The sequence below is a fragment of the Actinoplanes sp. CA-142083 genome, from assembly GCF_050942195.1.
GTDB lineage: Bacteria > Actinomycetota > Actinomycetes > Mycobacteriales > Micromonosporaceae > Actinoplanes.
This window is the reverse complement of sequence record NZ_CP192076.1, coordinates 6424218-6872745: the sequence shown is the minus strand read 5'-3', so window position 1 is coordinate 6872745 and position 448528 is coordinate 6424218. Positions and strand designations below refer to the sequence as shown.

General features: G+C 71.4%; 412 protein-coding genes and 5 pseudogenes (2 of these 417 only partly in view). 207 read left to right on the top strand and 210 right to left on the bottom strand.

Features of this window, described 5'->3' with window-relative positions:
* The 3 genes in view from ACQPZX_RS31650 to ACQPZX_RS31640 are tightly spaced (at most 9 nt apart) and all read left to right on the top strand, a layout consistent with a single transcriptional unit that may run on beyond the window.
* On the top strand, positions 1–473 hold the 3' portion of the coding sequence (locus ACQPZX_RS31650; protein WP_433363181.1) for a DUF4352 domain-containing protein. The gene continues 145 nt to the left of window position 1, outside the view; only the last 473 of its 618 coding nucleotides appear in the window; its start codon lies beyond the left edge, outside the window; its stop codon occupies positions 471–473.
* A gap of 9 nt (positions 474–482) precedes the next feature.
* Positions 483–707, top strand: coding sequence for a hypothetical protein (locus ACQPZX_RS31645; protein WP_433363178.1), 225 nt, complete (start codon positions 483–485; stop codon positions 705–707).
* Positions 704–1093: a hypothetical protein gene (locus ACQPZX_RS31640; protein WP_433363175.1), complete on the top strand. Its 390-nt coding sequence runs from the start codon at positions 704–706 to the stop codon at positions 1091–1093. Before ACQPZX_RS31645 ends, ACQPZX_RS31640 begins: the two co-directional genes overlap by 4 nt.
* A 58-nt stretch (positions 1094–1151) precedes the next feature.
* Here the strand turns inward: ACQPZX_RS31640 and ACQPZX_RS31635 are convergent, their stop codons facing one another.
* The 3 genes from ACQPZX_RS31635 to ACQPZX_RS31625 are packed head-to-tail and all read right to left on the bottom strand — an operon-like array spanning position 1152 to position 4057.
* Positions 1152–1571, bottom strand: coding sequence for a MerR family transcriptional regulator (locus tag ACQPZX_RS31635; RefSeq protein WP_433363173.1), 420 nt, complete (start codon positions 1569–1571; stop codon positions 1152–1154).
* Positions 1568–1882: a hypothetical protein gene (locus ACQPZX_RS31630; protein WP_433363170.1), complete on the bottom strand. Its 315-nt coding sequence runs from the start codon at positions 1880–1882 to the stop codon at positions 1568–1570. The genes ACQPZX_RS31635 and ACQPZX_RS31630 overlap by 4 nt, the downstream gene beginning before the upstream one ends.
* A gap of 21 nt (positions 1883–1903) precedes the next feature.
* Positions 1904–4057 carry an ATP-binding protein gene (locus tag ACQPZX_RS31625; RefSeq protein WP_433363168.1) on the bottom strand — a complete coding sequence of 718 codons (2154 nt, stop codon included), beginning with the start codon at positions 4055–4057 and terminating at the stop codon, positions 1904–1906.
* Between the two features lie 124 nt (positions 4058–4181).
* On the opposite strand from ACQPZX_RS31625, the gene ACQPZX_RS31620 reads away from it, so the two are divergent.
* The 3 genes from ACQPZX_RS31620 to ACQPZX_RS31610 all read left to right on the top strand — a co-directional run bounded on the left by ACQPZX_RS31620 (position 4182) and on the right by ACQPZX_RS31610 (position 6036).
* Positions 4182–4508: a hypothetical protein gene (locus ACQPZX_RS31620; protein WP_433363165.1), complete on the top strand. Its 327-nt coding sequence runs from the start codon at positions 4182–4184 to the stop codon at positions 4506–4508.
* A complete protein-coding gene (locus ACQPZX_RS31615) occupies positions 4505–4909 on the top strand; it encodes an iron chaperone (RefSeq protein ID WP_433363162.1) in 405 nt (134 codons plus the stop codon). Before ACQPZX_RS31620 ends, ACQPZX_RS31615 begins: the two co-directional genes overlap by 4 nt.
* Before the next feature lie 146 nt (positions 4910–5055).
* Positions 5056–6036, top strand: a complete 981-nt coding sequence (locus ACQPZX_RS31610) for a hypothetical protein (protein WP_433363159.1) — start codon at positions 5056–5058, stop codon at positions 6034–6036.
* Here ACQPZX_RS31610 and ACQPZX_RS31605 read toward each other — a convergent pair.
* The 5 genes from ACQPZX_RS31605 to ACQPZX_RS31585 are packed head-to-tail and all read right to left on the bottom strand — an operon-like array spanning position 6024 to position 12292.
* A complete protein-coding gene (locus ACQPZX_RS31605) occupies positions 6024–8027 on the bottom strand; it encodes an alpha-galactosidase (RefSeq protein WP_433363156.1) in 2004 nt (667 codons plus the stop codon). The two genes, ACQPZX_RS31610 and ACQPZX_RS31605, sit on opposite strands and share 13 nt — an antisense overlap.
* 2 nt (positions 8028–8029) lie before the next feature.
* Positions 8030–9247, bottom strand: coding sequence for a cellulase-like family protein (locus ACQPZX_RS31600; protein ID WP_433363153.1), 1218 nt, complete (start codon positions 9245–9247; stop codon positions 8030–8032).
* 5 nt (positions 9248–9252) lie between these two features.
* Complete coding sequence (locus tag ACQPZX_RS31595) at positions 9253–10128, bottom strand: carbohydrate ABC transporter permease (protein WP_433363150.1); 876 nt, start codon at positions 10126–10128, stop codon at positions 9253–9255.
* Positions 10125–11018 (bottom strand): carbohydrate ABC transporter permease, encoded by an 894-nt coding sequence (locus ACQPZX_RS31590; protein ID WP_433363147.1) that lies wholly within the window; start codon positions 11016–11018, stop codon positions 10125–10127. The genes ACQPZX_RS31595 and ACQPZX_RS31590 overlap by 4 nt, the downstream gene beginning before the upstream one ends.
* Positions 11015–12292 (bottom strand): ABC transporter substrate-binding protein, encoded by a 1278-nt coding sequence (locus ACQPZX_RS31585; RefSeq protein ID WP_433363144.1) that lies wholly within the window; start codon positions 12290–12292, stop codon positions 11015–11017. The genes ACQPZX_RS31590 and ACQPZX_RS31585 overlap by 4 nt, the downstream gene beginning before the upstream one ends.
* 131 nt (positions 12293–12423) lie before the next feature.
* Between ACQPZX_RS31585 and ACQPZX_RS31580 the strand changes: the two genes are divergently transcribed.
* From ACQPZX_RS31580 to ACQPZX_RS31555, 6 genes are read left to right on the top strand one after another with little or no spacing between them, the layout of a single operon-like run.
* The gene (locus ACQPZX_RS31580; RefSeq protein ID WP_433363142.1) at positions 12424–13140 is read left to right on the top strand and encodes an SDR family NAD(P)-dependent oxidoreductase; all 717 of its coding nucleotides are present in this window, start codon (positions 12424–12426) and stop codon (positions 13138–13140) included.
* A 26-nt stretch (positions 13141–13166) separates the two neighbouring features.
* Positions 13167–13886, top strand: a complete 720-nt coding sequence (locus ACQPZX_RS31575; protein WP_433363140.1) for a FadR/GntR family transcriptional regulator — start codon at positions 13167–13169, stop codon at positions 13884–13886.
* Entirely contained in the window at positions 13867–15009 is a 1143-nt protein-coding gene (gene dgoD, locus ACQPZX_RS31570) for a galactonate dehydratase (protein WP_433363137.1), read from the top strand. The genes ACQPZX_RS31575 and dgoD overlap by 20 nt, the downstream gene beginning before the upstream one ends.
* The gene (locus ACQPZX_RS31565; protein WP_433363134.1) at positions 15003–15719 is read left to right on the top strand and encodes a hypothetical protein; all 717 of its coding nucleotides are present in this window, start codon (positions 15003–15005) and stop codon (positions 15717–15719) included. The genes dgoD and ACQPZX_RS31565 overlap by 7 nt, the downstream gene beginning before the upstream one ends.
* The gene (locus ACQPZX_RS31560; protein ID WP_433363131.1) at positions 15716–16312 is read left to right on the top strand and encodes a bifunctional 4-hydroxy-2-oxoglutarate aldolase/2-dehydro-3-deoxy-phosphogluconate aldolase; all 597 of its coding nucleotides are present in this window, start codon (positions 15716–15718) and stop codon (positions 16310–16312) included. The genes ACQPZX_RS31565 and ACQPZX_RS31560 overlap by 4 nt, the downstream gene beginning before the upstream one ends.
* Before the next feature lie 2 nt (positions 16313–16314).
* Positions 16315–18327, top strand: coding sequence for a glycoside hydrolase family 27 protein (locus tag ACQPZX_RS31555; RefSeq protein WP_433363128.1), 2013 nt, complete (start codon positions 16315–16317; stop codon positions 18325–18327).
* 8 nt (positions 18328–18335) lie between these two features.
* On the opposite strand, the gene ACQPZX_RS31550 is transcribed toward ACQPZX_RS31555, so the two are convergent.
* Positions 18336–19898 carry a BTAD domain-containing putative transcriptional regulator gene (locus ACQPZX_RS31550; protein WP_433363126.1) on the bottom strand — a complete coding sequence of 521 codons (1563 nt, stop codon included), beginning with the start codon at positions 19896–19898 and terminating at the stop codon, positions 18336–18338.
* 68 nt (positions 19899–19966) lie between these two features.
* Between ACQPZX_RS31550 and ACQPZX_RS31545 the strand changes: the two genes are divergently transcribed.
* Positions 19967–21304, top strand: coding sequence for an FAD-binding oxidoreductase (locus ACQPZX_RS31545; RefSeq protein WP_433363123.1), 1338 nt, complete (start codon positions 19967–19969; stop codon positions 21302–21304).
* Positions 21301–22179, top strand: a complete 879-nt coding sequence (locus ACQPZX_RS31540; RefSeq protein WP_433363120.1) for an SDR family oxidoreductase — start codon at positions 21301–21303, stop codon at positions 22177–22179. Before ACQPZX_RS31545 ends, ACQPZX_RS31540 begins: the two co-directional genes overlap by 4 nt.
* A 21-nt stretch (positions 22180–22200) precedes the next feature.
* Here the strand turns inward: ACQPZX_RS31540 and ACQPZX_RS31535 are convergent, their stop codons facing one another.
* Entirely contained in the window at positions 22201–23043 is an 843-nt protein-coding gene (locus tag ACQPZX_RS31535) for an NmrA family NAD(P)-binding protein (protein WP_433363117.1), read from the bottom strand.
* An 85-nt stretch (positions 23044–23128) separates the two neighbouring features.
* Between ACQPZX_RS31535 and ACQPZX_RS31530 the strand changes: the two genes are divergently transcribed.
* A complete protein-coding gene (locus ACQPZX_RS31530) occupies positions 23129–23848 on the top strand; it encodes a TetR/AcrR family transcriptional regulator (protein ID WP_433363114.1) in 720 nt (239 codons plus the stop codon).
* A 10-nt stretch (positions 23849–23858) separates the two neighbouring features.
* Here ACQPZX_RS31530 and ACQPZX_RS31525 read toward each other — a convergent pair whose 3' ends face one another.
* Positions 23859–24605, bottom strand: a complete 747-nt coding sequence (locus ACQPZX_RS31525; RefSeq protein ID WP_433363111.1) for an AfsR/SARP family transcriptional regulator — start codon at positions 24603–24605, stop codon at positions 23859–23861.
* Positions 24606–24810: 205 nt separating this feature from the next.
* On the opposite strand from ACQPZX_RS31525, the pseudogene ACQPZX_RS31520 reads away from it, so the two are divergent.
* Both ACQPZX_RS31520 and ACQPZX_RS31515 read left to right on the top strand, forming a co-directional pair.
* Positions 24811–25200, top strand: a pseudogene (locus ACQPZX_RS31520) (thiamine pyrophosphate-dependent enzyme); the annotation flags it as partial.
* A 194-nt stretch (positions 25201–25394) separates the two neighbouring features.
* Complete coding sequence (locus ACQPZX_RS31515; protein ID WP_433363108.1) at positions 25395–25988, top strand: DUF4304 domain-containing protein; 594 nt, start codon at positions 25395–25397, stop codon at positions 25986–25988.
* Positions 25989–25992: 4 nt separating this feature from the next.
* Here the strand turns inward: ACQPZX_RS31515 and ACQPZX_RS31510 are convergent, their stop codons facing one another.
* Entirely contained in the window at positions 25993–28548 is a 2556-nt protein-coding gene (locus tag ACQPZX_RS31510) for a 2Fe-2S iron-sulfur cluster-binding protein (RefSeq protein ID WP_433363105.1), read from the bottom strand.
* Positions 28549–28642: 94 nt separating this feature from the next.
* On the opposite strand from ACQPZX_RS31510, the gene ACQPZX_RS31505 reads away from it, so the two are divergent.
* Both ACQPZX_RS31505 and ACQPZX_RS31500 read left to right on the top strand, forming a co-directional pair.
* Positions 28643–29353, top strand: a complete 711-nt coding sequence (locus ACQPZX_RS31505; protein ID WP_433363102.1) for an alpha/beta fold hydrolase — start codon at positions 28643–28645, stop codon at positions 29351–29353.
* 13 nt (positions 29354–29366) lie between these two features.
* Complete coding sequence (locus tag ACQPZX_RS31500; protein WP_433363099.1) at positions 29367–29552, top strand: 2TM domain-containing protein; 186 nt, start codon at positions 29367–29369, stop codon at positions 29550–29552.
* Here the strand turns inward: ACQPZX_RS31500 and ACQPZX_RS31495 are convergent, their stop codons facing one another.
* Together ACQPZX_RS31495 and ACQPZX_RS31490 are read right to left on the bottom strand one after the other, a co-directional pair.
* Positions 29553–32651: an ATP-binding protein gene (locus ACQPZX_RS31495; RefSeq protein WP_433363096.1), complete on the bottom strand. Its 3099-nt coding sequence runs from the start codon at positions 32649–32651 to the stop codon at positions 29553–29555.
* Between the two features lie 48 nt (positions 32652–32699).
* Positions 32700–34292: an FAD-dependent oxidoreductase gene (locus ACQPZX_RS31490; RefSeq protein ID WP_433363093.1), complete on the bottom strand. Its 1593-nt coding sequence runs from the start codon at positions 34290–34292 to the stop codon at positions 32700–32702.
* A gap of 86 nt (positions 34293–34378) precedes the next feature.
* On the opposite strand from ACQPZX_RS31490, the gene ACQPZX_RS31485 reads away from it, so the two are divergent.
* Together ACQPZX_RS31485 and ACQPZX_RS31480 are read left to right on the top strand one after the other, a co-directional pair.
* Positions 34379–35848, top strand: coding sequence for an aldehyde dehydrogenase (locus ACQPZX_RS31485; protein WP_433363091.1), 1470 nt, complete (start codon positions 34379–34381; stop codon positions 35846–35848).
* 43 nt (positions 35849–35891) lie between these two features.
* Positions 35892–37067 carry a Fic family protein gene (locus ACQPZX_RS31480; protein WP_433363088.1) on the top strand — a complete coding sequence of 392 codons (1176 nt, stop codon included), beginning with the start codon at positions 35892–35894 and terminating at the stop codon, positions 37065–37067.
* Between the two features lie 59 nt (positions 37068–37126).
* Here ACQPZX_RS31480 and ACQPZX_RS31475 read toward each other — a convergent pair whose 3' ends face one another.
* The 4 genes from ACQPZX_RS31475 to ACQPZX_RS31460 form a co-directional block, all read right to left on the bottom strand.
* The gene (locus ACQPZX_RS31475) at positions 37127–37891 is read right to left on the bottom strand and encodes a DUF899 family protein (protein ID WP_433363085.1); all 765 of its coding nucleotides are present in this window, start codon (positions 37889–37891) and stop codon (positions 37127–37129) included.
* A gap of 95 nt (positions 37892–37986) precedes the next feature.
* Positions 37987–38811, bottom strand: coding sequence for an alpha/beta hydrolase (locus tag ACQPZX_RS31470; protein ID WP_433363082.1), 825 nt, complete (start codon positions 38809–38811; stop codon positions 37987–37989).
* Positions 38812–38821: 10 nt separating this feature from the next.
* Positions 38822–40000: an MFS transporter gene (locus ACQPZX_RS31465; RefSeq protein WP_433363079.1), complete on the bottom strand. Its 1179-nt coding sequence runs from the start codon at positions 39998–40000 to the stop codon at positions 38822–38824.
* Positions 39997–40683 (bottom strand): FadR/GntR family transcriptional regulator, encoded by a 687-nt coding sequence (locus ACQPZX_RS31460; protein ID WP_433363076.1) that lies wholly within the window; start codon positions 40681–40683, stop codon positions 39997–39999. The genes ACQPZX_RS31465 and ACQPZX_RS31460 overlap by 4 nt, the downstream gene beginning before the upstream one ends.
* A gap of 117 nt (positions 40684–40800) precedes the next feature.
* On the opposite strand from ACQPZX_RS31460, the gene ACQPZX_RS31455 reads away from it, so the two are divergent.
* Complete coding sequence (locus ACQPZX_RS31455) at positions 40801–41262, top strand: peptidoglycan-binding domain-containing protein (protein ID WP_433363073.1); 462 nt, start codon at positions 40801–40803, stop codon at positions 41260–41262.
* Here the strand turns inward: ACQPZX_RS31455 and ACQPZX_RS31450 are convergent.
* Genes ACQPZX_RS31450 through ACQPZX_RS31435 form a run of 4 tightly spaced genes read right to left on the bottom strand, consistent with a single transcriptional unit; the run spans position 41191 to position 45222 of the window.
* Positions 41191–41898, bottom strand: coding sequence for an SGNH/GDSL hydrolase family protein (locus ACQPZX_RS31450; RefSeq protein WP_433363070.1), 708 nt, complete (start codon positions 41896–41898; stop codon positions 41191–41193). The two genes, ACQPZX_RS31455 and ACQPZX_RS31450, sit on opposite strands and share 72 nt — an antisense overlap.
* A 5-nt stretch (positions 41899–41903) precedes the next feature.
* The gene (locus ACQPZX_RS31445) at positions 41904–42863 is read right to left on the bottom strand and encodes an alpha/beta hydrolase (protein ID WP_433363067.1); all 960 of its coding nucleotides are present in this window, start codon (positions 42861–42863) and stop codon (positions 41904–41906) included.
* A complete protein-coding gene (locus tag ACQPZX_RS31440; RefSeq protein WP_433363064.1) occupies positions 42860–43510 on the bottom strand; it encodes a hypothetical protein in 651 nt (216 codons plus the stop codon). The genes ACQPZX_RS31445 and ACQPZX_RS31440 overlap by 4 nt, the downstream gene beginning before the upstream one ends.
* Entirely contained in the window at positions 43507–45222 is a 1716-nt protein-coding gene (locus tag ACQPZX_RS31435; protein WP_433363061.1) for a phosphatidylglycerol lysyltransferase domain-containing protein, read from the bottom strand. The genes ACQPZX_RS31440 and ACQPZX_RS31435 overlap by 4 nt, the downstream gene beginning before the upstream one ends.
* 237 nt (positions 45223–45459) lie before the next feature.
* Here ACQPZX_RS31435 and ACQPZX_RS31430 point away from each other — a divergent pair, with 237 nt between their 5' ends.
* Both ACQPZX_RS31430 and ACQPZX_RS31425 read left to right on the top strand, forming a co-directional pair.
* Positions 45460–46458: a glycosyltransferase family 2 protein gene (locus tag ACQPZX_RS31430; protein ID WP_433363058.1), complete on the top strand. Its 999-nt coding sequence runs from the start codon at positions 45460–45462 to the stop codon at positions 46456–46458.
* Positions 46455–48794: a hypothetical protein gene (locus ACQPZX_RS31425; RefSeq protein WP_433363055.1), complete on the top strand. Its 2340-nt coding sequence runs from the start codon at positions 46455–46457 to the stop codon at positions 48792–48794. Before ACQPZX_RS31430 ends, ACQPZX_RS31425 begins: the two co-directional genes overlap by 4 nt.
* Here ACQPZX_RS31425 and ACQPZX_RS31420 read toward each other — a convergent pair.
* The 3 genes from ACQPZX_RS31420 to ACQPZX_RS31410 form a co-directional block, all read right to left on the bottom strand.
* Positions 48791–49696 carry an NADP-dependent oxidoreductase gene (locus tag ACQPZX_RS31420; RefSeq protein WP_433363052.1) on the bottom strand — a complete coding sequence of 302 codons (906 nt, stop codon included), beginning with the start codon at positions 49694–49696 and terminating at the stop codon, positions 48791–48793. The two genes, ACQPZX_RS31425 and ACQPZX_RS31420, sit on opposite strands and share 4 nt — an antisense overlap.
* Positions 49697–49750: 54 nt before the next feature.
* Positions 49751–50884, bottom strand: coding sequence for a pentapeptide repeat-containing protein (locus ACQPZX_RS31415; protein ID WP_433363050.1), 1134 nt, complete (start codon positions 50882–50884; stop codon positions 49751–49753).
* 441 nt (positions 50885–51325) lie between these two features.
* The gene (locus ACQPZX_RS31410; RefSeq protein ID WP_433363047.1) at positions 51326–51787 is read right to left on the bottom strand and encodes a MarR family winged helix-turn-helix transcriptional regulator; all 462 of its coding nucleotides are present in this window, start codon (positions 51785–51787) and stop codon (positions 51326–51328) included.
* Between the two features lie 96 nt (positions 51788–51883).
* On the opposite strand from ACQPZX_RS31410, the gene wrbA reads away from it, so the two are divergent.
* Together wrbA and ACQPZX_RS31400 are read left to right on the top strand one after the other, a co-directional pair.
* A complete protein-coding gene (gene wrbA / locus ACQPZX_RS31405) occupies positions 51884–52471 on the top strand; it encodes an NAD(P)H:quinone oxidoreductase (RefSeq protein WP_433363044.1) in 588 nt (195 codons plus the stop codon).
* Positions 52468–53865: an MFS transporter gene (locus ACQPZX_RS31400; RefSeq protein WP_433363042.1), complete on the top strand. Its 1398-nt coding sequence runs from the start codon at positions 52468–52470 to the stop codon at positions 53863–53865. Before wrbA ends, ACQPZX_RS31400 begins: the two co-directional genes overlap by 4 nt.
* A gap of 136 nt (positions 53866–54001) precedes the next feature.
* Here ACQPZX_RS31400 and ACQPZX_RS31395 read toward each other — a convergent pair whose 3' ends face one another.
* The 3 genes from ACQPZX_RS31395 to ACQPZX_RS31385 all read right to left on the bottom strand — a co-directional run bounded on the left by ACQPZX_RS31395 (position 54002) and on the right by ACQPZX_RS31385 (position 57742).
* Positions 54002–55357 (bottom strand): FAD-binding oxidoreductase, encoded by a 1356-nt coding sequence (locus ACQPZX_RS31395; RefSeq protein WP_433363039.1) that lies wholly within the window; start codon positions 55355–55357, stop codon positions 54002–54004.
* Positions 55358–55449: 92 nt separating this feature from the next.
* The gene (locus ACQPZX_RS31390) at positions 55450–57108 is read right to left on the bottom strand and encodes a LuxR C-terminal-related transcriptional regulator (RefSeq protein ID WP_433363036.1); all 1659 of its coding nucleotides are present in this window, start codon (positions 57106–57108) and stop codon (positions 55450–55452) included.
* 19 nt (positions 57109–57127) lie between these two features.
* On the bottom strand, positions 57128–57742 hold the full coding sequence (locus tag ACQPZX_RS31385; RefSeq protein WP_433363033.1) for an FMN-dependent NADH-azoreductase: 615 nt from the start codon (positions 57740–57742) through the stop codon (positions 57128–57130).
* Positions 57743–57825: 83 nt separating this feature from the next.
* On the opposite strand from ACQPZX_RS31385, the gene ACQPZX_RS31380 reads away from it, so the two are divergent.
* Positions 57826–58251: a MarR family winged helix-turn-helix transcriptional regulator gene (locus ACQPZX_RS31380; RefSeq protein WP_433363030.1), complete on the top strand. Its 426-nt coding sequence runs from the start codon at positions 57826–57828 to the stop codon at positions 58249–58251.
* Positions 58252–58308: 57 nt separating this feature from the next.
* Positions 58309–58995, top strand: a complete 687-nt coding sequence (locus ACQPZX_RS31375; RefSeq protein WP_433363027.1) for a fibronectin type III domain-containing protein — start codon at positions 58309–58311, stop codon at positions 58993–58995.
* Here the strand turns inward: ACQPZX_RS31375 and ACQPZX_RS31370 are convergent.
* The 7 genes from ACQPZX_RS31370 to ACQPZX_RS31340 all read right to left on the bottom strand — a co-directional run bounded on the left by ACQPZX_RS31370 (position 58988) and on the right by ACQPZX_RS31340 (position 66873).
* Positions 58988–59350, bottom strand: a complete 363-nt coding sequence (locus tag ACQPZX_RS31370; RefSeq protein ID WP_433363024.1) for a hypothetical protein — start codon at positions 59348–59350, stop codon at positions 58988–58990. The two genes, ACQPZX_RS31375 and ACQPZX_RS31370, sit on opposite strands and share 8 nt — an antisense overlap.
* A 10-nt stretch (positions 59351–59360) precedes the next feature.
* Complete coding sequence (locus ACQPZX_RS31365; RefSeq protein WP_433363021.1) at positions 59361–60452, bottom strand: hypothetical protein; 1092 nt, start codon at positions 60450–60452, stop codon at positions 59361–59363.
* Positions 60453–60462: 10 nt separating this feature from the next.
* The gene (locus tag ACQPZX_RS31360) at positions 60463–61176 is read right to left on the bottom strand and encodes an ABC transporter ATP-binding protein (protein WP_433363018.1); all 714 of its coding nucleotides are present in this window, start codon (positions 61174–61176) and stop codon (positions 60463–60465) included.
* On the bottom strand, positions 61169–63025 hold the full coding sequence (locus ACQPZX_RS31355; RefSeq protein WP_433363015.1) for an ABC transporter permease subunit: 1857 nt from the start codon (positions 63023–63025) through the stop codon (positions 61169–61171). Before ACQPZX_RS31355 ends, ACQPZX_RS31360 begins: the two co-directional genes overlap by 8 nt.
* Positions 63022–63891, bottom strand: coding sequence for a branched-chain amino acid ABC transporter permease (locus ACQPZX_RS31350; RefSeq protein ID WP_433363012.1), 870 nt, complete (start codon positions 63889–63891; stop codon positions 63022–63024). The genes ACQPZX_RS31355 and ACQPZX_RS31350 overlap by 4 nt, the downstream gene beginning before the upstream one ends.
* Positions 63892–63952: 61 nt before the next feature.
* Positions 63953–65188, bottom strand: coding sequence for an amino acid ABC transporter substrate-binding protein (locus tag ACQPZX_RS31345; RefSeq protein ID WP_433363009.1), 1236 nt, complete (start codon positions 65186–65188; stop codon positions 63953–63955).
* Between the two features lie 11 nt (positions 65189–65199).
* Positions 65200–66873 carry an amidohydrolase gene (locus ACQPZX_RS31340; protein WP_433363006.1) on the bottom strand — a complete coding sequence of 558 codons (1674 nt, stop codon included), beginning with the start codon at positions 66871–66873 and terminating at the stop codon, positions 65200–65202.
* 299 nt (positions 66874–67172) lie between these two features.
* On the opposite strand from ACQPZX_RS31340, the gene ACQPZX_RS31335 reads away from it, so the two are divergent.
* The 3 genes from ACQPZX_RS31335 (at position 67173) to ACQPZX_RS31325 (ending at position 71412) form a co-directional block, all read left to right on the top strand.
* On the top strand, positions 67173–67982 hold the full coding sequence (locus ACQPZX_RS31335; protein WP_433363003.1) for an IclR family transcriptional regulator domain-containing protein: 810 nt from the start codon (positions 67173–67175) through the stop codon (positions 67980–67982).
* 51 nt (positions 67983–68033) lie between these two features.
* A complete protein-coding gene (locus ACQPZX_RS31330; protein ID WP_433363000.1) occupies positions 68034–70730 on the top strand; it encodes a helix-turn-helix transcriptional regulator in 2697 nt (898 codons plus the stop codon).
* Between the two features lie 64 nt (positions 70731–70794).
* Positions 70795–71412 (top strand): dihydrofolate reductase family protein, encoded by a 618-nt coding sequence (locus ACQPZX_RS31325; RefSeq protein ID WP_433362997.1) that lies wholly within the window; start codon positions 70795–70797, stop codon positions 71410–71412.
* Between the two features lie 528 nt (positions 71413–71940).
* Here ACQPZX_RS31325 and ACQPZX_RS31320 read toward each other — a convergent pair.
* Complete coding sequence (locus tag ACQPZX_RS31320; RefSeq protein ID WP_433362994.1) at positions 71941–73446, bottom strand: PepSY-associated TM helix domain-containing protein; 1506 nt, start codon at positions 73444–73446, stop codon at positions 71941–71943.
* A 115-nt stretch (positions 73447–73561) separates the two neighbouring features.
* On the opposite strand from ACQPZX_RS31320, the gene ACQPZX_RS31315 reads away from it, so the two are divergent.
* Positions 73562–73921 carry a copper resistance CopC family protein gene (locus ACQPZX_RS31315; RefSeq protein WP_433362991.1) on the top strand — a complete coding sequence of 120 codons (360 nt, stop codon included), beginning with the start codon at positions 73562–73564 and terminating at the stop codon, positions 73919–73921.
* 69 nt (positions 73922–73990) lie between these two features.
* Here ACQPZX_RS31315 and ACQPZX_RS31310 read toward each other — a convergent pair whose 3' ends face one another.
* Genes ACQPZX_RS31310 through ACQPZX_RS31290 form a run of 5 tightly spaced genes read right to left on the bottom strand, consistent with a single transcriptional unit; the run spans position 73991 to position 79035 of the window.
* The gene (locus ACQPZX_RS31310) at positions 73991–74338 is read right to left on the bottom strand and encodes a DeoR family transcriptional regulator (RefSeq protein WP_433362988.1); all 348 of its coding nucleotides are present in this window, start codon (positions 74336–74338) and stop codon (positions 73991–73993) included.
* A complete protein-coding gene (locus ACQPZX_RS31305) occupies positions 74338–75810 on the bottom strand; it encodes a glycoside hydrolase family 36 protein (RefSeq protein ID WP_433362985.1) in 1473 nt (490 codons plus the stop codon). The genes ACQPZX_RS31310 and ACQPZX_RS31305 overlap by 1 nt, the downstream gene beginning before the upstream one ends.
* Before the next feature lie 29 nt (positions 75811–75839).
* Entirely contained in the window at positions 75840–77174 is a 1335-nt protein-coding gene (locus tag ACQPZX_RS31300; RefSeq protein WP_433362982.1) for an ABC transporter substrate-binding protein, read from the bottom strand.
* A 23-nt stretch (positions 77175–77197) separates the two neighbouring features.
* Positions 77198–78079 (bottom strand): carbohydrate ABC transporter permease, encoded by an 882-nt coding sequence (locus ACQPZX_RS31295; RefSeq protein WP_433362979.1) that lies wholly within the window; start codon positions 78077–78079, stop codon positions 77198–77200.
* 8 nt (positions 78080–78087) lie between these two features.
* The gene (locus ACQPZX_RS31290; RefSeq protein WP_433362976.1) at positions 78088–79035 is read right to left on the bottom strand and encodes a carbohydrate ABC transporter permease; all 948 of its coding nucleotides are present in this window, start codon (positions 79033–79035) and stop codon (positions 78088–78090) included.
* A gap of 142 nt (positions 79036–79177) precedes the next feature.
* On the opposite strand from ACQPZX_RS31290, the gene ACQPZX_RS31285 reads away from it, so the two are divergent.
* The 3 genes from ACQPZX_RS31285 to ACQPZX_RS31275 all read left to right on the top strand — a co-directional run bounded on the left by ACQPZX_RS31285 (position 79178) and on the right by ACQPZX_RS31275 (position 85046).
* Positions 79178–81481 (top strand): DUF4832 domain-containing protein, encoded by a 2304-nt coding sequence (locus ACQPZX_RS31285; RefSeq protein WP_433362973.1) that lies wholly within the window; start codon positions 79178–79180, stop codon positions 81479–81481.
* A gap of 59 nt (positions 81482–81540) precedes the next feature.
* Entirely contained in the window at positions 81541–83796 is a 2256-nt protein-coding gene (locus ACQPZX_RS31280) for a DUF4832 domain-containing protein (RefSeq protein ID WP_433362970.1), read from the top strand.
* Between the two features lie 80 nt (positions 83797–83876).
* Entirely contained in the window at positions 83877–85046 is a 1170-nt protein-coding gene (locus ACQPZX_RS31275; RefSeq protein ID WP_433362968.1) for an ROK family protein, read from the top strand.
* On the opposite strand, the gene ACQPZX_RS31270 is transcribed toward ACQPZX_RS31275, so the two are convergent.
* Both ACQPZX_RS31270 and ACQPZX_RS31265 read right to left on the bottom strand, forming a co-directional pair.
* Positions 85043–85960: a Ku protein gene (locus ACQPZX_RS31270; RefSeq protein ID WP_433362965.1), complete on the bottom strand. Its 918-nt coding sequence runs from the start codon at positions 85958–85960 to the stop codon at positions 85043–85045. The genes ACQPZX_RS31275 and ACQPZX_RS31270 overlap by 4 nt on opposite strands.
* A gap of 17 nt (positions 85961–85977) precedes the next feature.
* The gene (locus tag ACQPZX_RS31265) at positions 85978–86451 is read right to left on the bottom strand and encodes a DNA polymerase ligase N-terminal domain-containing protein (RefSeq protein WP_433362963.1); all 474 of its coding nucleotides are present in this window, start codon (positions 86449–86451) and stop codon (positions 85978–85980) included.
* Positions 86452–86507: 56 nt separating this feature from the next.
* Between ACQPZX_RS31265 and ACQPZX_RS31260 the strand changes: the two genes are divergently transcribed.
* Positions 86508–87701: a glycoside hydrolase family 1 protein gene (locus ACQPZX_RS31260; RefSeq protein WP_433362960.1), complete on the top strand. Its 1194-nt coding sequence runs from the start codon at positions 86508–86510 to the stop codon at positions 87699–87701.
* A 1-nt stretch (position 87702) separates the two neighbouring features.
* Here the strand turns inward: ACQPZX_RS31260 and ACQPZX_RS31255 are convergent, their stop codons facing one another.
* Both ACQPZX_RS31255 and ACQPZX_RS31250 read right to left on the bottom strand, forming a co-directional pair.
* Positions 87703–88962, bottom strand: coding sequence for an RNA polymerase sigma factor (locus ACQPZX_RS31255; RefSeq protein ID WP_433362957.1), 1260 nt, complete (start codon positions 88960–88962; stop codon positions 87703–87705).
* A 50-nt stretch (positions 88963–89012) separates the two neighbouring features.
* A complete protein-coding gene (locus ACQPZX_RS31250) occupies positions 89013–89441 on the bottom strand; it encodes a YciI family protein (RefSeq protein ID WP_433362954.1) in 429 nt (142 codons plus the stop codon).
* A gap of 258 nt (positions 89442–89699) precedes the next feature.
* Here ACQPZX_RS31250 and ACQPZX_RS31245 point away from each other — a divergent pair, with 258 nt between their 5' ends.
* Positions 89700–89933 (top strand): hypothetical protein, encoded by a 234-nt coding sequence (locus ACQPZX_RS31245; RefSeq protein ID WP_433362952.1) that lies wholly within the window; start codon positions 89700–89702, stop codon positions 89931–89933.
* Here the strand turns inward: ACQPZX_RS31245 and ACQPZX_RS31240 are convergent.
* On the bottom strand, positions 89917–90339 hold the full coding sequence (locus ACQPZX_RS31240) for a nitroreductase/quinone reductase family protein (protein ID WP_433362949.1): 423 nt from the start codon (positions 90337–90339) through the stop codon (positions 89917–89919). The two genes, ACQPZX_RS31245 and ACQPZX_RS31240, sit on opposite strands and share 17 nt — an antisense overlap.
* A gap of 76 nt (positions 90340–90415) precedes the next feature.
* Between ACQPZX_RS31240 and ACQPZX_RS31235 the strand changes: the two genes are divergently transcribed.
* Positions 90416–90871, top strand: a complete 456-nt coding sequence (locus ACQPZX_RS31235; protein ID WP_433362947.1) for a MarR family winged helix-turn-helix transcriptional regulator — start codon at positions 90416–90418, stop codon at positions 90869–90871.
* A 4-nt stretch (positions 90872–90875) separates the two neighbouring features.
* Here ACQPZX_RS31235 and ACQPZX_RS31230 read toward each other — a convergent pair whose 3' ends face one another.
* Complete coding sequence (locus tag ACQPZX_RS31230) at positions 90876–92066, bottom strand: zinc-dependent alcohol dehydrogenase (RefSeq protein WP_433362944.1); 1191 nt, start codon at positions 92064–92066, stop codon at positions 90876–90878.
* Between the two features lie 106 nt (positions 92067–92172).
* Here ACQPZX_RS31230 and ACQPZX_RS31225 point away from each other — a divergent pair, with 106 nt between their 5' ends.
* Positions 92173–93465, top strand: coding sequence for a sodium:proton exchanger (locus tag ACQPZX_RS31225; protein WP_433362941.1), 1293 nt, complete (start codon positions 92173–92175; stop codon positions 93463–93465).
* On the opposite strand, the gene ACQPZX_RS31220 is transcribed toward ACQPZX_RS31225, so the two are convergent.
* Positions 93439–94506 carry an NAD-dependent epimerase/dehydratase family protein gene (locus tag ACQPZX_RS31220; protein WP_433362938.1) on the bottom strand — a complete coding sequence of 356 codons (1068 nt, stop codon included), beginning with the start codon at positions 94504–94506 and terminating at the stop codon, positions 93439–93441. The two genes, ACQPZX_RS31225 and ACQPZX_RS31220, sit on opposite strands and share 27 nt — an antisense overlap.
* 99 nt (positions 94507–94605) lie before the next feature.
* On the opposite strand from ACQPZX_RS31220, the gene ACQPZX_RS31215 reads away from it, so the two are divergent.
* Positions 94606–95019, top strand: a complete 414-nt coding sequence (locus ACQPZX_RS31215) for a CBS domain-containing protein (RefSeq protein WP_433362935.1) — start codon at positions 94606–94608, stop codon at positions 95017–95019.
* Between the two features lie 49 nt (positions 95020–95068).
* Here ACQPZX_RS31215 and ACQPZX_RS31210 read toward each other — a convergent pair whose 3' ends face one another.
* Entirely contained in the window at positions 95069–96007 is a 939-nt protein-coding gene (locus ACQPZX_RS31210) for a TIGR03557 family F420-dependent LLM class oxidoreductase (protein WP_433362932.1), read from the bottom strand.
* 60 nt (positions 96008–96067) lie between these two features.
* Here ACQPZX_RS31210 and ACQPZX_RS31205 point away from each other — a divergent pair, with 60 nt between their 5' ends.
* Positions 96068–96376, top strand: a complete 309-nt coding sequence (locus ACQPZX_RS31205) for a DUF1508 domain-containing protein (RefSeq protein ID WP_433362929.1) — start codon at positions 96068–96070, stop codon at positions 96374–96376.
* A 23-nt stretch (positions 96377–96399) separates the two neighbouring features.
* On the top strand, positions 96400–96963 hold the full coding sequence (locus ACQPZX_RS31200) for a hemerythrin domain-containing protein (protein WP_433362926.1): 564 nt from the start codon (positions 96400–96402) through the stop codon (positions 96961–96963).
* Positions 96964–97022: 59 nt separating this feature from the next.
* Here ACQPZX_RS31200 and ACQPZX_RS31195 read toward each other — a convergent pair whose 3' ends face one another.
* From ACQPZX_RS31195 to ACQPZX_RS31170, 6 genes are all read right to left on the bottom strand, one after another.
* Positions 97023–99251 (bottom strand): catalase, encoded by a 2229-nt coding sequence (locus tag ACQPZX_RS31195; protein ID WP_433362923.1) that lies wholly within the window; start codon positions 99249–99251, stop codon positions 97023–97025.
* Positions 99252–99321: 70 nt separating this feature from the next.
* On the bottom strand, positions 99322–99780 hold the full coding sequence (locus tag ACQPZX_RS31190) for a hypothetical protein (protein ID WP_433362920.1): 459 nt from the start codon (positions 99778–99780) through the stop codon (positions 99322–99324).
* 1 nt (position 99781) lies between these two features.
* Positions 99782–102010: a molybdopterin oxidoreductase family protein gene (locus ACQPZX_RS31185; RefSeq protein WP_433362917.1), complete on the bottom strand. Its 2229-nt coding sequence runs from the start codon at positions 102008–102010 to the stop codon at positions 99782–99784.
* Positions 102007–102330, bottom strand: coding sequence for a plasmid stabilization protein (locus ACQPZX_RS31180; protein ID WP_433362914.1), 324 nt, complete (start codon positions 102328–102330; stop codon positions 102007–102009). The genes ACQPZX_RS31185 and ACQPZX_RS31180 overlap by 4 nt, the downstream gene beginning before the upstream one ends.
* Before the next feature lie 28 nt (positions 102331–102358).
* Positions 102359–102649, bottom strand: coding sequence for an STAS domain-containing protein (locus ACQPZX_RS31175; RefSeq protein WP_433362911.1), 291 nt, complete (start codon positions 102647–102649; stop codon positions 102359–102361).
* Positions 102646–106680 (bottom strand): SpoIIE family protein phosphatase, encoded by a 4035-nt coding sequence (locus ACQPZX_RS31170; protein WP_433362908.1) that lies wholly within the window; start codon positions 106678–106680, stop codon positions 102646–102648. Before ACQPZX_RS31170 ends, ACQPZX_RS31175 begins: the two co-directional genes overlap by 4 nt.
* A gap of 130 nt (positions 106681–106810) precedes the next feature.
* On the opposite strand from ACQPZX_RS31170, the gene ACQPZX_RS31165 reads away from it, so the two are divergent.
* Positions 106811–106999: a hypothetical protein gene (locus ACQPZX_RS31165; protein WP_433362905.1), complete on the top strand. Its 189-nt coding sequence runs from the start codon at positions 106811–106813 to the stop codon at positions 106997–106999.
* On the opposite strand, the gene ACQPZX_RS31160 is transcribed toward ACQPZX_RS31165, so the two are convergent.
* The 3 genes from ACQPZX_RS31160 to ACQPZX_RS31150 are packed head-to-tail and all read right to left on the bottom strand — an operon-like array spanning position 106942 to position 109942.
* Complete coding sequence (locus tag ACQPZX_RS31160) at positions 106942–108051, bottom strand: carboxylate-amine ligase (RefSeq protein ID WP_433362902.1); 1110 nt, start codon at positions 108049–108051, stop codon at positions 106942–106944. The two genes, ACQPZX_RS31165 and ACQPZX_RS31160, sit on opposite strands and share 58 nt — an antisense overlap.
* A complete protein-coding gene (locus tag ACQPZX_RS31155; RefSeq protein WP_433362899.1) occupies positions 108048–108971 on the bottom strand; it encodes a methyltransferase in 924 nt (307 codons plus the stop codon). Before ACQPZX_RS31155 ends, ACQPZX_RS31160 begins: the two co-directional genes overlap by 4 nt.
* The gene (locus ACQPZX_RS31150) at positions 108971–109942 is read right to left on the bottom strand and encodes an iron-containing redox enzyme family protein (RefSeq protein ID WP_433362896.1); all 972 of its coding nucleotides are present in this window, start codon (positions 109940–109942) and stop codon (positions 108971–108973) included. The genes ACQPZX_RS31155 and ACQPZX_RS31150 overlap by 1 nt, the downstream gene beginning before the upstream one ends.
* Positions 109943–110020: 78 nt before the next feature.
* On the opposite strand from ACQPZX_RS31150, the gene ACQPZX_RS31145 reads away from it, so the two are divergent.
* From ACQPZX_RS31145 to ACQPZX_RS31130, 4 genes are all read left to right on the top strand, one after another.
* A complete protein-coding gene (locus tag ACQPZX_RS31145; RefSeq protein ID WP_433362893.1) occupies positions 110021–110272 on the top strand; it encodes a CDGSH iron-sulfur domain-containing protein in 252 nt (83 codons plus the stop codon).
* Positions 110269–110658: a hypothetical protein gene (locus tag ACQPZX_RS31140; RefSeq protein ID WP_433362891.1), complete on the top strand. Its 390-nt coding sequence runs from the start codon at positions 110269–110271 to the stop codon at positions 110656–110658. Before ACQPZX_RS31145 ends, ACQPZX_RS31140 begins: the two co-directional genes overlap by 4 nt.
* Before the next feature lie 83 nt (positions 110659–110741).
* Complete coding sequence (locus ACQPZX_RS31135) at positions 110742–111416, top strand: DUF6766 family protein (protein WP_433362888.1); 675 nt, start codon at positions 110742–110744, stop codon at positions 111414–111416.
* A 1-nt stretch (position 111417) separates the two neighbouring features.
* Positions 111418–112005, top strand: coding sequence for a nucleotidyltransferase family protein (locus tag ACQPZX_RS31130; RefSeq protein ID WP_433362885.1), 588 nt, complete (start codon positions 111418–111420; stop codon positions 112003–112005).
* Positions 112006–112011: 6 nt separating this feature from the next.
* Here ACQPZX_RS31130 and ACQPZX_RS31125 read toward each other — a convergent pair whose 3' ends face one another.
* From ACQPZX_RS31125 to ACQPZX_RS31115, 3 genes are read right to left on the bottom strand one after another with little or no spacing between them, the layout of a single operon-like run.
* Positions 112012–113958: a hypothetical protein gene (locus ACQPZX_RS31125; protein ID WP_433362883.1), complete on the bottom strand. Its 1947-nt coding sequence runs from the start codon at positions 113956–113958 to the stop codon at positions 112012–112014.
* Positions 113955–114512, bottom strand: a complete 558-nt coding sequence (locus tag ACQPZX_RS31120; RefSeq protein WP_433362880.1) for a sigma-70 family RNA polymerase sigma factor — start codon at positions 114510–114512, stop codon at positions 113955–113957. The genes ACQPZX_RS31125 and ACQPZX_RS31120 overlap by 4 nt, the downstream gene beginning before the upstream one ends.
* A gap of 57 nt (positions 114513–114569) precedes the next feature.
* Entirely contained in the window at positions 114570–114728 is a 159-nt protein-coding gene (locus tag ACQPZX_RS31115; RefSeq protein ID WP_433362878.1) for a hypothetical protein, read from the bottom strand.
* A 180-nt stretch (positions 114729–114908) separates the two neighbouring features.
* Between ACQPZX_RS31115 and ACQPZX_RS31110 the strand changes: the two genes are divergently transcribed.
* Entirely contained in the window at positions 114909–115310 is a 402-nt protein-coding gene (locus tag ACQPZX_RS31110; protein WP_433362875.1) for a YidB family protein, read from the top strand.
* A gap of 24 nt (positions 115311–115334) precedes the next feature.
* Here ACQPZX_RS31110 and ACQPZX_RS31105 read toward each other — a convergent pair whose 3' ends face one another.
* The gene (locus ACQPZX_RS31105) at positions 115335–116282 is read right to left on the bottom strand and encodes an acetylxylan esterase (protein WP_433385506.1); all 948 of its coding nucleotides are present in this window, start codon (positions 116280–116282) and stop codon (positions 115335–115337) included.
* A 133-nt stretch (positions 116283–116415) separates the two neighbouring features.
* Between ACQPZX_RS31105 and ACQPZX_RS31100 the strand changes: the two are divergent.
* The 3 genes and pseudogenes from ACQPZX_RS31100 to ACQPZX_RS31090 all read left to right on the top strand — a co-directional run.
* A pseudogene (locus ACQPZX_RS31100) lies at positions 116416–116496 on the top strand (hypothetical protein); the annotation flags it as partial.
* A 146-nt stretch (positions 116497–116642) separates the two neighbouring features.
* Positions 116643–118010 (top strand): hypothetical protein, encoded by a 1368-nt coding sequence (locus tag ACQPZX_RS31095; RefSeq protein ID WP_433386068.1) that lies wholly within the window; start codon positions 116643–116645, stop codon positions 118008–118010.
* 532 nt (positions 118011–118542) lie between these two features.
* Positions 118543–122043 (top strand): AfsR/SARP family transcriptional regulator, encoded by a 3501-nt coding sequence (locus tag ACQPZX_RS31090; protein ID WP_433362873.1) that lies wholly within the window; start codon positions 118543–118545, stop codon positions 122041–122043.
* On the opposite strand, the gene ACQPZX_RS31085 is transcribed toward ACQPZX_RS31090, so the two are convergent.
* From ACQPZX_RS31085 to ACQPZX_RS31075, 3 genes are all read right to left on the bottom strand, one after another.
* Positions 122040–122867 carry an ABC transporter permease gene (locus tag ACQPZX_RS31085; protein ID WP_433362870.1) on the bottom strand — a complete coding sequence of 276 codons (828 nt, stop codon included), beginning with the start codon at positions 122865–122867 and terminating at the stop codon, positions 122040–122042. The genes ACQPZX_RS31090 and ACQPZX_RS31085 overlap by 4 nt on opposite strands.
* On the bottom strand, positions 122864–123850 hold the full coding sequence (locus ACQPZX_RS31080) for an ATP-binding cassette domain-containing protein (protein WP_433362867.1): 987 nt from the start codon (positions 123848–123850) through the stop codon (positions 122864–122866). Before ACQPZX_RS31080 ends, ACQPZX_RS31085 begins: the two co-directional genes overlap by 4 nt.
* Positions 123851–123952: 102 nt before the next feature.
* A complete protein-coding gene (locus ACQPZX_RS31075; protein ID WP_433362864.1) occupies positions 123953–124369 on the bottom strand; it encodes a hypothetical protein in 417 nt (138 codons plus the stop codon).
* 128 nt (positions 124370–124497) lie between these two features.
* On the opposite strand from ACQPZX_RS31075, the gene ACQPZX_RS31070 reads away from it, so the two are divergent.
* Positions 124498–125250: a hypothetical protein gene (locus ACQPZX_RS31070; protein WP_433362861.1), complete on the top strand. Its 753-nt coding sequence runs from the start codon at positions 124498–124500 to the stop codon at positions 125248–125250.
* A gap of 48 nt (positions 125251–125298) precedes the next feature.
* Here the strand turns inward: ACQPZX_RS31070 and ACQPZX_RS31065 are convergent, their stop codons facing one another.
* Positions 125299–126495: an alpha/beta hydrolase family protein gene (locus ACQPZX_RS31065; RefSeq protein WP_433362858.1), complete on the bottom strand. Its 1197-nt coding sequence runs from the start codon at positions 126493–126495 to the stop codon at positions 125299–125301.
* Between the two features lie 78 nt (positions 126496–126573).
* On the opposite strand from ACQPZX_RS31065, the gene ACQPZX_RS31060 reads away from it, so the two are divergent.
* Entirely contained in the window at positions 126574–127155 is a 582-nt protein-coding gene (locus tag ACQPZX_RS31060) for a hypothetical protein (protein WP_433362855.1), read from the top strand.
* Here ACQPZX_RS31060 and ACQPZX_RS31055 read toward each other — a convergent pair.
* Positions 127109–127981 (bottom strand): SDR family NAD(P)-dependent oxidoreductase, encoded by an 873-nt coding sequence (locus tag ACQPZX_RS31055; RefSeq protein ID WP_433362852.1) that lies wholly within the window; start codon positions 127979–127981, stop codon positions 127109–127111. The two genes, ACQPZX_RS31060 and ACQPZX_RS31055, sit on opposite strands and share 47 nt — an antisense overlap.
* Before the next feature lie 96 nt (positions 127982–128077).
* Between ACQPZX_RS31055 and ACQPZX_RS31050 the strand changes: the two genes are divergently transcribed.
* The 3 genes from ACQPZX_RS31050 to poxB all read left to right on the top strand — a co-directional run bounded on the left by ACQPZX_RS31050 (position 128078) and on the right by poxB (position 130972).
* A complete protein-coding gene (locus tag ACQPZX_RS31050) occupies positions 128078–128608 on the top strand; it encodes a TetR/AcrR family transcriptional regulator (RefSeq protein ID WP_433362850.1) in 531 nt (176 codons plus the stop codon).
* A gap of 112 nt (positions 128609–128720) precedes the next feature.
* Positions 128721–129239, top strand: coding sequence for a hypothetical protein (locus tag ACQPZX_RS31045; RefSeq protein ID WP_433362847.1), 519 nt, complete (start codon positions 128721–128723; stop codon positions 129237–129239).
* Complete coding sequence (gene poxB / locus ACQPZX_RS31040) at positions 129236–130972, top strand: ubiquinone-dependent pyruvate dehydrogenase (protein ID WP_433362844.1); 1737 nt, start codon at positions 129236–129238, stop codon at positions 130970–130972. The genes ACQPZX_RS31045 and poxB overlap by 4 nt, the downstream gene beginning before the upstream one ends.
* Here the strand turns inward: poxB and ACQPZX_RS31035 are convergent.
* The 3 genes from ACQPZX_RS31035 to ACQPZX_RS31025 form a co-directional block, all read right to left on the bottom strand.
* Positions 130949–131521, bottom strand: coding sequence for a GNAT family N-acetyltransferase (locus ACQPZX_RS31035; RefSeq protein WP_433362841.1), 573 nt, complete (start codon positions 131519–131521; stop codon positions 130949–130951). The genes poxB and ACQPZX_RS31035 overlap by 24 nt on opposite strands.
* Positions 131522–131693: 172 nt before the next feature.
* Positions 131694–132437, bottom strand: a complete 744-nt coding sequence (locus ACQPZX_RS31030) for a type 1 glutamine amidotransferase (RefSeq protein ID WP_433362839.1) — start codon at positions 132435–132437, stop codon at positions 131694–131696.
* Positions 132415–133767, bottom strand: coding sequence for a glutamine synthetase family protein (locus tag ACQPZX_RS31025; RefSeq protein WP_433362836.1), 1353 nt, complete (start codon positions 133765–133767; stop codon positions 132415–132417). Before ACQPZX_RS31025 ends, ACQPZX_RS31030 begins: the two co-directional genes overlap by 23 nt.
* 109 nt (positions 133768–133876) lie before the next feature.
* Between ACQPZX_RS31025 and ACQPZX_RS31020 the strand changes: the two genes are divergently transcribed.
* On the top strand, positions 133877–134389 hold the full coding sequence (locus ACQPZX_RS31020; RefSeq protein WP_433362833.1) for a MarR family winged helix-turn-helix transcriptional regulator: 513 nt from the start codon (positions 133877–133879) through the stop codon (positions 134387–134389).
* Here the strand turns inward: ACQPZX_RS31020 and ACQPZX_RS31015 are convergent.
* From ACQPZX_RS31015 to ACQPZX_RS30975, 9 genes are read right to left on the bottom strand one after another with little or no spacing between them, the layout of a single operon-like run.
* Positions 134355–135020 carry a gamma-glutamyl-gamma-aminobutyrate hydrolase family protein gene (locus ACQPZX_RS31015; RefSeq protein WP_433362830.1) on the bottom strand — a complete coding sequence of 222 codons (666 nt, stop codon included), beginning with the start codon at positions 135018–135020 and terminating at the stop codon, positions 134355–134357. The genes ACQPZX_RS31020 and ACQPZX_RS31015 overlap by 35 nt on opposite strands.
* Positions 135013–136440 (bottom strand): aldehyde dehydrogenase family protein, encoded by a 1428-nt coding sequence (locus tag ACQPZX_RS31010; protein ID WP_433362827.1) that lies wholly within the window; start codon positions 136438–136440, stop codon positions 135013–135015. Before ACQPZX_RS31010 ends, ACQPZX_RS31015 begins: the two co-directional genes overlap by 8 nt.
* Complete coding sequence (locus tag ACQPZX_RS31005; protein WP_433362824.1) at positions 136437–137282, bottom strand: fumarylacetoacetate hydrolase family protein; 846 nt, start codon at positions 137280–137282, stop codon at positions 136437–136439. The genes ACQPZX_RS31010 and ACQPZX_RS31005 overlap by 4 nt, the downstream gene beginning before the upstream one ends.
* A gap of 14 nt (positions 137283–137296) precedes the next feature.
* Entirely contained in the window at positions 137297–138226 is a 930-nt protein-coding gene (locus ACQPZX_RS31000; RefSeq protein ID WP_433362821.1) for a catechol 1,2-dioxygenase, read from the bottom strand.
* Positions 138219–139679: an aldehyde dehydrogenase gene (locus tag ACQPZX_RS30995; protein WP_433362818.1), complete on the bottom strand. Its 1461-nt coding sequence runs from the start codon at positions 139677–139679 to the stop codon at positions 138219–138221. The genes ACQPZX_RS31000 and ACQPZX_RS30995 overlap by 8 nt, the downstream gene beginning before the upstream one ends.
* Positions 139676–140476: an acetoacetate decarboxylase family protein gene (locus ACQPZX_RS30990; RefSeq protein WP_433362815.1), complete on the bottom strand. Its 801-nt coding sequence runs from the start codon at positions 140474–140476 to the stop codon at positions 139676–139678. Before ACQPZX_RS30990 ends, ACQPZX_RS30995 begins: the two co-directional genes overlap by 4 nt.
* Positions 140473–141465, bottom strand: a complete 993-nt coding sequence (locus ACQPZX_RS30985; RefSeq protein ID WP_433362812.1) for an aromatic ring-hydroxylating dioxygenase subunit alpha — start codon at positions 141463–141465, stop codon at positions 140473–140475. Before ACQPZX_RS30985 ends, ACQPZX_RS30990 begins: the two co-directional genes overlap by 4 nt.
* Positions 141466–141475: 10 nt before the next feature.
* Entirely contained in the window at positions 141476–142432 is a 957-nt protein-coding gene (locus ACQPZX_RS30980) for a PDR/VanB family oxidoreductase (RefSeq protein WP_433362810.1), read from the bottom strand.
* A complete protein-coding gene (locus tag ACQPZX_RS30975) occupies positions 142429–143682 on the bottom strand; it encodes a cytochrome P450 (protein ID WP_433362808.1) in 1254 nt (417 codons plus the stop codon). The genes ACQPZX_RS30980 and ACQPZX_RS30975 overlap by 4 nt, the downstream gene beginning before the upstream one ends.
* 152 nt (positions 143683–143834) lie before the next feature.
* Here ACQPZX_RS30975 and ACQPZX_RS30970 point away from each other — a divergent pair, with 152 nt between their 5' ends.
* The gene (locus tag ACQPZX_RS30970) at positions 143835–145316 is read left to right on the top strand and encodes an APC family permease (RefSeq protein WP_433362805.1); all 1482 of its coding nucleotides are present in this window, start codon (positions 143835–143837) and stop codon (positions 145314–145316) included.
* Here the strand turns inward: ACQPZX_RS30970 and ACQPZX_RS30965 are convergent.
* Positions 145313–145879, bottom strand: coding sequence for a TetR/AcrR family transcriptional regulator (locus ACQPZX_RS30965; RefSeq protein WP_433362802.1), 567 nt, complete (start codon positions 145877–145879; stop codon positions 145313–145315). The two genes, ACQPZX_RS30970 and ACQPZX_RS30965, sit on opposite strands and share 4 nt — an antisense overlap.
* A gap of 81 nt (positions 145880–145960) precedes the next feature.
* Here ACQPZX_RS30965 and ACQPZX_RS30960 point away from each other — a divergent pair, with 81 nt between their 5' ends.
* Positions 145961–146485: a hypothetical protein gene (locus ACQPZX_RS30960; protein ID WP_433362799.1), complete on the top strand. Its 525-nt coding sequence runs from the start codon at positions 145961–145963 to the stop codon at positions 146483–146485.
* Here ACQPZX_RS30960 and ACQPZX_RS30955 read toward each other — a convergent pair.
* Positions 146475–147791, bottom strand: a complete 1317-nt coding sequence (locus ACQPZX_RS30955) for an aminomethyl transferase family protein (RefSeq protein WP_433362797.1) — start codon at positions 147789–147791, stop codon at positions 146475–146477. The two genes, ACQPZX_RS30960 and ACQPZX_RS30955, sit on opposite strands and share 11 nt — an antisense overlap.
* 54 nt (positions 147792–147845) lie before the next feature.
* Positions 147846–149030, bottom strand: a complete 1185-nt coding sequence (locus ACQPZX_RS30950; protein WP_433362794.1) for an FAD-dependent monooxygenase — start codon at positions 149028–149030, stop codon at positions 147846–147848.
* Between the two features lie 74 nt (positions 149031–149104).
* Here ACQPZX_RS30950 and ACQPZX_RS30945 point away from each other — a divergent pair, with 74 nt between their 5' ends.
* Positions 149105–149764, top strand: a complete 660-nt coding sequence (locus ACQPZX_RS30945) for a sensor histidine kinase (protein WP_433362791.1) — start codon at positions 149105–149107, stop codon at positions 149762–149764.
* Here ACQPZX_RS30945 and ACQPZX_RS30940 read toward each other — a convergent pair.
* Positions 149712–150080 (bottom strand): response regulator transcription factor, encoded by a 369-nt coding sequence (locus ACQPZX_RS30940; RefSeq protein WP_433362788.1) that lies wholly within the window; start codon positions 150078–150080, stop codon positions 149712–149714. The genes ACQPZX_RS30945 and ACQPZX_RS30940 overlap by 53 nt on opposite strands.
* A gap of 35 nt (positions 150081–150115) precedes the next feature.
* Between ACQPZX_RS30940 and ACQPZX_RS30935 the strand changes: the two genes are divergently transcribed.
* Positions 150116–152368 (top strand): ATP-binding protein, encoded by a 2253-nt coding sequence (locus tag ACQPZX_RS30935; RefSeq protein ID WP_433362785.1) that lies wholly within the window; start codon positions 150116–150118, stop codon positions 152366–152368.
* Here ACQPZX_RS30935 and ACQPZX_RS30930 read toward each other — a convergent pair.
* Genes ACQPZX_RS30930 through ACQPZX_RS30915 form a run of 4 tightly spaced genes read right to left on the bottom strand, consistent with a single transcriptional unit; the run spans position 152363 to position 155602 of the window.
* Positions 152363–153283 carry an ABC transporter substrate-binding protein gene (locus tag ACQPZX_RS30930; RefSeq protein WP_433362782.1) on the bottom strand — a complete coding sequence of 307 codons (921 nt, stop codon included), beginning with the start codon at positions 153281–153283 and terminating at the stop codon, positions 152363–152365. The genes ACQPZX_RS30935 and ACQPZX_RS30930 overlap by 6 nt on opposite strands.
* Before the next feature lie 2 nt (positions 153284–153285).
* Positions 153286–153945: an ABC transporter permease gene (locus tag ACQPZX_RS30925; protein WP_433362779.1), complete on the bottom strand. Its 660-nt coding sequence runs from the start codon at positions 153943–153945 to the stop codon at positions 153286–153288.
* Positions 153942–154592: an ABC transporter permease gene (locus ACQPZX_RS30920; protein WP_433362776.1), complete on the bottom strand. Its 651-nt coding sequence runs from the start codon at positions 154590–154592 to the stop codon at positions 153942–153944. The genes ACQPZX_RS30925 and ACQPZX_RS30920 overlap by 4 nt, the downstream gene beginning before the upstream one ends.
* On the bottom strand, positions 154589–155602 hold the full coding sequence (locus ACQPZX_RS30915) for an ABC transporter ATP-binding protein (RefSeq protein ID WP_433362773.1): 1014 nt from the start codon (positions 155600–155602) through the stop codon (positions 154589–154591). Before ACQPZX_RS30915 ends, ACQPZX_RS30920 begins: the two co-directional genes overlap by 4 nt.
* 107 nt (positions 155603–155709) lie before the next feature.
* On the opposite strand from ACQPZX_RS30915, the gene ACQPZX_RS30910 reads away from it, so the two are divergent.
* A complete protein-coding gene (locus ACQPZX_RS30910) occupies positions 155710–157134 on the top strand; it encodes an aromatic amino acid lyase (protein WP_433362770.1) in 1425 nt (474 codons plus the stop codon).
* Between the two features lie 11 nt (positions 157135–157145).
* Here ACQPZX_RS30910 and ACQPZX_RS30905 read toward each other — a convergent pair whose 3' ends face one another.
* Entirely contained in the window at positions 157146–157799 is a 654-nt protein-coding gene (locus ACQPZX_RS30905) for a hypothetical protein (protein WP_433362767.1), read from the bottom strand.
* Positions 157789–158289 carry a sigma-70 family RNA polymerase sigma factor gene (locus tag ACQPZX_RS30900; protein ID WP_433362764.1) on the bottom strand — a complete coding sequence of 167 codons (501 nt, stop codon included), beginning with the start codon at positions 158287–158289 and terminating at the stop codon, positions 157789–157791. The genes ACQPZX_RS30905 and ACQPZX_RS30900 overlap by 11 nt, the downstream gene beginning before the upstream one ends.
* Positions 158290–158372: 83 nt before the next feature.
* On the opposite strand from ACQPZX_RS30900, the gene ACQPZX_RS30895 reads away from it, so the two are divergent.
* On the top strand, positions 158373–159134 hold the full coding sequence (locus ACQPZX_RS30895; protein ID WP_433362761.1) for a hypothetical protein: 762 nt from the start codon (positions 158373–158375) through the stop codon (positions 159132–159134).
* A 122-nt stretch (positions 159135–159256) separates the two neighbouring features.
* A complete protein-coding gene (locus ACQPZX_RS30890; RefSeq protein WP_433362758.1) occupies positions 159257–160165 on the top strand; it encodes a haloalkane dehalogenase in 909 nt (302 codons plus the stop codon).
* Here ACQPZX_RS30890 and ACQPZX_RS30885 read toward each other — a convergent pair.
* Positions 160162–160662, bottom strand: a complete 501-nt coding sequence (locus ACQPZX_RS30885) for a cysteine dioxygenase (protein ID WP_433362755.1) — start codon at positions 160660–160662, stop codon at positions 160162–160164. The two genes, ACQPZX_RS30890 and ACQPZX_RS30885, sit on opposite strands and share 4 nt — an antisense overlap.
* Complete coding sequence (locus tag ACQPZX_RS30880) at positions 160659–161543, bottom strand: amidohydrolase family protein (RefSeq protein WP_433362752.1); 885 nt, start codon at positions 161541–161543, stop codon at positions 160659–160661. Before ACQPZX_RS30880 ends, ACQPZX_RS30885 begins: the two co-directional genes overlap by 4 nt.
* Positions 161544–161662: 119 nt before the next feature.
* Here ACQPZX_RS30880 and ACQPZX_RS30875 point away from each other — a divergent pair, with 119 nt between their 5' ends.
* Positions 161663–162646, top strand: coding sequence for a LacI family DNA-binding transcriptional regulator (locus tag ACQPZX_RS30875; RefSeq protein WP_433362749.1), 984 nt, complete (start codon positions 161663–161665; stop codon positions 162644–162646).
* A gap of 58 nt (positions 162647–162704) precedes the next feature.
* On the opposite strand, the gene ACQPZX_RS30870 is transcribed toward ACQPZX_RS30875, so the two are convergent.
* The 3 genes from ACQPZX_RS30870 to ACQPZX_RS30860 all read right to left on the bottom strand — a co-directional run bounded on the left by ACQPZX_RS30870 (position 162705) and on the right by ACQPZX_RS30860 (position 165882).
* Complete coding sequence (locus ACQPZX_RS30870; protein ID WP_433362746.1) at positions 162705–163283, bottom strand: HdeD family acid-resistance protein; 579 nt, start codon at positions 163281–163283, stop codon at positions 162705–162707.
* A gap of 86 nt (positions 163284–163369) precedes the next feature.
* Positions 163370–164863, bottom strand: a complete 1494-nt coding sequence (locus ACQPZX_RS30865) for an aromatic amino acid lyase (RefSeq protein WP_433362743.1) — start codon at positions 164861–164863, stop codon at positions 163370–163372.
* Positions 164860–165882 (bottom strand): ornithine cyclodeaminase family protein, encoded by a 1023-nt coding sequence (locus ACQPZX_RS30860; RefSeq protein WP_433362740.1) that lies wholly within the window; start codon positions 165880–165882, stop codon positions 164860–164862. Before ACQPZX_RS30860 ends, ACQPZX_RS30865 begins: the two co-directional genes overlap by 4 nt.
* Before the next feature lie 55 nt (positions 165883–165937).
* On the opposite strand from ACQPZX_RS30860, the gene ACQPZX_RS30855 reads away from it, so the two are divergent.
* The 3 genes from ACQPZX_RS30855 to ACQPZX_RS30845 all read left to right on the top strand — a co-directional run bounded on the left by ACQPZX_RS30855 (position 165938) and on the right by ACQPZX_RS30845 (position 168687).
* Positions 165938–166756: a MurR/RpiR family transcriptional regulator gene (locus ACQPZX_RS30855; RefSeq protein WP_433385503.1), complete on the top strand. Its 819-nt coding sequence runs from the start codon at positions 165938–165940 to the stop codon at positions 166754–166756.
* Positions 166757–166918: 162 nt separating this feature from the next.
* Positions 166919–168259: a DUF1996 domain-containing protein gene (locus ACQPZX_RS30850; RefSeq protein ID WP_433362737.1), complete on the top strand. Its 1341-nt coding sequence runs from the start codon at positions 166919–166921 to the stop codon at positions 168257–168259.
* 80 nt (positions 168260–168339) lie between these two features.
* Complete coding sequence (locus ACQPZX_RS30845; RefSeq protein ID WP_433362734.1) at positions 168340–168687, top strand: VOC family protein; 348 nt, start codon at positions 168340–168342, stop codon at positions 168685–168687.
* A 3-nt stretch (positions 168688–168690) separates the two neighbouring features.
* On the opposite strand, the gene ACQPZX_RS30840 is transcribed toward ACQPZX_RS30845, so the two are convergent.
* Both ACQPZX_RS30840 and ACQPZX_RS30835 read right to left on the bottom strand, forming a co-directional pair.
* The gene (locus ACQPZX_RS30840; protein WP_433362731.1) at positions 168691–169410 is read right to left on the bottom strand and encodes a hypothetical protein; all 720 of its coding nucleotides are present in this window, start codon (positions 169408–169410) and stop codon (positions 168691–168693) included.
* Positions 169403–169984 carry an RNA polymerase sigma factor gene (locus ACQPZX_RS30835; RefSeq protein WP_433362728.1) on the bottom strand — a complete coding sequence of 194 codons (582 nt, stop codon included), beginning with the start codon at positions 169982–169984 and terminating at the stop codon, positions 169403–169405. The genes ACQPZX_RS30840 and ACQPZX_RS30835 overlap by 8 nt, the downstream gene beginning before the upstream one ends.
* 75 nt (positions 169985–170059) lie before the next feature.
* Between ACQPZX_RS30835 and ACQPZX_RS30830 the strand changes: the two genes are divergently transcribed.
* From ACQPZX_RS30830 to ACQPZX_RS30820, 3 genes are all read left to right on the top strand, one after another.
* Positions 170060–171244, top strand: coding sequence for a YncE family protein (locus tag ACQPZX_RS30830; protein WP_433362725.1), 1185 nt, complete (start codon positions 170060–170062; stop codon positions 171242–171244).
* 29 nt (positions 171245–171273) lie between these two features.
* Complete coding sequence (locus ACQPZX_RS30825; protein WP_433362722.1) at positions 171274–171705, top strand: hypothetical protein; 432 nt, start codon at positions 171274–171276, stop codon at positions 171703–171705.
* A 61-nt stretch (positions 171706–171766) separates the two neighbouring features.
* A complete protein-coding gene (locus ACQPZX_RS30820; RefSeq protein WP_433362719.1) occupies positions 171767–177229 on the top strand; it encodes a carboxyl transferase domain-containing protein in 5463 nt (1820 codons plus the stop codon).
* Positions 177230–177292: 63 nt separating this feature from the next.
* On the opposite strand, the gene ACQPZX_RS30815 is transcribed toward ACQPZX_RS30820, so the two are convergent.
* Genes ACQPZX_RS30815 through ACQPZX_RS30805 form a run of 3 tightly spaced genes read right to left on the bottom strand, consistent with a single transcriptional unit; the run spans position 177293 to position 179101 of the window.
* Entirely contained in the window at positions 177293–177682 is a 390-nt protein-coding gene (locus tag ACQPZX_RS30815) for a (R)-mandelonitrile lyase (RefSeq protein WP_433362716.1), read from the bottom strand.
* Between the two features lie 10 nt (positions 177683–177692).
* Entirely contained in the window at positions 177693–178712 is a 1020-nt protein-coding gene (locus ACQPZX_RS30810; protein WP_433362713.1) for an aldo/keto reductase, read from the bottom strand.
* 11 nt (positions 178713–178723) lie between these two features.
* Positions 178724–179101: a DUF2255 family protein gene (locus tag ACQPZX_RS30805; protein ID WP_433362710.1), complete on the bottom strand. Its 378-nt coding sequence runs from the start codon at positions 179099–179101 to the stop codon at positions 178724–178726.
* Positions 179102–179213: 112 nt separating this feature from the next.
* Here ACQPZX_RS30805 and ACQPZX_RS30800 point away from each other — a divergent pair, with 112 nt between their 5' ends.
* Genes ACQPZX_RS30800 through ACQPZX_RS30790 form a run of 3 tightly spaced genes read left to right on the top strand, consistent with a single transcriptional unit; the run spans position 179214 to position 181389 of the window.
* Positions 179214–179918 carry a FadR/GntR family transcriptional regulator gene (locus ACQPZX_RS30800; RefSeq protein WP_433362707.1) on the top strand — a complete coding sequence of 235 codons (705 nt, stop codon included), beginning with the start codon at positions 179214–179216 and terminating at the stop codon, positions 179916–179918.
* Positions 179915–180742, top strand: a complete 828-nt coding sequence (locus tag ACQPZX_RS30795; protein ID WP_433362704.1) for a sterol desaturase family protein — start codon at positions 179915–179917, stop codon at positions 180740–180742. Before ACQPZX_RS30800 ends, ACQPZX_RS30795 begins: the two co-directional genes overlap by 4 nt.
* Entirely contained in the window at positions 180739–181389 is a 651-nt protein-coding gene (locus ACQPZX_RS30790; protein WP_433362701.1) for a lysoplasmalogenase, read from the top strand. The genes ACQPZX_RS30795 and ACQPZX_RS30790 overlap by 4 nt, the downstream gene beginning before the upstream one ends.
* On the opposite strand, the gene ACQPZX_RS30785 is transcribed toward ACQPZX_RS30790, so the two are convergent.
* Together ACQPZX_RS30785 and ACQPZX_RS30780 are read right to left on the bottom strand one after the other, a co-directional pair.
* Positions 181390–183168, bottom strand: a complete 1779-nt coding sequence (locus ACQPZX_RS30785) for a discoidin domain-containing protein (RefSeq protein ID WP_433362698.1) — start codon at positions 183166–183168, stop codon at positions 181390–181392. It abuts the gene before it with no gap.
* 140 nt (positions 183169–183308) lie between these two features.
* A complete protein-coding gene (locus ACQPZX_RS30780; RefSeq protein ID WP_433362696.1) occupies positions 183309–184532 on the bottom strand; it encodes an amidohydrolase in 1224 nt (407 codons plus the stop codon).
* 171 nt (positions 184533–184703) lie between these two features.
* Here ACQPZX_RS30780 and ACQPZX_RS30775 point away from each other — a divergent pair, with 171 nt between their 5' ends.
* Positions 184704–185807, top strand: coding sequence for an ATP-binding protein (locus tag ACQPZX_RS30775; protein ID WP_433362693.1), 1104 nt, complete (start codon positions 184704–184706; stop codon positions 185805–185807).
* A gap of 51 nt (positions 185808–185858) precedes the next feature.
* Here the strand turns inward: ACQPZX_RS30775 and ACQPZX_RS30770 are convergent.
* Positions 185859–186911: pseudogene (locus ACQPZX_RS30770) on the bottom strand (MFS transporter); the annotation flags it as partial.
* A 136-nt stretch (positions 186912–187047) separates the two neighbouring features.
* Positions 187048–190569: a S8 family serine peptidase gene (locus ACQPZX_RS30765; protein ID WP_433362690.1), complete on the bottom strand. Its 3522-nt coding sequence runs from the start codon at positions 190567–190569 to the stop codon at positions 187048–187050.
* Between the two features lie 233 nt (positions 190570–190802).
* Here ACQPZX_RS30765 and ACQPZX_RS30760 point away from each other — a divergent pair, with 233 nt between their 5' ends.
* Positions 190803–192329, top strand: coding sequence for a M4 family metallopeptidase (locus tag ACQPZX_RS30760; protein WP_433362687.1), 1527 nt, complete (start codon positions 190803–190805; stop codon positions 192327–192329).
* A gap of 87 nt (positions 192330–192416) precedes the next feature.
* Here the strand turns inward: ACQPZX_RS30760 and ACQPZX_RS30755 are convergent, their stop codons facing one another.
* The 4 genes from ACQPZX_RS30755 to ACQPZX_RS30740 form a co-directional block, all read right to left on the bottom strand.
* Positions 192417–193751 (bottom strand): radical SAM protein, encoded by a 1335-nt coding sequence (locus ACQPZX_RS30755; RefSeq protein ID WP_433362684.1) that lies wholly within the window; start codon positions 193749–193751, stop codon positions 192417–192419.
* 61 nt (positions 193752–193812) lie between these two features.
* Positions 193813–195471 (bottom strand): MDR family MFS transporter, encoded by a 1659-nt coding sequence (locus ACQPZX_RS30750; protein WP_433362681.1) that lies wholly within the window; start codon positions 195469–195471, stop codon positions 193813–193815.
* Positions 195468–195938 (bottom strand): MarR family winged helix-turn-helix transcriptional regulator, encoded by a 471-nt coding sequence (locus ACQPZX_RS30745; protein WP_433362678.1) that lies wholly within the window; start codon positions 195936–195938, stop codon positions 195468–195470. Before ACQPZX_RS30745 ends, ACQPZX_RS30750 begins: the two co-directional genes overlap by 4 nt.
* Before the next feature lie 76 nt (positions 195939–196014).
* Positions 196015–197022: a lysylphosphatidylglycerol synthase transmembrane domain-containing protein gene (locus tag ACQPZX_RS30740; protein WP_433362675.1), complete on the bottom strand. Its 1008-nt coding sequence runs from the start codon at positions 197020–197022 to the stop codon at positions 196015–196017.
* 143 nt (positions 197023–197165) lie between these two features.
* On the opposite strand from ACQPZX_RS30740, the gene ACQPZX_RS30735 reads away from it, so the two are divergent.
* From ACQPZX_RS30735 to ACQPZX_RS30725, 3 genes are all read left to right on the top strand, one after another.
* On the top strand, positions 197166–198455 hold the full coding sequence (locus ACQPZX_RS30735; protein WP_433362672.1) for an MFS transporter: 1290 nt from the start codon (positions 197166–197168) through the stop codon (positions 198453–198455).
* A 9-nt stretch (positions 198456–198464) separates the two neighbouring features.
* Positions 198465–199379: an NAD(+)/NADH kinase gene (locus ACQPZX_RS30730; protein ID WP_433362669.1), complete on the top strand. Its 915-nt coding sequence runs from the start codon at positions 198465–198467 to the stop codon at positions 199377–199379.
* Positions 199380–199451: 72 nt separating this feature from the next.
* The gene (locus ACQPZX_RS30725; RefSeq protein ID WP_433362666.1) at positions 199452–199925 is read left to right on the top strand and encodes a universal stress protein; all 474 of its coding nucleotides are present in this window, start codon (positions 199452–199454) and stop codon (positions 199923–199925) included.
* 287 nt (positions 199926–200212) lie between these two features.
* On the opposite strand, the gene ACQPZX_RS30720 is transcribed toward ACQPZX_RS30725, so the two are convergent.
* Together ACQPZX_RS30720 and ACQPZX_RS30715 are read right to left on the bottom strand one after the other, a co-directional pair.
* Complete coding sequence (locus ACQPZX_RS30720; protein WP_433362663.1) at positions 200213–200428, bottom strand: hypothetical protein; 216 nt, start codon at positions 200426–200428, stop codon at positions 200213–200215.
* Complete coding sequence (locus ACQPZX_RS30715) at positions 200415–201059, bottom strand: DsbA family oxidoreductase (protein ID WP_433362661.1); 645 nt, start codon at positions 201057–201059, stop codon at positions 200415–200417. The genes ACQPZX_RS30720 and ACQPZX_RS30715 overlap by 14 nt, the downstream gene beginning before the upstream one ends.
* A gap of 85 nt (positions 201060–201144) precedes the next feature.
* Here ACQPZX_RS30715 and ACQPZX_RS30710 point away from each other — a divergent pair, with 85 nt between their 5' ends.
* Positions 201145–201711, top strand: coding sequence for a TetR/AcrR family transcriptional regulator (locus ACQPZX_RS30710; protein WP_433362658.1), 567 nt, complete (start codon positions 201145–201147; stop codon positions 201709–201711).
* Positions 201712–201775: 64 nt separating this feature from the next.
* Here the strand turns inward: ACQPZX_RS30710 and ACQPZX_RS30705 are convergent, their stop codons facing one another.
* Entirely contained in the window at positions 201776–204154 is a 2379-nt protein-coding gene (locus ACQPZX_RS30705; protein WP_433362655.1) for a CaiB/BaiF CoA transferase family protein, read from the bottom strand.
* A gap of 157 nt (positions 204155–204311) precedes the next feature.
* Here ACQPZX_RS30705 and ACQPZX_RS30700 point away from each other — a divergent pair, with 157 nt between their 5' ends.
* Complete coding sequence (locus ACQPZX_RS30700) at positions 204312–205226, top strand: LysR family transcriptional regulator (protein WP_433362652.1); 915 nt, start codon at positions 204312–204314, stop codon at positions 205224–205226.
* A gap of 93 nt (positions 205227–205319) precedes the next feature.
* Here ACQPZX_RS30700 and ACQPZX_RS30695 read toward each other — a convergent pair whose 3' ends face one another.
* Complete coding sequence (locus tag ACQPZX_RS30695; RefSeq protein ID WP_433362649.1) at positions 205320–206354, bottom strand: MBL fold metallo-hydrolase; 1035 nt, start codon at positions 206352–206354, stop codon at positions 205320–205322.
* Positions 206351–207088 (bottom strand): TetR/AcrR family transcriptional regulator C-terminal ligand-binding domain-containing protein, encoded by a 738-nt coding sequence (locus ACQPZX_RS30690; RefSeq protein ID WP_433362646.1) that lies wholly within the window; start codon positions 207086–207088, stop codon positions 206351–206353. Before ACQPZX_RS30690 ends, ACQPZX_RS30695 begins: the two co-directional genes overlap by 4 nt.
* Before the next feature lie 94 nt (positions 207089–207182).
* On the opposite strand from ACQPZX_RS30690, the gene ACQPZX_RS30685 reads away from it, so the two are divergent.
* Positions 207183–209150 (top strand): acyl-CoA dehydrogenase family protein, encoded by a 1968-nt coding sequence (locus ACQPZX_RS30685; protein ID WP_433362643.1) that lies wholly within the window; start codon positions 207183–207185, stop codon positions 209148–209150.
* Positions 209151–209204: 54 nt separating this feature from the next.
* A complete protein-coding gene (locus tag ACQPZX_RS30680) occupies positions 209205–211715 on the top strand; it encodes an acetyl-CoA acetyltransferase (RefSeq protein WP_433362640.1) in 2511 nt (836 codons plus the stop codon).
* A 4-nt stretch (positions 211716–211719) separates the two neighbouring features.
* On the opposite strand, the gene ACQPZX_RS30675 is transcribed toward ACQPZX_RS30680, so the two are convergent.
* Entirely contained in the window at positions 211720–213186 is a 1467-nt protein-coding gene (locus tag ACQPZX_RS30675) for an MFS transporter (protein WP_433362637.1), read from the bottom strand.
* Positions 213187–213286: 100 nt separating this feature from the next.
* Here ACQPZX_RS30675 and ACQPZX_RS30670 point away from each other — a divergent pair, with 100 nt between their 5' ends.
* Positions 213287–213898: a TetR/AcrR family transcriptional regulator gene (locus ACQPZX_RS30670; RefSeq protein WP_433362634.1), complete on the top strand. Its 612-nt coding sequence runs from the start codon at positions 213287–213289 to the stop codon at positions 213896–213898.
* Here the strand turns inward: ACQPZX_RS30670 and ACQPZX_RS30665 are convergent.
* Positions 213888–214241: a DoxX family protein gene (locus tag ACQPZX_RS30665; protein ID WP_433362631.1), complete on the bottom strand. Its 354-nt coding sequence runs from the start codon at positions 214239–214241 to the stop codon at positions 213888–213890. The genes ACQPZX_RS30670 and ACQPZX_RS30665 overlap by 11 nt on opposite strands.
* 107 nt (positions 214242–214348) lie before the next feature.
* On the opposite strand from ACQPZX_RS30665, the gene ACQPZX_RS30660 reads away from it, so the two are divergent.
* Positions 214349–214714, top strand: a complete 366-nt coding sequence (locus tag ACQPZX_RS30660; protein WP_433362628.1) for a winged helix-turn-helix transcriptional regulator — start codon at positions 214349–214351, stop codon at positions 214712–214714.
* Between the two features lie 5 nt (positions 214715–214719).
* Here ACQPZX_RS30660 and ACQPZX_RS30655 read toward each other — a convergent pair whose 3' ends face one another.
* The 4 genes from ACQPZX_RS30655 to ACQPZX_RS30640 are packed head-to-tail and all read right to left on the bottom strand — an operon-like array spanning position 214720 to position 217625.
* Positions 214720–215358, bottom strand: a complete 639-nt coding sequence (locus ACQPZX_RS30655) for a hypothetical protein (protein WP_433362625.1) — start codon at positions 215356–215358, stop codon at positions 214720–214722.
* A complete protein-coding gene (locus ACQPZX_RS30650; protein WP_433362622.1) occupies positions 215342–216595 on the bottom strand; it encodes a hypothetical protein in 1254 nt (417 codons plus the stop codon). Before ACQPZX_RS30650 ends, ACQPZX_RS30655 begins: the two co-directional genes overlap by 17 nt.
* Positions 216595–217293 carry a hypothetical protein gene (locus ACQPZX_RS30645; protein WP_433362619.1) on the bottom strand — a complete coding sequence of 233 codons (699 nt, stop codon included), beginning with the start codon at positions 217291–217293 and terminating at the stop codon, positions 216595–216597. Before ACQPZX_RS30645 ends, ACQPZX_RS30650 begins: the two co-directional genes overlap by 1 nt.
* Positions 217294–217304: 11 nt before the next feature.
* Positions 217305–217625: a hypothetical protein gene (locus tag ACQPZX_RS30640; RefSeq protein ID WP_433362616.1), complete on the bottom strand. Its 321-nt coding sequence runs from the start codon at positions 217623–217625 to the stop codon at positions 217305–217307.
* Positions 217626–217732: 107 nt separating this feature from the next.
* On the opposite strand from ACQPZX_RS30640, the gene ACQPZX_RS30635 reads away from it, so the two are divergent.
* The 10 genes from ACQPZX_RS30635 (at position 217733) to ACQPZX_RS30590 (ending at position 227130) form a co-directional block, all read left to right on the top strand.
* A complete protein-coding gene (locus tag ACQPZX_RS30635; protein ID WP_433362613.1) occupies positions 217733–219379 on the top strand; it encodes a methyl-accepting chemotaxis protein in 1647 nt (548 codons plus the stop codon).
* Positions 219380–219505: 126 nt separating this feature from the next.
* Positions 219506–220507: an SDR family oxidoreductase gene (locus ACQPZX_RS30630; RefSeq protein WP_433362610.1), complete on the top strand. Its 1002-nt coding sequence runs from the start codon at positions 219506–219508 to the stop codon at positions 220505–220507.
* 22 nt (positions 220508–220529) lie between these two features.
* Positions 220530–220982 (top strand): hypothetical protein, encoded by a 453-nt coding sequence (locus tag ACQPZX_RS30625; RefSeq protein WP_433362607.1) that lies wholly within the window; start codon positions 220530–220532, stop codon positions 220980–220982.
* Positions 220979–222199, top strand: a complete 1221-nt coding sequence (locus ACQPZX_RS30620) for an NRAMP family divalent metal transporter (RefSeq protein WP_433362604.1) — start codon at positions 220979–220981, stop codon at positions 222197–222199. The genes ACQPZX_RS30625 and ACQPZX_RS30620 overlap by 4 nt, the downstream gene beginning before the upstream one ends.
* Before the next feature lies 1 nt (position 222200).
* Positions 222201–222569 (top strand): PRC-barrel domain-containing protein, encoded by a 369-nt coding sequence (locus tag ACQPZX_RS30615; protein ID WP_433362601.1) that lies wholly within the window; start codon positions 222201–222203, stop codon positions 222567–222569.
* Positions 222562–222807 carry a hypothetical protein gene (locus ACQPZX_RS30610; RefSeq protein WP_433362598.1) on the top strand — a complete coding sequence of 82 codons (246 nt, stop codon included), beginning with the start codon at positions 222562–222564 and terminating at the stop codon, positions 222805–222807. Before ACQPZX_RS30615 ends, ACQPZX_RS30610 begins: the two co-directional genes overlap by 8 nt.
* A 28-nt stretch (positions 222808–222835) precedes the next feature.
* On the top strand, positions 222836–223441 hold the full coding sequence (locus ACQPZX_RS30605) for a flavodoxin family protein (protein ID WP_433362595.1): 606 nt from the start codon (positions 222836–222838) through the stop codon (positions 223439–223441).
* Positions 223442–223481: 40 nt separating this feature from the next.
* Positions 223482–224471 (top strand): chemotaxis protein CheB, encoded by a 990-nt coding sequence (locus ACQPZX_RS30600; protein WP_433362592.1) that lies wholly within the window; start codon positions 223482–223484, stop codon positions 224469–224471.
* A 41-nt stretch (positions 224472–224512) separates the two neighbouring features.
* A complete protein-coding gene (locus ACQPZX_RS30595; RefSeq protein WP_433362589.1) occupies positions 224513–226393 on the top strand; it encodes a CheR family methyltransferase in 1881 nt (626 codons plus the stop codon).
* 5 nt (positions 226394–226398) lie between these two features.
* The gene (locus tag ACQPZX_RS30590) at positions 226399–227130 is read left to right on the top strand and encodes an ATP-binding protein (protein WP_433362587.1); all 732 of its coding nucleotides are present in this window, start codon (positions 226399–226401) and stop codon (positions 227128–227130) included.
* A gap of 6 nt (positions 227131–227136) precedes the next feature.
* Here ACQPZX_RS30590 and ACQPZX_RS30585 read toward each other — a convergent pair whose 3' ends face one another.
* Positions 227137–228255 carry a SigB/SigF/SigG family RNA polymerase sigma factor gene (locus ACQPZX_RS30585; protein WP_433362584.1) on the bottom strand — a complete coding sequence of 373 codons (1119 nt, stop codon included), beginning with the start codon at positions 228253–228255 and terminating at the stop codon, positions 227137–227139.
* A 198-nt stretch (positions 228256–228453) separates the two neighbouring features.
* Between ACQPZX_RS30585 and ACQPZX_RS30580 the strand changes: the two genes are divergently transcribed.
* Positions 228454–229671, top strand: a complete 1218-nt coding sequence (locus tag ACQPZX_RS30580; protein WP_433362581.1) for an MFS transporter — start codon at positions 228454–228456, stop codon at positions 229669–229671.
* Positions 229672–230348: 677 nt separating this feature from the next.
* On the opposite strand, the gene ACQPZX_RS30575 is transcribed toward ACQPZX_RS30580, so the two are convergent.
* Positions 230349–231734, bottom strand: a complete 1386-nt coding sequence (locus ACQPZX_RS30575; RefSeq protein ID WP_433362578.1) for an aldehyde dehydrogenase family protein — start codon at positions 231732–231734, stop codon at positions 230349–230351.
* Positions 231735–231869: 135 nt separating this feature from the next.
* On the opposite strand from ACQPZX_RS30575, the gene ACQPZX_RS30570 reads away from it, so the two are divergent.
* From ACQPZX_RS30570 to ACQPZX_RS30525, 10 genes and pseudogenes are all read left to right on the top strand, one after another.
* A complete protein-coding gene (locus tag ACQPZX_RS30570) occupies positions 231870–233498 on the top strand; it encodes a carbamoyltransferase family protein (RefSeq protein ID WP_433362575.1) in 1629 nt (542 codons plus the stop codon).
* Positions 233495–234679 carry a glycosyltransferase gene (locus ACQPZX_RS30565; RefSeq protein ID WP_433362572.1) on the top strand — a complete coding sequence of 395 codons (1185 nt, stop codon included), beginning with the start codon at positions 233495–233497 and terminating at the stop codon, positions 234677–234679. The genes ACQPZX_RS30570 and ACQPZX_RS30565 overlap by 4 nt, the downstream gene beginning before the upstream one ends.
* The gene (locus tag ACQPZX_RS30560; RefSeq protein WP_433362569.1) at positions 234676–236448 is read left to right on the top strand and encodes an HAD-IIIA family hydrolase; all 1773 of its coding nucleotides are present in this window, start codon (positions 234676–234678) and stop codon (positions 236446–236448) included. The genes ACQPZX_RS30565 and ACQPZX_RS30560 overlap by 4 nt, the downstream gene beginning before the upstream one ends.
* Entirely contained in the window at positions 236445–237371 is a 927-nt protein-coding gene (locus ACQPZX_RS30555; RefSeq protein WP_433362566.1) for a glycosyltransferase, read from the top strand. The genes ACQPZX_RS30560 and ACQPZX_RS30555 overlap by 4 nt, the downstream gene beginning before the upstream one ends.
* Entirely contained in the window at positions 237356–238561 is a 1206-nt protein-coding gene (locus ACQPZX_RS30550) for a glycosyltransferase (RefSeq protein WP_433362563.1), read from the top strand. Before ACQPZX_RS30555 ends, ACQPZX_RS30550 begins: the two co-directional genes overlap by 16 nt.
* Positions 238561–239115 (top strand): annotated as a pseudogene (locus ACQPZX_RS30545) (D-sedoheptulose-7-phosphate isomerase); the annotation flags it as partial. The gene ACQPZX_RS30550 and the pseudogene ACQPZX_RS30545, both read left to right, overlap by 1 nt.
* A gap of 15 nt (positions 239116–239130) precedes the next feature.
* Complete coding sequence (locus ACQPZX_RS30540) at positions 239131–240501, top strand: PfkB family carbohydrate kinase (protein ID WP_433385500.1); 1371 nt, start codon at positions 239131–239133, stop codon at positions 240499–240501.
* A gap of 14 nt (positions 240502–240515) precedes the next feature.
* The gene (locus ACQPZX_RS30535; protein ID WP_433362560.1) at positions 240516–241196 is read left to right on the top strand and encodes an SDR family oxidoreductase; all 681 of its coding nucleotides are present in this window, start codon (positions 240516–240518) and stop codon (positions 241194–241196) included.
* Positions 241193–242131, top strand: coding sequence for a glycosyltransferase family 9 protein (locus tag ACQPZX_RS30530; RefSeq protein ID WP_433362557.1), 939 nt, complete (start codon positions 241193–241195; stop codon positions 242129–242131). The genes ACQPZX_RS30535 and ACQPZX_RS30530 overlap by 4 nt, the downstream gene beginning before the upstream one ends.
* A complete protein-coding gene (locus ACQPZX_RS30525) occupies positions 242128–243276 on the top strand; it encodes a MalY/PatB family protein (RefSeq protein ID WP_433362554.1) in 1149 nt (382 codons plus the stop codon). Before ACQPZX_RS30530 ends, ACQPZX_RS30525 begins: the two co-directional genes overlap by 4 nt.
* Here the strand turns inward: ACQPZX_RS30525 and ACQPZX_RS30520 are convergent.
* Genes ACQPZX_RS30520 through ACQPZX_RS30510 form a run of 3 tightly spaced genes read right to left on the bottom strand, consistent with a single transcriptional unit; the run spans position 243236 to position 246052 of the window.
* Entirely contained in the window at positions 243236–243778 is a 543-nt protein-coding gene (locus tag ACQPZX_RS30520) for a DUF6328 family protein (protein ID WP_433362551.1), read from the bottom strand. The genes ACQPZX_RS30525 and ACQPZX_RS30520 overlap by 41 nt on opposite strands.
* Before the next feature lie 20 nt (positions 243779–243798).
* Entirely contained in the window at positions 243799–245013 is a 1215-nt protein-coding gene (locus ACQPZX_RS30515) for a PP2C family protein-serine/threonine phosphatase (RefSeq protein ID WP_433362548.1), read from the bottom strand.
* 13 nt (positions 245014–245026) lie between these two features.
* Positions 245027–246052 (bottom strand): DNA topoisomerase IB, encoded by a 1026-nt coding sequence (locus ACQPZX_RS30510; protein WP_433362545.1) that lies wholly within the window; start codon positions 246050–246052, stop codon positions 245027–245029.
* Positions 246053–246103: 51 nt separating this feature from the next.
* Here ACQPZX_RS30510 and ACQPZX_RS30505 point away from each other — a divergent pair, with 51 nt between their 5' ends.
* Positions 246104–247867 carry a thiamine pyrophosphate-dependent enzyme gene (locus tag ACQPZX_RS30505; RefSeq protein WP_433362542.1) on the top strand — a complete coding sequence of 588 codons (1764 nt, stop codon included), beginning with the start codon at positions 246104–246106 and terminating at the stop codon, positions 247865–247867.
* Positions 247868–247897: 30 nt separating this feature from the next.
* Here ACQPZX_RS30505 and ACQPZX_RS30500 read toward each other — a convergent pair whose 3' ends face one another.
* On the bottom strand, positions 247898–248350 hold the full coding sequence (locus tag ACQPZX_RS30500) for an SRPBCC family protein (RefSeq protein ID WP_433362539.1): 453 nt from the start codon (positions 248348–248350) through the stop codon (positions 247898–247900).
* Between the two features lie 93 nt (positions 248351–248443).
* Between ACQPZX_RS30500 and ACQPZX_RS30495 the strand changes: the two are divergent.
* Positions 248444–248530, top strand: a pseudogene (locus ACQPZX_RS30495) (hemerythrin domain-containing protein); the annotation flags it as partial.
* Here the strand turns inward: ACQPZX_RS30495 and ACQPZX_RS30490 are convergent.
* Entirely contained in the window at positions 248527–249546 is a 1020-nt protein-coding gene (locus ACQPZX_RS30490; protein WP_433362536.1) for an NADPH:quinone reductase, read from the bottom strand. The pseudogene ACQPZX_RS30495 and the gene ACQPZX_RS30490 sit on opposite strands and share 4 nt — an antisense overlap.
* Positions 249547–249612: 66 nt before the next feature.
* Here ACQPZX_RS30490 and ACQPZX_RS30485 point away from each other — a divergent pair, with 66 nt between their 5' ends.
* Together ACQPZX_RS30485 and ACQPZX_RS30480 are read left to right on the top strand one after the other, a co-directional pair.
* On the top strand, positions 249613–249975 hold the full coding sequence (locus tag ACQPZX_RS30485; RefSeq protein WP_433362533.1) for a metalloregulator ArsR/SmtB family transcription factor: 363 nt from the start codon (positions 249613–249615) through the stop codon (positions 249973–249975).
* Positions 249972–250451, top strand: coding sequence for an SRPBCC family protein (locus tag ACQPZX_RS30480; RefSeq protein ID WP_433362530.1), 480 nt, complete (start codon positions 249972–249974; stop codon positions 250449–250451). Before ACQPZX_RS30485 ends, ACQPZX_RS30480 begins: the two co-directional genes overlap by 4 nt.
* On the opposite strand, the gene ACQPZX_RS30475 is transcribed toward ACQPZX_RS30480, so the two are convergent.
* The 6 genes from ACQPZX_RS30475 to ACQPZX_RS30450 form a co-directional block, all read right to left on the bottom strand.
* Entirely contained in the window at positions 250448–253159 is a 2712-nt protein-coding gene (locus tag ACQPZX_RS30475) for an FtsX-like permease family protein (protein ID WP_433362527.1), read from the bottom strand. The two genes, ACQPZX_RS30480 and ACQPZX_RS30475, sit on opposite strands and share 4 nt — an antisense overlap.
* Positions 253156–256302 (bottom strand): FtsX-like permease family protein, encoded by a 3147-nt coding sequence (locus ACQPZX_RS30470; protein WP_433362525.1) that lies wholly within the window; start codon positions 256300–256302, stop codon positions 253156–253158. The genes ACQPZX_RS30475 and ACQPZX_RS30470 overlap by 4 nt, the downstream gene beginning before the upstream one ends.
* Entirely contained in the window at positions 256299–256976 is a 678-nt protein-coding gene (locus ACQPZX_RS30465) for an ABC transporter ATP-binding protein (protein WP_433362522.1), read from the bottom strand. Before ACQPZX_RS30465 ends, ACQPZX_RS30470 begins: the two co-directional genes overlap by 4 nt.
* 85 nt (positions 256977–257061) lie before the next feature.
* On the bottom strand, positions 257062–257979 hold the full coding sequence (locus ACQPZX_RS30460; protein WP_433362519.1) for an ABC transporter ATP-binding protein: 918 nt from the start codon (positions 257977–257979) through the stop codon (positions 257062–257064).
* Between the two features lie 45 nt (positions 257980–258024).
* Positions 258025–258903, bottom strand: coding sequence for a hypothetical protein (locus ACQPZX_RS30455; RefSeq protein WP_433362516.1), 879 nt, complete (start codon positions 258901–258903; stop codon positions 258025–258027).
* Positions 258900–259922 (bottom strand): SPFH domain-containing protein, encoded by a 1023-nt coding sequence (locus ACQPZX_RS30450; RefSeq protein ID WP_433362513.1) that lies wholly within the window; start codon positions 259920–259922, stop codon positions 258900–258902. The genes ACQPZX_RS30455 and ACQPZX_RS30450 overlap by 4 nt, the downstream gene beginning before the upstream one ends.
* 59 nt (positions 259923–259981) lie before the next feature.
* Between ACQPZX_RS30450 and ACQPZX_RS30445 the strand changes: the two genes are divergently transcribed.
* Positions 259982–260647 (top strand): NUDIX hydrolase, encoded by a 666-nt coding sequence (locus ACQPZX_RS30445; protein ID WP_433362510.1) that lies wholly within the window; start codon positions 259982–259984, stop codon positions 260645–260647.
* A 37-nt stretch (positions 260648–260684) separates the two neighbouring features.
* Here the strand turns inward: ACQPZX_RS30445 and ACQPZX_RS30440 are convergent, their stop codons facing one another.
* Positions 260685–261176 (bottom strand): hypothetical protein, encoded by a 492-nt coding sequence (locus tag ACQPZX_RS30440; protein ID WP_433362507.1) that lies wholly within the window; start codon positions 261174–261176, stop codon positions 260685–260687.
* A gap of 161 nt (positions 261177–261337) precedes the next feature.
* On the opposite strand from ACQPZX_RS30440, the gene ACQPZX_RS30435 reads away from it, so the two are divergent.
* Positions 261338–261712, top strand: coding sequence for a VOC family protein (locus tag ACQPZX_RS30435; protein WP_433362504.1), 375 nt, complete (start codon positions 261338–261340; stop codon positions 261710–261712).
* Here ACQPZX_RS30435 and ACQPZX_RS30430 read toward each other — a convergent pair.
* The 5 genes from ACQPZX_RS30430 to ACQPZX_RS30410 are packed head-to-tail and all read right to left on the bottom strand — an operon-like array spanning position 261691 to position 264582.
* A complete protein-coding gene (locus ACQPZX_RS30430) occupies positions 261691–262221 on the bottom strand; it encodes a hypothetical protein (protein ID WP_433362501.1) in 531 nt (176 codons plus the stop codon). The genes ACQPZX_RS30435 and ACQPZX_RS30430 overlap by 22 nt on opposite strands.
* Positions 262222–262242: 21 nt before the next feature.
* On the bottom strand, positions 262243–262605 hold the full coding sequence (locus ACQPZX_RS30425; RefSeq protein WP_433362498.1) for a hypothetical protein: 363 nt from the start codon (positions 262603–262605) through the stop codon (positions 262243–262245).
* A 20-nt stretch (positions 262606–262625) separates the two neighbouring features.
* Positions 262626–262877 carry a hypothetical protein gene (locus ACQPZX_RS30420; protein ID WP_433362495.1) on the bottom strand — a complete coding sequence of 84 codons (252 nt, stop codon included), beginning with the start codon at positions 262875–262877 and terminating at the stop codon, positions 262626–262628.
* Between the two features lie 50 nt (positions 262878–262927).
* On the bottom strand, positions 262928–263752 hold the full coding sequence (gene nadE, locus ACQPZX_RS30415; protein WP_433362492.1) for an ammonia-dependent NAD(+) synthetase: 825 nt from the start codon (positions 263750–263752) through the stop codon (positions 262928–262930).
* Positions 263749–264582 (bottom strand): helix-turn-helix domain-containing protein, encoded by an 834-nt coding sequence (locus ACQPZX_RS30410; RefSeq protein ID WP_433362489.1) that lies wholly within the window; start codon positions 264580–264582, stop codon positions 263749–263751. Before ACQPZX_RS30410 ends, nadE begins: the two co-directional genes overlap by 4 nt.
* A gap of 85 nt (positions 264583–264667) precedes the next feature.
* On the opposite strand from ACQPZX_RS30410, the gene ACQPZX_RS30405 reads away from it, so the two are divergent.
* Positions 264668–265501 carry an SDR family oxidoreductase gene (locus tag ACQPZX_RS30405; RefSeq protein WP_433362486.1) on the top strand — a complete coding sequence of 278 codons (834 nt, stop codon included), beginning with the start codon at positions 264668–264670 and terminating at the stop codon, positions 265499–265501.
* 2 nt (positions 265502–265503) lie between these two features.
* Positions 265504–266445, top strand: coding sequence for a serine hydrolase domain-containing protein (locus tag ACQPZX_RS30400; protein WP_433362483.1), 942 nt, complete (start codon positions 265504–265506; stop codon positions 266443–266445).
* On the opposite strand, the gene ACQPZX_RS30395 is transcribed toward ACQPZX_RS30400, so the two are convergent.
* Positions 266414–267061 (bottom strand): maleylpyruvate isomerase family mycothiol-dependent enzyme, encoded by a 648-nt coding sequence (locus ACQPZX_RS30395; protein WP_433362480.1) that lies wholly within the window; start codon positions 267059–267061, stop codon positions 266414–266416. The two genes, ACQPZX_RS30400 and ACQPZX_RS30395, sit on opposite strands and share 32 nt — an antisense overlap.
* Before the next feature lie 77 nt (positions 267062–267138).
* On the opposite strand from ACQPZX_RS30395, the gene ACQPZX_RS30390 reads away from it, so the two are divergent.
* Positions 267139–267570, top strand: a complete 432-nt coding sequence (locus ACQPZX_RS30390; RefSeq protein WP_433362477.1) for a MarR family winged helix-turn-helix transcriptional regulator — start codon at positions 267139–267141, stop codon at positions 267568–267570.
* Here ACQPZX_RS30390 and ACQPZX_RS30385 read toward each other — a convergent pair.
* From ACQPZX_RS30385 to ACQPZX_RS30370, 4 genes are read right to left on the bottom strand one after another with little or no spacing between them, the layout of a single operon-like run.
* A complete protein-coding gene (locus ACQPZX_RS30385; RefSeq protein ID WP_433362474.1) occupies positions 267564–269324 on the bottom strand; it encodes an FtsX-like permease family protein in 1761 nt (586 codons plus the stop codon). The two genes, ACQPZX_RS30390 and ACQPZX_RS30385, sit on opposite strands and share 7 nt — an antisense overlap.
* A gap of 2 nt (positions 269325–269326) precedes the next feature.
* Positions 269327–270058, bottom strand: coding sequence for an ABC transporter ATP-binding protein (locus ACQPZX_RS30380; protein ID WP_433362471.1), 732 nt, complete (start codon positions 270056–270058; stop codon positions 269327–269329).
* Positions 270055–270576, bottom strand: a complete 522-nt coding sequence (locus ACQPZX_RS30375; protein ID WP_433362468.1) for a PadR family transcriptional regulator — start codon at positions 270574–270576, stop codon at positions 270055–270057. Before ACQPZX_RS30375 ends, ACQPZX_RS30380 begins: the two co-directional genes overlap by 4 nt.
* Positions 270577–270632: 56 nt before the next feature.
* Positions 270633–272483 carry an MFS transporter gene (locus tag ACQPZX_RS30370; RefSeq protein WP_433362465.1) on the bottom strand — a complete coding sequence of 617 codons (1851 nt, stop codon included), beginning with the start codon at positions 272481–272483 and terminating at the stop codon, positions 270633–270635.
* Between the two features lie 138 nt (positions 272484–272621).
* Here ACQPZX_RS30370 and ACQPZX_RS30365 point away from each other — a divergent pair, with 138 nt between their 5' ends.
* Entirely contained in the window at positions 272622–273053 is a 432-nt protein-coding gene (locus tag ACQPZX_RS30365; protein WP_433362462.1) for a universal stress protein, read from the top strand.
* Between the two features lie 7 nt (positions 273054–273060).
* Here ACQPZX_RS30365 and ACQPZX_RS30360 read toward each other — a convergent pair whose 3' ends face one another.
* Positions 273061–274620, bottom strand: coding sequence for an MFS transporter (locus tag ACQPZX_RS30360; protein WP_433362459.1), 1560 nt, complete (start codon positions 274618–274620; stop codon positions 273061–273063).
* Between the two features lie 61 nt (positions 274621–274681).
* On the opposite strand from ACQPZX_RS30360, the gene ACQPZX_RS30355 reads away from it, so the two are divergent.
* A complete protein-coding gene (locus ACQPZX_RS30355) occupies positions 274682–275128 on the top strand; it encodes a MarR family winged helix-turn-helix transcriptional regulator (protein ID WP_433362456.1) in 447 nt (148 codons plus the stop codon).
* Here the strand turns inward: ACQPZX_RS30355 and ACQPZX_RS30350 are convergent.
* Positions 275125–275586 carry a nitroreductase/quinone reductase family protein gene (locus tag ACQPZX_RS30350; protein ID WP_433362453.1) on the bottom strand — a complete coding sequence of 154 codons (462 nt, stop codon included), beginning with the start codon at positions 275584–275586 and terminating at the stop codon, positions 275125–275127. The two genes, ACQPZX_RS30355 and ACQPZX_RS30350, sit on opposite strands and share 4 nt — an antisense overlap.
* Positions 275587–275756: 170 nt before the next feature.
* Between ACQPZX_RS30350 and ACQPZX_RS30345 the strand changes: the two genes are divergently transcribed.
* Positions 275757–275915, top strand: a complete 159-nt coding sequence (locus tag ACQPZX_RS30345) for a hypothetical protein (RefSeq protein ID WP_433362450.1) — start codon at positions 275757–275759, stop codon at positions 275913–275915.
* A 152-nt stretch (positions 275916–276067) separates the two neighbouring features.
* Here ACQPZX_RS30345 and ACQPZX_RS30340 read toward each other — a convergent pair whose 3' ends face one another.
* Together ACQPZX_RS30340 and ACQPZX_RS30335 are read right to left on the bottom strand one after the other, a co-directional pair.
* On the bottom strand, positions 276068–279007 hold the full coding sequence (locus ACQPZX_RS30340; RefSeq protein ID WP_433362448.1) for an Ig-like domain-containing protein: 2940 nt from the start codon (positions 279005–279007) through the stop codon (positions 276068–276070).
* Positions 279008–279212: 205 nt separating this feature from the next.
* Entirely contained in the window at positions 279213–280235 is a 1023-nt protein-coding gene (locus ACQPZX_RS30335; protein WP_433362445.1) for an alpha/beta fold hydrolase, read from the bottom strand.
* 169 nt (positions 280236–280404) lie between these two features.
* Between ACQPZX_RS30335 and ACQPZX_RS30330 the strand changes: the two genes are divergently transcribed.
* Positions 280405–281190, top strand: a complete 786-nt coding sequence (locus ACQPZX_RS30330) for an aminoglycoside N(3)-acetyltransferase (RefSeq protein ID WP_433362442.1) — start codon at positions 280405–280407, stop codon at positions 281188–281190.
* Here the strand turns inward: ACQPZX_RS30330 and ACQPZX_RS30325 are convergent.
* A complete protein-coding gene (locus tag ACQPZX_RS30325) occupies positions 281183–282571 on the bottom strand; it encodes an SMI1/KNR4 family protein (RefSeq protein WP_433362439.1) in 1389 nt (462 codons plus the stop codon). The two genes, ACQPZX_RS30330 and ACQPZX_RS30325, sit on opposite strands and share 8 nt — an antisense overlap.
* Positions 282572–282578: 7 nt before the next feature.
* The gene (locus tag ACQPZX_RS30320; RefSeq protein ID WP_433362436.1) at positions 282579–283343 is read right to left on the bottom strand and encodes a methyltransferase domain-containing protein; all 765 of its coding nucleotides are present in this window, start codon (positions 283341–283343) and stop codon (positions 282579–282581) included.
* Positions 283344–283395: 52 nt separating this feature from the next.
* Between ACQPZX_RS30320 and ACQPZX_RS30315 the strand changes: the two genes are divergently transcribed.
* The gene (locus ACQPZX_RS30315; RefSeq protein WP_433362433.1) at positions 283396–283803 is read left to right on the top strand and encodes a MerR family transcriptional regulator; all 408 of its coding nucleotides are present in this window, start codon (positions 283396–283398) and stop codon (positions 283801–283803) included.
* Here ACQPZX_RS30315 and ACQPZX_RS30310 read toward each other — a convergent pair.
* Positions 283800–284888: a glycoside hydrolase family 19 protein gene (locus ACQPZX_RS30310; protein WP_433362430.1), complete on the bottom strand. Its 1089-nt coding sequence runs from the start codon at positions 284886–284888 to the stop codon at positions 283800–283802. The genes ACQPZX_RS30315 and ACQPZX_RS30310 overlap by 4 nt on opposite strands.
* A 135-nt stretch (positions 284889–285023) precedes the next feature.
* On the opposite strand from ACQPZX_RS30310, the gene ACQPZX_RS30305 reads away from it, so the two are divergent.
* A complete protein-coding gene (locus ACQPZX_RS30305) occupies positions 285024–287258 on the top strand; it encodes a putative bifunctional diguanylate cyclase/phosphodiesterase (protein WP_433362427.1) in 2235 nt (744 codons plus the stop codon).
* A gap of 40 nt (positions 287259–287298) precedes the next feature.
* On the top strand, positions 287299–287643 hold the full coding sequence (locus ACQPZX_RS30300; protein ID WP_433362424.1) for a response regulator: 345 nt from the start codon (positions 287299–287301) through the stop codon (positions 287641–287643).
* Here ACQPZX_RS30300 and ACQPZX_RS30295 read toward each other — a convergent pair.
* Positions 287640–288293 carry a response regulator gene (locus tag ACQPZX_RS30295; RefSeq protein WP_433362421.1) on the bottom strand — a complete coding sequence of 218 codons (654 nt, stop codon included), beginning with the start codon at positions 288291–288293 and terminating at the stop codon, positions 287640–287642. The genes ACQPZX_RS30300 and ACQPZX_RS30295 overlap by 4 nt on opposite strands.
* A gap of 85 nt (positions 288294–288378) precedes the next feature.
* Here ACQPZX_RS30295 and ACQPZX_RS30290 point away from each other — a divergent pair, with 85 nt between their 5' ends.
* A complete protein-coding gene (locus ACQPZX_RS30290) occupies positions 288379–288624 on the top strand; it encodes a DUF5999 family protein (RefSeq protein ID WP_433362418.1) in 246 nt (81 codons plus the stop codon).
* Between the two features lie 125 nt (positions 288625–288749).
* Here ACQPZX_RS30290 and ACQPZX_RS30285 read toward each other — a convergent pair whose 3' ends face one another.
* Genes ACQPZX_RS30285 through ACQPZX_RS30275 form a run of 3 tightly spaced genes read right to left on the bottom strand, consistent with a single transcriptional unit; the run spans position 288750 to position 292175 of the window.
* Positions 288750–290096 carry an ATP-binding protein gene (locus tag ACQPZX_RS30285; RefSeq protein WP_433362415.1) on the bottom strand — a complete coding sequence of 449 codons (1347 nt, stop codon included), beginning with the start codon at positions 290094–290096 and terminating at the stop codon, positions 288750–288752.
* A 3-nt stretch (positions 290097–290099) separates the two neighbouring features.
* Positions 290100–290549, bottom strand: coding sequence for a nitroreductase family deazaflavin-dependent oxidoreductase (locus ACQPZX_RS30280; protein WP_433362412.1), 450 nt, complete (start codon positions 290547–290549; stop codon positions 290100–290102).
* Positions 290550–290564: 15 nt separating this feature from the next.
* Positions 290565–292175, bottom strand: coding sequence for an ankyrin repeat domain-containing protein (locus ACQPZX_RS30275; RefSeq protein ID WP_433362409.1), 1611 nt, complete (start codon positions 292173–292175; stop codon positions 290565–290567).
* Between the two features lie 161 nt (positions 292176–292336).
* Here ACQPZX_RS30275 and ACQPZX_RS30270 point away from each other — a divergent pair, with 161 nt between their 5' ends.
* The 7 genes from ACQPZX_RS30270 (at position 292337) to ACQPZX_RS30240 (ending at position 298929) form a co-directional block, all read left to right on the top strand.
* Entirely contained in the window at positions 292337–293800 is a 1464-nt protein-coding gene (locus tag ACQPZX_RS30270) for a family 43 glycosylhydrolase (RefSeq protein WP_433362406.1), read from the top strand.
* A 69-nt stretch (positions 293801–293869) separates the two neighbouring features.
* Entirely contained in the window at positions 293870–294760 is an 891-nt protein-coding gene (locus ACQPZX_RS30265) for an LLM class flavin-dependent oxidoreductase (protein WP_433362403.1), read from the top strand.
* A gap of 38 nt (positions 294761–294798) precedes the next feature.
* A complete protein-coding gene (locus tag ACQPZX_RS30260; protein WP_433362400.1) occupies positions 294799–295506 on the top strand; it encodes a class I SAM-dependent methyltransferase in 708 nt (235 codons plus the stop codon).
* Between the two features lie 260 nt (positions 295507–295766).
* Positions 295767–296144 (top strand): RDD family protein, encoded by a 378-nt coding sequence (locus ACQPZX_RS30255; protein WP_433362398.1) that lies wholly within the window; start codon positions 295767–295769, stop codon positions 296142–296144.
* Positions 296145–296150: 6 nt separating this feature from the next.
* The gene (locus tag ACQPZX_RS30250; protein WP_433362395.1) at positions 296151–296831 is read left to right on the top strand and encodes a hypothetical protein; all 681 of its coding nucleotides are present in this window, start codon (positions 296151–296153) and stop codon (positions 296829–296831) included.
* Between the two features lie 530 nt (positions 296832–297361).
* Positions 297362–298036 (top strand): hypothetical protein, encoded by a 675-nt coding sequence (locus ACQPZX_RS30245; RefSeq protein WP_433362392.1) that lies wholly within the window; start codon positions 297362–297364, stop codon positions 298034–298036.
* Positions 298037–298062: 26 nt separating this feature from the next.
* Entirely contained in the window at positions 298063–298929 is an 867-nt protein-coding gene (locus ACQPZX_RS30240; protein WP_433362389.1) for a DUF6929 family protein, read from the top strand.
* A gap of 21 nt (positions 298930–298950) precedes the next feature.
* On the opposite strand, the gene ACQPZX_RS30235 is transcribed toward ACQPZX_RS30240, so the two are convergent.
* Positions 298951–299526, bottom strand: a complete 576-nt coding sequence (locus tag ACQPZX_RS30235; protein WP_433362387.1) for an NADPH-dependent F420 reductase — start codon at positions 299524–299526, stop codon at positions 298951–298953.
* Between the two features lie 92 nt (positions 299527–299618).
* Here ACQPZX_RS30235 and ACQPZX_RS30230 point away from each other — a divergent pair, with 92 nt between their 5' ends.
* Entirely contained in the window at positions 299619–300110 is a 492-nt protein-coding gene (locus ACQPZX_RS30230) for a MarR family winged helix-turn-helix transcriptional regulator (protein WP_433362384.1), read from the top strand.
* Here ACQPZX_RS30230 and ACQPZX_RS30225 read toward each other — a convergent pair.
* Positions 300107–301360 (bottom strand): endo-1,4-beta-xylanase, encoded by a 1254-nt coding sequence (locus tag ACQPZX_RS30225; RefSeq protein WP_433362381.1) that lies wholly within the window; start codon positions 301358–301360, stop codon positions 300107–300109. The genes ACQPZX_RS30230 and ACQPZX_RS30225 overlap by 4 nt on opposite strands.
* A gap of 109 nt (positions 301361–301469) precedes the next feature.
* Here ACQPZX_RS30225 and ACQPZX_RS30220 point away from each other — a divergent pair, with 109 nt between their 5' ends.
* From ACQPZX_RS30220 to ACQPZX_RS30170, 11 genes are all read left to right on the top strand, one after another.
* The gene (locus ACQPZX_RS30220) at positions 301470–302492 is read left to right on the top strand and encodes a LacI family DNA-binding transcriptional regulator (protein WP_433362378.1); all 1023 of its coding nucleotides are present in this window, start codon (positions 301470–301472) and stop codon (positions 302490–302492) included.
* Positions 302493–302625: 133 nt separating this feature from the next.
* The gene (locus tag ACQPZX_RS30215) at positions 302626–303978 is read left to right on the top strand and encodes an ABC transporter substrate-binding protein (protein WP_433362375.1); all 1353 of its coding nucleotides are present in this window, start codon (positions 302626–302628) and stop codon (positions 303976–303978) included.
* On the top strand, positions 303975–304919 hold the full coding sequence (locus tag ACQPZX_RS30210) for a carbohydrate ABC transporter permease (protein ID WP_433362372.1): 945 nt from the start codon (positions 303975–303977) through the stop codon (positions 304917–304919). Before ACQPZX_RS30215 ends, ACQPZX_RS30210 begins: the two co-directional genes overlap by 4 nt.
* The gene (locus ACQPZX_RS30205) at positions 304919–305707 is read left to right on the top strand and encodes a carbohydrate ABC transporter permease (protein WP_433362369.1); all 789 of its coding nucleotides are present in this window, start codon (positions 304919–304921) and stop codon (positions 305705–305707) included. The genes ACQPZX_RS30210 and ACQPZX_RS30205 overlap by 1 nt, the downstream gene beginning before the upstream one ends.
* 16 nt (positions 305708–305723) lie before the next feature.
* The gene (locus ACQPZX_RS30200; RefSeq protein ID WP_433362366.1) at positions 305724–306080 is read left to right on the top strand and encodes a tautomerase family protein; all 357 of its coding nucleotides are present in this window, start codon (positions 305724–305726) and stop codon (positions 306078–306080) included.
* Positions 306077–307126, top strand: a complete 1050-nt coding sequence (locus tag ACQPZX_RS30195; RefSeq protein WP_433362363.1) for an NAD-dependent epimerase/dehydratase family protein — start codon at positions 306077–306079, stop codon at positions 307124–307126. The genes ACQPZX_RS30200 and ACQPZX_RS30195 overlap by 4 nt, the downstream gene beginning before the upstream one ends.
* The gene (locus ACQPZX_RS30190; RefSeq protein WP_433362360.1) at positions 307123–308070 is read left to right on the top strand and encodes an aldo/keto reductase; all 948 of its coding nucleotides are present in this window, start codon (positions 307123–307125) and stop codon (positions 308068–308070) included. The genes ACQPZX_RS30195 and ACQPZX_RS30190 overlap by 4 nt, the downstream gene beginning before the upstream one ends.
* Before the next feature lie 239 nt (positions 308071–308309).
* Positions 308310–309845, top strand: coding sequence for a glycoside hydrolase family 13 protein (locus ACQPZX_RS30185; RefSeq protein ID WP_433362357.1), 1536 nt, complete (start codon positions 308310–308312; stop codon positions 309843–309845).
* A 52-nt stretch (positions 309846–309897) separates the two neighbouring features.
* Complete coding sequence (locus ACQPZX_RS30180) at positions 309898–311457, top strand: serine/threonine-protein kinase (RefSeq protein ID WP_433362354.1); 1560 nt, start codon at positions 309898–309900, stop codon at positions 311455–311457.
* A gap of 78 nt (positions 311458–311535) precedes the next feature.
* The gene (locus ACQPZX_RS30175; RefSeq protein WP_433362351.1) at positions 311536–312726 is read left to right on the top strand and encodes an MFS transporter; all 1191 of its coding nucleotides are present in this window, start codon (positions 311536–311538) and stop codon (positions 312724–312726) included.
* Between the two features lie 374 nt (positions 312727–313100).
* Positions 313101–313841, top strand: a complete 741-nt coding sequence (locus ACQPZX_RS30170; protein ID WP_433362348.1) for an SDR family oxidoreductase — start codon at positions 313101–313103, stop codon at positions 313839–313841.
* A 50-nt stretch (positions 313842–313891) separates the two neighbouring features.
* Here ACQPZX_RS30170 and ACQPZX_RS30165 read toward each other — a convergent pair whose 3' ends face one another.
* The 3 genes from ACQPZX_RS30165 to ACQPZX_RS30155 all read right to left on the bottom strand — a co-directional run bounded on the left by ACQPZX_RS30165 (position 313892) and on the right by ACQPZX_RS30155 (position 316530).
* The gene (locus ACQPZX_RS30165) at positions 313892–314260 is read right to left on the bottom strand and encodes a siderophore-interacting protein (RefSeq protein ID WP_433362345.1); all 369 of its coding nucleotides are present in this window, start codon (positions 314258–314260) and stop codon (positions 313892–313894) included.
* A complete protein-coding gene (locus ACQPZX_RS30160) occupies positions 314244–315587 on the bottom strand; it encodes an NAD(P)/FAD-dependent oxidoreductase (RefSeq protein ID WP_433362342.1) in 1344 nt (447 codons plus the stop codon). The genes ACQPZX_RS30165 and ACQPZX_RS30160 overlap by 17 nt, the downstream gene beginning before the upstream one ends.
* A 61-nt stretch (positions 315588–315648) precedes the next feature.
* Positions 315649–316530 (bottom strand): RNA polymerase sigma-70 factor, encoded by an 882-nt coding sequence (locus ACQPZX_RS30155; protein ID WP_433362339.1) that lies wholly within the window; start codon positions 316528–316530, stop codon positions 315649–315651.
* A 128-nt stretch (positions 316531–316658) separates the two neighbouring features.
* Here ACQPZX_RS30155 and ACQPZX_RS30150 point away from each other — a divergent pair, with 128 nt between their 5' ends.
* The 3 genes from ACQPZX_RS30150 to ACQPZX_RS30140 all read left to right on the top strand — a co-directional run bounded on the left by ACQPZX_RS30150 (position 316659) and on the right by ACQPZX_RS30140 (position 318936).
* Positions 316659–317609: an alpha/beta hydrolase gene (locus tag ACQPZX_RS30150; protein WP_433362336.1), complete on the top strand. Its 951-nt coding sequence runs from the start codon at positions 316659–316661 to the stop codon at positions 317607–317609.
* Positions 317609–318319 (top strand): alpha/beta fold hydrolase, encoded by a 711-nt coding sequence (locus ACQPZX_RS30145; protein ID WP_433362333.1) that lies wholly within the window; start codon positions 317609–317611, stop codon positions 318317–318319. Before ACQPZX_RS30150 ends, ACQPZX_RS30145 begins: the two co-directional genes overlap by 1 nt.
* 140 nt (positions 318320–318459) lie before the next feature.
* Positions 318460–318936 carry a hypothetical protein gene (locus ACQPZX_RS30140; RefSeq protein WP_433362331.1) on the top strand — a complete coding sequence of 159 codons (477 nt, stop codon included), beginning with the start codon at positions 318460–318462 and terminating at the stop codon, positions 318934–318936.
* Here ACQPZX_RS30140 and ACQPZX_RS30135 read toward each other — a convergent pair.
* Complete coding sequence (locus ACQPZX_RS30135; protein ID WP_433362328.1) at positions 318911–320923, bottom strand: DHA2 family efflux MFS transporter permease subunit; 2013 nt, start codon at positions 320921–320923, stop codon at positions 318911–318913. The two genes, ACQPZX_RS30140 and ACQPZX_RS30135, sit on opposite strands and share 26 nt — an antisense overlap.
* Positions 320924–320963: 40 nt before the next feature.
* A complete protein-coding gene (locus ACQPZX_RS30130) occupies positions 320964–321521 on the bottom strand; it encodes a GntR family transcriptional regulator (protein WP_433362326.1) in 558 nt (185 codons plus the stop codon).
* Positions 321522–321587: 66 nt separating this feature from the next.
* Here ACQPZX_RS30130 and ACQPZX_RS30125 point away from each other — a divergent pair, with 66 nt between their 5' ends.
* Together ACQPZX_RS30125 and ACQPZX_RS30120 are read left to right on the top strand one after the other, a co-directional pair.
* Positions 321588–322910, top strand: a complete 1323-nt coding sequence (locus ACQPZX_RS30125) for an FAD-dependent monooxygenase (protein WP_433362323.1) — start codon at positions 321588–321590, stop codon at positions 322908–322910.
* Complete coding sequence (locus ACQPZX_RS30120; protein WP_433362320.1) at positions 322907–323911, top strand: hypothetical protein; 1005 nt, start codon at positions 322907–322909, stop codon at positions 323909–323911. Before ACQPZX_RS30125 ends, ACQPZX_RS30120 begins: the two co-directional genes overlap by 4 nt.
* Here the strand turns inward: ACQPZX_RS30120 and ACQPZX_RS30115 are convergent.
* From ACQPZX_RS30115 to ACQPZX_RS30100, 4 genes are read right to left on the bottom strand one after another with little or no spacing between them, the layout of a single operon-like run.
* A complete protein-coding gene (locus ACQPZX_RS30115) occupies positions 323908–325662 on the bottom strand; it encodes a Xaa-Pro dipeptidyl-peptidase (protein ID WP_433362317.1) in 1755 nt (584 codons plus the stop codon). The two genes, ACQPZX_RS30120 and ACQPZX_RS30115, sit on opposite strands and share 4 nt — an antisense overlap.
* Before the next feature lie 30 nt (positions 325663–325692).
* The gene (locus ACQPZX_RS30110; RefSeq protein WP_433362314.1) at positions 325693–327426 is read right to left on the bottom strand and encodes a putative bifunctional diguanylate cyclase/phosphodiesterase; all 1734 of its coding nucleotides are present in this window, start codon (positions 327424–327426) and stop codon (positions 325693–325695) included.
* A gap of 10 nt (positions 327427–327436) precedes the next feature.
* Positions 327437–328606, bottom strand: coding sequence for an FIST signal transduction protein (locus tag ACQPZX_RS30105; RefSeq protein ID WP_433362311.1), 1170 nt, complete (start codon positions 328604–328606; stop codon positions 327437–327439).
* 31 nt (positions 328607–328637) lie between these two features.
* Positions 328638–329417 carry an SDR family NAD(P)-dependent oxidoreductase gene (locus tag ACQPZX_RS30100; protein WP_433362308.1) on the bottom strand — a complete coding sequence of 260 codons (780 nt, stop codon included), beginning with the start codon at positions 329415–329417 and terminating at the stop codon, positions 328638–328640.
* A gap of 47 nt (positions 329418–329464) precedes the next feature.
* Between ACQPZX_RS30100 and ACQPZX_RS30095 the strand changes: the two genes are divergently transcribed.
* The 4 genes from ACQPZX_RS30095 (at position 329465) to ACQPZX_RS30080 (ending at position 333706) form a co-directional block, all read left to right on the top strand.
* Positions 329465–329842 (top strand): DUF1304 domain-containing protein, encoded by a 378-nt coding sequence (locus tag ACQPZX_RS30095; protein ID WP_433362305.1) that lies wholly within the window; start codon positions 329465–329467, stop codon positions 329840–329842.
* A gap of 99 nt (positions 329843–329941) precedes the next feature.
* Positions 329942–332725, top strand: a complete 2784-nt coding sequence (locus tag ACQPZX_RS30090; protein ID WP_433362302.1) for a DUF4407 domain-containing protein — start codon at positions 329942–329944, stop codon at positions 332723–332725.
* Between the two features lie 21 nt (positions 332726–332746).
* Positions 332747–333247, top strand: a complete 501-nt coding sequence (locus tag ACQPZX_RS30085; protein WP_433362299.1) for a trypco2 family protein — start codon at positions 332747–332749, stop codon at positions 333245–333247.
* 18 nt (positions 333248–333265) lie between these two features.
* Complete coding sequence (locus tag ACQPZX_RS30080) at positions 333266–333706, top strand: VOC family protein (protein WP_433362296.1); 441 nt, start codon at positions 333266–333268, stop codon at positions 333704–333706.
* 2 nt (positions 333707–333708) lie between these two features.
* On the opposite strand, the gene ACQPZX_RS30075 is transcribed toward ACQPZX_RS30080, so the two are convergent.
* The 4 genes from ACQPZX_RS30075 to ACQPZX_RS30060 are packed head-to-tail and all read right to left on the bottom strand — an operon-like array spanning position 333709 to position 337993.
* Positions 333709–334365 carry a response regulator transcription factor gene (locus ACQPZX_RS30075; RefSeq protein WP_433362294.1) on the bottom strand — a complete coding sequence of 219 codons (657 nt, stop codon included), beginning with the start codon at positions 334363–334365 and terminating at the stop codon, positions 333709–333711.
* Positions 334366–334413: 48 nt separating this feature from the next.
* Positions 334414–336522 carry a xanthine dehydrogenase family protein molybdopterin-binding subunit gene (locus tag ACQPZX_RS30070; protein ID WP_433362291.1) on the bottom strand — a complete coding sequence of 703 codons (2109 nt, stop codon included), beginning with the start codon at positions 336520–336522 and terminating at the stop codon, positions 334414–334416.
* Positions 336519–337514 (bottom strand): FAD binding domain-containing protein, encoded by a 996-nt coding sequence (locus ACQPZX_RS30065; protein WP_433385497.1) that lies wholly within the window; start codon positions 337512–337514, stop codon positions 336519–336521. The genes ACQPZX_RS30070 and ACQPZX_RS30065 overlap by 4 nt, the downstream gene beginning before the upstream one ends.
* A complete protein-coding gene (locus tag ACQPZX_RS30060; RefSeq protein WP_433362288.1) occupies positions 337514–337993 on the bottom strand; it encodes a (2Fe-2S)-binding protein in 480 nt (159 codons plus the stop codon). Before ACQPZX_RS30060 ends, ACQPZX_RS30065 begins: the two co-directional genes overlap by 1 nt.
* 108 nt (positions 337994–338101) lie before the next feature.
* Here ACQPZX_RS30060 and ACQPZX_RS30055 point away from each other — a divergent pair, with 108 nt between their 5' ends.
* From ACQPZX_RS30055 to ACQPZX_RS30045, 3 genes are read left to right on the top strand one after another with little or no spacing between them, the layout of a single operon-like run.
* The gene (locus tag ACQPZX_RS30055; RefSeq protein ID WP_433362285.1) at positions 338102–339145 is read left to right on the top strand and encodes a hypothetical protein; all 1044 of its coding nucleotides are present in this window, start codon (positions 338102–338104) and stop codon (positions 339143–339145) included.
* Positions 339108–339428 (top strand): nuclear transport factor 2 family protein, encoded by a 321-nt coding sequence (locus ACQPZX_RS30050; protein WP_433362282.1) that lies wholly within the window; start codon positions 339108–339110, stop codon positions 339426–339428. Before ACQPZX_RS30055 ends, ACQPZX_RS30050 begins: the two co-directional genes overlap by 38 nt.
* A gap of 2 nt (positions 339429–339430) precedes the next feature.
* A complete protein-coding gene (locus ACQPZX_RS30045; RefSeq protein WP_433385494.1) occupies positions 339431–340651 on the top strand; it encodes an XdhC family protein in 1221 nt (406 codons plus the stop codon).
* Here the strand turns inward: ACQPZX_RS30045 and ACQPZX_RS30040 are convergent.
* The 5 genes from ACQPZX_RS30040 to ACQPZX_RS30020 form a co-directional block, all read right to left on the bottom strand.
* Positions 340547–341938, bottom strand: coding sequence for a sensor histidine kinase (locus ACQPZX_RS30040; RefSeq protein WP_433362279.1), 1392 nt, complete (start codon positions 341936–341938; stop codon positions 340547–340549). The two genes, ACQPZX_RS30045 and ACQPZX_RS30040, sit on opposite strands and share 105 nt — an antisense overlap.
* 15 nt (positions 341939–341953) lie before the next feature.
* Positions 341954–342607 (bottom strand): response regulator transcription factor, encoded by a 654-nt coding sequence (locus ACQPZX_RS30035; protein WP_433362270.1) that lies wholly within the window; start codon positions 342605–342607, stop codon positions 341954–341956.
* 46 nt (positions 342608–342653) lie between these two features.
* Positions 342654–345464: an FAD-binding and (Fe-S)-binding domain-containing protein gene (locus tag ACQPZX_RS30030; protein ID WP_433362268.1), complete on the bottom strand. Its 2811-nt coding sequence runs from the start codon at positions 345462–345464 to the stop codon at positions 342654–342656.
* Positions 345465–345575: 111 nt separating this feature from the next.
* Entirely contained in the window at positions 345576–346136 is a 561-nt protein-coding gene (locus ACQPZX_RS30025; RefSeq protein WP_433362266.1) for a DUF664 domain-containing protein, read from the bottom strand.
* 41 nt (positions 346137–346177) lie between these two features.
* Positions 346178–347089 (bottom strand): TAXI family TRAP transporter solute-binding subunit, encoded by a 912-nt coding sequence (locus ACQPZX_RS30020; RefSeq protein ID WP_433385491.1) that lies wholly within the window; start codon positions 347087–347089, stop codon positions 346178–346180.
* Positions 347090–347163: 74 nt separating this feature from the next.
* On the opposite strand from ACQPZX_RS30020, the gene ACQPZX_RS30015 reads away from it, so the two are divergent.
* The 5 genes from ACQPZX_RS30015 to ACQPZX_RS29995 all read left to right on the top strand — a co-directional run bounded on the left by ACQPZX_RS30015 (position 347164) and on the right by ACQPZX_RS29995 (position 351901).
* Positions 347164–347733 (top strand): hypothetical protein, encoded by a 570-nt coding sequence (locus ACQPZX_RS30015; RefSeq protein ID WP_433362264.1) that lies wholly within the window; start codon positions 347164–347166, stop codon positions 347731–347733.
* 34 nt (positions 347734–347767) lie between these two features.
* Positions 347768–348877: a hypothetical protein gene (locus tag ACQPZX_RS30010; RefSeq protein WP_433362261.1), complete on the top strand. Its 1110-nt coding sequence runs from the start codon at positions 347768–347770 to the stop codon at positions 348875–348877.
* 78 nt (positions 348878–348955) lie between these two features.
* Entirely contained in the window at positions 348956–350578 is a 1623-nt protein-coding gene (locus ACQPZX_RS30005; RefSeq protein ID WP_433362258.1) for a methyl-accepting chemotaxis protein, read from the top strand.
* A 58-nt stretch (positions 350579–350636) separates the two neighbouring features.
* Entirely contained in the window at positions 350637–351356 is a 720-nt protein-coding gene (locus ACQPZX_RS30000; protein ID WP_433362255.1) for a helix-turn-helix domain-containing protein, read from the top strand.
* The gene (locus ACQPZX_RS29995; protein WP_433362252.1) at positions 351353–351901 is read left to right on the top strand and encodes a cysteine hydrolase family protein; all 549 of its coding nucleotides are present in this window, start codon (positions 351353–351355) and stop codon (positions 351899–351901) included. Before ACQPZX_RS30000 ends, ACQPZX_RS29995 begins: the two co-directional genes overlap by 4 nt.
* On the opposite strand, the gene ACQPZX_RS29990 is transcribed toward ACQPZX_RS29995, so the two are convergent.
* Positions 351872–352249: a DUF6582 domain-containing protein gene (locus ACQPZX_RS29990; RefSeq protein ID WP_433362249.1), complete on the bottom strand. Its 378-nt coding sequence runs from the start codon at positions 352247–352249 to the stop codon at positions 351872–351874. The two genes, ACQPZX_RS29995 and ACQPZX_RS29990, sit on opposite strands and share 30 nt — an antisense overlap.
* 108 nt (positions 352250–352357) lie before the next feature.
* On the opposite strand from ACQPZX_RS29990, the gene ACQPZX_RS29985 reads away from it, so the two are divergent.
* Both ACQPZX_RS29985 and ACQPZX_RS29980 read left to right on the top strand, forming a co-directional pair.
* Positions 352358–353059 (top strand): DUF4142 domain-containing protein, encoded by a 702-nt coding sequence (locus tag ACQPZX_RS29985; RefSeq protein WP_433362246.1) that lies wholly within the window; start codon positions 352358–352360, stop codon positions 353057–353059.
* 11 nt (positions 353060–353070) lie between these two features.
* Entirely contained in the window at positions 353071–353664 is a 594-nt protein-coding gene (locus ACQPZX_RS29980) for a MarR family winged helix-turn-helix transcriptional regulator (RefSeq protein WP_433362243.1), read from the top strand.
* On the opposite strand, the gene ACQPZX_RS29975 is transcribed toward ACQPZX_RS29980, so the two are convergent.
* From ACQPZX_RS29975 to ACQPZX_RS29935, 9 genes are all read right to left on the bottom strand, one after another.
* On the bottom strand, positions 353653–353835 hold the full coding sequence (locus tag ACQPZX_RS29975; RefSeq protein ID WP_433362240.1) for a hypothetical protein: 183 nt from the start codon (positions 353833–353835) through the stop codon (positions 353653–353655). The two genes, ACQPZX_RS29980 and ACQPZX_RS29975, sit on opposite strands and share 12 nt — an antisense overlap.
* 95 nt (positions 353836–353930) lie before the next feature.
* On the bottom strand, positions 353931–354611 hold the full coding sequence (locus ACQPZX_RS29970; protein ID WP_433362237.1) for a FadR/GntR family transcriptional regulator: 681 nt from the start codon (positions 354609–354611) through the stop codon (positions 353931–353933).
* 9 nt (positions 354612–354620) lie between these two features.
* On the bottom strand, positions 354621–355460 hold the full coding sequence (locus ACQPZX_RS29965; RefSeq protein WP_433362234.1) for an amidohydrolase family protein: 840 nt from the start codon (positions 355458–355460) through the stop codon (positions 354621–354623).
* A complete protein-coding gene (locus tag ACQPZX_RS29960; protein ID WP_433362231.1) occupies positions 355457–356428 on the bottom strand; it encodes an aldo/keto reductase in 972 nt (323 codons plus the stop codon). Before ACQPZX_RS29960 ends, ACQPZX_RS29965 begins: the two co-directional genes overlap by 4 nt.
* Positions 356425–356736 (bottom strand): L-rhamnose mutarotase, encoded by a 312-nt coding sequence (locus ACQPZX_RS29955; protein WP_433362228.1) that lies wholly within the window; start codon positions 356734–356736, stop codon positions 356425–356427. Before ACQPZX_RS29955 ends, ACQPZX_RS29960 begins: the two co-directional genes overlap by 4 nt.
* Entirely contained in the window at positions 356736–357749 is a 1014-nt protein-coding gene (locus ACQPZX_RS29950) for an ABC transporter permease (RefSeq protein WP_433362225.1), read from the bottom strand. The genes ACQPZX_RS29955 and ACQPZX_RS29950 overlap by 1 nt, the downstream gene beginning before the upstream one ends.
* Positions 357750–357756: 7 nt before the next feature.
* Complete coding sequence (locus tag ACQPZX_RS29945; RefSeq protein ID WP_433362222.1) at positions 357757–359244, bottom strand: sugar ABC transporter ATP-binding protein; 1488 nt, start codon at positions 359242–359244, stop codon at positions 357757–357759.
* A complete protein-coding gene (locus tag ACQPZX_RS29940; protein WP_433362219.1) occupies positions 359241–360272 on the bottom strand; it encodes a sugar ABC transporter substrate-binding protein in 1032 nt (343 codons plus the stop codon). Before ACQPZX_RS29940 ends, ACQPZX_RS29945 begins: the two co-directional genes overlap by 4 nt.
* 115 nt (positions 360273–360387) lie before the next feature.
* The gene (locus ACQPZX_RS29935) at positions 360388–361719 is read right to left on the bottom strand and encodes an L-fuconate dehydratase (protein WP_433362216.1); all 1332 of its coding nucleotides are present in this window, start codon (positions 361717–361719) and stop codon (positions 360388–360390) included.
* Between the two features lie 110 nt (positions 361720–361829).
* Between ACQPZX_RS29935 and ACQPZX_RS29930 the strand changes: the two genes are divergently transcribed.
* The 4 genes from ACQPZX_RS29930 to ACQPZX_RS29915 all read left to right on the top strand — a co-directional run bounded on the left by ACQPZX_RS29930 (position 361830) and on the right by ACQPZX_RS29915 (position 367602).
* Complete coding sequence (locus ACQPZX_RS29930; RefSeq protein ID WP_433362213.1) at positions 361830–362066, top strand: hypothetical protein; 237 nt, start codon at positions 361830–361832, stop codon at positions 362064–362066.
* A gap of 308 nt (positions 362067–362374) precedes the next feature.
* On the top strand, positions 362375–363328 hold the full coding sequence (locus tag ACQPZX_RS29925; RefSeq protein ID WP_433362210.1) for an Acg family FMN-binding oxidoreductase: 954 nt from the start codon (positions 362375–362377) through the stop codon (positions 363326–363328).
* A gap of 257 nt (positions 363329–363585) precedes the next feature.
* Entirely contained in the window at positions 363586–366099 is a 2514-nt protein-coding gene (locus ACQPZX_RS29920) for an Eco57I restriction-modification methylase domain-containing protein (RefSeq protein ID WP_433362207.1), read from the top strand.
* A 75-nt stretch (positions 366100–366174) separates the two neighbouring features.
* Positions 366175–367602 carry a glycoside hydrolase family 6 protein gene (locus tag ACQPZX_RS29915; RefSeq protein ID WP_433362205.1) on the top strand — a complete coding sequence of 476 codons (1428 nt, stop codon included), beginning with the start codon at positions 366175–366177 and terminating at the stop codon, positions 367600–367602.
* Positions 367603–367720: 118 nt separating this feature from the next.
* Here the strand turns inward: ACQPZX_RS29915 and ACQPZX_RS29910 are convergent, their stop codons facing one another.
* The gene (locus tag ACQPZX_RS29910; protein WP_433362202.1) at positions 367721–368209 is read right to left on the bottom strand and encodes a flavodoxin family protein; all 489 of its coding nucleotides are present in this window, start codon (positions 368207–368209) and stop codon (positions 367721–367723) included.
* Between the two features lie 88 nt (positions 368210–368297).
* The gene (locus tag ACQPZX_RS29905; protein WP_433362200.1) at positions 368298–369527 is read right to left on the bottom strand and encodes a lactate racemase domain-containing protein; all 1230 of its coding nucleotides are present in this window, start codon (positions 369525–369527) and stop codon (positions 368298–368300) included.
* 66 nt (positions 369528–369593) lie between these two features.
* On the opposite strand from ACQPZX_RS29905, the gene ACQPZX_RS29900 reads away from it, so the two are divergent.
* The 10 genes from ACQPZX_RS29900 (at position 369594) to ptsP (ending at position 384523) form a co-directional block, all read left to right on the top strand.
* Entirely contained in the window at positions 369594–370967 is a 1374-nt protein-coding gene (locus ACQPZX_RS29900; protein WP_433362197.1) for an N-6 DNA methylase, read from the top strand.
* The gene (locus ACQPZX_RS29895; RefSeq protein ID WP_433362194.1) at positions 370960–372111 is read left to right on the top strand and encodes a restriction endonuclease subunit S; all 1152 of its coding nucleotides are present in this window, start codon (positions 370960–370962) and stop codon (positions 372109–372111) included. The genes ACQPZX_RS29900 and ACQPZX_RS29895 overlap by 8 nt, the downstream gene beginning before the upstream one ends.
* Positions 372112–372313: 202 nt before the next feature.
* Positions 372314–374110, top strand: coding sequence for a stealth family protein (locus ACQPZX_RS29890; RefSeq protein WP_433362191.1), 1797 nt, complete (start codon positions 372314–372316; stop codon positions 374108–374110).
* A 6-nt stretch (positions 374111–374116) separates the two neighbouring features.
* On the top strand, positions 374117–375688 hold the full coding sequence (locus ACQPZX_RS29885; RefSeq protein WP_433362188.1) for a stealth family protein: 1572 nt from the start codon (positions 374117–374119) through the stop codon (positions 375686–375688).
* A 1-nt stretch (position 375689) separates the two neighbouring features.
* On the top strand, positions 375690–377735 hold the full coding sequence (locus ACQPZX_RS29880) for a glycosyltransferase family 4 protein (protein WP_433362185.1): 2046 nt from the start codon (positions 375690–375692) through the stop codon (positions 377733–377735).
* Positions 377735–379744 (top strand): PIG-L family deacetylase, encoded by a 2010-nt coding sequence (locus ACQPZX_RS29875; protein WP_433362182.1) that lies wholly within the window; start codon positions 377735–377737, stop codon positions 379742–379744. The genes ACQPZX_RS29880 and ACQPZX_RS29875 overlap by 1 nt, the downstream gene beginning before the upstream one ends.
* A gap of 63 nt (positions 379745–379807) precedes the next feature.
* Positions 379808–380458, top strand: a complete 651-nt coding sequence (locus tag ACQPZX_RS29870; protein ID WP_433362179.1) for a DUF2238 domain-containing protein — start codon at positions 379808–379810, stop codon at positions 380456–380458.
* Complete coding sequence (gene dhaK / locus ACQPZX_RS29865; RefSeq protein WP_433362176.1) at positions 380455–381444, top strand: dihydroxyacetone kinase subunit DhaK; 990 nt, start codon at positions 380455–380457, stop codon at positions 381442–381444. The genes ACQPZX_RS29870 and dhaK overlap by 4 nt, the downstream gene beginning before the upstream one ends.
* A gap of 5 nt (positions 381445–381449) precedes the next feature.
* Complete coding sequence (gene dhaL, locus ACQPZX_RS29860) at positions 381450–382085, top strand: dihydroxyacetone kinase subunit DhaL (protein ID WP_433362173.1); 636 nt, start codon at positions 381450–381452, stop codon at positions 382083–382085.
* A gap of 14 nt (positions 382086–382099) precedes the next feature.
* Positions 382100–384523: a phosphoenolpyruvate--protein phosphotransferase gene (gene ptsP, locus ACQPZX_RS29855; RefSeq protein ID WP_433362170.1), complete on the top strand. Its 2424-nt coding sequence runs from the start codon at positions 382100–382102 to the stop codon at positions 384521–384523.
* On the opposite strand, the gene ACQPZX_RS29850 is transcribed toward ptsP, so the two are convergent.
* The 3 genes from ACQPZX_RS29850 to ACQPZX_RS29840 all read right to left on the bottom strand — a co-directional run bounded on the left by ACQPZX_RS29850 (position 384513) and on the right by ACQPZX_RS29840 (position 388360).
* Complete coding sequence (locus ACQPZX_RS29850; RefSeq protein WP_433362167.1) at positions 384513–385358, bottom strand: SDR family NAD(P)-dependent oxidoreductase; 846 nt, start codon at positions 385356–385358, stop codon at positions 384513–384515. The genes ptsP and ACQPZX_RS29850 overlap by 11 nt on opposite strands.
* A 94-nt stretch (positions 385359–385452) precedes the next feature.
* Positions 385453–387705, bottom strand: coding sequence for a HelD family protein (locus tag ACQPZX_RS29845; RefSeq protein ID WP_433362164.1), 2253 nt, complete (start codon positions 387703–387705; stop codon positions 385453–385455).
* Positions 387706–387739: 34 nt separating this feature from the next.
* Complete coding sequence (locus ACQPZX_RS29840) at positions 387740–388360, bottom strand: TetR/AcrR family transcriptional regulator (RefSeq protein ID WP_433362161.1); 621 nt, start codon at positions 388358–388360, stop codon at positions 387740–387742.
* A 58-nt stretch (positions 388361–388418) separates the two neighbouring features.
* Here ACQPZX_RS29840 and ACQPZX_RS29835 point away from each other — a divergent pair, with 58 nt between their 5' ends.
* Positions 388419–389648: an FAD-dependent oxidoreductase gene (locus ACQPZX_RS29835; protein WP_433362158.1), complete on the top strand. Its 1230-nt coding sequence runs from the start codon at positions 388419–388421 to the stop codon at positions 389646–389648.
* A gap of 442 nt (positions 389649–390090) precedes the next feature.
* Here ACQPZX_RS29835 and araA read toward each other — a convergent pair whose 3' ends face one another.
* The 4 genes from araA to ACQPZX_RS29815 form a co-directional block, all read right to left on the bottom strand.
* Entirely contained in the window at positions 390091–391581 is a 1491-nt protein-coding gene (araA, locus tag ACQPZX_RS29830; protein WP_433362155.1) for an L-arabinose isomerase, read from the bottom strand.
* Positions 391578–392249, bottom strand: a complete 672-nt coding sequence (locus ACQPZX_RS29825; RefSeq protein WP_433362152.1) for an L-ribulose-5-phosphate 4-epimerase — start codon at positions 392247–392249, stop codon at positions 391578–391580. Before ACQPZX_RS29825 ends, araA begins: the two co-directional genes overlap by 4 nt.
* Positions 392246–393877, bottom strand: coding sequence for a ribulokinase (araB, locus tag ACQPZX_RS29820; RefSeq protein ID WP_433362149.1), 1632 nt, complete (start codon positions 393875–393877; stop codon positions 392246–392248). Before araB ends, ACQPZX_RS29825 begins: the two co-directional genes overlap by 4 nt.
* Positions 393878–394658: 781 nt before the next feature.
* Positions 394659–395237, bottom strand: coding sequence for a TetR/AcrR family transcriptional regulator (locus ACQPZX_RS29815; protein WP_433362146.1), 579 nt, complete (start codon positions 395235–395237; stop codon positions 394659–394661).
* Positions 395238–395392: 155 nt separating this feature from the next.
* Between ACQPZX_RS29815 and ACQPZX_RS29810 the strand changes: the two genes are divergently transcribed.
* On the top strand, positions 395393–397537 hold the full coding sequence (locus ACQPZX_RS29810; RefSeq protein WP_433362143.1) for an MMPL family transporter: 2145 nt from the start codon (positions 395393–395395) through the stop codon (positions 397535–397537).
* Positions 397538–397590: 53 nt separating this feature from the next.
* Here the strand turns inward: ACQPZX_RS29810 and ACQPZX_RS29805 are convergent, their stop codons facing one another.
* On the bottom strand, positions 397591–398163 hold the full coding sequence (locus ACQPZX_RS29805) for a hypothetical protein (protein ID WP_433362140.1): 573 nt from the start codon (positions 398161–398163) through the stop codon (positions 397591–397593).
* Positions 398164–398353: 190 nt separating this feature from the next.
* Between ACQPZX_RS29805 and ACQPZX_RS29800 the strand changes: the two genes are divergently transcribed.
* Entirely contained in the window at positions 398354–401332 is a 2979-nt protein-coding gene (locus tag ACQPZX_RS29800) for an AfsR/SARP family transcriptional regulator (RefSeq protein WP_433362136.1), read from the top strand.
* A 245-nt stretch (positions 401333–401577) separates the two neighbouring features.
* Positions 401578–401727: a hypothetical protein gene (locus ACQPZX_RS29795; protein ID WP_433362133.1), complete on the top strand. Its 150-nt coding sequence runs from the start codon at positions 401578–401580 to the stop codon at positions 401725–401727.
* Between the two features lie 224 nt (positions 401728–401951).
* On the opposite strand, the gene ACQPZX_RS29790 is transcribed toward ACQPZX_RS29795, so the two are convergent.
* Positions 401952–402221 carry a hypothetical protein gene (locus ACQPZX_RS29790; RefSeq protein WP_433362130.1) on the bottom strand — a complete coding sequence of 90 codons (270 nt, stop codon included), beginning with the start codon at positions 402219–402221 and terminating at the stop codon, positions 401952–401954.
* Positions 402222–402441: 220 nt separating this feature from the next.
* Here ACQPZX_RS29790 and ACQPZX_RS29785 point away from each other — a divergent pair, with 220 nt between their 5' ends.
* From ACQPZX_RS29785 to ACQPZX_RS29775, 3 genes are all read left to right on the top strand, one after another.
* Positions 402442–403173, top strand: coding sequence for a hypothetical protein (locus ACQPZX_RS29785; protein WP_433362128.1), 732 nt, complete (start codon positions 402442–402444; stop codon positions 403171–403173).
* 226 nt (positions 403174–403399) lie between these two features.
* Complete coding sequence (locus ACQPZX_RS29780; protein WP_433362125.1) at positions 403400–405121, top strand: hypothetical protein; 1722 nt, start codon at positions 403400–403402, stop codon at positions 405119–405121.
* On the top strand, positions 405118–406014 hold the full coding sequence (locus ACQPZX_RS29775) for a hypothetical protein (protein WP_433362122.1): 897 nt from the start codon (positions 405118–405120) through the stop codon (positions 406012–406014). Before ACQPZX_RS29780 ends, ACQPZX_RS29775 begins: the two co-directional genes overlap by 4 nt.
* Here ACQPZX_RS29775 and ACQPZX_RS29770 read toward each other — a convergent pair.
* The 3 genes from ACQPZX_RS29770 to ACQPZX_RS29760 all read right to left on the bottom strand — a co-directional run bounded on the left by ACQPZX_RS29770 (position 406004) and on the right by ACQPZX_RS29760 (position 409947).
* Complete coding sequence (locus tag ACQPZX_RS29770) at positions 406004–406798, bottom strand: hypothetical protein (protein ID WP_433362119.1); 795 nt, start codon at positions 406796–406798, stop codon at positions 406004–406006. The two genes, ACQPZX_RS29775 and ACQPZX_RS29770, sit on opposite strands and share 11 nt — an antisense overlap.
* Positions 406795–408402 (bottom strand): CotH kinase family protein, encoded by a 1608-nt coding sequence (locus tag ACQPZX_RS29765; RefSeq protein WP_433362116.1) that lies wholly within the window; start codon positions 408400–408402, stop codon positions 406795–406797. Before ACQPZX_RS29765 ends, ACQPZX_RS29770 begins: the two co-directional genes overlap by 4 nt.
* A 96-nt stretch (positions 408403–408498) precedes the next feature.
* Positions 408499–409947, bottom strand: coding sequence for an MFS transporter (locus tag ACQPZX_RS29760; protein WP_433362113.1), 1449 nt, complete (start codon positions 409945–409947; stop codon positions 408499–408501).
* A gap of 116 nt (positions 409948–410063) precedes the next feature.
* On the opposite strand from ACQPZX_RS29760, the gene ACQPZX_RS29755 reads away from it, so the two are divergent.
* From ACQPZX_RS29755 to ACQPZX_RS29745, 3 genes are all read left to right on the top strand, one after another.
* Complete coding sequence (locus ACQPZX_RS29755; protein ID WP_433362110.1) at positions 410064–410645, top strand: TetR/AcrR family transcriptional regulator; 582 nt, start codon at positions 410064–410066, stop codon at positions 410643–410645.
* 27 nt (positions 410646–410672) lie between these two features.
* Complete coding sequence (locus ACQPZX_RS29750; RefSeq protein ID WP_433362107.1) at positions 410673–411434, top strand: S1 family peptidase; 762 nt, start codon at positions 410673–410675, stop codon at positions 411432–411434.
* Between the two features lie 136 nt (positions 411435–411570).
* A complete protein-coding gene (locus ACQPZX_RS29745; protein ID WP_433362104.1) occupies positions 411571–412575 on the top strand; it encodes an HIRAN domain-containing protein in 1005 nt (334 codons plus the stop codon).
* 1 nt (position 412576) lies between these two features.
* Here the strand turns inward: ACQPZX_RS29745 and ACQPZX_RS29740 are convergent, their stop codons facing one another.
* Complete coding sequence (locus ACQPZX_RS29740; protein WP_433362101.1) at positions 412577–413380, bottom strand: hypothetical protein; 804 nt, start codon at positions 413378–413380, stop codon at positions 412577–412579.
* 174 nt (positions 413381–413554) lie between these two features.
* Between ACQPZX_RS29740 and ACQPZX_RS29735 the strand changes: the two genes are divergently transcribed.
* Together ACQPZX_RS29735 and ACQPZX_RS29730 are read left to right on the top strand one after the other, a co-directional pair.
* Positions 413555–414562 (top strand): DUF2278 family protein, encoded by a 1008-nt coding sequence (locus tag ACQPZX_RS29735; RefSeq protein ID WP_433362098.1) that lies wholly within the window; start codon positions 413555–413557, stop codon positions 414560–414562.
* A gap of 223 nt (positions 414563–414785) precedes the next feature.
* A complete protein-coding gene (locus ACQPZX_RS29730) occupies positions 414786–415049 on the top strand; it encodes a hypothetical protein (protein WP_433362095.1) in 264 nt (87 codons plus the stop codon).
* An 89-nt stretch (positions 415050–415138) separates the two neighbouring features.
* On the opposite strand, the gene ACQPZX_RS29725 is transcribed toward ACQPZX_RS29730, so the two are convergent.
* The 4 genes from ACQPZX_RS29725 to ACQPZX_RS29710 are packed head-to-tail and all read right to left on the bottom strand — an operon-like array spanning position 415139 to position 419870.
* A complete protein-coding gene (locus tag ACQPZX_RS29725; RefSeq protein ID WP_433362093.1) occupies positions 415139–416650 on the bottom strand; it encodes an alpha-N-arabinofuranosidase in 1512 nt (503 codons plus the stop codon).
* A 10-nt stretch (positions 416651–416660) separates the two neighbouring features.
* Complete coding sequence (locus ACQPZX_RS29720; protein WP_433362090.1) at positions 416661–417509, bottom strand: carbohydrate ABC transporter permease; 849 nt, start codon at positions 417507–417509, stop codon at positions 416661–416663.
* Complete coding sequence (locus ACQPZX_RS29715; protein WP_433362087.1) at positions 417506–418447, bottom strand: carbohydrate ABC transporter permease; 942 nt, start codon at positions 418445–418447, stop codon at positions 417506–417508. The genes ACQPZX_RS29720 and ACQPZX_RS29715 overlap by 4 nt, the downstream gene beginning before the upstream one ends.
* 58 nt (positions 418448–418505) lie before the next feature.
* Entirely contained in the window at positions 418506–419870 is a 1365-nt protein-coding gene (locus ACQPZX_RS29710) for an extracellular solute-binding protein (RefSeq protein WP_433362084.1), read from the bottom strand.
* Between the two features lie 271 nt (positions 419871–420141).
* Here ACQPZX_RS29710 and ACQPZX_RS29705 point away from each other — a divergent pair, with 271 nt between their 5' ends.
* The 8 genes from ACQPZX_RS29705 (at position 420142) to ACQPZX_RS29670 (ending at position 428891) form a co-directional block, all read left to right on the top strand.
* Complete coding sequence (locus ACQPZX_RS29705; RefSeq protein WP_433362081.1) at positions 420142–421158, top strand: LacI family DNA-binding transcriptional regulator; 1017 nt, start codon at positions 420142–420144, stop codon at positions 421156–421158.
* Positions 421159–421250: 92 nt separating this feature from the next.
* Complete coding sequence (locus tag ACQPZX_RS29700; protein ID WP_433362078.1) at positions 421251–421826, top strand: LemA family protein; 576 nt, start codon at positions 421251–421253, stop codon at positions 421824–421826.
* Between the two features lie 4 nt (positions 421827–421830).
* Positions 421831–423552, top strand: coding sequence for a DUF2207 family protein (locus tag ACQPZX_RS29695; RefSeq protein ID WP_433362075.1), 1722 nt, complete (start codon positions 421831–421833; stop codon positions 423550–423552).
* Positions 423553–423614: 62 nt separating this feature from the next.
* Positions 423615–424880, top strand: a complete 1266-nt coding sequence (locus ACQPZX_RS29690) for a hypothetical protein (RefSeq protein WP_433362072.1) — start codon at positions 423615–423617, stop codon at positions 424878–424880.
* On the top strand, positions 424877–425776 hold the full coding sequence (locus tag ACQPZX_RS29685) for a hypothetical protein (protein WP_433362070.1): 900 nt from the start codon (positions 424877–424879) through the stop codon (positions 425774–425776). The genes ACQPZX_RS29690 and ACQPZX_RS29685 overlap by 4 nt, the downstream gene beginning before the upstream one ends.
* Complete coding sequence (locus ACQPZX_RS29680) at positions 425773–426240, top strand: hypothetical protein (protein WP_433362067.1); 468 nt, start codon at positions 425773–425775, stop codon at positions 426238–426240. The genes ACQPZX_RS29685 and ACQPZX_RS29680 overlap by 4 nt, the downstream gene beginning before the upstream one ends.
* On the top strand, positions 426237–427781 hold the full coding sequence (locus ACQPZX_RS29675; RefSeq protein ID WP_433362064.1) for a hypothetical protein: 1545 nt from the start codon (positions 426237–426239) through the stop codon (positions 427779–427781). The genes ACQPZX_RS29680 and ACQPZX_RS29675 overlap by 4 nt, the downstream gene beginning before the upstream one ends.
* Positions 427782–428234: 453 nt before the next feature.
* On the top strand, positions 428235–428891 hold the full coding sequence (locus ACQPZX_RS29670) for a discoidin domain-containing protein (protein WP_433362061.1): 657 nt from the start codon (positions 428235–428237) through the stop codon (positions 428889–428891).
* Here the strand turns inward: ACQPZX_RS29670 and ACQPZX_RS29665 are convergent.
* Positions 428888–429208 (bottom strand): hypothetical protein, encoded by a 321-nt coding sequence (locus ACQPZX_RS29665; RefSeq protein WP_433362058.1) that lies wholly within the window; start codon positions 429206–429208, stop codon positions 428888–428890. The genes ACQPZX_RS29670 and ACQPZX_RS29665 overlap by 4 nt on opposite strands.
* Positions 429205–429756: a TetR/AcrR family transcriptional regulator gene (locus ACQPZX_RS29660; RefSeq protein ID WP_433362055.1), complete on the bottom strand. Its 552-nt coding sequence runs from the start codon at positions 429754–429756 to the stop codon at positions 429205–429207. The genes ACQPZX_RS29665 and ACQPZX_RS29660 overlap by 4 nt, the downstream gene beginning before the upstream one ends.
* An 83-nt stretch (positions 429757–429839) precedes the next feature.
* Between ACQPZX_RS29660 and ACQPZX_RS29655 the strand changes: the two genes are divergently transcribed.
* The 3 genes from ACQPZX_RS29655 to ACQPZX_RS29645 all read left to right on the top strand — a co-directional run bounded on the left by ACQPZX_RS29655 (position 429840) and on the right by ACQPZX_RS29645 (position 431852).
* The gene (locus ACQPZX_RS29655) at positions 429840–430211 is read left to right on the top strand and encodes a nuclear transport factor 2 family protein (RefSeq protein WP_433362052.1); all 372 of its coding nucleotides are present in this window, start codon (positions 429840–429842) and stop codon (positions 430209–430211) included.
* 76 nt (positions 430212–430287) lie between these two features.
* On the top strand, positions 430288–430620 hold the full coding sequence (locus ACQPZX_RS29650; protein WP_433362049.1) for a YciI family protein: 333 nt from the start codon (positions 430288–430290) through the stop codon (positions 430618–430620).
* On the top strand, positions 430617–431852 hold the full coding sequence (locus ACQPZX_RS29645) for an RNA polymerase sigma factor (RefSeq protein WP_433362046.1): 1236 nt from the start codon (positions 430617–430619) through the stop codon (positions 431850–431852). Before ACQPZX_RS29650 ends, ACQPZX_RS29645 begins: the two co-directional genes overlap by 4 nt.
* 388 nt (positions 431853–432240) lie before the next feature.
* Here ACQPZX_RS29645 and ACQPZX_RS29640 read toward each other — a convergent pair whose 3' ends face one another.
* On the bottom strand, positions 432241–432732 hold the full coding sequence (locus ACQPZX_RS29640) for a GNAT family N-acetyltransferase (protein WP_433362043.1): 492 nt from the start codon (positions 432730–432732) through the stop codon (positions 432241–432243).
* Positions 432733–432815: 83 nt separating this feature from the next.
* Here ACQPZX_RS29640 and ACQPZX_RS29635 point away from each other — a divergent pair, with 83 nt between their 5' ends.
* From ACQPZX_RS29635 to htpG, 3 genes are all read left to right on the top strand, one after another.
* On the top strand, positions 432816–433775 hold the full coding sequence (locus ACQPZX_RS29635) for an RNA polymerase subunit sigma-70 (protein ID WP_433362040.1): 960 nt from the start codon (positions 432816–432818) through the stop codon (positions 433773–433775).
* A gap of 397 nt (positions 433776–434172) precedes the next feature.
* Positions 434173–435162 (top strand): hypothetical protein, encoded by a 990-nt coding sequence (locus ACQPZX_RS29630; RefSeq protein WP_433362037.1) that lies wholly within the window; start codon positions 434173–434175, stop codon positions 435160–435162.
* A 169-nt stretch (positions 435163–435331) separates the two neighbouring features.
* Positions 435332–437167 carry a molecular chaperone HtpG gene (gene htpG / locus ACQPZX_RS29625; RefSeq protein ID WP_433362034.1) on the top strand — a complete coding sequence of 612 codons (1836 nt, stop codon included), beginning with the start codon at positions 435332–435334 and terminating at the stop codon, positions 437165–437167.
* Here the strand turns inward: htpG and ACQPZX_RS29620 are convergent, their stop codons facing one another.
* From ACQPZX_RS29620 to ACQPZX_RS29610, 3 genes are all read right to left on the bottom strand, one after another.
* Complete coding sequence (locus tag ACQPZX_RS29620) at positions 437168–438076, bottom strand: PfkB family carbohydrate kinase (protein ID WP_433362031.1); 909 nt, start codon at positions 438074–438076, stop codon at positions 437168–437170.
* Positions 438073–438228: a hypothetical protein gene (locus ACQPZX_RS29615; protein WP_396029318.1), complete on the bottom strand. Its 156-nt coding sequence runs from the start codon at positions 438226–438228 to the stop codon at positions 438073–438075. The genes ACQPZX_RS29620 and ACQPZX_RS29615 overlap by 4 nt, the downstream gene beginning before the upstream one ends.
* Positions 438229–438301: 73 nt before the next feature.
* Entirely contained in the window at positions 438302–439189 is an 888-nt protein-coding gene (locus ACQPZX_RS29610) for an amidohydrolase family protein (RefSeq protein ID WP_433362027.1), read from the bottom strand.
* 56 nt (positions 439190–439245) lie between these two features.
* On the opposite strand from ACQPZX_RS29610, the gene ACQPZX_RS29605 reads away from it, so the two are divergent.
* The gene (locus tag ACQPZX_RS29605; protein WP_433362024.1) at positions 439246–440754 is read left to right on the top strand and encodes an MFS transporter; all 1509 of its coding nucleotides are present in this window, start codon (positions 439246–439248) and stop codon (positions 440752–440754) included.
* Positions 440751–441353 carry a TetR family transcriptional regulator gene (locus ACQPZX_RS29600; RefSeq protein WP_433362022.1) on the top strand — a complete coding sequence of 201 codons (603 nt, stop codon included), beginning with the start codon at positions 440751–440753 and terminating at the stop codon, positions 441351–441353. The genes ACQPZX_RS29605 and ACQPZX_RS29600 overlap by 4 nt, the downstream gene beginning before the upstream one ends.
* Here ACQPZX_RS29600 and ACQPZX_RS29595 read toward each other — a convergent pair.
* On the bottom strand, positions 441340–441855 hold the full coding sequence (locus ACQPZX_RS29595) for a TetR/AcrR family transcriptional regulator (protein ID WP_433362019.1): 516 nt from the start codon (positions 441853–441855) through the stop codon (positions 441340–441342). The genes ACQPZX_RS29600 and ACQPZX_RS29595 overlap by 14 nt on opposite strands.
* A 72-nt stretch (positions 441856–441927) precedes the next feature.
* Between ACQPZX_RS29595 and ACQPZX_RS29590 the strand changes: the two genes are divergently transcribed.
* The 3 genes from ACQPZX_RS29590 to ACQPZX_RS29580 all read left to right on the top strand — a co-directional run bounded on the left by ACQPZX_RS29590 (position 441928) and on the right by ACQPZX_RS29580 (position 446259).
* On the top strand, positions 441928–442599 hold the full coding sequence (locus tag ACQPZX_RS29590) for an SDR family oxidoreductase (protein ID WP_433362016.1): 672 nt from the start codon (positions 441928–441930) through the stop codon (positions 442597–442599).
* 77 nt (positions 442600–442676) lie between these two features.
* On the top strand, positions 442677–442967 hold the full coding sequence (locus tag ACQPZX_RS29585; protein ID WP_433362013.1) for an effector-associated constant component EACC1: 291 nt from the start codon (positions 442677–442679) through the stop codon (positions 442965–442967).
* Positions 442954–446259, top strand: coding sequence for a caspase, EACC1-associated type (locus ACQPZX_RS29580; RefSeq protein ID WP_433362010.1), 3306 nt, complete (start codon positions 442954–442956; stop codon positions 446257–446259). The genes ACQPZX_RS29585 and ACQPZX_RS29580 overlap by 14 nt, the downstream gene beginning before the upstream one ends.
* Here the strand turns inward: ACQPZX_RS29580 and ACQPZX_RS29575 are convergent.
* Positions 446213–447826, bottom strand: coding sequence for an FUSC family protein (locus ACQPZX_RS29575; RefSeq protein WP_433362007.1), 1614 nt, complete (start codon positions 447824–447826; stop codon positions 446213–446215). The genes ACQPZX_RS29580 and ACQPZX_RS29575 overlap by 47 nt on opposite strands.
* A 68-nt stretch (positions 447827–447894) precedes the next feature.
* On the opposite strand from ACQPZX_RS29575, the gene ACQPZX_RS29570 reads away from it, so the two are divergent.
* Positions 447895–448528, top strand: partial view of a GntP family permease gene (locus ACQPZX_RS29570; protein ID WP_433362004.1) — the start only. 890 nt of this gene lie beyond the right edge of the window; 634 of the gene's 1524 nt are visible here — the first part of the coding sequence; its start codon is at positions 447895–447897; the stop codon falls past the right edge of the window.

Sequence of the window (448528 nt, the reverse complement as noted above, 5' to 3'; positions counted from 1 at the left end):
GCACCGAGGCGGCCGCGACCACCGTGACCAGCACGCCGAGCAGGACGACCCCGGCGAGGCCGAGCAGCAAGCCGCCGGCGGGGGTGGGGCAGGCGGTGCGGGACGGCAAGTTCGAGTTCGTGGTCTCGCGGGTGGACTGCACGCAAAGCAGCGTCGGCCTCGAACATTTCCGCCGGACCGCCAAGGGCAAGTACTGCGTGGTCAGCCTGTCGGTGCGCAACGTCGCCGACGGGTCGCAGTTCTTCGTGGGCGGCGCGCAGAGGGCCTTCGATACGGCCGGCGTCGAGTACGGCAACGACGAGATCGCCGGCGTCTACGCCAACCGCGACACCGAGACGTTCCTGCGCAAGGTCGACCCCGGCCACGAGGTGTCCGGCAAGCTCGTCTTCGACGTGCCGAAGGCGGCGACGCTGACCAGTTTGGAACTGCACGATTCCTTACTGTCCGGCGGCGTACGGGTCACTCTCGGCTAGCGTGTCGGGATGAAGTTCCGCACGGTCGCGAACGCGTACGCGGAACACCGCCCCGACTACGCCCCGGACGCGGCGCGATGGGCGCTGGAACCAGCGCCGGTGCCGCGCGTGCTCGACCTCGGCGCCGGAACCGGCAAGCTGACCGGCACGCTGCTCGCCTTGGACGCCGACGTCATCTCGGCCGAGCCGGACCCGGCGATGCCGGCCGAGCTACACCGCGCGTTGCCGACATGACCCGGCGAGCGCTGATCGTTCCCATCGCGATCGTGGCGGCCACCGTCGTCGCCGCGGTGGTCGTGCTCGTGGCGGGCGGCGAGCATCGAGGGGCTGTGGCGATGGCGCTGCTGATCGGGGTGCCGCTGCTCGTCGCCATGGGCGGTGGCTTCGACGAGGCGCGGCGGGCCACTTCGTCCACATCGGACACCAGTCTCGGGTTGAGGCTGACGTTCTTCCTGCCCGGCTTGCTGGGCCAGCTGGCGGCCCTGGTGGTGATGGTCTGGCTGGTGATCACGTCGGCAGCGGACGGCGACGTGGTGCTCGCGGTCGGGGTGGTCCCGTTCGCCATGTTCGCCGCCTGGCGCGGCTGGCAGGTAAGCCGCCGCATACGCGACAGCCGATGACCGAACACGCCGGGCATCGTTGCGGCGCGCGCGGTGTCGGTCGCGGTGAGAGCGGGTGTCAGCGGGAAGCGATGGTGGCGAACGGGATCGGGCAGCATGGCTCGCCGGCGCAGGTGACCAGGTCGTCGCAGCCGGCGGCCACCGTGGCGCGCAACGTTTCGGCGATGGCCTGCAAGTCGGCGATCTTGGTCTCGACCTCGGCCAGCTTGGCGCGCGCCCGCTCCTGCAGGCGGGCGTCGGCGGCGCCGTGCCGGTGGGCGCCCGCCGTCAGCAGGTCGGCCACCTCGTCGAGGGTGAAGCCGAGCCGCTGCGCGGCCTTGATGACGCGCAGCACGGTGACCGTCTCGGCGGGATAGAGGCGATGCCCGCCGAGGCTCCGCTCGGGCGACTCCAGCAGCCCGCGGCGCTCGTAGTAGCGCAGCGTCTGCAGGTTCACCCCGGCCGCCGCGGCCACCTGGCTGCTGCGCATGGCAGTCATGCCCGGATCCCGGCGGCGGCACGCTCCGAGAGCCCGTCCAGAACCTCGACCTGGGTGGCGGGAACCTCGACGTCGAGCCGGAGCGTCCCCAGCTCGGGCGCGAAACTGAAGGTGAAGAACGAGCAGCACTCGCTCTCACGCCGGGTCAGGTCGCGGGCCGTGGCCTCGGCGGCCGGGTCGAGGTCCCAGCGCAGGACCGTGGGCGAGATCCGCTGCTGGTTTCGCAGCGAAGAGGCGAACAGCTCGTCGAACTCGGCGAGTCGCAGCGGCCGCTCGGCGGTGGGCAGGGTGCAGGCGTCGGGTGGGTTCATGCCTCGACGGTAAACCCGTACCTAGGTACCGGATGCAACCCTGGTCAGCGAGCGAAGGCGATCCAGCGCGGCGAGAGCTTCGTCGGGCCGTCCGGCCGCCGTGCAGGTTTCCGCGTACGCCCGCAGGCAGTCGATCTCGAGCTGCACCTCGGCCAGCGGTTTCAGCAGCTCGAGGGCGCGACGGTGGTGGTCGAGCGCCCGCAGGGCGAAGCCGTTCTCCCGCAGGACGATGCCGAGGCAGTTGTGGCACCACGCCTCTTGGTGCGGCAGCCGATGCTGTGCGGCGAGCGCCAGCGCCTCCTCCAACGGCTCGGTCGCGGCCCGGGCGACGCCCAGGGTGAGGAGGCCGGGGACGCGAGCGGGCCCGGAAGCCAGTTCGAGTGACGCCAGCGCCAGGGAAACCGCGTCCGAAGAAGCGCCCAGATGCAGCGTGACCCATCCGTCGAAAGCGAGCGCCTGCGATTGCCCGGCCCGGTTTCCCTGCTGCTCGAAAAGTTTCCGCGCCCGCCGGAAATCGGTCTGCGCCTCCGCGAGGTCGCCCAGGTCCCGGTGGACGAAACCGGTGCGCAGCGCGAGCGTGGCGGCGAGATCGCCGTCCGGCGACGCCGCCGCGTAGGCCGCCAGCGCCTCCGAGAGGCGGCCGGCCGCGGCGAGAGCGAAACCGAGGTCGGCCAGCAACGGGGAACGGTCGCGACCCAGCCGCCCGGCGGCGTCGGCGGCCGCGGCGAGCATGCGCGTCTGATCGTCGGTGCCGCGGTGGCGGAAGAACCAGACCCGCATCGCGGGAGGGAGCCCGGCCACGAACGAGTCGGCGCCGAGGCGCACGGCGGCGTCGAAGCAGGCCACGAGATTGACGTACTCGAGGTCGAACCACGCCATCGCCAAAGCCGGATCACCCGCGTCGGGCCGGGGCCGCTGGGGCGACGGCAGGATCCGATCTTGAGCAACAGCCCGGGCCAGATAGTGATCGAAGACGTGGCCTAGATTGACGGAAATGTCGGATTCCTCCGCGACGGCCAGCTCGGCCGCATACCGGCGGATCAGGTCGTGCATCCGATACCGGCCCGGCGAGATCTCCTCGATCAGATGAGCGTCGACCAGTTCCTCGAGGTGATCTACGACGTCACCGGAGAACAGCGCGGCAGCCACCCCGTCGTCGAAGTCAGCCCCGGGAAGCGCCCCGAGCAGCCGGAACAGCCGCCGCTGATCGGCGTCGAGCTGCTGCAGCGACATCCCGAACACGGCGTCGAAGCGCCCGGCGTTGTCCCGCATCCGCTCGGCGAGCACGGCGACCGACCACCCCGGCCGGTGCCGCAGCCGCGCCCCCGCCATCCGCAGCGCCAGCGGCAGCCCGCCGCATTGCCTGAGCACCTGCTCCACCGCGTCGTCCGCGTCCAAGCGGAGACCAGCCGCCCGACCGAAGAGCCGGGCCGCGTCGGCGTCGTCGAAGGGCGCCAGCGACACCGGCGGCACCCCGTCCAGGCTGACCAGGCGGTTCCGGCTGGTGATCAGGACCGCCGACGCGCCCGCGCCCGGCAGCAACGGCCGTACATGCTCGGCGTCGAAGGCGTTGTCGAGAACCACGAGGGCGCGGCGCCGGGACAGCTCCGAGCGCCACAATGCCGCCCGCTCGGCGGCGCCCGCCGGGGGATGGGTGACGTCCAGCCCGTCAAGCAGGCGGCCCAGCGCCACCTGCGGGTCGAGCGGCTCCTGCCCAGGCGTGAAGCCTTGCAGGTCCAGGTAGAGGCCGCCGTCCGGGTACGCCGGGGCGAGCCGGTGGGCGGCGTGCAGCGCCAGGCTGGTCTTGCCGACGCCGCCCATCCCGTCGATCACGACCGCCCCGACCGTCCGCAGCAGCTCCTCGACCTGGGCGGACTCGGCCTCCCGCCCGGTGAAGTCGAACAGGTCGCCCGGCAGGTCGTTGCGCCGCGGCGCGGGGGCCGGCCCGGCTTCGGAGGCCGCCGCCCAGATGGCGCGCAGGGGGCGGGGGTCCTTCTTCACCGCTCGGCAGAGCGCCACGACCGCCTCCCACGGCGGGATCAGCCGGCCGGTCAGGTAGCGCGAGAGCGAGGAGCTGCTCAGCCCCGACTCGCGGGCCAGGGAACGCAGGCTGAGGCCGCTCAGCTTCTTGATCTGGGCGAGCTGAGCCACCAGTCGCTCCTGCGGGCCGGGCACGTGCAACAACCTACCGTCCCGGCCCACGGCACCGGATCAAGGCGGCATTCGTGCAGGTCAGATCCGTTGCGAGTGTCCCACGGTGTCCCACGGCCGGCGCGGGGACACCGCGGCGGGTGGTCGGATGGAGATCGTCGGAAACAGGAGGGAGAAAGCGATGCGGACCGTACGGATGCCCCACCCGGTGGATCTCGTCCCCGGGGCACGGGAAGCACTGGACGCCCTGCTGAAGCCGGTAAACACCGAGGGCGGGGAAGCCGCGGCCCGGGCGCTGGCCGAAGCGGTCACGCACCCGGTCGACGAGGCCGACCCTGTCCCGGACCGGATCTGGGACCAGGCCGCCAAGCATTTCGACCAGAAGGAACTGGCCGCCCTCCTGCTCTCCGCCGTTCTTGCCACCGCGATCGACCGGCTCAGCTCGGCGACGCGCCAATCGAAGGGAATGTCATGACCAAGTTCAGCGAGGCCGAGCGCGACGCCATGAAGAACCGCGCCAAGGAGCTCAAGGCCGGCAAGAGCGCCGACACCGAAGGCGAGCTGCTCGCGAAGATCGAAACCATGCCGGAGGCCGACCGGGTGATCGCCGCGCGCGTGCATGAGGTGGTCAAGGCCGCCTCCGGCGACCTCATGCCCAAGCTTTGGTACGGGATGCCGGCGTACTACCTCAACGGCAAGATGATCTGCTTCTTCCAGCCCGCCTCGAAGTTCAAGGCCCGCTACGGCATGTTCGGCTTCAGCGACGCCGCGAACCTCGACGACGGCGCCATGTGGGCGGCGTACTACGCGATCGCCGAGCTGAACCCCGACGTCGAGGCCCGGATCACCGCCCTGGTGAAGCAGGCGACGAGCTGACCACCGGCCCGGATCGCGCCCCACTGCGCGATCCGGGCGTCATTCACTGGTACGGGATGTCCGAGGAAGAGACACCGCCCATCGGTCTGACCATTGCGGCGGAACGTGCGATTCGGGTCGACCGGAGGGGCTGGCATGGTCCCGGCATGACGCCTTCGCGCACCTCGGCCGCCGCCATGCTCGCGTTCACCGCCTTGGCGCTGACCGCCTGCGGCGACGACGTTTCGAGCAGTGCCGCGGGGAGCGCGCCGGCCGACGTCTGCCCCGCCATCGAGAAGCTCGACCCGGCTGCGGTGCTGGGCGGCCCGGCGGCGAACCACCGCGCCTGCGCCCCGGACGAGTCGCTCGCCACCCTCGGCGCCGCCGTGTGGACAGCCTCCGGCGGACAGCGGGTCTCGGTCAGCGTCATCGACAACGGCAAACCCGGCGCCGCCACCTTCCAGCAGCTTTACGACCAGGCATCGTCGGCCCAGCGCTGCGAGCTGGCCGAGTCGGGCGGCGGCGATCGGCGCTGCGTCGACAAGCTGAGCACCGGACAGACCGAGACCGGCACGTTCATCATCGACCTCGGCTCGACCTACCTCGTCGTCTGGCTGTCCGACGAGGGCGACCACTCGGCGGGCCTCGACGTGCCCGCCGACATGCGGCCCGCGTTCATGACCTTCGCCGGCCAGGCGGTCTCCACCATCTACGGCAAGAAGGTGGAGATGCCCGCCGCGCCCCCGGAAAGAGCCGCGCCCACGACCGCCGGTGACCTGGCGGCGCAACTGACCCAGGCCGGCTACGAGCGCACCATGACCGGCAGCTATCAATCACCCGACCTGGGCCGCAAGGTCTCGATCGAGGACTGGAAGGACGACGGCAAGCCGACCGTGGCCCTCTCCGACTCCCGTACCAAGCCCGGCGACCTGGCCATCGCCGAGCTCCAGTACGACCCCGTCGGTAAGTACCAGAAGTTCTCCTGCATCCCCACCACCAAGTTCGCCTCCGACCTGCAGTGGGTGCTCGACCAGTCGAACACCATCCAGCAGCAGGTGGCCGACGGCACCGTCGAGCCGAAGCTGGCCCCCAACAACCGCCACATGGTGGACAACGCCGACCGTTCCCTCACCTGCTACATGGAGTAGAGCTCGATGAGCTCGGCGTCGTGCGCCGGCGTCCACCGCACCGGGAGGCCCACCGCCATGAGATGGCTGCCCGAGTAGACGACCGAGCCGTGGCGGTAACGGCCCGCGGGATCCAGCCCGCGCAGCGGCAGCCGGATGTCCCGCGCCGGCACCCGACCGAGCCCATCGAGCCTGCCGGAGTTCCAGGCCAGCACGACGATCCGCGAGTCCATTGTGTACTGCACGGCGCAGCGCCTCTGGGAGGGATCGCCAATGCGATGCACGACCCCGTGGTGGATGACGTCGCGGACGGCCTTGTAGCGCTCCACCCATGCCGTCGCCGAGGCCCGTTCCGCAGGGGACCAGCGGGTGATGTCGGCGCCGATGCCCAGCACGCCGGCGCTCGCGAGCACGAACCGGAAGTCGAGCGACCGCTGCCGCTCGTCGAACATGCCCTCGGAATCGGTCACCCACGAGCTCATCAGGTGCGGCGCGTGCGCCGACAGGAAGCCGTCCTGGATGCGCAACCGGTCGAGCGGCGCGGTGTTGTCGCTGGGCCAGACCACGTCGGCGCGGGCCGCGATGGCCAGGTCGACGCGGGCGCCACCGGCCGCGCAGGCTTCGACGGTCACCTGGGGGTGAGCGTCTCGCAGGTGGTCGAGGATCCGGTAGAGGTTGCGCACGTGGGCGCCGTCGAGGTCGTCGACGGCCCGGTCCGCCTCGGTGCGCGGGCGGTTGAAATCCCACTTCAAATACGTGATCTCGTACGTCGTGAGCAAGCCGTCCAACGTGTCGCGGACGAACTCGTACACATCCTCACACCCGAGGTTGAGCAGGTACTGGTTGCGGATCGTGGTGCGCGGCCGGCCCGCCGTCTCGTAGACCCAGTCGGGGTGCGCGGCGTAGAGGGCCGACTTCGGATTCACCATCTCCGGCTCGACCCATAGTCCGAAGTCCAAACCCTTGGCCCGCACCGCGTCGACGAAGGCGCCGAAGCCGGCCGGGAACTTCGCCGGATCGGGTGTCCAGTCGCCGAGCCCGCTGTGGTCGTCGGGCCGCCCCACGAACCAGCCGTCGTCCACCACGAACGTCTCCACGCCGAGCGAGGCGGCGACGTCGGCGAGCGCGAGCTGTCCCTCCGCGGTGACGTCGAAGGCGGTGGCCTCCCAGGAGTTGTAGAGGACCTTCCGAGTGCGCCCGAGCCGGTCGCCGGCGAGGTGCCGCTCGTAGGCGTGCCATTGCCGGGCCAGTCCGTCGAGCCCATCGGCGCTGTAGACCCCGGCGGCGATGGGGGTGGTCACCGACTCGCCGGGAGAGAGAGTTACCGGCGAGTCGGTGAGCTGTCGGCCCGCTCGGATCCGGGTCAGGCCGGCCACGTCGGCGTCGGCCACGATCTGCCAGGATCCGGTCCAGGCCAGCTGGATCCCGTACGCGGCATCGCCGTTCTCCACCGCCAAGTAGGGCGAGAACTGGTGGCCGGTGACCCCTTGGGCGCTGCCGATCTCGAAGCGCCCGCGCGTCAGCCGTACGGATGCGGGGGTGAATTCCTGCGCCCACTGGCCCCAGAGATAGTGCAGCGTCGCGCCCGACGGCGTCGGCACCGAGAAACCGGCCGATCCGAGCCGGGTGAGCGCGATCGGCGCCTTGCCGCCGTTGCGCACGACGGCCCAGCGCTCCACGACGTCGGTCCCGGGCGCGAACCGCCAGCGCAGCGTCAGCGAGAGGCCGGTGCGCTCGTCGTGCAGGTCCGCGCGCAATCCGTCGTCGACGGCCACCTCACCGAGGGAGAGCGTCAGCACCTCGCCGGCGACGGCCAGATCGGCGCCGAGAAAGGGGCGTTCGCCGTCGGGCGCGTACTCCACCGCCGCGACGTCGCCGGGAAGCATGTACTGCACCTTGCCGGAGAAGGCGTAGGGCGAGGGGCCGTCCGAGACGCCGTGCGGACCCCAGGAATGCAGCGTGAGGTCGTCGCCGATGGTGTACTCGGTGCTCGCGCCGGTGATGGTCCACATGCTCAGCGGTTCCCCCGGAACTCGTCGTTCAGCCGGCGTTGCAGCGCCACGTCACTCCACATCGGATGGTGCGGGGCGGCGTTGGAGCAGACGAGCGTGCCCCAGGCGCCGAGCTCCCGCGACCGGCGGACGGCGTGCTCGCAGATCTCGGCGCCGACCGGGCCTTCCTCGAAACTCGCGTGCAGCGGGGTGTAGCCGACCCAGCCCTCCCCGAACACCAGCGGGATCCCGCGCCCGGCCGCGAAATCGGCGGCCACGTCGAGCCAGGTGTCGAGGGTCTGCCGCATGGCCCGGCGGTGCTCGCCGTAGCGGTCGTAGAGCCATCGATCCCACTTGGCCGGGTCGCACCAGTCGTGGGTGTAGATCTCGCGGTGCGGCACCACGGTGGCGTCGGTCTTCCAGCTCGCCGGCGGGAACCACTCGCCGAGCGGGGGAGCGTCGTCGCGCAGCAGCTCGGCGTACGCCCGCTCCTGGGGGTACGGGCGGGCCGGGTCGCGCAGCGCGAACTCGGTCACCAGCTGGTCGAGCACGCCGTACACGTACGGATGGAAAACCGCGACGTCCGCGTTGCGCGGCATGCCGCGCAACTCACCGACCGGCACGCGTGCGTAGTTGACGGTCACCGGCGTGGACGGATGGCGCTCCTTGAAACGGGCGATGCCACGCTCCATCGAGGGCTGCAGGCCGACGATGCCCTCGCCGTGGTGCAGCCCGCTGTACTGCACTTCGTTGTGCAGCTCGACGAACGCGACGGTGTGCTGGAGGCCTTCGGCCTTGAGGAGGTCGATCAGGTCGGCGTGCGCGTCGGCTAGGGCGACCGTGCGGTCGGCCGGCGGAACAGCCTGCAGCGCGCGGTGCCAGGCGTCGTCGACCGAGAAGGACGGGCTCTGCTGGTACTCCCAGCTCGACACGATGACCCGGCAGCCGTGCCGGTCGGCGGCGCGGAACAGATCGAGCAGCCAGGCGCGGCCGTCCAGCGGCGGCTGATCGGCGGGGACGTCGTACCAGCGGGTGCGCTGCCCGTATGCGCCGCCGAGCCCGGAGAAGCGCAGCGCCGAGGTGTCCAGGCCGGATCGGAACAGCAGGAAGGGCATCGCGCAGACGCGTACGGTGTCATAGCCGCGACCCACCGCCTGCCGGAAGGCGTCATCCAGGTCCTGGAAAGGCTGTCCCGAACCGGTGCGCGTGAACCAGGTGAAGTCCCAGAGGGTGATGGTCATCGGCTTCATTTGGTGGATCCCATCAGGAGGCCGGAGACGAAGTGGCGCTGGAACGCGAAGAACACGATGGCGGTGGGTATCGCGGCGACGACCGACGCGGCGGCCACCACGTTCCAGTTGCTGACGTAGCCGCCCTGCAGGTTGAGCAGCGCGGCGGTGACCGGCAGCTTCGCCTCGGTGCGCAGCACGGTGATCGCCCAGATCAGGTCGTTGAAGATCCAGGTGGTGGCGAGCGCGCCGAGCGCGGCCAGCGACGGGCGGCACAGCGGCATGATGATGCGCGCGTAGATCTGCACCGGGCCGGCGCCGTCGATGCGGGCCGCCTCGGTCAGCTCGGCCGGGATCGAGCGCATGAAACCGTGCAGCACAAAGGTGTAGAAGCCGAGCCCGAAACCGACGTGGATGGCGACGAGCGCGACCAGGGTGTCGTAGATGCCCAGCGACTCCATCACCCGCGACACCGGGATCAGCAGGATCTGCGGCGGCAACAAGTTGCCGGCCAGCATGGTGAGAAGGATCGCGCGCCGTCCGGGGATCGCATAGCGGCTCAACGCGTACGCCGCCCAGGAGGCCAGCAGGAGGCTGAGCAGCACGGCCGGGACCGTCACCTGGATGCTGATCCACAACGCCCGGCCCATCGACCCGGCGCCCATCGCGGTCTTGAAGCCGTCGAAGGTGAACGAGCTCGGCCAGGCCGCGGTGCCGTTCTGCGCGATGTCGTCGAAGGAGCGGAACGCCAGCACGATCACGAAGACCATCGGCGCCACCCAGAGCAGGGTCAGCGGCGCCATCACCGCGTGGAAGACCCAGCGGCGCTTTCTTTTCACCACGGGCTCCGGGGTGGTTTCGCCGGGCGCGCGGGTCAGGGTCGCCGCGGTCACGACACCTCCTCCTTGGTGGTCCGGACCAGGTAGGTGATGATGAAGATCAGGGCCAGCGCGAAGATGACCACGGCGATCGCGGAGGCGTAACCGAGGTTCAGGAACGTGAAGCCCTGCTGGAACATGTACGTGCTGAGCAGCTCCGACGAGTGGTACGGGCCGCCCTGGGTCATCGCCCAGACGATGTCGAAGGTGCGCAGCGAGTCGATGACCGTGACCGCGAAGACCACGGTGTTGACGCCGCGCAGCTGCGGCCACGTGACGTACCGGAAGCGCTGCCACGCGCCCGCGCCGTCCACCGCCGAGGCGTCGTCCAGCGTCGGGTCGGTGCCCTTGAGGCCGGCCAGGTACAGCACCATCACGTAGCCGACCTGCCGCCACACCGCCGCGATCAGCACGGCGTAGAGCGCGGTGTCCGGGTCGGCCAGCCACTGCTTCTCCAGGCTGTCCAGCCCGATCGCGCCGAGCAGCGTGTTGATGGTGCCGTCGGGTTGGTACTGCACCCGCCAGAAGAGCCCGGTGACCGCGAGCGAGAACACCATCGGCAGGTAGATCGCGCTGCGGTAGAGCCCGACGCCGCGCCGGGGCTTGTTCAGGGCCAGCGCGAGCGCCAGGCCGCCGAGCACCGACAGCCCGCCGAAGCCGATCGCCCAGATGACGTTGTTCTTCAGCGCGCCGAGGAAGACGTCGTCGGTGGTCAGCTCGCGGAAGTTGTCGAGGCCGACGGGCTGGGCCGCGCCCAGCCCGTTCCACTTCGTGAACGACAGGTAGAAGCTGTTGATCGCGGGCCAGAACACCATGCCGATCTCGACCAGGGCCGGGATCAGGAGGAACAGCCAGACAACGGCGGGTACTCTTCTCCGGCGCGCCGGCGCCGCGATCGTGGTCACTGCCCGAATACCTTCTTCGCGCTCGCCTGCCACTCGGCCAGGATCTTGTTGACGTCCCCGGGCTTGTCGAGGAACTTGGTCAGCGCCGTGTCGGCGGTCGTCTGCAGCTCGTCGCTGGAGTCCCGGTTGAAGAACTGGGTGATCGCCTTGCTGTCGTTGAGCAGCTTGATGCCCTTCTGCACCAGCGGCGAGAACGTGCTGGTGTCCACCTGCTGCGAGGTCGGCAGGTTGGACGACTTCGACAGCTGGATGAACTGCTGCTGAGCCGGCGCCGAGGCCAGGTAGGCCAGCAGGTCCTTGGCGCCGGACGCGTTGCGCGACTTGGCGCTGGCGAAGTAGCCGTCGGTCGGCGCCTCCTCGGCCAGCGGCACGCTCTGGTCGATGATCGGCACCCGGAAGAAGTCGAGGTCGTCCACGGCGTCCGCGGGCATCGCGGTGGTGAGGAACGCGCCGACCAGGTACATGCCGGCCTTCTTGGAGGCGAGCGGGGTGACCGCGTCCTGCCAGGAGTAGGACCGGCCCTTGGGGTCGATGTACTCGACCAGCTGCCGGTAGTGGTCCATGACGGCCTTGACCTCGGGGCCGTCGAAGGAGTGCTTGCCGGCGAGCAGCTCGCGGTGGAAGTCGGCGCCGTTGATGCGCAGGTCGAGGTAGTCGAACCAGCCGGACGCCATCCACGGGGTCGAGCCGGTGCCCATGGTCAGCGGCGCGACGCCCTTGCCCTTGATGGTCTTGCAGAGGGCGATGAACTCGTCCCAGGTCGTCGGGGGCTGCACGCCCCACTCCTGGAAGGCGGACTTCCGGTAGAAGACGGCCCACCAGTAGTAGTTGGTCGGCACGAAGATCTGCTTGCCCTCCGCGGTGGACAGCTCCTTGAGCGCGGGGGAGAAGCCGGCGCACGGGCCGCTGCCGCTCCACAGGTCGGAGACGTCGAGCAGGAAGCCCTTGCTCGCGTAGTCGCGGGCGACCGAGCCCGCGTACCAGGTCAGCACGTCCGGCGGGTTGCCCGAGTTCAGGTACGTCGGCAGCTGCGCGCGGAAGGTCTCGATCGCGATCGTGTTGAGGGTGACTTTGTTCTTGGTATAGCCCTCGACCACCTTGGTGAGGGCGGCCTTGGGGTCGGCGTCGGAGAGCGACGACTGCAGGGTCAGGGTGGAGGAGGCGGTGCCGGAGGTGTCGTCACTCCCCGTAGCACACGCGCCGAGGAGCCCGGCCACACCGAGACCGCCGAGCCCGGCGAGGAACCCGCGGCGACTGAGTGGAGCGGTAGTCATGCTGAGCCTCCTGTTTCGTGTTTCCAAGAGGTTGCATCACCGTTGATGGCCTGTCAACATATCTTCGTAATTAATGAAGAGTTGCGACGAAGGGCGGGGGAGTGACGGGTCGCTTCGCAGGTCGGACCGCTGTGGTGACCGGGGCCGCGTCGGGGATCGGGGCGGCCACCGCCGTGCGGCTGGCCTCCGAGGGCGCCGCGGTGGTGCTCGCCGACGTGCGCCCGGCATCCGATGTGGCCGCCCGGATCGCCGCGTCCGGCCGCGCCGAGGTGGTGGTCGCGGACGTCTCGCGCGAGGAGGACTGGGCCACGATCGCGGCTACGGCGCGTGAGAAATTCGGCCCGGTCGGCGTGCTGGTGAGCAACGCGTACACGGTGGATGTCACCCCGGCCGGCGAGATGACGCCGGCCTCGTGGGAACGGCAGATCGCCGTCAACCTGACCGGCACCTTCCTCGGCGTACGAGAGCTGTTGCCCGATCTTGTGAAGAACGACGGCAGCGTGGTCGTGGTGTCGTCGGTGCACGCGCTGGTCGGGCTGCCCGGGCATCCGGCCTATGCGGCGGCGAAGGGTGGCCTGGTGGCCCTGGCCCGGCAGCTCGCCGTCGAGTACGGTCCGGCGCTGCGGGTGAACACCGTCCTGCCCGGCCCGATCCTGACGGCCGCGTGGGATCGCGTGTCCGAAGAGGACCGCGCCCGCAGCATCGCCGAGACCGTGGCCGGCCGCTTCGGCACCCCCGGCGAGGTGGCCGCCGCGGTGGCGTTCCTGGCCTCGCCCGAGGCCGCCTTCGTGACCGGCGCGAGCCTGGTGGTCGACGGCGGCTGGACGGCCGTGAAGTCGTCCGCATGAGCCACCGACAGAGAAGAGAGAGCGGGATGCAGCAGTTCGCGGCGCGTGGCGTGCACGGTCAGACGGTGGAGGTGCTCGCCCAGCGGATCCTCACCGGCCAGCTCCTGGAGGGGGACACCCTCGACCTGGTCGCGCTGCAGACCGAGTTCGACGTCAGCCTCACCGTCCTGCGCGAGGCGCTGCGGGTGCTCGCCGCCAAGGGCATGGTCGACGCCCGGCCCAAGCGCGGCACCTTCGTGCGCCCCCGCTCGGCCTGGAGCCTGCTCGACCCGGACGTGCTGCGCTGGCAGTTCGCCCGCTCGCACCGGCCCGGCCTCTTCGACGACCTGCACGAGCTGCGCGCGATCGTCGAGCCCGGCGCGGCCAGCCTCGCCGCCGCCCGCGCGACCGACGAGGACCTCGAGACGCTCGACGCGGCGCTGGCCGACATGGCCGCGGCCGGCGACGACGCGGCCGCCGCGGTCGCCGCCGACCTCGCGTTCCATCGCGCGTTGCTCGCCGCCACCCACAACGAGCTGGTCCAGCGCATGGAGGTGGTGATCGAGACCGGCCTGGCCGAACGCGACCGCATGGTGCACGGCGCGGCCGGCCCCACCGATCCGGTGCCCAGCCACAAGGCCGTGGTCGAGGCGATCCGCCGGCGCAACCCGACCCAGGCCGCCCGGGCCATGGGCAAGCTGCTCGACCAGGCCATCGAGGACGTGGCCCGGCTGGAAGGGACGCGGCATGAAGATCGCCAGAATTGAGACCTTCCTCGTCCCGCCGCGCTGGCTCTTCTGCCGCGTGGAGACGGACGAGGGACTGGTCGGCTGGGGCGAGCCGGTGGTCGAGGGCCGCGCCGAGGTGGTGCGGGCCGCGGTCGGCGTGCTCGCCGAGTACCTGATCGGCGAGGACCCGCTGCGCATCGAGCACCACTGGCAGGTGCTGACCAAGGGCGGCTTCTACCGTGGCGGCCCGATCCTCTCCAGCGCCGTCGCCGGCATCGACCAGGCGTTGTGGGACATCGCCGGGAAGGCGTACGGGGCGCCGGTGCACGCGCTGCTCGGCGGCCCGCTGCGCGACCGGGCCCGGGTCTACGCCTGGGTCGGCGGCGACGACCCGTCCGAGATCGCCGATGGGGTCACCGCCCACGTCGAGGCGGGCATGACCGCGGTGAAGATGAACGCCAGCGGCCGGCTCTCGCCGGTGCCCACCCCGGCCGAGGTCGACGCGATCGTCGAGCGGGTGGGCGCCGCCCGGGCCGCGCTCGGCGACCATCGCGACGTGGCGATCGACCTGCACGGCCGGGCCAGCCTCCCGGCCGCCCGGATGATCCTGCCGGCCGTCGCGCCGCTGCGCCCCCTGCTCGTCGAGGAGCCGCTGGTGCCCGAGCAGACCCACCTGCTCGGCGAGGTGGTGCGCAGCGCGCCCGTCCCGGTCGCGACCGGGGAGCGCCTCTACGACCGGGCCGGCTTCCTGCCCGCCCTGAAGGCCGGGGTGGCGGTGGTGCAGCCCGACCTCTCGCACGCGGGCGGCATCTCCGAGGTGCGCCGGATCGCCGCGCTCGCCGAGACCTACGGCGCCCTGTTCGCGCCGCACTGCCCGCTCGGGCCGATCGCGCTGGCGGCCAGCCTGCAGGTCGCGTTCGCCACGCCCAACTTCCTGATTCAGGAGCAGAGCATGGGCATCCACTACCACCGGGGCGGGGCCGACCTGCTCGACTACCTGGCCGATCCGGCGCCGCTGCGGATCGTGGACGGGCACATCGCCCGCACCGACGCGCCGGGGCTGGGCATCACGATCGACGAGAAGGCCGTGCGGCAGGCCGCCGGGCACGCCTGGCGCAACCCGGTCTGGCGGCACGACGACGGGTCGTTCGCGGAATGGTGACCGTCGCCTTCGACCTCGCCCACGGCGGCCGGTGGACCTCGCTGCGCGGCGCCGGGCGGGAGTGGCTCTGGCACCGGCCCGTTTCCGAGCGCCTTGGTGTACGCCCGGACGACCCGTTCGTGGACGCGGGCGGGCTGGAGGAGTGCATCCCCACGGTTCGCGGAGTTCCCGACCACGGCGCCGCCTGGTCCCGCCCGTGGACCGAGGCCGGTGTGGACTGCGGCGACTTCCGGCTGTCGCGCACGTGGGCCGGCGACACCGCGACCTACCGCCTCGAGGCCGAGCCGGGTTACCGGTTCGTCTGGGCCGCACACGCGTTGCTCGATCTCACGCCGTCGGCCGTGCTGGAGGCGCCGGCCGGCTGTTCGGCGCGGGTCGACGGCGGGGCTGTCGTCGAATGGCCGTCGCCGCTTGCCAGGCTCGGGCCGGACGACGGCACGGCGGTCGGCGCCATCCTCGTCGACTGCCCGGCGGTCACCGTGGCCGACGGCGAGCGGCTGACCTTCGTCCTCGACGCGCCCGGCCAGCCGGTCTCGGTCGCCCTGTGGCGCAACCTGCGCGGCTGGCCCGCCGGGAATCCCTACCGCAGCATCGGGGTCGAGCCGATGCTGGGCCGCGTCTTCGACCTCGCGGAGGCCGGTCCGGGCGACGCGGCGGTGGTGCCGGCGTCCGGTGTCTGTGAATGGCGATTGAGGGTGAGCGCGGCATGACTTTCGACGACATCTTCGGCGGCACGGCGGTGATGGCGATCCTGCGCGGGTTGCCGCCGTCCGAGACCGTTTCCGTGGCCGGGCGGCTGTGGGACGCCGGCGTCACCGTGCTGGAGATCCCGATCGGCAAGCCCGACCAGATCCCCTCGCTGCGAGCCGCCGTGGACGCCGGTCGCGACCGCGGCCTGCGGGTCGGCGCCGGCACGGTCATCACCCCGGAACAGGTGCGGGCGGCGGCCGACGCGGGCGCGCAGTACACCGTGGCGCCCGGCTTGGACCTCGGCGTGCTGGCCGGCAGCCTGGCCGCGGGCCTGCCGCACCTGCCGGGCGTGGGCACCGCGACCGAGGTGCAGCGGGCGTGGCTGGCCGGTTGCCGGTGGCTCAAGGCGTTCCCGGCCGCGGCGCTCGGTCCGAAGTGGATTTCCGGGCTGCTCGGCCCGTTCCCCGACGCGCGGTTCGTCGCCACCGGCGGGCTCACCGTGGCCGACGCGCCCGCCTTTCTCTCCGCCGGCGCGCGTGTGGTCGCGCTAGGCGCGGCGCTGGCCGACCCGGCCCAGCGCGAACAGATCAGCAGGCTCCTTCAAGAGAGGTGACTGTGCGCTTCCTCCGTACCGCTGCTCTGCTCCTCCTTCCCCTCTCCCTGCTCGCCGTGCCCGCCCAGGCATCCGCCGCGAGCTCGAAGAACACCCCCTACATGGGCTGGAACACCTACTACGGGCTCGGCGGCGACCCGACCGAGGCCGAGGTCAAGGCGATCGCCGACACCATGGCCCGCAACGGGTTGCGCGACGCCGGCTACCGGATCATCTGGATCGACGGGAACTGGGCCGCGCCCAAGCCCCGCAACGCGCGCGGCGAACTGGTCGCCGACCCGGCCCGGTTCCCCTCCGGCATGGCGTCGCTCACCGGGTACCTGCACGCGCGCGGGTTCCAGGCCGGCATCTACACCGACGCGGGGCCCTACCTCGAGGGCAACTGCGGGCTCGGCAGCTATGGGCATTTCCGGGACGACGTGCGGCAGTTCGCCCGGTGGGGCTTCGACGCGCTGAAGGCCGACTGGCTGTGCGGCCGGGTCTCCGGGCTCGACCCGGAGACCATCTACCGGCAGCTCGCGGCCGAGGTCGACCGGTCGCCGCGGCCGATGCTGCTGAACATCTGCAACCCCGTCTCCAGCGACTGGGGCGGCGGTCCCTACCCGCCGGAGGCGCTGTCCACCTGGAGCTACACGTACGCGCCCGAGGTCGCCACGTCGTGGCGCAGCTACACCGACGTGGGCGTGCTCGACACCCAGCCGCAGTGGCAGTGGCTGTGGGTGCTGCGCAACATGGACGTCAACGCGTACCACCCGGCCGCCACCCAACCGGGGCACTTCAGCGACCCCGACTACCTGCTGCCGATGCGCCCGCTGCCCGGCGGCGGCACCGAGCTGACCTTCGAGGAATCGAGGACCCAGTTGGGCATGTGGGCGATGATGGCGGCGCCGCTCGTGCTCGGATCGGACCCGCGCACGCTGGCGGCGTCGATGATCGCAGCGCTGCGCAACCCGGAAATCGTTGCGGTGGACCAGGATCCGCTGGTCCGGCCGGGCGTGAAGGTCGCCGACCCGTCGGCGACGACCCAGGTGTGGAGCAAGACCCTCGACGGGTACGGGCGGCGCGCCGTGGCCCTGCTGAACCGCGGCGACACGGCCCAGCAGATCACGGTCGCGTTCGACAGCGTGGCCCTCGGCGGGCCGGTGCGCGTCCGGGATCTGTGGGCCCGCGCCGACGCGGGCGCCTTCACCGGCTCCTACACCACCACGGTTCCGGCGCACGGCGTGGCGATGCTCGGCCTCACCGGCGCCGACGACGTGACCGGCACGGATCTCGGCCCGGCCTCGGACGCCCCGGCGGCCGCCGGCGGGCGGGTCTTCGCCCGCGGCAACGACGGGATGCTGCGGGAGTACGTGGACGGCGCGTGGCGCAGCCTGGGACGGCGCATTGTCGGCCAGCCGGCGGCTTACTCACCGGAGAACGGCCGGATCGACGTCTACGCCCGCGGCACCGACAACCGGGTTTGGCAGCGCGTCTTCGCCGGTGGGCGCTGGGGCGCCTGGTCGGATCTCGGCGGCAAGGTCGCCTCCGAGCCGGCCGCGGCCGGCGGGTGGGTCTTCGCCCGCGGCGCCGACGGCCTGATCCAGGCGCGCGGAGCCGACGGCCGCTGGACCGGCATCGGCGGCCCCGACGGGCGCGGCGTGCTGGGGCGGCCCAGCGCGGCGGTCGACGGGTCCGGCGCGGTCCACGTGACCGTGCGGTACCGCACCGACGAGATCTGGGAACGGGTCTACTCGGGCGGCTCGTGGTCGGCGTGGCAGAACCTCGGCGGCACGCTGAGCGGAAGCCCGACGCTGCTGGGCACTTCCGGGCGGGTTTATATGTTCGCGGTCGCCGCCGACAACCGGCTGTGGCAGCGCAACTTCGTCGACGGCGCCTGGGGTGGATGGTTCCAGCGCGGCGAGTTCGCCACCGGCGAGATCGAGGGGCCGGTCGGCGCTGAGCCCGGCCCCAACGGGTCGGCGGTGGTCGTGCTGCGCGGCGTCGACGGGCGGATCCACCGGACGTCACTCTGACCTTCGAGCTATTGCAGGAAGCCGACGGCGTGCTGTAGCAGCTCGGCCGAGTCCGTGAACCACAGCGCGTCGGTGCCGGGCGTCGTCCGCAGGATGGCGTCCGGCAGGTGGCCGGCCAGGTAGGAGGCGTGCCCCACGTCCACGTTGAGGCAGTTCCGGCGGTGCAGCACCAGGGTCGGCGCGGTGACGGCGGGCAGGCGATCGCGCAGGTCGGTGCCGGTGGCGACGGTACGGATCGCGAGCGCGACCGCCGGGCCCGCGGCGCGCCGCCCGAGGCGGTTCCACCACTGCCGGAACTCCTCGTCGCCGGCGACGCTGGGAGCTGCCTGGGCGACGGAGTCCACGCCGTGTTCCGGGTCGGCCGGCGAGACGGTGTCGCGGATCAGGGTCTCGGTCGTGCCCGGATCCAGCCCGTACGGGTAGTCGCGGCCGCGCGTGTACCGCGGGTAGCACTGGGCCAGCACCAGCGAGCGCACCCGCTCGGGGTGGCGCGCGGCGAACTCGAGCGCGACCAGCCCGGTGTCGAAGTTGGCGAACAGGTCGGCCTGGTCGAGGGCCAGGCCGTCGAGGACCCGGCCCACATCCGTGACCCACTGGTCGAGCGGCGCCCGGCCCGGGTCGAGGGGGTCGGACAGGCCGATGCCGCGCCGGTCGAGGCACACCACCGAGGTGTGCGCGGCGAGGGCGGTCAGCGCCGAGCGGGCGTGCCGGCCGTCGAGCAGGCCGTCGATGGTGATCATCGCGGGATTGAGCACGACCAGCGGGCGTCCCCGCTCGGACAGCCGGGTGTAGGCGGTCGAGCCGTCGCGGTCGACGGCGTAGCGGACGGTCACCGACGGGACCGCCGCCGGCGGCGGGCGGCGCAGCACCTCGGCCTGCGCCTCGTGCAGCGCGGCGGACGGGTCGAGCCCGACCTCGACCAGCGCGGCCCGGGCGGCGGCCGCGGCCCGCAGCGCCTCGGTCTGCCGTCCGGCCCGGTGCAGGGCGCGCACGTAGAGCACCCACAGCGGCTCGTCGAGCGGATCCGCGGCGGTCAGTTGCGCCAGCTCCGCCAGGGCCGAACCGGGATCGCTGCCGGCCACGAGGCGCCCGAGATGCTCCTGCACGAGCAGCCGCCGCTCGCGGTGCCAGCCCTGCCGCAGCGCCTCGGCCGCCACGGTCTCCGGCAGCTCAGGGTCGGCACGCCACAGCTCGCGCGCCTCGGCCAGCACGGCCGCGGCCTCGTCGGGAGGCAGGCGGCGGGCCCGGGCGCGAGCGGCGGCGACGAGGCCGATGTCGGTTCGCTCCGGCGCGAGCGCGAGGCGGTACCCGTCGCGGCCGGCCCGCTCGAGGGCCGCGCCGGGCTCGGCGGCCCGCAGCGCCGCGCGCACCCGGGAGAGGTGGGCGCGCACGGTCTTGACCGCCGAGGGCGGCGGATCGTCCCAGAGCAGCCGGCCCAGCTCGTCCAGGGTGACGGCGGCCGGCGCCCGGACGGTCAGGATGCTCAGCAGCTCGCGGGCCTTGCGCTCGAGCCGCGGCGCGGGGCCGGCCGGGGGATGGACCCCCGCCGTCCCGAGCACCCGTACGACCACACCGCTCAATCTAGGACCACAGCGGAACCACATCCACAGCGCAGCGTGCGGCTCTTAGCTTCGGGGGCATGCCCACCCTGTTGCGGCCCGGCGAGCCGGGCTACGCCGAGCACCTGCTCGGCTGGAACCGTACCTTCGAGTCCCACCCGGCGTTCGTGGTCGCGGCGGCCACGACCGCCGACATCCCGGTCGCGGTGCGCGCGGCCCGGGAGCACGATCTGCCCCTCGCGGTGCAGGCGACCGGCCACGGCGCCGTGACGCCCGCCGACGGTGCCCTGCTGCTCAAGACGACCGCGCTGACCGGCGTCGAGATCGACCCGTCGCGCCGGATCGCCCGGGTCGGCCCGGGCGCGGTGTGGGCGGACGTGAACCGCGCCGCCGCCCGGCACGGCCTGGCCGGTCTCGCCGGCCGCTGCGGCACGGTCGGCGTCACCGGCTACATGCTCGGCGGCGGCCAGTCCTGGCTGTCGCGGACCTACGGCTTCGCCGCCGACAGCGTTGTCCGCGCCGAGCTCGTCACGGCCGATGGGCGCGAGGTGACCGCGACCGCGCGACAGCATCCGGACCTGTTCTGGGCGCTGCGCGGCGGCGGCGGGACCTTCGGCGTCGTCACGTCGCTGGAGTTCCGGCTCTACCCGGTGGCCCGGGTGTACGGCGGCATGTCGCTGTTCCCGCTCGAGCGCGCGTTCGATGTGCTCTCCGCCTATCGGGACTGGGCCGCCCGCGAGCCCGAGGCGATGAACACGGCGGTCCTGCTCATCCGCGTTCCGCCGTCACCGCTCTACCCGGAGAAGCTGCGCGGCAAGCGGGTCCTCGCCATCCGGGCGTTCCACGGCGGCGACGACGGTCCCCACGTCCTGGCTCCATTGCTGGCCGCGGCCGGGCCGCCGCTGCTCGACGCGTACGGGATGCGCTCCTTTCCGGATGCCTCCGAGGCCACCAACGGCCCGGACGCGCCGCCGATGCCCAACCGCCAGGAGGTCGAGCTGTTCCGCGACCTGCCGGACGACGTGCTGGACGCGATCGTCGAGGCGGGCGCCGCCGACTCCCCGCTCGCCTTCGTCGAGCTGCGGCACTGGGGCGGCGCGATGGCCCGGCCCGGCCCGGACGCCGGCCCCGCCGGGCACCGCGACGTGTCGTTCTCCGTCATGGCCGTCGGCGCCTACCTCACGCCCGACCACACCTTCGTCGACACGACCCTCGACAAGCTCGTCGCGCGGCTGCGCCCGCACGCGACCGGCGGCTCGTTCCTCAACCTGCTCACCGACCCCACCCGGACGCGCACCGCGTTCACGGCGGCGAACTACGCCCGCCTGACCGAGGTCAAACGCGCCTGGGATCCGGCCAACTTCTTCTGCTCGGGCCACGACATCCCATCGGCCCCCGATCGAGAGGCAACCTCATGACCCGCATCCTCGTCACCGGCGCCACGGGCGCCGTCGGCGTCCACGTCGTCCGCGAGCTGCAGGCCCGCGGCGCCACCGTCCGTGCCTTCGTCCGAAACCCCGAGGCCGCCGCGGCCCGGCTCGGCGACGCCGAGCTCGCCGCCGGCGACTTCGACGACCCCGGGTCGCTGCGGCGCGCCCTCGACGGCGTGGACCGGGTGTATCTCTGCGCCGCCGACGGCCCCCGCAAGGTCGCCCACGAGACCGCGGTGATCGGCGCCGCCGCCGAACGGGGCGTCGAGCGGCTCGTGAAGCTCTCCGCCATGCACGCCGATCCGGCTTCGGCGCTGCCCGCCTATCGCTGGCACGGCGAGATCGAGGCCGGCCTGCGCCGGTCGGGGTTGCCGGCGGTGATCCTGCGGCCCGCGTTCTTCATGACCAACCTCCTGATGGTCGCCGAGGGCGTTGCGCACACCGGCACGCTGTACGCCCCCACCGCGGGCCGCCCCGTCGCGATGATCGACATCCGCGACGTCGCCGCGGCCGCCGCCGTCACCCTGCTCGAGGACGGCCACGCCGGCCGCACGTACGATCTCACCGGCCCCGCGCCGATCACGTTCGCCCAGGTGGCGGCGGCGCTGGAGGTCGCAACGGGAGCGCCGGTGCGCTACGCCGACCTCACCGAGGAACAGGCCCGGCCGCGGTTCGAAGGCGCCGGCCTGCCCGACTGGCTCGCCGCGCACCTGGCCGGCGTCTTCGGCGTCATCCGCGCCGGTGGCTTCGACCGCGCCACCGACGACGTCCGGGAGATCACCGGCCGCCCGGCGCGCGACATCACCAGTTTCGCCCGGGACTTCGCGGCCGCCTTCACGCCGGCGACCGCGCTGACTACCTGAGGGCGCCCGCGACCGCGCTGATCACCTGAGGGCGTCGCGGGCGCCGCGTGGCTGACGGCCGAGGAGCTGGCCCAGCAGCGGGTCGACGCCGGCGAAGAAGCCACGCTCCGCGGCCTGGTAGAAGCCCAGCAGGAAGCGCGTCATGTGCTCCGGCTGTCCGGCGGCCGCTTGGGCGGCGACCCAGTCCCGCTCCTCCATCCGCTGGTAACGGATGGTTCGCCCGGACAGCTCGGAAGCGATCTCGGCCAGCTCGGCGAAGGTGGGTGCCGCGGGCGCGGTGATCGTCACCGGGCCGTCGTACCCGCCGGGGGAGCCGAGAATCACTGCGGCCGCCTCGGCGGCGTCCTCGCGAGCCGTCCACGACACCGGCCCGTCACCGGGTACGGCGATCACGCCGGTCTCGCGCCAGGGGCCGGCGAGCCACTGGATGCTGTGGGCGTAGAACCCGTTGCGCAACGAGGTCCAGGCGATCCCCGAGGCGGCGAGGAGTTGCTCGGTGGCGAAGTGGTTCCGCCCGGGGCGGAACGGGTTGTCGGCCGCGGCGGCCTGGTGGCTCGTGTACAGGATCCGCTTCACGCCGGCGGTGACCGCGGCGTCGATGGCCGTGCGGTGCAGGCCGATCGCGTCGGCGGCCGGGTCGTTGGAGGAGACGAGCAGCAGCTGGTCGGCGCCGGCGAACGCCGCCGGCAGGGAGTCGGGGTCGGCGTAGTCGCCGTGCCGGACCTCGACGCCGCGCTGCGCGAACCGCTCGGCCTTCGCGATGTCGCGCACGGCGACCGCGATGTCGCCCGCGGGCAGCCGTTCGAGGAGGTGGTCGACGCTGGCGCCGTTGAGGGCGCCGGTCGCTCCGGTCACGATTATCATCGGTAAGCCCTTCGTGTTATCGACGGAAACATCTCGACCGTAGCGGCGGTAATCACCGATAGCAACTGGGTGTTATCGTTGTTACATGAGCGACGCGGTCAAGAATCGCGCGGACACGCGGGCCGCGATCGTCGAGTCCGCCGCCGGGCTGTTGCGCGAAGGCGGGCCTCAGGCGGTCACGACCCGCGGCGTCGCCGACCGGGCCGGGGTGCAGGCCCCCACCATCTATCGCCTGTTCGGCGACAAGGACGGCCTGCTCGAAGCGGTGGCCGAGCATGTCATGGCCGGCTTCGTCTCGGACAAGGCCGCGGTCGTCGCGGCGGCCACGGCGGCCGACGCCGACCCGCTCGACGATCTGCGCACGAGCTGGCGCAAGCAGATCGAGTTCGGTCTCGCCAACCCGGCCGTGTTCCGTCTGCTGAGCGATCCGGAACGGGTGCTCGGCTCGCCGGCCGCCCGCCTGGGCAGGCAGATTCTCGAGAAGCGCGTGCATCGGCTGGCGGCGGCCGGGCTGCTCCGGGTCACCGAGCCGCACGCGGTCGACCTCATCCAGGCGGCCGGCGTCGGAACGGTCCAGACGCTGCTGGCCACGCCGGCGGCGCTGCGGGATCCCGCCCTCGGCGAGGCCATGATGGACGCCGTCCTGAGCCGCATCCTGACCGATGCCCCGGCCGAGGGCCCGAGCGGCCCCCGGGCGCCGGCCGTCGCCCTCCGGGCGCTCGCGCCGCAGTTGGAGATGCTTAGCCCCTCTGAGCGTCAGCTGCTGGTCGAGTGGCTCGACCGCATCGCGGAGTCACCCGCCTGAGCCGGCGCCGTCACGCGTCCAGGCGCGGCGACCGTTCCAGCATGGCCTGGTGCAGGGCGATCAGCTCGGCGCCCGGGTCCACGCCGAGCTGCCGGCGCAAGAGCTCGTGCGCCTCGCGGTAGGCGGCGAGCGCGGCGCCCAGATCACCGGCCCGGTACAGCGCCAGCATCAGCTGCGCCCAGGCCCGCTCGCGCAGCGGGTGCCCGGCGAGATGCTCGCGCAGCAGCGGGACGAGATCGCCGGCGTGACCGAGCACCAGCCGTACCTCGGCCAGGTCCTCCACCACCTGCAGCCGATGCTGGTCGAGCCCCTGCAGGCGCTGCTCGAGCTCGGTGCCCCGGGTGACGCCGTCCCCGGCCGGCCCGCGCCACAGCCGCAGCGACGCGGCCAGGTCGGGCTCGGCGCGCGCCGGATCGCCGGCCCGGACCGACCGCCGCCCGCTCTCGGCCAGCGTCTCGAACTCCGTCAGGTCGAGCTCGTCGGCGTTGAGGACGAGCTGGTAGGCGCTGTTACGGGAAACGATCCGCGACCGTAGCACCCGGCGCAGCATGACGACGTGGTTGCGGATGTTCGCCACCGCCGAGGCCGGTGCGGCGTCCGACCAGAGCAGCGTGGTGAGGCGGCCCAGCGGCACCGGCCGGTTGCGCTCGATGGCCAGGGCCGCCAGCAGCGCCCGGCGCTTGGCCGGCCCCAGGCTGACCTCGGCGCCGTCGGCCCAGAGCTCCACCGGCCCCAGAATGCGCACGCTGATCGACATCGATCGCCCTCCCCCGTTGATCGGCACAAAGGGTAGGAGTCCGATTCCGAGGGATCAACGCAATGCTGGACATTTCGATTGTGAGGAATATTAACCGCTCAAGGGGGCCGCGGCAGTAACAAATCGAGTCCCCGGAGCGCTCTTGCATTCTCCCGGGCACCGTCCGCACCATTTCGCGCTCGCCCACGGCGTCGGCCCGCGCCGGATGGCCGCCGAGATCTTCGGCCGGGAGACCGGCCTGGGCCGCGGCCGCGGCGGCCACATGCACCTGTTCGACCCCGCGACGCATTTCCCCTGCTCCGGCATCATCGCCGAGGGCTACCCGCCGGCGCTCGGGCGGGCCTTCGCCTTCCAGCGCCGCGGCACCGACCGCGTCGCCGTCGCGGTCACCGGGGAGGGCGCGGCCAACCAGGGCGCCTTCCACGAGTCGCTGAACCTGGCGGCACTGTGGAAGCTGCCGGTGGTGTTCGTGGTCGAGGACAACGACCGGGGCATCTCGGTGCCGCGGGCACAGTCGACCTCGGTGTCGTCCAACGCGTCCCGCGCCGCCGCCTACGACATGCCCGGCGAGCGCATCGAGGACAACGCCGTCGAGGCGGTCTACGAGGCCGCCGGCCGGGCCGTCGCGCGGGCCCGTGCCGGGGACGGGCCCAGCGGGTCTCGACGGACGTCCCGGCCCCGGCGGCCGGCGTGGTGCACCTGCTGGTCGAGGAGGAGGCCGAGGCCCGCCAGGGCACCCCGATCGCCCGCATCGACCAGGCCGGCGCCGGCCCGGGGTAGCGTTCGCCCGTGCCCAGCGCGCGCGCCGTCATCGACCAGATCGTCCGCGGACACCTCGCCCCCGTGCTGGAGGCCGAGGGCTTCGTCCGCAAGGGCCGCTGTTTCCGCAAGGCGGCCGGCAACGGCGACGCCCTGCTCCTCGAGGTGCAGACCACCTCGGGCTCCCGCTTCTTCCTCAACATCGCGGTGCTTTCCCAGCCGTGGCTGGCCTGGCTGCGCGGCGCCGACGGCCCCGTCGACGCCGGCAAGGCGATCGCCACCGAGGGCGCGGTGCACGACCGGCTCCGCAGCCCCGAGAATCCCCGGTGGTACGAGGACGCCTTCGCCGCCGGCCCGGAGGACGCCGACCGCGTCGGCGCGGCCGCGCTGGCCGCCGTCCGCTCGGCGCTGCCCGACTACCTGCCGCTGCTCGACCGCGCCGAGCTGCTCTCCCTGCTGCGCGACGAGGCCCCGATCCCCGGCTCCTGCAACCGCCTGGCCGTGCGGGCGGTCCTGGCCGCCGACGCCGGCGACGCCGAGCCGGCACGCCGGGACGCCGCCGAGGTCGACCGCTACGCCGACGACACCGAGTTCATCGACTGGATCGACAGCCGCCTCCGCTGAGGCCCTACCGGGCGATCACCAGATCCTCGGTCGGCAGGGTCTGGCAGGCCAGGCGCCAGCCCGCCGCCAGCTCGTCGGCGGAGAACATGCCGCGGGGATCGGTCTCGTAGGCGCCGGAGAGCACCCGCACCCGGCAGGTGCCGCACGCGCCCTCGCCGCACGACTGCGGCAGGTCGACGTCGGCCGCGTTCGCCGCGACGAGGACCGAATCCCCGGGCGGGCACGGGAAAGCCGAGTCCTCCAGCCCGATCGAATACGAAGTGATCCCGGCCGCCGCGGCGGCGAGGGCGATCGCGTGCGCCTTCTCCCGGCGGGTCTCCTTGCTGCGCCCGGAGACGAAAGCCTCGGTGTGGATCGCCTCCCGCGGCACCCCCAGCGCGGTCAGGTGCCCGATCAGGTCCTGCATCATCGGCGCCGGGCCGCAGAGGTGGACGCGGGTCGTGGGGCCGGCGTAGGGCCGCAGCGTGTCTTCGCCGATCCGTCCTTGATGGCCGGTCAGCACGATCGACACCTCCAACTGCGGCAGGCGCAGCGCCGCGATCTCCGGCCGGAACAACGCCTCGTCCCAGGTCCGGTAGCTGGCCAGCAGCACGATCCGGCCCTGGTGACCGGCGTCGGCCGCCGCGGTCAGCACGCTCATCAACGGCGTGATCCCGACACCGCCGGCGATCAGCAGCAGTGTCTCGGCGACGTCGTCCGGCGCCCAGGTGAACTCGCCGTGCGGCCCGCTGACCCGCAGCGCCTCGCCGACCTCGACGCCCTCGTGCAGGAAGCCCGAACCGAGCCCGTCCGGCTCGTGCTTGACCGCGATCTCGACGAAGCCGGTCTCGCCGGGGCCGCTGCAGATCGAGTACGAGCGCTCGATCGGCTCGACCGCCACCGGCAAATCGACCTTCACATATTGTCCGGCCGCGAACGAGAACGGCATGGGGCCGGGCGAAAGCGGCTCGAGCCGGATCCGCCGGACGCTGGGGCTCAGCGCCTCGATCGCGGCCACCCGCAGATAGCCCTGCCATGGCTTGGCCGGGTCCCGCAGAGGCCCGCCGGCGCGAACCGTCCGCCACATCGTCCCGAGCTGCCGGGGCTTCAGCACCGCGTTCGCCGCCATCAGCCCGCCCGCCAGCGCGCCGACCACCCCCGAGCCCCACGCGTCCTGCCCGGCCACGAAAAGACCCTTGACCGGTGTGCGGCACCCCGCCCGCGCCGATCGCAGCCGCTCCGGAGTCGCCGCGAGGCCGTAGAACGAGCCCAGCACGCTGTGCTGGAAAGTTTCGAACGACAGCGGCGTCGCCAGCTCGGCGAACGCGATCGTGTCCCGGAAGCCCGGCCAGCGTTCCTCCAGGCGGCCGATCAGCCGCGCGGTCAGTTCCTCCTTGAGCTTGCGGTAACTTTCCGGCCGTTCCTCCTCGGGCGTGCCGCGCCACTGGTCGACGACGTCCGGATCGACGAGCTCCAGCGCCTCCACCGTGTGGTAGCGGGCGGCCGGATTGTTGAGCGACGCGAACGAGACGTACAGCGTCCCCTCGCCGGGTGGGCGGTGGAAGCCCTCGTGGTCGTCGAGGTCCGGCATGAACCAGTGGTTCTCGCCGCGGATCCCGAATGCGGCCGGCGACCGGTCCATCCCGAGAAAAAGCATCACCGCCGACGGTTCCCCGGGCAGCCCGGCCAACTCCTCGCTTTTTCCGATCATCGCGTACGTGTTCCGCACACCGGCCGCCGATACGACAGTTTTCGTCCGTACGCGATAGCGCCGGCCGGTGGCCGTGTCCTCGACGTCCACACCGGACACTCTGCCGCGCTCGACGAGGATCTCGCCGACCCGCTGCCGGGGACGCATCTGAACGCCGTACGTATCAAGGATTTCCAGAATTATCCGGCCGAGCTCCTTGGGTCCGCCTACCGGATGGGCCGTGCCCTCCATGAAGAACGTGAGCGGGACGGCGGCGTGATAGCCGAAACCGCTCGACGCCGGGGGAGTGCCGTAGAGACCCCATCGGGCCGACAGAACCGCTTGGAGACGCGGGTCGCGGAAGCTGCGGGTGACCTGATCCCGCAACGACCGATAGGCCGACGGGTAGAGGCTTCGCACGATCGGAAAGCCCATTTTCCGTACGCCCGCGGGAAACGACGCGAAAACATTGCGCGCCGCGAGGCCGGTCATGGCCCGCCTTGTCGTCTTGAAGAAGTCGTCGATCGCGCCGGTCTCGGCCGGGAACTGCTCGGCGAGCCGCGCCCGGAAACGTTCCTTGGTGGCCGGGATGGCGAAGTCGTACCCCGGGAAATGCAGCACGTCGTAGTCGTCCGGCAGCGGCGAGAGCTGCACCCGCCCGTCCGTCATGAACTCGAGGAACGGGCCGGCGTTCGCGCTGATGTAGTGCAGCCCGGTGCCGAACTGGAAACGCCCGGCCCGGGAGAACTCGTGCGTCATCCCGCCCAGCGTGTAGTGCTGTTCGAGGACGAGAACCTTCTGCCCGCCGAACTGCGCGATCGCGCGGGCGGCGGCGAGGCCGCCCATGCCCGAGCCGATCACCACGACATCGAATTCCTCGTCCGCAACCATGGCCGGAATCTCGCAGGGCCGACTTGATGGCCAATGAACGAGCCGCGGGGAAAGCGTCCACTGTCCGTCCAGTGCGCGGCCATAGCTTGCGGGCATGACAGACAAACCGACAATCGTGCTCGTTCACGGCGCCTTCGCCGACGGCAGCGGCTTCACCGCGGTGGCTCAGCGGCTGCTCGCGGACGGCTATCCGGTAGCCGTGGCGCCGAACCCGCTGCGGGGGCTCAGCTCCGACGCGGCCCAGGTCCGGGCGCTGCTCGACAGCATCGCGGGGCCGATCGTGCTGGTCGGCCACTCGTACGGCGGCGCCGTCATCTCCACGGCCGCCACCGGACATCCCGGCGTACGGGCGCTGGTCTACCTCGCGGCGTTCGTGCCGGACGCGGGGGAGAGCGCCCAGGCGCTGGTCGAGAAGTTCCCGGGCAGCACCGTGGGGGAGTCGCTCAAGCCGGTGCCGCTGCCGGGCGGGCAGGTCGACCTCTACATCGACCCGCGGGTGTTCCACCAGAACTTCGCCGGCGACGTGCCGGCCGAGGAGGCCGCGCTCCTCGCGATCACCCAGCGCCCGGCCACCGGCGTCGCGCTCGGCGAGCCCGCAGCCGGCCCGCAGGCCTGGCAGGCGATCCCGAGCTACAACCTGATCAGCGCCGCCGACCGGATCATCCCACCGGCGGCGCAGGAGTTCATGGCGCAGCGCTCGGGCGCGACCGTCCAGGTCGTCGAGGGCGCCTCCCACCTGGTGTTCGTCTCACGCCCCGGCGCCGCCGTGGCGTTCATCGAGAAGGCGGCGAACGAGAATGCATAAGAGCGAATCCGCGATGAAGTGGGGCCTGTGGGCCCACGTCTTCTGGTACGTCGTGGCCAACGTGGCCCAGGTCATCGTCTGGTGGCTGGTCACGCCGGACATCTTCTTCTGGCCACTGTGGTCGATCCTCGGCTGGGGCATCGGGCTGATCGCCCACATCTGGGCGGTCCGAGTGGCGCTCCGGCCCCGGACCGCCTAGCTATAGCAACTCCCCGGCACGGCGGGCGAACAGATGGGCGCCGCGCTCGGTGGACAGCGTGCGAGCCCGTTCGGCCATGGCCCGGACGCCGGCCTCGGGCTCGCCGCGCGCCCGCATCAGCCGCGCCCGCAACAGAAGCAGCGCACCCTCGGCATAGCGCTGGCCGTACGCGGCGACGAACGAGTCGGCCCGGTCCAGCGCCGCGGCGGCCTCGTCGATCCGCCCGGACGCCAGCCACATCTCGGCGAGCAGCCCGGACCAGGTGGCCAGGCCCGAGCGCGGGGGATCGAGCAGGGCCGCGGCGATGATCTGCTCCGCCTCGGCCGCGGCGTCCGGATCGCCGCCGGTCACCGCGCGCGCCCAGCACCGCGCGAGCCGCTGGTAGCTGCCGAGGAAGACGAAGGAGAAGTCGTCGTCCTGCGCGATGCCCCGGCCGGCCGCGTGCAGGGCCCAGGCCGGGTCGCCGGCCAGCGCCGCGACGGTGACCGAGAACGACGACCAGACCGTGATCGCGTACGGGTCGTCGCCGGCGGCCGCCTCGACCGTGTCGAGCAGCTCCCGGGCGCCCTCGAGGTCGCCGTGCAGCGCGGTCATCAGGCCCAGCATCACCGGCGAGAGCATCTGCAGGTCGTGCCGCAGCGGCGCCTGCTCGCGCCGGGCCGGGTCGTGCGGGATCGCCGGGTTGGACAGGCTCAGATACTTGTACGCCTCGGCGATGTTCCCGATGTCCCACTGGTGGATGCCCCACGCGTGCCGGCCGTAGGCGCGGACGATCGGGTCGGCCGAGGCCTCGCCCTGGTCGAGCAGGCGGCGCGCCAGCACGCCGGATCGGTCGAGCTGGATCCCCTGCGAGTACGCGGCCCAGCGGGAGAAGAGGAAATCAGTGGCCTCCTGCTCCCGGCCGAGCGCACGGGCCAGGTGCTCGGCCCGCTCCAGCAGGTCGGGCGCCGAGCCGACATAGCCCGCCCGCATCCCGTCCACGGCGATGAACAGCGACAGCGCCGACAGCTCCAACTCGGTGAGACCCGCCGCGCGAGCCACCTGAGCGGCCAGTCTGAGGTGACCGGCGGCGGCCTCCAGGGCGGACTTGGCGCCGGCGCAGCGCCCCGCGCGGACCAGCGCCTGCGCGGTGCGGGCCTGGTCGGCGAGCGGGCCGGCCGCCCACAGGTGGTGGGCGAGGCGCTCGACCACCGGGTCGTCGTCGGCGACCGTGCGCTCGAGCGCCTCGGCGACGCGCAGGTGCAGGCCGGGCACGCGGGGCGTCGACGTCGTGACGGCAACCGACTCGCGGACGAGGTCGTGCGCGAACCGGAACGAGAACGGGTCGCCCCGCAACGGCTCCACCAGGCCCAGGGCCTCCAGCGGCTCGAGCCGGTCGAGGCAGCTCTGCACCTCGAGGCCGGCCGCGTCGGCCAGCAGCGCCAGGTCGACGTCCCGGCCGATCAGCGCGGCCATCTGCAGCAGGCTCCGGGCGTCGTCGTCGAGGCCGGCCACCCGGTCCCGGACGACGTCGCGCACCGTGGACGGGACTCCGTCCCGCTCACCGCTGTCGGCCAGGAACCGTGACAGTTCCCGGACGAAGAACGCATTGCCACCGGTCCGAGCGTGGATTTCGCGGGCGGCGGCGACGCTGGGCGCCTTGCCGGTCTCGCGGCGGACGAGCTCGGCCACCTCCTCCGGGCCGAGCGGGCCGAGCCGGATGCGGCGGTGCCGCGGTTGCCGGCTCGCCGCGGCGAGCGTGCGGGCCACCTCCGGGCGGGGCGCGGGCGCGCGGTCGCGTAGTGCGCCGACCACCACGGTGCCGGCCGGCAGCCGGGCCGCGAGGTGGCTGAACAGCTCCAGCGAGGCGATGTCGGCCCACTGGATGTCGTCGACGACCAGCAGCAGCGGCTGCCGGGCCGACACCTGCCCGACGAGGGCGACCGCCTGTTCGAACAGGCGGAACCGGGCGCCGCTGTCCGGCAGCACCGGGGTGCCCGGGACGCCGCCGGGGGTCCCGAGAAGGCTGCCGAGCTCGCCCGCCTGCCACCGCGGGCGGCCGGCGGCGGGCAGCCGGTCGAGGAGCGCGCCGATCACCTGCAGCCACGGCCACATCGAAGGGGTGCCCTCCCCCTCGACGCAGCGGCCCCAGACCACGAGCGCGCCCCGTCGATCCGCTTCGACGCCGGTCTCCTCGATCAGGCGGGTCTTGCCGACGCCCGGCTCGCCCTCGACGACGACCAGGCCCGTTCCGCCCCCGAACGCCGGCTCCACCGCCTGCCGCAGCACCGCCAGCTCCTCGGCCCGGCCCACCAGCAGGCCGTCCGTCCGTTCCGCGCCGGCCGGCTCGTCCGCCTCGGCGGGCGGCTCCAGCACCCGCCGCTGCGCGGCCCGCAGCGCCGGGCCCGGATCGATGCCCAGATCCCCGGCCAGACGGGCGCGGACCGTCTGGTACACCGACAGCGCCTTGGCCTGCTGCCCGGCGGCGCTCAGCGCGGTGACCAGCGCCGCCTGCACGTTCTCGTCCAGCGGCGCCATCCCGGCCGCCCGCTGCAGGGCCGGCAGCACGAGACCCGGCCGGCCGAGCGGGACAGCCAGCTCGGCCGCGGCCACGCAGGCCTCGAGGAACTCGCCGTCGAGCCCGGTGAAGATCGCCGTCGCGGTGGTGCCGCGCGCCAGGCCGTCACCGGCGGGCCCGTGCCAGAGCTCCAACGCCCGCAGGTAGCTCTCCAGCGCGGCGCCGGGATCCTCGTGTCCGGCCGCGGCGACGAGCTCCCGGAAGGTGACGAGGTCCAGCACGCCCCGGCCGGCCGCGAACAGGTACCCGTTGCCGTGGCGCTGCAGGTACGAGCCGGACTCGCGGGCCGGCACGGCGGGCTCGAGCAGCCGCCGCAGCGCACCGGCGTACTTCTGCAGGATGTTGACCGCCGAGGCCGGGACGTCCTCGCCCCAGATCAGGTCGACCAGCTCGCTGATGCTGATCGGCCGGCCGGCCCGGGCGAGCAGCAGCGCGAGCAGGTACGCCTGCTGCGGGGGACCGGCGTCCAGCTCGAGGCCGTCACGCCACACGCGCAACGGACCGAGGATCTGGAGACGCAGTCCCGGCGATGACGTTGCCATCGTGCCGCTCCTACCTCGTGTCGGATCCGGGATCCGCGTGGCCGCATGTCAGACGCTACCGAGCACTATATGGACCGAGGAGACCGCGCTAGCCCCCTCGCCGACCGCGGTCGCCACCCGTTTCGTCGACCCCGAGCGGAGGTCGCCGACCGCGAAGACCCGGGGCACGCTCGTCTGATAGGGCAGCCACAACGTGCGTACGAAACCGCCGGTGTCCTTGTCGACGCCGGTGAGCCACTCGGAGGCCGGGTCCGCGCCGATGAAGCAGAACAGCGCGTGGCACTCCCGCCGCTCCGGCCCGGTGGCGGCGTGCTCGACCACCACGGACTCGAGCCCGCCGTCGCCGTCCAGCTCGCGGACCGTGGTCGCGGTGTGCACCCGGATCCGGGGATGCGCGCGGATCCGATCGGTCAGATAAGAGGACATACCCGCCCCGAGTTCGCCGCCCCGGATGATCAAATCGACGGCGGCGTCGTGCGCGGCGAGCGAGAGGGCCGCCTGCCCCGCCGAATTGGCGCCCCCGACGACGGCGACAGGCCGTTTCTCGTACGCCCGGACGTCCAGCTCGGTGGCCGCGTACCGGATGCAGCCGGCCTGCTCGAACGCCTCCCAACGCGGTACGGTGAGGCGCCGGTAGCGTGCCCCGGTCGCCGCGATCACCGCCCGGGACTCGATTCGCGTCCCGTCCTCCAGCAGCACGGCCGGGCGTTCCGGATCGGACGGGTCGAGCCCCTCGACCGGGCACGGCGAGAAGATCCGTACGCCGAACTTGAGCGCCTGCGCCATCGCCAGCCGCATCAGGTCCTCGCCGCTGACGCCCTGCGGAAAGCCCAGGTAGTTCTCGATCCGGGCGCTCTTGGCCGCCTGCCCGCCGAGCCCGCTGCGATCCAGCAGCACCGTGGCGAGCCCCTCGGACGCCCCGTACACGGCGGCGGCCAGCCCCGCCGGCCCGGCCCCCACGACGACCAGGTCGGGGCTGCCCCCACCGGCGCGATAGGTCAGCCCCAGAGCGTCCGCGACCGTGCCGGGCGTCGCGCGCCGCAGCACGGCGCCGTTGACCACGGCCGCCGGCAGGTCGCCGTCCCCGACGCCGGCCGACCTCATCAGCGCGTCCCCCGAGGGAGACGTCGCGTCGAGCCAGGCATGCGGCAGGTACAGCTGCGTGAGGTAGGTGCGCAGTCCCACCGCCTCCGCGGCGTCCGGCCGCCCCACGATCTCCAGGGCGTTGCCGGCCGCCGCCCGGATCACGTCGCGTCGCACCCGGAACGCGTCGAGCAGCACATCCGCGATGTCGGCGTGCTCGGCGATGGCCCGGCGCAGTGTCGCCGGCCCGATCCGGACGACGGTCCCGGCCGTCACCACCCGGGCGGTCAGGTAGACGTGCTGGCCGGTGAGCAGGTTGAGCTCCCCGAGGAAGTCGCCGGGCAGGCCGCGGTAGATCAGCCGCTCCGGCTCGATCACGGTGGCGTCCCGCACGATGTCCACCGTCGCCGTGCCGAGCAGGAAGAAGTCGTACGCGTCATCGCCGGACGCGTACAAGCGACGCCCGGCCTCGGCGTGCTCCACTTCGCCGTATCCGGCGAGCCGCCGGAACTGCTCGTCGCCCAGCTCCGGCCCGCTGGGCACGCCGTCGTCGCTCACGGCTTGATCCTCGCGGTACCCACTGAACACCGACTGAACAGGCCGGGACTTCCGCGGCCGTCGCCACGGTGGCAGCGTGGACGCCCATGGAGGAGTTTCGTCTTTTCATCGGCGGCGAGCCCGTCGACTCGGTGACCGGGCGAGTCTTCGAGTCGACCAACCCGTACACGGGCGAGCCGTGGGCCCGCGTCGCCGACGGAACCGCCGAGGATGTCGATGCCGCGGTCGCCGCCGCCCGGGCGGCCTTCCACGGGCCGTGGGGCGCGATGACCGGCTTCCAGCGGGCCGCGATCATGCGCAAGTGCGCCGAGGCCCTCGACGCCAACGCCGAGCGCCTGGCCCGGCTCGAGGTCAGCGACTCCGGCAAGCTCATGCGCGAGATGAGTGGCCAGATGGCCGGGCTGTCGTCCTGGTTCCTGTACTTCTCCGGCCTCGCCGACAAGCTGGAGGGCGCCACCGTCCCGCTCGCCAACCCGAACTACTTCGCGTACACCCGCAAGGAGCCGGTCGGCGTGGTCGGCTGCATCACCCCGTGGAACAGCCCGCTGTTGCTGTTCACCTGGAAGCTCGCCCCGCTGCTGGCGGCCGGCAACACCTGCGTCGTCAAGCCGTCGGAGCACTCGCCCTGCTCCACGGTGGCGTTCGCCGAGATCCTCACCCGGGCCGGCCTGCCCGCCGGGGTCGTCAACGTCGTCACCGGCTGGGACCGCGCCACCGGCGAGGCCCTCGCCGGCCACCCGGGGATCGACAAGGTCGCCTTCACCGGTTCGACGGCGACCGGCATCGCCGTCGGCCGGGCGGCGATGTCCAACGTCAACCGGGCCAGCCTGGAGCTGGGCGGCAAGTCGTGCCAGCTGGTGTTCCCGGATGCCGACCTCGACGCCGCCGCGAACGGTGTGGTGGCCGGCGTCTTCGCCGCGACCGGGCAGACGTGCATGGCCGGTTCCCGGCTCGTCGTCCACTCGGCGGTCGCCGACGACCTGATCGGCAAGATCGTGACCCGCGCGAACGCCATCAAGCTGGGCGACCCGATGGACCCCGGCACCGAGATGGGCCCGGTGGCCAACCTGCCCCAGTACGAGAAGGTCCTCGGCTACCTGCAGACCGCGCGCGATGAGGGCAACACCTTCGCCGCCGGCGGCGCGGCGGCCACGGACATCGGCGGCTTCTTCGTGCGGCCGACCGTCATCACCGGCGTGACCCGCGACTCGACCGTGATGCGCCAGGAGATCTTCGGCCCCGTCCTGAGCGTCTGCGTCTTCGGGGGAGACGAGGACGAGGGAGTCCGGCTGGCCAACGACACCGAGTATGGCCTGGCCGGCGCCGTCTGGACGAAAGACGTACACCGTGCCCACCGCGTAGCGGCGAAGATCAGGGCCGGCACCGTCTGGGTGAACGCCTACCGCGTCGTGGCGCCGAACATGCCTTTCGGCGGTTTCGGCAGCTCCGGCATAGGCCGCGAGAACGGCATCGCCGCAGTCGAGGAGTATCTGGAGACAAAGTCGGTGTATGTAGAGCTGACCGGCGAGCAGCGGGATCCTTTCAAGCTCGGCTGATCAGACGAGTGCGACCATGCTACTGGCGCTGTAGCATGGAAGCATGCTCTACGCGATGCCGGTGCTGGACTCCGCCGACCTTCGTGTCCTGGACGAGCTAGGTGAGATGCGTTCCGAGCTTCGCGCGCACCTGCGGTCCAAGCCGCGGTGGGAAGGACAGTTGCGCCGCAGCCTCTTCGCGGCGGCGATCCAAGGTTCCAACACCATCGAGAACATCACGATCAGCGGCTCGGATGCCCGCGCGTTGGTGGAGCACGCCCCCATGTCCGCCGAAGCCAGCGAGGAAACGCAGCAGGCGGTGATCGGCTACCGGGACGCGATGACGTACGTCCAGCAGACCCCGATGATGAGCTTCTTCGACTACTCCGAGACGCTGCTTTCCGCGCTGCACTTCATGATCACGAAGTATCAGCCCGCGAAGTGGCCCGGCCGTTATCGAGCCGGCGGAATCTACGTGACAAGTAGCGACCCGCTGGAGCCGTCGTACACGGGTCCCGACGCCGATTCGGTCCCCGGCCTCATGGGCGAACTGGTCGAGTGGCTACATGCCGGCGACCTCGATGCCCCCGCATACGCCCGAGCGGCCATGGCTCACCTGAACCTGGTGGGCATCCACCCGTGGCGCGACGGCAACGGCCGCACCGCGCGAGCGCTGCACACCGCAGTGCTGGCCCGGATGGGGGAGTTGGCACCCGAGTTCTCCTCGATCGAGGAATGGCTGGGCGAGCACACCAACACCGTCCAGTACTACGAGGCGTTGCGCTCGGTGCAGCAGGGAAGCTTCCAGCCGGATCGGGACGCCCACCCGTGGCTCAAGTTCGTGTTCACCGCACATCACCGGCAGGCGCAGCGCGTAAAACGCCGCTACGACTGGACGGTTCGCCTGTGGAACGACCTCGCTCGCCTGGCCGAGGAACGTGGGCTGCCCGAGCGCGTGGTGTCGGCTCTGTACGCCGCCGCCATCGGAGAGGTCAGGCGCACCACCTATCAGCAGGACGAGGGCCTCAGCCGCGACCAGGCCATCCGCGACATCCAGGCAATGACACGCGCGGGCCTGCTGACCCCACGCGGCAACGCGACCACGCGCGTCTACGCCTTGGACGGCGCCGCCACCGAAATCGCGGAGGCCGCGGCCGCAGCCGTACGCAGCCCCGGCCGCGACCCATACGCGCTTGCGTCGGATGAGACGCGGCCGTCGGCGCTGCCGCGCCACAGGTGAGCCCCGCCTCCCGGTCGGAAACCTGAGAGCACGGGGCCTCGCCAATGGATCCGTCCGGGTCAGTGGTGTGCGCCGGTCCGGCCGAGGGTGGTCTCCGGCGTTGCTCCTGGACGCGTCCACTGGGGCGCCGGGCGGCTTGTCGGGCCCCGCATGGCCGTGCCGTCGGCGTCCGCGCGCCAGTACCAGCATGGGTCCTCGCCCTTGGGCCATCCCTCCGGGCTGTCCTGCCAAGCCTCTCCTCGCCCGTAGGGCGTCATGTCGAGCAGGGCGAACGATCCGCTGGCCGGCTCGGTGCCGCGGTCGGTGGTGCGGTAGGTGAGGAACACGCGTTCGCCGTCGCGCAGGAAGCAGCTGAAGTAGCCCATGTCGCCGCCGATCGGCTCGGGCGCGTCGCGTACCGAGTACCAGGGCTGGGTGTAGCCCATGAACTCGACGAACGGGGCCACCTCGTCCCACCGGCCCGGGGTGAGCACGGCGAATGAGACCCCGCGCGCGCGGAGGTAGCTGGTGTCGCGCAGGTGCCAGGCCGACACCGTGCAGCCCTCGCACTGGCCCTGGTGCGGCGCGCCGTCGTGCCACATGTGCTGGTAGACGATGAGCTCATCGCGGCCCTGGAACAGGTCGCGGAACGGCACCGGGCCGTCCGGGCCGACGACCTCGATGCCGCCGTCGATCTCGACCATGGGCAGCCGGCGGCGCGCGGCGGCGATCGCGTCGCCCTCGCGGGTGTGTGCCTTCTCCCGGATCAGCAACTCGTCGCGGGCCTGCTGCCAGGTGTCCATGTCGGCGATGGGCGGCCGCCCGGAAAGTTCGTTCGTGGTCACAACTGACTCCCTTCTGTGCTCGATACGTCGAAGCCGCCGTCGGGGCTTCGACATCATGACGAAGGGAAATCATCATTCCGGACACGCAGCCCGTGTCAGATTGCTTCGGCGGCCAGCTTTGCGACCGCGTTGATGAGCTGCGTGCCGTTGACCAGGGATGCGTCGTTGTGGTCGGCGCCATGGACTGCCACCACCCGTACGGGGCCGGCGGCCTTGGCCGCCACGTCCAGGCTTTGCCGCGGCGGCACGGTGGAGTCGGCTGTGCCGTACACGATCAGCGTGGGCGCCGTGACCCGCGCGATCAGCTGGGCCACCGGGAAGCGGTCGCGGGCCAGCAGGCGCACCGGCAGGAACGGATAGTGCTCGCTACCCGCCGCCGGGAGATCGGTGAACGGCGAGCGCAGGATCAGGCCGGCGGGCGGGTGTTTCGCCGCCAATGCGGTCACCACCGCCGCGCCGAGGCTCTCGCCGTAGTACAGCAGCCGTTCGGCCGGTATGTCGGCCTGCTCGACGAGGAAGGTCCGGGCCGCTTCGATGTCGCGGGCGAGGCCGTCCTCGCTGGGGCTGCCGGGGTTGCCGCCGTAGCCGCGGTAGTCGACCAGCAGCACGGTGAGGCCCCGGCCGGCCAGGGCGGCGGCGAGCGGGGCCCGGGACAGCCTGTTTCCGGCGTTGCCCGGCGCGAGCAGCACCGCCACGCGCGGGCCGGGCGTCTCCGGCGGCGGCTCGACCAGCCAGGCCGTCAGTAATAGCCCGTCGGTGGTGCGCAGGGTGACGTCGCTAGCGCCGGCGGCCGCCGGCGGCGCGGACCGGTCCGGGAAGTAGATCAGCCGCCGCTGTAGCAGCCAGGCCGCCGCGACGACCAGCGCCCACAGCAGAACCACGGCGATCGCGACGCGCAGGACAGCCGACACCCTCGACATCGTCCCATTGTCAGACGACCCGGTTGCGGCCGGCCAGGTAGCCGAACCCGACGAGCACCACGTCCATGACGATCACGGTGACCAGGGCCGGCGTCCACGAGCCCGTCACGTCGTGCAGAGCGCCCACCGCGATCGGGCCCGCCGCCGCGACCAGATAGCCCACCGACTGGGCCATCCCCGACAACGCGGCCGCCTGCGAGTGGTTGGCCGTGCGCAAACCGAAGAAAGACAGCGCCAGCACGATGCTCGCGCCGCCGGCGATGCCGGCCATGCTGCTCCACACCGCGCTCAAGCCCGGGGCCACCAGGATGCCGATGGCCGAGGACATGAAAAGCAGCGGGGCCACGACGCCGAGCAACCGCTGGTCGCGGAAGCGGCCGATCAACGTCGAGCACGTGATGCTGCCGGCGATGCCGAAGGCGTTCAGCAGCAGCTGGTGTACGCCCGCCGTGGTGGTGCTGATGCCGGCGTTGTTCTCGATGGAGGGCAGCCAAGTGATGAAGATGTAGTAGCCGGTCGACTGCAAAGCCATGAAGGCGGTGACCTGCCAAGCCAGCGCGGACCGCCACGGCCGCGCAACCTCGACGCGCACCTCGGGCGCGACGGTGTGGCGGCGCAGCTGAGGTGCGAGAACCGCCAAGCCGATCACCGCCAGGCCGGCCCACATGCCGAGGGGGAGCCGCCAGCCGGCCGAGGTCCACGAGGCGACCGGCACCGCCAAGCCGGCGGCCAGGGCGGCGAAACTGGACTGCACCGCGGAATAGGCGCCGGTCACCTGGCCGATCCGCTGCGGGAAGTCGCGCTTGACCAGGGCGGGCAGAACGACGTTGAGCACGGCGATGGCGACGCCGAGCAGGGCCGTCCCCGCCCACAGCAGCGTCTGTCCGGGCAGCGAGCGCACCACCAGGCCGACGGCGAGGACCGCGAGGCCGCTGCCCAGGGCGCGCTCGAGCCCGAGCCGGCGGGCGAGGGCGGGCGCGACTGGCGAGACCACGGCGAACGCGACCAGCGGCAGGCTGATCAGGACCGAGGCGGTGAGCGACGACAGGCCCAGGTCCGCCTGAATTTCTTCCAGGACCGGGCCGACGGTGGTGATGCCGGCGCGCAGGTTGGCGGCTACCAGCAGGAGGCCGGCCAGGATCAGCGCGGGGCGCAGCGCGGTGGCGGCGGGGCGGGCGGTGGTGGTCATAGGCCGGCCTGTTCGTGAGCGAGGCGGACGGTGTGCTCGGCGGCGGCCGCGGCCGCGGAGGGGTCGCCGGCGATGACGGCGTCGACAATGGCGGCATGGGCGGCGTCGATCTCGGCCAGGCCGGGCACGGTGGCGGGCCAGTCGACGTCCGCCGAATTCAGGTGGAGCAGGGCTTGCTCGTTGCCGCCGGTGCCGCGGTACAGCTCGGCCAGCAGGACGTTGCCGGAGGCCTCCAGAAGCAGCTGGTGGAAGGCGATGTCCGCCGCCGCGTAGGAGGGGCCGCTGGTGGCGGCGCGGCGGGCGGCGATCGCCTCGGTCAACCGGCGGTGCTGCGAAGGAGTTGCGCGGATCGCGGCCAGTCGGGCGCCCTCGCGTTCCAGCAGCAGGCGGACCTCGGCCACGTCGGCGGCGCGGTCGTGCTCGAGGCGCCGGGCGAGGGTGGGCGCCAGGTCGCTGGTGGCGACGACGAAAGTGCCGTAACCGGCGCGGGCGCCCAGCAGGCCGGCGTGGACCAGGGAGCGGATGCCCTCGCGGACGCTGTTGCGGCTGACGCCGAGCTCCTGGGCCAGCTCGTGCTCGGTGGGCAGGAGCGCGCCGACCGGGAACTCGCCACCGGTGATCCGGTGGCGTAACTGGTCGGCGACCTGCGAGGCGAGCGGCACGTTCTGCTTCAGGCGCGGCATGGCGCCAGTCAACCACTTGAGCCAAATGTAGGACAATGTCGAGCGCCACAGATCAAGGACAGTAACGGTCACCGGAGCCCGGCCGGGCGGTATGACGAGGGGAAGGAGGCGATATAGATGGCAGGCACACTCAGCCCATGGCCGGAGATCCGCAAAGGCGTCAAGGAACACCCGGTCCCCACGTTGCAGTACCTCTTGCGAGCCCGCAATCGCCCTGTGGCGGTGGACGGGGAGTTCGGGCCCAAGACCGACGCGGCGGTGCGCGCGTTCCAGCAGGAGAAGCACCTCACGGTCGACGGCATCGTCGGTCCGAACACCTGGGGAGCGCTCATCATCGAGGTGAAGCGTGGCTCCCAGGGCGACGCCGTGCGCGGCGTCCAGGAGGAGTTCCAGTTCCGCAATCTCTCCGGCGACCCGTCGAAGGGTCTCGCGGTCGACGGCGACTTCGGGCCGAAGACCGAAACGGCGGTCCGCGAGTTCCAGACCGCGATCCACGCCGACGTCCCCTCAATGGCGATCGACGGGATCGCCGGCCCGATGACCTGGCAGGCTCTGGTCAGCGGGATGCTGTCCTTCTAGAAGGGCTGCGATCTCCGCGTGGCCGGCGGCATTCGGGTGGTCGCCATCCGGCGCCAGAAGGCCGGTGGGATCGCCGCGGTGGAAGGCCTCCAGCGTGGAGACGTAGGTAGCCCCGGAAGCGGTGGCGGCGGCCTGCAAGGCCTGATTGACCGAGGCAGTGGCCGCCGCCGCGTCGCGGACCCCGGAAGGGCCGTACAGGGCGGCGCCCACTCGCCCGTCCAGCACGACGTTCCAATAGCCGACGACCATCACCGGCACGTGGTGGATCTGCTCGATCGCGTTCAGCGCGGCGGAGACGTTGGCTTGGATCGCCGAGGAGATCGGGCCGTATTCCGACGGTTTCTCGAAAGATGGTGCCATGTCGTTGGCGCCGACCATGATGATCACCGAAGCGGCCGACGACAACAGGTCCCGCTGCCCGGGCACGGCCGCTCGCACGTCGGCCGTTGTCGCCCCGGAAGACGCCAGATCCAGCGAAACGAAATGCTCCGCACGCGCGTACAGGATGGGGAATGGCTCGCAACCGCAAGCCGTGCCGGCCGGGACCGAATCGCCCAGGGTGACCACCGCCAGAGTCGAAGAAAAGCCGGCCTGCGGGGTGCACGCGGAAAGGAGCAACGCGAGCAAGAGAAACATTCGCCTCACGGCAGCGGCCCCGCGAGGTGGGCGGAAAGCCAGTCGAAAGCGGGCGGCTCCATCTGGATCCACACCGCGTCGCTGTGCCCGCCGTGCGCGACAACCGCGGTGGTCACCGAAAGTGGCGCACGTGAGGTCGCGACCAGAAGACGGGAATCGTGCCTCGATTGCTTGTCGTCGGCGGCCCAGCCGAGCCACAGCGAAACCGCGGGCTGCGGCAGATGCTTCAGGCGCCACCAGGGATTGTTGGTGGTCTTCTCCGACCTGTCGCCGATCCTGATGCCGGACGAGGCGTAGCCCGACATCGAGGCGGCCGCGGCGTACTCGGTGGGGTGCCGCAGCAACAGGTTGGTCGAGCAGAAACCGCCCGCCGAATACCCGGTCAGGCCCCAGGACGCCGCGCCGGTGCGCACCCGGTAGTGCGTGCGGGCGTACGCGGGAACGTCGACGGTGAGGAAAGTTTCCGCCTGCGGGCCGTGGCGCAGGTTGGTGCATTCGGTGTCGAGCAGCCGCTTCGGCGTCTGGTAGGGAAACAGCACGACCGTCGGCGCCATCCGGCCGGCGGCGATTTCCTGGTCGAGGTGGGACTGCACGTTCAGCCGCCGCAGCCAGGTCTGTGGCGAGCCGGGGTAGCCGTGCAGTGCCTCGATCACCGGGTAACGGCCGGCGCCGGTGCGATAGGCGGCCGGCAGGTAGACGTACATCCGAAGGGTCAGACCACTTGCCCGGCCCGGCACCGAGACGGTGAGCAACTGGCTGCCGGCGGTGGCGAAAGCCGGCGCCGGCGGGTCGCTGGTGGGGTACGCCTGGACGAGATCGTTCACCTGCAGCGCCGCGGCGGTGACGACGCTGAGCACGGAGGCGAGCACCAGCCCGGTGCGCCCCGCCACGCGCAGGCGGCGCCAGCAGGAGGCGAGCAGAGCGGCGGTCAGCAGCACGGCCGTCAGCGCCAGATAAACGGTCATGACGACGGCAGCCTCAGCGGGGCCGCCAACGCGGGCGGCAGGTCGTCGGGAGAGGGTAGGCGCGCCGCGACGCGGGCGGTCACGAAAGTTTCGCCGAGCGCGCCGCCGCCGATCACGTCCCAGCCGGTGGCGGTCACCCGCAGGTCGTGCCGGAGCGCATCCGGCAGCGTGCGCACGGCGGTAGCGGTGGTGTGAGACGTGGGTGCGAGGGTCACTGTCACAGCAGATTTCGTACGCGCGGGCGCCGCCCCGAAAACCAGCACGACCGGAAACGTGACATCGGGCCGGTCCTGGTAGCCGGCCGGCAGGCGGACGGTCGGCGGCGCGGCCAGGCGCCAGGCGGCCAGCTCCGGCGGACGCCAGGCGAACGGCCCGGGCGGCAGGTGGTCGTCGAGCCGCCCGGCGTGCACCCGCGACGTGATCAGGGCCGTCCCGGTGTCGCCGCGCAGCGCCGGCCACGACGGATAGAACTGCTCCTGCCGGTTGACCACCAGCCCGGCGGTGAGCACGATCAGCGCCTCGAACAGCAGCACCCCGGCAAACCGCCCGCCGGCCCCGATGCGCGCCCACAGCCACACCGTCAGCGTGCCGATCGCCACCGTGGCCAGCGCCGACAGCACGAGCAGCGGCAGCCCCGTCAGGCTCACACCGCCACCTCGGACCGATCGGCGGAGCGGCGCATCCGGGGCAGGCGCGGCTCGGGCAGGAACGCCTCGGCCGTCAGCGCCGCGACGGCTATCCGGGGCAGGTCCCGCGCGGCCGGGAAGCAGAGATACCGCGGCTGCCACAAAGGCTGATATTTCGCGTTCGAGCGGTACAGCGACTCGATCTGCCACATCCGCGACGCCACTCGGAGCAAACGGTGCCAAAGCCGCAGAACGGGCCCAGCCCCCAGTTCTTCGGCGCGCGCGAAGACGGATCTCAGAACCGCGAAATTCAACGAAACTTTCCGTACGCCGAGCGCCGGCGCTTCTTCCAGCACGGAGACGATCATCAGCTCGGTCAGCCCGTTGTCCGCCGTCCGGTCGCCGCGCATCAGGTCGAGCGAGAGGCCGTCCGCTCCCCACGGCACGAACTGCAGCAGTCCGCGCAACTTTCCGTGCTCGTCGTGACAGAACACCAGCAGGCAATCCTCGTCACGCGGGTCCCCGAGCCGCGACAGCGCCATCGAGAAGCCGCGCTCGACCGGCCCGTCCCGGAAAGTTTCCGCCGCCCGGATCGCATCTTCCAGCTCGGCCGGCGCAAGATCGCGCTGCCTGGCGGCCCGGCAGTGATAGCCCGCGCGCCGCATCCGGTTCACCGCCTGCCGCACGCCCCGCATCGGCCGGCCGCTCAACGCGAAAGACGAGGTCTCCACGACCGCTTCGTCGCCAAGTTCAACAACATCCAGACCGCATTTCTTGTACGCCTTCCCGGCCGCCTTCCCGCAGCCCAGCACCGCCGGCGTCCAGCCGTGCCGGTGGGCATCGGCCAGCCAGGCGCCGATCGCCTCGGGCCACGCCGACTCCGGCCCGATCGGATCGCCGGCGGCCAGGCTGACGCCGTTGACGACCCGATAGGCCACCACGGCGGCCCGGTTCGGCGCCCAGATCAGCGACTTGTCGGCGCGGAGCGCGAAATAGCCGAGCGAGTCGGCGCCGCCGTACCGGACAAGCAGCTCACGCAGGCGCTCCTCGCCCTCGCCACCACGCTGCGGCCGGCGCGAGCCCGGCCGCAGCAGGGTCACCAGCGCCACCCCGGCCGCCAGCAGCCCGCACGCCCCGGTCGTGTAGGTGACGACGTCCTCGCCGAGGTCGTAGCGGAACGTGACCGGCCCGTTGAGGCCGATCAGACCGAGCGCCGCCTCCTTCGCCCAGTCGGCCACGCCCGGCGAGCCGACCAGCCGGTTCGCCCGGATCGCGATCTCGAGGAAACCGAGCACGAACCCCGCCGCGGCGAAGCCGGCCAGGGCGGTCAGCGCCCGCCACCGGCTCCGCGGATCCGCGATCGTGGTGAACCGGTCGCGGGTGGCGAGCAGCAGGAGCAGCAGTGCCGCCGTGACCCCCGCTGCCGCGAAGTCGAAGCCTTTCGCCACGTGCAGCCCGATCGACGCCGCCGCCAGCCCCACCGCCACCTGCCAGGCCTGCCGCTTGCCGCGGCGCAGGCCGGCCCCGAGGTAGACCAGCAGCATCCCGGCCACGACGGTGCCGGCGCGGGCGGTGAGGACCCCGGCCGCCGGCATGAACTCGGCGACCACGGCCATGCGGCCGTGCCGATGCGGCGCGATCGCGGTGACGATGTCGAACAGGCCGGCCAACTGGACCAGCCGGGCGATGGTCCGCCGGGAGAGTGGTGGCCGGGCCGCCGGGCTCTGCATCATGAGAGCATCCTCTGTGCGCAGCCTGTGGACAGGTCGACAACTTCCTGCCTATTCGCTGTGTGCATTATTCACCCGGAATGAGCCTGTTCGTCACCCGAACATCTCTCTCCAAGCTGCGCCGGATACCGCCGTTCGGCTACTCTTCCGGCCCGAGGCACAGGTGAACGGCGCTCAGCTACGGAGTGAACGCCGCTCCGGGTGCCGAGCTGCTCCCTCGTGCGCCGTGCAGAAGGAATGATGACAGTGCCGCAGCCCCTGGTGTCGCCGTTGGCCCTCTCCGTGGTGACCCCGATGTACAACGAACGCGAGGCGGTCGACCACTTCGTCGCGCGCCTGCGGCCGGTCCTCGACCGTCTCGGCGTCACGTACGAGGTCGTCGCGGTCGACGACGGCAGCCGCGACGCGACCGTCGCCCGGCTGCTGCAGCTGCGCGCCGACTGGCCGCAACTGCGCGTGGTGTCGCTGCGCCGCAACGCCGGCCACCAGGCGGCGCTCGCCGCCGGCCTGCGCTCGGCCCGCGGCGACTACGTCGTCAGCATCGACGCCGACCTGCAGGACCCGCCGGAGACGATCGGCGACATGATGGCCGCCGCCCGCGAGCAGGGCGTCGACGTCGTCTACGGCGTGCGCAACGACCGCAGCACCGACACCGTCTTCAAGCGGCGCACGGCCGGCATCTACTACTGGATGATGCGGCGCCTGGTCGGCCCCTGGGTGAGCGACCAGGCCGGCGACTTCCGGCTGATGAGCCGGGCGGTGGTGGACGTGCTCAACGGCCTGCCCGAGCAGCGGCCGGTGTACCGCCTGGTGGTGCCGTCGCTCGGCTTCTCCTCGACCGAGGTGACCTACGTCCGGGCCGAGCGGGTGGCGGGCGAGACCAAGTACCCGCTCAGCAAGATGATCAAGCTGACCCTGGACAGCGTCACCAGCTTCTCGGCGACGCCCCTGCGGATCGCCACCTGGCTCGGCCTGCTGAGCTTCTTCTTCTGCCTCGCGCTGGTGATCAGCGGCCTGGTGGCGTGGGGCTTCGGCGCGGTCGTGCCCGGCTGGACGTCGCTGTACGTCGCGGTGCTGCTGCTCGGCGGCATCCAGCTGATCTGCCTCGGGCTGCTCGGTGAGTACATCGGCCGCATCTACGCGGCCGTGCAGAACCGCCCGCAGTACCTGATCGGGATGGACACCGCCGACGAGACCAGCCCGTCCGTGGAAGAGATCGAGCTGGCCAACCACCGATGACGGCCGGCACCACCGAACTGCCCGTGGAGGCTTCCGAACAACCGGTTGCCCCACGCCCGCGGCACTGGCTTTCCCCGGGCTGGGCGGCGTTCCTGGTCGCGGTGGCCGGCACGGCGGCCAGCCTGCTGTACTACGACGTCCCGGCCGGCGATCTGCTCAAGTTCGCCGGCTACACGCTGCTGGCCGGCACCCTGCCCGGGACGCTGATCTGGCGCGCGGTGCGCGGCGGCGCCGGGGTGCTGGCGCTGGACGCGGCGTTCGGCACGGTCGCCGGCTTCGTCGTCGAGCTGCCGGTCTACCTGCTGGCCCGCGCGTGCGGCGCGCCGCTCGCCGTGCTCGCCTGGCCGATCCTCACGCTGGTCCTCTTCGCGGCGCTGCCCTCGCTGCGCCGGCACTGGCGGGGCAGCGGCGAGCGGATGCCGCTCGGCGTCTCCTGGACGGTCGCGGCCGCGATGCTCTACTGCATGGGCCGGGCCATGGCGCTGACCTTCCGCCAGACCGCGCCGACCGACCCGCACCGGCTCAGCATGATCCTGGACTTCCCGTTCCAGTTCGCCCTGGTCGGCCTGTTCAAGAACGGCGTGAAGCTGGACGTGCCGTGGGTCGACGGCGTCGGGCTCAGCTACCACTGGTACGTCTACCCGCACGGCGCCGCCGCCAGCTGGATCACCGGGATCGAGCCCGAGATCCTGATCCTGCGCCTGCTCGTGGTGCCGATGATCGCGGCGTTCCTGCTGGTCCTGGTGGCGCTCGCACACCGCCTCTCGGGCCGCTGGTGGGCGGGCGCGCTCGCGGTGGTGCTCGCGCTGGCCGGCACGGCGATTTCCCCGTACGCGTGGGGCGACCGGCCGATGTACAACGGCGTCATCACCGAGCACTTCTGGCAGAGCCCCACCCAGACGTACGCGGCGCTGCTCTGCGCCGCCGCGCTGTACGTGCTGGCCGACCTGCTCGGCGCCGGCTCGCGCCGCCGGGTCTCCTGGATCGCGTACGCGGTGCTGACCGGCGCGATGGCCGGCGCCAAGGCGACGTTCCTCCCGATCCTGCTCTGCGGCCTGGTGCTGGCCGTCGGCGTCCGGCTGCTGCGCACCCGCAAGCTCGGCGCCGAGGCGATCGCGCTGGCCATCACGCTGGCCTGGTTCGTCTTCGCCCAGCTGGTCCTCTACAGCGGCGGCGCGCAGGGCATGATCGTCGACCCGCTGCAGACGCCCAAGTGGACGATCCTGGGCTGGGCGGTCTTCGGCGGTCCGCGCCCGGCCAACCACTTCGCGGCGCTCTTCGCGCTGGCCGCCACCGCCGTGCTCGCCATGGCGATCAGCTGGGCCGGCCTGGCCGCCCTCGCCCGGCGCTCGTTCCGCTGGAACCCAATGGTGCACGTGCTGCTCGGCATCGGCCTGTCCGGCACGGGCGCGACCTGGGTCTTCGCGCACCCCGGCCTGAGCCAGGGCTACTTCGCCCGCTCGTCGAGCCCGTTGTTGGCCGTGCTCTCCGCCGTCGGGCTCGGCGCGCTGGTCCCGGCCGGTGGGCGGGCGCCACGCTGGTTCGGCCGGCTGCTCGCCGTCGCGGCCCTGCTCGGCGTCGGCGCCCTGATCGCCGTGCAGTTCACCGCCGGCCGGCTGCGGCCGCCCGGCCCCGCGACGTGGTCGGCGCTGCACGCGATCGGCCCCTACCTGCTGCTGACGGCGGTCCTGATCGGCCTGGCGGCGCTGCTGGCCGTCGCCGGCCGGCAGACCCACCTGGGCCGGCGGCGCACCGCCGCGGTGATGGCGGTCCCGTTCCTGGCCGCCTCGATCGCCACCGGCGTGCTCGGGGCCCGCGAGCTCTGGCCCGACGCGACCGCCGGGCACGCCAACCGGTATCCCGCGACCGCCGCCGTCATGCCGGCGGGCGTGGCCGAGGCCGGGCGCTGGCTGCGGGACCACTCCGCCCCCGGCGATCGCGTGGCCACCAACAGCCATTGCCGCCTCGGCGGGAACGGCTGCGACAGCCGCGACTTCTGGCTGTCCGCGTACTCCGAGCGGCACGTGGTGCTGGAGGGCTGGAGCTACACCGAGCCCGCCTTCGCCTCCGGCGGCCTGTGGGACTACACCCTGGCCGGCAGCCCCTTCTGGGACCCGGCCCTGCTGGCCGCGAACGACGAGATCTTCTACCACCCCACCGCGGCGAACGTGGCCGCCTTCACCCAGGCCCACCAGGTGCGCTGGCTGGTCGCGGTCGGCACGATTCCCGACCCGGCCCGCGGCGTGAAGCGGAACCTGCACGCCAGCCCCGCCCTGGCCCAGTTCGCCGAGGAGCGCTTCCGGGCCGGGGAGATCACGGTCTACCAGGTCCGCTAGGGAATCAGCACGATCTTGCCGCGGAGGTGGCCGGCCTCGAAGCGCCGATGAGCCTCGGCCGCCTCCGCCAGCGGGAACGTCGCCGCCACCCGGGTGCGCAGCCGGCCCTGCGCCACCGCATCAATGAGCCGGCGCAGCGCCGGCTGGTCCAGGCTCACCAGAGTCAGCTCCTGACGCACCCCGCGGGCGGGGTCGACCGGCGCGATGGGGCGGGTGCTCACCAGCACCCCGCCGTCGGCGACCGCCGCGATGGCCGGCTCGCCCATGGGCACGGCGTCGAAAACGGCCGGCGCCGGGCTCAGGCCGGCCGATCGCGGGAGCACGGTCGCCACGCCCAGGTCGCGCACCCACTCCTCGTCGTCGTACGTGGCCGAGGCCAGCACGGTGTGCCCGGCCTGCGTCGCCAACTGGGCCATGAAGCCGCCCACGCCGCCGCTGGCGCCCGTGACGAGCAGGGTGGTGGCCTCGGGCAGGGCGAGGATGTCGAGCGCCCGGTGTGCGGTCAGCGCGTTGAGCGGCACGGTCGCCGCCACGACCGGGTCGAGATCGGCGGGCAGCGGCACCAGCCACTCGGCGTCCGCCGCCACCAGCTCGGCGTAACCGCCGACCTTGCCACGCGTCAGATACCACGGGATCATCCCGGCGACGAGATCGCCCACGGCCAGGTCGGCGACGCCGTCACCGGCCGCCACGACTTCACCAGCGATGTCCCACCCGACGAGGAACGGCGGCTGCACCGGCCCGCCCGGGATCTGCCCCACCCGGGCGGCGATGTCGGCGGGATGTACACAGACCGCGCGGACCCTCACCAACACTTGGCCGGGACCGGGCACGGGATCGGGCAACTCGTCGATTTCCAGGACTTCCGGCCCACCCAGGGCGGTGACCACGGCGGCACGCATGAACGCATCCTACGGCCACTGTGGACGAATGCCCGTGCGGCAGTTGTTCCGAATCTAACCGGGCCGCCTGCCGATGTGGGGCGTGTATTGAGGACCAGCCCACTTGCGAATGCAGTCGGGGGAATCCGGGGCATCCTCGGCGGGACGCAGCACTCCGGGCGGCAGAGTTGTCGATGCGTCCACGTGCGAACAGGCCACCTGGACGGTGACCACGCCGGTGGCCTTCAGATCCGCGCCTATCAGGACCGTGCCGTCCAGATCCGCGTAGGTCAGGTCCGCGGCGTGCAGGTGCGCGCCGGTCAGGTCGGCCAGGTTCAGATTCGCGTGGCTCAAGTTGGCGTTCTTCAACTCTGCGCCGTTCATCTCCGCTTCGGTCAGGTGCGCTTCTTTCATATCGGCGCCGGTCAGATTCGCGCGGAGCAATTTCGCGGAGGACAGATCCGTGGCGAATCCCTGCGTGCCGGACAGGTTTGCGCCGCTCAGGTTCGCATTTGTCAGATCCGCGCCGTTCAGAATCGCGCTGGACAGGTCTGCGCCCGACAAGTCCGCGCCGGAAAGGTCCGCATATGTCAGGTCCGCGCCGGACAGGTCTGCCGCGGACAAGTTCGCTCTGCGCAGTCCGAGCAGTGCTCTGGTGAGGTCGAGTCGGGCGTGCTTCTCGGGGTCATGGCGGCGGCCCAGGACAGTTATCGCCGCTCGGATATCCGCTGGCGAGTCGGGTGTCTCCGGAGGGAAGCGTGCCACAAATGGCGTGTGCGTGCGCACGAATGCACAGAGGACTTCTATGACGGTGTCCTCGTCCTCGGGCGAGTCTTTCATCAAGGTTTCCAGGGCGTAGATGCCGCCGAGCCGGACACCGAGCTTGTCGGCGCCCTCCTGACCGAGCTGGTCGACGGCCGCGACGAATCGGTCCGCGCGCTGTCCTTTGAGTGCAAGGTCCTGCTGCTCTTGAGTGGTCTTGCGTTGCAGGCTCAGCTGGTCGCGGTTGAAGCTGTTGGTCAGATACAGGCCGACGGCAACCAGCAGTACCGATACAAGACCGCCGATCGCCGCACCACGTTGCCACCAGTCGGGGCGCGGCGCCGGCGTTGCGGGTGGCCGCCTTGGGCGTAGCCCCTGCTTGAGGCGTCCGCTCGGGCGTGAGGTCTGTCCCCGCGGTGGCTGGGTGTCGGCGCCGTGCTGGGTCATCCGGCGACGATCCTGAGGGCTCACGCCCGCCATTGTTGAGCATCGCCCCAAGCCGGTGAAGGTGCGCACGTCCGCGCGCCGGCCCGGACCGCCTCTCTGGGACGAGCCGATGGCGCCGGCGCCCGCAGCACGTAGTCGACGAGGGTTTCGAGCTCGATGGTGCTGTGCAGGGCGCGTCGGATCTGATCTGCCCGGCGTCGCGGGCCGCGACCAGCCGTCCGCGATGCGCGGTCCGAACAGCACCTCCTTGAGCCGTGCGCGAGTTCGGTGTTGTGGTGGGTGTCGGCGATCAGCCCGACCAGGGCGCGGCCGAACCGCTGGTCGTTCAGCAGCCCGCGGCGACGGTCTCCACCGTGACCGGGCCGTAGCCCTGGCGACTGGTGCTCCTGGCCGCCCTCGCGCTCGTGCTCCTCGCTCGGGGCTCGCGCGCGCGGCCCCTGATCACGGCCGGCGCGCGGACCGGTGGGTAGCACGGCGGGCGTCGACGTTGTTGGCGAGCATGGTCAGGACGCCGGGCAGGTCGGCCACGGTCCTGGCGGGCAGGCCGGCCACGGTCTCCTCGGCCAGTTCGCACCACAGCTGCCTGACCCGGTCGGCGAGCGCCCGGCCGCTGTCGGTCAGCTCCACGACGCTGGCGCGCTTGTCGACCGGGGCCGGCGTGCGCCGCAGGTGGCCGGAGGCTTCGAGCTTGCGGGCCATGAGCGTGACACTCGGCGGCTCGATGCTGAGCGCCTGGCTGAGCTGCGCCTGGATCATCGGGCCGGTGCGGGCCAGCTCGAGCAGGAGGGCCTCCTGGCCCGGGTGCAGGCCGAGCGGCGCCAGCAGCTCCGCGGCCCGGGCCCGGTGACGCAGGCTCAGCAGGCGGATCGCCTGGTTGACGCCATCGGCTTGATCGAAGTCCACGAGAAACCCCCCTTGACAGAACTAGTTACGCGCATAACATTATTCGCATAACGTTATGCGCGTAACTAACTCTACGACATGCCGCAGGAGGAAACCATGACCGCGAACGTCGCCGTCATCTACTACAGCGCCACCGGATCCGTGCACGCGCTCGCCCGGGCCGTCGCCGAGGGCGCCACCGAGGCCGGCGCCCAGGTGCGGCTGCGCCGGGTCGCCGAGACCCCGTTCGCCGACATCCCCCCGGCCGCGGTCGAGGACCTGGCCTGGGCCGACGCGTACGCCTTCGGCACCCCCTCGCGGTTCGGCACGCCGGCCGCCCCACTCAAGCACTTCATCGACGAGGCGGTCGGGCTGTGGCAGGAGGGTGCCCTCGCCGACAAGGCGGCCACCGCCTTCACCTCGGCACACAACCGGCACGGCGGAAGCGAGGCCACCCTTCTGTCGCTGGCCAACGTCTTCTACCACTGGGGCGCGGTCATTGTTCCACCCGGCTACACCGACCCGGCCGTGTACGCCGCCGGCGGCAACCCGTACGGCACCACCGCCGTCTCGGGCCCGGCCGGAGAGGATCTGCAGACCGCGGCCCTTGATGCGGCCCGCTACCAGGGGCAACGGCTGGCCCGGACCGCGATGCTCTTGCGTGCCGGCAGTGAGATGCTCGCCGGGACGGCGGTCCACGCATGACCACCAGCGAGGCGTTGCCCGCCACACCGGTCCGCTCGTCCTGGATCCTCCTGGCGCTGGCCTGCGCCTGCCAGTTCATGGTCATCCTGGACGCGTCCATCGTGAACGTCGCCCTGCCCGCTGTCGACCGCGACCTCGGCTTCGCCGGCGCCGGCCTGGCCTGGGTCGTCGACGGCTACCTGCTCGCCTTCGCCGGGTTCATGCTGGCCGGTGGCCGCGCCGCCGACCTGTTCGGCCCCCGCCGGATGCTGACCGCCGGCCTGCTCCTGTTCTCCGGAGCGAGCCTGGCCGCCGGGCTGGCCGCCGCTCCCGCGGTCCTGGTGGCGGCCCGTATCGCTCAGGGCGTCGGAGCCGCCCTGCTGGCCCCGGCGACCCTGGTCGTGATCAACATCTACTTCACCGGCGTACGCGAGCGCGCCCGGGCGTTCGGCGCCTGGTCGGCCGCGGGAGGGGTGGGCGGCATGGCCGGCGCCCTGGCCGGCGGCGCCCTCACCACCGGCCTGTCCTGGCGGTGGGTGTTCCTGATCAACGTCCCGATCGGGGCGGTGCTGATCGCCCTGGCCCTGACCCGGCTGGCCCACGCGCCCGCCCGGCGCGGGCCGCTCGACCTGCCCGGCGCGATCTGCGGGACCGCTGGCCTGGCCGTCCTGATCTACGGGGTGATGTCCAGCACCGACCGCCCGGCCGTGGTGCCGATCGTGGCCGGTCTGCTCCTGCTGGGCGCGTTCGTGCTCATCGAGGCGCGCGCCGCCCGGCCGGTCCTGCCCCTGCGCCTGCTGCGCATCCGGGGCGTGGCGGTCGGCGGTCTCCTGCTGGTCCTCTTCGGAGCCATCGCCATCGCCATGTGGTACTTCACCGCGCTGTTCCTCCAGGAGATGCTCGGCTACAGCGCGTTGCAGGCCGGACTCGGCCAGACCCCCGCCGCGCTGGCCTTTGTGGCGGTCGCACGCCAGGCCGCCCCGCTGTTGCCGCGCCTCGGCGTCCGTCCCCTGATCCTGGCCGGATGCGCCCTCTTCGTGGCCGGGTTCGCCTGGCTGGCCCAGGCCGGCGCCGGCACCGGCTACGCCACTGGCGTGCTCGTCCCCTCGCTGTTGGTCGCGGCCGGAATCGGGCTGGTCTTCCCGACCCTGATGGCGGCCGCCACCGCCGACGCCCCCGCGGGCGAGGCCGGCATCGTCGGCGGGATCGCGGCCACCGCCCAGCAGGCGGGCGGCGCGATCGGCCTGGCCGCGCTGGCGACGCTCGCCTCCGGCTACGACCGGGTCTTCCTGACCGCCGCCGGGATCGCCGTGGTCATCGCCGCGCTCGGCCTCCTGCTGCCGCGTCAGCGCAGCGCAGCACACGGCGACGCCGACCACGGAACGCGATGTTCGCCCGCTACGTCGGGGACGTGACCGAGATCGCCGATGGCGACATCCTGGTCGTCGGCGACGCCCTGACCACCCGGCACGTCCTCACCGGGCGGGTCGGACCCCAGATGGGAGAGGCCATCAAGCTGCCGTCGTGAGAACGCCCGGCGAGACGTAGGGGTCAGGGGCGGATGTTGCGGTTGGAACGGAAGATGTTGGCCGGGTCGTAGCGCCGCTTGATCTCGACCAGACGCGGGTAGTTCGCGCCGTACGTGGCGCGCACGCGGGCGTCCGACTCGTCGGGTCCCTGGAAATTGATGTAGGTGCGCCCCAGCCCGTACGGCCGGATGCGGTCGCCCCCCTCGGCCACCCACTCGCGGAAGCGAGTCTCCTGCGTCTCCCCGGGCGGCCACATGCCCTTGACCCCGACGACGTAGCGCGCGTCACGGTTGCCGACGGCGCCGTCGTCGGCGGGGCGTTCGTTGAGCGCGCCGCCCAGGTGCAGCAGGCCGATGTCGGCCATCGGGGCGGGGCAGTCGGCGAAGAGCTCCCGCATCGTGCCGAGCAGGTCCCCGGACAGCTCGGCCAGGAACTCGGACCGCCAGTCGTAGTGCATGCCCTCCGGCTCGGTGTCGTCCAGATAGGACTGGATGCCGGTGTACTGGGTGCGGGAAAGCTGGTCGAGGACCGGCTTGCCCAGGGCCCGCAGCGGCGCGACCGCATCGTCGGCGGTGCGTGGATCGCCCGTGTAGCAAACGGCCATGGCGCACAGCTTGCGGCCCTGCCACTCGGGCGGGACGAACGGCGCCGGCGGCGCGGTCAGCAGGCTGAGCCAGACCGCGAGCTCCCGGGGCGCCGCGGCCGTGATGGCGCGGTAGCCGTCCATGATTTCCGCGGCCCGCTCGAACGGCCAGGCGATCAGCCCGCCGTAGACTTCCGGGCCCACGGGGTGCAGGCGATAGGTGAAGCTGGTGACCACCCCGAGGTTGGCGCCGGCACCCCGGAGTGCCCAGAACAGGTCGGGCTCGGCGTCGCGGCCGATCCGGCGTACGGCGCCGTCGGCCGTCACCACCTCGGCGGCCAGCAGGTTGTCGACCGTCCAGCCGAAGCGCCGGGTCAGCACGCCCAGCCCGCCGCCCAGGGTGAGCCCGGCGACCCCGACCCGGGAGACGAACCCGAGCGGCGTGGCCAAGCCGTGTTCCTGGGTCGCGCGGTCCACGTCGGCCAGCCGGCAGCCGGCGCCGACCGTGGCCGTCCGCGCGCCGGGATCCACTGTGACGTCCCGGAATGCCGACATGTCGATGGCCAGCCCGCCGTCGGCCAGCGCCGTGCCCCCGATGTTGTGCCCGCCGCCGCGTACGGAGACGGCCAGGCCCTGCTCACGGGCGAACGCGACGGCGGCCGCCACGCCCGCGGCGTCGACCGGCGTCACCACCATGGCCGGCCTCCGGCGGATCCGGCCGTTCCACAGCCGGGTCGCCGCCTCGTATCCGGCGTCCTCAGGGGTCAGTACCGTGCTCATCAAGGTGTCTCGCATGCCCCAAGACGCTAGGTAGCGAGACCGGGACGCCGCGTCGGGCGAAATGCGCGTCGCGGCCTCACCCCGGATGGGCATTTATACGTACGGCGTCAGACGAGCCCCCGCTCGTACGCGTACGCGGTGGCGGCCGAACGGGACGGCAGGCCGAGCTTGGCGAGGATGTTGCTGACGTGCCGGGCGACTGTCCGCTCGCTGAGGAACAGGTCGGCCGCGATGCTCCGGTTGCTCTTGCCCGCCGCCACTAGCCGGAGCACTTCCAGCTCGCGCGGGGTGAGGCCGCCGGCGCCGGTCGCGCGCCGTCCCGACAGCTCCGCGAGGGCCGCCAGGTCGGGCGCGGCGCCCAGCCGCGCGAAGACCGCGGCGGCCGCGTCGAGCTCGAGCCGCGCGGTGTCCTCGTCGCCGGCCTCCCGGCAGGCCAGCCCCAGCAGGACCCGGACGCTAGCCGCCTCGTACGGCGCGTCCAGCTCGTGCCACAGTTGCCAGGCCCGGCGCAGGGCGGTGAGCGTGTGGCTGGTCGCGCCCTCACCGCCGGCCGCCATCGCCCGCAGCAGCGGCATGTCCAGCCGGAAAGCCACCTCGGACAGCTCGGCGGCGGCCCGCGCCGCGCCGGCCGCCTCTCCGGTCGCGAGCAGGATGTCGACGGCGGCGGCGAGCAGCGCGGGGCGGATCGCCGGGTCGGCCAGCTCACCCAGGGCCCGCTGGATCGCGGCCCGCGCCGCCTCCGGACGCCCTTGCGACAGCCGCAGGCGAGCGAGCCCCGGCTGCGGTTGCCGGCCCCACTCGTTGGCCTCGCGATAGGCCGCCTCGGCCGCCGCGAACTCGCCCCGCAGCCGGTGCAGCTCGGCGACCACGTACAGGGCGGCGCCGGCCGCGGGATGCGGCGGCCGGGTCAGGTGCTCGGCCGCCGACCGCGCAGCCTCGGCCGCCTCGTCCCACGCGCCGCGCAGCAGCATGATCTCGGCGCGGTGCACGAGGCACTGCCCGCGGTACGGCACCAGGTCGGGCTGGGACTCGCACCACTGGGTCAGCGCCACCGTCCACTCCCGGGCCCGGAGCAGGTCGAACACCTCCTGGCACCCGTCGATGACCGTGCAGTAGAGGTTTCCGGCCAGCGCGGGGGAGACCTCGTCGGCCAGGACGGTCACCATCACCTCGTCGAGCAGCGCCATGCCCGAGGCGGTGTCGCCCTGGCGCAGGTGGGCCCGGCCCTGCACGCATCGGGCGAGGGCGACCAGGTCGGGGTCGCCGCAGCGTTCGCCCAGCTCGACCGCCGCCTGGGTCTCGGCGATCGCGCGGGGACAGTCACCCGCCTCGACGTGCTGGATCGCGTCGGGCAGGGCCAGGTAACCCCGTTCCGCGCAGTCGCCGCGGCCCTCGCCCTCGCGCTTGCCTTCGCCCTTGCTTTCGCCCTTGCTTTCGCCTTCGCCGAGCTGGCGGCGGCCCTTGGCGAGCCATCCGGCGGTCTGCGCGTACTGTCCCCGGTTGAGCAGGCCGAACGCCAGCCAGAACGCGCAGCGGGCGGCTCGTTCGTGCTCTCCTCGGGCGGCGGTCTCGTGGTGCGCCCGCTCCCAGACGCCCGTGCTGACGTCGTCGCGGCCCAGCAGGTACGCCGCGGTGGCCAGCAGCTCCAGGTCGTCGACGGCCAGCGGCGACTGCCGGTCGGCCGCCGCGAGATCGCGGTACGCCTCCGCCCAGGCCCGCCGGCGGAAGGCGAGCCTGCCGCTGTCGAGTGCCTCGTTCGCCGTCATCCGAGGCAACGCTACCGGTTCAGAAACCTTTCGCGAGGTCCCGCGCCTCGGCGTGGGCCTGCCGCCGGCCCTCCTCCGCCTCCGCCGTCGCCAGGTTGGGCCGGAAGTGCACGGTGCGAATGTCGTCCACACCGGCCCAGCGCAGCCAATCCTCGAGATAGGGCGCCTGGAAGTCGGCGCCGAAAGCGGGGGAGCGGCCCGGCCCGTACACGGCGCTGGTGTAGATGACCGCCGCCCGCTTGCCCTTCAGCAAGCCGCTGTAGCCCGCGACCGGGTCGAAGCCGAACACCAGTCCGGGCTGGCTCACCACGTCGATGAACTGCTTGAGGATGTACGGGATCCCGGCGTTCCACATCGGGACGCTGAACAGGTAGGTGTCGGCGGCGTCGAAGCGGTGGAAAGTTTCCACGGCGGCCTGCCACTCCGGGCCCTCGGGTTCCTCGCCGGCGAAGACGGCCATCTTGGCGGCGGCCGCGGGCGGTCCGAAGGCGGGCAGCGTGCCGTCCCAGAGGTCGAACTCCTCGACCGGCACGTCCGGCGACACCGAGCGGAAAGTTTCCAGGAAAGTGGCGGCGATCGCGCGGGACTCGGACCGGTCGCCGCGCGGGGAGGCGGCGATGTGCAGCAGTGTCATGGCGACTCCTTCAAAGAATGCGTGCGCACGCACATTCTTACCCTGGTGCGTGCGCACGCACAAGAATTCGGTAGCCTGCGGTGATGAGCGACACCGACGTGGCGTCCTGGGCGGCCTTGCTGCGGGTGCACGCGGCCCTGGTCCCGCGGATCGACCGGGAGCTGCAGGCCGCCTGCGGGCTGCCGCTGACCTGGTACGACGTGCTGCTGGAGCTGAACTCGGCGGCCGGACGCCGGCTGAGCATGAGCGAGCTGGGCGACGTGGCGGTGGTGAGCCGCACCCGGGCGAGCCGCGTGGTGGATCAGCTCGCCGAGGCCGGCCTGGTCGCCCGCGAGACCAACCCGGAGGACCGCCGCTCCGCGTACGCGACGATCACCGAGGCGGGGCGGGCGAGGCTGCGGGCCGCCGCGCCGGTCTACCTCGCGTCGATCCGGCGGCACTTCACGTCGCGGATGACGGCGGCGGAGTCGGCGACGGTCGCGGCCGCCCTGGAGAAGGTCCTGCCTTGAACGGGTGATTCAGCGCTGTTCCAGGGGCGCTCCAGCGCGGGGTGCGACGGTCCCGGCATGAAACGTTTTTGGAAGTCCCTTGGCGTGGTCGTGGTGGCGGCCGCGGCTTCCGTGGCCCTGGTCGCTCCGGGCTCGGCGCAGGCGGCGGCCGACACGACGCCGCCGACCGCGCCCTCCGGCCTGACCGTGACGGGCCTGTCGTTCACCTGGGCGACGCTGGCGTGGAGTCCCTCGACCGACAACTCGGGCTCGCTGTACTACGAGGTCACCATCGACCTGCCGAGCGGGCCGTACTCGCCCAACCCGTCCGAGGACACGACGGTGCAGTTCGGCGGCTTGGAGGCCGGCCACACGTACACCGTGTCGGTGCGGGCGCTCGACTACGCCGGCAACGCCTCCGCGCCGGTGTCGACGCACTTCACGACCTTGGCCCGCACCGTGCCACCGCCGACCGCGCCGGCCAACCTGCGCGGCGTCCTCACCGGCGGCGTGCTGACCGGCATCGCCTGGGACCCCTCGGTCTTCAGCGGCCACGTCTCGTACGTGCTGTGGTCCGGCTCGACCCAGTTCTGGTCGACCTCGAAGACCAGCGTGACCGTGCGTGAGCTCGTCTTCGACGCCGAAGCGGTGCACCCGGGCGGCGCGTACACGCTCAAGGTCCAGGCCATCGGAACCGACAACTACCTGTCCGACTTCAGCGCCCCGCTGACCGTCACGATCCCCAAGACCGTGCCCGTCAGGTAACCGGCGGCGATCGCCGGACGGCACCGGAGGCCGCCACCTCCGGTGTCTTCGCCGTGACCGGCGGGGCAACGCGGACCGGGCGCCGCCGGCACGCCACCAGCACGAGCCCGGCGACAATGCCGATCCACGGGTGCGGCAGCCCCTCGATCCCGGCCGGAACCGCCTCGGCCACCAGCAGAACGCCGGCGAGGAGCAGCCGGTCGAAGCGGTCGAGCAGCGCCCAGTAGGCCAGCGCGATCGCCGCGAAGACGCCGATGCTGCGAGGCGGAAGGCCGCACACCCACAGCACGACGGTGGCGACGAGAACGACGGCCGAGAGCGCCACTCGCTTGCGACGAAGGTCCAGGCCGTGCACCTGCAAGATCCTAAAGGGGGCCCGCCGACGATCGGCGGAGGGCCTCGCGCAGCACGGGTGGCATGGCCGCCAGCGCCGCCGCGGTGTATTCGACCCGCTGCCCGCCCGACCACGTCGTCAGGTCCGCCGGGCGGCTCCGGGCGCAGCGGTCGCAGCGGCCGGTGGCGCCGGTGGGGATGAAGCGGGCGCACGCCGGGCAGCGGTCGCGGGTGCGGAGCGGGCGGCGCCGGACGTTCCGCTGCCAGACGGTGAGGCGGTCGGGGATGCCGGGCCACGACGGCAGCGCCAGCTCCTCGGTGACCGTCCAATTCAGATCGAGCTCGCGGTGCAGGCGCGGGGTGCCGGCCGGGCCGTCCTCGTCGCCGCCGATGAGCAGCAGGACGTCGGCGCGGTAGGCGCGGACCGCCGCATAGCCGGCCGCGTCGTCGAACGGCGGTGGCCAGCACAGCAGCAGGGTCCGGCCGGGATGGGCGCGCACCGCGTCGACCGCCGACGAGGACGCGACCGGAAACCAGGTGCTGCCCGCTCGGTGGTAGGGGTTGTCGCCGCGGCCGGGCGGGGTGATGTCGGTGGCTACTACGTCGGCGCCTTCGGCAGAGAGAAGCGACGCCCAGTAGCCGGTGCCGGCGCCGACCTCCAGCAGCGGGCCGTAGGAGGCGATCAGTCCGAGGGCGGCGGGGGAGGGGATCGCCCAGGAGTACAGCGAGGCGAGCTCGCGCCGCCGGGCGTCGAGGTCGAGGACCCGGGCGACGGCGGCGGGGATCCGCATCGGGCCCGGGCCGGGCGGGGCGCCGGTCAACAGGGCGACCAGGTCCGCCAGCGGGAGGTGACCGAGGCTCTCGGCGTACGAGAAGAAACGACCACGGGCCGTGCGCCACTCGACCTCGGTGACCACGACGTCGGCGCATCTTGCGGCGTAGGCCGCGAAAGTGGTCAGCGCGGCGAACTCCTCCCAGCCGGGCGGCCGCAACCACGGTGAGTCGAAAGGGTAGGGCTCGCCGGGCACGAGGTGCCGCCACCGCGCCGGTCCACAAGGGACGGCGGCGGAACCGCAGCCGGCGCAGATCGGATGGCCGTCGACCACGACGCGACGGCCATCCATCAGCAGCGGCTCACAAGCCGAGCACACTGCGGCGCACCTCTTCGCTGTCGCGCATCGACGCGGCGGGACCGGAGGCGACCACCCTTCCCTCGCCGAGCAGATAGGCCCGATCGGCGATGGCGAGAGCGCGCTCGACGTCCTGCTCGACCACGACGACGCTGACGCCGGAGGCGACGATCCGGCGGATCGCGTCGTATACCTCGTCGACCCGCACCGGCGCGAGGCCCAGCGACGGCTCGTCGAGCAGCAGCAGGGTCGGCTTGGCCATGAGGGCGCGGCCGATCGCCAGCATCTGCTGCTCGCCGCCGCTGAGGTTGCCGGCGAGCTGGCCGGACCGCTCGGCCAGCCGGGGAAACAGTTCGCGAACGGTGCCCAGGGTTTCGCGAAACGAAGCGCGGGCGCCGCGCCGATACGCGCCGAGCATGAGGTTGTCGGTGACGGTCATGCGCGGGAAGATGCGCCGGCCCTCGGGGACGACCGCGACGCCGTGCCCGCAGACCCGATGGCCGGGCAGCGCGGTGGTTTCCGTGCCGTTGACGGCGATGCGGCCCGCGGTGGCGGGGTGGATGCCGGCGATGGCGTTGACCAATGTGGACTTGCCGGCGCCGTTCGGGCCGACCACACAGACCGTTTCGCCGGCGCCGACCCGCAGGGCGACGTCCCACAAAGCACGCGCGTCGCCGTAGCGGACGTCGAGACTTTCCACTTCCAAGACGTCAGACATGGGCCTGCCTTCCCAGATACGCCTTCACGACCTCGGGATCGCTCATCACGGCTCGCGGTTCGCCGTCGGCCAGCACGGTGCCGCGGTCGAGCACGACGATCCGGGTGGCGAGCTGGTTGAGCACCCGCAGCAGGTGCTCGACGATGACGACGGTGATGCCGCCGGCGTGGATGCGCCGGACGACCTGGACCGCGTTGTCGACCTCGGCCGGGTTGAGCCCGGCGAGGGCCTCGTCGAGCAGCAGCACCTTGGGTTCCGCGGCGATCGCCCGGGCCATCTCCAGCAGTTGGCGTTGATGCAAGGTCAGATTCATCGGGTACGCGTCCGCGAGGTGCCCGAGCGACACGGTGGCGAGGTGTTGCTCGGCCAGGGGACGCGCTTCCCGCAGCGAGTGCGCGCGCCGGCCGAACATGATGGCGGTGGCGACGTTGTCCCGCACGGTCATCGAGGCGAACGGCTTCGGGATCTGGTAGGTGCGGGCGAGCCCGACGTGCGCGATCTGATGCGGCGCGAGTTTCGCCGTGCCGGCGCCGCCGATCCGGATCGTGCCCGCGCTGGGCCGGTAGGTGCCCGACAGCAGGTTGATGAGCGTCGTCTTGCCGGAACCGTTGGGCCCGACCAGGCCGATCAGCTCACCCTCGCGGATGTCGAGACTGACGTCGTCGAGCGCGTGCACGCCGCCGAATCGCTTGGCGACCCCCTGGCATTCAATGAGAACGTCGCCGAGCTCGGGTGCGCCGCCGGGCTGGGCTGTGGCCGGGACGGATGCGGCGGCGGGGGCGGTGGGTGCGTGCCGGGGAGCGGGCGGGCGGCGGCCGAAGAGGACTGCGGTCAGGGCTGCCGCGAGCATGCCGGCTAGGACCCAGTCGAGCTCCTCCCCCCAGACGTTGATGATGCCGAGGAAGCCGCCTACCACTAGGAAAGCGGCGAGCGACAGCCAGGGGCAGGCCCGCAAGCGGCTGTACAAGCCGTTCGGGGCGATCGCGACCAGCACCGCGAGGACCGCGCCGAGGATGATGGCGTTCCACTCCTCGAGGCCGTAGGAGGAGAGCCGGTCCTGCAGCACCACGATCAGCGTCGCGCCGATGACCGGGCCGAGCCAGTGGGTGCGCCCGCCCAGCACCGCCATCACGATGACGAACAGGGGGATCGTGAGGCCGAAGACGCTCTCGACCGTGACGAAGCCGATCTGCAGCGCGAACACGCTGCCGCCGAGGCCGCCGATGACCCCGCCGGCGACGATGGCGAGCATCTTGTACCGGTAGGTGGGCACGCCGAGCACCTCGGCGACATCCTCGTCGTCGTGGATGGCGGTGAGGGCCGATCCCGCGCGGCTGTGCTGCACCCCGGACGCGAAAAACACCGCGACCGCCGCGACCAGGACCGCCAAGATGTACTGGAACTGCTGGAAATCGCCGAAGGCGGACGGCGGCGGCACCGTGGTGCCCTGCCCGCCGTCGATGTCCCGGTTGATGCGGGCGAAAGCCGAGAGGATGAACGGGACGGCGAGCGTCAGCAGCGCGAAAATTTCCCCGCGCAGCGAGCCGAGCCGGAAAGCCACCGCCCCGATCCCGAGCGCCAGCAGTCCACACAGGACGGCCGCGAGCGGCAGCGTCCAGAAGAAGTTGACGCCGTGCCGGCCGGTGAGGACCGCGGTCGTGTAGGCGCCGACGCCGACGTAGGCGGCCTGGCCGAAGCTGAAGTAGCCGGCGTAGCCGGAGAGCAGGTTCCAGCTGGTGGTCTGCGCGATCCAGAAGCAGATCGTGCCGATCAGCACGAGGTAGAACGACGGTATCTCGGTGAATCCGAGTGCCAGCAGGGCGACGACCGCCACGGAAAGGGATTTCATCGGACCGCCCCCAGCGCGAAGAGCCCGCGCGGCCGCAGCAGCAGCGCCAGGATGATGGCCGAGAACAGCACGAACGGCGCCGTCGCCGGGGACCACACCACCGACACCACCCCGGAAAGCACACCGACCAGGATTCCGGCGGCGAAAGTTCCGGCAACTTCGCCGATGCCCCCGAGGATCACGACGGCGAAGACGATGCCGAACCATTCGTACGCGGTTTCCGGCGTCATCGCGTTGCCGAGCGCGAAAATCGTGCCCGCCAGCGCCGCCGTCGCCCCGGAGAGGCCGCCGAGCGCGAGGCTGAGCCGCCGGTGGTTCATCCCGAAGGCGCCGGCCACCGCGCTGTCCTGGGCCACGGCCCGCAGCGCGCGGCCGGCGAAGGTGCGCCGCAGCGCGAGGTGCGCGCCGAGCACGACCAGCCCGGCGATCACGAAACCGAGCAGCGTGCTGATCGGGAAGACCAGGCGCCCCAGGCTCACCGACTCCGTGGCGTACGGATTGATGTCCGCGGTCATCCGCCGGAAGTCCGCCGACCAGATGTTGGCGGCCACCTGGATCGTGATGATCAGCAGGCCGAAGCTGATCAGCAGCGAGTTGAACTCGCTCACCGCGAGCCGGTCGAACAGCCACTGGAGCCCGGCGCCGGCCACGAACAGGGCGGGCACCGTGACCACGAGCGTGAGCAGCGGGTCGATGCCCCACGACGTGGCGAGCTGATAGGTGAGGTAGGCGCCGATGAGGATCAGCCCGAAGTGGGCCAGGTTGATGATCCGCAGCACGCCCCAGGTCGCGGAGAGGCCGAGGGCCATCAGGGCATAGAGGCCACCGATCAGCGCGCCGCTGAGGATGGCCTGGACGACATTCATGCGGGTCCACCTCTGGGTTCGGATCGGGGCGGCCGTTTCGCAGCGGCCGCCCCGGGAGTGGTCACTTGATGGGCGCGGCGGCCTTGTCCGCCGGCCAGACGGTCACCCAATCGCCGTTCTGGATCTGCTTGAGCGTCTGGGTGGTCGGCCAGAAGTTGTGGTCCTTCGGGTCGAAGGTCAGGTGGCCGCTGAAGGTCGTGTCGGCGCCCTTCTCGTGGAGGGCGTCGCAGATCTTCTTCTGGTCGGTGCCGCCGGCCGCCTTGACCCCGTCGGTGAGGATCTGCCAGGCGTTCCAGGACGCGGTGGCCTGGGTCTCGAAGACCTTGTACGGCAGCTTGGCCTCGGTCGCCCGCTTGGTGAAGTCGTTGACGATCTCGGTCGCCTCCGGCGGCAGCTTCGCGAGCGTCGCCTGGTTCGGCTCGAACATCGACACCGACAGCATGCCCTCGGCCTGCGCGCCCGCGGCCAGCAGCGGCCCCGGCGCCGGGAAGAGCGCGAACATCTTCTTCGGCGTGTAGTTGAGCTGCTTCATCGCCGTGAGGATGTTGACCGCGTCCACGCCGAGCCCGTTGTCGATGACCAGATCCGGGTTGGCGTCGCGCACCTGGGTGGCGATCGGCGCCCAGTCGGTGGTGGTCGGCGGGTAGTGCACGTTGACCGCCACCTCGAGGCCGCGCTCCTTGGCGATGCTGAGCACGCCGGCCTTGTCGTCGCCGAAGCCGTCCGAGACGAACGCCGCCGAGCCGCTCTGGCTGGTCAGCACCGCGATCTTCTTGGGCGCGGGGTTCAGCGTGGCGACCGCGTCGAACAGCTGGGTCGGGATGAACGAGTTCGGCGTCGGGCCGATCGACCAGGCCGGGAACTGGCACTCGTAGGTGAGCTGCGGCGCGAGCACGGCGGTGTGCTGGGGGAGCACGTAGCCGTGCCGCTGGGCCACCGCCATCGCCGACAGGATGTTCGGGGTGGCGTACGGGCCCATCAGCAGGTCCACCTTGTCCTGGCTGATCAGCCGCTCGTAGAGCTGGCTCACCTTGGACTGGTCGGACTGGTCGTCGACGACTTTCCACTCGACCTTGCGGCCGAGCAGTCCGCCGGCCGCGTTGAGCCGGTCCACGAACTCCTCACCGGCGATCTTGTGGATCGCGCCGGTGGCGGCGAACGCGCCGGTCAGCGAGAGGGTCGAGCCGACCACGATGGGGTCGCTGTCGCCGGCCTCGTCACCGCCCCGGTTGCAGCCGGCGACAGCGACGGACAGGGCGACAGCGGTCGCTAACGCGGTGAAGGAACGTCTGCGCATGAAGGAAACCCCTAACGGCAATCGCCGGAGTCGTGGACCACCGCGCCGCCGACCACGGTCAGCACGGAGCGGATCTTCTTGAGGCCCTCGGCCGGGACGGTGAAGTAGTCGTCGTTGAGCACCGCGAGGTCGCCGAGCCGGCCGACCTCGAGCGAGCCCAGCAGGTCCTCGTCCTCCCCGCCCAGGAACCACTGGTTCTGCCGGGTGTAGAGGCTGAGCAGCTCCTGCCGGGTGATCTGCTGGTTCGGGTTGATCTGCACGCCGCGGGCGTTCTTGCCGGTGGTCGCGTAGTAGGCGTGGATCCACGGGTTCATCGGCGCGATCTGCATGCCGTCCGAGCTCATGCCGGCCGGGATGCCGTTGTCGACGATCATCCGGAACGGCGGGCCGGACTGCGGGCCGTTGCCGGCCAGGTACTGCCAGCCGGTCAGGTTGACGCCGCCGCCGATCGCCTTGAGCCGGTTGACGTACTCGGGGGTGATCTGCGGGACGTGCGCGACCACCCACCGCAGGTCCTCGACGCCGACCTCGGCGTGCACCGTCTCGAACGCCTGGATCTGGGTCTGGAAGTCGGAGCCGGACAGCGAGTGCACCTCGATGCGCCAGCCGGCCTTCGCGGACCGGCGGGCGGCCTCGAGGAAGACCGGGCCGCCGAAGTAGCTGGCCGCGATGAACTCGCCGATGGCACCCGTACGGACCATGTCGTTGCCGAAGAACTTGAAGGCGTTCTGGATCCGGTTGGTCAGCGTGGTGACGTTGGTGTCGGTGTCCTGGTGCAGGAAGTTGATGCGCAGCCGGACGATGCCGCGGCCCTCGTCGTACACCCGCAGGAACGGCAGGTGCATCGCGTAATTGTCCTCGTGCGCGGCGCCGTCCGAGGGCGTGTTCGTGGCCTGGAACGCGCCCTGGTCGAGGTGGGTGGTGATGCCCACCTCGGCGGCGTACGCCATCGCGTCGAGCGTGCTACGCACCCGGTCGTCGAAGGTCAGGGTGCGGCGCAGCGCGAGGGTGGCCTTGCCGGTCTCGGCGCCGCCGGCGATCGAGCCGTCCGCGCCGACGGTCACCGGGATCTCGGCCGCCTCGAAGAACTTCTTGCCGAGACTATTGGTCACGCTCGGGCCGGTGAAACCGATGCTGACGTACGCGGGGTGGTGCGGCAACGCCTTGTCGAGCTCGGCCAAGGTGGGCAGCCGCACCTCCTTGAACTGGTTGAAATGGAACCCGCCGATGGTCGTGACGAACTTGCCGGCCGGCACCTTCTTCGCCCGGTCCCGGAAGGTGTTCTGCACGTCCGCGACGGAGTACGCGTTCTCCAGCGGCGTGTGGTACCCGGGCCGGTTTCCCATCAGGACGATGTGGTTGTGGCAATCGATCAGGCCCGGCACCACGGTGCGGCCCCGCAGGTTGATCGTGCGCGGGTTGCCGTCGAAGGCCCGCTTGGCGGTCCGCTCGTCGGTGCCGACGTAGACGATCCGGCCGTCCTTGATCGCGACGACCGAGGCGATCCGGTTGCGGCGGTCCATGGTGTGGATGCGGCCGTTGTACAGGACCAGGTCGGCGCTGAGGCTGCCGTCCTTGAAGTCCTGGTGGGCGAGGGCGGGCGTGTTTCCGGTGACCGCGGCGGCGGCTGCGGCCGCCCCGGCCACGGCGCCGCTGCGGAGGACGGTACGGCGGGAGATGGTCATGCTTTCGACACCTCTTCTGCTTTTCGGACGCAGAGAAACGGGTGAGTGGGACAGCCTGGAGGCGGGGGCGGGCGCATCCGGGCGTGCGCCATCGACCGGCGCCCGGCGGGGGTTGCCGCGGCGTCGGATCGGTGGTGGTGTTGTCGGGAGTCGGACATCCGTCCGCTAGGCGGACCGGAGTGAACTCACAATGCGCCGCCCTCGTTGAACCGTCAAGACTTCGGCTGGAAACATTTGCTTCACTGAGCGGACTAATGTTCGCTGGACGGACCCGGCACGACCGACCACATGGGGGAGCCATGCCCGATCGCGGCGAAGGCCCCGACTTCATCGAGGCCCTGGCGCGGGGCCTCGACGTGCTGCGCGTGTTCAGCGCGGACTGCCCGCGCCCGACGCTGAGCCAGGTCGCGGCGGCCAGCGGGCTGACCCGGCCGACCGCGCGGCGGTTCCTGCTGACGCTGCGCGAGCTCGGCTACGTGCGCCCGGCCGGCACCGGCTTCGAGCTGACCCCGCGCGTGCTCGACCTGGGCATGGCGTACATCGGCTCGCAAAGCCTGTGGGATCTCGCCCGGCCGCACCTGGAGGCCCTGGTGGCCCGCACCGGCGAGTCGTCGTCGATGACCGAGCTCGACGGCTCGGACATCCTCTACACCGCGCGGGTCGCGGTTCCGAAGATCATCGCGTTGCGCGTCGAGATCGGCACCCGGTTCCCGGCCGCCGTGACCGCGCAGGGCAAGGTGCTGCTGGCCGCCATGCCGCTGGACCGGGCGGCCGAGGTGCTCGCGATCCCCAGCCGCTCCGGGGTGCGGCCGTGGACCGGGCCGCCGGCCGCCGGGCAGCTGCACGACCTGCTCTGCGAGGTGCACGCGCAGGGCTGGGCGATCGCCGACAACGAGCTGGCGCCGGGGGTGCGGTCGATCGCCGTGCCAGTGCGCGACGGCAGCGGCGAGGTGCGGGCGGCCATGAACGTGACGGTGAACGCCGGCGAGACCGAGATCAGCACGCTGACCGAGGAGTACCTGCCGTACCTGCGCGAGGCGGCCGCCGCGATCGAGGAGGACTGGGCCCGCTGGCAGTCGCGTCCACAAAGTGAGATCCCGGCGCCGTGAGGTCCGTTGACCGGACTTTTGTCCGGCGTGATCATGGGTAACCTCCTTCCCGTGCCGGGGTTCGAGCTGCGCGGGCGGCAGCGGGAGCGGGAGACGCTCGAGCGGCTGCTGCGCGACGTCCGGGGCGGGCGCAGCCGTGTCCTCGTGCTGCGCGGCGAGATCGGCGCCGGCAAGTCCGTGCTGCTCGACCATCTCGCCGAGACCGCCACCGGCTGCCAGGTCGTCCGGGCCGCCGGGGTCGAGCCCGAGGCCGACATCGCGTACGCGTCATTGCAATTGCTCTGCTCGCCCCTGCTCGGCCATCTGGGCCGCCTGCCCGGACCCCAGCGCGACGCGCTCACCACCGCCTTCGGCCTCAGCGGCGGCAAAGCGCCCCAGCCGCTGCTGCTCGGGCTGGCCGTGCTCGGGCTGTTCGCCGAGGCCGCCATCGAGCGCCCGCTGGTCTGCCTGGTCGACGACGTGCAGTGGCTCGACCAGATGTCCGAGCTGATCCTCACGTTCGTCGCCCGGCGGCTGGACGCCGAGTCGGTCGCGCTGGTCTTCGCCGCCCGCGACACCACCGACGAGCGGGTGCTGCGCGGGCTGCCCGAGCTGCCGGTCGGCGGCCTGCCCGACGCCGAGGCGCGCGACCTGCTCGCCTCGGTCGTGCCCGGGCCGATCGACGGCCGGGTCCGCGATCGCATCATCGCCGAGACCGCCGGCAACCCCCTCGCGCTGCTGGAGCTGCCCCGCGGCCTGACCAGCACCGAGCTGGCCTTCGGCTTCGGCAGCCCCGGTCTCGCCGGCCGTGTGGAGGACGGCTTCCAGCGGCGGATCGCGGCCCTGCCGGACGACGCCCGGCGCCTGCTGCTGGCTGCCGCCGTCGAGCCGGTCGGCAACGTCTCGCTGCTCTGGCGGGCGCTCGAGGTGCTCGGCATCGACCCGTCCGCCGCCGCCGAGGCCGAGGCCGCCGGGCTCATCACCGTCGGCACCCGGGTCCGCTTCCGGCACTCGCTGGTGCGCTCGGCCGCGTGGCACTCCGCCGACGCCGCCGACCTGCGCGCGGTGCACGCCGCGCTGGCCGAGGTCACCGACCCGGCGCAGGACCCCGACCGCCGCGCGTGGCACCGCGCCCACGCCGCCCTCGGCCCCGACGAACAGGTCGCCACCGAGCTCGAGCAGTCCGCCGGTCGCGCGCTGGCCCGCGGTGGACGGTCGGCGGCCGCCACCTTCCTCGAGCGCGCCGCCGAGCTGACCCTCGACCTCAACCGGCGTGCCTCGTTGCTGCTCGCCGCGGCCCAGGCCCGTCTGCAGGCCGGCACGCCCGCCCTGGTCCCCGACATGCTCGCCGCCGTCGAGATGACACCGCTCGAACCGTTGCAGCGCGCCCAGGTCGAGCGGCTGCGCGCGCAGCTGGCGTTCCTGCTCAACCCCGGCCGCGCCGCCGGGCCGCCGCTGCTCGCCGCGGCCGAGCGCCTCGAGTCGCTCGACCCGGTGGCGGCCCGCAACGCGTACCTCACCGCCGTCGGCGCCGCCCTGCACGCCGGCCGGCTCGGCGGCGACGACCTGCGCCGGGCCGCCACTTCCGCCCGCCGGGTCGAAGCGGGCGACGACTTCCCCGGCATGCTGCTGACCGGCCTCACCGCGTGGGCGCTCGACGGGTACGCCGAGGCCCAGCCCGCGCTGAGCCGGGCCCTCGCGGCGCTCACCGCCGACGAGCACCTCTCGCTGCTGTGGATGGCCGCGCCGGCCGCGCACGAGCTGTTCGAGCTGGGCACGGCGTACCGGATAACTGACCGGGCCGTCCGCTACGCCCGCGAGACCGGCACCCAGTCGCTGCTGCCGATCGCGCTGTCCTACCGGGCCGGCACGCTGCTGTTCATGGGCCGCTTCGCCGACGCGGCCGGCCTGCTCGACGAGGGACAGAGCCTCGCGCAGGCGACCGGGATCGCCTTCCCGCAGTTCGCCTCGCTCGCGTTGGTCGCCTTCCAGGGCCGCGCCGAGCCGGCACTGAAGATCATCGACTCGATGACCGCCGACGCGCGGCGGCGCGACGAGGGCCGGCTGCTGGGCCTGAGCGAGTACGCCCGTGCGGTGCTCTACAACGGACTCGGCGACTTCCCGGCCGCGCTGGCGGCGGCGCGCGCGTCCATCTCGTACCAGGACATGGCCCTGTACGGGTGGACATTGCCCGAGCTTGTCGAGGCGGCGGTGCGGGTCGGCGACGAGACGGTCGCGCAGGACGCCCGGGAACGCTTGGCCGCGCGCGCCGACGCCGCCAGGAACGCGTGGTCGGAGGGGATCTGGGCGCTGGGGGAGGCGCTCGCCGGGCCGCCGGCGCGCGCGGAGGAGCGGTACCGCCAGAGCATGGAGCGGCTCAGCGCCGACGGCGTCTCCCTGCTCGTGGCGAGGACCCGTCTCCTGTACGGCGAGTGGCTGCGCCGCGAGAACCGGCGCGCCGACGCCCGGGCCGAGCTGCGGACCGCGTACGAGGCGTTCGCGGCGTTCGGCGCCGAGGCGTTCGCCGAGCGGGCCGGCCGCGAGCTGACCGCCACCGGCGACGCCGTGCCCAAGCGGGTCGCCGGGCCGCGGCAGGAGCTGACCGCGCAGGAGGCGCACATCGCCCGGCTGGCCGTCGCGGGCCGCACCAACCCCGAGATCGCCACGGCGATGTTCCTGAGCCCGCGTACGGTCGAATGGCATTTGCGGAAAATTTTCACCAAGCTCGGCATCACCTCCCGGCGCGAGCTGGCCACGGCCCTGCCCTGACCGATGAGTTCCGCCGGCCGCGCCGGTCTACATCCTCGACAACCGGACCGAAGGGACCAGCATCATGGCGAAGGTCATCTCCACGCTGTTCATCTCCGCCGACGGGGTGGCCGAGATCGACCCCGAATGGCACTTCCCCTACTTCGACGACAACATGGGCCGAGCGGTGGGTGAGGACTACGAAACCTCGGACGTGCTGCTCATCGGCCGCGTGACCTACGACAGCTTCGCGGGGGCGTGGCCCGGCCGCGAGGAGGCCGGCGGCGACGACGCGACTTTCGCGAAACAACTCGGCGACGTACGGAAAGTTGTCGTTTCCCGGCAGCCGCTGTCGTTCACGTGGCGCAACTCGGAGCTGCTTTCCGGCGACCTGGTCTCGGCCGTGGCCGCGCTGAGGGCGGATCCGGGCGTCAAGGGGATCCTGATCCCCGGCTCGCTGTCGGTGGTGCAGCAGCTGCTCGCGGCGGGGCTGGTCGACGAGCTGCGGCTGCTGGTGCATCCGGTGGCGGCTCGCAAGGGGCGGCGGCTGTTCGACGAGGGCGACACGCCCTACCACCTGACGGTGACGGCGAGCGAGGTCTTCCCGACCGGGGTGATCCGGGTCATCTACGCGCCGGCCGAGACGCCGGCGAAGGTCGTCTACGACGACGTCAAGGGCAAGGTGCCCACCGAGGACGCGTAGCCCGCGCCACCCGGCCCGCCACCACCATCCGTGTGCGGCGCCTGCCCGGGTGCGGCGCCCGCATATGGGCTCCGCCTACCGTGCGCGGCGCTCGCCCGCGTGCGGGCCCGCATATGGGCTCCGCCTACCGTGCGCGGCGTTCATCCGCGCGGCGCTCATCGGCGCGGCGCTCGTCCGCGCGGCGCGGCCGCTCGCGGTTGTCGGTGGTTCGGCTGCGTGCCATGGCCGCCGCCCGTGGGTGGTCGCTGTGGGGTGCGGCCGGTAGCGGTTGCCGGTGGTCGCCCGCGTCGGCCGCCGCCCCATCCGTCCCTGCGCGGGCTGCGCATCCGCCGGCGGGATCTTGATGATTTGCCGTTTGCGGCGAACGGCAAATCACCGTCCTTCCGTGCGCTCGATCAACTCCTGGCCGACTTGACGGGATTTGTCGGGCGTGCGCCCGGAGTCTCTCTCGCAATGTGGACCCGTGGACTCGGAGCTGCTGGGCCGGGACCGCTTGGAATTGCCGTTCGGCTTCCACCCGGCCGCGCGTCAGCTGCCGGCGGGCGCGGGCGAGACAGGAATCGCCCGCCGCCGGCGGATCGTCCCGATGACGATGTCGGCGACGAGGAACGCCGCCAGCGGAATGCCGAACAAGGGCAAAAGCCAGGCAAGACCAAAGATGACGGGTACGCCGGCGGCGATGGCCCACGCGGGCAGCAGCTGCCAGGCGCCCCGCCCGACGGGCGGCGCTCCGGCGAGGGCGCGGCGGCCGGTGCGGGTCGGCCGGCGCTGCCACCACATCCGGTAGCCCCACACGATGACGCAGATCAGCCCCAGCGCCAGCGCGGCGAGCAGAATCTGGTTGCCCAGCCCGAAAAGGTCGCCCATGTGCGCATAGATGCCCCACTGCGTGAACTTGGCCATCACCGGCCAGTCGGCAAAGTCGATCCGGTCCGTGATCGTGCCGGTAGCACCGTCGACGGCGATGCTGTCCCGCTGAACCGGCCAGAGCCCGTCCTCCTGCGTGACCGTCCAGGCCGTCGCGGCATCGCCAGGAACGGCGATCGAGACCTTGCCGTCGATGCCGTTGGCGAGCGCGGTCTGCTGCACCCGGTCGATATCCGAGGGGTTGACGGGCGCACCGCCATCGGCTGGGCCCGTGGCTTCGCCGCTGTCGCTGTGGTGGCCGCCGGGTGTCGCTGCCTCGCCGTCGGCGGTGGCGGCCCCGCTGCCGTCGCTGTGGTAGCCGCCGCCGGCGGGGGTCGCGGCCTCACCGGTGAGCGTTGTCGAGACCGCGGGGCGGCTGCCCTTGAGGGCGTCGACGGCGTCGTTGAAGTTGGCGCCGGCGAGGTTGGACCACGTCAGGCCGGTGGCCGACAAGAAGAGCAGGCCGATGGAGAGCCACAGGCCGGTCGAAGCGTGCCAGCCGCGGGTGCGCCGCACGCCCTTGCGCGCGGCCAGGTCGGGGCGCAGCATCCGCTTGCCGCGTTGCCGGCGCCACCACAGGGCGACGCCGCCGAGCGCGAGGACCCACAGCCAGCTGGCGGCGAACTCCGAGTAGTAGAAGCCGACTGTGCCCAGGTTGAGGTTGGTGTGCATGTCGTCGAACCAGGTTCGCACCGGCGTGGCGGCCCACCACGTGGTGAGCTGGCCGGTCACCTCGGCGGTGGAGGGGTTCACGTAGACGGTGTGGGCGTGCTCGGCGTCCAGCGAGGCCGAGGTGAAGTCGATCTGTGTGGTGGCTTCGCCGTTGCCGGGCCGGACGGCGGTGATGTCGCCGTCGGGGTGGGTGGCCCGGGCGGCGGCGATCTGCTCGGAGAGCGGCCGCGGCGCGCCGCCCGGGGTGACGGTGAGCTCGTCGGCGTAGACGGCCCTCTCCAACTGTGGGGTGAAGACGTACGCGATGCCGGTCAGCGCCGCCAGCAGGATGAACGGCGCGACGAAGATGCCGGCGTAGAAGTGCAGGCGTAGGAGCAGCGGCCCGAAGGTGCTGCGCGGGGCGGGCCGTCGAGCGGGGGTGGACGGCGGGGACGTCACCTCGGGGATCGCGGTCATGGCCGTTGGTCGCCCGCGCGCTCCGGTTAGTTCCGCCGATGTCGAATCAGGGGGAACCAGCTCCCTCCACCGAACGACTACCCCTTGTCCCAATAAATCCGGATAAGGAGAGAGTATGTTTCGCAGGATTCTCGTCGCCGCTGCCGCCCTCGCCGTGGTGGCGCCGGCCGCTCCGGCGTGGGCCCACAACTCGCTCGTCGAGTCGTCCCCGGCCGCGAACGCGAGGCTGAGCACCGCCCCGAAACAAGTGAAGCTGCGTTTCCTCCAGCGGCTGAGCCCCGCCGGCACCGTCATCGTGCTCGTCGACGCGGCCAAGCGCCGCGTGCCCACCAGCGCGCCGGCCCTGGCGGGCGCGACCGGCGCCGTAACCATCGGCCGGAAGCTGGCGAACGGCACCTACAACGTCGCCTACCGGGTGGCCTCCCGCGACGGCCACGTAGTGCGCGGCTCCCACGGCTTCACCGTCGCGGGCTGACGGCGACGCACAGGTCAGGCGGCGGCCTACCGGCGCGGGCTGACGGCGACGCACAGGTCAGGCGGCGGCCTACCGGCGCGGGCTGACGGGGGCTGACGCCGGGTGGTCGCGCAGGCGGCGGCAGGCGTCGAGTGCCTGACGCAGCTCGGTCTCCACCGTGGCCAAGTCCTGGATGCCGGCTGCGCGACCTGCCCGGGTAAGGCACGCGACGAGGTTGCTCTCCTCGTCGCGTGCCGTTGCGGGCCTGGTCGCGCCGCCGCGGATGCGGGTCAGCGCTCCGGCTGTGGCCAGGTGGGCCAAGTCGCGCTGGGTGGTGGCCATCGAGGCGCCGGTGGCGGTGCAGGCCTCGCCGACGGTGACGTACTCGTGCCGCGCCAGCAGGTCGAGGATGCGCCGGCGCCGGATGGCCGCCAGCATCACGAGATGGGGTACAGCTGGCCGTCGGTGGCGACCGCGGGGGCGAAGTCGGTCTCGCGTCCGTCGATCGTGTAGCGGTAGCGGCCTAGGCGGCGGATCACCGGGCGGGATTCGAGGTATTCGCGCAGCTGCTCCAGCTCGGCGGGGGAGAGCCAGCTGGGCGGGTCGGAGATGGCGCGGAAGCCGCACACGTCGGCCAGGTCGCGCAGCCACTGGAGTTGCTGCGGGGTCAGCAGGTTGAGCTTGCTGCGGAAGTAGATGACATCCGGGTCGACCTCGACCAGCGAGGACTGCCAGAGGCGGTGGACGCTGTTGACGACGGCGTTGCGGGCGGTGGCGTCGGACGGGTCGACCGAGGCGTAGTTGTCCCACATCGGGGCGACGTCGGGGCCGCTGCGCAGGCCGTCGAGCAGGCCCAGCGACGGCAGCAAGATCGCGCCCGAGCCGAGCAGGTAGACGTCGTCGCCCGCCACCTCCCGCACCAGCTCGAGCGCCGACCGGTAGACCTCCTCGCTCACCAGCGCGGCGGCGTTGATGAAGTCGAGCTTGAGGTAGCGGAAGCCCCACTCGTGAACGACCGTCCGGATCAGCCCCGACACGTAGGAACGAGCGTCGTCCCGCATGAGGTCGAGCGCGTAGTACGGACCGCCCCAGTTGTAGCCGGCCACGACCGGCTGGCCGGCGTCATCACGCAGCAGGAGCGAAGGATGGTCAAGAACCAGGCGGGAGTGGGGGAGCGCGATGAACGGCGCAAGCCACAGGCCCGGTGTGAAGCCGGCGTCGGAAATGCGGTCGGCGAGGCTGCGCATGCCGCTCGGGAACTTCGCGTTCGGCGTCCAGTCGCCGACCATCTCCTCCCAGCCGTCGTCGATCTGCACGACGTCGAAGGGCAGGCCGGACAGGTCGGCGACGTCCTTGGCCAGCTGGGTCTCGGTGATGGTCTCGTAATAGGCGTACCAGCTGCACCAGACGTTGCCGGCCCGGCGCCGGGCGGCGCCGAAACGCGAGGCCAGCAACGACGTGTACGCGCCGAAGACGTCCTCCTCCGACCCGTACGCGAGAAACCAGTCGTCGCCGCCGCCGGCGTACCACCCGGCCAGGGTGTCGTGGTCGGCCACCAGCCGCGGGGCGTCCAGGCCCAGCGCGCCCAGCAGCAGCGTCCGCCCGTCGTCGCCCTGCAGCGCGGCCACCGCCGAGCCGTGGTGCCGGGCCGGGTCGTCGAAGGCGGGGACGTCCGCGGTGACCATCCGGGTGGGGTTGGGGATGCGCAGCGGCGGCTCGCTCAGCCGCCGCCACCCGCACGGGCTCCACGAGTTCTGTCCGTGGCGGTAGAACGAGGCATCGCCGAGCCCGTGCAGGATCGCGACGCGGCCCGGAGGTAGCAGGACGCCGCCGGGTACGGGCCGCGCTATCCCCTCGCCGGAGTGCTGTACGGCGAAGGAACTTCCGTCGAGCTGCACGAGCTCAGCCATGATTCTCCTTTGTAGCTAACCGGCTGTGGTTACTTGAAGAGCGCGTTGACCTGTTCGTTGGCCTTCTTGAGGGCGTCCGCGGTGGGCGCCTGGCCGAGCACGACCGACTGGATGGCGTCCTGCACGGTCTGGCTGACCTCGTTGCCGTGGTCGGTGATCGGCAGGAAGAAGGTGCCGCCCGGCGCCGACGCCTCGTCGGTGAAGACGTGCACGTCGCGGCCGGCCGCCTTGTGGGCGGCGAGGGCCTTCTCGGTGCCGGACTTGATGGCGGGGAAGACGACCGCCTTGTCGCCGACGATGTTCTGGCAGTCGGCCGAGCCGAGGAACTTCACCCAGGCCCACGCCTCGTCGGGGTGCTTGGTGCCGGCGTAGATGGCGTCGGAGAGGCCGTTGATGGCGGTCTTGCGGCCGGTCGGGCCGGTGGGCAGCGGCACGAAGGCGTACTTCTGCTTGGCGCCGTCACCGAGGTAGGTGCCGATCGTCCAGGAACCGACGATGGTGAACGCGCCGGTGCCGGACTCCATCACCGCGTCCCGGCTGAGCGTGGACTGCTTGTTGAACTTGGGGGCGTAGCCGGCGTCGATGAGGTGCTTGAACCAGTCGATGGTCTGGGCCAGCTTGGGGTCGTCGTAGTTGTAGTGCGTGCCCCACGGGTTCTTGTCGAGGTAGGTGAAGCCGGTGGACACGGCCAGGTCGCCCCAGCCGTTCTGGCCCTGCGAACCGTCGCCCCACTCGGGCAGGAAGCCGTACACCTTGACCTTGGTCTTGTCGAAGGCCGGGTCGAGGCCGTTCTTGCCGTTGGCGTCGACGGTCGCGGCGGCGATGGCCTTCTCGAAGGTGCCGCCGTCGGACGGGTTCCAGGTGAGCGCGTCGAGGCCGGAGGTGTCCTTGACGAGCTTGGTGTTGTAGACGACGGCCATGGTGTCCCAGTCCTTCGGGAGGCCGTAGCGCTTGCCGTCCTTGACGAACAGGTCGGCGAGACCCGCCTGGTACTGCGAAAGGTCGACCTTGTCCTTGTCCATATAGGGCTGGATGTCGAGGATCTGGTTGCTGCTGACGAACTGCGGGTAGTACGACGCGTGGTCGGTCCACACGTCGGGCGCGCTGCCGCTGGTGATCTGAGTGGTCAGGTTCTGCCAGTACTGGTCCCAGGCGGACTGCGAGATCTTCACGGTGATGTTCGGGTTGGCCTTGGTGAACGCGTCGGCGCAGGCCTGGTAGGCGGGCAGTTGCTTGTCGTCCCAGAGCCAGTAGTTGAGGGCGACGGGCCCGCCGCTCTCGGAGGAATCGGAGTTGGAGCAGGCGGCCAGGGGCGTTACGAGCGCAGCGGCGGTCAGCGCCGCCGCCAAGGATCGACGGAGCACGATGATTCCCTTCGGGGAGAGAGTTATTTGATTCCGGTGAAATTGAGCGACTGGACGAGGCGCTTGCCGAGGAAGACGAGCAGCGCCAGGACGGGCAGCACGGACAGCACGGAGGCGGCCATCAGGCCGGTCCAGTCCGGCTGGGTGTTGGGGGACTGCTGGAGGAACACCCCGAGCGCGACGGTGAGCACCCGGGTCTGCTCCCCGCGGCCGACGAGCAGCGGCCACAGGAAGTCCTTCCACGCCCACACCGAGGTGGTGAGCGCGATGGTGATGAGCGGGCCGCGGCTCATCGGCATGACGACCCGCCAGAAGATGCCCCAGCGGCCGGCGCCGTCGATGACCGCGGCCTCCTCGACCTCCCGGGGCACGGAGAGGAAGAACTGGCGGAGGAAGAACACCGCGAACGGCGTCATCAGCAACGACGGCGCGACCATGCCGGCGAAGCTGTCGATCAGGCCGAGGTTCTTCACGAGGGTGAAGTTGGGCAGCAGCGTGAAGATCGGCGGAACCATCAGCGCCGCGATCATCACCGCGAAGACGAAGTCGCGGCCGGGGAAGCGCAGGCGGGCGAAGGCGTACCCGGCCATCGCGCAGCAGAACGTCTGCACGGCCGCGATGACGAGAGAGTAGATGCCGGAGTTGAGCGTGTAGCGGAGGAAGTTGATTTTCGCGCCGGAGCCGCCGGCCTCGCGGGCGGTCTCGGCGTCGACCAGGCCGAGGATCCGCCAGAAATTGATCATCGTGGGGTGGGAGGGGAGCAGGCTGGTGCTGTCGGTGAAGATGTCGCCGGCGGGGGTGATCGCCGTGCGGACCATCCAGTAGAACGGGAAGATCGTGGCCAGGAGGAAGACGGCGAGAACGGTCCACCCAAGCAGACGGCCGGGATTCAGTCGCATTTTCATGGCTGTGCCTATCCGGCCAGATCGGAACGGGAGGCGCGCAGCAACCGCATCTGCACGAGGGTGAGCACGCCGAGGATGAGGACCAGCACCATGGCCGCCGCGGACGCGTATCCCATGTGGAAGTACGTGAACGCCTGCTGGTAGATGTAGAAGTAGATGACCCGGGTGGCCCCGGCCGGGTCGCCGGCGGTGGTGACGGCGACGGTGTCGAAGATCTGGAACGATCCGATCAGCGAGACCACGAGCACCAGCGCGAGGACGGGCCGCAGCAGCGGCAGCGTGATCTTGCGGAACATCCGGAGCTCGCCCGCGCCGTCCAGCGCCGCGCTCTCGTACAGATGCTGGGGTATTTGCAGCATTCCGGCGTACAGCAGCAGGGCGGTGTACCCGGTGTACGCCCAGGTGTTGATGAGCGCGATCGACGGCAGCGCCCCGGTCGGCGAGGCCAGGAAGCCCTGGTTGCTCAGGCCGAGGGCGGTCAGCAGATGGTTGACGAAGCCGAGGTTCGCGTCGAGCAGCCACAGCCAGAGCAGGCCGACGGTCACGTTCGGCACGAGCCAGGGCAGCAGCAGCGCGGCCCGCAGCACGACCGAGCGGGTGAGCCGGTGCATCAATGCGGCCAGGCCGAGCGCGAGCAGCGTCTGTGAACCGATGTTCAGTACGACGTAGTACGCCGTCACCTTCAATGAGTCCCAGAACTTGGGGTCGGTCGCGAGGTCGGCGTAGTTGTCCGCGCCGACGAACTTCGGGGTGTTGAGCAGGCTGTAGTCGGTCACCGAGTACCAGGCGCCGCGGATCGTCGGGTACAGGTAGAACAGCGCGAACCCGGCCAGCACCGGCAGCAGGAAAAGCCAGGCCACACGCCGGTCGTCGCGACGCCGGCGCGGTCCTGCGGGGGGCTCCGCCACCGGGGGCAGCGGCGGGGCGGGCGCCGCGAGGGAGTGGGACGTCGTCACGATCGACCTCGTTTCTTCGATCGAAGATCTTCGAGATTTGCCTCTTGTGGCGGAGGCCGGGCGGCCGCTAATAATGATGAAGCTCATGGAAACTTTGTCAACACCTCCTCGAAATCTCGTCCTCTCGTCGGAAGGTTGATCCATGCGCTTCGCCCGTGTCGTCACGTTGTGCGTGGCAGCTGCCGCGGTGCTCTTCGCCCCGCAGGCCGCTCTCGCCGCGCCCGCCGGCCCGCCACCGCGGCCGGCCCCGCCGTCATCGCCCAGCCCGTCGCTGACCGACCACCCGCTCACCGCCGCGCCCAGCGCGCTCGACAACCCGCTCAAGGGCTTCGCCCGGTTCTACTTCCCCGGCGAGGACCAGAGCCTCGGCTACCCGCGCTCGCTGGCGTGGAGCTATTTCGGGCTCTCCGAGGTCATGACCAGCGCCACGGATTGCGGCAGCTACAACTGGTCCATAGTGGACAACGCGCTGAACGAGATCGCCTCGTACGGCAACCAGGCCGCGATCCGCTTCTACATGGAGTACCCGGGTGGCACCGGCAGCCACCCCGGCAACGCCGTCCCGCACTGCTTCGACGGGCACGTCGCCTACCGCAACAACACGTTCTGGGGCACCGTCTCGCCCGACTACGACAGCCCGTACCTGCTGAGCGCGGTCTCCAACTTCATCGCCGCTTTCGGCGCCCGTTACGACGGCGACCCGCGGATCGGCTTCATCAACCTCGGCCTCGTCGGGCTCTGGGGCGAGTGGCACACGTGGCCGTTCGACACCGACACCGCCGACGGCTACCCCAACCTGATGCCCACCGACGCGCACGCCGCGCAGATCGTCCAGGCCTTCGACACCGCGTTCAGCAAGACGAAGCTGGAGATCCGCTACCCGGACTCGGCCGGTGGCGCCGCCAACTCCCGCGACATCGGCTACCACGACGACTCGTTCTGCTACAAGGAGGGCTCGCCGCTCGCCGGGGTCACCCTGCCGCAGTCGCTCGGCGGCGCCGATTACGCCCAGCTCCAGCGCGCGCTGAACATGGGCGTCGAGAACAAGTGGATCACCGACTCGATGGGCGGCGAGGTCCGGCCCGAGATTCAGAGCTCGGCGTTCAGCGCCTGGCCCGGCGGGGCCGGCCAGGTCGACAACATGAAGGCGTGCATCGAGCTCGAGCACACGACGTGGAAGATCAATCAAACCAGCCAGAGCTACTCGAGCTCCGATGCCAACGTCGCGGCGGCGGTCCGCCTCATGGGGTACGACCTGACGGCCACCCACGCGTACTTCCCGAACACGGTCACGGGCGGCAGCGCCACCGTCGGCGTGACCATCGCCAACAACGGCGTCGCGCCGTTCTACTACCCCTGGACGGTCTCGCTCGGCCTCAAGAACTCGGCCGGCGCCGTCGTGAAGACCTGGGACACGCCCTGGGACCTGCGCACCGTTATGCCGTTGAAGATCCGCGCGTTCCCGGACTGGAACGTCGGCGCCGACCCGGCCTACCGCGATTTCGGCTACCCGCAGTACTTCCAGGCCGGCGTGAACACGGCCGGAGTGGCGAACGGCTCCTACCAACTCGTCCTGAAGGTGAAGAACCCCCTGGAGGCAGTCAGCCCGGCGGCCAAGAAGCTGCGCTTCGGCAACACCACCCAGAACGCCGATGGATGGCTCGGGCTGGGCGGCATCAGCGTGGGTGGCAGCGGCGGCGGTGACACCACGGCGCCGTCCACCCCGAGCGGGCTGGCCTCGACCGCGCAGACGGCGGACAGCGTCTCGCTCGGCTGGAACGCGTCCACCGACAACGTCGGGGTCGTCGGCTACAAGGTGCTGCGCGGCGGCGCCCAGGTCGGCACCACGACCGCCACGTCGTACACGGACACCGGCCTCACCGCGTCGACGGCCTACAGCTACTCGGTGCAGGCCTATGACGCCGCCGGCAACACCTCGCCCGCCTCGAGCGCGCTGACCGTATCCACCACCAGCGGCGGCGGCAGCACGCCCACCGGCCTGGTGCTCGACAACTTCGACGGGACGCCTGCGTATCCGTCGGCGGCCCAGAACGACCTCGGCAAGTGGACCGGCGGCAACTGCTTCCTCAACGGCGGCGGCAACGGCGTCGTCGCGGGCGGGGCGCTCACGCTGCAGTACAACAACTGCGGCTGGTTCGGCAGCGACGTCAACCAGGACGTCTCGGCGTACAAGTATCTGGTCGTTCGCATCAAGGGCGGCAACGCCGCCCACTTCAACCTCGGCCTCGGCGGCGTCACCAAGGTGTTCGGCGACTACGTCCTCGACGGCGGCGGGCATCCGGCGCTGACGAGCGCCTACCAGGACATCAAGATCCCGATGGCGGCCAACGGCATCAGCCGCACCAGCCCGGCGCAACTGGCCATGGGCTTCTGGTACGGCGGCAACAGCTCGATCAGCATCGACAGCTTCTCCTTCTCGAACTGACGTATCGGCCCGGCGCCGTCCACCGTCCTCGGGCGGCGCCGGGCTTCCAAGGAGAGACGATGAAACGCTTCCTCATCGCGGCGGCGACGCTCGCCCTCGTCCTGGGCGGAACGCTGGCCGGCGCGCCTGGCGCGGCGCACGCCGCGACCACCACCGTCACCTACACCGGGGATCTCGCGACCGTCTTCACGAACCCCGAGCGCGGCTTCCACAACCGCTACGAGATCGTCAACGACCCGGCCGTCAACGACTACGCCAGCAACACGATCCCCGGCTTCAACCCGGACATGCTCGACCGCACCTTCGCCCGCGCGCGAATGGCGGGTAACACGCTTGTCCACAGCTACGTCCATCTCGACAAGTACCAGACCACCGATCTTCCGCAGGCGCTGCTCGACAACCTCGGGACGGGCCTGGCCGCGGCGCGGGCGCAGGGCATGAAGGTGGTGCTGCGTTTCGCGTACGTGTGGGACGGCTACTCCGCCGTCAAGGAGCCCCAGATGGAGCGGCACATCGACCAGCTGGCGCCGGTGCTGGCCGCGAACGCCGACGTGCTCATGCACCTCGAGGCGGGCTTCTTCGGCGCGTGGGGCGAGTGGCACGAGAGCCCCTACACCGCCGCATCCGAGCAAAACCAGGCTCCCGTACGGTATCGGCTGGTCAAGAAGCTGCTGGCGAGCACGTCGCCGGCGATCCCGGTGGCCATCCGCTACCCGATCTTCAACTACGAGCTCGCCCAGCGCACGACGCCGCCCGCGGGCTGCCCGTTGCCCGACAACTGCCTGCTCACCACCCAGGACTTCGACCGGCTCGGCTTCCACGACGACTGCTTCCTCGCCGACGCGGCCGACATGGGCACCTACGACCAGAACTCGTGGCTCGGCTGGTTCGACGTGGCGGCCAAGAAGCAGTGGGTCTACGACATGGCCACCTCGACCGGCGGCAACAAGATCGTCGGCGGCGAGACCTGCAACGCCACCGGCGGCAACGACGCGGCCGGGGTGAACGCCCAGTACGAGCTGGCACACCAGCACTGGACCGAGATCAACGAGGACTACGCCCCGGTCAACATCGACCTGTGGAAGAACGCCTCGGTGGCGGCGTCCGGGGCGGACCCGGCGGAGACGTTGTTCACCCGGATCGAGCGCAAACTTGGCTACCGGCTACGCCTGGTGGACGCCACGTTCCCCTCGTCGGCCACGTCAGAGAGTCCGTTCACTTTCTCGGCCCACCTGGTGAACGACGGCTACGCCGGGGTGATCAAGCCCCGGCCCGCGTTCCTGGTGTTCGACGACGGGACGCACCGGTACGACGTGCCGCTGGCCGGGGTCGACCCGCGCACCTGGAAGCCGGGCGCGGTCACCGTCCCCACCCGGAGTGTCGCGCTGCCGGCGATGGCGTCCGGGCAGTACCGGCTCGCGCTGTGGCTGCCCGACCAGGCGACCGGGCTGCGCGGCAACCCCGCGTACTCGATCCGGCTCGCCAACACCGGGACGTGGGACGCGGTGAAGGGCTACAACGTCCTCGCCTCGTCGGTCACGGTCGGCGCCTGCACCGGCCAGTGCCCGCCGCCGTGCGCGGACTGCGTGGCGCCCTCGACGCCGATCGGGCTCGCGGTCACCGCCGCTACGCCGACGTCGATCGCGCTCTCCTGGAACGCGGCCACCGACAACGTCGGCGTCACCGGATACCAGGTGTTTCGCGGCGGGGTGCAGGTCGCGACCGTGACCGGGACGGCGTTCACCGACACCGGGCTGGCCGGCGGCTCTTACACGTACACGGTGAAGGCTTTTGATCCGGCCGGGAATCTCTCGGCCGCATCGGCGCCGCTGAGCGCGACCACCGCCGTGACGCCGCCGCCGGCCGGGCTGGTGCTCGACGACTTCGACGGCTCGCCGGCCTACCCGTCGGCGGCCAAGAACGACCTCGGCAAATGGACCGGCGGCAACTGCTTCCTGAACGGCGGCGGCAGCGGTGTCGCGGCCGGCGGGGAGCTGACCCTGCAGTACAACAACTGCGGCTGGTTCGGCAGTGACGTGGGCACCGATCTGTCGGCGTACACGTATATCGTCGTTCGCATCAAGGGCGGCAACGCGGCCCACTTCAACCTCGGCGTCGGCGGCGTCACCAAGGTGTTCGGCGACTTCGTCCTCGACGGGGGCGGGCATCCCGTGCTGACGGGCGCCTACCAGGACATCAGGATCCCGATGGCCGCCAACGGCATCAGTCGCGTGAGCCCCGGGCAGTTGGCCATGGGCTTCTGGTACGGCGGGAGCGGCACCGTCACGATCGACAGCATCTCGTTCGCCAAGTGACGACAAGTGGCCCGGGCTTGCGAAGCCCGGGCCACTTTGTAAACTTCATAGCAATATTCGTGAGGCGAACGGGGCGGACTGTGACGGAGCAGGTCATCGCGGGGACCGATCTGTCGCGGCTGCGGGAGCTCAACTCGCTCACCGTCGTGCGGGCGCTGCGCGACCAGCCGCCGACCACCGTGACCGAGCTGGCCAACCTCACCGGGCTGTCCCGGCCGGCCGTCGACGTCATCGCGCAGGGGCTGGTCAGCAGCGGCTGGGCGGTCGTGGTCGAGCCCGGCGGCAGCAGCACGGTGGGGCGGCCGGCCCGGCGCTACCGGTTCCGCGCCACCGCCGGCTACGTGCTCGGGGTCGACGTGGGCGGGCACAAGATATTGACCCTGCTCGCCGACCTCGACGGCAACGTGGTGCACACCGCCCGGCGCTCGGTCGACGCCGAGGCCGACCCGCAGGAGCGGCTCGCGGCGCTCGACCAGATCCTCGCCACCTGCCTCGCGGAGTCGGGCAAGACGGCGGAGGACATCTGGGCGGTCACCGTCGGCGTGACCGGCCCGGTCGACTCGAGCGGTCGCACCACGCTGTTCACGCCACTGCCCGGCTGGCAGACGGTCGACCTGCCGGCCCACCTGAGCGACCGGTTCACCTGCCCGATCATCGTGGAGAACGACTGCAAGCTGGCCGCGCTGGCCGAGCGCTGGCGGGGGACGGCGCGCGACGCCAACGACATCGTCTTCGTGCAGGGCGGCATGCGGACCGGCGCGGGCCTGATCATCGACGGCGTGCTGCGGCGCGGCTTCGGCGGGGCGGCCGGCGAGCTCGGCGCGCTCAAGGCCGTGAAGTGGCTGGTCGCGCCCTCCCATCTGCAGAAATGCCGCGGCGTGCCGGAGACCGTCAGCCCCGACGACGCCGCGGCCTGGGTCTTCAACGCCGCCCGCGACGGCAACCGCGACGCCCGCACCGCGGTCAACCGCTACGTGAAGGACCTGGCCGTCGGCACCGCCGCGCTGGTGCTGGCGCTCGACCCGCAGGTCGTGGTCTTCGGCGGCGGCTTCTCCCGCTCGGCCGACCTGGTGCTCGAGCCGCTCGCCCGCGAGCTGGAGAAGCTCTGCCTGCGCGTCCCCGAGTTGCGGGCGTCCACGCTCGGCGCCGACAGCGTGGCGCTGGGCGCGCTGCGGCTCGCGCTCAACGAGGTCGACCAGCGCCTGTTCAGCGTCGGCCTCAGCGCCCCGGTCGCCCCCCGACGCGACTAGGACGCCTTCCGGGCCGGCGCCTTCTTGGCGGCTCCGGTCTTCTTGGTCCGCGCCGCCTTCTTGGCCGAGGCGGCCTTCTTGGCGGGCGCCCTCTTCTTGGTGGCGCCAGAGGAAGCGGCGGCGCTCCCGCGGCGCTTCTGGGCGTTCTCCACGCTGCGCTTGAGCACCTCGAACAGGTCGGTGACGTTGGTCGGCTCCGGCGCCGGCTCGGCCACCGTGACCTCCTTCCCCGCCCCCTTCTGCTTGATCAGCTCCTGGACCCGGTCGGTGTAGGTGTCCCGGAAGTCCCCGGGCTTCCACGCCCCCGCCATCGAGTCGATGAGCTGCTGCGCCATGCTCAGCTCGTTCTTCTTGGCGGCGCCCTTGCGCGGCAGCCCCTCGATCTCGTCCTGCGGGTCGCGCACCTCGTCGGCGAAGAACATCGTCTGCAGCACCAGGAGATTCCCGTCGGCCCGGATCGCCGCCAGGTACTCCTTGCCCCGCATCACCAGCGTCCCGATCGCCGCCCGGTTGGCGTCGGTCATCGCGTCCCGCAGCAGCCCGTACACCTTGGCCGTCTCGTCGCCGCCCGGCCCGAGGTAGTACGTCTTCTGGTAGTAGATCGGGTCGATGTCGTCGAGGTCCACGAACCGGTCGATCTCCAGGCTGCGCGAGCGCCCGGGCGCCACCGAGTCGAGCTCGTCCGCGTCCAGCATCACGTATTTCCCGCTGCCGACGTCGGCGCCCTTCACGATGTCGTCGTACTCGACCTCCTTGCCGGTGCGCTCGTTGACGCGCTTGTACCGGATCCGGTCGGTGGTGTCCTTCTCGAACTGGTGGAACGACACCTCGTGCTCGTGGGTGGCGGAATAGAGCCGGACCGGCACCGAGACCAGCCCGAACGTGATGGCGCCGGTCCAGATCGGTCGTGCCATGACACCCTCCTGTGAATTCAGTGCGGAAGTTCCTCGTTGGTGCGGCCGCTGAGGACCGACCGGGGATGCTCCTCGGGGTCCCAGCCGTCGACCGCGTACTCGTCGCGCTTGTGCAGCAGCAGCCACTCGTCGGTGGCGGGGCGCGTGCGGATCAGCACGAAACGGCCGCGCAGCTTCTCGCCGTACACGTCGAAATGAAGCTCGCCGGCGGCGAGCGACGCGGCCGGATCATCGCGGTCGCGCGGCTCCCAGGTGCCGTTGTCCCAGACGATGACGTCGCCGGCGCCGTACTGCCCGGCCGGCAGCACGCCCTCGAAATCGGCGTGGCCGAGCTGGTGGTCCTCCACGTGGAAGGCCGCCCGGCGCACCTTCGGGTCGAGCGTCGGGCCCTTCGGCACGGCCCAGCTCGCCAGGGCGCCGGCGACCTCGAGGCGGAAGTCGTAGTGCAGCCGCCGCGCCCGGTGGCGCTGCACGACGAACCGGCGAGTCATGACGCAGGTATACCCCACTCTTGACCTGCCATCCCCCTTCCTGGTGCGATGCGCCGATGACGAGCTTCCTGTGGGGTGTCGCGACGGCCGGTCACCAGTTCGAGGGCGACAACACGACCAGTGACACCTGGTTCGCCGAGAATGTGCGACCAACGGCGTTCCGGGAGCCTTCGGGCAAGGCCTGCAACGGGTACGCCCTCTGGCGCGAGGACATCGACATGGTCGCCGGGATGGGGCTCAACGCCTTCCGGTTCTCGGTCGAGTGGGCGCGGGTCGAGCCGCGCGAGGGGGAGCTCGACGCGGAGGCGCTCGCGCACTACGAGGCGGTCACCGACCGGTGCCTCGAGCGGGGGCTGGCGCCGATCGTGACCTTCAATCACATGACGTCGCCGCACTGGTTCGCGGCTCGCGGGGCGTGGCTCGACCCGGAGGCGCCCGGGCTGTTCGCCCGCTATTGCGACCGGGTCATGGCCGCCTTCGGCGACCGGATCGCCGTCGGGCTCACCCTGAACGAGCCCAACCTGCCGCGGCTGCTCTCCTGGATGGCAATTCCCGATTTCGTACGGGATCTGGAGCGTGCCACCCTCGAAGCCGCAAGCGCCGCGGCCGGAGTGCCCCGCTACCGCCTCGCGAATGTCATGGTGCCCGAGGAGTTCGACGCCATGGCCGACGGGATGACGGCCGGGCATCGCGCCGCCCGCGAGGCCATCAAGGCGCGCCGCCCCGAGCTGCCGGTCGGCTTCTCCCTCGCGATGGTCGACGACCAGGTGCGCGGCCGCGACGACCCGTCGGTGCGCGACCGCAAGCGGGCCGAGGTGTACGGCCGCTGGCTGGAGCTGGCCCGCGAGGACGACTTCATCGGCGTGCAGAACTACGAGCGCCAGTACTACGACGGCCGTAAGCGGATCGTGGCGTCCGAAGTGGATCCGCGCTCGCTCGGCGAGTGCGTGCGCTACGCCCACGCTTCCGCCGGCGTGCCGGTCCTGGTGAGCGAGCACGGCATCAACACCGAGGACGACACCAAGCGGGCCGACTTCATCGAGCGCTCGCTGCCCGGCCTGCGAGCCGCGATCGACGACGGCGTCCCGGTGCTCGGCTATATCCACTGGACGCTCATGGACAACTTCGAGTGGATCTTCGGGTACGAGCCGAAGCTGGGCCTGCACACGGTTGACCGCGAGACCTTCGCCCGCACCCCGAAGCCGAGCGCCGCCGTCTACGCCGCGCTGGTCAAGGCGGCACTCGGATAGGTCAGTCGGGCGGGTCGCAGGCGGCGGCGCGGTCCAGCAGCAGGGTCCGCTCGCGCTCGTTGCGGGTCAGCGCCGCCGCCCGCTCGAACTCGGTCCGCGCCTCGGCGTGCCGGCCCAGCTTGGCCAGGAAGTCGCCGCGCGCGCTGGGCAGCAGGTGGTAGCTCCGCAGGGCCGGGAAGGCGGCCAGCTGGTCCAGCAGCGCCAGGCCGGCCTCCGGCCCGTACGCCATGGACAGCGCCACCGCCCGGTTCAGCTCGACCACCGGGGACGGCGTCGCCTGGGCCAGCTGCTCGTAGAGCGCGGCGATGCGCTCCCAGTCGGTGTCCTCGAAGCGGCGGGCGCGGGCGTGGCACGCGGCGATGGCCGCCTGCAGCACGTACGGGCCGGGCCGGCCGCCGGCCAGCGCCTCGGCCCGGTCCAGCGCGGCCAGGCCGCGGCGGATCAGCAGGTGGTCCCAGCGGGCCCGGCTCTGGTCGGCCAGCAGGATCGGCTCGCCGCCCGGGCCGGTGCGCGCGGCCGCCCGGGACGCCTGGATCTCCATCAGGGCCACCAGGCCGTGCACCTCGGGCTCGCGCGGGGCGAGCCGGGCGAGGACCCGGCCCAGCCGCAGGGCGTCCTCGCACAGCGCGGGCCGCATCCAGTCGTCGCCGGCGGTGGCCGAGTAGCCCTCGTTGAAGATCAGGTAGACGACCTCGAGGACCGAGGAGAGCCGGGCCGCCAGCTCGTCGCCCTGCGGCACCTCGAACGGCACCCGGGCGTGGGACAGGGTCTTCTTGGCCCGCGAGATCCGTTGCGCCACGGTCGGCTCCGGCACCAGGAAGGCCCGGGCGATCTCGTCGGTGGTCAGGCCGCCGAGCAGCCGCAGGGTCAGCGCGGTGCGGGCCTCGGTCGACAGCACCGGGTGGCAGGCCACGAAGACCAGCCGCAGCAGGTCGTCGCCGATGCCGTCGTCCTCGGCGACCAGAGTGGCGATGTCCGGGACGGCCTCCTCGGCGCCTCGTAATGAGGAGACCTTGCGCTTGAGATTCTCGTTGCGCCTCAGCTGATCGATGGCCCGGCGCTTGGCGGTGGTCATCAGCCACGCGCCCGGGTTGCGCGGCACGCCCTCGGCCGGCCACTGCTCCAGCGCCGCGACCAGCGCGTCCTGCGCCAGCTCCTCGGCCGTGCCGACGTCGCGGACGAGCCTGGTCAGCCCGGCGATGAGCCGGGGCGCCTCGATCCGCCAGACCGCCTCGATCGCGCGGTGGGTGTCAGTTGCCACGGCCTCCGTCTACCCCACCGCGCGATCGGGCGCAACCGCGCCCGCCGGTGCTACCAGGCGCCCTGGGCGTCCCGCTTCGCCACGGCCTCGCGCTGCTCGGGGGTGAGCGCGTCGCCGAGGTCGTCGGCCGAGATGACCTGCCGGATCTCGATGTTGGTCGGCTCGCTGCCGGCCGGGCGCTGGACCGGGCAGCGCTTGAACCACTCGACGCACTCCTCCAGCGACTTCGTCTCGACCAGGAAGAAGCCGCCGACGAGCTCCTTGGTCTCGGCGAACGGGCCGTCGACCACTGTCTTCTTCTCGCCGTCGAAGTAGATCCGGGCGCCCTTGGCGCTGGGGTGGATGCCCTCGGCGGCCAGCAGCACCCCGGCGTTCATCATCTCCTCGATGAAGCCGCCCATCGTCTCGATCTCCTCGGTGGTGGCCTGGGTGCCGGCTTCGCTCTCGGCGGTGGCCTTGGTGATCACCATGAACCGCATGACTGTCTGTCTCCTCGTGTCAGGGGTGTTCTCACCAACGCGTCGAACGGCGGCCGGCCCGCTCGACACCCTGCCAGAAGTTTTTTCGACGGGTGTACGGCCATCGTGCGTACGGAGGATGGTCGGCGCACTTCCGGACAGATCCCTCGGCCCGGTGTGCAGATGCACGTGCATTCGCGTGTGCCGAAGCACGGTTCGGAGCATGCTGTAGGCCGTCAGGGGACTTTCGTCCCGGGATAGGGCAATGACGGGGCTCTCATGGACGCACAGAATGACCTAGGACGGCGGACCTGGACGTTCGGCGAGGGCGACTATCTGTTCGGGGCCGGCACGCTCCGCATGGTCGTCGAGAGCGTCGACTGGTCCCGGCCGCGCCTGCACGACGGCGAGACCTGGTACGACGTCCACGGCGTCGAGATCACCACGGACGGCCGCGTCGTCGGTCCCCGGTCGACCACCGTGAAAGCCAGCCGCCTCAAATCGCGCGGGTGAGCTCGAGCACCGGGATGGTCCGGATCCCGGCCGTCTTCTTGGCGTACTCGGCGAAGCCGGGGTAGCGGCCGGCCTGCACCTCGAACAGCTTGTCCCGCTCGTCGCCGGCCACGTCGCGCACCGTGACCGGGTACGTCTCGGTGCCGCGCTCGACGCTGCCGCTCCCGGCCGAGGTCAGGTTGTAGTACCAGTCGGGGTTGGTGGGCGCGCCGCCCTTGGAGGCGAAGACGTAGATGACGCGGTCGTCCGACTCGTTCGCCAGGTACATCATCGGGGCGACCAGCTCGCGCCCGCTCTTGCGCCCCCGATGGTGGAGCAGCACCATCGGGGCCCCGGTGAACGGCCCGCCGACCCGTCCCTCGTTGGCCCGGAACTCGGCGATGACCTTGTCGTTCCAGTCGCTCATGACCGCACCCCTCGCAGTTGGTTCGCAACCTGGATAGTACATGTCATGAACTGTCTCCGGGCGGTAGTCTGACGGCATGTCCCGCCCGCCCGCCGACGACGATGTCGCGGCGCTGATCCAGCTCTCCGGGCTGGTGCAGGAGACGTTCGCCCGCGTCGCCGACCGGCACGGCCTGACGCCGGTCCAGGCGCGGCTGCTGTGCGTGCTGGGCGACCAGCCGCGCGGCATGGCCGAGCTGGCCCGCATCTTCGGCGTGGGCAAGGCCAACCTCACCGGCCTGGTCGACCGCGCCGGGCAGCGCGGGCTGGTAGAGCGCTCGCCGGTGCCGGGCGACCGCCGCGCGTTCCAGGTGGTGCTCACCGACGCGGGCCGCCGCTCGGCGGCCGCCTTCCACGAGGACGTCACGGGCGAGCTGGCCGGCTTCCTCGCCGCGCTCGCGCCGGCGACCCGGTGCGACTTCCGCGAGGCCGCCGTCACGATCACCCACACCGCCGGGCATTCGGCGGCGTGGGGGCCCTGCCGAGCCTGCTGAAGCTTTACGCACCCGGTGACAGCACCACCTTGATGCAGCCGTCCTCCTTCTTCTTGAAGATCTCGTACGCGTGCGGCGCCTGCTCCAGCGGCATCCGGTGGGTCACCAGGTCGTCCACGCCGAGCGGGTCGCCGTCGCCGGTCAGCAACGGCAGGATGTCGTCCACCCAGCGCTTGACGTGGGCCTGGCCCATCCGCAGCGTCACGCCTTTGTCGAAGAGGTCCATCATCGGGAACGGGTCGGCCTGCCCGCCGTACACCCCGATGATCGACACCGTGCCGGCCCGCCGCACCGCGCCGAAAGCGTCGGTCAGCGCGGCCGTCCGATCGATGCCGAAGGTGTCGATCGCCTTGCGCGCCAGCGGATCGGGCAGCATCCCGGCCGCCTTCACCACCGCCGACTGCAGCGGCGCGCCATGCGCCTCCATGCCCACCGCCTCGATGACCCCGTCGGCCCCGCGCCCGGAGGTCATGTCCAGCACCGCGGCCGGCACGTCGTCGGCCTTCGACGTGTCGATGACCTCGATGCCGTGCCGCTGCGCCATGGCCAGCCGCTCCGGCACGTTGTCGCTGGCGATGACCCGGCCGGCGCCGAGGTGGCGGGCGATGCGGGCGCTCATCTGCCCGATCGGCCCGAGCCCGGTGACGAAGACGGTGTCGCCCGGCCTGATGTCGGCGTACTTGGCCGCCTGCCACGACGTGGTGAGCACGTCGGAGAGGAACAGGTAGCGCTCGTCGGGATGCCCGTCCGGCACCTTGATCGGCCCGAACTGGGCCTGCGGCACCCGCAGGTACTCCGCCTGCCCGCCCGGCACCTGCCCGTACAGCTTGGTGTAGCCGAACAGGGACGCGCCCTTGTGCTGGTCGCTGTTCTGGGTGGTCTCGCACTGCGCGAAGTACCCGCGCGAGCACATCCAGCAGTGCCCGCAGGAGATGTTGAACGGGATCACCACCCGGTCGCCGGGCTTGATGTGGGTGACCTCGGCGCCGACCTCCTCGACGATCCCCATCGGCTCGTGCCCGAGGATGTCACCCTTGTCGATGAACATGCCGAGCACGTCGTACAGGTGCAGGTCCGACCCGCAGATCGCGGTCGAGGTGATCCGCACGATCGCGTCGGTCGGCTCCTGGATCTTGGGGTCCGCCACGGTCTCCACCGACACCTTGCCGGTGCCCTGCCAAGTCAAAGCTCTCATGCCCCCCGCATGCCCACGCTGGGCCGAGTTATCCCGGATTGGGTCGCGGTGATCGCGGGAATCCGGTGGGCATGAAGCTGCCATTCGACGCGTTCCACGCCGGCCCGTGAAGGCGCTTCTGGTCGCCGCCGCGGCGGTGGCGCCCGGCGCCTACGCGGGGATCGCCGACTACACCGGGCTGCCGGTTCCGGAGCTTGCGCCGTTCCTGGCCGCCGCCGTCTTCGGCGCTGCCATCATCGGGGCCGCGTTCCTGCTCTCCTGGGCCGCGGAGGCCGCCGAGGTCGACGTCAGCGCCGGCGTCGCGCTCGCTTTCCTGGCTTTCCTGGCGGTTCTGCCGGAGTACGGGGTCGACTTCGTCTTCACCATGCGGGCCGGCCAGACCAACTGCGCCCCGTCCGGCGGCGAGAACCCGTGTGAGCTGGCCCTGGCCAACATGACCGGCGCCAACCGGGTGCTGGTCGGCATCGGCTGGCCGCTGGTCGTGCTGGTGGCCGCGTTCGTCGCCCGCCGGAAGCCCGCGAAGGCCCGCGACGAGCCGAGCGTCCCCGCTCCTGGCCACGTGAAGCTCGACCGGCCCATGTCGATCGAGGTGGTGTTCCTTGCCGCCGCCACCCTCTACTCGCTGACCCTGCCGCTGCGCACCTCCCTCACCCTGGTCGACTCCGCCGTCCTGCTCGCCATCTTCGGCCTCTACGCCTGGCGGCTCACCAAGGCGCCGGTCGAGGAGCCCGACCTGGACGGCACCGCCGCCTGGATCGCTGCCCACGGCCGGCGCGCCCGGCGCTGGTGGCTGGCCGGGCTCTTCTTGAGCGCCGCCGGAGTCATCGTGCTGACCGCCGAGCACTTCGCCGACGCGGTCGTGCACAGCGGCGAGCAGCTGGACATCGACCGGTTCCTGCTGGTGCAGTGGGCCGCCCCGGTGGCCAGCGAGGCGCCCGAGCTGATCGTCGCCTGCCTCTACGCGTGGCGGCTGCGCGCCTCGCACGCTCTCGGCGCCCTGCTGTCCAGCAAGGTGAACCAGTGGACGCTGCTGGTCGGCACCATCCCGATCGTGTTCGCGGCCTCGTCGGCGAGCCTGCACGGGCTGCCGCTGAGCGAGCACCAGCGCTACGAGTTGCTGCTCACCGCCGCGCAGTCGCTGTTCGCGGTGAGCCTGCTGGTCAATCTGCGGTTGAGCCTGTGGGGCTCGGCGACGCTGCTGACCCTGTTCGCGGTACAGTTCGCGACCAGCATCCTGCTCGACGACGCCGCCAACCGGGTCGTGATGCTCGGCCTCTCCGGCGTCTACCTGCTGTCGGCGGTCGTGCTCTTCGTGCTGCAGCGCCGGCAGGGCCGAGCGCTCGTGCGCGACGGCGTCGTCACGGACCTGCGCTCAGTAGGGGTCGCCGGTTCCGGGTAGGCGGCCGTGCATCAGCCCACCCGGCCGGCCCGGCAGGTCCGGGTCGTTCGACAGCGGCGGGCTCGACCGGCGGCCCGCGTGCTCGGCGATGCCGTCCACCAGCTCGCGCAGCGCGGCCACGGCGTCGTGCTCCGGGCGCCAGCCGAGCTCGCGCTCCGCACGTCCCCACGTCATCAGCGGCGCCTGCAGCGCCAGGTGGATCCAGCCCGGGTCGATCGGCTGCAGGCGTAGGCCCCAGCTCAGCGCGGCGGCGCCGGCGAGTGCCGTCGAGGGCACGATCACGGGTACGCCGTGGAAGACCTCCCCGGCGAGCCACGGGTCGAGCACCGGATCCGCGGCGAGATTGAACGCGCCTCGCACGTCGGAGAGCAGGATTCGCGCGTACGCGTCGGCGACGTCATCGGCGTGCACCGCCTGCATCCGTAGCCGCCGGTTCGCCGGGATCACCGGAATCCGCCGGCGCCGCAGCAACCTCGTGGGAAGCAGCGGACCCGCGAAATAGCGGACGATCTCGGTGCCCGCCTCCCGCTGGAAGATCAGGCCCGGCCGTACTCGCACCACCCGCAGCGTCGGATGGTCGTCCTCGACCTCGTCGAGCATCCGTTCCACGAGCGCCTTGTGCCGGCTGTAGGAGGACGGCAGCACGCCGCGCCGCGGGTGCTCCTCGGTGACGAACGCGTCCTTCGGCCCGGGGGAGTAGACGCCCACCGAAGAGGCCTGCACCAGGGCGCCGACGCCGGCTTTGACGGCCGCGCGGGCCACCTCGCGGGCGCCGAGCACGTTGGTGCGGAAGAGGCGTCTCGGGTCGTGGCTGGGCTGGATCTGCCAGGCGAGGTTCACCACGGCGTCCGCGCCCCGGAACAGTTCCTCGAGCCTTCCCGCCGCCACGTCCGTCGCGTGCCATTCGATGTCCCGATAGACGCCGGTCGGCTGGGGCAGTCGCCGCGCCAACCCGACGATCTCCACGTTCTCCTCCGCCCGCAGGCGGCGCAGCAGGGCGGTTCCGGCGTTACCCGTCGCTCCGACGATCACTACGCGCATACCGACTGCCATACCCGCGCCGTCCCGGCCGAACCTTGTTTGGTCACCCGTCCGGTGGGCACCCGAATGACATCCCCGAACGAAAGGATGTGAGCTCCCATGACCACCGCACGCGAGATCATGTCACCGAACGTCACCTGTGTGGGCGAGAACGAGACCCTCGCGGACGCCGCTCGCAAGATGGCCGAGCTGGACGTTGGCTCGCTGCCGATCTGCGGCGAGGACAACCGGCTCAAGGGCATGATCACCGACCGTGACATCGTCGTGAAGGCGATCGCCAAGGGCCGCAACCCCGCCGACGTCCGCGCCGGCGAGCTGGCCCAGGGCAAACCGGTGACCATCGGCGCCGACGACGACACGAACGAGTTGCTGAACACGATGGCCCAGCACCGCGTCCGCCGGCTGCCGGTGATCGACGGCCACGACCTCATCGGGATCGTCGCGGTCGCCGACGTGGCCCGCGCGCTGCCCGACCGCCCCGTCGGCGACCTGGTCGACGCGATCAGCTCCTGACCCAGCCCGGCGGGCCACGACGACATCGTCGCGGCCCGCCGCCGCGTCTCTAGAGGAACTCCCGCCGGTACATGTCGATGAACTCGCGGTAGTTCGGGCCCATGTTCGCCACGTAGACCTCATCGAACCCGGCGTCCTCGTATTTCTTCAGCTGCTCGGTATGGCCGGCCGGGTCGGGACCGCAGGCCACCGACTTCCGGGTCATCTCCGGCGTGACCAGCTGCGACGCCTGCTCGAAATGCTTCGGGGAGGGCAGGACCTGCGACAGCTCGCCGGGCAGGCCCGAGTTGGCCCACAGCCGGTGCGCGATCTCGACGCCCTCGTCCTCGGTCGGCGCCCAGCAGCCCTTGAAACCTCCCTGGACCGCCTTGCCCGTGCCGGCCTGCCGCCGGAAGCCGGCCACCAGGTCGGCGTCGGGGGAGGTGGAGATGTAGCCGTCGCCGATGCGGGCGGCCGCCTCGATGGCCTTCGGGCCGAACGCCGACACGTACACCTTGGGCGGCTCGGCCGGCAGCGTGTAGATCCGCGCCTGGTCGACCGTGTAGTGCTTGCCGTGGTGGGTCACGTACTCGCCCTGCCAGAGCTGCCGCAGCACGCCGACCGCCTCCTCCAGCATCTCCAGGCGCTCGTCGGCGAAGGGCCAGCGGTCGCCGAGGACGTGCTCGTTGAGGGCCTCCCCGGTGCCGACGCCGAGCACGAAACGGCCCTCGTGCAGCACCGCGCTGGTGGCCGCCGCCTGCGCGACGACCGCCGGGTGGATCCGCATGATCGGGCAGGTCACGGCCGTGGTCACCGGGATGCGTACGACCTGGCTGAGCGCGCCGATGATGGACCAGACGAAGGGGCTCTCGCCCTGCTCGTCGTTCCACGGATGATAGTGGTCGGAAATCCACAGGGACTGGAAGCCCGCGTCCTGGGCGAGGCGCGCCTGCTCGATCAGCTGGGCGGGGGTGTACTCCTCGCAGGAGAGAAAGTATCCGATGCGCATGGGGGCCGGGTACCCGTTCACCGAGGATTAACGCGTCCCGCGGTGGGCACCCTAGCTCTCATGATTGCCGTGTTGAACGGGACCGGCGAGCACCCGGAGGGGCGTCTGATCGGCCGGACCACCGCGAGTGCCGACTTGCTGGCGCGCATCGCCTCCGACGAGGACACCCACGACTGGCAGCCGGCGCTGCGCCACCTTCGCGACGGCGACGGGGAGCTGGTCGTGACGACCACCGACGACCGCCATTACCGGTGGCGTCTGGTCGCTCCGGACGGCGCCGTGCTCGCCGAGTCCCCGCCGATCTACCGCGACGAGCAGGCCTGCCGCGACGCCTTCGCCACCGCGCGGCGCGCGGCCGACCTCGTGTGATCCCGAGCCCCCAAGGAGGAGATATGAGCGACACCACCGCCCCGGACGTGGTCGACGTCCTCACCGCCGACCATCGCGACGTCGTCGCCCTGATCGGCGAGATCTGGACGATCCGCGACCCGATGATGCGCCGCGACCTCGCCGACACCGCGATCAGCGAGCTCGTCCGGCACGCCGTGGCGGAGGAGATGTACGTCTACCCCGCGATGCGCAAGCACCTGCCGGACGGCGACAAGGCCGTCGAGCACGACACCGAGGAGCACAAGGAGCTCGAGCAGGCGATGAAGGACCTCGAGGGCCTCGACGTGAACGGACCGGAGTTCGACGAGACCCTGCGCCGCCTCGAGACCATGCTCGCGGACCACATCCAGGACGAGGAGTCCGAGCAGTTCCCGGAGCTGCGGCAGCGGATCCCGCGCGACGAGCTGGTGGCGATGGCCGGCAAGGTCGAGACCGCCAAGAAGCTCGCGCCGACCCGCCCGCACCCGAGCGCGCCCAACTCCGAGCTGTTCCACAAGGTGGCCGGCCCGGGCGTCGGCCTCGTGGACCGGCTCAAGGACATGATCACTCACCGAGCCACCCGCTAGCGAGCCACCCACAGGGGGGACCGGAGCGGTGGCTCGCGCCACCGCTCCGGGGGAAATCATCAGAGGAAGCGCTGCCACACCCGGTGGGCGGGAAGCAGCTCCTGAACGGCCGTCAGCGCCTCGGTGGCACTGCCGGCCGTTACCACGCCCGGGGTGCCGGCGACGCCGGCGTGGGTGAGCACGGACGTCCCGGCATCCCACGCCCCGATCGCCTTGGCGTGCCGCCACGCCTCCTCGACCAGCAACATCACCCGCGGGTCGACCGTGCCGTTGCCGTTCGCGCCGGCTTTCTCGTCGCGGGCGGGGATCGCGTCCGGCGCCGGCGGCGGGGCGGTGGCCAGCAGGAGCGCGTCGAACTCGACCGAGCGTGCCGTCGCGAAGGTGCGCTGCACGTCCAGCGTGCCCAGCTTGCCGCCGTGCGGCGCGATGACCAGCGGCGTCATGCCGGCCGCGAACACCGCCTCCCGCACCGAGCCGACGACGGCGAGGTCCGCGTCGGGGCCGGCGACGATGCCGATCTGCCGCCCGTCGGCGGGCCACTCGTGACCGACCTGCGACAGGGCGGGGCTCGCGGTCACCTCGGCGATCGGGGCGTCCGGCGACGGGACGGGCAGGCCGAGCGCCGTCGCGACCTCCGAGCAGAGCAACGGGTCGATCCGGGCCAGGCAGCGCAGCTGCCGTTCCTTGATCGCCTGCTCGTAGCACTTGCCCAGCTCGAACGAGTACGCCCGGATGATGTGCTCCTGCTCGACCGGGGACATGCTCAGCCAGAACAGGCGCGCCTGGCTGAAGTGGTCGTCGAAGGAGACGGGGTTCTGCCGGATCTTGGGCGCCTCGGCGACCCGCGCCGGCACGTCGACGAAGCCGTCCTTCTTGTCGACCGAGGGGTTGCCCTCGTCGAGCGAGTTCGGCCGGTACGGCGCCACCCCGCCGTGCACGGCCTGCTGGTGGAAGCCGTCGCGCAACATGTCGTTGACCTGGGTGTGCGGGCGGTTGATCGGGATCTGGTTGAAGTTGGGGCCGGCCAGACGCGTGAGCTGCGTGTCCACGTACGAGAAGAGCCGTCCCTGCAGCAGCGGGTCGTTGGTGACGTCGATGCCGGGCGGCAGCTGCCCGAGGTGGAAGGCGACCTGCTCGGACTCGGCGAAGAAGTTGGTCGGCGTCCGGTTGAGCACCATGCGGCCGATCGGCTGCACCTCGGCCAGCTCCTCCGGCACGATCTTGGTGGGATCGAGCAGGTCGATCCCGGCGAACGTCTCCTCCTCGGTGTCCGGGAAGACCTGCACGCCCAGCTCCCACTCGGGGAACGCGCCGGCCTCGATCGCGTCGTAGAGGTCGCGGCGGTGGAAGTCGGGGTCGACGCCGCTCGCGAGCTGCGCCTCTTCCCAGGTCAGCGAGTGCACGCCGAGCTTGGGCTTCCAGTGGAACTTCACCAGCACGGTCTCGCCGGCCGCGTTGACCAGGCGGAACGTGTGGACGCCGAAGCCCTCCATCATCCGGTACGAGCGCGGGATGCCCCGATCGGACATGTTCCAGATGGTGTGGTGCTGGGCCTCGGTGTGCAGCGAGACGAAGTCCCAGAACGTGTCGTGCGCGCTCTGCGCCTGCGGGATCTCCCGGTCGGGGTGCCACTTGGCCGCGTGGATGATGTCCGGGAACTTGATCGCGTCCTGGATGAAGAAGACCGGCATGTTGTTGCCGACCAGGTCGAAGTTGCCTTCCTCGGTGTAGAACTTCGTCGCGAACCCGCGGGTGTCGCGCACGGTGTCGGCGGAGCCACGCGAACCGAGGACGGTGGAGAACCGTACGAAGACGGGGGTCTCGACGTCCTTGGCCAGGAACCCGGCCCGGGTCAGCGCGGACGCGGTGCCGTAGGAGGTGAACACCCCGTGCGCCCCGGCGCCGCGGGCGTGCACCACGCGCTCGGGGATGCGCTCGTGGTCGAAGTGGGTGATCTTCTCGCGGAAGTGGTGGTCCTGCAGCAGGATCGGCCCGCGCGGGCCGGCCTTCAGCGAGTGGTCGGTGTCGCGCAGGCGGGTGCCCGCGGAGGTGGTGAGGTACGCGCCCTGCTGGGCGTTCGCCTCCGGCGGCGCGCCGGTCGGGGCGCCGGTCGGCGTGCGGGTGTCGGGTGTCCCCTGCTCCGGCGAGGGCGGCAGGGGTTCGCGCGGGGTGGTCGGCTCGTCCACGGCCGGCGTGCCGCTGCCGGGCTTGCCGGGGACCGTCGACGGCGTCGCCGCGTCCGCGATCTTCGCCGCCGCCGACTTCACGGCGTCCTTGATCGGATCCATGCGAGAGCTCCCTAAAAGTCTGCGGAAGCCCTTCGCGTACCCGGCCGAACGCGGATCTAACAGGAGAAAATTACTCGGCTACGACCAGCGCCTGCGGCGCGGCGGCCTTCATCCGCGTCCGCAGCCAGGCCAGTTGCACCGAGGTGCCGGCCGCGCACGAGTCGACCACCGAGACCAGGTCCTCGTCGCGCAACCCCTGTGCGGCCTGCCGCACCAGCGTCCAGCAGACGTCGCACTCGGCGGCCATCAGATACAGGTCCTGCAGATCCCGCAGCAGCCCCAGCCCGCCGCTCCGGGTGCCCTGGAACAGCGTCGAGTGCAGCCGCTCCGGCTCGTCGGGCGCGTCCTCGGCATAGCGGGCGGCGAACGGCTTCAGCGCCGCGGCCCGCTCGTCGCAATGCGAAGCCTGCCGCGTGCAGATGCTGACGACGTCGGCTTCCTCGGCGTGCGCGCCGGCCACCTCGCGGAAGGCGTGCGCGAGGGTGTTCTGCGCCCGGTGCAGCAGGCCGAGATAGTGCGCGAGATGCATGTCAGTGCCCGATTCTGCTGAGCCGCACGGCCGCCAGCTTGAACATCGGCTGCTTCGAGACGGGGTCCCAGGTGGTCCTGATGAGCTCGTTGGCCGCCTGGTCCGCGTAGTGGAACGGCACGAACACCGTCCCCGGCCGGATGTCGGCGAGCCGGACCGGCGCCTCGATCGCGCCTTGTGAAGACTCGACCCGCACGGTCTCGCCGTCGCCGATCCCCAGCCCCTTGGCGTCGGCCGGGTTCACTTCGACCCAGACGACAGGTGCGGCGGCGTCGAGCTCCCGCACGCGGCCGGTCTTCGTACGGGTGTGGAACTGGTAGATGCCGCGCCCGGTGACGAGCCGGAGCGGGTATTCCTCCGGCGGCGGCTCGAAGGAAGCCGCCAGCAGGAACGCCCGACCGTCCGGGCGCTTGGCGCGGTGGCTCTCCGCGGTGTTCTCGGCGCCGGTGGACAGTTCCTGCCCGTACGTCTCGCAGTAGTCCGAATCCGTGTTGAAGACCCCGCCGGCGTACAGCCGCTCGCCGCCCCACTGGATGCCACCCTCGGCGCGCAGCCGCTCGTAGGTGATGGCGGTGTAGTCGCACGGACGCCCCGCCGAGCAGCGCTGCCACGCCTCGTACGCGGACTCGGGGTCCGTCCAGGTGATCAGCGGCTCGCCGTCGCGGTCGCGGAAGTCCATCCGGCGCGCGAAGTCGAGGAAGATGTCCAGATCGGAGCGCGCCTCGCCGGGCGGTTCGACGGCCTTCTCGGAGAGGTGGACGGTCCGGTCGGCGTTGGTGAACGTGCCGGTCTTCTCGCCCCAGGTCGCGGCGGGCAGCACCACGTCGGCGAACTCGGTGGTCTCGGTGCGGAAGATGTCCTGCGCCACCACGAACAGGTCGGGCCGGGCCAGGATGCGCCGGATGCGGGCCAGCTCGGGCAGCGAGACCGCCGGGTTGGTGCCGCTGATCCAGAGCATCTTGATCGAGCCCTGCTCGGCGTAGCGCCAGATCTGCATGGCGTGCGTCGGCGGCGCCCAGTGCGGGATCGTCGCGCTGTCGACGTTCCAGATGCCGGCGAGCTCGTCGATGTGCGCGGGGTTGTTCCAGTTGCGGAAGCCGGGCAGGTCGCCGTCCGCCCCGGTCTCCCGGGTGTTCTGGGCGGTGGGCTGGCCGTTCATCTGCAGCACCCCGGCGCCCGGCCGGCCGAGCATGCCGCGCAGCAGGTGCAGGTTGTTGACCGCGACGGCCGCCGCGGTGGCCTGATGCGACTGGTAGAAGCCCTGCAACACGGTCGACAACAGCCGGTCCGAGGTCCCCAGCAGCTCGGCCGCCCGCTCGAGGTCGGCCGGCTCGAGTCCGCAAATTTCCGAGACAACGTCCATCGGGTACGCGTCGACGACGCGTTCCAGCTCTTCAAGTCCGAGGGTGTGCGCGGCGATGTAGTCGTCGTCGGCCCAGCCGTTGCGCAGGATGAGCCGGATCAGCCCGTTCATCAGCGCGAGGTTGGTGCCGGGCCGGACCGGCAGGTGGACGTCGGCCTCCCGGGCGACCGGCGTGGGCCGCGGGTCGACGGCGAGCATGGCCGGCGGGTTCGCGCCGCGCCGCCGGTCCAGCATCCGCATCCACAGGACCGCCTGCGTCTCGGCCACGTTGTGGCCCCAGAGCGCGATCGCGTCGCAGTGGTCCACGTCGGTGTAGGAGCCGGGCTGGCCGTCGGTGCCGAAGCTCTCCTTCAGCGCCGCCGCCGAGGTGGCTGTGCACAGCCGGGTGTTGCCGTCCATGTGCGGGGTTCCGAGGCCGGCCTTGCCGATCACGCCGAGCGTGTAGTACTCCTCGGCGAACAGCTGCCCGGTCGTGTAGAAGCCGAACCGGCCCCAGCCGCCGGGCGTGGCGGCCAGCTCCTTGGCGCGGGCCACGACGGCGCCCATCGCCTCGTCCCAGCCGACCTCACGGTTGTGCAGCAGCGGCCGGGTGAGCCGGTCCGCGCTCGCGTTCGCCTGCCACCCGTACACGTCCTTGGGGTCCAGACGGCCGTGATTGACGCGGTCGGTGACCCGGCCGCGGACCCCCACCATCCGCCCGCCACGCACGCCGATGTCGATGGCGTCGCCGTTGGAGTGCAACAGCGACGCCGACGGCACCCAGCGCTCGGGAGCCTCGACCGCGTACTCGTCGGCTCGCACCGGCCACGACTCGCCGGCGCCGTAGGGCGTGCGGTCGCCCCACGGATCCTCGATCCGGTCCCTCAACGGGCGAGGGCCTTCTCCAGCTCGGCCTTGCTCATCGAGGAGCGGCCGGCGATGTTGCGCTTCTTGGCCTCGTTGTAGAGCTGCTCCTTGGTGCGGCCCTGTGCGCCGGAATGCGAGCGCTTGCCGCCGCGGTGGCCGGACGACACGTCCTTGATCGAGGAGCGGCTGGCGGTCTTGGACTCGCCGGCGCGGGCGCGCTCCTTGTTCACCGTGCGGGCGGCGATCTCCTTGGCCCGCTTCTCCGAGCCGCCGCGGTCCTTCACGCTGTCCTTGATGTGTTCGTACTGTCGTTCCCGCTTGGGGCTTGATCCTGCTGGCATGTACTCCGAATCCCCAGGGCGGGAACCACTAAACCTCGATGGTTGTCAGGTCGTCCATGCCGGCGATGGTCAGCACCGGGCCGAGCAGGGGAGACGCGATCAGCCGCAGGTGCTCGACGTGCGGGAAGATCGCCGCCAGGCCGGCGCTGTCGATGTACTCCACCCGGGTGAGGTCGACGACGAAGGAGCCGGACCCGGCGGCCTCCTGCAGAGCAAGGGCGAACGAGCCGGCGTTGCTCATGTCGATCTCGCCGGTCACCATCAGGACCGGCGTGCCGTCCGGGCGACGGCCGGTGCCGAAGCTCAGCGCTGTGCTCATCGGGGAATCCTTGCCTGCAGGTCGACGATGGTGCCGGCGGCGCCGGTGGTGACGGTTACCTCGGTCATCAGCGCCCTCATCAGCATGAGGCCGCGGCCCCGGTGCGGGTTGTCACCCGGCCGGGGTGTCTTCCAGCGGCCGCTGTCGGCGATGGTCAGCTGCACGTCGTCGGCGGTCGCGGCGGCACGCAGCCGGATCCGGCCGAGCGGCAGCTGCCGGTGGCCGTGCTCGATCGCGTTCGCGCACGCCTCGCCCGCCGCGACCAGCACGTTCTGCGCGGTGGCGGTGTCGATGCCGCAGCGGGCCAGCCAGCCGCGCAGCGCCGTGCGGACCGCGGCCAGCCCGGTCGCCTCGGCGGCGAAGTCCAGCTCGAGCGGGCCGGGATGGCGGTAGAGCAGCAGCGCCACGTCGTCGTCGAAGCCGCCGTCGGGGGCCATGCTCTCCATCACCTCGGTGGCCAGGTCCTCCAGGGTGGCGCCGCGGCCCTGCCGGACGGCGACGGCGACCTTGTCGATCCCCGCGGTCAGCGGCTGGCGGCGGCGCTCGACCAGCCCGTCGGTGTAGAGCAGCAGCGTGGCGCGGGCCGGCACGGTGTAGCGCGCCTCGGGCCGGACGGCGGCCGAGCGGACCCCGAGCGGGCGGGACCGGCCCCGGTCGAGCAGGACCGTCTCACCGTCCGGGCTGGTGACCACGGCCGGCGGGTGGCCGGCGCTCGCGTACGCGAGGTCGCCGGTCGCCGGATCGAGCACTCCGCAGAAGACGGTCGCGCACATCGCGCCCGGCAGCTGGGCCGCGAACCGGTCGAGCGCGGTCAGCGTCTGCGCCGGATCGGTGTTCTGCAGCAGCAACGCGCGGCAGGCGCTGCGCAACTGGCCCATCACGGTGGCCGCCTGCAGGCCGTGGCCGACGCAGTCGCCGACGACGATGCCGATCCGGCCGTCTGCCAGCGTCACCGTGTCGTACCAGTCGCCGCCGACCTTCAGCGGGCGGGTCGCCGGCTCGTAGCGGACGGCGAAGCCGGCCGGCAACTGCGCGGGCCCGAGGATCGCGCGTTGCAGCGCGAGCGCGGTCTCGCGCTGCTCGTCCATCTGGTGAATGCGCCGCAGGCCCTGGCCGAGGTACCCGGCCAGCAGCGCCAGCAGCGTCCGGTCCTGCTCGGTGAACGGCCGGTTCTCGGCGAGCTGGATCCAGATCGCCAGCGTGCCGTCCGGGTGCTCGAGACAGACGCCCGCGCCGGCCGGGGCGAGCGGCGGCGAGTCCCGCAGCCCGGCCAGGGTCGCCCGCACCGGCTCGGGCAGGGTGTCCCACCGCGGCTCGGCGCCGGTCGCGGTCACGGTCGGGGTCTCGGCGGCGCCGAACACCGCCGCGTACACCCGCCGGGCCTGCCACAGCTCGGCCAGGGCCGCGCACGCGCCCTCGAGCGCGGCCGGCAGGGTCTCCGCCTGGTTGAGGCGCATGCTCAGCGTGGCCAGGGCGTTGTCGCGCTGCACGACGTAGTGCTCGGCGGTGACGTCGCGGAAGGTTCCGACGGTGACCTTGCGCCCGGTCTCCGGGTCCTCGACCCGGTTGAACGAGGCGGCCACCCACAGCGTGTGCCCGTCGCGATGCGTCACCGGGATCGTGTACGAGCCGTGCGGCTGGTCCATGAGCAGGGCGAACGCGTCGGCCACCAGCGCGTAGGCGTCGGGGTCGGCGGCCTGGTCGGGCCACCACGGATGGGTCGGCGCGTACGGCAGGCCCTCCGGCCCGTACCCGAGGATCGACGTGAAGGTCGAGTTGATCTCGATGACCGCGCCGTCCTCGTCGCAGACGAAGAAGGCCTCCTGCAGCGAGTCGACCAGCGCGGCCCGCCAGCGCGCGTGGTGGTTGCGCAGGCGGGCCAGCTCCACGTTGGCCCGCACCCGGGCCAGCAGCTCCGCCGACGAGAACGGCTTGACCAGATAGTCGTCGGCGCCGGCCTCCAGCCCTTCGATGGACGCTTCCTGCCCGGCGCGCGCGGACAGCAGCAGCACCGGGGTGCTCGCCGTCCGCGGATCGCCGCGCAGCGCCGCCACCAGCTGCAACCCGTCCAGCTCCGGCATCATCACGTCGCTGACGATCAGGTCGGGCCGGCGCGCGCGGGCCGCTTCCAGGGCCGCCTTGCCGTCGGCGACCGTGCGCACCTCGTGCCCGGCCGAGCGCAGCAGCCGGGTGAGGTAGTCGCGCATGTCCGCGTTGTCGTCGGCGACCAGGACTCTCGCCGGCTTCTCGACGGCCGGCGAGGTCGGCGCCTCCTCCAGATCGTCGCCGGTCCATCGCATCGCCTCCTGCACGAACGGGTCGGCGGTCGCGGAGATCGAGGTGCCCCCGCCGGCCGAGACGATCGCGTCGGCGCTCAGGTGGGCCGTCCCGAACGGCAGCCGGATCTCGAAGCGCGTGCCCTCGCCGGCCACGCTCCGCGCGGTGATGCCGCCGCCGTGCAGCTCGACCAGCTCCTTGACCAGCGCGAGCCCGATGCCGCTGCCCTCGTTCGAGCGCGACCGCGCGTTCTCGATCCGGTGGAACCGCTCGAAGAGCCGCGGCATCTCGTCGGCCGCGATGCCGATCCCGGTGTCGGTCACCTCCACCACGACAACATCGATTTCCTCGCGTACGGCGACCCGCACGCCCCCGGTGAACGTGAACTTCAGGGCGTTGCTCAGCAGGTTGAGCACCACCTTTTCCCACATGCCGCGGTCGGCGTGGACGGGCCGGCTCAGCGGCGGGCAGTCCACGTCGAGGCTCAGCCCGGCCCGCTCGAGCGCCGAGCGGAACACGCTGGCCAGCTCGGCGGTCGCGGCCGGCAGGTCGATCGGCTCGTAGCGGGCCCGCATCCGCCCGGCCTCCAGGCGGGAGAAGTCGAGCAGCGCGTTGACCAGCTTGCCGAGCCGCAGACCGTTGCGGTGGATGACGTCGAGCTCGGTCCGGATCCGCTCGTCGGGCAGCTCCCATCGGGTGCGCAGCTCCTCGAGCGGACCCATGATCAACGTGAGCGGAGTGCGGAACTCGTGGCTGACGTTGGAGAAGAACGCGGTCTTCGCCCGGTCGAGCTCGGCCAGCTCCTCGGCCCGCCGCTGCTGGGCCTCGTAGGCGCGGGCGCTGCCGATGCCGGCCGCGACGTGCCCGGCGGCCAGTTCGACGAAGCCGCGGTAGCCGTCGTCGAGGGCGCGGTAGCGATTCAGGGCGGCGACCATGAAGCCGTACGGCTTGCCGCCCTGCTGGAGCAGCGGCACGATCAGGGCCTGCGTGGGTGGCTCGGCCCAGTCCCCGGTCGGCAGGTCCGCGCCGTCCAGCGCGACCAGCAGGGACTCGCCCCGGGCCGCGGCCTCGACCGGCCAGGCCAGGTCCCGCTCGTCGATTCCGGTGCGCGACGCCAGGCGTACGGGATGATCCTGATCTTGAAAGAGGTAGGTCAGCGTGAAGGGCATGTCGCGCAGGTTCTTGCCGAGCTGAGCCCCGGCGAACGTGAGCATCTGCTGCTCGGTGCGGACCGCGCTGGGGTCGGAGCCGAGGTCGCGCAGCGTCGCCATCCGGCGCGCGCCGATCACCCGCTCGGTGTCCTCGCTGACCACGCAGAGGAAGCCCACCACCGAGCCGTCGTCGTCGCGCAGCGGGCTGTAGGAGAAGGTGTGGTACGTCTCCTCGCTGTAGCCGGACCGCTCGAGCAAGAGCAGCAACGCCTCGTCCCAGGTCGCGTCGCCGGTGGCGAGCACGCCCTCGATGCGCGGCCCGATGTCGCCCCAGATCTCCGCCCACACCTGGCTCGCCGGCCGGCCCAGCGCCCACGGATACTTGCGGCCGAGCGTGTCCCGCCGGTACGCCGCGTTGCAGAAGAACGTCAGCTCCGGTCCCCACGCCATCCACATCGCGAACCGGGACGAGAGCAGGATGCTGACGGCCGTCCGCAGGCTCTGCGGCCAGCCGTCCGGCGACCCGAGCGGCGTGTCCTCCCACGCCACGCCGGCGAGATCCCGCCCGACGTCCCCGCCCCCGGCGAACACATCCGCACTCATGGTTTAGCGCTCACTCCCGCCCGTCGATCGCCTCGCCAGCTTAGGGCCACCCCTCTGTACCCCCTCGGCGTCACAACTCGCACGCCTGCGTGGTCCTTTTATGAGAGAGATTCACCCGCCGGAGGGACCCATGGCCGTCATCACGAAGACCCACGCGCTCAACGTCGTTCGCCGCGCCTACGGACCCACCCACGCCGAGGCGGTGGCGCCACAACTGCCGGAGCGCATCGACCTCGACAACCCCGCGCACACCAACCTGCTCTACAAGCTGGGACTGACCCCGGATCGGCTGTTCAGCGCGCTGGGCGGGGAACTGTGAACCGCTAGCTCCGCGAGGACGGCGTCGATGCCGCCGGTGAGGAGTCGGCGCTGGCGGGCCGCGCCGGTGCCGTCGCGGCGGATCCGGGCCAGCTCGGTCTCGACGGTCCCGCGGTCGCCCAGCCGGCGCAGCGCCGGCCCGATGTGGGTCAGCAAGTCGTCGACGGCCTGCCAGGCCGGGCGGGCCTGCCCGGTTCGCGGGTCCAGCAGGGTGCCGTCCATGCCGGTGCGCGCGGCGTTCCAATGCGCCGCGCGCAGCAGCTCGTCGGGGACAACCGGCGCTTCGTGTCCTTCGCGTGCCGTCTCCACGAGAGCGCGGACCAGGGCCGCGACGAGCACGGTGTCGCCGATCGCCGGGCAGACGTCGGCCACGCGGACCTCGACCGTCGGGAAGGTGGCCGAGGGCCGGGCGTACCAGAGGACCATGCTCTCGTCGAGCATCGCACCCGAGGCGACGAGCGCCGCGACCGTGCGGTCGTATCCGGCGGGGGAGTCGTGGTGCGGCGCCGGGCCCAGGCTCGGCCAGCGCAGCAGCTGCACCGATCGCCAGCTGGCGAAACCGGTGTCCACGCCCTCGCACAGCGGCGAGTTCACGGCGAGCGCCTGCACGACCGGCAGCCACGGGCGCAGGTGGTTGCCGGCCTCGATCGCCTCCGCGCGGCTCGGCACGCCGACGTGGACGTGGCAGCCGCACAGGGCCGGGTCGTGGGCGATCGGGCCGTAGTGCCGGGCGATCGCGTGGAACCGCGGATCGTCCGTGGGCGTGCGGTCGGGCTCGGCGACCGGGGTCGCGCCGACGGGCACGAGACGGGCGCCGGCCCGGGCGGCGGCGGTCGCGGCCGCGCGGCGCATGACGGACAGGTGACCGCGCAGCTCGGCCAGGCTCGTGCAGACCGGCGTGACCATCTCGAGCATGCTGCGCCGGAACTCCGGGCGGCTCTGCTCGCGCAGCTCGCCGGGCAGGGCGGCCAGCACGTCGCCGGCCACCGGGGCGTTCTCGCCGGTGTCCGGGTCGAGCAGCAGGTACTCCTCCTCGACGCCGAGCGTGCTCATCGGGCGCGGGTGGCGGTCAGCACCACCACGGCGATGCGCTCGGCGTGCCGGTAGGCCTCGTCGTCCAGCTCCTCGCCGTACACGTCGGGGTCGACCTCGCGGTAGGTCCAGCGCAGGCCACCGCCGGCCAGCCGCTGCTCGGCCGCCTCCCGCAGCGGGTCCCGGCCGCCGGCGATCCCGGTGCCGCTGAACAGCACCAGCGACCCGCCCGGCGCCAGGCGCTTCTCGGCGGTGTCGAGCACCGCGAGGGAGAGGTCGTTGCCGTCGGGGCCGCCGCCGTCGCGGTACGTCCGCGCCGCCGGGTCGATCATGAAGGGCGGGTTCGAGATGATCAGGTCGAAGTCGCCGTCCACGTCGTTCAGCAGGTCGCTGCGGGTGGGGTGGACCCGGTCCTGGCCGGCCAGGGCGGTGTTGATCCGGGCGTACGCGAGGGCGGTGTCGTTGATGTCGACGGCGATGACCTCGGCCTCCGGAGCCCGCTTGGCGACGGCGATCGCCCCGGCGCCGGTGCCGCAACCGATGTCGGCGGCGCGGCGGATCGGGGTGTTCCGGGCCTCGACGTGCGCGGCGGCCGCGTCGGCCATGCGGTAGGTGTCCGGGCCGAAGAAGACCGCGTCGGCGCCGGCGGTGGGGAAGGCGGAATGCACGAACAGCTCGTCGTCGTAGGTCGAGAACCGCACCCGGCTGCGCCAGCCGTCGCCGTCCCGCTCGAGCGCGCCGGCGGCCTCCAGCAGGCTCATCAGGCGGCTGGGCAGCAGGCCGGGCCCGAAGCGGCGGCTCCAGCCGAAGACGTCGTGCAGGTTCCGCGCCCAGGCGTTCTCCGGACGCCGGTTGACCCGCGCGTGCGTGGCCGGGGTGACGGTGGTGAACCGGTAGTGCTGGTGTTTGAGCGCTTCGCCCAGCTCCCGCAGCGGGTCCATCACGACTTCCGCAACGATGAGGAGCCGGACTCCCAGGCGGCGAGCACTCCCGCGGCCCAGCGGGCGTCCAGGGCGAGAGCGCAGCGGGCGCCGAACAGCACGTCGCCGGCCAGCTCCGGCTCGGCCGTCGCGAACGAGCCGCACATGTCGTGCGCGGCGATCTGCTCGTGCACGGCGTCGGCCTCCACATGCTCGTCGTAGAACGCGGTGGCGTCCCGGTCGCCGCCGAGCCGGCGCAGGCCGTTCGCGTACGCCCGGTTGGGTAGCGAGGAGGTCATCTCGTACGCGGCGAGGTGGCCCAGCATGGCGCCGCGATAGCGGCGGTGCAGGGCGAACAGGCCCATCAGGTTGTTGGTGGCCAGGGTCGCGGCGCCGACGTCGCCGACATACGACCCGTACGTGAGATTCAGGCCGAACCACGACATCGTCCGCTTGAACATCTCCTGGTGCATCCTCGGGGCGCGGCCCCCGCCGTACTCGTCGATCTGAATCTCCACCAGCGCGGCCTTGGCCGCCCCGCCCAGCCGGGGGATCACGAAGGTGTGCGGATCGGCCTCGCGCAGCTGGTAGATCGACCGGTGGATGACGAACTCGCGGAACTGCCCGCGGGTGGCCCGGCCGCGCAGGTAGCCGGAGAGCGACGGCCCGTCGTCCGAGGCGGACACGATCTCGGTGAGCCGCGCCGGCACCGTGGCCGGCTCGACCAGCTCGGGCGGACCGGCCAGCGTGCGCAGATCGGCCTCGAAACGGTCCTCCAGCGCCGTGCGCAACCGGATCAGCTCCGGATCCCACTCCCAGCGCTCGTCGACGCCGTCCCAGCCGCGGTAGGCCAGCTCGTAGCAGACGAACAGGGCCAGGTGGAGATCCTCGTCGTCGTCCGGCGCCGGGTGGGCGGGCAGGGCGGTGGCGCGGCCGCTGAGCGCCTCGATCACGGCGGCCGAGACCTCGCCCCGGGGTGCGGGAAGCTTCATGGTCGCGAGGGATTCCCCCGGGTCAGCGGGCCAAACGGGCCGTTTCGACCCGGCCCGCCGCGGGCAATCCCGCCCCTCATGACGGCAATGATCATTCCGTACGAGGACGGGCCGCTCGTCGTACGCGGCGACTTCGAGCTGCGCACCCCCGAGGGCGCGGCGATCGATCCGGGCCGCGGCACTGTCGCGTTGTGCCGCTGCGGCAAGTCGGCGATCAAACCGTTCTGCGACGGAACGCACCGGTTGGTGGGTTTCCGGGCCGGCACCGGGCGGGACACGCCGGCGCCCAGGATTGAAGGCTCTCCGGATCGGGAACACCGGGCGGCATGAGACGGGCGATCTTCGTCTTTTCGCTGGTTGTCCTCGGTCTGGCCGGGTGCGGCTCGGTCGGCGACCGGGAGGACGCCGCCTCCGCGACGGCGCTGCGGCTGCTCGGCGACGTGGCCGCCGGAGACGGGGCCGGGGCATGCGCGCTGCTGGCGCCCGACACGGCCTCGTCGGTCTCCGACTCGGACTGCCCCTCGGCGATCCTCTCCTCGGACCTACCGGAGCCGGGCTCCGTCCTCGGCGCCGACGTGTACGGGCAGTGGGCGCAGGTCCGGCTCACCGGCGACACGGTCTTCCTGGCCGTGTTCCCCGGCGGCTGGCGGGTCGTGGCGGCCGGCTGCACCGTGCGGGGGAACAAGCCTTACGACTGCGCCGTCGAGGGGGACTGAGCCGTGCGATTCCAGTTCACGATGTTGCTGCTGGTGCTCGCCGCCGGCCTGGTGTACTTCACCGCCCTGGGGGTGCTGCACCGGTGAGACGGTTTCTCAAGGAGAACTCGCTCGGCCTCGGGTTCGGGCTGATGTTCCTGGTCGTGCTGGTCGCGCAGGCGTTCGCCGGGCACGCCGACTTCAACCAGCAGCAACTCACCAGCGGCCTCGAGCCGATCTCCTTCTGGCGGTACACCTCGTCGGCGAGCTTCGGCGTCGACGTGCTGGAGAACTGGCAGTCCGAGTACCTCCAGTTCTTCCTCTACATCTCGCTGACCGTGTGGCTGCTGCAGAAGGGCTCGCCCGAGTCCAAGGAGCTCGACAAGGCCGGCCGCGAATCCGAGCGCGAGCAGAAGATCGGCGCCTTCGCCGACGCGACCTCGCCGGCGTGGGCGCGCGTCCGCGGCGTACGGCTATTCTTGTTGTCCAATTCCCTCGGCCTGGTGATGGGCTTGATCTTCTTGCTCTCCTGGCTGGGCCAGTCGATCACCGGCATGGTCGCGTACAACGAGCGTCAGCTCGCCGACCTCGAGGACCCCGTGTCCTGGGGCGGCTACGTGACGAACCCCGACTTCTGGAACCGCACCCTGCAGAACTGGCAGTCCGAGCTGCTCGCGGTCGCGTCGATGGCCATCCTCGCCATCTACCTGCGGCAGCGCGGCTCCTCCCAGTCGAAGCCGGTCGGCAGCGCCCACACCGCCACCGGCGTCGAGGGCTGATGTGATCGGCCGCCTCGAACTGGACGACCTTCGGTCCTCGCTGTCCCGCAACGAGACGCTGCTCTCCGTTCTGGAACGCACCGCGTCGCTGCGCCTGCCCGGCTGGTACCTCACCGCCGGCTGCCTCTTCCAGACCGTGTGGAACGTGGTCACCGACCGGCCGCCCACCGCCGGCATCAAGGACTACGACGTCTTCTACTTCGACGACAGCGACCTGTCGTGGGAGGCCGAGGACCGCGTGATCAAGGCCGCGGAGCAGGCGTTCGCCGGCCTCGCCGCCGACGTCGAGATCCGCAACGAGGCCCGCGTCCACCTCTGGTACGAGCAGAAGTTCGGCGTCGCGTGCCCGCCCTACGACTCGACCGAGGCAGCGATCGACTCGTTCGCCGCCACGACGTGCTGCCTCGGCGTCCGCCTGGAACCTTCCGGCGAGTGGCGCGTGTACGCCCCGCACGGCCTCACCGACGTCTTCAACCTCGTGCTGCGCCCGAACCCGGTGCTGGCGCCGAGATCGGTCTACGAGACGAAGGCGGCGCGGTGGCGCGAGCAGTGGCCCGAGCTGACCGTCCTACCCTGGCCGATCGATTGAGGCCGTTCACCGCCCGGCGCGCACGGGTGCGCCGAACCGCACCACCCACTCACCCGGCGCCCAGGGCACGGCCTCGGAATGCTCGACGATCTGGCTCTCGACCGCCGTCGGCCATCGGGTCGGCTCCCCGGCGGTCCGATCGCACCAGCGGGCGCCGTCGACGTCTTCGAGATCCGCCTCTCGGACCTCGGCGTCCCGCAGGTCGTCACCGTGAAAGCTGCCGAGCGCCTCCGCGATCCGCAACAGCGTGGCGTCGAGGTCGGCCGCGCTCTCGCGGCACCGCTCCCGGTCGTCCGGGCCGAGCCGGTAGAACAACTCCGGCTCGTCGAGCAGCATCAGACCGTCGGCGACCTGGTGAAGCAGAGCGTCGGCCCGGGCCAGCGCACCCGCGTCGAGGCCCTCGTCGACCTCGGCCGGGTCGCTCTCCAGGGGGGTCGGCTCGTCCGTCGTGACACTTTCGGATGCGACGTCGTCGACATTGAGTCGCGTCGAGATGGCGAAATCCCACTCGAATCCGAGCCGGATCTGTTCGCCGTCCTGCACGTCAGCCTCGTCCAAGGTCTGATCCAGGTCGGCCCGGCGAGGCTCGCCGTCCAGCCCGATCCGGTCCACGACCGGGTTTCCGATGGCGCCGCCGGACGCGGTGCCGGAGTAGTGCTCGCTGATCATGCCTTCGGCGACTTCGCGGAGGGTCCGCAGCGCAGGCGTGTCCCGGGCGATGAATCGGCGCCCGTCCGGGCCCTGCAGCGAAAGCTCCGAGACGACGTAGTCAGGCTGGTCCGGACCCGCAACGGTCCACTCCAGCTCGGATCCCTCGAGCACAAACGTGACATGGGCGACGTCCGGGCTGTTGACTTCGAACGTGGTCGTCCGAGTCGAGGCCGTGCGGAACGTGGGTTCGAGGCCCAGGTCGCGCAGCTGGCGCTCGGCTTCCTCCAGTTCGGCGACCGACCGCACGCTCACCAAGACCCGGCAGTTGACCGAAATGGGGATTCGCAGATCGCTCAGGCTGCCCCCCGCCCGAGCCTCGAAGCCGAACCGCAGCTGCTCGACGTTCTGCACGCCGGCCTCGTCCAGCGTCTGATCGAGTCCGACCCGGTGCCGCTCGCCGTCCGGCCCGATCCGGTCGGCGACCATTCTGTCCAGAGCCTCGCCCGACACATCCGGGTAGAGCTCGGCGATCAGGTCGCGGACCGTCAGCTCCGGCGGCGCGTCCCGGATGATGTACCGGGATCCATCGGGCCCCTGCAGAGACAATGGCGGGCCCGGATCCTCCTCGGCCGGGGGGTCGTCGTCGGAACCAGCTTCGACAACCGGGAGAGTGCTCGCGAGCATGGCGACGACCTGGGCGAGGGACTCCCGATGGCCGGCCAGAGCCGCCGGCACCTCTTCGTAGGGGCCGGCGATGGTCGCGGCGGGCGTGGCGTGGGTCAGGTACCTGCGGATATCGCCGATGGTGTCGAGCGCGGCCTGCAGCGTGCGGTGCCGCCCATTGAGGCGGAGCAGAAGCCGATGGGTGCCGGACGCCGCGGCGATGCGGTCCAGGTCGGACCGCACGCTCGGCTCGATGGCGCCCAGCGGGGGCATCGCCACGCCGGAGCCGGTCGTCTCCAGGTTGATGGCGATCGGGTTGATCGGAGGTTGGGGCCGGGGAGCGCCGGGCGCCGGCGGGTCGAGGATGTCGGCCAGGCCGGCGGCGAGGTTGACGCCGGTGCTCACGTCGCCGAGCAGACCGGCGTAACCGCCCTCGGCGCCAAGGATGTCACCGGCGCCGGCCGGGAGATCGACGGTGCCGGCCACATCGGCCAGCAACCGGGTGTAGCCGGTCGCACCGGGCTCGGCCGGCGGCTGAGCGGGAGGCGTTCCGACGATGGCGGCCAACCCCTCGGCCAGCGGAACGGACCGAGCGACGTCGGCGAGAAGCGCGGCGTAAGCCTCGGAAGGGTCCGTCATGGCTTCTCCCCGCCCGAGTCGTACCTCGCCCGCAACGCCGCTCGGGCGTCGCGCAGCCGCGACCGGACCCGGGTCGCGGGTATCCGGAGGATCGCGGCGATCTCGGTGGGCTGATAGCCGTCGTAGGTCCAGGCCATCACCTCGCGCTGATCCGGTGGAAGGGACTTGAGGATCTCGAGGAACGTATGCCGGTTGTCGATTTCGTCGGCCTCGGTGGTCCGTGACGCGAACACTCTTTCGGCGACCGCGCCGCCCGGATCCTCGGCACTGTCCTGCCCGGTCCGGCGCCACCATGCACGCTTCGCGACCGTCCTGATCCACGCGCGGGGGTGGTCGAGCTCCTCCCAATGCCGGTAGGCCTCGGTCATCGCGTCCTGGGCCGCGTCCATCGCGACGGCGGTGCGGGCGCCGTGGACGATCAGGAACGTGACCAGGGAGTGCATCTCCTTGGTGTAGAAGAGCGTGAACTCCAGGTCGCGGGCCGCCTTTTCGTCCGCCTGCCGCGCCGCGGCTGACGGAGCCTCGATGCCTCCGTCAGTGGGCTCGTCGTCCATGACGGCTCCTCATGCTCGGCGCTGAGTTCCCGCGATCGGGCCTACGCCCGCATTCTGTCATCGGCCGACGACCTGGTGGAGAGCCGTGACCGTCACTCCCGCGGCGGTCAGGGCAGCCAGCAGCGCGCCCGGCCAGCTCGCGGTCTGCGCGAAGGTGAGTGCTCCGACCAGCGTGGCGACGAGCAGACCGGCCATCAGGATGACCAGCCAACGCATCGGTAACGCCTCGGACCGCGGCAAACCGGACATCGAAGACCTCCTGCGTATCGGGTTGGTGAGGACGAGCGCTCGCCTAGGTAGTGCGCGCCCACGGCCGGATCGTGCGGAATATCTGATGACTGGTGTCACGGATCGCGGGCGTGTCCGGTCTATCTGGCAACGGAAGGGAGACGCGCGATGACTGACATCCGCAAGCTGGCCACGCTGCTCGACAACCCGGAGGCCCGGGAGCTGATCTTCGGCCTGGGCGGCTCGGAGGGGATCAGGGCCGTCGTGCTCGACCTGGCCGTCACGACGACGTCCGAGCAGTACCGCAGCTGGCTCGACGACGAGGAGCGCAACCAGCCGATGACCGTCGAGCAGGTGCGCCTGACGGTCGGCGACGACACACTCGACAGCATCGCCGTTTTCGCCGGTGGCAGTACGGACGCGGTGGCGTGGCAGCTGTCCGAGGTGCTGCCCGATCTGGTCGACGCCATGACCCCGGGCGGCACGGTCATCGACGTGGAACTGCTCAAGCGGGAGATCGACGAGGCCACCGCCGAGGACGATCGGGAGGCCGGCCTCTTCGCCAACTGAGGCCCGGCACCGATCTCCGGCGGCTCAGGAAAGCAGATTCCGCAGCCAGCGGAGGCTTTCGGGCGGCTGGAAGGTGGCGCCGCCCTCGTGACCGTTGTAGGGCCAGACGAGCATCTCCTTGGGCCCCGGGCGCCGGTTGTAGGCGGCAAAGACCGTCGACGGCGGGCAGACCGCGTCCATCAGGCCGACCGTGTAGAGCGCGGGCACGTGGCCGCGCGCGGCGAAATGCACGCCGTCGAAATAGGCCAGGGTGGTGAAGACCTGGTCGATTTTGTCGCGGTTGGTCGCGCAGAGATCGGCGATTTCCCGGTACGGGTAAGAGTCGCTGATCTCGGTCGCCCGGCGGAAGTACGTCAGGAACGGCACGTCTACGATCGCGCCCGCCAGGTCGTCGCGCAATCCCGCCACGGCCTGCGCGAGGCCGCCACCCTGGCTCGCCCCGGCCACCACGATCCGGGCCGGGTCGACCTCGGGGCGGGTCTTGGCGGCGTCGACGGCCCGGACGGCGTCGGTGAACAGGCGGCGGTAGTAGTACTGCTCGGGGTCGAGGACGCCGCGGGTCATCAGGCCGACATGCTGGGGGCCGACGCCGGGCAGGTCGGCGGTGTCGCCGTCGCCCTGGCCGCGCGAGTCCATGACGAGCACGGCGTATCCGGCGGCCGGCCAGAGCAGCCATTCGTGCGGGCGGCCGCGGCCCCCGCCGTACCCGATGAACTGAATGATCGTGGGCAACGGGCCGGTGACGTGGCGGGGGACGAGGAACCACGCGGCGACGCGCCCGCCGCCGAAGCCGGTGAAGCGCACGTCGAAGATCTCGACGCCGGGCAGGAGGGCGTCGTGCGGCTCGAAAACGGCGTCGAGGTCGCCCTGCTCTTCGAGGGTGCGCCGCCAGAAGGCGTCGAAGTCGTCCGGCTCCGCGACGACCGGCTGGAATGCGGGAAGCTCGGACAAGGAAAGATCGAACTGCGCCATCAGGCCTGCCTCGCGTCGGGATTGTTCGGGGTCGCGGTCATCCCTTGCCGGCTCCCAGGTCAGGCCGGCCGCGAAATGCCGCTGCAACGCAAGATAGATGATCAGCGCCGGATGACAGTGATGGTGGCCGGACATGCCCACCACGGACACGACCGTCGGCGGGTTCGTGCTGGGCGACCTCGACACGCACGACGCGCTGGTGCGAAGGCTCGCGGCGGCCACGTCGGCGACCGTCGTGGCGGTCGACTATCGACCGGTTCCTGCGCGATGCGGCGGCCTTGCTGCGTCAGCGCGGTCGGATAAAGTAGCGACGTCAATACGCTTCGCGATCGGCCGGAGGTCCGGGTGGGGCAGCAGCGGGTGTCGGCTGTCACCGTTGCCGCCGTGGGCGTCGGCGCCGCCCTCATGGGCAACCTGGTCGTGGGATTCGTCAAGATCCAGCCGGGCTACCCCCAGATCATCGCCTGGGGTTGCTTCGTCGCGATCGTCACGCTCTCCATCTATCTCGAGGTGACCGCCGACGACGACGCCGAGCCGCTCGCCTCGCACGTGCTCGAGATGAGACGGCGCGTGGACGATCTGCTGGAGCTGACGGACGCCGACGCCGCCGATGGCGCCTTCGCGCGCGGGGTCCGGGGCGAGACTCGGGAGCTACGGGTCGACTACCTCGAGACCGAGATCGCGCTGATGCAGTCGCGGCTCGGAAAGGTTCGCGAGTTCCTGGTCAGCGAGGGAGCGCGGGCCGACCGATCGGCCGCCTTGCAGAACGAGATCGCCGCGCTCCGGCTGGAACTGGCCTCCGCACAGCGCGAGCTTGCGGCCGCCAAGGAGTTCGCGACCACGGCGTACGCGGATCAGCGCTCGGCGGAGGAGCAGGCCGAGTCGGTCCGCCGTCAGCTGGCCGAGGCGCGCGGCGAGCTCGCCGATCTGCGCGGACGGCTGCGCGTTCTGCAGCGCGAGCTGGCGGAGGCCCGTCGCCGGCCGGCCGGCGCCGACCTCGCGGCGGAGCCGGCCTACGTCCCCCGGCATCACCAGGCCCCCGACGCCGGCGAGTCCGTTGTGGATCACGGTGGCGGGGATCCGGACGGCATGTTCTCCCCGCCGGCCCAGCGCCGCGGCCCCGAGGCGTCGTCGGCCGCCCAGCTGCCGAGTGCCGCCCGGCTGCCGAGTGCGGCCCGGCTGCCGAGTGCGGCCCGGCTGCCGAGTGCGGCCCGGCTGCCGAGTGCCGCCCGGCCGCTGAGCGCCGCCCGGTGGCCGAGTGCCGCCCGGCGCCCGGGTGTCCGGGCGGCGGCGGTCGGCTCCCGGCGTGACCGGCCGGGGTTGTCCTCGCTTGCGTCCTTCGCCCTCCTCGGCATGCTGCCCGGTGCCCTTTTCGTGCTGGTCGGCTACTGCGCCACCTGGGGCCGGAGCCTGGGCAACCAGAACGGTGGCGCCCTCGGGTGGGGCGCGCTGGGATGGACCGCCCTCATCTCGGTGCCGATCTTCTTCCTGGCCGCGATCGGTGGCGGCGGCATCCCAGCCGGGGCCGGCGACCTGCTCGGCGCGCTAGCCGGCCTCGTCTTCGGCTCGGTAGGTGTGGCCGTGGACTACGCGCTGGCCAGCCTGATCTGGGAGGTCGACCCCGCCGTCGTCGCCCTGCAGACCGCCGGGGTCGCCGGCGCTCTCGCGCTGGGCTGGATGGTCGCGGCCACCATCACCCGATCGGGCCGCCGCGTCCGCATCAACTGACCCAGGTTCCTAGGATGCCCACCCAGGGTGACCACAGACGCTCTGGGCTGCGCCGCCCGCCTCCGATCGCGGACGCTGACGCCATGAACAGCGCGGCCGGCCTCGGGCCGGGGTTGACGCCCTGCGCTGCGCCGTCCGCCCCGGGCTCCGGGCCTGAGGCCCTGCGTGGCGCCGGCTGCCTCGGGCCGCGGGGCTGAGGGCCTGCGCTGTGCCGCCGCCTCGGTCCGCGTGCGCTGATGCTCGGGGCTGCTTCATCCTCCAGGCCCCCAGGCGGGCTGTGACGACGCTGACCCCCGGCTTCGGGCGGGCTGTGACGACGCTGACCCCCCGGCTTCGGGCGGGCTGTGACGACGCTGACCCCGGGCTCGGGCGGGCTGTGACGAGGCTGGGCCGCAAGCGGGTTGTGGCGACGCTGCCCCGGGCCCGCGGGGGCTGTGACGACGCTGGGCCGCGGGCGGGCTGTGACGACGCTGAGAGGGGATGGGGCCGGGGCGGGTTGGGCGCGCGAGCATGTGCGCGAGAGGATCGGCATGTGGGCGGTGACGGGGACGTGGGTGTGCGGCTGCGGGTGACGCTGCTCGGCGCCTTCGCGGTCTGCCGGGGGGACACCGCCGTGCCGGTTCCGGGGGCGCGGGTGCGCGGGCTGCTGGTGCGGCTGGCGCTGGCGGGTGGGAGCGCAGTCGAGCCGGGGACGCTGGTGGACGCGTTGTGGCCCGAGGAGAGGCCGGGGGAGCCGGCCAACGCGCTGCAGTCGCTGGTGTCGCGGCTGCGCAAGATGCTGGGCGCGGCGGGGGCGGTGGTGCAGACCGACGGCGGCTACCGGCTGGATGTGGCGCGGGAAGACGTGGACGCGCTGCGCTTCGAGCGGCTGGCCGCCGATGGGCGGGAGCGGCTGCGCGGCGGCGACCCGGCGGGCGCGGCGGAGCTGCTGAGCGAAGCGGTGGCGTGCTGGGCAGGGCAGCCCGGCGGCGAGCCGGCGGTGATCGCGGCGGTGGCGCCGGGGGTGGCGACCCGGCTCGGGCAGGCCGATACCGAGGCGCGGGCGGATCTGGCCGAGGCCGAGTTGGCGCTCGGCCGGCCGGCGGCCGCGGCCAGCCGGTTGACCGAGCTGCTGGCCGAACATCCGGTCGACGAGCGGGCGGCGGCGCTGCTCATGGACGCGCTCGCGGCGCAGGGCCGCCAAGCCGAGGCCCTCGCGCTGTATGAGCGGGTTCGCGAGGATCTCGCCGACCGGCTCGGGGTGGACCCGGGCGGGGCGCTGCGCGAGCGACACCTGCGGCTGCTCCGCGGGCCGGAGGAGGAGCTCGCGCGCGAGCGAACCGCGGGCGAGGAGCCCGGGCGGGGAACGCCGCAGCGGGGAGCGGCGCAGCGGGGAGCGGCGCAGCGGGGAACGCCGCAGCGGGGAGCGGCGCAGCGGGGAACGCCGCAGCGGGGAACGTCGCAGGAGGGAGAACCGCAGCAGGGAAGGCCCGGGCGGGAGGCGTCGGAGCGCGATTCGTCGGAGCCGGGGGCGTCGGAGTCGCAGACGCTGGTGAAGCCGGGCGCGGGCAAGCTGCCGCGGAGCAATTTGCCGGCGTCGCTGACGAGCTTCATCGGGCGGGACGACGACCTCGCGCGGATCGACACCTCGCTCGCGGCGGGGCGGCTGGTCACGGTCGTCGGGCCGGGTGGGGCGGGCAAGACGCGGCTTGCGCTGGAGGCCGCGCGGCGGCGGCGTCATGAGTTCCGGGACGGGGTCTGGCTGATCGACCTCTCCTCGGTGACCGAGCCGGCAAAAGTGGGCGCGGCGCTGATGGCGGCGATCGGGCTGCGCGGGGCGGCTCTGTTCGAGACGTCGGGGCGGCTCAAGCTCGAGGGTGACGAGATCGACGTGCTGGTCGACGAGCTCAACGGGCGGGAGAGCCTGCTGCTCGTCGACAACTGTGAGCACCTGATCGACGCGGTCGCGCATCTGATCGCGGCGCTGCTGCCGCGGTGTTCCGAGTTGCGGGTGCTGACGACCAGCCGGGAGCCGCTCGCGGTGGACGGGGAAGCGCTGGTGCCGCTCGGCCCGCTGACGCTGCCCGAGCCCGACGACACCGTCGAGGAGGCGCGGCGGACGGCGTCGGTGCGCCTGTTCACCGAGCGGGCCGCGGCCGTGCGGCCGGGCTTCGACATCGAGGCGGGCACTCTCGGTGACATCATTCGGATCGTACGGGGACTGGACGGCATGCCTCTCGCGCTGGAGCTTGCCGCGGCCCGGCTCCGCACGCTGTCGCTGGCCGAGCTCGCCGACGGGCTGTCCGACCGTTTCCGGCTGCTCACGACGGGCAGTCGCACGGCCTACCCGCGGCACCGCACGCTACGCGCGGTGATCGCGTGGAGCTGGGACCTGCTGAGCGACGACGAGCGGACCGTCGCCGAGCGCATTTCGGTGCTGCCGGGCGGCGTCACCGAGGCGTCAGCGGTCGCATTGTGCGGCGACTTGCCCGCGGCCGAGATTCCCGATCTGCTGGCCGCCCTGGTCGACAAGTCGCTGCTGCAGCTGGCGCCCGATCCGGGCCGCTACCGGATGCTGGAGACGTTGCGGGAGTACGGCATCACGCGGCTGGCCGGAAGCGAGAACGAGGTCCGGGACGCGGCGGCCCGCTACTTCGCCGCGCTGGTGGCCCGGTACGACCCGCAGCTGCGCGGCCGGGGGCAGATCGGCGCGTTGCATGTTCTGCGCGCGGAGTACGACAACGCGCTCGCCGCCCTGCGCCACCTCTGCGACGCCGGCGACGGGGACGGCGCGGTCGCGCTGTCGCTGAGCCTGGCCTGGTTCTGGCAGATGTTCGGCCGGCACGCCGACGCCGCTTACTGGCTGGGCGAGGCCCTCGCCGTGCCGGGGGGAGCGACGTCGTCGCTGGACCGGGACTGTGCGATGGCCGTGCTGCTCCTCAACCAGATCGGCAGCCGTGGAGCCGCGATGGGCGAGGATGGCCGCAAGCGCGAGGACGAGCTGCGGGCGCTCGCGGCGCGGCTGACCTCCCACCCCGAGCTGCCCGGTCTGGCCGGCGCGCTGACGGCGGTGACGCTCGCGTTCCTGGAGCAGGCCGAGGCGTCGCTGGCGATCATCCAGCGCATCGTCGAGGGGCCGGATCCGTGGCTGGCCGGGCTCGCGCAGATGTTCCGGGCCCAGTTCGCCGAGAACAACGGCGACGTCGATCAGGTACGGCACGACGTGGCCGGCGCGCTGGAGGCGTTCGAACAGGTCGGCGACCGCTGGGGGATGGCCACCGCGCTGCCGATGCGCGCCCAGCTGCGGCAGTACGACGGCGACCTGGACGGCGCGCTGACCGACCTGCGCCGGGCACGATCGCTGGCCCGCGAGTTCGGCTCGCTCAGCCTCAGCGACGAGATCTTCATCGACCTGCGCTGGATCGACCTGCAGCTGCGCCGGGGCGAGGTGCCCGAGGCCGTCGAGATGATCACCGTGGCCCGGGAGCGGGCGCTGCGCTCCGCCTCGCCCGAGATGATCATCCTGGTCGACGCGCTCGAGGCCGGCCTGTGGGTGCGCATCGGTGACCTGGACCGGGCGACGGAGCTGATCGAGCTCGCCGAGGAGGGCATGAACAGCGGGATGCCGTTCGCCGGCGACCACGGCCGGGCCCTGGTGGGCAGCGTCCGGGCCGGGCTCGCCCTCAAGCTGGGCGATGCGGACGGCGCCGAGAAGGCCCTCGGCCCGGCCTACGCGGCGGCCGTCGAGAGCAAGGACATGCCGATCCTGTCGCTGGTGGCGGTGTCCGCGGCGGGACTGGCCGCCCTGCGGGGACGGCATCGGGACGCCGCCCGGCTGCTGGGTGCGGCGTCCCGGTTGCGCGGCACCCACGACATGACCGAGCCGATGGTGCACGAACTGGTCGAGAGCGGTCGTCGCGCGCTCGGCGAGGACGGCTTCGCCGACGCGTACGAGATGGGTTGGAAGCTGGACGGAAAGACGGCCTTGACCCAGGTCGATCCGGCGCGGCTGCGTCAGGAGGCGCTGCCGGCGCCGGATCTCGACCTTCATTAGGCGCGCCTGGAGTAGGCCCGGAGCGCGAGGGGGACGAAGACCACCAGCAGGCCGGCCATCCAGACCAGGGTCCAGAACAGGTGCCCGGCCACCGGCCCGCCGACGAGCAGGCCGCGGATCGTGCCGACCAGCGGTGTGATCGGGTTGACGTGCACGAAGCCCTGCAGCCAGCCGGGTAGCGTGTCGGTCGCGACGAACACGTTGCTGCCGAACGACAGCGGGAAGACCAGCAGGAACATCACGCCCTGCACGGCGCCCGAGGTGCGCACGAGCATGCCGACCCAGACCGAGATCCAGCAGAAGCACAGGCCGAACCCGATCGCCAGGGCGACCGCGGCGACGGCCGGCAGGAAGCCGGTCTCGACCCGGAAGCCCATCACGTAGCCGAAGCCCAGCATGACCAGGCAGACGGTCAGGTAGCGGACGACGTCGGCGGCGACCGCGCCGACCAGCGGCGCGGAGCGGGCCACCGGCAGCGAGCGGAACCGGTCGAAGACGCCCTTCTCGATGTCGGCGTTGAGGTTCTGGCCGAGCGCGATGCCGCCCATGGCGAGCGACTGGGCGAGCATGCCGGGCAGCAGGAACTGCAGGTAGCCGGCCCGGTCGCCGCCGGAGATGGCGCCGCCGAGCAGGTAGGTGAACAGCAGCAGGAAGATCACCGGCTGCAGCGTCACGTCGATCAGCGCCTCGGGCGTACGCAATGTCTTGATCAAACTTCGGCGCGCGAGCGCCACGCTGTGCCTGACCAGCGCGGCGAGCGCGCCGCCCCGGGGCTTGTCGATGTCGGCGGAGATGGGGCGCACGGGTACGTCGAGGGTGGTCATACGAGCTCAGCCTCCTTGGCCTCGGTGGTGTCGGTGTCGCCGGTCAGGGCGTGGAAGACCTCGTCGAGGCTGGGCAGGTCGAGACCCAGCTCGATGACCTCGATGCCGGCGCGGCGCAGGGCCGGCACGGCGTGGTCGAGGGCGGTGTCGTCGGCCACCGGCACCGAGACCGCGCCCGGACGGGCCCCGGCGGCGGTGTCCGCGCTGGCCTGGGTGCCGGGGGAAGCCACCGCGTTGAGCACGGCCATGGCGTCGCCGAGCCGGGCCGGGTCCGCCGGGCGTACGCGAAGGGTCAGGCCGCCGACGCGGCGCTTGAGCCCGTCGGGGGTGTCGTGCGCGATCACGCGCCCCTTGTTGATCACCACGATCTCGTCGGCGAGGGCGTCCGCCTCCTCCAGGTACTGCGTGGTCAGCAGCACGCTGGAACCCTGGGTGACCTGGGTGCGCACGACGCCCCACATGTCCTCGCGCTTGGCCGGGTCGAGGCCGGTGGTCGGCTCGTCCAGGAAGATCACCTCGGGGTGGCCGACCAGGCTCGCGGCCAGGTCGAGCCGGCGGCGCATGCCACCCGAGTACGTCTTGGCGGGCCGGCCCGCGGCCTCGGTGAGGTCGAACCAGGCGAGCAGCTCGGCCGCGCGCTTCTTCGCGTCCTTGGTCGTCAGGTCGAGCAGCAGGCCGATCAGCACCAGGTTCTGGGTGCCGGTCAGGTCCTCGTCGACGCTGGCGTACTGCCCGGTCAGCCCGATCCGGCGGCGCACCCGCTGCGGCTCGCGCAGCACGTCGATGCCGGCCACCTCGGCGTGTCCCGCGTCGGGCCGCAGCAGCGTGGCCAGCACCCGTACCGCGGTGGTCTTGCCGGCGCCGTTGGGCCCGAGCACGCCCAGCACGGTGCCGCGGCGCATGGCGAGGTCCACCCCGTCGAGCGCCTGCGTCGTCCCGAATCGCTTGCGGAGCCCCTCCGCACGTACCACGAGATCGCTCATGATGTCGCTCCCTTCCTTGTCTTCGGAAGGAAGCGTGCGGCGGGGCGCTGACATCGGGCGCACAGGGCGCTGATACGGCCCTGACAGCGCCCTGGCGCCGTGTCAGCTGACCGTCTTGAGCACGTCCGCGGTCGCCGGCATCCTCTCCACGAGCTGCTTCAGCGCACCCTCGACCACGGCCGACGCTTCCGACTCATCCGTCGCCGCGATCACGTTCTTCAGCAGCTCCGGAGACTGGGCGATCGCCGCCGCCTCCGAATTGGTGGACTCCTTGACCGTCTTCACCGCATCGGCCGCCGCCTGCAGTTTGATCTTTCCCTTGTCGCCGATTCCGATCTCCTCGGGCAGCAGGCCGAATATGCCCGCGTAGACGAGCCCGATTCCGGCGATGAAGATCGACGCCAGTCCCACCGAATTGATGTCCTTTCCCATGAACATCCCCCCGATGGTCGCCGCCACCCCCGCGGTCACCAGCAGCGCACCCAGGAACCCTATGAATTTCTTAGCCGACGCGGACATCCGACGCCTCCGGTCCGAGCAGAATGAGGCCTCCACGGTAGACATTCCCGCAAATCCGGATGGTCGGGTCGGCGACAGCTCACCACGATATTGGCGACTGGGTTGATGCGGTGTGTGACGATCGGGCGATGTCGCTGTTCAAGAAACGCGCAATTGCCGCGCTGAGCGCGATCGCCGCGGTCCTCGGGGTCGCCCTCTTCGTGGCGCCCCCGCCGCTGGCCGGGGTCGGCGGTGCCGGCTACGCGGGTCAACGCGAGCTCAGCGCCGCCCTCGACCAGGCCTTCGTCGACTACTGGCGGGCCGGCGGCCGGAGCCTGTCCCCGGAGCTGCAGCAGGTGGTCGACTACTGGTTCCGCTTCCACGTCATCAGGGCGGTGATCGCCGCGCTGCTGCTGGCCGTGCTCGTCGCGCTCGGCGTACGGCTCTGGACGGCCTTCGTGCGGGCCGACCGGCGCCGCGGTGGGCTCGCGGCGGGCGGTGTCCTGGTTACGATGCTCGGGATGTTCGCGGTCGTCGTGGTCATGGCGAACGTCCAGGGTGCGTTCGCGCCGTTCTCGTCGCTGCTGCCGATGTTGCACGGCGGCCTGGCGACCGGCGGGCAGAACCGGCCCGCGTTCGCGACGATGGTCAGCGACTTCGGCCGGTACCACTGGGCGCTGGCCGCGGTCGGCGTGCTGGTGCTGATCGCCTCGCTGGCGGCCGGCGTGGTGGCGTTCATGCGGGCGCGTCGCGCCGATCGGTCCGGGCGGAGGGTGCTGAGGTCCTTCGGCGTGCTGGCCGCGGCCTGGTCGCTGCTCCTGGCCCTCGTCGTGGCGGCGAACATCTCGACCGCGGCGAACCCGGAGCCGGCCCTGGTGGCGTTCTTCCAGGGCAGTTGGTGACGGGTGCCCGCGCCGCCGACCGGCGACGCGGGCCCGGCCCTAGGAAGGTCAGCTGCTCAGCTGGGTGAACCAGCGGGTCACCTGGGGGACGGAGAGGACCTCCGAACCCTCGTGGACGAAGCCGTTGTAGTCGGTGTTGACGCCTGCGTCGACCATGCGGCTGGGCAGGGTGGCGTGGCAGTGCTCGGTGTTGGCGTTGACCGCCTCCTCGTCGCCGGGGCTGTAGTAGAGCCGCACGGGCATGCGCGGCGTCCAGTTGGTGCAGACGCTGTCCAGCTCGGCGAGCGCGTCGGCGAACCGGCCGGTCGGGTGCAGCAGCATGGCCTTGCCGGCCGGGGTCAGCAGGTCGTCGATGGTGGCGGGCAGGGCGCCGAGGACTTCCTCGCCGGTGTGGGTGCCATCAAAGAGCGAGGGCAGGCCGGCGTACGGCTGCCGGAAGACGTAACCCGGGTAGGGGTAGATGTCGTGCAGCCGGTCGAAGGCGGTCAGCAGGTAGGTGGTGTAAGCGCTGGCCAGCAGCGGGTGCACCGCGGGGGTGAACAGCGACGGGATCGCGGCGTGGCGGAAGTCGTAGGCGCCGCTGATCGGGGCGACCGCGGCGGCGCGGAACCACGGGTCGGTCCCCGACTGCAACGCCCGGGCCAGTCCGAGGGCGGCCGAAGCGCCCTGCGAGAAGCCGGAGACGTAGACGTCGCGGGTCAGCTGCCGTCCCTGCCGGTCGGCGAACGTCCGCGCCGCGCGCAGCAGATCGAGTGAGGCCGTGGTCTCGGACGGCACGTCCATCCAAGGGTGCGGACCCGGCCCTTCGCCGAGTCCGAGGTAGTCGGGCGCGACCGCGGCGAAGCCGGCCGAGGCGAAGGTCAGCGCGGGCCCGATCAGGAAGACGTCGTCCGACGTGGACGGTGCGTCGCCCTTGAAGATCTCGGTGCCGTGCCCGAACGAGATGGTCCGGAGCTGCCTCCGGTTGTTGATGGGTAGCGCGACGAGGCCGCTCGCCGTGGTCGGATGCCCGGTCGCGTCGGTGGTCCGGTAGACGAGCCGGTAGGTGCGCACCCCGTAGCGGTCGGTCCCCGGATCGAACTTGTCGGCGGTCAGCGCCGCGTCGACGTCGGCCCGGGTGGCGTACGTGTGCAGAGCGGTGACCGAGACCAGCCGGCCGGTCGCCGCTGTGGCCGGTGTCGCGGCCACCGCGAGCGACGTTGCGATGAGCGCCCCCGCGATGCTCGAACTCAGCATTCTTCTCATGGATCGACGCTAAGAAATACCGGGCGCCGAGTCAGTCCGGCCTTCCCCCCGATCCGGAGTGGTGCTGTCCTTACCCTCATGGACCTTCTCGCTCGGCAGGCGGATCTGCAGGCGTCCGGCGCGGAACTGCTCGGCCGGCTCGGCGTGCTGGGGGAGGAGCTGATGCCGACCGGCAGTTTCGTGTCGGGGCTGATGGTGTGGCGGGATCTCGACGTGATGACGCTGGGCGGGCCCGGGTTCGCGGTGCGGGACGTGCTGGGACTTCTCGAGCGGGCGGCCGGCCTGGCGGGGCTGACCGGCTTCGCGTGTGCGGACGAGCGCGGCGAGCGCTCGCCCACGGGGGAGCGGCGGGACGAGCGCTTCCACGTCACGTTGAGCGTGGAGGAGTGGCGGGTCGACCTGTCGGTGTGGCTGCACGACGACCACGCCAACGTGACGGAGTACCACCGGCGGCTGCGGGACGAGCTGACCGCATCGCAGCGGATGACGATCCTGCGGATCAAGGAGGTGTGGCATCGCCGCCCGGAGTATCCGGACGAGGTGGGCGGCTTCGACATCTATACGGCGGTGCTGGAGCACGGCGTCCGCACGCCGGACGAGTTCGGCAAGTGGCTCAATGCATCAGGTCGAGCGACAGCTCCCAGAGCCGCGCGGCCTTAGCCGGGTCCAGAGCGTAATCGGCGACGCCACGCCGCACCCCCGGCGTGTAGGGCACCGCCACCTGGCAGTCCTCGTAGTAGCGGCCGGTCACGCCCGCCACCAGCGGTGACGCGGCCAGCAGCACGGAGGTCGCGGCCCCCTGCTCGACGGTCTTCACCGAGACGCCGGTGGCGCCGGAGGGGTCGAACGAGTCGGGCGGGGTCTCCATGTGGCGGCCGAGGCTGGTGCCCCAGATGCGGCCCGGGTTGAGCGCGTTGACCGCGATCCGGTCGGGCGCCCAGCGCTTCGCGGCCTCGACGGCGAAGAGGATGTTGGCGGTCTTCGACTGGCTGTAGGCGGCCCACGCGTCGTACGGGTGCCGCTCGAAGTTGGGGTCGTCGAAGAGCACCTCGCCGTTGACGTGGCCGACCGAGCTGACCGACACCACTCGCGCGCCGGGGACCATGGCGTCGTGCAGGCCCAGCGCCAGTGCGAAATGCCCCAGGTGGTTGGTGGCGAACTGCATTTCCCACCCCTCACGCGTACGCGTCAAAGGTGTTGCCATGACGCCGGCGTTGTTGACCAGGATTTGCAGTGGGCCCTCCCACCCCGCGACGAAGCGGCGCACCGATCCCTGGTCCGCCAGGTCGAGCGGCGCGACCCGCACCGGGAAGTCGAAGCCGGCCGAGGTGTCCCGCACGGCCGCCGTGACCTCGGCGCCCGCCTCGGCGAGCGCCCGCGCGGTGGCGAGCCCGATCCCCGACGACGCCCCGGTGACGATCGCGCGCACGCCGGTCAGATCAACGCCGGCGAGGACCTCGGCGGCGGTGGAGCTCGCGTCGAACATGACTACCTTCCCTTGCTATCGTGGTAACCGGACCCCGGTCCGCTTGAGTCCTACAGTAAGCGGACCTCGGTCCGGTTAGCAAGTGATGGAGGCGACATGCGCGCGGACGCCCAGGAGAACTACGACCGGGTCCTCGAGGTGGCGGCCCGCGCCTTCGAGCGTGACGGCACCGGCGCCTCCCTCAAGGCGATCGCCCGCGAGGCCGGCGTCGGCATCGGCACCGTCTATCGCCGCTTCCCGACCCGCGAGGCGCTGGTCGAGGCCGTCTACCGGCAGGAGGTCGACCACCTCTGCGCCACCGGCGCCGACCTCGCCCGCCGCAGCCCCGGCGTCCCGGCGCTGCGCGACTGGATGGAGAGCTTCGTCGACTTCATGGCAACCAAGCGTGGCCTTGGCGACAGTTTGCGCGCGGTGCTGACCTCCGAGGACGACCGCCAGGAGACCCGCGACCGCCTGCGCGACACGATCGCCGCCCTGCTGAAGGGCCCCGGCATCAGTGCCGGTCTGGAGCCGAACGACCTGCTCATGGCCCTGGGCGGCATCACGCTGATCGCCGCCGAGGAGCGTCAGCGGGAGCTGGCCTCGCGCCTCGTCGAGCTGCTCATCGTCGGGGTACGGGCCCGCTAGACACGTGCCCCGGGCCACCCTGGTCCCGGGTTTTCCACTGGCGCGGCCCGGGCATCGGCCGGGCAGGCTGGTCCCAGCGATCAGCTGTCCGGACCGACCGAAAGGGCCAACCATGTCAAGGACCACGCCGTTGGGCGCCATCGCCCGCGGGCTGCTGGCCGGCGCCGTCGGCACGCTGGCGATGGACACCTTGCTGTACCTGCGCTACCGGCGCGGCGGCGGCACCGACAGCTTCAAGGACTGGGAGTTCTCGGCGAGCGTCAAGAGCTGGGCCGACGCGCCCGCCCCCGCCCAGGTCGGCCGGCGCCTGGTCGAGGGCCTGTTCCAGCGCAAGCTGCCCGACTCCAGCGCGGCCCTGGTCAACAACATCACCCACTGGGCGTTCGGGATCGCCAACGGCGCCGCGTACGGCGTGGCCGCCGGATCGCTGCGCAAACCGCGCGTCGCGTACGGGCCGCTGTTCGGCGCGTCGGTCTGGTCGGGCGGCTACGTGGTCCTGCCCGCCGCGGGTCTCTACAAGAACATCTGGGAGTACGACCGTAAGACGCTCGCCAAGGACCTGAGCGCCCACCTCGTCTATGGCACCACCACCGCCGCCGCGTTCGCGCTCACCTCGAAGGGCAAGGCATGACCACCGTCGCCGACCACATGATCGCCACCCTCAAGGCCTCCGGTGTGCGCCGCATCTACGGCCTGCCCGGCGACTCGCTCAACGGCCTCACCGACGCGCTGCGCCGCGACGGCGACATCGCCTGGCAGCACGTGCGCCACGAGGAGGCCGCCGCGTTCGCCGCCGCCGGCGAGGCCGCCACCACCGGGCAGCTCGGCGTGTGCGCGGCCAGCTGCGGTCCCGGCAACCTGCATCTGATCAACGGTCTGTTCGACGCGCAGCGCAGCGGCGTGCCCGTGCTCGCGATCGCGGCGCACATCCCGCGCGCCGAGATCGGCTCGTCGTACTTCCAGGAGACCCACCCGCAGGACCTGTTCCGCGAGTGCAGTGTCTACGCCGAGCTGGTCAGCGACGTCGAGCAGCTGCCGCGGCTGCTCGAGGTCGCCATGCGGGCGGCGATCGAGCGGCGGGGCGTCGCGGTGATCGTGGTGCCCGGCGAGGTGTTCGCGGCGGCGGCGACCGACGCGAAGGTGACCGCGATCCGGCCCACCCGGTCGATCACGGTCCCCGCCGACAGCGACCTGGCGAACGCGGCCGACGTGCTCAACCGGGGCCAGCGGGTCACCATCCTGGCCGGGGCGGGGTGCCAGGGCGCGCACGACGAGCTGCTGCAGATCGCCGGGCGGCTCCAGGCCCCGGTCGTGCACGCGCTGCGCGGCAAGGAGTTCGTCGAGTACGACAACCCGTACGACGTCGGCATGACCGGCCTGCTCGGCTTCCCGTCCGGATACCGCGCGATGGAGCACTGCGACACGCTGCTCATGCTCGGCACCGACTTCCCCTACCGCCCCTTCTATCCCGCGCACGCGAGGGTGGTGCAGGTCGACATCCGGGGCGAGAACATCGGCCGCCGGCATCCGGTCGACGTGCCACTTGTGGGCGGCGTCCGGAAGACCATCGCCGCGCTGTTGCCGCTGCTGCGCGACGGCCGCGACGACGAGCACCTCAACACCATGAAAAAGCACTATCGCCGTACGCGTGCCCGCTTCGACGCCGTCGCGAAAGAAGGCCGGGCCCGCGGTCCGGTGCACCCGCAGTCGCTCGTCGCCGCGGTCGACCGGCTCGCCGCAGACGACGCCGTCTTCCTGCCCGACGTCGGCACCCCGACCCTGTGGGCGGCCCGCTACCTGACGATGAACGGCCGCCGCCGGCTGATCGGCTCGTTCAACCACGGCACCATGGCCGACGCGCTCCCGCTCGCCATGGGCGTGCAGGCGTCGCACCCCGGCCGCCAGGTGGTCGCGCTCTCCGGCGACGGCGGCCTGTCGATGCTGCTCGGCGAGCTCATCACGCTGCGCCAGCAGAAGCTGCCGGTCAAGGTCGTGGTCTTCAACAACAGCTCGCTCGCGTTCGTCGAGCTCGAGATGAAGGCCGACGGCTACGTCAACTACGGCACCGACCTTGACAACCCGAACTTCGCCGAGGTGGCCCGCTCGATCGGCCTGCACGGCATCCACGTCGAGCACCCTGACAAGATCGACGCGGCCCTCGAAGAGGCGTTCGCCCACGACGGCCCGGTCGTCGTCGACGTCACCACCGTCCGCCACGAGCTGTCGATCCCGCCCGGCCTGACCTTCGACCAGATCAAGGGCTTCACCCTGTGGGGCACCCGCTCGGTTCTCAGCGGCTCGGGCGACCAGGTCCTCGACGTCGCCAAGTCGAACCTGCGGCTACTGGCGGCGGAGCTGGAGTAGCGCCCACTGCTCGCGGGTGATCGCGTACTCGACCTCGCCCTGCTCGGAGCCCGGCAGCGGATCGTCGAAGTCCGGGTGGAAGGTGCGCACGTAGCTCAGCCCGGCCGACGCCATCGTGGCCCGCGACGGCGCGTTGACCGCCATCGTCTCGGCGAAGATCCGCCGCAGGCTGAGGTCGTCGAAGCCGTGCCGGACGAGCTCGCGCGCGCCTTCACCGCCCAGACCCTGACGCCAGTACCGGCGCAACAGCCGGTAGCCCAGCTCGGCCTGCCCGTCGACCGGCCCCTGATCGGCCCGCTCCGGCGGCTCGAGAATCCACCAGCCGACGAACGCCCCGTCGACCAGCCCGGCCCAGAACCCGAGCCCCGGCACCCGCCCGGCGGCGGCCAGCCGGCGCCGATGCAACTGCTCCACCTCGCCCCGCTGCCGCGGCGGGCCCAGGTAGCGCATCACCTCGGGGTCGGCGTCGAGCTCGACCTCACCCTCGAGATGCTCGTCGGACAGCGGCACGAGCTGAATGCGGGCAGTCCGCAAGGTCGCCTGGCTCACGCTTGCATACTGCCCGCCCAGCGAGGCGTCGCCTACTGCTATTCGCGGATTCGGCGTCGCGGCAAGCGGACCCTGCCGGCTGCGCCCGAGCCGCGGGCTTGACCATGAAGACCCAGACCAGCAGGACGGGAAGCCAGGCTCGCCGCTACCTCCGGTTGCACGGCGGTAGAAATCAGGAGCAGATCGGTTGCGGTCCCGCGACGAACTGGAGGAAACCGTCGACGAGGGCGTGCGCACGCCGTACGGAATCGGGGCCTTCTTGATCTGTCCGCTCGATGAGCGACGGTACGTCGATGCCCTGGGAGGCGGCCAGGGCGGCGCCGCCGTTGCCGAGCCAGCCCGCGAGCGATGGCGCCGTCAGCTCGGGATGGAATTGCAACGCAAGATTCCGGCGCAACACGAAAGCTTGCGACGCCGCCGCGTTGCGCGCCAGCTCCTGAGCCTCCGGTGGCAGCGTCCAGCGGTCGTAGTGCCACTGGAACCACGGCCCGGGCGGCACCAGCGACGCGTCGTCGGTCTCGATGTCACTCCAGCCGACCTCCGGCGACGGCGAGGCGGCCACGCTGCCGCCATGTGCCGCCGCCAGGAGCTGGCCGCCGAAGCAGATGCCCAGGACCGGCACGCCGGCGGCGTCGGCGGCGCGCAGCTGGGCTATCTCGGGCGCCACCCAGATGCCGATCAGGTCATGGTCGTAGGCCGACCACGGCGAGCCGAGCACCACGACCGCGTCGAAATTCGCGAAATCGGGGAACGACGCCGCCACGCCGGGCGCGTGGAACGACGCGGCCGGCACCACGAGATGGTCGGTCACCGACCAGCCGTGGGCGGTGAGGCGGTCGGCGACCGGGCCGGCGGGGGAGACGTGGTCGTGGTGGACGATCAGGACGCGGCGCTCAGAGGTGGTAGCTGTACTCACGGAACTCCCAGTCGGTCACCCAGGCCGCGAAACGTTCGAGCTCGTTGCGCTTGTAGGCCAGGAAGGTCGCGATGAACTGCGGACCCAGCATGTCGGCCAGCTCGGTGTCGGCCTCGAGGGCGGCGATCGCCGTCGGCAGGTCGCCCGGCAGCTTCGCCGCCTTCGTGACGTCATAGCCGTAACCCTCCAGCTTGGCGGGCGGCTCGAGCTTGTCGCGGATGCCCAGGTACGCGGCGGCCATGGTCGAGGCGATGGCCAGGTACGGGTTGGCCGAGGCGTCCCCGAGGCGCAGCTCCAGGCGGGCGGCCCGGCCGCGCTCCGGCGGGATGCGGACCATGGCGCTGCGGTTGTCCAGACCCCAGTCGATCAGCCACGGCGCGAGCGTGTCGGGGCCGAACCGCTTGTACGAGTTGATCGTCGGGTTGTTCAGCGCCGCGATCGCCGGCGCGTGGGCCAGGATGCCGGCGATGGCCGACCGTCCGACCTGGGACAGCCCGTCCTCGCCCTGCGGGTCGTCGAACAGGTGCCCACCGTCGCTGGATTTGACGGAGAAGTGCAGGTGGAAGCCGGAGCCGCCCTCGTCGTTGAAGGGCTTGGCCATGAAAGTCGCCATCTTGCCCTGCATGCGGGCGAGCTCCTGGATGGCGTTCTTGAAGCGGAACGCCCGGTCGGCGGCGTCGAGGGCCTCGGAGTGCCAGAGGTTGATCTCGAACTGGCCGGAGGCGAACTCGTGGTTGGCGGCGACGACGTCCAATCCGTACGCCTCGAGCTTGCGCAGCGACGCGAGCAGCGTGTTCTCGGGGTCGCCCTTGAGGCCGGCGGTGTAGACGTTGCCGGTGCCCTCGCCGTAGCGCTTCCAGCCGTTCGGCGCGCCGGCGCTCTCCTCCAACACGTAGAACTCGAGCTCGGGACCGATGATCGGCGTCATGTCGAGGGTCGCGAACCGATCGATGACGCGGCGCAGCACGTTGCGCGGGCTCTCCTCGGAGCGGGAGCCGTCGGGGTTGAAGACGTCGGCGATGACGTGCGCGACGCCCGGCTCCCACGGCACGTGCTGGATGGTCGACAGGTCGGGCACGGCGAGCACGTCGGGCAGCCCGGCGGACAGGCCGCCGTCGATGTCGACCACGTCGCCCATCGGGGAAGTGCCGTAGATCGAGCGGCAGAACGCCACGCCGTCGCCGACTGTGCGCGCGAAGTGGCGCACCAGCAGGTCCCGCCCGCGCTCGGCGCCGATCAGGTCGCTGTAGGCGAGGCGGACGACGTCGATGTTCTGCGCGTTCAGCTCCGCCTGCGCGGCCTCCATGGCGTGCGCGTCGACCGAGAGCATGGGCTCAACTCCTTGGGGAGGGTGATTGTGCCGGGCGTCACAGCAGATCGTACGGACCCAAACGATTGTGTCAATAGTTTCGCGCGCGCCGGAACGTACGATCGTTTCCATGACCGACCACCACCCCCGCCTCGTCGAAACCGAGCGCGCGATGCGCGAGCACGTCGAATCGCTCGGCCTGGACTTCGCGGCCGCGCACGCCGTGTCCAGCATCTACCGGGCGGCGAACGCGGTGCGGTCGTACATCTGGAACGAGCTGCTCCGGCCGTACGACCTGACCTGGACCGGCTGGGTGGTGCTCTGGGTGGTCTGGATCTTCGACGGGATGGAGACGCGGCACGCCGCCGAGGCCGCCGCGATCTCCAAGGCGACGCTGACCGGGGTGGCCAAGACCCTCGAGGCGCGCGGCTGGATCTCGCGGGTCGGGCGCACCGACGACCGGCGCCTGGTCGAGCTGCACCTGACCGACGAGGGCCGGGCGCTGATGGAGGAGCTCTACCCCAAGTTCAACGCGATCGAGACCAAGGTGGTCGGGCGGCTGTCCGGCGGGGACACCAGGGCGATGACGCACAGCTTGCGCGAGATCGTCACCACGATCGAGGAGACCGGGCTGCCCGGATGAGTCCCTCGAACAAGGCGGCTTGAGCCGGGTCCGTATCGGCGGTGTCCTCCGGATGCCACTGAACACCCCGGAACCAGCCCTCATGTTCGTCGAGCGCTAGCTCTTCGATGGTGCCGTCTTTCGCGTACGCGATGGCGCGCAACCCTTTGCCGGGACGGCCGACGCCCTGGTGGTGGTAGCAGGAGACGGTCAGATCGCCGACCACGTGCACGCTGCGGTGCGCGTCCGGGAGGTCCTGGATCAGGTCGCCGCCGCGCGCCACGTTGACCACCTGCAGCCCCCGGCAGATCGCCAGCAGCGGCATCCGGTCCTCCAGCGCGACCCGCGCGACCGCCAGGTCGAAGGCGTCCTGCACCTCGTCGACGTCGTACTGGCTGTCGTGGGCCTCCTGCCCGGCCCAATGCGCGGCCAGGTCGCCGCCGCCGGGCAGCAGCACGCCGTCCGCGAAGTTGATGCGCTTTCGCACCTCGTCGTCGTCGGCCGGCAAGGTGGGGTGCAAGGTGATCGGTTCGCCGCCGGCTTCGAAGACAGATTCCATCAACTTGTACGCGTTGACGTCCGCCCGGAAACGCAATGCCGACGCGCTCGCCGAGAACCGCGCCGGGATCACGATGAGCGGGCGCCTAGCCATACGCGATCCACGTGGTCTTGAGGTCGGTGTACTGGTCGAGGGCGTGCACGGACTTGTCCCGCCCGCTGCCGGAAAGTTTCACGCCGCCGAACGGGACGGTCATGTCGCCCTCCTCGTAGCAGTTGACCCACACCGTGCCGGCCCGCAGCCGCCGCGACATCCGGTGCGCCCGGCCGAGATCGGCGGTCCACACGGCGGCCGCCAGCCCGAATTCGGTGTCGTGCGCGATCCGCAGGGCTTCTTCCTCGTCCTCGAAGGTCTGCACCGCAAGAACAGGACCAAAGAGCTCTTCCCGTACGAGGATGTTGTCCCGCGCCGCGCCGGTGACGACCGTGGGCTCCAGGTAGGGGCCGCTCCGGTCGGTGCGGTCGCCGCCGAGCCGCAGCGACGCGCCCTGCTCGAGTCCGCGGGCCAGCTGGGCCTGGATGCGGTCGAGGCTGCGCTCGTCGACGAGCGGACCCATCCGGGTGGCGGGCAGCAGCGGGTCGTCCGGCTGCCATCCGGCCGCGGCCTCGGCGATCCGGTCGACCACCTCGTCCGCGATGTCACGGTGCACGACCAGGCGCGAGCCGGCCGTGCACATCTCGCCGGAGTTGAAGAACACCGCCCACGCGGCCGTGTCGGCGGCCGCCTTCAGGTCGGGCGCGTCGGGGAAGATGATGTTAGGCGACTTTCCGCCCAGTTCGAGGTGCACCCGCTTGACGTTGCTGTCGGCGGCGTAGCGCAGGAAATGCCGTCCGACCGCGGTCGAGCCGGTGAAGGTGAGCACGTCGACGTCGGGGTGCTCGCCCAGGCGGCGGCCTACGGTCGCGCCGTCGCCGGAAAGCACGTTGAGCACCCCTGGTGGCAGGCCGGCCTCCAGGCCGAGCGCGGCGACCCGCTGCATCGACAGCGGGGACTGCTCGGCGGTCTTGAGCACGACGGTGCAGCCGGCGGCGAGCGCGGGCGCGAATTTCCAGCCCCCGATCGTGAGGGGGAAGTTCCACGGCACGACGGCCGCCACCACGCCGGCCGGTTCCCGGGTCACCAGGGCGAGTTCGCCTTCGGCGGTCGGTGGCGCCTCCCCGGCCGTCTTGTCGGCGAGCCCGCCGTAGAAGCGAAGGCACCGGATCAGCGCGCGAAGCTCGATCTCGTTGGCGTAGGTGATCGGCTTGCCCATTTCGAGGGTGACCAGCCGGGCGATCTCGTCCCGGTGCCGCTCGACGAGCTCCGCGAAGTGAAGCAGGATTTCCCCCCGCTCGCGGGCCGCCATCCGGGGCCAGGGCCCGTGATCGAACGCCCGCCGGGCCGCCGCGACGGCGGCATCGGCGTCGGCGACGTCGGCCCACGGGATCTCGGCCAGGACGCTGCCGTCGCGCGGGGTGACGATCTTCCGGAGGGCGCCGGTGGTCGACTCCCTCTCCGCACCATCGATGATCATCGGCGGGGCGCCCGGATGCCGCGGAACTCCCAGTCGCCGCCCTGGGCGGTGGAGAGGACCTCTTCGCTTTCCGTGGGCTGGGCGCCCACGTCCGTACGGATGGGAGTCGGTCCCTCGACGATGTGGTTGCGCAGCGTGCCGAGGCCCTCGACCTCGACCTCGACCACGTCGCCCGGGTAGACCGTGCGGGAGATGGCCGGCGTCCCGGACAGCAGCACGTCGCCCGGCTGCAGCGTGATCGTGCGGGCGATGTCGGCGACCAGGTAGTGCATGTCCCAGTTCATCTCGTCGGTGTTGCCGTCCTGCCGCACCTCGCCGTTGACGATGGTGCGGATCTGCTTGCCGCGGAAGTCCCAGCCCTCGACGATGCCGGGGCCGAGCGGGCAGAGCGTGTCGGAGCCCTTGACCCGCAGCATCGAGCCGGCGTCGGTGTCGCGGAAGTCGTGCAGGCCGTAGTCGTTGGCGACGGTGTAGCCGCGGATGTAGTAGCGGGCGTCGGCGGGGGAGATGTTGCGGGCGGTGCGGCCGATGACGATGCCGATCTCACCCTCGTAGTTGAGCCACTTGCACCCGGCCGGCCGCACCACCGCCGAGTCGTGCGCGTTGAGCGCGGAGACCGGCTTGTGGAAGTACGTCGGCGCGGCCGGAAGTTTGGTCATCATCTCGTCGACGCGCGACCGATAGTTCAGGTGGACGCAGACGATCTTCGAGGGTACGACCGGCGGCAGGTGGACGGCGTCGGCGATCTTGACGGCGCGGCCGTCGTACGCGATCAGCTCGTCGCCTTGTCGCTCGACGTCCACGACATTGCCGTCCAGCAGGATGCGGCGGGTTTCGCGCATTTTCGGGGAACCTTTCACGCCGTCTGGCGTACGTAGTCGGGATCGGGAGCGGTGCGATGCGGCCGGGGGAAGCCCTCGGATGGGCGGTCGAACCAGAGGTGGACCTGACCGGTGCCGACCGAGTTCTCGTACTCGCCGTACTGGCGGCTGGTGGCGGTGCAGTCGCCCTCGCCGAGCGCGCCCATCATCATCAGGTAGTGCCCGAAGCGGGCCTCGGGCTTGTACTTGAAGAACTCGGGCATGGTGTCGAGGACCCGCTTGTGGTCGCCTGCCGCGAACCATTCCAGGCGTTCCATGTCCGCCTTGTAGGCCTCGGGCGTGAAAATGTGCTCGGAACCGGCCGCTTCGTGGTCGCGCAACTTTCGCAGGGGCCAGAACGTGTGCGACATGGCGCCCGACGCGATCAGCAGAACCTTCCGGTCGGATTCCGCGATCGCGTCGCCGAGGGCGCGACCGAGCCGCAGGTTGTCCTCGGTGTCGGCGGTCTGGCACACCCCGATCGAGATCCACCGCTTCTCCGGCAGGCCCTGGCCGAGGAACTCCCACAGGTTCGTGGTGGCGTAGAAGATCGGCAGGTGGTCGTCCTCGATGGCGGTGATCCAGGTGGAGTGCTCGGCCCCCTTGCTCTCGATGAGGCGGGCCAGCGAAGGGTCGCCGGGGAAGTCGTACGGCCGGCGGCACATCCCGCGCGGCAGCTCCTCCGAGGTGAACAGCCCGGCCCGGCGCTGCTGGGCGGTCACCACGAACTCGACAGTGGTGGCCCAGTGCGAGTCGAGGACCACGACGGTGTCGTAGTCGACGACGTCGAAGACCTCCCGGCGCAGCTGGTGCAGGCCGGAGACCAGCGTCGAGTCCTCGCCGTGGTTGAGCTCGCGCCGGGTCTCCTCCGGCAGCACGATGGTGGGCACGTGGGCGATCAGCCCGGCCCCGGCCACCTCACCCATGGGAGCTCTCCTTCCATCCGTTGGGGCTGAACACCGTGTTCTTGACGTCGCAGTAGAAGTCGAACGAGTACGTACCGCCCTCGCGCCCGATCCCGGACTTGCCGTTGCCACCGAAGGGCGCGCCGAGATCGCGGACGAAGAAGCAGTTCACCCAGACCGTGCCGGCGTTGAGCCGCGCGCTGACCCGCTCGGCCTTTTCCGGCGAACCGGTGACCAGGGTGGCGGCCAGGCCGAAGCGGGTGTCGTTGGCCATCCGCACGCCCTCGTCCTCGTCGGCGAAGGTCTGGAAGGTCAGCACCGGCCCGAAGACCTCCTCGGTCAGGATCTCGCTGCCCGGCTTGGCGTCGGCCAGGATCGTGGGCGGGTAGTAGAGGCCCTTTTCGGGTGCGGCGCCGCCCAGGATCGCCCGGGCGCCGTCGGCCAGGGCGCGGTCGACGAACCCGCTGACCCGATCGAGATGTGCACGGCTGACCAGGGCGCTGACGTCGGTCTTCTCGTCGCGCGGGTCGCCCTGCACGAGACCACGGGCCTTCTCCACGACCCGCGCCTGGAACTCCGCGGCGATGCTCTCCTGCACCAGGATCCGGAACGCGCCGAGGCAGACCTGACCGGCGTTGTCGAACTGCTCGACGGCCAGGTCGACGGCGAGGTCGAGGTCGCAGTCGTCGAAGACCAGCAGCGGCGACTTGCCGCCCAGCTCGAAGGAGAGCGGCACGATGGTGGGCGCGGCGGCGGCGGCGATCACCCCGGCGGTCGGGACCGAGCCGGTGAACGACAGCCGGTTGATGCCCGGGTGTTTGCTCAAGGCCGCGCCTGCCTCGGCGCCGATCCCCTGCACGACGTTGAAGACGCCGGCGGGCAGCCCGGCCTCGTGCGCGATGTCGGCGAGCAGCGACGCGGTCAGCGGCGCCCACTCCGGCGGCTTGAGCACGACCGTGTTCCCGGCGGCGAGGGCCGGGCCGATCCGCCACGTGGCCAGCATGAGCGGCGCGTTCCACGGCGTGATGATCGCGGTGACGCCGGCCGGGTCGTAGGTGACCCGCTCCCGGTGGCCACGAATCTCCATGTCGGGGTGGGCGAGCTTCTCGGCGTAGTCGGCGAAGAAGCGGAAGTTCATCGCCACTCGCGGCATCACGCCCCGGCGGTGCGAGCGCAGCAGCGAGCCGTTGTCCCGGGTCTCCACGCGGGCGAGGTCTTCCCGGCGCTCGTCGATGCCGTCCGCGACCCGGCGGAGGATCGCGCCACGTTCCGGCGCGGACAACGCGGCCCAGGCGGGAAATGCTTCGCGAGCGGCGGCGACAGCGGCGTCGACTTCGGCCGCCGTGCCGGCTGCGATATCGCCGAGGAAACTTTCGTCGATCGGGGAGATATCGGCGAATGTCCGATCGGACGCGACTCGCCGGCCGCCGATCCAGTGCCGGGTGTCGATCGCGACGCCCTCTACGGAAATCACGCGTCCTCCTTGGAAAGTTTCGCGAGCGTCTTTCCGCCGTCCCAGACGACGCCGACCTGCCGGTAGTAGCCGCCGATGACCTCGTCGACGGTGAGCCGGGACAGCTCCTCGGTGGGCGAGTCGAACAACCGGAGGTCGACGTCACCGGCCCACGCCTGGCCGCCGTCGAACGACGCGGCGCCCGACTGGATCAGCTCGGCGTAGGCGTCCGGTGCGCCCTTCTCGATGCCCGGGTAGAAGCGGTGATGCGCCATCGGATGCCCGTTCACGAAGCCGTTCGTCTCGGCGGGCGAGCGCAGTGTCAGCACCGCCTCCGCGATCCGCCGGTCGCCGGCCGCGAGCGTCGCCCCGAACATCCCGCCCGGCGCCAGCTGCGGCGCCGCCTGCCCGAACGGGTGCGGCCGTGTCTGCCACATCGAGCCGAGCTTCTTCGGATACCCCTGGTGCAGCCCGCGCGCGATGGCGAAGTCCTTGTCCACCCAGATGTAGACGCAGCGCGAGAAGACCTGCCCCTCGAAGCTGCACCGCACCACCACGAACGCCTCTTTGTACTGCGACCGCACCGGGTCGAGCAGCTCGGCCCGCGACGACGAGCACGACTGCCAGTCCGCCCAGATGAGGGCGACCGCGCCGGGGTCGTCCGGGGCGAGTTGCAAGGGCGCCGGTAGCAGCTCCGCGACCCGGGCCGGATCGGTCCGGTACTCCACGGTCAGCAGGTCACCCGAGTAGAACCAGGGCGGGCTCGGGATCAGCGACGAGTCGCCGCTCGCCGTGCGCGGGTAGAAGAAGCCCTTCATATGCCCTCTCTCTCGTCCGCGATCATGCGGCCGACAATCTTGCGGACCTGGATGGCGGCGGCGTCGGCCGCGACCCGCACGAGCGGGCGCGGCCCGTCCTCGTCGAGCACGCGCTGCATGGTTACGAGGATGTCCTTGACGCGGCGGTAGTACTCGGCGAACAGCGGCGTCAGCTCGGCCGACGGTGCGAAGTTCCGGCTGACCCGCCATACGTGCCGGGTCGTGGTCGCGTCGATCGGGGTCACGCCGTGGGTGAAGCGAAAACTGAATGTCCGTTCGCCCGCGTACACGTGCCAGCTGTCCACCCACAGCCCCGGCGAGACGAAGCGCCCTTCCTCGCGTTGCGCGAAAACCGAGTCGTCCGTGGCGCCCACCAAAGGCGCGTGCCACTTGGCGAGCGGGGCCGGGGGATAGTCGCGGGAGAACCCCACCGACGTCTCCGACACCTCGACGTCCAGCCGCGGCATCGGCCCGGCCGACAGCGCGGGCGGCGCGATGATCGGGTCCACCACGGCGACGTGCGTGATGTCGGCGAAGTTCTCGTGCAGGAGCAGCGCCCCGGCACGAGTGGTCCACTCGTCGCCGAAGGTGGTCCACTCCGCCGCGGCCAGCCAGGGCGCCCGGGGCGGCTGCCGCAGCCCGGCCAGCCCCGCGTCGGCGAACCACACCCAGACCAGGCCGTCCTGCTCGACGAGCGGGTAGGCCCGGACCCGGGCGTCGTAGGGCACCGCCGCCTGGGTGGGCACCCTGACGCAGCGGCCGTCCGGGGCGTAGGCGAATCCCGAGTACGAGGAGACGATCAGGTCGCCTTCGAGCTGTCCGAGCGAGAGCGGGTACGGCGCGTGCGCGTCCCGATCCTCCAGGGCGACGGCCTGCCCGGACGGCGTCCGGTAGAGCACCAGCCCGCGGTCGAGCGCCCGCCGCCCGAGCGGCGTTCCGGTGACCTCGGCGCTGGTGGCGGCGACATACCAGCAGTGCGTGGGATACATAGGCCCGTCCTCAGAGCGCGAGCGTGAGGCGCGACCCCTTGCAGCGGGACACGCAGATCATCATGACTTCGCCGGCGGCGCGTTCCTCGTCGTCGAGCACCGAGTCCCGGTGGTCGACCTCGCCGTCGATCACCTCGGTCTCGCAGGTCCCGCAGATGCCTTCCAGGCAGGAGCCGAGCACGCTCACCCCGGCCTGCCGGACGGTCTCGAAGACGGACTGCCCGGCCGGCACCGCGAGCGTCTTGCCGGAGTGCTGCAGCACCACCTCGAACTCGCTGTCCGGCGAATCCGGCGAAACTTCCCGCGCGGTGAACCGTTCCAGATGCAGGCTGCCCGGCGGCCAAGCGGCGCACTGCGACTCGACCGCGGCCAGCATGCCCTCGGGCCCGCAGGCGTAGACCAGGGTGTCCGGCCGCGGCGTGCCGAGGATCGCGCTCAAATCGAGCCGCCCGTGCGAATCCTCGGGCACAAGATGAACGCGATCCCCGGAAAGCTCGTCGGTGAACGCCATCGAGTCGAGCGTCCGGCCGCCGTAGTGCAGCTCCCACTCCGCCCCGGCCGCCGAGACCTCATGGATCATCGCGAGCAGCGGTGTGATGCCGATGCCGCCGGCCAGGAACAGGTAGCGCCGCGAGGACACGACCGGGAAGTGGTTGCGCGGCCCCCGGACCCGTACGTTCTCGCCGGCCGTGAGCTTGTGGACCCGGGCCGATCCGCCGCGGCTGTCCGGCGTGTGCAGCACGGCGACCCGCCAGCACCCCGGCTCGCTCGTCCGGCCGCACAACGAGTACTGCCGGACCAGCCCGTCCTCGAGGATCAGGTCGATGTGCGCGCCCGGGGTCCAGTCCGGCAGGTCCTGACCGTCGGCGCGCGCCAGCGTCAGCGCGACCACGCCGTCGGCGGCCGGCGTGACGGACCGGACCACCAGGTCGGCCTCGAACTCGCGGACGACCAGATCGACGGTCATCGCGGCTTGACCGACACCGGGAACTTCTTGATCCCGTTGACGAAGTTGGAGCGGACCCGGGTGACCTCGCCGTTGAGCTGGATGTCCTGGACGCGAGGGAGCAACTCCTCGAACATCAGCCGCACCTCCATCCGCGCGAGCGCGTTGCCCATGCACAGGTGGGGGCTGCCCTTGCCGAACGTGAGGTGGTCCACGTTCGGACGCCGTACGTCGAGCTTGTAGGGATTTTCGAAAATTTCCTCGTCGCGGTTGCCGGATGCGAACCACATGACGACCTTGTCGCCGGCCTTGATGTCCTTGCCGCCGAGCGTGACGTCGCGGGTCGCGGTGCGCCGGAAGTGGTAGACCGGCGAGGCCCAGCGCAGCAGCTCCTCGAGCCCGGAGGCGATCAGCGCCGGGTCCTCCTGGAGCAGCCGCAGCTGGTCGGGCTGCTCGATGAGCGCGAGCATCGACTGGCTGATCGCGTGCCGGGTGGTCTCGTTGCCGGCGATCACCAGCAGCAGGAAGTAGTTGTCGAAGTCCTTGTCGGTCATCGGCACGCCGTCGCTGGGCAGCTTGTTGGCGAGCTGGCTGATCAGGTCGGTGCCGTCGCCGCCCTTGCGACGGTCGCGCAGCGCCCGGCCGTAGTCGAAGACGTCCTGCGTGGTCGGCGAGCGGAACGGCAGGTGCTTGTACTTCTCGCTCTCCGGCGAGTCGTACTGGTGCTCGGTGTAATCGGGGTCGGTGTTGCCGACCATCTCGTTGCCCCAGCGGATCAGCTGGCCGGTGTCCTCGAGCGGCACGTCGAGCAGGCGGGCGAGGACCTGGATGGGGAAGTCCGCGCTGATCTTCTGGACGAAGTCGAAGTCGTTCGAGGAGAGCGCCTCGTCGACTGTCTTTTTCGTCAGCTCCCGCAGGAAAGTTTCGTAGTTCTTCATGAGGTTGCGCGGGCTGAACTCGCGGGCGATGAGCTGCCGGAGCACGAGGTGGCGCTGCCCGTCGGTCTCGAGAAGGGACCGGCGGATGTCCATCAGGTCGTCGTCGACCTCTTCCAGGTTGACGAACTGTTCCGAGGTGAAGGTCGCCGTGTCGCGATCCACCGCCCAGATGTCCTGATATTTCGTGACAGCCCAGAAGCCCCGGTTCGGCGCGTCCTCGGGGTTCCAGTGCACCGGGTCCTCGCGCCGCAGCGTGTCGAACTGGTCCCAGGCCTCGTTTCGCTGGAAGCGGTCGTAGTCGGCCAGATTGACCTCGTCGATTTTCACAGCCACCGCCCTGCCTCCGTGACAAAAGTCGTTCGGACCCAAACGATATGTGCGGGCAGGCCGAGATGCAAGAGGGTCTTGTGTCCCGTGACACACCGGCCCTAATGTTCGCGTTCAAACGTTCGGACACGAACGACCATGACATAGGGACGGGCGTCATGAGCCAAGCCGAGCAGTCGAGCACCGTCGAAACCGAGAAACATCAGCTGCGCCGCGGCAGCCTGGGCGTGCTCGCCATCTCCTTCTTCGTCATCTCCGCGGCCGCGCCGCTCACCGCGATGGCCGGCGGTGCGCCCGTGGCCATGCTGCTGGGCAACGGCGCGGGCATCCCCGCCGCGTACGTCGTCGTCAGTCTTCTGCTCTTGATCTTCTCAGTGGGTTACACGGCGATGGCAAGGCACCACACCAGCACCGGGGCGTTCTACAGCTACGTCACGCGAGGGCTGCGGCAACCGGCCGGCGGTGCGGCGGCGTGGATCGCGCTGCTCGGCTACAACGCCATGCAGATCGGGCTCTACGGCCTGTTCGGGTCGGCGGCGTCGGGCTTTCTCGCCGACCAGTTCGGCTGGGACGTGCCCTGGTGGGTCTGCGTCCTGATCGCCATGGCCGTCATCGCCGTGCTCGGCTACCGGCAGGTCGACCTGTCGGTCAAGGTGCTGTCGGTGCTGGTCCTCGCCGAGTTCATCGTCGTGCTGATCCTCGACGTCGCGATCGCGGTCAAGGGCGGTGAGGGCGGTGGCGCGCCGCTGACCCTCGAGCCGTTCAGCTGGAGCGCGTTCGCCTCCGGCTCGGTCGCGATCGCGCTGCTGTTCAACACCGCGTCGTTCGTCGGCTTCGAGGCCACCACCATCTACAGCGAGGAGGCGAAGGACCCGCGCCGTACGGTGCCGCGCGCCACCTACGTCGCCGTGCTGACGATCGGCCTGTTCTACACCGTCACCACCTGGCTGATGGTCAACGCGCAGGGCGCCGACGGCCTCGTGGACTTCCTCGGCGGCCTCAAGCCCGACCCCACCGCGTTCCTTTTCGTGCTCAGCGACACCTATCTCGGCAGCACGCTGACCACGATCATGACGCTGCTCTTCGCCACCAGCGTTTTCGCGGCGTTGCTCGCCTTCCACAACGCGGTCGCGCGCTATCTTTTCGCGCTCGGTCGCGAAGGTCTCGTGCCCGAGCGCCTCGGCCGCACCCACAAGGTGCACCTCAGCCCGCACGCCGGCTCGCTCAGCCAGACCGTGCTGGCGGTCGTCATCGTCGCCGTCTTCGTGATCACCGACCAGGACCCGGTGCTGGCCCTGTTCACCTGGCTCACCCAGCTCGGCACGCTGGCGATCATCACCTTGATGGCGCTGGCATCTTTCGCGGTGGTCGCGTTCTTCCTGCGCCATCCCGACCTGGACAGCAACCGCCTGCGAACTTTCGTCGCGCCGGTCGTAGGCGGCGTCGCCACAGCCGCGGTCGCGGTCTACGCGGCTTCCCAGTTCGGGTTGCTGATCAGCAAGCCCGGCAGCGCCCTGAGCTGGATCCTGCCGGCCCTCATCGTCGTGGCCGCGGTGGTCGGCCTGGTTTCGGCCATCGTGCTCAAGAACAAGAACCCGCAGCTGTACGAGGTGATGGGTCGCCACCGAGGCGACGCTTAGCCGTCGAGCAGTCGAGCCACCAGGCGCCGGGCGTCGTCGGCGGAGGCCGGCCGATCGAAGAGCGCACGAAAGTAGAGCGGAGCGACAACGACCTCGAGCAGGTCCGCGACCGTGGGCGGCGACTCGCCCCGGGCGCGGGCCTTTTCGAGCATCTCGGAAAGTTGCGTCGACCGCTCGGCCAGCACCGCCGACGCCCCGCGATCCGGATCGGCCGGGATCGCGTCGACCGCGGCGCGCAACATGAGCGCGCCGAGCGGGCCGGAGAGGCTGCCGGCCACGGCCGTCGCGTATGCCTCCAGATCACCTCGCAGGCTGCCCGTGTCGGGCAGCGGCGAAGTGCGCGCCGGCCCGGCCTGAACCATGTCGCTCAACAGCACCGAAACCTTGCCCCAGCGCCGGTAGATCGTCGCCTGGTGCACCCCCGACCGCTCGGCGATCAGCGGAATCGTGAGCTCGTCGGCCCCGCGCTCGGCCAGCAGCTCGACCACCGCCCCGTGAACCCGCTCGCGCAGCCGCTCCGACCGTCCGTGCGGCCGCTGCATCGGCCGGGGCGAGTTCACCACCCGTGCATCTTAACGCGAAATTCCTTGCGATAAGGCTGTCCTATCGCGAATAATCTCGCGTTAACCGGGGGAGGTTTTGACATGACACTGCTGAACCGCTGGCCCGCCGCACTCGGCCTGGCCGCGGCGGCCGGCCAACTGGCGCTCGGCCCTGACACCGACACCATCGCGACGGTCCTCGCCGTGGCCGTGCTCTGCTATCTGGGCGCGGCCGCGTTCGACAGGCGCTGGGTTTCCTGGGCCGGCTGCCTGGTCTTCCCGGCGATCATCGTGGCCGCCCGTTTCGCCGACCTGACCTGGTGGCTCGTCGGCGCGCTGGTAGCGCTGGCCCTGGTCGTGGTCGGCCTGATCCTGCGCGCGCCCAGACGCGCCCTGACCGTGGAGACCGCAGGCCTGCTGGGTTACGGCGCCGTAGCCGTGCTCGCCCTGTCCCTGTCTCCGCGCGCCGGCTTGGCGGTGGCCGGCGTGGCCCTCTGCGCCCACGCCGTCTGGGACGTCATCCACTACCGCCGCGACGTGGTGGTGAAGCGCTCGCTCGCCGAGTTCTGCGTCCTGCTCGACGTGCCCTTGGGCATTGCGGCCATCATCCTGGCCATCACCGGCTGACGTCGGTGCGGCGGCGGTCGGGCTTGAATGGCAACTCTGTGACGACGGCTGGGATTTCTCGCTGCGTAGTGCCCGGCCGTCCCCACAGGACGGTTACCTCGGTGCCCGGCGTCGTGTGCGCTGTTTCCAGGACGCCGAGCGAAATTGTCGCGCCGACCGTAAGGCTCAGCGCCCGGCCGGTCGAGACGCCTCGAAGGACGCCGTCGATCAGGATCTGGTCGAAGCTCGGGCCGTTGAGGCGCGGCAGTTCCATCTGCTCGACGCCGTCAAAAAGGCCGGCCGCGATCGCCGCGACACTTTCGTTGTCCCAGCGCAACCCGACCAGTTTTCTTTCGCCGGCGTCGGCGACCAGCGCGTCCCGCCCGAGGAAGTCGTGCGAGGAGATCCGGCCGCGCAGCCAGCCGAGCTCGCCCGGCTTGCGGAAATAGTCGGTGACGTTGCCCGGAACGAAACTCCCGCCCGGCCCCTTGCCGCGGCGGAACTGCGTGGGCGCGCCCGGCGTGAGGATCGCGGCCGGCAGGTAGTCGAGGCCGTTCGTCGCGATGCCCGCCTCGATGTGCTGCACCGACTGCGAGCGCAGCCCGAGCAGCGTCACGTTCCCGGCGCCGGCTATCGCTTTCCAAACCTCGTTCGCGTACGCCGCGGGGCCGTGCACCTCATAGCCGAGCTCGCCCGAGATGCCGGTGCGCAACACCCGCACCCCGACGCCGTTCGCGAAAGCCGGGCGGCTCCGGTTGAAGCCGAGGTCGCGCAAGTTTCCGCCGAGAACGCTCTGCAGGATCGCGAAAGATTCCGGCCCCTGGACGCCGAAGATGAACAGATCCGGGCTGACGTCCGTGACCGACGCGTCCCAGTTGCCCATGGAGAACTGCCAGCGCAGCCAGTCGCCGCTGCCGGCCGTGTAGAGAAACTTTTCCTCGCCGAGCCGGCAGAGCACGCCCTCGGAGGCGACCCAGCCGTGCTCGTCGAGCTGCACGTGATGCTTGATCTGCCCGTCGTGGAAGACGGACAGGTCGTTCATGCCCAGCCACGACAGGAAGTCGAGCGCCTGCGGCCCGCTCACTTCGATCTTGTTGAGCGAGGTCCAGTCGCCCAGGTAGCAGCCGCGCACGTGGGCGGTGCTCTCCTCGGCCCATCCCGTGTACTCCTGTGGCAGCAGGATCTGGGCGAACGGGGCGTAGGCGCCCTTGGCGTTCGCCGGGTCCTGCGCCGCCGCGGCCGGGCTGAACAGCGCCGGCCGCTCGGAGACGAAGGCGCCCTCGCGGTGCCGGACGACCGCCTCGTAGGTCTCGCGCTGAAGGGTCATCCCGGCCTCCACTAAATCGAGCTAGTGGCGGGGAGATTACCCAGATGTTTCGCGCTACGGCAAGGGGTTCGCAGCGTCGTGGTCGTAGATCCAGGCGACGACGTCGTACGACCAGTCGGTCGCGCCCTTGGCCATCGCCTCGTCGCGGGCCTCCTGATCAGGCCCGTCGTGGAGGTGGAAGCGGGTCTTGTTCTCGGACGAGAGCGCCTGCATCCTGCTCGCGCGGGGGAGGCGCAAGCGTTCGTAGTCGATCAGAGCGCCGGCCGGATCGTCCGATTTCGCGGCCAGGCACGCGGCCAGCGTGGCGCCGTCCTCGATCGCCTGGGCCGCGCCCTGGGCCATGAACGGCAGCATCGCGTGGCAGGCGTCGCCCAGCAGCGTCACCCGGCCCTGCGACCAGTGCGGGAGCGGCGGCCGGTCGAAGAGGGCCCACACGAAAGTTTCGTCGACGGCCTCCAACATTCCGCGCACCTGTGGGTGCCACCCGTCGAAAGCTTTCAGCGCGTCGGCCACCTCGCCGCGGTCGGTCCACGACTCGCGGGTCCAGGTGCCCTGCTCGACGATCGCCACGAAGTTCATCAGCCGCCGGCCGCTGACGTAGTAGTTCACGAAGTGCTGGCCGGGACCCATGAACACCTGGGCGGTCACCTCGATGTCGAGGCCCTCCAGCCGCTCGGCCGGGATCAGCCCGCGATAGGCGATGCACCCGGTGAACCGCGGCCGCTCGGGGCCGAACAGCAGCCCCCGCACGTCGGAGTGGATGCCGTCCGCGCCGACCAGCACGTCCACCTCCGCGTCGTCCTGGGCCGCGAAACGAAGGCGTACGCGATCGTGGGTTTGATCGAAAGCGGTCAGCCGATGGCCCAGATGGATCCGCTCCGGCGGGATCGCCGCCGCCAGGGCGGCGAGCAGATCGGCGCGGTGGGCCTGGTAGTGCGGGAACCCGAACCGGTCCTCGAGAGGCTCGCCGAGCGGCGTTCGCAACAACGTGCGCCCGTCGTCCCACCGGCGCTGATGCAGCGCGAGCGGCTTCACGCCGACGCGCGCCAACTCGCCGGCCAGGCCGAGGTTGTGCAGGATCCGCGAGGCGTTCGGACTGACCTGGACGCCCGCCCCGACCTCGCCCAGAGCGCGCGAACGTTCGTACACCTGAACGTCAAAACCGGCCGCGAGCAGCGACAATGCCGCGCTCAGCCCGCCGATCCCGCCACCGATGACACCTACCGTCAGCCCCCGCATGACCCCAGCATCGACCCGCGCCGATGTTGCGGACAAGGACGTTCTGGCCACCTTTCGTGCCTATCTTGGAACGAGTGCGGGAGCTGACGGGCGAGGCGAGGGCGCGGGAGAGCTTGCGCCGGCAGAACCGTGCGCTCGCCGAGCTGGTGGCGACCAGGACCGAGCTGGTCTCGGCCATGCTGCACGAGCTGCGCACGCCGCTGGCCTCGACCCTCGCGATGGTCGAGATGCTGCCGGCGGACACCGGCGACGCGCAGCTCGACGAGGCCCTCGAGCTGATCGCGCGCAACGTGCGCCGGATCGCCGGGGTGACCGAGCAGATCGCCACGATCAGCGGGATGGAGAACGGGACGCTCCCGATTTCGCGGAAAGATTTCGACCTCGCCGCGTTGCTTTCGAAGCACGGTTTCGCGGTGGAGAGCATGGAAACTTTCGCGGGCGACCGGGATCGACTGAACCAGGTTTTCGCGCGGCTGGTCGAGGCCGTCCGGGCGCTGGGCGGGGCCGGGCGGATGACCGCCTCGACCGACGGCGATCACTGGCGGATCGCGCTGCCGCTGCCCCCGGATCTGGTCACCGACCGGCTGTTCACCGGGGCGAACGCCACGGCGCTGATGTTCGCGCGGGCGGTGGTCGGCCGGCACGGCGGCACGGTCGGCGTCGAGAGCGCTTCGCTCGTGGTCAGCCTGCCCCGGTCAGCGCGTCCACCCGGGTCAGCAGATCCTGCGCCGTGAACGGCTTGACCAGGTAGTCGTCGGCGCCCGCGTCGAAGCCCGACGCCACGTCGAGCCACTGGCCGCGGCCGGTCAGCAGGATGATCGGGATGTCGGCGGTCTCGGCGTCGTCACGCAGCGCGCGGCACACCTCGAGGCCGGTCATGTCCGGCATCGTCACGTCGAGGACCGCGAGGTCCGGCGGGTGCTCGTGCGCCGCCCGCAGCCCATCGCGGCCGGTGCTGCTGGTCTCGACCTCGAGGCCGCCCGAGCTCAGCACGGTCCGGACGATCTCCAGCATCGTCGGGTCGTCGTCGACCACCAGCACAGAAGTCACCGCATCCCCCTCCGACGTTACTTAGAGTAGCTTCCGTGGGGGTACGCGGTGAGCGGATCGCCGATCGGTCCTGGTGGACCGTCGGGCGCATGCTCACCGTGGGCTTCCTGCTGGCGCTGCTGGCCCTGGCCGTGGTGGGCGCCAGCGCGTACGTCCGGATCGGCGCCCTGATGGAGAGCCAGGCGCCGCTGCAGCGCTCGCACCTGCTGCTCGGCGAGATCGGGCGGCTCGGCGACGGGGTGAACGGCCTCGACCGCACCGCCCGCGCCTACCGCGAGAGTGGCAGCGCCACGTGGATCCAGGCGCTGCGCAACGTTTCCGCCGCGGTCGCCGGCGACCTGGGCCGGGTCCGCGAGGACAGCCGAGGCGACCCCATCCACCAGGAGATCCTCGACCGGCTCCAGCCGTTGATCGAGAGCCGCCTCGCCCAGTATCAGAAGGCCGCGGACCAGCGGAAACCTACCACCGTGACCACCGACATGGCCGCCGTGCAGACGCTGGTCAGCCAGCTGCACACGCACGAGGAGCAGCGCCTCGCCGAGCAGTTGCGGGCGAACGACGCCAGCGCCCGGCGCACCCGCAACCTGATCCTCTGGGTGTCGCTGGGAACGGCGGCGCTGGTGGCGCTCTGCGCGCGCTGGATCACCGGGCACATCACCGCGCCGGTCCGGCGGGTCACCGCGGCGGCGCAGCGGGTGGCCCAGGGCGACCTGAGCCGGCGAGCCGAGGTGAGCGGGCCGCAGGAGCTGGCGCAGATGGCGGCGGCGGTGAACGCCTCGATGTCCGCGATGGTCGCGGCCCGCGACGAGGCGGTGGCGGCCGCGGCGGCGAAGTCGGCGTTCCTGGCGACCATGAGCCACGAGATCCGTACGCCGATGAACGCCGTGATCGGGATGACCGGGCTGCTGCTCGGCACCGACCTCGACGTGCGGCAGCGGGAGCTGGTCGACACCGTGCACGCCAGCGGCGAGTCGCTGCTGGTGATCATCAACGACATCCTGGACTTCTCGAAGATCGAGGCGGGCGAGCTGTCCCTGGACGAGCGGCCGTTCGCGCTCGGCCCGTGCGTGCACCAGGCCATCAACCTGGTGGCGCTTACCGCGGACGCGAAGGGGCTGCACCTGTCGGCGCACCTGGCCGACGACTGTCCCGCGGCGGTGATCGGGGACGAGAGCCGGATCCGGCAGATCCTGGTCAACCTGATCGGCAACGCGGTCAAGTTCACCGACCACGGCGCGGTCACGGTGACCGTGACCACGGTCGACGGCCGGGTCCGGTTCGCGGTCCGGGACACCGGCATCGGGATCCCGCACGACCGCCTCGACCGGCTCTTCCTGCCGTTCTCCCAGGTCGACGCGTCAGTGGCGCGCGGCTACGGCGGCACCGGCCTCGGGCTGGTGATCAGTCAGCGGCTCGCCGAGGCCATGCACGGCGGCATCGCCGTGGACAGCACGCCCGGCCAGGGGTCGACCTTCACCGTGACGGTGCGGCTGCCGGAGACCGACTTCATAGCGGCGGCCGTGGAAGAGGCGGCGCCGGCCGCTCGCCCGCTGCGCGTGCTCGTGGCCGAGGACAACCCGATCAACCAGCGGGTGGCGCAGCTGCTGCTGGAGGGTCGCGGTCACCGGGTGGAACTGGCGGCCGACGGGAGAGAGGCAGTGGCGGCCGTCCATCGTACGAAATTTGATCTGGTCCTGATGGATGTGCAGATGCCGGTGCTGGACGGCCTGGCGGCGACCGAGCAGATCCGCGCCCATCCGCCGGTGCACGGCGCGCCCCGGATCGTGGCTCTGACCGCGAACGCGATGGTGGACGACCGGACCGCGAGCAAGCGGGCCGGCATGGACGGTTTCCTCGCCAAGCCGATCCGCCAGGCCGAGCTGGACGCCGTGCTGGCGGGCGCGGCGGCCCACGCGGACGTGACCGAGATCGTCGAGCGGTCCGAGGCGGAGAACATTCGCGACTGGGTGGACGGGATGGCCGCCTCGGTGGGCGGCGACCGCGCGAAACTTGCCGAGATCCTGCACAACTTCGCCGACCGGTTGCCCGCGACTTTGACCAGGATGGAGCACGCGGCTTCGGCCGGTGACGCCCGCAACCTGGCGCGGCTCGCGCATTCCTTGAAGGGTTCGTCGGCCACCCTCGGGGCGAACGAGTTGGCCGCGCTCTGTGCCGAGGTGGAGGAGCGGGCGCGCGAGGCGCGCCCGCCCGAGATCCATGAACTACGTGCGCACGCCGGCGCGGTGACCAGCGTTATGCGCGAACTTTCCGCCGAGCTTTCGTCATGACAGGCCGTTGTCCGCCAGGAAAGCTTTCGCGACCGCCGCGGTGTCCTGCTTGTCGACCTGCACCTTGGCCAGGTACGTGGTGAGGTTCTCGGTGGTCAGCTTGGCCGAGACCGCGTTGAGCGCGCCGCTCACCGTCGGGTTGTTCGCCTCGCTGCGGATCAGCGGGAGGATGTTCTCGGCCAGGTAGAGGTTCTTCGGGTCCTCGAGCACGACCAGGTTGTTGGTCTTGATCGCGGAGTCGGTGGAGAAGATGTTGCCGACGTCGATCTGGCCCTTGAGCAGCGCGTTCAGGGTCAGCGGTCCACCCGCGTCGAGCGGTTTGAAGGTCTTGAACTTCACCCCGTACAGCTGGTCGAGGCCCTTGAGGCCCTGGTAGCGCTCCTGCCATTCGGGGCCGGCGCCGATCGACAGGGTGCCCGCGACCGGCTTGAGGTCCTCGATGGTCTTGAGGTTGTGCTTGGTCGCCGTCGCCTGGGTGACGGTCAGCGTGTCCTTGTCCTCGGCGGCCGACTGCTCGAGCACCTCGGTGCCGGCCGGGAGCACCTTCTTGAGCGCGGCGAGCACGTCCTCCGGGCTGCTCACGCCCTCGGGCGCGCCGCCCTTGGACAGCGCCGAGAGCAGCGCGCCGTTGTACTCCGGCAGCAGGTCGATCGAGCCGTCCTGCAGGGCCTTGAGGTACAGCTCGCGGGCGCCGATGTTGAACTGGCGCTTGACCTGCACCTGCTTGGCCTCCAGGGCCTGGGCGTAGATCTCGGCGAGCAGCTCGCTCTCGGCGAAGTTGGCCGAGCCGATCGTGACGGTCGAAGGCGCGTTGCTGCTTTTGTCGGTGTCGTTGCTGAGCGGGTCCTCGTTGGCGCCACAGGCGGCGAGCATCGAAATCGCCGCTACAGCGGCAAAAATGCGGATATGTCTCATTCTCATGACCTTTCTCGGAGTCCGGGGGAGACGATCCGGCGCTGCACGAGGGCGAGCACCAGATCCAGTACGACCGCCAGCACCGCGACGACGATGGCGCCGGCCAGCACACGGGAGTAGTCGTTGACGGCGAGGCCGTCGATCAGCAGGCGGCCCAGGCCGTTGAGGCCCACCGCGGCGGCCACGGTCGCGGTCGCCACCACCTGGAGCGCGGCGCTGCGGAAGCCGCTCATCATCACCGGCAGCGCCATCGGCAGCTCCACCTTCATGAGCACCTGCCAGGGACGCATCCCGACGCCCCTCGCGGCGTCGACGACCCGGTGGTCGATGGAACGGACCCCCGCGTACGAGGAGGTCAGTACCGGCGGGATGACCAGCACCGTCAGCGCGATGAGCACCGGCAGCAGCCCGAGCCCGAGCAGCGTGACCATGAGCATCAGCAGCCCGAGCGTCGGCAGCGACCGGCCGGCGTTGCCCGCGTTGATCGCGATGAACGAGCCGCGTCCGGTGTGGCCGATCCACAGCCCGATCGGCAGCGCGATGATCGTGCCGATCAGCAGGGCCAGCGCCGAGTAGTAGAGGTGGGACAGGATCAGCTGCGGGATGCTGCCGTCCTCGGTGAGGCTCCAGTGCGCCGGATCGAACAGGTACGAGAGGTTCACGCGGCGCCCCTCTGGAATCGGGTCCACGGTGTGACCAGCCGCTGGATCAGCACGATGACCAGGTCGGCCAGGCCGGCGAGCAGCACCGACAGGATGATGCCGACCAGGATCGGCTCCACGTAGAACAGCTGGAAGCCGCGCGTGAACAGCTGGCCGAGCCCGCCGACGCCGATCAGCGCCCCGACGCTCACCAGGCTGATGTTGGCCACCGTGGCGACCCGCAGCCCGGCCAGGATCACCGGCAGCGCGACCGGCAGCTCGACGTCGACCAGCCGGCGCAGCCGCCGGTAGCCCATCGCGGTGGCCGACTGCACGATCAGGGGGTCGACGTTGCGCAGGCCGTCGGCGACGGTCCGCGCGAGCAGCGCGACGGTGTAGATGGTCAGTGCCACCACGATGTTCAGCGGCGAGAGAATCTTCGTGCCGAGGATGACCGGCAGGAAGACGAACAGCGCCAGCGACGGGATCGAGTAGAGCACCCCGGCCGTGTTGACCAGCGGGTGGTAGAGCCAGGGGAAGCGGACGCCGAGGTAGCCGATCGGCAGGCTCAGGACGAAGCCGATCAGCACCGGGATCAGGGCCAGCGCGACGTGTTGCTTGAGGGCCGCGAGGATCGTCTCCCAGTTGTTCGAAAGGTAGGTCGTCATTTCTTCTTCCGTCCGGCCAGGTGGTCGACCAGGTCGTGGTGGGGCACGACGCCGTCGGCCTCGCCGTCGGAGTTGACCCGCACCGCGACCCCGGCCGGCGAGGTGATCGCCAGGTCGGTGACCAGCCGCAGCGAGTCGGCGCTGGTGAAGGTGGCGATCTTGTGGACGTCGCCGCCGATCCGCCAGCCCACCGGCCTCTTCGCCTCGTCGAGCACCAGGTCGGGCGCCTCGGAGACGGGCCGCACGGGCAGGTCGGCCGCGGTGTCGAAGGAGAGGCTGCGCAGCCCGCGGTCGCGCCCCACGAACTCGGCCACGAACTCGTCGGCCGGGCTCTCGAGCAGCTCGCGCGGGGTGCCGACCTGGGCGAGCACGCCGCCCTGCCGGAAGATCGCGACGACGTCGCCGAGCTTGATCGCCTCGTCGATGTCGTGGGTGACCATCGCGATGGTCTTGCCGAGATCCTGCTGCAGGCGCAGGAACTCGCGGTGCAGACCTTCGCGGACGACCGGGTCGACCGCGCTGAACGGCTCGTCCATCAACATGATCGGCGGGTCGGCGGCGAGCGCCCGGGCCACGCCGACGCGCTGCTGCTGGCCGCCGGAGAGCTGGGCGGGGTAGCGGTTGGCGAACTCCGGCGCGAGCCCGACCCGGTCGAGCAGGCCGAGGGCGTCGGTGCGGGCCTGCCGGCGGGTCCGGCCGAGCAGCATCGGGACGGTCGCGACGTTGTCGAGCACCGTACGGTGCGGGAAGAGGCCGGCGTGCTGGATCACGTACCCGATGCCGCGCCGCAGCAGCGCCTCGTCCCGCCCCGCGATGTCCTCGCCGTCGATCAGCACCCGCCCCGACGTCGGGCTGATCATCCGGTTGATCATCCGCAGCGACGTGGTCTTGCCGCAGCCGGACGGTCCCACGAGGACCGTGGTCTTGCCGGTCGGGAGCTCGAGCGAGAGATGATCCACGGCCGTGCTGCCACCCGGGTAGACCTTCACGACATCCTCGAATGTGATCATGGCGCTCCCGGCTCGGTGAATGAGGCTATTCATACTCGCGGGGTAGTGAATAAGATGTCAACGCTCCGCGGGAGCCCTTTACGCTCCTGAAACTAGGTGGTGTCGATATGAGCGCAAGTGTCCGGCTCGACGGGCGGTCGTTGACGATCGACGGACTGATCGCGCTCGCCTCCGGCCAGTCGTCGCTCGTCGTCGACCCGGCCGCGCTGGCGCTGGTCGCCGATCGGCACGACGTGCTGCTCGCGGCCCAGGCACGCGGCGCCGTCTACGGCGCGAACACCGGCGTGGGCGCCAACCGGCACGAACGCACCTCCGACGACGGCGCGCACGCGTTGCGACTGCTGCGCAGCCATTGCGCCGGCGTGGGCCCGATCGAGGACGACCTCACCGCGCGAGCCACGATGGTCACCCGCCTCAACCAGATCCTCGCCGGCGGCTCCGGCATCTCCCAGCCGGTCGCGGCGGCCCTGGCGGACGCGGTGCGCGACGGCGCGGTCCCCACCATGCACTCGTGGGGCGCGATCGGGACGGCCGACCTGGCCGCGCTCGCCGAGCTTGGTCTCACCCTGGCCGGCGAACGTCCGTGGCGTTCCGGCGCCGGCCCGGTCACCAGGATCGGCGCCACGGATGCCCTGCCGATGATCTCGTCGAGCGCCCTGACGGTGACGACGGCGGCGCTGGCCCTGGATCGCATGCGCAGCCAGCTGCGCGCTTCCGTCGTGGTCGGGGCGCTGACCTTTCTTGCGCTTCGAGGCAACCCCGAGGCGTACGACTTCGCGGTGCACGCGGCGCGGGCCCACCCCGGCCAGGCGGAGGTCGCGTCCTGGCTGCGCGAGCTGGTGGCCGGGTGCGGCGATCCCGCCCGGATCCAGGACCCGTTCGGCCTGCGCGTCCTGCCCCAGGTGGCGGCGCCGGCCCTGCACGCGGCCCTGACCCTGCACGAGGTGGTGATCGGCGAACTGAACGCCGCGGTCGAGAACCCTCTGGTCACCGAGGACGGCGTACGGCACCACGGCCAGTTCCACACCGCGACACTGGCGTCGCAACTTGACGCCGTACGCGGAGCCTTTCTCCCGGTCTTGTCGTTGTCGGCGGCCCGCCTGGGTTTGCTGATGCGCCCCGACATGACGGGCTTGCGGGCATTCCTGGCCGACGGCCCGCCCGGCAGCTCCGGCCTGATGATCAGCGAGTACGTGGTCCAGGACCTGCTCACCGAGATCCGGGTAGGAATGCAGCCCACGGCGGCCGGAACGCTGACCATCTCGCTGGGCCTGGAGGAGCACGCAAGTTTCGCGACCCAGGGCGCCCGATCGCTGCGAACAATGACGAAACTCGCGCCGACCCTGCTGGCCGCCGAGCTGGTGGCCGCGGTCCGGGCGCTCCGGATGGCACCCGGCCGCCTCACCGACGGGACGGCGCGAGAGGCCTTCGATCTGGCGGCAAGGTCCTTGGACGCGTCGATGGACGACCGCCCGCTGGGCGACGACCTGGCCCGGGCGGCCGACCTCCTCCCCAAGCTCGGAGATCTTTGACGGGCGGGGTGTCAACCGGAGCGCTGGAACGCCGCGGTCTCGTAGATCGTTCGTTGCGCCAGCAGGTCGGTGGGGCCGCAGCTGTCGGCCAGCACGCTGACGTGCAGGCTTCCGCCGGAGAGCGTCAAACGGTAGGCGGCTTCGCAGGCGTCGCCGGTGGCCCGGACCTGGATCAGCGGCCCATCGAGCCGATAGCCGCCCCGCCAGCCGGCTTCGAGTTCGCGGCCGTCGGCGCTGACGAACACCGCCCACTCGGTCGGCGTCACGCGGAGCACGATTCGGTACTGCCCGGCGGGGCCGTCCATCGGAGGCCCTAGGAACGCCGTGGCCTGGGCGCTGCTCCCGCCGGCCCGCTGGTACGTGCGGGCCCAGTCGCCCGCGGACAGGGACGGCGTCTGCCAGGTGCCGATCAGATCCGCGCGCGAGGGCGGCGCGGCCGCGATCACCGGGGCCGTCGCGGATTTCCCGCCCAAGCCGATGATGCCGAGCGGGATGGCGGCGACGGCCAGCAGAGCGGCCAGGACCACGGCGCGCCGATGGGTGCGGCGGCGCCGCCCGCGGACGGTGGCCTCCTCGAGCAGGGTGTCGACCGGCGGATCGACCGCCTCGGCGGCGCTGGTGAGCGCCAGGCGCATTCGACTGTTCAGGTCCGCGTCAGTGGGCATCGTCGAGCTCCCTGTCGGCGAGCGTGGCGGCGAGCGCCTGCCGGGCCCGGTGCAACATCACCTTGGTCGCCGTGGTGGTGCAGCCCAGCAGATCGGCCACCTCGGCGACGGGACGATCCTCGTAGTAATGCAGGGCGACGGCGGCGCGCTGCCGGGCCGGCAAGGCCGCAGTGGCCCTGAGCAGGTCGATGTCCATGGGGGCCGGCGCGGCGGCCGGCGCGTCCGCGGACAGCTTGGTCAGCTGGAGGCGTTGCCGGTCGCGGTGCGCCGCCCGGACCGCCAGGCGGATCGCGACCCGGCGCACCCAGGCGTGCGGGGCGTCGTACCGCGCGATCTTGGCCCAGTGGAGATAGAGCTGGACGAAGGCGTCCTGGGTGATGTCCTCGGCGTGCTCGCGGTCGTACAGGACCAGGTACACGGTGCGGGCGACCGCCCTGAACTCAGCCAGGTAGAACGCGGCGTAGTCGGCCGTCGGAGCCAGCGCAATCACCCCCCACCCGGACACAGACGCGGGATGCCGGGTGGGTTACGAGGTGCCGTAACCCACCCGGGCCGCTGCGGCTGTGCATGGGTATGAGCACATCGCAGCGAACCGTATCGGCGGCCGTTGCCACCGCCGTCATTCTTCTCGCCGGGTGCGACTCGGGCGACGGCAAATCCGGCAGCGACGACAAGGCCCAATCCGCCCAGCCGTCGCCGGCGTCGAGCGCGGCATGCCCGCCGGAGGGTGGCACCTGCCGCGGCGATCTGGTGGCCGGGACCTACCACACGGCGACATTCCAGCCGGCCATCACCTACACGGTGCCGGCCGGGTGGGCCAATGGCATCGACCTGCCGCGCAACTTTCTGCTGGCGCGTCCGGGCGACCCGGTGCTCGACTTCTTCGGCGGCAACGCCATCACGATCATGTCCAACGTGGTGGCGGCATCCCAGCACTGCGACGAGAACGGCGAGCCGGGCGTGGGCCGCACGGCCGGCGACCTGGCACGGTGGCTCGACGGCCTGCCCGGCGTCACGGCGAGCACCCCGCGGCCGGCGACCGTCGGCGGTTGGCCGGGCTTCGTCCTCGACGTCCAGCTCGCCAAGGGATGGACCAGGACCTGCCCGATCGCCGAGGAGCCCATGGTCCCGCTGCTGCAGACCGGCGACCCGGCGCAGTTCCACCCCACCAGCACGTTCCTGCCGGAGGGTGGATCCAGCCGCCTCTACCTCCTCGACGCGCCGGGCGGCGGCACCGTCCTGATCAACATCATCGACATCCCCGGCGGCATCACCTTGCAGAGCTACCTGCCGGCGGCGACCCCCATCGTCGAGTCCATCTACTTCGGCGCCTAGGCAGAGCGCTCCCGGAGCCGGCTTCATACGACACGCGGCGCGCTCTCGCTCCCGCCCGAGCAGGACCATGCACTACGCTGACGCTGTCCCGCGCCCGAGGATCCATCGATGAGGGAGACGTCGTGGTCGAGGCGCTGCGTACCCCGGACGATCGCTTCCGCGGCCTGCCCGACTGGGATCACGAACCGTCGTACCTCGAGGACCTGCCCGGCTACGAGGGATTGCGGGCGCACTACGTCGACGCCGGCCCGCGCGATGCCGTGCACACGTACCTGCTGCTGCACGGCGAGCCGACGTGGGCGTATCTCTATCGCAAGATGATCCCGATCTTCGTGGCGTCCGGCGGGAGGGTTGTCGCGCCGGACTTCTTCGGCTTCGGGCGGTCGGACAAACCGGTCGATCAGGCCGTGTACACGTTCGACTTCCATCGCGACTACCTGCTGCGTCTGGTGGAGCGTCTCGACCTGAGGGACATCACGCTGGTCGTCCAGGACTGGGGCGGTCTGCTCGGGCTGACCCTGCCGATGGACGCCGGGTTCGCGCCGCGGCTGTCCCGGCTGCTGGCGATGAACACCGGGATTGCCGTCGGGACCTCCCCGGGCCAAGGTTTCGAGGATTGGCGCGCCTACGTCGTGGCGCATCCGGACCTCGCGGTCGGCGCACTGCTCAAGCGCAGCGTGCCGACGCTGAGCGATGCCGAGGCCGCGGCATATGACGCCCCGTTCCCCGATGTCTCGTACAAGGCGGGCGTGCGAGCCTTCCCGCAGTTGGTGATGACCGAGCCGGAGATGCCGGGCGTCGCGATCTCCCGGGAGGCGCAGCGATTCTGGTCCACCTGGGACGGCGCGAGCTTCCTCGCCGTCGGCAGCCAGGATCCGGTGCTGGGCGTAGCTGCGATGGAACGACTCCGCCGGACCGTCCGTGGAGCGCCGGCGCCGATGGTGCTGACCGACGCCGGCCACTTCGTGCAGGAACGCGGCGACGTGGTGGCGCGAGCCGCCCTCGCGGCCTTCGCCCAGGACAATCCCTAGTCGAGCGGCCGCAGCTCGTCCGCGTAGCTGACCGCGTGCCGGCGCAGCACGCCCCTCGCGCTGATCGAGTACTGGCCCATCCGCCACAGCGGCGGCGAATACGCGTGGATGGACACCGAGCCGTCGATCGCGCCGGCCATGCGGTGGATGTGGTCGGGGCCGAACGCGAAAACCCGCCCCGAGCCGACCACCCGCGTCACCGGCGCGCCGGCCATGCGGGGCGTGGCCTCCGAAACCGCGCCGAGCGTCACCGCGACCGCGCCCGAGGAAATGTCGTGGTCGTGCCAGCCGGTGTCGTCGGAAAGATTCCAGCAGAGCACCCAGACGTCGATGTCGCCGTCGCGGTAGAGCTGCGCGTAATGCCGTTTGCCGGTGTCGTGCCGCACCAGTGGCTGCCACAGATCGGGTCGCGCGGCGACGTCGGTCACCCAGGCCTTCAGCTCGCGCGGGGTGAGGACCCGGCCGGGCAGCACGGGCAGGGTGTCGACCAGCGTCATCGCGGCTCTCCGATCAGGACACGAGGGTTGGCGGTGAACATGGCGTGCGCGAAGGCCGCGCCCAGGCCGGGGTCGGCCGATTCCGCGTACGGGCGGTCCGAGCCGTGCACGATCGGGTCGACACCGACGACCCGGACCATCGCGTCGATGGCGCGCGTGCCGTAGGAGGAAGTCTCGTAGAAAACTTTCGCGTCGACCGGGCCCAAGTTTCCGCCGCGGGCGGCGAGCCGCTCGTGGTGCAGCGGGGCGAGGCCGGCGAGCGCGACGAAGGCGATGCGCAGGCCCGGGTGCCGCGACCGGCCGGCTATGTGCCAGGCCAGCCAGGACAAATGCAGTTGCGACACGTACGGGCCCAGAGCCGGCCACCAGGCGGGCAGGCCGGGGTCGCCCTCCGGCGCGGGGCCGGGATGCACGAGCACCGGTTTGCCGGCGTGCTCCGCCTCGTCGAGCAGCGGCGCCATCCGGGCCACCGCGGCCGGGTCGCCGAGTGCGGTCGCCGGGAGCTGCAGGCCCGCGACCCGCTCCTCGCGCAGCACCTTGGCCAGCCCGTCCGGGTCGGGGTCGGCGACCGAGGCGGCGGCCCACACCCGGAACGGGTCGGGAAGCTCGAGGGCGCTCTCGTGCCAGACGTCGATCAGCTCGGCGCCGTCGGGCCCGGCGAGGTGCTCGATGCCGAGCGGGCTGGAAAGCGAGACGAGAACTTGTTCGGAAGTTTCCTTCTCCTGGCGGGCGGCGACGTCGTGGGCGGCCGGGTCGACCTCGTAGGGCGGCTCGCCGGGCAGGTGCAGCGTCCAGCCGCGCAGGAACGGGAACTCGCCGCGGCGGCGGAGCGCGTCGAGCAGGCGTGGGGGCCAGAGATGCTGGTGGCAGTCGATCACCATGACGGCTCCTGCCTAGGAGGGAAGCGCTTCACTCAATGCATCGAGTGAAGCGCTTCCGTCCCCTGGGCACAAGGGCTTCTCACCAGCTGAGCCGGGCGGGGCGGTGTTACTCTCGGCCGGTGTCTGGACAGCGACGCACGCTGCAAGACCTGGCGGACGCGGCGGGCCTGTCGCTGGCAGCGACGTCGTACGCGCTACGCGGCGTACGCGGATCACCGGCCACCATCACCCGGGTGCGGGAGCTGGCCGAGAAGCTCGGCTACACGGTCGACCCGATCGCGCGGGCGCTGGCCAGCGGCCGTACGGGATCAATCGGCGTGAGTGGCTCCCTGCGCGACCTGTGGCAGCAAGATCTTTCGGTGCTCTTGACCCGGGCCCTGCGCAGCCAGGGCAGTTACGCCACGATCGCGGACGCCGACGCCGACCCCGAGCAGGAACGCCTGATCGTCGAACAGTTCGTGGCCCAGCGCGTCGACGGCGCCCTGGTGTCGCCGGTGGATCCGACCGCGAAATATTGGCGCCTGCTCGGTCCTGAGGTCGCGGTGGTCGCGATCGGCGACGCGCTGACCAGCCGGCCCGGGTCCGGCAGCGTCCTGTTCGACAACCGGTACGGCGTCGAGGCGGCCCTGGCCCACCTGGCGGAGCTGGGCCATCGCCGGATCGGCCTGCTCGCGCCCGCCCTGCCCTCGACGCCCGGCCGCCCCGCTCAGGTGCTGGCGGCCGAGGTTGCCACGCGCCTCGGCGTCGACCTGATGGAGATCTCGGCGCCGGCCGCCACCGTGGACGCGGTCGAGGTAGCCGCGGAGCTACTAGCCGGTCCCTCGCGCCCGACCGGGGTGTTCTGCCTGAGCGATTCGCTGGCTTTCGCGGTCTATCGCGCCGTCCGGGAGGTCGGGTTGCGGTTGCCGGAGGACCTGTCGGTGGTGGGGTATGACGACCATCAGCTGGCGGCCCTGGTGGATCCGGGCCTGACCACGATGGCATGGGACGAGGACGCCATCGTGGCGGCGGCCGTGAAGCAGTTGGAGGGGCCGGCCGACCCCGCGCCGCTCTTCCGCCCGGAGCTGGTGGTGCGCGGCTCGACGAGCCGCCCGCACGCCTGAGCCGCGCGCGACTCAGGCGTGCGCTCACGCGGTCTCGCGTGCGACGCCGGCGTGTTGCTCAGGCGGGCGTGAGCGTCCGGTCCGCACGCCGGATCGCGAAGGCCAGGATGATCGCCGAGACCGCGCGGATCAGCGCCATCAGGCCGACCCAGAACAGCACCAGGAAGGCGCGTGTCTGGAGGTTGAAGACGCGGTCCGAACCGGAAACCCAGAGGGCCAGCAGGATCAGCAGCACGCCGGTCACGAGACCGAGCCACCAGTACGGATTCTCCGCGCGCGACGAGACACCGCGGACGATCTCGAAGGCGCCCTCCAGCAGCAACACCAGCCCCAGCACCGAGACCAGGGCGAAGAACGTGTTGACCGGGCGGATGAGCGCCCACAGGCCGCCGAGCAGGAAGATCACCGCGATCACGTAGTGCAGGACCTTCCAGCCGCCGCCGACCATGGTGGCGACGAAGATCTCGTTGAGGCCGGCCACGATGAACAGCACCCCCAGCAGCAGACCGACGGTGGCCAGCGAGGTCACGTTCGCGCGCAGCACGAGCCACGCGATGACGAGCCAGCCGAAGCCGGCCAGCAGTTCGACCCACCAGTACTTGCTGCGCTCGGGCAGGAGCATGCGTCCCTCGAACATTGACACTCCTCACGATTCAACGCGGAACGCCAGTGTCGGGGACCTGGTCCGGGCAGGGAATCATCCCCGTCGAATGAACCCGGCGTTCAGGGTTGATCCTCGGCCGCCCAGTCGTCTGCCAGCAGCTCGACGATGCGGTCGAGGTCGCGACCGAACGGCCGGTCGGCCGTTCCGCCCGGTAACGCCGCGGCGATCTGGTCCAGCGCGGCCCGGCCACGACCGGTCAGGCCGTCGGCCGGACCGCCCAGCAGCCGGGCCTGATGGACGGCGAGAAGCTCGCAGGCGAGCACCTCGCGCAGGCCGGCGATGGCCTCGCCGAGGCATTCGGCCGCCTCGAAGCAGAAGCTCTGCACGTCTTCCTGACCCAGCGAGGTCTCCATGGCGCCGACCAACGCCGGCACGGCGAAGCGCCGTAGCCGGTGCGCGGCGCCGACGGCCCGCTTGTGGACGGTGACCATGCCGGCGTGCAGCCCGGGCGCGTCGGAGAGCTGCCGGGGGAGACCGGTGATGTCCGCGTCGAGCAGTCGATGCAGCCGGGCCGCGCCCAGCTCGGCGAGATGCACCAGAGCGGTGGTCAGCGCCCCGGCCGCGGCGGCGAGGTCGGTGCCCGCAAAACCGAAGGTCCCGGCGAACCGTCCGTCGAGGTGCGCGGGGGAGTCGGTGACGGCGGCGAGCGCCCGGTCGGCCGCCGCTTCCAGCCCGGCCACCGCGCGCAGGGCGACGGCGAGAGCGGGTGCGGTGACCCGGAACGACACCGGCGCCTGCAACCGCCGGACCGGCCCGCCAACGCTCGTCGCCTCGCTACCGAGCAAACCGCGCATGGTGGCCAGAACCGTGGCCAGCTCTTCGCTGTCGGCGAGGGCGGGGTGCAGTGGGTCGTGGCTGGCTCTGATGATCGCGTGGGAGGCAGCTGAGGCGATCAGGATCTGGCTCAGCAGGATGCGGGTGTCTTCCGCCGCGAGGGTGGCCAGGGCGGTCAGGCCGGGGACGCCTTCGAGGAAGGCGACGCCCTCCTTGGCTTCGAACGGGCGCGGGGCCAGGCCGGCGGCGGCCAGCGCCGGACCTGCGTCAACGACCGCGCCGGAGGCGGTGAGCGCCTGGCCGGCGCCGGTCAGGGCCGCGCCGGCGTGGGCGAGTGGGATGATCTCGCCGGCCGCGCCGCCGCGCAGGGGGATTGCCGGGACGACGTCGGCGTCCAGGAGGGCGGCCAGGAACTCGCACAGCGAAGGGGACGCGCCGGCGGCGGGGTGCAGCAGGGTGCGCAGGCGGGCGGCGAGCAGGGCGCGGGACTGGTCGCGCCGCAGCCACGGGGCCGAGCCTACCGCGCGGCCGATCATCAGGGTGTTCTGCTGGCGGGTCTGGGCCTCGGCGTCGAGGCGGACGCCGGCCATCGCGCCCATGCCGGTGTTGACGCCGTAGACGGGGCGGTCGCCGGCCAAGTCGTCCAGGGTGGCGCGGCGGGTCGCGGCCAGGTCGTCGAGCAGCCCGGGGGCGAGGACGATCCGGCAGCGGGAGCGGGCCAGCGAGGCGATCACCGCCCGCGAAAGATCCTCGGGCCGCCGGATCTCGTGCGTGGTCATCGGTAGCGGAGCATGGTGCCGGCCTCCGCGGCCTCGGCTCGGGTGAGGATCAGGTGGGCCAGGGCCACGTCGAGGATGGACAGGCCGCGGTGCCAGAAGAGGATTCTTTCGTCGTCGGTTTCGCGGCCGGCCTTGCGGCCGCTGACGATGTCGCCGATCTCGGCGTAGACGCTCTGCTCGGTCAGGCGGCCGGTGTCGACGTGGGCGCGCAGCGCGCCGAAGCGGCCCGAGCGGGACTCGCGCCAGTCGTCGACGACCACCTTGTCCATCACGTCGAGGAGGTTCAGCTCCACCGCGCTCACGGTGCCGTACGGGACCACGAACGCGCCTCGCTTGACGGCAGCCGTACGCAAAAGTGGGGTTGGTTTCTCCAAGCGCGAAGCCTCGACGAGGATGTCGGCGTCGGCGAAAGTTTCCTCGGCGGTCGCGACGGCGCGCACGGGAATTTCCGTCACCTCGCGCAGGCGGGCGGCGAAGGCTTCGCGCGACTCGGGGCGGCGGCTGGTGACCCGGATCTCCTCGAGCGGGAACAGGCTGTCGAGCATGGTGACATTGGAAAACGCCGTGCCGCGCGCGCCGATGTGGCCGAGGATCCGCGAATCCCGGCGGGCCAGATATTTCGCGCCGACGGCGGTCATCGCGCCGGTGCGGACCTCGGTGATCAGGGTGGCGTCCATGATCGCGAGCGGGATGCCGGTGGTGGGGTCGAAGACGGTCATCAGCGCGAGCTCGCTGGGCAGGCCCTTTTCGTAGTTCGGCACGAAATCGCCGACCACCTTGACGCCGCTCAGGCCGTGCTCGCCGAGGGTGCCGACGTGGCCGCGGAGAATGTTGAAGTGGCCTGCGCCGCCATTCTCGGGGACCAGATGCGTGCGTGGCTCGAAAACTGTCTCGCCCCGGCCGTGCGCGCCGACCACCGACTCGACGGCGCCGATGACCTCGTCGTTCGCGATGCCGAGGGCGTCGATGTCGGCGCCGGAGAGAAACCGTAGCCAGATCGCCGGGCTCCCGTGAATCATGTAATGCACCCTATAACCTGGGCGATTCAAGCTATTCAGCAAACCGGGGGTGCGCATGGACCGGGCCGAGGACTGGCTGCTCACCCTCGCGCAGCGGCACCGGCTCTCGCCGACCCAGCGGCAGATCGTGCAGCGGATGCTCGGAATGTTTCCGGACGTGGCTTTCCTGTCGACCATCGAGATCGCCGAGCGGACCGGCGTGAGCCAGCCGACCGTGACCCGGCTCGCCACCGCGCTCGGGTTCGCCGGCTTCCCCGAGTTTCGTGCCGCTTTGCGCGATGTTGTCGTGGGAGTTTCGCCGGCGCCGGAGCGACAGAGCGTCCCCGCGATCGAACAGGAGATGGCCAACCTGGAAAGCCTCAAGCGGGTGCTCGACGGCGATCGGATGCGGGAGGCCGTGCGGTTGCTGGCCGGCACCACCCCGCTGGGCGTCATCGGGCTGCGGGCCTCGGCGGCGCCGGCCGAATATTTCGGATACTTCGCGCGCAGACTGTTGCCGGCCGTCGGCGTGTGCACGGACGCCGGCACGGTCGACGACAGCGTGCTCGAGTGGCGCGACCAGGGCGCGACCGCGCTGCTGGCTTTCGCGATGCCGCGTTACCCGGCCGCCACGGTGGCCGCGATCCGGCTGGCGCGGCGGCTCGGCCTGGCCACGGTCGTGGTCGCCGACACCGCGCTGGCGCCGTTCGCGGCGGATGTGGACGTGCTGCTGGTCGCGCCGGTCGGGACGGGCCTCGTCTTCGACTCGCACGCCGCGGTCATCGTCCTCGCGGTGAGCCTGCTCGACGCGATCGCCGCCACCGACCCGCGCCGCACCCAGCAGCGCCTCGAGGCGCACGAGGCCCTGGTCGACAACTGGATCCACCACGCCTGAGGCTTAGTCACGGGGAAGCGCTTCCCGAGATTTCGCGCACGTTTCGGCACATGGTGGGGATCACCGCGCATCAATGTTGAGAGAGCGCTTCCCCGGCCCGGATACTCCTGGGCACTCACGTCCCCTCTCCCCGAAGGGAGCGTCATGCATTCATCCCCAAGAATGCGCATCCTCTCCGCGGCTCTGCTCGCCGCCGCGACCACGCTCGTCGTGGCGCCCGGCGTCGCCGAGGCCGCGACCGTCACGGTCCAGGCAGAGTCCTATGCCGCGCAGTCCGGCGTGCAGGTCGAGGCGACCGCCGACTCCGGCGGCGGGCAGAACGCCGCCTATCTCGCCGAAGGCGACTGGATGCGTTACGACGGCGTCAACCTCGGCGCCGCCGGCACGCTGACCGTGCAGGCCCGGGTGGCCTCGGCGGTCGGCACCGGGCGGGTCGAGCTGCGCACCGGCTCGGTCACCGGCCCGCTGCTCACGCAATTCTCCATCGCGGCGACCGGCGGCTGGCAGGCGTGGACCACGCTGACCGCCACCACGGCGACCCACCCGACCGGCGCGCAGACAGTTTTCGCGGTGCTGCGAAACTCGACCGCCGGTGATTTCGTCAACATCAACTGGTTCTCGTTCGGCGACGGCTCGCCCGCCGACAGCGGACCGGGCTGGGTCCCGATCGACCAGGCCGCGTGGAACGCGCAGCTCGCCGAGTTCAACTCGATCGTCCCGCGACCGGTGCCGGCCGGCACGGTGCGCGTGTCGGAGTTCAACGCGACCTGCGCCTACAGCCACTCCCACCCCGACGACCCGATCATCTTTCCGGGCATGCCGGGCGCCTCGCACATGCACAGTTTCCTCGGAAACACGAAAACCGACGCGTACACGACGACCGCGACGCTGCTCGGCAACGCCGGCACCAGCTGCCGCCCGCTGCCCGACCTCTCCGCCTACTGGATCCCGAGCCTCTACCAGGGCGATCGCGTGATCGAACCCAAGGACGTGGTCGTCTACTACGGCTCCCGGCTCACCGATCCGGCAGCCACCAAGCCCTTCCCCCAGGGCTTCCGCATGATCGCCGGGGACGCCAAGCTCCAGACGCCCACCCCGGCCGGCTCGGTCAACGCCTTCTACTGCGCCGGCCCGGGCGGCGAGATCGGTCGTAGCGCCGACGGAAACTGGCCGATCTGCGCCTCCACCGCCGTCCTCATGTTCCACCTGGTCTTCCAGGACTGCTGGGACGGCAAGCACCTCGACAGCCCGACCCACAAGCAGCACGTCAGCTACAGCTACGACGGAACCTGTCGCGGCGACTATCCCATCGCGATCCCGAATCTTTCGTTCCTCATTTCGTACCAGACGAGCGGCACGTCGGCGGGCTTCCGCCTGGCATCCGGCATGGCCTCGTCGATGCACGGCGACGCGTTCTTCGCCTGGGAGAACCGCGCCCAGTCCGAGCGCGTGAAGAACTGCCTCGTCCAAAAGGCCAAGTGCAACACCAACGGCGACTTCTGATTTCGTACGCGTCGCCGCGGCACCCGCCGCGGCGACGCGCCCCCGGAAAGTTGTCGTACCCCCGCCGTAGGGTCTGCGGCATGGCACAACTGGGGAGCGTGTTCCTCCCGGTGCGATCGCCCCGGGACGCGGCGGATTGGTTTGCGGCGGTCTTCGGCCTCGCCGTGTCCAGCATCGAGGATCACGCGGCGGTGCTCGACTCGGCCGACCGCGAGTTCCGGCTGACGCTGATGGGTCCCGCGAGCGGCATCGCGACGCCGCCGGGCCTGAGCTGGGCGCCGTTCAGCCTGCTCGTCAACGATCTGGAGGCGGCCCGCAAGAGCCTGCTCGACCGCGACCCGAGCGAGATCGCGGGCGACGAGCGCACCTGCTTCTGGTTCACCGCCACCGACCCCGACGGCAACACGCTCTTGATCTGTGACCGCTGACGGTTACTCGACGGAGAGGGCGGCCGCCTTTGCCTCCTCCATCGTGGCCACGCCTTCGAGGCGATAGGTGACCCCGCCCGCCTCCCAGATCAGCGTCGGGCCGGCAAGGCGAGCCGTCTCGGTGTGCTCGACGCCGGCGCGGTCCACATAGGTGACCGGGTGCGGGCCGGCCACCCAGATGCCGGTGTTGCCGGCGATCTCGACCCACTCGGCGTTCGTGGCCTGCTTGATGAAGGCGACCGCCAGCGTGCCGTCGAACTGGTCGAAGCGAACCTTTCCGTCGCGGTAGGAAACCGTCACCACGCGGGGCGCGCCCGCGCTGTCCTGGTCGGCCATGCTTACCTGCCCCGGCGTGCCCAGCGTGGTCGGCAGGCGCACGGGGAACTTGGCCAGACGGCGGGCTTCCTCCAGCCCCGCCGGGTGCTGCGACGGCAGAGGGCTGGAGGGCAGGGCGGTCGGTTTCGCGGTCGTGCGCACCTCGATGCCTGCCACCCGCAGCAGGTCGAGCACGGCGGCCCGGGCGGGGGCGATCGCGCCGGTCGCGCCCACGGCGGCGACGAGGGCCGAGATCAGCCAGAGCCGCCAGCGGTGACGCCGGGCCGGGGGAGGGGCGGAGGTCAGGCGGGCGCGGACCGCGGCGCGCTGGTCGGCGGCCTCGGGCACGTCGAGGTGGTCGCCCAGCGCGCGCAGCTCGGCGATCAGGTCGTCGGGGCGATCAGGCATCGGTTCCCTCCTCTCCGGCCAGCAACGAGCGCAATCGGGTCAGGGCCCGGGACGTACGCGATTTGACCGTCCCCTTGCGCACCCCGAGCGCCACGGCGGTCTCCGCCTCCGACAGGTCCAGCAGGTAGCGGCACACCAGCACCTCACGGTCCCGCCCGTCGAGCCGCCGCAGCTGCTCGACCAGCGACTCCCGCCGTTCGCGGGCCATCGCCGACTCGGCCGGATCGGGCGCGACCGCCGGCTCCTCGTGGTGCAGGGCCCGCAGCACCAGGCCGTCCCGCCGTTGTCGCGACCGGTGCAGGTTTCGCGTCTCGTTCGCAACGATCGCGAGCAACCAGGCCTTGAACCCCGCCTCGCCGCGGTAGGACGACAGCTGCCGGTACGCCTTGACCATCGCCTCCTGCACCACGTCGTCGGCTTCGGCGCCGGCGCCGAGCAGCACGGCGGCCCGATGCGCGGGCACGGTGTAGTGCGCGACCAGGAACTCGTAAGCATCCAGGTCGCCGGCCCGCGCCCGCGCGACGGCGGTCGCGTCGTCCAGCTCGGTCGCCTTGTCCAGTTCGGCACCCCCCAACGAACACATCATCGACACCGCGAGACGGAAAAAGGTTCCCGGGAACCTTTCTTGCGGTCGCGGTGTCCCTTGGGCATGACGACGCGACGGGGATTTCTCGCACTGGCCGGCGGCACGACAGTGGCGCTGCTCGGCGGCTGTTCCGGCAAGCCGGAGAAGGAACCGGCGAAAGTTCCCGATGTCGTGCTGGCCGACAGCGAGCAGGGCCTGGTCGTCCTGGGCGGCGCCCGCCCGGCCCGGCACGGCCCGCGCGCGGCCGCCAGCGCCGACGGGCGCGTCGTCTTCGCGGTGGTCGGCGACAACCTCGAACGGTTCGACCCGGCCGACGGGATATCCACCCGGAGCGTCACGCTCGGGGGCGGGTGGCTACCCCGCGCCGTCTCGCGGACCGCCTGCGCGCTGAGCCGCACCGCGGCCGCCGTGCAGCCCGCGGCCCGGCCGCAGTCGCCGTTGCTGGTCACCGTCGACGGGCAGCAACGCCGCTACGACCTGCCGGGCGTCGTGGAGCCGGACGCGTTCACCACCGACAACACCGGACTCTTCGTGCTCGAGTGGCTGCCCGCCACCGCGCCCGACCACTACCGCGTGCGGCTGCTCGATCTGGCCACCGGCACCGTCGGACCGCTGCTGACCAGGAACAAGACCGCCGTGCCGCCGGGCGCCGAGGAGGAGATGCGCGGCGAGGGCCGGCAGGCGGTCCTGTCTCCGGACGGGCAGGTCCTCTACACGCTCTACACCCACCAGCCGGGCCACCAGCACACCCGTGACCTGCTTTCGGGCCGCCCGGGTAACGCGCACGCCTTCGTGCACGTCCTGCACCTCACCGAGCGCTGGGCTTACTGCCTCGACCTGCCGCATCCGTTCGGCGAGGGCCCGCCGGGCGCGCACGCGGTCGCGGCCAGCGCGGACGGGCGGGAACTCGCGGTTTTCGACGCGAGTTCCGGAAACATCGCGTACGCCGGGACGACCGAGCTCGCGATAGCGGGCGTGTTCAAAGCGCCGAAGGGGGACAAGGCAAGCCTCACGTATGGGACGAGCGTGCTGGCCGGCACCGGCCGCACGATCAGCGCCCTGGACCGCACCGGCGCGGTGACGGCAAGCTGGCCGGTACCGGCGGACGTGCGCGGCCTGGCGGTCAGCCCCGACGGCGAGCGGGTCTACTGCGGCGGCGACAACGAGGTGCTCTGGTTCGACAGCGGGGGAGCGATCCGGGGACGGGCGAAGGTCGAGGGCCTGACCACATTGAGGAGCGTGCGATGACGATCACCCGAGCGGCGGCGCTCGTCCTCGTGCTCCTCGTGGGCGGATGCACGAGCGGCCAGCCGGAAAAAGCCGAGGAACCGCCGAAATGTGGTGAAACTGTCGTAACGGACGCCTTGCCGGAATGGGCGCGCACCGGCTTCAGCGACGACGGCTCCGGCATCCCGCATGTTTTCGGAAAATCGGGCGACATCCTCGGGGTAATTTTCGGCTCGCCGCTCAAGGCGCCGCCCGCGGCCGACCGCAACAACAAGATCCTCTGGGTTTCCCGGCCGCCGGCGACCGTGACCGGAGACCTGAAAATTTCCGCGAAACTCGACGGCACCGGCGAAACGGCGGAACGCACGGTGACCGGCGGGCCGGGACCGTCGATCATCGATCTGCCCAAGGCCGGCTGCTGGCGGCTGACGCTTCAGTGGTGGGGCCACACCGATACGATGGATCTCACCTACTCTTCATGATCGCGAGCGGGCCTGTAGCCTCCCCTGAGAGTTACCTAGAGGTGAGGCAGGGCTGGGTCTGGTGTTCAAGCGAATCGCCATCGTCAACCGCGGCGAGGCCGCCATGCGGCTCATCCACGCCGTCCGCGATCTGAACGCGGAGACCGGCGCCCGGATCGAGACCGTCGCCCTCTACACCGACGTCGACCGCGCCGCCATGTTCGTGCGCGAGGCCGACGTCGCGTACGACCTCGGGGCGGCTGCGAGCAGGCCGTACCTCGACCTGAAGACGCTCGAGCGCGCGCTGGTCGACACCGGCGCCGACGCCGCGTGGGTCGGGTGGGGTTTCGTCGCCGAGGATCCCGCTTTCGCGGAACTTTGCGAGAAAGTCGGCGTCACTTTCATCGGGCCGAGCCCCGAGGCGATGCGGAAACTCGGCGACAAGATCGGCTCGAAGCTGATCGCCGAGGAGGTCGGCGTCCCGGTCGCCCCCTGGAGTCGCGGCGCGGTCGAGACGCTGGACGCCGCGATCGCCGAGGCGGCCCGGATCGGGTACCCGCTGATGCTCAAGGCCACGGCCGGCGGCGGCGGGCGCGGCATCCGGGTGGTCCGCGACGAGGCGCAACTCGTCGACGCCTACGAAAGAACGAGTCAGGAGGCCGCACGCGCCTTCGGCAGCGGCATCGTCTTCCTGGAGCGCCTGGTCACCGGCGCCCGGCACGTCGAGGTGCAGGTCATCGCCGACGGCCAGGGCACCGCGTGGGCGCTGGGCGTGCGCGACTGCTCGGTGCAGCGCCGCAACCAGAAGGTCATCGAGGAGTCCGCGTCGCCGGTGCTCAAGCCCGAGCGGGCGGCCGAGCTCAAGGCGTCCGCCGAGCGGCTCGCCGTCGCGGTCGGTTACCGCGGCGCCGCGACCGTCGAGTTCCTCTACCACCCGGGCGACGACCTGCTCGCGTTCCTCGAGGTCAACACCCGTCTGCAGGTCGAGCACCCGATCACCGAGTCGACCACCGGCTTCGACCTCGTGCGCGCCCAGCTGCACGTCGCGTCGGGCGGCAAGCTCGAGGGCACGCCGCCGGCCGAGCGCGGTCACGCCATCGAGGCGCGGCTCAACGCCGAGGACCCCGATCGCGATTTCGCGCCCTCCCCGGGCCGCATCGCGCGCCTGGTCTTCCCGGCCGGCCCCGGCATCCGGGTGGACACGGGCGTGGGCGAGGGCGACAGCATTCCGGGCGACTTCGACTCGATGATTGCCAAGATCATCGCGTACGGGAAGGACCGCGACGAGGCCCTGGGCCGGCTTCGCCGGGCGATGGCCGAGACCACGGTCATCATCGAGGGCGGCGCGACCAACAAAAGTTTCGTGCTCGACCTGCTGGCCCAGCCCGAGGTGATCGACGCTTCGGCGGACACCGGCTGGATCGACCGGGTGCGCGAAGAGGGCCGCCTGGTCTCCCAGCGCCACTCCGGCGTCGCGCTCGCGGCGGCGGCCATCGAGGCGTACGAGGAGGACGAGCGCGTCGAGGAGGAGCGGCTGCTCGCCACGGCTTTCGGCGGCCGCCCGCAAGTTCGCCACGAAAGTGGCCGCCCGCTCGACCTCAAGTTGCGCGGCGCGGGCTACCGGCTGCGCGTGGCCCGGGTCGGCGCCCACCGCTTCCGGGTCAGCATCGAGGCCGGCGGCGAGCTGCGCGCGGCGTACGTCGAGATCCACCGCTTCGACCGGCACACCGGCTGGATCGTGGTGAACGGCGAGCGCCACCGCCTGATGACCGGCGCACACGGCGCCATCCACCTGGTCGAGGTCGACGGCGTCGCCCACCGGATCACCCGCGACGAGGGCGGCGTGCTGCGCTCCCCGATGCCGGCTCTGGTCGTGGCCACCCCGCTCGAAGTGGGCGCCGAGGTCGAGGCCGGCGCGCCCGTGCTCGTGCTCGAGGCCATGAAGATGGAGGCGGTGCTGCGCGCGCCGTTCCGGGCCCGGGTCAAGGAGCGCCTGGTCGTGGTCGGCAACAAGGTCGACGCCGGTGCGGCGTTGCTGCGGCTCGAGCCGCTCGGCGGCGACGAGGAGGCGGCGGCCGAGGAAGCGGCCCACGTCGAGATCGACCTGCCCGCCGAGCCCCAGGAGGCCGTGGCCGGTCAGCGTGCAGCATGGGGTCAGGAGGACCTGCGCGGGCTGCTGCTCGGCTTCGACGCCGACCCGCACGACGAGCGCCGGGTGCTCAACGACTACCTGACCGCCCGGCGGGCCGCGGCCGACGCCGGGCAGCGGATGCTCGCCGGCGAGGTGCAGCTGCTCGAAGTCTTCGCCGACCTGGCCGAGCTGAGCCGGAACCGGCCGGCCGGCGAGGACGGCGCGAGCGACACCCACGTGCACAGCCCGCGCGAATATTTCCACGCCTACCTGCAAAGCCTCGACGTCGAGCGGGCCGGGTTGCCGGAAAGATTCCAGGCCCGGCTCAGCAAGGCGCTGAGCCACTACGGCGTGACCGAGCTCGAGCGCACGCCCGAGCTCGAGGCCGCGGTGTTCCGCATCTTTCTGGCCCAGCAGCGGGCCGCCTCGGACGCGACCGCGATCACCACGCTGCTGCGCGCCTGGCTGGGCGAGCCGCCGCCGGACGAGACGCTGCACGAGTCGGCGGGTCTCGCGCTCGAGCGGCTGATCTCGGCCACGCAGGTGCGGTTCCCGGCCGTCGCCGACCTGTCGCGCGGGGTCGTCTTCGCGTGGTTCGGGCAGCCGCTGCTGCGCCGCAACCGGGCGCGCGTCTACGTAGGCGTACGGAAAAACTTGCGCTATCTCGACGCTCAGCCGGACGCCCCGGATCGCGCGGAGCGCATCACGGAGATGGTGCGAAGCACCGAGCCGCTGGTGCGCGTGCTCGGCCAGCGCCTGGTCCGCGACAACCTCGACAACTCGGTCATGCTCGAAGTCCTGACCCGCCGCTACTACGGCAACAAGGGCCTGTCCGACGTGCGCACGGTCGAGGCCGCGGGCTGCTCGTTCGTGGTCGCCGAGCGCGCCGGGTCCCGCCTGGTCACCGCCGCGGTCAACCACGCGCAACTGGGCGGGGCGCTCGACGGGCTGGCCGCGCTCGCAACCGGCGACGTGGCCATCGACGCCGACGTCTACCTCTCCTGGGAGGGCCAGCCGGCCGACTCCGACGACATGGCCGCCGCGCTGTACGAGGTGATCAGCGCGCACCCGCTGCCGCCGCAGGTGCACCGGCTCACGGTCGCGGTCGCCGGCAGCGGCGGCGCGGTCATGCACCACCACTTCACCTTCCGCCGGTCGAGCACCGGGATGACCGAGGAACGACTGATTCGCGGTCTGCACCCGCAAGTTTCCGAACGGATGCAGCTCGAAAGGCTGCGAAAGTTCGACCTCACCCGGGTGCCGTCCTCGGACGAGGAGATCTACCTCTTCCGGTGCGTGGCCCGCGAAAACCCGTCCGACGACCGGCTGGTCGCTTTCGCGCAAGTTCGCGACCTGGCCGAGCTGCGCGAGCACGACGGCCGCCTGGTCGCGCTGCCCACCACCGAGGACACGATCGCCACCTGCCTCGACTCGATCCGCCGGCAGCAGTCGAGCCGGCCGTCGGACAAGCGGTTCAACACCAACCGGATCGTCATCTACGTGTGGCCGCCGGTTTCGCTGACCCGCGACGAGATGGAGATGATCGCCCGGCGCGTGGCGCCGACCGTGGCGGGGGCGGGGCTCGAGGAGATCCTGTTCATCGCGCGGCGCCGCAACAGCGAGGGCCGGCTGGTCAAGGTGGCGGTCCGGATCGTCTTCGACGTCGCCGGCGGCGCGCGGCTGGTCATCGAGGAGCCGTCGGACGAGCCGGTCGAGCCGCTGGACGGCTACCGGCAGAAGGTGCTGCGGGCGTCGAGCCGCAACACGGTTTATCCGTACGAGATCACGGCCATGCTGGGCGAGTTCGTGGAGCACGACCTGTCCGCGGACGGCGTGCTGGAACCGGTCGACCGGCCCAAGGGCAAGAACTCGGCGGCGATCGTGGCCGGTGTGGTCACCACGCGCACCGACGTCTATCCGGAGGGCATCAAGCGGGTCGTGCTGCTCGGCGACCCGACCAAGTCGCTGGGCTCGCTGGCCGAGCCGGAGTGCCGCCGGGTCATCGCGGGCCTCGACCTGGCTTCTGAGCTGGGCGTGCCGCTGGAGTGGTTCGCGCTCTCCTCGGGCGCGAAGATCGCGATGGACTCGGGCACCGAGAACATGGACTGGGTGGCCGAGGCGCTCAAGCGGATCGTCGAGTTCACCCAGGACGGCGGCGAGATCAACATCGTGGTCGCGGGCATCAACGTCGGCGCCCAGCCGTACTGGAACGCCGAGGCCACGATGCTCATGCACACCAAGGGCATCCTGGTCATGACGCCGGACTCGGCGATGGTGCTCACCGGCAAGCAGGCGCTCGACTTCTCCGGCGGCGTGTCGGCCGAGGACAACTTCGGCATCGGCGGCTACGACCGGGTGATGGGGCCGAACGGGCAGGCGCAGTACTGGGCGCCGTCGCTGCCGGCCGCCGCCGAGGTGCTGATGGCGCACTACGAGCACACGTACATCGCGCCCGGTGAGTCCGCTCCGCGCCTGGCGGCGACGATCGATCCGGCCGACCGCGATATTTCCGGCTTCCCGCACAACGTGGCGGGCAGCGACTTCACCACCGTCGGCGAAATTTTCTCGGCGGCGGCCAACCCCGACCGCAAAAAGCCCTTCGACATCCGTACGGTGATGCGCGCGCTCGCCGACCAGGACCACCCGGTGCTGGAGCGATGGGCCGGCATGGCCGACGCGGAGACGGCGGTCGTCCAGGACGTCCACTTGGGCGGCATCCCGGTCTGCCTGCTCGGCATCGAGTCGCGGTCGGTCACCCGGCGCGGGTTCCCGCCCACCGACGGCCCCGACGCGTACACGGCCGGCACGTTCTTCCCCCGCTCGTCGAAGAAGGCGGCGCGGGCGATCAACGCGGCCAGCGGCAACCGTCCGCTGGTGGTGCTGGCGAACCTCTCCGGTTTCGACGGCTCCCCGGAATCGATGCGGAAACTGCAGCTCGAGTACGGCGCGGAGATCGGTCGCGCGATCGTCAACTTCCGCGGCCCGATCGTCTTCTGCGTGATTTCGCGCTACCACGGCGGCGCTTTCGTGGTGTTCTCGAAGCGGCTCAACCCGAACATGACGGTGCTGGCGCTGGAGGGCTCGTTCGCCTCGGTGCTGGGCGGCGCGCCGGCCGCGGCGGTGGTCTTCACCGGCGACGTCAACCGGCGCACGGCGGCCGACCCGCGGGTGATCGCGCTGCAGGAGCGGGTGGCGGCGTCGACTGGCACCGACCGGGGCGCGCTGGCCGCCGAGCTCGAAGAGCTGCGGGCATCGGTGCGGACGGAGAAGCTCAACGAGGTGGCCGCGGAGTTCGACCGCAAGCACAGCATCCAGCGTGCGGTCGAGGTCGGCTCGGTGGACGCGGTCATCAAGGCGTCCGAGATGCGCCCCCGCATCATCGAGGCGATCGACTTCGGCGCCCGCCGCCCCTAGCGGTTTCGCGATCTTGATGACTTCCGGCGCCCCACGAGCCGGAAGTCATCAAGGCCGCCTCGGTCAGGCGGGGTACTCGGCGATCACGTGGTCGCCCCACTCGGTTTCCGGGCCCTGCTGACCCTCGGCGAGGCCGTCCCAGATGGCCAGGTGGGTCATGAAGTGCTCGGGGGTGGCGCCGTGCCAGTGCCACTCGCCGGGCGGGGTCCAGATCGTGTCGCCGGGGCGGATCTCGACGAGCTCGCCGCCGCGCGACTGCACCAAGCCGCGCCCCTCGGTGACGTGCAGGGTCTGGCCGTTGACGTGCCGGTGCCACGCCGTGTGCGCGCCGGGGGAGAAGCGCACGGCGTTGACCCGCAGCCGGTCGGTGGCGGCGATGACGTCGAACCAGACGTCACCGGTGAACATCTCGGCCGGGCCCTTGGTGGTGGACTGCTTCTTCTTCACTTCCATGAGAGGCCTTTCAGCGGCGGTTGGCGGGTTGCAGCCACGGGTTGACCCAGCCGTTGTCGGCCGGGTTGAGGGTGACGCCGGGCGGCACGATCTCGTCGATGCGGTCCAGGACGTCGTCGGTGAGGGTGACCTCGGCCGCGGTCAGCTGGGATTCGAGGTGCTCCATCGTGCGCGGCCCGATGATCGCCGAGGTGATCCCGGGGTGGCGCAGGACGAACGCGATTGCCAGCTCGATCAGCGTGACGCCGGCGTCGTCGGCCAGTTTCGCGAAAGCTTCGGCGGCGGCCAGCTTCCGCTGGTTTTCCGGCAGCGACAGGTCGAAACGGTTGGCCAGGCGCTGCCGGGCCGCCGAAGTCGGGCCCTCCTGCGAATCCTGGCGGTAGCGGCCGGAGAGCCAGCCACCGGCGAGCGGGCTGTAGGAGAGCACACCCATGCCGTAGCGGCGGGCCAGCGGCAGGATCTCGTTCTCGATGTTCCGGGTGAGCATCGAGTACGTCGGCTGCTCGGTCACGAAACGTTCGCGGCCGCGGTCGCGCGCGACATATTGCGCGTCGACCAGCGCCGAGGCCGGGAAAGTCGAGTGGCCGAGGTAGCGAATCTTTCCCGCGCGGACGAGGTCGGTGAGCGCGCCCAGCGTCTCGTCGAGGTCGACCTCCGGGTCGTAGCGGTGCATCTGGTAGAGGTCGAGGTGGTCGGTGCCCAGCCGGCGCAGCGAGTTCTCGACCGAAGTCATGATCCAGCGCCGGGAGCCGCCGCGGTGGTTCGGATCGTCGTCGAACGGCATGAAGAATTTCGTCGCCAGCACGACATCGTCGCGCCGCCCCTTCAGCGCCTTGCCGACGATCTCCTCCGACTCGCCCTGCGAATACACGTCCGCGGTGTCCACGAAATTGACGCCGGCGTCGAGCGCCCGGTGGATGATCCGGATGCTCTCGTCGTGGTCCTTCGTGCCCCAGTCGCCGAACATCATCGTGCCGAGGCACAGCTTGCTCACCTGGACGCCGGTGCGCCCCAACGGCCGGAACTCCATGATGGTCCTCCTCAGTCGCGGGGCAGCAGACGGATGGTCAGCGCCGCCACGTCCGGCCCGGTGACGCTGCCGACGATGGCGGGGCCGTACCGGTCGTACTTGCCGTGGTAGGCGCGGTCGATGCCGGCGCTCGCACCCGGCTCCGTGTCGGCGAAGACGACATCGCGCTCGACGCCGCCGGCCCGGATGCGGCCCGCGCCGGAGGCGAGCGCACGGCGGTACCAGCCGTTGGTGGCGCCGTAGGCGCTGCGGATGTACAGGTCGTCGCCGGCTCGGACAACCCAGATCGTCACGTACGGACGGAGCGTGCCGTCGGCGCGGTAGGAGCTGACCTGGAGCTCCTCCGCGTTGCCGACGCGGGTCAGGTCATCTTCGGTCCATGCGGTCACCAGACGACCGTACGTAGGGCACGTGTCCGGCAGGGAGGGTCTGGCATTACCGGCCAGCGTGACTGGTCCAACCAGTTGACGGGTTGATGTGGCGCGGGGCACACTGCCGGGCATGACTTTCGAGCCGTTGTCGCGGCAATCGGTCTCCGATCAGGTGTTCGGGCGGCTGCGCGACGCCATCGTTAGCGGGCGCTATCCCGCCGGCGACCCACTGCCGAGCGAGCGCGAGCTGGCGACGGCCTTCGACGTCAACCGGCACGCCATCCGCGAGGCGCTGCGCCGGCTCCAGCAGCTCGGCCTGGTCAAGGTCAGCCAGGGCGGCGCGACCCGGGTGCTCGACTGGCGGGCCACCGCGGGTCTCGACCTGGCGATGGCGCTCAGCGCGGCCGGTGACGTGCTGCCGGTCGAGACGCTGATCCGCGACGTGCTCGAGATGCGGGCCTGCGTCGGGGCCGACGCCGCGCGGCTGTGCGCCACCCGGGCCGACGAGGCGGCGCGCCAAGCGGTGGTGGAGGCCGCCGAGGCGTACGCGTCGGCCGCGCCCGACCTCGAGCAGATGGGCGCCGCCGACCGGGCGTTGTGGCGGCGCATCATCGAGGGCTCCGGAAACATCGCGTACCTGCTGGCCTTCAACAGCCTCACCGCGGGCACGCTCGCCGTCGGAACTGTGCCGCCCCACCGGCGTACGGCGGAATTGCTCGACGTCGCCGCCCACCGCAACCTCGCCGCCCTGATCTCCGCCGGTGACGCCGCCGGCGCGGAGCGGGAGGCGCGCGCCCTCCTCGCCGTCCCCACGCAGATCGGAGCCCCCCGGTGATTCCCGCCGTGCTGTACGCCGTGCCCGCGTTCCTGCTGCTCATCATCATGGAGGCGTTGTCGTTCCGGTTCCTGCCGGACGACGAGGAGCGCGGCTACGAGGCCCGCGACACCGCGACGAGCCTCTCCATGGGACTCGGCAGCCAGGTCATCGGCGTGCCGTGGAAACTTTTCACGGCAGTTGCGTTCGCCGGGCTGTACGTGCTGAGCCCGATCAAGCTCGACCCGCACGACTGGTGGGTGTGGGTGCTGCTCTTCTTCGCCGACGATCTCGCCTACTACTGGTTCCACCGGCTGCACCACGAGGTGCGGGTGCTGTGGGCGGGGCACGTCGTGCACCACTCGAGTCAGTTCTTCAACCTGTCGACGGCCCTGCGGCAGAGCTGGACGCCGATGACCTCGCTGCCGTTCTGGCTGCCGCTGGCCCTGCTCGGCATGCCGCCGTGGATGATCTTCCTGCAGCAGTCGATCAGCCTGGCGTACCAGTTCTTCCTGCACACCGAGCGCGTCGACCGGATGTGGCGGCCGATCGAGTGGTTCTTCAACACGCCGTCGCACCACCGCGTGCACCACGGCTCGAACGACCCCTATCTCGACCGCAACTACGGCGGCATCCTGATCATCTGGGACCGGCTGTTCCGCAGCTTCGAGCCCGAAGGCGAGCGGGTCAAGTTCGGCCTGACCACGAACATCGAGACGTTCAACCCGCTGAAGGTGGCGACACACGAGTACGCGGCGATCTGGCGCGACGTCCGGGGAGCGGCGCAGTGGCGCCACCGCGCCGGTTATCTGTTCGGCCGCCCCGGCTGGCAGCCGGCGTCGTGAACCCGCCGACACGGATAGCGCCCGGCGGCACGAGACTTGCCGCCGGGCATGGCGAACTTTCGCTGCGACTCTTCGCTCTCGCGGCGATCGTCGAGCTGGTCGCGGTGGCGGCCGAGTGGACACCCGTGCAGTGGGTGGCCAAGCCGCTGCTCGCGCCCCTTCTCATCTGGGCTTTAGGAAGGCGGGATCTCGTCGTTCTCGCGCTTTGTTTCGCGACCGCGGGCGACATCGCGCTGCTCGTGCCGGGACAGGCGGCCTTTCTCGTCGGGATGGTGTTCTTTCTCGGCTGCCAGATCTGCCTGACCGTCGCCTTCCTGCGGCACGGGCGACCGCCGGCCGCCCCCGTCATCGGGGCCGCGCTGGTGTGGGCGGTGGCGAACTCCCTGCTGTGGGGGCAGCTCGGTGCTCTACGCGTACCCGTGCTGCTCTATAGCGTGGCCCTCGCAGCGATGGCCGCGGCAGCTGCCGGTGTGTCGCGCCAGGTCGCGGTGGGTGGGGTGCTGTTCTTGATCTCCGATCTGACGATCGGGCTGGGCGGTCCCAGCCTGCTGGTGATGGCGACCTACGTGGCGGCGCTGTATCTGATCGTGACCGGCTGGGCCGGGCGCCGCCTCGTCCCGCGAGAGGCCGAGGCGGCGCCCGTCTGATCACCAGCCGACGGCGACCAGCAGGTACTGCGGGTTTCCGTGTGACACGAACGAGCTCTGCCCGGCCACGTCGTCATACGGGAAGCCGTAGGCGAGCCGCCCGAGCGCGTGGTCGTGCCAGAACTTCGCGTAGTAGTTGGCCGGCGCGGCCCGGTAGTAGTTCGACACCGTCTCCCACTGCGACTGCGGCAGGTCGATGGTGTGCCGGTTGAGCGCCGCACACTGCTGCGGCTGCCCGGCGAGCACGCCGGCGCACCCGAAGATGTCGGAGGTCGCCGCCGTGATCCCGTTCTGCGCCGCGTAACTCGACATGTAGGTCTGGTACTGGCCGCCGGAACGGAACGCCGCGTCGCTGCCGGGCGCCATGATCCGGTACGGCGCGGTGGCCGTTGCCAGGTGCTTGAACTCGGTCGGAACCTCGTTGGAGAACTTCTGGAACGTGACGGCCCGGTCCTCGGTGAACGTCTGGTAGTCCTCGCCCACCTGCACGTCGTACCCGTCCTTCGCGTGCAGCCGCATCGCGATCTTCAGGCCGAAGGCGTCCACCCGCGTGGTGTTGCCGTTGAAAACATTCGCGCCCACGGTGAACTCGATGAAGTCGAAATACTGGCTGGTCGGCGAGCCGAGGTAGAAGTACATGCGCCCGGCCGAGTTCGCCGGCATGTCGAGGTACTGCTGCTCGGCGATGGAATGGGTCTGGCCGTTGAAGCTCCAGTAGACCTGGCTGTCGGGATACTTCCCGTTCGTGCGGTTGAGGATCTTCACCTCGACCACGTTCTGGGCGGCGGGAATCGACGCGGTGTCGCCCCAGAAAGAGTCGGGCATCGTGCTGCCGCCGGGCTGGGTGCTGGTCGGCGGCGTGGTCGGTGTGGTGACCGTTCCGGTGATCCGTACGGCGAACGACCACAGCGAGTAGCCATAAGCGGTCGCCCGGGCCGTCCCGTACATCCGGACGTACCGGCCGCTGCCGCTCACGGTGAGAGCCTGCGTGCCGCCGGTGCTGGTGTTCGTGCTGTAGATGGAGGTCCAGGTGGTGCCGTTCGTGGAGACCTGGATCTGGTACGCGGTGGCGTAGGCGGCTTCCCAGCTCAGGGTCACGCCGCACACGGTCTGCGTGGAGCCGAGGTCGACCTGCAGCCATTGCGGGTCGCTGAACGCGCTCGACCAGCGGGTACCGGCGTTGCCGTCCACCGCGGCGCCCGCCGACATCGTCGCGTTCTCGCTGCTGGAAGCGGTGGCCGGGCGGCCCTGCGCGGCGTCCGCCGCGTTGCAGCCGGCCGAGGAGCCGGTCGAGCCGTAGACCTGGAACTCCCACAGCGAGTAGCCGTAGGCGGTCGCCCGCGCGGTGGCGTTGAGCCGGACGTAGCGGCCGGTGCCGCTCACGCTGAGCGTCTGGTTACCGCCGGCGCCGGTGGTCGTGCTGTAGACGGTGGTCCAGGCGGTGCCGTTGGCCGAGGTCTGGATCTGGAAAGATCTCGCGTACGCCGCCTCCCAGTTCAACGACACGGACGAGATGGTCGCGCTCGCGCCGAGGTCGACCTGCAGCCATTGCGGGTCGCTGAACGCGCTGGACCACCGGGTGCCGGTGTTGCCGTCGACGGCGGCGCTCGCCGGGGTGGCGGCGTTCTCGCTGCTGGAGGCGATCGCCGTCTTGCCCTGCGAGAGCAGCGTGTCGGCGGCGTGCGCGGTGCCGATGGCGACGGTGAGATAGCCGGCGATCAGGACGGCCAGGGCCGCGCCGACCGGCCGGATCCACCGTCTGCGGATGGCTTGGGGCATGGGTACTCCCGGGGAGTGGGGATGGTGCGCGGTGTGCCGCCCGGCCGGTGTCGCCGGCCTGGGGAAGGGCGGCAGAGAGCGCTCTCACCCGGAGTCTCATCGATGCCCGTCACCGCGAGCAAGGGATTCGCGTTCCGGAACTAACTCGCCGGCATCCATTCGCGCGCGGCGGTTACCAGCGCGGTCACGCCGACCCGCAACGTCGGGTCGATGACCGGCGCGAACAGCGGCGAGTGGTTGGACGGGAGCCCGCCGGCGATCCGCTCCATGTCGGCCGCGGTCGCCGCGCCTGCGAAAAGCTTCGGGTCGGCGCCGCCGAGCAGCCAGTACACGAGCGGGACGCCGGCCTCGGTGGCGAACGCGCCGACGTCCTCGCTGCCGGTCACCACGCCCGGGTCGACCACCCGTCCCGCGCCCAGCACAGCCTCCAGCGCCGCGCGCGTCCGCTCGATGGCCGCCGGGTCGTTGACCAGCGGCGGGAACGACTCCTCGAGCACGACCTCCGGCTCCTTGGGCGCCCCCGACGCCGCCGCCTCGGCCGCCACGATCCGCCGGACCGCGGCGAGCGCCGCCTCCCGTACGGCGGGATCGAACGTCCGCAGGCTGAGCAGCAACTCCGCGTCGGCCGGGATGACGTTGCTCTTCACGCCCGCCCGCATGGACCCCACGGTCAGCACGGCGGTGTCTTTCGCCGCGATTTCGCGCGAAACAACCCCCTGCAGTCGCAAAACTGTCGCGGCCGCCATGACCACCGGATCCACGGAAGTTTCCGGCCGCGAACCGTGCGCTCCGCGGCCGAACAGGGTGACCCGGATGCCGTCGGCGGCCGCGAACGCCACCCCCGGATGCAACCCGATGATCCCGGCCGGAATCGGCGCGACGTGCTGCCCGAGCACGACGTCGGGCCGGCCGAACCGCTCGAACAGGCCGTCGGAAACCATCGCCTGCGCGCCCGTGCCGACCTCCTCGGCCGGCTGGAAGACCAGCATCGCGGTCCCGCGCCACGAGGCGGTGTCGGCCGCCAGCGCCTCCGCCGCCCCCACCAGGCAGGCCACATGCACGTCGTGGCCGCACGCGTGCATCACCCCCACCTCGTGGCCGTCGCGGTCGAGGGTGCGGGCCGTGCTCGCGTACGGGAGGCCGGTCTCCTCCGCCACCGGCAGCGCGTCCATGTCGGCGCGCAACAGCGCGGTCGGCCCGTCGCCGTTGCGCAGCACCGCCACGACTCCGGTCCCGCCGACGCCCGGCGTGGTCTCGTAGCCGAGCGCGGTCAGCCGCTCGGCGACCAGCCCGGCGGTGCGGGTTTCCGCCTCCGAGAGCTCCGGATGCTGATGCAGGTCGCGATAGAACTCGCCCAGGTCCATGCGAACGATCGTCGCCGAACGCGCCCGCGCACGCATCCCTCTCCCGGAATGATCCGCGCCGTCCGTCGAGGAAAATGTCCGTTATATGGTGGGGAAATAGAACGAAGCGGACCCTTTCGGCTGCTCGGAACCGGGCCGCGCGCCGCGGCTCGCCAGGCCACGGCGCTTTTCGTGCTGGCGGGCTTGCTCGCGCTGGTGAGCATCGCCAACCAGCCCGGCAGCTATCACCGCTTTCTCGTGGTCAGCGTCTGCGACCTGCTCACCGCCCTGGTCGCCCTGCTGATTCCGTGGGAGCGCCTGCACGCGTACGCCCCGGCCGCGCTCGGCCTGCCGGGTTTCGCGGTTCTCGGCCTTTCCACCTGGTCCTTCGGCGGGATCGCCACCGGCACCGGCCCGTTTCTCGTGCTGCTCTACGCCTGGGCGGCCCTGCATTTCCCGCGCTGGATCCTGCTGGTCTACCTCCTCCCGGCCACGCTCGCCTACGTCGTCCCGCTGGTGCTGACCGGTCAGCCGCCGGTCATTCTGGGCAGCGCGGTCGTGCTCATGCCGGTCGCGCTGACGGTGGCCCTGCTGATCGAGGCGCAGGACCGGCACCTGCGCGACGACCGCGAACGGCTGGCCCGCATCGAGCAGTGGCGGGCCGCGATGGTCAGCACCCTCGCCCATGACGTTCGATCGCCGCTCGCCACCGTCCGCTTCACCCTGGAGGAGCTGCGGGACGACGCGAGCGGCCCGACCGTCCGCATGCTGGATGCGGCCCTGCGCCAGACCGCCCGCATCTCCCGTCTCGCCGAGGGCCTGCTCGACCTCGACCGGATCAGCAGCTCCGGCCACCTCCAGCTCGACCGCCGGTGTGCGCCGGCGCGCGAGCTCGTCGACGATGCCCTGCACTACGTGCGCGCCGATGCCGACGTGACTGTCGCGATCGACGAGAAACTTTCCATCGACGTGGACCGCCAGCGCTTCGAGCAGATCGTCGTCAACCTCGTCGGCAACGCGCTGCGCTACGGCCGCCCGCCGGTGGTCGTCTCGATCACGCGCGACGGCCCGACCGACCGCCTCGAGGTCCGCGACCACGGCGAGGGCATCCCCGAGAGCCTCCGCACGACCCTGTTCGGCCAGTTCGCGGTAGGCGGCCCCGACGGCGTCGGGCTAGGGCTGTGGATCGTCCGCCAGCTCGCCGAGGCCCACGGTGGCCGTGCGGTCGCCGAGGCCCGCGACCCCGGAGTCGCCATGGTGGTGGAGTTTCCCGCGCCCGGCGAAAACCAGCAGTAGCGTCGACCCACCCGCGAAGAGCGCCGCACCCACAAAAATCAAACCCGTCATCCCGTACGCGATGAGCGCGCCGAACGCCGCGCCCGCCGCCACCGGCACGAAAGTTTCCGCGACCGCGCCGATCCCGGTCAGGGCGCCCTGCACGCTGCCCTGCTCCTCGTCACCGACGCAGCGCGAGATCCACGCCTGCGCCGCGGCGCCTCCGACCGACCCGAGCACGCCGACCGCCATGAGCGCGTAGAGCGCCCAGGGCACGGAAACAAACGCGGTCCCGGCGAAAACCGAGGCGCCGAGCATGCTGCCGAGAACGGCGGCTCGCTGGTCGCCGAGCCACCGGACGACCGGCCCGACCGCTTGCGCCTGGAAGATCGCGCCGGCCAGCGCGCTCGCGGCCATCACGAAGCCGATACGCCTGGTGCCCCACCCGAACTGGTTCGTGAGGAAGAATGCCCAGGTCGCCTGGTGGGTCATGCGCGCGATGTCGGCGCAGAAGCGAGCGAGAGCAAGGCGGCCCAGCACCGGCCGCCGCAACAGGGCGGCGATCGCGCTCATCGGGTTGGATGTGCGCAGGGTCAGCGACGTCGTTCGGTCGCCGGGGCGGGACTCGGGGAGGACCAGCCAGCCGTAGGCCACATTCGCGAAAGAGAGCGCCGCCGCGGCGTAGAAGGGGAACCGGACGTCGATGGCCCCGAGCAGGCCGCCGATTGTCGGGCCGGCTACGAAACCCAGGCCGAAAGCCGCGCCCACCAAGCCGTAGGCGCGGGCCCGGCCCGCCGGTGGGGTGACGTCGGCGATGTAGGCGTTGACCACGGTGTTCGTGCCCGCGAAAGCGCCGGCGAGGGCGTGGAAGAAGACCAGCGTCCACGGGCCGGAGGCGAGCGCGTGGGCGAGCCAGTCGACGCCGAGGCAGGACAGCGAGACGAGCAGGACCGGGCGGCGGCCGTAACGGTCGGACAGGCGGCCGAGCAGCGGGGAACCGGCGAACTGAAGCAGGCCGAAGATCGAGCCCAGCACGCCGGACCAGACGACGGCGGCGGACGGGCCGCCGGTTACCTCGCCCATGAGGGCGGGCACGATCGGCACGATCAGGCCCAGCCCGAGCATGTCGACGAAGACGGTGAGCAGGAGAAACGTGAGTGGCACGACGGCTCCGGAAGTCGGGAGGGACAGGGCCCCTCCCGACTCACGGACTGCCGAAAGTACGGAGTATCAGAATATCGGTGCGGTCAACCGATTTTTCTCACGACCGTCCGTAGGCGCGGATCACCGTCTGACGGACCGTGTTGCCGGCGCGATCACTGGCGGTCACCCGCAGCGAGACCGTGCCCTTGCCGGCGGGGATGCACGAGCCCACGACCCGGGTCCAGGTCGCGCCGTCGTTCGCGGAGTACTCGACGCTCACCTTGGTGGCGCCCGGCACCGTGACCCGTACGGCGTGGGCCCGGGTCGTGGCGGTCCCGTCGAGCGAGACCGGCACCGAGTAGCCGACCTGCAACAGCGGCAGCGTTCCGGCCTTCGCGGAGCGGAATGTCCACTCGGTGCTGGTCGAGGTGCCGTACTGCCAGTCGTCGCCGCCCCGGGCCGTCGCCAGGGTCAGCCGGTACCCGGCGTCCCCGGGCGGGACCGTCACGTCCTGCCAGGCGTTCGGAGTCGTGGTCACGAGCGTGCCGTTGCGGTACAGCGACGCGCTCGCCTGGTCGGCCTGGTCGACCGTGTGGTGCCGGTCGGTCGAGTCCACGTAGTCGGCGATGCGCAGGTGCAGCACGTCGCCGGTGCGGGTGTTCGACCAGCCCGCCGGGGTCGCCGGCCGCACGACCGGCGAGTTCCAGGTCTCCGACGCCGCGCCCGGTCGCCGGTAGGAGACCGGGACGTCGGCCATGCCGCCGTCGAGCGAGGCGCCCAGATCGTTCCAGGGGTAGGCGTGGTGGACCTGGTGCTGCCAGATCGTGTCGCCCGTCGAGACCCATTCCTCGCGCACGGTGGGCGTGCGCACGTCACGCTGGGTGTCGTTCCACGAGTACGTCTGCCACGGGCGCCACCCGAACCGCTGCTCCCGCACCCAATCGAAGCCGCCGTTGTCCGCGTACCGCGAGACGATCCGGTACGAGTTCACCGCGGTCACCTTGTGGACGATCTGGCTGGGCACCCGGCCGGGGGAGACCTGGAAGACGTCGTACAGGTAAGGGCTGTTCGGCGTCAGCGTGAGCGAGACGGTCTTGCCGATCCGGGCGAGCACCTCGCGGCCCTGGTCGTAGGGGAGCACCAGCGCCGGGATCGGCAGCCGATCGCCGTCCGGCGACCACGGGCTCCACCCCGACCGGTCCGGCCGCCGGATGAAGATCACCGCTGCGGCGCCCGCGTCGGCGGCCGCCTGCACCTGCCCGTACTCGTCGTCGTTGTCCCGCTCGTCCAGGACCACGGCCTTGCCTCGCGCCGGCGCGCCCAGCCCGGCCACCAGCGAGAAGCGCCGGGTGCCGTCGTAGACCGGGGAACTCGGCAGCAGGTCGAGGGTGGGACCGGGGTCGAGTTTCGCGATCGGCGCGACAAGTTGCCAGCGCGAGGAGAACTCGAACGATCCCGCCCGCAGCGACGCGGTCGGCGTCACGTTGACCTGCTTGAGCGTGCTGAAGAACATGAACCCGTTCGCGATGCTCCGCCCGGCGCCGGTCACCCGGTGCACGTAATAGCTGAGCACGGTTCGCTGCTCGGCCGGCTTGGGCGTCTCGATGCGGATCGGCCGTCCCTTGCGCGCGTCGAGCACCACGGTCAGGTCGCGGTCGACCCGCAGCTCCGGGTTGACGACCTGGGTGACCTGCTCGTCAAGCGGCCCGCCGTCCTCGATGGTCGCATCGAGCAGGTAGTCGCCCTCCTGCAACTCGAAGGTCTTGGTTTCGCCGGCGAAGAGAAAGTTGAGCACGTCGAAACGCGCGTCGTCGCCGAAAAGTTGCAGCCCCGGCACGCTCGCCGGCGCGCCCGCCCGGTCCACCGCGGTGAACGTGACCTTGTGGTGCGGCCCGTCGAGCATGCCTCCGAGGGCGGTCGTGACCTGCACCCCGCCGGCCGCGGTCGCGGTGAGCCATCCGCTGAGCGGGCCCCGGGCCGCTTTCGCGGTGTCGAGCGAGACTGTCGCCGAGGCGGTCCCGCCGGCCGGCACGACGATCGACGCCGGCGCCGCGATCGCGGCGATCCCCGACCGAAGCGAGAGCGTCACGGGCGAGGTTCCGGCATTCGCGTACGTGACGGCCCGGGTCACCACCGAGGGCGACGATCCCGCCTGGTGCTCGCCGAAGTCGGCGACCCCGGTGCCGGAAACTTTCTGCGTCACCGCGCGCGCCAGGTCGACCCGGCCCGCGCCCTGCCCGAAGACGTTCACATCGGACTGCGTCGCGGCCGTGCTGACCAGGGCGTCCTTGATCCGGGCGCCACTCCAGCCCGGATGCTGGCCGGCCAGGATCGCCGCGGCCCCCGCGACGTGCGGCGTGGCCATCGAGGTGCCCGACGCCGCCGTGTACAGCGCGTCCACCGGCTCGCCCATCGTGGTGCCGGCCGCCCGGGCCGCGATGATGTCCACTCCGGGCGCGGTGATCTCCGGCTTGAGCCCGCTGTCGCCCACCCGCGGGCCGCGGCTGGAGAAGTCGGCCAGCTTGTTGTTCTTGTCGACGGCGCCGACCGTGAGAGCCGCCGGCGCGCTGCCGGGCGTCCCCACCGTCGAGGTGCCGCCCTCATTGCCGGCCGCGACCACGAAAAGCGCCCCGGTCTGCGCGCTCAGCGCGTCGACCGCCGCGGCCATCGGGTCGGTGCCGTCGGTGGGCTCGCCGCCGAGGCTCATGTTGACGACCCGGGCGCCCGAGTCGACCGCCCACTGCATCCCCTCGATGATCGACGACTCATAGCCGTTGCCGGAGTCGTCGAGCACCTTGCCGATCAGAAGTTTCGCGCCCGGCGCAACACCTTTCTCGCGCCCGCCCGAACCCTGGCCGCTCCCGGCCACGGTCGCCGCGACGTGCGTGCCGTGCCCGAACCGGTCCACCGTGTCCCCGCTGCCGCTGAAGTCCCGCGAAGCGGCCACCTGCCCGGCGACATCCGGGTGAGACGCGTCGATGCCGGTGTCGAGCACGGCCACCTTGACCCCGCTGCCGTCCAGCCCGGCCTGCCAGGCGGTGGGCGCCCCGATCTGCGCGGTACTTTCCGCCAGCGCCGCGGAAACTTTCCGGTCCAGCCAGATCCGCCCGGCGCCCCCAGCGACGCGCTCGATGGCCGCGCTGGGTGCCGCGGCCGTCTGTGCGTTCCAGAAATCGCTCAGCTGATTCTTGCCGGGCTTGACCGCAACAGCATCGATGCTGGCCAGCGAGGTCGCGGCCGCACTACGCAGAGCCGTCCCACCCTGGACGATCAGCGGCAATCCGGGGCTGACCGCGTCGCCATAGCCGTCGCGCAGGAGCCGCTGCACGTCGAACAGTGCCGCGTCGACCCGCCCCGACGCCAGCATGGGAATCGCGTCGGCCGGGATGACCCGTACGCCATGGTCTGTCTCTGTGGTTTGAAAGCCGACGCCTTCGCGCCCGGCCGCAGGTCGCACGGACGCCGTGAATTTTCCGCCCGAAGCGGGCGTCAGCGAGACGACGTCGCCGGTGATCAGCGTGATTGTCTGCGCCTTTGTCGCGGGCTTGGGCGGCGAGGCGGAAGCGCCCGGAACCGGTCCGGCCACTGTGGCGGCCAGGGTGACGGCGGCGATGACCGCGATGCGCGGGGATAGTGGCATCCATCGACCTCTCTGCTGGGTTGCAGAGCATTTTGAAGTCGATCTACCTGGGACGGCAGCCTTCGCGCCTGCCGCGAAGCAGACATGGCGCGATGTGGACGAGCAAGGGTTTTCCCTATTACGGATATTGATGGAGATAACTAGCGTCTTCCTTTAATGCCGGTTTGCGGTTACCCGGCCGCGCCGGACTCGAGACCGCCCGTCACCCCTCGGGCGGAGAAGGAGCAGACGCCATGTCCCGAATCCCCCTCGTCATCGCCGTGGGGACCGCGACCGCGGTAGCCGCGGCGCTGACCGCCGGGCCGGCCCTCGCCCAGCCCTCGGCGCCCTCCGCCGTGTCGCCGGCCGCGGCCGCCGACGCCCTGGTCGCCGCCAACCCCAGCTACCTGCACGCCAGCGCCTCGGAAACGTTCCAGCGGCACGCGGCCGTCAACTCCGCGGGGTTCAGCTACATCCCCTACACCCGGACGTACAAGGGCCTCCCGGTCAAGGGCGGCGACTTCGTCGTCATGACCGACGCCAAGGGTGTCGCGCAGTACACCTCGGTCGCGCAGACTAGCGCGATCGGCGAGCTGTCGGTCACGCCGAAAGTTTCCGGCACCGCCGCGCTTGCGATCGCGAAAAAGCAGCTGAAGTCCGTGCGCAGCGTCGAGGGCACCAACCTCGTCGTGGTCGCCGGCGAGGGCACGGCCGCCCGGCTCGCCTGGGAGTCGACGATCAACGGCACTAGCGCCGAGGGCGTCAGCCGGCTGAGCGTCACCGTGGACGCGCTCACCGGCAAGGTGCTCGGCACCGAGGAGCACGTCACCGAGGTGAACGGCACCGGCAACGGCTGGATCTACGGCACCGTCACGGTGAACACGACCCAGTCCGGCTCGACCTACCTGCTGCAGGACCCGTCGCACACGACGATCCGGGCGCAGAACGCGTCGGGCAACGCGACCTTCAGCGGCTCGGACAACGTCTGGGGCAACGGCAACGGCACCAACCGGGAAACCGGCGGCGTCGACGCTTTCTACGTCGCGCAGAAACAGTTCGCGATGCTTTCGTCGTGGCTCGGCCGCAACGGCCAGAACGGTTCGGGCGGCGCGTGGCCGATCCGGATCGGCCTGAACGACGAGAACGCGTACTACGACGGCACCCAGGTGCAGATCGGCCACAACACCGCCAACCAGTGGATCTCATCGGCCGACGTCGTGGGCCACGAGCTCGGCCACGGCATCGACGACCACACCCCGGGCGGCATCTCGCGGCGCGGCACCCAGGAGTTCGTCGCCGACACGTTCGGCGCGGCGACCGAGTGGTACATCAACAGCCCGAACGACGCCCCCGACTACCTGGTCGGCGAGGAGGTCAACCTGGTCGGCAGCGGCCCGATCCGCAACATGTACAACCCGGCGGCGCTGGGCGACTCGAACTGCTACTCCAGCAGCACGCCGAACCAGGAAGTGCACGCGGCGGCCGGCCCCGGCAACCACTGGTTCTACCTGCTCGCGCAGGGCTCGAGCGGCAACGGCCAGCCGTCCAGCCCGACCTGCAACAACAGCACCGTGACCGGCGTCGGCATCCAGAACGCCATCAAGATCATGTACAACGCGATGCTGCTGAAGACGTCCAGCTCCTCGTACCTGAACTACCGGAAGTGGACGCTGCAGGCCGCGAAGAACCTGTTCCCGGGCAGCTGCACCCAGTTCAACTCCGTCAAGGCGGCGTGGAGCGCGGTGAACGTCCCGGCGCAGTCGGGCGAGGCCACCTGCTGAGCGGCACCACGTGAAAAGGGGCCGGCGCATAGGGCGCCGGCCCCCTTTTTCGTCGCGCTCACGAAGGCGTACGCGAAACGCCTGGTCTTAATCCTCGGCGGGCAGGCTGTCCATGAACGAGCTCACCGAGAAGACCGCACGCCCGGCGCCGGCCGGACCATACCCGGGCGGGCTCGACAGGCCATTGGCCTCCATCGTTGCCCGATAGGCCTCCAGCAGCCGGATGTGGTACTCCAGCGGCGCACCCTGCGGGTTCGTGCGGCCCAGGGGAGTGGTCGGCTCCGGGCACCAGGTGGTGAAGCGCGGCAGGATCCCGCGGGACATGAAGTACTGCAGGCCCTCGGTCGTCGACTCGATCGCCTCGTCGACCGTGCGGAAACCGAACGGCTCGGCCATCTCCACGCCGGCCACGAAATTCGGGATGACATTTCGCGGGCCGAACACCTCGGCCGACTCGAGGATGCGGCGGTGCCACTCCTCGCGGCCCACGTAGCGCTCCTTGCCCGGGCAGTACAGCTCGAACAGCCGCTTGTCCCACACCTCGAAGTTGGGGTGGTAGATGCGCACGCCGTAGTCGTGGAAACGTTGCACGTCGGCCCGGGGCAGCGCCTGCGCGACCACCTTGCCGATCCACCGGCCTGGGAAACGTTCCTCGATGGCTTGCGCGTAACGACCGTAGAAATCCGCCTCGGCCAGCCCGTCGACTTTCCGCGTGACGCTGCCGCCGGTCAGCGTGTACGCCTGCGACGCCTTGGCCGTGTCGTACTTGTCGATGATCTCGAGCGCCTCGAGAACCTCCTCGACCGGCTTCACCCCGGTGTACGGGCGGCCGGCCGCCTTGTGCTGGCGGAAGTTGTGGTTGATGTCGCAGTACTGGCACTCCTCGGAGGCGCCGAAGTACTGACAGACCCGGTACACCGTCAGGTAGACGAGGTACCCCCACTGGATCGTCGGGGCCACCTCCATCACCTGCTTGCCGTTCGCAAGGGTGTGCCGGTAGTAGTCCGGCATCGGCGGCAGGCCCACGTCGGCGATCGGCCGGCCGTCGAGGAAGAGCTTGAGCTGCCCGTCCTCGCCGGCCTTGACCCGGTACGGCGAGTCCGGGTTCGTGCGGACCGAAACAACCGTGCGGCGCAGGTCGTACGGCCCGCCGAGCAGGACGATCTCCTCGGGCGGGCGGCGCAGGGCCGCCTCGCCCAGTTCCGGAAGCGTGCGGTGGTCGAACGAGAATATGAAGTACGACTTGGGCTTGACGTCCCCGTTCTCGTTGTCGGTCAGCGCCGACTCGTCGAAGGCCAGCCCGCCGCGCAGCAGGTCTTCCTTGATCACGGCTTCGCGCGGCACGTGCGGGAAGCGGCCCATCAGGTCTTCGACAAGATCCGTACGCGACTGCATGCGCTTCTCCGATGCTGACTGTTCCACCGACGTATCCCATGTCATCACATCGGCACGTCGTCTTCGCCCCGGGGAATGGAGACTTTCCTTACCCCCGCACCTGGTCGATGGGCCCCCGCACCTGGTCGATGGGCCCCCGCACCTGGTCGATGGCCGGCGCCCCATCCACCGCGTCGGCCGCGACCGCCGCCGCCTTGAGCTCGGCCGGCAGGTCGAGGCTGTCACGCAGGGTGACCGGCCGCAACGCCAGCGCCGCGATCACGCCGACGACCGCGATGATCGCCGAGATCAGGAAGATGTGCCCGGTCGCGTCGCCGTAGGCGGCCCGGATGATGTGCACGATCGGTTCCGGCAGCGCGGTCAGGTTCAGCGAGCTACCGCCGCCCGAGCCCGAAGCCGGGATCCCCGCGGCCGTCAGCCCTTCGGTGACCTGGTCGGCGACCCGGCGGGCGAGCACCGCCCCGAGCACCGAGACCCCGATCGTGCCGCCGAGCGAGCGGAAGAACGCCACCGTCGACGAGGCCGCGCCGATGTCCTTGAGGGCGACCGAGTTCTGCACGGCGAGCACGAGGTTCTGCATCGACATGCCGACGCCCGCGCCGACCAGGAACATGCCCACGCCGACGTACCAGAGCGGTGTGTCGTGGTCGATCACGCTGAGCACGGCGAAGCCGGCGACCAGCACGATCGTGCCGGTGATGATGTACGGCTTGATCTTGCCGCTCGTGGTGATCATGCGACCGGCGACGATCGAGGTGAGCAGCACGCCGACCATGAGCGGGATGGTGAGCAGGCCCGCCTCGGTGGGGGAGTAGCCGCGCCCGATCTGGAAGTACTGACCGAGGAAGACCGCGCCGCCGAACATCGCCATGCCGACCGCCAGACTCGCGAAAATTGCGAGCGCGGTGTTTCGCTCACGCAGGATGGGCAGCGGCACGATCGGCTCGGCCGCCCGCGATTCCACCCAGACGGCCAAAGCCAGCAAGATCAAAGACCCGAGGACCATCGTGTACGTCTGCCAGGAGAGCCACGCGAACGAGCTGTCCACGAACGAGATCCAGACCAGCAGCAGGCTGACTCCGGCGGCGATCAGCGAGGCGCCCAGGTAGTCGATCTTGACGTTGTCCCGGCGGAGGGTCGGCAGGTGCAGGGTGGCCTGCAGCAGCACCAGGGCGATGATGGCGACCGGCACGCCGATGTAGAAGCACCAGCGCCAGCCGAGCCACGAGGTGTCGACGATCAGGCCGCCCAGCAGCGGGCCGCCCACGGTCGCGACGGCCATCACGCCGCCGAGGTATCCGTTGTAGCGGCCGCGCTCGCGGGGCGGGATCATCGCGGCGATCGCGACCTGCACCAGGGCCTGGAGGCCACCGACGCCGATGCCCTGGAAGGCGCGGGCGGCGATCAGCTCGCCGGCGTTCTGCGACAGGCCGGCGACCAGCGAGCCGACCACGTAGATCACGATCGAGATCTGGATCAGCAGCTTCTTGTTGAACAGGTCGGCGAGCTTGCCCCAGATCGGCGTGGTCGCCGTGGCGGCCAGCAGGGTGGCGGTGACCACCCAGGTGTACTGGGTCTGCGACCCGTTCAGCGCACCGATGATCTTCGGCAGCGCGGTCGAGACGACGGTGCTCGACAGCATCGCGACGAAGAGCACGAGCAGCAGGCCGCTGAGCGCCTCGAGCGTCTGCCGATGGCTCATCGGCTCCGAGCCCGCGGTCTCCGCGGTGGTGGTGGGTGCGCTCATCGCGCGACCTCCAGGTTTCCGGTCTTGGTGAATGAAGTTGTGGTGAGTGCGTTGTCCATGGCTTCGGTGAACCGGCCGAGCTGCCGGTCGAAGGCCGCGACCTCGTCCGGCGTCCAGTCGGCGAGCGCGTCGGCGACCAGTCGCTGGTACCAGTCGAGGGCGTCGCCGAGGGCGGCCCGGCCGGCCGGGGTGACGGCGAGGACGGTCGCCCGCCCGTCGTGCGGGTCCGGCTCGCGCGCGACCAGCCCGCTCGCGACGAGGGCGGCCACGGCCCGGCTGACCGTGGACGGGTCGAGGGCGGCGTGGGCGGCGAGCTCGCGGGCGTGCGCCCCGGTCCCGAGCCGGTCGATCAGGCCGAGCATCCCGAGAGCGCCGCTGGGCACCGCGGTCCGCTCCTCCGAGCGGCGCTGCTTGGTCAGGCGGATCACCCGCAGAAGGTCGTTGAGTCGTGCGCCGATGCCGTCCACCGCGGATGCCTTCCCTGAGCGATCGATGGGTGCCGAAACCAAGTATCCTCTGATCTTTCTCAGTGCGCAAGTTTGCTCACCGAGAAGGCGCTGGCTCCATGAGGGCGGCGGGCTGTGCGATGCGGCTCGGTGAGCGCAGGCCGAGCCAGGAGAGCCAGCCGATGCCGAGGATGAAGCCGAGGGTGATCACCCGGTAGAGCACGACGACGGCGACCGCGGCGGGGGCGGCCACGCCGCCGGCCATCAGGCCGAGGATCAGGGCGCTGTCGATGATGCCGAGGCCGCCCGGGACGATCGTGATGGTTCCGGCGGCCATCCCGGCGCAGAAGGCGAGCAGCACCACGGTCAGGTCGGCCGGGGTCTCGCCGACGGCGCGAAAACACAGCCAGAAACAAACGGCGTCAAGAAACCAATTGAGTACGGCCAGAGCACTCGCCATGACGCCGTGGGCCGGGGAAAGTTTCGCGGCCTGCAGTTGCTGGACGAAGCCGCGGATGCGGTCCTCTCCGTCGGTGGCGGGCCGGCGGCGTAGGCGATTGAGCGCGGCAAGCGGCGAGCGAAACATTTCCGGGTGACGGGCAGCGTGCCGTACGCCGAAAATCAAAGCGATGGCGGCGATCGTCAGCCAGACGAGGTGCTGCCAGTCGGTGTTTCCGCCCGCCGCCAGGGCGCTGGCCAGGGTGAGGGCGCCTAGCGCGCAGGAGGAGAGGATGCCGCTGAGCGCGATGGCCCACGAGGCGATCGCCGGGCTGGCGCCGAAGCGACGCATCTGCTGGTAGTTGAAGCGGATGGAGAACGCCGCGCCGCCGGGCAAGGTTTCGTTGAGCGAGTGCGCCGCGTACGCCAGCCGTAGGTGGTCCACGAGCGGGGCGCGCACGCCGGCCGAGCGCAGCAGGTGACTCTGCATCCGCCCGTACGCGTTCATCGCGACCAGCTCGGCCACGACGGCCAGGGCGAGCCATCCCACGTGCGGCGTGCGCAGCTGGCGCAGGGCATCGGCCAGCGACGACCAGCCCAGCACCAGCTCGGCGCCGAGAACGATCACCACGGCGCCGACCGCTACGGCGCGAAATTTTCCCCGCACACCAGAAAGCCTCGGTCAAACTTTCGCAACGCGCAAGTTTTCTCTTTGAGAAAGCAATCACAGGTGTGATCCAGAACTCTCTCTCTATAGCTGCATTATGCAGCTAACATGGAGCTGCTCAATCTTTCCGTGGAGGTGAACCGGTGAGCGCAGCTGCCGGAAATACGATCTTCAAACAGCCCAAGGCCGTGTACGCGGTGGCGTTCGCGTGTGTCGTCAGCTTCATGGGCATCGGCCTGGTCGACCCGATCCTGCCGGCCCTGTCCAAGCAGTTGGACGCGACACCGAGCCAGGTCAGCCTGCTGTTCACCAGCTACCTGCTGGTCACCGCGGTCGCCATGCTGTTCACCGGCTGGGTCTCGAGCCGCATCGGCGCCAAGAAGACGCTGATCACCGGCCTCGCGCTGATCGTCGTGTTCGCGGCGCTGGCCGGCCTGTCCGGCTCGATCAACGGCATCGTCGGCTTCCGGGCCGGCTGGGGCCTGGGCAACGCGCTGTTCATCGCCACGTCCCTCGCGGTCATCGTGGCCTCGGCGTCCGGCGGTTTCGCGGGCGCGATCATCATGTACGAGGCGGCGCTCGGCCTCGGCATCGCGGCCGGCCCGCTGCTCGGCGGCCTGCTCGGCGACATCAGCTGGCGCGGCCCGTTCTTCGGCGTCGCGGTGCTGATGGCGATCGCCTTGCTCGCCACCGCCACGCTGCTCGACAAGACCCCCAAGCCCGCGCAGAAGACCCCGCTGCTGGCGCCGATCAAGGCGCTGCGCCACCGCAGCCTGCTCACCATGGGCATCACCGCGCTGCTGTACAACTGGGGCTTCTTCACGATGCTCGGCTACGCGCCGTACCCGATGGAGCTCAGCGCGATCCAGCTCGGCTTCGTGTTCTTCGCCTGGGGCCTGCTGCTCGCGTTCTTCTCGATCACCGGCGCGCCCTGGCTGCAGCGCAAGTTCGGCACCGCGCCCTCGCTGTACGGCGCGCTCAGCTCGTTCGCCGTGCTCATCCTGCTGATCGGCGTCTTCACCGACAACCGCTGGGCGGTGATCGTCTGCGTGGTCGCCTCCGGCATCGTGGCCGGCATCAACAACACGCTGACCACCCAGGCCGTCATGCTGGTCTCGCCGGTCGAGCGGCCGGTCGCCTCCGCCGCGTACGGTTTCGTGCGGTTCATCGGCGGTGGCCTCGCCCCCTACGCCGCCGGCAAGATGGTCGACCACTGGAACATCCACGTGCCGTTCGTGGTCGGCGCGGTCGCGGTCCTGCTCGGCGTCGTGGTCCTCGCCACCGGGCACCGCCCGCTGGCGGCCGCGGACGCCGCGATGGCGGCCGGACCACATGGCTCCGGGGAGGCCGACGCGGTGGCCGGTGAGATCGCGGACGAGTTCGGCGGGGCTCCCGACGCCATTGACTTCGAGCACGAGGTCCAGCGCCGCTAGGGTGAGGTCATGGTCAGCTCGGTCGGCCTCGTCCTCCACCCGACCAAGTTGGTCGACACGTCCGTGGACACCGTGCTCGAGTTCGCGCGCCGGCACCCCCTCCGGGTGCTGGCGCGCGACACCGACCGCGACCGGTTGCCGCCCGGCGTTTCCCTGGTCCCGCCGGAAACTTTCGTGTCGGAAGCCGAGGCCCTTATCGCGCTCGGCGGCGACGGCACGATGCTGGGCGCGCTGCGGCTGACGGTCGGGCGTCCGGTGCCGGTGCTCGGGGTCAACCACGGCAACCTCGGCTTCCTCGTCGAGGTCGCGCCCGCGCAACTTTCCGCGGCGCTTTCGCGCCTCGAGGAGGGCGATTTCACCATCGAGCAGCACGCCTGCCTCGACGTCGGGGCTCTGCCCATCCGGTACGGCTTCAACGACTTGGTCCTCGGCCGGGCCGGGCGTGCGGGCGCGATCTCGGTGGACCTGACGGTCAACGGCCTGCGGTACGGGTACTACCGCGGCGACGCCGTGATCGTGTCGACGCCCACCGGGTCGACGGCGTACAACTACGCGGCCGGCGGCCCGGTACTGTCGCCGTCGTCGCAGGCTTTCGTCATCACTCCGGTCGCGCCGATGGCCGGGATCGGGCGTCCCGTGGTGCTGGGGGCGGGCGACCGGGTGACGCTTTCGGTCGCCGCGGACAGCGGGCCGATCGCCGTGGACGTGGACGGGATAGCGACCGGGGAGCTGGCGCACGGCGAGCGCGTGACGGCGTCGCTGCGGGCCAACGCGGCGCAGGTGGTGCGCCTGTCGGCCGACGAGCACGCCAGCCGGGCCCGGATCAAGCTGAGCCTGCTCGACCTGCCGCTGCGGCGCGACCAGCTGGTCGAGCTCATCCCGCCGGAGCTGCGGCGCCCGCACCCGCCGAGCCTCGGTGACTGATCACACAGCCCCTGTTGTTGAACGTCTTCCGTCCGTAATACAGTGGATCGTCGCCTCCGAGTGGAGAAGGCCATGATCGACGACGAGCTGCGGCCGCGGGCCCGGCCCATCCCCGACCGGTGCGCCGACGGCCCCGGCACCATCATCGTGGGCATCGACGGTTCCGAGTCGTCGCTGCACGCCGCGGCGTACGCGGCCGGCATGGCCCGCCGGCAACGTTCCCGCTTGGTCGTCGTCTACGTCCGCAAGCTGGCCGCGCCGGCGCTCCCGCTGGCCGGGGCGGCGGTAGCGGTGATGGACGCGCAGGACGAGATCGAGCGCGAGCTGCGAGCCGCCATGGAGCAGCGCGTCGGCATCCTGGACATCGACGTGGAGCTGGTCGTCCGCACCGGCGAGCCCTACACGGAGCTGATCGAGGTAGCCGACCAGGTCCACGCCGACGCGGTGATCGTCGGCCGCTCGACCAAGCTGCTGCACCGGGTGATGGGTTCCCTGGCCGTCAAGCTGGTCCGCGCCGGCCGCTGGCCGGTCACCGTAGTGCCCTGACCGCCGCTCCGCGCGCCGCTCTGCCACCGCGCGCGGTCCTGCCACCGCGCGCGGCCGGGGCTTGACCCCTGACACCGCGCGCTGCTCTGCCACCGCGCACCGCGCCGCTCTGCCACCGCGCGCTGCCCAGCCGCCGCGCGCCGCGCCGCTTTGCCGCCGCGCGCCGCTTTGCGGCCGCGCGCCGTTGTCCTGTCGCGCTGCCTTCCGCCGTGCGTTGCTTCCCGCCGGGATCTTGATGAGTTCAGGCGGGCGGCGAACGGCAATTCTTCAGGGCAGCGCCAATGGGCTCAGACGAGCGCCGGCCCGGCGTCCTCGGTCTCGCTCGCCTTCGCCTCGGCCGGGTGCGTGTCCGCTGAGGGCGCCTTCGCTGAGGTCGGCTCGGCTGACGTCGCCTCGACCGAGCCAGGGTCGTCGGGCGGCGCGCAGAAGCCGGTCTCGGGATCGCAGTAGCCTCCGCCCTCGACCACGATCAGCTGGAGCGGCGGAGCGTCATCCTTCGGCATCGACCTGCCCCCACGCCTGCTTGATCGCGGCGGCGTACTGCTTCGTCGCGACCGCGCCCGGAATCCCGAGCCGCCCGCCCAGCACGGTGAACGGCACACCCCGCGCGCCCAGGTTGATGGCCTCGTTGTGGTCGGCGCGCACCGCGTCCGCGAAACGATCGCCGGCAAGAACGTCGCGAATTTCGTCGGCCGGGATGCCGAGTTGCTCGCCAAGTTTCGTGAGCGTGCCGTGCTCGTACGCGTCGAAGTTTCCGCCGAAGACCTCGGCCTGCATCGCCCGCAGGTAGTCCCAGCCCACGCCGTGCTCGTTGCCCAGTTGCACCAGGCGCAGCATGTCGAACGTGCTCGCGGCCGGACGGTCGAGCTCGTAGGCAAGCCCGTCCTCGGCGGCCATCCGCGCCATGCCCTCCTCCATCGAGCGGGCCTGCGCCGCGGACATGCCCATCTTCTTCGACAGGTAGTCGAGCAGCGGCGTGACGGTCGTGGACGACCCCGGATCGAGCTGGAACGTGTGGATCTTCAGCTCGATCTCGCTCGCGTGCGGCGACTGCGCGACGGCCTTGCTCAGGCGCTCCTCGCCGAGGTAGCACCACGGGCAGAGAACGTCCGCCCAGACGTCGATGGTGAGCATGCGGCCGCCTTCCAGTAAATTTGAGTACCGCTCAAGAAAAGTTAGCACTAACTTGAGCACGTGCTCAACATCAGGCGGGAGGGGCATGACGGCCACGAGAGCGCCACGGCGCGACGCGCGCGACAACGCCGCCAAGCTGCGCGCGGCCGCCCTGGAGCAGTTCTTGGCGAAGGGCTTGGACGCGTCGCTCTACGAGATCGCGCGCGCCGCCGGGGTGAGTATCGGCACGCTCTACAACCACTTCGGCTGCCGCGAGGGCCTCATCGACGCGGTCGTCCCCGACGTGGTCGGCGCCCGCCTGCGCGACCTGGCCACCGAGGTGAACGCGCTGCCCACCCCGCGCGATCGCCTGGAAACTTTCGTCCACGGCATGATCGAGCTCCAGAGCGGCGACCCGGCCCTCAACGACGCGCTGCTGCGACGTTTCCCGGACGCGGTGGCGCTCCACGACATCTGCGCCGTCTCGACCGAGCTGGGCCGCTCCCTGGTCCGCGACGCGCACGCGGATGGTTCGCTGTCGCCCGACTTCACCGAGGACGACCTGCTCAGCCTTCTCTGGCTGGCCGGCACCGCCAGCCGCGACCCCGAAGTCCCGCCCGGCTGGCGCCGCGTGGTCGACCGCTCCCTCGCCTCGGCCTGGCTCGTCACCTGAGAAAGTCGCGGCGCCGCCTCGGCACGGACCGTGCTCGCGCCGGCCCGGCGCGAAACGTTTCGTGTCAGACCCGTTCCATGTCGGCGTGCTGCTCGATCACGCCCGCGGCGATGAGTCCGTCGATCTCCGCGGCCGTCATCCCGAGCACGCGCGCGAGAATGTCGCGCGAATGTTCGCCGGGCAGAGGTGCCGGCCCCAGCTCCGGGTCCGCCACGTTCTGAAACACAGCCGGCGCGTTCTCGGTGGGCATCGCCTGGGCAATCCGCGGATGGTGCATCGTCCGGAAGAACCCACGCTCCGCCAGATGCGGGTCGTTCAGCAGCTCCGGCACCCGCTGCATCATCGCCGCGGGCACGCCGGCCTCCTGCAACTCGGCCATGGCGCGGCGCGGCGACCGCGCCGCCGTCCACGCCGAAACCAGGGCATCGATCTCCTCACGCCGGGCGATCCGCTCACGCGCCGTCGGCAAGTGAAGATCGGTTTCCAGTACGGCACTGAGCCGTCCCCAATCCTCGTCCCCGCGAACGGTCACCACACACCACTCGTCGTCCCCGGCGCACGGATAGAGCCCCCGCGGAGCGTCGCCGTCCTCGTCGCGCGGGCGGTGCCCTCGCGGAGCATCGCTCGGTGGCGCGCCGGCGAGTGAGCCCGGACGGACCGATTCGAGTGCCAGCTGGTGTGGCAGCTGGCCCAGGATCACCTCGGCCTGGGCGACGCTGACCGTGCCGCCGCGGCCGGTGTGGCGGCGGGCGACAAGTTTCGCCAGGATCGCGACCGCCTCGAACCTCGCGGCGATGTGGTCGGGATAGATCGTGGACGCGTCGCTGAAGCCGTTCTCGTCGTCCCGGTAGCGCCACAGCCCGCTGAGCCCGGTCGAGGCGCGCACCAGCGGCCCGTACCCGAGCCGCCGGCTCCACGGCCCGGTCGGCCCGAACGCGCTGGAATCGGCGACGACGATGCCCGGGTTGATGGCGGCCAGCTCCTCGTACCCGAGTCCGAGGGACTCCATGGTGCCCGGCTTGAAGTTGGAGACCACCACATCGGACTCGGCGACGAGCCGCTTGAAGAGCGCGATCCCCTCGGGCGAACGGAGATTCAGTCCGAGCCCGAGCTTGTTGCGGTGCCCATAGGCGAAGGTCGGGCTGATCGCGGAGCCGTCGAAAGTTTGCCGGCTGCCGTCCGGGAACGCCTTGTTCTCGACCTTGATGACCTCGGCGCCCATGTCGGCGAAGAGCCGGCCGAGCTCCGCGCCGACCACGATCACGCCGAGGTCGAGCACGCGCAGCCCGGCCAGAGGTCGCATCCTGTCCGGCCCGGCCGCGGCGGAGGTGGCCGAGGGCGTTGCGGCGGCGGGCGAGGAGGCGGCCGTCAGCGAGTCGAGCACCGCCGCGGTGTCCTGGCCATGCGCCGGAGCTGCGGTGCGGATCCCGGCGCGGCGGCCGTCCACCTCGAGGTAGCCGTTGGGCATGAGCACGCCGTCCACCTCGGCGAACGCCTGCCGCTCGGTGAACTGCGACGCGTGCAGGACCTCGGTGGGGGAGAGGAGAGCGGCGGTCGGGACGCCGTGCTGCTGGCCCTCGGCGACGATCTGGTCGCGGGTGCGGTCGGCGAACAAACGCCCGATCGCCGGGTAGATCTTTCCGGCGGCGGCGAAACGTTTACCGAGATTCGCCAGGGCGGGGTCGGCGAACTCGTCCGGCGAGCCGAGCCAAGTGAACATCCCCTGCCATTGACGCGGGGCGAGAACGCAGATTCGCACCCAGCCGTCGGCGCAGCGGAAGATCGGGTAGAGGTGGCGGGCGTCGGGGCGCCCGCGCGGACCGTTCGCTGCCGGCACCCCGCCGGTGGCGCTACCGCCGATCCCGAAGCCGGGGTCGAGCACCTGGGCGGTCGCCTCGTAGACCGACACGTCGACCAGGTCGCCGGTCCCGCCGAAGTAGGCGACCAGCGCGGCCCACGCCGCCTGGGCGCACGCCGACTCGTACGCCATGGACCCGGGCGGCAGCAGCGGCTCCCGTCCCGGAAGACCCGAACGCGAGAGCACGCCGCCGAGCGCCAGGTGCGTCCACTCGGTGGCCTGCCAATCCCGGTACGGCCCGCTGAGTCCGTAGTCGGTGATCGCCACGACGACCAGGCCGGGTTTTCGCGAGCGGAGCGCAAGTAAATCGTCGTTGGCGTTGGTCACGAGGATGTCCGCGGTGTCGATCAGGCGCAGGAAGTCCTCTTCGTCGACGACGACCGCGCGCTTGTTGGCGTTGTGCGTGGCGTAGTAGAGGCTCACGCCGTCGACCACCGGCTCCCGTCGCCGGGACGGGGCGCCCGACGCCGGCTCGACCCGGATCACATCGGCGCCCAGGTCGGCCAGCAGCCGTGAGGTCGTCTCGCCGATCCCGTCGGTGCGATCGATGACCCGGACCCCGGTCAGCGGCAGGTTTTCGTGCATGGCGGCCTCCAAGCGACGTGCGGTGCGCTAGGTCACAGCGTCGCCGTGCGGCTGGGAGTTCGTAAATAACTGTTTCGCGCACGTTACGTGCCGCCACCGGCAACGTGTCATTTCAATTCCTTGCCGGTCACCGTTCAGTAACGTCAGACTGGGCGTCATGGACATCCAGCAGCTGCGCTGTTTCCTCGCGGTCGCCGAGGAGCTGCACTTCGGCCGCGCGGCCGAGCGGCTGCACATGACCGCCTCGCCGGTCAGCCGCATCGTCAAGGATCTCGAGCGTGAGCTGGGCGCCGAGCTCTTCGTCCGCGGCTACCACCAGATCGAGCTGACCCCCGCCGGCGTCGAGCTGGCGCGCCGCGTGCCGCCATTGCTGGCCGAGTTCGATCGCCTGCGCAGCGAGATCCAGCTGGTCGCGGCGGGCGAGAGCCGGGTGGTCCGCCTGGGCGGTTCCCATCTTTCGCCGCCCGGCGTCCTGGACGCGGTCGTGGAGTGCGCCGAGAAGGGCAACCCGGGCCGCCGCGTCGACGTGGCGCTGGCGCCCTCCTCCGACCTGCTGCCCGCGCTGAGCCGCGGCGAGCTCGACGCCGCCGTCGTGCACCTGCCGATCGACGACCCGGCGATGGAGGCGCTGCCGCTGGCGTCCTACCGCTTCTTCGTAGCCATGCGCCGCGACGACCCGTTGGCCGACTACGACGAGCTGTCCCTGGCCGACCTGGCCGAGCGGACCGTCGTCACGTTCCCGCTCACCCTCCAGCCGCTGGCCATGCAGCAGTTGCGTGACGACCTGGTGAGCCGCGGCCTGCGACATTTCCGCCTGCTGGCCGGCGCTGACTCCGCGATGCTCGCCGGCCACGTGCGCCGCACCGGCGACCTAACCTTCACGCTGCACCCCGACACCGGCGGCTCGTCGCGCATTTTCGACGATCCCGCGTTCACCATCGTGCCGCTGACCGACGGCCCGGCCTTCCGCCTGGGCTTGGTCTGGCTGGCCGCCAGAGCCGCCGACCGGGTGGTCGGCGGCCTGGTCGATGCGGTCCGCGAGCGCTGGTCGTCAGGCGTCCTGGAGATCTAGACCCGCCAAACGACGCTCGGTCGCGCTGCGGGCCGCGCCGTGCTGCGAGGGCCGGCCGCGAGGGAGGCACGGCGCGGCGATTGTGCGCGCCGACTAGCTCGCCCGCCAGCGCGCCGGCTCGCCCGCCGCGAGCTGCACGGTGCCGCGAGCGGCCAGGTGGTGCAGATGGGCGAGGGTCTCAGCGAGGGCCATCCGCCGCAGCATTCCCTGCAGCGCGTCCCAGCCCCGCGACCACGTCAGCCCTTCGGCGATCTGCCAAGCGGTCGGGGCGCCGTGGCCGCGGATCACCCGGAGGATCTCGAGACCGCGCTCGTCGTGGTGGTGGATCAGGTCGGCGGCTCGGTCGTCGATGCCGCGGAACCTGTACTCGTGGGCCGGCAACGCCTCGTCGTCGGAGAACTTGGCTACGTGTTCGAGCGAGTCCAAGTAGGCGCTGAGCGGGTCGCCCTCGTCGCGGCTGTGGATGCCGATGTTAGGGCTGATTCGGGGCAGTAGATGGTCGCCGGTCAGCAGGACGCCGGCGGCGGCGTCGTGCAGGCAGAGGTGGCCAGGTGTGTGGCCGGGCGTCCACACCGCGTGCACCTCGTGGCGGGCCAGCGGCAACAGGTCGCCGTCCTCGATGGCGCGGTCCGGTTCGGCCATGCCGAGGACGGTGGACATTTTCGCCGGGTCCACGGTGATTTCAAGAGCGAAACTTTCCGGTACACCATGGCGCAGCAGCCAGGCGCGGTCGGCGGCCGGATCGGCGTCGCGCCAGAGGCGGCCGGGAAGGGTGCTCGCCTCGACGGGGTGCATGCCGATCCATGCGCCGGAACGCTCGCGCACCCACCCGCTCAGGCCGTGGTGGTCGGGGTGCACGTGGGTGGCCACGACCCCGGTGACGTCGGCTACCGAGGCGCCGGCGACGCCCAGGCCGGCGGTCAAGGCCTCGCGGCCCTCGGCGGAGTCCCATCCGGGATCGACCAGCAGGACACCGGGCTCGTCGAGGAACGCGTAGCTCAGCGTGTACCGCAGCGGGCTGCGGGGGATCGGGACCGGGATCGACCAGACGCCGGGACGCACCTGCTCGACCGGCGGGAGGACGCGCCGCTGCCAGGCCACGTGCTGGTCCGTGCCAGTGATGATCATGCGCTCACCGGGTGCAGCAGGAAGTCGACAAGGCTGCGGGCGTAGGAGGCGGTGTCGCTCACGAGTGCGGCCCATTTGTCGGTGGGTGTGGTGATCGCGTGCATCATCGCGCCGCCCACGAGGGTGTCCAGGAGCAAAGTGACCGATGTGGCGGCGGGCAGCTCGCCCCGGTCGATGCCGCGGCGCACGATGGCGCGGGCGGCGCGGGCCTGCGCCGTACGCATGGCCGCGTAGTGCTCGGCCACGCCGGGGATGCTCGCCGCCTCGAGGATCAGGCGCATCGCGGCACGGCGGCACGGGCCGACGTAGAGGTCGAGCATCTGGGTCGCCAGCTCGACCAGGTCGCCGTGCAGGGTGCCGGTGTCGACGTCGCTGACCTTGGGCAGGCCCAGCGTCAGCGCGTCGGTGAGCAGGGCCTCCTTGCTGCTCCACCGCAGGTAGAGCGAGGCCTTGCCGACGCCGGCGCGCTTCGCGACCGCCTCCATGGCGAATCCCGCCCAGCCGGCGTCCCCGAAGACGTCCAGCGCGGCCTGCCCGATCCGCCGATCGACCTCCGGATCCCGCGGTCGCCCGGGCGCTGAGGGATCCCGCGACCGCCCCGGCGCCGACGCCTCCCGGGAGCGGCCGGGCGGCGCCGACGGCTCGTGTGAGAACCCAGGCGCGGACGAGTCCCGAGGCTGCCCGGGGGCTGACGGCTCGCGCGGCCGGTCGGGCGCTGACGACGTGGCGCTCATCGTGGTCATCCTTCGGCTCGCTTATTGCTGAACGGTATCCGTCAGGATACAGTCGGCATAAGTGAACGGGAAGCGTTCAGTATTGGAGACTCTGGTGACACCGGATGAGCTGGAAGCCCTGCGCGAGTCGGTGAGCGGCGTCGCCACCCGGCACTGGGGTAACGCGACCGCGGCGGCCGACGGCAAGCTCGGCGACCTGTGGGCGGCCGGCGCGGGCCAGGGCTGGTTCGACCTCGACGACGACCTCGCCGCGGCCCTGACCGTGACCCGCGCGCTCGGCGCCGTCGCCTGCCCGCTGCCGGTGATGGAAACTCTCGTCGCGCGACGCCTGGGCATCGACGCCGAGAAGGTGCTGGTCACGCGTGTTCTCGAGCACCTCGACGCGGCAACCGAGGCGACGCACGTGCTCGACCTCGGCACCGGCGGGCTGCACGAGATCCTCGACCATGAAGAGCAGCCGGGCCTCGCGATTCCGGCGTGGTCGCGGGTGCGGGTCGGTCCGGCGCAAAGGTCCGTCGACTTGAGCGACGAGCAACGCGACCAGGCAACCGCGCTGCTGCGGCTCGGGCTGGCCACCCGTGCGATGGCCGCCGCGCAACATTCGCACGAGATGGCGATCGAGCACACGAAAACCAGGCGTCAGTTCGGCCGGCCGATCGGCTCGTTCGGGGCGGTTCAGCAGCGGGTCGCGAGCTGCCAGATCGACGTCAGCGCCGCCAACCATCTCCTGGACAAAGCCTCCGACGCGTACGGGTCGGGGCGCGCCGACTGGCCGCTGCAGGCCGAGATCGCCGTCGAGTTCGTCGCGGCCGCCGCCCGCCGCGTGCAACTTGGCGCGCACCACACCCTCGCCGCGATCGGATATTTCGAGGAGCACGAGGCGCCCTGGCTCTTCCGCCGCGTGCACGCCGACCTCACCCGCTTGCACGACCTGCCGCGCGACACCGTCGCCGACGTGCTCGTCGAGGGCGAGACCGGCCTGCCCGCCTTCGACGACGAACCTTTCCGGCACGAGGTGCGCGAGCTCATCGCGACCAGCGACGAGTCCACGATCGCCGGAGACATGGCCGCCCGCGGGTGGTTCGGCATGGGCTGGCCGGTCGCGGCCGGCGGCCGCGACGCCCCGCTGGCCGAGCAGGTCGCGCTGCACGAGGAGATCACGTACGCCCGGGCGCCGGTCACCCTGCAACTCGGCTCGGTGATGCTGCTCGGCGGCTCGATCCTGCGCCACGGCACGCCCGCGCAGAAGGAAACTTTCCTGCCGCTGATCCGGGCCGGACAGCTGCGGTTCTGCCTCGGCTACAGCGAGCCCGAGGCCGGCTCCGACCTGGCCTCCCTCAAGACCCGCGCGGATCGCGACGGCGACGGCTGGGTGGTCAACGGGCAGAAGCTCTGGACCACCGGCGGCCACCAGGCCAGCCACGTCTGGCTGGCCACCCGAACCGACCAGGAGACCACCCCGCCGCACGCCGGCATCACCGTCTTCCTGGTCCCGATGGACACCCCGGGCATCACCGTCCACCAGCACCGCGCGCTGTCCGGCGAGATCTCCTGCACGGTCTTCTACGACGACGTGCGCATCCCCGACAGCTACCGCGTCGGCGAGGTCAACGGTGGCTGGAAGGTCATCACCGACGCCCTCGCCGGCGAGCGGGTGCTTATGGGCGGCATCGCCGCGAGCCTGCTGCGCCAGCTCGACGACCTGCTCATGCTGGTGCGCACCGATCCCGACGCCTATGTGGGCCCGCGCGGGTCGGCCCGGCGCGCGAAGCTCGGCGAGCTGGCCGTCACCCTGCAAGCCAACCGCGCCCTGGTGGCCGCCGCGATCGGCGCCACCGCCGGCGGCCGCGGCGCCCGGCTGGAGGCGCCGATGGCCGGCGTGCTGGGCGGCGAGCTCGCCGAGCAGTTCGGCGAGGCGATGCTCGACATCCTCGGCCCGCGCGCCGCCCTGGCCGGTGATTTCGAGTACGGCCTCCGACTGTCCATCATGTACGTGGTCGGCGGCGGCACCAACGACATCCAACGTGGACTGATCGCCCGTGGTCTGGGCCTTCCCCGGTAGGACGATCGTCGCCGACGGCGAACAGCGCATCACCGAGCTTTCTGGAGCACTCGCATGACACTCAGCCTCGACGACCTCGACCCGCGCACGCCGATCGTGGTGGGTGTCGGGCAGGCCTCCGAACGCCTCGACGACCCCGGCTACCAGCGCCGATCGCCGGTGGACCTGGCCGCCGACGCCGCCCGGGAGGCGCTCGCCGACACCGGCGCCGACCCGGCGAAAGTTTCCGCGGCCATCGACACCGTCGCCGGCACCCGGCAGTTCGAAAACTCGATGCCGATGGCGCGGGCCCCGCTCGGCCGCTCGGACAACTTTCCACGCTCGGTGGCAAACCGAGTGGGCGCCCGGCCCCGGCGCGCGGTGCTGGAGGTCGCGGGTGGGCAGAGCCCGCAGCACCTGGTGAACGAGTTCGCCGCGACGATCGCGGCGGGCGAGGCCTCGGCGGTCCTCATCTTCGGCTCCGAGGCGATCTCCACCATCGAAAGATTCGCGAAAGCCGACGACAAGCCGGACTTCGCCGAGCACGTCGACGGCGACCTGGAGGATCGCGGCTACGGCCTGCGCGGGCTGGTCTCCATGCACCAGGCCTCGCACGGCCTGACCGACGCGCCCAGCCAGTACGCGCTTTTCGACAACGCTCGGCGGGCGCGGCTGAAACTTTCCCGCGACGAGTACGCGGCGGCGATCGGCGCGCTTTTCGCCCCGTTCACCCGCGTGGCCGCCGCTAACCCGCATTCCTCGGCGCCCGTCGAGCGCAGCGCGTCCGAGCTCGTCACGCCCACCGAGGCCAACCGGCCCATCGCCGACCCGTACACCCGCTACGTGGTCGCCCGGGAAAAGGTGAACCAGGGCGCGGCGGTGCTGCTGACCTCGGTCGCCGAGGCGCGACGGCTGGAAATCCCGTACGAGAGATGGGTTTTTGTGGCGGGACACGCCGACCTGCGCGAGCGAAACTTGATGGACCGCGCCGATCTGTCGGCCTCGCCGGCCTCGGTGCTGGCGGCCCGGCACGCCCTCGAAGTGGCCGGCGTCGGCATGGACGAGGTCGCGACGATCGATCTCTACAGCTGTTTCCCGGCGCCGGTATTCAATATCGCGGACGCTTTCGGGCTGGCGGCCGACGACCCGCGCGGGCTGACCCTGACCGGCGGGCTGCCGTTCTTCGGCGGGGCCGGCAACAACTACTCCATGCACGCCATCGCGGAAACTGTCCAGCGCGCGCGGAAAGCGCCGGGCAGTTACGGGTTCGTGGGCGCCAACGGCGGCAGCATGAGCAAGTACTCGGTGGGCGTCTACACGACGACGCCATCGACATGGACGCCCGATCGGAGCGGCGCGCTGCAGGCCGAGATCGACGCGTGGCCCGCCCCGGTGGAGGCCAGGCAGGCGGACGGTTGGGCGACCGTCGAGACGTACACGGTCAAGCACGGCCGCGACGGGAAGCGCACCGGCATCGTGATCGGCCGTCTCGAGGACGACGGACGGCGTTTCGTCGCCCGCACCGACGACCGCGACGCCGCGATCCTCGACCTCCTCACGACCGCCGAGAGAACCGGCGAGAGAACCGGCGAGAGCACCGGCGAGAGAACCGGCGAGAGCACCGGCGAGAGCACCGGCGAGAGAACCGGCGAGAGAACCGGCGAGAGAACCGGCGAGGGTGCCGGCGAGACCGCCGACGAGCCGATCGGCAAGCGGGTCTACGCACGGTCGTTCGGCTTCGGCAACCGGGTCACGGTCTACCCGTCCACGATGGACGAACTTTTCCCGGCCTCGCCGACCGTGTTGCGCGAAAGGTACGAGCACATCCTGGTCAAACGGGACGGCCATCTGCTCGAGGTCACGATCAACCGGCCCGAGGCGCGCAACAGCCTGCACCCGATGGCGAACGACGAGCTCGACCACGCGTTCAACGCGTACTTCGCCGACCCCGACCTGTGGGTCGCGATCCTCACCGGAGCCGGCGACAAGGCGTTCAGCGCCGGCAACGACCTCATCTACTCGGCGAGCGGCAAGCCGATGTGGGTGCCGAAGAACGGTTTCGCGGGCCTCACGAGCCGCCGCAGCATGCCCAAGCCGGTCATCGCCGCGGTCAACGGCTTCGCCATGGGCGGCGGCTGCGAGATCGCGCTCGCATGCCACCTCGTCGTGGCCGACGAGACCGCGAAATTCGCGCTCAGCGAGGTGAAGGTCGGCCTCATCGCCGGCGCCGGGGGAGTGGTGCGGCTGCCGCGCACGGTCCCCGTGAAGCTCGCCAACGAGATGATCCTTACCGGGCGCCGCCTGACCGCCGCGGAAGGCCTCGCCCACGGCCTGGTCAACCGGGTCACCGACGCCGGGAAGGCCCTGGACGGCGCCCATGAGCTGGCCGCCGAGATCCTCGAATCGTCGCCGACGAGCGTTCGGATCTCGCTGCAGGTGATGGAGGAGACCCGTGGCATCCCCGACGTGGTCGACGCGGTCACCCACCACAGCCCCGCCCTCGACGACCTGATGATCAGCGAGGACGCGATGGAGGGGCTGACCGCGTTCGCCCAGAAGCGCAAGCCCCGGTGGCGCAACCGCTGAGGACTCAGGTCGCGGATTTCCTGACCAGTTCGGCGGGGACGGCGAGCCCGGCCGCGCCGAACACCTCTTCCTCCTCGACCTCGCGGACGCTCAATGCCACCGGACGGCTGCGCGGCAGCGCGAGCGCGACCAGGATCCCGGCCGCGGCGGCCAGCGCGGCGCCGACGACGAAGATCCAGACGTACTGCGACTCGTGCGGCAGCGGCACGCCGGGGATCAGGTTGCGGGTGAGCATGGTGACGACGAACGCGGTGCCGATCGACATGCCGACCGACCGGGCGATCGAGTTGACGCTGTTGGCGATGCCGGTCTCCGCCGGGGAGACGTGCTGGATCAGCAGGGCCGGCAGGGCCGCGTAGCCGAACATGACGGCCGTGTTGACGATCGCGGCGCCGACGATGATCTCCCACGTGTCGTCGTGCAGGACCGCGAGCATCGCGAACCCGGCCAGCGCGAGGGCGGCCGCGATGACCAGCGTGGCCTTCGCGCCGAAGCGCCCGACCAGGCGGCCGCCGAGCGGGGCGGTGACGACGCCGCCGGCCGTGCCGGGCAGCAGGTAGACCACGCTGGCGGCGAGGACCGTCGAGCCGAAGCCGTAGCCGGCCACGCCGGCCGGGGTCTGCACCAGGTAGGAGACGGCGAGGAAGACCGCGAACATCGAGAAGCCGAGGAACAGGCCCGCCGCGTTGGCGATCACGATCGGGCGGTGGGTGAGCATCCGCGTGGTGACCAGCGGGTGGCTGATGCGGCGCTCGAAGAGCACGAAGATCGCGAAGACCACGACCGCCGCGGCGAGCGAGCCGATCACCCGGGCCGAGCCCCAGCCCCAGTCGTTGCCCTCCTCCAGCGGCAGGATCAGCAGCACCAGCGCGAGGCCCAGCACGGCCGCGCCGGCCCCGTCGAGCCGGCCGGTCGCGACCGGCTCGCGCCGCGGCAGCAGGAAGACGCCGGCGATGCCGACCGCGCTGAGCGCGGTGGCCAGCCAGAAGAGCTGGTGGTAGTCGCCGCCGTTCTGCATCAGCAGGCCGGTGACGGTGAGGCCGAGGCCGGCGCCGACCGCGAGCATGCCGCTGACGATGGCCATCGCGCCGGTGAGCTTCGCCGGCGGCAGCTCCTCGCGGAGCACGCCGATCGAGAGCGGGAACAGGCCGAAGCTGGTGGCCTGCGCGACGCGCGCCACGAGCAGCAGCGGCAGGCTCGACGTGGTGGCGGCCAGGATCGAGCCGGCCAGCACGACCATCAGCACGCCGAGCATGACCGGGCGGCGGCCGTACAGGTCGCCGAGGCGGCCCAGCATCGGGGTGAAGACCGCGGCCGCGAGGAGGTTGGCGGTCACCACCCAGCTCGCCGAGGTGGCCGAGACGCCGAGGTCCGCCTGGATGTTGGAGACGACCGGGACGACCAGCGTCTGCAGGGCGGAGACCAGCAGGACGGCGTACGAGGCGACCGGGAGAGCCAAACGCTTGGGCATGCGCCGAACCTAGAACCGTCGCCGAGGATTCTCAACACGGCGTCGAAAACACAAGATGTGACGTCGATTGCACCCGACAACAGGAATGTACGATCGTCGCGTGCCTGCCACCGGAAGCCGCCGCGCGCCCACCAAGGGCGATCAGCGGGAGCTCGCCCTTGTCGCCGCCGCCCGCGCCGTCTTCCGCGAGAAGACCATCAGCCAGGTGACCATCGACGAGCTGGCCGGCGCGGCCGGGATCGCACGGTCCGGCTTCTACTTCTACTTCGAGTCCAAGCAGGCGCTGCTCGCCGCGCTGGTCGACCAGGTCGTGGGCGAGGCCGACGCGGAGATGGGCGAGTGGCTGGCCTCCGACGGGCTCGACCGCGGGGCGCTGCGCCGGGGCTTGCAGAGGTCGCTGGCCCGCTGGATGGTGGACGGCCGGTGGCTGCGGGAGGCGTTCATCGCCCCCGATCCCGGCCCCGACATGCTTCAGGTGCGCGAGCGGCTCTTCACCACCGGCTGCACGCTCTTCCGCGCCCGCATCGAGCGTGACCTGCGGGCGGGCCTGCCGGTGAGCGGCCCGCCCGAGCTGGTCGCGACGATGGTGCTGCACCTGCGCAACATGACTTTCGCCGACGCTTTCGCGAAACCTTCGGAATACACCGCCGACGAGTTGCTAGACACGCTGACCGACGCGATCCTGCGATTGGTGTACGGCACTACGCCGTAAACACGCAGAAGCCCGCCGCCACCAGCAGCGCGACGTTGAGCCCGATCAGGCGAGCCTCGCCACGCGACAGGTGGGTGATGATGCCGCCGATCTGGATCAGCACGAGCCCGATCGCGGCGAGGACGGCGAGCCACGGCGCGATCCCGGTGAGCTTCGGCAGGATCAGCCCGATCGCGCCCAGCACCTCGAGCACGCCGATCACCCGCACCAGCGGCATCGGCACGGTGTCGACCCAGCCCATCATCGGCCGTAGCTGCTCCCGCGTCCGGACGATCTTGAGGCCGCCGGCGTAGAGGTAGAACAGGGCGAGCAGGCCCGCGACGATCCAGTACGCAATGTCCATGAACGCTCCCACCAGGATGGTTACTCGTCGTAAGTAACCTCATGATGGGGCACTATTAGGAGGCTTACAAAAGGCACATTCGTGTGCGTGAGGCACAGGGGGCTGTCGTGGACGAGTACGAGCACACGTGCATGATCCGGGGCGACGGCGGCAAGACCATCCGCGCGATCCTCGACCAGATCTGCAACAAGTGGACGCTGCTCATCGTGGCGACGCTCGACCAGGAGCGGGTCCGCTTCACCGAGCTTCACCAGCAGATCCCCGGCATCTCCCAGCGCATGCTGACCCTGACCTTGCGCAACCTGGAACGCGACGGCCTGGTCGCCCGGACGGTCCACGCCGAGGTCCCGCCCCGCGTCGAATACGAGCTCACCCCGACCGGCAAGAGCCTGCTGCCGCCGGCGCTGGCCCTGGCGAGCTGGGCCATGGAGCACGCGCCACACATCGAGGCGAGCCGTGCCGCCTACCGGTGATCGCCCTAACCGGTACCGAGCAGCGCCGAAAGCGGGTCGGCCGAGGCCGGCGGCTCGAACCGCACCGCGTTCGCCATCTCCACCACCATCGTCCGGTACTGCGGGCCGTGCTCCGCGAACGGCGTGGACAGCTCGATCGTCACCAGCCGGTCGCCACCCGGCGACGGCACGAACGCCTCCAACTGCCACACCGGCACCTCCACCCCGGCCGTGGCCGGATTGGGCAGCGACAGCGTGTGCTCGAAGAAGGCCGCCGGACCACCAGGCAGGTCCACGATGTCCGGCTGTCCGGCCTCTTGCGCCCGCGCCTTTCCGATCAGCACGTCCCGCAGCACCAGCCGCGGGTTCCGCTCGCCCGGGAAATCCATCACTGTGACGACGAGCGATGACGTGATCAGGCCGCCGGTGAGAAAAGAAGAATGGCGCCCGATCCCGCAGTACACGGCGTTCCGCTCGGCCAGCGCCGACAGGAAGAAGTACAGCGAGCTGAAGACGAACTCGCCCGCCTCCCGCTGCTCCTCGGTCCCGAGCTCGTCCACCAGCCGCCGCGTCACGTCGACGGTGGAGGCGATGTCCTCGAGCGGCAGCTCCGCGTAGCCCGACGGGATCGACAGCCAGACCGGGATCTCAGTCGTCTCCGCCACCGGTCACTCCGTCCCAGGTCGTGGTGATGGTCTTCTTGGCCGAGCCGACTGTCTTGTTGACGAAGTTGAGCATGTCGGCGGTCGCGCCCGGTATCGACGCGGCGCCCGGCTCGAGCAGCTTCATGCCCTCGAGGGCGTCGCCGATCTTCGGGATCTTGGCGACCTGGTTCATCACGATGCCCGGGTCGTGCGCCACGTTGCTGGCGATGTCGACGATCGTGGGCATGCCGCGGGCGCCCTCGGCGAACAGCTCGCCGCCCGCCTTGACCGACTTGGTGGCCAGGCCGACGCCGGGCACCAGGCCGATCACGTCGCCGCCGAGCTGCAGCATCGAGCCCCAGTTGCCGGAGAAGTTCCCGTGCAGGATCTCGCCGAGGTCGCCGCGCACCTTCGGGTCGGCGAGCGTGGTGACCAGCGCGCCGGCCCCGGCGACCAGCGAGACGCCGAGCGCGATCGCGTCGATCGGCGGGGGAGTGCACAGCGCGATCAGGCCGGAGATCGCCGAGACGGTGCTGAGCACCGCGTGGATGTCGTCGAGGTGGTCGGAGACCCAGTCGCCGACGGCGTCGACCGCGTGCGCGATGCCCTTCCCGATCCGGCTGAGCAGGCCGGGCTTGTGCGGTGCGAACTCGGCCGCGTGCTTGAGCTCGCCGGCCGCCCGGTCGGACACGTCGTCCCACTCGTCGTGGAGGTCGCGCGCCTTCCGTCGTACGGTCTCCAGCCTGTCTTCTGCCGCGTTGAGATCCGTGGTCGCGTTCCGCAAGGAGAGCGCCGCGTTGTCGAGACGTCGTTGCGCGCTCTGCAGCTCGGCGTCGGTGCTGAAGAACTGCCCGGCCAGTCGCAGGTCGGGATTTCCGGCGGCCTGCCGATGCCGCGACCGGGCCGCCTCGACCTCCTGGTTGGCCTGCGCGGCCTCCTGCTCGAGGGCGCTCGCGCGCTGCCGGAAACCGCCGAGCGAGACACCCCAGCCGTGCAGCGTGGTGACCGCCTGGTTGAGCGACTGGTTGGCCTTGCCCAGATCCTCGATCAGCGTCGAGTTGAGGTGCTGCCGGAAGGCATCGCCGCCCGCGCCCTGCCATACCGCCGAGTTGTCCGAGCGCAGCCGGTTCATCAGCTCGTTCGCCTGGCGCATCGACGTGGCGGCGGTGGAGATGCGCTGCTCCAGCGACGAGACGCTCTCGACCGAGCCGGGACAAGGATCAAAACCGAGATTGGGGTACGTCGTTGCCGCGCTCATCAGCGAGACCTCCCGAACCGTGGCGGCCCGCCCGGACGATAGAGCCGTGCCTCGGAGGCCCACGGCGCCTTGCCGCCCGGCTTGTCCCGTGACTCGGTGAACCACACCCGGTACTTGTCCAGCAGGTCCCAGTCGACGAACTGGTACGGCGGCGGCAGCCGGTCGGCGGTGCCCTCGCGCAGCGCCTTGATGCCGTCCCGCAGCACCCCGTTGTTGAGGTACGGGTTCCAGGTGAACCGGATGGCGTCGGCCCCGCCGCCGGGCGGCCGGTAGACCCCGACGGTGGCCGGGTCGCCGGCGAAGTCGAGCGTCCCGCCGGGCGGCACGATGAGCTCGGGCGCCGCGTACGCGCTGCCGTTGAGCCGCCGCAGCTCGGCCTGGGTGTAGAGCTCGCCCAGCCGCTGCCCGCTGTGCGGGTCGAGCACCTGGAACCGCTCCTCGTTGCGCTGCCACCGGTACGACTCCCAGGCGTCGAAGGTGAGCAGCGCCTTCCAGGTGTTCGCCTCCGATGCCCAGTGCCCGATCCGGTAGTTCAACCGCTGCCAGGGCAGGGCGGCGAGCAGCGAGTACGTGTCGGCCGCGTCGGCCTGCGCGCGCCGGTCGCCCGAGCCGGCGGAAGCGGCCGCGGCGAGCGCGGCGGCCAGGCCGGGCTCGGTGGCCAGCGCGGAGCCGGGCCGGACGGTGTCAGCGGGTGCCATCGCGCAAGCTCCTAGAAGGCCTGGTTGATCATGCCGAGCGGCTGCTTGAGAGTGGTGACCGCGTCGGAGACCGCCTGGTCGGTGCCGGTGTACGCCTGCTGCACGTCGCGCACCGCGTCGGTGGTCTCGGTGACCAGCTCGCCCAGCTGCTTCGCGCCGTACTCCCAGCAGTGCTGGAAGTCCTCGGCGGCGCCGTTGAGCTTGCCGTTGCCCAGCTGGGTGTCGTTGCCGAAGAGCAGCTTCGGCAGGTCCGCCAGTTGCTGCTGAGCCTGCTGCAGCGTCGCGACGTACCGCGCGAGCGTGTCCAGCTCGACCTGGAAGAACTCGGCCATAGCGGAGGACAGTATCAAAACTTCGCGATATGGCTGGCCCCTCAACCAAGGCCGCCCGGTGCCGATCATTCCCGGCGAAATCGGACTCCACGAGAGAGTTGGGCGGGATGAAGGTCGATCTGGGCACCGTGCGGGTCACGGCCAGGCGCAACCCGATAGCGGGTCGGCTCGCCGACTTCCGCGTCGGCACCAAGATCTACGTGTCGGTGCTGGTCGTCGCCGTGGCCGCACTGGCCATCGGCGCGCTCGGGATCGCCCGGATGAACAGCCTCAACGACGAGATCAAGCAGATGAAGGCGCGGCACGTCGACGCGCTGCTGCAGCTGAGCACCCTGCGCGGAGCGTCGAGCGACGGCTTCTCCAACCTGTTCGGCTACGAGGTCAACACGACCGCGGCCACCAAGGCGGACTCGGTCCAGGGCGTGAAGGCGGCCGACACCGCCTTCCTGGCGGCGCTGGACCAGTACGAGGCGCTCGCGGCCGGCTCGGCGGAGCGCACGGCCGCGGCCACCACGGTCGAGACCAAGTACAAGTTCTACGTCGGTCTGCGCGACGTCGTGCTGTTCGGCGAGGCCGCGCCGGCCGGCTTCGACATGCCGGCCGCCGACCAGATCGTCACCTCCTGGAAGCAGACTCAGGCCGACCTCAAGTCCGCGATCGAGACCCTCCAGCAGGTCGAGGACAGCGAGTCGGCGCAGATGGCCGCCGCCGCCGAGGACGAGTACACCGAGGGCCGCACCGAGCTGATCGTCGTCATGGTGGTCGCGCTGTTCGCGGCGCTGGGCGTCGGGGCCTTCGTCGGCCGGCTGATCATGCGCCAGCTCGGCAGCGTCGCCGACTCGCTGGCCGCCGTCGCCGAGGGCGACCTGTCGGTGCCGGCCGAGGTACGGGCCCGCGACGAGCTCGGCGCGATGGCGGTCGCTGTCAACGAGGCACGCGAGGGCCTGCGCGAGGTCGTCGGCAAGCTCACTGACAGCTCGGCGGCGCTGGGTCACAGCACCCAGCAGCTGACCGGCAGCACCGACCGGATCGGCGCGTCGGCGAGCGAGGCCGCGCGGCAGGCCGACGCGGTCACCGACGCCGCCAACGCGGTCTCCTCGAACGTGCAGACCCTCGCGGCCGGCAGCGAGGAGATGGGCGCCTCCATCCGCGAGATCGCGCAGAGCGCGAACGAGGCGGCCCGGGTCGCCTCCGAGGCGGTCGGCGTCGCCGAGCACACCAACGCCACCGTCAGCAAGCTGGGCGTCTCGAGCGCCGAGATCGGCAACGTGGTCAAGGCGATCACCGCGATCGCCGAGCAGACCAACCTGCTCGCGCTCAACGCCACCATCGAGGCGGCTCGGGCCGGCGAGTCCGGCAAGGGCTTCGCCGTGGTGGCCTCCGAGGTCAAGGACCTCGCCCAGGAGACCGCGAAGGCGACCGAGGACATCTCCCGCCGGGTCGAGGCGATCCAGAGCGACACCGAGAGCGCGGTCGTGGCGATCGGCGAGATCTCGCACATCATCGCCCGCATCAACGACTACCAGCTGACCATCGCCTCGGCGGTGGAGGAGCAGACCGCGACCACCGGTGAGATGGCCCGCAGCGTCGCCGACGCGGCGCACGGGAGCACGGAGATCGCCGGCACCATCTCGGGCGTGGCCGGCGCGACGCAGAGCACGACGTCCTCGCTGCTGGAGACGACCGGCGCGGTGCACGAGCTGGCCGGCATCAGCGCCGAGCTCCAGCAGGTGATCGGCCGTTTCCGCCTCTGAGATCAACGGCGGGCGCTGTTGAGGCCGTTCCGACAGCACGTCCTAACGTATGGCCGGTACGCGGGTGTTCGGCGAACCGTGCGCGGGGTACGTCAGGGGACGACGAACCGATGAGGGAGGAAACAGATGCGAGTCGTGGTGGTCACGGGCGCGAGCGGCGGGGTGGGCCGGGCGGTGGCGCGGCGCTTCGGCGCGCGCGGCGACCGGGTCGCGCTGCTGGCGCGGGGCGAGAAGGGCCTGGACGCGGCCGCCGACGAGATCACCCGCTCGGGTGGCCGGGCGATGCCGCTGCCGGTGGACGTGGCCGACTTCGACGCGGTCGATACCGCCGCCGCGAAGGTGGAGAGCGAGCTCGGCCCGATCGACATCTGGGTCAACACCGCGTTCTCCTCGGTCTTCGCGCCGTTCGCCGAGATCGCGCCGGACGAGTTCCGCCGGGTCACCGAGGTGTCGTACCTGGGCTACGTGTACGGCACCCGGGCCGCGCTGACCCGCATGAAGCCCCGCGACCGGGGCGCGATCGTGCAGGTCGGGTCCGCCCTCGCGTACCGGGGGATCCCGCTGCAGACCGCCTATTGCGGCGCCAAGCACGCCGTCCAGGGCTTCAACGAGGCGCTGCGCTGCGAGCTGCTGCACGCCGGCAGCGGGGTGCGGACCACGATGGTGCAGCTGCCGGCGGTCAACACGCCCCAGTTCACCTGGCTGCGGTCCCGGCTGCGCCGGCACGCCCAGCCAGTCCCGCCGATCTACCAGCCCGAGGTCGCGGCGCAGGCGATCGTGTACGCGGCGGACCACCCGCGCCGCCGCGAGTACTGGGTCGGCGCCTCCACGGCCGGCACGCTGCTGGCGAACGCCGTCGCGCCGGGCATCCTCGACCGCTATCTGGGCCGCACCGGCGTCGACTCGCAGCAGACCGACCAGCCGCACGACCCGGACGCGCCCGGCAACCTGTGGCAGCCGGCCGACGGCGAGAGCGGCCACGACTACGGCGCGCACGGCGAGTTCGACGACCGCTCCAAGCCCCGCAGCCTGCAGGTGTGGGCCTCCCAGCACCACGGCTTGATCGGCGCGGCGGGCGCTGCCGTGCTGGCCCTGGGCGCGATCGGGATCGGTGCTTCGCGCCGGTGATCATTGGGTAAAGCTCTGCCTCGTGGAAGCACGAGGCAGAGCGGTGATCGCCGGGACGGCGGTCGCGCTGCTGTGGGCCGGCTTCGCCTACAACGTCTCCCGGCCCGCCGACGCGAAGCAGTACCAGCGCACGATGCTGCAGGTCGCCGAGGCCGCGCACGACGCGACGCAGACCGGCCGCCTGGTCGGCGAGCAGGAGCTGGCCGGCAACGTGACCGGCGCGTACGCCATCACCGCCTTCGGCGACGCGACGAAGGCCCTCGCCGGCGCGCAGCAGAAGTTCGCCGGCGAGGGGCCGCCCGACGACCGTTCGGCGGCGTTGCGCGATCAGTTGAGCCCGCTGCTGTCCGAGGCGGTGCTCACTCTGGGCGACACGGCGCAGGCCGGTGACGACAAGGCTTTGCGCGATGGCGTACGACGGTTGGACGTGCTCGCCGGGAAACTGAGCGCCTTCGTCACGGCGTACGCGTCATGAAGCGCTTTTTGGCGGTTGCCCTGGGGATCCTGACCGCGATCGGGGGCTTCGTCGACATCGGCGACATCGTGGCCAACGCGGAGGCGGGGGCCCGGTTCGGCATCGCGCACTCCTGGGTGCTGCTGGTCGGCGTGATCGGCATCTGCGCGTACGCGGAAATGAGCGGCCGCGTCAGCGCCGTGAGCGGCCGTCCGGTCTTCGATCTCGTGCGCGAGCGGCTCGGCCCGCGCGTCGCCCTCGCCAACCTCGGCGGCTCGCTGCTGGTCACCGTGCTCACGCTCGGCGCCGAGATCGGCGGTGTCGGCCTGGCGCTGCAGCTCGCGACCAGCGTGAGCTATCTGCTGTGGGTGCCGGTGGTCGCCTTCGTGCTGTGGGTGGCCCTGTGGCGGGCGAAATTCTCCGTGCTGGAGAACGTCTTCGGGCTGACCGGCCTCGCCCTGATCGTCTTCATCATCGCCTTCTTCAAGCTCGGGGTCAGCCCCGGCGAGCTGTGGCACTCCGGCCCGCCCGAGGGGGAGGACTGGGGCACCTACTGGTTCTTCGCGGTCGCCCTGTTCGCGTCGGCGCTCACCCCGTACGAGGTCTTCTTCTTCTCCTCGGGCGCGGTCGAGGAGCGCTGGACCCGCAAGGATCTGCTCACCTCGCGGGTCAACGTGTTCGTGGGCTTTCCGCTCGGCGGGCTGCTCGCCTTCGCGCTCATGCTCACCTCGGCCGCCGTCTTCCACCCGCTGAAAACCTCGGTGGACACGCTGTCGCAGGTGGCGATGCCGGCCGCGATGACGTTCGGCAAGCTCGGCCTGGCGGTCGCCATCCTGGGATTTTTCGCGGCAACTTTCGGCGCCGCCATGGAAACCGGACTGTCGACCGGCTACACGGTCGCCCAGTATTTCGGCTGGAACTGGGGAAAGCTGCGCCGCCCGCGCGAGGCCGCCCGCTTCCACGCCGTGGTCATCATCGGCATCCTGGTCGGCGTGGCGGTGCTGTTCACCACGATCGACCCGATCCAGCTCACCGAGTACACGCTGCTGTTCAGCGCCGTCGCGCTGCCGTTGACGTACCTGCCGATCCTGGTCGTCGCCAACGACCGCGGTTACCTCGGCGACCAGGTCAACGGCAGGCTCGCCAACGGCCTCGGCGTCGTCTACCTCGTCATCGTGCTCGCCGCGGCCGTCGCCGCGATCCCGCTCATGGTCATCACCCGGATGGGAGGCGGCTGACATGCTCATCGGCTTCGACCTGCTGGACCGGCAGATCGTCGACCGCGACGGCGAGCCCGTCGGCAAGGTCGACGACGTCGAGCTCACCTACGACGAAAATGGCGTCCCGCGGGTCACCGGCCTGCTGCTCGGCCAGCAGGCGCTCGGCGAGCGGATCGGCGGCGGCCTCGGCCGGTGGATCTCGGCGATCGCCCGCCGGATGTCCGAGCCGCCCGACCAGCCACCCATCCGGATCGCCTACGACCTGGTCGCCAAGGTCGACAGCGCCGTACACCTCTCGGTCGCGCGCGAGCTGCTGCCCGAGCCGCCGCTGGAGACCTGGGTGCGCGATCATCTGATCGGGAGCATTCCGGGGGCCCGCCATGACTAGGGGACGGGCCGGCGACATCCTCGGCCGGCGGGTCGGCGACGGCCGCGTCGCCGACCTGATCACCGACGACGACGGCCGGGTCGTCGCCGCGATCGTGGTGAAGGGCCGCTGGGGCCGCCTGCTCGGCTACGAGCGGGCCGAGACCACCGGGCCGTGGCTGCTGGAGCAGCTCGCCCGCCGCGTCTGGCGCCGCAACGCCGTCGAGATCCCCTGGGCGGATCTGGATCGAGAAGTGTAGCCAGATGACGGCGGGGCATACGCGGGAAATGCGTGCATTCATCGTCAACTGCACCCTCAAGCCCTCGCCCGAGCCCTCCAACACCGAAGCCCTCGCCCGGGTGGTCGCCGAGGCGCTGGAGAAGGACGGCGTAACCGTCGACTGGGTCCGGGCGGTCGACCACGACATCAAGCCGGGCGTCGAGAGCGACATGGGCGCCGGCGACGCCTGGCCGGACATCCGGCGACGGATCCTCGACGCCGAGATCCTGATCATCGCGACGCCGACCTGGGTGGGCCGGCCCTCCTCGGTCGCCCAGCGCGTGATCGAGCGGATGGACGCGATGCTCTCCGAGACCGACGAGCAGGGGCGCCCGGTGGCGTACAACCGCGTCGCGGGCGTCGTGAACACCGGCAACGAGGATGGCGCCCACCACGTGATCGGCGAGATCTCCGGCGCGCTCGCCGACATCGGCTTCACCATTCCCGGCCAGGCCTGGACCTACTGGCATCTCGGGCCCGGCGCCGGCCCCGACTACCTCGACGAACAGCGCGGCCACGACTGGGCCGCGAAGACCGGCCGCGCGATGGCCAGGAATCTGGCCACGGTGGCCCGCGCGCTGGCCGCCACCCCGATGCAGGCGCCCCCGGGATGATCCGCTTGACATACCGGTGGCGGGAGCGCTGAGGTTAGACGTGGCGCATCGCGACGTGGTCGTGGTCGGGGCGTCGGCCGGTGGGGTCGAGGCACTCCGTGCGATGGTCGCCGGGCTGCCCGCCGACCTGCCGGCCGCCGTCCTGATCGTCTTGCACCTGCCGCGTGAGGCGCCCAGCGCCCTGCCGCGCATCCTCACCCGCAGCGGCGCGCTTCCGGCGCGCACCGCGTTCGACGGCGAGCCGCTCGTCCCCGGCCGCATCTACGTCGCCCCGCCCGACCGGCACCTGCTCGTGCTCGACCACCGGGTGCGGCTCAGCCGCGGCCCCTCCGAGAACGGGCACCGCCCGGCCGTCGACCCGCTGTTCCGCTCGGCCGCCCGGGCCGCCGGTTCGCGGGTCATCGGCGTCGTGCTCTCCGGCAGCCGGGACGACGGCGCGGTGGGCGCCGAGACCATCGCCGTCAACGGTGGCGTCGTGGTGGTCCAGCGGCCCGAGGACGCCCTCAACGGGTCGATGCCACGCGCGGCCATGGACCGCGTCGCGCCCGCCCGCGTGGTCGACGCCGCTGAGATGGGCGAGTTGCTCGCTCAACTGACCGCCGAGCAGATCCCCGAGCCGCCTCCGCCGCCGGTCGACCCGCTCACCGACGCCGAGATCGCCATCGACGGGTTCGCCGACGTCACCACCGACGAGATCGTCGACGCGTCCCCGGTGTACGGCTGCCCGAGCTGCGGCGGGGGCCTGTTCGAGCTGGAGAGCTGGCCCCGGCCGCGCTACCGCTGCCGGGTCGGGCACGCCTGGTCGCCCGAGAGCCTGGTCGACGAGCAGGCGGTCGCGACCGAGGGCGCCCTGTGGACGGCGCTGCGGGCTCTCGAGGAGAAGTCGGCGCTCAGCCGCCGGCTGGCCCAGCGGGAGCGCGTCGACCGCGCCCGGTTCACCCGGATGGCGGAGGACGCCGACGGCGCCGGCGAGCTGATCCGAGGTCTGCTCACCCGGCTCGCCACATCCACCGCCACGCACCAGGAATAGCGCAGCGGTACGGTGACGCCGGGTGTCGGAGGGGCGTTGGCATGGATGGGGAAGACAGTCAGTTCGAGGCATTGCTGCTGCATGTGAAGGAGCTGCGTGGCTTCGACTTCACCGGGTACAAGCGCTCCAGCCTGATGCGGCGGGTCGAGAGGCGGATGGCCCAGGTCCACATCGGCGGCTACCAGGAGTACCAGGACTACCTGGAGCTGCACCAGGACGAGTTCACCGCCCTGTTCAACACCATCCTGATCAACGTCACCGCCTTCTTCCGCGACCCCGAGGCCTGGGACCGGCTGCGGGCCGAGGTGCTGGAGCCGCTGGTCGCGGTCAAGGCGACGGGCGCCCCCATCCGGCTGTGGAGCGCCGGGTGCGCCTCCGGCGAGGAGGCGTACTCGGTCGCGATGCTGCTCTGCGAGATCCTCGGGGTGGAGGCGTTCCGCGAACGGGTGAAGATCTACGCCACCGATGTGGACGAGGAGCAACTCGCCGAGGCCCGGCACGGCAGCTACGGCCAGCAGGCGGTGGCCGCCGTCCCGCCCCAGCTGCTGGAGCGCTACTTCGAGCAGAGCGGCAACCTGTACGTGTTCCGCAAGGACCTCCGCCGCTCGGTGATCTTCGGCCGCAACGACCTCGTCCAGGACGCCCCGATCTCCCGCGTCGACGTGCTGACCTGTCGCAACACGCTGATGTACTTCAACGCCGAGACCCAGGCGCGCATCCTCGGCCGGTTCCATTTCGCCCTGCTCGACGGCGGCTCGCTCTTCCTCGGCAAGGCCGAGATGCTGCTCAGCCACTCGCACCTCTTCCAGCCCGCCGACCTCAAGCGCCGCATCTTCCGCAAGGTGCCGCGGTTGGTCGCGCCGACCGGCTCGGCCCTCGCCGCCCCGCCGCCGATGGCCGGCCGCGGACAGCTCGCCGGGCTCGATCAGCTGCGCAGCGCCGCGATGCTGACCAACCCGGTGGCGCAGATCGTGGTCACCGCCGACGGGCTGGTCGCGGTCGTCAACCGTCGGGCGGGCGAGCTGTTCGGGCTGACCGCACGCGACGTGGGCCGCCGCTTCCAGGACCTCGACGTGTCATACCGGCCGGTCGAGCTGCGCAAGCACATCGAGCAGGCGCAGGCGGAGCGCAGCCCGCAGCGGGTCTCCGACATCGAGTTCAACCGGGGCGCCGGCGACGTCATCCACCTCGAGATCCTGGTCAACCCCCTGGTCGACGCGGACGCCGGCCTGCTGGGCGTCGCACTGGTCTTCCACGACGTGACCGCGGCTCGGCAGCTGCGCGCCGAGCTCGAGCGGGCCAACCGCGAGCTGGAGGCCGCGTACGAGGAGCTCCAGTCCACCAACGAGGAGCTGGAGACGACGAACGAGGAGCTCCAGTCCACGGTCGAGGAGCTGGAGACCACCAACGAGGAGCTCCAATCGACGAACGAGGAGCTCGAGACCATGAACGAGGAGCTCCAGTCGACGAACGACGAGCTCCAGACGATCAACGAGCAGCTGCACGACAGCAGCACCGAGCTGGACCAGGCGAACGCGTTCCTCGACGCGGTGCTGTCCGGGCTCCGCGCCGGCATCGCCGTGGTCGACGCCGACCTGCGGGTGCGGGTGTGGAACCGCGAGGCGGAAAATCTGTGGGGCCTGCGCCCGGCCGAGGCGGTCGGTCAGCACCTGCTCAACCTCGACATCGGGCTGCCGGTCGATCTGCTGCGCCCGCTGGTGCGCCGGGCGCTGGGCGGCGACTTCGACACCGAGGAGCAGCTGCTGGAAGCGATCAACCGGCGGGGGCGCCCGGTGATCGTACGCGTCACCTGCAGCCCCCTGGTGAGCGCGGGCGAGGGCACGGGCGCGATCATCGCGATGGAGGCCGGGGAGTTTGCTCCCGAGCGCGGTGGGAATGCGTCGGACAGAACGGAGGTGTAGGCGACATGACGGGGACCTTGGCGTGGACGGTCGGCGAGGACGACGGGTTCGCGGTGGTCACCGTGCGTGGCCTGCTCGATCTCCGCGGCACGCCGGGATTGCGTACGGCGTTGCTGAAGTGCCTCGCCGAGCAGCCGGACGCCCTCCTGGTCGACCTGGCCGCCCTCGAGATCGCCGACGACACCGTGCTCTCCCTGTTCACGGCGGTGTCTCTGCAGGCCGCGCACTGGCCTGGCACCCCGCTGCTGCTGTGCGCCCCGTCGCCGCCGGTGGCGGAGCTGCTCGAGCGGGGCCGTCACGGCACGATGCGGGTGCACGCCGACGTGGCCGGCGCCCGGCGCGCGGTCGCCGACGGCCGCGCGGTCGTCCCTTCGATCAGCGACGAGCTGCTGCCGATCGTCGGCGCCGTGCGGCACGCCCGCAACCTGGCCACCGAGGCCTGCCTCGCCTGGGACCTGCCCGAGCTGGTGGGGCCGGCGAGCCTGGTGGTGAGCGAGCTGGTCTCCAACGCGGTCGAGCACGCCGGCACGATGATGACGGTCCGGATCACCCGGCGGAACCGCTACGTGCACATCGCGGTCCGCGACGGCTCGCCGCGGGAGCCGATCGCCGCGACCCTCGGCAGCCTCACCCAGCGAGGGCGCGGGCTCCTGCTCGTGGCCACGGTCGCCGTGCACTGGGGCTCGCTGCCGTCGGCGGACGGCAAGGTCGTCTGGGCGACGCTGGCCGCGGCCTGACGGCCGCTAGGCTCCGATCACATCCTGCAGGCCCGAGGCGGCGACGATCTTCACGACGAACGGCTGGAGCCCGGTGACCCGGATCTCGACATTACGCACGCGGGCCGCCTCGTGCAGGTCGACCAGCACGCCGATCCCCGCCGCGTCGAGCAGCGGCACGCCGGTCAGGTCGAGCAGCATCCGCCGCATCCGCCCGCCGTCGCGCAGCGCCGTCAGCAGCTCCTCGCGCAGGTGCCCGGCGTTGTCGCGGTCGAGCTCGCCGGAGACGTGCGACTCGATGACCTCGCCGCGGAAGAGCGTGGCCACCGTCAGCCGGTGATCGGTCTCGTCGGCGCCGGTCCACGGAGGCGCGACGTCGCTCAGCATCGCCCGCCGCAGCCAGCTCAGCGCCCGGGCGAGCAGCCGCGACACGTGCATCTGGGAGACGCCCAGCTCACGGGCGATGTCCGCCTGGCTCAGGTTGCCGTAGAACCGCAGCGCGAGGATCCGCCGCTCCCGCTCGGGCAGCCGGCAGATTAGCCGCTCCACCGTCGCCCGGTCGTCCACCAGGTCGAGGCCGGGGTCGGGGGCGCCCATCATATCGCCCACCTCCATGCCGTCGTACCCCTCGGCCTGCGCGTTCAGCGATCCCGGCGCGTAGGCGGCCCCTGACACCTGCGCCTCGCGCACCTCGGCCACGTCGATGCCGAGCCGTTCGGCGATCTCGTCGTCGGTGGGCCGGCGCGACAGCCCCGCGGTCAGCGCGGCGCTGGCCTGACCCACGTCCAGGCTCAGATCCTGCATCCGCCGGGGGACGTGGACACCCCAGCCGTGGTTGCGGAAGTGCCGTTTGATCTCTCCGGTGATGGTGACGATCGCGTACGCCGTGAACGAGCCGCGCTCCGGGTCGTACCGGTTCACCGACTTCACCAGCCCCAGCCGGGCCACCTGCTCCAGGTCCTCCGCGGGCTCGCCGCGGCCACGGTAGCGCCGGGCCAGCCGCCGGGCGAACGGCAGCGCCACGCCCACGAACTCGGACCGCAACCGCTCCCGGGTCGGGCCGTCGGCCTCGCTGCAGGCCCGCGTGTACTCGTCCGCCGCGAAGTCGAGATCCTCGAGCGGTTCGTGCTCATCGGTGCGCGGCATTGAGTCCCCCTGCGCGGGTTATTTGCTGAGTGTCAACTAACCGCAGGTGCCCGGCACGCCTGAATCCAAACAATCCCATGATGCGCTGAGTTGCGTTTCGGTTGTGCGGCTTCTTTCGCCCGAAGCGGTACGGGTGCGCTTCCCGAACAGGACGTGGCGCCGAGAGACGGCGCCTTCGGCTTGTTGGGGGTTTCACGCGTGCTGCTCGCGCCGCTTCGGGAGCGCAACTACCGGCTGTGGGCCGGCGCCGACCTGGTGTCGACCGCCGGCACCTGGATGCAGGTGCTGGGCCTGAACTGGGTCATCCTCGCCACCACCGGCTCGGCCGCGATGATGGGCGCGGTCGTGATGGCCCAGTCGCTGCCGGTGCTGTTGCTCGGCAGCTGGGGCGGCGCGCTGGCCGACCGGCTCCCCGCCCGCCCGGCGCTGATCCTCTTCCAGGCGCTGCGCGCGATCCTCGCGTTCGCCCTGCTCAGCGGCGACAGCCACGTCCTGATCTTCGCGGTTGCGCTGGCCTCCGGCGTGATCAGCGCGTTCGAGGGCCCGATGCTCGGCCGCTTCGGCTCGGCGCTGGTGCCCCGCGAGGCCCTCGGCTCGGCCCTGGCGCTCGGCTCGGTCCTCAGCTCGGCCGGCCGGATCGGCGGCATGGCGCTCGGCGGCGTGCTCGTCGGCCTCGCCGGCCCCGCCGTCCTCTTCGTGATCAACGGCGTCTCCTACCTCGCCGTGATCGGCGCCCTGGCCGCCATGCGCTCGGGTGACCTGCGCGCCCTGCCCGGCGCCGCCGCCGGCGAGGGCGGCATCGTGGCCGGCCTGCGATATGTCGTGAGCCGTCCGGTCGTGCTGATCGTGCTGGGACTCTCGTTCGTGCTCGGCTCGCTGGGCCGCAACTACCAGGTCAGCATGGCCGCGATGGCGGCCGGCCCGCTGCACGGCGGCTCCGGCGCCTACGGCCTGCTCTCCACCGTCTTCGCGGTCGGCGCCGTGGCCGGCGGCCTCCTGCTGGCCGGCAGCGGCCGTTCCACCCTGAAGGTCCTGGTCGGCACCGGCGTGGCGATCAGCCTGCTCCAGCTGTGCGCCGGCTTCGCCCCGAACGTCCTGGGCTTCGCCGCCATGCTGCTCCCCATCGCCGCCGGCGCCGTGGTCTTCGACACCGTCGTCTCCACCCGCGTCCAGCTCGACACCCGCGAGGACATGCGCGGCCGGGTCCTGGCCACGATGGGCATCGTGTCGTCGCTGTCCGGCATCGTCGGCGCTCCCGCGGTCGGCTGGCTCGCCGACACCCTCGGCCCCCGGGGCGGCCTGATCCTGTGCGGCTTCCTCACCACGATGGCAGCGGTCGGGGGCGCGATCGCCCTGGCCCGCGTCCACGGGGTCGTCCTGCCGGGCCTGCGCCGCCCCGTCGAGCAGCCCGCCTGACGGCGCCATGGCCCGGGTTGTCGCTGGTGGCGGTGGGTGCGGCCCGTTGCGTGGGGTGGGTGGGCGCGCTGGGTTGGCATGGCCCGGGTTGTCGCTGGTGGCGGTGGGTGCGGCCCGTTGCGTGGGGTGGGTGGGCGCGCCGGGTTGCCATGGCCAGGGCCGTCGCCGGTCGCGGTGCGTGCGGCCCGTTGCGTGGGGTGGGTGGGCGCGCCGGGTTGCCATGGCCCGGGCCGTCGCCGGTCGCGGTGCGTCCGGCCCGTTCCGCCCCGCGGTGGCGATCTTGATGAACTCCCGCTCGGAGCTGACGGCAACTCAACAAGGCGGCGGCGCCGCCTGGCAATTACGCCCCGATATATCCGGAAAAAGGTGGGTGCCCATCCCGGGATGCGGATGATCTGGCCGAGATGCGGGAGCGCTGCCCGTTATCCGGGACGGCGCCCAGCATTCGGAAGCAGCCGCCGGTATGTGAGAAGCGGAATCGCCTGTGCCGCAACGGGCCGCGCTCAGCGTGACGGCCGACCACCCGGGCCATGGCGACCCAGCGCATCCACCCGCATCGCGAAACGGGCCGCACTCGCCGCCACCAGCGACGGCCCGGGCCATGGCAACCCAGCGCATCCATCCGCATCGCGGAAGGGGCTGCACGCGCCGACCCGGGCCGCCCCGGTCGCGGAAGGTCACCAGCCGGTGGGCGGGGCCGACAGGTGGACGACCTTGGTGGCCGTCATCTCGTCGAGCAGCTCCGGCCCGTACCCGAAACCCTGCCCGCTCGAACGGCGCGGATGCGCGGCGCCGCCCGGAGCCCCGCCGAAGACCGCGTTGATCTTCACGGTTCCGGCGGGCAGGGAGCGCCACGCCCGCTGCGCGTGGCTCATCGAACCGGTCAGCACATTCGCGGCCAGACCATAAGTCGTGTCGGCGGCGCGGGTGAGGGCCTCCTCGAAGGACGAAACCACCGCGACCGGCGCGACCGGGCCGAACGTCTCCTCGCGCATGACCGCCATGTCGTCGGTGCAGTCGGCCAGCACGGTCGGCGGATACCAGGCGCCCGGGCCGGCGGGGGCGGCGCCGCCGCGCAGGGCCGACGCGCCGGCCTTCACCGCCTGCTGCACCTGCTCGTCCACCGCGTCGCGGAGGCGCCGGTCGACCAGGGGTCCGAGCCGCGGCTGCCACGCGTCGGCCTCGGCGGCCAGGGCGTCCAGGAACGGCGCGGCCACCGAGCGGTGCACGTAGATCCGTTCCACGGAGACGCATATCTGGCCGGAGTTGGCGAAAGCCCCCAAAGCCGCCTGCGACGCCGCCCACTGTGGGTCCACATCGGCGTCGACGATCAACGGGTCGCAGCCGCCGTTCTCCAGGAGCGCCTTCGCGCCGGTGCGGGCGCAGGCGGCGGCGATCGTCCGGCCGGTGGCGGTCGAGCCGACGTGGGCGACCACGTCGACGGGTGCGGCGGCCAGCGCCGCCCCTACCGGGCCGTCGCCGTTGACCAGGTTGAGCACTCCGTCGGGGAAATGCGGCGCCAGCAGCTCGACCAGGCGCGAACCGGTGCCGGGAGTGCGCTCGCTGGGCTTGTGCACGACGGTGTTCCCGGTGACCAGGGCGGCGCCGAGCAGACCGCACGCGACCGCGACCGGGTCGTTCCACGGCGTGATCACGGCGACGACGCCGCGCGGCTCGTAGACCATCAGGTCGATCGCCGCGGGGTCGCCGGCGAGGGTGCGGCCGCGGTGGACGGGACCGAGCTCGGCGTACTGCCGCAGCGTGCCGACTCCGGCGGCGATCGTGTCGCGGGCCTCGCCGGCGGGCTTGCCCATCTCGGCCGACATGATCTCCGCCAGCGCCACCGAGGATGCCTCGATCGTGGCGGCCGCCGCGTGCAGGGCGGCGGCCCGGTCGGCGGGGGCCAGGCGAGCCCAGCCGGGCGCGGCGGAGCGTGCGGCGCGCACCGCGGCGGCGACGTCGTCGGAGGAGGAGCAGCGGACCCGGGTGACCGGCACGCCGTCCCTGGGATTGATGACAGTCAACTCTCGACCGGTGCCGGCCAACTGTGCGACTTCGAGCATGGCCGCGGGTTGCCCCGGAGCGGCCAAAACAAACCGGCTCGCCATCAACGCAGGTCAGCACGTTTTGAACAAGTTTTTTGGAGAAGTCGATGATCACCCGGAGTAGGTCGGTGATCGAGGGGTACCCGCCGCGCCATGCGAGTACTGGGAATCAATGCGATCTTCCACGACCCGGCGGCGGCGCTGATCGTCGACGGTCGCGTGGTGGCCGCCGCGGAGGAGGAACGGTTCAGCCGGCGCAAGCACGGCAAGCGGCCGGTGCCGTTCGCGGCGTGGGAATTGCCCGAGCTGGCGGCGGCCTGGTGCCTGAGCGAGGCCGGCCTGACACCGGGCGAGGTCGACGCGGTCGCGTACTCCTTCGACCCGGGTCTGACCCGGGACCTGGACGAGCTCGGCGTGACCGATCCGTCCGACCACATGCGCGTCGACTACGCGCGCCGGGCGCCGCAATTCCTGGCGACCGCGCTGCCGGGCCTCGACCCCGATCGGGTGAAATTCGTGCCACATCACGTCGCGCACGCGGCGTCGGCGGGGCTGTCGGTCGCCGAGGACAACGTGGTGCTCGTGCTGGACGGCCGCGGCGAGGTGGCCAGCCACCTGGCCGGCGTCTACCGGGGCGGGGAGCTGAGCGTGCTGCGCGCGCAGGAGCTGCCGCACTCGCTCGGCCTGCTCTACGAGGACCTGACCCGCCACCTGGGCTTCCTGCACTCCAGCGACGAGTACAAGGTGATGGCGCTCGCCTCGTACGGCCGGCCGCGGTTCCTCGACATGTTCCGCGAGCTCGTGCGGCCGACCGGCGACGGCGGCTTCACCGTCGAGCGGATCGACTGGACCGCGCTGACCAAGCCGCGCACCGCCGACGGCGAGCTCACCGAGGCGCACGCCGACCTGGCGTCGAGCGTGCAGGCCCGGCTCGAGGAGGTGATGCTCGACCTGGCCCGCTGGACCTTCGACGCGGCCGGCGGACCGTCCACGCTGACCATGGCCGGCGGGACCGCGCTGAACTGCGTCGCGAACGCCCGCATCGCCGCCGAGGGCCCGTTCGAGCGGGTGTGGGTGCAGCCGGCCGCCGGCGACTCGGGCACCGCGCTCGGCGCCGCCCTGGCGCTCGGCAAGGAGCCGAGCGTCTTCACCACCGCGGCGCTGGGTCGCGGATGGAGCGACGACGAGCTCGAGGCGGAACTGCGCCGGGCCGCGCTGCCGTACGAGCGGCCCGCGTCGATCGCCGCCGAGGCCGCCCGCGTGCTCGCCGCCAACGGGATCGTCGCCTGGTATCAGGGCCGCTCCGAGTACGGACCGCGCGCGCTCGGCCACCGCTCGCTGCTCGCCCACCCCGGCGACCAGGACACCCAGCGGCGGATGAACGACGTGAAGGGCCGCGAGCAGTTCCGCCCGATCGCGCCGATGGTGCGCGCCGAGCGTTTCGGCGAGATCTTCGAGGGGGTCTGCCCGAGCCCGTACATGCTGTTCGTGCACCGCGTGAAGCCCGATTGGCGCGACCGGATCCCCGCCGTCACCCACGTGGACGGCACGGCCCGCGTGCAGACCGTCGACGGCGAGACGGAGCCTCTGGTCGCCGAGATGCTGGCCGAATTCGATCGACTGACCGGCCTGCCGGTCGTGGTCAACACCTCGCTCAACACGGCGGGCCGGCCCATGGTGGACACCCCGCGCGAGGCGATGGAGCTGTTCGGCTCCGCGCCCGTCGACATGCTGGCGATGGGCCCGTTCGCGGTGCACCGCCGGAAGGCGTTCGCCGCATGAGCTGCACGATCGTCATCCCCACGCTCGGCCGTCCCAGTCTCACGCGGCTGCTGGAGACGCTGGACGGCCCCGCCGACGTGCTCGTCGTGGACGACCGGCCCGACAAATCGGAAAAGCTGGAGGTGCCCGCCTGGGTGACCGTGCTGCCGGGTCCCGCGCGCGGTCCGGCCGCCGCCCGCAATCTGGGCTGGCAGACCGCCGAGAGCGAGTGGATCGCCTTCCTCGACGACGACGTGCTGCCCGAGCCCCGCTGGCTCGAACGTCTCGCCTCCGATTTGGCGGCCGCGCCCGCGGACATCGGCGGCGTGCAGGGCGAAGTGCACGTGCCGCTGCCCTCCGACCGTCGCCCGACCGACTGGGAGCGGGTCACGGACGGGCTGGCCACCGGTGAGTGGATCACCGCCGACATGGCTTATCGCCGCGTCGCGCTGGCGCGCGCCGGCGGCTTCGACGAGCGTCTGCCGCGAGCTTTCCGGGAGGACGCCGAGCTTGCTTTTCGCGTACGGCGGGAAGGCTGGTCCCTGCGTCGGGGCCGGCGGCGGGTCACCCATCCGGTGCGGCCCGAAGACCCGTGGGTGAGCGTGCGGACCCAGCGCGGCAACTCCGACGACGCCCTGCTGCGCCGCCTTCACGGGCCTCGGTGGCGCGCGCTGCTGGGCGTCCCGGCCGGAAGGCGTCGCCGCCACGCGGTGATCGCCGCGGCCGGGGCCGTGGCGATGGCGTGCAGTGGGGCCGCCGTCGCCACGGGCCGCCGCGGCTGGGCCGGCGCCGCCGTCCTCGCCGCGGCGGCCTGGGCGGCCGGCACCACCGAGTTCGCCGCCGCCCGCATCGCACCCGGCCCGCGCGACCCCCGCGAGGTGGCCACGATGCTCGCCACCAGCGTCGCCATCCCACCGGCGGCCGTGGCCCACTGGCTGCGCGGCTGGTGGCGCTGGCGCACCGCGGTGCCCATCCCGCCCGCGGGCCCACACGCGCTCGCGAGGACCGCAGCGACCGCGTCGCCCGCCGTGACGGCGCAGCCCGCGTCGCCCGCCGCGACCGTGCAACCCACGGAGACCGCGCCGCCCACGGAGGTCGAGCCGCCCGCCGAGGCCGCTCGTCCCGCTCCGCGCGCGAAGTCCGGGCGGCGGGCGCGGCCCACGCCGGCGCGGAAGCGGCCCCACACGGAGGCGCGCAGATGAGCCTTCTCTTCGACGCTGTCCTTTTCGACCGGGACGGCACGCTCGTCGTCGACGTTCCCTACAACGGCGACCCCGGCAAGGTTGTCCCGATGCCCGGCGCGCGGTCTGCCCTCGACCGGCTGCGTGCCGCCGGGTTGCGGCTCGGCGTGGTCACCAACCAGTCGGGGCTGGCGCGCGGCCACTTCACCGGCGACCAGCTCGACGCCGTGAACCGGCGCGTCGAGGAGTTGCTCGGCCCGTTCGGCACGTGGCAGGTCTGCCCGCACGACGACGCCGCCGGCTGCGCCTGCCGCAAGCCCGCCCCGGGCCTGGTCATCGCGGCCGCCGACGCCCTCGGCACCACGCCGGCCCGCTGCGTGCTGGTCGGCGACATCGGACGGGACATGAGCGCCGCCCTCGCGGCCGGCGCCACCGGCATCCTCGTGCCCACCCGGGTGACGCTGTCCACCGAGATCGCCGCCGCCCCGGCCGTCGCGGAGACCCTCGCCGCCGCGGCCGACCAGATCCTGCGCCGCGAGGACCTGGTCCGCCCCGGCGCCGCTGGTACAGGCCACGTGCGCCCGAGCGATGCCGGCACGGGCCACGCGCGGCCGGCGGCGGGAACCGGCGATGCTGGCACCGGCGACGCGCGCCCGGTGGCGGGAACCGGCGATGCCGGCTCGGACCTCGCCGGCCGGGCGCCGGGTCCTGGGCGGGCCGGCACGGTTCTTGTGGTTCGGTCCGACTCGGCCGGCGACGTGCTGGTCACCGGGCCGGGCATCCGTGCCGTGGCGGCCGGCGCCGACCGGGTGGTGCTGCTGTGCGGGCCGCGCGGACGGGCCGCCGCCGAGCTGCTGCCGGGCGTCGACGAGATCGTCGAGTGGCGTCTTCCCTGGATCGACGCGAACCCGGGGCCGGTCGACCCCGCCGGGATCGCCGCGCTCGTCGCGCGGATCAGGCAGGTGGCGGCGGACGAGGCGATCATCTTCACGTCGTTCCACCAGTCTCCGCTGCCTCTCGCGCTGCTGCTGCGCCTCGCCAAGGTGCCCCGGATCAGCGCGATCAGCGAGGACTACCCGGGCGCGCTGCTCGACGTGCGCCATCGCGTACCCGATGACCTGCCCGAACCCGAGCGTGCCCGCAGCCTCGCCGCGGCCGCTGGTTTCGCCCTGCCGGCGGAGGACGACGGCGCCCTGCGCCTCACCGCCGCCGGTCGGGGAAGCGTCGCCGGATGGGACAGCGCCGCCGATCGGGAAAGCGGCGCCGCACGGGAAGCCGGCCACGGCAGCTACGTCATCGTCCATCCGGGGGCGGCCGCCGGGGCCCGCGCCTGCCCGCCCGAGACCCTCCGGGCCGTCGTCGCCGCCCTCGCCGACACGGGGCACGAGGTGCTGGTCAGCGCCGGCCCGGGGGAGGAGCTGCTGGCCGCGCAGGTCGCGGGGGACAACGCCGGCTGGACGGCGCCGGGCTCGCTCGAAGCGATGGCCGGCCTGATCGCCGGCGCCTCCTGCCTGATCGTCGGCAACACCGGGCCGGCGCACCTGGCCGCCGCGGTCGGCACCCCGGTCGTCAGCCTCTACGCGCCCACCGTCCCCTTCGGACGGTGGGGTCCCTACCGCGTCCCGGTCGTGCGCCTCGGCGTCCCGGACGCCTCCTGCCGCGACTCCCGGGCCACCGACTGTCCGGTCCCGGGACACCCCTGCCTGTCCACGATCGACCCGGCCGCGGTGCTCGACGCCGTACGCGTGCTCGGCGCGCGGCCCATCACCAAGCGCGAGGTTGCCGCGTGAGAATCATGCTCTGGCATGTGCACGGCTCCTGGACGACCGCGTTCGTCCAGGGCAAGCACCACTACCTGATCCCGGTCAACGAGGCCCGCGACTGCTGGGGCCGCGGCCGGGCACAGACCTACGACTGGCCGCCGACGGTCGAGGAGAAGCCCCTGGGCGCCATCCGCGACCCGGACGTCGCCATCGTGCAGCGCCCCGAGGAGCTCGCGCTCGTCCCGCCGGGCGTCCCGATCGTCTACGTCGAGCACAACACCCCCAAGGGGGAAGTGCCGGACACCCGGCACCCGATGGCCGACAAGGACGGCGTCGTGGTCGTCCACGTGACCCACTTCAACGAGCTGTTCTGGGACTGCGGGAGCACCCGCACCACCGTCATCGAGCACGGCGTCGTCGAGCCGGAGCCGCGCTGGACCGGCGAGCTCCCGCGGCTCGCCGTGGTCACGAACGAGCCGGTCCGCCGCGGCCGGGTCACCGGGACCGACCTGTTCGGCCGGTTCGCGGAGGTCGCGCCGCTCGACGTGTACGGCATGGGCGTGGCCGGCCTGGCGAGCGACCGGATCGTCGCGCACGAGGACCCGCCGCAGCGCGCGATGCACGCCGAGGTCGCGCGCCGCGGCGCCTACCTGCACCTGTGCCGCTGGACCTCGCTGGGGCTGAGCCTCATCGAGGCCATGCAGATGGGCATGCCGGTGGTCGGCCTGGCCACCACCGAGGCCGTCGAGGCGGTCCCGCCCGACGCCGGCGTGCTCTCCACCGATGTGAGCGTGCTGGCCGAGGCCGCGCGGTGGCTGCTCGAGGAGCCGGACGCCGCCCGCAGCCTCGGCGACCGCGCGCGGCAGGTGGCACTGACGCGATACGGCCTGGACCGGTTCCTCGCGGACTGGGACCGGCTGCTGGAGGAGGAGACATGCGCATCGCGATGATCTCGGAACATGCCAGCCCGCTGGCCACGCTCGGCGGCGTGGACGCGGGCGGGCAGAACACCCACGTCGCCGAGCTGTCGGCCGCGCTCGCCGCGGAAGGCCACGAGTTGCGGGTCTACACCCGGCGCGACGGCGAGCTGCCCGAGGTGGTGCCGCTGGGCGACGGCGTCGAGGTGGTGCACGTACCGGCCGGGCCGGCCGGGCCGCTGTCCAAGGACGAGCTGCTGCCGCACATGGGCGCGTTCGCCGAGTGGCTGGCCGCGGACTGGCGCGACACCTGGAAGCCGGACGTGGCGCACGCGCATTTCTGGATGAGCGGGCTGGCCACCGTCACCGCGTCCCGCGATGTCGGGGTGCCGGTGCTGCAGACCTACCACGCGCTCGGGTCGGTGAAGCGCCGCCATCAGGGCGCCGCGGACACCAGCCCGGCGCAGCGGATCGGCTACGAGATCGCGCTGGGCAAGGCCGTCGACCGGGTGGTCGTGCAGTGCCAGGACGAGGTCGCCGAGCTGGTGCGGATGGGGATCCCGCGCCCCCGGATGGCGCTGGTGCCTTCGGGCGTCAACACCGAGCGATTCGCCCCGGCCGGGCCGGCGGTGCCCCGCGTGCCCGGCATGGCGCGGATCCTCACCGTGGCCCGCCTGGTCGAGCGCAAGGGCATCGAGGACCTGGTGCGCGCGCTGCCCCAGGTGCCGAAGGCCGAGCTGGTCGTCGTGGGCGGGCCGCCCGCCGGCGACATGGCCGAGGACCCGTACGCGTGCAAGCTCGGCGCCCTCGCCCGCAGGTGCGGCGTCGAGGACCGAGTCCGCCTGGCCGGCGCCGTGCCCGCCCACGAGATGCCGGCCTGGTACCGCTCGGCCGACCTGCTGGCCGCCACCCCCTGGTACGAGCCGTTCGGGCTGACCGTCCTCGAGGCCATGGCCTGCGGCGTGCCGGTGGTCGCTTCGGCGGTCGGCGGCCTGGTCGACACGGTCGTCGACGGCGTCACCGGCGACCTGGTCGTGCCCCGCGACCCGGCCGGGCTGGCCCGCACCGTGCGCCGGCTGCTGGCCGACGACACCCGCCGCATCTCGTACGGCGCGGCCGCCTGCGACCGGGCCGTCCACTCGTACGCCTGGCCCCGGATCGCCCGCCGCCTCGCGAGCGTCTACGCCGCGGTCGCCGGCGCCCCGGCGGAGGCGGTCGCCTGATGGACCCGCTGGAGCAGCACCTCACCGCGCTGTCCGCCGCGATCGGCCCGTTCCGCACCGTCGGCGCCCGGCTGGCCGGCTGGGGCGCCGAGCTCGCCCGGCACCTCGGCGGCGGCGGCCGCCTGCTGGTCGCCGGCAACGGCGGCAGTGCGGCCGAGGCCCAGCATCTGGCGGCCGAGCTGGTCGGCAAGCTCCGCGAGGACCGCCGGCCGCTGTCCGCGATCGCGCTCACCCCGGATTCCTCGGCGGTGACCGCGATCGGCAACGACTACGGGTTCGAGGAGGTCTTCGCCCGCCAGGTGCGGGCGCACGGCCGCCCGGGCGATGTGCTGCTCGTGCTCTCCACCAGCGGGCGCAGTCCCAACCTGGTGGCCGCGGTGCGAGCGGCCCGCGAGTGCGGGCTGCGCACCTGGGCGATGACCGGCGCCGGGGCGAGCCCGGTCGGCGACGCCTGCGACGAGGTGCTGCGCTGCCCGTCGCCGGAGAGCCAGGTCGTGCAGGAGCTGCACCTGCTGGCCGTGCACGTGATGTGCGAACACGTTGATCTTGTCCTGGGGAGGGAAGCGTCGATGAAGAGGCTGGTGATAGTGGGGGACACCCTGCTGGACCGGGACGTCGAGGGAGCGGTCCGGCGGATCGCCCCGGACGCGCCCGCGCCGGTGCTCGACGAGGAGGAGGTCCACGAGCGACCCGGCGGCGCCGGCCTGGCCGCGCTGCTCGCGGCCGCCGACGGACACGAGGTCACGCTGATCACCGCGATCGCCTCGGACGCCGCCGGGGCGCGGCTGACCGGGATGCTGGCCGGGGTCGAGCTCCACGCGCTGCCCCTGCCGGGAGCGACTCCCGAGAAGGTGCGGCTGCGCTCGGGCGGCCAGGTTCTGCTGCGCCTCGATCGCGGCGGAACACCCGGGCCGCCCGGCGACGCGCCGCAGGCCGCCTTGGACGCGCTGCGTGACGCCAAGGCGATCCTGGTCAGCGACTACGGCCGCGGCGTGGCCCGGCATCCGGCGCTGCGTGCCGCGATCGAGGCATCCTCCGCGCCCGTGGTCTGGGATCCGCACCCGGACGGGCCCGCGCCCGTGCCGGACGCCCGCCTGGTCACGCCCAACCTCGCCGAGGTGTGCAAGCTGTCCGGCGACGCCGGGGGCGGCTCCACCCTCACCACCGCCCAGCGCGCCGGCCACCTGCTGCGGCAGCGCTGGCGGGCCGCAGCGGTCGCGGTGACGTGCGGCCCCGGCGGCGCGGTGCTCTGCCATTCCGGACCGACCCCGCTCGTGGTGCCCGCTCCGGCCGAATCCCGCGGCGACACCTGCGGCGCCGGTGACCGGTTCGCCACCGCCGCCGCGATCGCGCTCGCGGACGGCGCGCTCGTCTCGGAGGCCGTGCAGCTTGCCGTCGAGGCGGCCACCACCTACGTCGCCGGCGGCGGAGTCGCCGCCGCGCTGGCCCCGCACGACGACCGGCGGCCGGAGAAGGCCGAGCGGATCGGCGAGCAGGAGGCCGGCCGGGCCGTCGCCGAGGCCCGCGCCCGCGGCGGCGTGGTCGTCGCCACCGGCGGCTGCTTCGACCTGCTGCACACCGGTCACCTGGCCACCCTGCGCGCCGCCCGGCAGCTCGGCGACTGCCTGGTCGTCTGCCTCAACAGCGACGCCTCGGTCCGCGACCTCAAGGGACCCGACCGCCCGCTGACCGCCCAGGCCGACCGGGCCCGCCTGCTCGCCGCCCTCGACTGCGTGGACGCCGTCGTCGTCTTCGACGAGCCGACCCCCGAGTCCGTGCTGTCCTGGCTGCGCCCCGACGTCTGGGTCAAAGGCGGCGACTATGCCGAGCTGCCCGAGTCGGATCTGGTCGCCCGCTGGGGCGGCCAGACCGTGATCGTGCCGTACCTGGACGGACGCTCCACCACCAGGACCATCGCCGCCGCTCGCAGTGGCTCGTAGGGGGAGGTAGGACCATGGAAGCAGTGCTGATCACCGGTGGGTCGAGCGGTCTCGGCGCCGCCGTCGCCGACGCCGTTCTCAAACAGGGCGGCCGCCCGCTGATCGTCGACCGGCAACGGCCCGCCGACGGCCTCGACTGGATCGAGTGCGACCTGAGCGACACCCGCGCCGCCGAGGACGCCACCCGCCGCGCGATCGCGCTGGCCGGCGGGCGCGTCGACGGTGTGGTCACCGCGGCCGGCTTCGACGTGCCGGGCGCGCTCGCCGACGTGCCGGCCGAGGTGTGGGAGCGGATCGTCACCGTCGACCTGCTCGCGACCGCCGCCGTCGTCCGGGCCGCGCTGCCCACCCTGGAGGAGACGCACGGAAGCATCGTCACCGTCGCGTCCACGCTGGGCATCAAGGCGGTCGGCGACGCCACCGCGTACTGCGCCGCCAAGTTCGGGGTGGTCGGCTTCACCCGCTCGCTCGCCGCCGAGCTGGCCGGCCGGGTCAACGTCACCCTGCTCATCCCGGGCGGCATGCGCACGAGGTTCTTCGACGACCGCGACGAGCAGTACAAGCCCGGCCCGGACGCCTCGCTCAACGCGCCCGCCGACACCGCCGCCGCGGTCGTGTTCGCCCTGAGCCAGCCGCCCGGCTGCTCGGTCCGGGAACTCGTCGTCGCGTCCGAGCGCGAATCGTCGTACCCGTGATCCTCGCCCTCCGCGCGCTCGGCGTCGGCGACCTCGTCACCGCCGTGCCCGCCCTGCGCGGCCTGCGGGCCGCCTTCTACGGCGAACCGCTCGCGCTCGCCGCCCCGGCGTGGCTGACGCCGCTGATCGAGCTGATCGGCGGCGTCGGCCGGATCGTGCCCACCGACGGCCTCACGCTGCACCGCTGGGACATCGAGCGGCCGCGCCTCGCCGTCAACCTGCACGGGCGCGGTCCCGAGTCGCACCGCCTGCTGCACGCCGCCGCCCCCGAGTCGTTGTGGGCCTTCGCCAACGCCGAGGCCGACCATCTCGACGGTCCGGAGTGGACGGAGGAGGAACATGAGGTCCAGCGCTGGTGCCGGCTGCTGCGCCACTACGGCGTGACCTGCGACGAGACCGACATGTCGCTGGCCGTGCCGGACCGCTCGGCGCCGCGCGGCGTGACGATCGTCCATCCGGGCGCGAAGGTACCGGCCCGTCGCTGGCCGGCCGACCGCTTCGCGGCCGTCGCGCGGCAGCTGCGCGAGGCGGGACACCAGGTCGTGATCACCGGTTCCGTTTCCGAGCAGGATCTTCGCGTACGGGTGGCGGAGCGCGCCGGCCTGCCCGCGTCCGCGCTGCCGTCGACCGGGCTGGCCGAGCTCGCCGCGCTGGTCGCACACGCCCGCCTGGTGATCAGCGGCGACACCGGGATCGCGCACCTGGCCACCGCGTACGGGACGCCTTCGGTCACCCTGTTCGGGCCGATGTCGCCGGCGCGCTGGGGACCGCCGGACCGCCCGTACCATCGCTCGATCTGGCACGGCACCCGGAGCGAGCCGGGCGACCGGCCCGGCCCCGACGTGCATCCCGCCCTGCTCGCGATCGGCGAGCGTGAGGTCCTCGACGCGGTGACGGAAGTGTCCGCGGCGTCTCACCTAATGTCGAAGCTGTGAGCGATCCCCTCCGGCAACTGTCCCTCGACCGACTGCGCGAGCGCACCAGCGAGAAATGGCGGACCCACCCGCCCGACGTGCTGCCGATGTTCGTGGCCGAGATGGACGTGCCGCTCGCCGAGCCGATCGTGGAGGCGGTCACCGCGGCGCTGCGGCGCGGCGACACCGGCTATCCGGCCGGCGCCGAGTACGCCGAGGCCCTCGCCGATTTCGCCCGGGAGCGCTGGCGCTGGGACGGTGTGGCGGTGGAGCGCACCACCATGGTTCCCGACGTCATGCAGGGCGTCCTCGAGGTTCTCGACGTGATCGGCGGCCGCGCCGGCGCGGTGGTGGTCAACTGCCCGGTCTACCCGCCGTTCTACGACTTCGTGCGGCACTCCGGACGGCCGATCGAGGAGGCGCCGCTGGCCGCGGACGGCCGGATCGACCTGGACGCCCTCGCCGCGGCGTTCGAGCGGGCCGCCGCGCACGGCCCCCGGCCGGCGTTCCTGCTGTGCAGCCCGCACAATCCCACCGGCACCGTGCACACCGCCGCCGAGCTCGAGGCCGTCGCCGCCCTCGCCGCCCGGCACGGCGTCCGGGTCGTGGCCGACGAGATTCACGCGCCGCTGGTGCTAGGCGAGGCCGCGTTCGTGCCGTACCTGTCGGTGCCGGGCGCGGAGACCGCGTTCTCGGTGATGTCGGCCTCCAAGGCGTGGAACCTGGCCGGGCTCAAAGCCGCCGTCGCCATCGCCGGGCCGGGCGCGACCGAGGATCTCGCGCGGATCCCCTGGTGGGCCAAGGAGGGACCGAGTCACGTCGGGGTCCACGCGCACGTCGCGGCGCTGCGGCACGGCGGCGAGTGGCTCGACGCGCTCCTCGCCGGCCTCGACCACAACCGGCGGCTGCTCGCCGAGCTGCTCGCCGACCACCTGCCGGAGGTCCGGTACCGGCCGGGGGAGGGCACCTATCTCGCGTGGCTCGACTGCCGCGCGCTCGACCTCGGCGACGATCCCGCGGCGGCGTTCCTCGAGCACGGCCGGGTCGCCCTCAGCCCCGGACCGGCCTTCGGCAGCGGCGGAGCGGGCCACGCCCGGTTCAACTTCGGCACCACGCCTGAGCTGATCACTCTGGGCGTGCACCGGATGGAGGCTGCTCTCCGCTAGCCTCCTCGTCCTCCTCCTCGGCGTCCTCGTCGATCCAGTTGTGGCGGTACCACGGGATGCCGGCCCAGAAGATCAGGAAGAAGACCGCCGTCGCGCCGCCCAGCAGCAGGGCCATCGGGCGGCTCAGGATGAAGTCGACGATCAGGAAGACGCTGCTGACCATGGAGATCAGCAGGAACGCGAGGCCGCCGGTGGCCATCCGGTGGGCGTAGCGGACCAGCTCGGGCTTGCGGCCCTGGCGGAACAGCGCGCGGTGGAACGCGACCGGCGAGATGATCATCGCGGTGGAGGCGGCGGCGGCCAGCAGCGCGACGACGTACACATCCTTCTGGAACGGGGTGGTGCGCGGGAACCCGTTGCTGAACGGCAGGGTCAGCAGGAACGCGAACAGGATCTGGATGCCGGTCTGGGCGACCCTGAGCTCCTGCAGCAGATCGGCGAAGTTCCGGTCCCAGCGGTGCTTCTCGTCCTCATAGCGGATGCGGGGTTTCTCGGGGGTCATGCCGCTGGTGGGTGCCCATTTCAATGATCATCGAAACGTCTCAGGACGAGCAGCGCCACGTCGTCGGTGGGACGGTCGAGGCCCATGGTCGCCATGATGCCCGCGCAGAGCGGCTCGGCCGGCTCGGCCCTCGCCACGTCGATGAGCCGCTCGAGGCCCTCGTCGATGAGCTCGCCGCGACGCTCCACCAGGCCGTCGGTGTAGAACACCAGGGCCGCGCCGGGCGGCAGCTCGAAGGTGGTGGCGCGGCGCGGGCGGTGCAGGAAGTCGACGCCCAGCGGCGGGTCGGCCGGCAGCGGCACGACCGTGGCCCGCGTGCCCGGCCGGGCCAGCACCGGCGGCGGATGGCCGGCCGTGGAGACGCGGACCGTGCCGCGGTCGGGCGAGATCATGGCGTACAGCGCGGTGGTGAGGCTGCCCGCCTCGAAATGCCGGACCTTGCGGTCGAGCAGGCTGAGCGCCTCGGCCGGATCGTCGGTGATCAGCGTGTACGCCCGCAGCGCGCTGCGCACCCGGCCCATCACGACCGCCGAGGCCAGCCCGTGCCCGGAGACGTCGCCCATCACGACGCCGATCCAGCCCGAGGGCAGCGTGAAGACGTCGTACCAGTCGCCGCCGATGCCGAACTCGTGGCCGGGCACGTAGCGGGCGGCGAGCTCCACGCCCGGCACCCGGGGCAGCGTGCTCGGCAGCAGGCTGCGCTGCAGGGCGAGCGCGGCCGCCTGCTCCAGCTTCTGGCTGCGGATCTGCCCCGCCGCGCCGGCCCGGTCGGCGGCCAGCTCGAGCAGCTGGATGTCGTCGTCGCCGAACTCGTACGGGCTGAGCATGCCGACGTGCAGAACCCCGACCACGTCGCCGGCGGCGAGGATCGGCACGCCGAGCAGGGAGCGGATGCCCTTCTCGATCAGGATCGGGTTGATCACGTCGTCGGGCGTCACGTCGGCCACCACGACCGGCCGGCGGGTCTGGGCGACCCGGCCGGCGAAGCCCTGCCCCACCGGGATGCGCACGCCCTGGCGCACCTCCTCCTCGAGGCCCTTGGCCGCGGTCGCGACGAGCTGCCTTGAGTGCGCGTCGAGCAGCAGGATCGCCGCCGTGTCGGCGCCGAGCAGATCGCGTACGCGTTCCAGCAGCTCGTCGAGGAGGTCGGAGGCGTCGAGCCGGGACAGGGTGGCGTCGGTGATCGCCTCGAGACGGCGAAGGCGCTCGTCGTTTCGCATGCTGTCGCCGCCCATGGAAACAACCTACTCAAGATTCGTCGGAGAGCAGGTCTCGCACCGCCCGTTCGGTACCGCGCTCGACCGTCTCACCGTTTTCGAAACGTTCTAGCACACGCGGATCCACATACGACGAGCGAGCCACGGCGGGGGTGTTGCCGAGCAGGTCCGCGACCTCTTTCATGGCGTGCGCGACGGCCTTCTTGCGCTTGGCCGCGGTCGGCTGCGGGCCGGCTTCGGCGAGCGCCACGGCGGCCTTGACGGTGCCGTGCCAGGTGCGGAAGTCCTTCGCCGTCATGCGCTCGCCGCTGATCTCCTCCAGGTAGTCGTTGATCATGCCGGCGTCGATCTCCCGCCACGCCCGGGCGTGCGGGTCCCAGTACGCGAACAGGCGGTCCGCGCCCCGCCGGCGCCGTTTCAGGGCGGTCAGCACCGCGCACACCTCGCCGTCGCCGACGGTGCCGCTGTGCTCGACCCCCGATTTGCCGGGGAACTGGAGCAGCGCGCAGCCGCCACGGGTGCGCACGTGCGAGGGACGCAGCGTGGACAGGCCGAAGGACGGATCCTCGTCGCGCGCGGCGTACTCGTCGCTGCCGACCCGGAACATTCCCAGGTCGAGGATGCTGACGACGGCGGCGAGCACGCGGTCCCGGGTCAATCCGCGGCCTCCGGTGAGGTCGGCCTCCAGGCGGCGGCGCACGCGCGGCAGGCGGCCGGCCACCTCGCGTACGCGGCGGAACTTCTCCTCGTCGCGGCCGGTGCGCCAGTCCGGGTGGTAAAGGTACTGCTTGCGGCCCGCGTCGTCGACGCCGGTGGCCTGGATGTGCCCGCGCGGGTCCGGCGAGATCCACACGTCCTGCCAGGCCGGCGGGATGACCAGCGCCTTGATCCGCTCGATCGTGGCGGCGTCGGTCAACCGGTCGCCGGCGGCGTCGAGGTACGTGAAACCGCGGCCCGACCGGCGACGGGCGAGACCGTTTCTGGTCAGATCACTACGCCTCAGCCGTACCACGCGCTCCTCCAGCACCATCCCGGGGCCGACGGGATGCCCCGGCATCGAAAGATGCAAACCTGGGTTGGAAGCCGAAGGCCGGGGTAGCCAGCCTGGGTGGCTGAGATAACTTCCGAACTGTTGATCAAGCGGCTGGCCGAGTGGGGCGTCGACACCGTCTTCGGGCTTCCCGGCGACGGCATCAATGGGATCATGGAGGGCCTCCGGCGGCACTCCGACCAGGTCAAGTTCGTCCTCGTGCACCACGAGGAGGCGGCGGCGTTCATGGCGTGCGCCTACGCCAAGGCGACCGGGAAGATCGGGGTCTGCCTGGCGACCTCGGGCCCGGGCGGCATCCACCTGGCCAACGGGCTCTACGACGCGAAACTCGACCACGTGCCGGTGCTGGCGATCACCGGACTGCAGGAGTCCAGCGTGCTCGGCACCGCGTACCAGCAGGAGGTCGCGCTCGACCGGCTGTTCGAGGACGTCACCGAGTACAACCAGGTCGTGATGAATCCGGCGCAGATGCCGGCGCTGGTCGACGTGGCGATCCGGACCGCGTACGCGCGGCGCGGCGTGGCCCACCTCACCTTTCCCAACGACATCCAGGTCGCGCCGGCGGGGGAGGACCCGTACCAGACGGTCGCGCCGGTCCGGCCGCCGTCGACCGCCCCGGTCTACCTGGCGCCCGCGGTCCGGCCGCGCGACGACGACCTGCGCAACGCCGCCGAGGTGCTCAACGCCGGCACGCGGGTGGCGATCCTGGCCGGTATCGGGGCCAAGGGCGCCGGCCGGCTGGTCGAGCAGGCCGCCGAGACGCTGGGCGCGCCGGTCGTGAAGTCGCTGCTCGGCAAGATGGTCCTCGCCGACGACTCGCCGTACACCACCGGCGGCCTCGGCCTGCTCGGCACCAAGCCCAGCGAGGAGCTGATGGAGGAGGCCGACACCCTGCTGATGCTCGGCACCAACTTCCCGTACACGAAGTTCCTGCCCGAGCCCGGCAAGGCGAAGGTCGTGCAGGTCGAGATCGACCCGGCGCGGGCCGGCACCCGGGTGCCCACCGACGTCCCGCTGGTCGGCGACGTGGCGGCGACCCTGGAGGCGCTGCTGCCGCTGATCGAGCGCAAGGATCCCGCCTTCCTGCGGAAATACCAGGAGAAGACCCGGGACTGGCGGGACGCGATGGCCGCCCTGGAGTCGGCCGACCGGGACCCGATCGCGCCGCAGTACCTCGCGCGCGAGCTCGACGCCCAGGCAGCCGACGACGCGGTGCTGACCTGCGACTCCGGGACGATCGCGACGTGGGCCGCGCGGCACTGGCAGGTCCGGGGCGGCCGGGAGTTCTACCTGTCCGGCACGCTCGCGACGATGGCGCCGGGGCTGCCCTACGCGCTGGCGATCCAGCACGCCCACCCGGGCCGGCAGGTCATCGCGTTCGTCGGGGACGGCGGCTTCGCGATGCTGATGGCGGAGTTCCACACGGCCATGCGCTACGGACTGCCGGTCAAGGTCGTGATCAACAACAACAACTCGCTCGGGCAGATCCTCTGGGAGCAGATGGTCCTGGGCTACCCCGAGCACGGGGTGCGGTTCGGGGAGCCACTGCCGGATTATGCGGCGTGGGCCCGCGGGTGCGGCGGGTTCGGCGTACACGTCACCAAACCCGGCGATCTGCCGGGCGCGCTGCAGGAAGCCCTCGCCCATCCGGGGCCCGCGCTGCTCGACGTCGCGGTCAACCCGGACGAGCCGCCGCTGCCCGGAAAGGTCAGTTACGACCAGGCGAAGAAGTTCGCCGAGGCATGGCTGCACGGCCAGCCCCGCAAGGCGTCGATCGCGTCGACGCTGTTCAAGGACAAGATCCAGCAGCTGAAGGGCTGACTGTCCGTTGTGGAGCGTGCGAGAGGCCGGTCAGCGACGTTCGCCGGCCTCCCTACGCTCGGCGAGGTCGGCCAGGCGGCTGAGCGTCTCGGCGTTGCGCCCGTGCAGCACCAGGTCGTTGACCTTGTTCTTGACCCAGTGCAGCGGCCCCGCGTGGAAGTCCTCGTGGATCGTCACCTTGGTCGCGCCCGCACCGGCCGGCTCGAGCACGATGTCGACGGTCGCCTCGCCGAGCGGCCAGAGCCCCGCCCTGAGCGTGAGCCGCCGGTCGGTCTCCACCGCCGTCACGGTCGACTTGTCCTTGAGCGAGAGCGGCCAGGGCCCCGCCTTGTGGTGCAGCGACGCCCCGACCGCCGGCCACGACGGGTCGACGTCGCGGATGTGGGCGGTGCCGACCACCCAGTCGCTGTAGGCCCAGCCGTCGCCCAGAACCGCGAAAACACGGTCCGGCGTCGCGGAGATCGTGCGGGTCACCGTCGCCATGGCATGCGAGTACCCCGCAAGAGCCGCCGTTAACTCGGGTCGGGTCTTTCGGCCCCGGGGCCTGCCGGCTGCGCGACGCGATCACCCTCGGGGCACGGCGACAACGAGGAGCACGGGCTCTTCCCCGCCGCGGTGATCGCCCTGCCGTTCCCGGCCTGGGACCGCCTGACCCCGGCCTAGCCCTCGATGTCGACCAGGACCTTGCCGACCGCGCCGTCCTCGACCGCCTGGTGCGCGTCGGCGGTGCGGCCGAGTGGGAAGCGGACCAGCGGCAGCCCGTGCTCCTCGCCGACCGGCAGCGCCCCGTCGCGGACCGCGGCGGCGACGTCCTCGGCGCCCTCGGCGAGCGCCTGCTCGCCGACGGTGTAGAGCACGAGGAACTGGAAGCGCGTGTTCAGCATCATGTTCTGCCGCACGTCCAGCTCGACCGGCTTGCCGCCGTCGTTGGCGTACGTCGCGATCGTGCCGCGCGTGCGCAGCACGGCCAGATCCAGCGCCAGGTTGGCCCCGAGCGCCACCTCGGCCACGATGTCGACGCCCTCCGGAGCGATCGCGCGGATCTCGGCCGCCGGGTCGCCCTCGCGGTAGTTGACCACGTGGTGGGCGCCGGCGGCGGTCGCCAGCCGGGCCTTCTCCGGCCCGCTGACCGTGCTGATCACGGTGGCGCCGGCCCAGCGGGCGAGCTGGATGGCCGCGTGCCCGACCGCCCCCGCGCCGCCCGCGGCGAGCACCACCTTGCCGTCGAGCGTGCCGGGCCGCAGCCGCCGCGGGCCGTCCTCGGCGACCGTGAGCGCGCGGTGCGCGGTGAGCGCCGGCACGCCCAGCGAGGCGCCGACGTCGAAACCGGCCTCGTCGGCCAGCGGCACGGCCCGCCCGGCCGGCGCGACGGTGAACTCGGCGGCGGTCCCGCCGGGCAGTCCCGCGCCCGCCAGGTACAGCCAGACCCGCTGCCCGACCCGCCCCGCGTCCACCCCGTCGCCCACGGCGTCGATCACCCCGGCGCCGTCGAGCTGCGGAATGATCTCGGGATGCTGCTTGGGGTTGGTGGCGCCGGAGCGCGTCTTCCAGTCGGTGGGGTTCACCCCGGAGACGGCGAGCCGCACCCGGACCTGACCGGGGCCGGGCGCGGGCACGTCGCGGTCGGCCAGCTCGAGGACGTCGGGGCCGCCGTTGTCGCGGTAGATGATGGCCTTCATGGATCGACCCTACGACCTGCATCAGAAGGCTGGCATACGCGTAACCACCCTGTTACGCTTCCCGGCGTGGACGAGGTGGCGGGCGCGATCGCCGACCCGGTGCGGCGAGAGATCCTGCTGATGCTGCGCGACGAGCCGCTCTCGGCCGGCCAGATCGCCGGCCGGTTCGCGATCAGCCGGCCCGCTGTCAGCCGCCATCTGCGGGTGCTGCGCGAGGCCGGCCTGGTCCGCGACACCGCCGACGGGCGCCGGCGCCTCTACGAGCTGGTCACCGCGCCGCTCGACGAGCTCTCCGGCTGGCTGGAGCGGGTGACCCGCCCGTCCGGCTGGCAGCGGCACCTCGACGCGCTGGAGACCGAGGTCTACCGCACCCGCCGCGAGCGGCGCACCGCCGCCGGGCGTAACGATTCCCAGGAGGAGACCGCATGAGCCCGTCACCGACCGGCCGACTCTTCGGCGACGACCTCGTGCTGACCCGCACGTTCCGCGCCCCCATCGCCGACGTCTGGGCGAGCCTCACCGAGCCGGAGCGCACCGCCCGCTGGTTCGGCGGCTGGGAGGGCGACGCCGCGCCGGGGCACATCGTCAAGGTCCAGATGGTGCAGGAGGAGGGCAAGCCCTGGATGGACATGACCATCGACGCGTGCGAGCCGCCGCGCCGGCTGGCACTCTCGGCCGGCGAGGAGAACGACCGCTGGCGACTCGACCTGACCCTGTCCGAGGACGCCGGCGTGACCGAGCTGCGGTTCACCCAGCATCTGACGACCAAGGACGGCGTCGGCGAGGTCGGACCGGGCTGGGAGTTCTACCTCGACGCGCTCGTGGCTTCCCGCGACGGCCTGCCGATGCCGGTCTTCGACGACTACTACCCCTCGATGAAGGAGCATTACGAGGCGCAGCGCTAACCCCCGGTGCGCAGCACCTCGGCCAGGCCCCGGCGGCGCCGCACCGCCGCCTCGGCCGGCACCATGACGACCAGCGCCAGCAGCAGCACGACCGCCAGCGCCCCGAGCAGCCACCACGGCACGACCGTGAGCGGCGCGGCCGACTGCCCGGTGATCAGGCTGAGCGAGAGCGGCCCGAAGCTGAGCCACACCAGCAGCACCCCGAGCAGCGGCCCGAAGATCGCCGCAACCAGCACCGGCGGCAGCAGTTCCCCGGCCGCCACCCGCTGCGTGTCGCGCGGGCGCAACCCCAGCGTGCGTAGCCGCGCCAACGTGCGCCACCGTTCGGGCGCGGTGGCCGCCGCGCCGAGCGCGAAGCCCAGCAGTCCGAGCGCCAGCAGCGTTGCCGCCGTGGCCAGGTCGAGCGTCACCAGCCCGGCGGTCAGCGCCGACGACCTCCGCGCCGCCAGCACGTCGGCCCGCACCACCGGATGTCCGCTCGTGGCCACCGCTTCCACCGCGCGGGCCGCGCCGGGCCCGGTGGCCCAGATCGTGTCGGGCTCGCTCGGCAGCGCCGACTTGTCCACCACCACGACGTCGCCCAGGTTGTCGATCTCGGGGGCGGCGCCGACCGCGGTCACCTCGACGGCCTCGTCGGGGTCGTCGGCCCCGTAGCCGCTGACCCCGTAGGTGCCGGCGTCGTCGCCCACGTAGATCCGCAGCGACTGTCCCGGCCGCAGGCTGCCGTCGGTCGTCCGGACCAGCGCCCCGCCGGACGCCAGCCGATCCAGCGACGGCACGTCCCCGAGCGGCGTCGACGCCAGCATCTTCCGGAACGCCGCCGCGTCGACGATCACCAGGCTGGGCGTGACCGAGGTGTCGCTCGTGACGACCCGTACGCCGGAAATGACCTCGCCGGCGACGGCGGCCGTGACCCCCGGCGACGCGGCGATCCTCGCCGCGAGATCCGAGGTGGCCCCGGCGGCGTCGGGCGAGACGTCGAGCCGCGCGTCCGCGCCGACCGTGTGCCAGGCCCCGTCCTCGAGCCCGTGCGAGATGGTCGCCGAGAGCGTGACCGCGAAGGACGCGAGCGCCGTGGTGGTCGTCAGCACCAGCAGCGGCAGCACCCGGCCGGCCGTGGACGCGGCCTGCGCGGCGCCGAACACCGCGAGCGGCCGTCGCGACCGCAACGCCTGCCGCAGCGCCAGCCCGGTGCCGGCCGGCATCAGCCGCAGCAGCAGGAGCGTGCCGGCGATGACCCCGAGGGCGGGAGCGGCGGCGGGCAGCGCCGAGTCGCCGACGCCGCGCTGCCGCAGGGACACGACCGCGCCGGCGGCGGCGAGGACGATGGCGACGTCGAGCGCCGCCCGCCGCAACTGGGCGGTGCGTTGCTGCCAGCGGCGGGCGGCCCGGTTGGCGGGCGTACGCCGATCGCGCGTGGCCCGTGCGGCCGCGACGGTCCCGAAGCCCGGCCCGGCCAGGATCGCGCACGCCGCGACCGGCCAGACCCACGTGATCGCCGCGTCGCCGGCGATGGCCAGGGCGAGCAGCACCCCGATCGCCGCGGCCGGCACGGTCACCGCCACCGACTCGATCAGCAGCTCGGACGCCAGCCCGGGCAGCGACGCCCCGCGCTGCCGCGCCGTCGTCAGCGCCACCGCCCGCCGCCGCGTCAGCAGGTCGGCCGCGAGCAACAGCACCAGCACGCCGCCGGCCAGCACGGCGATGAGCAGCACCGACGCCTGCGCGGTGGCCGCGTCGACCTGCTCGTGCACCTTGCGCAGCACCAGGTCGAGCTGGGTCTGCCACTTGAGCGAGTCGTCGCGCTCGGCCGACGACGCCGACTCGGCCTTCAGCGTGGCGACGGTCGCGGCGAGCCGCTGCGCGGACTCCCAGGTCAGGCGGTCGGGCTCGGCCGAGAACCAGATCGTGCGCCGCAGCTGGTCCTGCAGGGTGGCGAGCCGGGCATCGGGCAGCGAGTCGTCCGAGAGCAGGCCGCCGAGCCGGGTGGTGCCGGCGCCGTCGAGCCCGAGCGTGGGCCGCAGCACCCACGGCGTGCGCTGCCAGGCGGGATCGGCGGTGTCGACCGGCTTGAAGATGCCGCTGACCTTCACGTTGTACTTGTTGCGCTGCTCGTCCTGCAGGGGGACGTGGTCGCCGGGGCGCAGCTTGAGCGCGGCCGCCTCGGCCTCGGAGAGCCCGACCTGCACCTCCCACGGCGTGCCGGTGAACTGGATCTCCTTGTTGCCCTCGACGGTGCCCTTCGGCGCGCCGCCGGCGACCCAGGTCACCGCCGGGCCGTCGTCGCCGCTGCGCAGGTAGGCGAGCAGGAAGTGCCGCTGCACGCTGCCGTCGGTGACCAGCAGGGAGAGGCTGGTGACGGTGGTGACCGGCGGACGCAGCGCGGCGCGCAGGCCCGGGTCGAGCTCGGACACGGCCCGGGAGCGCAGGTCCTCCATGTCCTCGGCGAGGCGGGCATCGCGTACGCGTCCGCCCATGGGCCCGTAGTCGTCCTCCCACCGGGCATCGACCCGCACGGCCGACTCGTCGGGCGCCTCCCGGATGGCGTCCCGGGCCGCGTCGTCGGCGGTGGCCCGCAGCAGCGGCGGCACCACGGCGGCGAGCAGGCTGATCGCCGCCACCACGATCGCGACCAGCAGCAGCGGCCCGGCGTCGGCCCGCGCCCGCCCGCGGACGCTGGGCCAATGCAACACCGGCAGGTATCTCATGACGCCACCCGCAGATGCGCGGCGTCGGCCCGGCGGGCCTGGACCGTGACCACGGCGGCCACGGCCAGCGCGGTCCCCGCCACGAGCAGCGTGAGCAGCAGCGTCTCGGCGAGCCACGGCCAGTGCGCCAGGGCCGCCGGCACCGGCGCCGCCCCGGTGTCCGAGCGGATCATCAGCGGCGCCACCACCCAGGTCGCCAGCGCCCCGACCGCCGCCCCCGCGGCGAGCAGAGGCAGCAGCACCGCGGCGTGCTCGCCGAGCAGCGCCCGCTGGATGTCGCGGCGGGACATGCCGAGCCCGCGCAGCCGCGCCACCTCGAGCGCTCGGATCTGCACGTCGCAGGTCACGTGCAGGATCACCCCGCCGAGCAGCAGCAGGACCGCCGCGGCGACCAGCACCCGCAGCACCGCCGGCAGCGAGGCCCGCAGCGGGCTGCCGGTGAGCCGCTCGGTCTCGCCGGCCCGGGTGGTGATCACGCCGAGGTGCTGGGCGTCGAGGCGTTGCTGGGCGTCGGCGCGCGGGTTGCCGACCCACCAGGCGCTGACCGGGGAGTCGAGGTCGCCGCGGACGATCAGGGCGCGGGAGAGCGCGTCGACGTCGGCGAGGGCCGCGGGGGCGCCGGGCGCGGACGGCACCGTCGGCACGACCTCGGTCACCACCGTGTCGACCGGCGTGACGCCGTACGTGAGGCTGAGCTTGGCGCCGACCTTCGCGCCGACGTCGCGGGCGAAATTGGCCGAGACCGCGATCGGCACCGGCCCGGGCTCGCCGAACGCGGTGGCGACCAGCGTCCGGCTCGCGTCGGTCGGGTCGGCGAACTGCACGGTGCCGGTCATCCGCATCCGGTCGCCACCGATGTCGACCTTGGCGCCGGTGAGCTGCTGCGACTCGGGCAGGGCGGGCCGCGCGGTCCACTGTGGCCCGCTGCCGGTCGACCCGGGCAGCGTCATCGTGATGTCGAAGGCGCTGACCGCGTTCCAGTCGAAGGGGGCGCCGCTGATCGGCATGGCCACCGCGACCAGCCGCAGGCCCCGGATCGGCACGCAGCCCGGCACCTGATGCGGGCGGCCGTCGAGCTGTAGCGCCGGGCCCGAGCAGGAGGTGCGCAGCCCGGTCTCGTCCTCGAGGAGCAACCAGGGCGTCACCGCCAGCGAGGCCTTGCCGGTCGCCCGGCCGGCGACCACCGGAGTGGCGCCCTGGGGCAGCGCGAGGCCCGCCACCGGGGCCGCCGGGGTGAGCGGCTTCGCCACCTCCGCCCAGGTGCGGTCGCCGCCGGCGCGCCCGCGCAGCAGGCCGGTCGCCTGCCGGGTGTCGACCGCGACCAGCTGGGGCGACGCGTCCGGGCCGCCGAGCCACTGGCCGACCGCGATGCTGTGCTGGGCGACCGGGCTCACCACGCCGCCGGCCGCCGTCGCGACGGCGCCGCTCTGCCCGGTCACCGGCGGCGCGCCGAGCTCGATCGCGAGGTCGGTGCCGACGGCGAGATCGGCCTGGTCGTGCTGGGAGGCGGTCCAGGTGGCGCCGAACGCGGTCCCGAAGGTAGCGGCCGCGCAGCCGAGGCCGATCAGCAGCCCGGCGGCGATGGCCTGCGGCCGGCGGGCGGCCTGGAACGCGGCGAGCGGCAGCACCAGGTCCCGCCGCCGGGCGGCGAGCCGCTCGGCCCAGCCGAGCGCGGGCGGCACGAGCCGCAGGGCGAGGGCGGTCCCGGCGGTGAGGAGCAGGGCGGGGGCGAGCACGCGTACGGCGTCGGCGCGGGTGCCCGAGGCCGCGGGCTGCGTGCTCAGCTGCCACCAGCCGATCCCGGCCAGCGCCACGAGCAGCACGTCGGCGCCGGACCGGGCGAGCAGCTCACGGCGGCGGCGCCGGTCGCCCGAGGGAATCGTGGGCCAGACGGCGAGCGAGACGAGCAGCAGAGCGAGCGCCAGCACCCCGCACGCGACGGTGACGAGCTGCGTGGGGGTCACGGCCGGGCGGGCGGAGAGCCCGGCGCCGGAGAGCGGCGGCAGGTGGGTCAGCGCCGAGTGCAGCACCGAGGAGGCCGGGATCGACAGCGCGGCGGCCAGCAGGGCCAGCGCGAGGGCCTCGGCGGTCGCGGCGGCGGCGAACTGGCCGCGGCTGGTGCCGAGCGCGGTGAGCAGGTCGCTCTCCTCGGCCCGCACGCCGGTGGCGAGCCGGCCGGCGAGGGCGAGCGCGATCGCGGTGAGCACCAGGCCGATGAGCGCGAGCGCGAGGACCGCGCCCGCCGTGAGCTGCTGCTGCGAACGGGCGCCGAGCAGGGTGGCGGGGAGCGGGGAGGTGACGCGCTCGATGCGGACGCGGTCGCCGAGCGTCGCCGCCAGCTTGCGGTCGGCGCCGAGCAGCGCGGCAGCCAGCCTGTCGAGGTCGCGGGCGCGGGGCGCGGAGAGGTCGGGCCGGGCGGTGACTTCGAGCCGGTCCAGCGCCGAGCCGCTGGCCAGCAGGTCGGCCAGGTCGACCAGGAACGGCCCGTACGCCTGCACCTGGCGCCCGAACGCGCTGTCGGTGGGCGTGGGGTCGAAGCCCTCGCCGGAGAGCGGATCGCGGTCCCAGCCCGCGTCCGGCAGCGGGTGCACCAGCCCGACCACGGTCACGTCGACCGGCGGCGCCGGGTCGCGGGTCATCTCCGCGCCGAGCCGCACCCGGCTGCCGACCTTCACGCCGAGCAGCCGGGCGGTGTTATCGAAGAGCGCGGCCTCCAGCGGCCGGCCGTTCGCGGCGGCGTCGGCGGCGGCCCGCGGCCACCGCCCGGCGACGAGGGTGGCGCGCGAGGCGAGCCCCTCGACCCCCGACAGGTACGCCTCGCGGTCGCCCGGCAGCGCGCGCATCACCGACGAGGCGCGGGTGGTGGTGGTCGCCGAGAACGGCGCGATCGCCGAAGTGAGCAGGCCCTGGGTGTCGGCGGCGACCGAGCGCGCGTCCCCGGGGGCGATGGTGACCGTGTACGCGGTGACCGCGACGTCGTCCGGGTCGGCCCGGGTCGCGGCGACCTCCACGGCCCGCTCGGAGGTGCGGGTCACCAGCAGCGCGCACGCCCCGAGCAGCGTGGCGCCGACGGTGAGCACGGCGAGCAGCGAGGCCAGCAGCGGCCACTGCGCGCGGGCGCGCCGGGCGAGCAGCGCGATCACGGGAGGAGGTGTCCGTCGGCGATCTGGATGACCCGGTCGGCGAGCGCCATCATCACCGGATCGTGGGTGGAGACGAGCGCGGTGACGCCCTCGGACTCGACGACGCCGCGCAGCAGCGCCATCACCGCCAGGCCGGTCTCGGCGTCGAGCTGGCCGGTGGGCTCGTCGGCGATGAGCAGCCGGGGCGAGGCGGCGAGGGCGCGGGCGATCGCGACCCGCTGCTGCTGGCCGCCGGAGAGCTCGCCGGGCCGCTGCTTGGCGTGGCCGGCCAGCCCGACCAGCTCGAGGAGAAGCTCGACGCGGCGCTCGCGCTCGCCGGCCTCGGCGCGGGCGAGGCGCAGCGGCACGCCCACGTTCTCGGCGGCGGAGAGCACCGGGATCAGCCCGAAGGTCTGGAAGACGTACGAGACCTTCTCGCGCCGCAGCCGGGACAGCCCGTCCTCGTCGAGGCCGGTGACGTCGACCCCGTCCACGGTGACCGAGCCGGCGTCCGGGCGGTCGAGGCCGCCGATGACGTTGAGCAGGGTGGTCTTGCCGGAGCCGGAGCGGCCGACGAGCGCGACCATGGTGCCCGGCTCGACCTCGAACGAGATGTCGTCGAGCGCGTGCACGGCGGCGGGTCCCGATCCGAAGGTGCGGTGCACGCCCTGGACCGTGAGCAAAGATGCCGTCATGCCCTGCCCACCTTCTGCATGCCCTTCTGGCCCTCGCCTGCGAGGCCGTTGCAAGGTGCGGCTGGGTGCCGCTCGGTGCAGGCGGTCATGCATCTGGCCGGATCGTGACGTGGTCGGGCTCCAGCGCCAGCCGCACCCGGCGGGTGAGGGCGAGGGCCTCGCGGTAGTCGGCCGGGATCTGCACGCGGCCGGCCCGGTCCATCACCGCGTACTCCTCGGCGATGACGTGCTCGCCGCCGTCGTCGGCGGTGGCGGTGCGGCGCAGCACCTCGCTGCTGGTGCGGCCGTCGCGGATGGCCACGGTCCGCTCGACCTGGCCGCTGACCGCGGGGTCGTGGGTGACGACGACGATGGTGACCCCCAGGTCGCGATTGACGTCGCGCAGCGCGCCGAACACCTCGGCCGAGGTGGCGGTGTCGAGCTCGCCGGTCGGCTCGTCGGCGAGCAGCACGCGCGGCTCGTTGGCGAGCGACACCGCGATGGCGACCCGCATCTGCTGACCGCCGGAGAGCTGCCCGGGCCGCCGGTCGGCCAGCTCGCCGACGCCGAGAGCGCCCAGCAGCTCGAGGCTGCGCTTCTGGCGGGTCCGGGCCGGGACCCGGGCCGCGGCCATCGGCAGGTCGACCATCTGCTTCGCGGTCAGGTACGGCACCAGGTTGCTCGCGGTCTGCTGCCGGACGAAGCCGACCGTGTGCCGCCGGTAGCGCACCCGGTCGGCGCGCGACATCGACAGCAGGTTCCACCGGTCGACGCGGGCCCGGCCGGCGGTCGGCGCGTCGATCCCGGCGAGGATCGACAGCAGCGTCGACTTGCCCGACCCGGAGGCGCCGACCACGGCGACCATCTCGCCGGCCTCCACGAGCAGGTCGAGACCCTGCAGGGCCTGCACCTCGACGGGCCCGGACTGGTAGATGCGCACCAGGCTCTCGCAGGCGATCAGCGCCTCGGCGCCGAACTCGGGGGCGCGCGGGGGCGGGGGCGGCAGCGACAGGGGAGCGGACATCGGCGATCACCTTATACCGGGTTCGCCACCCATGATCAGCGGTCGTCAGACCAGGCTCAGCCTGCGGTCCGCGACGCCGACGCGCACCTTCTGACCCCAGGACAGCTCGAGCGCGTCCGACTCGAGCCCGTCGGCGAACACGACGAGCCGCTCCGACTCGCTGGTCAGCTCCACTTCCTCGCCAGCTTTCAAAAGACCGGCGGCTTGCTGCACGCCGGTGGTGGGTGACGGCCAAGCTTCCCGTACGAACCAGCAGAGCGCCCGCTCATCGGGGGCCGGCATGGCCGGGGGCGTGGCGCGCTCGTGGGCGATGGAGGAGCACCAGCCGGTGGCGCCGGTGCCGGTGCCCACGATCAGGCCGGACGAGGACTGCCGTTCGCGGCGGCCGTCCGCGGTGGTGAGCAGGTAGCGGGCGGACTGGTGGCTCGCGTGCCCGACGTAGACCTCGTTGAGGCCGTACAGCTCCTGGCCGTCGTCGAGCCGGGCCACCACCATCGTCCGCTCCTGCCCGGCCGGCTTGCGCAGCAGCTCGGCGACCTCGGTGGCGCGGTGCCGCACCAGCACCCCGGCGTTGCGGCCGGGCTCGGGGTCGACGCCGATCACCGGCCGGCCGTCGGCGTACTTCGCCACGTTCGCCACCAGGCCGTCCTGGCCGACCGCGACGACGATGTCCTCGGGGCCGAAGAGGAACCGCGGCAGGTCGGCCCGCTCGACGTGGCCGCGCCGCCAGTCGGCCGGCACCGCGGCGCCCACCTCGGTCAGGGCTCGCCGCAACGCCTCGTGCCGGGCGGTCACCTCGTCGAGGTCGCGGCCGCGCTGCCGCAGGAAGTAGGCGGCGGCGCCCCGAGTGCCGTGCCGGGCGAGCAGCTCGTCGAGCTCGCTGCGCCGCGACACGACCACCACGCGCGGATTGAGGGTGCTCATCCGAGCCGCCCGATCAGCTTGCCGAGCAGGTCGGGGGTGACCGTCAGCTCGCCGATCGCGGGCACGTGGGCGGCCAGCTCCTTGAGCGCCAGCGACTGCAGGACGGCCGGCGGCAGGTCGCGGTAGGCGGCCAGGCGCGCGGCCTCGGCTTCCGCCTCGGCCAGGCCCACGGCGCGAGCTCCGGCGGCGCGCGCGTCATCCCGTACGCGTGCCGCCTCTGCCTCTGCCGTTGCCGCCACCGCTTGGCGCTCGGCCTCGCCGCGGGTCGCCACCAGCTGGGACTCGGCGTCCAGCTCGGCCTCCCGGCGGGTGTTCGCCCCGCGCTGCTCGACCAGCTGCTGTTCGCGCCGGGCCAGCTCGATCTTGCTCTGCAGCTCGTTCTCGGCGATCGCCCGCTCCTGCTGCACGGCGTTGGCGCGCCGGGCGTAGGTGGCCCGGTCGGCGTCCTGCTGCACCTGCTCGCGGGTCGGCGTCTGCAGCGCCCGCTCGAGCTCGGGCTCGGGGCGGATCGCCACCACCCGCGCGCTCACCACGGTCACGCCGGTCTCGGTCAGCCGCGGGTCGCCGGCCAGCACGTCGGCGACCGCCTGCCGCACCGGCGCGATCCCGGTGGTCAGCGCCTCCGCCAGCGGCACCCGGGCCAGCACGTCGAGCGCCGGCTGCTGGGCCAGCTCGGCGAGCAGCGTGGCCACCTGGTCGAGGGGCTGACCGCGCCAGCGTCCCCGGTACGGGTCGATGGAGAAGTCGAGGCGGCTCGCGGCGGCGGCCGGGTCGCTGAACCGGTACGTGACGGTGGCCTGCACGGTGACGTCGGCGAAGTCCTCGGTGCGGGCGTGGAACAGCAGCGGCAGCTCGCGGTCGTCGACCGGCACCTCGGAGAGGACCGCGGTCAGCGGCCGGTACCAGAACGAGAGCCCGGTTCCCTGCGCCCTGACCTTTCCGCCGGCCGTGTGGCTCACCCAGCTCGTCGGGGCGCCGCGCAGGTGCCGCAGGTGCAGTCGTCGTGTCACGTCAGCCATGTCTCGGCTCCTTCTTTGTCGTCACACTGACGATAAAGGAGTCCGCTATTATCGTCAACATGACGCTAAACACGGTGGCGGTCACGGTGGACCTGGTGCTGCTCACGATCCGGTCGTCGGAGCTGAATGTGCTGCTGATCCGGCGGGGGATCCCGCCGTTCGAGGGCGCCTGGGCGCTGCCGGGCGGGTTCGTCCTGCCCGACGAGGATCTCGATGCCGCCGCCGCGCGGGAGCTGCACGAGGAGGCCGGCCTGCGTCCCGAGCATTTCGAGCAGCTCGCGACCTACGGGACGCCGGGGCGGGATCCGCGCGGGCGGGTCATCACGGTGGCCTATCTCGCGCTGCTGCCGGATCAGCCGTTGCCGGTGGCCGGCAGCGACGCGGCGGTCGCCTCGTGGCTGCCGGTGTCGTCGGGGCCGGCGCTGGCTTTCGACCACGCGCGGATCCTGGCCGACGCTCTGGAGCGGGCCTCGGCCAAGCTCGAGTACACGCCGCTGGCGACGGCGTTCTGCCCGCCCGAGTTCACCATCGCCGAGCTGCGGGCCGTGTACGAGACGGTGTGGCGCACCCGGCTCGACCCGCGGAACTTCCATCGCAAGGTGACCGGGGCGGAGGGGTTCGTGGAGCCGACGGGGGAAACGGCGATCCGGGACCGGGGGCGGCCGGCACAGCTGTATCGCCGCGGATCGGCGGCGCTGCTGCATCCGCCGCTGCTGAGGCCATGAGAAAGGCCGGGCGCACGCGCCCGGCCTTCCCGCTATCTCAGTGGTGGCCCGGGCGGTGGTTGCCCGGGAAGCCACCGATCTGCCGGATCACCGGCAGGGCCAGGTCGACCCGGGTCCACTGGGTACGGGCGTGCCGGCCGCAGTCCGTGTAGGACATCGACGCGCGCAGCACCACCACGCCGCTGCGGCGGGCGACCGGGCTGACCCGGATCGGCGTCGCGGCGGTGCGGCCCGGGCGCAGGTTGTCGCCCGAGGTGAAGGTGGTCGTGCGGCGCAGGCCCGGGTACGAGACCTTCACCTGGCGGCCGCCGTCGACGGCCACCTTCGCGTCGCAGACCGGCCGGTCGGTGCGCCAGTAGATGTTCACCCAGCTGGCCGTGTTCGCCTTGACCGCGGTGAGCCGGTTGCTGACCGGCTGCGGGCCGCGCGGCATGGCGGCGGACGCCGGGCCGGCCGCGGCCAGCGCGGCCACCGAACCGGCCGCGCCGGCCAGGGCGACCGCCGCGATCATCCGCTTGACAGTGCTCATATCTCTGACCTCCTGTGTCAGGAAATTTCGAGCGTTGGGGGATCCCGCTCTCGATAGGTCAGACGTTAGCGTTTCGCCCGATTTGCCCGAGCATTTACTTGGGCAAAACGCCCATGTCTGGACAAAAGGCGTCGCTGGCTGGCCGAAAGTATGATTCGTGCGTGCATCGCAGCCGTTTGTCCACCGTGCTCATCGATGTCCCGTCCGCCGCCGCCGGGGAAGCCGCGGCCTTCTGGTCGGCGGCGCTGGGCGTGCCGGCCCAGCCCGTTCCCGACGAGGAGCAGTTCACCTCGCTGCCGGGCGCGCTCCCCGGCCTGACCCTGGCGCTGCAGGCCGTCGACGATCAGGCGCGCTACCACGTGGATTTCGAGACCGACGACCTCGACGCCGAGACCGCGCGGCTGATCGGGCTGGGGGCGGTGCAGATCGGGCAGTGGCTGGAGTGCCGCATCCTGCGGGCTCCCGGCGGCCACCTGCTGTGCGTCATTCCCCGGCACAGCGAGGACTTCGAGCGTTACGCCACGGTCTTTCCCTGATCGGCGAACCCCTCCGGTTGGTCGCCCAGCGTGCCGCCCAGGAAGAACGGCATGTCCCCGAGCGTACGGCCGAGCGACCGGCGGATCGTGTTGAGCAGGGCGAGATGTGCCTCGGCGGCCGGGCGGGACGCCTCGGTGAGGCCCTTCTCGTCGACCGGGTTCGTGGCCGGGTCGCGCGTCGCCACCCGGCCGAGGAAGACCGCGACGGCCTTGGCGAACTGGTCGAGGGCCTGGGCCACCTCCAGGGGCGCGACCAGGCTGGCGGCGGTGAGGGCGGCGCTCCAGGAGGCCCAGTCGACGTCGACGCCACGGCGGTCGAGATGGGCGCGCCGCAGGGCCATCATGAAGCGCGAGTACTGCGCGAACAGCTCCTGGTAGGCCAGCAGCTGCCGGTCGCGCAGCCAGTGCCGCTCCTGGACGCGCCGGGTGACCGCGCCGCCGACGAGCACGCCGAGCGTGGCCGAGAGCGCGCCGCCGAGCGTCGTCACCATCACCGGCGTCAGGTCCATGATGGACTTCCTACCAGACGCCTACGGGCGCAGCTTGCCCCACTGCAGGTCGAAGCAGACCAGGCCCTGATCGGCGGCGACCTTCGCCACGAAGTAGGAGACCTTGACGTACTGCTCGATCTTGATCACGAAGTACATCAGCGGGCCGGTCACCTCGTTGGCCAGGCGGGTCGACCAGGGGCAGTCGGGCGCGTCCTGCGGATAGCGGGCCAGCAGGATCTGCCGGTAGACGTCGATCCGCGGGGTCGGCGGCGCCGGCGCCTCGCCGTAGGGGCGGTTGACGTACTGCGAATACAGCGTGTCGAACATCGCGCGGGCGGCGACGTCGTCGCCGGGACGATCGCCGTCCCAGACCGCCACCGCGTACGTCGTATAGGTCGCCACGCCGGCCCCGGGTGCCGGTCTCAGCCCAGGGCGGTGAGCCGCGCCTCGATACGCTCGCGGCGCTGCTCCAGCACGTCGATGACGGCCTCGGTCTCGCTGATGCCGGTCAGCGCGGTGGCGATCTCCTCCGGCTCGACGTAGCCCTCGGAGGTGTCGGTGTCCTGCCCGCGTCGCGCCTGCGCGTCGCCGACGACCCGGCGCAGCTCGGCGAGCTCCGCGTCGACATCCTTGAGTTCCTGACGCAGCTGGTCGGCCGTGGTCTCATCGGTCATGTCCCCATCCTAGGGAGTGCCACCGGCCGGCGCGTGCCGTGGGGGCGTGGTCAGCGCCACCAGTCGTCGAGCGGGGTCACCGGCACGGCGCGCTTGTGCCGGGTCGAGCGGAAGACCGACTCGACCCGCTCGGCGACCTCGGGGCTGACCTCGGCGCCCTCGAGGTACCCGTCGATCTGGTGGTAGGTCAGGCCGAGGGCGACCTCGTCGGGCAGGGCCGGGCGGTCGTCCTCGAGGTCGGCGGTCGGCACCTTCTCCCAGACGCTCGCCGGGGCGCCCAGCTCGCGCAGCAGAGCCGCGCCCTGGCGCTTGGTGAGGCCGGTCAGCGGGGTGATGTCGGCGCCGCCGTCGCCGTACTTGGTGAAGAAGCCGGTCACCGCCTCGGCGGCGTGGTCGGTGCCGACCACCAGCAGGTTCAGCTGGCCGGCGATCGCGTACCAGATCACCATGCGCTCGCGGGCCTTGATGTTGCCGCGGACGAAGTCGCGCAGCTGGGGCTCGCCGAGGCCCAGCGCGGCCTCGGCGGACACCGCGTCGGCGGAGGGCTTGACGTTCACCGTGACCGTGCGGTCGGGACGGATGAAGTCGAGGGCGATCCGGGCGTCGTGCTCGTCGGCCTGCACGCCGTACGGCAGCCGCACGGCGACGAAGCTCGCGGCCCCGCCCTCGGCCCGCAGCTCCTCGACGGCCAGCTGGCACAGGCGGCCCGCGAGGCTGCTGTCCTGGCCGCCGCTGATGCCGAGCACATAGCCCTCGGCCGGCGTCGACCGCAGGTAGTCCTTGAGGAAGCCGACCCGCTCGCGGATCTCCGTCGCGGGATCGATGCTCGCCTTGACGCCGAGCTCGGCCTGGATCTGCTTCCTCAAGTCGGTCATGCCCGCACTTTACTGACCGGAGCTTCCGCCGCGGGCAGCGATCCCAGCAGGGTCAGGGCGTCGGCGGTCGGGGAGCCGGGCGCGGCGTGGTAGACGACCAGCAGCTGCCCGTCGGCCTCGGTGACCGCGAACTTCTCGTAGGACAACTCCAGATCGCCCACCAGCGGATGGCGCAGGTGGTGCCGGCCGCCGCCGGGGTGCGGTTTCGCGTCGTGGCGCGACCACAGGCGGCGGAACAGGTCGCTTCGCGCCGACAGCTCGCCGACCAGGTCGGTCAGGCGGGGGTCGTCGACGTCCGGGCCGGCCGTCAGGCGCAGGGCGGCGACGAGGTCGCCCACCCGGTCCCGCCAGCCCGGCACGAGCTCCTGCACGCCCGGATCCAGCAGCACCGAGCGGAGGATGTTGGTGCCGGGCGTGAAGATCGGCGACACGGCCACCGCCAGCCGGTTGGCGGCCAGGACGTCCTGGAACGGGCCCTGCACGTACGCGGGGGTGGTGTGCCACGCGTCGAGCAGATCTTGCAGTCCCGGCCGGATCCGCTCGGGACGCCGGCGTCGCGGCGCCTCGGGGGCGCCGAGCGCGTGCAGGTGAGCGGTGGCGTCCTCGTCGAGGCCGAGCGCGCGGGCGAGGGCGTCGAGCACCTGGGCCGACGGGCGGCGGTCCCGGCCCTGTTCGAGCCGGGTGTAGTACTCGGTGCTGATCCCGGCGAGCATGGCCAGCTCGTCCCGCCGCAGGCCGGGCACCCGCCGGTGGCCGTTGTCGGGCAGGCCCACGTCCCCGGGCCGGATCAGCTCGCGCCGGGCCCGCAGGTATTCGCCGATGAGGTTCACGCCCCCGACGATAGGAGGTAGCCCTGGCGGCACCCCTCTCAGCGGGGGAATGGCTGGCCGGCGGGGTCGGGCGCACGCTTCCGGCATGACATCTTGGCTCATCACCGGCGCGAACAGCGGCTTCGGACGGCACCTCAGCGAACAGCTCCTCACCCGTGGCGACACTGTCGTCGGAACCTTCCGGGCGGCCGGCAGCGTCGACGACCTTTCCGCGCGCTGGCCGGAAACTTTCCGCGCCGCGCGCCTCGACGTCACCGACCCGGCCGGGATCGTCGCGGTGGTCGACTCCGCCTTCGCGGCGCTCGGGCGCGTCGACGTGGTGGTCAGCAACGCCGGGTACGGCCTGATGGGCGCGGCCGAGGAGCTCACCGACGAGCAGGTCACCCACCAGATCGCCACCAACCTGACCGGCTCGATCCGGCTGATCCGGGCCGTGCTGCCGCACCTGCGCCGGCAGGGCGGCGGGCGGATCCTGCAGCTCTCCTCGGTCGGCGGGCAGGTGGCGTGGCCGGGCGGCTCGCTCTACCACGCCACGAAATGGGGGATCGAAGGTTTCGCGGACGCCCTCGCCGGCGAGGTGGCGCCGTTCGGCATCGGCGTCACGATCGTCGAGCCGGGCGGGGCGCGCACGAACTTTCGCTACGGCAGCTCGGTTCTGGCCGAGCGGATCGGCGCGTACGACGCGACGCCCGCGGCCGGGATCCGCCGGATCCTCACCGAGCGCACGACCAAGGGGATCGGCGACCCGGCCCGGATGGCGGCCGCCATGATCGCCAGCGTCGAGCAGGATCCGGCGCCGCGGCGGCTGGTGCTCGGCTCCGACGCGTACGGGAGCATCGAAACGGCCTTGACCGGCCGCTTGGCCGACATTCGCGCCCAGCGCGAGTCGGCGGGGGAGACGGACGCGTTAGTTTCTTAGGCGTGGATCTCCGGGACGCGCTTGACGACCTCCGCGACGTGCCCGCCGCCGTCGCGGGGACCTCCCTCGCCGGCACGCGCGACGTTGCCGCGAAAGGAACCGGCGAGGTTTCGTGCTTTCGCATCGCCTCGCTGAGCAAGAGCTTCACCTCGACCGCGGTCGTGCTTGCCATGCTTTCCCACGGAGTTCCGCTCGACACTTTCGCGAAAACGCTCCTGCCCGATCTCGCGGCCGACTGGCAGGCGCGCGCGGACATCAGCGTCGCGCACGTGCTCGGGCAGGTCACGGGCCTGCGAGAGTCGGTGACGGCTGCGAACGTGGCTCCCCTTCCCCTGGAGGAAGCGGCCCGGCTGGTCGTGCGGGCCGGGAGCGAGCGGGCACCCGGCGACCGGTGGAGCTATTACAACGGCAACTATTTCCTGGCCGGCGCGATACTTTCCGCCCTCGACGGCACATCTTTCGAGAAAGCTTTGGCCACGCGCCTGCTCGAGCCGTGGGGCATGTCCCGCACAGGCTTCGGCACGCCGGAGAAGGCGGTCACCGGCTGGGACGGAAGGGAAGCGCTGCCCCCGATCGACTACCCGCCGGCGCGCCGGCCGAGCGGTGGCCTGTGGTCCAGCGTCCCCGACCTGCTCAGCCTGGGCGAGGGCCTGCTCCACGACCGGAATGTGCTGACCGCGATTCGCAGCAGGCAGACCCAGGAGCAGGACCCCATGGCGTACGGCCTGGGCTGGGCACTCGGTCCGAGCGGCCAGATGTACCTGAACGGCCGCCTGCCCGGCTATCGGGCCGCGATGCTGCTGGTCCCCGACCGCGAGTACGTCAGCGTGATCCTCACCAGCCAGCAGCAGGCACTCCCCGAGGCGGCCAGGCTCCTCAGCGACCTGCAGAAACCCTTGACCGGCGACGACCTCAGCGCCGCCCTCGACGACTTCGCGGCTTAGCCAGGCCGGGACCGGCCAGACGCGGGCCGGCTGCCTCCGTCCGGCCGGTGAGCAGCAGGACGAGCGCGTCGATCGGGCCGTGGACCTCCTCGCCTCGGCCGGCCTCCCAGGTGGCGTCGGTCGCCACCAGGCGCAGGCCTCGCAGCCGGCGCCGGGCCCAGAACGGCCAGCCCATCGTCCAGGCGCGGGTCGCGGCGGCCACGGCGGCGTCCCGCGGCGCTGCGAGGTCTCGGCCGAGCGGGATCGCGATGTCCTGGCTGTGCACGAGGACGTCGAGGACGATGTTGCGATAGTTCGTCACAGCGGGCAACCGGCGAGAGGCCGCGTGTTCGCGCAGCTCCGCAACCAACCGCCCGGCGTCGCGGGTTGCGGCGTGCCGCACGGCGAGGTCGTGGTTGAGACGGTGGAAACTGCCGCGGGCCCGTGCGGCGTCGGCGAGCATCGCGCGTACGCCCGGGGCCTGGGGTGTGAGCGCGACGTGCGCCGCCACGTCTCGCACCCGCCAGCCGGCGCAGAGCGACGGCTTCTCCCAATCGGCCTCGCCGAGCCCCTCCAGCATGTCGGCCAGCGCGAGCCGCATGCCGGCGATCGCCCGCCAGCCCTCCTCGCGATCCATCCGCAACCCCCTCTGATATCGTCAGAGTCTCTTACTAAATTAGTCAGTCACTCTGACCATCTGTCAAGGGAGGCGGCGTGCCGGATCTGAACCTCGGGTTGCTGCTGTTCATCCCCTACCGGGCGATGGAGCAGCGGGTCTTCGCGGGGCTGGCCGAGGCCGGGTTCGACGACTTCACGCCGGCGCAGGCGCGGGTCTTCCAGCGGATCGCGCCGGGTGGCAGCCGGCTGACCGACCTGGCCGAGCAGGCGCAGATCACCAAGCAGTCGGCCGGCTTTCTCGTCGACCAGCTGGAGCGGGCGGGCTACGTCGAGCGGGCGCCCGATCCGGAGGACGCCCGGGCCCGCCTGGTGCGCATCGCGGCCCGGGGCGCGGCCGCCGTCCCGGTCGCGGCGGCCATCGTGGCCGAGGTGGAGGCCGAGTGGGCCGCGCACCTCGGCAAGCAGCGGATGGCCCAGCTGCGGCAGCACCTGGCGCGGCTGCGCGAGATCACCGACCCGTATCAGTAGGAGCGCAGCGCCTCCGCCACCGGGCGGCGGCCGCCCAGCCGGGCCGGGAGCGCGGTCAGCACTGCCACCACGACCACCGTCGCCAGCACCACCGCTGCCAGTTGCCACAGCGACGGGAGCGTGGCCAGGTCGCGGTTGCCGCCGGTGATCGCGTTGATGGCGACGAACAGCAGGTATCCGCCGGGAAAGACGCCGATGACCGCGCCCAGCAGCGCCGGCAGCACCTGCGCGGCCGACAGCGCCGCCGTCACGTCGCGCGGGGTCGCGCCCAGGGCCCGGGCCAGCGCCGACGCGTGCCGGTTGTCGAGGACCGTCGCCCAGGTGATGACGACCGCGTTCACCGCGGCCAGGCCGAGCAGGATGACCGTCCACACCAGAAGGACCTCGCGCAGCGCGGCGGCGCGGTCCGGCTGGGTGTCGAGCACGGCGTTGAGGATCAGCGCGACGTAGATGCCGCTCACGGTGATCGCGACGCCGGCCACAGCCAGCACGACCCGGCGCGGGCGGCGGGCGGCGACGCGTACGGCCAGCAGCAGCGGCACGGGCAGCCGGGCCGAGGCGGCGATCAGCCAGCCGACCCGGCGGGGCGGGCGCGGCGTGTCGGCGAGGGCGTCGACGGTGCTGGACCGGGCGGCGCGCAGGGCGGGGACGAGCGTCGCCAGCACCGCGACGCCGAGCGCCAGGGCGGTCACCAGGACGACCGTGGCCGGCGTCAGCGCCGGTGTGCCCGCGCTGCCGATCAGGCCGGCGGTGGGCCGGACCAGCAGCGGCGCGGTCAGCGCGCCGAGGGCCAGCCCGGCCGCGGCCGCCACGACGGCGACGAGGAGGTATTCGGCGAGCAGCACGGCGGCGACCAGGCCGGGGGTGCCGCCGGCCGCCTTGAGCAGGCCGACGCGCCGGGTCTGGTCGGCCATCCGCCCGCCGACCAGCACCGAGAGGCTGGCCACGGCGAGCAGGCCGAGCAGCCACGCGCCGATCATCAGCAGGATCTGGGTGTCGCCGGCGACCTCGGTGGCGTCGGCGAGGACGCTCTGCCACGGGGTGCCGTGGTGCGCCTCGGCGAAGGCGGGCGCCCGGGCCGGGTCGGTCAGGCGGAGGTTCATCACGTAGGTGCCGGTCGCCATGCCGTCGAGGTCGGACCGGGCGACCCAGATCAGGCCGGGGTCGTGCAGCAGCTGGGGCAGCTCGCCGCGGGCGGCGCCGCTGACGCAGCCGCCGGCGGTGATGCACGAGGCGCCGGGGTAGGGCGCGATGGCGGCGGTGACCGCGATGCCCGCGACCTCGAAAGGCTCGCCGCTCATTGTGATCCGGTCGCCGGCGTGCAGGCCGAGCTCGGCGGCGAAGGCGGCCTCGACGACCGCGCCGCCCGGGCGGACCCAGTCGCCGCTGACCGTTGCGGGCTGGTCGACGGTCGTGTGCCCGCTGTCGCGGCCCACGACCTGCGCGTCCGCCGTACGCGTGCCGGCCTGGATCTTTGCCCCGGCGACCGGGAAGGGTCCACTGTGGTCGGCAACGCCCGCTTGGGTGGCGAGCCCGGACAGCTGTTGGGCGCTGGTGCCGATGGAGACCACATCGGGGCCGTGGGTGGCCTCGCGGGTGCTCTGGTACGGGTCGCCGGCCGCGTCGCGCACGACGAGGGCGAGCGTCAGCGTCGTGGTGGCGGCCAGGATCGCCACGAGCAGCAGGGCGGCCTCGGCGCGGCGGCGACGCAGATCGCGTACGGCGAGACGGCCCACCAGAAGAAGACGGCCCATCGTCAGTCGTCCAGCCCGATGAGGGCGCCGAGCTGCCCGGTCGTGCCGCCGGTCAGCCGCGTCTCGTCGACGAACGCCCCGTCGCGCATCGAGACCATCCGGTCGGCGGTGGCCGCGATCCGCGCGTCGTGGGTGACGATGACCAGCGTCTGCCCGGCCTCGTGCAGGCTCTCGAAGAGCCGGAGAACGTCCAAGGTGGCGGCACTGTCGAGGTTTCCGGTCGGCTCGTCGGCGAGGACGATCGACGGCTCGTTGCTCAGCGCCCGGGCGACCGCGACCCGCTGCCGCTGGCCGCCGGAGAGCGCGGCCGGCAGGAAGCGCGCCCGGTCGGCCAGGCCGACCCGCTGCAGCAACTCCCCGGCCCGGCGGCGGGCGGCGCGCGGCGAGCGCCCGGCCAGCAGCGCCGAGAGCTCGACGTTCTCGACCGCGGTGAGCTCCTCCATGAGGTGGAACGACTGGAAGACGAAGCCGATGTCGGTGCGCCGCATCCGGGCGAGGGCCCGCTCGCCGATGTCGTCGATGCGGCGTCCGTTCAGCGTCACCTCTCCGCCCGAGGGTCGGTCGAGGCCGCCGAGCAGGTGCAGCAGCGTGGACTTCCCGCACCCGCTGGGACCCATGACGGCAACGGTCTCGCCGGCGGCGATGTCGAGGTCGACCCCGTCGACGGCCCGGACCAGCCCGGTGCCCCGGCCGTACTCCTTGCGCAGCCCGCGGGCGCGAAGCACGATGCTCACCTTTCGCTCCTTCGACGAGTCCAACTCTGCTCGCACGCCTCCAGCCAGCGCAGATCGGCCTGCAACCGCAGCACGACACCTTCCAGCAGCAGCGCCGCGCCGGACCCGGCCGGCTCGGCCATCGCGGCGCGCTGGGCGTCGCGCAGCCGGCGCAGCAGCTCGCGGCGCTGAGCGTCCACGATGGACAGTGGGTCGGCGAGCCGGGCGGAGGCGGCCGCGATCAGCTTGAGGTGGAACTCGGCGAGGTCGGGCCGCGGCCAGCTGACCTCGGCGATCCACTCGGCGACCCGCTGCTGGCCCTCGGCGGTGAGCGCGTAGACCTTGCGGTCCGCGCGCTCGCCGTCGGACCGCTCGGCCGTCAGCAGCCCGGCCTTCTCGAGGCGGGTCAGCGTGACGTAGACCTGTCCCGCGTTCATCCCCTCGCCGAGCGGGCCGAGAGCCTCCCGCAGCCGGGCGCGCAGCTGATAACCGTGCGTGGGCTCCTTGGCCAGCATCGCCAGCACGACTTCCTGCTGCATCCGCGCACCTCCCGCTAACCGTTAGCCCCATGTCTAACGGTTAGCTAAAGGAGGTGTCAAGCCTTGAACAGACGTTCCTCGTCCAGTGCGGAGGTCTGCACGACGAGCACATCGCAGACCGCGTTGCGGACCACGCCGGCCGGGACCGAGCCGAGCATCTGGCCCTCGCTCGCGCCCAGGCCGCGGTTGCCGACCACGATGAGGTTCGCCGGGTTCGCGCCGACCGTGTCCAGCAGGGCCTGCGCCGGGTCGCCCTCGACGAGGCGCTGCTCGATGTAGCGCGCCCGCTCGCGGGTCAGGCCGGTCACCGACTTCTCGAGGGCCTCGCGCGCGGTGTCCACGCCGAAGAGCTCGCGGTGGATGCCGGCGGCCGGCTCGCTCTTGGCGGGGTCCGTGCGGTACGCGGTGACGACCACCAGCCTCGCCTGCGCGGCCTGTGCCACCTCAGCCGCGCGGTCCACGGCGTACAGGCTGGTCGCGGTGCCGTCCGAGCCGACCACGACCCGCTCGTACACGCTGATGCTCCGCTTCGCGCCGAGCGGCACGATCGGGGACTCGTCGGCCTCGTCGGGCGGGTTGACCCAGAGCATCGCCACGGCGCCGATGCCCATCAGCACGCCGGCCACCAGGATCGCGTTCGAGCCCTTGCTGTCCAGGAACGAGTTGAAGATCCAGCCGAAGGTGACCGTCTCGATCAGCATCGGCACCACGATCATCATGTTGAGGATGCCCATGTAGACGCCGGTTCGCTTGGCCGGGACCATGCTCGCCACCATCAGGTACGGCACGCCGACCGCGCTCGCCCAGAAGATGCCGAGCCCGATCATCGAGATCAGCGCCACGTACTGGTTGCCGATGTGCGCCAGCCAGATCAGCGCCACCGAGGCGAGCCCGAGCGCGATTGCGTGCACTCGCTTGGCGCCCAGCCGCCGGGAGAACCCGACCAGGAACAGCGCCGAGATCATCGTGACGAAGTTGTAGGCCCCGTTCATCAGGCCGCTCCAGGCGATCGCGCTGTCCCACGCCGGGCCGCCCTGCTCCGGGTTCGCGTCGAAGATCGTCTCGCCGAGGCTCACCGCCAGGAACTGCCAGTAGATGAACATCGCGTACCACTGGAAGAGGAACACCACGCCGATCTTGTGCATCGCCACCGGCATCGCACGTACGGCGTCGGCGATGTCGCGGACGAAATGCCCGACACCCTTGGGCGCCGACCGCATCTCGGCCAGTTCCTCGTCCGTCGGTGCGATCTCTTTCGTACGTGCCATCGCCGTCAGCACCGTGAGCAGGATGCACACCGTGCCGATCATGAAGCAGACGTACATCCAGTACGGAACCCCGTTCCCGGCGGTCTTGTCGAGCGCGGAAACTTTCTGCAGCAGGAACAGCGAGATGTTGGCGAGCACCGCGCCCGCGCCGGTGAACATGCTCTGCGTCAGGAAGCCGCGGGCGAGCTGGGATTTCGGCAGCCGGTCCGAGATGAACGCCCGGTACGGCTCCATCGAGGTGTTGTTCCCGGCGTCGAGCAGCCAGAAGCAGATCACGCCGAGCCAGAGCACGCCGACGAACGGGAAGGCGAACAGGATGATCGCGCAGAGGATCGCGCCCGCCGTGACGAACGGCCGGCGGCGGCCCCAGCGGGGACTCCAGGTGCGGTCGCTGATCGCGCCGATCAGCGGCTGGATGATCAGCCCGGTGACCGGGCCGGCGAGGTTCAGGATCGGCAGCTGATCGGGGTCGGCCCCGATGAGCAGGAACAGCGGGTTCACCGCCGACTGGGTCAGGCCGAAGCTGAACTGCACCCCGAAGAACCCGAGGTTCATCATCAGGATGGCGCTGCCGGTCATCAGCGGCTTGCGCTCGGCCTGGCCGGTCGTGGCGACGGAATCCGATGTCGTGGTGGTCATGGCGACCCCTTCGACGGACGTGACCTACGTCACCGACGCTAAATCGGTTCTGCACCGCACGCAACCGCAGGTGTCGATCTCTCGACGTGCCTCACCTCGTGTAATACGTTCGGGAGAGGCCCGGGGAAGGAGACGGCCGTGCATCAATGGAAAACGATCGTGGTGGGCGTCGACGGATCGGCCGGCAGTCGCAAGGCGCTCGCCTGGGCCGCCGCCGAGGCCGCGGATCACGGTGCGGACCTGCTGGTGGTGAATGTCTGGGAGCACACGCTGCTCCCGCCGGCGGGCAGCGTCAGCGTGTCCGAGCACTATGTGCCCGAGCCGAGCCAGAGCACGTCCGACGAGCTGGTCCAGGTCATCAAGGAGGAGCTGGGCGAGGACCCGCCGGTGCGGATCCAGGCCCAGGTCAAGCAGGGCCGGCCGGCCAAGGTGCTGATCGACGAGTCGGCCGCCGCCGACCTGCTGGTGGTCGGCCATCGCGGCCACGGCGGCTTCGCGGGGCTGGTGCTGGGCTCGGTGAGTCAGCACGTCGCCGCGTACGCGAAATGCGCCGTGACCGTGGTCCGCTGAGCGCGACTCAGACGCTTTCCAGCGCCACCTCCGGGGTCTGCGGCGCCGGCGCCGGACCGCGCCGCCGGCGGAAGGCGACGAGCAGCATTGCCGCGCCCAGCAGCAGCACGAGGGAGGCGGACGCCGCGGTCACGTGCATCGCGCCGATGAAGGAACTGTTGGCGGCGTCGGCCAGGTCCGGCCGCTGCAACGCGTCGGCGACCGCTCGGGTGTGCTCGGCCGAGGCTGCCGCGGCGTCGCGCGTGCCGGAAGGGAGCGAGGCGAGCGAGGGCGCGATCCGGTCGCGATAGGCGGTGGTCAGGATCGTGCCGAGCAGCGCGATCCCCAGCACGCTCCCGACCTGCCGCACGGTGTTGTTGACCGCCGAGCCCGCGCCCATCCGGTCCACCGGCAGCACCGCGATGACCGCGGCCACGGTCGGCGCGATCGCGAGGCCCATCGCGACACCGCTGACGAAACCGACAGTGCAGAACCACGCAACTGGCGTGTCCATGTCGAACGAAAGATTCGCGAAAAACGCCGCCGCGACGACGAGCAAACCGATGCCGCTCACCAGGCCCACCCCGTGCCGCCTGGCCAGGCGCGCACCGAGCGGCGAGCCGGCGGCCAGGCCGACGGCCCCCGGCAGGAAGGCCAGGCCGGTCTCGAGCGCGGTCATCCCGCGGGCGCCCTGAAGATAGAAATTTCCGTAGAACATCTGGCCGGTGATGCCGAAGAAGAGCGCGCCGAGCGCGAGGTTGCCGGCGCTGAACCGGCCGTTGCGGAACAGCCGCGGGTCGAAGGACGGCTCGGGGGAGCGCCACTCGAAGACGGTGAACGCGGCCAGCAGCGCCAGCCCGGCGAGCACCGGCGCCCACACCTGCGGGCGCGCCCAGTCGGTGTCCTGACCGGCCTCGATGAGGCCGTAGGCGAGCAGGGCCAGCCCGGCGGTGGAGAGAACGAGACCGATGGGGTCCGGGCGGCGGCGCGCCGCCAGCTTCGGATTCGGTACGACGAAAGCGATGCCCACCAGCGCGATGGCGACCACCGGCAGGTTGACCAGGAACACCGAGCCCCACCAGAAATGGTCGACCAGCACGCCGCCGAGCAGCGGCCCGAGCGCGACGCCGACCCCGGCCGAGGCCGACCAGGTCGCGATCGCCCCGGCCCGGCGCTCGGGCGGGAAGGTGGCCCCGATGATCGCCATCGAGGTCGGCATCATCATGGCGCCGCCCAGCCCCATCAGCCCGCGGGCCAGGATCAGGCCGGTCGCGCCCCCGGCCCACGCGGCCCAGACCGACGCCGCACCGAAGCAGAGCAGGCCGAGCACGAGGATCGTGCGGTGGCCGTAGCGGTCGCCGAGCGCGCCCGCGGCGAACAGCGCGGTCGCGAACAGCAGCGCGTAGGCCCCGACGGCCCACTGGAGCTGGCCCGGGGTGGCGCCGAGGCCGGTGCGCGGGTCGGCGATGCGCTCGAGCGCGATGCCCAGGATCGTCGTGTCGATCCAGATGAGCACCGCCGCGAAAACGAGGACGGACAGCACGCGCCGCTGTCGCGGTACGCTCAATGACAGGTCCCTGACGGTCATACTTCTCACCTTGGCAAGATTGTCAGGTCCCTGTCAATACCGTCTGACGCACAATGGTCACGTGAACCCACCCGACGGCTGCTCGACGTTCCTCGTCCGCCATGCCTGGCTGGCCCTGCGCGGCGTCGTCGCCGAGGCGCTCGTCCAGCACGACCTGTCGGTCGCCCAGTTCGCCTCGCTGCTGATGCTCGACGAGGCGCCGGGCCTGTCGGTGGCCGACGTGGCGCGGAAAGTTTCCACGGCCCGGCAGTCCGCCAACGAGATGCTCGGCGGCCTCGAGCGAGCCGGCCTGGTCGAGCGGCGCCCGCACCCGAGCGACCGCCGCACCCAGCAGATCTTCCTCACCGACGCGGGCCGCCGGCGCCTCGCCGAGGCGGTGCCGACGGTGCGCGAGGTGGAGGCGCGGCTGGCGGCCGGCTTCTCCGCCGACGAGATCGCGGTCGTCAACGCCTGGCTGCAGCGCATGACCGAGGCCTCCACCGAGGGCGAGGAGATCCCCACGCTCTAGGCGAGCGTCAGGCGGATGACGCGGCCGCCGATCTCCCAGGCGCGGCGCAGGTCGGCCTCGGCCGGGTTCCCGCCGGCGTCCAGCGCGATGGAGTTGAAGCCGGCGAAATTGTGGTTGTCGCGCGCGATCACGCCGTACCCCCGCATCACGCCCTCCTCGTCGGTGAGCGCCTCGACCGTGGCCCGGCGGCGGCGTCCCTTGTAGCGGACGTCGACGGTGTCGCCGGTGCGCAGGTTGCGCGCCCACGCGAACGGCGTGCCGATCAGCAGCGCGCCCTCGTGAGCGGTGTAGGCGACCGGCACGGTGTAGCGCTTGCCGGACTTCCGCCCGACGACATAGACGGTGATCAAGCGGGTGCCGACGCCGCGCGCTATCAGCGGGGTGCGCAGCAGCACGCGGACGATCCGGTTCGCCACGCCCTGGAAGCGGAGCGTCTTGGGCAGCTGATCGTTGGCCATGGCGTGACTGTCCCACCCGAGAGCTCAGCGTCGCCAAGCCGACGCGAACCTTCCGATCAACCCGGCCGCCGTCCCAGCATGGGACTTCGGAGTTGAACGGGGGCCTGATGTTCGTCTACGTATTTGTTCTGGCCGTTTTATCCTTCTGCGCGCTGTGTGTATGGAAACGGGTGGGCCGCGAGCCCGCCGCGGCCCGTCCCTGGCGGGCCGACCCCTCGACGTCGAGCACCGAGGGCGTCCTCGCGGCCCAGGTGGCCGCCGGCGACATCACCGACCATCAGTACGTGAACGCGATGGAGGAGCTCGCCGCCAAGCAGGGTCAGCGATAGGTCACGCCGATCTGGCCGCGGATCTCGTCGAGCAGTCCCCTCACCTCGAGCGTCGGTGTCCCACGGCATGAGGGGACTCTCGGTGCGTCCCGCGGCCAGGCAGGCCATCACGGCGAGTGCCGAGAATTCCCCAGCGGGTCGCGGCGGCAGTGTCACGCCCCCACGTGGGGACGCAGCAGCGTGATGCGACTGGCCCCCAGCTCGGTCACGTACAGGTTGCCGTTGCTCTCGGTCAGGTCCAGCGGCTGGCTGAACCCGGCGACGACGCTCCGGCGATGGGAGAGCGCCCCGTTCGCCGCCACGTCGAAGGCGATGATGTCCTGGCCGTCGGAGTAGCGGACCACCAGCAGCCGGCCGTCCAGGCCGCCGCCGCCGCGGTACTCGATCGCCCCGTCGGCCGAGGCGTGCAGCCCGGCGTCGTAGATCCCGGCGAGGTCGAGGTTGGCGTCCGGCAGCGTGCCGACCGGGTAAGCGTTGGTCTGGAACGGATCCGCCGCCGCGGTCGGGTTGCCGCCGGCCAGCACCCATTCGCAGCGGGCCGGGTTGGGATGCCCGTAGTAGCGCCCCTGCTTCACGTCGAAGACGTAGTCGGTCTCCGCCTGCGGGTTGTTGGTGATCGCCGGCACCGCCGGGCCGCTGTAGCCAGGACAACCGGTGGTCGAGGCGGGGGTGTTCCCGCCGGCCGCCGAGCCGTTCGTCGGCGTGTAGAGGTGCCCGTTGCGGTGCCAGACCAGGTCGTACGCGTTGCGCACGCCGGTCGCGTACAGCGTCAGCGCCGCCCCCGCCGCCGCCGGGTTGTAGGCGCCGCCGTCCTCGGTCTTCACGTCGAGGGGCAGGGTGGCGGGCAGCTTCGCCGGGTCGAGGCGCAGCACGGCCGCGTTGAGCTTGTGCTCGGCCCGGTTGCCCCAGGCGCCGTCGGGCGCGCCCATCGCGTTGTTCGCCCCCTGCGGGAAGTACAGCGCCCCGTCCGGCCCGAAGGCGAGGGAGTTCGTCTCGTGGTCCTTCACCGACCGCGGCAGGTTGGTGACGACCTCGGTGTAGGTGCCGAGGTCGGGCCCGCTCAGCCGGGCGATCTTGCTGGACCAGTCGGGCACGTCGTAGGCGCCCACGAACTCGTAGTTGTCGCTGATCCACAGGATCGGCGCGGCCGCCGTCGAGGCCGGGTCGAAGGCGAGCCCGATGATGGTGCGGTCCGGCGCGCCCGGCAGCCCCGCGGCGGTGGCGTGGCTGCGGACGGTGTCGATCACGACTGGCGCGCCCAGCGTGCCGTCCGCGTTGATCGGGTACCGGTAGAGGTGCCCGTCGAGCGTCGCCGCGTACAGGCGCCCGTCCGGTCCCTTCACGACACTCGTGTACTGCGCGCTGACCGCGCCGCTGGCGACCTTGTCGAAGGCCGGTCCGCCGCCGCCCGCGCTCCCGGTGCCGAAGACCATCGAGTACGGCGCGAACGCGTGCCCCGCCACATCCTTGACCGCGGCCGTGATGTCGAGCCGGTACAGCGTGTTCGCGGCCAGCGGTGCCCGCGGCGAGGCGTTGACCACGTCGCCGCCGCCGCTGGTGATGACGTTGATGTCGACGGCCGCGCCGTCCGTGACCCGGGTGAGCCGCACGCTGCTCGCGGTGAGCGAGGCCGGGTCGACCCCGCCGGACGGCAGCCGCAGGTCGGCCACGACGCTCGCGGTCGGCTCGACACCGGTGGCGAGGTTGGCCGGCGTCACCGCGCGGACCGCCGGGATCGCGGCCGCCGCCGGCACGCTGGCCACGTCGACGTAGTCGAGCTTGGTGTTGGTGCCGGCCTGCGGGCTGAGCGTGAGCTTGCCGTCGGCGACCGTCACCGTGCGGGTCGCGATCGCGTGCTTGGTGGCGGCGGCCGGGACGAAGGCGGCCACCGCGTTCTGATCCTCGATGCTCACGTAGTGCACGCTGTCGACGGCCGTGCCGGCGTCGCCGACCGCGGCGGTCACGGTGTAGAGCCCGTTCGGGACGGCCAGCTCCCAGCGTCCCGGCGTGTGCACGCCCGCCGACCCGGACGGCAGTTGCGTATGGATCAGCGTCGCCAGGCGTACGTCTGAATTGGCACTTGATCCTCGATTGCGCCCGTTGCCCACCAGGCTGAGCGGCGTGCCCTCGTCGAGCGACACCCACCCGTAGGTCTGGCCGTTCCCGCGGGCGCCGAACGCCTGCCCGTAATCGGCCAGATAGCCGGCCGGGGGAGCGGTGGCCTGATCGCTGAAGTTGACCTTCACCGCGGTGGCCGACGCGATCGCGCTCACCGCACCGGACAGGACGGACTCGTTCCCCGAAAGATCAAAGGCGCTTATCGCGTACGAGTGAGAGCCGCCGTTCGTCACAGTGGTGTCCGCGAACCCGGCCGTGGTGATCACTCCCGGCCCGGTGATCACCGAACCGTCCCGGTAGACGCGGTAGCCCAGCACATCTGTACTCGTGCTGGGAGCCCAGGAAAGCACCACCTGATGGTCGCCCGCCAGCGCGGTCGGGCCGCCCGGCGCAGCCGGTGCGGACGAGTCGTAGACCACCCGGCTGACCTGCAGATAGTTGAGTTTGGTGTTGGTGCCGCCGATCGCGTCCACGGTGAGCTGCCCGTCCGCCACCGGCGCGGTGACCGTGCCCGTCGCGTACTCGGCGGCGGCCGTCGACCGGAAGTGATCGATCGCGGTCACGCCCTCGACCCGGACCACGTGCACGCTGTCGTAGCTCGGCTGGTCGCCGGCCGACGCGGTCACCGTGTAGGTGCCCGGCGCGACCGCATACTGCCAGGCCCCCGCCGTGGCCACGCCGTTGGTGCCGCCGCTCACGTCGCCGTACTGCATGTGGATCACGGTGTTGAGCCGCGGGTCGATGCCGGAGCGGGCGCGATCACGGGTGTTGCGAGTCAGGTCGAGTGGGGCGCCGTTGTCTTGGCGCACCCACCCGTAGCCGCGGCTCGCCGTGTAGGCCGCGCCCGTGTCGGCCACGTAGCCGGACGGGATGGCCGAGGAGGCCGGCTGGAAGTTGACGCTCGCCAGCGGCGTCGTGCCCACCGGCGCCACGAGCGTGGCGCTCGCGAGTAACACCCACGTCCACATCGGCATGCCCCCATGTCGTCTCGGCTGGGGTCAGTCTTCTCATGAATGTGCGTCTCACGTAAGCAGTCTTCGCTCCACCGTGGAACCTCGGATCTATGGACATGTCCGGAAGAACTGAGCTGGCTGGCTTCGCTTCGCTCCGCGGGCAATCGCCCCTTTCGGCGGGGCGATTGCGGGCAGTCCCCCGTTCACGACACTCGGAACTAGCGGGTCAGCTCATACGGTCGGCGTCCACGACCGCCTGGGCGAACTCGCGCGGGGCCTCCTGCGGCACGTTGTGGCCCACGTCGAAGGTGCGGTGGCGGTACTTGCCGGTGAAGTGCGACCGGTACGAGCTGCCGTTGCCGTCCGGCGTGAAGGGGTCGTACTTGCCGTCGATGGTGATGGTCGGCACCGCGATCGGCGGCGCGTCCTGCAGCTTCGCCTCGATGTCGGCGTACTCCGGCTCGGACGGCGCCAGGCTCAGCCGCCACCGGTAGTTGCCGATCACGATCGGCACGTAGTCGGTGTTGGTGAACGCGGCGGCCGTCCGCGCGTAAGTTGCGTCCGAGAATTTCCATGTCGGCGAGTTGAATTTCCAGATGAACTCGCCCATCAGCGACGTGTACCTGGTCAGCCCGGCCACGCCCCGGTCGGTGGTGAAGTAGTACTGGTACCACCAGTCGTTCTCGGCGGCCGGCTCCAGCGGCTCCTTGTTGAACGCCAGGTTGGTGATCAGATACCCGGTGACGGAGACGAGCGCCTTCACCCGCTCCGGCCACAGCGCCGCGATGATGTCCGCGGTGCGTGACCCCCAGTCGTACCCGGCGAGGATCGCCCGCCGGATGCCGAGCGCGTCCATCAGCGCGAGGATGTCGACCGCGAAAGCCGCCTGGTCGACGTTGCGCGGCGTGGACGCCGACTTGAACGTGGTGCTGCCGTGCCCCCGGAAGTAGGGCCCGATCACCCGGTAACCGCGGGCCGCGAGCAGCGGCGCGACCTCCTCGTAGCTGTGGATGTCGTACGGGAAGCCGTGCATGAGGATGACGGGCCGCCCGTTCGCCGGCCCGAGCTCGACGTAGCCTTGGCTGAGCACGCCGGCGTCGATCTGCCGCACCGGCCCGAAACCGTGCCGCGGCGAGGAAGTGCCCGCCTGCGCCACCCCGGCCTTCCCGATGAGCGGCGCCGCCCCGGCGGCCAGCGCCGCGACACCGCTCGTGCGCAGAAACTTTCGCCGGTCTCCGAATTGCTCCATGACATTCTCCCTGGTGGACGGTGATGGAGTTGTCCTCACGCTCACACGCCCCGCCCGGCGGGGAACCAGGAAGACCCACTGGCCCCGGCGGCGCGACCGCATTGGTTCGTCTCCAACACCGGTCCCGTGCGTGACGTGCGCCACCGGGAATCCTCGGCATACTGGCCGGGTGACGCAGAGCCTGCCGCACACCGCCGGTTCGCTGGCCGCGGACCTGCGCGCCCTCGGGCTGGCCGCCGGGGACACCGTGCTGGTGCATTCCTCGCTGCGCGCGATCGGTTTCGTCGCGGGCCTCGCGCAGGCCGTCGCCCAGGCTCTGCTCGACGTGCTCGGCGCGGCCGGCACCCTGGTGGTGCCGACGCACACCACCTTCAACTCCGACCCGGCCGCCTGGCGGAACCCGCCGGTCCCCGAGCAGTGGTGGCCGGTCATCCGCGAGCAGAGCCCCGGTTTCGACCCGGCGATCACGCCGAGCTGGTGGGTGGGGACGCTGCCGGAGATCGTACGAATGTGGCCCGGCGCCTTGCGCAGCGACCACCCGCAGATGTCCTTCGCCGCCATCGGCGCCCAAGCGGAAACTGTCGTGCGCGACCACCGCCTGGAGGAGGGCCTCGGCGAGGCCTCGCCGCTCGGCGCGATCTACCGCCTGCGCGGCCGGGTGCTGCTGATCGGCTGCGGTCACGACCGCAACACCTCGCTGCACCTGGCCGAGAGCCGGCAGGAGCACCCGGTGATGTCCGACTACGGCGCGGCCGTGCGCCTTCCCGACGGCACTTCCCGCTGGGTCACCTGGAAGGCGCCGCTCGCCGACAGCTCCGATTTCGCCGAGCTCGGCACCGCGTACGAGATGAACGGCGACCTCACCGTCGGGATGGTCGGCGACGCGGTCGCCCGGCTGATGCCGCAGGCCGAGCTGGTCGACTTCGCCACCTCGTGGATGCGCCGCTTCAGATGATGTCCCAGTCGAGCGTGCCGTCCCTGCCGACTTGCGCGCGATATCGGCCCGCGTACGGACGCCCGGTTTCCAGCGAGGTCGCGGTGATTTCCAGAAACTCCACGAAAGAGGCCGGCCACCGCTCGAAGTTGGTGCCGTCCTCCGGGTAGAACTCGCCGATCCGCCCGTGGCCGCCGGCCCGCTGGTCGGCGAACAGGCAACCACCGCCGCCGTCCTGGGCGAACGGCACGAACGCCTTGTCCCACCACGGGTTCTCCCCGCCCCCCGTGTCCTGATCGGACAGGACGCCGCAGGTCACCTTCCAGTCGCCGGCGATCTCCTCGACGGACTCGAGGACGTAGAACGGCGGCAGCGCGAACCCGGCCATCGAGGTGGCGCCGTCGTGCCGGCGCAGCGACGCGACCAGGTCGGGCGGGAAGGCCACCGACATCTGGCGCTGGACGGCGTCGATCCGCGCGGCCGGCGCGCCCGGTCGCAGCGTGCGGGTGGTGGCCGGGGCATGCTTGGCGAGCCACTTCTCGATGCGCTGCCAGGCCGCGCCGACCCGGGCGGTGGTCGCCGCGTCCGGCCGGGCGACGGTGACCGTGCCGGCGTTCTGCGGGCACGCGTTGAACGCCGTCCGCGTCCGCGGGGGAGCGGCCCGAGTCGGCAAGGGCTCGATGTACGCCGAATACCGCGGGGCCGGCACCTGGGTGAGGCGGTACTCCACGTCGGAGGAGCCGCGCCCGAACCAGGCCACCCCGCACACCACGAGAACCATCGCCGCGAAGACCGCCAGCAGGCCCAGGACAAGCCGTTTCCCGCTGGAAGCCGGGGCGGCCGCGGGCGTGACCGGCGGCGGCGGGGGAGTCGCGCGCAGGACCGGATCGAGCCACTCGGCGGCTCCCGCGAGGTCGTCCGGCAGCTCGGCCGGGATCCGCCCGGCCGGCGTGACCGGCAGGCTCTCCTCGTCGACCTCGCCGATCGTCACGACGGAGGCGGCGATCCCGTGGCCGGCGAGCGCCCCGAGCGCCAGCGTGGTGTGGTTGACCGCATCCGGCCCCGGCCCGGTCACCACCACGGCCGGCGCGTTCACGGCTGCGGCCAGGTCGGCCAGCGTCCACCCGTCGCGCCCGATCGGCACGAGCAGCCCCGCGTCGGCGCCGACGAGCACCAGCCCGTGCGCCCAGTTCACGGTCACGACCATGTTCCGCGCCCGCTCGAGGCTCAGCTCGCCGGCCGCGGTCAGCTCGAGCACCGCGGCGACATGGTCGCGAATCGGATCGTCCGCCGCGAGACTGCCACCCACCACGACGATCGCGACCGGCACCTCGGCGGCCGCCGCCAGCACCGTGGCCGCCACCCGCCAATCGACGCCGGTCGACGTAGCCGCGATTATCACGCCGCCACTATAGAGAGGGCGCGCGGGTCCCGGCGGCCAGGAACATCGGCACGGCGATCATCAGGCGTCCCGCCGCCGCGCGGGCGTCCTGATCGGCGAGCCACTCCGCCACCTCCGCCTCGCTGACCGCGCCGCTTGACCGGGCCGCGGCGGCATGCGACGGCAGCAAAAGTTTCGCGCTCGCGTCGGTGAAGACGGCCGTGTGCACCTCGAGCGTGACGTCCTCGAAGCCGCCGTCGAGGAGCAGGTTGCGGTAGGCGCGAGCGATCCGCGGATGGGTGATCGTGCCGGCCCGCGCGTGCACGATCCGCCGCGTCACCTCCGGCAGCGACGAGTCGATCACCATGGTGTCCCAGTCCTGCCCCACCAGCACGATCCGGCCGCCGGGTGCGAGCACCCGCCGGGCCTCGGCCAAGGCGTCGGACGGCGACGGCAGCACGTGAAAGACCTTGTCGGCCCGATACCCGTGCGCCTCGCCGTCGGCCAGAGGCAATGAAAGAGCATCCCCTTCCCGTACGTCTATGGCAGGGAATCTTTCTTGAGCGGCGCGAATCATGACCGGGTCGGGATCCACCCCGACGGCCCGGGCCCCGCGCGCGGCGAGCTCGGCCACCGCCCGTCCGGCGCCGCAGCCCACGTCGACGACGGTCGCGCCCGGTTTCAGGGTCAACTGCTCATAGCTTCGGAGGCGGAGCTCGGCTGCCCCGGGGACGGACTCGGCCGCGTCGAGCATGCGGATCAGGTTCTCGGAATCGGTGAAGGCACTGTGCATGCCGCCGACTATGCGACTTAAGGTCGACCTGAAGTCAACGGAGGCGATCCCGGTGGAGTATTCGATCGGCGAGCTGGCGGCCCGCTTCGGCCTGGCCACCCATGTCCTGCGGCATTGGGAGGATGTGGGCGTCCTGGAGCCGGAACGGCGCGTCGCGGGACGAAGGGTGTACGACGACACCCACGTGGCCCGCGTCGCCGAGATCCAGCTCTGCAAGGCGGCCGGCTTCAGCCTCGAGGACATCCGCGACCTCGACGACCCGGCTTTGCGCCGGGCGAAACTCGAAAGCCAGCTGGCCCAGGTGCGCGAGCGCCTGACCCAGCTGGAACTTTCCGCGAAAATGCTGGAACACGGCCTGCGGTGCCGCCACCGTGACCACCGCGCCTGCCCCCGATTCCAGGAGATGGTGCTGTCCCGGGTCGACGGCGTGGCGGTGGCCAAGGCGATGGATCACGACTAACAGCTCAGGTTGCCACCGGTGGGGACGCCGAGGATGCCGGCGATCTGGGTGTACAGGTTGATGCGGCTCTGCACCTGCGCCGGGTTCCCGCCGTTGCACTCGATGCTGTTGATGGCCCGGATCGTGGTGCCGAAGCCCTGGCCGTTGACCATGGCGTTGTGCGAGGTGGTGCCGGCGTTGCCGGTGCCGGTCATCCAGTACCAGAGGCCGGTCTGCCAGGAGATCGACGAGTTGGTGCCGACCAGGCCGGGGTTGTTGAGCAGGTCGACGCCGAGCGCGTTGCCGGCCGCGTAGTAGTTGAAGTTCCAGCTCAGCTGGATCGGGCCGCGGCCGTGGTAGGCCGACTGCCCGGCCGGGCACCCGTAGGGCTGCGAGTAGTCGCAGTAGTGCGGCCAGTTCGCCTGGTTGATCTCGTCGATGTACACGAGCCCGCCGGTCTCGTGGCTGACGTTGGCGAGGAAGGCGGCGGCCTCCTGCTTCTTCACGGTGTCACTGCCGGTGGTCGCGAAGGCGGGATACTTGCGCATCGCGTCGGTGAGTCCGGCGTACGTGTAGAAGGAGTTCCGCCCCGGGAACATCTGGTTGAACTGGGCCTCGGAGACGACGAACCCGCTGTTCCCGCCGCCGCCGGTGTCGCCCCCGCCGCCCGAGCAGCTGTACGGCGACCAGAACCAGGTGCTGATCGTCGGGTCGTACCCGGGGTTCTCGTGGGTTGCCTGGTAGTAGAGGCCGTTCGTGTAGCGCACGATGGCGCCGACCGCGTAGTACTGCCCGGCCACCCAGTTCGGGTAGTTGCAGGTCGTACCGCCTCCGCCGCCTCCGCCGGTCGAGCCGCAGGAGCCGTTGTCCTGCCAGACGCCCGAGCCGCCGGTGCTGGGCGCCTCGCCCTGCGTCCACCACTTTGCGGTCCAGTTGTGGCCGTTGTAGGACGCGGTCATGCCTCCGGTGTACACCGAGGCGTTGTTGTAGGGGGTGACGCAGGCCGCGGCCGCGTCGGATGCCGTGCTGGGGATCACCGCTCCCGCCGCGGCGATCAGGGAGATCACCGCCGCGGCGAGCACTGTGAGCAGGCGCTTTCGAGTCATGGCATCGACATTGTCAAATGCCACGTCAATTGTAAAGAAACCTTACCCATAGGGGCAAACGTCGAATGTTCAAGTTTCCGGCGCCCACGCCGATGAACACGGAGTCCCACCCCCGCTCCGAGTGAGGCTCCTTGCATGCCGAACCGTGATCGCGCGTGGCTGTGGTACCTGCTAACCGGCACGGTCGTCGCGGTCGCGTACATCGTGCTGCCGTCGAACCAGGTCACCAACTGGATCTTCCCGCTGGTCAACGCGACCGGCGGCATCGCCGCGTTCATCGGCCTGCGCCGCAACCGGCCGCGGAACCGCTCGGCCTGGACGATGCTGGCCACCGCGCTAAGCCTCTCGGCGGTCGGCGACATCATCTTCGCCGGCTACGACCTGTTCCAGGCGGAGCCGCCGTTCCCGTCGGTCGCCGACATCCTCTACATCGCCGCGCATCTGCTCGCCGCCGCCGCGGTCGTACGCCTGAGCCACCACGCCGGCCGCGACAGTTTCCTCGAGGCCGGCGTGCTGACCGTCCCGCTGGCGCTGCAGTACTGGATCCACATCATCGGCCCGACCCTGCACGACCAGGGCGGCAACGCTCTGGCCGTACTCGTCGCCGTGGTCACCCCGGTCGGCACCCTGATCGTGCTGTTCGGCGCGCTGCGCGCCGGTCTTTCCATGGAGATGCGAAAGATGCCGGCCCGGCTGCTCGTGGCCGGCATGGTCTGCTGGTTCATCCCGGACGCCTACTACGCGACCGCCAGCCTCAACGGCACCTACGTCGCCGGCGGCTGGATGGACCTGGGCTGGATGCTGATGCCACTGCTGCTCGGCGCGGCGGCGCTGCACCCCCAGATGCCCCAGCTCAACGTGCCGCTGCACGTTTCCACGAACATTCTCAGCGTCCGCCGCTACCTGGTCGTCATCGCCGGGGTGCTGGCGCTCGACGCGTACGCGGCCATCAGCGCCCACGGCGCGGCCCGTCTCGTCGCCCTGGCCGTGCTGGTCTCCGCGACGCTGGCGGCGGTGCGCATCCGCCGCCCGCTGCGCGACATGGGCCGCCGCGCCACCCAGGACGGCCTGACCGGCCTGCCCAACCGCACCGAGCTGCTGCGCCGGCTCACCTTCGCGCTGGCCGAGCTGCCCTCGGACGGCAGCAGCAAGGTCGCGCTGCTCTTCTGCGACCTCGACCGGTTCAAGGACGTCAACGACAGCCTCGGCCACGAGGCCGGCGACCGGATGCTGGTGACGATCGCCGATCGCATCGTCGCCACCGTCCGCGGCGACCACGACATCGTCTTCCGCCTCGGCGGCGACGAGTTCGTGATCCTCATGCCGGGCGCGACCGAGGAGGACACCGACGCGGTCGCCGAGCGGCTGGTCACCACGTTCACCGAGCCGATCGTCATCGACGGCGTCGAGCTGTTCCCGTCGGTCTCGGTCGGGGTGCGCACCACCGACGACTACCAGGCCGACCCGGCCGAGCTCCTCCGCGACGCGGACACCGCGATGTACCAGGCCAAGAGCGGCGGCCGCGGCCGCGCCGAGCGTTTCGACGACCGGTACGCGGCGGCGGCCAGCGCCCGGCTGCGGCTGGACACCGAGCTGCGGCACGCGCTGGTCAACGGCGAGCTGCTGTGCCACTACCACCCCGAGATCGACCTGGTCACCGGCCGGCTCTACGCCCTCGAGGCGCTGGTCCGCTGGCAGCATCCCGAGCGCGGCCTGCTCTCGCCCGACGAGTTCGTGCCGCACGCCGAGACGCACGGCATCATCGGCCAGCTCTTCGAGCAGGTCCTCGACCAGGTGCTCACCGCCCAGGACGGCTGGCTCGCCGAGTTCGGCTGGCGCCCGACTATCGCGGTCAACGTGTCACCCCGGCAGCTGAACGACACCCGCCTCATCCCGGTCGTGCTGGCCGCGCTGAAGGCGCACGACGCGCCGCCGTCCGCGCTGATCCTCGAGGTCACCGAGACCGCGCTGGTCGACGAGGCGGTCATGACCGGCACCCTCGCCGAGCTGCGCCGCCACGGCGTGGCGGTGGCGGTCGACGACTTCGGCACCGGCTACTCGTCGGTGTCCCGGCTCGCCGACCGGCACTGGGACGCCCTGAAGATCGATCGCAGCTTCGTCTCCGACTTCACCGACGACCCGGCCCGCGAGGGCGTCGTCCGCGCGATGATCGCCCTGGCCCACGCGCTGGGCCTGCGGGCGATCGCCGAGGGCGTCGAGGACGAGCCGACCCTCGAGAAACTGCGCGACCTGGGCTGCGACGCCGCACAGGGCTACTTCTACACCCGCCCGGTCGACGCCGCCGCCATCAGCGACATGATCGCCGTCTCACCCGATTGGAGTGGTTCGACGGTTGCTGTTTCGGGTTAGCAGGAATGCGTACGCGGCAAATGCCTGTCACCCTGGAACCGTGACCTTGCGCTGCCTCCTCGTCGACGACAACTCCCAGTTCCTCGCCGCCGCCCGCGATCTGCTCGAGCGCGAGGGACTGACCGTCGTCGGCGTGGCCGGGCACATCGCCGACGCGGTCGGGCAGGCCGCCGACCTCGGGCCCGACGTGGCGCTGGTCGACATCAACCTCGGCGGCGAGAGCGGCTTCGACCTCGCCGAGCGTCTGGTGCCGACCCCGGTGATCATGATTTCGACGCACTCGGGTGACGACTACGTCGACCTGATCGACGAAAGTCCCGCGATAGGTTTCCTCGCGAAAACGGCACTTTCCGCGACCGCGGTGCGAAACTTGCTGCGAAACTAACGCGCTTCCAGGAACGCCAGCACCGCCAGCACCCGCCGGTGATGGTCGTCGGTGTCGGCCAGGTTGAGTTTCGTGAGCACGCCGCGTACGTGTTTCTCGACCGTGCCCTCGGTGATGAACAGCCGCCGCGCGATGCCGGCGTTGGATTGCCCCTCGGCCATCTGCCCCAGGACTTCCCGCTCCCGCGCGCTGAGCACGGCCAGGGGGTCGTTGCGCCGCCGGGCGGTGACCAGCTCCGCCACTAGGCCCGGATCGATGACCGAGCCGCCGTCGGCGATTCTTTCCAGCGCGGCGAGAAACTCGGAGACGTCGGTGATCCGGCTCTTGAGCATGTACCCGATGGCGCGCCCGCCGGCGAGCAGTTCCATGGCCTGGTCGACGTCCGCGTAGGCGGAAAGCACGAGGATCCCCACCTCGGGCAGCTCCTTGCGCAGCTGCCGGGCGGCCTCGAGCCCCTCGGTGGTGTGCGTGGGCGGCATCCGCACGTCGGCGACCACGATGTCGGGTTTCGTGCTCCGCGCCAGCTCCAGCAATTCCGCGCCGTCGCCGGCCTGGCCTAGCACGGTCAGGCCCGACCGCTCGAGCAGGCTGGCCAGCCCCTCGCGCAGCAGGACGTCGTCCTCCGCCAGCACCACTCGAAGACCCGTCACGGAAGCATTAAATACCGGCTAGCCGGTAACGAGGAGTCGGGCTGGCCTCGATGTGCTGAAGGCCGCCTTTCGCGAGGCTCTTGGTATGTGCGATCACCACCCCGAGTGCCCGCCGATCGACCAGCCCGGCTGGGACTCCGCCCACGTCCTCGTCCACCACGCCGAGCTCGGCTGGAGCATGCTGTGCAACGGCGCGATCGTCCTCGACGCCGCCGCCCGGCCGGCCACGCTCACACCCGCCGCCGCGACGCCCGCTGCGGTGACGCCCTCCACGGTCACGCCGCTGCGCCGGCGCGCACCGCGAAAGGCCCGCGTCCCGCTCGCGGCCTAGCACCGGTTTCCGGGTGCCGGGGCGCGGCTGCTTTGCGGTGCCGCGCCGAGGCCGCTTTGCGGTGCCGGGCGGGGCGCGGCGGCCGGGGGTGCCGACGCGGCTGTGGCGCCCGGCCCCCGCGCGGCTCAGCCGACCGGGATCCGGCAGGTCGCCGTCGTGCCGCCACCCGCCGGGCTGACCAGTTCGAACGTCCCGCCCAGCGCCGCGATCCGGTCCTTGAGCCCGACCAGCCCCGACCCCTTCGCCTCGTCCGCGCCGCCGACCCCGTCGTCGCGCACGACCAGCACCAGCGTGTCGCCGTCGACCGAGGCGTCGATCGCGATGACCGACGCGTCCGCGTGCTTCACCGCGTTGGTCACCATCTCCGACACCACGTAGTACGCGCCGACCTCCACCGCCTGGGGCAATCTGGCCGCGAGCTCGGCGGAGACCTCGACCGGCACCGGTGACCGCCGGCCGAGCGCCCGCAACGCCGGCCGCAGCCCCGAGTCGGTCAGCACCGCCGGGTGGATGCCCCGGGACAGCTCACGCAGCTCGTCGATCACCGTCGTCAGGTCGACCGCGAGCTCGGGAAGGTTTTCCGCCTCGGCCGTGCGCAACCGCAGCGAAAGCGCGACCAGCCGCTGCTGCGCCCCGTCGTGCAGGTCCCGCTCGATCCGCCGCCGCGCCTCGTCGGCGGCCGCCACGATCCGGGCCCGGGAGCTGACCAGCTCGGCCCGGCTCTGCGCGTCGGCCACCGCGGTCGCCACCAGCTCGGTGAACTCGGCCATCCGCGCCTCCGAGTCCGGCGGCAGCCGATCCTCCGAGCACACCAGGAACATGCCCCAGACCCGCCCGTCCACGTGGATCGGCATGCCGAGCGCGTCGCCGTCCTGGGCGGCCCGGCCAGTTTCGCGAACTTTCGCGACCAGCTCGTCGGCCGGCGTCACCGCGCCCTCGACCGCCACGTCGGTCGCGCCGCCGTCGCGCTCGAAACGCACCAGCCGCGCCGTGCCGCTCCCGAAGTGCCGCAGCACCTCCCGGGTGACCGCCGCGAAAACCGACCGCGGTGACTCGCCCCGCGCGATGAGCAGGGCGAGCCGCCGCAGCGAGGCCTGCGTCTCGGCCAGGTCGCCCCGGGCCCGCTCGGCGGCGAGCGCCCGCCGCCCGGTCGAGGTGGTGACCGAGCCGACGATCACCGCCATCACGATGAACAGGCCGAGCACCGCGTACGCCGCGTCGTTGACGTCACGCAGCGGCGGCAGGAAGAACCAGTCGTACGCCAGGATCGCCGCGACCCCGCTCGGCAGCGCGTAGAGGATCCCCGCCGTGCGCGCGACCCCGAGCACCACGACCAGCAGCGCCAGCCCCATCACCAGGTCGGGCACGTGCCCGCGAGTCGCCGAGCAGACGAGCGCGGACACGACGAACGAGCCCACCCCCGCGATGATCGCGAGCGCGACCTCGGCCGGGAAGGGCAGCCGGGAACGCACGCGTCAGGCGGCCCGTTCGGTGAGCCGGATGACCGGCAGCTCGCGGTCGGTCTTGCGCTGATAGCCCGCAAACCGCGGCGCCGCGTCGCTGATCCGCCGCCAGGCCTCGTCGCGCTCGGCGCCGGCAAGTTGCGTCGCGCTCACGGCAACTTTCCGCCCGCCGACCTCGATGGTCACCTCCGGGTTCGCGGCGAGGTTGTAGTACCAGGCCGGGTTCGCCGCCGCGCCGTTCGCCGACGCCACGATGAGCCAGGCGCCGTCGTCGCCGGGAAAACTACGCACCGGGGTTTCGCGGGTCGCGCCGCTCTTGCGTCCCACGGTGGTCAGCACCACCATCTCGCCGGCCTTGCCGCCGCGGATTCGCTTGATCGTCATGCGGTTGGCCCAGTTCAGCAGCGGTCCGCGCGGCTGGCGTGCGCCATGAGTGCCCTTGCGGGTGGTGTCGAAGCCCAACGCGATCTCCTCGCCTCACCGGCCGGGTGCGGCCGTCCCGCTGCGATTGTTGTCGATGACTTTCCCGTACGCGTTCCCGCCCGGCCCGAACAGCCGCAGTCCCTCGCCGCCGGCCACGACAAGCGTGCCGGTCGACCCGTCCACAGCGACAGATTCCGCCGTGCCGGAGAAAGTTTCGTCCCCGTCGAACAGTACGACGCTGCCGTCGAGTCCAAGTGCGACCATCCGGCCGTTCCCGATCGCGAAAGTCGAGGATCCGGCGTCGATCGCATGCCGCTCGCGCACCTCGCCGCTCGCCGGGTCGGCCAGGACCAGCGCTCTCTCGCTCCCCGGCCGGTTCCGCGGCTGCGACAGTTCCACGAAAACCAGGCCCCGGCCGCCGGTAACGAACGTCACCGCCGGGATCACGTCGGCGAAGCTCTCGACCTCGGCGACCGGCGCGAGGCCGCCGCCGGGCAACACGCTGTCGACCCGGACATGCGCTCCGCCCTGGAAGACGCAGGCCGACGCGAGCAACGACCCGTCGGGGGAGAAGGCCACGCTCCCGGTCCGTTCACCGCCTTCGACCTCGGCCGTGATGGCGCGAGTGTCCACGTCGACCAGGAGCACACGCTCGTCATCGGTGGCCGCCGCCAGCCACCGCCCGTCCGGCGAGAACGCCAGGGCGGTGACATCCACGAGGCCGGCCAGCACCTCGACGGCCGCGAAGTCATCGCCGCGAAACTCAACCGGCGCTTCAGAGGGGGCGACCGCGATAAGCGGCCGCCGCGGATGGACCGCCAGGCGGCGGATGCGGGAGTGCTCCGTCGCAACGACAACCTCCCGGCGCGAAGTTTCGCCCACATCGAGGTGTGGCGGATCGCCGAGCCGCCGGCGCACCAACGTCGCGTGCCCGACGATGCCGAACGCCCGCCCGTTGCCGTCCACCTGCAGCCCGCGTACTCCGGAGGCGGACGCCTCGGCCAGCGACCGGCCGTCGAGCGCCTCCTCGAGCAGGTCACGCACCGCCAGCGGCCCGCGGCGGCGGGCCAAGTGGACCGGGCTGGCCCCGTTCTCGTCCCGCGCCGCCGGATCGGCGCCGGCCGCCAGCAGCAGCGCGGCCACTCCGGCATCGCCCTCCCACACCGCCCGATGCAGCGGCGTGTGCCCGTGGTCGTCGGGAACGCCGACCTCGGCGCCGGCCGCGAGCAGAACCCGCGCCTTGGCCACGCCGGTCTCGTGCAGCGGCAACCGGCCGAGAAAGTTTCGCGCGGTCAGCGACGCACCATGGCGCAGCAGCGCCGCGGCCACGCCTCCGTCGCGGGTGGTGTGCAGCGGGGTCTCCCCGAACTCGTTGTGCTGGTCGGGCCCGCCCTCGCGCGCGGCCCGGACCAGGAGATCCGCGATCGCCGCGCTCGCGGCCCGGTGCAGGGGAGTGTCGCCGTTGTCGCGCCGGGCCCGTGGCGACGCGCCCGCGTCGAGCAGCACCCGCACCACGACCTCGGATCCGCCTGCCGCCGCCGCGTGCAGCGGCGTCTCGCCCATCCAGCCCCGTGCGTAAGCCGCTTCTCGATCGCCGGTGAGCAGCCGCCGGACCGCCTCCAGGTCGCCGTCACGCGCGACGCGGATGATCGCCGGCTCCTCCACGTCGATGATCCTAGTGCCGAAAACATTTCGGAAGAAACTTTCGGCAATGCTGTGTCCAAAGAGCACAGTGCAGCGATGGTATGGTCCTGAAAAGGTTTTCGCTCGACCGCCGGGCGCCTCCCCGCCCCCCGTCGGTTTCCTGCCCCCGAAAGGAAATCGCGATGAAACGGTGTGCCGCGGCGATCTTCGCCGCCTCGCTCTTACTCACCCTGCTGGTCCCCGGTCGCGCCTTAGCCGCGACAACTTTCTCCAGCACGATCGCCAACACCGCGAACGGAAATTGTGTCACCGTCCCGGGCGGCGCGACCACCGCGGCGCTGCAGCTCACCCAGGCGACTTGCGCTCAGTCCTTCACCCTGACGCCCGTCGCCGGCAGCAGCGACACGTACACGATCGCCACCCCCGCCAACACCAACTGCGTCGACGTGTACGGCGTGAGCACCGCCGACAACGCGCAGATCATCCAGTGGCCGTGCAACGGGCAGAACAACCAGCGCTTCCAGCTGCGCCCGGTCGGCACGAACACGTTCAACCTGGCCGCCGTCCACTCCGGCAAGTGCATCGTCCCGGCCGGCGACTCGTCCGCCGCCAACGCCGGGCTGGTCCAGCTGCCGTGCACGACGGCCGCCTCCCGGGTCTGGCGGCTGGCCGGCTTCCCCACCGGCGGCGGCACCACGAAGACCTTCACGAACCCGCTGAAGGTCCAGGGACCCGACCCGTGGCTGACGTACTACAACGGCTTCTACTACCTGGCCACCACGACCTGGAACAACAAGATCACGATGCGGAAGTCGGCGACGCTCGGCGGGCTCGCCTCGGCGACCGACCAGACCATCTTCACGCTGACCCGGCCCAACGGCGCGGGCACCATGTGGGCGCCCGAGTTCCACCTGCTCACCGGCCCGAGCGGCACCCGCTGGTACTTCTACTACGTCGCCGGCCAGGAGCCGTACAACCTGGGCACGCAGCGCATCCACGTGCTCGAGTCGTCCGGCACCGACCCGATGGGCCCGTACACGTTCAAGGCCGACCTGCTCGACCCGACCGCCAACAACACGTGGGAGCTCGACCCGAGCATCCTGCAGCTCAACGGCAAGCTGTACCTGCTCGGCACCTTCTACAACGGCAGCCAGCCGAACTTCATCCGTGAGCTGTCCAACCCGTGGACCGCGGCCGGCACGCGTCACCTGCTGTCGAATCCCACCTACAGCTGGGAGACGGTCGGCGGCGCCGTCAACGAGGGCGCCGAGGTGCTGCAGCGCAACGGCAAGACGTTCATCGTCTTCTCCGCCTCGCACTGCTCCACGCCCGACTACAAGCTGGGCATCCTCACCTACAACGGCGGCGACCCGCTGAACGCGTCATCCTGGGTGAAGTCGTCGACCCCGGTCTTCCAGCGCAACAACGCGGCCGCCGTCTACGGCCCCGGGCACAACGGCTTCTTCAAGTCGCCGGACGGCACCGAGGACTGGATCGTCTACCACGCCACCAACAACCCGGGCGGCAACTGCGACCTGAACCGCTCGACCCGGGCGCAGAAGTTCACCTGGAACGCCGACGGCACGCCGAACTTCGGCTCCCCGGTCGGCCTGGGCGTCACGCTGACCGCCCCCTCCGGGGAGTAAGCCTGGCCCTGTCGCTACCAGCCTGGGCGCGGCCTCCCTGCGGGGGCCGCGCCTCGGGACGCTTGGCGCATGGCGGTTTTCGGTTTCGGCGCGCACAGCGATTTCGCGGACCTGGCGGACCTGACGCGGATGGTTCGGCAGGCGGATGACGACGGGCTGGACCTGTTCTCGCTGTCCGACCATCCCTATCTGGGCGCGCGGCTCGACGCGTACGCGAGCCTGGGTTTTCTGCTGGGCAGCACCCGGCGGATAGCCGGTTTCGCCAACGTCACCAACGTGCCGCTGCGGCCGGCGCCGCTGCTGGCGCGGACGGTGACGTCGCTGTCGGCGCTGTCCGGCGGCCGCGTCGTGCTCGGCATGGGCGCGGGCGGCCTGTGGGATCGGATCACCGCGATGGGCGTGCCGCGGCTCTCCCCGTCCGACGCGGTGGCCGCCTTCGAGGAAGCCGTGCTCGTCGTCCGCATGCTCTCCGGCGGCGGCGCGCCGGTAACTTTCCACGGTAGTTTCCACTCGCTCGACGAAATCGAGCCGTCCCCGGCGCCCGCCCCCGAGATCTGGACCGGCTCGGTCGGACCGCGCTCGCTGGCCGCCACGGGACGGGTCGCCGACGGCTGGATCCCCGGTCACGCCGCCGATTGGCGCAGCCCACGCTTCCTTTCGTCGCGCCCGATCATCGACGAGGCCGCCACCGCGGCCGGCCGCGACCCCCGCTCGATCCGCACGGTCTTCAACTTTCCCGGCCGCATCACCGACCGCCCGCTGGCCGCGACGCGAAACCGGGACGGGCGCTGGGTCGGCGGCTCGGTGGACCAGTGGATCGAGGAATTGACCGGCGCGGTCCTCGAGCACGACGCCTCGGGCTTCATGCTGTTCTCGCCGGACGGCGGCAACCCCGACGAAATTTCGCTCAAGCGCTGGGCCAACGAGATCGCCCCGGCGGTGCGCGCGGCCGGCCAATGAGGGTTGCGCGCGCCCGCCGGACAGGGCTGACTGCGAGCATGGCCCTGGACTTCGCCGCCGCCTACGACGAGCTCAACCCGGGCCGCGACGACCACCTGTTCTACCTGGCGCTCGCCTCCGAGGCCGGCGCCACCCGCGTGCTCGACCTCGGGTGCGGTACCGGGACGCTGACGCGTGATCTGGCGGCCCCGGGCCGCGTTGCTGTCGGGATCGATCCCGACCCGGCGATGCTCGATGTCGCGCGCAACATGCCGGGCGCCGATCGGGTCGACTGGCGGCTCGGATTCAGCGACCGGGCCGGCGCCGGCTCGGCCGATTTCGCGGTCATGACCGGCCACGCGGCCCAGGTCTTCCGCGACGACGAGGAATGGGCACGCGCCCTGGCCGACCTGCGCCGCGCCCTCGTCCCCGGCGGCGTGCTGGCCTTCGAGTCCCGCAACCCGGCGGCGCGCGGCTGGGAGCATTGGACCCGCGAGGAGACGCTGCGTTTCGTCGGCCCGGTCGAGTTCTGGCACGAAACCGCCTGGGTGTCGCTGCCGCTCGTCGCCTACGACACTTTCACCCGCGATCCGCAAACCGGTGCGGAAACTTGCGACCGCGACATCCTCGCGTTCCGCGAGGCTGCCGCCCTGGTCCGGTCGCTCGAGGCGGCCGGTTTCGCTCTCCATGCCGCGTACGGCGACTGGCGCCGCACCCCGCTGACGGCCGAATCACCCGAGATCATCCTGGTCGCCCGTCGCCTTTGAGCTCCCGTCCGGACCATTCGCCGCGCCCTCCGATTCGGCACATCGACCGACCGGACACAGTGAACACCCGGGCGGCGGATATCGCGCATTCGAGATCTGCATCAGCGTGATTCCACATCCCGTCGGAAAAGGGGCGCTGGATCACCATGACGCAGCCGCACGGGGGCGAGAACTATCGGCCCTCATATCCTTACTCGCCACCCGCTGGATACGCCGTCCAGCCTTATCGGCCGGCCCCGGTGCCCTATTCGCCGCCGCCGGTGCTCATTCCGGTTAATCCTTACGGGTATTCCCTCGTCTCGGCCGGCGGCCGGTTGGGCGCGCGACTGCTCGATGGGCTGCTCCTCATTGTCACGTTGGGGATCGGCTGGCTGATCTGGTCGTGCATCACCTGGTCCAACGGCCAGACTCCGGCGAAGAGCCTGCTCGGCCACGTGGTGGCCGACGTCAATACCGGCGAGGCTTTCGGCTGGGGCCGCATGGCGTTCCGCTCGCTCGTGGTCGACGGCCTGCTCGGCTGGCTGCTCGACGCCGTGAGCTGCGGCATCTACTTCTGGGTCGACTCGTTCATGGTCTTCGGCGACCGCCAGCGCACGCTGCACGACCGCATGGCGGGCTCCATCGTCCGGCACGTGTGATCGCCCATGTCGCTTCAGGACCGCAAGTTCAACGACAGAACCAGCACGGGTACGCCGTCGGAAGCGCACCGGCGGCACGTGGCCGACGCGGCCTCGTGGACGCAGGTGGTCCTCGCCGGCGTCGGCGTCGTGGTCGCGATCGTGGCCGCCATCTTCGGGTATTTCGCCTGGATACAGCCCCACTCGCCGGCCTCGTCCACGACCGCCGAGGCGAAACTTTCCGCCGCGCCGGCGCCAGTTTCCACGACACAACCCGCCGCTGGGACGGGGTCCACCACCCCGGCCGCCGCGACGCCGGTCACCCCGGTCGCCGGCACGGTCGCCCTCGCCTCGCTCGCGCCTGCCGCCGGCGGCGCCAACATCCACGCCGGCGGGGGAGGCCTGGTCATGCCCTGCGCCAGCGGGCAGTCGGACGACCGGCAGCGCACAGTCGAGTACGACCTGTTGCGCCGCTACGCCGGCCTGGAAACGGATCTGACCGTGTCGAAGGCGCCCGACGCCGACAGCAAGGTCCAGATAAAGATCTTCGCCGACGGGCGGGAAGCGGCCAATCGAACCCTGAAGAAGGGGCCCGCGAGCCGCCTGAAAGTGCCCCTGGACGGGACCGAGAAGCTGCGGATCCAGCTGACCTGCGAATTCCCCGACAGCGAGATAACTCTCGGCAATCCGGCTCTCGCACACTCCTAGCCAAGCCAAGAATTTCCCAAGGAGCGACTGACGTGTCGAATCCTCCGAGCCCATTCCCGCCGCCTCCGCCCGGCGCCGCGCAGGGCGCCGCCGCCGTGCCGATCGGCCCGAAACCCGGCTCATTACCGCCCGCCCCGAACACCCGCAACGCTCAAGCCGGCCCGCCCACCCATTCAGGCCCGCCAGCACAATCCGGCCGGCCCGGGCAATCGGCCCCGCCTGCCCAATCCGGCCCACATAAGCAATTCGGGCCGCCGGGGCAGGTCGGCGCGTTCCCGCAGCCCGGCCCATTCATGCAATCCGGCGCGGCTGCGCCGGTCAGCCCCGCGGCGCAGCCCGGTCCCTCAGCGCAGCCCGGTCCCTCGGCGCAGCCCGGTCCCTCAGCGCAGCCCGGTCCCTCGGCGCAGCCCGGTCCCTCGGCGCATTCGGGCCAGGCCACCCGAGCCACCCAGGCCATGCCCGCCGCGGCGCCGCCCACGCCGGCTCGAAAGCAGCGCGGCGGATTGCATGTCGTCACGCTCGTCGTCGCTGTGACCGCCTTGGTCCTCGCCCTCGCCGGCGTCGTCGTCTCGGCGCTCGCACTGGGCCGCAGCGACGAGGCGGCGACGCTTGCCGCGAGCGCGCAGAGCGCCGGCGAAGCACCCGCACCCGGCGCGGCCGTGACCGGCACGGCGACGCAGGCCGACCCCATCGCCGCAGGCACCACCGAACCGGCCACCGGCGAGACCACGGATGCCCCGGCTGCCCCCGAGGCGTCGGCGTCCCCGGGCGACATCAGTCCGTCGGCCCAGTTCCAGGTCGCCTACGAGGGCGAGCACCTCCGCGTGCGCTCGCCCGGTTGCGGCAGCAGCGGCACCTACGTCGACCTGGACAAGCCGCCGCGCGTCGGCGTGGCCTACGAGATCAGCGAGCTCTCCTACGCGGGTTGCGAGCCGGGCCAGATCTCGACCGAGCTGCAGTTCGCCGAGGTCACCGGGCCTACCGCCACCCCCTCGGACTGCCTCGAGACGATTCGCACCGACCCCGGACGTTCCCCGACCGCCGCGCGCCGCGGCATGACGCTCTGCTTCATCACGTCGCAGAACGCGGCCTCCGCCCAGGGCATCACCCAGAAACTGGTCTTCGTCACCGTCGACTCGATCACCCGGGACGACGACACCGGTGTCCTCAATGTCACGGTGAAGGCCTGGAACGTACCGCAATAGGCCCGCGATGAAGGATCCTCGACGTTATGAGGGTGGTGGTGGAGGAGACGACCACGCTGTCGTTTGCGGACGGATCGCCGGTGCGGGCCGCATCGGCGATCGCGCCCTTCGGCGGCGGCTGGCTCGTCGTGCAGGACGACGCGACGCACGCGGCGTGGGTGCGGCCGGCAGGGATCACGCCGGTGCGCGTGATCGATGCCGTCGACGGGCTCGAGGTGTTCAGCGAGGCGGCGGGTACCAAGCATCTGAAGCCCGATTTCGAGGCGGCCTGCGCGATCGGGGACGCGGCGCTTTTGCTCGGCTCGGGGTCGTCGCCGGCACGGATGCGGGCCTCGCTGGTGCGGCTCGGCGCCGGCGAAAGTTCCTCCTTCACGGCGGCGGACCTTTCGCTAATCTATCGCGACGTCGCGGCGGCCATGGGCCTGACCGATCAGCTCAATCTCGAGGGCGCCTGCGTGATCGGGAACCGGCTGCGGTGGTTCCAGCGCGCCAACCGGGCGGCCGGGGCGCCGACAGTTTCCGTCGACGTCGATCTGGCCGCGTTGCTGGCCACGGTCGAGGGCCGGGAACGCGAGGTCGCGGTCGGAAACTTGCGCCACTACGAGCTCGGCGAGGTCGGGGGCGTCACGCTCGGCGTGACCGACGCGGTGGCGGCCGGCGACGGACTGGTGCTGGTCAGCGCGGTCGCCGAGGACACGTCCAACGCGATCGACGACGGGCCGGTCGCGGGGGCTGCGCTGATGTTGCTGGACGACGAAGGCGTACGGGATGAAGGTCTTTTGAATGCGAAAGTCGAGGGCCTGGCTTTCGCGGGGTCGAGGCTGCTGGCAGTGGTCGACGCGGACGACCCGGCCGCGCCCTCGCAGCAGTTGACCCTGAAGGTCACTTACTAGAAGGCGCGGCCGCGGAATTCGTCAGGCGGTGACGGCGAAACCACCGGTCCACGAAATTTTCTCGCCCGCGGCGAGGGAGATCTGCAGGAAAGCGAGCGCCTCCAGCTCGCGCGCCCGCTTGAGCGACCCGGCGTCGACGGCCTTGAGGCCGGCCGCGGCGACCACGCCGGAGAGCAGCGCCTTGGCGTCCGCGTCGTCGCCCGCAATCAGCACGGTCGTGGTCTCCGAGCCGATGCTGCCCGAGGCGAGGGTGCCGCCGAAGTTGGTGTTGAAGGCCTTCACGACCCGCGCGGTGGGCAGGGCGGCGGCGATCTCGGCGGCCGCGGAGCTGTCGGCGGGGACGGTGAGGCCGTCGAAAGTCGCGAAGTCGATCGGGTTGGTGATGTCGACCACGACCTTGCCCGCGAACTGGTCGGCGCGCTCGGCGAGAACGGTCGCCACCGACGGGTACGGCACGGCGAGCACCACGATGTCGCCGGCGACGACCTGGCCCGCGTGCGAGGTGTTGAGCAGCTCGACCTCGTTGCCGCCCTTGGCCGCGATGCCCGCGATCGCCTGGCCCATGTTTCCGCTGCCGATGATGCTGATCTTCGCCATGGTGGCCTCCTGAAGCCAATTGGTTGTAGCAACAACTATCGCACAACGATGTAGGTTGTAGCAACAACCAAAGCTCCTGTCAGAATGTGATCGTGGATACGCGATGGCTCGACACGGGGGAGATGGCGGCCTGGGTGCGACTGGCCGCGGTGCTGGAGCTGCTGCCCGCCGCGCTGGACGCCCAGTTGCGGCGCGACGCCCAGCTCACCCACTTCGACTACTACGTGCTCGCGATGCTCTCCGAGGCGCCGGAGCGCACACTCCGGATGACCGCTTTGGCCGAGCACACGACCGCGACGCTGGCGCGGCTGTCGCACGTCGTGCAGCGCCTGGAGTCGCGCGGCCTGATCGAGCGCTTCCCCTGCCCCGAGGACCGGCGCGCGACCAACGCCCGCCTCACCGAAGCGGGCTGGGAGAAGGTCGAGGAAAGCGCGCCGGGCCATGTCGCGACCGTGCGCGAGTACGTGATCGACGCGCTCACCCACGAGCAGGTGAACCAGCTGGCCGCGATCGCCGACGCGATCCTGCACCGCGTCGACCCGGACGGCGCGCGATCCACGATCTACGAGAGGTACGACCGCTAAAGGATCACCTCTGCCTGTCCGGCACCGCCGGCGTTGATGGAGAAAGGCGCGCCGGAAATCTCGTAGTCACCGAAGAAGCCGCGCACCGTCAACTTTCCGTCGGCGTCGGTGCGCATCTCGGTCGGCGGCAACCACCACTCGTCCTTGATGAGCGACTCGAGCGCGTCGTACGACGGTTTTCGCGTGCCGTCCGCCCGCAGCAGCCCGATCGGCGCCCCGAGCCACGCGCCGTCGTCGGTCAGCCCCCAGTAGTTGATGCCCTGGACGGCCGGGTGCTCGACCAGCGCACGGTAGTGCCGGACGATCTCGTACGCCTGGCGGGCCTCGCCGACCGGCGTGCTGGGCCACGACGAGATCCGGTAGTCGTTGAGGTCGGTGATCTCCTTGGGCATCAGGTGGCCGGAGACCAGGCTCGTCTCGGTCATGTACAGCGGCAGGCCGTAGCGGGCGAACCGGTCGAGCACGGTGTTTGTGTACTCCTCGCCGCGATAACCCTGGTGCATGTGCGTCTGCAAACCGATCGCATCGATCGCGATGCCGGCCTCGAGAACACCTTCGATCAAGATTTCGTACGCCGAGCTCAGGTCGAAATCGTTGAGCACGAGAGTGGCCGACGGGTTGGCGGCGCGCGCCTCCTCGAACGCCATCCGCACCATCGCGATCCGGCCGCGGTCGCGGGCCAGCGGGGTGATGGCGTTCTCCCCGTTCGCGAAAATCGGCATGATCACGGCCTCGTTGATCGCGTCCCAGGTGTCGATCAGTCCCGCGAAACGCTCGACCACGTCGTGGATCCTCGTCCGGATCCGGCGCTCGACCTCGTCCAGCTCCAGCCCCATCAGCCAGGACGGCTGCACGGTGTGCCAGAGCAACGGGTGGCCCTTGACCGTGACGCCTTGATCGGCGAACCAGCGTGCCACTTTTTCGAGCCGGGCCGCGTCCGTCATGCCCGGTAGCGGCTCATATCTGCCCCAATAGAAGGGCAAAGTGGCGCTGTTGAAAAGGTTTGTCCACAGGCCGGCGAGGACGTCGAGACCCGGCCCCCTGTGGATAACTCCGCCGAAGCCCTCGACGTCGTCTATAACTTCCGGATCGGGTCCGCCGACAAGCGGAACGAAATCGAAGCCGATGTTGCCGAAGGCGAACGCGTGCCGTTGCTGTGCGACGGTCACGAGCCGCTCGGCGGCGGGGCGGCGGTCGGGCCCGAGCACGGTGAGCGTGGTCTCACCAATCCGATGATCGAGAGTCGACATCGTGGAAACTTTCTCTAGAGAGTGCGAAACTATCGTGGAAAATCGCAGCATAGGTAAGCCCGCTCGACGCCGTCAACGGCGCGGAATCACACAGACAGGCTCGATGCACATGCCCAGCAAGCCCCGCGCTGTCACCCTGGCCGACATCGCCAGGCTGGCGAACACAACGACCCCTACGGTCTCCAAGGTCCTCAACGGCAAGCCAGGTGTCTCGGACGAGACGCGGTCCCTGGTCGAGGCCACGATCCAGAAGACGGGGTATCAGCCGCGCGCGACGAGAAGGCAGACCGCGCCCCTGATCGAGGTGCTCTGCTACGAGATCGACAGCCCGTTCGGCAGCGAGGTGGTCGCCCATATCGAGCAGGCCTCCCGGCAAGGCGGCTTCGGCATGGTGCTGACCGGCGCGAACGCCGACAATCTGCCGCATCCGGGGTGGGTCGACGACGTGGTGAGCCGCCAGCCCGTCGGCGTCGTTCTCATCGCCTGCCGCCTGCCCGAGGCCGACCGCAAGAGGCTGCGCTCGCGCGACATCCGGATCGTGGCCATCGACCCCGCCGGCACCCCGGCGCCCGACATCCCGTCGATCGGCTCCGCCGACTGGAAAGGCGGCTACCTGGCCACCCGCCACCTCATCGACCTGGGGCACCGCCGCATCGGGATCATCACCGGCCCGGCCGACATGATGGCCTCGGCCGCCCGCCAGTCCGGGTACACCGCGGCGCTCGAGGCGGCCGGCATCCCGATCGAGCCCTCGCTCATCCGGCCGGGCCAGTTCCACCACGCCGACGGCCTGGCCGAAGGTCTCACGCTGCTGTCACGCCCGGACCGGCCCACTGCGATCTTCGCCTCCTCCGACCTGTACGCGCTGGGCGTCTACGAGGCGGCCCGCTCCCTGGGCATCGACATCCCCGATCAGCTTTCCGTGGTGGGCTACGACGACCTCCGGATCGCGCAGTGGGCAGGGCCTCCGCTGACGACCGTGCACGTCCCGCTGGCGCGGATGGCCCAGGACGCCGTGCACATGATCCAGCGGCTCGGCGGCGAGCCCGAGCTGAGCTCCAGCCGGACGGACATCGAGACCACGCTGGTGATCCGGGCGAGCACTACCGTGCCAACGAAAGTTTCCAAGTAATCAAGAAATGTTGACGCGCAAGTTTCGTGCGGCCTAGCCTCGGGCAACAGCCAGGGCGGTCCTGACCTCTGGTCCGGACCGCCCTCTTACTTTCCTGATGCCCGCAAGCTCCATGAGAAGTGGAGAGGGTCCCATGCGCCTTCTGCCCGTCCTCGCCGCCGCGACTCTGGCCATATCCGCCCTGACCGCCTGCGGTGGCGGATCCGACAGCTCCGCCGACGCCGGGAGCGCGACCTCCGGCACCGTGAACTGGTGGGGCTGGACGCCGACCGACAACGCGACGGCCGACACCTACATCGCCGCGTTCAACAAGCAGTATCCGAACATCAAGGTCAACTTCAAGCTGGTCAGCATCTCCGACTGGGTGGCCGCGCTGCGTCCCGCACTGGCCTCCGGCAACGGGCCTGACGTGTTCGACATGCAGCCCGGGGCGTACGTGTCGCAGTTCAAATCCTTCGCGGTCGACCAGACGAAACTCGCCGAGGACGCGCTCGGCGCCGACTGGAAGTCCAAGGTCGCGCCGATCGGCATCAGCGGGCTCTCCGCCGACGGCAAACTCACCGCGCTGTCGGTGGGTTCCGTCTACGCCGGAATGCTGTGGATCAACGGCGACATCTTCAAGAAGTACTCGCTGCAGCCGCCCACCACGCTGGCCGAATGGCAGCACGTCTGTGAGGTGCTGAAGCAGAACAAGGTCGGCTGTTTCGTGCAGGGCGCCGCCCAGGAGGGCTTCGACCAGGACACGCTGCAGTCGATCGCCAACTCGGTGCAGCCCGGCCTGTGGACAAAGGTTTCCACCGGCGACGCCAAGTGGACCGACCCGGGCATCGTGAAGACCTTCGAGATCTGGAAGCAGCTGTTCGACAGCGGGATCATGCAGCCCGGCGCGGTCGGCTACCAGCAGTACCCGGACGCCAACAACGACTTCCTGACCGGCAAGTACGGCATGGTCATGATGGGCACCTGGTACACCCAGTACGCCACCAGCAAGGCGATGACCGCCGCGCTCGGCGCGGCCGGGGTCAGCGGCGCAAAACCTTTCCCGATCCTGCCGATCGCCTTCCCGGACGTCGCCGGCGCCGGCAACACCAGCGAGATGTACGGCGACGCCGACTTCGGCCTGGCCATCTCGACCAAGGCGAAGTCGCGGGCGGCCGCGGAAACCTTCGTGAAGTGGATGGCCACCAGCAAGGAAGGCCAGCAGGCGATCGCGAACCAGCTGAACGACCTGCCGGCGCTCAAGGGCGTCGAGCCCGACTTCAGCACGATCCAGCTGGTCGACGCGGCCTCGCAGAAGGACCCGGTCGAGCAGCTCATCGAGAAGGTCGGCGACGTCACCGAGCCGCGTGAGGCGCTGCTCAGCGCCGACGTGCAGACCGGCATCCTGGCCGCGGCCACCTCGGTGGCGACCGGCAAGGCGACCCCCGCCGACGCCGCCAAGACCCTCCAGCAGGCCGCCGAGGCCGCGGGAGTGACCTTCAAGTGACCGCGTCGTCCACGCTGACGCGCCCCGGGCGAGCCGCTGTGAACGGCGGCGGCCGGCCGGGGCGCCGCGGCCCCCGGCGGCCGCCGGGCCTGCCGTGGATCCTCCCCGCGCTGGTGCTGAGCGTCGGGCTGATCTATTACGGCATCGCCTACACCGGATACATCTCGACGCTCAACTGGGACGGCATCAGCCCCGGCCCCGAGAGCGTCGGCGGCAAGAACTACACGCGGATCTTCCACGACCCGGTCTTCTGGACCGCCGTCCGGCACACGGTCGTGTTCTTCGTGGTCACCTTCGCGATCCAGACGATCCTCGGGCTGGCCTTCGCTGTCATGGCCCACTCCCGCCTGCGGCTGGCCGGGCTCTACAAGGTGATCGTCTTCATCCCGGTCGTGCTCGCGCCGGCCATCATGGCGCCGGTCTTCCGGCACATGTTCGCCCCCGACGGCGAGCTCAATGCGGTGCTCTCGCACGTCGGGCTCGGATCGCTCGCCCAGCCGTGGATCGGCCAGACCAGCACCGCCCTGCCGGTGATCATGTTCATCACCATCTGGGAGTGGACCGGCGTCACGTTCGTCCTCTACTACGCGGCGATGACGCAGGTCGACCCGTCGGTGCTGGAGGCGGCGCGGATGGACGGCGCCGGCAACTGGCGCACGCTGCGCAGCATCATCTGGCCCGAGCTGCGCGGCACCACGATTGCGCTGGCGATCCTCGGCGCGATCGGCGCGCTGAAAACTTTCGACGTTCCGTACCTGGTGACGATCGGCGGCCCGAACTACGCCACCGAGTTCCTCGGCACCTACATCTATCGGCAGACCATCCCGCTCGCGCACGTCGGGTACGGGGCCGCGCTCTCCATCATCCTGCTGGTGGTAGCACTCATCATGGCCCTCGTCCTGCAGCTCGCCGGGCGCGAGCGGGATGCGGGGCGGCGCTGATGTTCGAGATCCGTTCCCGGGCCGGCCGCATCGCGCTGCAGATCGTGGCCACCATCCTGGTGCTGCCGTACCTGTTCCCGCTGATCGTGATGGTCAAGGGCGCCTTCGCCGGCGAGGGCGTCGGAAACTTTCGCGCGGTCCTCGGCGTGCCGGGCTTCGCCCGCTTCTTCGTGAACAGCGTGATCATCGCGGCCGCGGTCATCGTGCTGGTCTACGTGGTCACGATGATGGCCGCGTTCGGTTTCGCGAAACTGCACATCCGCTTCCGCGAGGTCTACTTCTGGCTGCTGCTGGCCTGCCTGACGCTGCCCGAAGTGGTCCTGCTCGCGCCGCTTTTCGCGACCGACACGAAACTCGGCCTCTACGACACCTACTGGGCGGTGATCCTGCCGCTCGCTGCGTTGCAGGTGCCGTTCGCCGTGCTGCTGACCCGCAACTTCATCAAGAGCCTGCCCGACGAGCTGTTCGAGGCGGCCCGCGTCGACGGCGCGAACTCGTACCGCGGGTTCCGCTACCTGGTGATCCCGCTGACCCGGCCGATCGCCGCCGCGGTGATCATCTTCACGCTGGTCGCGGCGTGGAACGACTACCTCATGCCGCTGGTCTTCCTCCAATCGCCGAGCCTGCAGACCATCACCCTGGTTCCGCAGTTCTTCGTGGGCGAGTTCAGCAACGACCAGACGAAGATCCTCGCCTCGGCCGTCATCACCGCGATCCCCGAGATCGTCGCTTACCTCAGCCTCCAGCGCCTCTTCGAGCGCGGCCTCTCGGCCGGCGCCATCAAGTGAAAGCAAGGTGACACCCGTGCCGCTCATCCACGTCCATCTCGACCGGGAAACTTTCGAGAAATCCCACGAGGAGATCGGGAACGCGATCCACGACGCTCAGATCGAGGCGCTGGGCATCCCCGCCGACGACCGGTTCCAGATCTTCCAGCCGCACGGTCCCGGCGAGCTCAAGTTCGATGCCGGCTACAACAGCGTGGACCGCCAGAACCTGCTGGTGATCCGAGTGATCGCCGTCCACATGTACCCGGTGACCACGAAACGGCAGTTCTTCGAGGCGGTCGTCGCCCGGCTCGAGCCGCTCGGCATCCGCCCGCAGGACGTGCTGATCAGCCTGACCGAGAACGGCTTCGAGGATTGGTACGCCGGAAAATGAGCATCGACCCCGCCCCTCTGAACGTGCTCTACCTCGGCGGCACGGGCACCATCAGCGCCTCGTGCGTGCGGCTCTCCGCCGCCTCGGGCATGCGCGTCACGGTCGTCAACCGCGGCCGCAACCGGCAGGAACGCGGGCTGCCCGGCGAGGTGGAGACGCTCGTCGCCGACGTCGCCGACGAAACCGCGCTGACTAACGCGATCGGCGACCGCACCTTCGATGCCGTGGTCAATTTTCTTTCGTACGACGAAAGCGACGCGCTCCGGATGGCCGGCCTGTTCGGGCCGCGCACCGGCCAGTACGTGCACATCAGCTCGGGTTCCATCTACGCCAAACCGGTGCGCCAGGTGCCCATCGACGAGTCCACCCCGACCGGACCCAACCCCCCGCTCCCATACGCGACGGCGAAGTGGCGCGCGGAGAGGGCGCTGCTCGACGCGTACGCGGAGAAAGGTTTCCCGGTAACGATCGTGCGCCCGTCGCACACCTACGACGACGCGAACCCGCCGCTGCCCGGCGGCTGGACCGTCGTCGACCGGATGGCCCGCGGCGCCGAGATCCCGGTGCACGGCGACGGGACGTCACTCTGGACCCTCACCCACGCCGAGGATTTCGCGCAGGGCCTCGTCGGCCTGCTCGGCAACCCGCGGACGGTGGGGGAGACCTTCAACATCACCGGCCCCGACGTCTACACCTGGGACCAGATCTACACGATCATGGCGGCTGCGCTCGGCGTCGAGGCCCGCCTGGTGCACGTCGCCTCGGAGATGTTTCCGCTGGTGGCGCCGGAGTGGTTCTGGTCCGGCGAGATGGTCGGCGACCTCGGGCACAGCGCGGTCTTCGACAACACGAAAATCCGAACTTTCGTGCCGAGTTTCGCGCCCCGGCTCACGTTCCATCGCTCCGCGAGCCGCATGGTCGAGTGGCGCCGCGACCACCCGGAGAGCACCCGCGGCGACGCCGGCGACGATGCCGTCCTCAGCCGGATCGTCGACGCCTACCACGCCGCCCGCGATATTTTCGTTGCGAAGGGGGTGCCCGCGTGATTTCGCTGGGAAGCACGGGACTGCAGGTCACGGCCCTGTGCGTGGGAACGAGCCCGCTCGCCAGCATGCCCGGCCTGTACGGGTACGAGGTGAGCGAGCGTCAGGCGGTGGAAACTGTCGACGCGGTCTTCGCCGGCGGCGCGATCAATTTCGTCGACACGTCGAACGGCTACGGCGAGGACGGCTCGGCCGAGCGGCGGATCGGCCTGGCGCTGCGCGGGCGGGGCGGGCTTCCGCCCGGTGTCGTGCTGGCCACGAAAGTCGACCCGGATCCGCACACCGGCGATTTCTCGGGCAAACGGGTTCGCCAGTCGCTCGAGGAGAGCCTTGAGCGGCTCGGCCTCGACCGGGTCCAGCTGCTGCACCTGCACGACCCCGAGCGGATAAGTTTCGCGGAAGGAACCGCGCCGGGCGGCCCGGTCGCGACGCTGGCCGAGCTCAAGCGGGAAGGGCTGGCCGAGCACCTGGGCGTCGCCGGCGGCCCGGTCGAGCTGATGCGGCAGTACCTGGACACCGGCGTCTTCGAGGTGGTGCTCACGCACAACCGGTACACGCTGCTGGACCGCTCGGCCGAGAAACTCTTCCGCGACGCTTCCGCTCGGGGCATCGGCGTGCTCAACGCCGCGCCGTACGGCGGCGGCATGCTGGCGAAGGGCCCGGAGAAACAGCAGAAGTACGCCTACGGCCGCCGCGACGACACCTTCGCCGACGCCGCCGTCGCCATGCGCGACGCGGCGTCCCGGGCCGGCGTGCCCCTCGCCGCCGCGGCGCTGCAGTTCTCGCTGCGCGCCCCGTTCATCCACTCCACGGTGGTCGGCGTGTCATCACCGGAGCGGGTCGCCGGCACGGTCGCCCTCGCCGAGACCCCGATCCCAGACTCCCTCTGGGCCGAGCTGGACGCCCTCACCCCCGACCCGAACTACTGGCTCGACCCGCCGGCTTAGGGCACTCGGCCCGCGCACTCCGCTCGCGCTCGGCTCACCCGCTCAGGACCGGCGGCCGACCCCTTGCCACCTTGGGCGCCTCGATCCGCCAGACGGTGGCGCCACCCCCGAGGCGTCGGCCCGCCGGCGCCTCGGGACGGTCGGGGCACGGTTCGGGCTCGGGCCGCCGGGGGAGGTGAGATCCTGGGTTTTCACGGCGCGGGGAAAGTTTCCGGCGCAGGGCGAAGGGAGCCGAGCCGGTGGCCTGGTGGCGGGACGCGGTTATCTATCAGGTCTATCCGCGAAGTTTCGCGGATTCCGACGGAGACGGCGTCGGCGACCTGCCCGGCGTGATCGAGCGCCTGCCGTACCTCTCCCAGCTCGGCGTCGACGCGATCTGGCTCAACCCGTTCTACCCGTCCCCGCAGGCCGACGCCGGCTACGACGTGGCCGACTACCGCGACGTCGAGCCGCTCTTCGGCACCCTCGCCGACGCGGACCGCCTGATCGCCGACGCGCACCGGCTCGGCCTGCGCGTCGTGGTCGACCTCGTGCCCAACCACACCTCGTCGAAGCACCCCTGGTTCAAGCGGGCGCTGGCCGGCGATCCGCAGGCCCGCGCCCGGTACATCTTCCGCGACAAGCCCAACGGCTGGCAGTCGGTCTTCGGCGGTCCGGCGTGGACCCAGGTCGGCGACGGCCAGTGGTACCTGCACCTTTTCGACGCCGAGCAGCCCGATCTCGACTGGACGAACCCCGAGGTGGTCGCCGAGTTCGAGAGCATCCTGCGGTTCTGGCTCGACCGCGGCGTCGACGGGTTTCGCATCGACGTCGCGCACGGCTTGCGGAAAGATTCGTCGCTGCGGGAACTCCCCGAGGATCTCGACCCGGGGCTGCCCGTGCACGTCGCTCAGCCCGGCCACCCGTTCTGGGACCAGGACGAGGTGCACGAGATCTGGCGCGGCTGGCGGCGGATCCTCGACACGTACCCGGGCGACCGGGTCACCGTCGCGGAAGCCTGGGTCTACGATTTCGCGCGACTCGGCCTTTACTTGCGCCCCGACGAGCTGCACACGGCCTTCAACTTCGCCTTCCTGGTCGCGCCCTGGGACCCGGCCGCCTTCCGCAAGGCCGTCGACGACACGATCGCCGGGCTCACGCCGTTCGGGGCGCCGGCCACCTGGGTGCTCTCCAACCACGACGTGGTGCGCCACGCGAGCCGTTACGGCGGCGGCGAGACCGGGCAGCGACGGGCGCGCGCCGCGGCGCTGATGATGCTGGCGCTCCCCGGTGGCGCCTACCTCTATCAGGGGGAGGAGCTGGGGCTCGAGGAAGTTTTCGACATTCCCGACACCATGCGGCAAGACCCCAATTTCTTGCGTACGGGCGGCGCCGAGCGCGGCCGCGACGGGTGCCGTGTCCCCCTGCCCTGGTCGGGAAGCGCGCCGCCGTTCGGGTTCAGCCCGCCGGGCGCCACCGAGCCGACCTGGCTGCCGCAGCCCGCGAAATGGGCGGCGCAAACTGTCGAGGCCGAGCAGCGAAACCCGGACTCCATGCTTTCGCTCTACCGAGCCGCGCTGGCCCTGCGCCGCGAGCATCTCGGCGACGGTGGCCTGGAGTGGCTCGATACCGGCGACGACGCGGTGCTCTGCTTCCGGCGTACTCCCGGGCAGGTCGTCTGCGTGGTCAACACCGGCGCCGGCCCGGTCCCGCTGCCCGCCGGCGAGGTGCTTCTCGCCAGCGCGCCGGTCGCCGGCGGCATGCTGCCCGGGGAGGCCGCCGCCTGGCTGCGTTGACGCCTTCCTCTATGGTTACGTCGCGCGACGACCGTCGATGGAGGGGGACCGGATGGCGACGCCACTCCGGCCGGGGGACGGCACACGGATCGGCCGGTACGACCTGGTGGGGCGCCTCGGCGAGGGCGGCATGGGCACGGTCTACCTGGGCCGGTCGCCGGAGGGCCGGCCGGTCGCGATCAAGACCGTGCGGATCGACTTCACCGGCGACGGCGAGTTTCGCGCCCGCTTTCGCAGCGAGGTCAACCGGGCCCGGCAGGTCCCGCCGTTCTGCACCGCCGAGGTGCTCGACGCCGACCCCGACCACGAGCCGCCATACCTGGTGGTCGAGTACGTCGAGGGTCCCAGCCTCTCGACGAAGGTGCGCGAGGACGGCCCGCTCTCCGGCGCCGGCCTGCACAGCCTCGCGATCGGCATCGCCACCGCGCTCACCGCCATCCACGGCGCCGGCGTGATCCACCGCGACCTCAAACCGGCGAACGTGCTGCTCGCGCCGGGCGGCATCAAGGTCATCGACTTCGGCATAGCCCGCGCCTTCGAGGCGACGAGCCGGCACACCCGCACCGACCAGATGGTCGGCACGGTCGCGTACATGGCCCCCGAGCGCTTCGACCCGGCACCGGGCGGCCGCCCGACCACCGCGGCGGCGGACATCTTCGCGTGGGGCGCCGTCGTCGCGTACGCGGCAACCGGCCGCACTCCCTTCGACGCCGACTCCGCCACCGCGACCGCCGTGCGGATCCTCACCCAGCCACCGGACCTCACCGGCCTGCCCGTGTCATTGCGCGACGCGGTGGAGTGGGCCCTGGCCAAGGAGCCGCAGGACCGCCCGACGGCCCGCCAGCTGCTCCACCTCCTGGTAGCCGCCCCGGCAACCGCGACCCCGATCTCGCCCGCGCCGCGCGTGGAGAAGCCGGTGTCGCCCGCGGTGGGTTTCGTGTCGCCGGAGGTGGTCGCGCCGGACACCCTTTCGCCCAGGCCGCCACGCCGCCGCGCCCGGACGGCCGCCATAGTCGGGATTGCCCTCCTGGTCCTGGCCGGTGGCGGGCTCTTCGCCTCGCGCGAGCTTCTCGCGGCCAACGCGCCCGAGCCGTCGGCCACGGGCCCGTCCGGCGGGTCCACCGCTTCCTACCGGGCCACGCCCTCGCCGGTCGACACGCATGCCGCGATCCTTCGCGGTAGCCACCGCACGCTGATCCACATCGCCGAGGCGGACCGCGACCTTGCCCTCGACCTGCACGACAGCGAGGTGGTTGCCGGGAACGGCACCGGGGCGAAATCCCTGTTCCTGCTGGTCCCGTACGGGGTCGACTACATGATCAGGACCCTGCGGGACGCGTCCTCGACCGAGGAGACGTGCCTCGGGGTCAAGATCATCCCGGATGGCGCCGCCTCGCTGACGCCGGTCGCCTGCGAGCCGACCGCCGCGACGGTCTTCTCGCTGAGCGCCGCCAACGGCAAGGACGACAAGGGCCGGCCGACCTACTGGCTGGGCAACGAGACGTACGGTTTCGTCCAGTACAGCCCCTCCGATCACACGGTCTTCGTCGAGGAGGTCGGCGACGCCCGGCCGCTGTCGACCTTCAGCCTGGTCGACCGCGGCCCGAACTGAGCCACTGGGCGAAAGTTTCCGGAAAGGCGATCGGTGCGGGGTCTGTTCCCGGCGGCCCGTTCCGACGATGATCCGTTGATGCGGACAGAGGTGAGCGGCGGGCGCCGGGCCGGTTGGATCGGGGCCGGGTACGCCGCCCAGGGCTTCGGCTACGCGGCGGTGGTCACCGCGCTGCCGACGTTCAAGGAGCGGCAGGGGATCGACGACGGTTTCGTCTCCGTCATCCTGCTGCTGGTCTGCGTGGCCGCGGCGGGCGGGTCGATCCTCGCGGACAAGGCCGCCGCGCGCTGGGGGAGCCGTTACGCGCTGAGCGGGGGCCTGCTCGCGGTGGCCGTCGGCCTCGGGCTGACAACTTTCCACACGCCGACCCCGATTTTCACGGTCATCCTCATCGCGTACGGGATCGGGCTCGGCGCCGTCGACGCCAGCCTGAGCATGCAGGGGGTTCTGGTGCAGGCGCGCCTCGGGCGCAGCGTCATGAGCCGCCTGTTCGCCGCCTACACCGCCGCCGCCATCACGGCGGCCCTGCTCATGTCCGGTTTCGCGGCCTCGGGCGGGGGAGCGGCTCTCGCCGTCGGGGTCGCCGCCGTCGTCGCCGCGGGCGTTGTGCTGGGCGGGTTCTCGTCGCTCGAACCGGCGAAAACGGTCATGCCCGAGCTGGTCGGCGACAAGCGGCACGACGGCACCCGGCACGTCGTCATGGTGTGCGGGGCGTTCATCTTCACCGCTTTCCTCGCCGACTCGGCCGTGTCCACCTGGAGTTCCGTCTATCTCGACGACACCTTGCTCGCCTCGGCAGCCATCGTGCCGCTCGGCTACGCCGCCTACCAGGCCGCCGTCCTGGTTTCGCGACTGGTCGGCGACCATGTCGTGCCGCGGATCGGGCGGGGTGCCGCCGCGGTGGGCAGCCTGCTGGTCTGCGCGGTCGGCTGCGGCATCGTCGTCGCCATCCCGGCGATCGTGCCCGCGATCATCGGGTTCGCGCTCACCGGCATCGGCGTGGGCATCCTCGTCCCGCTGGCGTTCAGCGCGGCCGGCGAGGCCACACCGGGCCACAGCGACGAGGTGATCGCCCGGGTCAACCTCTTCAACTACGGCGGAGCGCTGCTCGGCGCCGTGCTGCTGGGCGCGCTGTCCGAGCCGGTCGGGTTGCGCACGGCGTTCCTCATTCCGGTCATCGGCCTGCTGGCGACGCTGCCGGTGGTGCGAGCGCTGCGCGGGCTGCCCACGACCCCGGCGATCCTGCCCCCGGCGACTGCCCCGCGCTGAGCGAGTGGTGCCTCGCGCTGAGTGGTGCCTCGCGCTGAGTGGTGTCTCGCGCTGAGTGGTGTCTCGCGCTGAGTGGTGTCTCGCGCTGAGTGGCGCCTCGCGCTGAGCGGCGCCTCGCGCTGAGCGGCGCCTCGCGCCGAGCGGCGCCCGCTGAGGCGGTGACTGCGGGTCTGGGCCGGTCGCCGGGCCGGTGGCCGGGGACGGCCCGGTGTTGCAGCCGGCCGGGCCGCAGCGGCGGGGGCGGGTCGTGTTGTGGTTGGGGACGGTGCCTTCCTCGTACTCGGGAAAGTTTCTGAATTCGGCTGTCACACGGCGGTGGGCTGTCCGGTCTTAGTTGGCGACAGCAGAACGGCTGCTGGAAAGGGTGTGAAGTCATGAACATCGCCGTCCTGGGCGGGACCGGGCTCATCGGGTCGCAGGTCGTCAAGATTCTCACTGCGGCCGGGCACGAGGCGACGCCCCTGTCGCCGTCCAACGGGGTGGATCTGCTGACGGGGGCGGGCCTCGACGGGGCTCTCAAGGGCGCCGATGTGGTCGTCAACCTGACGAACTCGCCGACGTTCGACGACGCCTCGCCGGCCTTCTTCCAGACGACCATGGACAACATGCTCGCCGCCGCGCAGCGTGACGGGGTCGGCCACGCGGTCATCCTGTCGATCGTCGGCGTCGACCAGGTGCCCGACCTCGCCTACTACCGCGCCAAGGTGCTCCAGGAGAAGATCCTCGAGGCCGGCCCGGTGCCCTACTCGATCGTCCGCGCCACGCAGTTCTTCGAGTTCATGCCGTCGGTCCTGACCTGGACCGCCGACGAGAAGACGGTCCGCCTGCCGGCCACGCCGATCCAGCCGATCGCGTCGGCCGATATCTCCAAGGCGGTGGCCGAGGTCAGCGTGGGCAAGCCGCTCAACGGCATCCACAACGTGGGCGGCCCGGAGGTCTTCACCCTCGACGAGCTGGGCCGGATCATCCTGGAAGCCAAGGGCGACAAGCGCGAGGTCGTCATCGACAACACGGCCGGAATGTTCGCGGCCGCCCCGGGGGACGTGCTCACCGCGCCGGCCGACGCGGTCCTGTCCACCACCACCTTCCGGGAGTGGCTCGCGACGCAGAAGTAAGACAGTCTCGCGAAAAAGGGCGCCGGGTTTCCGGCGCCCTTTTCGTGCGTTCACCGCGGACGGTGCCAGCCGTGCAGCTTGACGGGATTCAGCACGATCCACACGGTCGTGATCCGGTTGGCCTGGGCGGCGACGGCGATCACGGCCACGGCCGTGCCGTCCTGGCGCAGGGCCAGGCCGGCACGGCCGTTGACGCTTTCGACGGTCAGTTCGACACCGGGCCGGACGGAGAGCAGGGCGAGGATCAGGCGGGCGATGCCGGCCGGGCCGTGCACCGGCTGGAGGGCGGCGAGCACCTGCCCGCCGCCGTCGCAGTGGGCCACGGCCTCGCCGTGCAGGAGCGCCTCGAGGGCCCCGAGGTCGCCCCGCACGCAGGTGTCGGCGAGCCGGCGGACAAGCTCATCAGGAACGTGGGGCATCGGAGGCCGACAGAACCAGGTCACCGCCCGTGACGAAGGCGTCCCTGGGATGCTGCACCGAGGCGAGCGAGACGATGTCGCGACCGAAGAACGCGGCGGTCGCCCAGACGGCCAGGACTCGTACCTTGCGCTCCCAGGTGGGCACGGCCAGCACGTGGTATCCGCGGTGCATCACCCAGGCCGGGAAGCCCTTGATGACCAGGCGGTGGTACTGGAAGATGCCGCGCCCGAGGCCGAGGGTGGCGACCGTGCCGAGGCTGTGGTGCACGTACGGCTTGGTCCGGCGCCCGCGGAGGGTGGCGATGAGGTTTTTCGCGAGCAACTTTCCCTGCCGGACGGCATGTTGCGCGTTCGGCACCGTGGAGGCGCCGTGGTGCGCGGCGGCCAGGTCGGGCACGGCGGCGTCGTCGCCGGCGCCCCACGCGTCCTCGACCGGCGCGTCGTCGGTGCCCACCCGCAGGTCGGCCCGCACGACGAGCATGCCGCGCGCGTCGATCGGCAGGTCGGTGTGGTTGTGCACCATCGGGTTCGCGCCGTTGCCCACGGTCCAGACGATCAGCTCGGAGTCGAACTCCTCGCCGGTCGAGAGCACGATGTGGCCGCCGGTCGCGTCGACCAGTTGCGCGTTGAGGTGCACGCGGGCGCCGCGCTTCTCGAGCGAGCGCACCACCCACTCGCCGGGCTTGTCGGTCACCTCGGGCAGGATCCGGTCGCGCGCCTCCACCAGGTGGAAGCGCAGCTCGTCGGCGCTGAGCTCGGGGTACCGCTTGACCAGCGCCGTCGCGAGGCCCAGCAACTCGCCGAAGCCCTCGACGCCGGAGAACCCGCCGCCGACGAACGTGACGGTGAGCAGCCGCTGCCGCTCGGGACCGGGGGAGAGCGTGGACGCCTGGTCGAAAGCGGTCAGCAGCCGGTCGCGGATGGCAACCGCCTCCTCGACGTGCTTCATGCCGATGGCGCTCTCGGGGATGCCGGGGACGGCGAGCTTGCGGGTCACCGCACCGGCCGTGACCACGATGATGTCGTAGTCGAGCGGGAACTCCGGCCCGACCGGCGGGCGGACGGTGACCGTGCGGTGTGCGTGATCGATCCGGGTCACCGTGCCGGTGACGAGCCTGGTCTTGCGCAGGTGCCGCCGCAGTGAGACGGCGGCGTGCCGCGCCTCCACGGAGCCGGCGACGACCTCGGGCAGGAACGGCTGATATGTCATGTACGGCCGGGGGTCGACGACGATGACGCGCGCCTCGCCCCGGCGAAGCTTCTTCTCGAGTTTCCAGGCGGTGTAGAAGCCGGCGTAGCCGCCACCAACGACCAAGATCGTCCGCACGGGTGACCCCTGTTCTCTAGCAGTCACCTACTAGGACCGGACAGCCCGCGAATTTGTGACATCAGATCGCCGAAAGTTTCTCCGGGTTCATCGCCCACATGAGCTGGTCGATGCCGTCCTCCGAGGCGGTCAGCGTGAGCAGGCCCAGGAGCTCGCCGTTGCGGGTCATCACCGCGCCGGGCCGCCCGTTCGCGCTGACCCAGCGGATCTCCACGCCCTCCCAGTACCAGCTGGCGAACGCCGCGATGAACTTCGCCACCCGCTCGACGCCCACCACGACCTTGCGCGACACGTTCCGCGCGCCGTTGCCGTCGGAGATGCTCGCCACATCGGCCGCGAAAAGTTTCTCGAGGGCCGCCAGGTCGCCGGTGCGCGCCGCCTCGAGGAAAGTTGCCAGCAACTCGCGCTGCATGACCTCGGAAACCGGGACCTTGCGCTCGCCGGCGACGTGCTTGCGGGCCCGGCTGACCAGCTGACGCACGGCCGGCTCGGTCGACTGGAGAATGTCGGCGATCTGCGAGTACGGGTAGTCGAAGGCCTCCCGGAGCACGTAGGCGGCCCGCTCGGTCGGGGTCAGCTTCTCCATCAGCATGAGCACCGCGAACTCGAGCGCCTCGCCCCGCTCCGCGCCCAGGTAGGGGTCGGCGGTGGTGTCGACCGGCTCGGGGAGCCAGGGCCCGACATACGTCTCGCGGCGCGCCCGCGCCGACTGCAACTCGTTGATCGCCAGCCGGGTCGTGGTCGTGGCCAGGAAGGCCGCCGGGTTCTCCACCCTGGCGCGGTCGTACCCCTGCCACCGCAACCACACGTCCTGCACCAGATCCTCGGCCTCGGTGGCGCTGCCGAGCATGCGGTACGCGATCCCGAACAGCCTCGGCCGCACCCCCGTGAAGATCTTGGCGGCCTCGTCGAGATCCCCCACCATGCCCTCGTCTCCCCCCACCTCGCCGACCCCCATCCTCGCCCGCCGCGCAGTCGATCACCAGTGTGCCCCGGGCCACGCCGGATGACCTGTCACAGAATCGCGAGTCCCGCGGTCTGGCCTAGCGAGACGTCAGAAAGGGCAGACAAATGACGGACCACGTTCTCGAACCGGCGGCACAAGAGATTGCCGACGCGACAAGCAAACCCCCATTTCTGTACGAGCTGGGAGTCGACGGCGCGCGAAAGTTGCTCGACGACCTCCAGGCCGCTCCGATCGAAAAACCGGAAATCGACGAGAAGTGGATCATTGTGCCCGCCGCGGTGGGCGATGTACGCGTCCGCATCGTCAAGCCGGTCGGCGCCACCGGGACGCTCCCCACCATCCTGTACGTGCACGGCGGCGGCTGGATCCTCGGCAACGCCGGCACCCACGACCGGCTCGTCCGGGAGCTCGCCGTGGGAGTGAACGCCGCGGTCGTCTTCGTCGAGTACGACCGGTCGCCGGAGGCCCGCTACCCGGTGGCGATCGAGCAGGCGTACGCGACAGCGCAGTGGATCGTGAAAGAGGGCGCCACCGAGGGACTCGACGCCTCGCGGCTCGCGATCGCCGGCGACTCGGTCGGCGGATGCATGACCGCCGCGGTGACGATCCTCGCGAAACAGCGCGGCGATGTTCACTTCGTGCACCAGTCGCTGTACTACCCGGTCACCGACGCGGGTCAGGACACGGGAAGTTACCGCGAGTTCGCCGACGGGCCCTACCTGCTGGCCAAGAGCATGGCCTGGTTCTGGGACGCGTACCTGCCGGAGGCCGACAAGCGCAGCGAGATCACCGCGTCGCCGCTGCGGGCCACCCTCGACGACCTCGCCGGGCTCCCCGAGGCGTTCCTGATCGTCGACGAGAACGACGTGCTGCGCGACGAGGGCGAGGCGTACGCCCGCAAGCTCACCGCCGCCGGCGTGCGCACCACCGCCGTCCGCTACAACGGCACGCTCCACGACTTCATGATGCTCAACCCGGTTCGCGGCACTGCCGCCACGACCGGCGCCGTCGAGCAGTCCATCTCCATCCTTCGTAAGGCCCTGGGAGGCAACTGATGTCCGAGACCAAGCCCACCGTCGTCCTCGTCCACGGCGCGTTCGCCGAGTCCGCCAGCTGGAACGGCGTGATCGAGCGCCTGCACGGCGCCGGCTACGACAGCGTCGCCGTCGCCAACCCGCTGCGCAGCCTCGCCGGCGACGCCGCCTACGTCCGCGACGTGATCAAGTCGATCCCCGGTCCGGTCGTGCTCGCCGGCCACTCGTACGGCGGCATGGTGATCACCGAGGCCGCGGCCGGCCTCGAGTCGGTGACCAGCCTCGTGTACGTGTGTGCTTTCGCGCCCGAGACGGGCGAATCCGCGTTCGAGCTTTCCGCGAAATTTCCCGGCAGCACCCTCGGCGAGGCCCTGAACGCCTACCCGGTCAGCACTGGCGGCAACGAGCTCGCTATCCGCCAGGACGCCTTCCACCACCAGTTCTGCGCCGACGTGCCGGTGAAGGAGGCCGCGCTGATGTACCACACCCAGCGCCCGGCCACCCAGGCCGCGCTCACCGGCAACGTGGCCACCGACAAGCCGGCGTGGCGGTCGATCCCGAGCTGGTTCGTCTTCGCCGATCAGGACCTCAACATCCCGGTCGCCCTGCACCGCTTCATGGCCCAGCGGGCCGGCGCCAAGGGCGTCCGCGAGATCGCCGGCGCCTCGCACGCGCTGAGCGTCTCGCAGCCGGAGGCCGTCACCCAGACGATCCTCGAGGCCGCGCAGTAGCCGGCGCCCTCCGGGTGGCCGCGCCGCAGCCGGCGCCCTCCTGAGGCCGCGGTGTCCGCGGCCGGGGTGGCCGGAGTCCCGGTTCGGGGCTCCGGCCACTCGGCGGTCGGTCGCCATCCGCGGCTGATACCTTCGCGACCGTGGCCGCGACCCTGCACGCATTGCTGTTCGCCCCGGCGCCGGGGGAGGACCTGGCGGTGGTCGCGACCGGCTTGGTTCTGCTTCCCCTGACGCCCGCGATCGTCGAGTCGGTGATGGATGGGCCCGGAGAAACTTTCGTGCCCGGGTTCTACGACCTCGGCGTCAATGTCGCGGAGTGGGCGAGACAACGTTCGAAGGGCGGGCCGGTCGCCTACGTCCACTGCGAGTTCTTCGGCGGCCACGGTTTCCACGCCGCGATGGGCTGGCGCGGCGGCGAGGCCGCGTGGGGCCCGTCCTTCACGGCGACGGCGGCCGGCGAGGCCGAGGACCACTACGTCGTGGCCCCGCCGCGCCCGGACCGCGCGATCAACGCCGTGTTGCGCTGGCTCGGCGTCGACCGCGGCGCGGCGATCGACGAGTTCGCGGCGGCCGGGCTGGACCGCTTTCGCTCTACCGAGGACTGGGTGTCGACGTGAAACTTGTCTCGTCGTCGACGAGCTTTCCGGCGATGTTGCTCAGCGCCTTGTCGAGCAGGGCGCGGTCCTCCGGCCCGGCCAGGGTGATGTCGTCGAGGTTGGCGTCCAGCCACTCGCGCCACGCGTGCTGGATGCGTCCCAGCTGCTCCTGGCCGGCGGGCGTCAGCCGTACGGTGTCGCCCTCCTGCTCGGCGTAACCGGCCGCGCAGAGCTCGGTGAACGCGGGCTGGATCACCTCGTGCGGGACGCGGTGACGTTTCGCGATCGACGGCAGGTGGGCGTGGCCCCGGACCCGGGTGTGCAGGTGGGTCTGGCCGGCCGCCCACGCCTGGCCGGGAGGCATGCTGGTGCCCGACTCGGCGAGAACATGTTCGCGAAAATCCGGACCGCGGTTGCGCATCGTGTCGCTGACCGCCCGTTCCAGCTGGCTGAGCCGGTCGTCGCTTGCGGGCGGCGAGAAACCCTCGCCGACATCTGTCGCGGCGGCGCGGGCGCTGCCGCGGAGCGGGACCTCCTTGAGGAACAACGCGACGACGAAACCGAGCACGGCGACCGGCACGACCCAGCGGAACACGTAGTCGATGCTGTGGGCGTACGCGTCGATGATCGGAACGGCCGTGACCGGCGGCAATTGCCGGAGCAACTCGGGATTCTGCGCCGCGCTCGCGGTGGACGCTTCGGCGCCGGTGAGCGCCTTGGCGAGCGCGGGCGCGAGGTGGTTGGCGTAAAGAGTGCCGAAAATCGCCGTGCCGAACGAGCTGCCGAGCGTGCGAAAGAACGTCACGCCGGACGTCGCCGTGCCCAGGTCCGCATACGGCACCGTGTTCTGCACCGCGATCGTGAGGACCTGCATCGAGAGGCCGATGCCGAGGCCGAGCACAAACATGTAGAGCGACTCCAGCCAGGCGCTGGTGCCGCGATGCATCGTCGACATGAGGAACAGGCCGAGCGCCATCACCGCGCCCCCGATGATGGGGAAGACGCGGTAGCGGCCGGTGCGGCTGATGACGTTTCCGGAAAGTATCGACATCGCGAACAGGCCGACCACCATCGGCAGCGTGCGCACGCCGGACGCGGTCGCCGAGACGCCCTTGACGTATTGCAGGTAGGTGGGCAGGAAAGTCATCGCGCCCAGCATCGCGAAACCCACGATGAAACTGAGCGTGGAGCACACGGTGAAGACGGAGTTGCCGAACAGGCGCATGGGCAGCATCGGCTCGCGGGCCTTGCGCTCGACCACGACGAAACTGACCAGCAACACCACCGCCGCGGAGAACAGGCCGAGGATCGTCGGGGAGTCCCAGGCGTACTGGTTGCCGCCCCACGACAGGCCGAGGATCAGGCTGGACGCGCCGGCCGCGACCAGCGCGATGCCGGGAAAGTCGATGATCGGGCGGCCCTCGGCGCGCCGGGACGGCAGGGTGCGGGCCGACATGGCGAGCACGACGATCGCGACCGGCACGTTGACGTAGAACGCCCAGCGCCAGCTCAGATGGTCGGTGAACAGGCCGCCGAGGGTGGGTCCGACGACCGTGGTGACGCCGAAGACCGCGCCGAGCGCGCCCTGGTAGCGGCCGCGGTCGCGCAGCGGGATCACGTCGGCGATCAGCGCCATCGCGGTCACCATCAGGCCGCCGGCGCCGACGCCCTGCACGATTCGCGCCGCGATCAGGAAGATCATGTCGTTGGCGAGACCGCACAGCGCCGAGCCGCCGACGAAAACTATCGTGCTCACCTGGAAGACGAGCTTGCGGCCGAAAAGGTCGCCGAACTTCCCGGCCAGCACGGTCGCGACAGTTTCCGCGAGCAGGTAGGCGGTGACGACCCAGGACATGTGCCCGGCGCCGCCGAGGTCGGCGACGATCGTGGGCAGCGCGGTCGACACGATGGTCTGGTCGAGCGCCGCCAGCAGCAGGCCCAGCAGGATCGCGACGAAGACCGTGTTGATCTGGCGCCGGCTCAGGACCGGTGCTTCGGAGCTGGACACATCCCGATTTTTCCTGCTTCGGCGGGGTCAGGTGGGCGATTTACCAGTAACCGGCGCCGTGAGAGTGGCGTCCCTCGTGCCGACGGAAAAGTAGGCACCCGTTGTCGCCGGGATCGCTCTTGGCCGGACACAGGCGCAGCGGGTCGATCTCGGAGGCCTGCAGGGTCCAGAGCACCCACCACTCCGTGTCACCGGGGGTGCGGCGCCCGAGGCAGGCGTGCGGACCGACATGGTCGTACTCCAGCTCGCAGCGCAGCACCCGCGTCACGTCGTCGCCGGAGCGCGACAAGAGCTCGAGCCACGCCAGCTGCTCGGCGTCCAGCTCGAAGAAAGCCGGGCAACGGCTGCCGTCGGCCGCGGGCGCGGCGGCTTCCCGGCCGCCGGTGACGTAATGGCCGGCGCCCTTACGCGCTGTGATCAGCCCGTCGTTGCGGAGCGTGCGCAGCGCCGACTGCACGGTCGCGCGGGCGACGTGATGCCGCGCGGCGAGCTCGTTCTGGGACGGAAGTTTCGCCCCGGCCGGAAGGCTGCCGTCGAGAATCTGGTCGCGCAGACCCGCGGCGATCTGCCGGTAAGGCGGCGGCCCGCTGGTCGACATCGCTCGATGGTCGCTGGCGTGCCCAGGGACAACAAGTACGCACCCGCGCCCCTATCATCGACGAACGTGACAGAAGTCGTTGTCGTGGGCGCGGGCCCGGTCGGGCTGTTTCTCGCCTGTGAGCTGCGGCTGGCCGGCGTGGACGTGACAGTTCTCGAGCAGCGTGCCGAGCGCGGCGACATCACCAAGGGCGTCGCGATGCACGCGCGCACTCTGGAACTGCTCGCCATGCGCGGCCTCGCGGAAACTTTCCTGGACAACGGCGTGCGCCTGCCGGGATGGCATTTCGGGTTCCTTGAGCAACGCGTCGACTTCACCGGCCTGGATTCGCCGTACCCTTTCGTGCTGTCCTTCCCGCAGGACCGCACCGAGGCGATTCTCGAAGACCGGGCGCTGGCGCTGGGGGCGCGCATCGTGCGCGGCGTCCAGGCCGTCGGTCTCCGTCAAGACCATGATTCCGTACGGGTACAGAGCGCCGACGCCGAATACCGGGCGGCCTATGTGATCGGGGCCGACGGCGCCGCCAGCACCGTGCGGAAACTTTCCGGGATCGACTTTCCCGGCACCGACGCCACTTTCTACTCGTACCTCGGCGATGTGGTCGCCGACAGCCCGCCCGCTCCCGGCTTCAACGTGGTCAACGAGAACGGCGCGATGATGGTGGCCCCGATGCCGGGCGGCTTCCATCGCGTCGCCGGTTACGACCCGCTGCGCCAGCACGCGGGACGAGGCGCGCTGTCGCTGGACGAGTTGCGCGAGACCGCATCCCGCATCTCCGGCGCCGATTTCGGCCTGCACTCTCCGAAGTGGATGACCCAGTTCGACAGCGCCACCCGGGTCGCGTCGTCCTACCGCGCCGGCCGGGTGCTCCTTGCCGGCGATGCCGCGCACATGCATTTCCCGGCCGGTGGCGTCGGCCTCAACCTGGGCCTGCAGGATGCGATGAACCTCGGCTGGAAACTTGCCGCGGTGGTGCGGGGCCGGGCGCCCGCAACTTTCCTCGACACCTACGAAACCGAGCGCAAGCCCTGGGCGGAAGACGTCGCCCGGCACACGATGGCGCAGACCGCCCTGATCACCGCCACCACCGCCGAGGGCCTCGCGCTGCGACAGTTGCTGAGCGACTTGATGGGCTCGCTGCCGGAGATGTCGCAGAAAATTGCCCGGCGGTTGTCGGCCATCGACGTGCACTACCCGCCCGCCGACCCCGACGCGCACCCGCTGACCGGCACCCGGGTTCCCGTCGCCGCCATGCCCGACGGCCGTCCCACGACACTCGAAATCTCACCAGGCACGACCGCGATCGTCCGGCCCGACGGCTATGTGTGGTGGGCCGGAAAGCCCGAAGACGCCGCCGCTTTTGTCAACAGCACGGGGGAGTACCGATGAGGAAATGGGCACCACCAGTCGCCGTCATGCTCGGGATCGCGCTGGTCGTGGGCACCACGCCCGCGACGGCGCAGGCCGCCGGGCTCGGCCAGATCATCATCAGCAACGACTGGGACACCAACGCCGGCGTCGTTCACGTCAGCGTCGAGTCCACTGAGCCGGTGGCGTCGATCCACGCCGACTTCGTCGACGAGGCGACCGGCGCGACCGGCGGCGCCGCCGACAATTTCGTTCTCGAGTACGAAACCAGCACCTCGGTGAGCTACGTGACGTCGAGCCCGGTCGTCATGGACCCCGGCGCCTACCAGGCGCAGGTGACCGTCACCGCCGACGACGGCACGGTCGCCGCCGCGAGTGAGCGGCTCATCTACTACGTCAACGCGACCGTCGAAGATCTGACCGCCGACCGGCCCGCCATCGACTGGGACCACCGCGATGTCACCGTCTCGGGCGTCTTGCGCGGCCGATGGCCGGGCACCGGCGAGGTCCGCCCGCTCGCCGGCGCGCTGGTCAACTACTGGGTCTACATGAACGCCGGCGACCCGGTCGTCACCGACGCGAACGGCGCTTTCAGCCGCACGTTCACCATGGCCGGCACTCTCAACACGATGGACTTCTTCTACGACAGCGGCTCGCCGTACACCCGAGGCACCGGCATCACGAGCTACACCGTCACCGTCACGCCGCAGCAGACCCGGGTGCGGGTGCGGGCCGACAAGCGCCACGCCAAGGTCGGTGACCCGATCACGCTCACCGGCAAGGTCGAGAGGCTCGGCGCGCACGGCTGGGCGCCCGCGCCGCCGCAGACCGGCCTGTGGATCGAGACCTGCGACGACACGGGCTGTGCCTACGGCTACAACAACGTCGAGATTGCCGCGGACGGCACTTTCCGTTCCGAGACGACGGCCCAGCGCACCGGCTACTTCCAGGTGTCGGTGACGGGCTACCTCGACTTCTTCGCCGGCAGCACCGGCCGGACCGCGGTGGTAAAGGTCCGTTAGGCGAGGGGCAGCACCACCCGCGACAGCGCGGGCTGGACCCCGACGACAGTTCCGGCCGGGTAGCGCAGCGTGTGGTCGCGATCCGTGGAGATCACGACCAGGCCGATGCGGTGCCCGGCCGCGAACACGTGGTCCTCCGGCTGGAGCTTCCAGCGGAACGTGTACGGCTTGCCGGCCACGATCGGCGTGGTCACGGCGGGGGAGAATCGGTTGCGCACATCGAGCCAGCCGCGACTGACGATCTCGTACGGCGTGGTGGCGGTGACGTACTCGCGCCGGTTGAAGCAGCCCGGGTCGCCCTCGATGCCGGGGCCGATGCAGTCCTGCACGGCCAGCGTGCGGGTGCCGGCGTACCGGGTCGCCTCGCCGTAGTCGACCAGCATCGCCGTCAGGTAGGGCGATTTACCGGCGACATCGGCGCGCAAGGTGACCTCGACGGTCCCGGAGAGCCGGGCTTCCCCCGGCAGCGGCGGGGTGCGGAAGACCAGACGATTGGGATCGGTCGCGCTTTCGTCGGCGGCGAGCTCTTCCGGCGTACGGGAGGGGTTGTCGACGAAAGCCTGGCGTGAGCCGCCGCCCAGAGGCAGGGAAACCGCCCTGCTCGCGGGAAGGGGCCAGGTTGGCGACGTCCGCCATTCGTTGGGCGCGATCTCGACATCGGCGGCCGGCTGGCGCATGACGTCGTTGCCGATGTGGTACAGCCAGTGGTCGAACCACTTGTGCAAGGTGTCGAGCCAGACGTCGCGGCGCAGGTTGAAGGGGTCGGCGTGGGCGCCCTGATGCAGCCAGATCTTGCGGGGCACGTGGTGCGCGGCGAGGGCGTCCCACCACTGGCCGAACTGCTGGGTGCGCACGTTGTCGTCGTGCAGGCCGTGCACCACGAAAACGCTGGCCCGAACCTTTCCGGCGTCGGGCAGATAGTTTCGCTCGGCCCAATAGGGACTGTAATCGCCGGTGGCCCGGTCCTGGTCGCGTTCGAGGCGTGCCATCACGTCGGCGCAGACCTCGGGATTCGCGCGGGTGAGGACAGCTTTCGCGAGAATGTCGGTGTCCTCGCCCTGGAAACCGCCGGGCGCGACCACGCCGCCGTTCGCGCGGTAGTAGTCGTACCAGCTGGAGATCGCGGCGATCGGCACGATCGTCTCGAGGCCGCGCACGCCGGTCGCGGCAACGGCGTTGGGCAGCGTGCCGTTGTAGGAGACGCCGATCATGCCGGTGCGGCCGGTCGACCAGTCCGCCCGCGCCGGGGCGCCGGACGCGTCGAAACCTTTCGCGCGGCCGTTGAGCCAGTCGACCACGGCCTTCATGCCGAGTGTCTCGTTGCGGCCGCCGGAGGTGGGGCAGCCGTCCGACCCGCCGGTGCCGAGGCTGTCGGCGAAGACGACCGCGTAGCCGCGCGGGACGAAATAATTGTCGAGGTAGCCGCTGAAGGTGACGGTCTCCGCCCGGCTGAAGCGGAGAGCACGGTCGACATCGTCGTGGTTGGGGACGTCGTTGAGACCCGCGTAGTAGGGGCTGGCCTGGAAGATGACCGGCACCTTGGGCGCGCCGGCGGGGCGGATGATCCGCACGGCGACCCGGTCGGGCCGGCCGTCGGAGTCACTGTCCACAGCGGTCTGCACCCAGACTTGTTCCCGGATGGCCTGGCTGTAGTCGTACACCGGAAGGGTTTCGGTTTTCGTGGCTCCTTCGGCCGGCGCCGCGAAAGCGATCACCAGCAGGGAAGAAGCCAGCAGCGGTACGATGCGCATCGGCTCACCATATAGCCGCTTGTCGATCGATCAGGCGGCTGCCGCAGTGAGCAGGAGCTCGGGGTCGGCGGGCCGCCGCAGGTGGAAGCCCTGCCCCAGATCGCAGCCCAGCCGGCGCATCGCGACCAGCTGCGACTCGGTCTCGATGCCCTCGATCACCGTGCGCAGCCGCAGCGCGCGGGCCAGCTCGACCACCGCGCGGATCACCGCGAGGTCCTCGACGGTCGGCTCGGCGTGCTCGATGAACGCCCGGTCGATCTTCAGCTCGTCGACCGGCAGGCGCTGCAGGTACGACAGCGACGAGTAACCGGTGCCGAAATCGTCGACGGCCAGGCCCACGCCCAGCGCCTTGAGGTCGGTGAGGCAGGCGATCGCGGTGTCCGGGTCGCTCATCACCACCGACTCGGTCAGCTCCAGCGTCACCGCGGTCGGCGGGAGGCCGGTCCCGGCGAGCATCCGCTGCACGTCGGCCGCGAACGACGGGTCGGTGAGCTGGCGCCCGGAGACGTTGATGTTGAGCTTGAGGTCGGGCATCGTGCGGCGCCAGCGGGCGGCCTGCTCGCCGGCGGTCCGCAGCACCCACCGTCCGATGTCGATGATCAGGCCGTTCTCCTCGGCCATCGGCACGAAATCCGCGGGCGGCACGTAGCGGCCGTCCGGCCGGCGCCAGCGCACCAGCGCCTCGACGCCGGCCGTCGCGCCGTCGGCGAGCCGGATCAGCGGCTGGTACTGCAGGTGGAACTCGTCGTGCTCGAGCGCCCGCTGCAGGTCGCTGGTCAGGGTGAGGCGGGTCAGCGCCTCGGCGTGCATCTGCTGGGCGAAGACGACGACCTTTCCCGGCCCTTCCTTCTTCGCCTTGTACATCGCCACGTCGGCGTTGCCGAGCAGATCGCCCGGGTCGGCCGGCGCGGTGTCGCAGTGGGTGGAGACGCCGATGCTGGCGCCGATGAAGACGTCCCGGCCGTCGATGTGGAACGGGCGGCGGATCGCGTCGATGAGCCGCTGCGCGACCGGCACGGCCTCGTCGGCGGCCGTGTCGTCGAGCAGCACCGCGAACTCGTCACCGCCGAGCCGCGCGCCGACGTCGGCGGGGCGCAGGCAGTGCCGGATCCGGCCGGCGACGTGCCCGAGCAGCTCGTCGCCGGCCCGGTGGCCGAGGCTGTCGTTGACCGCCTTGAACCGGTCGAGGTCGATGAACAGCACGCTGGTCGGCGTCGCCGCGCGAACTTTCTCCTCGAGCATCTCGAGAAACAGCACCCGCGTGGGCAGGCCGGTGAGCGAGTCGTGCCGCGCCTCGCGCAGCGACTCGAGCAACGCCAGTCTTTCCGCGGCCTCCCGTTCCCGTTCCTCGCGCAACTTTCGCTCGGCGCTGAGCAACGTGATGTTGTCCAGCGCCAGGCCGAGCGTCTGCGCCATGGCCTGCAGCAGCTGCCGCTCCTCGGCGCTGAGCGGCTCGCCGATCCGGGCCACCAGCAGGTCGCCGCGGTGTTGCGCGCCGAAGCGGGCGGAGGCAACGTGCAGGTCGTCGAGGCCGGCCACGTCGATGGTCTCGGTGTCTTTGGCGGCGGCCAGCGCGGAGTTCAGATCGTCGCCGCGCACGCCCCACGCGACCTCGACCCGGCCGCCGATCAGCACGGCGCCGACCTCGGCCTCGAGGACCTCGCTGGCCCGTTCCATCGCGACCATGGTGGCCGAGCGCTCGTCGCGCGACGAGCCGACCGCGGCGAAGAACTCGGTGAGCTGGTGGGTCGACCAGTGGTTCACGGTCGCCCCCTCAGGCCAGGGCCAGCGTGACCAACGTGAAGTGGTGCATGCCCAGCGCGCCGCGCAGGCGGGCGATCTCGCCGTTGGTGTAGAAGCCGCCGTACGGGACGCCGCCCAGCTCCTTGCCGATCACGCCGATCTCCTGCTGGACGCCCTCGCAGCCGAGCACCGTGCGCCGGCCCGCGCAGTCGAACGCGAGCAGGCCGATCGCGGCCTGCCCGTCCAGCCCGTCGAGCGCCTGGCTCGCCGACTCGCGGGCGCCGTCGACGATCGCGTCGTGGTCGCTCTCCATCAGCCAGGTCAGCGCGCCCTGCGGCACGTCGGCCAGGCAGAGCAGCGAACGGTCGTCCCGGTCGAAGCCGTGGATCACGCGAATGTCCTCGCCGCTGCGCCGCGAAAGTCCGAGCGGGTGCAGGAACACCAGATCGCGAAAGCCCGCCTCGTCGTCGAGCACCGACTCGTCCAGGCCCAGCCGGCGCATCAGCACATCGAGCGCCGGCTCGCCGTCGAGCTCGTAGACCCGGCCGTCGCGGCTGTTGGTCACCACCATCGCGTCGCTCTGCTTGCGCCAGCCGTGCGCGATGCCGACGCCGAGCGGCGCCTCCGAGCCGAGCGCGATGCCCATGGCCGCGTCGGAGAGGATCTCGACGCCGTCCCGCCCGCCGTAGAACTGGTACGTCCGCACGTAGGTGAGATCGTCGCCCGCGCAGCCGCCGACCAGCGGGGCCGCCGCGCCGACGACCGAGAACGCGCCGCGGACCAGCTCGTGCTGATTGCCGGTGAGCCCGTCGCAGATCATCACCAGGGCCCGGTGCGGGCGGTCGACCTCGTCCAGGCAGGCGGCGATCTCGGCGCCGGCCTCACGCAAGCGGGGGGTGACGTCACGAGCAATTTTCGTACGCGCGGAGAAACCGTCCCCGCCGAGCGCGACCACGGCGACCCCGTCCCCGCTGACCTCGCCGGTCGTCATCTGACCGGAGGTCGTGGCCCCGACGATCACGGTCTGCGGCCCGACCCGCCGGCGGACCTCGTCGAGCATCGCCGGCACGTGATAGCCGACCGAGCAGAACACGAACGCGAGTACCGGCTCACGCCCCTCGAAGGCCGCCTCGGCCGCGGCGGCACCCGCCGCGGCCGGATCGGTGAGGGTGCTGTGCCCGGCGCCAAACCAGCGTGTCATGGCCAGGGGATCGGCCCCTCGACCGGCGACTTTAGGGAAGAATCGCGTCGACGTACCCGCCGTCGACCCGCAGCGCGCCGCCGGTGGTCGCCGAGGCCAGCGGCGACGACAGGTAGACCACCATGTTCGCGATCTCCTCCGGCTCGATCAGCCGCTGCAGCAGCGACTGCGGCCGGTGCTCGCGCATGAACTCCCGCTGCGCCTCGTCCCACGGCAGGTTCTTGTCGACGAGCTCGTACACGAAACTTTCCACGCCACCGGTGTGCGTGGGACCGGCGATGACGCTGTTGACGGTGACGCCCGAGCCGGCCGCCTCTTTCGCGAAACCCCGCGACACCGCGAGCAGCGCGGTCTTCGAGACCCCGTAGTGGATCATCTCGGCCGGCGTGACGACCGCCGAGTCGCTGGCGATGTACTGCACGCGCCCCCAGCCACGCTCGCGCATGCCGGGCAGGTAGGCCCGGGTGAGCCGGATCCCGGCGAGAACGTTGACCTCGAAATACCGCCGCCAGTCGTCGTCGGTGATCTCCAGGGCCGGCCGCGCCCCGAAGATCCCGAGGTTGTTGATCAGGATGTCCACGTGCGGCAGCTTTTCCCGTACGGCCTCCGCGCCCTCCTCGGTCGCCACGTCGGCGGGCACCGCCACCAGTTCGCCGGACATCTCCTTCATCGCCCGCTCCACCGACTCGGCCGACCGGCCGTTCACCCCGACCCGCGCGCCGGCCGCCGCGAGCCCGGCCGCGATGGCCTGCCCGATGCCCTGCGTCGAGCCGGTGACAAGAGCGGTCTTTCCCGAAAGATCCAGTCGCATGCCCTCCATGCTGCCCCGTCCGCCCCGGTCGTGCAGAATGCCGGCTCATGAACACAGTCGGGCAGATCTTCGCGGCGATCGCGGCCCTCATCCACGTCTACATCTTCGTGCTGGAGAGCGTGCTCTTCCCCCGCCCGTCCGCCCGCAAGAACTTCGGCGTGACCGAGGCCGAGCTGCCCGCCGTCCGCCCATGGGCCTTCAACCAGGGCTTCTACAACCTGTTTCTGGCCATCATCGCGGCGGTCGGCCTGATCCTGGTCAACACTTCGTCGGAGCCCGCCGGCCGAGCCCTGATCGCAGCTTCGTGCGGCAGCATGCTCGCCGCCGCCCTGGTCCTGCTGGCCACCAACCGCCGCATGCTCCGCGCCGCGGCCGTCCAGGGCGCCGCCCCGCTGATCGCCCTCGTGCTGCTGATCGTCGCCTGACAGACGCGCGGTTTCCGCCCGAATGGGCGAACTCGGCGGTCCGCGGTCGCGGTTACGGTATTGCCTCGATCGCGTTCAGCTACCGAAAAGGACACCGCCGTGCCGAGGAACCACTCCCGGCGACATCCGCTGGTCTGGCTCTCCGGCGCCGATCCGCAGCTCCTGGAGTACTCGAGGCAGGACCGTAACCGCTTCGCGGCACTCGGCGCGCTGACGCTGGCCTCGGGCTTGGCGACGGCCATCCTGGCCGGGTACGGCGCACGGGTCGTGCTCGGGTTTCCGATCGCGGCGGCGGTGCCGGCGGGCGCGGTCGTGGGCGCCGTGATGGTGCTGCTCGACCGCGCGTTCCTGGCCGCCGCGCGACCGGGAACCGGGGCACTGCGCACGGCGGTGGTCATCGGCCTGCGAGGTGTGCTGGCCGCGGTTCTGGCTTTTGTGCTGGCCGTGCCGCTCGTTCTCGCGATCTACCGCACCGAGGTCGCTGAGCTCATCGCCGCCGACATGCAAGCCGCGATCGTCGAGACCACGACCTCCTACTCCCGTCAGGTCGACGCCGCCGAGGCGCAGCTGGTCGACGCGCGCGCCATCGCGAACGGCGCGATCCCCGACGTCGGCGACGACCCGGCCATCAAGGCTCTGCGGAACGATCTTGCCACGGTCGACAAGCAGTACCAGGCGGCGCTCGCCGCTGCCCAATGCGAGTTCGACGGCACCTGCGGCACCGGCTCAGGCGGCGGTGGGCCGTCGTACAAGGCGAAGATGCGCGTAGTGGTGGACCTGCGTGCCAACCGGGCTGTCGCCGAGAAACAACTTTCGCAGGCGACCGCGGCGGCGATCGCCGCCAAGCGCGAGACGGCCGAGGCCGAGGTCACCCAGCTGGAAGGTCGTGTCGATGACTTGCGCGCCGCCGAGTCGGACGGTCTCGCGGCCGCCCGGGAATTGCGTCGCTCGCCGAGCGTCGGCGACCGGCTGGAGGCTCTGAACCGGCTCTCGGATTTCCGGACGTCGGTCAGGTCCACCTGGCTCGTCTTCTGGATTCTGCTCACGATTTTCGGCCTGCTGCCCGTGCTGGTCAGGTTCGTCATGCACGTGAGCCGCCCCACCCTGTACGACTGGATCGCCGCCGAGGCGGGCGAGTCACGGTTCGAGGATGCGGCCGACTTCGAGGCCGAGGTCCGGCGCCGGATGCAGCAACTGGGGACGATCACTCTCTCGCCGGAGGAGGTCACCGAGTTCCTCGCGTACGTCCGGGTCCGCATGGTCTCGCTGATGGCCGGCGACGAGACCGCGCAGCTGCGGGTGCCGGCCGAGGTTCGCGTGATCGAGGGCGCGGCCGGCGCGGAGGTCCGCCCGAGCGGCGGAGCCAGGCCGGAGATCTCCGGCGGGCTGCCGGCCACGGGGATCGGCGGCCGTCCGGACGTCGGTGACGACGACAACCTCGAACGTTTCCTCGTCGGGGAGGCGCCGACGCGGGCGCGGGCCGGTGACGAGTTCAGCTTGGTCGCCCGGATCATCGCGGACCGGCCCGATCCGGACGTGCCGTCGGCCGCGATGCCCGCGCTGGCGGTCGGTCCGGACGGCGTCGACGTCGTGCTGCTTGTGCAGGTGGATTCCGGTCTCGCCGGCACGGACAAGTTGCAGGCAACCGTTCGGGTGCCCTATCGGCGCGGCTCGGCGCCGGTGCGGTTCTCCTTGCGGGCCGTACGGGAGGGGCTGCGGCGGATCCGGCTCTCCGCCTGGCTCGGCGGCACCTTGCTCGCCGAGGTCGAGCTCGAGGTGTCGGCCGAGAATCACCGGGTCGACGAGAGCAACCAGCGGCGGACCGCCCCGATCGACCGGTTGCGCGCCGAGCCGGGCGAGCTGACCATGCAGGTCGGCTTCGACGGGGCGCGGTACTCGTTCCAGCTCATCTCGCACCGGCTGGTCTCCGAGCCGGTCGTGGCGCGATCGCTGACCGAATCGCCGGGCGAGGCGGTCGAGCGGACCGTGGACATGCTGCGCCGTTTCGCCACCCCGGGCGGTGGTTACGGGGCTGCGAACCCCTACAGCCCGGCCACCGCGCGACGTTGGGTGGAGGAGACCGGGGTGGGGCTCTGGCAGGACCTGGTGCCGGATCCGATCAAGGAAGCCTTCTGGGAGCTGCGTGACGACATCGGTACGTTCACGATCGTCTGCGCCGACGACCGGGTGCCCTGGGAGTTGCTCTATCCGCTTTCCCGCACGGAGGACCACGGCTTTCTCGCCCAGCAGTTCCCGGTCGTGCGGCGAGTGATCGGGCAACTTTCGTCGCCACGGATCTCGCTGCGCGACGCGCAGTTCGTGGTGCCGCCGCGGGCGCCGGCGAACGCGAGCGCCGAGGTCGCCCGGGTGCGGGAGATCCTGCGCCGCCCCGACGGTGGGGTGATCTCGCACTTGGACGAGTTGCTCGGCGTGCTCGACAGCGGCGGTGCGGCGGGCATGTTGCATTTCGTCTGCCACAACAAGTTCTCGCTGGAGAAGGGCGGCTCCTCGATCGAGATGGACGGGGGCCCGTTCGTGCCGGAGATGCTGAACCGGGCGGTGACCCGGCGGTCGCTGCACGACCATCATCCGCTGGTGTTCGTCAACGCGTGCCGCAGCGCCGGCGCGGCCCCGGAGTACACCCGGATGATGAGCTGGGCCAACCAGTTCATGAAGGCGGGCGCCGGCGCCTTCGTGGGATCTTTGTGGCCGGTGAACAGCGATCGGGCGGCGGCTTTCGCGGAAACTTTCTATGCGGAGTTGGCGTCGGGGACGCCGCTCGGCCCGGCGGCGATGCGCGCCCGGGCGGAAACCGAGGACGCCGGGGACCCGACCTGGCTGGCGTACTCGGTCTACGGGGATTCGGCCGCGACGGCGGCGTGACGAAAGGGCAGCGTTTTGAAGGTGACCGGCGACGCCGTACGCGTCGATGATCTTGTTGATGCGGTCAAGCGGTCGATCACGGCGGCGAATCTGTCGGCGGCCAACCGGGAAAGGGATCTCCGGGTCTCGGTGATGGAGCTGACGCTGAACACGATGGCGACCAGCACAGCCGGGGGCGGGCTCGAGCTGAAGGTGCCGGTCATCGGGCTGCGGCTCAAGGCGGGCACCAAGCTGACCAAGGTCGACCTGCACACGCTGGTGATCAACCTGGAGGCGGCGCCGGGCGGGGTGAGCGGCGAGCTGCGCGACTACGAGGTGGACGAGGCGCTGGTCTCGGCGGTCGAGCAGGTGCGGGCGGCGGTCGCGGCCGCGGGGATGGGCGACGATCCGTTCGTGTTGCGGGACAGCACGATGACGCTTTCGTTCGGGGTCACCGCGGAGGGGTCGATCGTGCTGGGCTTCGAAGGTAATCTGCAAGACTCCGTCACCCAGGCGTTGAAGCTCACCCTTGTTCCCGCCTGAAGGCTCGAGGAGACCCGGATGACAGTGAATTGGACGCTGACGATCGACTGCCGGAGCCCCGCGGCGATGGCTGCCTTCTGGGCCACCGCGCTCGGCTACGTCGAGGCCTCGCCGCCCGCCGGCTTCGCGAGCTGGGAGGAGTGGGCGGTGAAGATGGGCGTCCCCGAGGAGGAATGGGACGACGGCGCCGCGATCGAGGATCCCGAAGGCATACGCCCGCGCATCTCTTTCCTGAAAGTTCCCGAGCCGAAGACCGTCAAGAACCGGGTGCACCTCGACATCCAGGCGGGCGGCGGCCGTGCCGAGCCGCAGGAGATCCGATGGGCCCGCGTGCAGGAAACTGTCGCGCGCCTCCTCGCGGCCGGCGGGACGGTGCGAAGCGAGGTCTTTCGCGATGACGGCACGCCCGACCACGTGGTGATGGCCGACCCGGAGGACAACGAGTTCTGCGTGGTCTGACCCTAGGCCGCCTGCAAGTAGGCGAGCACGGCCAGCACCCGCCGGTGCTGGCCGGCGCCGGCGCGTTGCAGCTTGAGTTTCGTGAAAATTCCGGTCACGTGTCGCTCGACCGCGGGAACAGTTACGTACAAACTTTCCGCGATTCCGGTGTTCGACCGGCCCTCGGCCATCAGCGCCAGCACCTCCCGCTCCCGCGTGGTCAGGCCGGCGAGAGGTCCGGTCACCCGGCCACGGCTCATCAGGCCCGCGACCACATCGGGGTCGAGGACCGAGCCGCCGGCGGCGACCCCGCGGACCGCGTCGACCAGCAGGCCGGGCTCGGCGATCTTCTCCTTGAGGAGGTAGCCGACCCTCGTCGTGCCGTCCGCGACCAGGTCGTGGGCGAACTCGGGCTCCAGGTGCTGCGACAGGACCACCACGCCGATCTCCGGGTTGGTGCGTCGCAGCTCGAGCGCCGCCCACATGCCGTCCCGCCCCTCGCCGGGCGGCATGTGGATGTCGGTGACGACCACGTCGGGCCGGTAGGCGCGGGCCAGCCCGACCAGGTCGTCCGCCGAGGTGGCGACACCGGACACGGTGACGCCACCGCGCTCGAGAACGCGCACCAGACCCTCCCGGATCAGGGCGTTGTCGTCGGCGATAACCACACGGATGCTCATGCGCCCGAGTGTCGGCGGACCGGCCCCGGATAGCAGCCGTCATATGACTCAAAGCATGTCGACCAGGGTGATGGGAAGCTTCCGGACCCGCTTTCCGGTCGCGTGGTGCACCGCGTTGGCGAGGGCGCCCGCGACGCCGCACATCGACACCTCGCCGAGGCCCTTCACCCCGACCGGGTTGAGCAGGTAGTCGGGCCGGTTCACGAAATCCACCTCGATGCTGCCGATGTCCGCGTTGACGCTGAGCGGGTACTCCTCGAGCGTCGAGTTCACGAAACCGCCGTACCGCGGATCGATCTCGAGGTGCTCGCGCAGGGCCGCGCCGAGCCCCCACACGACGCCGCCGCGCACCTGGCCGGCCGCGGTGACCGGGCTGGCCACGGTTCCGCAGTCGGCGACGCTCACCACCCGCGGCACCCGGATCCGCCGGGTCCAGCGCTCGACCCGCACCTCGACGAAGTGCGCGATGAAGCTGAACGCCACGAACTTTTCGTAGACCGGCCCGACCGCGGTGACCAGACCCCGCCGGGCGTGCGCCATGAGGTCGTCCGGGAGCCCGTTGGTGGCGGTGACGGTGACCGGCCGCGTCGCATCGAGCTCGCGAAGCTGGAGCAGGGCCGCCCGCACGGCCGGCAGCGCCGACGCGGTGCCCCACGACCCGGCCGTCAGGTGCTGCGGCGCGGCCCGCGTGTCGCCCAGCCCGATCGTGATCCGGTCGGGGGAGAGGCCGAGCATGTCGGCCGCGAGCAGGGTGACCGCCGAGCGGATGCCCTGGCCCATCTCGTGCCCGTCGACGCCGATGGTCACGCTGCCGTCCGCCTCGGCGGTGACGCGCGCGACCGCGGGGGTGGTCGAGGCCGGGTACGCCCCGAGCGCCACGCCCCACCCGATCTGCGCGCCGTCCTCGTCGATCCAGTTCCCGGGCTCGGCCGGGCGCTTGTCCCAGCCGAACATCTCCGCGCCGCGGTTGAGGCACTCGGCCACGTGCCGCGACGAGAACGGCAGGCCGGTCACCGGATCGTTCGTGACGTCGTTGCGCAGCCGCAGCGAAACCGGGTCCACGCCCGCCGCGTACGCGAGCTCGTCCACCGCCGATTCGAGGGCCCACGCCAGCGGATGCTCGAACGGCGCGCGCATGTATCCCGGCGTCTGCACGTCGGTCTGCACCAGCCGCTGCCGCCCCCGGAACGCCGAGAACCCGTAGAACCGCGAGCTCACGTCCGTGTACATCGCCGGAAACAGATCGTGTCGTGAGGTCTGCTGGTCGATCTCGTGCACGATCGCCTGGATCTTGCCGGTGCGATCGGCGCCGAGGCGCACCCGATGGCGGCTGAGCGGCCGGAAACTTCCGTTGTGGAAGACCTGCGGGCGGGTGAGCACGAGCTTGACCGGCCGGCCGAGCTGCCGGGCGGCGATCGCGAGCGGCCCGATGTGCGTCTGCAACGAGTTCTTCTGACCAAAACCGCCGCCGGCGTACGGCGAAAGCACTGTCACCTTTTCCGGCGGGATGCCGAGTTGCTGGGCCAACCCGTTGCGCAGGGCCCCGGCGTTCTGGGTCCCTTCGTGGATGACCACCTCGTCGCCGTGCCATTCGATCACGCTGGCCAGCAGCTCCATCGGCGCCGGGTTCTGCGACGGATGCTCGTACGTCTCATCGATCTGGACCTCGGCTCCCGCCACGGCGGAATCCGCGTCGCCCACCTTGATGTCCGCCAGGAACGGCAGCGGGATCGCCTGTTCCTGCACGAGAACGGTCGCGTTGGGATCGTCGAGCGTGACCGCGAACTTTTCCTCCTCGTAGGTCGCCGAGATCAGTGACGCCGCGTAGGTCGCCGTGACCGGATCGTCGGCCACGACCAGCGCGATCGGCTGCTGCCGGAACGCGATCTCGTCGCTCACGAGCGGCTGGAAACTTTGCACCCCGTAGCCCTCGGCCATGATGTAGCCCGGCGACTTCAGCTCGACCCGGGTCAGGACCAACTGGACCCCGGGCACCGACGAGGCTCGGGAGGTGTCGACCGAGCTCACCCGCCCCTTGTTGATGGTCGAGGTGGCGAACGCGGCGTGCGCGAGCCCGTCCGGCACCCGGTCGGTGCCGAACAGGGCCTTGCCCATGACCTTGTCGTGCGCGTCGACCCGGGTCGGCTTCGTGGTCATCGGTCGCCTCCCGCGACGTCGAGCAGGGCCTTCGCGACCGTGCGGATGCCGAGCTCGACCTTGAACTCGTTCGCCGCGATCGGCCGCGCGCCCTGCAGAGCGATCTCCCCGGCCCGCCGGGCGTTGTCCTCGGTGAGCGGCTTCCCGGTCAGCCAGGCCTCGGCTGCGGAGGCTCGCCAGGGCCGGGTGGCGACGCCGCCGATCCCGATCCGGCACTCGCCGACCACGTCGCCGGCGAACAGCACGCCGACCGCCGCGGACGCGAAAGCGAACGCGTAACTTTCCCGCGGCCGGATCTTGAGATATCCCGAAGCGGCCGCGACCGGGGTCACCGGCACCCGGATCTGCGTGATCAGCTCACCGTCGAGCAGAGCGTGCTCGCGCTCCGGCGATGAACCCGGCAGCAGGTTGAGTTGCGCGAAAGGCAGCGACCGCCCACCGTCCGGGCCGACAAGATCCACGACCGCATCGAAGGCGACCAGCGCGATCCCCACGTCGCCCGGGTAGGTGGCGACGCACTGGTCGCTGACCCCGAGCACCGCCATCCCGCCGTCCACGCCGCTGATGGCCGCGCAGCCGCTGCCCGGCTCGCGTTTGTTGCACGGGAACGGCTCGCCGCCGCGGAAATACGCGCAGCGGGTGCGCTGCATCAAGTTTCCGCCCATCGTCGCCATGTTTCGCAGCTGCTGCGAGGCGGACCGCCAGAGCGACTCCGAGATCGCCGGGAACAGGCGGATCACGTCCGGTTCGGCCGACACCCGGGACATCCGCGCGCCCGCCCCGATCACCAGCTCGCCGTTCGCGACACCGAGGTGGTCGAGTTCGCGTACGCGGTGGATGTCGACCACCCGCGACGGCGACGCGACGCCGATCTTCATGAGGTCGAACAGCGTCGTGCCACCCGCGAGCAGCGTGGTGCCCGGCCCGCCGGCCTGCAGCGCGTCGACCGCCTCCGCCACCGTCTCCGGGCGCTGATAGGTGAAGGGCAACATCACGAAGCCTCCGTACGGTGGGCGCACTGCCGGACCGCGGCGACGATCCCGACGTACGCGCCGCAGCGGCACACGTTGCCGCTCATGTACTCGCGGATCGTGTCGTCGGTCGTCGTGTTGCCCTCGGCGATGCAGGCCAGGCCCGACATGATCTGCCCGGGCGTGCAGTAGCCGCACTGCAGGGCGTCGTTGTCGATGAACGCCTGCTGCAGCGGATGCAAGTCGCCGTCCTGGCCGGCCACCCCCTCGATGGTGGTGACGTGCTGCTCGGCGGCCTGCACCGCGGGCGTCAGGCAGGACAGCACCCGGCGACCATCGAGATGCACCGTGCACGCGCCGCAGTGGCCCTGGTCGCAGCCCTTCTTGGTGCCGGTCAGCGCCAGGCGCTCGCGCAGCACGTCGAGCAGGCTCTCTCGAGGGTCGAGGCTGAGCTCGACGTCCCGGTCGTTGACGGTGAACGAGATCGGAATCGTGGTCACCCGTCGATGCTGCGACCGCCCGGCGGCCGCGGTCTGTCGTGCTGGCCGCACGGTGGCGTGGGGTTTGCCCTATGGCCCGGCCGCCGCGCGGCCCCGACGATCGACGGCGTGGATCTGAGAGAGCAGCCGGCGTCCGGCGTCGCCGGGCTGGTGGTCGTGCTGCCGGTCGCCTTGCTCATCGGTTTCGCGACCGGTGGCGCGGAAAGTTCGCTGCGGGTGGTCGGGCCGATCGTCACTTTTGGGCTGCCCGCGGTCGCGCTGATCGCCTTCTGGTGGGACGACTGGCCCGGGGTGCGCCTGCCCGGGGTGTGGGCGGGGGTCACCGACACGCTGATCGCGGCGGTGGCGGCGGTCGTCTTCACGATCCTGGGGCAGGCGGTGGTGGACCGGGTGGACTTCGGGGCGATGCTGAACCCTTTCCCCGGCCCCGGCCGCACCGCGACCTTCCCGGCGACGCTGCCGCTCGCGGCCGGCGTCTTCACGGCGATTCTGCAGCTCACGCTGGTGTGCGAGGGGTGGCCGGTGCGAAAGCTGCGAAAGATTCCGGCCGGGCTGGTGGGGCTGGCGCTGTGCTGGATAGTGGGCATAGCCGGCTACCTGCTGGTGGTGCGCACCCATCTGGTGCCGGGCGGCGTCTACGGCGCTTGGCTCACCGTCCTGGGCGTGTGGCAGGTGGTGCCGTATGTCGCGCTCAAGGGATGGCCGATCAACCTCATCGCCGATGACGCGCGACGCCGAGCGGCGGGGAACGCGCTGGTCATCGGGGGCGGCTGGGTTTCGTACCTGGTCTGCGCCACTTTCCTGCCACCGGAAACGATCACGGCGGTGGCCGGGTGCGCGATCGCCGCGACGCTGATCGTCGGCATGCTCCTCGACAGCTGGCTGCTTGCCCGCACGAAGACGGGCATCCTGGTCATGACGGCGGCCGCGACCGCGCTGACGTACTGGCTCCTGGACGCGAGCGTGCGCAGCAACGTCTGGCACCCGGGCGCCGGCACCGACGACTGGATCGCGTTCGCCGCGCTGAACGCCGTCGGCCTGGCCGTGATCCTGCACGTGGCGATCTGGCGGCGCTGGCCGGTCAGCGCCCTTTCCCGCACGAGAGGAAACACCGATGGAGCAGATGGACGAGGCTACGCGGCGGCTGGTTGACGCGGCCAACGCGAACGACATCGACGCGTTCCTGGCCGGCTTCACCGCCGACGGCGCCGTCGACGACTGGGGCCGGGTCTTCCACGGCTCCGAGAAGATCCGCGGGTGGAGCGACCGGGAGTTCATCGGGAAGCAGGTCAGCCTGAAGGTCGAGCGGGTGCGCCGCAGCGGCGACGAGACCGTGGTGACCGCGGCGGTCGGGGGGAACGGCTTCAACGGGCCGAGCACGTTCACCTTCCGGACCGAGGGCGACCTGGTCTCCCGCATGACGATCCGGGCGTGACGATGCGGGACGTGCTCGACGATCTCGAGCGGTGGTGGGCGGACGGCGAGACGGTCGGCATGGCCACCGTCGTGGCGACCTGGAAGTCGGCGCCGCGCCGGGCCGGGGCGACCATGCTGGCCGGGCCGGGCGGGCAGGTGGTCGGCAGCCTCTCCGGCGGTTGTGTCGAGGGCGCCGTCTACGAGCTCGCCCGCGAGGCGGCGCTCACCGGCGTGGCCGGGCTGCACAGTTTCGGCGTGAGCGACGATGACGCCTTCGCGGTCGGGCTGACCTGCGGCGGCGTGCTCGACGTCTTCGTCGAGCCGGTCGACCGGGCGCGTTTCCCGCAGCTGGGCGAGGTGGCCGTGGCGATCCGTGCCGGCCGCCCGGTGGCGACCGCGACGTGGGTGGCCGGCCCCGAAACGGGCCGCCGCATCGTGACCGGCCCCGACTTCGCCCAGGGCGAGCCGCCGGTCGGCACGGACTTCGCCCAAGGCGGGCCGTCGACCGACCCCGGCTTCGCTCGCGGCGGCCGCCCGATCGGCAGCGATTTCGCCGGCGTCGAGCCGCGGATCCGCGAAATGTTGCGGCGCGGACGCACCGGAATTTTCCTACACGGCGAGAGCACCGTTTTCGTGGCCGCGCACCAGCCGCCCCCGCGGATGATCATTTTCGGCGCCACCGAGTTCGTCGCGACCCTGGCCCGCACCGGAAAGTTTCTCGGTTACCGGGTCACGGTGTGCGACGCCCGCCCGCTCTTCGCCACCGCGCCCCGCTTCCCGGCCGCCGACGAGGTCGTCGTCGAGTGGCCGCACCGCTACCTGTCGGCCGAGGCCGAGGCGGGCCGGATCGACGAGCGGACCGTCGTCTGCGTGCTCACCCACGATCCCAAGTTCGACCTGCCGGCGCTCGAGACGGCGTTGCGCCTGCCCGTCGCGTACGTCGGCGCCATGGGCTCTCGCCGCACCCACCTGCAGCGGACCGCCCAGCTCAGGGACCGCGGCCTCCCGGCCGAAGCCCTCGCCCGCCTCGCCTCGCCGCTCGGCCTCGACATCGGCGCGCAGACCCCCGAGGAGACCGCGGTGAGCATCGCCGCCGAGCTCATCCTGCTGCGCAACGGCGGCACCGGCCGCCGGCTGTCATCCCTCGACGGCCCGATCCACCGGGTCGTCGGCGCCGGGCAGCCAAATGGTGGCTTCGAGGCCACCGCCGTCGGCCGCCGCCAGCGAGAACTTTCCGCCTGACGCCTCGACCAGCACCGCCACGATCGACAAACCGAGCCCCGCACCGTCCACGTTCTGGGCGTCGGGGGCGCGCCAGAATCTTTCCGTCGCGAGGCGGAACTGCTCCTCGGTCATGCCCGGCCCGGTGTCGCGCACGCGAATCGCCACCCCACCGGAAAGTTTCGCGGCCGCGACCTCGACCCGGCCCCCGGCCGGCGTGAATTTGAGGGCGTTGTCGATCAGGGCGTCCAGGGACTGGTCGAGCGCCGTGGCCACCGCGCAGGCCGGCAGCTCTGTCTCGGGCAGGTCGGTGACCAGCGAGATGTCGCGGCGAGTGACGAGCGGCTGCCACGCCGCGACCCGGTCCCGGGCGACCGCGGCCGCGTCCACTTGGGCGACGACGTGCTGCCCGCGTTCGGCCCGGGCCAGCGCCAGCAACCCGTCCAGCACATCCGCGAAACGATCAGTTTCGGCCAATGCGAGCGAGTGGTCGTCCCGCGCGGAGTCGTCCCCGAGTCGGCCGCCCAGGTCCTCGATGCGCAGCCGCAGCACGGTGAGCGGGTTGCGCAGCTGGTGGCTGGCGTGCGCGACGAACGACCGCTGCCGCTCCAGCGACGACGCCACCGCGTCGGCCATCTCGTTGAAGCTGACCGAAAGCCGCCGCAGCTCGGGCGGACCGAGGCCCGGCTGCACCCGCGCGTCGGTGGACCCGGCCGCGATCTCGTGCGCGGCCGCGTCGAGCCGGGTCACCGGCCGCAGCACCCAGCCGGCCAGCCGGTGCGCGGTCAGCAGGCACACGGCCACCGCCGCCAGCCCGCCCAGGCCCAGCTCGAGCCAGGTGAAGACGATCCAGCGCCGGTTCGGCCCGGTCGGCGACGCGGTCAGCACGCTGCCCAGCACCGCGCCGCCGTCGCTGACCGGCACCGCGACCACCAGCGGCAGCGACCGCCACGGCCAGACCACCGAGGGGCTGCTGACCTGCCGGCCGGCGAGCGCGCCGCGGATCGCCCCGTCCGCCCCGGCCACCGGGTCGCCGAAGACACTGAGCACGCGCTGGTCCTGGTCGACCACCATGGTCGCGATGCCGTAGAGGTCGTGGTAGCTGCGCAACTCGTCGGTGAGCGACTCGAGCTCCCCGCTGCGCAGCGCGGGCGCGGCCAGCGACGCGAACCGGGTGGCGTCGGCGAGCCGGTCGGCCACGACCCGCTCGGTCTCGCGGTTGGTCAGCGCGATCGCGAGCGGCACTTCGAGGGCGACCAGCACCATGCACAGCAGCAACACATAGGTGCCGACCAGCCGGTTTCGCACACGAACCCCCGCCCGCTATGAGCGCAAACGGTAGCCCACTCCGCGAACGGTCTCCACCAGCTCGGGGCGCCCGAGCTTGGCGCGCAGCGACGCCACGTGCACCTCGAGGGTGTGCTTGCCCGACCAGGTGGTCTGCCAGACGTCGAGCAGGATGCGCTCGCGGGACAGCGCCACGCCCGGCTGCCGGGCCAGCGACGCCAGCACGTCGAACTCCTTGCGCGTCAGCGTGACCGGCGCGTCGTCGACGTGCACCGTGCGGGCGGCGTGGTCGATGCGCAGCGGGCCGATCTCGGCGATCTCGCGCGCGGGCGCCTGCCGGACCGTGCGCCGCAGCAGCGCCTCGATGCGCGCCTGCAGCTCGGCCATGGAGAACGGCTTCACCACGTAGTCGTCGGCGCCCACCCGCAGCCCGGTGATCTTGTCCCGTTCCTCGCCGCGGGCGGTCACCGCGATGATGCCCAAGTTCTCGTTGCGGGCGCGCAAGATGCGGCAAACGTCGACGCCGTCGCCGTCGGGCAGGGTGAGGTCGAGCAGCACGAGGTCGCACGGGGCAGCCTCGAGCGCCGCGGTGGCCGTGGCGGCGTGCTCGACGTCGTATCCACGCCGCTGCAGCATCGAGAGCATGACCGCGCTGACCCGGCGGTCGTCCTCCACGAGCAAGATCCGCATCCGCCTCCGCCCATCCTCTGGGCGGCAAATCTACTGCACTTGTGCTTCAGCGCGGTTTCTTGCCCGCCAGGAGTTGCACCAGGTGGGTGCCGGGGATCCCGGCGAGATCGGCCGATTGCGTGCGGCACGAGAAGCCGTCCGCGAGAAAGACGTCGCCTTCCTTCGCGTCGCGCAGCGCCGGCAGCAGTTGTTGCTCCGCGACCTGCACCGAAACCTCGTAGTGGCCGCGCTCGACCCCGAAGTTGCCGGCCAGCCCGCAGCACCCGCCGAGCCGGACCAGCTCGGCGCCGGCCCGCTGCAAAAGTTTCGCGTCGGCCTCCCAGCCCATCACCGCGTGGTGGTGGCAGTGCGGCTGGGCGATCACCTTCAGGCCGTCGAGCGACGGCGGGTTCCATTCCGGCGTACGGGCGAGCAGCTCGGCCACGGTGACGGTGGCCCCGCTGACCTGGCGCGCGGCGTCGGTGTCGACCAGTTCGGGCAGGTCGCCGCGGAGCACGCCGGTGCACGACGGCTCGAGCCCCACGATCGGCACGCCACTTTCCGCCGCTTCGCGCAACTCACCCACGGTCTTGCCGAGGATGCGTTTCGCGGCGTCCAGCTGCCCGGTGGAGATCCAGGTCAGGCCGCAGCAGGCGTCCTTGGTGGTGACTTGCGGCGCGTAGCCGGCGTCGGCGAGCACCTCGACGGCGGCTTTCGCGACCTCGGGCGAGAAATGGTCGGTGAAACTGTCGACGAAGAGCACGACAGGTTTCCCGGCCAGGGGTTTCTGCGTGGCGAACCATTGACGAAATGTCTGATTCGCAAAGGCAGGGATGGCGCGGCGTGCATCCACCCCCGCGACGTAGAGAGCAATTCGCCGCAGGCCGGGCAACGTGGTCAGGCGATTGGCCAGCCGCGGCATCTTCGCGGCCAGGTGCGACCACCGCGGCAGCCATCCCAGCGAGTAGTGCGACCGCGGCCGGATCCGGCGCTTGAAACTCTGGTGCAGCACCTCGGACTTGTAGGCCGCCATGTCGATCCCGGTCGGGCAGTCGCTCGCGCATCCCTTGCAGGACAAACAAAGATCAAGCGCATCGTGTACGGCCTCGGCGCGCCACCCGGGAGCCAGGTCGCCGTCGAGCATCTCCTGCAGCACCCGCGCCCGTCCCCGGGTCGAGTCCTTCTCGTTCTTCGTCGCCAGGTACGACGGGCACATCACGCCACCTAGCACCGTCGTGTCGGCCCGGCACTTGCCCACGCCGGTGCAGCGGTGCACCGCCTGGTTGAAGTCGCCGTGATCGGCGTGATAGGCCAGCGCAAGTTTCGTGCGCACCGGCCGCGCCTGCGCCACCCGGATGTTCGCGTCGACCGGGTCGGGCTCGACGATGTTGCCCGGGTTGAGCAGGTTGCCCGGGTCGAAGGTGTGCTTGATCTCGCGGAAAAGGCCGATCGCGGCCGGCGAATACATCCTGGTGAGCAACTCGCTGCGGGCCCGCCCGTCGCCGTGCTCGCCGGAGAGCGATCCGCCGTAGCTGACCACGAGGTCGGCCGCGTCCTCCAGGAACGCGCGAAACTTTCCCGGCCCGCCCGGCTTGTCGAGCGGAAAGTCGAGCCGCACATGCACGCAACCGTCGCCGAGATGCCCGTACGGCATGTTGCTCAGCCCGTGCTGCTCGCAGAGCGAGTCGAAGTCGCGGAGATAATCCCCGATCCTCGCCGGCGGCACCGCCGCGTCCTCCCAGCCCGCATGGGCCGGCAGCCCGGAGGGCGCCCGGCCGGCGAGGCCCGCGCCGTCCTCCCGGATCCGCCACAGCGGAGCCGCCTTGGCCGTGTCCGCCACGATCAGCGTGTCGATCGCGCCCGCCGATTTCGCCAGCCTCTCGGCCTGATCGCGCGCCTCGGCGAGGTCGTCGCCGGCGATCTCGACCATCAGCCAGGCCTGGCCGCCCGGCAGCGGCGGCACCGCGTCCGGCCCGCGGCGGCTGCGCACGATGTCGCAGATGCGCGAGTCGATGCCCTCGCAGGCGGTCGGCTTGAACTCGAGAATCCCCGGGACGGCGTCGCCGGCCGTGCCGAAGTCGGGGTAGCCGAGAACCACCAGGATCCGATATTTCGGGTCGGCCACCAGCCGTACGGTGGCCTCGGTGATCACGGCCAGGGTGCCCTCGCTGCCGACCAGGAACTCGGTGAGGTTGAAGCCGTTCTCGGGCAGCAGGTGCTCGACCGCATACCCGGAGACTTGCCGCCCGAAGCGCGCGAACTCGGTGCGGCCGACGGCCAGGTTGGCCCCGATCACCTCGCGCAGGGCGGTGGTGACTTTCTCGGCGCCGTCGAAACTTTTCTCGCTGGTGATCATGCGTTCGCCGTCGATGGTGAGCGCACTCAGCGCGAAGACGTTGTCCGACGTGCGGCCGTAGCCGAGGGTGCGCGAGCCGCACGAGTTGTTGCCGATCATGCCGCCGATCGTGCAGCGGGTGTGTGTCGACGGGTCGGGGCCGAACCGCAGGCCGTGCGGTCTCGCGGCCGCTTGCAGGGCCGCCTGCACCGTGCCGGCCTGCACCCGGGCGGTCCGCGTCGTGGGGTCGACCTCGAGAACCTCGTTCAGGTACCGGCTGAAATCCAGCACGATCCCCGGCCCGATCGCGTTGCCGGCCACGGAAGTGCCCGCGCCCCGCGCGGTGATCGGGACGCCCAGGTCACGACCGACGGAAAGGGTCGCGGCAACTTCGTCGTCGGAGCGGGGCCGGACCACGGCCTGCGGGACCACGCGGTAGAGCGAGGCGTCGGACGCGTACATCGAGCGGTTGGTCGCGTCGTCCAGGACGTCGGCGACACCCGCCCGGCGCAGCCGGCGCACCAGCTCACTCGCTTCAGTCATGCGCCCGACCTTTCCAGCACCGCGCCCGCCGACCGACGGCTCCCTGGACGTTACCCAGGTGGTGGGACGGCCGGCGCCGCCGGGCTCCGGCCGCCCGGCGTGCGTCACATTTCACTGCCCGACACGGCCGTCGACACGTTCGCGCAACAGATCGGCGTGGCCGCAGTGCCGGGCGTACTCCTCGATCCGGTGCACCCACAGCTCGCGGGCGGCGATGCCGTCCTTGCCCAGCCGTTCGCCCAGATCCGTATGCGACAGCAACGCCGCGTCGGTCCCTTCCTGCTCGCGGGCCAGATCGGCGAAAGCGCCGTCCACCACGGCCTGGTCGGCGACCGCGCCGTCGAAATCCGCGTCCCGCGCGCCGTAAAGTTTCGCGGCCGGCTCGTCCGGGCGGATCCACGTGCGCCAGTCGCGTTCTACCTCGGCCAGGTGGCGCACGAGCCCGAGCAGCGACATCGACGACGGCGGCACCGATCGGCGGGCGAGCTGCGCCGGGTCCAGTCCGTCGCATTTCAACCGCAGGGTCAGCCGGAAGTGCCGCAACACATCGAGATAGGTCGGCAGCTCGCCCTCCGGCGCGGGGCCGTCGCTGTCACGCGGGTCATCGTCGGGGTCCAGCCACATGTCGGGGTAGACGCTGGCCCGGGTCCACCGCTGGGGAACGTCGCTCATCGTGCCCACGATGCGGAGCGGTGCTCCGGCGTGCAAGCCGTTTACGGCTTGGTCGAGCGGTAGTAGCGGGCCGCCCCGGGGTGCAGCGGCACCGGCAGCGTGGCGATCGCCGAGCGGATGTCCAGCCGCTCGGCCGCCGGGTGGGCCGCCGCCAGCACCTCGCGCCGCTCCAGGAGCAGCCGGGTCAGGTCGAACGCCAGGTCGTCGGCCATCGAGGCGGCGACGACCAGCAGGTTGGGCACGGCGACCGTGGCGACGGCCGGCATCTGGTACGCCGACACGGGGACGTCGCGCACGACGTACACGTCGCTGTAGGCCTTTCGCAGTTCGCTCGCCCACTTCGAAAGGTCCACGAGCCGGGTCGCGGAGGAGGCGCTGAGCTGCCGGATGCCGGTCACCGGCAGGCCGCCGGAGAAGAAGAACGCGTCGATGTCGCCGCTGGTCAGCGCCGCGGTCGAGTCGTCGAGGCCAAGTTGCCGCTCGTCGATGCCGCTCATCCGGGCGACGGTCAGCAGGCGTCGCACGGTGATGACCGTGCCCGACCCTCGCGCGCCCACCGAAACTTTCTTGCCGCGCAGGTCCTCCAGGGAACGGATCGGGCTGTCGCCCCGCACGACCAGGTGCAGCAGGTCGTCGTACACCCGGGCCAGCGCGACCGTCGACGGCGCCGGGACGCCCCCGGTGACCAGGACGTCCGACTGGCTGAAGGCGACCTCCGCCCGCCCGGAGGCGATCAGCTGGAGATTTTCCGCCGACGCGGCCGTGACCAGCACGCTCGCGTCGGTGCCGGGCAGGTCCTGCGCGATGACCCGGGCGAACGCGGAGCCGATCGCGTAGTAGACCGCCGTCGGGCTGCCGGTGGCGATGCGCACGGTGCGGTGGCGCGGCTCCCGGCCGACGCAGCCGGAGACCGTCAGCGCGACAACTCCCCCTAATAGGGCACGGCGGCGAATCACCCGCGCAAGTTTCCCTCAAGTCCTGCTCGGTGGTGTACCCGCCGAACGGCCCGATCGGCCACGGTATCGGCATGAACCACGATCAGGTCCGGGACATCGTGCTTGCCGCGGCGCTGCCGGCGGCTTTCGAGGCCGCGTGCCTCGTGCGGTGCGCGGTCGCCCAGGGGCAGCCCGCCTCGATGATCGAGTTCGACCGGGAGGACGCCGCCGGCCGCCTGACCTCGTTGCTCACCCGTCTGGGGTGCGCGGCGGAGCACGAGGTGCACACGGGGGGCGGCCGTCGGCGCTACGACCTGCAACGCGTGCTGATTCCGGAAAGCCGGCGCCGCGCGACCGACCGGATGGTGGCTGCCGCCTGGCGTCAGGGCCGGCAGGCGCTTCTTTCCACCGAGACGCTGGGTTCCTCGTCGCCGCGGCACGCGCAGCGCGTGACTCTCGCGCACGCGGCGTGGCGCGCCGCGCTGCTCGCCGGCGGCCGGCGCCGCCGGGGCGAGCTGATGTCGGTCCGGCTGGGTGATCATGAGATGGCCGCCATTCTCGTACGGGCGGCGCGCTTGCTCGATGTTTCGCCCGAAGTTTCGCGCCGGCCCGGCTGCTTCATGGTGGCCATCCCGGCCCGTGGGGTGCTGTCGGCAGCCTGACGTATCCGGCCCGGTCCCGGCGCCACTACCGGGTATGGACATCAACGCGATCGAACCGGTCGGCGGGCCGGTGTGGGTGGCTTGGCGGGAGGGCACGCTGACCCGGGCCCGGGAGCTGGAGGCCCTCGCCGAGTGGGTCCGCTCGCAGGATCCGCGCGACCAGGTGCTCGAGGGCGCGATCCAGGCCCACCTGGACGCGGCCCGGCAGGCGGCGAAGGCCCGGCGGCTGACGCTGCCCACCGGGCCACTGATGGAGCGGTCCTTCGGAAACCTGGCCGCGGCCGAGGCGCACATCCTCAACGTGGCGCCACCCGACTACGTGCTCGGGCAGATGCCGAGCCTGCTTCGCGACGTGCAGGCGCACCTGCCGACAACCGATCCCGGCCGGCGCGAGTTCGAGCGGATCGCCCACCGCGTCGGCAACGGCCTCGATGTCGCGACCCGCAGCGAGGAGGAGCTCAAGGGCTGGCTCCAGATCATCGACCAGGAACGCGGCAAGATCGTGACGGCGGTGCGGGCGGCGAGCTCGGCGGCGCTGAGCGAGCGCATCCGGTTGCGAAGTTTCCGCAACATCGTGGTCGGCACGGCGATCGTGATGACGCTGCTGGCGGTGGGCGTGGCGCTGCTCGGGCTCGCCGACCGGTCGCTGATCCCGCTCTGTTTCGCGCCGGAGGAGTCCGGCACCGCGATCGTGGTCTGCCCGACCGCGCAGTCCGACCGATTCACGCCGACGCAGGCCGGTGGCACGGCGCAGGACGGCGTGCCGGTGACGGACATCGACAACGTCGTCGCGGAAACCGCGAAACCGGCCGACCTGCTGATCGTCGAGCTGGTCGGGCTGGCGGCGGCGACGATCGCGGGCGCCGCGGCGATCCGGCGGATCCGCGGGTCGTCCGAGCGGTACGGGCTGCCGGTCGCGCTGGCCGCGCTGAAGTTGCCGACCGGCGCGATCACCGCCTTCCTCGGGCTGCTGCTGATGCGGGGACAGTTCGTGCCCGGGCTGAGCGCGCTGGACACGTCCGCCCAGATCCTCGCCTGGGCCCTGGTCTTCGGGTACGCGCAGCAATTGTTCACGAGACTGGTGGACCAGCAGGGGCAAACCGTGCTCAACAGCGTCCGTGTGCCGGATAAACCCCCGTCCTAGAAGTCCGACTTATCAGATAATCCCGAAGTAACCTTCATGTTCCAGCTGGCCTCCTATCGTGAGTCTGTCGTTTCCACGGTGGAGGGCTTGGTGATCGGCATGGCGTCGCTCGGGAAACGGCTGGGCTCGATGAGCATGCGGACCAACCTGCTGGCGGTGGCCGCGATCGGCCTGGTCGTCGCGGTCGTGGTCGGCATCGTCGGGATCCTGCGGATGAACACGATCGCCGACCGGGCGGACGCGATCTATCGCAAGTCGCTGCAGCCGCTAGTCGTGGTCCAGGACGTCCAGCAGATGATCTGGCACGCCCGGTGGGCCGGAGCGACCGCCAACAACAGCACCACGGCCGCCGCCACGGCCAAGACTCTCACCGAGCTTGCGTCGACGCTGTTCACGCAGATCAACGCCGGCATCGCCGGTTACCTGAAGCTGGACGTCAGCTCGGCCGAGCGCGCCGGGATGGCCAAGGTGCAGGACTCCTGGCAGCAGTATCTGGACGTCCGCGCCCAGCTCACCACCCTGCAGAACGCCGGAAAGACAGCCGAGTACAACCAGTTGCGCGCCAACGGGCTGAACCCGCCGATCAACGACGCCGTCGCCGCCATCGAGAATCTCAAGACGCTATCGCAGAACAACGCCGCCGCCGCGTCGGCCGCCGCCCGGTCGGCCGCGGACAACGCCCGCCTCACGATCATCGCCACGCTGGTGGCTGGCATCCTGCTGGCCGGGGCGATCGCGCTGTTGTCGGCCCGCGTCCTGACCCGGCGGCTGGGATCGCTGGCCGCGATGATGTCCGGGATGGCCGCCGGCGACCTGCGCTCGCGCCAGCCGGATCCCGGATCCGACGAGATAGGCCAGATGTCGCGCTCGGCGGTCGAAGCGGTCGACCATATGCGTACGGCGATGCAGACGCTCTCCGATGCGAGCTCCGGGCTGGCCCAGCGCTCGGAGGACATGCAGGACGCCAGCCGCAACCTCGCCGGCGGCGTGGAACAGACGTCCCGCCGGGTCAACTCGATCGACCAGGCGGCCGAGGCGGTCACCGCCGGCGTGCAGGCGGTCGCGGGCGGCGCCGAGCAGATGGGCGCGGCGATCCGCGAGATCGCGATCAGCGCCAGCGAGGCCGCGAAGGTCGCCTCCAGCGCGGTCGACACCGCCGCCGAGGCCGAGAAGCTGATGACCAAGCTGGACGCCTCCTCGGCAGAGGTCGACAGCGTGGTCAAGACGATCACCGCGATCGCCGAGCAGACCAACCTGCTCGCCCTCAACGCGACGATCGAGGCGGCCCGGGCGGGGGAGACCGGCAAGGGCTTCGCGGTCGTCGCCGGCGAGGTCAAGGATCTGGCCCAGGAGACCGCGAAAGCCACCGAGGAAATTTCGCGCCGCATCGAGGCGATCCAGCGCGACGCCAAGGAAGCCGTCGAGTCGATCTCCGGCATCGGCCAGATCATCGGCAACATCAACGACTTCCAGAACACCATCGCGTCGGCGGTCGAGCAGCAGAGCGCCACCACCAAGGGCATGACCGACGACCTCGGCCGGGCCGCCGCCGGAACCGGCGACATCAGCACCCAGCTCGCCGACGTCGTCCAGGTCACCAGCACCACCCGCGAAGCCGCCGACGCCACCGAGAACGCGGCGACCGACCTGGCTCGCATCTCCACCCAGCTCCAGGACGTCATCTCCACGTTCCGCTACTGACTGCCAGGCACAACCTGTTCCTCCCAGGAAGGCCGATCGTCGTCCTACCGTGGAGGGCGTGGCGATCAAGGACGAGATCCGGGACTTCCTGCTCTCGCGGCGGGCGCGGATCACGCCGGAGGCGGCCGGGTTGCCGGGGTACGGCCTGCGGCGGGTCGCGGGCCTGCGGCGCGAGGAGGTCGCGCAGCTGGCCGGCGTCAGCGTGGAGTACTACAGCCGGCTCGAGCGCGGAAAGTGTCGCGGCATCTCCGACACCGTGCTGGTGGCGGTCGCCCGCGCGCTGCGCCTCGACGACGTGGAGCGGGAGCACCTGCTCGACCTGGTCCACGCGGCCAACACCGCCCCGGCCCGGAAACTTTCGCGGAAACCCGCGGCGATCCGGCCCGGCGTGCAACGCCTTCTCGACGCGATGACCGAGGCCCCGGCGTACGTGTGGAACGGCCGGCTCGACGTGCTCGCCGCCAACGCTCTCGGGCGGGCGCTGTTCCTGCCGTTGTTCCCGCCCGGCGGTGAGCCACTCAACCAGGCGCGTTTCCTCTTCCTCGACGAAACTTCGCGGGAGTTCTTTCCCGACTGGGAGCTCCTCGCGCACGACGCCGTGGCGGTGCTGCGGGCTGAGGCCGGCCGCGACCCGCACGAGCCGCGGCTGGCCGATCTGATCCAGGACCCCGACCTGCGGATCACGGCCGGGCTCGCCGAGCCCGGATCCGAATCCGAAACCGCCCTGCGGCTGCTCGCCAGTTGGGCCGCCTCCACCCGTACGGAAGGAAAAGCGTGACCGGAACCGCCCTGCTGGTGATGGATGTGCAGGAAGCTAATGTCGCCCGCTTCCCCGACCCCGGCTATCTGCCGCGCCTGCGCGGCGTCATCGACGCGGCGCGCGCCGGCGGCCTGCCGGTGATCTACGTGGAGGTCGGCTTCCGGCCGGGTTTTCCCGAGATCAGCCCGCGTAACAAGATCTTCGGCGGGATCGCCGCGCGGGCCGGTGGTGGCGGCGGAACCAACGCGAGCCACCCGGACATCGCGCCGCTGGAGGGGGACATCGTCGTCACGAAACGGCGGGTCTCGGCTTTCGCGGGCAGCGATCTCGACGTCGTGCTGCGCGCCGGGGAGATCGACCACCTGGTCCTGACCGGGATCGCCACGAGCGGTGTCGTGCTCTCCACGGTCCGGCAGGCAGCCGACCTCGACTTCCGGCTGACCGTCATCGAGGACTGCTGTCTCGACAACGATCTCGAGGTGCATCGTGTCCTGACCGAGAAAGTTTTCCCGCGCCAGGCCGACGTGACCACCTCAGCGCTTTTTCTCGAGCGCGCGAACTAGCTGCTCCTTCGTCATCTGGGAGCGTCCCTCGATGCCGCGGGCGCGGGCCTCGGAGTAGAGCTGAGCCTTCGACTTCGGCTTGTCCGACGACTTGCGCCCGGCCGAGGGCTTGCCCAGCTCCTGCCAGCGGGTCTCGGTCATCTGCACGCCGTATTTCTTGGCGGCTTTCTTGATGCGCCGGAAAGCTTCGTCGCGCTCCTTGTCGGTCACGTCCCGCACCTGGTCGAAGCGGGCGATCGCGTTGCGCACGTGGCTCGCGTCGGTCAGCGGCTCTTTGCGCTGGTGCGGGAAGGCGAAGGTGCTCTCCGACAGCGAGTTGCGGTCCTCGGCGTCCAGTTCGTTGGTCATGCCTTCGGGGTACCCGCGACCGGTGTCGATCATGCCGTCCCAAATTTACGTGCACAGGTGAACCTTTCTGGCCCAAGGCCCGTACTGACCGTCGATGGGAGGTCCTCGATGATCCGTACGTTGCTCACCGGCGCCACCGTGGTCGCCGTGCTCGCCCTTGTCCCGGCGCCCGCGATGGCGGCGCCGGGGGTGCCCACGCAGCTCAACGCCGCCGATCAGGCGCTGCTCAACGGCGTGCGCCAGGCCGGCCTGTGGGAGATGCCCGCCGGTCAGATGGCCGCGCTGAAGGGCAGCAGCGCCAAGGTGCGCGCGGCCGGCCAGTACATCGCCGATCAGCACGTGCAGCTCGACCAGCTGGTCGTCGACGCGGCGAACGAGCTGGGCGCGACCATCCCGGCGACGCCGACGGCCGAGCAGTCGGGCTGGCTCACCGAGATGCAGAACGCCGACGGCGCCCGCTTCGACCAGACCTTCGTGACCCGGCTGCGGGCCGCGCACGGCAAGATCTTCCCGGTCATCGGGGCGGTGCGGGCGGCCACCCGCAACCCGGTCGTGCGCAAGTTGGCCGACCAGGCCAACACTTTCGTCTCGAACCACATGAAGATGCTCGAGAGCACCGGCCTCGTCCAGTACGAGAAGCTGCCGCCCGCCGCGATGCCGCCGGCCCAGGACCTGTCGGCGATCGGGATGGCCACGGCCAACGCCGGGGTCAACCCGCCGGTGAGCCCCATCGTGCTGTGGACCATGCTGATCGGCATGGTGGCGATCGCGGCCTTCGCCAGCCTCCGCATCATGCGCTCCCGCCATTAACCTTGTCGGTCGTGACCAAAGAGCTGTCCCCGGCCGAGTTGTCGCCGGCTGAGCTGTCCCGGGCTGAGTTGTCGCCGGCCGAGCTGTCCCTGACCGGGTTGTCGCCGGCTGAGTTGTCGCCGGCGGAGGAAGAGGTGGTCGGTGCGCTGCTGGCGGTGAGCCGCGTGTTCGTCGCGGTCGCCGCGCGCTCCCTGGCCGAGCTGGACGAGGACGTGACCCTCCCGCAGTTCCGCACCCTCGTGGTCCTGGTCTCGCGTGGCCCGCAGCGGATCGTCGACCTGGCCCAGGAGCTGGCGGTGACCTCGTCGACCGCGACCCGCATGTGCAACCGGCTGGTCGGCAAGGGCCTGGTGTCCCGCGTCTCGCGCCCCGAGGACCGGCGCGCGGCCTGGGTGACCCTGACCGAGCCCGGCCGGGCCCTGGTCGGCGAGGTCATGCGCCGCCGGCGCGATCAGGTCTCCGCGCTGGTCGCCGAGCTCTCGCTGACCCGTCCGCTGGGCTTCGCCGCCACCCTCAACGCCCTGGCCGAGGCCGCCGGCGAGCCGACCGACGCCGAGTGGCAGCGCCGCTGGAAAGATGCACAACTACACGCATCAGCCCGCTGACGGCGGTTCGAAACGCATTCTCAGCTCGTCCGGCACGTCGGCGCCGGCCCGCACGAAATCCGGCGCGCGAAACCCCGGCTGATACGCCGGAAACTCCGGCGCCGGCACGAACAGCTCGGTCGGCAGCCGATCCCGCCGCACGCGTTCGCGTAACCGACTGAACAAACCCATGTAACCCCCCTTTTACCCAGGGAGGAACGCTAGGCACGCGGGTGGGCGTGGACCTCCGCTGATCAGGCGCAGTCGATCAACCGTCCGGCGGTGTCTCAGGTGCCCTGAAGGGCGACCCGCAGCCAGTCCTCGACGCCGGCCACGTGCACGGTCGCCCAGGAACGGGCCAGTTCCGGCTGGCGGGTGGCGATCGCGTCGAGGATCGCGGCATGTTGCTCGCGGGTTTTCTCGACCGCGCCGGCCTGGGTGAGGCCGCGCCAGATCCGCGCCCGGGTCGTCGGGCCGGACAGGCTGTCGATCAGCGAGCAGAGCAGGGCGTTGCCGGCGCCGGCCGCGATCCGGTGGTGGAACTCCAGGTCGTTGGCGACCAGTTCGTCGATCGAGGCGTCGTCGGTGAGGCTGGCGAGAACTTTCCGCAACTCGCTCACGTCGTTGTCGCTCATCCGCTGGGCGGCGAGCGCCGTCGCGGACGGTTCGAGGATGCGCCGGACCTCGAAGAACTCCAGCACCGTGTCGTCGCGGTGGAAGTCGACGATGAAGTTCAGCGCGTCGAGCAGCAGTTGCGGCGCCAGGCTGGTCACGTAGGTGCCGTCGCCCTGCCGCACGTCGAGCACCCGGATCAGCGACAGAGCCTTCACGGCCTCGCGCAGCGAGTTTCGCGAAAGTCCGAGCCGCTCGGCGAGATCGGCCTCGCGCGGCAGCCGGTCGCCGGGCCGCAGCTCGCCCGCGACGATCATCGCCTTGATCTTCTCGATCGCCTCGTCGGTGACAGCCACGCGCTCTCCCTAGTCCCGAGTCAGATGGTAGGTCCGCTCCGCCGTCCCACCGAAGATCATCTCCCGCGCGTCGGCCGGCAAGATCAAGGTCAGGACCGAGATCCATTTCGCGTACGGCGTTGCCAGCAGACAAACAGGCCAGTCCGACCCGAACATCAGCCGTTCGGCCCCGAACAGCCGCAGCGCCTCCTCGACGTACGGCCGCAGGTCGTCGGCCGTCCACGTTTTCCACGAGGCCTCCGTGACCAGCCCGGAAAGTTTCGCGGTCACGTTCGCGTTCTCGGCCAGCGCGGCGAGGTCGGCGGCCCATGGGGCGAACCCGCCGTCGCGAATGGCCGGCTTGCCGAGGTGATCGAGGACGAACCGTACGTCGGGCAGGTCCCGGGCGACGCGTGCGGCCGCCGCGAGCTGGTCGGCCCGGATGCAGAGGTCGAAGGCCAGCCCCGCGTCGCCGATGGTCCGCAGCCCGCACCGCACGTCGTCCCGGTCGAGATAGCCCGGATCGCCGATCCCCTGGATCTGCTCCCGGATCCCGACCAGCCGTTCCCCGCCCGGCAGCGCCCGATAACCCGCGAGAATCTCCGCGAGCGCCGGTGAAGCCGGATCCGCCCAGGCCACCACCCCCGCAACCTCGGGAATGTCGGGGAGATAGCCGAGGAGAATGCGGGCCTCGTCGACATCGCACCGCCCGCCCTCGACCAGGATCGTGCGGTCGACGCCGTTGGCGGCGAGCTCGGCCCGCAGGTCGGCGGGGGAGAAGGTCCGCCGGATCGGCGCGAGATAACGATCGTCGAGCCAGGCGTAGCCCTGGTCGTCCCGCCAGAGGTGGTGATGCGCGTCGACGATCACGAGAGCACCGGCACCGGGGCGTCCGCGCGCAACAGCCCCTCGGCCACCAGCTCGGCCCACAGCTCGCCGGGCGGTGGCGGGGCCGCCGCGAGACCGAAGTTCTGCCGGGCCTGCGCGGGCGTCTGGGTGCCGACGATGACGGACGCGATGGCGGGGTGGGCGCCGGCGAAGGCGAGCGCCGCCGCCGGCAGCGAAACGCCGTGCCGCTCGCAGACCTCGGCGATCGCCTGCGCTTTCGCGACCACCGACGACGGCGCGTCCACGTAGTCGTACGGAAGTCCGGCGTGCGGACGCTCCACCGCGAGCATCCCGCTGTTGAAGACCCCCGCGTTGAGCACCGAGACCCCACGCCGGGAGCAGGCCGGCAGCAGCGAGTCCAGCGCCGGCTGCTCGAGCAGCGTGTAGCGGCCCGCGACCAGCACGACGTCGATGTCGGTCTCCGCGACGAACCGGTCGAGGACCTCCGCCTTGGTCGACCCGACGCCGATCGCCCGCACCACGCCCTCGGCGCGCAGCTCGTGCAACGCCGGGTAGGCCGAGGACAGGGCCTCGTCGGCGTGGTCCTCGGGGTCGTGGATCAGCACTAGATCGACCCGGTTGAGCCCCAGCCGATCCAGACTGTCGGTCAGCGACCGCAGCACCCCGTCCGCGCTGAAGTCCCACACCCGCCGGTAGGCGGCCGGCACCACGAAACCCGCCGGGTCCTGCTCCCCGGCCGTGGCCGGCGAGGGTTCCAGCAGTCGTCCCACTTTCGTGCTGAGCACGAAACTGTCGCGGGCGCGTTCGCGCAGCGCCGCACCGAGCCGGCGCTCGGAGAGCCCCAGCCCGTAGTGCGGCGCCGTGTCGAAGTACCGCACTCCCGCGTCCCACGCCGCCCCGACCGTCGCGAAAGCCGTCGCGTCGTCGATCGCCGTGTAGAGGTTGCCGAGCTGGGCGCAGCCGAGCCCGGCCCGCGGAAAGCTGATCACGGCAACTCCCACACCAGCGGCAGCCCGCCGTCCTTGCCGGAGTAGTCGTCCTCGACCTCGAGCAGCTCGGCCATCCGCTTCTGCCACGGCACGTTGGCCGGATGGTCGCGCAGGAACGCGCGCATGCGCTGGTAGTCGAGCACCTCGACCACGTGGAACAGGTCGCGCCCGTCCCGCCAGATCTCCCACGAGCGCACCCCGGCCTCCCGCAGCGCGCCGTCCAGCGCGGCGGGAATGGTTTCGTGCACCTTTTCGTACTCGTTCTCCATGCCCGGCTTCAGCCGGGTGTGCAAGGCGATCCGTTCCATCAGTCTTGGGCCTTGCCCGAGGTCAGCCGGGCCAGCACCAGCGCCGCCAGGATGATCGCCCCGTAGATCGCCTGGATCCACTGCGCCGACACCCCGCCCAGCGTCAGGATGTTGTTGATCAGGCCGAGCACCAGCACGCCGCACAGCGCGCCGAAGAGCGTGCCCTTGCCGCCGTCGAGGCTGACGCCGCCGATGACCGCCGCCGCGAACACCGTGAAGATCATGCCTTGGCCCTGGGCGGCCGCGACCGACCCGAGCCGCCCGGTCATCAGCAACCCGGCCAGCGCCGCCAGCAGCCCGCCCACGATCAGCACCATCCACACCACACGGTCGGTGCGGATGCCGGCCGCCCGCGCCGCGTCGACGTTTCCGCCGATTGCGTAAACCGCGCGTCCCGCCCGCAGGAAACCGAGCGCAAGAATCCCGGCCGCGAAAAGAATCGCGCAGATCCAGATCGACGCCGGCAACCCCAGCCAGGTGGCGTTACCCAGATAGAGCACCGACGGCGGGATGTCGAAAAGATTCTGCCCGCCGGTCAATCCGATCTGCAGGCCGCGCAACACGATCAGCATGCCGAGCGTCACGATGAACGCCGACAGCCGGAACCGCAGGATCAGCAACCCGTTGAACGCGCCGATCACCGCGCCGGTCAGCAGGCACAACGGGATCGCCAGGGCGGTCGGCCAGTCGGTGCCCAGCCCGTGCGAGGCGGTCGGGATGACCAGGCCGAGCGCGAGTGCCGGCGCGAGACCGATCGTCGACTCCAGCGACAGGTCGAACTTTCCCGCGATCAGGATGATCGCCTCGGCCAGCACCAGCAGCGAAAGTTCCGTCTGCTGTTGCATAACGTTGACCAGGTTCGCCTTGCTCAGGAACACCGGGTCGATGATCGCCCCGACCAGCGCCAGCACCACGATCGCGGGCACCAGCGCGAGGTCGCGGAAGCGGGCGAGCCGCAGCCGCGGGCGCGGCTGGGCGGCGCGGGGAGTGGCCAGGCTCTGCGTCTCGCTCACTCTTTCGTCAACCCCTTTCATGTACGCCTTCGACAGCGCCGATGAGCGAAGCATCGTCCCAGCCCCGCGTGGCGGTGTGGACGATCCGGCCGTGGAACATGACGAGGACCCGGTCGCAGGCTCGCACATCGTCGAGCTCATCGGACACGATCAGCACCCCGGTGCCGCCGGCCGCCGCGTCCGAAACCGCGCCCAGCAAGGAAAGTTTCGACCGCACGTCGACCCCGGCGGTGGGACTGACCAGGACGAGCGCGCGGGGATCGCTGGCGAGGGCGCGGGCGAGCACAACTTTCTGTGCGTTCCCGCCGGAGAGTCCGCTCACCGGCTGATCCGGCCCGCTGGTGCGGATGTCGTACGCGTCGATCATTTGCCTTGCCGCCTGCCGGCGGCGGCCCGGAAGCGCGACCCCCGCCGGACCCAGACGATCGGTGATCGTCATCGTCGCGTTCTCGGCGACGGACAGCAGCGGCACCAGACCCTCCCGGTGCCGGTCCTGCGGCAGATAGCCCAGCCCGGCGTCGAGAGCGGCCGGCACGCTGCCCGGCCGCGGCGCCTTCCCGGCGACGGTGACCGTGCCCGAGTCGGCCTTGAACAGCCCGGCGATCGTCTGGGCCAGAGCGTTCTTGCCACTGCTGCCCGACCCGATCAGCCCGACCATCTCGCCGGCCCGCACCTCGAGGTCCACCTCCTCGTAGCGATCGGCCAGCGAAAGTTTCCGGACGTCGAGAACGACCGGGCCGCCGTCCGCCCGGTCCCGGGCGGACGACGACGCGACCGGTGCGTCCCCGGTCATCGCCCGCACCAGGTCGTCGTGGGGCAGGTCGGCGACCGGCGCGGTGAGCACGTGTTTCGCGTCGCGGAAAACCGTGACGCGCTGGCACACCTCGTACACCTCCTGGAGGTGATGCGAGATGAACAGGAACGTGACCCCGGCGGCCCGCAGGTCGCGCATGCGCTCGAATAGCCGCTCGATCGCCGCGGCGTCGAGCCGCGCCGTCGGCTCGTCGAGAATGATGAACTTCGCGCCGAACGACAGCGCCCGGGCGATCTCGACGAGCTGGCCCTGCTCGACGGTGAGGTCGCCGGCCACGGTCGCCGGATCGATGTCGACGCCGTAGCGGTCGAGCAGCTCACCCGCCCGCCGGCGCAGGCCGCGCCAGTCGATCAGCCCGCGCCTGCTCTGCTGACGGTTGAGGAAAAGATTCTCGCCGACCGTCAGCGTCGGGATGATGGTGGATTTCTGGTAGACGCACGCGACTTTCTGCCGCCACGCGTCCCGGTCGGCGACCGGCGGCGCCGGCTCGCCGTCGAACGTGACCGTCCCGGCGTCGGCCTTCTGCAGGCCGGTCAGGATGGACACGAGCGTCGACTTGCCGGCGCCGTTCCTGCCTACGAGCGCGTGGGTCTCCCCGCTGGTCAGCGCGATGCCCGCGTCGTCGAGGGCGGTTGTCGCGCCGTACCGTCTGGTGATCCCTCGCGCCTCGACCGTGGTCATAGCTGGTTGCCCCACAGGGACTTGTCGTCCACGTTGTCCTTGGTCACCAGGGGAGCGGCCAGCTGGTCCTCGAGGGTGCCGTTGCCGACGTCCACGATCGTCGAGTCGTGGTCGGTCGGGCCGGGCTGGAAAGTTTTCCCGTCGAGGGCCGCTTTCGCGTAGAAGAGCGCGTACTTCGCGTACAGGTCGGCGGGTTGCGAAACTGTCGCGTCGATCTCGCCCTTACGGATCGCGTCGTACTCCTGCGGAATGCCGTCGTTGGAGACCGCGAAGATGTGCTTCGGGTCGCTCGGCGGCACCAGCAGCCCCTTCGACTTGAGCACCTGCAGCGTCGGGGCGAGGAAGACGCCGCCCGCCTGCATGTAGATGCCCTTGATGTCGGGGTGCTGGGCGAGCCGGGTCTGCAGGGCGGCCGCCGCCTTGGCGCCCTCCCACTCGGTCGGCTCGGCGAAGATCTCGATGCCCGGGAACTTGCTCTTCATGCACTCGGCGAACGCCTCGGACCTATCCCGGCCGTTGATCGACGAGAGCGAGCCCTGGAACTCGATGACCTTGCCCTTGCCCCCGAGCTTCTCGCCGAGGAACTCGCAGGCCTTCTGCCCGTAGGCGCGGTTGTCGGCCCGGACCACCATGAACACCTTGCCCTTGTCGGGGCGGGTGTCGACGGAGACGACCGGGATCTTCTTGGAAGCCAGGGTGGCGAGCGTCGAGGCGATCGCGCCGGTGTCCTGCGGCGCCATCACGATCGCCTTGGCGCCCTGGCTGACCAGGGCCTGGGTGTTGGCGACGAGCTTGGACACGTCGTTCTGCGAGTTGGTCGGCGTCATCATGTTGACGCCGAGCTCGCCGGCGAACTTGGGGACGTATTTCGCGTACGAGTTCCAGAAGTCGGAGTCGGCGCGGGGGAGGTCCACGCCGATCGGGGGGTTGCTGCTGCCGGCGCCCGTGGAAGTGGAGTCGTCCCCACAGGCGGCGGCGGTCGAAAGGATCAGGACGGCGGCGAGCGCCGAGCGGAATGCGTACCTCATCGTGGTCCTCGATTCGCGCTTGGAACAGAGGCTGGATCGGTAACATGCTTGCAATACATCGGATGTTTACCAGTCACGCGCGCCCGAAATCAAGGGATCGTCGTGAATTTCCGCATCATCCATCCGATGACGGGTGGGCGTAGGTCGTCAGCGTCTCCGGGCGCATGGTCGAGCCGAAGCCCGGCACGACCGGCGCGACGTAGCGGCCGTCGCGGATCACCACCGGATCCGCGAAATGTTCGTGCAGGTGGTCGACGTACTCGATGATGCGGTCGTCCATCGAGCCCGAGACCGCGACGTAGTCGAACATGGACAGGTGCTGCACCATCTCGCAGAGGCCGACGCCGCCGGCATGCGGGCAGACCGGCACACCGAACTTGGCGGCCAGCAACAGGATCGCGATGTTCTCGTTGACGCCGGCGACCCGGGCGGCGTCGATCTGGAGGTAGTCGAGGCCGCGGGCCTGAAGGAGCTGCTTGAAGACGATCCGGTTCTGCACGTGCTCGCCGGTCGCGACCCGGATCGGCTCGATCGCGCGGGCGATGGTCGCGTGGCCGAGGATGTCGTCCGGACTGGTCGGCTCCTCGATCCACCAGGGTTCGTACGGGCTCAGCGCCTTGATCCACTCGATGGCCGCGGGGACGTCCCAGCGCTGGTTGGCGTCCACGGCGATGCGGATCTCCGGGCCGCACACCTCGCGAGCGATCCGCATCCGGCGCAGGTCGTCCTCTAGATCGGCGCCCACCTTGAGCTTGATCTGCCGGAAGCCCTGGTCGATGGCCTCCTTGCAGAGTCGCCGCAGCTTCTCGTCGTCGTAGCCCAGCCAGCCCGGTGAGGTGGTGTAGGCGGGGAATCCCAGCTCGATCAGCTCAGCCTCGCGGGCCTGCCGCGTGTCTGATTTGTCGCGCAAAATGCGGACAGCCTCGTCCGGGGTCAGCACGTCGGTCAGGTAGCGGAAGTCGATCAGGCCGACGATCTCTTCCGGCGACATCCGGGAAAGCAGCTGCCACAGGGGCAGGCCCGCCCGCTTGGCCGCGAGATCCCAGAAGGCGTTGATCACGGCGCCGATGGCCATGTGCATGACGCCCTTCTCCGGCCCCAGCCAGCGCAGCTGCGAGTCGTGCACCAGCTCTCGCCACAGCTCGCCGAGGTCGGTGTCGACCGGCCGCCCCACCAGGTAGGGCGTCAGCGCCGCGATCGCCGCCGTCTGCACGTCGTTGCCGCGCCCGATCGTGAACGCGAAGCCATGCCCCTCGTGCCCCGCCGGATCGTCGGTGCGCAGCACGACGTAGGCGGCCGAGTAGTCCGGGTCCGGATTCATGGCGTCGGAGCCGTCGAGCTCCAGCGAGGTGGGAAACCGGATGTCGTGGGTCTCGACCGCCGTGATCCGATGACTGCTCCCGGCCGTGCTGAGTTGCTCCGGCATATCGACCTCATCCCGCGTCATACATCCGATGTTTAGCAGCCGGGTTCCGCCGAGACAAGACCTCGGGCCCGGCGGGTTGAGCCGTCCGGCGCGGGGTATCCGCTATGTCCGACCCCGGAAAGGAGCTCGCCATGACCGCCGCATCCTCCCCGCAGGGAGTGCCGATCGCCGTGCCGCTCGCCGCCGGCGAGACCGAGAAGGAGCAGGCTGAGGAGAAGACCGGCCCCACCGTCGGCGCGTCCGACGCCGACGCCGACGCGGCCGCTTCCGGCGCCGACGTCGACCTCACCGACGCCCGCCACGACTCGGACGGCGTCCCGGTGGGCGAGGCCGACGCCGAAGAGGACCGCCGAGCCTCCGGCGCCTGACCACGGCGCCCTCGGGCGGCCCCGGCCCCGGCCTCTCGCCGTCGAGGGTTCTCGCGCCCAGCCGCGCGCCGTGGCCGCGCGCCGTGGCCTCGCGCCCTGCCCTCGCGCCCTGCCCTCGCGCCCTGCCCTCGCGCCCTGCCCTCGCGCCCTGCCCTCGCGCCCTGCCCTCGCGCCGCCGGTCGTTCTCGCGTGCACCGGCCCTTTTCGCCCCCGGCCTTCCCGGCCCGCGCTGTCCCGGCCGGGGCGGGACCAAAGCCTCTGCCTCGCCACGCCCTCCGGCGGGAGGGTGGAGGTGGAGGTGAGAGGCCATGGACACCGTCGTCCCGCCCTCGCGGAGGGTGCTTGTGGACTGCGTCCACTCCGCCACCGCCGCGCCGTCGTTGCACAACAGCCAGCCGTGGCGGTTCCGGATCCGGTCGGGACGGATCGACGTGTACGCCGATCCCGATCGCCGGCTGCCCGTCCTCGATCCCCAGGGGCGCGAGCTGATGATCAGCGTCGGCGCGGCGGTCCTCAATCTGCGGCTCGCCCTGCGGGAGGCCGGCTACCTCAACGACCTGCAGCTCTTCCCCGAGCCTGGCGTCGTCGCGCGGGTGACGGCCACCCATCCCGAGCCGGTGAGCGATGAGCTCGCGGCACTGGCCGAGGCGATACCGCACCGCCACACCAACCGGTTGCCCTTCGCGCACCTGGCCGTGCCCGAGAAAGTTCTCGACAAGTTGCGCGACGCCGCGCACGCCGAGGGCGCCGTCCTGGCCGTGGCGACTCCCGAGGGCCGCGACGCGATCCTGCGCCTGGCCGGCACGGCCGACCGCGTGCTGCGCGCCCGCCCCGGCTACACCACCGAGCTCGCCCGCTGGACCGGCGACCCCCGCCACGACGGCGTGCCCATCTGGGCGGCCGGCCCGTGGGACGCCCTCGAAGCGGTGCCGATCCGAGATTTCGCGCAACTTTCCGGCGAGCCGCGCAAGCGGGAGCGCTTCGAGCCGTACCCGACGATCCTGGTCCTGGCCACCCACGGCGACGACCGCCTGGCCTGGGTCCGCGCCGGCCAGGCCCTGCAACGGGTCCTGCTCACCGCGACGTGGCACGGCGTCGCCTCGACGCCGATCGGCCAGCCGGTCGAGGTCCCCGAGATCCGCCGCCGACTGCTGGACCCGGCGTCCGGCCTCTCCGTCCAGATGGTCCTGCGCATCGGCTACGGCCGGATGGCGGGCCGCACCCCACGCCGCCCGGTCACCGACGTCCTGACCCGGCAGTGATCCTGCGCGCGATGCCCGACCGCGGCCTGGCGCGCGATGCCCGTCCGCGGCCCTGCGCGCGATGCCGGACCGGGGCCCTGCGCGCGATGCCGGACCGGGGCCCTGCGCGCGATGCCGGACCGGGGCCCTGCGCGATGCGGACCGCGGCCCTGCGCGCGATGCCCGACCGCGGCCCGATGCGCGAAGCCTGCTGCGGCCCGGAGTGCGAAAGTTTCCGCCGACCGGCACGACCTCTTGCCCGCGGATAAACTGCCGGGGTGCGGCAGCGAGCGACGGAAGGGCTGGTCGCCCAGGCGCGCAAGGCGGTCGCGTCATTGGCCGGGGCGTTCGGGCGGCCGCCCGGCGTCGAGGCGCACGAAATCTATCGGGGCGCGGTCGTCGTGATGATGCGCGTCGTTTTCCTGCGCTTCGCGGAAAGACAAAGACTCCTTCTTTCGTACGGGACGAGCCGGGTCTCCACTTGGCGCGAGCTGACGGCCGTCTTCGATGCCGTGCACCGCGACCACGGCGGGTCGCTCTTCGAGCCGGCCGGACTGCCGTGGCTGCCCGCCGAGGTGCCGGCGGAGGTCGTGGCGCAGCTACTCCGCGTCGGCGACCTCGGCGAGATCGAGGAGATCGGGTACGTCTACGAGGGGCTGCTCTCGTTCGAGGGCTACCGCGCCGACGACGGCTCGACCCGCGTCGCCCGCTCGGGGCTGCGACGGAACACCGGCACGCACTACACGCCGCGCGAACTCGCGGACGAGATCGTCGATCATGCGCTCGCGCCGCTGATCTACGACCCGGGCCCGCTGCAGACGCCCGACCCGGCGCGTTGGCGGTTGCGGCCGGCCGAGGAAATTCTCGCGCTCAGGGTGGCCGACATCGCGATGGGTTCGGGGGCGTTCCTGCTCGCCGCGGCCCGCTGTCTCGGCCGCCACGTGCCTTCGTCGCGGGTGGTCGAGCGCTGCCTCTACGGCGCCGACATCAACCCGATGGCCGTCGAGATGGCGAAACTTTCCCTCTGGCTGGCCGCCGCCGACGAACGCCGCCCGTTCACCTTCCTCGACGACCACCTGATCGCCGGCGATTCGCTGCTCGGCATCACCTGCCTCGCCGAGCTTGCCGGCTCACCCACCGTTCTCGCCGACAAGCACGCCGCCGAGAAGCACGCCGATCTGGTCACCGCCGCCGCCCTGGCCCGACTCAGGCCGGCCGACATCCGGGGCAGGCCGGCCGATGTCCGTCTCCTGCCCGCCGACCGGTGGGGCCGGCCCGCCGACATCCGACGCAGTGCCGTCGACGCCGGGCGCGGGAGCGCCCGCGACGCGGGCGGGAAAGCCGATGTCCGAGGCGAGCAGGGCAGCGCCGGCCCTGAGCCCGCCGATGTCCGCGGTGAGCGTGACTCGCGGGCCGGCGGGCTCGAACGCCGGCCGGTCCACTGGCCGCTGGTCTTTCCCGAAGTCTTCGCGAACGGCGGCTTTGACGCGATCGTCGGCAATCCGCCCTTCCTCGGCGGCAAGCGGATCAGCGGCGCCCATGGCCCCGCCTACCGCAAATACCTCGTCGATGTGGTCGGGCGCGGCGTGAAAGGCAACGCCGATCTGATCGCCTACTTCGCGCTGCGGGCCCACAGCCTGCTCAACGCGACCGGGCAGACCGGGCTGATCGGCACCAACACGCTCGCCCAGGGCGACACCCGCGAAGTCGGCCTCGACCAGCTCGTCGCGCGCGGCGTGACCATCACCCGCGCGGTGAAGAGCCGCCGCTGGCCGTCCCGCTCGGCGGCCCTCGAATATTGCGTGGCCTGGACCAGCAAGGTCCGGCCGGCCGCCGGCATACCGGTGATTACCTCTTCGCTGGAGGCCGCCTCGCGCGTCCACGGCACCCCGAAACGCCTGCGCGGCAGCGCGGGCATCGCGTACATCGGCAACTTCGTCAACGGCATCGGGTTCGTGCTGTCCGACGACGAGCGGGACGCGCTGCTCGCCGCCGAGCCGCAGTCGTCCGAGGTGGTGCACCGCTATCTGAACGGCCGTGACGTCAACAGGCACCCGGAACAGGCGGCGAGCCGCTGGATCATCGACTTCCACGGCTGGCCGCTGGAGCGCGCCGCCGCCTACCCGGCCTGCCTGGCCCGGGTCGAGCGTCTGGTCAAGCCGGCCCGCGACGCGCTGCCCGACGCGAAACGTTCCACGCGCGAGAAGTGGTGGCAGTACGAGAAACTTGCGCCCGGGTTGCGCGGCGCGATCGCGGATCTGAAGCGGGTCATCGCGATCACGCTGGTCGGCAAGTCGGTGATGCCGGCGATGGTCCCGACCGGCCAGGTCTTCTCGCACATGCTCGGCGTCTTCGCCACCGACGACCCGGCCATGCTGGCGCTGCTGTCGAGCTCGCACCACTACTGGTGGGCCGCGCGGCGGGCGTCGACGCTGGGCACCACCTTGCGCTACACGCCGTCGGACGCCTTCGAAACTTTCCCGCTGCCTTTTCTCACCTCGCGTCTGCGGGAGCTGGGCGACCGGCTCGACCTCGAACGGCGCGACGTGATGCTGACACGAGGCGCCGGCCTCACCGCCACGTACAACCGGGTCTTCGACCCGCGCTGCGGGGACGCGGACGTCGCCGGCCTGCGTGAACTGCACCGGGAGATAGATTTCGCGGTCGCCGACGCGTACGGATGGAGTGATCTGCCGTTGGATCACGGCTTCCACGAAGGCCGGTACACGGTCGGTCCGGCGGCCCGGCAGGAGATTCTCGACCGGCTGCTGGAACTTAATCAGGCGCGTTAACAGTTGCCCGGAACATTTCCGGCAGGTTACCTTGGGAGCGCTCCCATAGACCGTCGTCTCTGGAAGGAACTCCCCGTGCCCCCTCTCCCCGCCAAGCGGCGCCTGACCATCGCCGCCGTCGCCTGCCTCACCGCCGCCACCGGCGTGTGGGTCTCCACCGGCACTGCCAGCGCCGGAACGATCAGCGGCGCCCTCTATCGCGACACCAACACCCCCGTGGCCCGCTGGCTCGCGGCCAATCCCAACGACTCCCGCGCTGCGGTGATCCGCGACAAGGTCGCCAGCCAGCCGGCGTCGCGGTGGATCTCCTCGTTCAACCTCGGCACCGTCCAGGCCGAGGTCTCCGGCTACGTGAACGCGGCCAACGCGGCCGGCCAGATCCCCGCCCTCACCCTCTACGGCATCCCCAACCGGGACTGCGGCGGCGCGTCCGCCGGCGGCGCCCCCGACCTCGCCACCTACCAGACATGGATCGGAAACATTTCGCGCGGTCTCGGCGGCAGCACCGTCCTGATCATGCTCGAACCCGATTCGATCGCCCTGCAGACCTGCCTGAGCGCGAGCGAGAAAACCGCCCGCGACCAGGCTCTGCGCACCGCGACCCAGACGCTCAAGGCGGCCAACGCGAACGCGAAGGTCTACCTCGACGCCGGACACTCCACGTGGAACAGCGCGAGCGAGCAGGCCACGCGTCTGGTGGCCGCGGGCGTCGCCTCGGCGGACGGCTTCTACACGAATGTTTCCAACTTCAACCCTACAAATTCCGAGGCCGCGTACGGGCGGAGCATCATCTCCTCGCTTTCCGGCCAGGGCGTCAACGGCAAGCGCCAGGTCATCGACACGAGCCGTAACGGCGGCGCGTCCGGCGACTGGTGCGGCGACGACAACACCGACCGCCGGATCGGCCAGTACCCGACCACGGCGACCGGCGACGCCAACATCGACGCCTACCTGTGGGTGAAGCCGCCCGGCGAGGCCGACGGCTGCCGCTACACGGCCGGTTCCTTCCAGCCCGACCTGGCCTACAGCCTGGCGAGCAGCGCCCCCAACCCGCCGGTGACCACACCGCCGACGACCGTGCCCACGACGCCTCCGACAACGCCGCCCACGACGCCACCGACAACCCCGCCCACGACTCCTCCGACAACGCCGCCGACAACGCCGCCCACGACGCCGCCGACAACCACCCCGACGACGCCGCCGGCCACGGGGGCCTGCTCCGCCACCTACCAGACCACCGGTTCGTGGCAGGGCGGCTTCCAGGGCCAGGTCACGGTCAAGGCCGGCAGCGCCGGGATCACCGGATGGACCGTGACGTGGCCGCTCGGCTCCGGCCAGTCGATCACGCAGGTCTGGAACGGTGAGCTCATCAGCAGCTCGCCGACTGTGACCGTCCGGAATGTTTCGTGGAACGGGGCTCTCGCGGCGAACGCCACCGCGCAGTTCGGTTTCCTCGGCAACGGCCCGGCCTCCACGCCGGCCGTCACCTGCACGTCCCGCTGACCGCTTCACCCGCGGATGGCTGACCGCTTCACCCACGGATGCTGACCGCTTCACCCACGGTTGGCTGACCGATCACCCTCGGATGGCCGGGCCGCGAACCGCGGCCCGGCCATCCCGGCTATGCGACGTGGAGGCCGACCGCCCATTTCCTCGCGCGTTCGGTCTCGCCGTCGAGCAGCGGGCCCGCCGTGCCCGAGACGTGGAAACTTTCCGCCGGGGCGACCACGCGGCAGCCGAGGCGGCGCAACTTTCGCTGGGCCTTTCGCGCCGCCGACCCGGTCGGGAACCGGGTGTCGATGGTCGTGTCGAAGGCCGCCGCCGCCAGACCGGAGAGGCGGGGCGCGGTGTCCAGGTATTCGCGCAGGCCGCTGCCGCTGTGCCCGGCGGAGGCGCCCTGCTTGACCGCGTCGGCGCGCGTGCTCGGCCGGCTCATGCTCAGCGCGTGCGTCGGGCCGCCCACGACCAGCAGGTCCACCCCGTCCGCCGACGGACGGGAGGCGGCGTCGGCGAGCGTCACGTCGTACCCGCCGGCCAGCCCCTCCGCGACCGCCTGCGCGATCGCCTCGGTGTTTCCGAACATCGATTCGTAGACCACCAGCGCTTTCACGATCGATCCCCTCCAGAGACGCGGGCCGGGAAACTTTCCTCCTCAGCGTCGCGCCCCACGGGGACGCCGTGCAGGGCCCGAGGACCCGTCAGCGCAGGCGGAACAGCACCTCGCCGGCCTGCGGGATCACCATCGTCCCGGGGTCGGCCGTCAACGCCGGGATGTCGACGGAAGCCGGGTCCAGGTAGTCCAGATTGGCCCGCCGGACCACCTCCTCGGGGATCCCGGTGGCCAGCGTGACCGTCACGCGATCGTGCTCGCCCGTCTCCGGATCCCACGTGCCGGCGCCCCGCAGATGCGTGGAATGGGCCAGCACACCCCAGTGGTAGTGCGAGAACTTGTCCCACTGCTTCACGAAATAGTCGCGGCAGTGGTAGCCGATCTCCTCGATCTCCGGGTGCATCTCGGAGATCCGGGTGACGTGCGGGGCGTACAGGATGACCTGCCCGCCATCGGCGACCACCGGCTCGACCTTGTAGAAGCCCTTGGCGCCGGTCCACATGTCGTCGTATTTCGCCGGGATGATCGACAGGATCCGGTGGACCGGCGCGTCCAGGTATTGCACGTGGGTCTCGGCCGAGATGTCGGCGCACGCGGCCCAGGCCTCCTCGGGCGGCCCGAACGAGGCCGCGTGCAGCGCGCCCGTCCCCGACTGCACGACCAGGCACAACGCCAGCCGGCGGCTCGGGATCAGGGCCGCCGCCTCGTTGATCAGCGCACGGACCGGGGTGATGCCGCGGGTGCCGATGATCTCGGCGCTGGTGATCAGCGCGCCCAGCCAGTGCGAGAAGTCGATGATCTCCTGCCCGGCGACGCCGGGGAAGAAGTACTTGTTGCCGCCGGAGAAACCCACCACCTCGTGCGGGAAGACCGGCCCGACCACCAGGCAGACGTCGTGGTCGACCACGGCCCGGTTGAGCGTGACATCCACCGCCCGCCGCATCCGCCCCCCGGAAAGCGAACCCACCCGCTCGGCGGAAATGTTTCCCACCGACACCAGCGTCGACGGCACCCACCATTCGTGGTTGAGCACCTCGAAACCCGGATACGGACCGCCCAGGTGTTTCGCGAGCTGCGCCTCGTTCATCGGGGCGTGCGTGCCCAGCGCCACCAGCACGGTGACCCGGGAGGCCCGGCCGTCGAGCGCCGAGTGCACCGCGCCGAGCAGCAGCGGCAGCGGGCAGCTGCGGGTGGCGTCCGGCACCACCACGCACACCGACTTCCCGTCGAGGTCGGCTCCGCTGAGCCGTTCCATCACGAAGTCCCGTACGGTCGCGTCGTCGAGCACCTGGTCCGCGGCGCCGATGGTGTCTCCCATGGCTGAAACTCTCCGCCACAATCGGCCATCCCGCAAAGGAAGCGATGTCTGTGGCAGCCTGTGCGGATGCCGGCACGCGCATCCAGCACCCGCGAGATTCAGGACATCCTGTGGCGGGCGGCCGGCAAGCTGCGCGGGTCCGTGGACGCCGGGCAGTACCGGGAGTTCATCCTGGGGCTGGTCTTCTTCAAGTACGTATCGGACGCCCGGGTGCTGGGCGTGCAATGGGCGGCCCTCACGGCGGGGGACGGGGCGATCGGCGAACGGCTCGACGCCGCCATGGACGCGGTCATGCGCGACAACCCGGCGCTCGCGGGCGTGCTGCCCAAGGTCTTCGGCAAGGTCGACCCGACCCGGCTCGGGGAGATCGTCGAGCTGATCGGGGACGCCCGCTTCACCGCCGACGGCGACCGGCCGGCGCAGGACGTGCTGGGCGAGGCGTACGAATATTTCCTCGAAAGGTTCGCCCGCGCCGAGGGAAAGCGGGCGGGGGAGTTCTACACGCCGGCCGGGGTGGTGCGGCTGCTCGTGGAGATGCTCGAGCCGTACGAGGGCGATGTCTACGACCCGTGCTGCGGGTCGGGCGGCATGTTCGTGCAGGCCGCCAAGTTTCGCGGGCGGGACGTGGCCGTGCACGGGCAGGAGAGCAACGAGCGCACCTGGCGGCTGGCGAAGATGAACCTCGCCATCCACGGCATGGACCCGGGCGGGCTGGGGGAGACCTGGGCCGACACCTTCGCCCGTGACCTGCACCCGGGGCTGCGCGCCGACTTCATCCTCGCCAACCCGCCGTTCAACCAGTCCGACTGGCAGCGCGATCCCGCCGACCCGCGCTGGGCCTACGGGGTGCCGCCGCTGGCGAACGCGAACTTCGCCTGGCTCCAGCACATCGCCGCGAAACTTTCCGGCAGCGCGGGCATCGTGCTGTCCAACGGCTCGATGTCGTCGCGGCAGCAGGGCGAGGGCGCGATCCGGGAAGCCCTCGTGCGTGACAACCTGGTCGCCTGCATGGTCGCGCTCCCGGGAAACCTTTTCCGCACCACCGCGATCCCGGCCTGCCTCTGGATCCTCAGCCGCCGCAAGAAAGACGAGCAGATCCTGTTCATCGACGCGCGCGGCATGGGCACGATGGTCGACCGCACCGAGCGGGTGCTGACCGACGCCGACATCGCCCGGATAGCGGACACCTACCACGCGTGGCGCCGGGACGAGTACGAGAACGTGCCCGGGTTCTGTTTCGCGGCGACAACCGCGGAAGTTGCCGCGCAAGATTTCGTGCTCACGCCGGGCCGCTATGTCGGCGCGCCCGAGAGCCAGGAGGACGACGAGCCGGTCGCCGACCGGATCGAGCGGCTCACCAAGGAGCTCTACGCCCGGTTCGACGACTCCGCCCGGCTCGAGGCCGCGGTGCGCGAGCAGCTCGGACGGCTGCATGGATGACTGGCGAACCGGGACGCTGCGCGACGTGGCCGCGCCGAGAGGGCTGATCGGCGGCCCCTTCGGCTCCTCGCTAGGCGGCAAGGACTACGTCCCCGCCGGCGTGCCGGTCATCCGCGGCGCCAATCTCGGTTCGCAAGGCTATTTCGACACTGCCGAGCTCGTTTTCGTGACGCCGGAGAAAGCGCGGAAACTTTCCGGGAACCAGGCCCGCCCCGGCGATGTCGTCTTCACGCAGCGCGGCACGCTCGGCCAGGTCGGAATCGTCCCCGGACAATACGAAAGCTACGTGATTTCGCAGAGCCAGATGCGCCTGCGCGTCGACCCCGCCCGGGCCGACCCGAGATTCGTGTACTACCAGTTCCGATCCCGCGCGATGGTCGACACGATCCGTAACAGCGCTATCACCACCGGCGTGCCGCACATCAATCTGGGCATCCTCGCCGCGCTACCGATAGTGATCCCCCCGTTGCGCGATCAGGTGGCGATCGCCGAGGTCCTCGGCGCCCTCGACGAGAAAATCGCCGCCAACGAGGCGACCGCGCAAACCGCCCATGACCTGGTCGCGGCCGAGTTCGCGAGAGCGAGCGCCGAAGCGATCAGACCGGGCCGGTCCGGGCGGCCGCAAAGCCTGGGCGAGATCCTCGACCTGGCCTACGGCAAGGCCCTCCCCGCAAGGCTCCGGCGTCCGGGCGAGGTCCCCGTCTTCGGCAGCGGCGGCCGGGTCGGCCGGCACGACACGGCGCTCGTCCCCGGCCCCGGCGTGATCGTGGGCCGCAAAGGCACGGTGGGTTCGGTCCATTGGTGCGCCGAAGATTTCTTCCCCATCGACACGACATATTACGTCCGGATAAAAGGCAAAAATATAAGCTTTGCGTACGCGTACCATATGCTCCTGAATCTGGGTCTTGATCGGATGAATCAGGACTCGGCCGTTCCCGGGCTCAACCGCTCGCACGCCCTCGCGCTGCCGGTCCTCCTGCCGCCCGCCCACGTGATCGAGGAATTCACCCAGCGTGCCCGCCCGCTGTTCGCCCTGCGTGAGCGCCTGGCGGAGGAGAACGCCACCCTGTCCGAGCTGCGCGACTACCTTTTGCCCCGGTTTTTGGCCCGAAATATAACGATCGGCGAGATCCGCAGGCCCTAAAACCGGGCAAAAGTTCGGAAACCTTCCAGCTGAGAAACCTCGAGATTGTCTCGTGTTCATAGAGTGGTTACCCTGCATCCGCCACGCAGACGGATTGGAGCGTGGCCGGCGACACGGGGATACGGGGAAAGCACGGAATGTTGCGCGACGAGGGACGTGATCTGTCCTGCCCAGGGGCCTTGCGGTCCCCGAGGGCCGAGGCATGATCGCGCTGCGGTTCTACCGCCTGCTGCCGAAGGACTACCGGCTGCGGCTGGTCCAGGTGCTTCCGCCACATCGGCAGTTGTGGCTGGTCCGGCGGCTCACCCGGCAGCGCTCGCTGGCCCATCCGGCGACGCCCGGCACGCTGATCAAGGCGCGCGACGCCGGCACCACGCTGCACGCCAAGGTCGAGGCCGACACGACGCCCGCCAGCGCCTGGCACCGCAACCTCACGGCGGTCACCGCGGTCCTCGACCGGGCCGGCATCGAGTACTTCTGCCTGCGCCCCACCGGCCGCCTGCACAGCTCCGTCGCCGTGCACCGGCGCGACCGGGAGCGCACGCTCGAGGTCCTGCGGGCCGACGCCGAGCTTTCCGGCGCGCGGATCCGCACCGGCGAGGCGACCGACCGCGGCTTCCGGCCGACCCGGATCGGGAAGACGGGCGTGCAGGTCTTCTTCCCCGTGACCGATCCGCACGGCGCCACCGTGCTGGGCAGCGGCTCGGCCTGCGAGATCGAATTCTGGCGCACGGTCAAGGGCGTCGACGGCGCGCCCGACATGATCGCCGGCCCGCGGCGCAACGAGGTCGCCTCGGTGCTGCCGGCGCAGGCCGAGTACCGCGAGGTGCCGCCGGTCGCGCTCAACCCGATTTTGTCGGCCACCGAGGAGCAGCCGCGGTACCGCACCCGCTCCGAGTTCGCCGGCGTGCCCGCCGAGGACGTCCGCTTTCCGATCGACGTCGTCTACACGTGGGTCGACGGCAGCGACCCGGACTGGCTCGCCCGCAAGAACGAGTCGCTCGCCGCCTTCGGCAAGGAGCAGATCAACACGATCGCGACGAACCAGTCGCGCTTCATCAGCCGCGACGAGCTGCGCTACTCGCTGCGGTCGATCGCCTCGTTCGCGCCCTGGGTGCGGCACATCTTCCTGGTGACCGACGACCAGCTGCCGTCGTGGCTGAACCCGGACTCCCCGCGGCTGACCGTGATCAGCCACCGGGAGCTGTTCGGCGACACCGGCGTGCTGCCCACGTTCAACTCGCACGCGATCGAGTCGCGGCTGCACCGCATCCCCGACCTGGCCGAGCACTTCGTCTACTTCAACGACGACATGTTCCTGGGCCGGCCGGTGCTGCCGAACGCTTTCTTCCACGCCAACGGCATCGCGAAGTTCTTCCAGTCCACCGCGCAGCTGGAGGCCGGCCCGGCGACCGTCTTCGACGCGCCGGTGACCGCGGCCGGCAAGAACAACCGCCGGCACATCCAGGAGCTGTTCGAGCGCAGCATCACCCGCAAGATGCAGCACGTGCCGTACCCGCTGCAGAAGGGTGTGCTCGAGGAGATCGAGAAGTGGCTGCCCGAGGAGGTCAAGCAGACCTCCGAGCACCCCTTCCGGCACCCCAAGGACCTGTCGATCCCGTCGTCGCTGCAGCACTACTGGGCCTACCTCACCAAGCGCGCGGTGCCGGGCAACATCAAATACACGTACGCCGATCTGGCTCATCCCTCGACGCCGGTGCAGCTGGCGTTCCTGCTCTCGCGGCGGCACTGCGACGTCTTCTGCCTCAACGACACCGACTCGGCGACGGTGGCCCTGGACGAGCAGGCCGCGATGATGGCCGACTTCCTGCCCAAGTACTTCCCGTTCCGCTCGGAGTTCGAGCTGCCGGAGGAGGTGGCCGACGAGCGCGCCCGGTTCACCGCCACCGCGCTGGCCCGCGAGGCCCGCCACGGCACGACGGCGATCATCCCGGAGCAGCTGTCCCGCCGGGGCCGCCACACGCTGCAGAGTTACTGATCACCGGTGGCCGAGAAAATCAATCGAGGAGAGCCGTTGTACGCGGTGGAGATGTCCATCCAGATGACGCCGCGGACGGTGCACGTCCACCCGGGCCTCACTCCTTTGCAGGTGCGCACGCTCAACCACGTCGCGGTCGAGCGGGCGCTGGCGGAGGCGGGCGTCGAGCACTTCGCCGTGCGGGGACTGGAGGATCGCGTACCGGTGATCGGGGTGCGCGCCGACGAGCGTGACGCCGTCGTCGCCGCGCTGGGCGCCCTGGCCCGGCAGTCCCGCGCCTACCTGGCCTCGATCATGCCCAAGCCCGCGGTCCGGGACGTGCTGCTGGACGGCGCCGACGACGCCGCGTGGGGCAAGGTCGCCGACGCCAAGGTGCTGCGCCTGGTCTGGTTCCGCACCGACCCCACGCAGACGCTGGTGTACGGCCGCGAGTACGGCTGCGACATCGAGTTCTGGGGTACCGCCCGCGACGGCCGGCTGTGGGGCCCCCGGCAGAACCGCGTCGGCCGGGTGCTGCCCGGCGAGAGCACGCCGGTCCAGGCGCCGATGGAGCAGTTCACCCGGCTGGCGGGCGTCGGGCGGACGCTGCCGCCGGTGCGCACCCGCCCGGAGATGGCCGTCACGCTGCCCGACGACATCACCTTCCCGATCGACCTGGTCTACACCTGGGTCGACGGCACCGACCCGGTCTGGCAGCAGAAGCGCGCGCAGGTGACCGGCGAGACCTACCACGCCGAGTCGGCCAGCGCCGCCCGCTTCCTCAGCCGGGACGAGCTGCGCTACTCGCTGCGGTCGATCCACGCGAACGCCCCGTGGATCCGCAACATCTACATCGTCACCGACGAGCAGACGCCACCCTGGCTGGACACGACCCAGCCCGGCGTACGGGTCGTGAGCCACAAGGAGATCTTCAGCGACCCGACCGTGCTGCCGGTGTTCAACTCGCATGCGATCGAGAGCCAGCTGCACCGCATCGACGGCATGGCCGAGCATTTCCTCTACCTCAACGACGACATGTTCTTCGGGCGCCCGATGGCGCCGCAGGCGTTCTTCCTCGCCAACGGGCTGTCGAAGTTCTTCCTGTCGCAGGGGCGGGTGCCGGTCGGCCCGATCCGGGTGGACGACACCCCGGTCGACGCCGCCCACAAGAACAACCGCCGGCTGCTGGAGGCGAAGTTCGGGCCCGTCACGACCCAGGTGTTCCAGCACGTTCCGTACGCCTTGCGGCGCAGCGTCATGGCCGAGATCGAGGCCGAGTTCCCGGCCGAGTACACGGCGACCATGACCTCGCGCTTCCGCAGCACCGAGGACCTCTCGCCGGTCTCGAACCTGTACCACCACTACGCGTTCCTCAGCGGCCGCGCGCTGCCCGGTTCGGTGAAGTACGGCTACGTCCAGCTGGCGGTGCCCGATCTCGCGGCCCGCCTGGCCCGGGCCCTCGAGCGGCGGGACTGGGAGGCGTACTGCATCAACGACGCCTTCTCCACCGAGGACCAGCTGGCCGCGCAGGACGCGGTACTGCGGCCCTTCCTGGACGGCTACTTCCCGGTGCCGAGCCCGTACGAGAAGCAGGCCTGACATGCGGATCGCCATCCTGGTCCACAACATCTACGGCGTCGGCGGCACCAACCGGACCGTCATCAACCTGGCCACCGAGCTCTCGAAGCGGCACGACGTCGAGATCGTGTCGGTGCTGCGCCGCCTCGACCGGCCGATGATGGAGATCCCGTCGCGGGTCTCGGTGGTGGGACTCGTCGACCTGCGCCGGGGCACGGCCGACAGCAAGGACCCGCGTGCCCGCGAGATGTCCGAGCTGGTGCCGGTCGAAGAGGAGTTCTACCGCTTCTACAGCCGGCTGACCGACGAGCGCGTCGCCGAATATCTGCGGCGAACGCCGTACGATGTCGTCGCCGGAACCCGCTCTGCGCTGAACCTTTATGTGGCCCGGCTTGGCCGGGCCGGCAGCGTGCGCATCGCGCAGGAGCACATGACGCAGGACATGATTCCCGCGTCCATCCACGAGCAGATGCGGGCCTACTATCCGGCTCTCTCGGCGGTCACGGCGGTGACCGAGGCCGACGCCGCCGAGGTGCGCCAGCTGCTGGGCGCCGGCGCGCCGCCCGTGCTGGCCATTCCCAACAGCGTCCCCGAGCCGCACGTGACGCCCGCTCGCGGCGACCGCAAAATCGTCGTGGCGGCCGGCCGCCTGCACCCGATCAAGCGGTACGACCTGCTGGTCCGGGCCTTCGCCAAGGTCGTCACCGAACGTCCTGACTGGACGCTGCGCATCTACGGGACCGGCGGCGAGTCCCGCCAGCTCGGCGTCCTGATCGGCGACCTGGGACTGCAGAACCACGTCTTCCGGATGGGCGGCTACGCGCCGCTGGACGCCGAGTGGGTGAAGGGCTCGATCGCGGCGGTCACCTCGGACCAGGAGTCCTTCGGGATGACCATCGTCGAGGCGATGCGCTGCGGGCTGCCCGTCGTGAGCACGGCGTGCCCGGTCGGCCCGGTCGAGATCATCGACGACGGCGTGGACGGGCTGCTCGTCCCGACCGGCGACATCGACGCCATCGCGGCGGCCCTGCTGCGCCTGATGAACGACGACACCCTGCGGGTCCGGCTCGGCGCGGCCGCCCGCGAGAACGCGCGGCGCTACGACCCCGAACCGGTGGCCGCCCGCTACGAGGAGCTGTTCCGGCAGCACCTGACGGCCGGCGCGTCCCGGCTCCGGGCGCCCGCGCACACGCTGCGGTCCGGCGGCCGGGCCCTGATGCGCATCCTGCCCGATCTCAAGCCCCGCAAGGAAACCACGCCCGTCGCGTCCTGCCGGGTGGAGAACGGGCAAGTGGTCGTCACCGTCACGGGCGACGGCCTGCCGCGGCACCTGACCGATCTGGTCGGCAAGCCACGCCGCATCGAGGGCGTCCGTAAGGCCGTGCGGTTCCCGCTGGACGGCGACTCGGCTTCTTTCCCCGCCGAGGCCAACGTGTTCGCCGAGGGCCGCTGGGATCTGTACGTTGCCGACCGGCGCGACGGCCTGCACCGCCTGCGGGCCGGGCTGCTCGACACCCGGGAGCTGATCGGCGGTGGCGAGAGCGCGCCCTTCACGCGCAACGTGCCGTACGAGACCAGGGACAAGTTCCTCGCGGTGGCCGCGTGGAACCGTCAAGAGCACGCCGAACTGGACCAGATCTTGTACGGCCTCGAAACGATCACCGTGACCGGTCGCCTTGTCGCGGGCGACTTCGGCGACACGACCCCGGTGTTGACCCTGACCCGCCGCGACCACCCGGAAACCCTCACCGTCGCGGGCACGAGCGACGGCCACGGCCGGTTCAGCGTCGACGTTCCGGTCGGCCGCCTCGCCGACGCCCGGCTGCGGCGGTACGAGGACTGGGACGCCTCGGTGTCGCGCGGCGCGGACGGGTCGCCGGCCACGATCGCCCGCCTGATGGACGACGTCGTCGAGCGCAAGCGCACCTTCGTCTACCCGTCCGTACGCGTGGACGAGGAGCAACCGCCCGAGCTCTACGAGGAGACCCCGATGGCCGAGGTCCGCATCACCCCGTACCTGAACATCCAGAGTGGACTCTCGTTCGTCGTCTCGGATCGGCAGCCGTGATGCGGGCCTGGTTGCGCTCGCTGCGCGGTGGGACGGACAACCCGGCGCCGGCGCCGGCGGACGGCACGTGGCAGCCGGGTCCGGCGATGACCGTCGTGGCGCACCCGGACGACGACCTCTACTTCGTCAATCCCGGTGTCCGCCTGGCGATCGCCTCGAAGATGCCGGCGATCGGCGTGGTGCTCACCGCCGGCGAGGGCGACGGCATCAACGTCGACACCAGCGACCCCGACCGGGAGCGGACCCCGGTCGACCACGCCGCCTACTCGACCGCACGGCATGTCGGGCTGCGCCGCGCGTACGCCCGGATGGCCCAGCTCCCCGTGGACAGCCCGTGGCGGCAGGAGGCCGTCGCGCTCGACGGCGGCCTGATCGTCGAGCGCGACACGCTCAAGGCCGCGCCGCACGTGGTGCTCTACTTCTTCAACCTCGCCCACCGGCAGGCCGGGGACCGCTCGTACCACACCTTCCCGCCGCTGCTCGACGGCGAGATCGAGCACGCGCCCACGTTGCCGTCGCTGGACCTGAAGACCCCGGTGCAGGGCGTCTCGCTGGAGGCGCTGACCGCCGCGGTGGTGCAGCTGATCGAGCAGCACCGGCCGGCGGTGATCCGCACCCTGGACCCGGACCCCGAGCACGACTGGGGCAAGACCGAGTCCGTGTGCTCGGACCATCCCGAGCACACGGCGACCGCCCGCCTGACCATCAAGGCCGTCCAGCGGGTGACTCGCGACAACCCGAACCCGCCGGTGGTCGAGTACTACCGGGCCTACGCGAACCGGTATTGGGCCTACAACCTCAGCGAGCGGATCCACCGCGAGAAGGCCGACTACCTGAGCACATACGCGGGAGTGGACGGCGCCGAGAACCCCGGATTCGCGTACGGGCACGGTGACTACCAGCTCGGCGCGAACCCGTACCGCAGCACGCACATCTTCAGCACGGCCCAGCGGTACGTCGCCACCTCCACCTGGCTCACCCGGCTCCCGTCCGGCGCCCTCGCGGCCTTCGCGGTGCTCGGCGACCGGCTCGCGATGTGGTCGGAGCAGCAACCCGGCTCCGGCGCCTGGCAGGGTCCATCGCTGACCGGCGCGGGGCTGATGCCCACGCTGGCGGTGGCCGCCGGCGAGTCCGGCCCGGTGCACGTCGTCGCCCTCCGCCGGACCGACGTGCGCGGCGACATCAACGTCGAAGCCGGCCATTTCACCGTCGACGAGCGCGGCCAGCTTTCCGGCTGGCAGTCGCTCGACGGTCCCGAGTCGGCCGACCCGGACCGTCGCAAGCAGCGCGAGATCGGCGTGCCGGCCGCGACCGTCGACCCCGACGGCTTTCTCTGGGTCTTCGTGCGCGACTTCACCGGCGGGCTGAGCGTGCGCCGGCAGACGGCCGACGGGTGGCAGCCGTGGGAGCCGCTCGGCGGTGGTCCCCTCCAGGACGTTCCGGTGGCGGCCGTCAGCGGCGCCGGGCTGGTGCAGGTGTTCGTCGCGGCGAAGCGCACCGTGGCGCATTGGCGGCAGGTGGAGAAGGGCGGCCCTCTCGTCGCGCACCACACGTTGAAGACGACGCCGGTGGCCAGTGGCGGCCTGCGCGTGGTGCGGACGGCGGGGGACCGGGCCTGCCTGCTCTTCCGGCAGGCCGGCACGGGGACGGTGCTCGCGTATCGCGAGCACGAGGAGCCAGGCACGTGGCCGGGCAGGCCGGCCGAGTTCGGCGGCTACGACGGGCTCGGCCCGATCGCCGCGCTCGACAACCCTTCCCGGGGCGCCGGGGACCTGCTGATGGCCCAGCGCAACCGTTTCGCGACGGCCAGCCTCTCGGTTCTTCCGGCGCCGGCCACCGGGTCGCGGTGGCGGAGGCTGCCAGGGCAGATCAGCGGCGGGCCGGCGCTGGCCACCGATCAGGCCGGGCGGGCTGTTCTCGCGGTGCTCGGCCTGGACGGCCGGCTGCACGTCTGCCGGGCCGGCGGGGCGGATCCGGCCAGTCCTTTCGGGAGCTGGACGACGATCTGACGATATCGGTTCGTGCCGAGGACGAGACCGATCCGGTGATCGGCGCCGGTTGACTCGTGGGGCATGACAGCACGCGGGGGAACGGCGCCGATTGTCATGGCGCAGAACCGATATGGATGGACGCTCGCCGTCTTCTTCGTCATCGTGGCCGCCACCTGGTGGAGGCCCATCTACCCGGCCGAACAGGCCATGCATCATTCTCTCACGTTGATCGGGCTGGTCGCGCTGCTGCTCATCCAAAGAGCAAAGCCCATCCCGTACGCGTCATTCCTGCTGATTTTGATTTTCCTGGCTCTCCATTCGGTCGCGGCCCGGTGGATCTATTCGTTCGTGCCCTACGACGACTGGACCTCGGCGCTGTTCGGGGTGCGGATCTCGGAAACTTTCGGCTGGCAGCGGAACAATTTCGACCGTCTCGTGCACCTCAGCTATGGCTTGTGTTTCGGGCCGGTGCTCTACACGGCGCTGCGCGCCCGGACCCGCTGGGCGGCGCTGCTCGCGGTGGAGATCGTGATCTCGACGAGCGCCCTCTACGAACTGTTCGAGTGGGGGATCGCGATGACGCTCGCCCCCGCCGACGCCGAGGCCTACAACGGCCAGCAGGGCGACATGTGGGACGCGCACAAGGACATGGCGATCGCAACGCTCGGCTCGATAATCGGGGTAACTTTCGCGGTGGTCATGGCCCGGCGGCGGCGTAAGTTGTCGGTATGAACAAGCTCATCAACGATCCGGCGCGCGTGGTCGCTGACGCCCTGCGCGGCGTCGCGGCAGCCCACCCGGAGCTGAGGGTCGACCATGAGCAGCGCGTCGTCTTCCGCGGGGACGCTCCCGTCCGCGGCAAGGTCGGCCTGATCTCCGGTGGCGGCTCCGGTCACGAGCCGCTGCACGCGGGCTTCGTCGGCATGGGGATGCTCGACGCCGCCTGCGCCGGGGAAGTCTTCACCTCACCCGTACCCGATCAGATGGTCGCCGCCACGCAGGGCGTCGACGGCGGCGCCGGTGTGCTGCACATCGTCAAGAACTACACCGGTGACGTCATGAACTTCGAGATGGCCGCCGAGATGGTCGAGACCGAGGTCGTCGCGGTCGTCATCGACGACGACGTGGCCGTGCAGGACAGCCTGTACACGGCCGGCCGCCGCGGCGTCGGCGCGACCGTCCTGGTGGAAAAGCTGGCGGGCGCCGCCGCCGAGCAGAGCCGCCCGCTGGCGGAGGTCGCCGACGTCGCCCGCAAGGTGAACGCAAACGCCCGCAGCATGGGCGTGGCGCTCACCTCGTGCACGGTTCCGGCCGCCGGCAAGCCGACTTTCGACCTGCCGGACGGGCAGATGGAGGTCGGGATAGGCATCCACGGCGAGCCCGGCCGACGCCGCGTCCCCACCGGAACGGCCGCCGAGGTGGCCGAGATGCTGGTGACTCCCGTCCTCGCCGACCTCGACTTCACCGGCGGCGACGGCGTGATCGCCTTCGTCAACAGCATGGGCGCCACCCCGTTGATCGAGCTCTACGTCATGTACGCGGAAATTTCCGCGCTCCTCGAGAAAGCCGGCGTCCGGATAGCAAGGTCGCTGGTAGGCCCGTACATCACGAGCCTGGACATGGCCGGCGCCTCGGTCACCCTGCTCAAGGCCGACGACGAGCTCCTGCGGCTGTGGGACGCGCCCGTGAGCACGCCCGCGCTGCGGTGGGGAGTCTGACCACCATGGCCGACACCGTCGACACCGCGGCGCTGGTCGCCTGGATCCACGAGTTCGCCCGCCTGGTCGGCGAGCACAAGCAGATGCTGACCGAGCTGGATTCGGCGATCGGCGACGCCGACCACGGCGTCAACATGGACAGAGGCATGACCGCGGTGGTCACGGCGCTGCGGGCGGAGGGTCCGGGCCGTCCGTCCGAGGTTTTCAAACGTACGGGGATGACGCTGGTCAGCACGGTCGGGGGCGCCAGCGGTCCCCTGTACGGCACGGCCTTCCTGCGCATGTCCGCCACCGCCGGCGACGCCGAGCACCTGGACGGCGCGGACGTCGCGAAACTTTTCCGCGCGGCGCTGGAGGGGGTGGTGGCAAGGGGAAAGGCCGCCCCCGGCGACAAAACCATGATCGACGCGCTCTCCCCGGCCGTGGACGCCCTCGAGGGGGCGGTCGCGGCCGGTCAGCCGCTGAGCGAGGCCCTCGACGCCGCGGTCCGGGCCGCGGAGGAGGGGCGGGAGGCGACGATCCCGATGGTGGCCCGCAAGGGGAGAGCCAGCTATCTGGGCGAGCGCAGCGCCGGCCATCAGGACCCGGGCGCGACGTCCGTGACGTTCCTGCTGGCCGCCGCGGCGTCGGCCCTGGCCTGACCGCCGGTACGCGGATGGTCGGCCTGGTCGTGGTGAGTCACAGCCGCGCGCTGGCGTCGGCGGCGGTGGAGCTGGCTTCGGCGATGCTCCAAGACCAGTCGGTACGCATCGAGATGGCCGCCGGCCTGGACGAGTCCACACTGGGCACGGACGCGGTGGCCATCTCGTCAGCGGTGACGGCGGCGGATCAGGGCGACGGCGTGGTCATCCTGATGGACCTGGGCAGCGCGGTCCTCTCCGCCGAGATGGCCCTCGAGATGGTCGACGACGAGGTGCGCGAGCGGGCGGTGCTGTGCCCGGCGCCGCTGGTCGAGGGCTTGGTGGCGGCGGTGGTCGCGGCCGCCGGTGGTGCGGGCCGCGACGAGGTGGCGGCGGAGGCGATCGCGGCGCTGGAGGCGAAACAATCGCACTTGGGCGAGCCGTCTCCCACAGGCAACTTCCCCAAGCCGCCGGAAACCTCCGCTGAGCTGAGTCGGGCTGTCACGATCTCCAATCCACACGGGCTGCATGCCCGGCCGGCCGCGCGGCTGGTGACCACGGCAAGCCGGTTCGAAGCTCACGTGGAGATCCGCAACCGCACTACGGGATCGGCGTGGGTGCGCGCGAGCAGCCTGTCCCGGGTGGCGACGCTGGGCGTGTTGCGGGGGCACGAGATCGAGCTGCGGGCGTCGGGGCCGCAGGCTCGCGAGGCGGTCGACGAGCTGGTGGACCTCGCGGCTCGTGCGTTCGACGAGGCAGGTGAGGCACCCGCGTCCGCCCAGCCCGACCTTTCCGAAATATCAGCCCAGGCGGCCGCAGGCCGCGGGCGCGGGCGGGCGGCATCGGGCGGGGTCGGGATCGGCCCTGCGTGGCAGCCTGCCGCCACCGCTTCCTCGGCGCTGCCAGACATTTCCGAAATATCATCTCAAGGCGCCGAGGTCGAGGCTCGCCGGCTCGACGATGCGGTGGCGGCGGTCCGACGGGACATCGGCGACATGCGGGCGGCCGCGTCCGACGACGAGGCGGCGGCCGACATCTTCGGGGCGCATCTGTTGCTGCTCGACGACGCCGAGCTTCTTTCCGACGTGTCGGCCCGGATCCAGCGCGGGGACGCCGCACCCCGCGCGTTCCGGGAGGCCACCGAGCGGGTGGCGGTGGAGTTCGAGGCGCTGCCCGACCCGTATCTCAACGCCCGCGCCGCCGACGTGCGCGCGGTGGGCGACCAGGTCGTCCGGCGGCTGCTCGGCCTCACGACGGCGGCCCTCGACGGCGACGGCGTGCTGATCGCCGGCGACCTCACGCCCGCCGAGGCCGCCGGCCTCGATCCGCGCCGGGTGGCCGGCGTGCTGCTGGCCGGCGGAAGCCCCACCGCTCACGCGGCCATCATCTCGCGGGCGCGAAACATTCCGATGGTGGTCGGCGCCGGGAAGGGCGTGCTCGGCATCGCGCCCGCAACCACGATCGCGCTCGACGGCGGCTCCGGCGAATTCTCCGTCGCGCCGGACGAAACTGTCGTGGTGGAGTTTCGTGACCGGGCCGTGGCCCGCGAGGCACGCCGGCGAAAGGCCGCCGAGCGGGCACACGACCCGGCCGTGACCGGCGCCGGCGTCACCATCCTGGTGGCGGCCAACCTCGGATCGGTGCCCGACGCGCGCGCGGCGGCCGAGAACGGCGCCGACCAGGCCGGCCTGGTGCGCACCGAATTCCTCTTCCTCGATCGCGACGAGGCGCCCGGCGTCGACGAGCAGGTCGCCGTCTACCGGCAGATCGCCGAGGCGATGCACGGACGGCGCATCACGCTGCGCACCCTCGACGTCGGCGGCGACAAGCCACTGCGATACGCGCCCAGCCGTCCGGAGCAGAACCCTTTCCTCGGCGTACGCGGCCTGCGTCATTCTCTGGAAAATCCCGCGCTGTTCGGGGCGCAACTCGACGCGATGGTCCACGTCGCCCGGGAGACTCCGGTCAGCGTCATGTTCCCGATGGTCACCAGCGTCGAGGAGCTGATCGCCGCGCGCCGGATGCTCGACGACCGCCACCCGCCGGAGGGCCTCGAGGTAGGCATCATGGTCGAGGTCCCGGCGGCGGCGCTCAAGGTGGAAACTTTCCGGCCGTACGTCGATTTCGTCAGCATCGGCACGAACGACCTGACCCAGTACACGCTCGCCGCCGAGCGCGGGAATCCGTCCGTGCCCGCCGACGGCCTCGACCCCGCGGTGCTGCGCCTGATCGACGCCGTGTGCCGGAACGCCGGCGTGCCGGTGGCGGTCTGCGGCGAGCTCGCGACCGACGAAACCGCCGTCCCGTTGCTGACCGCTCTGGGCGTACACGAGCTGAGCGTGACCCCTACGGCTGTGCCGTTGGTCAAGGAGGCCGTGCGCGCCAGCGGGACCGGAAGCGCGGCCTGGGCCTTCGAACTCCCGGACGCCGCGGCCGTGCGGCGGCGGCTCAACGGTTGAGCAGAGCCTCCATTTTCCCGGCGATCAGCGCGGCCGACCGCCGCGGGTTGAGGCGATAGAGCTTGTCCATCAGCCGCGCGTCCTTGCCGATCAGCACCCGGTAGGCGTCGGCCTCCACGCCGTTCAGGATGTCCCGCGCGGCGCGCTCCGGGGTGGTGATTTTCGTGGCCTGCTTGCTCGCCGACGCCCCGTCGAGGGGGATCGCGACCCCCGAGTTACTCGTGATGTTGGTGGCCACACCGCCGGGAAAGACAACCGTGACGCGTACGCCGGTGCCGGCGCACTCCGCGTGCAGCCCTTCGGTGAGCAGCTTGACCGCGGCCTTGGAAGCGCCGTAGATCGTCTGCCCCGGCACCGGGAGAAAGCCGCCCATGCTGGCCACGTTGACGATGTGCGCCTCCGGCCGGGCCAGCAGAACCGGCAGGAAAGCTTTCGCGAGATAGAGCGTCCCCGACCAGTTCACCCCGAAGACCCGGTCGATGGTCGCGTAGTCGAGGTCCTTGAGCCGCACGAACGGCTGGATGATCCCGGCGCAGTGGATGAACCCGTCGACCGCGCCCCACCGCTCGACCACCTGCCCCGGAAGCGCCTCGACGGCATCGCGGTCGGTCACATTCAGCGGATGCGCCGACATCGACCCCGCCGCCGCTTCCGCTGTCGCTTCCGCCGTCGCTTCCGCTGTCGCTTCCGTGGAGGCGACGGTCGCGGCGAGGGTCTCGGGGTTGAGGTCGACGGCCGCGACACGTGCCCCGCGCCGCACCGCCTCGCGCGCGACCGCCTGCCCGATGCCGCTGCCCGCCCCGGTGACCACGAGAACTTTGCCGGCGACCTTCATGCGCTGCCTCCAGAGATGGGGACGTCCAGCCAGTTCGTCCCGGGGCTTCGCCGAAGCGTACGCGAGTGTACGTTTCTGTGGAAGCGGAACTTCCTCATCGCCGGCGCGGCAGCGCTTCCGGCCTCTCGACGATGACCAGCCGCCGCGTGGCCCGGGTCAGCGCCACGTAGAGATCGCGTCGCGGAAACCTGTCCGGCGCCACGACGATCACCGTGTCGAACTCCAATCCACGGCTTTTCGACACCGGGATCCCGCCCGCCACGACGAGGTCGTCCGGGCAGATCACGGCCACCAGCTCGCCTGGCGTGACGGTCAGCTCCTCCGGCGCTATCAAAGGCTTCTCGCCGTGCCGGAGCGACCGGCTGAGGCGCTGGCTGGGCGCGATCTCGGCGAGCAGGTCCCGGCTGTAGTCGAGGATCTCCGCCGTGGTCCGGTAGTTGATCGTCAGCGTGTGCAGCTCGAACCGCTCACCGACCGCCTCGCGCCACCCCGTGACCGTCGAGCCGCTCCCGGCCTGCGCGAAGTCCCCGACCACCGTCATCGACCGCGACGGGCAACGCCGCAGCACGACCCGCCAGTCCATCTCGGTGAGCTCCTGCGCCTCGTCGACCACGATGTGGCCGTACACGTCGGCCGGAGTCCCCTCGACCAGCTCGGCCGCCTCGTCGAGCAGTGCGAGATCGGCCGCCGTCCACCCTCCGCCGGGTTCCCGGCGAAGTGCCTCCCAGCCCGGCGGCGGCGCGTCAAGTAGCCCCGCCACCACCTGATCCGGAGTAAGTCGCGGCCAGAGCCGCTCGATCGCCTCGTCGAGCCGCGCATCCGCCGCGATCGCCGCCCGTGCCGCCCGCGAGTCGCCGAGCTCAAGATCGGCGAGCCTGCGTGCCGTTCCATCGGGCTCGGCCTCAAGATCGGCGAGCCGGCGTGCCGTTCCTTCGGGCTCGGCCTCAAGATCGGCGAGCCGGCGTGCCGTTCCTTCGGGCTCGGGGTCGGGTTCGGGGGGTTCGGGGTCGGGTTCGGGGTCGGCGAGCTTGCGCTGCTCAGGGCCGGCGGGACTCTGGGGCGTCTTGTCGTGCCCAGCGCTTGCGGTCCGTCGCGGCGCTTCGTCCGCGAAGCCGAGCGACCGCAAATCGGCAGCCACGGCCGCATCAAGGTCGACCCCGGTGAGCGCCGCCGTCTCAGCGTCGATCCGTTCCAGCGTCTCGGCGGTGCGCCGGGCGCGGAGCCGCACCAACTCGGCGACCAGATACTCCTTGAACGCTTCCCGCCCGGCGTTGTGCGGCATTCCTGCGGCGGCGGCGATCGCCCCGGCCATCGCGTCCTCGCCGACTGCGAAAGTTTCCGCCCCCACCGGCAGTCTTATCGCCGCAACTCCGGGACGCCGCGCCGCGACAATCTCGGCAAGCAGCTCGGCAACTTTCGCCTGCCCTTTCGCCCGTGCCACGCCGGCCGGCTCGCTGCTGCCGGGTGCCACCTCGGTGATCCCCGTCCGGGTGGCCAGCCGCACGTCGTTCTCGCCCAGCGAAGGCAGCACCTGCGAGATGTACTCGAGAAACCGCGCATCCGGCCCCACGACCAGCACGCCGCGCTCGGCCGTCGCCGGAAAGGCGAACAGAACGTACGCGGCGCGGTGCAGCGCCACGACCGTCTTCCCGGTGCCCGGCCCGCCCTGCACGACCGTGATTCCCCGATACGGCGACCGGACGATCTCGTCCTGTTCCGCCTGAAGGGTTGTGACGGCGTCGGCCATCCGTCCGGTTCGCGGCGCCGCCAGCGCCTCGGCGAGCGGCCCGTCGCCGACCACGTCGTCCGGCCCCGGCGCCGACCCGTCGAGAATCTCGTCGGCGACGCTGACCACCCGTCGCCCATCGAGCCGCAGGTGACGCCGCCGTCGCAGCCCCATCGGACGGGCGGCAGTGGCGGCATAGAACGGCGCCGCGGCCGGCGCCCGCCAGTCCACCAGCAGAGGCTCCCCGTCCACCCGGATCCCGCGCCGCCCGATGTGCAGCGAGCTCCCGTCGACCCGATCGATCCGCCCGAACACCAGACCGTCTTCGGCCGCCCGCAACTCCACGAGCCGCTTCCGCAACAGCACCGCCCGGTCAGGATCCGGCAGCCCACCCGACTGCACGTCCCACTCGCCGCGCTGCTGCCCTCTCGGCTCCGTCGCATGCTCGCCGCGCTGCTGCCCTCTCGGCTCCGCCGCGCGCTCGCCGCGCCGCTGCCCTCTCGACTCCGCCGTGCGCTCGCCGCCCCGCCACCCGCCGAGCTCCTCGAGCACCTCGGCCGTCTCGGCATCCAGCCGCTCGTACATGTGCGCCACCAGCGCCTGCTCGCTCACCGCTCCCATTGTCAGGAGATTCCGTGCGGAAGTAAGTCTTGACTTACTTCGCGCCCTCAGCCGGTCCCGCCGGCCGCTGCTGAAGACCCGCCAGCGTTGCCCCGACCGACTGCCGCCAGACGCCCACCGCCGTCGCTTCGTCGCCCAGCACGCCGCGCAACTCCAGCGACGCCAGACCGTGGACGAGAGCGAAAAGATTCCGCCCGATGTCGAACTCGCTCCGCCCCGGAAACACCCCCGACCCGATGCCGCGCCGGACCACCCGCAACACCCGCTCGAAACTCCGGTACACCAGCGCGAACAGCGGATCCGCCTGCGAGGCGCCCGGTCTCACCGTGCCGAAGAAGAGGTCGTAAAGTTTCGGCTTCTCGAGGGCCGCCGCCCGGTAGGCGAGCGCCAGCGAAAGTATTTCCGCGATCGGATCGTCGTGGGCCGGGACCGACTCGTGGTGCCGGCGCATCGTCTCGGCGACGTCGACCGAAAGCGCCCGCAACAGCCCGTCCTTGTCGTCGAAGAGGCTGTAGACCGCCCGCGTCGACGTGCCCACCGCGGCCGCCACCCGGCGCACCGAGACCGCCGACGGCCCCTCGGCGTGCAGCAACTCGGCGGCGGCGGCGAGCAGAGCGGCCCGGGTTTGCGCTCCGTGCTCTTTCGGACGTCCCATGGTTCCCGATCCTACCGTGACGCTGTTACGTTACGCCGTATCAAAAAAGGAGGTCACAGTGGATTTCGACGTGATCGTGGTCGGCGCCCGCCCGGCCGGCGCCGCGACGGCCATGCTCCTGGCCCGTGCGGGACTGCGCGTGCTGGCCGTGGACCGGGCGCGCTTTCCCAGCGACACCCTCTCCACCCACCAGATCCAGCTCCCCGGCGGCGCGCTCCTGCGCCGGTGGGGCATCCTCGACAAGCTGATCGAGAGCGGCACCCCGGGCGCCAGCAGCGTCCACTTCGACGCCGGCCCCGCGGTCCTCCGCGGTGGCTACGCCGCCCACGACGGAGTCGACGCCGTCTACAGCCCCCGCCGCACTCTCTTCGACGCTCTGCTGATCGCCGAGGCGCGTGCCGCCGGCGCAACTGTCGAGGAAAGTTTCGTCGTCGAGGGCCTCACCGGCGACGGCCAGATCACCGGCATCCGCGGAAAACTCAAGGGCGCCACCGCCGCCCGCACCATCACGGCCCGCCTGGTGGTGGGCGCCGACGGCAAGCACTCCACGGTCGCCAAAGCCGTGCGCGCCCGCGCCTACCGCGCCCGCCCGCCGATCTCCGCCGCCTGCTACGGCTACTTCGCCGATCTGCCGCTCAAGGGCGGCGAGGTCTACACCCGCCCCGATCGCATGGTCGGCCTCTGGCCGACCAACGACGACCTGACGATTGTCTATCTGGGCGTTCCGGTTTCGCGCTTTCCCGACGTACGCCGCCCGGAAAGTTTCCGCGCCGCGGTGTCCGCGCCCGCCGACCTGCGCGACCGCATAGCCGCCGCCACACTCGTGGAGCACGTGCGTGCCACGACCGACGTCCCCGGCCTGATGCGCCGCCCGTATGGTCCCGGCTGGGCCTTGGCAGGCGACGCCGGACTGGTCATGGACCCGATCACCGGCCAGGGCATCGGTAACGCCCTCCGCGACGCCGACGCCCTGTCCACCGCGATCGTGGCAACTTTCGCGGGCAACCAGAAAGCCTTCCGCGACTACCACCGCACCCGAGACGCCGCCCGCCGTCCCATCTACGACCTGACGGCCCGCTTCGCCGCTTTCCGCCCCGACCCCGCCGGCGAGATCCTCTTTCCGGCCGTGGCCGAGGATCCGGCCCAGGTGACCCGCTTCCTGGGAGTGCTGACCGGCACCGTCCCGATCCGCGACTTCTTCAGCCCGGTGAATCTCCGCACCCTCGTCGGAACCCGGGGCCTGCTACGCCTGCTGGCCGCCCGCGCCGGCGTCCCGACCTCCCGCTGACGCCGGCCACGTCCTCCCTTACCGACGCTCGCCAGGCGCGGCCATAGTGGGCGCTTGCCCACTCAGGGCAGGCGCCCACTCAGGCTCAGGGCAGGCGCCCACTCAGGCTCAGGGCAGGCGCCCACTCAGGCTCAGGGCAGGCGCCCACTCAGGCGCGGGCGCAGACTCAGGGCTGGCGGCCCACTCAGGGCTGGCGGCCCACTCAGGGCTGGCGGCCCACTCAGGGCTGGCGGCCCACTCAGGGCTGGCGGCCCACTCAGGGCTGGCGGCCCACTCAGGGCTGGCGCCCACCCAGGGCTGGCGCCCACCCAGGGCAGGCGGCGCCGGTGTTGTCGACCACGTCGGGCGGGTTGCCGGCCACGAAGCGGGGCCGCGCGAGAACGGCGCGGCCGAGTATGCGAGCCGGCGCCGCTCCCCGCAGGAAGGGAGCGGCGCCGGGCGATCACATCGGGCGGGACAGGCGGTAGTAGGCCTGGTTCCAGCGCACCCGGTCGGCGAAGTCGTACGGCGTCGTCTTCTCGTCGATCAGCAGGAGCTCGGTGCGTTCCATATCCGCGAAATCGCGCAACGTCTCCGCGCCCACCGCCTGCGTCATCACCGTGTGGTGCGGGCCGCCCGCGGTCAGCCAGCACTCGGCCGACGTCGACAGCGACGGCTCCGGCTTCCACACCGCCCGCGCCACCGGTAGCGACGGAAGCGGCTCGTCCGGCGGCACCACCTCGATGGCGTTGGCCACCAGGCGGAACCGGTCGCCCATGTCGGCCAGGCCGATCACCACGCCGGGGCCGGTCGCCGCGTCGAAGACCAGGCGCACCGGGTCCTCGCGGCCGCCGATGCCGAGCGGGTGGATCTCGCAACGCGGGCGCTCGGAGGCGATCGTGGGGCAGACCTCGAGCATGTGGGCACCCAGGATCTTCGGCTCGCCGGGGCCGAAGTGGTACGTGTAGTCCTCCATGAAAGACGTGCCCCGCCCGGTGCCGGCGCCCATCGCCTTCACGGCCGCCAGCAGCGCCGACGTCTTCCAGTCGCCCTCGCCGCCGAAGCCGTACCCGTCGGCCATGAGCCTTTGCACCGCGAGGCCGGGCAGTTGCCGCAGCCCGCCCAGGTCCTCGAAGTTGGTCGTGAACGCGCCGAAACCGCCGGCCGTCAGAAACTGTCGCAGGCCGACCTCGATCTGCGCGGCGTACCGCAGCGACGAATGTTGCTCGCCGTCTTTCCGCAACGACGGCGCCAGATCGTAGACGTCGGAGTACTCGGCGACGAGCGCGTCCACCTCCGACGGCGAGACGGCGTCCACCACCGCGACGAGGTCGTTCACCCCGTACGTGTTGACGGAAACCCCGAAGCGCAACTCGGCCTCGACCTTGTCGCCCTCGGTGACCGCGACGTCCCGCATGTTGTCCCCGAAACGGGCCAGGCGTAGCCCCCGCAGGTGGGCGAAGCCCGCCGCGGCCCGAGCCCAGGCGTCGATCCGCTGCGCCACCCCCGGATCGGCGGCGTGCCCGGCCACCGTCTTGCGCGGCACCCCGAGCCGGGCCTGGATGAACCCGAACTCCCGGTCGCCGTGCGCGGCCTGGTTGAGATTCATGAAGTCCATGTCGATCGTGGCCCACGGCAGCGACTGGTTGTGCTGCGTGTGCAGGTGCAGCAGCGGCTTGCGCAGCGTGTCCAGGCCGGTGATCCACATCTTGGCCGGCGAGAAAGTGTGCATCCACGCGATCACGCCGATGACCGACGGGTCGGCGTTGGCCTCCAGCATCACCTGGCGGATCGCGCCCGAGTCGGTGAGCACAGGCTTGCCGACGATCTCGGCGCTCAGGCCGGCCGCGACGAGCATCTGCTGGATCTCGGCGGACTGTGCGGCAACCTGGTCGAGCGTTTCCGGGCCGTAGAGGTGCTGACTGCCGGTCAGGAACCAGATCTGGGGCTTCATGCGGCGGGCTCCTGTCCGTAGACGTTCTGGTAGCGGGCGTACAGGGAATCGATGTCGGCCTGATCGATCGGGATGGGCGCGCCGATCTGCCGGGAGATGTGCACCGTGCGCGCGACGTCCTCGCACATGACGGCGGCCTTGACGGCGTCTTTCGCGGACTTTCCGATGGTGAAGACGCCGTGGTTTCGCATCAGCACCGCGGGGGAGCGGTGGCGTTGCAACGTTTCGACGATGCCGCGTCCGATCGAGTCGTCGCCGATCAGCGCGAACGGTCCCACCGGAATCTCGCCGCCGAACTCGTCGGCGATCATCGTGAGGACGCAGGGGATCGCCTCGCCCCGGGCGGCCCAGGCCGTCGCGTACGTGGAATGGGTGTGCACCACGCCGTTCACGTGGGGCATGTGCTTGTACACGTACGCGTGCGCCGCCGTGTCCGACGAAGGCGACAACGTGCCCTCGACGAGGTTGCCGTCGAGGTCCGTGACGACCATGTTGTCCGCGCTGATCTCGTCGTAGGAGATCCCGGACGGTTTGATCACCAGCAGGTCCTCGCCCGGCACTCGCGCGGAGACATTCCCGGCCGTCCACACCACCAGGTCGTTGCGGGGCAGCTCGGCGTGCAGGCCGGCGACCAGCTGCTTGATCTCGGCGATCGACGCCAGACTCATGCGGAAACCTTTCGCTGGATCGCGCGCAACTTGCGCATCACCTTGTTGGCCCCGCGGCCGAAATAGTCGTGCAGCGTCGAGTACTCGGCGTACAGCTCGTCGTAGATCGCGGCGGCGGACGGGTCGGGGACGTAGGCGTTGGCGGAGACGCTGCCCATCGCGGCCGCGGCGTCGCGCACGGACGGATACGCCCCGGCCGCCGCGGCCGCGTGGATGGCGGAGCCGAGCGCCGGCCCCTGCTCCGACCCGATCGCCGACAGCGGCATGTTCAGCACGTCCGCGTAGATCTGCATGAGCAGCCGGTTCTTCAGCAGCCCGCCGGCGGCGATGAACTCGCGTACCGGCACGCCCGCGGCCGCGAAAGTTTCCACGATCTTCCTGGTGCCGAACGCCGTCGCCTCGATCAGCGCGCGGTAGATGTCTTCCGGCTTGGTCGCGAGCGTCTCGCCGATCAGCAGCCCCGACAGCTCGTGGTCGACCAGCACCGACCTGTTCCCGTTGTGCCAGTCCAGCGCGATCAGCCCGTGCTCGCCCGGCTTCTGCGCGGCGGCCAGGGCGGTGAGCTGCTCATGGGTGAAGGAGCCGCCCAAGTTGTCGACATAGTGGCCGAAGATGTCGCCGACGCCGCTCTGCCCCGCCTCGTACCCCCAGAGGCCGGCCACGATCCCGCCGCCGACGACCCCGCACATGCCCGGGACCTCGCGCAACTCGTCGCTGTTCATCACGTGGCAGGTGGAGGTGCCCATGATCGCGACCATCTGACCCGGGTCGAGCGCCTTCGCCGCGGCGCTGGTGACGTGCGCGTCGACATTTCCGACCGCGACCGCGATGCCTTGCGGAAGCCCGGTCCACTGCGCGGCCTGCGCGGTCAGGGTGCCGGCCGCGTCGCCCAGCTGCCCGATCGGCTGGTCCAGCTTGTCGGCCACGAAACTTTCGAACGCCGGATTCAGCGCGGCCAGAAACTCACGCGACGGGTAGTTTCCGTCCTGAAGGATGCCCTTGTACCCCGCCGTGCACGCGTTGCGGACATAACTCCCGGTCAGCTGCCAGACGATCCAGTCGGCCGCCTCGACCCAGCGGTCCATCGCCGCGTAGGCGGCAGGATCTTCCTCGAGCAGCTGCAGCCCCTTGGCGAACTCCCACTCCGAGGAGATCAGCCCGCCATAGCGGGCCAGCCACGGCTCGCTGCGCTTCGCCGCGAGCTCGTTGATGCGGTCCGCTTGCGGTTGTGCCGCGTGATGTTTCCAGAGTTTTACGTACGCGTGGGGACGCGCGCTCCACTCCGGCAGCTCGTTCAGCGGCGTTCCGTCGGCGAGCGTCGGCACCATCGTGCAGGCCGTGAAGTCGGTGCCGATCCCGATCACGTGCCCCGGATCGATGCCGGCGGCGGCGACCGCCGCGGGCACGGCCGTCTTCAGCACGTCGATGTAGTCGGACGGCACCTGCAGGGCCCAGTCGTGGCCCAGCGGGGTGCCGTCGGGCAGCGACTCGGTGAGGACGGCGTGGGAGTAGTCGTGCACCGCGGAGCCGAGCTCCGCGCCGTCCGAGACACGGACGACGACCGCGCGGCCGGAGAGGGTGCCGTAATCGACACCGACCACACAGGCCACGGTGGGGTCAACGGGCATTGGGGGGATACCTCCACGTTGAGGGGGCGTTTCAGCATTGTTATCGCTAACAACACAGGTGTCAACGCCGCTCGACGGGAGCAATTGTTATCGCTAACATCACGCAGGTCAGCGCGTTGCGCCCCTCCGACTCCAGATCTTGATGACTCGCCGCTCGACCCGCGCACCCACTCATCAACGCCTGTCGCTGCACCCGCGCCCGTCCCGCCAGGTCACGCCGACCCCGTCGTCGCCGCCGCGCGCGCTCCGCGCGCGCTCCGCGCGCGCTCTCAGCGTTCGCGCGCCATCAGCGTTGATGATTTCCCGTTCGCCACGCGCGTCAACTCATCAAGATCACCACGGCCCTGCCGCGCCGCCCGCTGAGCGCCCCGGCGTTGATGAGTGCGGGTTCGCTGCGCGCGCCAAGTCATCAAGATCGGCCCCGCTTCGGCCGTGCAGCGCGTGCAAGTGCGCCGTCGCTGCGGCGGTGATGACTCCGCGTGCGGTCCACGCGGCAACTCATCAAGGCGGGCGGCGGTGCGCGTCAGGCCGAGCGGCGGCGGATCCCGAGGATGCGCGGCGGCCGGGTGCGGGCGCTGGCGCGCTGCGCCGGTGATGACTTCGTGTGCGATCCGTGCGGCAACTCATCAAGGCGCGCGGCGGTGGCCGTCAAGCCGCGCGGCGGCGGCCCTCAAGGCGCGCGGCGGTGGCCGTCAAGCCGCGCGGCGGTGGCCGTCAAGGCGCGCGGCGGTGGCCGTCAAGCCGCGCGGCGGTGGCCGTCGAGGCGCGCAGACGGTGCGCGTCAGGCTGAGCGGCGGCGGATGGCCAGGATGCGGCGGCCGCACTCGACGAGCTGGGCCCGCTGGGTGTCGGCGTCGAGGCCGGTCGTCGGCGGAGTGGTCAGGGGGGCCGTCATGCCGCTCAGGAAGATGATCAGGGCGGTGGGGGTGATCGGGTCGGGGCGGGAGCCGATGATCTCGTCGACGATGCGGTTCCACCAGCCGATCAGGTCGTGGTGGTTCTCCATCAGACGGTTCACGTACGGGTCGCCGACCAGCACCGAGAACCGGGAGTGGTTGTCGACGATCAGGTCGACCATGCCGACTAGGAACTCGTCGAGCCGGGCCGACCGCGCCCGATGCCCGGCGGCCCGGTCGAGGATGGCGTCCAGCGAGGTGAACAAGGGCGCGAGCACGCCCAGCACCAGCTCGTCCTTGCTGCGGTAGTGGTAGTACACCGCCGCCTTGGTCACGCCCATCTCGTCGGCGATCGCCTGCAGTGACGTCCCCTCGACCCCGTCGCGCGCGAAAAGCCGCAGCGCGGTCTCGTGCAACTGGGCCCGGCCCGCGCCGCGCGGCCGCACCCCGGCGCTCTGCGTCACGCCGTCATCGTATCGACACACGTACGAAAAAACTAGCCGACCAGCAAGTGTGACGCTTACCGCTCGGCTAGTTAATTTCTAGCCGATCGGTAAGTCTCAGCTCTACGGTGGCGGTGCCGAAACGTAAGACGGACTTCGGCCTGGGGAGGAAATTCGTGGCGACCATGCTGTACCGGCTCGGCCGGTTCTCGTTCCGCCGGCGCAAGCTGGTGGGACTGCTGTGGGTGGTGGTGCTCGCCCTGTTCGGGGTGGGCGCGGCGACCCTGTCCGGCCCCACCAGCGACGCCTTCTCGATCCCGGGCACCGAGTCCTCCCGGGCGATGCAGATCCTCGAGGAGAAGTTCGGCGGTGGCGCCGACGGCGCGTCCGCCAAGGTCGTCTTCACCGTCACCGGCGACGCCAAGCTCACCGGCGCCACGCAGAAGGCCGCCATCGAGAAGGCGGTCGCGGCGCTCAAGACGGCGCCCCAGGTGAGCAATGTCGCCGGCCCCTTCGAGGCGAAGACGATCTCGCAGGACGGGCAGACCGCGTACGCCACGGTCACCTACAGTGTCGCCGCGACCGACGTGACCGACGGGGCCCGCGATGCCCTCAAGGAAGCAGGCGACAGCGCGAAAAGCGCCGGTCTCGGTGTCGAGTACTCGGGCGAGATGCTCCAGAGCGCCGAGGGTGGACACTCCAGCGAGGCGCTCGGCATCATCATCGCCGCGTTCGTCCTGCTCGTCACGTTCGGCTCGCTCGTCGCCGCCGGCCTCCCGCTGCTCACCGCGATCATCGGCGTCGCCCTGGGCATGACCGGCATCCAGATCGCCACCGGCTTCTTCGACCTGTCCGGGTCGACCAGCGCTCTCGCGACCATGCTGGGCCTCGCCGTCGGCATCGACTACGCGCTGTTCATCGTCTCCCGCTACCGCCACGAGCTTCTCAACAACGACGGCGAGGAGGCCGCGGGCCGCGCCACCGGCACCGCCGGCTCGGCCGTGGTGTTCGCCGGCCTCACCGTGATCATCGCGCTGGCCGCGCTGAGCGTCACCGGCATCCCGTTCCTGTCCGCGATGGGCCTGGCCGCCGCGTTCACCGTGGCGATGGCCGTGATCATCACGCTGACGCTGACCCCGGCGCTGCTGGGCTTCGCCGGGCGAAAGGTTCTGCCCAAGAAGGTCAGGAGCACCGCGAAAGTTGCGTTCGGCGAGCGCTGGGCCCGTCTCGTACTCAAGAATCGGATTGTCGCTCTTGTCCTTGCCCTCGGCGTGATCGGCGTGGTTGCGTTGCCGGCGCTCGACCTGCACCTGGCCCTGCCGGACGACAGCACCGCGTCGCCCGACTCGACCCAGCGCAAGGCCTACGACCAGCTCGCCGAGGGCTTCGGCGCCGGCTTCAACGGCCCGCTGATCGTGGTCGTGGAGAACGCGACCCAGTCCACGGCGACCGCCGCCCAGCAGGCCATCGCCAAGCTGGACGACGTCGTCATGGTCACCCCGGCGACCTTCAACAAGGCCGGCGACACCGCGATGCTCACCGTCATCCCGGGCAGTGGCGCCACCGACGAGGCCACCAAGGACCTGGTCACTGCGATCCGCGCCCTGCCGGACGACGACATCGCCGTGACCGGCACCACCGCGATCAACATCGACGTCACCGATAAGATCACCAAGGCGCTCGTGCCCTACCTGGCGATCGTCGTCGGCCTCGCGTTCGTCCTGCTCATGCTGGTGTTCCGCAGCATCATCGTGCCGCTCAAGGCGACTCTCGGCTTCCTGCTCTCGGTGGCCGCGACCTTCGGCGCCGTGGTGTTCGTCTTCCAGCAGGGCCACCTGGCGGGCCTGCTCGGGGTCGACTCGACCGGCCCGATCATCAGCCTCATGCCGATCTTCCTGATCGGCATCCTGTTCGGCCTGGCCATGGACTACGAGGTCTTTCTGGTCACCCGTACGCGTGAGGAGTACGTGCACGGCGCGAGCCCGAACGACGCGGTGGTCACCGGCATGCGGCACGGCGCCCGCGTCGTCACCGCCGCCGCGCTCATCATGATGAGCGTCTTCGCCGGCTTCATCCTGGCCGACGACACCATCATCAAGACGCTCGGTTTCGCGCTCGCTTTCGGCGTGACCGTCGACGCTTTCCTGGTCCGCATGACGATCGTTCCCGCGGTTCTTTCGCTGTTCGGCAAGGCCGGCTGGTGGCTGCCGAAGTGGCTCGACCGGATCCTGCCCAACGTGGATGTCGAGGGCGAGGCCCTGACCAAGCAGCTGGCCGCCGAGGCCGACGTTCCGGGCGAGAAAGAGCTGGTAACCGTCTAAAGATGGAAGGGGCCGCCCACGGGTCCGCCCACCCGCAAGCGGCCCCTTCACGTTCAGGCTGTCCTGGTGTCCTTCCGTTTGCCTTCCACCGCCATTCGGACGATGGAAAGTTTCCGGCGGACACTCACCCGGGAGCGCAGCCGCGCCACCAGGTGCCGGCACACCTCCTCCGGTGGCAGCCAGGACAACCCGGGCGGCGCCATCGGGGACAGGGCCGGTGTCCCGGTCCCCGACGGATGCACCACCACGACCGCCGCGACGTCGCGTTTGTGCAGCCGGCGCCGCAAATGCCGGACCGCGCCGAGCAGCGGGTGCACCGACTGCCCGATGTAGGTGCCGTCGCACAGCACCCCACCCTGCGGCGTCGTCGAGTACGCGCCCGCCGGCCAGGCGACCGGCTCCACGAGCACGACCCGATGACCAGCGCTGATCGCGAAAGCTATCGGCGGCACGTCCGGGCCGAGCCGCAGTCCCGCGATCACCCGCACGCCCGGCGCCTCACCGAGCCGCGCTAATAGATCTCGCGTGCGCGCCGCCACCTCCTGAACGCTCATCCCGATCGGCCGCAACGGTCGTTGCTCGCAGTCGGTCAGGCGGTCGATGCTGCCGTACAGGCGATGGGTCATCGCACACCCCCGTCACGGTGGGCTGATGAGGCGAAGGCACACCGCGATTCGGCCACAGTGAACTACCGGAGCGCTTCCGTTTCGGTTCCGAACATGTCGACTACCCCTTTTAGCGATGGTGCAAGCTGGTGCGGTACTCCTACCGTGACGGCGTGGCTCCGTACCGTGGCGGCGTGAGGAGGACGACGGAGTGATCTACGGCGTGCTGGGCGATCTCGAGGTTCGCGCCTCGACCGGCGTGCCCGTCGAACTGCCCCGCGGGCACGCGCTGGCGGTGCTCGCCGCGCTGCTCATCCGCCCGAACCGCCAACTGTCCACTCCGGACCTGATCGAGGCCGCGTGGGGCGAGACCGACGTGCGACCGGCCCAGCTGCACAAGGCGGTCTCGGCGTTGCGCAAGCTGTTCACCGAGGTCGGCAAGCCCGAGGCGATCAAGACCTACAACCGTTTCGGGTACGGGGTGCAGGCGGCCGACGACGAGTTGGATCTCCTGGCTTTCCATCGCCTGGTGGAAAGCGCCGACGCGGACCGGGCCAAGGGTGAGACCGGCGAGGAGATCATCCACCTCCGCGAAGCGCTCGACCTGTGGCGCGGCCCGAGCCCGCTGTCCAACGTTCCGCTCGGCGCCTTCGGCCGGGAGATCGAGACGCTGCGCGCCCGGCGCAAGCGGTGCGCGATCCGCCTCTTCACGCTGCAGATCGAGCGCGGCGAGCACGCCCCGATCCTCGACGACCTCGAGCAGCTCGCCGCCGAGTACCCCGAGGACGCCCAGATCTGCCGGCTGCGGATGATCGCGCTCTACCGGGCCGGCCACGCCGACGACGCGACCGCGGCCTACGAAAGTTTCGAGGAGGCGGGCGGCGGCGCCGACCGGACGTTGCGCCGTCTCGCGTACGCCATGGCGGTCCGCAACGACGACGAGGTGGCCAAGACGATCGGCGCCGAAAGCCGCCCCGCGGCCGTGGTGAAGCCGCCGCCCTTGCCGCGCCAGCTGCCACCGAGCCCCGCCCATTTCGTCGGCCGCGAGGGCCTGCTCGCCGAGCTCACCTGGCTGCTGCGCGAGCCCCGGATGCGGGTGCTGGTCATCTCGGGAGCGGGCGGGATGGGCAAGACCGCGCTCGCGCTGACCGCCGCGCACGCCGCCGCCGACGCCTACCCGGGCGGTCAGCTCTGGGCCGACCTCCGCGGCACCACCGACCAGCCGGCCGACCCCGCCGAGGTGCTGGCGGAGTTCTTGCGCGGATTGGGCGAGCCCGCCGTCCCGGAAACTTTACGCGAAAGAGCCGCGCTCTTTCGCTCGCTGGCCGCCGACCGCCGGATGCTCGTGGTGCTCGACGACGCCGCCGACAGCGCGCAGATCCGCGATCTCATCCCCGGCGGCGGCGACTGCGTGGTGCTGGTGACCGCGCGGCGCCGGCTGCCCGGCATCGAGGCGGCCACCCACCAGGTCGCGCCGCTCGGCGCGCTCGACGACGACACCGCGTCCGCGCTGTTCCGCAAGATCGTGGCGGCCGGCAACGTGGACCTCGCCGGCGAGGACGACGCGGTCGCCGCGGTGGTGCGGCTCTGCGGCGGGCTGCCGCTGGCGTTGCGCATCGCGGCGATGCTGCGGGTGGAGGACTTCCACCAGCCCACGGCCGAGCTTTTGCGCCGGCTGAGTGATCAGGGTCCGGCTGCTTTCGAGTACGGCCAGCAGAGCCTCGCCCGGACGCTCGGCGCCGGCCTGGCGCCGCTCGACGACCAGGCGCGGCAGCTCTTCCTCGGTCTGGGCCTGCTAGCCCTGCCCATGTTCGGCGAGTGGGCGGCGGCGGCCGTGCTGGACGAGCCGGGCCCGGCGGCCGGGGTCGCGCTGTCCCAGCTGGCCGCGGTCGGCATGATCGAGCCGGCCGCCGCCGGCCCGCGCTACCGCTTCCACGAGCTGACCCGCGACTACGCCCGCGCCCACGCGCCGGAGTCGGCCGACGTGCCGGCCCGCGCCTGCCGCGCGCTGCTCACCCTGACCCGCCGGGCGCACGAGGCGATCTACGGCGGACAGTTCGACGTGGTGCACAGCGACCTGCCCGACGTGGCCGTGCCGCCCGCGGAGCTGGCCGCCGCGACCGCGAGACCCCTCGACTGGCTCGAGCGGGAACGGCTCAACCTGCGCGCGATGGTCGAGCAGGCGGCCGCGCTCGGGCTCACCGAGGTCTGCTGGGATCTGGCCGTCTCGGCTCACGAGTTCTATGCGCTGCGCGGATACTTCGACGACTGGCGGGTCACCCACGAGGTGGCGCTGGCCGCCTGCCGCGCCGCGGGGGATCGGCGCGGCGAGGCGCTGGTGCTGACCGCGCTGGGGCAGCCGCCGCTGGTGGCCAGCGGCAGCCCGGGCGTCTCCGGCGTGTCCGAGCTCGAGACCGCGGCCCGGCTGCTCACCGAGGCGGGGGAGCGGCACGGCCGGGCGATCGCGTTGCGCACCCTCGCCAACGCACTGCGCCGCCGGGGCGAGCTCGCCCGGCCCCTGCGGCTGTTCCAGGAGGCGCTCGACGGTTACCGGCGCAGCGGCGACGACGTAGGGGTGCAACAGACCCTGCGCTTCATCGGCCATACCCAGCTCGACCGGGGCGACGCCGGCGCGGCGGTGACGACCCTGCGCGAGGCCGAACGGCTGGCGCGCGACCAGGGCGACCCGCGGCTGATCAAACCGACGGTCTACTGGATCGGGTGTGCCCATCTCGCGCGCGGCGACCTCGGCGCGGCGGGGGAGGCGTTCGAGGAGGTCCTCGAGGGCGCGCCGCTGCTCGGGCAGGCCTACGCGCTGCACGGGCTCGGCCAGCTCGCGCTCGCGGCCGGGGACCGCGACTCGGCCCGGGAACGGCTCGACCTCGCCGGCCCCCTGGCCGCGGAGGGCGCCGACGTCGTCCTGGTCGGACGGATCTGGCTCTCGCTGGCCGCGCTCGCGCCGGAGCCGTCGGCCGCGTCGCGCACGGACGACCGGACGGCCGCCCTGCTGCGGGCCCAGGCGTCGTTCCGCTCCTGCGGCGCGATCCACCTGGAAGTGGAAGCCCTGGTCACGCTGGCCGAGGCGTACGCGTCAAGGGGTTTGCTCGACGCCGCGGCCGCGGCCCGGCGGCAAGTCGGCGAGGTCTATGACGCCGTCGGCGTGCCCCTCCCGGACCGCAGGCACGCCTGATCTATTAATTGTCCTCTTGACACAAACCCCCGTCGCCATTTAGTGTCCTAGTGACAGTAAGACTTGCCTCTCCGGGACGTGGCGTACGACCGGGCCGGAGCGGCGGACTTGCCGTCGATTGCGCGCAGGGGCGCGCGCGGGGAGGCCGGCCAGCCTCCACGCCTCCCGCTCGGCCGGGCGGGGCGACATCGCGCGAGCCCGTCAATCCCGAAAGTTCCCCGCAACCTTTCCCGAAAGGAATGGTCATGCGCGCACGTCACCGTCACTTCCTGGTCACGCTCATCGCCGCGATTGCCGTCGCCTTGGTGGCGCCCTCCGCGGCTCCCGGCCACGCCGAGGCGATCACCTGCCCCGGCAGCACGAGCTGGGACAACCTGTTGCAGCGCTGCGTCTGACAGCGATGTGAAGTCGCTGCCTCCCGATGCGCCGGCGGCCCGGTTCCGGGTCGCCGGCGCTCTGCCGACCGCGCGGCAGGAAACCGGAAGGCTTCGTCGTTACGTTCCAGCCGGAAACGTTGCGAGACCTGCGGGAATCGAGATGAGATGACCGATCACCAGCCCCCGTCCGGGCCCTGGCGGCCGGAGAACAACCCTCCACCATGGATAGTCGCGGCGCCCGACTACGAGGCGCCGACAGTTTCGGCCGCGCCGGCCATGCCACCACCGCAGCCGCCGGCCGACCCGCACACTCCGCCGTGGATCGTGTCGGGGCCGCGCAACGGAGAGGCGCCGACCTGGAACATGTCGGCCGCGCCGCCCGTGGCGCCGCCTCCACCGCCGGTCGATCCGAGCACTCCGCCGTGGATCGTGTCGGGGCCGCGCGACGCGGAAGCGCCCACGTGGGCCATGTCGGCCGGGTCGCCGCCGCAATCGCCGGCCGCCGCGAACATTCCGTCATCGTTCGCAGCGCCGCAATCGCCGGCTGCCGCGAACATCCCGGCACCGTTCGCAGCGCCGCAATCGCCGGCCGCCGCGAACCGTTCGGCGCCGCAATCGCCGGCCGCCGCGAATCTTTCGGCGCCGCTCATGGCGCCGCCGCCCGCGGACGGCGGGAGCACGCCGCCGTGGCTTTCGGCTCCGCCTTCCGAGCCAACGGCGGCGCGCAGCCGGTTGCCGCTGATCCTGGTGGCCGGCGCTGTCTTTGTGGTCCTGGTCGGAGGCGGCGGTTTTCTGGCGATGCGGCAGCTCGGCGCCGACAAGCAGGTGCCGACGACGACAGCGGCCGAGCCGGACCCCGCGGACACCGTCGACCAGCCCGGCACCGCCGAGCTCACGCCCGTGGAGCCGACAGCGGTGGAGCCCACACCCGTGGAGCCGACAGCGGTGGAGCCGACACCCGTGGAGCCGACCACGGTGGAGCCCACGACCTTGGGGCCGACGACCTTCGGGCCCACGACCGCCGCCCCGGCCACCGAGGCCACCGCCGGCTCCCAGCAGGCGGCGCTCGGCGAGCTCGACAGCCTCAGCCGGCAGGGCCTCACCCGGGTGAGCCTCGGCGGCCAGCTCGTCGCTCAGCTCGCCTCCAAGAATCCCGGCATCAGCGACCCGCACGAGACCACGGCGAGCGGCTCGCACGTCTTCCAGGCCACCGACATCCTGGCCGAACACGAAAGGTTGCGCGACGACCCGCGCAACGGCGACGCCACGGTCGTGCTGCTCAAGAGCACCGACTACGGCAAGCGGCAGCTCTACCACGGAAAGCCGCTATACGTCACTTTCGCGCTGCGCGCCTTCGGCTCCGAGGCGGCCGTGCGCGCCTGGTGCGCCCGGCGCTTTCCCGAGCTCACCGGCGACGCCCTGGCCAACCAGTGCGCCGTCCGCCGCCTGCGACCCCCGGCCTGACCCTGCGACCCCCGGCCTGACCCCGCGACCCCCGGCCTGACCCCGCGACCCCGCCGGACGCCCGCTCGACCCCCGCGGCCCCCGACACCTGCGACCCCGCTCGACCCCCCCCTGGCCCCCGACACCTGCGACCCCGCTCGACCCCCGTGGCCCCCCGAGACCCGGGGCCCCGACACCCGCGACCCCGCTCGACCCTGCGATCCCGTTTGACCCCGCGAGGAGCGACATGACAGTGCCCAGCCAGCGCGCCGGCGCCGCCCGGCCCGCGGCGCCGCCGTACCCCGAGGACCCGACCACCGCGACCCGGCACATGTGCGCCGGCGCCTATCTCGACGACGAGTTCCGCAACCTCAGCCTGCGCCAGGTCTACCACCAGCCCCGGCGCATGGTCGCCCCGTCGTACGGATTCGATCTCGTGCCCGTCCTCGGGCACTGCCTGCGGGCCCGCAACGCCGCCGTCGTCCGCGACGCCGCGATCGTCGTCGCCTTCCTCGGCGCCTTCTGCTTCGCCGGGACCGCCTTCGTCGGCGGCCTGGTGCTGCTCGTCTACCTCCAGGTTTTCGTCAGCACCTACCGTCTCGTCCGCGACACCTACCAGCGGATGAAGACCCCGGACGCGGCCGGCGGCAAGCTGGTGCCCCGGGCGGCGTTCCTCCTGCTCGGCTGGGCGCTGGTGATCTTCTGCTCGTTCGCTTTCTCGGGGCTTTTCGTGGGCGCGCTCGCCACCTCGTTCCTCGAGGGCGGCAGCTCGGGGGCCGTCGCCACCACCGGGGTCGCGATCTTCGGGAGCCTCGCCTTGGCCGCGGTCTTCGTCGGTTTCCAGGTTTCTTTCGCGCTGTGGCGGCAAGGGGAGCTCGGCAAGCTCACCCCCGGCCGGCAGGTCGCGCCGCCCACCCGCACGCCGCGGCTCGACGAGATCGCCCGGCAGCAGCGCGGCAACACCGTCGCCTACAGCGGATACCGGCCATTCGTCGGCTCCGGTTTCCAGGAAGACACGTGGAGTTTCGCGCAACGTCTCGTGCGCCCGGCGGCCGGCCCGGCCGAGCGACTGCTCAACGGCGAGGCCCGGCACGCCGTCACCGCCCTGCCCAGCGAGCGGCAGCGGGAGTTCGAGGAGGCGCCGTTCGACGCGGAGGAGGTCATCGACTACGTCCGCGAGCATCTCGCCACGCTCATCCCGGTCCACGGCGCCGAGGCCGAGGAGCGGATCCCCGGCCTGACCGTCGAGGACCGGGTGTTCCTGGCCGGCACCGAGGTCAGCCACCTCGTGCCGTACACCGAACCGCAGGTGATGGCCGCGGTGATCCGCTACCCGACCACGCCGGCCCGGCACTACCTCACCTGCCAGATCTTCTCCTGGGGCGGCGAGCTGATCACCACGGTCTACGTGCACATCGCCGTGCAGGGCCGCTCGCTCTACATCGAGATGACGACCACCGTGCTGCCGCCGTGCAACGACGACTACCGCGTTGTCGACACCGTCGAGAACACCGGCTCGGGCGCCTGGCTGCGCGCGATCCGCCACGGCATCGTCGACGCGCCGCAGACGGTCTGGAAGTCGCCGCTCTCGCTGTTCCGCGGCCTGGTCGACGTGAGCCGCTCGTCGACCGCCGGCCAGGTCGGCCCGGCCGGGCTGACCCGCGGCTACGACTACGGCGCGGTCATCGGCGTCCGCGAGCTGGCCTGCCGTGAGGAGGGCATGCGCAACCTGGTGCAGGCGCTCGATTTCGAGAAATACCAGAAACTCATCGAGCGCCGCGTGATCGCCTCGGTCCTCGACTTCCTCGACGAGCGCGGCATCGACACCACCGAGTACCGCGCCCGGGCCGCGTCGGTCCTCAACGTCAACCACCTCAACAACGTCAACGGCAACGTCGGCAGCATCGGCGACAACAACACCTTCAACCAGCAGGTCGCCGGCTCCATGGGCGGCGGGGGCAGGCCATGACCATCTACCACAACAACATCGGCGGCGACGTCGGCAGCATCGGCGGCGGCAACACCTTCCACGGCCCGGTCGCCGGCAGCATGACCTGGCCGGGCGGGGAACGCCCGCGGCCGTCGTCGTCCGGCGCCGAGGTCGGCGTGCTCACCGTGCTGCCGGCCGAGATCCGGGCCGTCACGGCGGCCTTCAAGCAGATGTACGACTACCACGAGCGCCCGCTGCGGCACGGCCCTCTTGCGCGGGAGGCGTGGCTGCCCGGTCCCGGCGGCCGGGTCCGGGTCGCCGCCGTGCAGATCCTGCATCCGGGCACGGAGGCCGCGGCGCTCGCCTACCGGGGGCTGGTCGACGAGTACGACCCGGCGGCCGTCCTGCTGGTCGGCATCGCCGGCGGGGTCAGCCCGCGGGTCGGCATCGGCGACGTCGTCATCTCCGACGAGGTGATCATGTACGACCCGCGGCGGCTCGAACCGGGTGGCGTCGCGCACCGCGGCCAGTCCCAGCCGGTCGCGGCCGAGCTGCGGCACCGGGTCAACGACTTCTTCGCGGCGACGCCGGTGGTGCAGCACCGCACGTCGGGCGAGTCGTACGGCCTGCACCACGGCCCGATCGGCTCGGGCAACGCGGTGGTGACCGACCCGGACGCGGAGATCCGGCAGTGGCTGTGCCGGGTCAACGAGAAGGTTCTCGCCGTCGAGACGGAGGCGGCCGGGGTCGCGCAGTCCTTCCACGAAAGTGTCGGGCACGACAACCGGACCCGCGGGTGGCTGACCATCCGCGGCATCTCCGACACCGCGGACGAGTCCAAGGACGACGACCATCACGGTCTGGCGGCCCGGCACGCCGCCGAGGTGATGGCGATGCTGGTGCCCTTCCTGGGCCGGGGCGTCAACCGGTGAGGTCGTCAAGGTCGAGGACGTGCAGCGACTCCTCCTTCTCGCGGCAACGGGCGGGCTGGGAGTCGCGCTTGGCCCGGTCGGAGACCACGACCATGCTCTCCGGCCCGAGCCAGCACACGCCCTCGACCGTGCAGTAGCCGCGAGGGAAGCGGCGCACGCGCCCCGGGCCGGTGGCGGCCCACTTGTCCGGGGCGAGCTCGCCGGCCCACACCGCGGCCGATTCCTGGGAGAGGAGGGCGAGGCGGTTGCCGGCCAGGGAGAGGCCGGCGAAATCGGCGAGCGGCAGCCCGGCCGGCAGGTCGACGGTGGCGACGTGGCGCCAGTTGCGCCGGCCGGGCCGGAACACCAGCAGGCCGCCGGTCTCGTGCAGGCCGAGCAGGTACACCCCGTCGTCGCGGCGGACGAACTCGAGACCCTCGACGCCCTTGTTGGGGCGGGGGAGGGGGTATTCGAGCCAGCCCGCCGCGACGAGCTGGAAACTTTCGTCGTACTCCTCGACGCGTGCCTGGTGGCCGCCGTCCCGCTCGGCCGACTCGATCAGCAGGAACAGGTGGCCGGTGACCGGGTCGCGGGCGATGTCCTCGTAGCCGTTTCCCGGGCCGGGCCCGGTCGTGTGCAGCGCGTTGGCCGCCATCCGGTTCAGGTCGGCGTCGATCACGGCGACCGCCCGCAGGTTGTCGCAGACGACCAGGTAGCGGCCGTCGGCGGCGATCACGCCGCTGGCTTCCAGCCGGCTCGGCGAGCCGGCCGGCAACAGATCACGAAGCCGGGCCTCGCGGATCACTTCGGCAAGTTTCCGGGTACGGCGGGGAAATGTGCCCCGCTCGCTCCGGCCGGATATCGCGTTCGCAGCGCGGAAAGTTGCTCGCGGGCGCTGTCGCAACGCATCCGTGCGTAGTGGTAGACGCCGAGCACGAACTGCTTGTCGTGGCGCAGTTCCTGCTGCTCGTGCCCGGCCCGGTAGACCTCGTCGTTGCTGAACTGCCGCCCGGTGAACGGCGCCGAGTTCGGGAGGTCCGCCTCGAAGTAGGCCGACGGGACGACGCGCGGCCACAGCGCGACCATCCGGTCGGAGAGCGCCTGCGGAGTGAAGTCCGTTTCGAGCAGGAAGTCGAGGTGGTCCAGGTAGTACTGGGCGAAGTCGTGGTTCGCGAGCAGGTTCTGCACGAGCGGGATCCGGGACAAGCCCTTGCCCTGGTGGTACGCCTTCGTATTGGCGGCCCAGTCGAGCAGGTCGGTGTACTGCCACGCCGTACCGAAGTAGTCGATGCCCAGGCAGTTGTCGTAGTCCCACGGGATGAACGTGAAGAACGGCCGGTCGTAGTCGCCCGAGTTGTAGAGGTAGTAGTTCGCCGGGGTCGCGAAATAGTTGTCCCAGCTGCCGAGGAGCAGGTTCAGGCTCGCCCAGCGCAGGAAGGCCTTCACGTCGAGAATCTCCTCGACGGCGTCGCTGTTCAGCGGGTCGCCGTTGATGACCCGGATGAGGTGCGCGAGGTCGTCGTACCCGTTGATGGTCTGATCGTCCTCGTTGGTCTTGAGCCGGTATGTCAGATCCGGGTGGTCGTGCCGGGTGAAGTACTGCTTTCCGCTGTCGTCGCCGTCGCGGCCGACGCGGTGCTCGAGGGTCGCGCAGCCGACGTCGCCGCAGTAGGCCTTGTACAGGTTTCCGCGAAAGTTGTCGCCGAAGTTGTCGCGCAGGAAACCCTTGTCGATCTGTTCGATCAGCGAGTACAGACCCTGGTAGCCGCCGTTGATCGCGACCCGGGCGTAGGTGTGCCGGGCGGCCGGGACGCCGATGCGGCGCAGCAGCGGCCACGCGATCGCCTCGCGCATCTGCGACGGGTCGTTGTACATCGACTTGAGGTTCAGCCGCGGCATGCCGACGAGCTTGTCGTCGTCATCGCCGGGCTCGACGTCGACCTTCCAGGAGCGCTTCGGCGCGTATTTCGTCTTGTTGCCGCTGTTCACGAGCGAAAATGTCGTGGTGGTGAAGAGCACTCCGGACGCGTCCGGCGAAGGCAACTTTCGCTGGTCGGCCGGATCCGTGCGCCACACGCCGATCCGCGCGTCGCCGGTCGCCACCACCGGCTCCTCCGGCTTCATCTCGGCGGCGGGCCAGTCGGTGATCGCGACCTGGTACATCGGTTGCGCGAAGAGTTCCTTCTTCCCGATGGAGACTTTCGCGTACGTGCCGGCCAGCCGTTCCGCGTCGGGGCCCTGGATGGCGTCGAAGAGCGCCCCGAACTCCGCCTTGGTCCGCAGGGTGGCGTCGCCGGGCCCGGCCGGGCGGTTCGCCTTGGCCGCGAGGTCCCGGGCGATCCCGGCCGGCACGTCGGCCACCACGATCGCCCGGTTCTCGAGCATCTTCCGGAACTGCTTCTCGTCCATCCACCGATGAGGCGCCCGCGGCGCTCGGCGGAGAAGGGCTGAGTCGGAGATCTGCCTGCGTGTCACCCGTAAGCGCGGCCCGGCCGGGGCCGCGTCCTACCGGTGCAGGTGCAGCTCGACCGGCTCCGGCGGCAGGTCGTCGACGCCCTCCTCGACCGCCTGGTCGTGCCGCTTGCGGGCCGCCGGCAGGGCGAGCGACGCGATCACGGCGATCACCGCCACGGCCGAGCAGGCCCAGAACCCGGTCGTGAACGCCTGATCGGTCGGGATGCCCTGCGGGGTGGTGTCCGAGGCGACGATCGCCGCGACCACCGCGCTGCCGATGCTGCCGCCGACCGTGCGGACGATCGCGTTGACGCCGGTCGCCTCGCCGGTGTGGGTGGCCGGCACGGTCTCGATGATGGCGTTGGACATGGCCGCGAAGACGAGGCCGATGCCGGCGCCGGTGAGGAAGCCGGAGACGAGCAGGTGCCACACGTGGTCGTGGACGATCGCGGGCAGCGCGAACGCGGCGACCACCGCGACCGAGCCGAGGAACAGCGGCAGTTTCGGGCCGTACTTGCGCTCGAGCAGCCCGGAAAGCGGCCCGAACACGAGCATCATCAGCGTGGTGGGCAGCAGGAACAGGCCCGCTTCCGAAACACTCTTGCCGAAGCCGTACCCGGTGATGGTGGGCAGTTCGAGAAGAGTGGGAATCAGCAGGAACGTTCCGAACATCGCGAAGCCGAACGTGAGGCCGACGACGTTGGTCGTCCAGACGCCGCGCAGCGCCATCAGCCGCATGTTGATCAGCGGTTCCTTGACCCGGAGCTCCACCAGCACGAAGACCACCAGCGCGATCGCGCCGACGATCAGCAGTGTCACGGTCTTGCCGTCGGCCCAGCCCCACTCGCGGCCCTTGCTGATGGCCAGCAGCAGGCCGACCAGCGAAACCGAGAGAATGCCGGCGCCGAGCACGTCCAGCTTGCCGGGCGCGCGCACCGGCGACTCGGGCACGCCGAAGGCCACGCCCGCGAGCGCGATGCCGATCAGCACCAGCGGCAGCCAGAACAGCCAGTGCCAGGAGAGGTGGTCGACGATCGGGCCGGCGGCCACGATGCCGAGGCCCGCGCCGATGCCGAAGATCGCCGAGAGGAGGCCGACCACGACGCCGACCCGCTCGCGGGGCAGCTCGTCGCGGACGATGCCGATCGACAGCGGCAGGATCGCGCCGGCCGCGCCCTGCAGCGCGCGGGCCGCGATCAGCACCGGCAGGCTGGGCGCGAGGGCGGCGAGCAGCGTGCCGGCGGCGAGGATCACCAACACGGCGAGCATGACCCGCCGCTTGCCGACCATGTCGCCGAGCCGGCCGAGGATCGGCGTGAGCACCGAGGCGGCGAGCAGGTAAGCGGTGAGCACCCAGCTGATGTCCTCGGTCGACGCGCCGAGGTCGTGCCCGATCACCGGCAGGGCCGGCGCGACGAGCGATTGGAGCACGGCGAACGCGAGACCGCCGAGCGACAGGAAGAGCACGACGCGTCCCGTACGCGCTTGTGCCTGTGCCATTGAATTTCCCCCGGGACACGAAAGTAAACGTCTGCTGACTTGGCGACGGTAGACCCGTGCCCCGGATAAGTCAACGCGCGTTTACATGAGGTGTCCGGCCGGTTACGCTTTCCCGCGTGACCGACGCACCGCCCCGCCGCCGCGACGCGGCGAAAACCCGACAGTTGTTGCTCGAGGCGGCCCGCCGCCGGTTCGCCGAGGACGGGTACGCGGCCACGACCGTTCGCGAAATTGCCGACGACGCCGGGGTCAACGTTGCGCTGATCAGTCGCTACTTCGCGTCGAAGGAGGGGCTGTTCGAGGCGTGCCTCAAGGGCGCGGGGGAGGACCTGCGGCGCACCACCGGCGAGATCGGCCGGGACCAGATCGCGGCGACGATGGCGAGTCACATCGCCGACTCCTCGTCGTCGGGAGCGATCGCCGGTCAGCTCGCGCTCCTGCTGCGCTCGTCCGGCGACGAGCGTGCCGACCAGATCCGCCTGGAGGTGCTGCGCACCTCGACCGAGCGGCTGGCCGCGGTGGCCGGCGGCGACGACGCGCTGCTCGGCGCGCAGATCGTCTTCGCCACCGCGATCGGCATCTCGCTGCTGCGCTCCTCGATCCGGATGGAGCCGATCGCGTCGGCCACCGAGGCCCAGCTCGAAGCACATCTGCGCAACCTCGTCGATGCCCTGCTGCCGCCGCCGGGGATGCGGTGATTGCCGGCGGTCGATAGCTTGGGCCGCATGTCGCGATCATTCGTTCTCGCCGCGGCCGCCGCGCTCGGGCTCGTCCTGAGCGCCGCCACCCCGGCAAACGCCATCGCCGACGGCGAATCCGTGCCCGACGGGCACTACACGTTCTCGGTCAAGCTCACGATGACCGGGATCCCGACCGCGGACGGAGGCAAACGCAACAGCGCCTGCTCGGGCGCCCTCATCGCGGCGCGCTGGGTGATCACCGCCGGCCACTGCTTCCGCGACGCGAACAACGTCCGCGTCGAGTACCCGGTGGCCGATCTGACGACGGCGACCATCGGCCGCACCGACCTGACCGACACCAGCCACGGCATCGAGGCCAAGGTCATCGCCGTCCGGCAGTCCCCGACCGCCGACGTCGCCCTCGCCGAGATCGACAAGCCCGCGTGGCGGGTTCCGCCGATCCGCCTGGCGAGCAAGGCGCCGCAGGTGGACGACATCCTCCGGGTGACCGGCTACGGCTCCACCACCAGCGTCAACCCGGCGCCCGTCACCCACCTGCGCACCGGTCAGCTGCAGATCCTGACCGTCGGCGACTCCGTCCTCGGCCTGCACGGTTACGCGCCGGCGGCGGACACGACCCCCTGTCCCTACGACTCCGGCGGCCCGTATTTCGCCGAGCGCAAGCACCACAGACCCGAGCTGGTGGCCGTGGTCAGCAATGGACCGAGCTGCCCGCACACCGCCACCGAGAACGCCGCGCGGGTCGAGAACATCGCCCCGTGGATCCGCTCGGTGATCCGTCCCTGATCCGGCTCGGCGGACCGGCCCCGCGGCCGGTCCGCCCCTCCGGCGGGTCTGCCTCTCCGGCCGGTAAGCCGATCGACGGATTGTCCGGGCCGACCGGCGGGGATACGCGGCCCGCCCGAGGATTTACCTTCTGTCCGTGGCAATCCCCTTCGACCTGTGGGGCCAGCGCGGGTACCCGCACGCGGACATCGTCGGCGAGTCGCACTACGCCGCGGCGATCCGTGACGTTCTCGGCAACGACTTCAAAGTGGACGGCAGCGAGGTGATAGCGGTCGCCGAGCTGGTTCCGGAGCCCGGCAACCGGCACGACCAGAACGCGGTCGCCGTGCGGATCGGCGGTCAGCTGGTCGGCTACCTGCCCCGCGACGAGGCCGCCCGGTACTCGCCGGCGCTCTTCCAGCTGGTGACGCAGGGCTGGTCGCCGCAGGTGGCCTGCCGGGTCTGGGGCGCGTCGTGGGACGGAAACTTTCGCGGCTCGGTACGCCTCGACCTCGCCGAGCCGCACCTGCTCGCCCCGGCCAACCGGCCGCCGGGCGGGGAGCACCGGCTGCTGCCGCCGGGCCACGCCATCCAGGTGACCGGCGAAGAACACCATTTGGACGCGCTGCTGCCGTTCCTGCGCCCCGAGGGGGAGTGCTGGGTACACGCGACCCTGCACGAGGTGGTGGAGCAGACCGCCCGTACCTCGAAGGTGGTGGTGGAGGTCCGCCTCGACGGTGCGCGGGTGGGCAAGCTGAGCCCCCGGATGAGCGGCGAACTGCTGCCGGCGATCCAGCATCTCGCCGGGCAGGGCCGTGCCACAGTCACACGCGCCCTGGTCAAAGGCAACAGGATCAAGACCGAGGTGACACTGTACGCGTTGCGCGCGCACGAACTGCCGCACAGCTGGCTGGGACCGGCCTCGCCGATCTCCCCGGCCGCGCCGGTCGCGGTCGCTTCCGTGATCGCCGCCGTGACCGTCTCCCCGCCGGCCCGGCCTCATCAGCCCATCCCGCCGCCGCCCACCGGGGTGCGCTTCGCCGTGCCGCCCGGCTGGCCGCAACCGCCGCCCGGTTGGGCGCCGCCGGCCGGCTGGAACCCCGACCCGTCCTGGCCGCCCGCCCCGCACGGCTGGCAGTGGTGGGAGCTCGTCTGGGACTGATTCAAATGCAGCCGTCGCGGACCTCGAGCGGATGGTCGGGACTCAGGTAGTCGTCTGAGTCCTCGTGATCCCGGTCGAAACCACGGCGCGGGTGACGGTTCGGGCTCAGCAGGTTCTTGTCGGAGGCGACGCAGTCCATCGCGAAGAAATACGAGTGCCAGTCGATGACCTGCATCCCGCGATATTTCGCGGAAACTTCGCTCGCCTTGTAGAACTCCCAGACCACGCTGTCGTGCACGGCCGCGTACGGCGGTTCGCCCTGCTTGAACGCGTAGACCCAGACGAAGTTCGTCGTCACCTGCAGGTGCTGCCGTCCCTCGTACGTCACGACGCCGAAGGTGACCTTGCCGCTGACCCGCGGCGGGTACTTCGGGTCGAGCTTCACCGCCGGGTCGATCCAGGTAGCCACGCCCGACATCCGGGACTCCTTGGCCCATCGCTTCGCCTCGGGCCGCTGCGCCGGCGAGATCAGCGCGACGAACGCGCTGGTGTCGTGCCTGACCAGCATCCGCTCCTCGAGCCGGCCGGCGATGAGCGCGCGGCGCACCTGCTTGAGGGCGGCGTCGACCTCGGCCACGGTGAACGTGTCGATCGCCTTCGCCTTGGGCAGCACGATTCCCGCCTGCCCGACCGGATACTTGTCGGCGACCGTGCCGGTGAACGGGCCGCCCGCCGCGGTGAGCGCGGGCTGCACCGCCGTCCGGGCCGTGTGGTCCGGCAACGCCAGGTGTGGCAGCCAGCCGCGGAGGACGGGCAGGGCCGCGGCGATGAGCAGGGCCGCGACAATCGCGCTCGAGACAAACATCAGATTTCGTACGCCGTCGCGCGGCTTATGGTTGTGCGGTTGGTACACCGGCGCAGCCTGAGGTCATCCGCGGAACATTTCGCGCCCGCGCGGTTAAGAACAGACGACTTGTGCGAGCGTGGAATGTAGATCTTTTGACTGCCCCCACGGGCGATCGGTGGTTGACTCTCGGCCATGCCGATCAAACGGTACGGAGCTCTCCGGGCGGCCGTGGTGGACCGCCGGATCGAGACCTCGGATACGCCTCACTATCAAATTCATTTACGAGCCGCCGGCGTCGATTATCGGGCCGCGGTCAATGTGCGGTCGCAGCAGCGGCCGCCGGAACTCCTTTATGTCGCCGTCGACGACTTCAAGCACCCGATCCTCGACCGGGTGCGCGAGCTGCCCGACGGCTTCACCGAGCTGAGCAGCGACGGGACGGGCGCGGCGCTCGACTACATCCGGGGAAACCTGTTCCAGCGGCAGCTGATGCGCCCGGTCCCGACGGCCGAGCCCGGCCCCGAGAACGACCTCGGCGATTTCCTCGACCATTACGTGCGGCGCGCGCTCGGCGACGACGCGGCGCGGGCGTACGTGTTCGGCCAGGCCTGGGGCCCGGAACCGACCACTCCGGACAAGGTATTCCATTTCTCGCCCGGCAACGGCGTCCACGACGTGCATATGAATCAGGGCAACAGCGGCCGTTTCGCCGACGACGACGGCGTATTCCAGGACGGCGGCCTGCTGCTCCATTTTCCCGGCGACGCCTGGGTGGCGATCTTCCTGGCTTTCCAGTCCCAGTCGTTCCACACCGACGACGTGACCGGCCATACCCTGCCGGAGGTGCCCGGGCCCGGCCCCACGCCCGGCCCCGGCGAGCCCGACCACCTGGTGCGCATCATCGGCGCGCTGGCGAACCCGGTCGGTCCCGCCCCCGAGCGCGAGACCGTCACGCTCCTCAACGCTTCGCCCGCCGAGATCGACCTGACGAACTGGCAGATAGCCGACCGAGCCGGCAACAGACACCCGCTGACCGGCCGCCTGCCCGCCGGCGACACCCTGCGGGTGGAGGTGGCTCCGGCGCTGCTCGGCAACCGCGGCGGCACCATCACCCTGCTCGACGCCCAAGGCCTCAAGGTCGACGGCGTCGCCTACACGGCCGACCAGTCCACCCGAGAGGGCTGGACGATCACCTTCTGAACCGCGCGCCCGTCGTCCTCCGCCCTCGCCCCGCCCGCCGCGCCGGAATCTTGATGACGTGGCGTCAGCGCCGCGCAGCAATTCATCAAGATCGGCCGATGCGCTCACGCTGCCGGCCGCCGGCCGCCGGCCGCCGGCCGCCGGCCGCACAGCGTGATGACTTGGTGTCAGCTCCGCGCGCCAAGTCATCAAGATCCCTGCGGCGTGGCCGGCGGCGCGACGAGTGCGGCAGCGTGGGCGGCGGCGCGGCAAGGGCGGCGGCGCGGCGTGCGCGGCGAAGGGCGGCGGCGCGGCGTGCGCGGCGAAGGGCGGCGGCGCGGCGTGCGCGGCGAAGGGCGGCGGCGCGGCGTGCGCGGCGAAGGGCGGCGGCGCGGCGAAGGGCGGCGGCGCGGCGAAGGGCGCCGGCGCGGCGAAGGGCGGGGGCGCGGCGTGCGCGGCGAAGGGCGGGGGCGCGGGGAAGGGCGGCGGCGCGGCGTGCGCGGCGTAGGACGGCGGCGTGGTGAGAGCGGCGCCGCGGTGAGGGCCGCGGCTAGGGCGGGGATGGGCCGGCCCGAGGGAGACGGGCCGGCCCGGCTGTCAGGCTGGGGTCAGGCGGATCGCCGTCCAGGAGACCGGGGGCAGGGAGGCGTGGAGTTCGCCGTCCTCGACCCATGCGGTCTCGTTCGGGCGGGGGACGACCCGGTCGGGGTGCTGCTCGGTGTTGGTGGCGGTCAAGACGTCGTCGGCCAGGGTCCAGGACTCCGCCACGCGGAAGGCGCGGCCGAAGCCGGCCACCGCGACCGCGAGGTCGGCCGGGTCGGTGAGCGAGCGGTTCACCACGAAGACGGTCACGTCGCCGGTAGTGTCGTCGTGGGTGGCGACGGCGTCGAGCGTGGGCACGTCGCCGAAGCGGGCCGTCGAATGGAGCGGCGCGCGCATCTCGACCCGGAGGACCTCGCCGCGGGCCAGCCGGGACGTCAGCGCGAACGGGTGGAAGATCGTCTGCCGCCAGGCCGGCCCACCCGGCTCGGAGCGGATCGGGGCGATCACGTTCACCAGCTGGGCCTGGCAGGCGGCGGTCACCCGGTCGCTGTGCCGCAGCAGCGAGATCAGCAGGCTGCCGACCACCACCGCGTCGGCCACGTTGTACTGGTCCTCGATGACGCGCGGCGCGATCGGCCACTCCGACGTCTGCCGGGTCGCCTCGAATCGTTTCTGGTACCAGACGTTCCATTCGTCGAACGAGATCTGGAGTTTCTTGCGGCTCTTCAGCCGCGCTCCGACGCTGTCGGCGGTCGCGACCACGCTGTTCACGAAGTGGTCCATGTCGACGGCGGAGGCCAGGAAACTTTCCAGGTCGCCGTCGATCGGCTCGTAATAGGCGTGCGCCGAGATGTAGTCGACCTCGTCGTACGCGATCTCGAGGACCTGCGACTCCCACGAGGCGAACGTCGGCATCGACGAGTGGGAGCTCCCGCACGCGATGAGCTCGAGCCCCGGTTCGGCAGCCCGCAGGGCCCGAGCAGTTTCGACCGCCAATCGCCCGTACTCGATGGGGGTCTTGTGTCCTGTCTGCCACGGGCCGTCCATCTCGTTGCCGAGGCAGAACATCCGGACCGCGTAGGGTTTGTCGGACCCGTTGGATCGGCGTTGGTCGGACAGGCGCGTGCCGGACGGGTGATTGAGGTACTCGTGCACGTCGAGCGCCTCCTGCACGCCGCGGGTGCCGAGGTTCATCGCATACATGACCTCGACGTCCGCCTTCTCCGCCCAGCGCATGAACTCGTCGACGCCAACCTCGTTGGTCTCGAGGCTGTGCCAGGCGAGATCGCGCCGCACCGGACGGTCGGCGACCGGGCCGACGCCGTCCTCCCAGCGATAACCGGACACGAAATTTCCGCCGGGGTAGCGCACCATCGACACGCCCAGCTCGCGGGTCAGCGCCAGCACGTCCTGCCGGAAACCGTCGGCGTCGGCGGTCGGGTGGGACGGCTCGTAGATGCCGGTGTAGACGCAGCGGCCCATGTGCTCGACGAACGAGCCGAAGGTGCGGCGGGAGACCGGCGCGATCGTGAAGGCGGGGTCGAGGCGGAAAGTTGCGTGCAGCACGGGACTCCCATTACTTGAGGCTGCCGACCGACAACCCGCCCTGCCAGTACTTCTGCAGAGTCAGGAAGGCGATGATCAGCGGGATGATCGACACGAGCGAGCCGATGATGATCAGGTTCCACAGCGACTGGCCGCCGCCGTTGTTCGAGCTGGCCAGCTGCGACCACAGGCCGATGCCGACGGTCAGCGGGTAGAGCTTCGAGCTGGACAGCATGGTCAGCGGCAGGAAGAAGTTGTTCCAGGTGGCGACGATCGACAGCAGCAGCACGGTCACCACGCCGGGCCGCATGAGCGGCAGCGCCACCCGCCAGAAGGTTCGCAACTCGCCGGCGCCGTCGATGCGGGCCGCGTCGAGCAGCTCGTCGGGGACGGACGCTCCCGCGTACACCCGCATGAGATAGACCGCGAACGGGCTGAGCAGCGACGGCAGGATCACGGCCCAGATGGTGTCGACCAGGCCCACTTTCGACATCATCACGAAAGTCGGGATGACGAGAGCGGTCAGCGGCACCATCACCGAGCCCAGCACCAGCGCGAAGACGATGTTGCGGCCGCGGAAGGAAAATTTCGCGAAACCGTAGCCGGCCAGCACCGAGATGACCGTGCAGCCGATCCCGCCGGCGAAGGCGTAGAGCGCGGAGTTGCCGAGCCAGCGCAGATATTCACCGTTGTTGAAGGTGAACAGGTCGTGCAGGTTGTCGAATAGGTGGAAACCGTTGAACCACAGCGCGCCGGTCCCCGCGAACAATCCCTCGGCGTTCTTCGTGCTGGCCACCACGAGCCACCACGCGGGAATGAGGAAATAGCAGCACAGGGCCAGCAGGAGCAGCTTCGCCCAGACATGACGCGGTCTGTTCACGTGAAGAGGCTCCCTCGCTTGCGGGTGACGACCATGAAGATCGCCACGGCCACGAACACCACGAAACCGAGCGCGAAAGAAATCGCCGACGCGTAGTTGAACTGCGCGTAGTTGAAGGCCAGCTCGTACGCGTAGATGTTCGGGGTGAAGTCGGGCGTGATCGAGCCGTTCGCGATCGGGCGCAGGATCTGCGGCTCGGAGAAGAACTGCAGCGTGCCGATCAGCGAGAAGACCAGGATCAGCGCGAGCGCCGAGCCGACCATCGGCACCTTGACCCGGAACGCGATCTGCCGCGCCGAGGCGCCGTCGATGCGGGCGGCCTCGTAGATCGACGAGTCGATGCCCTTGAGCGCGGCGTAGATGATGATCATGTAATAGCCGGCCCATTGCCAGGTCACCACGTTGAGCAGGCCGTAGTAGACGTTGCCCTGGCTGAGCAGGAACGGCGCCCGCACGTCGAAGAACGAGGAGATCTGCTCGATCGGGCCGAACGTCGGACTGTAAAGGAAGCCCCACATCAGCGCGCCGAGGACGACCGGAATCGCGTACGGAAGGAAAATCACCAAGCGCGAGAATCGCGCGATGCGTCCGGTGATCTCGTCGAGCAGCAGCGCCGCGGCGAGCGCCACGATGATCTGCAGCGGGATCACCACGACGCTGAACCGCAGCACGAACCACAGCCCCTTGCGGAACGACGGGTCCTCGAAGGCGCGGGTGTAATTGTCGAACCCGGCGAACGTCGTGCCCGTGGCGAGGCCTTTGGTCCAAAGACTCAAATATCCCGCGTACGCCAGCGGCGCGATCAGAAACGCAGCGAACACCACCAGGAACGGAAGGATGAAAAGCCAGCCCTTGTTCTGGTGACGTCGGCCGGATCTTCTTGCCGGAGCCGCGACGGCCACGGAAGTGCCGGCGCTGACCGGCGTTTCGACTGCCATTTCGTGCACTCCTTCGAGCCGGGCGGCGTTCGTCGAGAACGCCGCCCGGCCTCGCCGATCAGTGAACCGTGAAGCCCTGGGTCTTGGCGTACTGGACGATCTGGTTGTGCAGGTCGGTCGCGGCCTGCGTACCCGTCGTCTGCCCGTTGTTGATCTTTGCGATCTGCGCCTGGAGCTGGGCGTAGTAGTAGACGGTGAACGGGCTGTAGACGGCGCCCTTGTAGGCGTTCTCGGCCGGCACGTAGATGTCCTTGTTCACGGTCTGCCCGTTGAAGAACTCGACCTTGGCGTTGACGAACTCGTCGGACTTGAGCACGCCCTGGTTGAGCGGGAAGATCGTCTGCGTCTTCCAGCCGTCGGTCAGCGACGCGTCATCCGCGTAGAGCCCGAGCGCAACTTTCGCGGCTGCGGCCTTGTCGGAAGCCTGCGACGTGACTGCGAAAGCCGAACCGCCCCAGTTCACCGAGATCGGGCTGTTCACGTCCCACTGCGGCAGCGGCGCGACGGCGAACTTGCCCTTGTCCTTGCCGGCGCCGACACCCGCGCCGGTCAGGTAGCCGGGCGCCCACGCCGCCGAGACGTAGGTGGCGTACTTGCCGCCCACCATGCCGGCGATGTAGTCGGTCGTGAACTGGTCCTCCTTGCCGACCAGCCCCTGCTTCGACAGGTTGCCCCAGTAGTCGAGCACGTCCTTGGTGGCCTGGTCGTCGAGCTTGACCGTGATGTTCTGCTTGTCCGACAGGTCGTAGACGAACGGCTGCGCGCCCTTCTGGATCATCAGGGCGGTGGTCACGGCCGGCACGTTGCTGCCGAAGTCGCCGAAGACCGGGCCGCCGGCGTCCTTGACCTTCTTGGCGTCGGCGGCGTACTCGTCCCACGTCTTCGGCGGCGTCTTGATGCCGTACTTCTCGAAGACGTCGGTGCGGTAGATCAGCGCCATCGGGCCGCCGTCGACCGGGGCGGCGAAGACCTTGTCGCCCTGGGAGACGTCCTTCCAGGCGCCCTCGGAGAAGTTCTTCTTGACGTCGTTCGCCCCGAATGGCGCGAGGTCGACCAGCGCGTCCTGGATCTCGAAGCCGACGAGCTGATCGGCCTCGAGCATGATGACATCGGGCGCGCCCTTCTTGGCCGAGATCGCGGTCTGGAACTTCGCGTACTCGGGCTGGCCCTGCCCGGCGTTGGTCCAGCACACCTGCACGTCGGTGTTCTGGTTGTTGAAGTTGTCGACGACCTTGGCCATGTTCGGGTACCAGGCCCAGACCAGGACCCGCTTGGCGTCCTCGTGGACGATCTTGTTGGTGCAGTTGGTGGGCTTGGCCGCGGTGCCGCCGCTGCCGCCGTCGTCGTCCCCGCCGCCACAGGCGGCCAGGCCGAGCGTCAGGACGAGGGGGATGGTGGCGGAAAGTCCTATCTTGAACCGCATTTCCTGGCCTCCTGGATCAGGCGGCGCGTCCCTCTCCTCGGACATTTCGGGCAGCACGAATTACGGGCTGTGATGTCCAGCTCGGAGGGGGACGCGCTATCTGGGGGTGGATGCCGAGGGGAGGGGGAGCTCACCACTCGTCGGTGATGTGTGATGTAAGTTCCGTTTGCAGCGCTGCAAAGGACTATGCCTCGGCCGTTCGGCTCTGGCAAGAGGCAACGTCTCGGAAATACTTTCGTGACGCGGGCAACAAAATTCGGGGAGGCTCTCGTTGAAAGAAACCACGCTGCGTGATGTCGCTGAGCTGGCCGGCGTCTCCCCGCGCACGGTCTCCAACGTGGTCAACGGCTACGCCAAGGTCACCGACTCCACGCGCGCCAAGGTGGAGGCGGCCATCGCCGAGCTCGGCTACCGGCCCAACGTGCTCGCGCGCAACCTCGCCACCGGACGCTCCGGCCAGATCGTCGTGGTCGTGCCCTATCTGGACACGCCGTACTTCGCCGAGCTGCTGCAGGCGATCATCCCGGCCGCGCGCAAGCTCGGCTACAACGTGCTCATCGACCAGACCGACGGCGACCGCGAGCACGAGGGGGAGCTGATCGGCCGCGGCTCACGCCGCTTCCTCTTCGACGGCATGATCATCAGCCCGCTGGGCCTGGCTCAGGAGGATCTTTCCGTACGCGATCCCGACCTCCCTCTGGTCGTGCTGGGCGAGCGCCGCTCCGACGGCAGCTTCGACCATGTCGGGATCGACGACGTGGCGGCCTCGACCGAGGCGGTGTCGCACCTGATCCAGATCGGTCGCCGGCGCATCGCCGCGATCGGTGACCAGCCGTACCCCACGGGCGAGGCCGCACAACTGCGCACGAAAGGTTTCCGGGCCGCGCACGAAACCGCCGGCCTGGCCGTCGACGAGTCGCTGATCATCGGGACCGCCCGCTTCAACCGGGTCGACGGCGCCACCGCGATGGCCGCGCTGCTCGACCGGGCCGACCCGCCCGACGCGGTGTTCTGCTACAGCGACCTGGTCGCCTCCGGCGCCATCCACACCGTTCTCGGCCGCGGGCTGCGGGTGCCCGAGGACGTCGCGATCATCGGCTACGACGACATCGAGGACGGCCGGTACAGCCAGCCCACGATCAGCACCATCTCGCCGGACAAGAAGGCGATCGCGCAACTGGCGGTGGATCGCCTGGTCATGCGCATCGGCAGCGCGGCGCCGGTGCCGGGCGTGGAGCTCAAGGTGGCGCACGAGCTCATCCCGCGGGAGAGCACTATCGGACATTGATCTTCACTCGGCCGTTCGGCCGGTCCCGCCGCTGGCGCGCAACCCCTACCTTGAGGGCGACAAAAGATCCATCGCGTCTCTTGTGGAGCGAGATGACCACGGTCACCGCTGTCTTCGGCGGCATCGTCTGCGCCCTGCTCATCGTCGTGGTCGCCGTGCTGGTGGCCACCTACAACAAGCTCGTCCGGCTGCGCAACCAGGCGAACGCCTCCTGGGCGCAGATCGACGTCCAGCTCAAGCGCCGTTACGACCTCATTCCCAACCTCGTCGAGACCGTCCGGGGCTACGCGGCGCACGAGCGGGGCACGCTCGAGGCGGTCGTCGCCGCGCGTGGCAACGCCATGACGGCCGCTCAGGGCGCCGGCCCCGCCTCGCGGGCGGTGGCGGAGGGCGAGCTGACCTCGGCCCTCGGCCGGCTCTTCGCGGTCGCGGAGGCCTATCCGCAGCTCAAGGCCAACGAAAATTTCTCCGCCCTGCAGGCGGAGCTTTCCACGACCGAAGACAAGATCGCGTACGCGCGGCAGTTCTTCAACAGCGCGGTCCAGTCCTACAACAACGCGGTCCAGACGGTGCCGACCAACATCGTCGCGGGGCTCACCGGCTTCCGGTCGCGCGAGTTCTACCAGGCCTCGGGCGACGAGCGCGGTCCCGTCCGGGTGCAGTTCTGAACCGATGACCGACCTGGTTGTGGCGGCCGCGGCCGTCGGTTTCTGGGTGCTCGTGTACGCGTTCTGCCGCCTGCTGACCCGCCCGGCGTCACCCGCGGCCGCGCCCGCCACGATGGAGCTCGGCGCCGAGTCGCCGGCGCTGGTCAGCCTGCTGGTCAACCGGTGGACGCTGACCGAGGACGCGGCCGAGTCGACGCTGCTCGACCTGGCGGCGCGCCGCTATTTCGAGCTGCGCCAGCCCGGCGACGACCCGATGCAGACGACGGTCCATCTGAGTGCTTCGCCGCCGGCTTCGAGCGATCTTTCCCCGTACGAGTCGCAGGTGCTCGAACGAATCCGGGGGCTGGCCGTCGACGGGGTCGTGCCGATCACCGCTCTCACTTTCCGTGACGCCTCCGAGTCGACGAGCTGGAACAAGCGGCTGCGACAGTCCGTGTTCGCCGAGGCGCGCGCGGCCGGGCTGTCCCGGCGGCGGATCAGCAAGACCATGTCGACGCTGCTGTCGCTGCTCGCCGCCGGGGTGGGCGTCGCGGTCGGGTTCGCGGCGCTGCACTACGGGTTCGGCAAGGCCGAGGACGATCAGCCGCCGGCCTTCGCGTTCGGCTTCTTCACTTTCGTGGCGCTGAGCGCGCTCGGGGCGAGGTCGCTCGGCGAACGGGACACTCCCGCCGGCCGGGCCGCGGCGGCGCGCTGGCTGGGCGTCCGCGACTGGCTGCGCGGCCACGATCAATTCGCCTCGCTGCCGCCGTCGGCCGTGGCGGTCTGGGACAGGTACCTCGCCTACGGCGCCGCGGTCGGCGTCACCCGGCTCGCGAGCGCGGTACTCGACCTCGAGATGGGCGACAAGCGGCTGGTCTGGTCGTCGTTCGGCGGGACGTGGCACCGGGTGCGCGTGCGGTATCCGAGTTTCTGGCCCCGCTACGGCGCGAAACTTTCGCATCTGCTGGTGCGCGCGTTCGCGTACCTGATCGCCGGTGGTTTGATCTTGAGGTTCCTGGGGTCGCTGGACTATCTCGCGGCGCCCGCTGTCCTGCTGCTCGTGCTGGGCGCCTATGTGCTGGTCCGGGCGCTGCTGGATCTCGCCCTCACGCGGGAGATCACCGGCGAGGTGCTGTGGCGGGAGTCCTGGAAGACCAAGAAGCAGGACAACTCCGACGACTCGTATATCACCTGGCTGTATCACCTGGCCGTCGACGACGGGTCGGGGGACCGCACCACGGCCTGGGGGCTGCCCGCCGAGCTGGACGCCGCCGGCCGCGACGGCGACACGGTGACCATCACGGTCCGTCCCTGGTCCCGCCGCATCACCAAGATCGTCACCGTTGGTCACGGCCGATCGCGGGAGATCATCGACACGGTCAGTGAGGAGGAGACCGGCTCGTTGTCGCTGACGATGATGCCGGCCGTCGCTGCGCCGCTCTTCTCCGACGAAACTGTCGCGCAACTTGTCGGACGGGCGGTGGTCTCGTCGCCGCTGCCGCTGGGGCTGCAGTACAACGCCGCCGACACCGGGAAGCCGATGGTGCTGGTGCAGTCGCTTTCCGGGCTGCCGGGGAAAGTCGCGTGGCGGGCCAACCAGCGCGGTCAGCAGATGCCCGACGGGTCGTTCGTCGCGGGTGATCGGGCGGCGTTCCGGCACGGTGAGACGACCTATGTGGTCACTCTGATGGGGGAGGGGCGCGCCGGGCGGGCCCACCTGCCGTGGCTGGTGGCCCAGGCGCGCTGACGATCCATCCATCCCCGGGAATGTAAGTTGATGCCGCCCGCATCGTTCCCGAGGAGATCATCGTGTCCACTTCGCCGGCCGTCGCCGCGTCCGTCGCCGCGTCCGTCGCCGCGTCCGTCGCCGCGTCCGTCGCCGCGTCCGCCGCCACGTTTTCCGCCCGTGAGCGCTGGGTCATGCTGGTGGCGAGCGCATGGTTGGTCACCGGCCTTCAGCTCGACGCGTACGCGCACGCCACCACACCCGAGCTGGAAACTTTCTGGACGCCCTGGCACGCGGTGCTCTACTCCGGCATCGCCGCCTCCGGCCTGACCCTGGTGTGGCTGCTGCGCCCGCGCCTGCCGCGCATCCCGACCTACGAGAGCGTGCTCGCCCTGCCGAACGCGCTGCGCGTCCCCATCCTCGGGATGGCTTTCCTGCTGGTCGGTGGCGGCATCGACACGCTGTGGCACAACGTCTTCGGCATCGAACAGGGCCTCGAGATCTTCGTGAGCCCGAGCCACGAGCTCATCATCCTCGGCATGGTGCTCGTGGCCGTCGGCCCCGCGCTGATGACCACGGCCGCCAAGCTGAACTTCGCCGACGGCACCCTGGTGACGGTCTCGGCCCTGCTCACGGTCCTGCCCCTGCACATCTACTCGCTGCACGCCAACGTCCTGGGCACGATCTTTTTCGGCCACGGCGAGGACCCCGTACGCATCTACTCCACCGACGCCCAGATCTTCCACGGCTACGTCTTCACCACGGCGCTCCTGCTCCTGCCGATCATCCTGATCGGCCGCCGCTGGCCGCTCCCGCCCGGCGTCCCCACGGTCCTGGTGGCCGTGCCCACGCTGGCCATGCACCTGATGTTCCTCTCCGACGAGCCGTGGTGGATGTCGCTCACCATCGCCGCGGCCGCCGCCGGCACCGAGCTGGTGATCCGCGTGGTTGCCCCGCTGATCCCGGCGTCGCCGTCCACCGCGTGGCTGTTGCTGGGCTTGGTAGCGCCCCCGCTGGTGTGGGGCACCCTGTTCGTCGTGGCCGACGTGCAGGTAGGCGTCGGCTGGAACGTCCACGTGGTCAGCGGCCTGCTCACCTACGTCTCCCTGACGGGCGCCGCCACAATCCTGGTGGCGCGCAACGTGCGTCCGCCCGCTCACGCCTTCGCCGAGCCACCCTCCGCCGCACCCCAGCCTTCCGGCGCCCTCGCCGTTTCCCCGCCGGCCGCCCCTTCGCCCGCGTCGCCCACTGGGTCCGCCGCCTCGCCGGCCGCTCCCGCTTCCGCATCCCCCGCCGCCTCGCCCTCCATGCCGGGGGCTTCGTCGAGCTCCGACCTCACCGCTTCGTGACTCTCTTCCGTCGTTCCGCTCTGTTGTTCCTGCTGGCCGGGACGGTCGTGGCCGGTTGGGCGTCGCCGGCGCTGGCCCACGCCGGCGGCCTGGTCGCCACCGACGCCCGCAGCCGGGTGGTGTCCCTGTCCCCGCAGGTGCCCGGCCTGTCGGTGACCACCATCGAGGACGGCGCCAAGCTCCGCCTGGTCAACGGCACCTCCGCGCCGGTGGCAGTCCCGCCCGGCGGCGGCCCTGCCACTCCCACAGTGATCCCGGCCGGCCGCACCTCGATGTGGCCCGACACCCGCACCTCACCGGTAGGCAAAACGGTCGCTCCCGGCGAATCCCAGACCTGGTCCCTGACCCTGGACGTCGCCGGCGTCCCGATCACCGTCACGGGCGTCCTCGAAGGCCACAAACCACCCCTCTTCGCGCCGTGGTGGGCAGCAACCCTCGCGCTGGCCGTGGCCGTCCCGGTCCTCTGCCGCCGCGCCCGCCGTCCCGACCTGCTCCTGGCCGCCGCCGCCCTGACAGCCATGGCCGCCTCGATAGCCCACGTCCTCGGCTCGACGATGGAGGTGGCCTCGGCCCCCATGCTCGGCACGTTCGTGAACGCGGCCGGCATCAACCTTCTGGCCTGGCCCCTGATCCTCGGAGGGGCGCTGGCCGCCGTCCGAGGCCGACCGGCGGGGCTGTTGGCGGCCTGCGCCGGCGCCGCCCTCACGGCAGTCTTCGTCCTCCCCGACGTAACCTCCTTCCACCGAGCGGTGCTCCCGTTCGCCGGCCCCGACACGCTGGAGCGGGTCCTGGTGCTCCTGGCCCTGTCCTGCGGCGCCGGCACGGCCGTGGCCGGCGCCTCAGTCCTGCGCACCCTGGCCGCCGCCGAGCCAACCCCCACCGGAGACCCCGCATGACTTCCGGCCGCCGCCCCGAGCTCGCAGGTCCTGACGCGACACTCGCCCGCCGCGCCGCTCTCGTCGGTCTCCGCATGTGCCTTGGCCGCCGGACCGGACTCCTCCGCCCCGGCGCGCTCGCACTGGTCGCCGCGGCGGCCCTGGTCGCGGGATGCGGCCACACCGAGTCCCCAGCCGTCTCGGACTGCGCCTCGGACGTGCCGGGCGCGGTGCTGGTCACCTCCGACGTGCGCAACGGCCAGGCCTCCCCGGCACCCCACCGGGTGCTGATCCCGGAGGGCAGCACCGTCCGGGTGCAGGTCACCACGGACAAGGTCGTCCAGATCCACATCCACGGCTACGACCTCGAATACGACGCCGCCCCCGACACGCCCGGCTGCGTGTCCTTCGTGGCCGACCGCGCCGGCCTCTTCGACGTCGAAGCCCACCCCGACACCCTGCTGCTGCAGCTAGAGGTCCGGTGACCCTGCCACCCGCCGTCGTCGCCCCGTCGCCAGGCGGCTCAGCCGACTTCCTGATCCCGCTGGCCCACGGCGTAGGCCAGTCGACCGACCTGCCTCTCCCGCTGGACCTCGTCCTCCAGGCCGGCGCGGCCACGGTGGTCCTCTCCTTCCTGGCCTCGGCCCTGCTGTGGCGCCGCCCCCGCCTGACCCACCCCACCGAACGTCACCCCCGCTCCACCTGGTGGCGCCGCCCGCTGCAGCTCCTCGTGCTGGCGATCTCCCTCTACCTGACCGCCGCCGCCCTCTTCGGCCCGCGCGACCACAACCCGGCGGCCCACGCCCTCTTCGTCTGGCTCTGGGTAGGCCTCATCCCGCTGAGCGTCCTGTTCGGCCCCGTCTGGCGAGCACTCAACCCGATCCGCACGCTCGCCCGGCTCCTGCGCTTCCCCGCGCCTGCGCAGAGTGCCGCTCCCGCATCCACCCTCGGCCCTGCGCCTACACCCGGTCCGGCGCCCGCCCGCGCGTCGTCCGGTCCAGAGCCCGCCCACGCGTCGTCCGGTCCAGAGCCCGCCCACGCGTCGTCCGGTCCAGAGCCCGCCCACGCGTCGTCCGGTCCGGTGCCCACCCAGGCGTCGTCCGGACCAGCGCCCGCGCCATTCGTCCCTGCGGCCGTGCCCGTCTCAGCCCTCACCGGCCCGCCTGGCTCAGTGTCCGCGCCGGTCTTCGCTGCGCCGGTTCCCAAGACCGCCGCCGGCGGCACGGCTCCCGCGGCCGATCAACCGTGGGCGGCCGCGGCCGGGCTGCTCGCCTTCGTCTGGCTGGAGCTTGCCGCGCCGGGCCGGACCAACCCGCTCGTGATCGGGCTCTGCATCGCCGGATACGCGGTCGTCCACCTGGCGCTCACCGCCCGCCACGGCGCGAACTGGCCGGCCCGCGGCGACTTCCTCGAGGTCTACTCCGATCTCGCCGGGCGCCTCAGCCCACTGCGGTGGCGACCGCCGCTCTCCGGCCTGGCCGCGGATCACCCGGCCGGCGCGGCACGGGCCGCCTTCCTCGCGATCTGGTGGGGGTCGACCATTTTCGACAGCGCGTCCGGCTCGCCGGCATGGGCCGGCTTCGTGCAGCGGGCGGGCCAGCCCCTGCTGTGGTCGACGGCGGGACTGGTGGCCGTCTGCGGGATCGTCTTCATCGCCGTCTGCCGGCTGCCCGGCCGACTGGACGTGACCAACTCGCTGATCCCCATCGCGGTCGGCTACACGCTCGCGCACTACCTCACGCTGCTCCTCGTGGAGGGTCCGCGCGGCGCGCTGCTCCTCGTGCAGCAGTGGGGGATCGCCGATGGCGCGACCTGGGATGTCGTCCCCGACCCGCACGTGGTCTCGATCCTCCAGGTGGCCCTCATCCTGGCCGGCCACATGCTTGGCGTCCTCGCCGCCCACGACATGGCTCTCGCCGACAACCCCGGCCGCCCGCCCTTGGCCGTGCTGGCCGACGAGCTGCCCGTGGTCCTGTTCATGATCTTCTGCACGTGGGCGGGGCTGTTCCTCCTCTTCGTCCGCTGATCCACAAGCCAGGGATCCTTCCGATTCGGCCTGATGTGGACACGGCTACCTAGCGTGACCGAGAGGGTCCGGCAGTGACTGATTTCCGACGCGCGGCACCCGCGCGGGAACATCAATGTCCGAAGATCGTTAAGCTACGCCCCGTCCGATACCTCCGCTGCTGAGGAGAGCTTGGTGGAAGGCACGCCGACCGATCCGGCTGACGTACCGAACCAGCGCACCGCCTCCGAGCGGGCCGCCTCCGAGCGCGCCGCGTCGTTACGCGCCGTGTTCGCGTCCTCGCCCCGCCCCGGCCGTACCCCGGACGCGCCGCCCCGCACACCAGGCGAATCGACCACCGGACGCCGCCCTTCGCCCGTCGGCCATCAGGCGCCGCTGCCGGGGCGCAGGCCATCAGTCGCCGGCCTCGTCGCGCCCGCGCGGCGTAGGCGACGCCGGCTCTGGCTTGTCCCGTTGGTCATCGCCTTGGTCGCCGTCGGCGCCGGCGCGGCCTTCGTGGCCACTCGCGGAACCCCGTTCGGCATCAACCACCGCTCCTCGACGGTCGACCAGGGCGGAAATGAAAGTCCCGACCCCCGCCCGGCCGGCACGGGAGTCGCCGGCGTCCCCGTCCCCTCGGCCGAGCCGACGGCGGCGCCGTCCGGCGCCGTCCCCACCGAGATCGCCGCCACCTCGATCGCGCCCACAACCACGAAACCGGCTGCGGCGGGCAAACCCAACAAGGCCAAGGCCAACCTGGCCCTCCGCAAGAAGGTCGAGAGCTCCACCGACGAGGCCTCCGGCTATCACGCCTCCGCCGCCGTGGACGGCAGCGTCGCCACCCGATGGAGCAGCGGCTTCGCCGATCCGCAGTGGATCAAAGTGGACCTCGCCGCCGTATGGCAGATCAGCGACGTGCGGCTGAACTGGGAGCACGCGTACGCGATCAAGTACCGCGTCGACGTCTCTCTCGACGCCGAGCGCTGGACCACCGTCTACGAGACCTCCTCGGGCACCGACGGCCTCCGCGACATCCCGATCGACTCGACCCCGGCCCGCTATGTCCGCGTCTACGGCACCCAGCGGTCGAGTCAGTACGGCTATTCGTTGATGGAATTCGAGGTTCGCTAGCCGCCGAAGCGCCGGGCCTGCTCCCGGTGATGCGCCGCGGCGGCGAGGAGATCGCGCGAGGTGAACGCCGTGGATCCCGGCGAGAGCAGCCGCATGTCCGCCGCAGCCGCGAGGTGCCAGCGGGCCGCGTGGTCGCGGCAGGGGAGGCAGGTCACCTTCTCCGGCTGGGCCGAGGTCATCGCGTACGCCACCGTCAGCCCGCACCCGGTGGTCACCGTCGCCGGAGAGTCGGCGACCAGGCCGAAGGTCGCGGCGAGCATGCCGCGCGCGGCGGCGTTCCGATTCAGGTTCTTCTCGACGTGGATGTGCGAGATCATGGGCGCAGCCCGTCCAGGATCACCGAGAGGATCCGGTCCCGCGAGGCGGCGTCCTGCCCGGCGTACTCGATGGCTTTCGATGCTCCCGCGAGCAGGCCGATCAGATCGGCCACCCGCAGGTCCCGGCGCACAGCGCCGGACTCCTGAGCGCTGCGCAGCAGCGTGCCCAGCGCCCGCCTGACCTCCTGCTGCGCCTCGCCGGCCGCCTTGTGCAGGTCGACGCCCGCCGAGGTCAGCATGGCAGCGAGCGCGTTCTTGACCTCGCCCTGCGAGACCGCCTGGCGCAGGAACGATGTGAGGGCCTCGCCCGGGTCGGGGCCTTCGGCGAGCCGGGCCGCGTCGTCGGCGAGCCGGTGCAGGCGTGCCACGAAGACGCCCTCGATGAGCTCCTCCTTGGTGGGGAAATGACGGAAGAGGGTGCCGATCCCGACGCCGGCGGCTCGGGCTATCTCCTCGGTGGGGGCGGACGTGCCCTTCTCGACCAGCACCTTCTCTGCGGCTTCGAGGATGCGGGCGCGGTTGCGGCGGGCGTCGGCGCGCAGGGTCATGCGAATCCCGGGTGGTAAACGGAGTACGTACTCCGTATATTCGGAAGCGGAGTGGAGACTTCTACTTTAGTCGAGGGGGAGCAATGAGCACACCCAAGGATGTCTTCCGGCAGCTCAGCGAAGGCATCGGCAGCGGCGACTTCGCACGCCTGCACCTTCTGTATGCCGAGGACGCGTCCGTCGAGATCCCGTTCATGCGGCCGCGGGCCGTCCGGATCCACGGGCGTGACCAGGTGCGTGAGCACTTCGCGCGGTTCGACGGGCAGATCAGCCTCATCCCGCGGAACGTCCGCGTCTACGAGACCGGCGACCCGGAGCTGATCGTCGCCGAGTTCGACTACGAGACGGGCGGCGAGCTTCTCGCCAACATTCAGGTGCTGCGGATCCGCGACGGGCTGATCGTGGAGTCGCGTGACTATCACAACCACGCCGCGATCGCGGAAATGATGGGCTGAATCTGACGAGCCGATCTGTCGAGAAGCGTGGCGGCCCATTCGTGTAGAGGGGGAGACACACGAGAGGAGCGATCCGATGAGGCAGTACTTGCTCAGCGTCTACCAGCCCGATGGCGACCCGCCGCCGCCCGAGATCCTCGATCCGATCATGGAGGAACTGGGGAAGCTCAACGCCGAGATGCAGGCCGCCGGGGCCTGGGTCTTCGCGCTGGGGCTCCATCCGGCGAGCACCGCCACCGTGATCCGGGACGGGGTGCTGACGGACGGGCCGTTCGCCGAGGGCAAGGAGCACCTGGGCGGCTTCACCGTGATCCAGGCCCCCGACCTGGACGCGGCGCTGGAGTGGGGCCGCCGCATGTCAGCGATTCTGCGGCCGCCGCTGACGATCGAGGTCCGGCCGGTCGTGTGAGCGAGATCGAGCGGATCTTCCGCGAGGAGTACGGCCGTGCCGTCGCCGTCCTCACCCGTCACTTCGGCGATATCGACGTCGCCGAAGAGGCGGTGCAGGACGCCTTCGTCACGGCCGTGCGCCGATGGCCGGAGCTGGGCATCCCGCCCAGCCCGGCCGGCTGGATCATCACCACCGCGCGGAACAGGGCCATCGATCGGATGCGGCGGGAAGCGGCTCGCCCGGGATTCGAAGCCGCCGCGGTCGAAGCGACGGTTATCGAGGCGGGGGATTTCGTGGGAGCGGGGGAGGAGGGCGATGACATGCTGCGGCTGATCTTCACCTGTTGTCATCCGGCGCTGGCGCCCGCCGCCCGGGTCGCGCTGACGCTGCGCCTGCTCGGCGGGCTCACCACCGCGGAGATCGCCCGGGCCTTCCTGGTGCCCGAGCCGACCATGGCGCAGCGCATATCCCGGGCCAAGGGCAAGATCCGCGACGCCGGCATTCCCTACCGCGTGCCGCACGACGTGGACCTCCCGGCCCGGCTGGCCGGCGTGCTGTCCGTTCTCTATCTAGTTTTCAATGAGGGGTACGCGGCGAGTGACGGCGACAGCCTCACCCGGCCCGATCTGACCACGGAGGCGATCAGGCTGACCCGTACCCTCGTGGGGTTGATGCCCGACGAGCCGGAGGCTCGCGGCCTGCTTGCGCTCATGCTTCTCATCGAGGCCCGGCGCCCCGCCCGGACCTCCGCCACCGGTGACCTCGTCCTTCTCGCCGACCAGGACCGCCGGCTCTGGGACCGTGCCCTGATCGCCGAGGGGCAAGCCCTGCTCCGCGATTGCCTGCGCCGCAACCGCCCCGGCCCCTACCAGCTCCAGGCCGCCGTCAACGCCGTGCACGCCGACGCCGAGACCGCCGCGTCCACCGACTGGCCGCAGATCCTCTATCTGTACGACCACCTGTCCGCTCTCGCACCCACCCCGATCGTCGCCCTGCACCGCGCGGTGGCGGTCGCCGAGGTGCACGGCCCCGCGCTCGCCCTGGAGCTTGTCGAGAGCCTTGACGGTCTCGACCGCCACCACGTGCGCGACGTCGTCAGGGCCGACCTGCTCCGCCGACTCGGCCGCGCCTCGGAGGCGGCCGAGTCATACCAGCGGGCCGCCGCGGGGGCGGGGAACGACCCCGAACGCCGATTTTTGACGGCGCGCGCCCACGCGCTGCGGGCGGGACCTGACGGGTCGGGTGGCTGAGGGGGAGGTGCTCTGTCGGCATGGCAGAAACCTTGCACCCTCCCCTTGGGGGAGAGTCCAGTGCGACTTCGGCGAGCCTCGAGCGGGGGACGCGGCCGCGCACGGGGGTGACGCGGCCGCGCGTTGGGGCGACGCGGCCGTGGGCGGGCGATGGCGGTCACCAACCCACGACCACGCCGGTCGATGCGCCTCCGGATGACGAAGGCACCGGAACGTATCACACATCGAAAGAACCGTCAGCGCAACAGTTCTGTCGGGTCTTCGGCCGGGAAAATCGCTCGGTGCCTAATCCGAGGTTCTCGGGCAAACGCTAGCCTTTCCCCGTGAACCTCGATGGGGCGATTCGCCGCATTTTGCAAAGCTGTGCTGCCTCAGGCGTCGGCGCCGATCACCGGGACGGCAGCCGCCTCTCCAGGATGATCTCGTCATGGATTTCGATGCCGTAATCCCCGATGACCGGAATCGAGGGCTTCAAAATCCGGGCCTCGTCGATCGATCCCGGATTTATCCCGACAATCCGCATGCCTCGCCGCTGATAAAACCGGAGCGCGTCCACATTGTCGTTGGTCGTGATCAACCAGACCCGCGCGAGCCCTTTCCCGGACGCCATCTCCGCCGCGGCGTCGAGCAGCGCCGTCCCCACGCCCGCATGCCGCTCCACCGCGTCGAGCGTGACAACTTCAAGACCGTCAATCCCGATCGCGTACGTCAAAAGCCCGGCGACCCGGTCCACGCGCCGGGCCACAAGCGCCGGAAGGTCCGCGGCGTCGTATCGCACCCCGTGCGCGACCACGACCGTGCTGCCCCAGGACCGCAGAAGCAGATCGGTGACCAGCCCTCGGTCCTCGACGCCGGCGTGCCGGACAACGAGCTCATCCATGCTGTCCGACCTTAGGCTCCGACCCAGGTATGTCAGACCCTGGTCCGATGCTTTTGTCGGAGGGGACGGGTAGCTTTCCCGGCATGGAAGCACAGCTGACAGCGATGCGCGCAGAGCTGGTGGGCTTCGCGTATCGGATGCTCGGCTCGCCATCCGAGGCGGAGGACGCCGCTCAGGAGACCCTCCTGCGCGCTTGGAAACACGGCGACGACTACGATCCGGCCCGCGCCTCGCTGCGCACCTGGGTCTATCGCATCGCGACCAACGTCTGCCTCGACATGCTGCGCTCCGCCCGGCGCCGTGCCCGCGTCGTCGACTTCGCGTCCACCGCCGCGCCCGGCGGCGCCCTCGGCGCCCCGCTGCCCGAGTCGACCTGGGTGCTGCCGGTCCTCGACCGGTCGCTGACCGACCCCGCTCACGCCGATCCCGTTTACGCCGACCCCGCCGACGTCGCCGTCCGCCGCGAGACGATCCGCCTGGCCTTCGTCGCCGCCCTGCAGCACCTGCCACCCCGCCAGCGCGCGGTGCTGATCCTGCGCGACGTGCTCTGCTGGCCGGCCGACGAGGTCGCCGTCCTGCTCGAGACGACGGTTCCCTCGGTCACCAGCGCCCTGCAGCGAGCCCGCGCGTCCCTGCGCAAGGCCGACCTGCCACCGCCGAGCCCGCTTTCCGACGCCGCCAAACGTGATCTGGTGGAGCGCTACGCCGACGCGTTCCACCGTGATGACGTGACCGCCCTGGTGGCCCTCCTCCAGGAGGACGTCGTCAACTCCATGCCGCCCTTCACCTGGTGGATCCAGGGCCGCGACACGGTCGCCAAGGTCATGGCGGCGTCGGACGGTTCGTGCCACGGCGCCCGCCTGGTGCCCGAGCTCGCGAACGGCGACATCGCCGTGTGGCAGGAGCGCCCGACGGGCCCCGGCGGAGAGTTCGAGCCGTTCGCCCTCCTGCTCTTCGAGTTCGGCGACTCCCTGATCTCGTCGGTCACCACGTTCCTCGGCTTCCGCCCGCCCACGCCCCACCAGTTCCCGCCGCCGGGCTGACGAGGGCAGGAACACCGCGCGATCCCACCCGCGCGGGCGCAGAGCGGGAACGGGTCGCGCAGAGCGGGAGCGGGCCGCGCGGAGCGTGCGTGGGCGGCCTGGGCCGCGCGGGCGGCGCGAGGCGTGCGCGGGCGGCGCGGGCGGCGCGAGGGCGCGCGGGGCGGCGCGGCGCGGCGCGGGCGGCGCGAGGGCGTGCGGGGCGGCGCGGCGCGGGCGGCGCGAGGGCGTGCGGGACGGCGCGGCGCGGCGACGCGAGGGCGTGCGGGACGGCGCGGGGCGCGTGCGCTGGCGGAGCGGCCATTCGCGGGGGAAATGGAGCGGGAGGCCGCTGGATGTCATCGGAGAGGGGTGACATCCGGCCCGGATGATCCGTGGTGGGTGGGCTGAGCATCGGGGTATGTCCATGCGTCGGGTGGCGCCCGCGATAGCCCTCTTCTTTCTGTCACCGCTGGTGGCCGAGTTTCTGCTCGGCGACTTCACTCTTGCTCAGCTGCCGTTTCTTGTCGCGCTGGCGCCTGCCTACGGCGGGGCGGCGGTGCTCGTGCGGGAAGTGACCCGCCGGGCCGGACGTGGGTGGGTCACGATGATTCTGCTGGCTCTTGCCTATGGTGTGCTCGAGGAAGGGCTGGAGACGCAGTCGCTGTTCAACCCGGACTATCTTCACGCTCACCTGCTCGACCATGGGTTCGTGCCGGCGCTGGGGATCTCGATCCCGTGGACGCTGTTCGTGCTCACGCTTCACACCGTCTGGAGCATCAGCGTGCCGATCGCGCTGGTCGAGGAGTGGACCGACCGCCGCACGGAACCGTGGCTGAGGGTGCCGGGGCTGGTGGTCGTCGCCGTTCTGGCGGTGGCCGGGGCCGTGTTCACATTTGGCGTCTCCTACGCCGACGGGCATTTCATGGCGAGCCCGGCTCAGCTGATCACGACCGTCGTGGTGGTGGCCGGGCTGATCGCTGCCGCGTTCCTCGTGCCCCGGGACAGCGAGGCCGGTGCTGGTGTGCAGAGTGACGGCGCCGTCGCCCCGGCGCCGTGGATTGTGCTGGTGACGGCGCTGGGTGCGGGGGCGGTGCTGGCGGTGGGGGACAAGCTGGCCCCGGCGCTGGGCGTGCCGCTGCTGATCGTGGCGCTCGCGGGCACGGCCGTCGCCATCTACCGCTGGTCGGGCCGGGACGGGTGGGACGGCCGGCATCGGCTGGCGGCGGCCGGTGGGGCGCTGCTCACCTACGTCTGGCACAGCTTCCTGATGCACCCGGTGGTCGAGTCCTCCACGGCGCTCGTCGTGGTCAGTCACGTGGTCTTCGCGCTGGCGGCCCTGCTGCTCCTCGCGGCCGAGGCACGCCGCGTCCGGGATCGAGCCTCGGTCGCCACACAGCCGGTCGGCTGACGGCCAGGGCGGCGAGGCGACGGCCAGGGCTGCGAGGCGACGGCCAGGGCTGCGAGGCGACGGTCAGGGCCGCGAGACCGCCAAAAGGAGGCCCTGGGTCGCCGGGCGGTGACGCTCAGGTCATACCATCTGGGAGCGAAAGTCGGCCGCGACAAGTTGGGGTGCGGGAATGGAGACGTTGGAGTTTCAGGCTGAGGCTCGGCAACTGCTGCAGCTGATGGTCCATTCGATCTATTCGAACAAGGACATCTTCCTGCGGGAGCTGATCTCGAACTCCTCCGACGCGTTGGACAAGCTGCGGCTGGCCACGCTTCAGGACGGGCTCGAGGCCGACACCTCCGACCTGCACATCGAGATCGAGGCGGACGCCGAGGCCCGCACGCTCACCGTGCGCGACAACGGCATCGGCATGACCCACGAGGAAGTCGTCGACCTCATCGGGACGATCGCGAAGTCGGGCACCGCCGACCTGCTGGCCAAGCTGAAAGAGGCCACGGAGGCCCGCGACACCGAGCTGATCGGCCAGTTCGGGGTCGGGTTCTACTCGACGTTCATGGTCGCCGACAGGGTCAGCCTCACCACGCGCAAGGCCGGCACGGAAGGCCACGGCACGCGCTGGGAGTCGGCGGGCGAGGGCACGTACACGATCGACGACGCGCCGGACGCCCCGGTCGGGACGAGCGTCACCGTGCACCTGCGGCCCAAGGACGAGGAGGATCGCCTCTACGACTACGCCGACGAGTGGAAGATCAAGGAGATCGTCAAGCGGTACTCCGACTTCATCTCCTTCCCCATCAGGATGGGCGAGGAGACGCTCAACTCGATGAAGGCGCTGTGGGCGCGGCCGCGCTCCGAGGTGTCCGACGACGAGTACCACCAGTTCTACCGGCACATCAGCCACGACTGGAGCGACCCGCTCGAGATCATCAACATGCGGGCGGAGGGCACCTTCGAGTACGAGGCGCTGCTGTTCCTGCCCTCGCGCGCGCCGCACGACCTGTTCCAGCGCGACGCCCGCCGCGGCCTGCAGCTCTACGTCAAGCGCGTCTTCATCATGGACGACAGCAAGGAGCTCATCCCCGACTACCTGCGGTTCGTCAAGGGTGTCGTGGACGCGGCCGACCTTTCGCTGAACATTTCGCGCGAGATTCTCCAGCAGGACCGGCACATCCAGTTGATCCGCCGCCGGCTGGTCAAGAAGGTCCTGTCGACGATCAAGGATCTTCTCAACAACAACCGCGAGAAGTACGACACTTTCTGGCGCGAGTTCGGCCGGGCGCTCAAAGAGGGCCTGCTCAACGACCCGGACAACCAGAAGGCCATCCTCGACGTGGCGACGTTCTCGTCGACGGCCGGCACGGAACCCACGACGCTGGCGGATTACCAGACCCGGATGAAGGAAGGCCAGGAGGAGATCTACTACCTGACCGGGGAGTCCCGGTCGCAGGTGGAGAACTCGCCGCACATGGAGGCGTTCCAGGCCCAAGGGTACGAGGTGCTGATCCTCACCGACCCGGTCGACGAGATCTGGGTCGAGGCCGTGCCCGACTATGACGGCAAGAAACTCCAGTCGATCGCCCGCGGCAACGTCGACCTGCCCAAGGACAAGGAGGAACCGGCGCCCGAGGGCGACTTCGCCCCGCTGCTCGGTTTCCTCAAGGAGAGGCTCGACGAGAACGTCAAGGAGGTCCGCCTGTCGCACCGCCTGACCACGTCGGCGGCCTGCCTGGTGAGCGACACCGACGACATCACGCCGACGCTGGAGAAGATGTACCGGGCGATGGGCCAGGAGGGCCCGCGGGTCAAGCGGATCCTCGAGCTCAACCCCAACCACCCGCTCGTGAGCGGTCTGCGCGCGGCCCACGAAAACAACGCGGACGACCCGGCGCTGCCGGAAACTGCCGAGCTTCTGTACGGCACCGCGCTGCTCGCCGAGGGCGGCGACCTGGAGGACCCGGCCCGTTTCGCGAAACTTCTCGCGGACCGTCTCGCCCGCACGGTCTGATCAGCCGGGCAGGGCCGCGAGCCAGTCTCGCGGCCCTTCGTGGGTGACGCGAACGCCGGCCACGCGGATCGCGAACGCGATGCCGTCGGCCAGATCCGATCTCTCCGAATAGGGTGCGGGATCGGCCGGCGGCGGCGTCGGAATACTGGCCGGGCGCGGGATATCGGCGTCCGCGAGGGCTACTGCGAGGGCGCCGTGGAAGGCGTCGCCCGCGCCGGCTGTGTCGACGGCCGCGACCGGCGGCACCTCGACCGTGCCCGAGCGTGTGCCGCTGAACCATCGCACCGGGTCAGGTCCGTGCGTCACCACGACGTGCGGCGCGCCGATCGCGGCGGCCAGCGCCGCGTCGGTGGGTGAAGTTTCCGCCGGATGACGGAAAGCTGCCGACGCCGCCACCACCTCCGCGTACGGAAAGATTTCCGCGAAAACCGGGCGCCAGGTGCCGGCGTCGACGAGCAGGCGTCGAGCGCTTCGCGCTGCCGCGACGGCCAGGTGCGGGTGATGGCCGTCGACAAGCGTCAGGTCCGCGTCCGGCAGACCGCCATCCGGTACGCCTACCGTGACGTCCCCCGCATTGCGGCTGACGATTGTCCGCTGCCCGGTTCCTTCGAGGACGGTGATGGCCGAGACCGGTGGCGGCGTGGACGATCCCGGCGCCGCGTCGATCAGCTCCACCCCGTACGCGTCAAGGTCTGCCCTGATCAGCGAACCCAGCGGATGCGCGCCGACCGCGGTGACCAAAGTGACCGACGCGCCCAGCGCGGCGGCGGTGACGGCGGCGTTGGCCGCCGGCCCGCCCGCCGCGATCGAAACCGCGCTCGCCTGTGCTTTCTCGTCGGCCCCGGGAAAACGGCCGACCCGATGGACCAGGTCGACCGTGACGAGACCGGCGCACAGGATCCGGCTCATGTGGCGAGATCGTGGAAGAACGTGCCGATCCCGCGGAAGGCCTCGGCGATGCCGTTGCCGATGGATTGCGCCATGTCGGCGGCCGGCCCGGGGCTCGTGCCGATGTAGAAGATGACCAGGATGAGCACGATCCAGCCGATTGCCTTCTTCATGCCGGCCCCTTCCGCGACCCGGACGCGTTGCCTACATGATCGTGACACGTCCGCGCTCGTGGATGCCGGACCTTCACCCGCGCGGCGTCATACCGAACAGGTCACAGGCATTCCCCCAGCACACAGCCCGCAACCAGTCGTCGCCGAGATCCAGCCGGGCGAGTGACTCGAGCTGGTGCGCGTAGGCGTACGGAATGTTCGGGAAATCGCTGCCGAGCAAAACTTTCCCGCTCAGCCCGAGCGCACGCAGCCGCGGCCGCAGGCCCGGCGGAAACGGCGCCATCTCCTCGAAGAAATCTGTGAACGCCATGGTCGTGTCGAGCCGGACGCGCGGGAAACTTTCCGCCAGCGCGAGGAAGCCCTCGTATTCCGGCGCCCCGAGATGCGCGACGATCACGGCGAGATCCGGGTGCCGGGCGAGCACCTCACCGAGCGGCCCCGGCCCGGTGAAACCCGCCGCGACCGGCCCCGATCCGGCGTGCACGACAACCGGCGTGCCGGTTTCGGCCAGCAGCCCCCACACCTCGTCGAGCTCCGGCACCCGGGGGTCGAAGCCGCCCACCTGCAGATGCACCTTGAAGATCTCGGCGCCGGTCGTGAGCGCGGCCCGGGTGTAGCCGAGCACGCCGGGCTCCGGGAAGAATGTCGCGCTGCGAAGACACTGCGGGGTCCGTGCGGCGAAATCCAGCGACCATCGGTTCAGGTCCGCGGCCATTTCCGGCTTATGGGCGTACGCGAGAGCGCTGAACTTTCGCACGCCAAGCTCGCCCATTTTCGCGACTCTTTCCGCCAAGTCGACCTTGTAGGTGATCGGCCAGGGGCGCCCGAGCAGCGGTCCGGCCATCTCGAAGTGGGCCCACACCCGGCGCTCCATCCGGGGCGGCAGAAAGTGCGTATGCACGTCGAACAGGCCCGGCAACCCTAGTCCGGCCCAGAACCCCGGCACTTCGTCGTCGTTCATCACACCCCGATCCTAGAACTTGACAGCTGCTATGAAGTGAGAGCTACTGTCAAAACATGGTTACTTCCACATCGCGCTGGTACGCGCTGGCCGCCCTGGCCCTGTCCACGCTCGCCATCGGGCTGGACACCACGATCCTCAGCGTCGCCCTGCCCACGCTGAGCCGTGACCTGCACGCCACCACCGGTGACCTGCAGTGGTTCACGAACGCCTACCTGCTGGTCCTCGCGGCCGTGCTGCTCCCGGCCGGCATGCTCGGCGACCGGTTCGGCCGAAAGAAGCTGCTGCTCGGCGCGCTCTTCGTCTTCGGCGCCGCGTCCGCCGCCTGCGCCTGGTCGGCGACCACCGGCCAGTTGATCGGCGCCCGCGCCGTGCTCGGCCTGGGGGCGGCCGTGCTCATGCCGCTATCCGGCGCGGTGCTGACCGTGCTCTTCGACGACAAGGACCGGTCGAAGGCGCTGTCGGTCTGGCTCACCGCGAGCGCCCTCGGCATTCCGCTCGGCCCGCTGCTGGGCGGCTGGCTGCTCGACAACTTCTGGTGGGGCTCGGTCTTCCTGATCAACGTCCCGCTGGTCGCGATCGCCCTGGTCGCGGTCGCGCTCTGGGTGCCCGAGTCGCACGGCGACCGCACCCGCCGCTTCGACCCGCTCGGCGTGCTGCTCTCGGCCGGCGGCCTGGTCGCCGTCACCTACGGCATCATCGAGGCCGGCGATCGCGGCTGGGGCGACGCCCGCTCGCTGATCACGATAACCGGCGGCGTGGTCCTGCTCGTCGCTTTCGTGGTCTGGCAGCGAAAGTCCAAGGCGCCGCTGGTCGACCTCGGCCTGTTCCGTTCCCGCGCCTTCACCGGCGGCGCGGTTCTCGCGACCATCGCCAGTTTCGCGATGCTCGGCCTGCTTTTCGCGCTTCCGCAGTTCTTCTCGGCGGTCGGCGGCCAGGACGCGTTCGGTTCCGGCCTGCGCCTGCTTCCCATCATCGGTGGCCTGCTGATCGGCGCGCGCACGGCCGAGAAAGTTGCCGCCCGGGCCGGAAACCGCATCGTCATCGCCGGCGGCCTGGCGATGATGACCGCCGCCATGGTCGTCGGCAGCCTGACCGGCGCGAACAGCGGTTACGGTTTCGTCGCCGCGTGGATAACTGTCGCGGGCATCGGGCTCGGTTTCACGCTCCCGCCGTCGATGGACGCGGCGCTCGGCGCGCTCACCGCGGAGCGCAGCGGCGTCGGCAACGGCCTGCTCCAGGCGATGCGGCAGGTCGGCGGCGCGATCGGCGTCGCGGTGCTCGGCACGGTTCTGAACAGCGCCTATCGCTCCGAGTTGCCGATTTCGTCGGGCCCGGTGCGGGAGAGCGCCTCCTCGGGCGTCGCGGTGGCCACCCAGGCGCACGACGCGAGCCTGCTCGATGCCGTACGCGATGCCTTCACCCACGGCATGGACGTCTCGCTGCTGGTCGCGGCCGCCGTCGCGGCGGCCGGCGCGATCCTCGCGCTGTTCATGCTCCCGCGCCGCACGCCCGCCGCGCCGGTGGAGCAGGAGCGGCTCGTGCTGGCAGAATCGGGCCTATGACCTCGTCCCTGCCGGCCGGGTTACGGGAACGCAAGAAAGCGAAGACCCGGGCCGCCATCCGCGATCACGCGATGCGTCTGTTCGAGGAGCAGGGGTACGCGGCGACCACCGTGGACCAGATCGCGGAGGCGGCCGAGGTCTCGCAGAGCACGTTCTTCCGATACTTTCCGACCAAGGAAGACGTCATCCTCACCGATGACTACGACCCGCTGATCGTCGACGCGATCAAGGCGCAGCCGCCGGGCACCTCGCCGGTGCGCGCTCTGCTCGAGGGCATGCGGTCGGTGTTTCTGCAGCTCAGCCCGGAGGAGTGGGCGAGCGAGCGTCGGCGTCAGCGCATCTACCAGACCGTGCCCGAGCTGCGCGCCGCGGCGATGAACCAGACGGTCCTGGCGGTCGACATGCTCGCCGCCGCGCTCGCCGACCGCGACGGAAAGCCGGCCGACGACCTGGTCTATCGGGTGATCGCCGGGGCGATGGTGGGTGTGGTGCTGGCCGTCGCGCCGCCCGGGGGAGCGAGCGGCGGTTTCGACGCGGCCGACTTCGAGCGGGTCGAGGACGCGCTGCAGATGCTCGAGGAGCAGTTCAGGCTTCGCTGAGCAACCTTTCCCGGGCCGCCTGCAAGACCTGGCCGGAAATTTCCGTTCCGGCGGTCGCCCGGGCCAGCACGATCGCGCCGACGAGCGTGGCGACGTCCGCGAGGCTGCCCAGCTCGCGACCATAAAGTTCAAGGCCTTTCGCGTACGCCTCGACGGCGGCCCCCGAGCTTTCGTGCGACAGGTCGCCCCCGAACCCGGCCGCCGGGCACCCGTCGCCCGGCCGATCGCGATGCTCCGCCGACAGGTAACCGCGGACGAAACTTTCCCGGTCGACGGTCGTGAGCCGGTCGGTCAGGTCGCCGAACGCCTGCCCGACCGCCTCGGCGACCAGCGCCTCCTTGCTGGCGAACTGCTTGTAGAACCCGCCGTGCGTCAGCCCCACCTCGGCCATCACGTCGGCCACGCTGACACCGGGGACCCCGCGCTCGCGGAACAGCCGGGCGGCCGTCTCGACGATGAGTTTCCGGTTCTCTTTCGCCTGCGCCTGCGAAACCCTTCCCATGCCGCCCAGTATAGATGGTGTGTGTCATCTATTACCTTGCCCGCTTTAGATGACGGCCGTAATCTAACTCGCATGGACCTCACGAACTCCGTAGCCCTCGTCACCGGCGCCAACCGCGGCCTCGGCCGCCACTTCGCCGCCCAGCTGATCGAACGCGGCGCCAAGGTGTACGCCGGCGCCCGCAACCCCGAGACGGTCGACCTGCCCGGCGCCATTCCGCTGCAGATCGACGTCACCGACCCCGCTTCGGTCGAGCGCGCCGCGAAGGTCGCCGGTGACGTCACCCTGCTGATCAACAACGCCGGCTCGAGCACCCACCAATCGCTGATCGCCGGCGACCTCGACCAGATCCGCCTGGAGATGGACACGCACTACTACGGCACGCTCGCCGTGACCCGCGCCTTCGCCCCGATCATCGAGGCCAACGGCGGCGGCGCGATCCTCAACGTCCTGTCCGTGCTGTCGTGGTTCCACCCGTCCGGCGCCGGCGCGTACAGCGGCGCGAAGGCCGCCGGCTGGGCGCTCACCAACGCCGTCCGCGAGGAGCTCGCACCCCGCGGCATCGCGGTCTCCGGCCTGCACGTGGCCTACATGGACACCGACATGGCCGCCCACGTCCCGGCCGACCAGAAAACCGACCCGGCGATCGTGGCCGCGCTGGCCCTCGACGGCGTCGCCGAGGGCCGCACCGAGATCCTCGCCGACGACGTGACCCGCGGCGTGAAGGCCGGCCTCGCCGGGTGACATCGAGATCGACGCAGCGTGCTTGAATCCCATGCATGAGGGTCTCCGCCGGCGTCTCTGACCAGCAAGATCTCCCCGTGCTCCAGACTCTGTACGACTGGCTCCGCCGCTCGCCGGGCCTGGAGGTCACCGCCGAGCCCAGCCCCACCCACCAGGGGGCTGCCGAGATCGTCAACATCGTGCTCAGCAACACGATCGCTCTCAGCAGCTTCCTGGTGGCTCTGCGGGCGTGGCTCGGCACCCGCCCGCGGAAACCGCCGATCACCTTCGAGGCCCGCGGCGTGCGGGTGACCCTGACCGACGACTCGCCGGAAAGCATGGCCACCCTGGAGAGAATGCTGCGGGCGGCGCTGGATGACGACGACTGACTTCACGCTGCCCGATCCGTCGGGCTCCCGGGCCGTGCTGGTCGGCCCGGCCGATTACGCGTACCTCAGCCCGCTGCCGGCCGTGCCCCGCAATGTCGCACGGCTGCATGACCTGCTCACCGACCCGGAGATCTGGGGGCTGCCCGCGGAGCACTGCGTGGCGCTCACCGACGCGGCCGTCACCGACGAGGTCGAGGAGGCGCTGCTCGCCGCCGCCCGGGCGGCCACCGACACGCTGCTGTTCTACTTCGCCGGGCACGGACTGCTCGACATCGACTCGGGCCAGTTGTTCCTGGCCCTCGGCAACGCGGAGAACGACCCGATCCACCGGGCCGTCGACTACCAGCGCGTCCGCCGCGCGATGCTGGAGGCTCGCTGCCCGTCCAAGGTGGTCATCCTGGACTGCTGTTACAGCGGCAAGGCCACGATGGGCGATTTTGCCGACCAGACAGTCGTCGAGGGCACCTATCTGCTGACCGCCTGCGACGAGCGCAGCCTCGCCGTCGCGCCGCCGGATGCTTCGCTCACCGCATTCACCGGGGCGCTCGCGCGGTTGCTGGCGGAGGGTCTGCCCGGCGGCCCCGAGCTGTTGAGAACCGAAGACCTGTACTGGCGGCTGCGCGACAGCCTGCTCGCGGCCGGCCATCCGGTGCCGCAGCAGCGCGTCGGCAACCGCGGCCATTACATCGTGCTCGCCCGAAACCGGGCCGCGCGCCGCTCCACGCCCGTGGAGTCCGCGTCCGCGTCGGTCGAGTCCGCGTCGGTCGAGCTGCCGTCCGTCGGGTCTCCGCCCGCCGGGCCGTCTCACGCCGAGCCGCCGCCTCCGGGGCCGCGCGCCCCGACGTCGCCCGCCGGGCCGTCTCACGCCGAGCCGCGGCCTCCGGCGCTGCGCGACGCGGGCGGGCGGCCGCCGTGGCTCGCTCCGGCCGCGGTTGTGCAGCGGCTCGCCGAGATGCGCGCAGACGGCGGTGACCGGGCCGCCGCAGCCTTCCTCGACACGATCGGCGCCTGGCGGGCGCGGCAGGAAGTGGTCGGCATCGTCGAGGCCCTGGACACGACCGGCGCCCCGGCCGACGCCGACCGCGTTCTCGCGGCCGCCGCGCGCCGTCCGTCGGCCGAGGTGGCAGACCTGATCGGCATGCTCGCCGGGCTGCGGCGGCCGGCCGTGCTGGCCCGGTTCCGCCGGCAGGTCGCCGGGCTCGCCGCGGCATCGGTCGTGGCGGTCGCGGGACGGCTGATCCCCGCCGAACGCGACGCCCTGCTGGACGCGGCCGTCGACGCCCGGTTCGGCCGGCCCGACGATCTGATCGCCCTGGTCGCCACTCTCTCCACCGAGCCGGGGCTGGACGGTGTGCTGGAGACGCTGCTGGAGCGCACCGCCGCCCGGATCCCGCCGGATGACGCGGCCGGCGTCGGCGACGTGCTGCGGGAAGCGGGACGGGAGGAGGCGGCGTTCCTCGTCTACGCGGCGGCCACCGCGGTCCTCGCCCGGCGCAGCCCCGTCGACATCGCATCGCTCGCCGAGGCGATGCACACGGCTGGTCACGAGGAACAGGCCCGGGAGCTGGTCGGCCGCGCGTTGAGCGAGTGCGGGCAGCCTGGCGACTATGCCGCCATGCTCCTGCCACTCTGGGCGACCGCGATCCCGTACGCGGTCGAGGACACCGTCGCCTCGGCGGCGTCCACCTTGACGGGGCCCGACCTGCTGCTGCTCGCCGAAGTGCTGTGGCGCGGAGGTTACGACCAGGAGGCGGGCGACCTGGTCGCCGCTGCCGCGGCCCGGCGGCCGGTCGCCGAGATCATCGGCTGCCTGCGAGCCGTGGCCGAGGCGGGCCGGCCCTGGGACGCGCGGCGGGTCGTCGAGGCGGCCGCGAGCCGGGAGGCCGGCGAGGTCGCCGAGCTTTTCCGCCATCTGCAGGGCACCGACCCGCTCGCGCTCGAGTTCCTGATCGACGCCGTGGTGGACCAGGCGGACCCGGCGAAGGCCGGCGCCCTCATCGTCCTGCTCGAGGACGCCGACGGGGCGACGGCGTTCCTCGGCCGTCTGGCCAAGGCGCACGCCGGCAATGTGCTCGCTATGACGCGAGGACTGGATCGACCGCGGCAGCGCGTCGTCGCCCGCCGCATCGCCGCGGAAGTACCGGGGGCACTCGAAGCAGTGATCGACGACCTGGCACAGGGGACGACGATCGTCCTGCCCGGCCACAAAATGAAGCTCTACGCACAAGGCCCGCCGGGGCGCGAGACGATGGTCATCGATGCCGTCGTCTCCTCCCCCTCGGCAGCCGCTCATGTGGCCGCGACAGCCGAAAATCGTCCCGTCATCCGCTCGCTTCTGGCCAACCAGTTGATCGGCGAGCCGCCTGGCGTCTTCCTGGCGTTCCTGACCCGGATTTGGGCGGCCGGAGACACCGTCGGCGCGGAGGGACTCCTCGAACGGCTCGCCGAGCACGAGTATGTGCCCTCCTGGACAGCGCGGGTCTGGCACGTCGGGCCCGAGCCGGCCGGCACCGGGGGCCGCCGGCCCGACCTGGTGGACCGATTCCTCAGCTTCGTCGTCGAGAAGCGGTCGCCCCGGCAGGTGGCCGCGCTGCTGGATCGCCTCGACGGCAGCGGGGCCGGGCCGATGGCCGAACGGATCGTCGAGGCGCTGCGGGCCGACCCCGGGCGATGGTGGTCGCGGGCGCACATCGCGGGGCTGCTCGGCGATTCGCCCCACGCCGCGGCCCTGCTCGCCGGCTGGTCCGCCGACGGGATCGCGCCTGTTCGCGCCGTCGCCGCGGCCGCCGTGCGGCAGATGCTGGCTCCCGCGCCGGATCCGCGGAGTCCGTTCCGGACCGCCCGCGGGGCTGCAGCGCGTCACCCGAGCGCGGCCGGGCCGGACTCGCCGACGACGATCGAAGCGACTGCCTTCGACGTGCGTGGTGACGTCCCGTTCGGGCGGAACGACCGATGCACCGTCGCTGTCGACGCGAACGCCTTCCACTGCGAGTGGGGCCGGATCAAATACGCGGCCGGCCACAGCGAGCTCGGCTACTTGGCGGGGCTCACGCGAGAGGAGGCGGATCAGCGCATCCGGCACGAGATCGACTTCCTCTTTCACCCGGACCGGCAACGCGATGTGCCCCCGGCTTATGGCGTTGGCGCGATGGCAGACGTCATCCAGCCGGTGGTGGATGCGGTCCGGGCAGCGCGGACCCCACGGCTCGACGACCCGCTCGGCCACTCGCCCGCGGGACGGGCGTTCAGTGGCGAGCCACCAGGGCCTGTCGAGCCGCACGCTCGGCTTTGAGGACGCGTTCGGTCGCGTCGGGCGCCAGGCCCGGCTCGCCGCTGGCCACGACGTACGCCTCGCGAAGTCTGAGAAGCAGAAGCGCGAGCCGCCTCGCCTCGCCGGTGGCGCCGGCCGGCTCGCGTCGTAGGACCGATGTGGCCGCCGCTACCTGGTTGATCGCGTCCTCGAGGTGACGGGCGGCGGCCCGGTTGCGTACCAGCGCGGCGGCCGCCAGCCCCAGGGCGCAGCCCAGCAGCGTCTGCACCAGCCGGTCGCCGATCAGCTCCATCGGCGGGGTGGGGCGGCCGAGCTCGCCGACCAGCAGGGCCAGGGGAGTGATGGCGAGCATCGCCAAGCCGTAGTTGCGCACGACCAGCAACTCGGCGACGACCTGGGCGATCGCGATCGAGGCGACCAGCGTCCACTTGCCGCCGGGCAGTGCCACGGCGGCTCCGGCCAGGAACAGGCCGAGGATCGTGCCGGCCGCGCGCTGCATCGCCTTCTGCAAGGTCAGCCGCAGCGAGTCGGCCTGCAGGACCGCCACCGCCGACAGCGCCGCCCAGTAGGGATGGCCCAGGCCGGTGAGGTGGGCGAGCATGCCGGCTACGGCACCGGCGGCGAGGGCGCCTGCCGCCACCCGGGCGGCGGCCGGCAGCAGCGGGCCGGGCGCGCGGCGTAGCGGGTCGCGCAGCAGCAGCGTGGCCATCCGGCGGCCGCGTACCTCGTCGGCCTCGCCACGGTCGGTGGTCAGGGCGGGCGCGGGACCGCGCTTGGCGGCCGCGTCGGCGAGCGTCCGCAGCTGGGCGGCGACCGCCGGATCGTGGCCGTGCGGGCCGCTCAGCTCGGTCTCGGCGTGCGCCACCAGCAGCGCCTCGGCCGGCCGGGACGCGGGGACGGCCCGCCACGCCTTCTCGACCGCTAGCGCCGCCTGGTAACGGGCCTGTAATCCGGCCGGACCGCCGGGCGCGGCGGCCAGCGTGGCCGCCGCCCGCAAGGCCCGGGCCACCGCCAGCCGCATCGGCGCGTCCCGGTCGACCAGCGCGCCGGCCATCGCGATCAGCCAGGCGAGCGCGGCCGAGCCGGCGCACAGCGCGGCGTTGCGCCAGACATTGCCGCCGGCCGAGGACCACGTCGCGAGCGTGGCGGCGCCCCCGGCGCCGGACCCGCCCGCTCCGGCCGGCAGGGCGCTCGTCACGGCGGTGGCGAAGGCGAACATCAGACCGCCGGGCGGCCCGACCCGGAACCGGCCGCAGACCAGGGTGGCCACCCCGCCGACGAGCGCGACGGCGACGACCGAGCCGGGCCCGCTGCCCTCGACCAGCGTGCCGATCACCACGCAGGCGACCAGTCCGGCCGCCGCGGCGGTGAGCACCCGGGCCCGGCGGCGGTAGGGCTCGTCGCGGGCGTAGAGCGCGGTGAACGCGCCGAACGTGGCCACCCCGGCCCAGGACGGCCGGTCCGCGGCGACCAGCGTGACCAGCGGGATCGCGACGGCCAGGCCGGCGCGCAGCGCGAACGCCCAGGCGGCGTCGACCGGCCGCAACCGGGTCGCGGCGCGGACCTCCGGCCCGACCGATCTGGGCATTTCTTCCTTCTACACCCTCCGGACATTCAACAAGATTGAAAACCGTACGGCGGGGGTAACGCGCACGCATGATGCCCCTCGCCGCCGAGGCGATAACCGACGCCGGGAAAACCCAACTCGTGCTCGCCGCGGTGCTCGGCATCGCGGCCGTCGTCCTGCTGATCGCGTGGGCGAAATTCCACCCGTTCCTCGCGCTGATCCTCGGCTCGGCCGTCCTCGGCCTGGTCGCGGGGGCCGCGCCGGGCGACACCGTCACCTCCTTCACCACCGGCCTCGGCAGCACCGTCGGCAGCGTCGGCCTGCTCATCGCGCTCGGCTCGATGATCGGCGCGCTGCTGGCCGAGTCCGGGGGCGCCGACGGGATCGTCAACCGGATCGTCCAGCGGGTCTCCGGCTCGGCCCTGCCGTGGGCGATGGCCGGCGTGGCCGCGCTCGTCGGCCTGCCGCTGTTCTTCGAGGTCGGCGTGGTGCTGCTGGTGCCCATCGTGCTCCTGGTGGCCCGCCGCACCGACATCGGCCTGCTCCGGATCGGCATCCCCGCGCTGGCCGGCCTCTCCGTCCTGCACGGCCTGGTGCCGCCGCACCCCGGCCCGCTGGTCGCGATCTCCAGCCTCAACGCCGACCTCGGCCTCACCCTGTTGTTCGGCCTGATCTGCGCGATCCCAACGGTGATCGTGGCGGGCCCGGTCTACGGCAACTGGA

What these genes read in the sequence shown, in the direction of transcription:
- ACQPZX_RS31645 (WP_433363178.1), top strand. Translation starts at nt 483, where the DNA reads ATGAAGTTCCGCACGGTCGCGAACGCGTACGCGGAACACCGCCCCGAC.
- ACQPZX_RS31640 (WP_433363175.1), top strand. Translation starts at nt 704, where the DNA reads ATGACCCGGCGAGCGCTGATCGTTCCCATCGCGATCGTGGCGGCCACC.
- ACQPZX_RS31635 (WP_433363173.1), bottom strand. Translation starts at nt 1,571, where the DNA reads ATGACTGCCATGCGCAGCAGCCAGGTGGCCGCGGCGGCCGGGGTGAAC.
- ACQPZX_RS31630 (WP_433363170.1), bottom strand. Translation starts at nt 1,882, where the DNA reads ATGAACCCACCCGACGCCTGCACCCTGCCCACCGCCGAGCGGCCGCTG.
- ACQPZX_RS31620 (WP_433363165.1), top strand. Translation starts at nt 4,182, where the DNA reads ATGGAGATCGTCGGAAACAGGAGGGAGAAAGCGATGCGGACCGTACGG.
- ACQPZX_RS31615 (WP_433363162.1), top strand. Translation starts at nt 4,505, where the DNA reads ATGACCAAGTTCAGCGAGGCCGAGCGCGACGCCATGAAGAACCGCGCC.
- ACQPZX_RS31610 (WP_433363159.1), top strand. Translation starts at nt 5,056, where the DNA reads ATGACGCCTTCGCGCACCTCGGCCGCCGCCATGCTCGCGTTCACCGCC.
- ACQPZX_RS31605 (WP_433363156.1), bottom strand. Translation starts at nt 8,027, where the DNA reads ATGTGGACCATCACCGGCGCGAGCACCGAGTACACCATCGGCGACGAC.
- ACQPZX_RS31600 (WP_433363153.1), bottom strand. Translation starts at nt 9,247, where the DNA reads ATGACCATCACCCTCTGGGACTTCACCTGGTTCACGCGCACCGGTTCG.
- ACQPZX_RS31585 (WP_433363144.1), bottom strand. Translation starts at nt 12,292, where the DNA reads ATGACTACCGCTCCACTCAGTCGCCGCGGGTTCCTCGCCGGGCTCGGC.
- ACQPZX_RS31575 (WP_433363140.1), top strand. Translation starts at nt 13,167, where the DNA reads ATGCAGCAGTTCGCGGCGCGTGGCGTGCACGGTCAGACGGTGGAGGTG.
- dgoD (WP_433363137.1), top strand. Translation starts at nt 13,867, where the DNA reads ATGAAGATCGCCAGAATTGAGACCTTCCTCGTCCCGCCGCGCTGGCTC.
- ACQPZX_RS31565 (WP_433363134.1), top strand. Translation starts at nt 15,003, where the DNA reads ATGGTGACCGTCGCCTTCGACCTCGCCCACGGCGGCCGGTGGACCTCG.
- ACQPZX_RS31560 (WP_433363131.1), top strand. Translation starts at nt 15,716, where the DNA reads ATGACTTTCGACGACATCTTCGGCGGCACGGCGGTGATGGCGATCCTG.
- ACQPZX_RS31545 (WP_433363123.1), top strand. Translation starts at nt 19,967, where the DNA reads ATGCCCACCCTGTTGCGGCCCGGCGAGCCGGGCTACGCCGAGCACCTG.
- ACQPZX_RS31540 (WP_433363120.1), top strand. Translation starts at nt 21,301, where the DNA reads ATGACCCGCATCCTCGTCACCGGCGCCACGGGCGCCGTCGGCGTCCAC.
- ACQPZX_RS31535 (WP_433363117.1), bottom strand. Translation starts at nt 23,043, where the DNA reads ATGATAATCGTGACCGGAGCGACCGGCGCCCTCAACGGCGCCAGCGTC.
- ACQPZX_RS31530 (WP_433363114.1), top strand. Translation starts at nt 23,129, where the DNA reads ATGAGCGACGCGGTCAAGAATCGCGCGGACACGCGGGCCGCGATCGTC.
- ACQPZX_RS31525 (WP_433363111.1), bottom strand. Translation starts at nt 24,605, where the DNA reads ATGTCGATCAGCGTGCGCATTCTGGGGCCGGTGGAGCTCTGGGCCGAC.
- ACQPZX_RS31510 (WP_433363105.1), bottom strand. Translation starts at nt 28,548, where the DNA reads ATGGTTGCGGACGAGGAATTCGATGTCGTGGTGATCGGCTCGGGCATG.
- ACQPZX_RS31505 (WP_433363102.1), top strand. Translation starts at nt 28,643, where the DNA reads ATGACAGACAAACCGACAATCGTGCTCGTTCACGGCGCCTTCGCCGAC.
- ACQPZX_RS31500 (WP_433363099.1), top strand. Translation starts at nt 29,367, where the DNA reads ATGAAGTGGGGCCTGTGGGCCCACGTCTTCTGGTACGTCGTGGCCAAC.
- ACQPZX_RS31495 (WP_433363096.1), bottom strand. Translation starts at nt 32,651, where the DNA reads ATGGCAACGTCATCGCCGGGACTGCGTCTCCAGATCCTCGGTCCGTTG.
- ACQPZX_RS31485 (WP_433363091.1), top strand. Translation starts at nt 34,379, where the DNA reads ATGGAGGAGTTTCGTCTTTTCATCGGCGGCGAGCCCGTCGACTCGGTG.
- ACQPZX_RS31480 (WP_433363088.1), top strand. Translation starts at nt 35,892, where the DNA reads ATGCTCTACGCGATGCCGGTGCTGGACTCCGCCGACCTTCGTGTCCTG.
- ACQPZX_RS31470 (WP_433363082.1), bottom strand. Translation starts at nt 38,811, where the DNA reads ATGTCGAGGGTGTCGGCTGTCCTGCGCGTCGCGATCGCCGTGGTTCTG.
- ACQPZX_RS31465 (WP_433363079.1), bottom strand. Translation starts at nt 40,000, where the DNA reads ATGACCACCACCGCCCGCCCCGCCGCCACCGCGCTGCGCCCCGCGCTG.
- ACQPZX_RS31460 (WP_433363076.1), bottom strand. Translation starts at nt 40,683, where the DNA reads ATGCCGCGCCTGAAGCAGAACGTGCCGCTCGCCTCGCAGGTCGCCGAC.
- ACQPZX_RS31455 (WP_433363073.1), top strand. Translation starts at nt 40,801, where the DNA reads ATGGCAGGCACACTCAGCCCATGGCCGGAGATCCGCAAAGGCGTCAAG.
- ACQPZX_RS31450 (WP_433363070.1), bottom strand. Translation starts at nt 41,898, where the DNA reads ATGTTTCTCTTGCTCGCGTTGCTCCTTTCCGCGTGCACCCCGCAGGCC.
- ACQPZX_RS31445 (WP_433363067.1), bottom strand. Translation starts at nt 42,863, where the DNA reads ATGACCGTTTATCTGGCGCTGACGGCCGTGCTGCTGACCGCCGCTCTG.
- ACQPZX_RS31435 (WP_433363061.1), bottom strand. Translation starts at nt 45,222, where the DNA reads ATGATGCAGAGCCCGGCGGCCCGGCCACCACTCTCCCGGCGGACCATC.
- ACQPZX_RS31430 (WP_433363058.1), top strand. Translation starts at nt 45,460, where the DNA reads ATGACAGTGCCGCAGCCCCTGGTGTCGCCGTTGGCCCTCTCCGTGGTG.
- ACQPZX_RS31425 (WP_433363055.1), top strand. Translation starts at nt 46,455, where the DNA reads ATGACGGCCGGCACCACCGAACTGCCCGTGGAGGCTTCCGAACAACCG.
- ACQPZX_RS31420 (WP_433363052.1), bottom strand. Translation starts at nt 49,696, where the DNA reads ATGCGTGCCGCCGTGGTCACCGCCCTGGGTGGGCCGGAAGTCCTGGAA.
- ACQPZX_RS31415 (WP_433363050.1), bottom strand. Translation starts at nt 50,884, where the DNA reads ATGACCCAGCACGGCGCCGACACCCAGCCACCGCGGGGACAGACCTCA.
- wrbA (WP_433363044.1), top strand. Translation starts at nt 51,884, where the DNA reads ATGACCGCGAACGTCGCCGTCATCTACTACAGCGCCACCGGATCCGTG.
- ACQPZX_RS31400 (WP_433363042.1), top strand. Translation starts at nt 52,468, where the DNA reads ATGACCACCAGCGAGGCGTTGCCCGCCACACCGGTCCGCTCGTCCTGG.
- ACQPZX_RS31395 (WP_433363039.1), bottom strand. Translation starts at nt 55,357, where the DNA reads ATGCGAGACACCTTGATGAGCACGGTACTGACCCCTGAGGACGCCGGA.
- ACQPZX_RS31390 (WP_433363036.1), bottom strand. Translation starts at nt 57,108, where the DNA reads ATGACGGCGAACGAGGCACTCGACAGCGGCAGGCTCGCCTTCCGCCGG.
- ACQPZX_RS31385 (WP_433363033.1), bottom strand. Translation starts at nt 57,742, where the DNA reads ATGACACTGCTGCACATCGCCGCCTCCCCGCGCGGCGACCGGTCCGAG.
- ACQPZX_RS31380 (WP_433363030.1), top strand. Translation starts at nt 57,826, where the DNA reads ATGAGCGACACCGACGTGGCGTCCTGGGCGGCCTTGCTGCGGGTGCAC.
- ACQPZX_RS31375 (WP_433363027.1), top strand. Translation starts at nt 58,309, where the DNA reads ATGAAACGTTTTTGGAAGTCCCTTGGCGTGGTCGTGGTGGCGGCCGCG.
- ACQPZX_RS31365 (WP_433363021.1), bottom strand. Translation starts at nt 60,452, where the DNA reads ATGGATGGCCGTCGCGTCGTGGTCGACGGCCATCCGATCTGCGCCGGC.
- ACQPZX_RS31360 (WP_433363018.1), bottom strand. Translation starts at nt 61,176, where the DNA reads ATGTCTGACGTCTTGGAAGTGGAAAGTCTCGACGTCCGCTACGGCGAC.
- ACQPZX_RS31355 (WP_433363015.1), bottom strand. Translation starts at nt 63,025, where the DNA reads ATGAAATCCCTTTCCGTGGCGGTCGTCGCCCTGCTGGCACTCGGATTC.
- ACQPZX_RS31350 (WP_433363012.1), bottom strand. Translation starts at nt 63,891, where the DNA reads ATGAATGTCGTCCAGGCCATCCTCAGCGGCGCGCTGATCGGTGGCCTC.
- ACQPZX_RS31345 (WP_433363009.1), bottom strand. Translation starts at nt 65,188, where the DNA reads ATGCGCAGACGTTCCTTCACCGCGTTAGCGACCGCTGTCGCCCTGTCC.
- ACQPZX_RS31340 (WP_433363006.1), bottom strand. Translation starts at nt 66,873, where the DNA reads ATGACCATCTCCCGCCGTACCGTCCTCCGCAGCGGCGCCGTGGCCGGG.
- ACQPZX_RS31335 (WP_433363003.1), top strand. Translation starts at nt 67,173, where the DNA reads ATGCCCGATCGCGGCGAAGGCCCCGACTTCATCGAGGCCCTGGCGCGG.
- ACQPZX_RS31325 (WP_433362997.1), top strand. Translation starts at nt 70,795, where the DNA reads ATGGCGAAGGTCATCTCCACGCTGTTCATCTCCGCCGACGGGGTGGCC.
- ACQPZX_RS31320 (WP_433362994.1), bottom strand. Translation starts at nt 73,446, where the DNA reads ATGACCGCGATCCCCGAGGTGACGTCCCCGCCGTCCACCCCCGCTCGA.
- ACQPZX_RS31315 (WP_433362991.1), top strand. Translation starts at nt 73,562, where the DNA reads ATGTTTCGCAGGATTCTCGTCGCCGCTGCCGCCCTCGCCGTGGTGGCG.
- ACQPZX_RS31310 (WP_433362988.1), bottom strand. Translation starts at nt 74,338, where the DNA reads ATGCTGGCGGCCATCCGGCGCCGGCGCATCCTCGACCTGCTGGCGCGG.
- ACQPZX_RS31305 (WP_433362985.1), bottom strand. Translation starts at nt 75,810, where the DNA reads ATGGCTGAGCTCGTGCAGCTCGACGGAAGTTCCTTCGCCGTACAGCAC.
- ACQPZX_RS31295 (WP_433362979.1), bottom strand. Translation starts at nt 78,079, where the DNA reads ATGAAAATGCGACTGAATCCCGGCCGTCTGCTTGGGTGGACCGTTCTC.
- ACQPZX_RS31285 (WP_433362973.1), top strand. Translation starts at nt 79,178, where the DNA reads ATGCGCTTCGCCCGTGTCGTCACGTTGTGCGTGGCAGCTGCCGCGGTG.
- ACQPZX_RS31280 (WP_433362970.1), top strand. Translation starts at nt 81,541, where the DNA reads ATGAAACGCTTCCTCATCGCGGCGGCGACGCTCGCCCTCGTCCTGGGC.
- ACQPZX_RS31270 (WP_433362965.1), bottom strand. Translation starts at nt 85,960, where the DNA reads ATGGCACGACCGATCTGGACCGGCGCCATCACGTTCGGGCTGGTCTCG.
- ACQPZX_RS31265 (WP_433362963.1), bottom strand. Translation starts at nt 86,451, where the DNA reads ATGACTCGCCGGTTCGTCGTGCAGCGCCACCGGGCGCGGCGGCTGCAC.
- ACQPZX_RS31260 (WP_433362960.1), top strand. Translation starts at nt 86,508, where the DNA reads ATGACGAGCTTCCTGTGGGGTGTCGCGACGGCCGGTCACCAGTTCGAG.
- ACQPZX_RS31250 (WP_433362954.1), bottom strand. Translation starts at nt 89,441, where the DNA reads ATGCGGTTCATGGTGATCACCAAGGCCACCGCCGAGAGCGAAGCCGGC.
- ACQPZX_RS31245 (WP_433362952.1), top strand. Translation starts at nt 89,700, where the DNA reads ATGGACGCACAGAATGACCTAGGACGGCGGACCTGGACGTTCGGCGAG.
- ACQPZX_RS31240 (WP_433362949.1), bottom strand. Translation starts at nt 90,339, where the DNA reads ATGAGCGACTGGAACGACAAGGTCATCGCCGAGTTCCGGGCCAACGAG.
- ACQPZX_RS31235 (WP_433362947.1), top strand. Translation starts at nt 90,416, where the DNA reads ATGTCCCGCCCGCCCGCCGACGACGATGTCGCGGCGCTGATCCAGCTC.
- ACQPZX_RS31230 (WP_433362944.1), bottom strand. Translation starts at nt 92,066, where the DNA reads ATGAGAGCTTTGACTTGGCAGGGCACCGGCAAGGTGTCGGTGGAGACC.
- ACQPZX_RS31220 (WP_433362938.1), bottom strand. Translation starts at nt 94,506, where the DNA reads ATGCGCGTAGTGATCGTCGGAGCGACGGGTAACGCCGGAACCGCCCTG.
- ACQPZX_RS31215 (WP_433362935.1), top strand. Translation starts at nt 94,606, where the DNA reads ATGACCACCGCACGCGAGATCATGTCACCGAACGTCACCTGTGTGGGC.
- ACQPZX_RS31210 (WP_433362932.1), bottom strand. Translation starts at nt 96,007, where the DNA reads ATGCGCATCGGATACTTTCTCTCCTGCGAGGAGTACACCCCCGCCCAG.
- ACQPZX_RS31205 (WP_433362929.1), top strand. Translation starts at nt 96,068, where the DNA reads ATGATTGCCGTGTTGAACGGGACCGGCGAGCACCCGGAGGGGCGTCTG.
- ACQPZX_RS31200 (WP_433362926.1), top strand. Translation starts at nt 96,400, where the DNA reads ATGAGCGACACCACCGCCCCGGACGTGGTCGACGTCCTCACCGCCGAC.
- ACQPZX_RS31195 (WP_433362923.1), bottom strand. Translation starts at nt 99,251, where the DNA reads ATGGATCCGATCAAGGACGCCGTGAAGTCGGCGGCGGCGAAGATCGCG.
- ACQPZX_RS31190 (WP_433362920.1), bottom strand. Translation starts at nt 99,780, where the DNA reads ATGCATCTCGCGCACTATCTCGGCCTGCTGCACCGGGCGCAGAACACC.
- ACQPZX_RS31180 (WP_433362914.1), bottom strand. Translation starts at nt 102,330, where the DNA reads ATGCCAGCAGGATCAAGCCCCAAGCGGGAACGACAGTACGAACACATC.
- ACQPZX_RS31175 (WP_433362911.1), bottom strand. Translation starts at nt 102,649, where the DNA reads ATGAGCACAGCGCTGAGCTTCGGCACCGGCCGTCGCCCGGACGGCACG.
- ACQPZX_RS31170 (WP_433362908.1), bottom strand. Translation starts at nt 106,680, where the DNA reads ATGAGTGCGGATGTGTTCGCCGGGGGCGGGGACGTCGGGCGGGATCTC.
- ACQPZX_RS31165 (WP_433362905.1), top strand. Translation starts at nt 106,811, where the DNA reads ATGGCCGTCATCACGAAGACCCACGCGCTCAACGTCGTTCGCCGCGCC.
- ACQPZX_RS31160 (WP_433362902.1), bottom strand. Translation starts at nt 108,051, where the DNA reads ATGAGCACGCTCGGCGTCGAGGAGGAGTACCTGCTGCTCGACCCGGAC.
- ACQPZX_RS31155 (WP_433362899.1), bottom strand. Translation starts at nt 108,971, where the DNA reads ATGGACCCGCTGCGGGAGCTGGGCGAAGCGCTCAAACACCAGCACTAC.
- ACQPZX_RS31150 (WP_433362896.1), bottom strand. Translation starts at nt 109,942, where the DNA reads ATGAAGCTTCCCGCACCCCGGGGCGAGGTCTCGGCCGCCGTGATCGAG.
- ACQPZX_RS31145 (WP_433362893.1), top strand. Translation starts at nt 110,021, where the DNA reads ATGACGGCAATGATCATTCCGTACGAGGACGGGCCGCTCGTCGTACGC.
- ACQPZX_RS31140 (WP_433362891.1), top strand. Translation starts at nt 110,269, where the DNA reads ATGAGACGGGCGATCTTCGTCTTTTCGCTGGTTGTCCTCGGTCTGGCC.
- ACQPZX_RS31125 (WP_433362883.1), bottom strand. Translation starts at nt 113,958, where the DNA reads ATGACGGACCCTTCCGAGGCTTACGCCGCGCTTCTCGCCGACGTCGCT.
- ACQPZX_RS31120 (WP_433362880.1), bottom strand. Translation starts at nt 114,512, where the DNA reads ATGGACGACGAGCCCACTGACGGAGGCATCGAGGCTCCGTCAGCCGCG.
- ACQPZX_RS31115 (WP_433362878.1), bottom strand. Translation starts at nt 114,728, where the DNA reads ATGCGTTGGCTGGTCATCCTGATGGCCGGTCTGCTCGTCGCCACGCTG.
- ACQPZX_RS31110 (WP_433362875.1), top strand. Translation starts at nt 114,909, where the DNA reads ATGACTGACATCCGCAAGCTGGCCACGCTGCTCGACAACCCGGAGGCC.
- ACQPZX_RS31105 (WP_433385506.1), bottom strand. Translation starts at nt 116,282, where the DNA reads ATGGCGCAGTTCGATCTTTCCTTGTCCGAGCTTCCCGCATTCCAGCCG.
- ACQPZX_RS31085 (WP_433362870.1), bottom strand. Translation starts at nt 122,867, where the DNA reads ATGACCACCCTCGACGTACCCGTGCGCCCCATCTCCGCCGACATCGAC.
- ACQPZX_RS31080 (WP_433362867.1), bottom strand. Translation starts at nt 123,850, where the DNA reads ATGAGCGATCTCGTGGTACGTGCGGAGGGGCTCCGCAAGCGATTCGGG.
- ACQPZX_RS31075 (WP_433362864.1), bottom strand. Translation starts at nt 124,369, where the DNA reads ATGTCCGCGTCGGCTAAGAAATTCATAGGGTTCCTGGGTGCGCTGCTG.
- ACQPZX_RS31070 (WP_433362861.1), top strand. Translation starts at nt 124,498, where the DNA reads ATGTCGCTGTTCAAGAAACGCGCAATTGCCGCGCTGAGCGCGATCGCC.
- ACQPZX_RS31065 (WP_433362858.1), bottom strand. Translation starts at nt 126,495, where the DNA reads ATGAGAAGAATGCTGAGTTCGAGCATCGCGGGGGCGCTCATCGCAACG.
- ACQPZX_RS31060 (WP_433362855.1), top strand. Translation starts at nt 126,574, where the DNA reads ATGGACCTTCTCGCTCGGCAGGCGGATCTGCAGGCGTCCGGCGCGGAA.
- ACQPZX_RS31055 (WP_433362852.1), bottom strand. Translation starts at nt 127,981, where the DNA reads ATGTTCGACGCGAGCTCCACCGCCGCCGAGGTCCTCGCCGGCGTTGAT.
- ACQPZX_RS31050 (WP_433362850.1), top strand. Translation starts at nt 128,078, where the DNA reads ATGCGCGCGGACGCCCAGGAGAACTACGACCGGGTCCTCGAGGTGGCG.
- ACQPZX_RS31045 (WP_433362847.1), top strand. Translation starts at nt 128,721, where the DNA reads ATGTCAAGGACCACGCCGTTGGGCGCCATCGCCCGCGGGCTGCTGGCC.
- poxB (WP_433362844.1), top strand. Translation starts at nt 129,236, where the DNA reads ATGACCACCGTCGCCGACCACATGATCGCCACCCTCAAGGCCTCCGGT.
- ACQPZX_RS31025 (WP_433362836.1), bottom strand. Translation starts at nt 133,767, where the DNA reads ATGCTCTCGGTCGACGCGCACGCCATGGAGGCCGCGCAGGCGGAGCTG.
- ACQPZX_RS31020 (WP_433362833.1), top strand. Translation starts at nt 133,877, where the DNA reads ATGACCGACCACCACCCCCGCCTCGTCGAAACCGAGCGCGCGATGCGC.
- ACQPZX_RS31015 (WP_433362830.1), bottom strand. Translation starts at nt 135,020, where the DNA reads ATGGCTAGGCGCCCGCTCATCGTGATCCCGGCGCGGTTCTCGGCGAGC.
- ACQPZX_RS31010 (WP_433362827.1), bottom strand. Translation starts at nt 136,440, where the DNA reads ATGATCATCGATGGTGCGGAGAGGGAGTCGACCACCGGCGCCCTCCGG.
- ACQPZX_RS31005 (WP_433362824.1), bottom strand. Translation starts at nt 137,282, where the DNA reads ATGCGCGAAACCCGCCGCATCCTGCTGGACGGCAATGTCGTGGACGTC.
- ACQPZX_RS31000 (WP_433362821.1), bottom strand. Translation starts at nt 138,226, where the DNA reads ATGGGTGAGGTGGCCGGGGCCGGGCTGATCGCCCACGTGCCCACCATC.
- ACQPZX_RS30990 (WP_433362815.1), bottom strand. Translation starts at nt 140,476, where the DNA reads ATGAAGGGCTTCTTCTACCCGCGCACGGCGAGCGGCGACTCGTCGCTG.
- ACQPZX_RS30985 (WP_433362812.1), bottom strand. Translation starts at nt 141,465, where the DNA reads ATGTATCCCACGCACTGCTGGTATGTCGCCGCCACCAGCGCCGAGGTC.
- ACQPZX_RS30980 (WP_433362810.1), bottom strand. Translation starts at nt 142,432, where the DNA reads ATGACCGTCGATCTGGTCGTCCGCGAGTTCGAGGCCGACCTGGTGGTC.
- ACQPZX_RS30970 (WP_433362805.1), top strand. Translation starts at nt 143,835, where the DNA reads ATGAGCCAAGCCGAGCAGTCGAGCACCGTCGAAACCGAGAAACATCAG.
- ACQPZX_RS30960 (WP_433362799.1), top strand. Translation starts at nt 145,961, where the DNA reads ATGACACTGCTGAACCGCTGGCCCGCCGCACTCGGCCTGGCCGCGGCG.
- ACQPZX_RS30955 (WP_433362797.1), bottom strand. Translation starts at nt 147,791, where the DNA reads ATGACCCTTCAGCGCGAGACCTACGAGGCGGTCGTCCGGCACCGCGAG.
- ACQPZX_RS30950 (WP_433362794.1), bottom strand. Translation starts at nt 149,030, where the DNA reads ATGCGGGGGCTGACGGTAGGTGTCATCGGTGGCGGGATCGGCGGGCTG.
- ACQPZX_RS30930 (WP_433362782.1), bottom strand. Translation starts at nt 153,283, where the DNA reads ATGAGACATATCCGCATTTTTGCCGCTGTAGCGGCGATTTCGATGCTC.
- ACQPZX_RS30920 (WP_433362776.1), bottom strand. Translation starts at nt 154,592, where the DNA reads ATGACGACCTACCTTTCGAACAACTGGGAGACGATCCTCGCGGCCCTC.
- ACQPZX_RS30915 (WP_433362773.1), bottom strand. Translation starts at nt 155,602, where the DNA reads ATGATCACATTCGAGGATGTCGTGAAGGTCTACCCGGGTGGCAGCACG.
- ACQPZX_RS30910 (WP_433362770.1), top strand. Translation starts at nt 155,710, where the DNA reads ATGAGCGCAAGTGTCCGGCTCGACGGGCGGTCGTTGACGATCGACGGA.
- ACQPZX_RS30905 (WP_433362767.1), bottom strand. Translation starts at nt 157,799, where the DNA reads ATGCCCACTGACGCGGACCTGAACAGTCGAATGCGCCTGGCGCTCACC.
- ACQPZX_RS30895 (WP_433362761.1), top strand. Translation starts at nt 158,373, where the DNA reads ATGAGCACATCGCAGCGAACCGTATCGGCGGCCGTTGCCACCGCCGTC.
- ACQPZX_RS30885 (WP_433362755.1), bottom strand. Translation starts at nt 160,662, where the DNA reads ATGACGCTGGTCGACACCCTGCCCGTGCTGCCCGGCCGGGTCCTCACC.
- ACQPZX_RS30880 (WP_433362752.1), bottom strand. Translation starts at nt 161,543, where the DNA reads ATGGTGATCGACTGCCACCAGCATCTCTGGCCCCCACGCCTGCTCGAC.
- ACQPZX_RS30870 (WP_433362746.1), bottom strand. Translation starts at nt 163,283, where the DNA reads ATGTTCGAGGGACGCATGCTCCTGCCCGAGCGCAGCAAGTACTGGTGG.
- ACQPZX_RS30865 (WP_433362743.1), bottom strand. Translation starts at nt 164,863, where the DNA reads ATGACCACGCACGAGATCCGGCGGCCCGAGGATCTTTCGCGGGCGGTG.
- ACQPZX_RS30860 (WP_433362740.1), bottom strand. Translation starts at nt 165,882, where the DNA reads ATGATTCACGGGAGCCCGGCGATCTGGCTACGGTTTCTCTCCGGCGCC.
- ACQPZX_RS30855 (WP_433385503.1), top strand. Translation starts at nt 165,938, where the DNA reads ATGGACCGGGCCGAGGACTGGCTGCTCACCCTCGCGCAGCGGCACCGG.
- ACQPZX_RS30850 (WP_433362737.1), top strand. Translation starts at nt 166,919, where the DNA reads ATGCGCATCCTCTCCGCGGCTCTGCTCGCCGCCGCGACCACGCTCGTC.
- ACQPZX_RS30845 (WP_433362734.1), top strand. Translation starts at nt 168,340, where the DNA reads ATGGCACAACTGGGGAGCGTGTTCCTCCCGGTGCGATCGCCCCGGGAC.
- ACQPZX_RS30840 (WP_433362731.1), bottom strand. Translation starts at nt 169,410, where the DNA reads ATGCCTGATCGCCCCGACGACCTGATCGCCGAGCTGCGCGCGCTGGGC.
- ACQPZX_RS30830 (WP_433362725.1), top strand. Translation starts at nt 170,060, where the DNA reads ATGACGACGCGACGGGGATTTCTCGCACTGGCCGGCGGCACGACAGTG.
- ACQPZX_RS30815 (WP_433362716.1), bottom strand. Translation starts at nt 177,682, where the DNA reads ATGGAAGTGAAGAAGAAGCAGTCCACCACCAAGGGCCCGGCCGAGATG.
- ACQPZX_RS30810 (WP_433362713.1), bottom strand. Translation starts at nt 178,712, where the DNA reads ATGGAGTTCCGGCCGTTGGGGCGCACCGGCGTCCAGGTGAGCAAGCTG.
- ACQPZX_RS30800 (WP_433362707.1), top strand. Translation starts at nt 179,214, where the DNA reads ATGACTTTCGAGCCGTTGTCGCGGCAATCGGTCTCCGATCAGGTGTTC.
- ACQPZX_RS30785 (WP_433362698.1), bottom strand. Translation starts at nt 183,168, where the DNA reads ATGCCCCAAGCCATCCGCAGACGGTGGATCCGGCCGGTCGGCGCGGCC.
- ACQPZX_RS30780 (WP_433362696.1), bottom strand. Translation starts at nt 184,532, where the DNA reads ATGGACCTGGGCGAGTTCTATCGCGACCTGCATCAGCATCCGGAGCTC.
- ACQPZX_RS30765 (WP_433362690.1), bottom strand. Translation starts at nt 190,569, where the DNA reads ATGCCACTATCCCCGCGCATCGCGGTCATCGCCGCCGTCACCCTGGCC.
- ACQPZX_RS30760 (WP_433362687.1), top strand. Translation starts at nt 190,803, where the DNA reads ATGTCCCGAATCCCCCTCGTCATCGCCGTGGGGACCGCGACCGCGGTA.
- ACQPZX_RS30750 (WP_433362681.1), bottom strand. Translation starts at nt 195,471, where the DNA reads ATGAGCGCACCCACCACCACCGCGGAGACCGCGGGCTCGGAGCCGATG.
- ACQPZX_RS30730 (WP_433362669.1), top strand. Translation starts at nt 198,465, where the DNA reads ATGGTCAGCTCGGTCGGCCTCGTCCTCCACCCGACCAAGTTGGTCGAC.
- ACQPZX_RS30725 (WP_433362666.1), top strand. Translation starts at nt 199,452, where the DNA reads ATGATCGACGACGAGCTGCGGCCGCGGGCCCGGCCCATCCCCGACCGG.
- ACQPZX_RS30720 (WP_433362663.1), bottom strand. Translation starts at nt 200,428, where the DNA reads ATGCCGAAGGATGACGCTCCGCCGCTCCAGCTGATCGTGGTCGAGGGC.
- ACQPZX_RS30715 (WP_433362661.1), bottom strand. Translation starts at nt 201,059, where the DNA reads ATGCTCACCATCGACGTCTGGGCGGACGTTCTCTGCCCGTGGTGCTAC.
- ACQPZX_RS30710 (WP_433362658.1), top strand. Translation starts at nt 201,145, where the DNA reads ATGACGGCCACGAGAGCGCCACGGCGCGACGCGCGCGACAACGCCGCC.
- ACQPZX_RS30705 (WP_433362655.1), bottom strand. Translation starts at nt 204,154, where the DNA reads ATGCACGAAAACCTGCCGCTGACCGGGGTCCGGGTCATCGATCGCACC.
- ACQPZX_RS30700 (WP_433362652.1), top strand. Translation starts at nt 204,312, where the DNA reads ATGGACATCCAGCAGCTGCGCTGTTTCCTCGCGGTCGCCGAGGAGCTG.
- ACQPZX_RS30695 (WP_433362649.1), bottom strand. Translation starts at nt 206,354, where the DNA reads ATGATCATCACTGGCACGGACCAGCACGTGGCCTGGCAGCGGCGCGTC.
- ACQPZX_RS30690 (WP_433362646.1), bottom strand. Translation starts at nt 207,088, where the DNA reads ATGAGCGCCACGTCGTCAGCGCCCGACCGGCCGCGCGAGCCGTCAGCC.
- ACQPZX_RS30680 (WP_433362640.1), top strand. Translation starts at nt 209,205, where the DNA reads ATGACACTCAGCCTCGACGACCTCGACCCGCGCACGCCGATCGTGGTG.
- ACQPZX_RS30675 (WP_433362637.1), bottom strand. Translation starts at nt 213,186, where the DNA reads ATGCCCAAGCGTTTGGCTCTCCCGGTCGCCTCGTACGCCGTCCTGCTG.
- ACQPZX_RS30665 (WP_433362631.1), bottom strand. Translation starts at nt 214,241, where the DNA reads ATGGACATTGCGTACTGGATCGTCGCGGGCCTGCTCGCCCTGTTCTAC.
- ACQPZX_RS30650 (WP_433362622.1), bottom strand. Translation starts at nt 216,595, where the DNA reads ATGAGCGCGGCAACGACGTACCCCAATCTCGGTTTTGATCCTTGTCCC.
- ACQPZX_RS30645 (WP_433362619.1), bottom strand. Translation starts at nt 217,293, where the DNA reads ATGGCACCCGCTGACACCGTCCGGCCCGGCTCCGCGCTGGCCACCGAG.
- ACQPZX_RS30640 (WP_433362616.1), bottom strand. Translation starts at nt 217,625, where the DNA reads ATGGCCGAGTTCTTCCAGGTCGAGCTGGACACGCTCGCGCGGTACGTC.
- ACQPZX_RS30635 (WP_433362613.1), top strand. Translation starts at nt 217,733, where the DNA reads ATGAAGGTCGATCTGGGCACCGTGCGGGTCACGGCCAGGCGCAACCCG.
- ACQPZX_RS30630 (WP_433362610.1), top strand. Translation starts at nt 219,506, where the DNA reads ATGCGAGTCGTGGTGGTCACGGGCGCGAGCGGCGGGGTGGGCCGGGCG.
- ACQPZX_RS30620 (WP_433362604.1), top strand. Translation starts at nt 220,979, where the DNA reads ATGAAGCGCTTTTTGGCGGTTGCCCTGGGGATCCTGACCGCGATCGGG.
- ACQPZX_RS30615 (WP_433362601.1), top strand. Translation starts at nt 222,201, where the DNA reads ATGCTCATCGGCTTCGACCTGCTGGACCGGCAGATCGTCGACCGCGAC.
- ACQPZX_RS30610 (WP_433362598.1), top strand. Translation starts at nt 222,562, where the DNA reads ATGACTAGGGGACGGGCCGGCGACATCCTCGGCCGGCGGGTCGGCGAC.
- ACQPZX_RS30605 (WP_433362595.1), top strand. Translation starts at nt 222,836, where the DNA reads ATGCGTGCATTCATCGTCAACTGCACCCTCAAGCCCTCGCCCGAGCCC.
- ACQPZX_RS30595 (WP_433362589.1), top strand. Translation starts at nt 224,513, where the DNA reads ATGGATGGGGAAGACAGTCAGTTCGAGGCATTGCTGCTGCATGTGAAG.
- ACQPZX_RS30590 (WP_433362587.1), top strand. Translation starts at nt 226,399, where the DNA reads ATGACGGGGACCTTGGCGTGGACGGTCGGCGAGGACGACGGGTTCGCG.
- ACQPZX_RS30585 (WP_433362584.1), bottom strand. Translation starts at nt 228,255, where the DNA reads ATGCCGCGCACCGATGAGCACGAACCGCTCGAGGATCTCGACTTCGCG.
- ACQPZX_RS30575 (WP_433362578.1), bottom strand. Translation starts at nt 231,734, where the DNA reads ATGCTCGAAGTCGCACAGTTGGCCGGCACCGGTCGAGAGTTGACTGTC.
- ACQPZX_RS30570 (WP_433362575.1), top strand. Translation starts at nt 231,870, where the DNA reads ATGCGAGTACTGGGAATCAATGCGATCTTCCACGACCCGGCGGCGGCG.
- ACQPZX_RS30565 (WP_433362572.1), top strand. Translation starts at nt 233,495, where the DNA reads ATGAGCTGCACGATCGTCATCCCCACGCTCGGCCGTCCCAGTCTCACG.
- ACQPZX_RS30560 (WP_433362569.1), top strand. Translation starts at nt 234,676, where the DNA reads ATGAGCCTTCTCTTCGACGCTGTCCTTTTCGACCGGGACGGCACGCTC.
- ACQPZX_RS30550 (WP_433362563.1), top strand. Translation starts at nt 237,356, where the DNA reads ATGCGCATCGCGATGATCTCGGAACATGCCAGCCCGCTGGCCACGCTC.
- ACQPZX_RS30540 (WP_433385500.1), top strand. Translation starts at nt 239,131, where the DNA reads ATGAAGAGGCTGGTGATAGTGGGGGACACCCTGCTGGACCGGGACGTC.
- ACQPZX_RS30535 (WP_433362560.1), top strand. Translation starts at nt 240,516, where the DNA reads ATGGAAGCAGTGCTGATCACCGGTGGGTCGAGCGGTCTCGGCGCCGCC.
- ACQPZX_RS30520 (WP_433362551.1), bottom strand. Translation starts at nt 243,778, where the DNA reads ATGACCCCCGAGAAACCCCGCATCCGCTATGAGGACGAGAAGCACCGC.
- ACQPZX_RS30515 (WP_433362548.1), bottom strand. Translation starts at nt 245,013, where the DNA reads ATGGGCGGCGACAGCATGCGAAACGACGAGCGCCTTCGCCGTCTCGAG.
- ACQPZX_RS30510 (WP_433362545.1), bottom strand. Translation starts at nt 246,052, where the DNA reads ATGCCGGGGCATCCCGTCGGCCCCGGGATGGTGCTGGAGGAGCGCGTG.
- ACQPZX_RS30500 (WP_433362539.1), bottom strand. Translation starts at nt 248,350, where the DNA reads ATGGCGACGGTGACCCGCACGATCTCCGCGACGCCGGACCGTGTTTTC.
- ACQPZX_RS30490 (WP_433362536.1), bottom strand. Translation starts at nt 249,546, where the DNA reads ATGAAGGCCATCATCTACCGCGACAACGGCGGCCCCGACGTCCTCGAG.
- ACQPZX_RS30480 (WP_433362530.1), top strand. Translation starts at nt 249,972, where the DNA reads ATGAGCCCGTCACCGACCGGCCGACTCTTCGGCGACGACCTCGTGCTG.
- ACQPZX_RS30475 (WP_433362527.1), bottom strand. Translation starts at nt 253,159, where the DNA reads ATGAGATACCTGCCGGTGTTGCATTGGCCCAGCGTCCGCGGGCGGGCG.
- ACQPZX_RS30465 (WP_433362522.1), bottom strand. Translation starts at nt 256,976, where the DNA reads ATGACGGCATCTTTGCTCACGGTCCAGGGCGTGCACCGCACCTTCGGA.
- ACQPZX_RS30460 (WP_433362519.1), bottom strand. Translation starts at nt 257,979, where the DNA reads ATGTCCGCTCCCCTGTCGCTGCCGCCCCCGCCCCCGCGCGCCCCCGAG.
- ACQPZX_RS30455 (WP_433362516.1), bottom strand. Translation starts at nt 258,903, where the DNA reads ATGAGCACCCTCAATCCGCGCGTGGTGGTCGTGTCGCGGCGCAGCGAG.
- ACQPZX_RS30450 (WP_433362513.1), bottom strand. Translation starts at nt 259,922, where the DNA reads ATGGCTGACGTGACACGACGACTGCACCTGCGGCACCTGCGCGGCGCC.
- ACQPZX_RS30445 (WP_433362510.1), top strand. Translation starts at nt 259,982, where the DNA reads ATGACGCTAAACACGGTGGCGGTCACGGTGGACCTGGTGCTGCTCACG.
- ACQPZX_RS30440 (WP_433362507.1), bottom strand. Translation starts at nt 261,176, where the DNA reads ATGAGCACTGTCAAGCGGATGATCGCGGCGGTCGCCCTGGCCGGCGCG.
- ACQPZX_RS30430 (WP_433362501.1), bottom strand. Translation starts at nt 262,221, where the DNA reads ATGGACCTGACGCCGGTGATGGTGACGACGCTCGGCGGCGCGCTCTCG.
- ACQPZX_RS30420 (WP_433362495.1), bottom strand. Translation starts at nt 262,877, where the DNA reads ATGACCGATGAGACCACGGCCGACCAGCTGCGTCAGGAACTCAAGGAT.
- nadE (WP_433362492.1), bottom strand. Translation starts at nt 263,752, where the DNA reads ATGACCGACTTGAGGAAGCAGATCCAGGCCGAGCTCGGCGTCAAGGCG.
- ACQPZX_RS30405 (WP_433362486.1), top strand. Translation starts at nt 264,668, where the DNA reads ATGACATCTTGGCTCATCACCGGCGCGAACAGCGGCTTCGGACGGCAC.
- ACQPZX_RS30395 (WP_433362480.1), bottom strand. Translation starts at nt 267,061, where the DNA reads ATGGATCGCGAGGAGGGCTGGCGGGCGATCGCCGGCATGCGGCTCGCG.
- ACQPZX_RS30385 (WP_433362474.1), bottom strand. Translation starts at nt 269,324, where the DNA reads ATGGGCCGTCTTCTTCTGGTGGGCCGTCTCGCCGTACGCGATCTGCGT.
- ACQPZX_RS30375 (WP_433362468.1), bottom strand. Translation starts at nt 270,576, where the DNA reads ATGCAGCAGGAAGTCGTGCTGGCGATGCTGGCCAAGGAGCCCACGCAC.
- ACQPZX_RS30370 (WP_433362465.1), bottom strand. Translation starts at nt 272,483, where the DNA reads ATGACCACCACGACATCGGATTCCGTCGCCACGACCGGCCAGGCCGAG.
- ACQPZX_RS30360 (WP_433362459.1), bottom strand. Translation starts at nt 274,620, where the DNA reads ATGACCGTCAGGGACCTGTCATTGAGCGTACCGCGACAGCGGCGCGTG.
- ACQPZX_RS30350 (WP_433362453.1), bottom strand. Translation starts at nt 275,586, where the DNA reads ATGGCCAACGATCAGCTGCCCAAGACGCTCCGCTTCCAGGGCGTGGCG.
- ACQPZX_RS30340 (WP_433362448.1), bottom strand. Translation starts at nt 279,007, where the DNA reads ATGCCGATGTGGACGTGGGTGTTACTCGCGAGCGCCACGCTCGTGGCG.
- ACQPZX_RS30335 (WP_433362445.1), bottom strand. Translation starts at nt 280,235, where the DNA reads ATGGAGCAATTCGGAGACCGGCGAAAGTTTCTGCGCACGAGCGGTGTC.
- ACQPZX_RS30320 (WP_433362436.1), bottom strand. Translation starts at nt 283,343, where the DNA reads ATGCACAGTGCCTTCACCGATTCCGAGAACCTGATCCGCATGCTCGAC.
- ACQPZX_RS30310 (WP_433362430.1), bottom strand. Translation starts at nt 284,888, where the DNA reads ATGACTCGAAAGCGCCTGCTCACAGTGCTCGCCGCGGCGGTGATCTCC.
- ACQPZX_RS30305 (WP_433362427.1), top strand. Translation starts at nt 285,024, where the DNA reads ATGCCGAACCGTGATCGCGCGTGGCTGTGGTACCTGCTAACCGGCACG.
- ACQPZX_RS30290 (WP_433362418.1), top strand. Translation starts at nt 288,379, where the DNA reads ATGTGCGATCACCACCCCGAGTGCCCGCCGATCGACCAGCCCGGCTGG.
- ACQPZX_RS30270 (WP_433362406.1), top strand. Translation starts at nt 292,337, where the DNA reads ATGAAACGGTGTGCCGCGGCGATCTTCGCCGCCTCGCTCTTACTCACC.
- ACQPZX_RS30265 (WP_433362403.1), top strand. Translation starts at nt 293,870, where the DNA reads ATGGCGGTTTTCGGTTTCGGCGCGCACAGCGATTTCGCGGACCTGGCG.
- ACQPZX_RS30260 (WP_433362400.1), top strand. Translation starts at nt 294,799, where the DNA reads ATGGCCCTGGACTTCGCCGCCGCCTACGACGAGCTCAACCCGGGCCGC.
- ACQPZX_RS30250 (WP_433362395.1), top strand. Translation starts at nt 296,151, where the DNA reads ATGTCGCTTCAGGACCGCAAGTTCAACGACAGAACCAGCACGGGTACG.
- ACQPZX_RS30240 (WP_433362389.1), top strand. Translation starts at nt 298,063, where the DNA reads ATGAGGGTGGTGGTGGAGGAGACGACCACGCTGTCGTTTGCGGACGGA.
- ACQPZX_RS30235 (WP_433362387.1), bottom strand. Translation starts at nt 299,526, where the DNA reads ATGGCGAAGATCAGCATCATCGGCAGCGGAAACATGGGCCAGGCGATC.
- ACQPZX_RS30225 (WP_433362381.1), bottom strand. Translation starts at nt 301,360, where the DNA reads ATGTCGACTCTCGATCATCGGATTGGTGAGACCACGCTCACCGTGCTC.
- ACQPZX_RS30220 (WP_433362378.1), top strand. Translation starts at nt 301,470, where the DNA reads ATGCCCAGCAAGCCCCGCGCTGTCACCCTGGCCGACATCGCCAGGCTG.
- ACQPZX_RS30215 (WP_433362375.1), top strand. Translation starts at nt 302,626, where the DNA reads ATGCGCCTTCTGCCCGTCCTCGCCGCCGCGACTCTGGCCATATCCGCC.
- ACQPZX_RS30205 (WP_433362369.1), top strand. Translation starts at nt 304,919, where the DNA reads ATGTTCGAGATCCGTTCCCGGGCCGGCCGCATCGCGCTGCAGATCGTG.
- ACQPZX_RS30195 (WP_433362363.1), top strand. Translation starts at nt 306,077, where the DNA reads ATGAGCATCGACCCCGCCCCTCTGAACGTGCTCTACCTCGGCGGCACG.
- ACQPZX_RS30180 (WP_433362354.1), top strand. Translation starts at nt 309,898, where the DNA reads ATGGCGACGCCACTCCGGCCGGGGGACGGCACACGGATCGGCCGGTAC.
- ACQPZX_RS30175 (WP_433362351.1), top strand. Translation starts at nt 311,536, where the DNA reads ATGCGGACAGAGGTGAGCGGCGGGCGCCGGGCCGGTTGGATCGGGGCC.
- ACQPZX_RS30170 (WP_433362348.1), top strand. Translation starts at nt 313,101, where the DNA reads ATGAACATCGCCGTCCTGGGCGGGACCGGGCTCATCGGGTCGCAGGTC.
- ACQPZX_RS30165 (WP_433362345.1), bottom strand. Translation starts at nt 314,260, where the DNA reads ATGCCCCACGTTCCTGATGAGCTTGTCCGCCGGCTCGCCGACACCTGC.
- ACQPZX_RS30150 (WP_433362336.1), top strand. Translation starts at nt 316,659, where the DNA reads ATGACGGACCACGTTCTCGAACCGGCGGCACAAGAGATTGCCGACGCG.
- ACQPZX_RS30145 (WP_433362333.1), top strand. Translation starts at nt 317,609, where the DNA reads ATGTCCGAGACCAAGCCCACCGTCGTCCTCGTCCACGGCGCGTTCGCC.
- ACQPZX_RS30130 (WP_433362326.1), bottom strand. Translation starts at nt 321,521, where the DNA reads ATGTCGACCAGCGGGCCGCCGCCTTACCGGCAGATCGCCGCGGGTCTG.
- ACQPZX_RS30120 (WP_433362320.1), top strand. Translation starts at nt 322,907, where the DNA reads ATGAGGAAATGGGCACCACCAGTCGCCGTCATGCTCGGGATCGCGCTG.
- ACQPZX_RS30115 (WP_433362317.1), bottom strand. Translation starts at nt 325,662, where the DNA reads ATGCGCATCGTACCGCTGCTGGCTTCTTCCCTGCTGGTGATCGCTTTC.
- ACQPZX_RS30105 (WP_433362311.1), bottom strand. Translation starts at nt 328,606, where the DNA reads ATGACACGCTGGTTTGGCGCCGGGCACAGCACCCTCACCGATCCGGCC.
- ACQPZX_RS30100 (WP_433362308.1), bottom strand. Translation starts at nt 329,417, where the DNA reads ATGCGACTGGATCTTTCGGGAAAGACCGCTCTTGTCACCGGCTCGACG.
- ACQPZX_RS30095 (WP_433362305.1), top strand. Translation starts at nt 329,465, where the DNA reads ATGAACACAGTCGGGCAGATCTTCGCGGCGATCGCGGCCCTCATCCAC.
- ACQPZX_RS30080 (WP_433362296.1), top strand. Translation starts at nt 333,266, where the DNA reads ATGACAGTGAATTGGACGCTGACGATCGACTGCCGGAGCCCCGCGGCG.
- ACQPZX_RS30075 (WP_433362294.1), bottom strand. Translation starts at nt 334,365, where the DNA reads ATGAGCATCCGTGTGGTTATCGCCGACGACAACGCCCTGATCCGGGAG.
- ACQPZX_RS30070 (WP_433362291.1), bottom strand. Translation starts at nt 336,522, where the DNA reads ATGACCACGAAGCCGACCCGGGTCGACGCGCACGACAAGGTCATGGGC.
- ACQPZX_RS30065 (WP_433385497.1), bottom strand. Translation starts at nt 337,514, where the DNA reads ATGTTGCCCTTCACCTATCAGCGCCCGGAGACGGTGGCGGAGGCGGTC.
- ACQPZX_RS30050 (WP_433362282.1), top strand. Translation starts at nt 339,108, where the DNA reads ATGGAGCAGATGGACGAGGCTACGCGGCGGCTGGTTGACGCGGCCAAC.
- ACQPZX_RS30045 (WP_433385494.1), top strand. Translation starts at nt 339,431, where the DNA reads ATGCGGGACGTGCTCGACGATCTCGAGCGGTGGTGGGCGGACGGCGAG.
- ACQPZX_RS30035 (WP_433362270.1), bottom strand. Translation starts at nt 342,607, where the DNA reads ATGCGGATCTTGCTCGTGGAGGACGACCGCCGGGTCAGCGCGGTCATG.
- ACQPZX_RS30030 (WP_433362268.1), bottom strand. Translation starts at nt 345,464, where the DNA reads ATGACTGAAGCGAGTGAGCTGGTGCGCCGGCTGCGCCGGGCGGGTGTC.
- ACQPZX_RS30025 (WP_433362266.1), bottom strand. Translation starts at nt 346,136, where the DNA reads ATGAGCGACGTTCCCCAGCGGTGGACCCGGGCCAGCGTCTACCCCGAC.
- ACQPZX_RS30015 (WP_433362264.1), top strand. Translation starts at nt 347,164, where the DNA reads ATGAACCACGATCAGGTCCGGGACATCGTGCTTGCCGCGGCGCTGCCG.
- ACQPZX_RS30010 (WP_433362261.1), top strand. Translation starts at nt 347,768, where the DNA reads ATGGACATCAACGCGATCGAACCGGTCGGCGGGCCGGTGTGGGTGGCT.
- ACQPZX_RS29990 (WP_433362249.1), bottom strand. Translation starts at nt 352,249, where the DNA reads ATGACCAACGAACTGGACGCCGAGGACCGCAACTCGCTGTCGGAGAGC.
- ACQPZX_RS29985 (WP_433362246.1), top strand. Translation starts at nt 352,358, where the DNA reads ATGATCCGTACGTTGCTCACCGGCGCCACCGTGGTCGCCGTGCTCGCC.
- ACQPZX_RS29975 (WP_433362240.1), bottom strand. Translation starts at nt 353,835, where the DNA reads ATGGGTTTGTTCAGTCGGTTACGCGAACGCGTGCGGCGGGATCGGCTG.
- ACQPZX_RS29955 (WP_433362228.1), bottom strand. Translation starts at nt 356,736, where the DNA reads ATGGAACGGATCGCCTTGCACACCCGGCTGAAGCCGGGCATGGAGAAC.
- ACQPZX_RS29945 (WP_433362222.1), bottom strand. Translation starts at nt 359,244, where the DNA reads ATGACCACGGTCGAGGCGCGAGGGATCACCAGACGGTACGGCGCGACA.
- ACQPZX_RS29940 (WP_433362219.1), bottom strand. Translation starts at nt 360,272, where the DNA reads ATGAGGTACGCATTCCGCTCGGCGCTCGCCGCCGTCCTGATCCTTTCG.
- ACQPZX_RS29935 (WP_433362216.1), bottom strand. Translation starts at nt 361,719, where the DNA reads ATGACGCGGGATGAGGTCGATATGCCGGAGCAACTCAGCACGGCCGGG.
- ACQPZX_RS29930 (WP_433362213.1), top strand. Translation starts at nt 361,830, where the DNA reads ATGACCGCCGCATCCTCCCCGCAGGGAGTGCCGATCGCCGTGCCGCTC.
- ACQPZX_RS29925 (WP_433362210.1), top strand. Translation starts at nt 362,375, where the DNA reads ATGGACACCGTCGTCCCGCCCTCGCGGAGGGTGCTTGTGGACTGCGTC.
- ACQPZX_RS29905 (WP_433362200.1), bottom strand. Translation starts at nt 369,527, where the DNA reads ATGGGAGACACCATCGGCGCCGCGGACCAGGTGCTCGACGACGCGACC.
- ACQPZX_RS29900 (WP_433362197.1), top strand. Translation starts at nt 369,594, where the DNA reads ATGCCGGCACGCGCATCCAGCACCCGCGAGATTCAGGACATCCTGTGG.
- ACQPZX_RS29895 (WP_433362194.1), top strand. Translation starts at nt 370,960, where the DNA reads ATGGATGACTGGCGAACCGGGACGCTGCGCGACGTGGCCGCGCCGAGA.
- ACQPZX_RS29890 (WP_433362191.1), top strand. Translation starts at nt 372,314, where the DNA reads ATGATCGCGCTGCGGTTCTACCGCCTGCTGCCGAAGGACTACCGGCTG.
- ACQPZX_RS29880 (WP_433362185.1), top strand. Translation starts at nt 375,690, where the DNA reads ATGCGGATCGCCATCCTGGTCCACAACATCTACGGCGTCGGCGGCACC.
- ACQPZX_RS29875 (WP_433362182.1), top strand. Translation starts at nt 377,735, where the DNA reads ATGCGGGCCTGGTTGCGCTCGCTGCGCGGTGGGACGGACAACCCGGCG.
- ACQPZX_RS29870 (WP_433362179.1), top strand. Translation starts at nt 379,808, where the DNA reads ATGACAGCACGCGGGGGAACGGCGCCGATTGTCATGGCGCAGAACCGA.
- dhaK (WP_433362176.1), top strand. Translation starts at nt 380,455, where the DNA reads ATGAACAAGCTCATCAACGATCCGGCGCGCGTGGTCGCTGACGCCCTG.
- dhaL (WP_433362173.1), top strand. Translation starts at nt 381,450, where the DNA reads ATGGCCGACACCGTCGACACCGCGGCGCTGGTCGCCTGGATCCACGAG.
- ptsP (WP_433362170.1), top strand. Translation starts at nt 382,100, where the DNA reads ATGGTCGGCCTGGTCGTGGTGAGTCACAGCCGCGCGCTGGCGTCGGCG.
- ACQPZX_RS29850 (WP_433362167.1), bottom strand. Translation starts at nt 385,358, where the DNA reads ATGAAGGTCGCCGGCAAAGTTCTCGTGGTCACCGGGGCGGGCAGCGGC.
- ACQPZX_RS29845 (WP_433362164.1), bottom strand. Translation starts at nt 387,705, where the DNA reads ATGGGAGCGGTGAGCGAGCAGGCGCTGGTGGCGCACATGTACGAGCGG.
- ACQPZX_RS29840 (WP_433362161.1), bottom strand. Translation starts at nt 388,360, where the DNA reads ATGGGACGTCCGAAAGAGCACGGAGCGCAAACCCGGGCCGCTCTGCTC.
- araA (WP_433362155.1), bottom strand. Translation starts at nt 391,581, where the DNA reads ATGAAGCCCCAGATCTGGTTCCTGACCGGCAGTCAGCACCTCTACGGC.
- ACQPZX_RS29825 (WP_433362152.1), bottom strand. Translation starts at nt 392,249, where the DNA reads ATGAGTCTGGCGTCGATCGCCGAGATCAAGCAGCTGGTCGCCGGCCTG.
- araB (WP_433362149.1), bottom strand. Translation starts at nt 393,877, where the DNA reads ATGCCCGTTGACCCCACCGTGGCCTGTGTGGTCGGTGTCGATTACGGC.
- ACQPZX_RS29805 (WP_433362140.1), bottom strand. Translation starts at nt 398,163, where the DNA reads ATGACCCATCGCCTGTACGGCAGCATCGACCGCCTGACCGACTGCGAG.
- ACQPZX_RS29795 (WP_433362133.1), top strand. Translation starts at nt 401,578, where the DNA reads ATGCGCGCACGTCACCGTCACTTCCTGGTCACGCTCATCGCCGCGATT.
- ACQPZX_RS29790 (WP_433362130.1), bottom strand. Translation starts at nt 402,221, where the DNA reads ATGTTCGCGGCGGCCGGCGATTGCGGCGGCGACCCGGCCGACATGGCC.
- ACQPZX_RS29780 (WP_433362125.1), top strand. Translation starts at nt 403,400, where the DNA reads ATGACAGTGCCCAGCCAGCGCGCCGGCGCCGCCCGGCCCGCGGCGCCG.
- ACQPZX_RS29775 (WP_433362122.1), top strand. Translation starts at nt 405,118, where the DNA reads ATGACCATCTACCACAACAACATCGGCGGCGACGTCGGCAGCATCGGC.
- ACQPZX_RS29765 (WP_433362116.1), bottom strand. Translation starts at nt 408,402, where the DNA reads ATGGACGAGAAGCAGTTCCGGAAGATGCTCGAGAACCGGGCGATCGTG.
- ACQPZX_RS29760 (WP_433362113.1), bottom strand. Translation starts at nt 409,947, where the DNA reads ATGGCACAGGCACAAGCGCGTACGGGACGCGTCGTGCTCTTCCTGTCG.
- ACQPZX_RS29750 (WP_433362107.1), top strand. Translation starts at nt 410,673, where the DNA reads ATGTCGCGATCATTCGTTCTCGCCGCGGCCGCCGCGCTCGGGCTCGTC.
- ACQPZX_RS29740 (WP_433362101.1), bottom strand. Translation starts at nt 413,380, where the DNA reads ATGTTTGTCTCGAGCGCGATTGTCGCGGCCCTGCTCATCGCCGCGGCC.
- ACQPZX_RS29735 (WP_433362098.1), top strand. Translation starts at nt 413,555, where the DNA reads ATGCCGATCAAACGGTACGGAGCTCTCCGGGCGGCCGTGGTGGACCGC.
- ACQPZX_RS29715 (WP_433362087.1), bottom strand. Translation starts at nt 418,447, where the DNA reads ATGGCAGTCGAAACGCCGGTCAGCGCCGGCACTTCCGTGGCCGTCGCG.
- ACQPZX_RS29710 (WP_433362084.1), bottom strand. Translation starts at nt 419,870, where the DNA reads ATGCGGTTCAAGATAGGACTTTCCGCCACCATCCCCCTCGTCCTGACG.
- ACQPZX_RS29700 (WP_433362078.1), top strand. Translation starts at nt 421,251, where the DNA reads ATGACCACGGTCACCGCTGTCTTCGGCGGCATCGTCTGCGCCCTGCTC.
- ACQPZX_RS29695 (WP_433362075.1), top strand. Translation starts at nt 421,831, where the DNA reads ATGACCGACCTGGTTGTGGCGGCCGCGGCCGTCGGTTTCTGGGTGCTC.
- ACQPZX_RS29680 (WP_433362067.1), top strand. Translation starts at nt 425,773, where the DNA reads ATGACTTCCGGCCGCCGCCCCGAGCTCGCAGGTCCTGACGCGACACTC.
- ACQPZX_RS29665 (WP_433362058.1), bottom strand. Translation starts at nt 429,208, where the DNA reads ATGATCTCGCACATCCACGTCGAGAAGAACCTGAATCGGAACGCCGCC.
- ACQPZX_RS29660 (WP_433362055.1), bottom strand. Translation starts at nt 429,756, where the DNA reads ATGACCCTGCGCGCCGACGCCCGCCGCAACCGCGCCCGCATCCTCGAA.
- ACQPZX_RS29655 (WP_433362052.1), top strand. Translation starts at nt 429,840, where the DNA reads ATGAGCACACCCAAGGATGTCTTCCGGCAGCTCAGCGAAGGCATCGGC.
- ACQPZX_RS29650 (WP_433362049.1), top strand. Translation starts at nt 430,288, where the DNA reads ATGAGGCAGTACTTGCTCAGCGTCTACCAGCCCGATGGCGACCCGCCG.
- ACQPZX_RS29640 (WP_433362043.1), bottom strand. Translation starts at nt 432,732, where the DNA reads ATGGATGAGCTCGTTGTCCGGCACGCCGGCGTCGAGGACCGAGGGCTG.
- ACQPZX_RS29635 (WP_433362040.1), top strand. Translation starts at nt 432,816, where the DNA reads ATGGAAGCACAGCTGACAGCGATGCGCGCAGAGCTGGTGGGCTTCGCG.
- ACQPZX_RS29630 (WP_433362037.1), top strand. Translation starts at nt 434,173, where the DNA reads ATGTCCATGCGTCGGGTGGCGCCCGCGATAGCCCTCTTCTTTCTGTCA.
- htpG (WP_433362034.1), top strand. Translation starts at nt 435,332, where the DNA reads ATGGAGACGTTGGAGTTTCAGGCTGAGGCTCGGCAACTGCTGCAGCTG.
- ACQPZX_RS29620 (WP_433362031.1), bottom strand. Translation starts at nt 438,076, where the DNA reads ATGAGCCGGATCCTGTGCGCCGGTCTCGTCACGGTCGACCTGGTCCAT.
- ACQPZX_RS29615 (WP_396029318.1), bottom strand. Translation starts at nt 438,228, where the DNA reads ATGAAGAAGGCAATCGGCTGGATCGTGCTCATCCTGGTCATCTTCTAC.
- ACQPZX_RS29610 (WP_433362027.1), bottom strand. Translation starts at nt 439,189, where the DNA reads ATGAACGACGACGAAGTGCCGGGGTTCTGGGCCGGACTAGGGTTGCCG.
- ACQPZX_RS29605 (WP_433362024.1), top strand. Translation starts at nt 439,246, where the DNA reads ATGGTTACTTCCACATCGCGCTGGTACGCGCTGGCCGCCCTGGCCCTG.
- ACQPZX_RS29600 (WP_433362022.1), top strand. Translation starts at nt 440,751, where the DNA reads ATGACCTCGTCCCTGCCGGCCGGGTTACGGGAACGCAAGAAAGCGAAG.
- ACQPZX_RS29595 (WP_433362019.1), bottom strand. Translation starts at nt 441,855, where the DNA reads ATGGGAAGGGTTTCGCAGGCGCAGGCGAAAGAGAACCGGAAACTCATC.
- ACQPZX_RS29590 (WP_433362016.1), top strand. Translation starts at nt 441,928, where the DNA reads ATGGACCTCACGAACTCCGTAGCCCTCGTCACCGGCGCCAACCGCGGC.
- ACQPZX_RS29580 (WP_433362010.1), top strand. Translation starts at nt 442,954, where the DNA reads ATGACGACGACTGACTTCACGCTGCCCGATCCGTCGGGCTCCCGGGCC.
- ACQPZX_RS29575 (WP_433362007.1), bottom strand. Translation starts at nt 447,826, where the DNA reads ATGCCCAGATCGGTCGGGCCGGAGGTCCGCGCCGCGACCCGGTTGCGG.